The organism is Synechococcus sp. RS9909 (genome assembly GCF_014279595.1).
In the GTDB taxonomy this organism is placed as follows: domain Bacteria; phylum Cyanobacteriota; class Cyanobacteriia; order PCC-6307; family Cyanobiaceae; genus Synechococcus_C.
The window spans coordinates 2231434-2603169 of the sequence record NZ_CP047943.1; the positions used below are offsets into that span (position 1 = coordinate 2231434).

The following is a 371736-nucleotide window of genomic DNA, read 5'->3' on the forward strand; positions in this document are numbered from 1 at the left end:
GGCCGCCACACCATCGGCACCATGACAGTGGAGGTGATCGACGGCGTCGAGGACTTCGTGGCGCTGATGCAGCAGCTGTTTGATTTCGATCGCATCCGTGATCTGATCCGCAGCGATTTCCCCCTGGCCTTCGACGCGATGCACGCCGTCACCGGCCCCTACGCCACGCGCCTGTTCGAGGAGCTGCTCGGTGCTCCCGCCGGCAGCGTGCGCAATGGCGTTCCGCTGGAGGATTTCGGTGGTGGTCACCCCGATCCCAACCTCACCTACGCCCACGAGCTCGCCGATCTGTTGCTCAACGGGGAGGCTTACCGCTTCGGTGCCGCCTGCGATGGCGATGGCGATCGCAACATGATCCTGGGTCAGCACTGTTTCGTGAATCCCAGCGACAGCCTCGCTGTGCTCACCGCCAATGCCACAGTCGCACCCGCTTACGCCGCCGGTCTGGCCGGTGTGGCCCGCTCCATGCCCACCAGCGCCGCCGTGGATGTGGTGGCGAAAGACCTGGGCATCGATTGCTACGAGACGCCCACCGGCTGGAAATTCTTCGGCAATCTGCTCGATGCAGGCCGGATCACCCTCTGCGGCGAGGAGAGCTTCGGCACCGGTAGCAACCATGTGCGCGAGAAGGATGGCCTCTGGGCCGTGCTCTTCTGGCTGCAGATCCTGGCGGAGCGCCGCTGCAGCGTGGCCGAGATCATGGCGGCGCACTGGGCCCGCTTCGGCCGGCACTACTACTCCCGCCACGACTATGAAGCCGTGCCTAGCGACGCCGCCCATGGCCTCTATGAGCGGCTCGAGGCCATGCTGCCGGCTCTCCGTGGCCAGGACTTCGCCGGTCGCCGCATCCAGGCGGCCGACAACTTCAGCTACACCGACCCGGTGGACGGCTCCGTGACCACGGGCCAGGGTCTGCGCATCCTGCTCGATGACGGCAGCCGCGTGGTGGTGCGTCTCTCCGGCACCGGCACCAAGGGGGCGACGATCCGGGTGTATCTGGAGAGCTATGTGCCCAGCAGCGGCGATCTGCACCAAGATCCCCAGGTGGCCCTGGCCGACATGATCGAGGCGATCAATCAGCTCGCCGAAATCCAGGTCCGCACCGGCATGGACCGTCCCACGGTGATCACCTGATCGCTTGAGCGCGAAGGGTCAGCGGCGGTGGTGGCGGCGCCTGGAGCGGTGATAGTCCGCCTCCGGGCTTCCTTCCTGAAGTTGCCGCATGCTCTCGATGGCAGCACCGAACAGAGCGGCGGCGGCCACCACCACCCCGTAGAGGTAACGCACCCGGCCGGGGGAGAGATCGGCGGGGGTGTTGCGCAGGAATGCATCGAGAAACAACGCCAGCACAACGCCGATCGCCGCCCCGATCAGAGCGGCCCAGAGCACCTTGAAGCCTTGAAATGCAGCCGGTTTCATGCCGATGGTTCCTCAACAGCAGCGCTGTCGCTGGAGAGCAGCGTCTTCACCACCACATAGAAGACGGGCACCACAAACAACGAGAGCACGGTGGCCACCAGCAGGCCGCCGAACACCACCGCCCCCAGAGACGTCTGGCTGCGGGCCCCTGCCCCACTGGCAAACACCAGGGGAAGAAAGCCAAACAGCGAGGAGATCGCCGTCATCAGAATCGGCCGCAAGCGGGAACCGGCGGCAAACCGTGCCGCTTCCAGTGCCGAGGCCCCGGCCAGCATGCGCTGGTTGGCCAGATCCACGATCAGGATGCCGTTGCCCGCCGCCAGGCCGATCAACATCACCAGCCCCACCTGGGCATACACATTGAGCACTTCGCCACGCAGGGCAAGAAAGATCAGGGCACCGAGCATGGCCGTCGGCACGGTCATCAGGATGATCAACGGATCGGAATAGCTCTCGTACTGGGCCGCCAGCACGAGATACACCGCCAACACGCCGAGGGCGAAGATCACCACCGCCAGGGCCCCGGCCTTGACCTCCTCCCTGGAAATGCCGGTCCAGTCGAAGCTCAAGCCCTGGGGGTTCAAGCGGGCGAAGATGGCCTTCATGGCATTGATCGCCTGACCGGAACTCTTGCCCGGCGCCGGCGTGCCCTCGATCTTGATCGAGCGATAGAGGTTGAAGTGGGGCACCACGGTGGGGCCCACCGTTTCCTTCACCGTGAAGAACTCGGAGAGGGGGATCTGATCACCCTGCTGGTCTTTCACATAGAGGGCCGTGAGCTTGTCGGGTGTGGCCCGACTTTCCGCACCGGCCTGCACGTACACGCGTCGCACCTTGCCCTCCTGGAAGGTGTCATTCACATACAGGCCACCGAAATTGACGCTGAAGGTCTGCATCGCAGCTCCGAAATCAACGCCGAGAGCCGCCATCCGATCCCGATCCACATCGATGGCGATCTGGGGTGACTCGGGCGCAAACAGGGTGTAAACCCGATCCAGATCCGGATCGCTGTTGCCCGCCTGGATCAACTGGCCGGCTGTGGCGAAGAACTGGCCGAGGTTGTAGGCACCACCGCTCTGATCGAGCAGCTGAAACTCGAAGCCGCCGCCGGTGCCATAGCCGGGGATCGCCGGCGGTTCCACCACAAACACCCGGGCGCCATCAATCGCTGCAGCCAACTTGCGATTCAAACGCTCCACAATCGCCGCCACATTCTGATCTCGCTCACGGCGATCCGACCAATTCTTGGTGCCGAAGAAAAACAGCCCTTTGTTGGGGCTGTTGCCATCGAGGCTGGCACCGCTGAACACGGAGGCGGCGGTGATGTCTTTCTCCGTGCGCAACACAGCAGCGACCTGATCATTGATCGCCTCGGTCACCTGGGTGGACACACCCTCCGGCGCCTGCACCACACCGATGGCATAGCCCTGGTCTTCGATCGGCACAAAACCACCGGGAATCGCCCGGAAGGCGACGGCGGTGAGCAGGATGCCGGTCGCCAGCAGACTCATCACCAGACGGCGCCGGCTCAGGGCCCAGCCCAGGGCAGCGGCGTAGCGACGCTCCATCACCGCGTAGAGGCGATTGAAGTTGGCGAAGATCACCGGGGTGAACCAGCCGAGGCTGAGGCCGAGGGCTGGAAAAAACAGCACCGGAAACCAACGACTCACCCCCACCAGCGCCAGACCGCTGATGGCACCACCGAGCGTGAAGGGGAGCGCACAGGGGCGGTCGATCAGGCGGGCGAGCACCAGACCGAACAGGGCAGCCACCACCGTGGGCACCAACACCAGGGCCGCGCCACCCCCCACCACCAACAGTCCATAGGCAAAGCCGATCAGCGTGCCGGCGATGGCATAGGCCCGGCGCCCGGGATCCTTCGATTCCCGCGCCAACAGCAGGGCGGAGAGCATCGGCGAGAAGGTGAGGGCATTGAACGTGGAAATGGCGATCGAAAAGATCACCGTGGCTGCAAATTGCTTATAGATCGTGCCCGTGGCGCCGGGGAAAAACAGCACGGGCAGGAACACGGCGAATTTCACGAGCGATGTGGCAATCACAGCGGAGAACAGTTCATCCATCGTCGCCTTGGCCGCCTCCAGGGCGGAGAGGCCTTCCGCCCGCTTCGACGAGGTGTCTTCGATCACGGTGATGGCATCATCCACCACCAAGCCGGTGGCGAGCACCAGACCGAACAGGGTGAGTTGATTCAGGGAGAAGCCGAAGGCCAGCACCAGGCCGAAAGTGCCGATCAGTGCCACCGGAATCGCGATCCCCGGCACCAGGGTGGCCTTCCAATTCTGCAGAAACAGAAACAGAATCAGAACGACAAGAACCACGGCATCCCGAAGGGAATTCACCACTCCCTGAATTGAGGCGCTGATGAAATCGGTGTTGTCGTAGATCTTCTCCATCTTCAGGCCCACGGGCATGCTGGCTTCAAAGTCAGCCAACACCTGCTTCACCCCATCCGACACCTCGAGCGCATTACTCCCCGAAAGCTGATACACCGCCAGCCCCACCGAGGGCACACCCTGGAGGTCGGTGGCACTCACGGCATACGACTCCCCACCCAGTTGCACCGTGCCCACATCGCGCAAACGGACCAGGCCGCCGTCCTCGACGGTGCGCACAATCATATTTTCGAACTCCTCCACGCTGCGCAGTCGCCCCTGCAGCTGCACGGTGAAGGTGAACTCCTGACCCTGCGGCGAGGGTTCACCGCCCACCTGACCGGCAGGCACCAGACGATTCTGGCTGCTCACCTGATTCACCACTTCCGAGGAGGTGAGACCGAAAGCGGTGAGCTTGTTAGGGTCGAGCCAGAGACGGAAGGCGAGCTTGCGATTGCCGAAATAGGTGAGATCGCCCACCCCTTTCACCCGCTTGATCGCATCGGTGAGATTGAGATCGAGCAGACCGCTGATCGTTTCTGCGCTGTAAAAAATCTTATCTGGGTCTTCGCTGACAAAGTTGTAAACCAGAAGAATCGAGTTGGAGGCCTTATTCACCGTGACCCCGGCTTTTCGCACCTCCTCCGGCAGTTGGGGCTCCGCCAGGGAGACTCGATTCTGCACATTCACCTGGTTGATATCACCATCGGTGCCGCTGGCAAAGGCCACATCAATGGCGCTCACCCCATCGGATGAACTGTTGGACTTGATGAAGTCCATGTTCTCCACACCATTGATCTGCTGCTCGAGCACGCTGGTGACGCCTTCCTCCACTGACACCGCATCGGCACCCGTGTAGGTGGCTCGCACCTTGATGGTGGGGGGAGCGATATCGGGGAGGTTTTCAATCGGCAGGATTGGGATCGCAATCAGACCCACAATCACGATCAGGATGCTGCAGACCGTGGTGAGAACCGGCCTGGTGATGAAGTTGTTGGATGCCGACATATCAGGCCGTCAGTTCTTGACCTGAATCGGCATGCCATGCCGAAGGCTGAGCAAATTGGTGGTGATCACCTTGTCACCCAGCGCCAGGCCCTTGACCACGGGATAACGGTTGTTCTGCAGTGACCCCAGGGTCACCGGCGTCTGCAGGGCAAAACGGGTGCCCGCTGGGATCTTGCCCATCTCAATGCCCTTGCGGATCCGGCTCAGATCCGCCTTGCCCGGCTGCGCTTCCAGCTGCTTGAAGCTGCCCACCCGATACACAAAACTCTGCCCCGACGATTGGGTGACGGCAGCGAAGGGCACCGACGGCAGCTGACGCGCATCGAGCTGGACCCGGGTGCGCAGCCGCTGGCCGTTGCGCAGCACGCCATCGGGGTTGGGGAACACGGCTTTCACCAGCAGTGCCTGGGTGCCAGCGGCAATGGTCGGATCCACCGACGTGACCGTGCTCTGGGCGAGCACCTTGGTCGAGCCGGGCATGCTCAGCACCACCGGAAGCCCCAGCTGAATCCGATCGGAATAGGTGGAGGGCACTTCCACCCGGGCCTCCAGCTGGTTGTTCTTGATCAGCTGGGTGAAGGGATCACCGGAGCGGATCACATCCCCCACCTTCACCTGCACATCGGCCACGATCCCTCGCACCGGTGAGCGCAGGTTGCTGTAAGACAGATCGGCTTCCTTGGCGATCACCGCTTCCCTTGAGGCGACGTACTGGGCCTTGTATTCATCGCGCTGCAGGGCGGAGGCGGCCCCCTGCGGCACGAGAAACTCAAACCGCTCCCAGTTGAGCTTGTCCTTCTGCGCCTGCGCCTGGAGGTTGGCCAGTTCGGCGCGGATCTGGGCCTGATCGAGCACCACCAGCAACTGGCCGGGGGCCACCGCATCGCCCTGGGAGATTTTCAGTTCCAGAATCCGGCCGGAGGCCTGGGCCGCCAGCTGCACCAGCTCCTTCGCCTCCAGGGTGCTGACGGTGTCGATGTCGTCGGTGAAGCGAGCCTCGGTCACAGGAGCCACCTCCACCGCCACAGGCGCCCGTGGTGGCGTCGCTTTGCCACAGGCCGCAAGGCTGACGCCCAGAGCCGCAAGGGGTGCCAGACGTCGCAGAAGAATCACGGGCGGCTGCAGATGGGACTGATTATGGAAGGTTGGCGCGGTGCTGGAATCCCGCACAGGCCAGAATCTGCTGATCAAGACCGGTGGGATGACGGCCGATCTGTTCTCGCATCACGGCGATCAGCTCAGGCAGCGGCAGGCGCCTCTGGCCGATCGCCTCAGGCCGCGCGACCTCGATGACTTCGTCGGTCAGGGCGCCATCCTGGCCGAGGGTCGCCTGCTGCGCCGCGCCATCGCCGCCGATCGGGTCGGCAACCTGCTGCTGCATGGTCCGCCAGGAGTCGGCAAGACCACGCTGGCGCGGATCATCGCCAACCACACCCGCGCGCACTTCAGCAGCCTCAATGCCGTGCTCGCCGGGGTGAAGGAGCTGCGGGCGGAGGTCGATGCGGCGCGACAGCGGCTCGAACGACACGGCCTGCGCACGATCCTGTTCATCGATGAGGTGCATCGCTTCAACAGCGCCCAGCAGGATGCCCTGCTGCCCTGGGTGGAGAACGGCACCCTCACCCTGATCGGCGCCACCACGGAAAACCCCTATTTCGAGGTCAACAAGGCGCTGGTGAGCCGGTCGCGTCTGTTCCGCCTTCAAGCGCTCGAGGCCGAGGATCTTCACCGCCTGCTGCAGCGGGCCCTCAGCGACAGCGAACGGGGCTATGGCAACCGGGCGGTCAGCGTGACAGCCGAGGCCGCCGCCCATCTGGTGGATGTGGCGAACGGCGATGCCCGCAGCCTGCTCAATGCCCTGGAGCTGGCCGTGGAGAGCACCCCAACGGACGACGACGGCACGGTGAGGATCGATCTGGCCATCGCCGAAGAATCGATCCAGCAGCGGGCAGTGCTCTACGACAAGCAGGGCGACGCCCATTTCGACACGATCAGCGCCTTCATCAAGTCGCTGCGGGGCTCCGACCCTGATGCCGCCCTGTTCTGGCTGGCTCGCATGGTCGAAGCGGGAGAGAACCCTCGCTTCATTTTCCGGCGGATGCTGATCGCCGCCGGGGAAGACGTGGGGCTGGCCGATCCCCAGGCGATGGTGGTGGTGGAAGCCTGCGCCTCCGCCTTCGAACGCACCGGCTTGCCGGAGGGCCTCTACCCCCTCGCCCAGGCGGCGCTCTACCTGGCCTGCACCGACAAAAGCAACAGCACGATCGGCATCTTCGAAGCGATCAAGAGCGTGCGCAGCGCCCAAAAGCAGGACGTGCCCAGCCACCTGCGTGACGCCAACCGAGACGGCGACGCCTTCGGCGATGGCCAGGGCTATCGCTATCCCCATGCCTTCCGGGAGCACTGGGTGGCCCAGCAGTATCTGCCCACAGCCCTGCAGGGGGAAGCGTTCTGGACGCCCGGGCGCCAGGGCTGGGAAGGGGCGCGGCGGGATCGGCTGCTCGAACGTCGCGCCGCCCAGCTGGCCGCTGCCGCCGAAGCCGTGGATGACCACCCCCTGCTGGTGAGCAGCGGACCGGAGCAGCCCCAGCTGGAACGCTGGCTGCAACGGCAACTGGCGCAGGACGGCGAACGGTTGCAGGAGCTGCGACGACGGCTCTGGGCCGACCTGCGCTGGCAACGCACCGATCGGGTGCTGCTGGTGGGGGGTCGCTCCCTGCTCTGGGCCCTCGATCCCCTCGCTGCGGTCTCCGATGGCAGCGTGGCGATGCTCTGCGGCTCCAGCCAGGATCGTGATCGGCTCGAGGCCCAAATCACCCTGCTCGATCCCCTGCACCAACCGATGCTGCTGAACGGTGTGGAGGGTCTGCTGCAGCTCGATCCAGAGCACCGCTTTGAGGTGATCGGCGGTCGGCTGAACCAGGAGGACCTCGCCCTGGCGAACCTGGATCGCCACTGGGCCAGCGTCAGTGACCGGGCCAGCGATAACAGCCGCCTGCGGCTGTTGATCAGCACACCGGAGCTCGGCCCCACCGCTGCCCTGCTCGCACTGGGGCAACTCAAACCCGAGCAACTCGCCAGCAGTGAACGCCGGCAACTCGACGCGCTTCTGGCCCTGGAGTCAACCTGGCTGGACGATGCACGGGCCACGACCGCGCTGCAGGCCGCCTTGCAACGGGCCGGTTGGTCGCTCAGCCAGGAGCGGTGGCAGGAATCGCTGCGCCTGCCCCTGGATCAACCCTTGATTGAGCGCTGGTTGGGGGAAGGTCGCCCCTATCGGCGCCGCCTGGACGCAAGTGGGCCCGAGGCTTCCGCCTGTGGTCCCCTGCTGCGGCGCTGGCTCGAGGCGCATCGCGGTCGCGCCCTGCCCCAGCGGCTCTGCCACCTCCGCCTGTCGGGTGAGCGATCAAGAGGCTGAAGGCAAAAAAAGCCCCGGCCATGCCGGGGCTTGAGGGGAAGAAGTCGCAAAGACTTCGGATGGCTCACCAGAGGCCGCGGACGGGAGCAGCGGCGCGGGGAGCGGGAGCAGCAGGCAGGATCTGGTTGGCCTGGATGCAAGCGGGGAGGAACACGTACCAGGACAGCAGCGAAGTGGACTGAGCACCGTTGAGGCCGCTCTTGCAGACGTTCTGGGAACCGTCGGACTTGCCGTTGTCAGCCAGAGCAAAAGCAACGGGCAGGTTGCCCATGATGCCCTGGGAGGACAGCTTGCCGTCGATGGAGTCGGCGATGATCGCGGAGCGGAGGGCCACCACGGAGGTCTTCGTCTTCATCCAGTAGGGGAAGTAGCTGGTGGTCTGCTCCTTGAGGAACTTCTCACCATCCTTGGAGTAGAGGAAGCGGGAGACGCCGATCAGATCAACGTCGTAGGTCTTGGTCATGCCTTCGCGGATCTCATCAGCGGTCCAGCCGGAGCCGCCGATGCCGGACTGCAGAGCCCGGTCGGTGATGTCACCGTTCTTGAAGAAGGTTTTGAAGGCTTTGGACTTGGTGGTCCAGACAGCGCCACCAGTTTCCCAGCGCACAGGGCGCGAGGTACCGGCTTCAGCGGCGACAGCCAAAGTGGAGAGGGAGACGCCAGCAACGAGGCCGGCAGCGAGACGGGTGAACACGGACGGCGGAAAAAGACGTCAACCGAATTATTACTGACGGGAATAAAACTGCCAACTGATTTGGGCAGTTCAGCACCAAAGACGCGCCATAGAGGCCGGCTTTGGACTGTGCAGATCGGGTCTACCAACACTCGCGCGTCTCATCAATCCCGCGGCAAGATTGTGAATCAAGAGGGTCCTGTCGGCCCGAAGGCCTGCCAACCCGCAGGGCATCCAGACACCGCCAATGTGCTGGGACGTGGCAGAGAACCGCGGCACTGCAAGCGCTCCAGGCGATCACCCTTGAGACGCACTTCGGCCATGAAGCCCTCACCGCCGCGACGGGGCGTCAACCAGAGCCGGCTGAAGCCAGGCCCACGCTCCACCCGGGCCTGGAGGTCCTGGCCCGCATCCAAGCCCAGATCCGGCAGAGAGCCCGCGAAATGCCCCCAGTAATGGCGGGTCATCTGACCGCTCACGAACTGGGACAGCAGCACCTCCGAGTCGCGGCGCCGATGCAGGGTGCTCTCGCGCTCCTCGAGCACCAGGCTCACTGGCCTGGTGTCATCCTCCAGAGCCGTGATCGAGGCCAGTCGTGCCGTCACCGGCGTGGAAGGGCGCGTCATGCCCGCCAGCCCCAGCGCCACCAGGCACACGGCCGCCAGCGTGGAGGGCAGCTGACGCAGCGACAGGGAGGCCAAGGCCGACAGAGAAAACGACCTCCATCAGGCTAGGCAGAGGATCCCGGCCTGTCTGACCTCAGACAGCGCCGATCGGGTCATCGCCAAGGTCCAGTCGCCCACATGCCAGCGCTGCACCGCCAGGGTCCACCCCCCCGTGCGATGGACCACCAGATCAGGTTCGGGCTGGCACGACCACTGGCTCAGGTCGCGCGCGATGCTGCCGTGTTGCCATTTGATCGCCGCCTCCTTCACCACCCACAGGTCGAGCACCGCCTCGCGAAGCGCCTGCCCCTCCAGCCCCCGAAGCGCCCGGCGCTCCGGCTCCAGAAAAAAGCGCTCCGCCAGAGCCCTTGCGGGCACAGCGCGATCCCGACGCTCCAGATCCACACCGAGCCGATCAGGGGCCCAACCCACCAGCAACGCGTCACAACAGTGACTGAGGCTGACGCCCCCCCAACCGCTTGCCAGCTCGGGAGGCAACCCCGGGGGAGCCTGCAGGGGCAGATCGCGTGGATCGACGCTGAACAGATCGCCCAGAAGCCGACGCATCCAGGAACGCGACAGCCGATAGCGATCCCGATGCCGAGGCGGCAGTGCCTCAGCCCAGGCCGTTTCCTGTGCCGATAGACACTCTTGCGACTGGACCCCCTGCTGCGGCGATTCGTGCCATCCCTGCGGCAGAAGCACAAGCCACAAGGCGGGTACGCTGCGCCGCGGCCCGTGATCACTGCAGCATGACCCTTCAGATCGGAGATCCCGCACCTGATTTCACGCTCCCAGATCAGAACGGTGCCTCAGTGCAGCTGTCATCCCTGCGGGGCAAGCGCGTGGTGATCTACTTCTATCCCAAGGACGCCACACCGGGCTGCACGAAAGAGGCCTGCAACTTTCGCGATCGCTGGGCGGAGTTTGAGAAGCACGACATCGTGGTCTTGGGGATCAGCAAAGACAACGCCGCATCACACCAGCGCTTCATCGCCAAACAGACGTTGCCGTTCACGCTCTTGACCGATGCGGAGCCCTGCCCGGTCGCCAGCTCCTACGAGAGTTACGGACTGAAGAAATTCATGGGCCGTGAATTCATGGGCATGATGCGACACACGTTTGTGATCGATGCTCAGGGCAATCTGGAGCTGATCTACCGCAAGGTGAAAGCCGAAGTGATGGCCGATCAGATCCTGGCGGACCTCAAGCTGGCCTGAGCGGCGGCAGTGTGATGGCGAGCGGGCCCTGCCCCACCGGCAGGGTCACCAGCCCTTCCAGCACCAGCTCCGGCACATGCCGCACCTCAACACCGCGCCCCTGCAGATGGGGAAACAGCTGCGGTGCATCACCACCGCAGAGCCAGAGCGGCCAGGGACAACACTGTTGCGCCTCCACCAGCAAACCCACAGCAGCCTGCAGGGCGCCACGGCGCATCGCCGCAGCGGTCTCCCGGGGAAACAGTGGGTCATCGCGATCCTGCACGCGCTCCGGTTCCGGACTCGGCAGGGCCCTGGTGCCCTGGGCCATCGCCCGCCCCTGGAGCGCCAGCCCCGGTGCCAGCTGCCCGCCGGCGAACGCCCCCGCAGCGGTGACCCTGGTGAGACTGAGCACGGTGCCCGCATCCGCCACCAGCACCCCGGGCGCATCCGTCGCCCGGATCAACTGCCAGGCCCGCCAGGCCGCCAGGGCCCGATCGACACCGACCCAGGGCGCCAGCTCCTGCAAAGGCACCTCCGCCACGGTGATCTGCCGAGCCGGATCGAGGCCAGCCTCGCTGGGCACAGGTCCGACGGCCGCCCAGCGATCGGGAGGCTGAAGGCGCAGGCGCTGCAGCTCCGGAGCGCCATGGTCGAACTGCCAACCGCCGCTCCGCCACGCCGCCCAGTGCCAGCGACTGTTGCCGATCAGCAGGACGCTGAAGCGGTCAGCTCCCACTAGATGCCGTCCCCCATCACCCCCGGGAGATGGATGCCGCATTCCTGCTTCATGCCGCCGAAGCGGGTCTGGCGCCCGGATTGCTCCGCACCATCGGGTGCACTGGAGTGCCAGTCACCCACCGTGGAATAGCCCTGCTCGAACAGGGGGTGCTGGGGCAGAGCATGCTCCTGCATGTAGTAGTACACATCGCGCGGAGTCCACTCCAGCAGCGGTCGCAGGGAGAGCCGACCCCGTATCGGATCCAGCAGCGACATGGTGCCGCGATGGTCGGTCTGGCCGCGGCGCACCCCACTCGACCAGCACCGCACCTCCAGGGTCTCCATCGCCTGCTCCAGGGGTTCCACCTTGCGCAGCCGCAGATAAAGATCCAGATCCTCCATCCGCCCCGTGGCCCAGAGCTGTCCATGAAGGGCCTCCATCCGTGCTGGAGACAGCGGGCTCTGCGTCACATGCAATCGCAAGCCAAAACGCTGGGTCAGCGCGTCGGCATAGCGGTAGGTCTCGGGCGGGAGATAGCCCGTATCCACCCAGATCACCGGGATGTCCTGTCCCATCGGCAGGGTGCTGAGCATGTGCAACAGCACCGCCGACTGGATCCCGAAACTGGTGGTAACGGCAAAGCCAGCGCCAAAGCGCTCGGCCGCCCAAAGCAGACGGTCGCGCGGCGTAAGCGGTTCCAGCAGGGCACGGTCCTGCAGCAGCTCCTGCTCGCCTGTCATCACCAACGCCATAGCTGAGACACCATCCGTTGCGATCAGCCCGTGGTTCTTCAGCCCATTCTCCAATGCCGACCGTCCGCTGGGGCTGCCTATGGTTCGAGCAGATCAGCGGAGTGTCATGGAAACCGATGCTGTGGTGATCGTCGGCGGCGGCTTCGGCGGCCTCAGCACAGCCCTGGCCCTGAGCCAGCACCAGCCCCGCCCGCCGATCGTGCTGATCGAGCCGAACGATCGCTTCCTGTTCCTGCCCCTGCTCTACGAGCTGCTCAGCAACGAGCTGCGCCCCTGGGAAGTGGCCCCCAGCTACGACACCCTGCTGAGAAGCCGTGGCATCGCCTGGATCCAGAGCCGGGCCAGCCGCATCGACACCAGCTCACGCACGGTTCAGACCTCGAATGGCGACTGCCTCAGCTACGGACAGCTGGTGCTGGCCAGCGGGTCAGAACCCGACGACTTCGGCATTCCCGGTGTCGAAGACCATGCCCTGCGGTTTCACACCCTCCAGGATGTGACCCTGCTGCGGGAGCGGATTCAAGCCCTGAACCGTCAGCAGCACCGCAACGTGGCGATCGTGGGCGCCGGCGCAGCCGGAGTCGAGCTGGCCTGCAAGCTCGCCGACCTGCTGCGGGGATCGGCCACGGTGCATCTGATCGAACGCGGCGACACGATCCTCCCCAACGCGAAAGCGTTCAACCGTGAGCAGGCCAGCCGCGCCCTCCAGAAGAGAGGAGTCGAGCTCCACCTTCGCCGCTCCGTCCGTTCCGTCGACGCCAGCGTGGTGCATCTCGACCAGGGCAGCCTCGGCCACGATGGCTTGATCTGGACGGCCGGCACCCGTGCCCGCCTGCCGTCGCTGACGCCGTCGCTCCCCTGCCGCCAGGGCCGACTGCTGGTCAATGACGTGCTCTGCAGCGTCGCCTGTCCATCGCTGCTGGCGATCGGTGATGTGGCCGTGCGTCAGACGGTGGAGGCGGCCGTCGACACCTGGCCGCACACCGCCCAGGCAGCACTGCAGCAGGGCCAGGCTGCGGCCCGAACCGTGATGGCGCTCCGCGCCGGATCCGAACCGATGCCGTTCCAGTTCCGGGATCTGGGCGAAATGCTCAGCCTGGGCGTGGGCGAGGCCACGATCACCGGCATGGGCCTCACCCTGGCCGGCCCCCTCGCCTTCCAGCTGCGCCGGCTCATCTATCTGGCCCGGCTGCCGGATCTGTCGCTTGGCCTGCGCTCCGCCGGCGCCTGGGCACTGGGCGGTTGAAGCAGGCCCATCTGGCGGGTCGCACCCGCGGCTTGCGTCCCTCTCAACTGCGTCAGGCCGAGCGCCTCAGCCACCGCCGCCACCCCAGCGACAACGGCGCCGACCCGCTCACCCTGGAGCGCCTGGCGGATCTCTGCCTGGATCTGAAGCAGCCCCTCCACCTGCTGATCGATGCCCGCGGTCTCTGCCGATTGCTCTGGGTCGGCCCCCTGACGGAATCGGGCCAACTGCTCAGCCACCTGCCGGGCGGCGAACGGCGGCGCACGGGGGACCGGCGGCGCTGGCGCCTGGTGAGTTGCCTGGCGGCAAGCGGACGCGGCCTTCTGAGCCCGGAGCCGCGGGAGGCGGTGGTGGCCTTGGATCTGGAGCCGGAGCTCTGGTTGCGCTACCTCGCCAAACCAGAACCAGGCGGTCGCCGGCCGGCCCGGGGCTGGCAGCCAGCGCGCCACAGCAGCCTGGGCTGGGCGACCCTGGAGGGGGATGACCTCGACGCGTTCTGCCGGCTGTCACCAGCGGGATCCGGCACAGCCTCCACCAGCACCGGTCCACCGCTCGATCGCCGCAGCGCCGGCGGCCCGGAGCGGGTGCTGCTGCTGACGCTCACGGGCCGCGATGAGCAACGCAACGAGCGGGATCTGGCGGAACTGGAGGGCCTGGTGCGCAGCGCCGGAGCCGAACCGGTGAACAACTGCCCTCAGGCCCTGAGCAGCGCCCACCCGCAGACGCTCTGGGGCACGGGCAAGCTGCAGGAGGCGGCCCTGGAGGTGCGTCGTCATCAGGCGTCGCTCGTGATCACCGATCGGGAGCTGACGCCGGTGCAGGTGCGGAATCTGGAACGGTGGCTCGATTGCCCGGTGATGGATCGCACCGAGTTGATCCTCGACATCTTTGCCCAGCGGGCCGCCAGCGCCGCCGGACGCCTGCAGGTGGAACTGGCCCAACTGCGCTACCGGTTACCACGCCTGATCGGCCGCGGCCGCAGTCTGTCGCGACAGGGCGGAGGCATCGGCACCCGGGGCCCCGGCGAAACCCAGCTGGAAAAGGACCGCCGGGCGATCAGCCGGCGCATCGAAGCGCTCCGCCGCGGCCTCACCCAGCTGCGACAGCATCGGGGCCGGCTGCGGGATCGCCGTGGGGATCTCCACCGCCTCGCCCTAGTGGGCTACACCAATGCCGGCAAGTCATCCCTGCTCAATGCTCTCTGCGGCCAACGGGGGCGAAGCACGGTGCTGGCGGAGAACAAATTGTTCGCCACACTCGACCCCACCACCCGCCGCCTGGCCTTCCCCCGCGACGCCGCCGCGGCCGACGTGCTCCTGATCACCGACACGGTGGGCTTCATCCGGGAGCTACCGGAAGCCCTGATGGAAGCCTTCAAGGCCACGCTCGAGGAAACAGTGGATGCCGACCTGCTTCTGCTGGTGGTGGACCTGGGCGATCCCGACTGGAGCGGACAACTGCAGGCGGTCCACAGCCTGCTCGATGCCCTGGGTTGTGATCAGCCCCGCCAGGTGGTGGCGAACCAGATCGACCGCTGCGACGCCGACGCGATCGACACCATTCGCCGCTTGGAGCCTGAGGTGCTTTACGTCTCCGCCACCAGCGGCCTGGGGCTACAGGGGCTGAAACAGCGTTTGGACGAACGGTTCTGGGGATCGGGCACCAGGACCGATACGTTGGCCCCAGCCACCGATTCCACCGTGCCATGGCCGAGCTGAGTGCGGCTCTGCTCCAGCCCCAGGCCCTGATCACACTGGCGGTGCTGGTCCTGGCGGTGGTGCTGTTCGTCAGCGGTGTCCTCGCACCGGAACTGACCGGGCTGCTCAGCGTCGCCCTGCTGGTGAGCACGGGTGTGCTCACGCCGGAACAGGGCCTGGCCGGATTCGGCAGCCCGGCCCTGATCACCCTGCTGGGCCTGTTCGCCGTGTCCGCTGCCCTGTTCCGCAGTGGAGCCCTTGATCGGCTGCGCGAACTGATCGCCTCGGAACGGATCCGCAGCGACCGACGCATGGTGGCGATGCTGGCACTGGTGGTGGGGCCGATCTCCGGGATCGTGCCCAACACCCCAGTGGTGGCCAGCCTGCTGCCCGTGCTGGAAACCTGGTGTCACCGGCGCCGGATCGCCCCCTCCCGGGTGCTGCTCCCCCTCTCCTTCGCCACCCTGCTCGGGGGCACCCTCACCCTTCTGGGCAGCTCCGTGAACCTGCTGGCCAGCGACATCAGCCGCCAACTGGGCTATGGCTCTCTGGAGCTCTTCAGCATCACCGCCATCGGCCTGCCGGTGTGGCTGGCGGGCTCGGCCTACATGCTCCTGGCACCGGCCATGCTGCTGCCCAGCCGCCACGACGGCTCGGCAGAACTGGTCGCGGCGCCGGGCCAGAGCGGCTACTCCACGGAAGTGACGATCCCAGCCAGCTCCAGCCTGGTGGGCGAAACCCTGCGCCACAGCCGCCTGCAGCGCCGTTTTGATGTGGATGTGCTCGAACTGCAACGCGGCGCCGAGCGCCTGCTGCCACCGCTGGCGGACCGCCGCCTCGAAGCGGGTGACCGGCTGCTGCTGCGGGTGACCCGCGACGACCTGCTGCGGCTTCAGCAGGATCACACCATCCAACTGGCCGACGGCACCCTGTTTTCAGGCAACAGCGAGGGCGGACAGCGCACGGTGGAAGTGCTGCTGCCGGCGGGCTCGACCCTGGCGGGTGCGAGTTTGCGGGAACTGCGATTCCGCCAGCGGCACAACGCCACCGTGCTCGCCCTGCGCCGCGGCCAGCAGACGGTGCAGGAGCGACTGGGGCAAGCGATCTTGCGCGAGGGCGATGTGCTGCTGCTGCAGGCGCCCCTCGACGCAATCCGGGGCCTGCAGGCCAGTAACGACCTGCTGGTGCTCGACCAACTGGAGAACGATCTGCCCACCGTGCGCCGCAAACCGCTGGCGATCACGATCACCCTGCTGATGTTGCTGGTGCCCAGCCTCACCCCGATTCCCCTGGTGGCCGCCGTGCTGTTCGCGGTGGTGGCGCTGGTGGTGGCGGGTTGCCTGCGGCCCGGAGAAGTGCAGCGCTCGATCCGCCTCGATGTGATTCTGCTGCTGGGCTCCCTCTCGAGCTTCAGCGTGGCGCTGCAGTCCACGGGCCTGGCCGATGGCCTCGCCGCCGCCATGGAGCAGCTGTTGCGCCCCTGGCCCGCCTACGGCGCCCTGGCCACGATCTTCCTGGCCACCACGCTGATCACCAGTGTGATGAGCAATGCCGCTTCAGTGGCTCTGCTGATTCCGGTGGCCACCCAGCTGGCGCCCTCCCTGGGCCTGCCACCCCAGGCGATGCTGCTGCTGGTGCTGTTCGGGGCGAGCCAATCCTTTCTCACCCCGATGGGCTATCAAACCAACCTGATGGTGTTCGGCCCGGGGCGCTATCACTTTCTCGACATTCCCCGCTATGGCGCCGGCCTCACCGTGCTGATGACCCTTCTGGTGCCAGCCCTGGTGCTCGGGCACTACGGAGCGGCCTGACCATGCCGATCCCCACAGCCCTCAGCCGCACCCAGGCCTGGTATCGCCGGCTCACCGTGCCCCAGTTCACGGTGGTGACGGGCCTGCTCGTGATCGCTGCCGGCACGGTGATTCTGGCCACACCACTCTGCTCCAGCCCCCGGGTCGGCCTCTGGGAAGCCCTGTTCACCGCGACCTCGGCGGTCACCGTGACCGGACTCTCGGTGATTGATGTAGGCCGGGATCTGACCGGCATCGGCCAGGGGGTGCTGGCGGTGATGATCCTGGTGGGCGGGCTCGGCCTGATGGCGATCACCACCTTCCTCCAGGGCTTCGTGGTGCGCGGAACCGCCCTGCGCCGACGGCTCGACCGGGGCCAGACCCTCGATGAATTCGGGGTGGGGGGCGTGGGCCGCACCTTTCGTGGCATCGCCCTCACCGCAGCCGTGATGATCCTGGTGGGGGCCACCGTGCTCTACAGCTTCGGCTTCACCGATCTGCCGCGAGGCCCCGAAAGGCTCTGGGCCGCCCTGTTCCACAGCATTTCGGCCTACAACAACGCCGGCTTTGCCCTCTGGAGCGACAGCCTGGAGGCCTACCGCACCAACGGAGTGGTGAATGCGGTGGTGCTGGTGCTGATCGTGCTGGGGGGGATCGGTTGGCGGGTCACCAACGACGTCTGGACCCATCGCCAACGCCTGAAGCGACGCAATCTGAGCCTGCATACCCGGCTGGTGCTGCGCGCCTCCGGGATCCTGATCGTCATCGGCACCTTCGGCCTGATGGTGACGGAATCACTCACCCGCGGCCAGTTCCTCAGCAGCGTCGCCTGGCCGGAACGGTTGATGGTGGCCCTGTTCGAATCCGTCAGTGCGCGCACCGCTGGATTCACCACCGTGCATCTCTCCCTGCAGAGCATCTCCGACTCGGGTCTGCTGCTGCTCATGACCCTGATGTTCATCGGCGCCAGCCCCGGCGGCACCGGTGGCGGCATCAAAACCACCACCGTGGTGGCCCTGGTGGCCGCGACACGCTCCACCCTGCGCGGTCGCGATGATGTGGTCATCCGCAGCCGTCAGATCTCCGACAAAGTGGTGCTGAGGGCCGTGAGCATCACGGTGGCCTCCCTGCTGTTTGTGCTGGCGATGGCCATGATGCTGGCCCTCAGCAGCAATGTGAGCGGCGAGGAACCCTTCACGTTTCTCGAACTGGTGTTCACCTGCATCTCGGCGTTTGCCACCGTGGGACTGGACCTCGGCGTCACCGAACATCTGGGCCGCTTCGGCCAGCTGGTGCTGGTGTTCGGCATGTTCGTGGGCCGGCTCGGCATCCTGCTCTTGCTGAGCGCCATCTGGGAAACCCTGAACCGGGATCTGCTCAGTCGTCAGAATCGGATCGGATTCCCGCGGGAGGATCTCTATGTCTAGGGAGTGGTGGAACTGGGCACCCTCCAGCGGCGATGAGCTCCAGAGCTTCGGCGTCGTTGGTGTGGGTCGCTTCGGCAGTGCTGTCTGCCGGGAACTGCTGCAGAACGGCGCCGATGTGTTGGCGGTCGATCGGTCCGCCCGGGCGATCGAGGAGCTGCGTCAACAGGAGCCGTCGGTGGAGGCGCGTGTCGTCGACTGCACCGACGAGGAATCACTGCGGGAAGCAGGCATCCTCGACATGGACACCGTGGTGGTGGCCATCAGTGAACCGATCGAGGCCAGCATCACCGCCACCCTGATTGCCAAAGATGGCAAAGGCAGCCGGGTCCGACGCGTGATCGCACGTGCCACCAGCGATCTGCACGAAAAAATGCTCACCCGGGTCGGAGCCGACAAGGTGGTGTTCCCCTCCCGCATGCAGGGGGAACGACTGGGACTGGAACTGGTGCGCCCCAATCTGATGGAACGGCTGGAGCTGGATGAACGGCACTGCATTGAAGAAATCAAGGTGCCCAGCCATTTCGTCGGCCGCTCCCTTCGCGACCTGAATCTGCGCAAGAACCATCGCGTCAACGTGCTGGCGGCGGGCCCGGTCAAAGAACTCACCGTGAACCCACCCGCCTCCCACGTGCTGCAGGACGGTCATGTGCTCGTGGTGATGGGGCTGATCGACGATCTGCAGAACCTGCCGAAATCCTGACGCCATGTTCGTCATCGGCCTGATGAGCGGCACCAGCGCCGACGGCGTGGACGCAGTGCTGGTGCGCCTTCAGGGCAGGCCGGACCACCCGGATTGGAAACTGATCGAGCGAGCCTCGGTGCCCTATCCCCCGGAGCTGCGCCAACGGATTCTGGCGGTGGGCCAGGGCATTCCCCATGCGGCAGGCGAGCTGCTGGATCTGGCCGAAGCGATCACCGCCTGTCAGGCCGAAGCGGCCCTGGCCTGCGACCCGCAGCGACGGGCCTCCCTGATCGGATGCCATGGCCAGACGGTCTGGCATCGCCCCCCTTCCGCCATGGCCGATGGAGGTCAGACGCCTGGGGCGAGCTGGCAGATGCTGCTGGCCCCGGCTCTGGCCCAACGCCTCGAGCGGTCCGTGGTGCATGACTTCCGCGCCGCCGATCTGGCCTGCGGCGGTCAGGGAGCCCCGCTGGTGCCGATGGCCGATGCCGCCCTGCTCGGTCGGATCGATGGCTGGCGCGCCCTGCTCAATCTTGGCGGCATTGCCAATCTCACCCTGATTCCACCGCGCTTCGGTCCCGATCGCGATGCGGAGGTGCTGGGCTGGGACTGCGGTCCAGCCAACAGCCTGATCGACCTGGCGGTGGAGCACTTCAGCGGCGGCAGCGAACACTTCGATGCCGATGGACGCCACGCCGCCACCGGCCGGGTGGAGGAAGCAGCGATCCAATGCTGGCTTCAGGAGGCCTATTTCCGGCAACCAGCCCCCAAATCAACCGGGCGGGAAGTGTTCGGACGGCCCGATCTGCTGCGCCGGCTGGGGGAGCTGACGCACCTCCAGCCGGATGACTGCATCGCCACCCTCACCGCGTTCACAGCAGCGGTGGTGGCGGCGGATCTGGAGCGGTGGACCAGCCAGGGTCGTCCCCGGCCACTGGAGCTGGTGGTGGCCGGTGGTGGCGGCCGGAACCCCGTGTTGATGAAGGAACTGAGGCAGCGCTGTCGCGGGATCCGGGTCGACCGGAGCGACAGCCTGTCGCTGCCGCTGGAGAGCCGGGAAGCGGTGGTGTTTGCGCTGCTGGCCTGGTGGCACTGGCAACGCCATCCGGGCAACGCCCCGGCCGTGACCGGTGCCAGCCGCCGGGTTGTGCTGGGGCAACGGGCTGAGCCGGCGTGACGCGACGGCCTGATGCTCAATCAGGACGATGCAGACGCACATTAGTCAGGCCGGTGCAGACGCACACGGCGGGGAGCGCCCCGCAGACGTCGCGGCTGCTGGGATTCCAGCGCCGAGCGGATGGTGTCCATGCGGGAAGGGCTGGAGGCGGCTTTGGCGCTTCCAGCGCTGGGCTCGCCGGCCTCATAACGCTGCACACCCTGCTGAATCAGCACCTTGGCCATGTTGCTGACGGTGCGGGATTCGCGCTCAGCGAGCAAGGAGAGCCGCTGGCAGAGATCTTCGGGCAGCACAACCTGAATCCGAGGCGACTTCGGCTTCCCGCTGGAGGAGGCTTGGCGGGTAGGCACGACCCAGAGGCAGGCAGAGCTACTCAGGAGTGTACAGAGGTATGCAAGGGTAGTATCCAGCACTATGCTGTACGCAGTGACCATCACTCGCCGTCACCAGGGGTGCCATCCAGGCTCCTGGCCAGCGGTCGAGTCGCCCTCCAGCGAGGAGATCCATGACCAGATCTGCGAACCCAGACACCAACACAGGGGCCAGCCGACTGACCATGCCCCCCCGCACCCGCAGCTCATCCCGATCCAACAGCTCATCCCGATCCAACAGCTCATCCCGATCCAACAGCCGTGCCCGTCGCAAGCAGGAAAACAGTGATGTGCTGGTCTCAGCCGTGATCAGCACCTACCTGCTCACCCATCTCCACCACGTGTTGCAACGGGCCGAATACGGCGCCATTCAGGAAGGACGCCAGTCGCAGGCCGCCAATTACGCCCAGCTCCGCAAGGTGCTCTGCATGGATGCCCGGAGCATGGAGGACGCCTCCGCCACAGGCCTCCGGGAGAACGATCTCGACCAGGCCGCCTGAAGCCAAATCACGGCGGCGTGCATAGTGTGAAACCATCCGCTGAGGCACTGCGATGGGCAATGCAGCCGAGCTCTACCGCCGGATCGAGACCGACCACGACCTGACCAACACCCTGTTCCGTCAGGCCCTGCAGGATCCGACCGGCGCGATCCGGGCGATCTGCGCACTCGGCGATCGCCTCTCCCTGCCCGTGACCTCCGAGGAGGTGCGTGCCCATCTCGCCAGCCTCGATGACGAACGCACCAAGCAATGGGTGGTCAAGGCCCGGGGGGGACTCTGAGCGGAGACGCCGCTGGAGCACCGGCGGGATCGCGAGGGCGGCTTTCCGGCGCATCGGGTGAGCCGATGGCGGGCCGTCGGCTGCCCTGTCCACCCCCTGCCCAGCTGAAAAACAGCCAATAGCTCACAATCGCCAAGCCGGCTGCGACCACCAGCGCCGTCACCTGCTCCAGTCTTGCCATCGCCGGTGAACCCGATCGCAGTGTCCAGTCTGCCCTTCACCCCACACGGGATGATGGAACCGCGCCCGCCTCGATCACCGTGCTGAGACTTGAGCGCGTCAGCAAGATCTACCCAACCGGGGAGGTGCTGCGCGATGTGACCTGGGAGGTGAAACCCGGCGACCGCATCGGTCTGGTGGGCGTGAACGGCGCCGGCAAATCGACCCAGATGCGCCTGATTGCGGGGCTCGAAGAACCGAGCGCCGGGCAGATCATCCGCCAGGGGGAGCCCCGGATCGCCTACCTGCAACAGGAATTCGACGTGGATCCGCGCCGCAGCGTCCGCCAGGAGCTGTTTCAGGCCTTCGGCGAAGCGGCGAAGGTGCTGAATCAGCAGCGTCAGGTCGAAGACGCCATGGCCTCGGATCGAGCTGCCGAGGATCCCGATCACCTCGATGCCCTGATCCACGAGCTGAGCGCACTCCAGACCCGCTTTGAAGCGCTGCATGGCTACGAGCTGGACGCCCGCATTGACAAACTGCTGCCCAGCATCGGCTTCTCTGCGGAGGATGTGGAGCGCCCTGTCGCCGATTACTCCGGTGGCTGGCAGATGCGGATTGCCCTGGGCAAGATCCTTCTGCAGGAGCCGGATCTGCTCCTGCTCGACGAGCCCACCAACCACCTCGATGTGGAAACGATCCAGTGGCTGGAGGGCTACCTGACGGAGCAGACCGCAGCGCTGGTGGTGATCAGTCACGACCGCACCTTCCTGGATCGGGTCTGCACCCAGATCGTGAGCACGGAACGGGGCATCTCCCGCGCCTATCTCGGCAACTACACCGCCCATCTGGAGCAGAAAGCGCTGGAACAGGCCGCCACCCAGGCCGCGTTTGAACGCCAACAGAAGGAGATCGCCAGCCAGCAGGCCTATATCGACCGCTTCCGCGCCAGTGCCACCCGCAGCACCCAGGCCAAGAGCCGCGAAAAGCAACTGGAGAAGGTGGAGCGGGTGGAAGCCCCGATCGAATCGGTGGCCGGCCCGAGCTTCCGCTTCCCACCGGCGCCCCGCTCCGGCGCCCAGGTGGCGGTGATTGAGAACCTCACCCTCAGCTACGGCGATCAGATCCTCTTTCTGGGGGCGGAGCTGGAGGTGGAGCGGGGCGACCGGATTGCCTTCGTGGGCCCGAATGGCGCCGGCAAATCGACCCTGCTGCGTCTGGTGATGGGGCTGGAACGCCCGGATGAGGGCAGCGCCCGCCTCGGCGACCACAACATCATCGCCAGTTACTTCGAACAGAACCAGGCCGAAGCGCTCGACCTGAGCAAGACGGTGATCGACACCATGTTTGAAGCCGTACCGGACTGGACCCAGACCCAGGTGCGTTCTCTGCTCGGGAGCTTCTGCTTCAGCAACGACAGCGTCTTCAAGGAGGTGGGCCAACTCAGTGGCGGTGAAAAAGCGCGACTGGCGCTGGCCTTGATGTTGCTGAGCCCCTGCAATCTGCTGGTGCTCGATGAGCCCACCAATCACCTCGACATTCCCGCCAAGCAGATGCTGGAGGATGCGCTCTGCCATTACGACGGCGCAGCACTGCTCGTGTCCCACGATCGGTATTTCATCTCAAGGGTTGCGAATCGGATCGTGGAACTGCGCGATGGCGAACTGATTCTCTATCGGGGTGACTACAGCTACTACCTGGAGAAGAAAGAGGAGGAAAAGCAGGCGGCGGAAGCGGCGCTTGCCGCGGCCCAGCAGGAGGCGAAGCGCCGGGCCAACCGCGAGAAGCAAAAACAGCGCCAGGAACGGCGACGCCATTCCGCTTAACAGCCACTCCCCCTGGGCGCAAGACGAAACTTCACAGATGGTTAGGCAGGAAGACTCATTTCTCTTTACCGAGCCAAACGGTGTGCATAGGCTGACATCACTGATTCCAGCCAGCCATGACATCCACGCCCCAGATCCATGCCGGCATGACTGCAACCAGCGCCGCCCATGGCTCAGAAGCCCAGCATGAACAGACCTGGGATGCGGTGGAAACCTATTTCGAGTGCATCACCACCTGCTCTTTGGATGATGGTGAGTGCATCACCCGCTGCGTCGAACAGTTACGGGACGCAGACAGCTAAGGCGTTGCTGGCAACGCACTCATGTCCACGGGGGTGATGGACAGGCTGATCGGCTGACCGGCACGCAACACCTTGAGGCTGAGGGGACGGCCTACGCCATGCCGGTCGATCGCACTGACGACAGCGGCGGGGCTAGGCACCTCCGCACCCCCGATCGCCACAATCACATCATCCACCTGAACGCCGGCCCGGGCCGCTGGTCCTCCAGGCACCAATGAACGCACCACGGCTCCTGGGGGTGCCGGGGCGCCGGGCCGGGGCGCGGGCACCGAGGACAGGCCGATCCCCACCATCGGATGACTGGCCCGCCCCTGCTCAGCCAGCTGACGCGCGATGGCACGGGCCCGGTTGATCGGAATCGCGAAACCCAGGCCCGCCCCGGGGCCGGAGCGCACCAGGGTGTTGATCCCCACCACCTCGCCATCAGCATTGAGCAGGGGCCCGCCGGAGTTGCCGGGGTTGATCGCAGCATCGGTCTGGATCAGATCCAGGCGCTTCCCGGAAATGCCGAGCTGGGACACATTGCGATTGAGATTGCTGACGATGCCCAGGGTCACCGTGTTCTCCAGGCCGAAGGGGTTGCCGACCGCGATCGCCCAGTCGCCCACCTGGAGCCGATCGGAATCCCCGAGCGGAGCGGTGGGCCATGGACCGCTGTCGGCCAGCCGCACCACCGCCAAATCGGTGAGAGTGTCCTGGCCGAGCACCCGCCCGGCGACCCGACGCCCATCCGGGAGACCCACCATCACCTGATCAGCCTTCTCGACCACATGGGCATTGGTGAGCACCAGGCCGGAGGCATCGAAGATGACCCCACTGCCCTGTCCCCGCTCCACCCGGGAGCGCGGTGCGATGGGGACCTGCTGCAATCCGAAGAAGCGCTGCAGAAAGGGATCGAGCCGAAGCCCGCCAGGCAGGCCGCCCACGGCGCCCGAGGTCACGGTGCGCTGGGTGTCGAGCGTCACCACAGCAGGACCACTGCGCTGCACAGCGGCTGAGACAAACGACTGGGCCGACAGGGCCCGTGCCGATGCGGCGGCCGCCTGCGCTGGGGGCGGCGCTGTCAAGCCCAGCGGCAGCGATGCCACCGCGGCAGTGGCCCAGAGCAAGGAAGCGGTGACGGATCGGGACATGCCCTGCAACGGCGACCAACACAATGGTCTGAACGTAGTCAGAGAACCCCGCGCAACACAGTCGCAATCTCCGACCAAGCCATGACCGAATGCGTCCACTGCGAGGCGAAACAACGGCGATGATGGTGTCAGCCGACGTGAGTCATGCTGAACAGCCTGTTCCCTCTCATCTACGGCGCCGTCTTCATCGGCCTGCTCTGGCAGGCGTTTCGGGTGATGGGCCAGGGCTTTGGGGCGGCCCGACAACCCACCAACCGCCCGTCTAGCGATCGGACCGGTCAGATCACGGTGCACCCGGAGCTCCTTGACCAGGAGGGCCGACTGACCGAGGAAGAACTGCTGACCGTGCGTTTCAGCGCTGATCAGGAATCGACCGAGAACCCCGACTGAATAAGGTTGGGGATGGTCGCCTGTGAACGGCGCCGGTAGGACTCTTCAGGGGGATGCCCAGTTGGATCAACGGACACGGATCGTTGCAGCGGTGATCAAGTCGGTGAAACTGCCCCCCCGCTTCCGGCTGCGCTTGCTCAAGGAAGATCCGGTCCGGCTGGAACTGAGTCTCACCCCGGCCTACGGCAAGCAGCCGATCCAGGTGGGGCTGGTGGAATCCCTCGACCTCGTGGCACGACGTGATCGGGAAGGTCGCATTCCAAGGGATCTTCAGGGCACCTGGGACTGGACGGTGCGCCACGGCGACGTGAGCACGGGTGGCTGGAATCCCTATCTGAAAGAGGCGCTCCAGACCATGTTTGAGACGGGCCTGCCGGCGATCGTCTACGAAGAATTGACCGGCGAGGAGTACCACCCGGTGGATGGCGCTCGGCACGTGCGCTGAGATGTAAAGGCGTGCACTGAGTTGTGAAGGCGTACAAAGCACAACAGCGGAATCGCTCAGGCAGGGCTAGACCGAAAAGAGTTCGGCCTTTAAGGTTTTCTTCATGGCCACCCTTCGTCACTCCCTCGGCCCCCTGGTCCGACTGCTCGCCGCCATGGGCGCCCTGAGCAGCATCCTTCTCTTGGGCTTGCTGAATCTGTTCAGCTGAGTCGTCCTGATCTGAGTCGTCTTGCCAGCACCGCCAACGGCACCCCTGCCGATTGACCCCCTGCTGCCAGAGCTCCGGCAGGCGTTGCCAGAGGGCGCCACCGTTCTGCTCCAAGCCCCTCCCGGTGCAGGCAAAACCACCAGGGTTCCCCTGGCCTTACTGGGTGCCATTCCAGGTATCGCCGGCCTGGAGGGCAGCCTTGTGATGCTCGAACCACGACGGTTGGCCACCAGAGCTGCGGCCGCGCGCCTGGCCGATCACCTGGGGGAACCGGTCGGCGAACGCATCGGCTACGCCGTGCGCCACGAACAGAAGCGCTCCAGCCGCACCAGGGTGGAAGTGGTCACCGCAGGGCTGTTTCTTCGTCGCCTTCAGGCCGATCCGGAGCTGGAGGGCATCGACTGCGTGGTTTTTGATGAGTTCCATGAGCGCGGTCGCGACAGCGACCTGGCCCTGGCCCTGGTGCGCGATGCCCGCGACCTGGTGCGACCGGATCTGCGTCTGGTGTTGATGTCGGCCACCCTGGATCTGGGTGCCCTCGCAGGCCGCCTGCCCAACGCCACACTGCTCTCCAGCGAGGGCCGCGCCTACCCCGTCGACACCCATCACCTGCCCCCCCGGCCACAGGAACCGCTCAACCGCACGGTGCTTCGGGCCCTGGAGACCCATGCCCTGCCCCTGCTCGACAGCCAGCCCCCAGCCGGCCTGGGCGCCCCAACCGTGCTCGTGTTTCTGCCGGGGCTGCGGGAGATCGAGCAATGCCGCAGGCTGATCGACACCAGCTCCAGCCTGGAGCACTGGGAGGTCTGCAGCCTCCATGGCCAACAGTCACTCGAGCGCCAGGCCGCAGCCTTGCGTCCCTGCCCATCACGGTGGGCCGGAAGGATCGTTCTGGCTACGTCGATCGCCGAAAGTTCCCTGACCCTCAACGGCGTGAGGCTGGTGATCGACAGCGGCCTCAGCCGCCGCAGCCGCTACGACCCCGGCACCGGCATGGAAGGCCTGGAAACGGTGCCCGCCAGCCTGGCCAGCGCCGAGCAGCGACGCGGGCGGGCCGGCCGACAGGCTCCGGGCCGGTGCGTGCAGCTCTGGTCACCAGCTGAACAGCAGCGCCGACCGGCACAGGATCCACCGGAGCTGCTGCGCACCGATCCCCAGCCCCTGGTGCTGGACCTGGCGCTGTGGGGAGCCGGCCTGGGGGACAACCTGACCTGGCTGGATCCACCACCAGCCCCCGCCCTGCGCGAGGGACGCCAACAGCTGATCGACCTGGGCGTCCTGGAGGCCAACGGCCTCTGCAGCCCCCTCGGCCGTCAGCTCGCCCGGCTGGGAACCCATCCTCGCCTGGGCCTGGCGCTGCTGCAGGCCCGTCACTGGCACTGCAGTCCTCTGGGAGCCGACCTGGCAGCCCTTCTCAGCGAACGCGATCCCCTGAACCCCCAGGACCACGGCAGCGATCTCGGCGCCCGCCTGCACTGGCTCACCGACCGCAACGGGGAGCGCCAGAGCGCGGTCCGCAAGCTCAGCCACCAACTGCTGCGCCAGCTGGATGCCCTGCCCCCCCTCCTGAGCAGCGGGCCGCTGGAGCGTTGGGGCGACACCCCTGACACCTCCAGCCGGGAGGAGCTGGCCGCCTTGCTGCTGGCTACCGCCTTCCCGGGATGGATCGCCCTGCCGCGCCCCGGCCAGCCAGGCCGCTACCTGCTGCGGCAGGGCCGAGGCGCCCAGCTGCCGGCCCACGATCCCCTGCATCAGGCGCAGGCGCTGGCGGTGGCGCGGCTCGATCTGGATGGGGCTGATGCCCGGATCCGCCTCGCCTTGCCACTGCCGATGCGCTGGCTGGACCAGCTGGCGCAACGCGAAGGGAGCTGGCAGGAGTCGGTGCGCTGGGATCCGGAGCAGCAACGGGTGCGCGGCGAACGCTGCTGGCGGCTCGGGGCCCTCACGATCGGCACACCCCAACCCTGTCAAGCCGATGATCACCAGGCCGTCGCCCTGTTGCTGGAGCGCCTCCAGAGCGACGGCCTGCAGGTTCTGCCCTGGGGGCCACGCAGTGAACAGCTGCAGAAACGCCTGGACCTGATGCAGCAACACAGCGGCTCCCCCTGGCCCCTGCGCTCGTGGAAGCACCTGGCAGCCCATCCGGCGGCCTGGCTGACCGCCTGCCTGCAGGGCCATCACAGCTGGCACAGCGTTCAGGAATCGGAGTTGATCCACGCCCTCTGGGGAGACCTGCCCTGGGAGCTGCGCCAGAGCCTCGATCACCACCTCCCGGAGGCGATCACCATCCCCTCCGGTCGCCGGGCCCATCTGCAGTACCGCGAGGGCGAGGTCTGCCTGGCCGTGAAACTGCAGGAGATGTTTGGCTGTCGTCAGGGGCCGAGGGTGCTGGGCGATCGGATTCCGGTCACGCTGGAGCTCCTGTCACCTGCGGGTCGCCCCCTGCAACGCACCCAGGATCTCGAGGGGTTCTGGCGCGGCAGTTACCGTGATGTGCGACGGGAGATGCGTGGCCGTTACCCGAAACATCCCTGGCCGGAAGACCCGCTCACGGCCGTCGCCAGCACCCGGCCCCAACGCCACCAACGCGGCGATCCGAGCTGAGGGCGGAGATCCGAACCGCGAACCGGCCACAATGTCTCGCTCGCAACAGTCAAGGCATTTCAATTGTTTGTTACATTGAGCGGGTCCTGGAGCCACTCCAATCCCATGTCCGACAACGCTCAACCCCGCTTCGGCTTCGTCAACTTCGCTGAAACCTGGAACGGCCGCTTGGCCATGCTCGGCTTCGTGATCGGCCTGGGCACCGAACTGCTCACCGGTCAGGGCATCCTCAGCCAGATCGGCCTCGGCTGAAGCCTGCCAACGCTGGGCGACTGCCCAAGCCCTGCCCGATGGCGGGGCTTTTTTATGGCCGACCCCTCTGCGCGAGAGTGACGCAATCGAGCCTGACCCTTGCCACCTCTCTTTGCCAACAATCGCCGCGATGGAGCCCGCCTGCTCAGCAGCGCCCTGGTGGCCCTGGCGATCTGCGCCACCCAGATCCAGTCCCCTCCCGGACTGATCTTCACCCTTCTCTTCAGCGTCCTCTGCCTGAGCTGGGGCCTGGCTTACCGACATCTTGAGCGCTGACGCACCACCCACCTATACGGTTCAGGAGCTGAACAGCTCGATCGGATCCCTGCTGGAACGGGGCTTTGCGCCACGGTTTCTCGTGGACGCCACAGTGTCGCGGCCCCAGGTGAAGAAAGGGCATCTCTGGATGACCCTCACCGATGGTGACGCCAGCATCAGCGCCGTGGCCTGGGCCTCCAAACTGCGTCAGCTGGCCTATGTGCCCGGTGATGGCGAAGGCGTTCGCGTGGTGGGCAAGCTCAATTTCTGGGCGACACGCGCCAGCCTGGCGGTGCAGGTGCTCGACATCCGCCCCAGCCTGAGCACCGTGCAGCGCCGCTTTGAAGCGGTGCGGGCGCAGCTGGAACAGGAGGGCGTGATCGACCCTGCCCGACGTCGCCCCCTGCCGGCCTATCCAAGCCGGATCGCCCTGCTCACCAGCGTCCCCAGCTCAGCCCTGGCCGACATGCTGCGCACAGCGAGGGAACGCTGGCCCCTCGCCGAGGTGTTGGTGCTGGCGATTCCGGTGCAAGGAGAGGTGGCAGGGCGGATCAGGGAGGTGCTCACACGGCTGTATGCCGCCAGCTCCCGCCTTGGCATCAAGGCGATCGTGCTCGCCCGTGGCGGGGGAAGCCGCGAGGATCTGATGGTGTTTGATGACGACGCCTTATGTCGTCTGCTGGCCCAGAGTCCGGTCCCCCTCGTCACCGGCATCGGCCACGAAGACGACCTCACGGTGGCGGATCTGGTGGCGGATCATCGCGCCGCCACGCCAACGGCCGCCATCGTTCGACTGTTGCCCTGCCGCAGCCAGGCCCTCGAAGACGTGACACTGCGCCAACGCCGCTGGCGCGATCAACGCCACTGGGTGTTGCTACGGGAGCGCCAACAGCTGGAACACCGCCAGCAGCAGTGGCTCCAGCACCATCCCAGGATCGTGCTGCAACGAAGGCGCGACCGCCTCGAACAGCGCCTGCAGTTGCTCGCCGCCCTGGCCCCGAGTCGCTGGCTGGCGCGAGGTTTTGCGATGCTGGAACGCCCGTCTGGAGAGGTCCTGCGCAGCGTGCATGAGGTTGAGCCGGGCGAGTCCCTGATCGTCCGCCTCAACGATGGTCGCGTCGACGTACAGGCGACCGCCATTCATGCAAGCGATCGCTCCGCCTGAAACCGATGCCACGCCGCTCTGCCAAATCAGCCAACTCAGACCCCTCGCCGGACCCAAGGGAGCAGGAGAATGCCCAGTGGCGGCAGGATGTGGCCAAGCTCTCCTACGAAGAGGCCCTGCAGGCAGCGGATCTTCTTCTGAGCCATCTCCAGAACGACGACATCCCCCTGGCGGAGCTGGAGCGGGCCCATCGCCGCGGGCAGATCTATCTCGAGCACTGTCACGCCCTGCTAAGCCAGCTTGAGCAATCCGTGCTGGAGCTTGACAGTGACACCATGGCGGCGAAAGACCCAGCAGACGCAACCGCATGACATCGACTCAACGGCAAAGCTCCATCCGCCGCTGGATCTACCTCCTGCTCGCGCTGGCCGGAGCCATCCTGCCGTGGCAGGCCAATCTTGAGTTCATCCAAACCCATCCAGGTGGATTCGACCTTCTGGCCTTCATTCAGGATGCCGCGATCAATCCAGCGGCCCGCTCCCTCAGTCGAGATCTCCTGATTGCGGCCAGCGCCTTCACCATCTGGATCCTTGCCGAAGCCAAACGGCTCCAGGTGAGGGGATGGTGGATCTGTCTGCTTGCCTGTGTCTCGGTCTCCTTTGCCTGCGGAGGACCGCTGTTCCTGTATCTGCGCGAACGACGCCTGAGCGAACTGGAGCCAGAACCCCAGCAATGACCAGCAAGCGGTGAGCCTGTGCAAACTCGGCTTCAACCCTCCACATCTTCCGCCTGCACATCCACGGTCATCGCACTCGCCGGAGCCGAGTCAGGCTCCACCGACGCCGATGTTGAGAGTTCAGCGCCACAGACACGACAGTGCTCCCCAGGAGAGAAGCTCATCGTCCCGCAGGAAGGGCAAGCCACCATGCGCCGCTGGAGCAGGGTCCAACCAAGCCAACCCAAACCACCGAGGATCAGAGGCAACGCCAGAAGAAACAACACCACACCACCGACCACATCCAGAAGGGCACGCCCGGCCGGGCTGGGGAGCAGCAACAGCACAAAAACGAGAATCCAGACCAGGGGAGTGGGGCGAAGCACAAACCGACGCAGCGCAATCCTCAGTGTGGCCGATCAGAAGCGCTTCAAGCGCTGTTTTGCCAGAACCACGCTCCAGCATTGACCGAAATAAATCACCACGCCCACCGTCCACACCCAGAGTGTGAGCACGAGCACGCTGCCAATCACCCCATAGGCCTGATAACGGGAACCAAGCGAAAGGATGCTTCGGCTCACAGCGAGATTGAGCACCGTGAGCAACACACCGATCAAAAAAGAACCTGGAATCAAGGGGCGCAAAGGAACCCGGCGACTGGGCAGAAAAAACTGCAACAGCAAGGCCATGCCAGCAAAGCCCAAACAGGGCACGACAAACTGACCAAACGAGAGCACAGGAATGCTCCGGAGCGCCTGATCCAGCCAGGGCAACCCCTCCAGCGAGCGATGCAACGCCGTGGCGGGAATCATGCGCAGATTGGCGCTGATCTGATCAAGAACGATCAATAGACCAATCAGAATCACCAAAAAGAACGCCTCCAAACGCACCCGCAGGAACTGAATCACCTGCTGACGCCAAGTAGCCTCCGGGGCTGCATCTGGATAGTAATCAAGCCAGATTCTGTCGGCGCCACGCTGAAGCGTGAGGTACACATTTCCCGCCGTCACCAACAGAACACCGGCACCCAAAAGACCAGCACCGAACCCTTGCTTGATCAGCTTCTCGAGAGTGGTCTGGACAATACCGACCGCCATGGGCGGCAAGACTCCAGCGGTGTAATCAACAATCTGCTGATCCAACCCCTCTTGTCGCCCCAAAAACCAGGACGTGACTGCCAGGACAATCAGCAGGAGAGGGAAGATCGATTGGAGCGTGTAATACGCAAATGCTGCACTGAGATCGACGCAGTCGCATTCCGCCCAGCGCACATAGGCTTGCCACAGCGAACGCACAACTCGCTTCCAGGCAAGCCACCGACGCATCAACTCTGAATCGTCACCACCCTCCAACGGTAGCGTTCGCAGCTGCCGGCAACAAAAAAGCCACCCGCACGGGGTGGCTTTTTGCGCAACAGGATGGAATGCTCCGATCCAGTTGCGTTGAAGTGAGAATTGTTTTACCTGGCATCGAGCTATTTTCTCAGGGGGCTACCCCCCAAATATCGTCGCCGCTGCTGCGTTTCACAACCGAGTTCGAGATGGATCGGAGTGGGACCACAGCGCCATGGACACCAGGATAGTTTCAATTCTCTAGGGAGTAAACCCTGAGAACTGCATAGGCTCTCGCAACAAACGTTGCGTCATCTGAATTGAATTGAAAGTCTCTCAGGCAAGAACCAATGGTTTGGTCAAGCCCTCGGTCTATTAGTACTCCTCCGCTGCATCCATTACTGGACTTCCACGTAGAGCCTATCAACGGGTGTTCTTCCCGTGACCTTACTGGGTTACCCCATGGGAACACTCATCTTGAGGTGGGCTTCCCACTTAGATGCTTTCAGCGGTTATCCACTCCGCACATGGCTACCCAGCGTTTACCGTTGGCACGATAACTGGTACACCAGAGGTGCGTTCCTCCCGGTCCTCTCGTACTAGGGAGAAATCCTCTCAATGTTCCTACGCATACACCGGATATGGACCGAACTGTCTCACGACGTTCTGAACCCAGCTCGCGTACCGCTTTAATGGGCGAACAGCCCAACCCTTGGGACCGACTTCAGCCCCAGGTTGCGATGAGCCGACATCGAGGTGCCAAACCTCCCCGTCGATGTGAACTCTTGGGGGAGATCAGCCTGTTATCCCTAGAGTAACTTTTATCCGTTGAGCGACGGCCCTTCCACTCAGAACCGTCGGATCACTAAAGCCGACTTTCGTCCCTGTTCGACTTGTAGGTCTCACAGTCAAGCTTGCTTCTGCTTTTGCACTCGTCGGCTGATTTCCAACCAGCCTGAGCAAACCTTTGCGCGCCTCCGTTACCTTTTAGGAGGCGACCGCCCCAGTCAAACTGCCCACCTGATACTGTCCGCTCCCCGGATAACGGGTGAACGTTAGAACCCTAGCTCTGAAAGAGTGGTATCTCACCATTGACTCCTGAGCACCCACAAGCACTCAATCAACGTCTCCCACCTATCCTGCGCATTCAGAGCCCGGGCACAATACCAAGCTACAGTAAAGCTTCATAGGGTCTTTCTGTCCGGGTGTATGTAGTCCGCATCTTCACAGACAATTCTATTTCGCCGAGCCTCTCTCCGAGACAGCTCCCAGATCGTTACGCCTTTCGTGCGGGTCGGAACTTACCCGACAAGGAATTTCGCTACCTTAGGACCGTTATAGTTACGGCCGCCGTTCACCGGGGCTTCAGTCGCCAGCTTCGCTTACGCTGACCGGCTTCCTTAACCTTCCGGCACTGGGCAGGCGTCAGCCCCCATACATCGTCTTGCGACTTAGCGGAGACCTGTGTTTTTGGTAAACAGTCGCCTGGGACTCTTCACTGCGACCAGCTCGCGCTGGCACCCCTTCTCCCGAAGTTACGGGGCCATTTTGCCGAGTTCCTTAGAGAGAGTTACCTCGCGCACCTCGGTATTCTCTACCACCCCACCTGTGTCGGTTTCGGGTACTGGCAGTTATGCCTTAACGGGTATAGAGCTTTTCTTGGAAGCATGACGTCACCAACTTCGCTGCCGTAGCAGCTCGTACTCACGCCTCAGCTCGGATCGTTTTCGCCGATCCTCAACGCCTCGAACGCTTGAACCAGTAACCAACATCTGGCTTGGCTAGCCTTCTCCGTCCCTCTTCCCAAAACATAACCGGTACAGGAATGTTGACCTGTTATCCATCGACTACGCCTTTCGGCCTCGCCTTAGGTCCAGACTAACCCTCCGCGGACGAGCCTGCCGGAGGAACCCTTAGGGTTTCGGTGCATGGGATTCTCACCCATGTTTTCGCTACTCAAGCCGACATTCTCACTTCCATGCAGTCCACGCCCGCTCACGCTAACGCTTCACCCCACATGGAACGCTCCCCTACCATAAATCCGCAGCTTCGGTACAACGCTTAGCCCCGTTCATTTTCGGCGCAGGATCGCTCGACCAGTGAGCTATTACGCACTCCTTTGAGGATGGCTGCTTCTAGGCAAACCTCCTGGTTGTCTGGGCAATCCCACCTCCTTTATCACTTAGCGTTGATTTGGGGACCTTAGCTGGCGGTCTGGGCTGTTTCCCTCTCGACCATGGAGCTTATCCCCCACAGTCTGACTGCCTCGCTACACACAGGGTATTCAGAGTTCATCTCGATTTGGTACCGCTCTCGCAGCCCGCACCGAAATGGTGGCTTTACCCCCCTGCTGGAGCACGAGACGCTACGCCTCAACGTATTTCGGGGAGAACCAGCTAGCTCCGGGTTCGATTGGCATTTCACCCCTAACCACAGCTCATCCGCTGATTTTTCAACATCAGTCGGTTCGGACCTCCACTTGGTATCACCCAAGCTTCATCCTGGCCATGGTTAGATCACCCGGGTTCGGGTCTATAAACACTGACAAACGCCCTATTCAGACTCGCTTTCGCTATGGCTCCACCATTTCCGGTTTAACCCGCCAGTGCCTATAAGTCGCCGGCTCATTCTTCAACAGGCACACGGTCACCCGATCAGTCGGGCTCCCATTGCTTGTAAGCTCACGGTTTCATGTTCTATTTCACTCCCCTCCCGGGGTTCTTTTCACCTTTCCCTCGCGGTACTGTTTCGCTATCGGTCACACAGGAGTACTTAGCCTTACGAGGTGGTCCTCGCGGATTCACACGGAATTTCACGTGCTCCGTGCTACTCGGGATACAGCTAGGCCAACGCTCCTTTCGAATACGGGGCTTTCACCCTCTGTGGCGCGCCATTCAAACGCTTCTTCTAGGTTTGTTGGTCCACGTTGCTGTCCCACAACCCCGATGGTCGAAACCATCGGTTTAGGCTCTTCCCCGTTCGCTCGCCGCTACTGAGGGAGTCGTTTTTACTTTCCTTTCCTCCAGCTACTAAGATGTTTCAGTTCGCTGGGTTGGCTCGCGCTACCCTATGGATTCAGGTAGCCGTTCTAGGGGTTGCCCCATTCGGAAATTCCCGGATCAAAGCGTGTTTCCAGCTCCCCGAGACTTATCGCAGGTAACCACGTCCTTCATCGCCTCTGTGTGCCAAGGTATCCACCGTGAGCCCTTTGTAGCTTGACCAAATTAATCTCCATCATGCTTGCTGTTGTTGAAAACAGATTCTCGCTGATTCATCACTGAATCAACAATCAAACTCCCACTTGCTCGACACAAGCAGAAGAACATCATGGAGTCTCGGCTCTTGCTCTAGAATTCACATCCTCTCTTCATTGCCACCCTTGCGGGTCACAAGGCTGAAAGAATGCATCATCCATGAGATGCTTTATTCTTTCCAGACTCACCTATGCAGTTGTCAAGGTTCTGCCAGACATCAAATCAAATCATCAAAGCTATCTCGCGATAACGTTGACACTTGATCCGAGCCCAGCATCTTATCAACTAAAATTCAATTCATCATTGAATCTCAGAATGACAGGAAGCTGGGGTCGCCAGCGGACACATCCAAATCACACGCCAAAATCACTCAACTCCTAAAATCAAGAAGCTGGGGATCACGTTCGGTCAGTGGAGGTTAGGAGACTCGAACTCCTGACATCCTGCTTGCAAAGCAGGCGCTCTACCAACTGAGCTAAACCCCCAACACCGAATGGGCCATCCTGGACTTGAACCAGGGACCTCACCCTTATCAGGGGTGCGCTCTAACCACCTGAGCTAATGGCCCAGGAGTCTCATCCCTTTTGGGGTGTGACCTAGACAAAGTTTAGGAACTAAAAATTGATTCCATCCTCACTTGTATTGCTACAAATTTGATGAACTCAAAGCTGAGGTACCGATCGACCTAAGGTGACAGGATTTTGACCTAAGAATAAAAATACTCAGGCATCAAAATCATTGTGTGTCTCCCTGTTAGGAGGTGATCCAGCCGCACCTTCCGGTACGGCTACCTTGTTACGACTTCACCCCAGTCATCAGCCCCACCTTCGACGTCCTCCTCCACAAGGGTTGGAGTAACGGCTTCGGGCGTGGCCAACTTCCATGGTGTGACGGGCGGTGTGTACAAGGCCCGGGAACGTATTCACCGCAGTATGCTGACCTGCGATTACTAGCGATTCCTCCTTCACGTAGGCGAGTTGCAGCCTACGATCTGAACTGAGCTACGGTTTATGGGATTTGCTAGCTCTCGCGAGTTTGCTGCCCTTTGTCCGTAGCATTGTAGTACGTGTGTAGCCCAGGATGTAAGGGGCATGATGACTTGACGTCATCCACACCTTCCTCCGGTTTATCACCGGCGGTCTCTCTAGAGTGCCCAACTGAATGCTGGCAACTAAAGACGTGGGTTGCGCTCGTTGCGGGACTTAACCCAACATCTCACGACACGAGCTGACGACAGCCATGCACCACCTGTCACTGCGTTCCCGAAGGCACTCTCCCGTTTCCAGGAGATTCGCAGGATGTCAAACCCTGGTAAGGTTCTTCGCGTTGCATCGAATTAAACCACATACTCCACCGCTTGTGCGGGCCCCCGTCAATTCCTTTGAGTTTCACACTTGCGTGCGTACTCCCCAGGCGGAACACTTAACGCGTTGGCTACGACACCGAGGGGGTCGATTCCCCCGACACCTAGTGTTCATCGTTTACGGCCAGGACTACAGGGGTATCTAATCCCTTTCGCTCCCCTGGCTTTCGTCCATGAGCGTCAGTTATGGCCCAGCAGAGCGCCTTCGCCACTGGTGTTCTTCCCGATATCTACGCATTTCACCGCTACACCGGGAATTCCCTCTGCCCCTACCACACTCTAGCCCAACAGTTTCCACTGCCACGATGGAGTTAAGCTCCACTTTTTAACAGCAGACTTGAAGGGCCGCCTGCGGACGCTTTACGCCCAATAATTCCGGATAACGCTTGCCACTCCCGTATTACCGCGGCTGCTGGCACGGAATTAGCCGTGGCTTATTCCTCAAGTACCGTCAGTTCTTCTTCCTTGAGAAAAGAGGTTTACAGCCCAGAGGCCTTCATCCCTCACGCGGCGTTGCTCCGTCAGGCTTTCGCCCATTGCGGAAAATTCCCCACTGCTGCCTCCCGTAGGAGTCTGGGCCGTGTCTCAGTCCCAGTGTGGCTGATCATCCTCTCAGACCAGCTACTGATCGATGCCTTGGTAGGCTCTTACCCCACCAACTAGCTAATCAGACGCGAGCTCATCCTCAGGCGAATTTCATTTCACCTCGCGGCATATGGGGTATTAGCAGCCGTTTCCAGCTGTTGTCCCCCTCCTGAGGGCAGATTCTCACGCGTTACTCACCCGTCCGCCACTAACCCGAAGGTTCGTTCGACTTGCATGTGTTAAGCACGCCGCCAGCGTTCATCCTGAGCCAGGATCAAACTCTCCGTTGTAGATCATTTCCTCTTGCGTCCTGCTCTCTCGAGCAACACACTCAAAATGATTTGCATCACCCACAATCATGCACTAAAATGCACAATCGCAGTTGAAGCCTCCTTCTTTTGATAGAAGGGTTCAAAGAGTGCACTTAGAATCTCTCCCTCGTGACTTTCCAGAATCTCAGATCCGGTTTGTCGCTCCATCATTTCGCACACCGGCAACACAGAAGCTCGTGAAAACTTCCCTGTTGCAGCGAATGACTTCAACGCAACATAAAATGTTTGACGGGACCTCACACCTTCATCGCTTCTCATCTCATCCACACAGACAAGCCTCTCAGCTCCTCTCGCGGATCAGACGCAATGAAAGCGTCAGTTCCTAAACTTTTTGATTGTCCAGGTTCTGCCGTCGCGCTCCCTCCTCAGGAGCGGTGGGCGGTGCGGTCTCTCGCGACCGCTTGTGAAACTTACAACACCGGCGGATCGCTCCTCTCGGTCTCGTAAGCACCGATTGACGCAAGCAGCTCTCGCTTCCTCCGCCTCTCGGCTGCGCTTCAGGCCTCAGCCCCCCGCGCAGTCCAAAACCATAACCCATCAACCACCACACACGCAACCTCACCCCCAAGAGGGCAGCCAACTGGCTTGGTCTCAGCGGCCCAAAAGCGCCTCACCCCAAGGCATCAGGCGATCGAGCTGTTGAGACGACGCGGCCGCCAGCACGGGGAAATCCGTTTCAGCCAGGTCCATCCCCGGCCGCAGATCGCCCGGATTCGCCGCCAACCAGCGCAGGGGGCACTCCAGTTCCGCCAACACCAACCAGGCCGCCGCCAGATCCCAGATCTTGGGCGTCGCTTCGAGCGCGGCCACGGTTTGGCCCATCGCCACACTGAGCAGATTGAGGCTGGCAACGCCGAGCAACCGGATCTTCCCGGGGAACGGATGGTCGGGGCGGTGCTGCAACACACGGATCGCCCGACTGCAGAGCGACACACAGGCGCTGTCAGCCGCCAGGCGGGTCTGGGGCGTGAGGCGTTTGCCGTTGCGCCAGGCACCCTTGCCGCGAATGGCAACAATCCGCTGCCGAAGGGATGGCACCTCCAGAAAAGCCTCCATCGGCTGCCCGTCCACACAACGGGCGACGGAAATGGCCCAATAGGGAATGCCGGCGGCGAAGTTGGTGGTGCCATCCAGGGGATCGACCACCCAATAGGCCGGACTCTCAGGAACCGATTTCACCCCCTCCTCACTCAGCACCCCTTCCCCGGGGGCCAGAGACGCCAAGCCCGCCACGATCGTGGCGTCGCTCCAGCGATCACAGGCCGTGATCAGGGTGCCGTCGGGCTTGACATCCGAAACGATGTGGCCGAAATCCTGGCGTTGACGTTCAGCGACCCGATCCAGGAGCTGATGGACGCCATTCAGCTGCTGGGCAGTGAGCGGAGAGGCCACCACGCCGCTTTATCCCTGAGCGGCGACCTGGGAGGCGATGCAGGCGGGGCGATTCGGTGATGGCTCGATCGGCACCACGTAGGTATCGTCTTCAGCGGGCCTTTCAGCGGGAAGCTGATTCACCTGACAGGCTTCCACCTGATCCAGGCCGGTGCGCCGGCGCAATTGAGCGATGCTGTTGTTGTAAAGAAGGATGGCATCGGCATAGCGCACCTGGGCCTGGGTGAGATCCCGCTGGGTATCCACCACTTCCCTTTGGGTGGTCACACCAGCCTGGAAGCGCAGGCGAGCCAATCGCAGCGACTCCCTCGAAGAGAGAACCTCACGCGATGTGGTGTAGATGTCTTGATTAGCCGTACGCAAGTCATAATAACTGTCTTCGACCTCATTCCGGATGCGGTCGCGCTCAGCAGCGAAGTTGAACTCGTTCTCCTGAGCTCTCTGCTTGTTGCGGCGATACTCAGCTCGGGCACGGCCGCCATCAAAGATGTTCCAGGTGGCGGAAAGTCCGACGGCATTATCAAGATTCCAGCCATAGTAATCGGTTTCCACCGGTGGGATGGCGTTGGTTTCACCGGAGTAGCGACCGGTCTGGAATGTGTTGTAAATCGAGAGGATCGGTTGCACCGCAGCAAGGGCAGCATTGGCATTGCTGTTACTGATCGAGATGTCGAGGATGATGCGATCCAGCTCTTCGCGGAAGGCATAGGCGGCCACCACGCTCTCCTGAAGGGAGGGCTGCCAGATGCCGATCACCCGGGCGGGCATGGCAGCGGTGGGGCTGATGTCCTGAGGGAGATCGAGCAGGGCAGCGAGGGCACGGCGGGCCTGGCTCTGACGGCCTAAGCCGTTGGTGAGCACCTGCTGGTCGCGAGCGAGCTGGGTCTCGGCCTCGAGCACCTCCAGCTTGGTGGCCACCCCGGCCTGAAAGCGGGCGCGGGCATCTTTAAGGCTCACCAAGGAGGCTCGCACCGACTGCTGACCGATGCGCACCTGCTCGTCGGCACGCTGGAGCTCGAAATAGGCCGTCGCGGCCTGAAGTCGCAGTTCCCGCAGCGTGATCAGGTAAGTGTCGCGGGCCTTTTCAAAATTGTCGCGCGCGGCGGCGATCTGGGGCACCCGAGCCGGATCGATCAGGTTCCACTGCACCTGAGCAGCAAAATTCGCCGTCCACTGGCTGCTGTTGGTGAGCTGACCATCCTCCTCCTGAAGGCCTGTGGTGGGATTGATGAAGCGATTGGATCCGAAATCCTGACGCTCACCAGCGAAATACTGGGGAAGACCATTCGCTGAAAGGTTGACCGTGGGATACCAGGAGGAAATGGCAGCACGCAGCTGGGACTTCGCCTGCTCCACTTGACTCTTGACCGCCTTGAGGCTGGGGTTGTTGACCTCCATCAGCCGCTCGGCCTGCTGCAGCGTGAGCGGACGGAGCTCACGGATGCGCACCTGGGCGGGCGTGTCGGGGAGGGCGAGATTGGGGGGAGCCTGCAGCGGCGCCAGATCGCCGGGAAGGGTGGTGGCCGCAGGCGCCAGCACGGAAGGATCAGCCTGGGGGCGGCTGCCCTTGAGCTCGATCGCCGTGGGCAGGGTGGATTGATCGATCAGGGCGCCGGCCTGGGCCGCTTCCGAACCGGCTGCAGCTTCAGCCGGTTCAGCCTGAGCGCGCACCTGCAGGGGAACGCCAGCAGCGACAACGCCTGCAAGGAGGAGACAGCTGGCAGCAGACCGGCGCACGGCAACAAATAATCTGGCCGGAGCTTAGTGGCTTTTGTCCGTGTCTCCGAGAGCGGCGGCCACGATGTCAGCTGCTCCATGCACGATTCGAATCGAAACGGGCAAGGCCGCCTCGAGGGCTTCGAGCGTCATGTCATCCAGGAACACCGGCTCTCCCTGGCGCAACATCACCGACGGCAGCAGCAGCTGATCGCCGAGATCGCAGCCAGCCAGACCGCTGATCAGATCCTCCCCCGTGAGCAGGCCGGTGACCACCTGATCCTGGCCCCAGTAGGGACTGGGCAAGCCATAGAGGCGGAGCGACACCCCATCCACCGCATTGAGGCGCGCTGTTACCGGAGCGAGCGCCTGTTCCACCAATCGCCCCACCACCCAACTGCTGCGCAGGGGCCGCACAGCGCGCTCCGGCAGTTCGAGGCTGGCCTGATCGAGCGCTTCCAGGAAGGCGCGGATGCTGCCGACACCGTTTTCCTGCTGGGGGAGATCTTCATAGGCGTCCCGCGGAGGCAAGGGCAGTCCAGCGATCAGATACCACTCATCCGACAGCCAGGCGAAGCGACTGCCGAGACGCTCCTGGAAACGGTTCTGCCAGCGCTCCACCTGGGCGATCACAAGGCTGGCCTGGGCTGGATCCACCGGCACGAGGCCATCACCAGCCGGCCGAAACCGGGTGAGCCCCACGGGCACCACGGCCGCCGAAAGCACGGCGGGCCAGTCGCCAGCGGCAAACTGCGCCAGATCCTTCAAGGTGCGATCCAGAGCTTCGCCATCGTTCAACCCCGGGCAGACCACCACCTGGGCATGGATCTGCAGATCTCGCTCCGCGAACCAACGCAGTTGGTCCATGAGCACGGCCGCGCGGGGGTTCTCCAGAAGTCGGCTGCGCAACTGCGGATCGGTGGCATGCACCGACACAAACAGCGGCGAGAGGCGCTGGCTCTCAATGCGCTGCCAGTCGGCATCGGTGAGATTGGTGAGGGTGAGATAAGAGCCGTAGAGAAAGCTGAGGCGATAGTCGTCGTCTTTGAGGTAAAGGCTGCTGCGATGCCCTGGCGGCTGCTGATCGATAAAGCAGAAGGGGCAGTGGTTGTTGCATTGGCGCAGACCATCGAACAACGCTTCGGTGAACTGCAGGCCCAGGCCGTCATCGGCCTCCTTCTCGAGGTCGACGGCGTGGTGACCCCCCGCCGCATCGCGCACTTCCAGGTGCAGATCTTCCTCCACGATCAGATACCGGTAATCAATCAGATCGCGAGGACGGATGCCGTTGATGCTGAGGAGCTGATCACCGGGCTCAAAGCCCAACTGCTCCCCGATCGAGCCGGGCTCCACCGCGGCCACCACCGCCGGGGCGGGTTGTCGCGATGCCGAGTCGGGACGCAGAGCCGACGAGGCGACCCCTGCGGTGGGCTCATTCCACACGCCGTTGCAGCAGATGGTTTCAGTTTGATGCGGAGCCGGACCACCAGACGAGCAGCAGCACCCCGAAGAGCAACCGGTAGATCACAAAGATCCAGGTGCTGTGCCGCTGGAGGTATTTGATCAACCAGTCGATCGCCAGCCAGGACACGATCGCCGCCGCAACGATGCCAACCAGCAGGGGCAACACCCCGCCGCCGCTGGGCTCAGAGAAGGCACCCTTCAACTCCACCAGACCGGCGATGGTGATGGCAGGAATCCCGAGCAGAAAGGAGAAGCGGGCTGCATCCTGACGCTGCCAGCCATCAAGCAGAGAGGCGGTGAGCGTGCTGCCGGAGCGGGACACACCGGGAACGAGCGCTAGCACCTGGGCCAGACCCACCACAAGACCATCACGCCCCTCCACCTGGGTGAGCTGCTTCAACCGTGGGCCGATGGTCTCGGCCAGGGAGAGCAGCAAGGCCATCACAATCGACACCACAGCGATGGCGGGAACACTGCGAAGCGGCGAGGTTTCATAGCCCGGCCAGAACAACTTGATCGCCAGACCGGCGATCAGGATCGGCACCGTGCCGATGGCCATGGCGAGGCCGAGGCGGGCTTCCGGCTCCCGCCACTGCCCCCGCCCGATCGCATGGCTGATGCCCTGCAGCACCTCCTGCAGATCGCGACGGAAATAGGCGATCACCGCCACGATGCTGCCCAGCTGGATCACGGCGGTCACCGACACGCCGGGATCCCCCCAACCGGCCAGCACCGGCACGATCTTGAGATGGGCGGTGCTGCTGATCGGCAGAAATTCCGTCAGCCCCTGCACCACACCGAGCACAAGGTTGCGCCAACAGGCCTCCAGGAGCCCAGGCGCGGTGGCAACGTCGGTCATCGGAGGCTGAAAAGCTCTGGAACGCTATGTCCCAATGCCTCAGGGCACCAGCGTTGGCACGGAGACATCTTCTAAGGTTTCACTTCTTTCTTCACATCCGGAGGCGGTCGGTTGTCGAGCGGCCTGATCAGAACGGCTGCTGTCAGCCCCGATGCGCTCAACGATCAGAACCTGGTTCTGACGCTTCCAAGGCTCACAGCCCCCAGTCAGGCCGGGCGCTGGGCCGCTGCGCTTGTGGTGTTACCGGTCTTTCTGCAGGCTCCCTGGGTACGCCTGCACCCTTTCAGCGCCGGCGCTTTCACCCTGGTTCTGCTGGCGGTGGCGATCAGCCTGGGGGTTCAGCAGGAGCCCTCCCGCTCCCGTGCCGGCGGACTCCTGCTCGGCTTCAGCGGTAGCTGGCTGGCTGGCACGGTGTTCTGGGGCTGGTTGCGCGTGCATCCGGCCTGGCATCTACCGGTGGAAGCGATGGCCCTGCCCCTGGCTCTCGCGGGGCTCAACAGTCGCTGGCGCCTCGGCTGCGCCTTCTATCTCTCCTCCCTGCTGGGCACGGCACTCACCGACCTGGCGATGGCCCTCACGGGAGTGATGCGGCTTTGGCCCCAGGTGCTGAACGCGCCGCTCGATCAGGCTCAGCCGCTGTTGCATGAAGCGGCAATCAGCCTGCAGCAGCCAGGCTCCATCGCCATTCTGGCGGCCTTCGCCGCACTGATCCTCGGCCTGGCCCAGGCGCTGCGCCAGCGCGGTGTCAGCGATGGCAGCGGCGATCCGAGCTGGACCGTGGCCGCCGCCGTGTTGGTCACCACGCTGGTGATCGACGGGTTATTTCTCCTGTCGGCCACCCTTCAGCCGAGCCTGAGCGGCCTGATCTGAAACGAACTGCAAAAGCTGCTGCCTCGCGGCGGAGATTGGTTGGGACGCACTTGTAAGGTTTGCTCACCGGCACTGCCGGCAGTCTCGTTCCGATCCCTGACGGAGTATTCCGATGAAGCGGCTGGTCTCCTGGCTGACTGGTGTGATGCTGATGGCCGGCCTGGTGCTGGGCCTGCTCTCTCCCGCCGCTGTGTATGCGGATGACCTGCGCAACGTTGCCGACGACAAAATCGCCGAACGGGGTGACAAGGTTGATCTGAACAATTCCTCGGTGCGCCGTTTTCAGCAGTTCCCTGGGATGTACCCGACCCTGGCTGGCAAGATCGTGCTTGGTGGGCCCTACAACAGCGTCGATGACGTGCTCAATCTCGATCTCACCGAGCGCCAGAAGGAGCTGTTTGAGAAGTACCGCGACAATTTTGTGGTGACCGCACCGTCGATTGCACTCAATGAAGGCTTCGACCGCATCAACGACGGTCAGTACCGCTGAATCCCTTTCTGAGCTCGCGGTCCATCAGGATGCGTCTCATTCCGAACCGCCGGAGCACCCGGCGGTTTTTTGGTTGATGTCATGACACCGCAGCAGCCATGGAATGAACCGATTCCTCCGGGCCCCTGGGATGTGATTGTCGTCGGTGCCGGCGCCGCCGGGCTGATGACCTGTCTGGAGCTGCCGGCGGGCCTGCGCATCCTGCTGCTGAACCGCAACACCGGGCGCCGTTCCTCCAGTCGCTGGGCCCAGGGGGGCATCGCCGCCGTGACACGCCCCAACGACACGGCCGCCAGCCATGCCAGCGACACCATGCGCGCTGGTGCCGGCCTCTGCGATCAGGACGCGGTCAACCTGCTGGTGGAAGCCGCACCCAACTGCGTCACACGCCTGCAAGAGCTGGGCATGGCCTTCGATCGCAACAGCAATGGCAGCCTCGCCACCACCCTGGAGGCGGCCCATAGCCACCATCGTGTGCTGCATGTGCAAGACCGCACCGGCAGGGCCCTGGTGGACGTGCTGCGGGAGCGCGTTGAACAGCGGGACGGGCTGCTGCACCGCCGCGGTGTGAGGGTCACACGCCTCTGGGTGGACCGAGGCCGCTGTTGCGGTGTGCAGGTGCTCGATGGCCCGACCCTGCGCTGGATCGGAGCCCGGGCCGTGGTGCTGGCCACCGGCGGCGGTGGCCACCTGTATGCCAACACCACCAATCCCACCCAGGCCTGTGGTGAGGGGGTGGCCCTGGCCTGGCGGGCCGGTGCGGCGGTGGAGGATCTGGAGTTCGTGCAATTCCATCCCACGGCCCTGAGGCTGAGCGGCGCCCCCTGCTTTCTGATCTCCGAAGCTGTGCGGGGTGAGGGGGCCGTGCTGGTGGATGCCAGAGGCGGCAACCCGGTAGCCCAGCTCGCCGGTGGCAACCTTGCGCCACGCGATCAGGTCAGTCGCGCCCTGGTGCGCGCCATGCAGGAGCAGGGCAGCGACCACATGGGGCTGGATCTGACCCCGATTCCGCAGGAGCGGGCGCGCCAACGCTTCCCCACGATCCTGGAGCGCTGCCAGAGTTTCGGCCTCCACCCCCTGAAGGAGCCGATCCCGGTGGCGCCTGCCGCCCACTACTGGATGGGGGGCGTAGCCACGGATCTGCAGGCCGCCACCAACCTGCCGGGTCTGTTCGCCGTGGGAGAAGTGGCCTGCACCGGCCTCCACGGCGCCAATCGCCTGGCCAGCAACTCCCTGATGGAATGCCTCGTGTTCGCCCGGCAGCTGGGGCAGATCGCACTGCCGGAAAGGTCGCCGGCCGTTGCCCTCTCCGGCCCAGGCACCCCAAGCTCAGACGCAAGGGCGCTGGAGCACCGCAGCGAACTGAGCGTCGACACCATGATCGCCAGCATCGAGATCTGGCGGCAACGCTGCTGGCAGGTGGCCGGCGTCGATCGGGATGCCCGCGCCATGGACCAAGCCCTGCGGCTGGCCCGTTCGGAGCTGACGCGCCTTGAAGCCCAAGCACCGGTGCAGTTGGTGGAGACCCAGGCGGTGCACGCGCAGCATCATCTAGAGGAACGCAGTCGGCGCGAATTGAATCTGCTGCTCGATCTGCAACATCGACTCCGGGCCAGCGCCCTGCTGTTCGAAGCCTGCCTGTTCCGCCGAGAGAGTCGCGGCGGTCACTACCGCAACGACGCCCCCTGGCCAATGCCCCAATGGCAGTGCCACTCCAGACAGCAATGGGGCCAGGCGATCAGCACCCGCCCCATCAACCGCTGAAGCCACCGCAAGCGATCAGAAGTCGGACGGTCCTTTGTAATCGGAGAGCTTGGCCAGGGATTTCAGAGGCTTCACGCCTGAATCCAGCTTGCCGTTGATCTCCCAGGTGGGAAATCCCTCGATGCCCTTCTGCTGGCAGAGCTTGGTTTGGCTGTTCTGGCCATCCGGCGCACATTCCACAACCTTGAGTTGTTCGGTGGCTTCCTTGCCGAAGAGCTCCTTCTGTTCATGGCAATGGGGGCACCAATAGGCGGAATACATCACCGCACCAGAGGCGGTGAGGTGTTCGGCAAGAGCGAGGGTGGAGGCATTGCTGGCGGTGGTAACCGCAGGCGGTGCGCCCGGACCGGTGACCGGTGCACCCGGACGGTCGGGATCCACCACCGAGGCCCAGATCAGACCGCCCAACAGAACGGCCAGCGCCAGCAAGACGCCCCGAAACAGCAGCGGCGCCGGATCCTCCCAGCCCCCTCCCGCCACGGCCAGCACGAGCAGCGTCAGCGAGATCAGGGCCGAGAGCACGCAGAAGAAACAGAAGGCCTGGATCTTGAAGACCATCAGCCCCACAAGCACGAGGCTGAACACGGCCATGCCCGTCGCCACCGTGAAGAGACCCCACCAGGTGCGGCGGGACAGATCGGTTTTGTTCTCCGCCAACCCCGGGAGCAGGGGAAGAATCGCCATCACCAGCACGGCCAGATAGGCCAGCAGTCCCACAAAGGACAGGGGGATGCTGAAGCCATCCCCTCGGGCGATCGTTCCCCAGGCGCTGTTGAGCACCTTGTCGCAGCCCTCGGCGCCGCCGGGGCAGCTGAGGGACCCGAGCAGCCCCCACCGCTTCAAGGTGATCGAGCCCGTATCGATCACCCCCACCGTGGCCAGAACGGCCATGGCGATGCGCACCCATTTCGATCCGGAGTCCTGCCGGCGGCGACTGGTGAGGCGGGTGGTGGCCATGAACACAGCGCGAATGCCGTGATTATCGCTGCGACGGCCGCTCTTTCTGCAGCATGGCCATCGCAGACACCCCGTAAGGTGAAGTATTGCCGCGCAACCCATGGTTCAGCAGCGCAGGAGGCCCACCGTGGCCTTTGCCCATCTGGGCTGCGAGAAGAACCGGGTGGACACCGAGCACATGCTCGGCCTGCTCGAGCAGGCCGGCTACGGCGTCAGCAGCGATGAGCAGGACGCCTCCGTGGTGGTGGTGAACACCTGCAGCTTCATCCAGGACGCCCGCGAAGAATCGGTGCGCACCCTGGTGGGCCTCGCCGAGCAGGGCAAGGAACTGATCATTGCCGGCTGCCTGGCCCAGCATTTCCAGGAGGAACTGCTGGAGTCACTGCCGGAAGCCAAGGCGATCGTGGGCACTGGCGATTACCAGCACATCGTGGACGTGCTGCAACGGGTCGAGGCCGGCGAGCGCGTCAACCAGGTGAGCCCGGTGCCCACCTTTGTGGCCAATGAACATCTGCCCCGACATCGCACCAGCGGCGAAGCGGTGGCCTACCTCAAGGTGGCGGAGGGTTGCGACTACCGCTGCGCCTTCTGCATCATTCCCCACCTGCGCGGCAATCAACGCTCCAGACCGATCGAATCGATCGTGGCGGAAGCTCACCAGCTGGCGGCCCAGGGGGTGAAGGAGCTGATCCTGATCAGCCAGATCACCACCAACTACGGCCTCGATCTCTACGGCAAGCCGCGCCTGGCCGACCTCCTGCATGCCCTCGGCGAGGTGGAGATCCCCTGGGTTCGCGTCCATTACGCCTATCCCACCGGCCTCACGCCTGAGGTGCTGGCCGCCTATCGCGACGTGAGCAATGTGCTGCCCTATCTCGACCTTCCCCTGCAACACAGCCATCCCGACGTGCTGCGAGCGATGAATCGTCCCTGGCAGGCGGATGTGAACGAACGGCTTCTCGATCAGATCCGCGACCAACTCCCCGATGCCGTGCTGCGGACCACGCTGATCGTGGGATTTCCCGGTGAAACGGAGGCCCACTTTGAACACCTCGCCACGTTCCTCGAACGTCAGCGCTTTGACCATGTGGGCGTGTTCACCTTCTCCCCGGAGGACGGCACTGCGGCGGCGACACTGCCGGGCCGGGTCGAGGCCGAGGTGGCGGTCGCCCGGAAGGATCGCCTGATGATGCTGCAGCAACCGATCTCCGCCGCCAGGAACAACGCCTGGGTAGGACGGACCGTGGACGTGCTGATTGAGCAGCACAACCCATCCAGTGGCGCGATGATCGGTCGTTGCGCCCGCTTTGCCCCCGAGGTGGATGGCGAAGTGCTGGTGCAACCGGGCGCCAACAACCTCCAGGCGGGTCCGGGAACGATGGTGCCGGTGCAGATCACCGGCGGCGATGTCTACGACCTCAGCGGCCATCTGGTGGGCGCCGCCGCGATGGTGGCGGCAGCACGCACCAACCTGTGAGCGGTTCAAGTCGCTGGCATCCACAGCAACGCAACATCTTTCTGCTCGCGTCGGGCCTGAGCACCGCCGGGTCGTTCGCGGGTCTCACCGCCAAGGGGTGGATCCTCATGGATGGCACGGCCAATCCCATGCTGCTGGCCCTCCACTTCGCCGCCCTCTCCCTGCCCACCCTGCTGGTGAGCGGTCCGGCCGGTGTGCGCACCGACCGGATTGGCTGCGAAACCGTGCTGATTCAGGCCCAGTGGGCCCTGCTGGGAGCCGGCCTGCTCGGGGCCCTCTCCATTCCCCTGCTCGATGGCGCCGCCCAGGTGGCGGTGCTGCTGGCCAGCACCCTGCTGGTGGGGATCGCCAGCGCCTACGAACTCACCGCCCGAAACAAATACTGCGCCCTGCTGGTGGATGAGCCCTCCCAGTTGGCTCCCTACCTGACGAGCTTTTCCGTGATCTTCAACGTGGGCAAGCTGGTGGGCCCCCCTCTGGGGGGTTGGCTGGTGGCCCTGACGGGACCCGCCACAGCCCTCAGCCTCGATGCCCTCACCTACCTCTTGCCAATTGCCAGTGTGATCTGGCTGCTGCAACCGAATCGCGACCAGGAGCAGCGCAGCGTCAACCGCGCCCGATCCTCCCTGCTGCATGCCTGGCGTGATTGCGGCATCACCCTGCGCCATGTGCTGCGCTTCACGGCCCTGATCTGTCTGGTGGGCTTCTTCCACCCCGGCCTTGCCCCCTTGATCGCCGCCGACACCATCGGGCCAGACCCCCTGGACCTGGGACTTTTCACGAGCGTGCTAGCCGCCGGCAGCATCCTGGGGGGGGTGGTGTTGCAACGCAACAGTCATCGTTTCTGCCATCGCCCTTGCCTCACCCTGGGCTGCTTCGCCCTGATCACGGCTGTCGCCCAACTGGGCATGGCCCAGGAAGCGTCGCAACGCACGGCGTTGCTGATGGCCTTCCTGATCGGTGGCGGCACGGCCGGACTGCTCAGCAGCGCCAACCTGATCACCCAGGTGGGCTCCCCCCAGGTGATGCGAGGGCGGATGGCTGGATTGAGTCAGATCGCTTTCCTTGGCGGCGGCGGCCTGAGCGGCATCATTGCCGCCGGCCTGACCCAAACCCTCGGCCTCAGAAGCACCTTTGCCATCACAGGAGCCATCGGCCTGGTGTTAGCCGGCATGGAAATTGCCAGGCGCGGTCGGGTCGTGCTGGAGGAAACCGATGCGTTCAGATCAGCTTGATGCCCCGCAGCACACCACTGATGGTGGCTGCGGCAACCAGACCGGCACCAACCAGACCCAGATAGATGACGACGCCCACGGCTGTGCTTGCAAGACCTATCTATTAGACCAGACACAAAGCCAACGTTGCGGACAAACCCCCTAAGGTTGTGGCCATTCACCGTCGCAAGGGCGACGGAACTCGCGCCAGGGATCGGCGGTCACGTTTCGCTCAACCCACGTTTCTCTACACCAGCTCTGTCTCGCCCGCTACTGCCACGACGCTTCCCATGCGCACGCTGTTCGTTTACCCCCAGTTCCCGAAGACCTTCTGGAGCTACGAGAAAATTCTCGAACTGGTGAACAGGAAGGTCCTTCTGCCGCCCCTGGGCCTGGTGACCGTGGCAGCCCTGCTGCCCCAGGAGTGGGAGATGAAGCTGGTCGACCGCAACGTGCGCGAGGTCACCGAAGCGGAATGGTCGTGGGCGGAGCTGGTGGTGATCTCCGGGATGATCGTCCAGAAGGACGACATGCAGTGCCAGATCGCCGAAGCGAAGCGACGCGGACTGCCGGTGGCTGTAGGCGGCCCCTACGCCAGCTCCACCCCCGATGCCCCCGAGATTGCCGACGCTGATTTCAAGGTTCTGGATGAGGGTGAGATCACCCTGCCGATGTTTGTGGAGGCGATTCAGCGGGGTGATCGCAGTGGCCGCTTCAGCGCCGAAGGCGATAAGCCGGATGTGACCTCCACCCCCATCCCCCGCTTCGACCTGCTCGAACTGGACGCCTATGACTCCATGAGCGTGCAGTTCTCGCGCGGTTGCCCGTTCAACTGCGAGTTCTGCGACATCATCGTGCTGTATGGCCGCAAGCCCCGCACCAAAACCCCCGAACAGCTGATCGCCGAACTGCAGAGTCTTTACGACCTGGGGTGGCGCCGCTCGATCTTCCTGGTCGACGACAACTTCATTGGCAACAAGCGCAACGCCAAGTTGCTCCTGCCCCAGATCAAAGCCTGGCAGGAGGAGCGGGGCTATCCCTTCAGTTTCGCGACCGAAGCTTCGGTGGATCTCGCCGATGATGAGGAGATGATGCGGATGATGCACGAAGCACGCTTTGAAAGCGTGTTCCTGGGCATCGAAACCCCGGACGAATCGAGTCTGGAAACAGCTCGCAAGGTGCAGAACACTCGCAATCCGCTGGATGCAGCGGTTGACCGCATCACCGCCAATGGGATCCGGGTGATGGCAGGGTTCATCATCGGGTTCGACGGTGAACAGTCAGGTGCAGGGCGTCGCATCGTGGACTTTGTCACTCGCACCGGCATTCCGGCGGCGATGATGGGCATGTTGCAGGCCCTGCCCAACACCGCCCTCTGGCATCGTCTCGAGAAAGAAGGTCGCCTGATTCAAGACAAGGCCGCCGCCAAGGGGGTCAACCAGACCAATCTGCTCAATTTCAAGCCCACGCGGCCGATCCGCGACATCGCCAATGAATATGTGGAGGCGTTCTGCGCGCTCTATGAGCCGAACGCCTACATGGATCGCGTCTATTCCTATTACCTCAAAATGGGCGCGCCGCGTTGGAAAGGCACCGCCAAACTTCCCACCTGGACTGATCTGCGCGCCCTCTCGATTGTGATCTGGCGCCAGGGCATCCAACGCAGCACCCGTTGGCGCTTCTGGCGTTACATGTTCGGCATGGCCCGCCAGAATCCAGCCCTGCTGGAGCAGTTTCTCGTGGTGCTCGCCCACAACGAACACTTCCTCGAATATCGCTCGATCGTGCAGCAAGAGATTCGCGAACAACTGGAGTCTCTGCCCCCGGAAGAACCAAGCAGCTCCAGGGAATTGCAGACGGCCTGAATTAATCCTGGATGTAGGGCGTGCCCTGCAGCATGGCTTGCTCGGCTTTCTGAAGCTCACGCCCGAGATACAGGGCGTGATCGAGTTGGGAGATCGGCAACGGCCCCTCCGCCTCGGTGAGCTGAATCCCCAGCGCTTTGGCGGTTTTGGCCCGATAGATGCGGGCAGCCTCGCGCGGTCCGCCACCACGGCAGGCCAACACTTCCCCGGTTTCGGGATCGGTGGCGCGACCCTTCGCGTCGACATCATTGCGGTAATGCTCCACAACGAGCTCAGCGGCAGCAGCGTCGACACGGATCAGGAAATATCCGGCGGGATCCAGGGCAATGAAGCGCTGGGAGAGCTGGTCATCCAGGGCCTGCAGCGCCTGGGCCGCCGTTGCCGCTGAGGTCACCAATGAAGGGGAACTGCTATCTGCCATGCCGTCACCCTACAAATCAGCAGCCGAGAGCCCCAACGCCGGCGTCTCGGCGCGGAACGGCAGCTCCGCATTGATGGCCTCGATCTCCTCCAGCAGCAATCCGTTCGCCCGCGGCAGCCAGGCACGAATCAGACCATCCATACGATCGTCATACCAGCGGTGCAGGCTCGCCAGAGGCCTGGCAACAAAGCCCCGACGCCGTTTGTGGCTGCCGCCGGCACCGGGGTCAAACCGTTGCAGCCCCCGTTCCAGAGCCCAGGCGATCGGCGCGTAATAACAGACCTCGAAGTGCAGACAATCGATCTCTTCCCGGGTGCCCCAGTAACGGCCCCACAACTGCTGCTGATCCTGAAGGCAAAGCGACATCGCCACGGGATCGTGAGGATCGCCGCGATGGGCACTGAACAGCACCACGTGCGCGCTCAGCTCCGGATCGACGAGTGCATCGAAGAAGGAAGCCTCGAGATATTTGCTGCCCCACGGACCCCAGCGGGCACAGTGCTGGGCATAAAAGCCATGCATGGCCTCAAGCAGTGCAGGGGTCAGCGCCGCACCCGTGAGGGGCGTCACGCTGATCCCCGCCTTTCGCACCGCCTGGCGCTCCCGTTTGATGTTGCGCCGCTGGTTGGCGTTGAAGCCGGCCAGATAGTCGGCGAACTGCTCCTGACCCTGGGCAGACCAGAGACTCTGCTGATTGAGCCAGCAGGCACAGCCGGCCGCCTCGGCCAGGGGTTGCCATGCCGGATCCACGTAAAGGAAGTTGCAGCTGAGGATGCCGTTGCGCACAGCGAAGTCATCGATCAGGCGCAACATCAGAGCCGTCAGTGCACCGGCGTCTTCGCCTGGCGCCACATGGAAGCGATACCCCTGCACCGGGCTCACCGGACTCATGCCCACGAGCTTGGGGTAGTAGCGCAAGCCCAGGTCGGCGGCGAGGCGGGCAAAGGCTTGGTCAAACACGAACTCGCCATAGCTGTGCCCCTTGAGATAGAGGGGTGCCACGGCCACCAGGGTGTCGTCGTCGCGACGCAGGGCGAGATGAAGCGGCTGCCAGCCCTGATCCGCCGCGATGCTTCCGGAGGCCTCCAGGGCCGTGAGCCAGCGCCAACGGTAGAAGGGGATGGCGTCCTCTCCGACCAGCCGCTCCCAGTCGGCTTCGGGAATCTCCTGCAAAGACCGGTGCCATCGGGCCGACAGAGAGGCCATCGCCGCCTGGAGCAAAGGGGCGGCGTGACCCTAACCACAACCCTGGAGCAAAGCGACAGCGCAGCGAGCAGAATCAAGACCCTGCCGCCGTCCGCCGTGATCGCTCGATCCTCCCCCTGGCGCTGGGTCCTGGCGGCCGGCTTGAGCCTGGCTGGCGCTCAGCTCGCCTTGGCTCCGGCCAGGGCAGGGCTGCTCTCACCGATCCTGCAGATGATGCGACCGCGGATCGAATCACGCCTGGCCGAAGAGTGCCGGAAACTGGTGAGTCAACAGGCGGGGGAGAGTCTGGAACCGGAGCTGAACCGGCTGGTGGAGCAGCCCTGCCGTTCGTTGGCCCGCCCGGTGAGTGTCTGCTTGATTCGGGAAACCAGCCGCACGGGACGGGAGCTGGGCGTGATCAGTGAACTGGTGGCCGGGAGAGTGGGCGACGATGCGGAAGTGGTGATCAAACGCTGCATCGCCTCGATGCTCGGATTGTCGGAATCGAGCCTGCAGGAGCTGCCGCTTCAGACCCTGGTGGAACGCTGGCGTCGATAACGCAGCATCAGTTCATCGCCCTCCAGACGCTCAACCGCCTCCAACCCCCAGGCCGCGGATGAGCCGAGGTCGGCCGGCAGCCCAAGGGTGTCGGCCGGCAGCCAACAGTGCTCTCCCCCCAGCAGCCGAGGGGTGAGGGTCAACTGCAGTCCATCCACCGCATCGTCCTGCAGCAATCCGGCACAGAGCCGCGCCCCGCCCAGCAACAACAAACGGGACAAGCCCCGCTGAGCCAGGGTCTGCAGCGTGCCCGGCCAGCGTTCAGCCAACGGCAACCGCCCATCAAAGCCGCTGGGGATCGCCCCGTCCTTGGCGGGCGACAGCAACAGGCGGCGGATCGGCTGGCCAAAAAAAGGCCAATGCTGGGGAAAGGCATCGGCTTGCGACACCACCAGAGCGGTCGGCTGGGCGGGCCGTCCCTGCTGCATCCGCTGCTCGCGCAGCTGCGGATTGCGGATCAAGCAGGTGGAGTGATGCGCTCGGAGGGTTCCGCCTCCGATCAGGGCCCCATCCGCCCAGGCCAAAGCCTCTTCAAGAACCCGGCGATCACCGGCTCCACCCAGTTGGGCGGCACCGCCAGCCGGCGGTGCCAGCCGTCCATCCAGACTGATCGCCAGCACCAGGCGCACCTGGGGCAAAGGACCAGCAGAGAGTCTGGCCAAGGGCGAGATGTTCAGGAGGCCATCGCCGCCTCAAGGCCAACGGGTGCCATGTTGAGCTGCGGCGCCTCAGCAAACACTTCAGCGGCGTTGTTCGGGCTTTCCTGCAGCCGCACCTTGTGCAGATGGGCGCCGATCGCCTGCACCGGCGCAGCAAGCCGGTCGGCGATGTGCAGGGCGATGTTCTCCGCTGTGGGGACACAGGTGGAGAAATGGGGCACGTCCTTATTGAGGAACGTGTGGTCGAAGGGCTCGACCACCAGGTCGTCGAGCAGGCTCTGAAGCGCTGCCAGATCGCAGACCATGCCCGTGCGGGGATCGATGCTGCCCCGCACGGTCACCTCCACCAGATAGTTGTGACCATGCCCATGGGGGCGAGCGCATTTGCCGTAGATCCGCTCGTTCTCCTCCTGGCTGAGCTCGGGTCGTGCCAGTCGGTGAGCGGCAGCGAAGTGGGTGCGAAGGGTGAGATAAGCGTCCATGCCGTGTCCGAGGTAGTCGGCCCAGAGGCCTGGTGATTCGTAAAGCCGCAGGGCGACCAGGGGGAGGTGGGCGGAAAGCCGATGCCAGATCACGCGCACCAACGCCTCGGTGGTGGGCAGACAGCCCTCCGGCCTGGTGACATCAAACTCCGGCCAGGCTTCATTGAGGAAGCGGAAGTCGAGCGCTTCGGTGACCTCCGAACGGATCGCATGCTTCACCTCAGAGAGGTTGAGCACCATGCCATCGGCATCGAGAGGTCCGGCCATCGACACGATCAACTCGTAATTGTGGCCGTGTCCGGGTGCGAGGGTGCAGGGCCCGAAGCGGGCGGCGTTGTCATCCGCATCCAGCTCCGGCAACCAGTACCGATGGCTGGCGCTGAAGCAGGCGCGACGGGTGATCACACAACCACGTCCCTGGCCATGGGGAGCGGAGGCCATCGCAGAACTGTCAGCCATGGCATCCCTCAACCGGCCGGCATCCTAGGGAGTTCGCAGCTTGTGCCGTCCGGACGGCCGCCGCCCCTCGCCATGACCGACCCTTCCCAGCCCCTGCCCCATCCCCTCAAAGCGCGCCTCGGGGGGCGCAATCTCTATCTGGTGGGCATGATGGGCAGCGGCAAAAGCAGCAGTGGCCGCCCCCTGGCCGCGAGCCTGGACTATGGCTTCGTGGATGCCGACGCCGTGATCGAGCAGGTGGCCGGTCGCTCGATTCCCCACCTGTTTGAGGAGGAGGGGGAGGAGGGCTTCCGCGATTTGGAATCCCAGGTGCTGCAGGCGATCGGCCAGCGCCACTCGCTGGTGGTGGCCACCGGCGGCGGCATCGTGACGCGACCCGAAAACTGGGGCGTGCTGCATCAGGGGCTGGTGGTCTGGCTGGATCCCGACCGTGACCAGCTGTTGCAACGGCTGCGGCGGGATCCGGGCGAACGCCCCCTGCTGCGCAGCGCTGACCCGGCAGCAACGCTCGACACCCTGTTGAGCGCAAGGCGGCCCCTCTACGCCGAAGCGGATGTGCAGCTGACCATTGGCGATGACACACCGGAAGAGGTGGCCCAGCGCGTCCTTGACGCCATTCCCGCCGTGCTCAATCCCGTTCAGGGGGCTCCAGGCGCACCGCAAACCACTGCAGAGTGAGCCCTGGGGAGATCTCCAGATCACAAGCGGTATCCAGCAGTCTCCGGGCTGCAGCCGTGAGGGAACCGGCGGCCACGAGGTCGTCAGGCAGGGTCTCCAAGGCGGCCAGCTGGCCTTCCAGCCATGTCACGGTGTCGGCGGCGGAGAGAAACCGCTCCGGCTGGCCCGGCTCCAGAACCACATAGTGATCGCAGGCACGAATCAGGGGATCAGACATGGTGCGACGACTGCTGCGTCCGATCATCGTGGCTCTGCTGCTGCTGCTGTGCCTCGCCATCCCGGTGCGGGCCGATGGCAGCGCGACGCTGCTGGAGCAACGCCTGCAGGCCTGGCCTGACTGGCAGCTGCCGGCGCCGTTGCCGCGCCCCGATCGCCGTGGGGATCTGGTGTATCCGGCCTGGTTTGCCGGCGAGTGGCAGGTGACGAGCCTGGATCTGACGGCGGAAGGGGAGACCGGCGCACCGCTCCGCCATCAGGCCCGGTTTCTCCTTGATACGCAGCAGCGGGTCGTGCCCGATCGCGCCTTCAATGCCCTCGCGATCGGCCGAGCGGTGCTGGGTTCGGCCTTGTTGACGGTGGAGCAGCCAGCCGACGATCACACTCGGCAACTGGCCCGGCTGCGGAACGACCAGCTGCTGGAGACCACTGTGATCGGCAGGCGACAGAGCGATCCGCAGCAGGAGCCGTTCACAACCGACGAACTGGTGCTTCAGATCGTGCATGGCCCTGGATCGCCCAGGATCAGCCGGGTGGAAACCCTCAGCCGCTACCACCCCTGCACACCCAGGCCAGCGGCGGTGGAACGCATCTGCGCCGAGCAATGGCAGGCTCGCTTCAGCGGGCCCGAGCAGGGACTGGACGCTGCTCCCCTGGCACGCGCCCACTACCGGCTCGCGCTCACACGGCTGCCGGATCAACCTGAAACAGACGGGTCTCCAAACGATCCCGCCAGGCGAACAGCGGCTGCAGCTGGGGGTGATCACTGAGTCCTGGCACGCCCCGACCCGCCAGGCCATCTCCGGCGGACGCGGGAAAACGCAGCAGCGAAAGCTGGGCCGCCACCGCCAGATCGGCCATGGAAAGCTGATCTCCGACCAACCAGGGCGTGGTCTCCACAGCCGCAGCCAGCCGCTGCAGGCTGGTGAACATGGCGGCACGCTCCCCCTGATCGAGCACCTCGCCAAGCCCCTGCAGCCAACCGCCGGGCAAACCGGCCAGTGTGCGCCGCAGCGGTTCCGGCAGGTCATCAGGCAGCAGTGCCACCCGCAGCTCCGGATCACTCGCCGCCGCCTGCACCAGGGCGAGGCGGGCGGCATGGGCCAGGGTGGTGTCGGCCCAGTCTTCGATCAGATGCACCTGAGCCGCGTCGCGCGCGTCCTGAGGGATCAGGGAAGGGTCGGGTTCGACCGACTCGAGGTGGCGGGCGATCGCCGAGGAATCAGCGATCACCGTGTCGCCATCCACCAGAACGGGCAGCTGACGCTGGCCCGAGAGGCGAAAAACAGCCAGCTGACCCACGCCCGGGGTGACCTCCACCACGCGATAACTCAGGGCTTTGGCCTGCAGCACCATGCGCACCTTCAGGCAGAAGGCGGAATGGCGGAACTGATGGAGCTCCAGCATCACCGGACAGCCGAGGGACCGGCAGAGTAGCGGTGATTCTCCAACCCTCGCCGAGGCCATGCGCGAGTTTTTCGTCAATGTGACGCGGTACCCCCGCTACCTGATCGCCTTCAGCCTGGGGGTGATCAATTCCGTTGCCGAGCCCCTGGCCAGGCGGCGCAGCAACCCCGTGACCGCCGTTGCCCTGATGGGTGCTCTGGTGAGCGGCCTGATCAGCGTGGGGCTGGTGCTCCGTGCCATGGTGACTCCATCACCCCTGACCTGAGGCACGATGGCACCGGGACGGCGCGTGGAACGGGTCGCGGCACTGATTCGCCGCGAAACCAGCGAACTGCTGATCCATGGCATCCGCGACGAACGGGTGCATCAGGGCATGGTGAGCATCACCGAAGTGGAGGTGAGCGGTGATCTGCAGCATTGCAAGATCTTCGTGAGCATCTATGGCGAAGACGCCGACAAGCAGAACGTTCTGGAGGGCCTGAAAGCCGCCAGCGGCTACCTGCGCGGTGAACTGGGCCGCCGGCTGCAGATGCGCCGCGCCCCGGAGGTGGTGTTCCAACTGGATCGCGGCATCGAAAAGGGCACCACGGTGCTCCACCTGCTCAACCGCCTGGAGGAGGAACGCCAGGAACGGGACGATCAGCCGCAGTCCAGCGAACAGGAGTCTGGCGAACCGTTGTGAGCGCCCCCCTCAACGACGCGGAGCTGCGCCGGCGCATCGCCAGCCTGATCGTGGTGCGGGCGAGCGGCCATGCCAGCGACCGACAGCGCCGCTACCCCCGCTGGGAGCTGCCGAATCAGGCCTTGCGCCGGCTGCTCGCCGACGGGGTTGGCGGCGTGATTCTCCTGGGGGGGACTGCCACCGAACTGCACCAGCGCTGCCGCACCCTGCAGCGCTGGGCCAATCAGCCGCTGCTGCTGTGCGCCGATGTGGAAGAAGGCGTCGGCCAACGGTTTGAAGGGGCGACCTGGCTGGTGCCACCCATGGCGCTCGCCCGCCTGCATCAGCGCGATCCGGCCCGGGCCGTGGCGCTGGCGGAACGCTATGGACGCTGCACAGGACGGCAAGCTCGCCGCTGTGGCCTGAACTGGGTGCTGGGGCCCGTGGCGGATGTGAACAACAATCCCGCCAATCCGGTGATCAATGTGCGGGCCTGGGGAGACACACCAGCCACGGTGATCGCCCTCACCTGTGCCTTTCAGCGCGGCCTCCAGAGCACGGGCGTGCTGAGCTGCGCCAAACATTTCCCAGGTCATGGCGACACCGCCGTCGACTCCCATCTGCAGCTGCCGCTGCTCCCTCACGATCGGGCGCGACTGGATGCGGTGGAACTGGCCCCGTTTCGCAGCTTGATTGCCGCAGGGGTCGACAGCGTCATGACCGCCCATCTCCAGATCCCCGCGCTGGATGCGGAACGGCCGGCCACGCTCTCCAGCGCCACACTCACGCGCTTGTTGCGAGACGAGCTCGAGTTCAAGGGCCTGGTGGTGACCGATGCCCTGGTGATGGACGCGATCAGCCAACGCTGGGGGGCCGGCGACGCGGCCCGCCTCGCCTTCGCGGCAGGCGCGGATCTGATCCTGATGCCAGGCGATGCCGATGCCGCCATTGCCGCCATTGCCGCCGGCCTGCGCGATGGATCCTTGCCATGGCAGCGACTGGATCAGGCGCTGAATCGGAGGAGCCAGGCCCTCGCCCGCACCCAGCCCGTCGCCGCTGACAAGTCCGAGGATCCCGAAGACCTGAGCGACCTGGAGCTGGCCGAAGAACGGGAGCTGGCGACCACGCTCGTGGCGCTGAGCCTGGAGCAACGCGGTCCAACAGCGGCGCAGTCCTTGGCAGCTGCAGGCGCAGGGGGGATCAACCTGATCCGAGTCGATGGGGTGCTGCCCTCCACCGTGCTTCGCGCCAACGCACCAGCCCTGACCCTGCCGGAGCAGGCCGGCTTCCGCAGCTTGCTCTGTCACCCCCTGGGGCTGTCGCCCTGGCGGTCCGAGCAAGCCAACGACGCCCCCCTGGCCCTGGAACACCTGGGGGAGGGGCCGGTGCTGGTGCAGCTGTTTCTGAGGGGAAACCCATTCCGCGGCGAGCGTGATCGGAGCGAACCCTGGGGCGCCGCTCTCCAGCAGCTGCAACATTTGGGACGCCTGGCCGGACTGGTGGTGTACGGCTGTCCCTACACCTGGGACCAGCTCACGAGCCAGCTCGACCTCGCGATCCCCGCCCTCTACAGCCCGGGGCAGATGGACGACGCCCAGGCCCAGGCCCTCGCACAGCTGCTGTCGCCAGATCGGACGGGCACCGGCACCGATCGCAACGACGGCTTCACCGACTGAGCGATCGACGGCCGTAACCTCCCAGCAGATCCGCCCCGATCCGATGCTCAGTCTCTCGATGATCGTGCGCAACGAGGCGCAGCGGCTGGAGGCATGCCTCGGCTCGGTCCGCGGCCTGGCCGATGAGATGGTGGTGGTGGACACCGGCTCAAGTGACGACACCATCGCCGTGGCCGAAGCGGCCGGCGCCCGGGTGGAACACATCACCTGGCCGGGAGACTTCGCTCCGGCCCGGAACGCAGCGCTCAGCCATGTGAGCGGCGACTGGGTGCTGGTGCTCGATGCCGATGAACAACTGAGGCCGGAGGCCATCGCCCCCCTGCGCGCCCTGATGGCCCAGCCGGATGTGCTGGTGATCAACCTGCTGCGCTACGAGCGTGGCGCGGCCATGGCTCCCTATTCCCGGGTCAGTCGCCTGTTCCGACGCCATCCGCAGATTCGCTGGAGCCGGCCCTACCACTCGATGATTGACGACAGCGTGCAGGCGCTGCTGCAGGACGAACCCCAGTGGCGCATCGTCGACTGCAGCGAGCCGGCCCTGATCCACGACGGCTACCGGCCCGAGCTGCTTCAGGGCAGCGACAAGGCCAGCCGGCTGCGTGAGGCGATGGAGCAGTGGCTGCAGGAGCAACCGGGCGATCCCTATGCCTGCGCCAAGCTGGGGGCCCTGGAGATCGCCGAAGGCCATCAGGGGAGAGGCCTCAGCCTGCTTCGCCAGGGTCTGGCCTCGCTCGAGGCTGATCCGAACGCCAACACCCCAGACACCAACAGCGTGAGCGAGCGGTATGAGCTGCTGCTGCACCTGGCGATCGCCCTGAGTGCCAGCGATCCAGCTGCCGCCACCGACGCCTACCGCCAGGCCCTCGACCTCCCCCTCGACACCCGTCTCAGCATGGGTGCGCGCCTCAATCTGGCCGCCCTGCTGATGCAACAGGAGCGGCTGGACGAAGCGATCCAGCTCACGCTCACCGCCACCCAACGCGCTCCGGAAGTGGCCCTGGGCTGGTACAACCTGGGCCTGATGCAACGGCGCCGCGGCGACATCGCTGCAGCGCTGCAGGCCTACGAACGCGCCCTGCACTTGAACCCGGAGCACGCCGAAACGCATCAGAACCTGGCCGTTGCCCGATTGCTGGGCGGCGATATCGACGGCGCTCGCAGCGGTTTCCGCGAGGCGATCGCGCTGCTGCACCAACAGGGTCGGCCTGAAGAGGCCCAGGCGCTGCGTCACCAGGTGGAGGGCATGGTGAAACTCGACGAGGTGCGCGCATGAGCGCCGCCGGGCAGCAGCCGCTGATCGGCACCACCGTGGTGGTGACCAGGGCGCAGGAGCAGCAAGGCGCGGTGCGGCAACAACTGGAGTCCCTGGGGGCCCAGGTGCTCGATCTGCCGGCGCTGGTGATCGGTCCTCCGGATGAATGGGGGCCCCTCGATGACGCTCTCGCGGAACTGGATCAGTTCCACTGGCTGGTGGTGTCGAGCGCCAATGGCGTGCAGGCGGTGGAAGCACGCCTGCAACGGCAGGGCCGCAGCCTGCGGCAACGGCCCTGCAGCTTGAAAATCGCCGCGGTCGGTCGCAAGACCGCTGCCAGCCTCGATCACCTGGGTGCACCGGCGGATTTCGTGCCACCCACCTTTGTGGCCGACAGCCTGATCGATCACTTCCCCGTGTCGGGCTGGGGCCTGCGCCTGTTGCTGCCCAGGGTGCAGAGCGGCGGCCGCACCGTGCTGGCGGAGGCCTTCGCAGAAGCGGGCGCCCGCGTGGTGGAGGTGGCCGCCTACGAATCACGTTGCCCTGAGAGCATTCCTGCCGACACGGAGCAAGCCCTGCGCGACGGTCGCGTCGAGGCGATCAGCTTCAGCAGCGGTAAAACCGTGACCCACACCGCGGCTCTGCTGGAGCGGAGTTTCGGCGCCCAGTGGCGGCAGCGGCTGGAGGGCGTGCGCCTGATCTCAATCGGCCCCCAGACCAGTCAACGCTGCCGGGAGCTGCTCGGACGGGTGGATGGGGAGGCCGATCCCCACGACATGGACGGGTTGGTGCAGTGCTGCGTTCAGGTCATGCAGACGGGGGGCTGAGCCTTTCCGCCCACCGAGTAGGTGAGACAGCCGCGGCGCAGGTCAATCGCCTGCACGGTCCAGCCTGCGGGCAGGAGCGGTTCCGCCTCTGCCAGGCAGCGGCCGCGACTGCCAAGGCAGACCGCACCGGAACCGGTCGCCGTGCTCACCAGGGCCTGCAGCTGCCCGCCCACCGCCAGCACACCGCGCAAACTCAAACTGGGTGCAGCCCCGGGTGCCGCCCCCGACCCAGCCGAGGCGGCCATGGCAGGTGGCGTCGCGGCGGGCTTGGGCGGACGCGGCAGCGCTGCGAACGGATCCTGACGCCCCCGGGGCACCGCCCCCTCCACCTGGGCTGGTGTGGGGAGGGGAATCAGCCCGGCCCGGACCGCCGGAGCAGGGGGCCGAGGGGCGCCGTCGACAGGTTGCTGGGCGGCGGCTCGCGGGGACGACGGCTTGGTGGTGGTGTCCATGGTCGTCGTTGAGGGACCACTGCTGCACGACACCAGACAGCCGGCGAGCAGCAGCAGACACCGTTCAGGCCGAAACGGTGTAATCGCTTTCCACCAGATCACGGAAACGGTCAAGGTTGGCCTGAAGCTCTCGCGTCACGATTCCCCCAAGGATGCTGGGTTCCATCAACGGTGCCAAGACACCCGGCAATTCATAGGTGACGCAGAGTTTCACGGCCGTGCGCTCCGGTGCCTCCGGATAGAAACGCACCGCCCCTTTGGTGGGCAGCCCCCCCACCGACTCCCAATGGAGCTGCTGGGCTTCGACCCGCGAGGTGATCCGCGCTTTCCAGTGGAAGCGAAACCCCTGCGCCGCCAGGGTCCAATCCGTCAGATCAGGGTCTTCAAGGGTGTGCACGGATTCAATCCAGCGCATCCAGCGCGGCATCGCCTCCAGATCACTCCACACCGCCCAGACGCGATCGACAGGCGCTTGCACCTCAGTGGTCACGGTGTGTTCAAGCCAACGTCCCATGGGATTCAGGCGACTGCGGAATTGGAGGCCAGGCTGGCCTCCTTCCCCAGGATGGCCGCAGCGGCCAGGTGTCCGCTCATCGTGGCCCCTTCCATCGAATCGATGTAGTCCTGACGGGTGTAGCTGCCGGCGAGGAAGAAATTGGGCACGGGCGTGCGCTGCTCCGGCCGGTAGGGCTCCATCCCCGGAGCCTCGCGATACAGCGACTGAGCCAGCTTCACCACGTTGCTCCAGGTGAGGGTGAGGTCGCGCGACGACGGGAACAGGTCACGCACCTGGCGATCGGTGTGGGCCACGATCTCCTCCACCGACTTCGGAATCCAGGGATCGCCGGGGGTGAGCACGCACTGGAGCAGGGACCCCTGACCATCCTTGCGGTAGTCCTCGGGACTGGCCAGAGCCAGGTCGGCAAAACAGCTGAAATCCGCATCGGCGGTGTACAGCAGATTGTTCAACCCCGCGGGCTGGGAGCAATCCTGGCGGCGGCGACTGTCATCAAGCTCGGTCACCCAGCCGTCGTAGCGCAGTTGCACCGTGGCCACGGGCACGGCCTCGAGCTGATCGATCGCCGCAAACTGGGGGAAGCGTTTCCAGTCGTCTGGGAGGAGGCGCTGAATGCCGGGAACATCACAGGCCGCGAGATAGGCATCCGCCTCCACCGTGATCTCGCCATCGGGCGTGCCGAGCTGCAAGCCAGTGATCTCGGGCGTTTCGCCGGCGCTGGACAGCACAGCCTTGACGCGGTGGCGCAGATGCAGCTGGGCGCCACGGGCCTGGATGTACTCCAGGATCGGACCCGTGAGCCAGCGATGGGGCGACCCCTTGAGCAGATTGAGTTTGGAGGCCTCCGTCTTCGCGGCAAACATCATGAAGATGGTGAGCATGCAACGGGCCGAGATCGCCTCGCAATCGATGAACCCCAGGGCGTAGGCGATCGGGTTCCACATCCTGCGGATGCTCTCCATGCTGCCGCCATGGCCGAGAAACCAGGCCTGGAAACTCACCGCATCAAGGGCCCGGATCGTCCGCATCGCCCCCTCGTAATCCACCAGGCCGCGCACGATCGGACTCGTGCCCAACGCCAGAGCGTTGCGCAGTTTGTCGATCCAGCTCAGCTGGGGCGTGGTGAAAAACGCTTTGAGGCCATTGAAGGGGGCTCCGACCGGGAAGCGGAAATCAAGCTCGCGCAGATCACCACCCCGATTCACGAAAAGATGGGTGTGATCCTTCGGCAGCAGGTTCTCAATCGCCCCCACCTTGCGCATCAAGGCGAACAGGTTGGCGTAATTGAAAAAGAACACGTGCAATCCCATCTCGATGTGATTGCCGTCGTCATCGACCCAGCTGCCCACCTTGCCGCCCATGAACGGACGGGCCTCGTAGAGCGACACATCGTGGCCGGCGTCGACCAGATCCACTGCGGCGGCAAGCCCGGCCAATCCAGCGCCCACGATCGCAACCCGCACGGGCAGCACCTGCCAACAACGCAACGACTCTATGAATCGGCAGGTCGCGGCGGGGCTCCATACAGTGAGTGGAGGTCTGATCCCTATTCACGTGAGCAGCACCAGCCCCACAACGGTTTCCGCCGCCACCGGCGCCGCCCCACACACCGGCAAAGACGGCAAAGGCATCCTGATCACCGCCACGGCCATGCAGCAGCTGGCGAAACTGTGCCGGGAGCAGGGTGAGGAGCAGGTGTTGCGGGTCGGCGTGCGCTCCGGCGGCTGCAGCGGCATGAGTTACACGATGGATTTCGAGCCGGCCGACACCATCGTGGATGGGGATGAGGTGTACGACTACTGCGCCCCTGACGGTGCCGATTTCCGCGTGGTCTGCGACCCCAAGAGCCTGCTTTACATCTACGGCATGCAGCTCGACTACAGCACGGCCCTGATCGGCGGTGGTTTCAATTTCACCAATCCCAACGCCACCCAGACCTGTGGTTGCGGCAGCTCCTTCGCTGTCTGATCGTCCCCATGGGAATCTGAGGGGTGCACGCACCTCCGATCGGTGATGGAGTCAACACAGGAGAGCCTGTTTGAACAGGCGATGGCCCGCTATCAGAACGGGGCCCCGGCGGAGGAGCTGCTGGATGATTTCATCACCATTACCGAAGCGGCCCCCCGCCAGTCGGCGGGTTGGACCTGCCTGGCCTGGTTGCAACTGCTCTGTGATCAGCCGGAGGCGGCCCTGCGCTCAGCCCGTACCGCCGTGAAGCTCAACCCGCAGGATCCGCAGGCCCGGATCAACCTCAGCGTGGCCATGCTCGAAACCAAGGCCAAGGGCGTGCGGGATCAGATCGAGATGGTGCAACAGGTGCTGGCGATGGCCCCCGATGTGGGCCAGGAGCTGCAGGCGTCGATTGCCGATGGCTTCCAGCGTCGCCCAGGCTGGCCCGCGCTCACCAAGGTGAAGAACTGGCTGGAGCTCTGACGTGGCCCGTGTGCTGCTGCTCAGCAACGGACATGGCGAAGATCTCTCCGGCGCCCTGCTGGGGGCGGCCCTGCGGGACCGACAGCATCAGGTGGAGGCCTTGCCCCTGGTGGGCAACGGCCACCCCTACCGGGACGCCGGACTGCCTCTGATCCTGAAGACCCGTGAATTCAGCACCGGGGGGTTGGGGTACACCAGCCTGCGTGGACGCCTCACCGAACTGGTGCAGGGTCAGGTGCTGCATCTGCTCGGTGGCGTGGTGAAGCTGTTGCGGGTCGCCCATCGCTACGACCTGGTGGTGGTGATCGGCGATGTGATCCCGGTGATGGCGGCCTGGCTCAGTCGCCGACCTGTGGTCACCTACCTGGTGGCCTATTCGAGCCACTACGAAGGCCGCCTGCGCCTGCCCTGGCCCTGCGGCGAGTGTCTCTCGAGCCGTCGATGCCGTGCCGTGTTCAGCCGCGATCAGCTGACTGCCGACGACCTCAGCCAGCAACTGCAGCGACCGGTGCGCTTTCTCGGCAACCCCTTCATGGATCCGGTGCTGCAGCCCCAGCACCCCCTGCCCCCCAGCCGGCGAAGGATCGGACTCCTCCCCGGCAGCCGCCGGCCGGAGCTGGAACAGAACCTGCGGCTACTGCTGAGGGTGGTGGAACAGCTGCCGGAACCTTGGCTCGCCAGCGGAGAGCTGGCGGTGGATCTCGCCCTGGTGCATGGCCTGGACGACACCGCTCTGACAGCCCTGACCCAGGCCGAGGGCTGGACGTTGCAGCCCGGCGATGGCCGCGATCAGCCGCAGCGGCTGGAGCGAGGACAACGGCGGATCCAGGTGCAACGCAGCCGTTTCACGGCCGTGCTGCAAAGCTCCGATCTGCTGCTCTGCATGGCCGGCACAGCGGCGGAACAGGCGGTGGGACTGGCCAAACCGGTGCTGCAACTCGTTGGCGAAGGCCCCCAATTCACCCCCGAGTTCGCCGAAGCGCAGCGGCGCCTGCTCGGACCGACCGTGTTCTGCGCCAAGGGCCCCGTCGGCAGCCCCGACACTTTGAAGGCCACAGCCGCGCTGGCGCTCGAGTTGCTTGAGCGCAGCACCTCAGATCCAGACCTCCAGGAACGCTGCCGGCGCGAAGCGACCCGGCGCCTCGGCAGCATGGGTGGGGCCGCGGGAGTCAGCGGCGCGGCACGGATCGCCGAGGCGATCGATGATCAGCTGCAAAAGCAGCACCCACGGCACCCCAGAACTCGGGCATGAACAAGACAGCCTCGGAATCCCTCTGGAAGCGCTGGCTGGACCGGCTGCTGGTGCTGGATGTGTTTGTGGTGCTCGCAGGAGCGCTCTGGTTCGCAGCGGCCGTGGTGGCGAGCAGCCAGGGGATTGAGGCGCCGCTGCGTCGATTCCAGCGACTCTGGGAGCCCCTGTTCACCCCGGCCATCGGCCTGCTGATCGCCGCGGCCCTGGTGAACGGCATCAGCTCCTGGTGGCAGCGTCGAGCGCTGCAGGCAGGGCGGGATAGCGAAACGTGAATCCGAGGCCATCCAGGCGCTCGGAGCGGACCTGCTGACCCTCCAGCACCACCCGGGCACCATCACCGAGGAGCAGCTGCAGCACAGGCCCAGGCACCGGCAACAGGCTCGGGCGGCCGAGACTGCGGCCGAGCGTCGTGGCGAACTCCCCCATGCGCACCGGCTCGGGCGCCACACCATTCACCACCCCAGTCCAGGCCGGATCCTCCAGAGCCACCGCAATCAGACGGCAGAGATCGGTGCGATGAATCCAGCTCATCCACTGACGACCATCGCCGATCGGTCCACCGAAACCGGCGCGGAACACAGGCAGCATCTTGCCCAGGGCGCCGCCGTCAGGGGCCAGCACAATGCCGATACGCACCACCACCAATCGAGTGGCGGCGGGTTTGCCTGCAGCCGCCGCTTCCCAGGCGGTGCAGAGCTGGGCGAGGCGATCAGCTCCAGCGCCACTGCTCTCCTGAAAACAGGCGTCGGCTGCGGTGCCGTAGAAGCCCACCGCGGAGGCATTGACGAGCACGGAAGGTGGCGTCTCGAGGCCCGCCATGGCCGCAACGCAATGGCGGCTGGTGTGGAGACGGCTGTCTTCGAGCAACTGCACGTGCGCCGGCGTCCAGCGCTGCTCAGCGATCGGCTCACCGGCGAGATTCACCACCCCATCCGCAGACGCCAGCGCCTGATGCAACGGCCCCTCAGGCGCCCAGGCATCGGCCTGAGCCGGATCCAGCTGCAGCCAGGTGAGGGGCTGGACCAGGGAAGGGCACGCCACGGCCTGGGGGCGCCGGCTCACCACGGTGAGATCGTGGCCGGCGGCCTGGAGCGTCGGGATCAGCTCACGCCCTACCAGACCGGTGCATCCGAGCAGAAGCAGGCGCATGGTGTTCGTCCAGGCAAGGGCCCGCAGGCTAAGGGGCCTGGGCCTCCGCAATCGGCACGGTGATCTTCATGCGGCGGGCCAGCGGCACGAGGGCGAAACCCTGAATGAACAGCCCGCAGAGCACCACCGCCAGAGCCAGCGGCGGCATCTCCCGCCCCCAGCTCACCCCAGACGCCCAGGCATCGATCGCCAGGGCGATCGGCACTGCGCCACGGAGCCCGGCCCAGCAGATGAACATGCGTTCAGGCGGACGGAAGGTTGTGCGCAGCAGCAGGGTCTGCACAATCACGAGACGCACCAGCTGCATCACCAGGAAGAGCAGGAAGCCCCAGCCAGCAGCGAACACCACGCTCTCCGGCTCCACCACCAACCCCATGCAGAGGAACAACACCAGCTCGGCCATCTTGGCGAAGCTGGCGTGGGCTTCCTCAAGAGCCGCCTGATCCAGGCTGGGGCCATTGCCGAGCACGAGGCCGGCCACGTAGGCGGCCAGGAGGGGGCTCCCCCCCATCAGGGCGGTGCCGCCGCTGAGCAGCATCAGCAGCGCCAGGCTCACCACAGGCAGCATGGTGGTTTGGTTGAGGCTGGTGCGACTGCCGAGCAACTGCACGGTGAGGCTGCCGCCGAGGAAGCCGATCAGGATGCCGAGCAGAAACTGACGAATCACCTCGATCACCAGATCGGCCGGTGCCACGCCCTCCCCACCGGCCAGAGCGAGGGCGACGCCCGCGAGCACCACCGCCATCGGATCGTTGAAGCCGGATTCGGTTTCGATCAGATCGATCAGCGGCTGGGGCAACTGACCAGCCAGGGGCCGCAGCAGGGCCAGCACCGCCGAGGCATCGGTGCTCCCCACCATGGCGCCCACGAACAAGGCTTTCGGCAACAGCTCCAGCACGGGCCGGTCGTCCTGAAGCACCCCGAAGCCGATCAACACAGCGGCGGTGAGCACGGAGGTGAGCACCACCCCCAGGGTGGCCAGGCGAGCAGCAGGTCGGATCACGGCCCGCACCTCAGCCCAGTTGGTGGTGAGACCACCAAAAAAGAGCACCAGCACCAGGGCCACCTGGGTGATCTGCTCGGCATGGCTCAAGTTGAGCAGGGAGGCCGTGCCGGAGGCCACCTCCATCTTGTTGTCGATCAGCAGACCGAGCATCAGCACCATCAGGATGCCGGGCACGCGGATCCGGGCCGCCAGATCATCGAGCAACACGGCCACCAGCAGCAGACCGCCGAAAGCGAGCAGGTAGACCGCCAATTGATGGGCCAAAGGCTCGATGCAACATCGCGATCGTTTTAGCCTGCTGTTCAGCGAGTGCTCCGTGATGGCCGAAACAGCCCCTGCCCTGAAGAAAGGCGCCCTGGTGCGGGTCAATCGCCAGGCCTACTCCGGCAGTGTGGAGGCAGCGGCCAGCGATCCATCGGCACCGGCCTACATTTTTGAAGGGCCTGGGGAACTGCTGGCGATCCAGGGTGACTACGGCCAGGTGCGCTGGCGGCGCCCTGTGCCGGATGTGTGGCTGAAGCTGGCTCAGCTTGAGACCTGCGACTGAAGCGTCGCTTCCACCTCCTGCACAGCGCGGGGAATCGAGCGGCCGGCGGCGGGAAGTCGCCAGAGCGCCCCAGACAACACCGCGCTGAGATCATCGAGCGCCACCAAGAGCGCCCCATCGCCATGGCGTCGGCGTGCAGCTTCCATCACCAGGCGCGCCTGGGCTGGGTTCCAAGCGGCGATTGACACGACCGCCCGGTAGGCGCTGGGCCAGGGGTTCTGGGGCTGGACCCGCTCCAGGGCAGCGAACTGACGGTCCGCCGCCGCCGGCCGATTCGCCAGCACGGCCAGCACGGCCAGACTCCAACGGGGTTCCACGGCCTCAGGATCGAGGCGAAGCGCCTGCTCCGCCTGGCGCTGGACCCGATCGCGATACAGCTGATGGCCATCGAGCATGTGCTCCACACCCACGGCCGCGAACAAGGGATCCAGGCCGACCGGCCCCTGGGCCAGACCGCTGGCGAGGGCGGGAAATTGCGTCGCAAACTCTGCCGGTGCCGGCGCCTGCGCACGCCGCCTCCAGAGGGAATAACTCCCCCCCTGGGGCCGAGGAAAGCGCTCCACCCGTTCAAACACACCGCTGCTGCGCACGGCTTGATCGAGTCGCCGAGCGCTTTTGCGCACTGAACCCTGATCCCCTTCCGCGAGCAGCACCCACTCGGCCCGATCCAGGACGGGTTCCACATCGCCGCGGCTGCTGCCGAGCTGACGCCCCACCAGGTGTCCGCCCTGGCGACGGCCGTAATAGCTGACGTTGTGCTGATTGAGATCCGGGGTGCTCGGCACCACGATCAAGGTGGTGGGTCGCCCATCGGCCCGGGCACCGCCAGCTCGGCGCACGATCGCATCCAGCGGCCCCTGATGGCGGTTCTGCAGTCGGGCCAGCTGGGCGGACCAGGCGGCCGGCAGACAGACCAGCAGCCCTGACATCAGGGCGACCGGTGCCAACCAGTCCTGCAGACCGGGCCAACGGGCGCGCAACCAGAGGCCCCACTGCCACCAGCCCCGCGCCAGCAGCAGGATCAGGGCCGGCAGCAGGGGGGCGATGTAACGATCGTCTTTGTTGGGGCTGAGGCTGGTGAACACCCAGCCGGCCAGAAGGGTCACCAGCAGAAACCGCCAGGCCTGGGGCTCATCGCCGCTATAGCGGCGGCGCTGCCAGCACCAGAGCAGCACCCCAGCGCAGCCCACCGTCAGCAGCACCGCGCCGATCTGGGCCGGCAGCAGTCGGGGATACCAGAGCCAGCCGCTGAGGCTGAGCGGCCCGGGGTCTCCCTCGCGGGCTGCCGACTCGAGCACAGCCCGGTTGGTGCCACCCAGGGTGGTGATCCAGTTGTGCCGCAGCCAGGGCAGCACGCCGGCGAGCACCACAGCCACCCCAGCCAACCACTGCAGGCGGCGCCCCTCGCCCCGACGCCAAGCACCCCAACTCACCCAGGCCAGAGCGGGAATCAGCACCAGCAGAGCGCTCTGCTTCACGAGAAGCGCTCCGGTGCAGGCGAGGGCGGCGGTGAGGGCCTGCAGCCATTGCCCGCCCTCCAGGGGATGCCACCAGCGGCTGAGCCGCCAGAGGGCGAGGGTCACCATCGCCGTGAGGGCCATCTCCAGCACGTAATCGCTGCGTAGCTCCAGCAAGACCGGCGCCAGGGCCACCATCAGGGCCGCCAGCAGGGCAAAGGCGCGCGCCTCCACCAAGGAACGACGCAACGTCACCGCCCAGGACGCCACAGCCCACAGCAGCACCCCGTGCCAGAGGCTGAGGCTCCAGGCCGCCTGGGCCGGATCATCGCCGGCCGCAGCCATCACGGTGCCATTCACCAGCGAGGCCAAGGGCGGAATCTTGGGCGACAGATCCAGCAGAGCGTTCCAGCCCTGCCAGGCACCACCCGGCAGCAGCCCGAGGGCGCGGCCGTGATCGAGGGCACTGTTGAGATAGTCGGCCTGGTCCCAGGCCGGCAGGCCGTCATGAAGGGTCCACCAGAGGCGATCGACGCCGGTGGCGAGCAACCAGATCCCGAGCAGCAGGGCACGAAAGAGCCAGGGGCCCATCAACCGATCTCCAGGCGCCCGCGCTCCTCATGTAAGCGCTGACGGCGACGTTTCGCCTCCCGCAGCATCTCCCGACCGTCGTGGAGGTAATTGTCCACGTAGCCCATCGTGTAACGATCCAGTTCGTTGAGGGCATCCTCCACCTGGGAGAGGCAGTGGTACACGCTCAGGCCAAAACCCCGGGCCAAGGCCGGTGTGGGCAGGGATTGATAGAGAGTTTTCACCTTGTCGATGCGGGCGCGGCTCTGCTCCAGGTAGGCACAGAACGCCTCCATCAGGGCGTCATCGTAAGGATCGGCGGAGAGGGCGCGCAGCTGGGCTGGAAAGGCATTGATCACCTGGCCGAGCTGGCGATCGATCGGCCCATACACCACCTGCAGCCACTGCATCAGGGCGTCGTCGGCACTGGCGCCCTGGCCGCTGGAACGTCTGGCGGCCTGGGCCGCACGGGCATTGCGGGCCCCACGGCGGCGGGCCTCCTCCCGGCCCCCGTCCGCCGAAGCGACAGTGCGATCACGATCGAAGGCACGGCGGCGCTCGGCATCCCCGAGCAGTTCCCAGGCGGCATTGAGCGCCAGAATCCGCTCCTCATCACCACCTGCATCGGGGTGGTGTTCCTTCACCAGGCGCCGATAGGCCGCCTTGATCTCCCCGTGGCTGGCGCTGGGACCGAGGCCGAGCACCCGATAGGGATCACCGCCATGGGCGTCGAGCTGGGGCGAGCGACTCACAACTGACCATCCCCACGGGCTGGTGGCGCAGGCGCGCTGCTGAACATCGGCGTGGAGAGATACCGCTCCCCGAAGCTGGCGAGGATCACCACGATGCGGCGGCCGGCCATCGCCGGACGCTGGCCGATCCGGAGCGCTGCCGCCACCGCCGCACCACTGCTGACGCCACTGAGCAGTCCCTCCTCCCGGGCCAGACGGCGACCCATCGCCATCGCCTCCTCATCGCTGATGGCCAGAATCTCATCGATCAACCCAGCCTCGAGCACCGGAGGCACAAAACCGGCGCCGATGCCCTGTATCCGGTGGGGGCCGGGGGCCCCACCCGCCAGCACCTGGCTCGCCGCAGGCTCCACCGCCACCACCTGCAGGCCCGGGCAACGGCGCTTGAGCACCTGGGCGCAGCCGGTGAGGGTGCCGCCGGTGCCAACGCCGGCCACGAAGGCATCCAGGGCGCGGCCGGTGTCAGCCCAGATTTCTTCAGCGGTGGTGGCCGCATGGACGGCAGGGTTGGCCGGATTGTCGAACTGCTGCAGCAGATAGGCCCCGGGGATCTCCGCCACGAGCTGACGCGCAAGGGCAATCGCCCCCTGCATTCCCTCCACCCCTGGAGTGAGCTGAAGTTCGGCGCCGTAGGCCCGGAGCATGGAACGGCGCTCCGTGCTCATCGTGTCGGGCATGGTGAGGATCAGCCGGTAGCCGCGGGCGGCGGCCACCATGGCCAGAGCGATGCCGGTGTTGCCACTGGTGGGCTCCACCAGCACGGTGCGCCCGGGCTGGATCGTGCCACTGGCCTCCGCTGCCTGCACCATCGCCCCGGCGATCCGATCTTTCACCGAGGCGGTGGGATTGAAACTTTCCAGCTTCGCCAGGATCTCCGCCTGGCAACCGCAGGCGGCCGGTAAACGGTTGAGCCGCACCAAGGGGGTGCGACCCACCAGCGCAGTGATGTCGTCGGCGATCGGCATGGGGAGGCCGTCGGGGCTGCCCCCATCCAATCATCAGAATTTGAAGGTGGTTTGAACCAGGCCGCCGAAAATACTGAAGTTGCCGTCGTAGCCGCTCCCCTGGCGGGTGAGATTGGAGGTGAACTGGCCCATCGGACGCGACAGATAGAACACGCTGGGCGCAACCTGGATGTTGTCGGTCACCTGGAAGGAGTAATACAACTCGAAGGCATAGTTGCCATCAAAGGGAGTGGAACCGCCATCGAGGCCGGTGGCAAACACAGGCTGGCCCACGGCGAAGCCCAGGTCGTTCCCTTTCAGGCCCACATCCGACCATTTGATGCCAGTAAACCAGCTCTGACTGTTGAGGGGCGAACCCGTCACTTTGTTGGCAGCGCTCACCTGGTTGTATCCCCAACCCGCCGACACAGAAGGAATCCAGCCACTGTTCTGAGGCTGCCAGTAGGCATTCACGGCATAGCTGTTCGTGGAGCTCGCGATCGGCTCCGAGGCCCCATTAGCCAGGGTGGCGGTGCAACTGTTGTTGTACCCATTGGCAGCCGTAAATTCCGTGGCATGGCGGAAGTTAGTGCCGCACTGACCGTAGCGATAGCCCAGGGCCGCACCGAATCGAGGTCCGCTGTAGCCAAGCTGAGCCAACAGATTGCCTTCCGAGCGATCGGTCATGATTCCGCCACTGTTGGGATCCGATGTGTTGCCTTGTTGAGCGACATAGTTCACCGACACGCTCCAGGCTGGGTCACCCTTGCTGGTGGCTTGTTTCCAGTAGCCGCCAATCATCTGCCCCGTGGCCTTGTTGTAGACACCGGTTGCACCAGCAAGCGAAAACACCTCAAGGGTTTTCACGCCGCCTTTGTTATACACCGAGGGCCACATCGCCAACATTTCCGTGTTTCGGGCTACAGCACCAGCGATGAGCGTGAACTGATCTCCCACCGGGAAGCGATACCAGAGGCGATAGATGTTCAGGAAATTGCTGGAGCCAGTTCCACTTGAACTGTCATAGGCCACATCCAGCTGGGTGAGATTGATCCCACCACCGTTGAGAGCGTTGTTCTTACCGAAATTACCGGCACGGAGGTAAGCCAGCAGTAGATCTTTCCCCGTGAAACTGGTCTCAAAGTAAAGACGCTGATCGTAATTGAAGGTGAAAGCGCCATACTCCTGGTTGTAAGCCTTGGCACCACCATTGAGGCCATTGCCACTGAAGCTGCTGACATCGCGCGTCGCCCCGTTGGGCAGAACCTTCGATCCGTTATCACCACTGGCATTCACGGCGCCGGTGATGAAGGTGGTCTGCCCCTTCAGTTTGGTGGTGGTGGAGAACTGGGTCGCTTCCAATTCACCCACTTTGGCTTCAAGGCCATCGACGCGGCCCTTGAGAATGGCGAGCTCCTTCTCGAATTCCTTGATCAGGCGCTTGAGCTCGTCGGTCACTTCGGTGACGCGGTCGAGACAGGCGTTGAGCAGGGCGGCCGCTTCAAAGCGGGTCATCGCCCGGTTGCCGCGATAGGTGCCGTTGGGGTAACCGGCAACGCAGCCGTAGCGCTCGATCAGGTTGCTCAGCGCCTGGTAGGCCCAGTCGGTCGGAACCACATCCGAAAACTGGGTGATGCTGGTGACCTGCTGACTGGAAATGGCGTAGTCAGAAACGGCGTTGATGTTCAGCTCGGCAGCGTTGGCCGATGGGCTGGCCTCAAACCCGGCGCCGCCGACAAGCGATAGGGCCACCAGACGTGGAAGAACTGCAGCAACAGGGCGCATGCTGAGGCAGATCACGGCGGACGACATCACAACGAGTCGCGCTGAACGTAGTCGATCCCCCATTAAGGAGGCATCAACACAAGGTGGTGATTCATAGCCTTTCAGGCCACAAAAATGCCCCCGGTCTCCCGGGGGCTGCAAGAGGCACGGTGAGGAGTGCCCGTTCTATGTGTGTGAGAAGTGAACTAACCAGAGAGAACTGATCCGATGGAACGAATCAGAACTTGAAGGTGGTCTGGATCAGACCGCCCCAGAGGTTGAACTGACCGTCGTAACCCTGGCCGTTCTGAACCAGATTGCGGGTGTTCTGGCCGAGGGGACGGGACATGTAGAAGATCGCTGGGGTCACAGCGATGTTGTCGGTCACCTGGAAGTTGTAGTACCACTCGAAGACATAGTTGCCATCGAAGGGAGTGGTGCTCACAAAGTTATCGAACTTGTTGCGCTTAGCGCCCTCCAGATTGGTCGCGAAGGTGGGCTGACCGAAGGCGAAGCCGAAGTCGTTGCCCTTGAGGAACACGTCATCCCACTTCATGCCCACCATCCAGCTCTGGCTGGTGACCGGGGAACCGGGCAGCTTGTTGCTGGTGGTGTTCTGGTTGATCGCCCAACCCACGGAGAAGGAGGGGATCCAGCCAGCGTTCTTGGGCTGCCAGTAGGCGTTCAGGGCGTAGCTGTTGGTGCTACCGCTCACACGGTTACCGGTTGATTTCGCCAGCTTGTCGTAGAAGTCCGAATTGTTCGGGGTTGTGTAAGCGAGCTGGTTGCAGTTGTTGTTCCAAGTGCCATCAAACTTGACGAAGCTGGTACCGCGACGCAGGCCGTTGCCGGAATCACACTGGCCGTAACGATAGGCAAAAGCCGCACCCCACTCAGGTCCGCCGTAACCGATCTGAGCCAGGAAGCTGGCTTCCGAGTTGTCGGTCATGAAGCCACCGCTGTTGGGATTGGTGGTATTACCATTGCCATCGTCAGCCACGTAGTTGACCGACACACTGAAGGCGTTGGCGCCCTTCTTGGTGTTCTGCTTCCAGTAAGCACCAATACCCTGACCGGTCTCCTTGTTGTACACACCACTGGTGCCCATCAGAGCAGTCCAGTCGAGGATCTTGGCGCCACCCTTGTTGTACACAGAAGGCCAGAGAGCCACCATTTCGGTGTTACGAATCAAACCACCGGCGTAGACGGTGAACTCTTTGCCGACCGGGAACTTGTAGTACAAGCGGTCAAGGACCACCGCGTTGCTCACGGTGTTGTTCACACCGGAATCGGTGGCGATGTCCAGAGCGGTGAGGTTCACACCGGCGCCAGCGAAGGCGTTGCTGCTCTTGGTGAAGTTGCCAGCGCGCAGACGGGCATACAGCTTGTCCTTACCGGTGAAGCTGGTGTCGAACGCCAGACGTTGGTCGTAGTTGAAGGTGAAAGCGCCGTAGTTGGCGTTGTAGGCGTTCGCGCCACCCTGACGGCCAGTATTGCTGAAGTTTTTGGCGTCCTTGCCAACGTTGCCGTTACTATCGGCCTTACGACGTACGGCAGCCGTGAAGGCCTGACCGTCAATGTTGAACTTGCGGCTGCGGTAGATGTACTGGGAACCGTTGTTGCCACCAGCGTTGACAGCACCGGTCACGAAGGTGGTCTGACCCTTCAGTTTGGTGGTGGTGGAGAACTGGGTCGCTTCCAGTTCGCCAACGCGGGCCTCGAGGCCATCCACACGACCCTTGAGGATCGCCAGTTCACGCTCGAATTCCTTCATCAGGCGCTTGAGCTCGTCGGTCACTTCGGTGACGCGGTCGAGACAGGCGTTCAGCAGGGCGGCCGCTTCAAAGCGCGTCATGGCGCGCTGACCGCGGTAGGTGCCGTTGGGGTAACCGGCAACGCAGCCGTAGCGCTCGATCAGATTGCTCAGGGCCTGGTAGGCCCAGTCGGTCGGATACACATCCGAGAACTGGGTGATGCTGGTGACCTGCTCGCCGGAAGCGGCGTAGTCAGACACACCGTTGATGTTCAGCTCAGCAGCATTTGCCGCCACAGGAGCCAGAAGGCCCAGGGCAGCAGGCGCCACCAGCAGTTGCTGGAAAAGTTTCATGGGGTCCTCACACCAAAATTGAGGGAAAAGGCCGTAGAGAAGGTGACGCATCAAAGTGCGCACACTCCTCCATGACCCACGCAAGGTACTCAGGCCAGCCCAGCCGCGAACAGGAGGCCGGTCGAGAATCTGTCCCAAAAGAAGGCCCTCCGGCCAGTGACCGGAGGGCGAGGCGGGGGCGGGATGCCCCCTGGCAAGGAGTCCTGAATCAGAACTTGAAGGTGGTCTTCACCAGACCGCCGAACTGGTTGTAGGAGACGCCTTGAGTCGCCGTACCCAGGGGACGGCTCAAATAGAAGATGGCTGGGGTGACCGAAATGTTGTCGGTGACCTGGAACATGTACCACCATTCCCAGGCGTACTGACCGTCACGCACCAACACATCTTCAGCGTCTGAGGCCTGACTGCCGGAGAAGGTCTTGTTGCTGCCGAGACCCAGGGAGGTCACGAAGCCCTGCTGACCCACAGCCATACCGGCGCTGTTCCCTTTCAGGAACACGTCAGCCCATTGCAGACCCACATACCAGGACTGGGTGGTCGCACTGTCAAAGTCATAGCCCAGCAGCGTGGTGTCTTTGGCACCACTGGTGCTGTTCAGACCCCAACCGGTGGAAATCGACGGTATCCAACCGGCGTTTTCGGGCGTCCACCAGGCGCTCACGCCCACCGAGTTGGTGTTGCCGAGGGTGCCCACCTGCGTGGCCAGGGGTGTGCCCGTACTCTGATACAGGTTGCCCCAGTTCTGCGAGCTGTAGTTGTAGGCAGCCGCCAGACCCCAGTTGTCCTTGGCATAAGCGACCTGAACAGTTCCGGTTCCAGCAGCTCCATCGGTAGCAATACCGCCAACGTTGGGGTTGCCGTCATTGCCGTTGGCTGACACATAGTTGGCACTGATGCTGAAGGCATCTTTCTGCCACCAGATACCAGCACCGGAACCGAGGTTCAGGTTGTAGGTGCCAGGTGCACCGGCATAGGTGAAGAAATCGAGGACGCTGTCAGCCGGATAGGCGCTCGGCCACACCGCCAGCATGTCGTCCTGACGCACAACACCACCAGCGGTGACGGTGAAGTCGCTGCCGACGGGGAACTGGTAGAAGAGGCGATTGACGCTGATCGCGTTGCCGATCGTACCTTCCTCGAAGGCGATCTCCATGCCGGAAGCCGTGGCAAAGGTGCCGCCGAAGGGACTACCAATGCCCGTGGAAGCATTGAAGCCGAAGGCGCTGTTCTGGAAGTTGCCGGTGCGCAGACGTACCTTCAAAAGATCCTTACCCGTGAAGCTGGTGTCGAGATCCAGCTGCTGGTCGTAGTTGAAGACCGTGGCGCCCAGGTTGGAGTTGGCCAAGGTGGCCATTTTTTCGGTGTTCTTCGTACCGCCAGCCGCAGTGATGGCTTTATCGAAGATTCCACGAACAGTTGTTGACTTTGGCAAGGGGTAACCACCCACCAACTCGCCGTCGGCATTAAACACATTGACGTTTTTGGCATCACCACCGAAGGTGTTGGCGCCGATCACGAAGGTGGTTTTGCCCTTCAGTTTGGTGGTGGTGGAGAACTGGGTCGCTTCCAGTTCGCCCACTTTGGCTTCGAGGCCATCGACGCGGCCCTTGAGAATGGCGAGCTCCTTCTCGAATTCCTTGATCAGACGCTTGAGCTCGTCGGTCACTTCGGTGACGCGGTCGAGACAGGCGTTCAGCAGAGCGGCCGCTTCAAAGCGGGTCATCGCCCGGTTGCCCCGGTAGGTGCCATTGGGGTAACCGGCAACGCAGCCGTAGCGCTCGATCAGGTTGCTCAGCGCCTGGTAGGCCCAGTCGGTCGGATAAACGTCAGAAAACTGGGTGATGCTGGTGACCTGCTCGCTGGAGCTGGCGTAGTCGGAAACGCCGTTGATGTTCAGCTCAGCAGCGTTCGCGGGCTTGGTGGCGTCAACAGCCAGTGGAGCCAGAAGGCCCAGGGCTGCAGGCGCCACCAGCAGTTGCTGGAAAAGTTTCATTGGGGTCCTCACACAGAACGGGCGCAATGCGCCAACCCGCAATGTGGGGGATTACCTGCCGTTAACCATTCAGGGATGTGACAGAGATTGCGATGTCTTGTAACAAGGGAAACCAAAATCCAGGCAAACGGCTCGTTTTGATACCAAACGCAGCGGGGCATCAAGACGTCTTGGCCAAAACGATGCCCCCGACCGGAAACCGGCCGGGGGCTCTCGCCGGGTCCGCTCTGGCGCGGAACCGAATGATCAGTCAGATGGTGCCGTCAGCCGGCGTTCTCCGCGATCAGCAGACCCTGCATGAAAGAACTGGAACTCATGGACACCTCCTCCTGAATGGATGGTTGAACGCCGGTGTTGCTTTCGAAGTCAACCTCACCTCGGAAGGTCGAGGATGGCTTCACATCACTGCGATCTGGACGTTTGAACCATAACGGAACTGGCGTCGTTTCGGGACGCAGGGCTGCCGTCACACCGCTCCTACTGTGGGCCCTCACCCTGCTGCTCTGGCTGCCCTGGCTGGGGAACCAGCCCCTCCGTGACTGGGATGAGGGCCTGGTCGCCACTGTGTCGCGATCGACGGTGTCGCGATCCACCGATGGACTGCTGGCCTTCAAATGGGATGACGCCTATCTGAACAAACCGCCGGGCTTGCACTGGCTGATCGGCGGGACTGTCCAACACTTCGGAGAAGCCGACGGGGTGGTGCGACTGGTGCCCTGCCTGCTCTCCAGCCTCGCCGTGCCACTGCTCTACTGGCTGCGCTGCGGCCTGAATCCAACACCGGCAACCCCGGACGCACGCCGACAGCGGGATCGTCGGGCCCTGATGGCAGCGCTGATCCTGATGACCCTGCTGCCGATGGCGCGCCACGGGCGGCTGGCGATGCTGGATGGCACCCTCGTGAGTTGCTCCCTGCTGCTCTGGAGCGGCTGGATCGCCAGCAGAACCACCCATTGGCATGCCCTGCTGGCAGGACTGGGAGGCAGCGGCGTTCTGCTGCTCAAACCACCGGCGCTGCTGGGATTTCTCCTGATCGCGCTGGCGATCAGCCTCTGGGAACGGTGGCCCTGGCGCACCCCGGCGCTTGGCTGGTTCGGCCTTGGTCTGCTGCCCGGGATCGGATGGCATGGCTGGCACCTGCACCAGCGGGGTGCCGATGCCCTGGTGATGTGGGGCGGCCAGGGTCTGGGTCGGATCACCGAGGTGGTGGGAGAGAACCAGGGCGCCTGGGTGATGCCGATCACGGAAGTGCTCGAGGGGGGCTGGCCCTGGTTGCTGCTGCTGCCCACGGGGTTGGCCTGGGCCTGGCACCACCGGCAGCAGAGCAGCGGCCGCTGGGAACTGGGACTGCTGATCGGCAGCGCCGCCCTGGTGCTCCCCCTACGCACCCAGCTGCCCTGGTACAGCCATCTGCTCTGGGCTCCAATCGCCCTGCTCTGCGGCGAGGGCCTGGCCCAGCTGCTGCAGACGGGCAAGCCGCGCTGGCTGGGCTGGGGCTTTCAGCTTCTCGGTGTGCTCAGCCTTGTGCTGGCTGGATTGACCAGCCTTGTTGCTGCAACCAACCAGCTGCCGATTGCCGCCCTCCTGCTCGCCGGGCTCGGGCTGCTGATCGGTGGCGCTGGCCTGCGCGGCAGCTCGCTGCGTTCGCGGCAGCGCGGCCTGGTGGCCGTGCTGGTGGGCTGGGGGCTGGCCCTGCTGATGCTCTGGCAGAGCCAGCTCTGGCTCTGGGAACTGAACGAAAGCTGGGATCCCAGGCCCATCGCCGGCCTGATCCGCCAGCTCCCCGACGATGCCGTGGTCGTTCTCAAAGGCCCGACCCGACCGTCGCTGGGCTGGTATGCCGGCCGGGAGTTGCGCCGTCCCAGCGAGACCGACAGCGACACAGGCGCCAACGAGCACTGGCGAGTGAGTCGGCAGCAGGAACGCGACTGCGAGAAGGTCGGCTCCGCACAGGAGTGGGACTGGGCTCTCTGGCATTGCCCCGCAACACCTTGAAACGTCACAGCTTTGAAACGTCACAGCCATGAACCAATCACCGCCCCATCGCGCTCCGGCGCCGCCCCCCGCCGCGCTCTGGCTCTGGTCTGTGCTGCTCGGCCTGCTCGCCTGGGGAGCTTCCGCCCTGCGCCACGCGCTGCTGCAAAGCAACGCCTACGACCTCGGCCTGTTTGATCAATGGGCCTGGCTGATCGGCTCTGGCCACGCCCCGATCTCGTCGATGGAAAACGTGCATGTGCTGGCCGACCACGGCGCCTGGCTGTTCTATGCCGCCGGCGCCGCCTACGCCCTGCTGCCCTCGGTTCAGTGGCTGCTGGCCAGTCAGGCCCTGGCCCTGGGGCTGACGGCGGTGCCGATCTGGATGCTCGCCAGCCAGGCAGGCCTGTCGCGGCATCGCTGCTGGCTCGCCTGCGGCCTCTGGTGGCTGCAGCCGGTGGTGTTCAACGCCAGCTTGTTCGACATGCATCCGGAAACCTGGGTGATGCCGGCTGTTGCCCTCGCCCTCTGGGCGGAGCGGGCTGAACGGCCCCGGCTCTGGCTGGCGTTGCTGCTGTTGATGCTGGGCGCACGCGATGGCCTGGTGCTGATCACGGCGGGGATGGCGCTCGATCTGGGCTGGCGCCGGCGCTGGCGCTGGAGCGCGAGCGCGGCTGCCCTCTCGGGTCTCTGGCTGCTGCTGCTGAGCCGCTGGCTGTACCCCCTGCTCCGCGATGGCGAGGGTCCGAAAGCGGCTGGGCGCATGTTCAGCCATCTGGGCGGGGCACCGGGCACGGTGCTGCAGAGCATCGACTGGAGCGGCGGCGGCCTGTATCTGCTGCTGCTGGCCTTGCCCTGCCTCTGGCTCTGGCGACGGCGCTCCCTGCCCACCCTGCTGATCGCCGTGCCACTGTTGCTCACCAACCTGCTGTCGGCATCGCCCAGTTACCGCACCCTGATCCACCACTACAGCCTGCCCCTGGCGGTGGTGGCGGTGGTGGCCGCCATCGATGGCCTCAAGGCCAGCAAAACCGAAGCGTCCCACCCCTTCCCCTGGACCCTCACCTGGGCTGTGATCTGCTGGTTGGCCCTGGCCAAACCCTGGTTTTTCACCGGCCCCTACCTGGAGCGGCTCAACGTGTTGCAGGACGCCCGATCGGCCATCGCACAGGTGCAAGCCGGCGATGCCGTGTTGACCACCAGCTATCTGGTGCCCCACTTGAGCCACCGCCAACGGATCGCCTTTCCCAAAAAAAGCTTCAGCGATGCACTCCAAGGTGATCAGTGGACAACGTTGGTTTTGCGTCCAGATGATCCCGGCTGGGGTTCGAGCCGCCGAATCCAGCAGCAGCTGCTCGACAGTGCCGCCTCGCAGAATTGGAACTGTCGCGTCTGGCCTTCAGGGTTGACGCTCTGCCGCCGCCCTGGAGTCGCCAGCAACCCTACAAATTAAAAAAGCCCACCTAGCGGTGGGCTTTGAATCGCTTTAAGCGAGCTCTCGATCAGAGAGCGTTTCCACGGGGCAGAACCTCTTCAGGGAAGACGAAGTTTTCGTGCGGCTGGTCAGCCGGTGCCATCCAGGCACGCAGACCTTCATTCAGAAGGATGTTCTTGGTGTAGAAGGTCTCGAATTCGGGATCTTCTGCAGCGCGGATCTCCTGCGACACGAAGTCGTAGGCGCGCAGGTTGAGGGCCAGGCCGATGATGCCGATGGAGCTGGTCCACAGGCCCATCACAGGCACGAACAGCATGAAGAAGTGCAGCCAGCGCTTGTTGGAGAAGGCGATCCCGAAGATCTGGCTCCAGAAGCGGTTGGCGGTGACCATCGAATAGGTCTCTTCTTCCTGGGTCGGTTCGAATGCCTTGAAGGTGTTCGACTGCTCACCGTCTTCAAACAGGGTGTTCTCCACGGTGGCGCCGTGAATGGCACAGAGCAGGGCACCGCCGAGGATTCCGGCCACGCCCATCATGTGGAAGGGATTCAGGGTCCAGTTGTGGAAGCCCTGAAGGAAGAGCAGGAAGCGGAAGATCGCTGCCACACCGAAGGAGGGAGCGAAGAACCAGCTGCTCTGGCCGAGGGGGTACATCAGGAAAACGCTGACGAACACCGCAATCGGACCGGAGAAGGCAATGGCGTTGTAAGGACGGATGCCGACGAGACGGGCAATCTCGAACTGACGCAGCATGAAGCCGATCAGGGCGAAGGCACCGTGGAGTGCCACGAAGGCCCAGAGGCCACCGAGCTGGCACCAGCGCACGAAATCGCCCTGGGCCTCAGGGCCCCAGAGCAGCAGGAGGCTGTGGCCCATCGCATCGGCGGGGGTGGACACCGCAGCGGTGAGGAAGTTGCAACCTTCCAGATACGAGGAGGCGATGCCGTGGGTGTACCAGGAGGTGACGAAGGTGGTGCCGGTGAGCCAACCACCGATGGCCAGATAGGCCGTGGGGAAGAGGAGGATGCCGGACCAGCCGACAAAAACGAAGCGGTCGCGCTTGAGCCAGTCATCGAGGACGTCGAACCATCCCCGCTGTGGCGCGCGTCCTACAGCGATCGTCATGAGAAGCGCTTCATGAAGCTTTACGTGCCGAGCCTAGGGGGCGCAGCCGGTTTATGGGACCCGCAGCCAATTAGGGGAGGAGTAGATGAGTGCAAATACTCAGCCCCAGCATCCAAGCCGGCCAGCCCTCGCATCCAGACCGCTGTTGGCGAGAATGGGCTGAGTTGAGTCCTGCAGCTGTGTACATCGTGGAACTGGCCTTGAGGATGAGCCCGATGCCGGTGTCGGTTCAGCGCAAGGAACTCCCCGATGCCGAGGCCCTGTATCAGCAGGTGCGCCAAAGCATGGAGCAAGGGCAACCGCGGTTGATGGAACTGAGCTGCGAAAAGGTCGATGGCAAGCGGGTGAGCGTGCTCACCAGCGAGGTTCTCGCTGTGCAGATCTACGAGAAGGCGGCCGCCAGCGGCGGCAGCAAGCGCCCCGGCTTCGCGTTTGATTCCTGAGGCTGGGAATGCCTGAGGCCACGGACGAGAACACCCATCGGGGCGGCGTTCGCATTGAACATCTGAGCTACAGCTGGCCCTGTGGAACCAGGGCCCTGGACCACTGCACCCTTGAGATCCCCGGCCCCGGCCTCTGGATGCTGGTGGGCAGCAATGGCAGTGGCAAAAGCACGCTGTTTCGCTTGCTTGCCGGGCTGCTCAAGCCACAGCACGGACGGATCAGCCATCAGCTCCGGCCAGCCTTGGTGTTTCAGAACCCCGACCATCAACTGTTGCTCCCCAGCTGCGGCAGCGAGCTGCTGCTGCAGCTGCCGCCAGGCTGCCCGGCCGATCAGCGCCGCCACAGAATTGAACAGGCCCTGGAACAGGTGGGCCTGGCAGGCATGGCCTCTCGTCCGATCCACACCCTCAGCGGCGGCCAGAAACAGCGGCTGGCGATTGCGGGCGCCCTCGCCAGCGACGCCAGCCTGCTCCTGCTCGACGAACCCACCGCCCTGCTCGACCCCACCAGCCAGCAGACGGTGCTGGGAACCGTGCAACAGCTCTGCCATCGCTCCGAGGGGCCCCTCACAGCCCTCTGGGTCACCCATCGCCTCGATGAGCTCGACCATGCCGATGGAGCCGCCCGCATGGAACACGGACGGATCGGCGCCTGGCAATCGGGCCGTCAGCTGCGGCAACGGCTTCAGGCCCTTGCCGGTCGGCGGGGCTGAGGGGTAAGTTCTTTGGGTGCCATTCCTCGGTAGCTCAGCGGTAGAGCGGTCGACTGTTAATCGATTGGTCGCAGGTTCGAATCCCGCCCGGGGAGCTCTTCTTTGTTTGCCGTAGCCGTGAGCTGCGGCTTTTTTTTGGCCAGCAATCGCTCGCTTTTTTTCGTGACGGGCGGAAAATTCGTCACAAAGAGGGCGGGATTCGGAAGACTTTCTGAAGAGCCTTGGCGAGTGTGGCCGCCAGCACAGCGGCAAATCCCTTACCACGCCTGAGATCCATAGCCAAGGGATCGCTCCATCGCCGCGGCGACCACCCCTGCATGGGCCACCAAATCTTGGGAGAATCCGCATAACGATTGATTCGCGTTTCGTTTCCCTGTTCGCCCGCGTCTGACGTCTGATGAAACCCTGCATCCTGCTGATTGAAGACGACAGGGACATGCGTGAGCTCGTGGGCGGCCACCTCGAGCACAACGGCTTTGATGTGCAGCGCGCCGAAGACGGCATCAAGGGTCAGGCGCTGGCGCTGCAATACTCCCCTGACCTGATCCTGCTCGACCTGATGCTGCCCAAGGTCGATGGCCTCACGCTCTGTCAGCGACTCCGCCGTGATGAACGCACCGCTGGCATTCCGATCCTGATGCTCACGGCCCTGGGCGGCACCAAAGACAAGGTGAGTGGCTTCAACTCCGGTGCCGACGACTACCTCACCAAACCGTTTGATCTCGAAGAACTGCAGGTGCGGATCAAAGCCCTGCTTCGACGCAGTGATCGGGGGCCCGTCGGCAGCGGAACCCACCAGGAAATCCTCAGCTACGGACCGCTCACCCTGGTGCCGGAACGCTTCGAGGCGATCTGGTTTGACAATCCCGTCCGCCTCACCCACCTGGAGTTCGAGCTGCTGCACTGCCTGCTCCAGCGTCATGGTCAGACCGTGGCGCCCTCGTTGATCCTCAAAGAGGTGTGGGGGTATGAACCAGACGACGACATCGAAACCATCCGGGTGCACGTGCGACACCTGCGCACCAAACTCGAGCCCGATCCGCGCAAACCGCGTTTCATCAAAACCGTGTATGGCGCCGGCTACTGCCTGGAATTACCCACCGGTGCCCAGCTTGAGGATCTGGGCGATGTGTTGGCCCAGGCCCGGCAAGACCGGCAAGAGCACGAGCAGGCCAAACGGGCCAGTGCCTGAGGGGCCACCTCATCCCGATCAGGCGTTCACAACAAGCAGATCCAGCAGCGCCACCTCCCAGGCCAAACGCGGCTGCACATAGGCCAGCAACTGCTGGCGCAGACGCTGCAACCGTTGCAGATCCTGCTCAAGGCCCTGCTGCCGCCAACGCACCTGCTCCCACCAGGCGAGCAGCCAGAGCTGTTGCTCACCATTGAGCGCTTCCGTGACCTCCCGCGCCAGCGCCAGGGCCTCCACCGGTTGCTGCGGCGGCTGCTCCAGCCTCTGGCGCAGGGCTTCCGGCACCGCCTGCCACTGCCCAGCATGATGCAGGAGCGCACCGGGTGATCCCGCCGCCAGGGCAGCCAGATCCGGCTGATTCAGGGCCTCAAGAGCCGACGACGACAGCGCTGGATCCAACCGCTCCAGCACCTGATGCATCGCCCCAGCGCTGAGCCTCACAAAACGGATCTGCTGACAGCGCGAACGAATGGTGTCGAGCAGCCGCTCGGGGGCCGCCGACACCAGGATCAACAGGCCATGCCCTGGTTCCTCCAGGGTTTTGAGCAGGGCATTCGCTGCGGCCTCCGCCATCGCTTCCGGCTCCTCCAGCACCACCAGACCGCGCCGTGCCTCCAGCGGCTGCCGTGCCAGGAAGCGGGCGAGCTCCCGGATCTGCTCCAGACGCACCTGGGGAGGGGAGCGGCGATTGACGCCGGCCTCCTCCGCTTCGGAGCGGGGAATGAGGCGCCCCTGATGGCTGTAGGTGGGTTCCACCCAGAGCAGATCGGGGTGATTGCGAGCCTCCAGACGCCGGCGTTGCCTGGAATCCGGCTGACCATCGGCCAGCACCCCCTCGAGGAAACGGAGCGCCGCCAGGCGACGGCCCACACCGTCGGGGCCATGCAACAGATAGGCGGGAGCGATCCGGTCGCAGCGGAGGGCCGCCTCGAGCAGAGACACCGCCAGCGGCTGCCCCACCAGATCGGCAAACAACGCCGTCACGGGCGTGCCCAGCGCCGGGCCTGTTGGCTGAGCAGCGCCTCCAGGGCCTCACGCACCTGGGCCAGGGGGCGATCCGCCCGCACCTCCAACCACCCCTGCTCCGCTGCCTGGGCAGCAAAACCATCCGCCACCCGCTGGAGAAAGTCCAGGCCCGACGCCTCGATCCGATCGGCACGGCGCCCCCCCCGGCGCTCCACACTCACCGCCACAGGCAGCGACAGCCAAACGGTGAGATCCGGGGTCAGACCGCCGGTGGCGATCAACGCCAACTGACGGATCAGGGCCTGATCCAGTTGGCGCCCAAACCCCTGATAGGCCATCGTTGATCCGGTGAAACGATCACTCAGCACCCAGTCGCCCCGCTCGAGGGCGGGTCGAATCACCTGGGCAACATGCTGGGCCCGATCCGCTGCGTAGAGCAGCAATTCCGCCACCGCTTCCGGTGCCGCCGCCTCGGGAGGATGGAGCAGCAGCCCTCGCAGGGCCTGCCCCAGAGCGGTGCCACCAGGCTCCCGGGTCTGAATCAGGCGAGCCGTTGATGGCATCAGCCCACTCACCGGCAACCAGGTGGCCAGATGCTCCATCTGGGTGGTTTTGCCGCAACCATCAATCCCCTCCAGCACCAGCAGCCGGCCGCGCTGGATGCTCATGGCAGCCGCAGGCTGAGGGCATTGAGCACCACCGTGATCGAGCTGAGGGCCATCAGAAGGGCAGCGAGCGGAGGCGAGAGCAGCACCCCGAAACCGGGCAACAACACCCCGGCCGCCACGGGCAGGGCGATCAGGTTGTAACCGAAGGCCCACACAAGGTTCTGACGCACTTTCGCCATCGTGCGACGCGCGAGCAGCAGCGCTTCCGGGACCCCCTCGAGGCGATCGCCGAGCAGCACGAGATCAGCCGTGTCTTGAGCGATCTGCGTGCCGGTTCCCACCGCGATCCCAAGATCGGCTGCGGCGAGAGCGGGCGCATCATTGATGCCATCCCCAACCATCGCCACCGCCCCTTCAGCCCGGAACGCTTCCAACCGTTCCAGCTTTTGCTCAGGCAGGAGCCCCCAGGCCAATTGCTCAGGGCGGAAGCCGAGCTCCCCCCCCAAACGCTCAACCGATTGACGCCGATCGCCGCTGAGCATCGCCAGCTGCAAGCCTCGATCCGCCAGCCGGCGCACCGCCGTGGCGGCATCAGGCCTGGGGCGGTCATCGACACTGATCAGGGCCAGAAAGCGCGCCTCCAGAGCCACCGCCACCAGGGAGGAGCCCGCCGCCGCCAGCCGGTCGAGCTGTTGCTGCTCGGCCTCCCCCCAGGCCACGCCCTGGCGTTGCAACCATTCGGGTGTGCCGACCAGAACGGTGCCCTCCACTCCGGCGAGGCGGCCGGAGACCCCGGCGCCCGCGATGGTGTGGCTGGCTTCCACAGGCAGCAGCGGCAGCTGACGGCGCTGGGCCTCCTGAAGCAGGGCATGGGCCAGGGGATGGCGACTGCTCTGCTCCAGACTCGCCGCCAGCTGCACGGCCCGAGCCGGATCATCACTGGCCAGCACGTGGGAGACCAGGGGGCGCCCCAGGGTGAGCGTGCCTGTTTTATCGAACACCACGCGGGAGAGATCGGCAGCCTGCTCGATCACATCGCCGCCGCGGAACAACCAGCCCTGACGGGCCGCCAGGCCCGAGGCCACGGTGATCACCGTGGGGGTCGCCAGGCCAAGGGCGCAGGGGCAAGCGATCACCAGCACCGCGATCGCGAGCTGGATCGCCAGACCCAGCGGTGTTTCCGCCCCGGCACCCAACGGCGCATGCAAGCCATGGGCCATGCCCTGCTGCATACCGTGCGCCGACACGAGTAACTCCGGCCAGAGACGGGCGCCGATCCACCACCAAAACAGCAGGGTGATCAGCGCAAGGGACACCACCCCATAGCAGAAGAGGCCGGCAACCCGATCGGCCAGCCCCTGGATCGGGGCCTTGCGGGCCTGGGCCTGCTCCACCAGGGCGATGATCCGGGCCAGGGCTGTTTCTGCCCCCACCCGCTGCACCTGAAGCACCAGGGACGCCTCCAGGTTGAGACTGCCCGATGCAAGCTCGGTGCCGGGTGCGGCCTCCAACGGCAGCGGTTCACCCGTGAGGCTCGACACATCCACCGCCGAGGCGCCATCCACCACCAGGCCATCCACCGGCACCCGATCGCCCGCCAGCAGCTGCACCCGCTCACCGGGGCGGAGATCGGACACCGGCACCTCCCGCACCGTGCCGTCATCCATCATCAGCCGAGCCACATTCGGTTGCAGCGACGCGAGCTCCTGGAGGGCACGGCCCGTGCGCAGCCGCGCCCGCTCCTCGAGGAATCGGCCCAGCAGCACAAAGCCGAGCAACATCACCGGCTCATTGAAGAAACAGGGCCAGCCCACCTGGGGCCGCAACAGAGCCACCACACTGGCCAGGTAGGCACTGCCCACCCCGAGAGCCACCAGCGTGTCCATGCTCGGTGCGCCGGCCCTGGCAGCCGCCCAGCCACCCAACAGGATCGGCCGGCCCGGACCCAGCAGCGCCACCGTGGCCAAAGCGGCATGAAAGGGCAAGGCACCCAGGATCGGCACCTGGAGTTGGCCGCCCTCGGCCAGATGTCCCAGCACCGACAGCAGCAGCAGCACCAACGCCACCATCAACTGTCGCCACTGGCGCCACCAGCCCCAGAGCCGCTCAGGATCGTCGGCCACCACAGGAGACACCCCCCTGGGCTTGGCGGGGAAGCCCCGATCGGCAAGGGCCTGGAGCACCGGCTCCAGGCCGTCGTCCCGCCCCGGCCGATCGTCATCGGCGGCCAGCTGCACCCAGGCGCTGCGGGTGACCAGATTCACGCTCGCGTCCCGCACGCCGGGCTGCTCCAACAGTGTGCGTTCCACGGCGCGCACACAGCCTCCGCATTTCATTCCTTCCACATCCAGCAGCACGGTGCTGCTGGAGGCGGCAGGCGACGACATGGGGGCCGGATGGGTGGTCACCAGCGGGGCTCAGATCAACGTCAACAGGATCACCACGCTAGGCAGGCCTGGTTGCCCCAGGATGGAGGCACCTGAGCAGGCGCGCCGTGCCCCGCAGCAATCGCAACGACAACTTCATCGACAAAAGCTTCACGGTGATGGCGGATCTGATCGTGAAGCTGCTGCCGATCAATGCGCGCGCCAAAGAGGCCTACGTGTATTACCGCGATGGTCTCTCGGCCCAGAACGACGGCGATTACGCCGAAGCTCTGGAGAATTACGAGGAGAGCCTGAAGCTGGAGGACAACCCGATCGATCGCGGTGAAACCCTTAAGAACATGGCGATCATTTACATGAGCAACGGCGAGGAAGAGCGGGCGCTGGAGACCTATCAGAAAGCACTCGATGAAAACCCCAAGCAGCCGTCCTGCCTCAAAAACATGGGCCTCATCTACGAGAAACGGGGCCGCACGGCGGAAGAGGACGGGCGGCGCGACGAAGCAGACCGCTGGTTCGACCGCGCCGCCGATGTGTGGACCCAGGCCGTGCGCCTCAATCCAGGCGGCTACCTCGACATCGAGAACTGGCTCAAGTCGACGGGCCGCAGCAACGTGGATGTGTATTTCTGAGGCTCAGGCGCGATCGTCGGCCGGATCCACCCCGAGAGCCAGCACCAGGGCTTCCGTGATCCGAGCCGCTTCCAACAGTTCGAGATCCAGGGCCGCCGCTGCCGCGCCCAGTCCGCTGCCCCTGGGCACCACGGCCCGCCGGAAGCCGAGTCGGGCCGCCTCCTGCAGGCGCAGCTCCAGTTGCGTCACCGGTCGCAACTGGCCTCCGAGCCCGAGCTCCCCCAGCAACACGGTGCCGGCCGGCAGGGTGAGATCGCGATAACTGGCCACCACGGCGGCCGCCACCCCCAGATCCGCGGCCGGTTCCTCCACCTCGAGCCCGCCGGCCACAGCGAGATAGCAGTCGAAGCGCGAGAGGGGCAATCCCATGTGCTTTTCGAGCACCGCCAGGATCTGATGCAGGCGATTCACCGCAATGCCGGTGGCGGTGCGGCGCGGACTGGCGTAGCTGGTGGTGCTGACCAAGGACTGCAGATCCACCACCAGCGGCCGCGTGCCTTCGCAGGCCACGATCGTGGCCACACCGCTGGCCTGATCTCCACTGAGAAACAGCTCGCTTGGATTGCCCACTTCCGCCAGGCCCTGCCCACGCATCTCGAACACGCCCAGTTCGTGGGTGGCACCGAAGCGGTTCTTCACGGCCCGCAGCAGCCGGTGGCTGGCGAAGCGATCCCCCTCGAAGGTGAGCACCGCGTCCACCAGATGCTCAAGCACCTTGGGCCCGGCCAGCACCCCCTCCTTGGTGACGTGCCCCACCAGCAACAGGGCCGTGTTCTGGCGTTTGGCGAGTCGTTGCAGAGCGGCGGCGCACTCCCGCACCTGGGCCACGGAGCCTGGAGCGCTGGACAGCTCGGCATCGTGGAGGGCCTGAATGCTGTCGATGATCGCCACATCCGGCTGCAGCGCCTCCAGTTCCTCGAGCACCAGCTCAAGGTCGGTCTCGGCCAGGAGCTGCAGGCTCTGAACGGCCACCCCCCCCACCGGATCCTGCAGGCGCTGCCAACGCAGCTTCACCTGCGCCGCCGACTCCTCCGCACTCACATAGAGCACGGAGCGCTGCTGCGCCATCGCCGCAGCGCTCTGCAGCAACAAGGTGCTCTTACCGATGCCGGGATCGCCGCCCACCAGCACCAGAGAACCGGGCACGACGCCGCCGCCGAGCACGCGATCCAGCTCCCCGTAGCCACTCGCCAAGCGCTGCAGAGGCTGATCCGCGAGCGCATCGATCGCCATGGACCGGCGCGCCGTCGGCGTGGTCGCCGGATCGGCGGCAGTCCTAAGGCGACGGCCATCAGGCTTAGGCGCGGCCTGCTCCACCAGGGAGTTCCAGCTCCCACAGCTGTTGCAGCGACCGAAGAACTGACGGGTCTGGGCCCCGCAGCTCTGGCAAACGAAAAAAGAGCGCGACCGTGACACGTCGAACTGTGAAGAAACTTGGCGCTGAGTGAATGATGGGCACCCCCATCAATTTATGTGTGACGAGATCTTGTAATGGCTGCTGATCTCATGACAGCCTCCGGTTCTGCTAAGGAGACCATCCTGGTCGTCGATGACGAGGCCAGCATCAGGCGGATCCTGGAGACGCGCCTGTCGATGATCGGCTACAACGTCATCACCGCCAGTGACGGCAACGAGGCCCTCGAGTGCTTCCGCGTCAACGAACCGGATCTGGTGGTGCTCGACGTGATGATGCCCAAACTCGACGGCTACGGCGTCTGTCAGGAGCTGCGCAAGGAATCGGATGTGCCGATCGTGATGCTCACCGCCCTGGGCGATGTGGCCGACCGGATCACGGGGCTGGAGCTCGGTGCCGATGACTATGTGGTGAAGCCCTTCAGTCCCAAGGAGCTGGAGGCCCGCATCCGCTGCGTGCTGCGCCGGGTCGACAAGGAGCAGGTGGCGGGCATCCCCAATTCCGGCCTGATCCAGGTGGCCGACCTGCGCATCGACACCAACAAACGTCAGGTGTTCCGTGGCGATGAGCGGATCCGACTCACCGGCATGGAATTCAGCCTGCTGGAGCTGCTGGTGAGCCGCTCCGGCGAGCCCTTCAGCCGCGGTGAAATTCTCAAGGACGTGTGGGGCTACACCCCGGAACGCCATGTGGATACGCGGGTGGTGGATGTTCATATTTCCCGACTTCGCTCCAAACTGGAGGACGATCCGGCCAACCCCGAGCTGATTCTCACAGCTCGGGGCACCGGCTATCTGTTCCAGCGCATCGTCGACTCCGTTGCCTCCGAAGGACCCTGACTCCGCCGCGACCTCCTCGCCCCGGAGCAAACCCCGCCGATCCCGCGCCGTGCGACGGCTGGTGATCTGGTATCGACGCAACGCTGCCGTCACCAGCCTGGTGGGCACAGCGGCCACATCCGCCAGTGCCGCAGGAACGGCGGCCGGCCAGGTGGCCGGTTCGGTCGGCTCGATGGCGGGGACGGTGGTGTCCAGCGCCGGGACGATGGCCGGCAGCATGCTGCAACCCCTGGTCTTCGATCCCCTGCGGCGACTGCAGGGTGGCAGCGACACCGACGATGCGGTGATCGAGGACAGCACCCGGCTCTGGGTGGCCGTGGATGGCATGGGCGGTGACCATGCCCCTGGCCCGATCCTGGAGGGCTGTCTGGAGGCGATCGAGCGACTGCCGCTGCGCATTCGCTTCGTGGGAGAAACCGATCGGGTGCTGGAGGCGGCGGCCGCCATGGACCTGAGCGCTGCCCTGGAGCAGGCGATCGCCCGGGGGCATCTGGAGCTGGTGGCCAGCGGCCCTTCGATCGGCATGCACGACGAGGCCACCACCGTGCGCCGCAAGCGGACGGCCAGCATCAATGTGGCCATGGACCTGGTGAAACGCGGCGAGGCGCTGGCGGTGTATTCCGCCGGCAATTCCGGTGCCGTGATGGCGTCAGCGATCTTCCGCCTGGGGCGGCTCGCCGGCATCGATCGACCGGCGATCGGCGCCCTGTTCCCCACCAAGGATCCAGGCCAGCCCGTGCTGGTGCTGGATGTGGGCGCCAACATGGATTGCAAACCCGCCTACCTGCACCAGTTCGCCCTGCTGGGCAACATCTATTGCCGCGATGTGCTGCAGGTGGAGCAGCCCCGCATCGGACTGCTCAACATCGGCGAAGAGGAGTGCAAGGGCAATGATCTCGCCCTGCGCACCCATGCGCTGCTCCGTGACGAGTCACGCCTGCATTTCGCCGGCAACTGTGAAGGCCGCGACGTGCTCTCCGGTGCTTTTGATGTGGTGGTCTGCGACGGCTTCACCGGCAACGTGCTGCTCAAGTTCCTCGAGTCGGTGGGCAGCGTGCTGCTCGATGTGCTCCGCGCCGAGTTGCCACGGGGGCGGCGCGGCAAGGTGGGCTCCGCCTTCCTGCGCAGCAATCTGAAGCGCATCAAGAAGCGCTTGGACCACGCGGAACACGGAGGCGCCCTGCTGCTGGGGGTGAATGGCATCTGCGTGATCGGTCACGGCAGCAGCCGGGCCCTTTCGGTGCTGAGTGCCCTGCGGCTGGCCCACTCGGCCGCCAGCCATGGCGTGATGGACGACCTCGCCGCCCTGGGCGAGCCAAAGCAGGCCGTGCAGGCCTGACTGTGGTTGACTGACGCCGACCCTGCGACCGTGTCTCTTGGCTGGATCAGCTCCACTCTCCGGTGCGACCGGTGGCGTGGCCCTGGTGGCCAGCGGCAGCGCCAGGGGTGAGCAGACGATCCGAAACGATCAGCTCGGGCTGCGGGTCGACACCAATGATGAATGGATCCGCAGCCGCACTGGCATCCGTGAGCGCTGCATCTGCGGACCGCAGCAGAGCCTGGCCGACCTGAGCCACGAGGCCGGCGATGCAGCGCTGACCATGGCTGGCTGGTCGCCCGAGAGTGTCGACCTGGTGCTGCTGGCCACCTCCACTCCCGACGACCTGTTCGGCACAGCGCCCAAAGTGCAGGCGCTGCTCGGCGCCAAGCAGGCCGTGGCCTTTGACCTCACGGCCGCCTGCAGCGGTTTTCTGTTCGCGCTGGTCACCGCCGCCCAGTTCCTGCGCGCGGGGGCGATGCGCAGGGTGCTGGTGATCGGGGCGGATCAATTGAGCCGCTGGGTCGACTGGGATGACCGCCGCACCTGCGTGCTCTTCGGTGATGCGGCCGGCGCGGTCGCGCTCGAAGCCACCACAGCCGCCGAGGATGGGTTGCTCGGCTTTGCCTTGCGCAGCGATGGGCTGCGGGGCGACTGTCTCAACCTCTCCCAGCATCAGGAGCGCCAAGCGCTGGTGGGTGGCACCAGCCATCAGGTGGGCGGCTTTGCGCCGATCAGCATGAACGGGCAGGAAGTGTATAAGTTCGCGGTGCGCGAGGTGCCGGCGATTCTTCATCACCTCCTGCAAAGCACGGAAACGGCAGCCGACAGCCTCGACTGGCTGCTGCTGCATCAGGCCAACCAGCGCATCCTCGATGCGGTGGCCGATCGCTTCAAACTTCCCCACGCCAAGGTGCTCAGCAACCTGGCCCACTACGGCAACACCTCCGCCGCCACGATTCCGCTGATGCTCGATGAAGCGGTCCGTGACGGGCGCATCCAACCCGGCCATCGGATCGCCAGCAGTGGCTTTGGCGCAGGACTCAGCTGGGGCGCGGCCCTGTTCCGCTGGCAAGGCCCCTCGTAGGCTCGCCGCACAGCTGCGCTTGGTTGATGTCGATCGCCTGGGTGTTTCCCGGTCAGGGTTCTCAGAAGACCGGGATGGCCGATCCCGTGCTCAGCCTTCCCGGTGCCGAGGAACGCTTCGCCCTCGCCTCGCGCCTGCTCGGACGTGATCTGCTGGCGATCTGTCGGGGCGAGCCCGGCAGTGACGATCCCGAACGGCACGGCCCCAACGACCTCAACGACACCCGCAACACCCAACCGGCCCTGTTCGTGGTCGAATCGCTGATCGTGGACGAACTGCGACGGCAGCAGCGGGAGCCGGCTCTGGTGGCCGGCCACAGCCTGGGGGAACTGGTGGCGCTCTATGCCGCTGAGGTTTTTGATGCCGCCACCGGGCTGGAGCTGATGCTGCGCCGCTCCGAACTGATGGCCGCCGCCGGAGGTGGCGCCATGACCGCCGTGATCGGCTTCGACCGCGATCAACTCCTGGCGCTGGTGGCCGCCAACGACGCTGTGGTGATCGCCAATGACAACAGCGCCGCCCAGGTTGTGCTCTCCGGCACCCCGGAGGCCGTGCAGCAAGTGAGTGAGCAGCTGACCTGCAAACGGGCCATTCCCCTGGCCGTCTCCGGGGCGTTTCACTCACCGTTCATGGCGGAAGCCGCCGAAGCCTTCGCCAGCCACCTCGAGGCTGTCACCTTCGAAGACGCTCGCTTCCCGGTGCTGAGCAACACCGATCCAACCCCCAGCTGCGATGCCGCCGTGCTCAAGCAACGCCTCCGGCTGCAGATGACCACCGGGGTGCGCTGGCGGGACACCATGGAGGCGATGCAAGCCGCCTCGATCGACACCGTGGTGGAGATCGGGCCTGGCAACGTGCTCAGCGGACTGGCGAAGCGCTCCATGCCGGGAGTGACGCTCAGCTCCCTGGCCGGAGCGGCTGATCTGGGGCTCTGATCCTTGGCACTCCCTGTTCCCAGACCAGGTTCTGTAGCTCCGGTGCTGCTCACGCCGCGGCCGAGCCTCACCTATCGCCTGGTGAGCTCCCTGCTCGTCTTTCCCGTGTTCCGCGGTCTGTTCAGAGGCCGCACCGTGGGGAACGAGAATGTGCCGATGCAGGGTCCTGTTGTGGTGGTGGCCAACCATGGCTCCCATCTGGATCCGCCGCTGCTGGGCCATGCCCTCGGGCGCCCGGTCGCCTTCATGGCCAAAGCGGAACTGTTCGACGTTCCGGTGCTGGGGCCGATCATCCGCGCCTGCGGCGCCTACCCCGTGCGGCGCGGAGCCAGTGATCGCGAAGCGATCCGCACAGCCACGGCCCGCCTTGAGCAGGGATGGGCCACCGGCGTGTTTCTGGACGGCAGCCGCCAAGCGAACGGCCGGGTCAATGAGCCGATGCCAGGCGCTGCCCTGCTCGCCGCCCGCAGCGGCGCCCCCCTCCTTCCCGTGGCGATCGTGAACAGCCACAGAGCCTGGGGCCCTGGCCAGAGGCGCCTGCGCACCGTGCCGATCCTGCTCCGAATCGGCACACCGATCCCAGCTCCGGCCAGTCGCCGCAAACCGGATCTGGAAGCCACCACCCGGGAGCTCCAGCAACGGATCAACGGCCTGCTCGATCAGGGCCTGCTCGATCATGGGCTTCTGGGCCAGGGTCTGCCGGGCCAGTCCCCCCACTGAGCCACCTCCCCCACGACATCCGCGCCCAGGGTTTGAGATCCCGACCGGTGAGCACCCAGGCGAGGGCGCGCAGACCATCACCCACCTGCTTCCCCAGGCTCTCCTCGAGGCAACGGGGCGCACAGGCCACCGGCACGGCGGTGAGGCGAATGCCCCGACTGCCAGCCACCAACCGCCCCACCGCCATCGCCCGGGGCAGATGGTCGCGGCTGGTGACCAGAAGCATGTGTTGCACGCCCTCACGCTTGAGGTCATCCACCAGAGAGGTGAAGTTGCCCAGGGTGTCTTTCGCCCGGTAATCCAGGCGCACCCGGCTCTGGCTCAGGCCCTCGCGATCCATCAGCCAATGGGCGTATTCGGGATTGCTACCGCCGCTCACCACCACGGGCAGTGCAAGGCGACGGCCCAGCTGCAGTCCGGCCTTCTCCCGATCCACATCGCCGCCCAGCACCAAAATGCGCTGGGGAGGCTGAGGCGTGAACCAGGCCTGGCGATAGGGCCGCAACGGCCAGGCGCTGAGAGCGCCGAGCAGCGCTGCAGCGCTCAGGATCAGAAGGCGGCGCCCCATCGGCTCACACCACACCCACCGGCGACGTGGGATATAAGGGGAGCACCTCCGACCAGGCGGCCGGGAGCCGCTGCTGATCGGCCTGGCCACAGAGATCGAGCAGATGCAGCACATCCGCCGCCACGTCCGTTGCCATGGGCAGGGCCGGACGGGGCTGGGCATCAGCAGCGAGCAGACGAGGAGCCGCCAGCTCCACCGCACCGAGCTCAGCCGGGTGGCAGCGATAGCAGCCACCGACGCGACCGCGACGGGGCAGGTCTTGCACGATCCAGAACGGTTGCTCCGGATCGAAGGCATCGACGCCGGCCGCAGCGTCTCGGGCCAGCCGGGGCGCCATCAGGGCAAAGCTGCTCAAGCCATCGAGGGGAACCTGCAGCTGCTGCGCCAGGGTGCGCGCCATCACCACGGTCAGTCGGGTGCCCGTGAACCCGCCCGGCCCTGTGGCCACCGCCAGGCGAGTGATCGACGACCATTGCGCCGACGGCAGCAGCAGCTGCACGGCCGGGATCAGGTCATTGGTCAACCGGCGGCCACAGGAAAGCACGAGATGACGCCGCGTGTCGGAGGGTTGGTCGGCGTCGAGCACGGCCACCCCAAGATCGGGGGTCGAACTGTGCAGCGCCAGGAGCCAGCGGGTCATGGGGGGAGCTTCGCACCCGGACGCAGACGCTGCCAGCGCCCAGGCTCAGCCTCAAAGCTGTCGCAGGCGCGGACGTCCCACTCCACCCCCACACGCCCGCCCTCCAGATCGCGCACGCTGATGTGAATCCGGGGCTTTCGGGGCTCCAGATCCGGAGCCGGATTGAGGTGCTCGGCTCCGTGCTGGCGCTCCACCGCGTGATAGGCCTGGCATCGATCGACCCAGCGGCAATCCACGCAGATGCACATGCCTCGCCATGCCGCTGAGCCATCCATTCTGGAGGCGGAGCCCCGCACATGGGCCTCGCTGCTCTGGCAGCGGTTGGCACCGGAGCGCTGGCCGATCCCGCTCACGGCCCTGCCACCGGGCGCGGCCCTCGTAGGAGGAGCGATCCGGGATGGACTGATCGGGCGGCTGCGGCCCCAACCGGATCTCGATCTGGTGGTGCCCGAGAACGCCCTGGAGCTCACTGCCCGGCTAGCCCAAGAACATGGCGGCGCCCGCGTGGTGCTCGATGCCCAACGCGACATGGCCCGCCTGGTGCTGAGGGGCTGGACCCTCGATCTGGCCCGGCAGGACGGGGCCGACCTGGAGGCGGATCTGTGGCGGCGGGATTTCCGGCTCAATGCGATCGCCCTGGTGATCGATCCCCAGCCCCAGTTGCTCGACCCCACTGGGGGCCTCGACGATCTACGCGCCGGGCGCCTCGCCGCCATCGCTGAACACAACCTGATCGACGACCCGCTGAGGCTGCTGCGGGGCGTGCGACTGCTGGCGGAACTGCCCTTCAGCCTCGACACCGCCACCATGGCGATGCTCAGGCGACAGCGCGCCCTGCTGGCCAGGGCGGCACCGGAGCGCATTCAGGCGGAACTGCTGCGGCTGGTGGCAGGCCCCCAGGCCGACCACGCCCTGGAGGTGCTCGACAACCTTCAGTTGCTGAAGCCCTGGCAGGAGCGGGAGGGGCCGCCACCGGCAGCACTGCCGGTGCGGGGTGCTGGCCTGGATCAGGCGGCCGCGGCCCTCAACCCAGACGAACGCGACCAAGCCTTGCCCCTGCTCCGGCTCACCGCCTGCCTGGGTGATCGGGGACTGCAGAGCCTGCGCTTCAGCAAAAAGCAGTGTCAACGCTGTGCCCGGCTGCGTCACTGGCTGACACGCCTGGAGCAAGCGGCGGACGACACGCTTGCGGAACCCGAACGCCTCCAGCTGCATCTGGAGCTGGAGAACGACCTGCCTGCCTTGATTCTGCAACTGCCCGCCGAGAGGCGAGATCACTGGTTGATGCGCTGGCGCGATGGCAGCGATCCTTTATTCCATCCCCGGGCGGCCCTGGATGGACGCACCCTGCAACGCGAACTGGAGCTGCCCCAGGGCCCCCTGCTGGGGCGACTGCTGCATCACCTGAAGCGCGAACGAGCCTTCGGGCGCATCCACGATCGCGAGGACTGCCTTGCCGCAAGCCGGACGTGGCTGAAGCTTCAATGTGATTGACTGGCCTTGCAATGACGACCCCGATCGGCCTGACCGGATCTTCACGTTTCAAATTTCCCCTCCCTTCATGAGTGTTCGCCTCTACATCGGCAACCTGCCGCAAGACTTCGACAGCAAAGCCCTGGAGTCTCAGCTCGCCAATGTGGGAGAGGGGATCCGTTTCAAAGCGGTGCTTGACCGAGAGACGGGCACCAGCCGGGGCTTCGGCTTTGCCAATGTTAATGACGAAAAAGTCGCCGATGCTGTGATCGAACAGTTCAACGGCAAGGAGTTCGGTGGCCAGTCTCTGCGGGTGGAGCGGTCCGAGCGCCGCGACAGCAACGCCGGCGCCGCGGGTCGCCGTGGCGGTCGCGATCAGGGCCATGCGCCTGGCTCAGCCCGTAAAGCGGTGAATAAAGTGGTTCATAGCGATGCCAAGGCTGAAGAAGCACCCGATCCGCGCTGGGCGGGTGAACTCTCCAAGCTGAAGGACCTGCTCGCCAATCAGAAAACCGCCGTCTGAACAAAGACCACACAACAGTGACAGCCCGGGATTGAACATCCCGGGCTTTTTAGCGCGCCTGGGCGATCACAAAGGAGCGGGGCAGCTCAAGCAATTTACCAAGACGACTCACATAGGCCCGATGGTTGAACACGTCGTAATCGAGCCGTTCAATCGCATCAAGAATGCCGCGATATAAACGCAGAGAGGTCCACACCGGCCAGCGTGCATCGCCTGACAACCAACGCACACCCGCTTCGGAACGGGCAAACCAGAAGCGCGCACGCTCGAGCTGGAACATCATCAGATCGCGCCAGGCCTCATTCAGCCGACCGGCCAGGAGGTCGGCCTCGGAATAACCGAATCGGTCGAGATCTTCCAAGGGAAGATAGATGCGACCACGGGAGCGATCTTCACCCACGTCGCGAAGAATATTGGTGAGCTGATTGGCGATACCGAGGGCCACAGCAGCATCGGAGGTGTTGGGATCATGGCTCCAGGGGGCCGTGGTGTAGGCCGGATCCAAGCCCATCACGCCCTGGGTCATCAGGCCCACCGTGCCCGCAACGCGGTAACAGTAGAGACGCAGATCGTCAAAGGTGGGATAACGGGTCCAGGTGAGATCCATCCGCTGCCCTTCGATCATGTCGAGATAGGGCTGAATCGACTGCGGGAAACGCTCCAAGGTGTCGACCATCACCGCATCAAGATCACTGCCAACCCGCCCGGCAAACACCGCGCGGGTGTTCTCCTCCCAACGATCGAGTCGCTCAGCCAGTTCCGCCTGAGGGCGGGCCTGAGCTTCGGCACTGTCCATCAGTTCATCGGTGCGACGACACCAGACGTAAATCGCCCAGATCGCCCGCCGCTTCTCGGGAGGCAGCAGCAACGTGCCCAGATAGAAGGTCTTGGCCCACTCGGCCGTCTCCTGTCGACAGGCTTCATAAGCCCGCTCCAGAGCCCCGCTGAGAGCCTGACTCCCGCGGTCCTGGGAGGGTTCGGGCGGCGCGAGGGTCATGAGTCAAGCCGTGACCGGCGCACCGACATTGGCCAATGATTGCAGGTGGTCGCGTTGGCGGTCCACCGCCTGGGCACAGAGCTTGCCGCTGAGCACGGCCCCTTCCATCGAAGCCAGATAGCGCTGCATCGTGTAATCGCCTGCGAGAAAGAAGTTGGCAATCGGAGTGGTCTGATCCGGACGCAACTGCTGGCAGCCAGGGGTGGTTTTGTAGACAGACAAAGGCGTTTTCACCACCTTGTATTTGCGCAGGGTGGCGGGCTCGTCGCCACCGAAGTGCATGGGGAACAGCTTCTTCAGTTCGCCCATGGTGGCCTCGATGATCTCCTCATCCGGGCGACCGATCCAATCCTTGGCCGGAGCAAACACCAGCTCGAGCATGGAGCGATCGGGATCCTCGTATTCCTTGCAGGTGATGCTCATGTCGGCGTAGACACTGAGCAGGGGAGAGCGGCTGAACAGCAGGTGATCGATATCGGTGAGCTTGCGGTCAAACCACAGATGCAGATTGATCACCGGCACACCGCGCAGGCCATCCAGCTTGCGGAACACCTCCATCTGCTTCCAGGGCTCGGGAAGCAACAACTTGAACGGATCCACCGGCAGAGCACTCACATAGGCATCCGCTTGCACCTCACGGGGCTCCTGTCCCTTCACCCCACCGATCTGGAAACCAGCCACGCTGCCATCGGCGTTGAGGCGAATCTGCCGCAGGGGGCTGTTGCGATGCACCTTGCCACCCAGGGCTTCGATGTGATCCACGATCGGCTGGCACAGTCGTTCCGGCGGTGCCCCGTCAAGGAACGCCATCTGAGAACCGTTCTTCTCCTGCAAAAAACGGTTCAGGGCCGTGAGCACCACCGTGGCTGAAATTTCATCGGGATCGATGAAGTTCAGTGCCTTGCTCATGGCGATGAACACCTCATCATTCACGCGCTCCGGGATGTTGTGAATGCGTAGCCACTCGGTCCAGGAGTACTGATCGCACTCCTCCACGTAGCCCTGGCCGCGGAGCATGGCGGGCACCAGCCCCAGTCCGAACGCGATCTTTTCGGGCCAGGTGAGCATGTCGTTGTTGCCCAGAATCGCCGCCACGCCATTGACCGGTGCGGGGAGATCCGGAAAATCGAAGCGGCTGTAGGTGCCGGGCTCCTCCGGCTGGTTGAAGATCATCGAATGGCTCTTCCACTGCAGCCGGTCTTCGATGTTCAACTCTTTGAAGAGCTGCAGCATGTTCGGGTAAGCCCCGAAGAAGATGTGCAGACCGGTTTCATACCAGTCGCCGTCCTCGTCTTTCCAGGCCGCCACCTTGCCGCCCAGCACATCCCTGGCTTCGAGCACGATCGGGGTATGACCGGCGTCCGCCAGATATTTGGCGCAGGACAGACCGGCCAGACCGGCTCCTGCAATGGCGACGCGCATGGCTGTCTCGAAATCGTGAAGCCAACCTTAAAAGGACCGCTTCCCCGGCCGCTTCCTAAAGTCGATTTCAACAGCCACCGGAGCCTCCGCTCGCCCCCCTGCCATGGCCGAGACCCTGCTGAAGTGCACCACCCGCCACGTCCGGCTGTTCACCGCCCGGGTGGAGAACGACAACCTGGTGCCGGCTGACGACCAGCTCACCCTGGATCTCGACCCCGACAACGAATTTCTCTGGGATGACGCCGCGATTGCCACGGTGCAGCAACGATTCCGTGACCTGGTGGACCGTCAGGCCGGCCAGGAGCTGAGCGATTACACCCTGCGGCGCATCGGCTCCGAACTTGAGGGCTGCATTCGCGACCTGCTGCAGAGTGGCGCCCTGAAGTACAACCCGGCCTGCAGGGTGCTCAACTATTCCATGGGTCTGCCCCGCACCCCAGAACTGCTGTGAGCCGTTCCCCCTACGACCGCCCCCGGCCCACCCGTCGCAGCAGCGAACGCCGCTATGAGGAGAGCCGCTATGGCCCACCGCCAACGGGTGGTGGTGGTCCGGGTGGGCTCAAATTCAACGGGGCCACCGCCGCCGTCCTCGCCGGCGTGCTCGTGATCGGCATCGGCATCGGCAGTGCCGTCACCAGCACCACCCAAGGCGATCAGGGCAACATCGCCAGCAGCCAACAGCTGGACATGGCAGTGCCGGATCCGGAGTTCTGCCGGCAATGGGGTGCCAGTGCCTATGTGATGGATGTGGAGATGTACACGACGATGAACCCGGTGAGCAGCTTCGTGACCCAACCGGCACTGCAGGCCGGTTGCGTGATCCGCCGGGAGAACTGGGCCGTGCTCCGCAAGGAGGGAGCGATCACTCCCGCCCAGGAGCGGGAATGCAAGCAACGGATGAACACCTTCGCTTACATCGGCTCCATCCGCGACAAGCCCGTGGTGCGCTGCGTCTATCAGACCGACATCCGGGAGAACAAGTTCATCACCAAGGGCGTCGCTGACGATTCCGTCGGCATCACCCCGGAAGCGGATCAGTTCTGATCCATCGCTTCGATCACCCCGCTTCCGCCACCGCTTCCCCCTCCTCCATGGCGCTGCGGCTCTGACGCAGGGGGCTGTCGGCACTGGCAAACACCGGCAGCACATCGCGGCGGAACGCTTCCGCTGCCCTGGAGCAGTAGCGGGCGGGGTGGCTGATCAGCTTCAGTTGCCGCCGCACCTGCAGATCCACCACCGAGGGTTTATAGAGGGTGCCGGCATTGAGCTCCCGCTCAATCGAGACCACCGGCAGAAAGGCGGCACCCAGGCCGGATTGCACCGCATTCTTGATCGCTTCCAGAGAGTTGAGCTCCATCTCGATCCGCAAACGCTGCACATCAAGGCCGGAGCGCGCCAGCAGCTGATCCACCATCTTTCGGGTGGTCGATTGGGCATCGAGGCAAACGAAGCCGAGCCGGTAGAGGTCGTCTTTGCTCAGCTCCAGCAAGCGGGCCAGCGGATGCTTCACCGGCAACACCAGAGCCAGTTCATCGCTGGCGTAGGGCACCACCTGCAGCAGCTCGTTGAGCTCCGGGGGCAGTTCACCGCCGATGATCGCCAGATCGATCTGACCGTTGGCCACACTCCAGCCGGTGCGCCGGGTGCTGTGCACATGCAGCTGCACGGCCACATCGGGGTATTTCTGCCGGAACAGGCCGATCATCCGTGGCATCAGATAGGTGCCTGTGGTCTGGCTGGCGCCCACCACCAGGGAGCCTCCCTTGAGGTTGTGCAGATCGTCGAGGGCGCGGCAGGCCTCGTGGCACTGGCTCAGGATCCGGTCGCAGTAACCGAGCAACAGGTGCCCGGCCTCGGTGAGCTGGGCCTTGCGACCACCACGGTCGAAGAGGGAGACCTCCAGCTGCTTCTCAAGATTCTGAATCTGCAAGCTGACCGCCGGCTGGGTGACGAAGAGGCTGTCGGCGGCCTTCTTGAAGCTTCCCTCGCTGACGATGGCGCGAAGAATGCGCAGCTGATCCAGGGTGAACGGGAGATCGGCCATGGGGCCCAGCCACCCGGGCAACGAAGAGCAAAACTGTAAGTGGGATACCCGCTGCGGGAGCGACCGTTCACGGACCGCCAGAATCGCCGCTTGCGATGGCTGTGAGATCCAACCATGCCGCTGAGCGCCCCTCCCACTCTTCACCACAGCAGCCTGGTGATGCTGGCCCTGCTCCTCGCTTTCGCCCTGATCCACAGCGGCGGTGCGGCCCTGCGCAGCCGCGCCGAAGCCCGCATCGGTGCCCGCGCCTGGCGGCTGATCTTCGCGGCTCTGAGCATTCCCTCAGCCGTGGTGGTGATCGGCTATTTCCTGGCGCACCGCTACGACGGCCTGCAGCTCTGGAACCTCCAGGCGGTGCCGGGCATGGTGCCCCTGATTTGGACACTGACGGCGATCAGCTTTCTATTTCTCTATCCCGCCACCTACAACCTGCTGGAGATTCCTGCCGTTCTCAAGCCTCAGGTGCGGCTCTATGCCACGGGAATCATTCGCATCAGCCGCCACCCCCAGGCGGTGGGTCAGATCCTGTGGTGCTTCAGCCATGCCCTCTGGATCGGCAGCAGCTTCATGCTCGTGACCTGCGCCGGCCTGATCGGGCACCACCTCTTCGCCGTCTGGCATGGTGATCGCCGCCTGAAGGAACGCTTCGGCACCGCCTTCGACACCCTGCGGGACAGCACCTCGGTGGTGCCCTTCGTGGCCGTGCTCGATGGGCGTCAGCAGCTCGACTGGCGAGAACTGCTGCGTCCAGCGCAACTCGGCATCGCCATCGCCGTGGGGGTGTTCTGGTGGTCCCATCGCTACATCCCGATCGGCGGCATGGTCTTTCTTCACTCACGGCTCGAGGGCCTGTTGAGCTGAGCTGCCTACACTCAGCATCAGCCTGATTCGCCCGGATGCACTCGGCCGCTGACTTCGCCTGGTTGATCCCGGTGCTCCCCCTGCTCGGTGCTGTCCTCACCGGCCTGGGGCTGATCAGTTTCAACCGCACGATCAATCGGTTGCGCAAACCGGTTGCCGTGCTGCTACTCAGTTGCGTGGGGGCGGCCGCCGCCATCAGTTATGCGGTGCTGCTCGAACAGCTGGCAGGTGCCGCTCCGGTGGAACATCTGTTTGTGTGGGCCAGCGCCGGCAGTTTCAGCCTGCCGATGGGCTACGTGGTCGATCCGCTCGGGGCCGTGATGCTCGCCCTGGTCACCACGATCGCCCTGCTGGTGATGCTGTATTCCCATGGCTACATGGCGCACGACAAGAGCTACGTGCGCTTTTTCACCTACCTCGCCCTGTTCAGCAGTTCAATGCTCGGGCTGGTGTTGAGCCCGAACCTCCTCGAGATCTACGTGTTCTGGGAACTGGTGGGGATGTCGTCGTATCTGCTGATCGGCTTCTGGTACGACCGCGACGGTGCCGCCCATGCCGCCCAAAAAGCTTTTGTGGTGAACAGGGTCGGGGATTTCGGGCTCCTTCTCGGAATCCTCGGTCTGTTCTGGGCCACCGGCAGCTTTGATTTCCAGGGCATCGCCGATGGCCTCTCCGCTGCGATCAGCTCAGGCGTGGTGCCCGGCTGGGCCGCTCTCGCCCTCTGCCTGTTCGTGTTCATGGGGCCGATGGCCAAGTCGGCCCAGTTCCCCCTGCACGTGTGGCTGCCCGACGCGATGGAAGGCCCCACCCCGATCTCCGCCCTGATCCACGCCGCCACGATGGTGGCCGCCGGCGTGTTCCTGGTGGCCCGCCTGGAGCCGCTCTACGCCCAGTTCCCATCGGTGGGTCTGGTGATCGCCGTGGTGGGCACGATCACCTGCTTTCTGGGGGCATCGATCGCCCTCACCCAGATGGATCTCAAGAAAGGGCTGGCTTACAGCACCGTGAGCCAACTGGGCTACATGATGCTGGCCATGGGTTGCGGCGCCCCGGTGGCCGGGATGTTCCACCTGGTGACGCACGCTTTCTTCAAAGCGATGCTCTTCCTCTGCTCTGGCTCGGTGATCCACGCCATGGAAGACGTGGTGGGGCATGAACCCGTGCTGGCGCAGGACATGCGCCTGATGGGCGGCCTGCGCGGCAAGATGCCGATCACGGCGATCACCTTCCTGATCGGCTGCATCGCCATCAGCGGCATCCCCCCCCTCGCCGGCTTCTGGAGCAAGGACGAAATCCTCGGCCAGGCCTTCGGCACATTCCCGCTGTTGTGGGCCGTGGGCTTTCTCACCGCAGGCATGACGGCCTTCTACATGTTCCGCCTCTACTTCCTCACCTTCGAAGGGGAGTTCCGCGGCACGGATACGGCGCTGCAACACAACCTGCTCGAAGCCGCCGGCAAAACTGCGGACGAAGACCATGGTCATCAGGCCGGCAGCGTGCATGAATCCACCTGGTCGATGACCCTGCCCCTGGCGATCCTGGCGGTGCCGTCGGTGCTCATCGGCCTGCTCGGCACCCCCTGGAACAGCCGCTTTGCTGCCCTGCTCAATCCAGAGGAGGCGGTGGAGATGGCTGAACACTTCAGCTGGGGAGACTTCCTGCCCCTGGCCGGTGCCTCTGTAGCCATCTCGTTGCTGGGCATCAGCATCGCCGTTCTCGCCTATCTGCTGCATCGCCTCGATCTGAGCCAGCTTGCGGCCGCTCGCTTCCCGGCGATCAATGCCTTCCTTGCCAACAAGTGGTATCTCGATGCCATCAACGAAAAGCTCTTTGTTCGCGGCAGCCGCAAGCTGGCGCGCGAGGTGCTGGAAGTGGACGCCAAGGTGGTGGATGGCGTGGTGAATCTCACCGGCCTGCTCACCCTGGGCAGCGGCGAAGGCCTGAAATACTTCGAGACCGGCAGGGCGCAGTTCTATGCCTTGATCGTGTTCGGTGGCGTCATCGCCCTGGTGGTGCTGTTCGGCGTGCTCGGCAGTCCGATCAGCTGATCCGTTCGCGCCCTGACGGCCTCCAGACGCGTTGTGTGTGTCAACGCCTATCGAGGCGATGCGAACCGGGCCAGGATTTCTACACTCCAGCCAGTGCTGAAAAGGCCTGGCCGTGCTGGATTTCGCCGTCAGTCCACCCTTCGATCCCACGTCGGCTCTGGTGCCTGACGCCCTCGAAGCCGGTGTTCCCTGGCTGAGCCTTTCGATTCTGTTTCCGATCGTCGGCGCCCTGATCGTGCCCTTTGTGCCCGACAAGGGAGACGGCAAACAGGTGCGCTGGTTTGCGCTGGGCATCGCCCTGGTCACCTTCCTGATCACAGCTGCTGCCTACCTCAATGGCTACGACCCCAGTGTCAGCGGCCTGCAGCTGTCGGAACGGGTGAGCTGGCTACCGCAGCTCGGACTCACCTGGGCCGTCGGCGCCGATGGGCTCTCCATGCCCCTGATTCTGCTCACGAGCTTCATCACCACCCTGGCCGTTCTCGCCGCCTGGCCGGTCACCTTCAAACCGAAGCTGTTCTTTTTCCTGATCCTGGCGATGGATGGCGGGCAGATCGCCGTCTTCGCTGTGCAAGACATGCTGCTCTTCTTCCTGGCCTGGGAGCTGGAGCTGATTCCGGTGTATCTGCTGCTGGCGATCTGGGGAGGCAAGAAACGCCAATACGCCGCCACCAAATTCATCCTCTACACCGCCGGAAGCTCCTTGTTCATCCTGCTGGCAGCCCTGGCCATGGGTTTCTTCGGGGGTGGAACACCGAGTTACGAATACAGCGTGCTGGCACAGAAGGGCTTCGGCACCGGCTTCCAACTGCTCTGCTACGCGGGCTTGCTGATCGCCTTCGGCGTCAAGCTGCCGATCGTGCCCTTGCACACCTGGCTGCCGGATGCCCACGGCGAAGCCACCGCTCCTGTGCACATGCTGCTGGCCGGCATTCTGCTCAAGATGGGTGGTTACGCCCTGATGCGCTTCAACGCCGAGTTGCTGCCGGCAGCGCATGCCCAATTCGCGCCGCTGCTGGTGGTGCTTGGGGTGGTGAACATCATCTATGCCGCCCTCACCTCCTTCGCCCAGCGCAATCTCAAACGCAAGATCGCCTACAGCTCCATCAGCCACATGGGTTTCGTGCTGATCGGCATCGGCAGCTTCAGCGCCCTCGGCACCAGTGGCGCCATGCTGCAGATGATCAGCCATGGTCTGATCGGCGCCAGCCTGTTTTTCCTGGTGGGAGCCACCTACGACCGCACCCACACACTCCAGCTCGATGAGATGGGCGGCGTGGGCCAGAAGATGCGGATCATGTTCGCCCTCTGGACGATCTGCTCCCTCGCCTCCCTGGCCCTGCCCGGCATGAGTGGCTTCGTGAGTGAATTGATGGTGTTTGCCGGCTTCGCCACCGACGAGGCCTACAGCCTCACCTTCCGCATCGTCATCGACGGCCTGGCTGCCGTCGGCGTGATCCTGACCCCGATCTATCTCCTCTCCATGCTGCGGGAGATTTTCTTCGGCAAAGAAAACAGCCAGCTGGTGACCAACACCAACCTGGTGGATGCCGAACCGCGCGAGATCTACATCATCGGCTGCCTGCTGGTGCCGATCATCGGCATCGGTTTGTATCCCCGGCTGATGACCGACAGCTACCGCAGTTCGATCGAGGCGCTGGTGGATCGGGATGTGGTGGCGATGGAACGGCTCAAACAACCCACGGCGCCGATGATTCGCAGCCTCTCACTGGCGCCGGCCCTGTTGCAGGCTCCGGCGCTGCCTGTGGGCGAATAACCACCAAGGGATCGGAGCTGGCATCTCCTTGTTCTCCTCGATACCCTCAGCGCAGTGATGTCACAGCGTTGTCGGATGCCGAGCTGAGCCGCGGAAGTGAGGGGGGGGCGCGCCTGGCGATCCGCCTGCTTCAGGATGCGGCGCAGCGCGGCGATCTCGATCCCTGGGATGTGGATGTGATCGCCGTTGTGGACGGCTTTCTCGATCAGCTCCGTCAGCGCATTGCCGTGCCCCGTCAGGTGGCGCACGCCCTTCAGGGTCGTGGTGGCAGCTACGAGCAGGATCTGGCCGACAGCAGCGAAGCCTTTCTGGCCGCCTCCGTGCTCGTGGGCCTGAAAGCGGAAGTGCTCGAAGCCCAGACCTTCCCCCCGGAGCCAGTGCTGGAAGAGTGCTGCGAAGCTGAGCTGGGGGATCAGGGCTGGCTGAATCCGGAGTTCGACCTGCCCCGTCGACCGGAACGCTTGCTGGAGCGCCGCCCGGTGGCCCCACCACCGTTGCGGCGGCCGGTCACCCTCGGCGAACTGATCGAACAGCTCGAATCGATCGCCGAACAACTCGACTCCGACGAGCTGGAGCTGCGGCGACGCCAACGGCAGAAGCGCTTCAGTCGTCGCGAAGCGATTGCCCAGGTGGCCGCCCTCGCCCACCGGGAGAAACTGCCGGAAACCACCGCTGCCCTGGGCGTGTTCCTGAGCCGTTGGGAGGCAGCCCTTCACTGGACCGATTTCGAAACCCTCGTTCAACGCTGGGCGGAAGCTGCGGCTGCGGATCTGGACACCGATCGGGTGGGGGTGTTCTGGGCCCTGCTCTTCCTCTCCTCCCAGGGACAGGTGGAGCTGCAGCAGGAGGGGCACCTGCATGCCCCACTCCGGCTGAAACGGGTGCTGGCATCAGGCAGTGCGGCCCAGTTGCCGCTCACAACGCTGCAGGTGCCAGCTGTCATGCCGGCCGAGGAGGCGAGGGTGGCGTAAGCGGCCCTTTATGTTGATGCATCCGAACTGAGGCCTCGAGACGTCGATGAAGGCGATGATCCTGGCGGCGGGCAAGGGAACGCGGGTCCAGCCGATCACGCACGTGATCCCTAAGCCGATGATCCCAATCCTGCAGAAACCGGTGATGGAGTTTCTGCTGGAGCTGCTCAAGGAGCACGGCTTCAAGGAGGTGATGGTGAATGTGTCGCACCTCGCCGAAGAAATCGAGAACTACTTCCGCGACGGCCAGCGCTTCGGTGTGGAAATCGCTTACAGCTTTGAAGGCCGCATCGAGGATGGTGAACTGATCGGCGATGCCCTGGGGTCGGCCGGCGGCCTCAAGAAGATCCAGGATTTCCAGCCCTTTTTCGATGACACCTTCGTGGTGCTCTGCGGCGATGCCCTGATCGACCTGGACCTGAGCGAAGCGGTGCGTCGCCACAGGGAGAAGGGGGCGATCGCCAGCCTCGTCACCAAACGGGTGCCTCGCGATCAGGTGAGCAGCTACGGCGTCGTCGTCACCGACGAACAGGACTGCATCCGCGCCTTCCAGGAAAAACCGAAGGTGGAGGAATCCCTCAGCGACACAATCAACACCGGCATCTACATCTTCGAGCCGGAGATCTTTGCCCACATTCCCTCCGGTCAACCGTTCGACATCGGCTCCGACCTGTTCCCGAAGCTGGTGGAGCTGGGGTCGCCCTTCTATGCCCTGCCGATGGATTTCGAATGGGTGGATATTGGCAAAGTGCCCGATTACTGGCAGGCGATTCGCAGCGTGCTCCAGGGCGAGGTGCGTCAGGTCGGCATCCCGGGCAAGGAGGTGCGGCCAGGGGTCTATACCGGCCTGAACGTGGCTGCCAACTGGGACACGATCAAGGTGCAGGGCCCGGTGTATGTGGGTGGAATGACCAAGATCGAAGATGGCGCCACCATTCTCGGCCCGTCGATGATCGGCCCCAGCTGTCACATCTGCGAAGGCGCGGTGATCGACAACTCGATCATTTTTGATTACTCACGGATCGGCCCCGGGGTGCAGTTGGTGGAGAAGTTGGTGTTCGGCCGCTACTGCGTCGGCAAGAACGGCGACCACTTCGATCTGCAGGAAGCGGCCCTCGACTGGCTGATCACCGATGCCCGCCGTCAGGATCTGGTGGAACCCTCGCCCCAGCAGAAGGCGATGGCCGAGCTGCTCGGCACCGATCTCACGACCGCTGCGAATTAACAGCCTGCGAATTAACAGCCTCTGAGCTGACGCCCGCCTGACGGAGGATCTCCGGGATTCGCTCCTCCGCTTTCACCGCCATCAGGTGCACCCCGTGGGCGATCCCCAGATAGCGACGCACCTGCTCGGCGGCGATGGTCACCCCTTCGGCGGCAGGGTTCTCGGCCCTGGCCAAGCGATCGATCAGGGCCTCGGGAATGCAAGCCCCGGGCACCATCCGATTGATGAACTGGGCGTTGCGAGCCGATTTGAGCAGAAACACTCCGGCCAGCACAGGGAGCTCCAAGGGAGTCGCCAACTCGCGGCAGAAGCGCTCCAGCACAGCGGCATCCATCACCATCTGGGTCTGCACGAACTGGGCACCGGCCTTGCGTTTGCGTTCCAATCGCCTGGAGAGGCCGCTCCAGCTGGAGGCGTGAGGATCGGCAGCAGCCCCCGCAAACAGGCTGGTGGGCCCATCCGCCAGGGTTTCCTTTACCGGATCCAAGCCGCTGTTGAACGCCGTGACCTGCTGGAGCAGACGCACCGATTCGAGCTCATTGACTGGCCTGGCGCCGGGCTGATCCCCCGCCTTCACCGGGTCACCGGTGAGGCACAGCAGGTTGCGGATCCCCAGAGCATGGGCCCCGAGCAGATCCCCCTGCAGCGCAATCCGATTGCGATCGCGGCAAGCCATCTGCAGCACCGGCTCATGGCCTGCATCCAGAAGCAGGCGGCAGAGGGCGAGGCTGCTCATCCGCATCACCGCCCGGCTGCCATCCGTCACATTGATGGCATGCACCCGGCCCCGCAGCAGCTCCGCCATCGCCAGGGCATGGCTGGGATCCCCTCCCCGTGGCGGCATCACCTCCGCCGTGATCGCTGCCTCTCCAGACAGCAGGACGCGCTGCAGCGCACTGACCAAACCGATTCACCCTTGAACCCCGGCCACTATGGGGGATCAGGCCACTGCCCCGCGCCTAGGATGACAAGACAGGCGTGGGAATCGGTGACCATGGCCCATGGCAGCGACTCCGGCTCCCCATCGATCGATCTCTCGACCAGGGAGATCGAAATCGTGGAGCTGGTGGCGGAGGGACTCACCAATCAGGAAATCGCGGAACGCCTCACCATCAGCAAGCGCACGGTGGACAACCACGTCAGCAACGTGTTCACCAAAACCGGTGCCAAAAACCGGGTGGCCCTGCTGAACTGGGCCATGGATCACGGCAAGATCTGCCGGGATGGGTTCAATTGCTGCTCACTGCCTGACGCGACACCCGGCGCGTCCTGATCGGCGAGCGGATCACCCTGGGGATCGCCAGCAGAGAGCAATTCGCCAGAGAAAGCTCAAACAGCGCGGCATAGTCTTCACAGGCTTCCCGGCAGCCGCCCATGAAGCGCAGGATGCCGTCGCTGTCGTAAAGGCCATACATGGCCACCCCCTGCAGATTGCTCTGCGACCTGGGCCGGCAGCGCCGACCCTGTCACTCAAATCTAAAGCAAATCAAAAGCTTTCAGCCACTCCCCGGGCCTGCTCGCCAAGGGCTGGTGCGCCAGCGCCGCATTGCTCCAGCGATCGTCGCCCGTCAACTCGCGGCCACACCAGGGGGGAAGCTCCAACGGCGCATCGGCCGCCGGCAGTTCCACCTCCGCTAACACCAGTGGTGCATTCTCCGCTGCAAACACATCCACCACCCAATCCCCGCCTGGACAGGCGAGGGCAAAGCGCGTCTTGGTGAGGCGATGGGGCGCGAACTGCCAGAGATCCTCCGCATCGGCCACGGGAATGGCGTATTCGAACTCATGGCGGGCAAAACCCGCCGCCGGGGCTTTGAGCGTCAGCCAGGCCTGCTCGGCCCGCCCTTGATCGCTGTCGCGCAGACGCAGTCGCACGGTGACACCCTCGCGCGAACCGGCGAGATACCCCTGACGCAACGGCTGGGCAGCACCGGCCAGGGACCGCCATCCATCCGATGCCACAAGGAAGCGACGTTCGATCTCGAGAGCCATGGCGTTTCAGGATCAGTTCGGTGATGGAGCGCTGTCCACCAGGCTGCCCGCCCAGTGGAGCTTGTAGGCCAGGGTGCGGTAGTAGGAGGGCCGCTGATCCAGCTGCACCATCAGGGCGTGGTGGGGAGCCCGCTGAATCACACAGCACTCACCCGGCTCCAGGACAGAGCCACTGGCACCATCTTTCCAGAGCTTCACCTGACTGCTGGGCTGCCCCAGGGGCCAGATCACCAGCCTGGAGCGGGGTGGCACGACCACCGGCCGACTGGACAGACTCATGGGGCAGATCGGACTGATGATGATGGCCTCCATGCCCGGATGCAGGATGGGTCCCCCTGCCGCCATCGCGTAGCCGGTGGAACCGGTGGGGGTGGCCAGGATCAGCCCGTCGCCCCGGATCTGATCCACCACTTCGCCATCGATCTCCAGCTCGAGAATGCAGGTGGGCGCAATTTCATCCCGATAGGGGCGCAAATAGAGATCATTGAGGGCCCAGTGCCGCTCCACATCGGGGGTCGCAGCATCGGTCATCGGCCCTGATGAGGCACCCACCGGACAATTGAGATCCGGGCGACGATTGACCGTGGCCTGCAGCATCATGCGCCGTTCCATGGCGTAACGGTCGTCGAGCAGGCGCTGCCAGAGCTCCTGACCGCCGAGGAGGCTGGGCTCATGGGTGAGAAAGCCAAGGTGGCCACCCACGTTGAAGCAAAGGATCGGGACCTTGAGCACCGACAGATGGCGCGCCGCGCCAAGCACGGTGCCGTCGCCACCCAGCACCACCGCCAGATCGGGAAGCTCGGTTTCCGAAGCCAGCAGACCTGGAAAGGGGTCGGCGCTGGCGCCGCTCATCGCCAGGGAGACCGTCACCCCGAGATCCGTCAATGCATCAGCGCAACGGCGGGCCTCACGCAAAGCAATCGGACTGTCAGCCCGATAAATCAGCCAGACCCTTTGGAGATGCATGGACGTGGGGCACCGGGATCACCAGCGCAGCAGATTGAAGCGTTCCATATCCACTGTGACCCGATTCCGATACAGCGACAGCAGAATCGCCAGACCCACCGCCGCCTCCGCCGCCGCCACGGTGATCACGAACACGGCAAACACCTGACCGCGGATCAGATCGCCATCCACATACGAGGAGAACGCCATCAGGTTGATGTTGACGGCGTTCAGCATCAGCTCAATGCTCATCAGCACGCGCACCGCGTTGCGGCTGTTGATCAGGCCCCAAACCCCCGTGCAGAACAGCACCGCCGCCAGGAGCAGGTAGGCCTCAAGAGGTACGGAACCGCTCAGCAGGTCGGACATGGGGATCAAGAGCAGACAGGGGAAGGGAGATGGCCTGGATCAGGAGGGACCCTGATCGACAAGCAGAGGTGTGCGCGCCTTTTCAATCAGGCCCTGATCGGCGACGGCGCCGGTGCCCAGGTCGGTGGACTGCACATCGCGACGGGCCAGAACGATCGCCCCGATCATCGCCATCAGCAACAACACCGACGCCAGCTCGAAGGGAAGCAGGTAGTCGGTGAAGAGATGTTCGCCGATCCGCTCGGTCGCCCCCTCACCGATCGCCGCCGGGCCTGGCACAGCCCAGGGCGTGGTGATCACCACCCGCACCAACAGGGCGAACAGACCGGCACAGACGCCGGCGGAGAGCAGCCGCCGAATCGGCAGACCCTGAATCGGCGCCAGGTCTTCCCGTTTGTTCACGAGCATGATCGCGAACAGGATCAGCACGTTCACCGCCCCCACATAAACCAACACCTGGGCCGCAGCCACGAAGCTGGCATTGAGGAGGAGATAAAGGCCGGCAACCGCCAGAAACACGCCACCCAACAGGAAGGCGGAATAGACGATGTTGCTCAGGAGCACGACGCCGAGGGCGCCGATCACCACCACGGCAGCAAGGGCAACAAAACAGATGAGCTGGGTGGACGCTGCGATCGTCATTCCGCGCTCTCCTCCTTGGCGGGGGCTGTTGCAGAGGATTCTCCACCATCCGCCGCATCGGCACCAGCCAAGGGGGCCAGAGTGGCCAGAACCTGCTCCGGCAACTGACCGGCCCTGGGCTGATCCGCCGGCACGTCGTGGGGATCGATCACGCCTGCAGGCAGATAGCCGAGTTCTCGCAGCGGCTGCACGGAGGGGTCGGTGGTGACGCTGGTTGGCAGACGGCCGAGGGCGACATTGTCATAGTTGAGACTGTGACGGTCAAAGGCAGCCAGCTCATATTCCTCCGTCATCGAAAGGCAGTTGGTAGGGCAATATTCCACACAATTACCGCAAAAGATACAAACACCGAAATCAATAGAATAGTTACGCAGATCTTTTTTCTTCGTTTCCTTATTCATCACCCAGTCGACGACGGGCAAGTTGATCGGGCAGACCCGCACGCACACCTCACAGGCAATGCACTTGTCCAACTCGTAGTGGATCCGGCCGCGATAGCGCTCCGATGGAATCAGCTTCTCGTAGGGGTACTGAACCGTGACCGGCCGACGCTTCATGTGGTCAAAGGTGACCGCCAATCCCTGGGTGAGATTGCGGGCCGCATCCACGGCATCCCGGGTGTAGTCACCTACCTGCTTGAGAAATCCGAACATGGCAAGGCAGCGATCAGATGGTTAGCACAAGGTCATGATGCCGCCCATGGCGGCATGTTGTCGGTGCGAAGCCAGGCCTCGCACCGACAGGGTCAGCCCCCGAAGGCGACGGGGAAGGCGAGTTTGAGGGCGGCGGTGACCAGCAGATTCACCAGTGAGAGGGGAAGCAGGAACTTCCAGCCCAGGTCGAGCAGCTGGTCGATGCGCACCCGCGGCGTGGTCCAGCGCAGCAGGATGGCGAGGAACACGAGCAGGTAGGCCTTGAGCACCGTCATCACGATGCCGACGGTGCCGGTGATCACCTGCACCACAGGGGCATCAACGGATTGCCCCAACCATCCGGCGAGCCACTCGACGGGGATCGGGAAGCCCCAGCCTCCGAGGTAGAGCACCGAGACCAGAAGCGCCGACAGCACCAGATTGATGTAGCTGCCCAGGTAGAAGAGGGCGAATTTCATACCGGCGTATTCGGTCTGGTAGCCGGCGACCAGCTCTTCCTCCGCTTCCGGGAGGTCGAAGGGGAGTCGCTCGCATTCGGCGAGGGCACAGATCCAGAAGATCAGGAAACCAACCGGTTGCCGCCACACGTTCCAACTCAGCAGCCCGGCGCCGGTCTGCTGATCGACGATGTCGATTGTGCTGAGCGAGTTGCTCATCATCACGATCGCCAGCACGGAGAGCGCCAGGGGAATCTCGTAACTGATCGATTGGGCGGCTGCGCGCAGACCGCCCAGGAGTGAATATTTGTTGTTGGAGGCGTAGCCACTCATCAGCAGGCCAATGGGTTGCACGCTGCTCAGGGAGATCCAGAGAAAAATCCCCACACCCACGTTGCTGATCAGCAGGTTCTGGCCAAAGGGAACAATCAGCCAGGACAGGATCACCGGCACCACCACCAGCACGGGGCCGAGGGTGAAGAGCAGGCCGTCGGCGCGGGCCGGAATCACGTCTTCCTTCACCAGCAGCTTCAGGCCATCAGCCAGGGGCTGCAGGACGCCGAGGGCACCGGCGTATTCGGGACCGATGCGCTGCTGCACAGCCGCGGAGATCTTGCGCTCCAGCCAGACGGTGACCAACACGCCCACCACCGCAGCCACCAACACCAGCAGCATCGGCAGCGGCAACCAGAGCAGATGGGCCGCCTGGGGGGACAGCCCGAATCCCTGCAACGCCTCACTGAAGCTGAGTTCCAGATCCAGACCTGGACTCACCAGGGCCGGCGCGGCAGTGGCAAAGGGAGTCACCATGATCACGGGTGAGTTGCCAGCAACTTAGGCGCCCGCAGCCGGAACGCGGCTCTCGCGCGCGACCCAGCTGCGCAGCGGGTGGCCGGTGTAGATCTGCGATGGACGAAAAATGCGATTGGCACCGAGCTGTTCCCGCCAGTGCGCCAACCAGCCGGCGACCCGGGCGATGGCGAACACCGGTGTGAACAGATCCCTGGGGATCCCGAGCTTGCGATACACCAGGCCGGAGTAAAAGTCGACGTTGGGATAGATCCCTTTCGGACCGAGGCGAGTGTCGGCGGCCTCCTCCAGGGCGCGGGCCACGTCGTAGAGCGCATCGTGACCGAAGCGGGCGAACATCTCTTCCGCCAGCGACTGCAGGATCACGGCACGGGGATCCTTGACGCGATATTCCCGGTGACCGAAGCCCATCACCTTGCGCTTGCTGGCCATCGCCTCATCGAGATAGGCGGCTGCGTTGGCAGGCGTGCCGATCTCTTCGAGCATGGCGAGCACATCCTCATTGGCACCACCGTGCAAGGGGCCGGCCAGCGTGCCGACGGCCGAGGCCACCACGGCATAGGGGTCGGTGAGGGTGCTGGCGGTGACCCGGGCACTGAAGGTGCTCGCATTCAGGCTGTGCTCGGCGTGCAGCATCAGGCAGCGATCAAAGATGCGGGCCGCCAGCGGATCCGGTTCCCGCTCGGTGAGCATGTATAGGAAATTGGCCGAGTAGGCCAGGTCATCCCGCGGCTGAATCGGATCCTGCCCCTTCCGGATCAGCTGGAACGCAGCCACCATCGTGGGGATCTTGGCGATCAACCGCACCACGGCGTCGTAGATGTATTGGGGATCATCAATCGCCCGGCGGGAATAGAAGAGCCCCAGGGATGCCGCACTCGACTGCAGCGCATCCATCGGATGACCGCTGGCCGGGAAGCACTTCATCATGTCGCGCACCCGGAAACTGACGCGCCGGTGCATCTGAACTTCCTCTTCAAAGTCCCGCAGTTGCTGCGGCGAAGGAAGCTCGCCCCAGATCAGGAGATAGGTGGTTTCCAGGAAGGTGCTGTGAACCGCCAGATCCTCCAGGGGATACCCGCGATAGGAGAGACGACCGAGCTGGCCATCGATGTCGCAGATCGCCGACTGGGTGGCAGGCACGCCTTCCAGGCCGGGCCTGAACACGATCCCGGTTTTTTCATGGCGAATCTCCTCGTTCTGTGCCACCCCCACTCCGCTTCTGCAGGGCAACCTAAACCGGGCCTGGCAGGAGAAACCGTGGCCTCAGCAACGCTTCGAGGCGCGCTGTTCCGAAGCTGTGGACGCTTGGCCTCGACCAATGCAGATGACAGAGGCCGGCTTTCCGCAGCCGCAGGCTGCCGGCGGGCGCACCGACCAAGGCCGCTGCCAGGTCGCTGAGATCCGGCTCGTGCCCCACCAAAAGGCAGCGCCCGCCCAGCTCCGTCACCAGGGCGCGATGGTCGCCGCCGGGTTGGAGGCGCGGCTCGAGTTCCAGCTGGGGCGCCATATCGGCCTGCACCGCCAGCTCGGCCGTCTGCCGGGCCCGGCGATAGGGACTGGTGAGCAGGCGATCCGCCTGGACACCCAGACTGCGCAGTCGCCGCATCACGGCCAAAGCGCGTTGCTGACCGACCCGGGTCAGGGCCCGCTCCGGATCATCCGCCCCTTGAACGCGCTCGGCGGCGATGCCATGACGCAGCAGATAGAGATCAACCGAGGCTGAGGTGGGCACGCAGTCGCAGGGTGTCGCTGGCTGAAGCCTGGTCCGATCCGGCTGAGCTGTCAGCAGCCACGGGCTCACCTGGGTCAACAGCCTTCCCCGGGACAACAGCCTTCCCCGGGACAACAGCCATGGCCATCCCCTGCACCGTGGGCAGCAAGGAGCGACCGGCAACGACCTGGAGCAACGTCCAGGGACGCCACCGCTGCAACTGGTCCCGGGCCAGCTGATCGTCCAAAGCCAGTTGCTGCAGCGCCCCAACGCCTCCCGCCCAGGCCTCGGCCGCCAGGGCATCGAGTTGCTCGAGGCGGGGGCGCAACGCCTTGGTCTCACGACGCTGCCCGAGAGCCTGCAGCGAAAGCCCCCACCATGCCGCGCCATCGCTCGCTTCACGGGCCACGGCCAATTCGGTCGCGAGCGACTCCTTGCCATGGCTGCGCTGACGCTGCAGTCGCGTCCAGACGCTGAGCGGCCCCTGATCCCCCTCCAGCGCGGAGCGCACCAGATCGCTCTCCTGCAACGCCGCATCCACCGCCTCGGCCTCCGGCTCAGCCGACTCGGTGCCCAGCAGCCAGCCGTCAGCAAGCCGCTCCCAGAGCAAGGGGCCGGCATCGAGCGTCGCCACCGCCCGCAGGGCAGGAGAGCCGGTCTGATCCAGCTGGCCCCTGAGCAGGGGGCCGAGCCACTGCACCAGCGGATCGTTGCCTGCGGTCATCAGGTTCGCCGGTGCTTCCAGCACCGCCAGGGCCTCAGCCGGGCCACCGGCCGCCTGGATCAGGGCATGGCCATCGGCATCCGCGCGCACAGAGCGCACCACAGGTGCTCGGAACCGGAGCAGGCCATCCAGTCGCAGGTCGGCGCCTTCAGGCTTCAGGGCCGCCACCATGCCGTTGAGATCATCGCGCTGGCTCACGGCGGCAGGCAGACCGAGCCATTGCTCGAGCGCCGGCGGGCTGGCGGTGAGCAGCGCCACTCCCCGACCGAGCTCCTGCACCTGAGCCTGCAGTTGCGGATCACCCAGCTGATGCACAGCATCCAGCTGGGAACTGTCCAGGGCCTGCTCCAGAGCACCCCGGCCCGAGGCGAGCAGCAGCAGGTCATCATCGATGAGCGCCGTCGCGATCGGCTGGGGATCACGACCGAGCAGCGCCCCCCGCCCACTGATCACGCCGATGCCGCGGTAGCGGCTGATCTGCAGATCGGTGCCAGCGAGACTGCGGGTTTGCCAGAAGCGTTGCAGGAAGCGGCGGGCGCCATCCTGATCACGGCTGGCCAGGGCCAACACCCAGGCGGGCGATCGATCCGATCCCCCCGGTTCCAGCAGGGCCACGCTCACCTGGGGCCCGAGCCAGTCGGCCAGCTCCGCCTCGAAATCAAGCCCGGCAAGCGCGAAGACCCCCTGGCGCAGCTGGGTCATCCCCTCCCGCACCGCACGTCGCTGACCGATGGGCGCCACGGCCTCGGCATAGGCGGGCAGACGAGCGGGATCCACCAGCCAATGCAGGCTGAGGGCCGCATCCCTGGGCACAAAACGGGCGGCCCGCGGCAAGGCGAGGGGGCGATCGACGAGGCGGATCGGACTTTGCCGGGCCATGGCCCAGCCAATGCCAAGGGCAGATCCGAGCAGAACGAAGGCCGCCAGGGCAACGGCGAGCAGAAATGGGCGGGCCTTCATGGGCCGGCGGGCGGTCACGTGCCGTCATCTTTGTCCATCCGCCGACCCTTGCCAGGAACCAGCAGACTTCAGCCATGACCGATTCGACACCTGACGCACGGCCAAAACCGCTTTCTGCCAGGGATCTCAGCCTCTGGCTGCAGAGTGAGCAACCGCTGCGATTGGTGGATGTGCGCGAGCAGCAGGAACTGGCGCTCGCCCCCTTCCCCCACCCCGTGATCCACTTGCCCCTGAGCGAGTCGGAACGCTGGCTGTCCGCCTTGCCAGGCCTGCTGGGTGAGGACGCCGACCTCGTGGTGCTCTGTCATGCAGGGGTGCGCAGCTGGCAGTTCGGCTGTTGGCTGCTGGCCAGGGATCCGCACCGCACCGTCTGGAATCTCGAGGGCGGGATCGATGCCTGGAGTGTGGAAGTGGATCCGAACGTCCCCCGCTACTGACAAGCCGCCCGTACCATCGCCCTGACGATCGGGCTGCCGTGGACACCCTCCCCAACCGACAACAGGAGGTCCTGCGGGCCACGGTGCATCACTACGTGGACACGATCGAACCGGTGGGCAGCCGCACCCTGGTGCAGCGCTTCGGCCTCAAAGCCAGCTCCGCCACGGTGCGTTCGGCGATGGGGGCCCTGGAACAGCGGGGGCTGTTGACCCAACCCCATACCTCCGCCGGACGGGTGCCCAGCGCCCGAGGCTACCGCCACTACGTGGATTGCCTGCTGCCGAAACCCGGTGCCGCCGTCCAGCACCTGGAACAGGAACTCACCCAGATCAGCCTGCGTTGGGCCGCCCTTGATGATCTGCTGCAACAGATGGCCAGGCGACTCACCGACTTCACCGGGCTGATGAGCCTGATCACCCGTCCCCAGCGGAGCACGCCGAGCCTGCAGGCGGTGCGACTGGTGTGCAGCGGCGATCGCTTGCTGGTGATGCTTGTGGAGAGCAGCAACCAGGCCAGCCACCTCAATCTGCGCCTCCCCCATGGCTCAGGGCACCAGCTGGAGGCGATGGAAACCTGGACCCGCCGCCAGCTCGACAGCAGCAGGGATGGAAACCTGGACTGGAACAGCCTGCCCCTGCAGCTCCAGCCCTTCGGGCGGGTGCTCGAGGATGCCATCAGCAGCCACCAACAGCTGAAACAAGCGGAGGAGACCGCCGCCCTCGTCCATGGGGTCTCCCGTCTGATCGCCCAGCCGGAATTCATCGACAGCAGCCTGGTGCGCCCCCTGCTCGAATTGGTGGACCAACGACCCGGCGCCCTGGTGCCGGCAGACCATCCGCCCGAACGGGGGGTGTGGATCGGTGAAGAGCATCCGGAAGCAGCCCTGCAGCAGTTCTCGGTGGTTCAGGCGCCGTACCGCAGCGGCAGTGAGGGCATCGGCCATGTGGCCCTGATCGGACCGATGCGCATGGCCTACGCCACGGGTCTGGCCGCGGCTCGCTCGGTGGCCCGGGCCCTGGAGCGCCTGCTGTCCTGAAGGCGCGTCAGCCGCCGAGGGCGTCCCCCAGCTTCTCGGCCACGGTGTTCACGTCCTTGTCGCCTCGCCCGGAACAGTTGAGCACCACTTCGGTGCCCTGCTGCAGGGTGGGGCAGAGCTGGTCCAGCCAGGCGAAGGCATGGGCGGTTTCCAGGGCGGGAATGATGCCCTCACAGCGGCTCACCAGCTGCAGTGCGTCGAGTGCCTGGGCATCGGTGACGGCGCCGTACTCGGCGCGTCCGATCTCGCGCAGATAGCTGTGCTCCGGCCCGACACCGGGATAATCCAGACCCGCACTGATCGAGTGGGCTTCCTGCACCTGGCCGTCCTGATCCTGCAGCAGCAGACTCATCGCCCCGTGCAGCACCCCCACCCGGCCTTCCGTGATCGTGGCAGCGTGCCGGCCCGTGTCGACACCATCGCCGGCGGCTTCCACGCCGACCAAGCGCACGTCGGTGTCGCCCACGAACGGGTGAAAGAGCCCCATGGCGTTGGAGCCCCCGCCCACACAGGCCACCAGCACGTCGGGGTTGCGACCGAAGGCCTCATGGCACTGTCGCTTGGTCTCCTCGCCGATCACGGCATGGAAGTCGCGCACCAACATCGGGTAGGGATGGGGGCCCGCCACCGATCCGAGGATGTAGTGGGTGGTCTCCACGTTGGTGACCCAGTCGCGGATCGCTTCGCTGGTGGCGTCCTTGAGGGTGGCGGTGCCGGCGGTGACAGGCTGCACCGTGGCGCCCAGCAAGCGCATGCGGAACACATTCAGGGCCTGCCGGCGCATGTCCTCGGCGCCCATGTAAACAACGCAGTCCAGGCCGAAGCGAGCGCAGACGGTGGCGGTGGCGACACCATGCTGGCCGGCACCGGTTTCGGCGATGATCCGCTTCTTGCCCATGCGCAAGGCGAGCAAGGCCTGGCCGAGGGCGTTGTTGATCTTGTGGGCGCCGGTGTGGTTGAGGTCTTCGCGCTTCAGCCAGATGCGCGGGCCACCCTCGCTGCGGCGGTAATGCTCCGTGAGCCGTTCGGCTTCATACAACGGGTTGGGGCGCCCCACATAGGTGCGCAGCAGGTGGTGAAGGCGATCGGTGAACGCCGGATCCTTCCAGGCTTCCGCCGCGGCCTGCTCCAGTTCGGCCAGCGCCGGCATCAGGGTTTCGGGCACGTATTGCCCCCCGAAGCGACCGAAGCGGCCCAGGGGGCTCGGCCTGGAGCTCACGGCCAGATCCGCGTCGGTGGGCTTGGGAGGCAGGGTGCTGGTCACGGAGCAGCCGACCGCGGAACGATCGTTGAAGCGTGGGGTCAGCGTAAGCAGGCGATCAGGCCGTGCCGTGGGTGTCGGGCGGTCGGGCGCCGATCCCGGAAACGGCAGGATGGGCAGGGTTGGGATCTCGAGGATGCCGAAGGGAGGCTGGCAGGAATTCAGCAGCGCCGACAGCCTGGCGCGGGCCCCGAGCCCGGCGAAGACCTCCACGCCGAAAAGCCAGCAGGTGGTGCGGGTGCAACCGACCCGGGGGGGCCGGGGCGGCAAAACCGTGACCGTGATCCGGGGCCTCGAGCTGGATGCGGCCGGTTTCAAGACCCTGCTGAAAACGCTGAAAAGCCGCATCGGCAGTGGCGGCACAGCGAAAGACGGCATCGTGGAACTCCAGGGCGACCAGGTGGATCTGGTGCTGGAGCTCCTCAGCAAAGAGGGCTACCGCCCCAAGCGCGCCGGCGGTTGACGCCTCAGGCTGGGCAACAATGACGGGCCGCCATCGCCCCTCGCCATGACCGCTGCCCGCGCCGAGACCCCCAAGGCCACCAACATCGTGTGGCATCACGCCTCGGTCGACCGGGCCGCCCGGGCTGAACAGCGCGGCCATCGCAGCGCCATCCTCTGGTTCACCGGCCTGAGCGGTGCCGGCAAGAGCACCCTGGCCAATGCGGTGAATCAGGCCCTGTTCGTGCGGGGGCTGGCCACCTACGTGCTCGATGGTGACAACATCCGCCATGGTCTCTGCAAAGACCTGGGCTTCTCTGATGCAGACCGGGAGGAGAACATTCGTCGCATCGGTGAAGTGGCGAAGCTGTTCCTCGATGCCGGCGTGGTGGTGCTCACCGCCTTCGTGTCTCCCTTCCGCGCCGATCGCGACCGGGCCCGCCAGCTCGTGAGCGCTGGCGATTTCATCGAGATCCACTGCGCCGCCGACCTGGAAACCTGCGAGCAGCGCGACACCAAGGGGTTGTATGCCAAGGCCCGGGCCGGGGAGATCAAGGACTTCACCGGCATTTCCAGCCCCTATGAGGCCCCGGAACAGCCCGAGCTGAAAGTCGACACGGGCAGCAGCGATCTGGAGGCCTGCGTCCATCAGGTGGTGCATCACCTGATTCAGCAGGGCATCATTCCGGCGCAGTCCTGAAATCGACCCAGGCATCGAGCAGGGTCTTGATACAGCTGGCGACCGGAACCGCCAGCAACAGGCCCAGCAGTTCACCGACCCCCAGCAGATCGCCCGCCCTGGCCCCGAGGGGGAGGGCGATCAGCAGCCAGGCGGGTTGCAGGCCGACGATGCTGCCCATCAGGCGCGGCTGGATCACCTGATCCACCACCTGGCCCACACCAATCGCCGCCGCAAGGATCTCCAGGCCTGTGCGCGGATCCTGCACCGCCAACAGGGCGCTGACAGCGACGATGGTGAGGGCACTGGCGTAGGGAATCAGGGTGGTGAGCCCGATCACCACTGCAAACAGCACGCCGTAGGGAATGCCGATCACCGTGAACACCACAATCTGACCAGCGCTGAGGATCAGCGCGAGCAACACCTGACCGGCGAAATAGCCCCGAAAGGTGCGGGTGATCGTGCTGACCACCAACTGACGCCAACGTTCCGGCAGCCAGCGGGCCAGACCGGCCGTGATCGCATCGCCTCCCAGCAGAAAGAACACCGCGAGCACCAACACGATCACGGTGTTGATCGTGATACCGAGGGTGGCGCCAAGGATCGCGAGCAAGCGCTGGCTGAGCTGGCTGGCCACCCGACTGACCCGGGTGAGCAGATCGCTGCTCAGATCACCAAATTCACTGGGCAAGCCTCGGGAGGCCGCCAGATCCTGCAGCCGGTTGATCCAGGCCTCCGCCGCCACCAGCCAGCCGGGGAGGGCATTGATCAGCTGGGCGAGCTGGTCGATCAGGCGGGGCACCAGGGTGACGCCGGCCAGCACCACACCACCCACGGTGACCAGCGTCACGATCAGGATCGCCGACCAGCGCGGCAAGCCGCGTCGGTTGAGCCAGCGACTGGGAATGTCGAGCAGAAAAGCAATCAGGGCGGACGTGAGAAACAGCCCTGGGAAGGGCGCCAGGGGCAACAACAGCTGCCGGAGCACATAGAGATTCAGTGTGAGCAGCGGCAGGGCCAACCCCCACCGCAACCAGCTGGGCCAGGCCATGCACAGTCGCACCTGCGGCCATTGTGCGGGGAGGCCACCACGGCTGGACGGGCCGGTCAGCGTCCAGGCATCGCCTCGAGATACCGGGCGGCTCCGATCGACTGGAGGCGGGCATCCTTGGCCACCACCGTGGCGTGCAACTCGTGGCGATAGTCGGCCAGGCGTTGCGTCAGCTCCCCATCGGTGGTGGCGAGAATCTGGGCCGCCAGCAGGCCGGCATTGAGGCCACCGCCGATCGCCACCGTGGCCACGGGTATTCCGCCGGGCATCTGCACGATCGAATGCAGTGAATCCACACCGGAGAGCGCCCGGCTCTGCACTGGCACGCCGATCACCGGCAGGGTAGTGAGGGAAGCGACCATGCCGGGCAGATGGGCCGCGCCACCGGCACCGGCCACGATCACCCGCAGACCGCGATCCCTGGCCTGCTGAGCAAAGTCGACCATCTCCAACGGTGTGCGATGGGCCGACAACACGCGCACCTCCACCGCCACACCCAAACGCTCCAGCACCTCCACAGCGGGTTGCAGGGTGGGCAGATCGGAATCACTGCCCATGATCACCGCCACCCGGGGTGCAGTCGTAGCCATGGCGTTGTCGTCAACGGAGCGAGACTGTCATCGTGTCGCAGCCGCCGCTGCCGGTCAGGCCCCATGCAACGGATCACCGATGTGCGTCTGCCCCGCCGACCGGGTGAGACCTCCAGCCCGGCGCTGTGGTGGCTGCAGCTGGATGCAGCGGGCTGCATCGATGCCCTGGGGCCCATGCCGGAGCGGGCCGCCTTGCGCGGCCAGAGCTGGAACGGTGACTGGCTCAGCCCGATGGGCGTGGATCTTCAGATCAATGGCGGCCTCGGACTGGCCTTCCCGGAACTGACGGCGGCGGATCTGCCTCGGCTGCTGCAGTTGCTGGACCAGCTCTGGCGCGACGGCGTGGAAGCGATTGCCCCGACCCTGGTGACCTGCGCGGTGGAGCCGCTGCGCCGGGCCCTGGCGGTGCTGCGGCAGGCGCGCGAGCAGCACCAACCCCAGCGCTGCTGCCTGCTCGGCGCCCATCTGGAAGGTCCGTTTCTGGCGGAGGCGCGCCGGGGGGCCCATCCACGCGAGCACCTCTGTGCGCCGAGCCTTGACGCGCTTGAGCAACGCATCGCCGGCTTCGAGCATGAGATCGCCCTGGTGACCCTGGCGCCGGAACTGGCGGGCGCTGAAGCGGTGATCGAGCGCTTGCGGGCGCTGGGCATTGTGGTGGCACTCGGTCACAGCGCCGCTGATGCCGACCAGGCCCATGTCGCGTTCGACAGGGGGCTGGCCATGCTGACCCACAGTTTCAATGCCATGCCAGGACTGCATCACCGCGCGCCAGGCCCCCTGGGTGCGGCCTGTCGTCAGGGCTGCATTGCTCTGGGGCTGATCGCCGACGGGGTGCATGTGGACCCGACGATGGCCGTGCTTCTGCAACGGCTTGCCGGGGATCAGCTGGTGCTGGTGAGCGATGCCCTGGCGCCCTATGGCCTCGCCGATGGCCAGCATCGATGGGATGAACGGGTGCTGCGGGTGGAGAACGGCACCTGTCGCCTCGAGGACGGCACCCTGGCTGGCGTCACCCTCCCCCTGCTGGAGGGGGTGCGGCGCCTGGCGCGCTGGGGTGGCGAGTGTGAGGGGGCGATCTGGGCCGCCACCCTGGCGCCGAGAGCGGTGCTCGCGGGCACAGACGTGGACGCGATCGCCTGGCGCAGCCTGTTGCTGCAGCAGCCACTCGCCAACCTGCTGCGCTGGAGCGCCGGAGCGGATGGTGATCTGCACTGGCGACACGCTGCTTAGGATCCCGCCGATCTGCCCGCCCGTTCACCCTGATGGCCCCCGACCAGCTGCTGGAGCAAACCAAGGCCGAGAAACAGGAGGTGAAGGGTTACTTCGAATCCACCGGTTTCGATCGCTGGAACCGCATCTACAGCGACTCCGACGATGTGAACAAAGTGCAGCGGAACATCCGCATCGGCCACCAGAAAACGGTGGATGAAGTGCTGCAGTGGATCCAAACCAGCGGCGTGTTCCGCGACGTGAGTTTCTGCGATGCAGGCTGCGGCGTCGGCAGCCTCGCCCTGCCCCTGGCGGCCATGGGAGCCGGCTCCGTCCAGGCGAGCGACATCTCCGACGCGATGGTGCAGGAGGCGAAACGACGGGCGCAGGAGGCGGGGCTGGCCCTGGACACACTCCACTTCCACACCTCCGATCTGGACAGCCTCAGCGGCTCCTTCCACACCGTGTGCTGCCTGGATGTGTTCATCCACTATCCCCAGGCTCCGGCGGAGGCCATGGTGCGTCACCTCTGCAGCCTCTGTGAGGAACGCCTGATCGTGAGCTTTGCCCCCTTCACCCCTGTGCTGGCCCTGCTCAAGGGGATCGGCCAGCTGTTCCCGGGCCCGAGCAAAACCACCCGTGCCTACACCCTCAGAGAAGAGGGCATCGTGAGGGCCGCGATGGCCTGCGGCTTTCAACCGATGCGCCGCAGCCTGAACACGGCTCCGTTCTATTTCTCACGCCTGATCGAGTTCAAACGCGCCTGATCGCGCAGGGGCTCGGGCAACGGCGCCTCCAGATCCAGCAGGCCTCCATCCGGAGACGCCAACTGCAACCGATGGGCATGCAGGTGGTAGCCCCCCTCCCCTGGCAAGGACTGATCAGAAGCGCCACCACCGGGCAGGTAAAGCGGATCACCCAGCAGCGGCGCCCCGGCGGTGGCGGCGTGGATGCGGATCTGATGGGGCCTGCCGCTGGCGATCACCACCTCCACCAGGCAGCTCTCCGGCCGCCGCTCCAGCAGGGTGAAGCTGCTGCGGGAGGGCAACGCCGTAGCAACCGATGGATCGGCGGCGCACCAGATCTCCCCCAGCAACGGATGGGGATGCCGGCCGATCGCAACGGTGACCTCGCGGGATTCGCCCAAGGGCCAGTCGGGTGGCAGAGGCTCCGTGAGGGCGCGATAGACCTTGCGGCAGGCCGAGGCGGCGCCGTCAGCGGTGCTGTCGCGCAGCAACCGACTCAGCCAGGCGCGGCTCTCGGGCCGGCGGGCACACACCAACAGGCCGGAGGTGAAACGCCCGAGCCGATGCACCGGCTTGGGCGCCAGCGGCTCCCCCTGCTCCCGGCTCCACAGCACCAGCTGATGGCTGAGCGTGTGCACCAGAAAGCCGCCGGCCGGCATCACCGGCAGCCCCGAGGGCTTGTTGATCACCAGCACATCGCCATCGTCGTGCAGGGTTTGCCAGTGCTCGGGAATCGCCGGCTCGACCCAGGGGGGGCGCTGCCACCGAATCCGATCGCCAGCGGCGACCACGACATCCCCCTGCAGCAGCCGGCCATTGAGGCCAAGCTCGCCGCTCTGCAACCGCTGCCGCCAGGTCGCAGCCGAGGAGTGGCGGTAGCGGTCCGCCAGCCATGCACTCAACAGCTGGCCCGACTGACCAGCGGCCACACGATCGCGGTAGACCCAGCCCTGATTGAACGCCGCCGGTCGCCATCCCGGCAGCGCTCGCCCCGCAGGGCCAGCCCCTCTCACTCCACCAGGCGGTGCTGCAAGGCAAAGCGCACCAGCTCGGTGCGACTGGAGGTGCCGGTCTTGATGAACAACCGGCTCACATATTTCTCCACATTGCGGATCGAAGTCTCCAACTGGCGGGCGATCTCCTTGTTCATCAGCCCCTCAGCCACCAGTTGCAACACACTCGCCTCCCGTGGCGTGAAGCTCAGCTGCGGCGCCTCCGCCGCCGCGACCGCCTCCGCCGCCGCTCCAGAGAGCATCGAACGGATCTCATTGATCTGCCGCGCCATCTGGCCCACATCCGCATCAGCAAAGCGGGCCGCTTCGGCCAGGAGCCGGTCCTGACGCCGCACCACATTGCGCACGCGCGCCACCAGTTCCTCGGGATCAAACGGCTTGGGGATGTAGTCATCCACGCCGGCCAGATATCCCTGGGTGCGATCGGCGGTCATCCCCTTGGCGGTGAGAAAGATCACCGGGGTGCCGCCCAGGCGCTCGTCTTCGCGCATGCGACTGAGCAAGCCGTAGCCATCGCAGCGCGGCATCATCACGTCGCTGATCACCAGATCGGGCAACAACTGCTGGGCCTTGGCAAAACCCTCCTCGCCATCCACCGCGGTGGTCACGTCAAAGCCCTCGTCCTCGAGGTAGGCCTGCACGGCGCTGCGCAAACCGGGTTCGTCATCGACCAGAAGCAGGCGGGGGGTGGGGTGGGACGCCTCCGCGGTGGCCGGCGGTTCCTGATCGGCAGGACGGGGAGTCGTCATGGCCGGATGCTGCACTGGCGAAAATCTAGAAGCGTCAGGGGCCTGGCACACGCAGGGTTTCCGTGGTTTCCGTGAGCAAACCGCTGTAGCCGAGTTGCCGTGCCTGGTCGGCCAGCGTCGCCGGGTCCTTGCCCGCCTCGGCAGGCACGCAGGCCGCCCACCACACCAGATGGTCCTCCCGGTTGCTGTCGTTCACCACCCCGCCCGGGTTGAGGCGGCGGATGTAGATCGCGTCCTGATCGCGGGTGACCCGCAGGGGCTCCGTGGTGCTGCAGTTCACCGATTCGGTGGGCACCACCAGATCGTTGGGATATTCCTTCCAGAGCTTGTAGCGGCGAAGATCCGGATCCGAATCGTCGCCCTTGATCGCAAAGATCGCCAGGGTGTAGTCGCCACCAGCCATCGGCTTGGTCTCCAGCACGATCAGATCGGCGGGACGCATGCGCTTCATCTGCTCCAGCAGCTCCCCCCGCTCGATCGCTTCCGCAGGGCCAGCCCCCACGGAAAGGGCACTCAGCGAGAGCCCGGCAGCCAGGCCCAGACTGCAGAGGCGGAAAACGGTGTCCATCCCGATCAGGAGCAAACGCCACACCATGCTGCCAAGCCCGGCCAAGACGGATCCAATCTGCCTCGACTACCAGGCCACCACCCCCTGCGCCGCCGAGGTCATCGAAGCGATGGCACCGTGGTGGCGTGAGCACTGGGGCAATCCCTCCAGCCGCCAGCACCGCCTCGGGCTGATGGCCGCCGCCGCCGTGAGCGAGGCCCGGGAGCGACTGGGCCGCTGCCTTGGTGTGACGCCGGAGCGGATCGTCTTCACCAGCGGCGCCACAGAGGCCAACAACCTCGCCCTGCTCGGCCATGCGCGCGCCCTTGCACGACAACGGGGCAGACCCGGCCATCTGATCAGCGTGGCCACGGAACATCACGCCGTTCTCGATCCCTTGCGCCAGCTGGAACGGGAGGGCTTTCAGCTCACCCTGCTCACACCGGCTGAGGATGGCCTGCTCCAACCGGCCCAGCTGGAAGCGGCGCTCCGCGACGACACCCAGTTGGTGAGCGTGATGGCCGCCAACAACGAAATCGGTGTGCTGCAGCCGCTGGCGAGCCTGGGCCGGCTGTGCAGGGAGAGGGGCATCACCTTGCACAGCGATGGCGCCCAGGCGTTCGGAGCCATGGCTTTTGAGCCCGATGCGCTCGGTATTGATCTCACCAGCCTCAGCGCCCATAAGATCTACGGTCCCAAGGGCATCGGCGCCCTCGTGCGACCCCTGGCCTTGCCGATCGAACCGCTGCAATGGGGCGGAGGCCAGGAGGGAGGGCTGCGACCGGGGACGCTGCCCGTACCCCTGATCGTGGGCTTCGCAACAGCCGCCGAGCTGGCCCTGCGCGATCAAGACCGGCGCACGCAGCGGCTGCGACAGTGGCGCGACCGGCTCTGGAGGGGCCTAAGGACCGCCCTACCGGATCTGCTCTGCAACGGCACCCTGGAACAGCGCCTGGCCCACAACCTCAACATCACCATTCCAGGGGTGAGCGGCAGCCGCCTGCATCAGCAGCTGCGGCGACACGTGCTCTGCAGCAGCGGTTCCGCCTGCAGCCGCGGCGAACCATCCCATGTGCTGAGGGCACTCGGCCGCAGCCGCCAGGAGGCCGAGGCCTCGCTGCGACTCAGCCTCGGTTGGGCCACCACGGAGCATGAGATCGACGCAGCCATTGCAGCGATTGCCGAAACGGTCACAAGGCTGCGCGCGTCAGCGTTGTGACAGACAACCTGAAAAAAACAGTTAAACCCGCTACTTTCCGCCCAGATCCGCATCGCTCCAGAGCATGGCCGACACCCCCGTCAGCAGCAGGCTGCACGTTCTCAAAGCCGTGGAAGACGGCTGGAATGCCTTCACCAAGGCTCCTTGGCCCTTCGTGTTGTTCGCCCTGATCGTGGGGGTGCTCTCGGTGGTGTTTCAACTGATCGGCAATGCCGCCACCGGCGGAGGCGACAACACCACGGTTGGTGTTGGTGGAATCATCCTCACGATCGTGGCCCTGATCGGCTCCTGGATCGTGAGCCTCTGGGGCGTCACCGGGATGGTGCGGGGCTCCTGGATTGCCCTCGATGGGAGCAAACCCTCCTTCGCTGATTTCAGCCGTTGGGATGGTGCCGCGGCCGGGCGCCTTTTCGTGCGCTGGATTGCCCTTGGCATCGTCTTCCTGGTGATCGCCATCATCTGCGGACTGGTGGGTTTCGGTCTCGCCCAGCTCAACCAGGTGCTGCTCTGGATCCCCGCCGCTGTGGGCCTGATCCTGTTCGTTTATCTGTCTGTCAATCAGAAATTTCTGCCCTATGTGGCCCTGCTCGAGCAGCGCGGGCCGTTTGAAACCGTGCAGCGCGGTCGTGATGTGGTCGACCCATCCTGGTGGTGGGTGGTGCTGCTGCTGATCGTTGATGCCGTGATCATTGTGATCGGCACCCTGCTCTGCGGCGTTGGACTTCTGGTGGCGGCACCTGTGGTGGCCTGCATCACCACAGCGGCCTACCGCCAACTGTTCGGCAGCGAGGATCAGACCGGACTTCTCAGCGGAAACTGAGCGCCACAAAGCCAGCGATTCCAACAAGGGCCAGCAACACCTGAGCTATTCGGCTCACTAGCAGGCCCGCCACAACCGCCACACCGACCACCGCACCACGCTGCATCGCCTGCGGCCATCCCATCGGCAGGGATTAGCGCAGGCAAACCACCATTTCCGTTCCAGCCGCTCCCAGCCAAGGACCAAACAAGGCGCCAACCACTGGCCCTCCCACGGGGAGCGCCGGCAACAGCCCCACGAGGCCCAGCAACAGACCGACCCCAGCCGCCACCGGTGCCCAACGGCTGGCACCGAGGCGGGCCGACGCCAGGGTGAGGGCCACCACATCGGCGCAGAGCCCGAGGCCGAACACGGCAAGGGCCAGCACCACCGCGGGCCAGGCCACCGACCAGCCCGCTGCCAACCACCAAAGTGCCGCCCCGATCGGCAACCAGATCAGCCCTGGCAACAGGGGCAGCAGAGTGCCCGGAAGCGCCAGACACTCCACCAGCAAGGCCAACCACCAGAAGCCCTCCACCGTCATGGCAACCCGTCCTGTCCACCACGGGTTAGCTCCAGGCTGCGAACGGTCTGATGAAGAACCCGCGCCTGGGCATCACTGCCGCCGGCGTGATCGATCCAGCCACGGATCGGCGCCAGCAGCTCCCAGGCTGTCGCCCTCCGGCCGCAGGCCGCAGCCCCAATCGCCTCCACCAGGGTCAGCCCCGCCGGTCGCCAGCACCACCCCGCCTCCGGTCCGGCCACCCGAGCCTGATCGCGGCAATGGTCGAGCAGGGTCTCCAGGTCTTGCTGCTGCCCGGCTCGCCCGAGGCACCAGGCGTAATGACAGGCGATGAAGGGAATCAGCGGCAGGCAAAGACGCTCCTGCACAAGCGGCACCAGCGAAGACCAGAGCGTCTCCTGGGGTGCTGCAGACAGATCAAGCCACCAGCCGAGGGCGATCGCATCGAGGAGCGGGCCGGTGCCCGTTTCGCCACGGAACTCCGCCAGAGCAGGAATCGCCCGGTCCGGCTGCCCCATCTCCAGGGAGAGCAGGGCGGCATGCCATCGGTTATGCAGCCGCATCGCCGGCAGGGCCTCCGACCAACTGGCTCGGCGCTGCCCGGCCCAGTCCAGAGCCCGATCCAGATCGCCCTGGCGATGCCAGGCATGCAGTAGCGCGTGGTCGGCCCAGGGATTGAGGCTACGGGCGCCGATGGCCGCCTGGGCGGCTGCGATCGCCTCGGGACAACAGCCGCAGAGCTCCAGCGCGAAGGCATGAATGGCCAACCAATCGGGATCGCTGCCATGGCTGGCTTCGAAGATGAGGCTCAGATCGAGCAGGGCAGGGCCGTGGAGCTCCTGACCGCGGAGATAGGTAAGCCACTCGGCGATCTTGAGCACCAGCAGACCCTCCGGCGCGCGCTCCGCCAGATCCACCAACCGCCGCAACGCCGAGCCCAGAGCGCCAGCACCCCAGAGCAGACCGGCTTCCAGCAGCTGCTGACCCCAGGCATCCAACCGCTGTCGCTGGATCTGGCACTGCTGCAGGCGAGCCACGGCACGCGTCTGGGCGTCAGGCGCCTGCACGGTGAGCTCCACAAGGGCGGTGAGTAGTTGCAGCGGGATCACATCGCCCCGCTCGGCCGCCTCACCAACCAGAGCCATCCCGGGGCAAAACGACAACCAGCCTCGGGCGATCCGCTCGCCCAGCGCCGCGTCTGCAGGCGCCATCGAGCCAAGAAAGGACGCCGGAAGGGATGGGCCGGTCATCACAACGCACAACGCCGCCTGGCGATTCGCAGTTTGGCGCTTCTGCTGCGCGGGTTCCGTTCCTGTTCCTGCTCAGAGGCCACCAAAGGGCGACGGGTGATCCGCTCCAGCCGCTGATCCTGGAGAAACGCCGTTTTCACGCGCCGATCCTCCAGGGAATGAAAGCTGATGATCGCCAGCAGCCCTCCGGGCTGGAGCCAATCAGGAGCGGCGCTCAGCAGTTTGTCCAGCACCCCCAGTTCGTCATTGATGGCGATGCGCAGGGCCTGAAAGGTGCGGGTCGCCGGATGGATCCGTCCACGCCTGGCTTTGGGTGGGTAACAGCCGGCGATCGCGTAGGCGAGGGCGGCCGTGCCTGCATAGGCCCCCTGGGCCGCCAGATCGGCCTTGATCCGCCGGGCAATCCGCCTGGACAGGCGTTCCTCGCCATAGGCGTAGATGAGATCGGCCAGGTCGGATTCCTCCAACCGCGCGATCAACTCCGCCGCCGTCTCACCCCCACCCTCCGGATTCATGCGCATGTCGAGGGGACCGTTGTGACGAAAGCTGAACCCCCGCTCGGCCACATCGAGCTGGGGACTGCTGACCCCGAGGTCGGCCAGCAGCAGAGCGACGGGCTCCTCCGGCCGGTAGGTGGCGAAATTGGTGGCAACGATGCGCACCCTCTCCGCGCAGGGCAGCAGATGCTCGGCGGCTGCAGCGCGGGCTGTGCTGTCCTGATCGAGCCCGATCAGGTGCAGACCGGGGTAATGCTCCAGCAGCAGGCGACTGTGACCACCACCGCCGAGGGTGGCGTCGAGAAGGAGGCCCTGCTGCCAGCGTGGATCGGCGTGCTCCTGCAACGCCTGCAGCAGCACGTCAGCCAACACGGGCACGTGGCTGAAGGCCTGGGCAGACGTTGAGGGCTGATCCGGCATGGGTCCTTCCTAAGATCAGATGTGATCGCTTTGCCACGGCCCCATGACGCAGCTGGAAACGCGCACGGAGCCGATGGTGGTCAACTTCGGCCCCCATCACCCCTCGATGCATGGGGTGCTGCGGCTGGTGGTGACCCTCGATGGCGAAGACGTGGTGGATTGCGAGCCGGTGATCGGCTATCTCCACCGCGGCATGGAAAAGATCGCCGAAAACCGCACGAACGTGATGTTTGTGCCCTACGTGAGCCGTATGGACTATGCGGCGGGCATGTTTTACGAGGCGATCGTGGTGAATGCGCCGGAGCGGCTGGCCGACATCCCTGTGCCGAAACGGGCCAGCTACATCCGGGTGCTGATGCTGGAGCTCAACCGCATCGCCAATCACCTGCTCTGGCTTGGCCCCTTCCTGGCCGACGTGGGGGCGCAGACGCCGTTTTTCTATATCTTCCGGGAACGGGAGATGATCTATGACCTCTGGGAAGCCGCCACCGGCCAACGCCTGATCAACAACAATTATTTTCGGATCGGTGGTGTGGCCGCCGATCTGCCGTTCGGCTGGCTGGAGAAGTGCCGTGATTTCTGCGACTGGTTCGGCCCGAAGATCGACGAATACGAAAAACTGATTACCAACAATCCGATCTTCCGTCGCCGGATCGAGGGGCTGGGAACGATCGGGCGCGAGGAAGCGATCAACTGGAGCCTCTCCGGGCCGATGCTGCGTGCCTCAGGCGTGCCCTGGGATCTACGCAAGGTGGATCACTACGAGTGCTACGACGATTTCGACTGGGATGTGGCCTGGGAGAACGAGGGCGACTGCTTCGCGCGCTATCGGGTGCGCATTGAAGAGATGCGCCAGTCGCTGAAGATCCTGCGCCAGGCCTGCGACATGATCCCCGGCGGCCCCACCGAAAATCTGGAGGCCAGGCGGATGGCCGAGGGCAAGAGCAGTGACTTCGCCGGTTTCGATTATCAATATGTGGCCAAAAAGGTGGCGCCCACGTTCAAGATTCCCAACGGTGAGCTGTACACCCGACTGGAATCAGGCAAGGGCGAAATCGGTGTGTTCATCCAGGGCAACAACGATGTGACCCCCTGGCGCTTCAAGATCCGAGCTGCTGACAGCAACAACCTGCAGATCCTGCCTCACATCCTCAAAGGCCACAAAGTGGCCGACATCATGGCGATCCTCGGTTCGATCGACGTGATCATGGGCTCGGTTGATCGCTGACGCCTCCAGCTGGCTCCGGCTGCAGCGGACGGTGCGCTTCGGCGACACCGATGCCGCTGGGGTGATGCATTTTCATCAGCTGCTGCGCTGGTGCCATGAAGCCTGGGAGGAGAGCCTGGAGCGCTATGGCGTAGAAGCCGCCGTGGTGTTTCCCGGCTGCCGCCACCAGGCGCGCTGGCCCGATGTGGCCTTACCGGTGGTGCATTGCAGCGCCGATTTTCTGCGGCCGGTGCATGGCGGCGATCACCTGACCGTCCACCTGAAGCCCCAGCGTCTCGACCCAGGCAGCTTTGCCGTGCGTTATCGGTTTCTGCTCAACCACCAGGATGTGGCCCGCGGCCAGATCCGTCAGGTGGCGATCAGCACGGCCTCGCGTCAACGCTGCCGCCTGCCGGAAGCGATTGATCGCTGGCTGGAAGCCTCAGGCCTTGGTCAGATCGGGGAAGTTTCAGACGGTTGACTGGCACACGGTTGACTTTCAAGCGGTGACCCTGCGGTCGATCTGCCCTGATGGGTCCGGACCCAAACCAAGGCGGCCAACTGAAGGGGCAACAGACAAACCAGGACGGGACGCATGAACAGTTGCGAGCCCTCGGAAAGGGTGCCACCCATCGCAGCAGCGCTGCAGGTGGCACATCCCAGCAACAGGATGGTCGCTGCGGGGCGCGCGAATCGGGAGCGAAGCATCAGAACCAGGCCTTCTGCCCATCGAGATACAGCTCCCGGAATTCCTCCGGCGTTTTGGTGAGATAAATCACACCCTCGATCAAACCGATCACCCCCATCACAAACGAGGCTGCGCCACAGGTCACAACGCCACCGGCAATGCTCACCACCAGCATGATGATGCCGGCATTGTGATATCCAAGCACAAATTTGTGCACCCCAAACGAACCGAGAAAAACGCCCAGCAAACCTGCCGCCAACTTTTTATTGCTGATTTCCGTCTCAGACAGGCTGGTCATCACAAGCACGGAGCTGTTCCGCTTTTAGCGACTGAAGCCAGGCCTGCCAACGCGGCCGCTGCCATTTCCCGGCCGCCGTTGGCGCCAAGTCTGGGCAGGAGTGCCAGGCGATCGGCCGCTCCGCCGGCAACCAGTCAGCCACCAGAGCCTGCAACGCCCGCAGCCGCTCCATGGCGCCATCGCCATCACCATCGCCAGATCCCGGCGACCAGCGCACCAACGCCACCAGCCGCTCGCCCCACTCCGGATCCCTCACCCCCAGCAGCAGCAGGGCCTGCACAGGCAGCTGAGTGGCCCGCACCGATGCCATCAGCCGCCGCTCCAACTGCTCGGGGAACACCGTGACGCCACCGGAATGGATCGCGCCATCGAGGCGGCCGAGGATGCACAGATTGGGCTTCCCATCAGACGCTGGGGTGAGAGCAGCGGCATCGCCGGAGCGCCACCAGCCCTCACCATTCAGCAGCGGCATCACGGCACCATCGCTGCCCAGCCGGCCGATCGCCAGCCGCGGGCTGCGCACGGCCAGGGCTCCCTGGGCATCGACCCGCAGCTCCACATCAGCCAGCGGCGCACCACAACCGTCGACCCCCCTGAGAAACGCTGCCGGGGTCTGGGCCGCCACCATCGCCGCTGTTTCCGTGGCGCCATAACAGGGCGACAGCGCAATCCGGGCCTGTCGAGCCCGTTGGGCCAGGTCGTCAGGCAAGGCGGCACCCCCCACCCAGATCACCGTCATGGCGCGCAACCACTCGATGCCAGCGGGATCCTTCAGCAGACGGGCGAGTTGGGTGGGCACCAGCGACAGCAGCATCGGGCCATCGCGCCAGCGCCGCTGCTGCCGGCACCACTCCAGCAGCGCGCGGGGTTGTTTCATCAGGGCCGGAGACAGCCAACCATGGCCGGCACCCCACTGCTGCGCCCTCCACCAGGGCATCAGGCCGCTCACATGCTGCAGCGGCAACGGATTCCAGATCTGCACCTCCGAGGGAACGAGACCAAGGGCCTCCAACCAGCGCGCTGTCGCGGCAGCCGATTGATCGCAGTGGGCGAGCGGCTGCAGACAGTGCTGACGGCCGCCGCTGCTGCCACCACTGGCAAGCACCAGACCAGGGCCGGGCGGTAGCTCCACAGATCGAGGCACCAGCTCCGGATCTCCGGCCGAGCCACGCGGGCCCAGCAGCTGCAGCCAGCCACCAGCAGCGAGCTCCAGCGTCAAGCGCTCCACCGCCTGGTCGAAGGCCTGCGGATCGCAGCGCAACTGACGCCAAGCCGTCATGCCCCGTCCATCCCCGTGGCGTTCTCCACCGCCGCGTTCCAGACCTGCTGCGGATCCTGGCTGAACAGAGGACCCGGCGGACACCAGCCCGGGGCCAGGCCGGGAGCCGTGGGGGTGGGGCCCCGTTGCTGCAGCGCCGCCAGCAGAGCAAGCCACCGCGCACCGATGCCGGTTTCAAAAGCGGTGCTCAGCATCAGCCGCGGGGCACCCGCCTGCAACTGCCGCAGCAATGGGCGGGGGTCGCCCTCCAGCAGCGGCCGCCGCACCTGCCAACCGCGCCAGTGCTGCCGCCAGGCCGGATGCACCTGCAACGTTTCATCCAGCGCCACGGGCAGACGCTGCGCCAACTGCCCCAGGCCCTCCAGGTCATCCACCGCCAGGGGCTGCTCCAACCACTCGAGCCGAGGATCACCCCTCAACGCCTCAGCCCAGCGTTCAGCAGTCGGGCGATCCCATCCGGCGTTGGCATCCAGGCGCAACCGCACCTGGGGCGGCAGCCGCTCCAGCAACTCCGCCAACAACACCAACTCCAGCGCGGGATCGGCTGCGGCCACTTTCCACTTCAGCGTTCCCCCCTCCACGGCCTGACCTGAAGCCAGCCAGTGCTCCAGAGCCGCTGGCATCGCCTCACCGGCCGGCAACAGCTGGGCCGAAGGGGGAGCCGGCAGCCAGGGTTGCCCCTCACCGGCGGCGACTCCCACCACGCCGTCCAGTTCGGCCAGGGCAGCACCAAGGGCAAAGGCCAAGGGCGGCGGCCCGTGCTGCAACCGGTCGTTGAGCATCAGCCGATCACAGCACACAGCAGCCGGTTCCAACCACCCGTCGAGGGCGGCAGCGCAGCGTTGCCCCATCCCCGGATCCAGGGGCGCCAGCTCACCCCAGCCCAACCGACCCGTCGCCGGTTCCTCCAGGCGCAGCAACCAGCCGGAGCGCTGCCGCCAACAGCCCTGGGCCGTTTGCAGCGGCCTGTGGAGCGCAAAGCGATAGGGCCGGATCTGCAGCCGCAGCGTCATCGCTTCAACCGGATGGCCCCAGCCCCAGCACAGGCTCCAACACGGGGCCCAGGGCCAGGCCGAGGCTCAGCCCCAGGCCATTGAGAGCCTGGAAACGCAGGGCCAGAAATTTGCTTTGGCTGATCCGCTCCGGCACGTGATGGTGATCCCGCAACAGGCGAATCAAAGCGGCACCGGCCGGCAGCCCTGCCGCCGCCAGCAGGGCGGTGAGAGGCCAGTCGCCCTGCAGCACGGGAGCCCACTCCAAAGCCAGGGTGCCGGCCACCATCCAGGGGATCAGGGCTGCAGCGCGGGCGGTGCCCAACCGCACCACCGGCGATCGCTTGCCATGGGCCGCATCCTCCTCCACCTGATGAAAGTGAGAACAGAAGAGCACCAGGGTGGTGGCCAGGGCAGGACCGGCGCCCAGGCTCAGGGCCGTTCCCCAGGGCACCGCTCCGCCATCGGTTTCACCAGCACCGGCTGGAGACAGCACCAGCAGGGCTGCCGCCGTCGCGAACGGACCGAACGCCAACCAGCAGAGTGGTTCCCCCAGCCCCAGATAGCCCAGCCGGAACGGTGGCCCCTGGTAGAGATAGCCCAGGCCGCAGCTCAGCAGCACCAGCACGAGCACGGCAGGGCTGCTGCGCCAGGCCAGGGCCAGCATCAGCAACAGACCGCTGAGCAGAGCGCCATGGGCGAGCCGGCGCACCGGACGGCGCCGACCGAGCAAGGCCACCACCGAATGGGGTTTGGCCACGGTGTCGACCCCGGTGTCGGCATCAAACAGATCGTTGCTGAGGTTCTCCCAGAGGAGCAGGAGCACCGCCGCAACCAGAAAGCCGAGAAACTGGCCCCAGCGCACCGTCTGGGCACTACCGAGACGCCAGCCCGCCGCCAGCACCACCGGCATCACGGCCACCGAATACATCGGCCACTTGATGGCGGCTTTCCACAAGCGCCGGCGATCGCCTGCAGGGGCGTGAAGGGATGCAACAGCCTGGCGATCTGGCATGGACTGGACCCCTGAGGCCCGCATGAAGGCCCATACATTTGAGCAGCATCCCTTTCCCTGCCGCCCGGATGACGGCCGCGCCCGCCAATCCCCACGCTGTGAGCAGCTTCAGCGATCTGCTGGATCAGGCCCTGACGGCCTGGCGCGGGCGTCAGGGGGAGGAAGGGGTGTTCAGCCTGGCCCTGCCGCTGCATGGGGTCGATCCCCTGCTCCAGCTGCCGTTGCTGAGCAGCGCCGATCCGTTCCGCTTCCTCTGGGACAGCGCTCCCGGCCTGAGCCTGGCCGCAGCTGGGCGCTGCCATCACCTCGACCTGGCTGGCCCGCGTCGGTTTGAACTCGCCCAGCGCTTCAGCGATACAACCCTGGCGCGGATTCTGGATGCAACGCCGGAGGCCCCGGCGCAGGCGCGCTCACGGATCCTGCTGGCCTTCGCCTTTTTCGAGAGCAACAGCGAGCAGCAGCCCAGGCCCACCATGCCCTCGGTTCAGGCGGTGCTACCCCGCTGGCAACTCAGTCGCCATGGCCGCCAGGGCTGGCTGCGCCTGCATGGCAGCGTCAGCCAGAGCGCCGATGTGCGCCACCTGGCGGAAACGCTCTGGCAGATGGCCCAACGACTGGAGCAGTGTCCTCACGCCCCCTTGCCCGCATGGTCGACCACCATCAGTGGCACCACCACCCCTGGAGCCTGGCAGGAGCGCTATGCGCCGGCTCTGCGCCGAGGCCTGGATCTGGTGAATGGGGGCGACCTGCACAAACTGGTGTTGGCGGTGCGCCAGTCGATTCAGCTCCGGGCCCCGCTCGATCCCCTGCCCCTCCTGCAACGCCTGCGGCAGCAGCAAGCCGGCAGCTGCCGATTCCTCTGGCAACGCAACAGCGACGACAGTTTCTTCGGCGCCTCGCCCGAGCGGTTGCTCTGCCTGCGCAGCGATCAGCTGCGCAGCGATGCCCTGGCAGGGACGGCGGGCCAAGGCGATCGCGGTGATGCCCTGCTCCGTTCCGACAAAGATCGACGCGAGCACGAGCTGGTGGTGCAGGCGATCACCGACCACCTGCGCGCCCAGGGGCTCAGCCCCCGCAGGCCGCGCCGCCCCCAGCTGGCGCGCCATGGCCAACTCGTGCATCTCCACACCCCGATCACGGCCGCTGCCGCTGGGCGGGCACCGCTTGCTCTCGCGGAAGCCCTTCACCCCACACCCGCCGTTGCCGGCCTGCCGCGGCGGGAGGCGATCAGCTGGCTGCGCAGCCTCGAGCCTTTTGAACGCGGGGGCTATGCGGCTCCGATCGGCTGGATCGACAACGCCGGTGATGCCGATCTGCGCGTGGCCATCCGCTGCGGCCATGCCAATGGCTGCCAGCTCGATCTCACCGCGGGGGCCGGGCTCGTGCGCGGTTCGGTGGCGGAACGGGAGCTGCAGGAAGTGGGCCTCAAACTCACCGTGCTGGCCGATCAGCTGGAGCTTCAGGCCGTTCCGCTCGCCACCTGAGCCTGAAGCCGCTCGATCACCTGATCGGCAAGCGGTTGATCCATCAGTCGCTCCACCTCTCGGATGCCGGTGGGGCTGGTGACGTTGATCTCACTGAGCATGCCGCCGATCACATCAATCCCCACGAAGAAGAGGCCCTCGGCACGCAGCGATGGGGCCAGCGCCGCACAGATGTGCCGTTCGCGCTCGCTCAGTTCCGTGGCTTCGGGATGGCCCCCGACTGCAAGATTGCTGCGGAACTCCCCCTGTTTCGGGCGGCGATTGACGGCGCCGAGCGGTTCACCATCCACCAGCAGAATCCGCTTGTCACCGTCGCTGACCTGGGGCAGGAAGCGCTGGGCCATCACCGGCAGGCGTTCCTGCTCAGTGACCAGTTCCAGGAGCGCCCCGAGGCCAGGTGCATCCGCCGCCACGCGAATCACACCCAGACCGGCACGACCGCCGAGGGGTTTGAGCACGATGTCGCCCTGCTCCTGGGCAAAGGCCGTTAATTCGGCCACACGACCGGCTACCAGGGTGGGAGCCATCCAACGACTGAAGCGGAGGGCGCCGAGCTTTTCGTTCCAGGCCCGCAGGGACGACGGACGATTGAGCACGCGCACACCGGCCCGCTCCGCCACCTCCAAGAGATGGGTGGCGTAGAGATAGGCCTCATCCACCGGCGGATCCTTCCGCATCCAGATCACACTGAATCCTTCGAGAGGGAGGCGTTCGAGAGCGCCGACCTCGAGCCATGGCTCCGGCTGGACCATCGCCGCCATCGCAATCGGGGCATCGCCCATCGCGATCAGATCGGCGGGCGTGCAGGCCCAGAGCTCATGGCCAGCTCTGGCGGCAGCCTGCATCAGGGCCGCCGTGGAATCTTTGCTTGGGTTGATGCGCTGGAGCGGATCCAGCACGAACAGGTGACGCATGGAGGGGAGCGTCAGGCGGCGCCGGCGAGCAGGGCGTCGAGCTCTCCGGCCCGTTCCATCGCATGCAAATCGTCGCAACCGCCGATGTGGCGATCGGCGATGAAAATCTGCGGCACGCTGCGCCGACCGTCACCGCGGGCTGCCATCGCATCGCGCGCTGGCTCGTCGCCATCAATGGCGTATTCGGTGTAAGCCACACCCTTGCGATCGAGCAGCTGTTTCGCCCGCACGCAGAACGGACAGAAACGCCAGGTGTAGATCTCAACCGCAGCCATTGGGCCTTATCAAGCGACAACAATCTTATGCAGGGCTTGGCCATAGCGACCAGGGCGGCCACTCCCCGGGCCAGGTTGTTCAGTACGGTTGCCCCAAGTAACAACGCAACCGTTGCTCGACCTCACCGACTTCAAGCGCGATCTCTCCGAGCTCACTGACCGCCTGGGCCATGCCCAGGACTGTCTTTGACGTTCCTGCACTGAAAGCCAGGCAACAGGACCTCGAACAACTGGCCTCCCAACCGGATTTCTGGGACGACCAGCCAAACGCTCAGAAGCAGATGCGCCGCCTTGACGAGGTGAAGGCCCAGCTGCAGCAACTGGAGCAATGGCGAGGAGCGATCGATGACGCCCAGGCCACCCTGGAGCTCTACGACCTCGAACCTGACGACGACATGCTCAGCGAGGCCCAGGAGGGTCTCACCACGCTGCGCCATGCCCTCGACCGCTGGGAGCTGGAACGGCTGCTGAGCGGCGAGTACGACAAGGAAGGCGCCGTGCTCTCGATCAATGCCGGCGCTGGCGGCACCGACGCCCAGGACTGGGCCCAGATGCTGCTGCGCATGTACACGCGCTGGGCCGAGGATCACGGCATGAAGGTGAGCGTGGATGAACTCTCCGAAGGGGAGGAAGCGGGCATCAAGAGCGCCACGATCGAAATTGATGGCCGTTACGCCTATGGCTATCTGCGCAACGAGAAAGGCACACACCGGCTCGTGCGCATCTCACCGTTCAACGCCAACGACAAGCGCCAGACCAGCTTCGCCGGCGTGGAGGTGATGCCCAAGCTGGAGGACGAGGTCGACATTGACATTCCAGACAAGGATCTCGAAGTCACCACTTCCCGCTCCGGTGGGGCCGGTGGACAGAATGTCAACAAGGTGGAAACGGCCGTGCGGATCCTGCACATCCCCACCGGTCTGGCCGTGCGCTGCACCCAGGAACGCTCCCAGCTCCAGAACAAGGAAAAGGCGATGGCCCTGTTGAAGGCCAAGCTGCTGGTGATCGCCCAGGAACAGCGTGCTGCCGAGATCGCCGACATCCGCGGCGACATCGTCGAGGCGGCCTGGGGCAACCAGATCCGCAACTACGTGTTTCATCCCTATCAGATGGTCAAGGATCTGCGCACCCAGGAGGAGACCACCGATGTGCAGGGGGTGATGGATGGCCATCTCGATCCCTTCATCCAGGCCCTGCTGCGCCAGGGTGTGGACAGTCCCGGACGCGATGAGGACGGCTGAACCATGCCAGACGAACCCCAGCCCACTCCGCCGACCCCCTCCTCACCGCCACCCAGCTTCGTGAAGCAGGCGATGCGGAACATGGTGCGTAAGGGGCGCCAGAGCCTGGTGCACTTCGGCCTGACCGCCATGGGCTTCCTCGGCTTCATCCTTCTGGTCGCCTGGCTGGGGCGCCCCACCCTGCCGCAATGACCCCAGGGTTCGAGCTTGATCTGGCCTTCGACCCTGCGCCGGCAGGCCTGATCCCGGAACCCGGCAACCCTGAGACGCTGGCACGCCTCAGCGCTCCGGCCCCCTGGATGGCCGATCTTTCCGCCTGGCTCACCCTGCTGCGTGCCGATACCGAGCTGACCTGCCCCGGGCCGGTGCGCACGGCCCAGGCGATCAGCCTCGGGCTCCAGTTCTGTGACGACGCCACGATTGCCGCCCTCAACGGCACCTGGCGCCAGAAACCCAAGGCCACCGATGTGCTTTCCTTCGCCGCCCTCGACGGGGACGGACCGATGCCTGACGCTCCCTGCGTGGAACTGGGAGACATCATCGTTTCCGTCGACACCGCCGGTCGCCAGGCCATGGAGCAGGGCCATGGGCTGGTGCATGAACTGCGCTGGCTGGTCAGCCACGGGCTGCTCCATCTGCTGGGCTGGGATCACCCGGATGAGGCACAGCTGACCGCCATGCTCCAGTGTCAGGAGCGTCTCCTCGCCATCAGCGGTAAGGTTCAATCCCACGGTGAGATCAGCTGTGAATCAACAGATGGGATCACTGCTGCACTCTGAGGACGACCGGACCTTGACGGACGAGCTCAGCCAGGCCAGCAGGCAAAGAGCCGCCCATCGCGGCGCCTGGCGCATCGCCGGCGACCTCCCCGCCAGCTTCCGTTATGCCGCCCAGGGCCTGGGCTACGGCTTCATCAGCCAGCGCAATTTCCGCATCCACGTGATCATCGGAGCGGTGGTGTTCGCACTCGGCCTGTGGCTGCAGCTGGCAGCCCTGCCCATGGCTGTTCTGGTGCTAACCGTGGCCGCCGTGCTCGTGCTGGAGCTGCTCAACACCGCCATCGAAGCGGTGGTGGATCTGGCGATCGGTCGTCGCTTCCACCCCCTGGCCCGGATCGCCAAGGATTGCGCCGCGGCGGCCGTGCTGGTGGCTGCGATCAGCTCCCTGCTGATCGCCCTGCTCCTGCTGCTGCCACCTCTGATGGAGCGCCTGCAGGGATAATCGACGCCATGCTTCTGGTCATCGACAACTACGACAGCTTCACCTTCAACCTGGTGCAGTATCTGGGGGAGCTGGCCGCGGAGCATCCTGTCGCCGCTGAGCTGCGGGTGGAACGCAACGACGCCCTCAACCTGGAGCAGATTCGCGCTCTGGCTCCGGACGCGATCCTGCTCTCGCCAGGACCCGGCGATCCGGACCAGTCAGGCGTCTGCCTCGAGGTGCTGCGGGAGCTTTCACCCACGGTTCCCACCCTGGGCGTCTGCCTTGGCCATCAGGCCCTCGCCCAGGTGTATGGAGGCCGCGTCGTGCGCGCTTCGGAACTCATGCATGGCAAAACCTCCCCGGTGCTGCACGGAGGTGAAGGGGTGTTCGCCGGGCTGCCCCAGCCACTCACCGCCACCCGCTATCACAGCCTCATCGCGGATCGCGCCAGCCTGCCCGACTGCCTGGAGGTGACGGCCTGGCTCGAGGATGGCACGATCATGGGTCTTCGCCACTGCAACCACCGCCACCTGCAGGGGGTGCAGTTTCATCCGGAAAGCGTGCTCACCGAAGCCGGTCATCAGCTTCTGGCCAACTTCCTGCGTGACGCGGAGTGATGGCGTCACCGCTGCTAACTTCCACACCCACCAGGATTCCGCTCCATGCCTGACCGTCCGATGGTTCCGGCCCTGCGGCCGGCCGCAACGCTGCTCGGCGCGGCGATGGCTTGCACCATGGCGGCGCCCGTCTGGGCCGGCGGCGTCACGATCACCAGCTATGGCCACAGCGCTCTGCTGATCAATGGCGGTGGCCAGTCTGTTCTGGTGAATCCCTTCAAGGCGGTGGGATGCGCCCAGGGCCTGCGCGAACCACGCGTGAACGCCACGGTGGTGCTGGCCAGTTCGGAGTTGCCCGATGAGGGCGCGCGCATCGCCGGCGGCACCTTTCTGTCGAAGCCCGGGTCCTATCGGGTCGGCGGCCTGAAACTGGAGGGATTCGCAGCTCCCCACGACCGCCTCGGTGGGCGGCGCTTCGGTCAGGCCACGATCTGGCGATGGCAGCAGGGTGGCCTGAGCTTCGCCCATCTGGGTGGCACCGCAGCACAGCTGAGCAGCGAAGACAAAGTGCTGCTGGGCCGCCCGGATGTGCTGATCATCGGCGTCGGGGGTGGCGCCAAGGTCTACAACGGCGAGGAGGCCGCCAAGGTGGTGAGGGAACTCAACCCCCGCCGTGTGATTCCCGTGCAATACGTGAACGGGGACGCCCCCAGTGGCTGCGATCAGGGCGGCGTCGATCCTTTTTTGGAGGCGATGGCCGGCACGGAGGTGCGCCGGGTCGGCGCCACCCTCTCACTCCCGGGCGGCCTGGGTGACAGCACCGTGATCGATGTGATGCGTTGAGCCCCCCTTGGCGCCGTCAGTGCGTCAGCAACAGCTCAGCGATCCGACCGCGATCGATCCCCTGCAACAGAGCCAGCAACACCAACACCCTGGCCTTCTGGGGGCTTAGGTCGTCTGCGGCTAACAATCCGAGCGAGGCATCGTCCTTGCGGGCTGGCACCCGACCGTTCCCCGTGCGTGAGGACCTCACGATCAGCGGAGTCGCCTGGCCGGCCTGCTGCCGCTGGCGACAGGCCTCCTCCAGGGCATCGCGCTCGAAACAGGACAGCTGACCAGCCCCCGTTCCGGCCACAACCAGGGCATCAACACCGCTTTGCAGCCAACAGGCGAGCCAGGTGGCGGAAGGCTGCACGTAGCCGTAGAGGATCTCCACCGAAGGCCAGGCCTTCACCTCGGGCCAGGCCTTGAGGCTGGCGCCACGAACAGCCAAGGTCGACGCCACGGTGTGCCGATGGCTGGGTGTGCGGGTGAAGCGCACCCCCTCACCATCGACCGTGCCGAGGCGACCATGACCTGGCGAGCGGAAGGCACCGACGCCGGCGCAGGCCGCTTTGGTCACCTCCCGCGCGCCATGGATCACACCATCCATCACCACCAGCACACCCCGGCCCGCCGCCTGCGGATCCACCGCCAGCTGAAGCGCCTGCAACAGATTCAGAGGGCCATCCGCACTGAGGGCCGTGGCCGGTCGCATCGCCCCCACCAGCACCACCGGTCGCGCATGGGCCAGGGCGAGATGCAACCAGTAGGCGGTTTCCTCCAGGGTGTTGGTGCCATGGGTGATCACCACACCCGTGAGGTCTGGATCGGCCCTGAAGGCGGCATCGATCCGTTGCAGCAACCGGAACCAGAGTGAATGGCTCATGTCGGCGCTGTCGATATTGGCGATCTGCTCCACCGTGAGCGCCGCCACGGCACGGGCTTCCGGAAGAGCTGCCAACAACTGTTCGCCGCTGCGCACGCCAGCGCTGTAGGTCTCGAGATCGCAACTGGAGACCCCCGCACCAGCGATGGTGCCACCGGTGCAGAGCACCAGAAGCCGCGGCTGGGACTGGAGGGAGCGCTCGTTCATGTTCGACCAGCCCTCAGGGAAGCGAGGCCAGTGCCTCCAGGGAGACATACACCTCCCAGAACCGTTGCATCTGCTCCAGCGTGCCGATGCTGACCCGCAGGGAGCCATCGATCTGGGGTTTGCCGGCCATCGAACGCACCAGGATGCCGGCCGTGCGCAGGTCAGCCTCCACCTCCTGAACAGACCGCTGCGGCCAGATCAGCAGGTAATTACCGCCAGCGGCATGGTGCCTCACCTTGTGTTGCTGGAGCATCGACAGAAGCCAGTGGCGCGCTTGCTTCACCTCCGCCACATAGGCATCGGTGTAGGGCTGATCGCTGAGGGCAGCAATGGCGGCCGTCACCGCCACGCTGTTGACGTCGTAGGGGCCGGTGACCCGACTGACGCGATCGACAACGGCGGCATGGCCGATGGCGAAACCGATGCGCAGACCGGCCAGGCCGGCGGTCTTGGCCAGGGAGCGCAGCACCAGCAGGTTGGGCGTGATCTCGAAATCAGCGATCGGGAGAACGCTGTCGCCCGTGAAGGCCTCATACAGCTCATCCACCACCACGAGGGTGTCGGGAGCGGCCGCCGCCAACTCCAGCACCCGGTCCGCCGCCAGGCGAGTGCCGGTGGGGTTGTTGGGGTTGCAGAGCATCAGGATCCGCGGCGTCCGGCTCAGGGCTGAGCAGATCGCCGCGAATGGGAAGGCGAAACCAGGCATTGCATGGGGGATCGCCTCGATCACCATCCCCTGCATTGCCGCGCAGGGGGCGTAGTAGCCGAAGGTGGGGCTGGTGGTGAGCAGACCATCACCGGGGCCGCCGTAGGCATGCATCACGGCGTGAATCGCCGCATCAACGCCGTTGAAAATGCCGATCTGATCCGAGCTCAGGGCGCAGCCCAGTCCGGCTGGGGCAGCCGCCAGGTTGGCCAGCACCGCCTCCCGCAGGCCGTCGTATTCGGGATAGATGGCGAGGTGATCGGAGGGAATGGCACGCAACGCCTTCAGCACCTTGGGGCTTGGGCCAATGGTGTTTTCGTTGAAATCGAGCCGCAACAAGCCGCGACGCCCTTCCAGGGGAGCGCTGTAGGCATGCAGACCCTCCACCTCTGGGCGGGGCTGGGGGAAGGGGGGCTGCACAGCGCTCAAGAGTTCAGATCGTTCCAATCGCCACGGGTGTCGCAGAGCAGGCTGGGATCGAGGGCTTGATCCAGGTTCCAGGCCGACGAGTCCGGCAACACACGCAGGCTCAGATCCGTTTCGCGCAAGACCAGATCCACCCCGGCTTCAAAACCATCACTGACCGCGTCATCGGCCTTGGCACGCAGGCTGGGGTTCTGCGCCAGCCGGCTGACGAGCGCCCGGTATTCCTGTCGCCCCAACGCCTCCAATTCCTCCTGCAATCCATCCCAATCGAGCTGAGCGCTGTTGTGCTCCCGCAGAGCGACGCATTGCTGCTGCACCCAGCCGTAGAAATCACGCGCGTGCAGGGAGGCAGTCACATCCGACCGAGAGAAGCGTCACCACTCACGCTAGTCGCGGGCACGAATCACATGCGCTCGAGCGTGGCAATGCCCAACAGCCCTAGGCCGCACTTCAACGTATCGGCCGTGAGGCGGCACAGGGCCAGGCGCGAGCGGAGTGTGGCCCCCTCAGCCTTGAGCACCGGCACCTGGTCGTAGAAGCGATTGAACACCTGGCTGAGTTCAAACAAGTAGGTGCAGAGGCGATTGGGCAGCAACTCCTCCTCCACCTCGGCGATCACCGCATCGAACCTGAGCAGCTCGCGCACCAGGGCCCACTCCTGCGGCTCGTTGAAGTGGAGATCCGAACCGGAGCCTGCCGCAGCACCAGCGCCCGCCAACGCAAGATCACCCCCCTTGCGGGCGATGCCTGCGATGCGCACCACCGCATAGAGCAGATACGGGGCCGTGTTGCCCTGCAGCGCCAGCATCCGGTCAAAGCTGAACTGGTAGTTGGTGATCCGGTTCTGGCTGAGGTCGGCGTACTTCACCGCTGCCAGGCCCACGGTGGTGGCCACGTGCTGGATGAAGGCCTCGTCTTCGCTGCGGCCCTCCTCCTCAAGGCGGCGCCGCAGGTCGGCCTCGGCGCGTTCCACCGCCTCATCGAGCAGGTCGCGCAGACGCACGGTGTCGCCGGCGCGGGTTTTGAGCTTCTTGCCGTCGTCCCCTTGCACCAGCCCGAAGGGCACGTGCTCGAGCCGGCCATCGTCCGGCACCCAACCGGCACGGCGCGCCACCTGGAACACACCGGCGAAGTGGTTGGCCTGGCCGGCATCGGTCACATAGATCACCCGGCGGGCGCCATCGCCATCCGGGGCCCCGCCGAAGCGGTAGCGGATCGCCGCCAGGTCGGTGGTGGCGTAGTTGAAACCGCCGTCGCTTTTCTGCACGATCACCGGCAGCGGCTTGCCGTCCTTGCCGCTCACGCCCTCGAGGAACACGCAACGGGCCCCGTCATCCACCGCGAGCAGGCCGGCGGCCTCGAGATCGGTGACCACGCCCTCCAGGTAGGGGTTGTAGAAGGATTCGCCACGCTCGCTGAGGTGAATGTCGAGCCGGTCGTAGATCTTCTGAAATTCACGGCGACTCTGATCGCAAAGCAAACCCCAGGCCTTGAGCGACACGGGATCACCGCCCTGCAGCTTCACCACCTCCTCCCGCGAGGTGGTCTGGAAGGCTTCGTCGTCGTCGAAACGCTTCTTGGCCTCGCGGTAGAAGGCCACCAGATCGCCAAGATCCACCGCATCGGCGGTGTCGAGCGCCTCGGGCGCCACCTGCTTGAGGTGGGTGATCAGCATGCCGAACTGGGTGCCCCAGTCGCCCACATGGTTGAGGCGTAGCACGGGGTGGCCGCGGAACTCCAGCACCCGCGCCAGCGAGTCGCCGATGATCGTGGAGCGCAGATGCCCCACGTGCATCTCCTTGGCGATGTTGGGGCTGGAGAAATCCACCACCACCGGCGCGCTGCCCTGCACCGCCGGCACCCCCAGGCGCGGATCGCCCAGCCGCTCAGCCACCTCAGCCGCCAGGCGCTCGGGCCGGAGCGTGAGGTTGATGAAACCCGGGCCGGCGATCACGGGCTCCAGGCAGAGCGCGCTGAACGAGGGATCCGCCTGCAATTGCTCCACAATCGCGCTGGCGATCTGCCGCGGCGCCTGCTTCAGCGGCTTGGCCAGGGGCAGGGCCCCATTCGCCTGGAAATCACCGAATTCAGGCTTGTTGGCCGGCGCGAGCTGGGGATCGAGGGGTCGACCAGCCTCACGCGCTTGCGCTGCCGCGTCCGGAAACGCCCGGTCCATCGCGCCGCGCAACTGGGTGTCCAGGGTGTGGGCAATGCGCAGCATGGGCGAAACTCTCAGAGGCGGCAGCGGTCTTCCGATCATCTCCCCCGGGCTGATCCAGCGCTACCGCGAAGCGCGCAGTGGCTGCGGCGGTTCCTGCGATTCCATGGCAGGCGCCATCCTCGGGAGATGGGCAGCGCAGAGGTGAAGACGTTTCTCACCCATCTGGCGGTGGACCTGCAGGTGAGCCCTTCCACCCAGAACCAGGCCCTGGCGGCGCTGCTGTTTCTGTATCGAGAGTTGCTGGAGAAGCTGGATGGGGTGAAGGCGCCGGCAGATCACCGTGCGGCAGGGCAAAGGCGGCAAGGATCGGCGCACGATGTTGCCTGCAATGGTGGGAAAGAAGCTGCGAGTGCATCTGGAGGGAGTGCGCAGATTGCATCGCCAGGATCTTGCCGAGGGGGTATGGCAGGGGCGGCACCACCTGGATCCCAGCCTGATCCAGAAAGCGGTGCGGCGAGCGGTGCTCGCCTCAGGAATCGTGACACCTGCCACAACTTCCGGCACTCGTTTGCTACCCACCTGTTGGAGCGAGGCCCATTGGGGGTGGTCAGCCCGGCCGACCTTGACGGCAAAAACGGTGCCGAGGCACGCCATACGATGATCCGTCCATTTAGCGCTATCCGTATCCAGCAAGCCGTTGAGGGGTAGCCGCATCTGGTACCGAGAGGCAGTACCATGACGGAATGAAGCGGAAGCACCAGCGCACCCTTGAGCTGATCTTCTCCCGACCAGTAAGCGGCAGCTTGCCGTGGAGGGACATCGAAGCCCTGTTTCAGGAGCTTGGTGGGGAGGTAAGCGAGAGGGCGGGCAGCCGAGTCGCGGTCGTTCTGTTTGGCGAAGTCAGGGTCTTCCACAGACCCCACCCATCGCCCGATACAGACAAGGGTGCTGTTGCTTCAATCCGCAAATGGTTCGAAGAACACGGAGTGACACCATGAATCTGATGAATGTGGACGGCTACCACGCCAAGATTGAGTACGACGAGGAAAAAGATCAGTTTCGCGGGGAGATTCTTGGGGTTTCTGGAGGAGCGGACTTCTATGGATCAAGCCCAGATGAGCTTCGACGTGAGTTCAAGAAATCACTGGAGATTTTTCTTGAGGTCTGCAAGGAGCAAGGAATCGAGCCACGTAGACAGTATTCAGGCAAGTTCAATCTTCGAATTTCGCCTGAACTGCACGAGAAACTGGCGATGACTGCGGAGGTGCAGGGAAAGAGTCTCAACACGCTCGCTCAGGAAGCACTCCAGAGAAGTGTCACGGCATAGAGGAACGGATAACATGCCCCTCGATTGGACAGGCCAACAAAAAAGGAATCAGCTGCAACTTCATTCTTCTTGCCTACCTATAGTTATTCTGAGATTGACACTGGCGCTGCTGTTTTCCAGTTCACCCGCTTCAATGGACAACCGGAAGTGATTCGTTGCGGTGACTTCAGCTCCTGATCCTGAGCGCTCGACCAGTCAAATCGACATCGAGAGACGTCGATTTGACTGGTCGATCATGGGGCTTCATGCAGAAGAGAATCAGGCTCAAAACGCATGCTCAGATCCAGCCAGCTGCTGCGGGTGACCGGTGCACTGGTGGAGATCAGGTCGATGCCGGTGGCCGCATAGGCCGCGAGGGCATCCGGCTGGATCCCCGAGGCCTCCAGCACCACCGGTGCAGCTCCGAGGCGAGCACGCGCTTCGTCCCGCAGGATTGGCACCAGCTCCATCAGCTCCTGTGGGCTGAACTCATCCAACAGCACCCCATCGGCGCCGGCGCGCACAGCCGCGATCGCTTCCGCCTCGGTTTCCGCCTCCACGATCACCCGCGCCGGCCAGGGCGCGGAGGCCCGCACCGCCGTGATCGCCGGCTCCACCCCACCGGCCCAGGCGAGATGGTTCTCCTTGAGCATGGCCGCATCATCGAGGCCCATGCGGTGGTTCAGCCCACCGCCGCAGCGCACGGCGTATTTCTCGAGAACCCGCAGGCCCGGCGTGGTTTTGCGGGTGTCGACGAGCTGCACACCCGAGCCCTCCAGCTGAGCAGCTAGCGCTGCGGTCGCCGTGGCGATGCCGGAGAGGCGCATCGCCAGATTGAGGGCCGTGCGCTCCACCGCCACCAGGGCCTGGGCGGAACCCTCCAGCTCCAGCAACCGCTGACCCGCCTCGACCCGCTGACCTTCGCCGACCAGCAGAGTCACCTCAGCCGCAGGGTCGAGCAGGTGCACCAAGGGCTCCACCACCACCCCCCCGCAGAAACGCCCCTCGGCCTTGCTGATCCAATGGGCCCAGCCAGCGCTACCGACCAGGGCAGGGGCGCTGAGATCGCCGCGGCCGATGTCTTCCGCAAGCCAGGCCTCGAGCTGGGCGCGAAGCTGGGGGGTGATCGGCAAAGGAGTCACCATCAGAGCCAACTGGTGCCGGATGCTTCCAGGGCTTCGATCGAAGGCCAGGCCCCCCAGCCAAACAGGAGCTGATTCAGACGGTCGATCAGGGCTGGCGTTTCCTTGAGAGCCTGACGGGCGGCCCATTCGGCCTCCTGCACCTGGGCCTCGGGCAGGTTGAGCGCCTCCAGCAGGCGTCGATAGGCCACCCGCTCGGCGGCATTGATGGCACTGGCCTCCTCCGGTGCCTGACTGCTGCAGGCCATCTGGAAGGCCAGCGACACCATGGCGAGGCGCTCCTCCCTGCCCTGCAGCTGGGCCACCTGGGCCTCCAGATCCAAGGTCTCCTCCGCCTGCAAGGCCACCAACGCATCCTCTGGATCCACCTGGGGCAGCAACCGGGCCGACAGCTTGCCGAGCAGCGATCGCTCCTCGGCCGCCACATCCCCATCCACACCCGCCACCCAACACAGCAATGTCAACTGGGACCGTTGAGAAGGGGTGAGACCAGCCAATGGATCAGTCACCGGACACACCGAGCGATGGATCCTCATTCTGAAAGCCCAGCGGCCCTCACTTGCCGATGCAGAAGCGGGAGAAAATGCGATCCAGAACGGATTCGCTGAGCTCCTCGCCGGTGATCGCGCCGAGGCTCTGGATCGCCTGGCGCAGATCGATCGTCCAGAAGTCCCAGGGCAGCCCCTCGGCAGCCACCTGCTCACTGCGGGCGAGGGCCTCAGCCGCTTGCTGAGCCAGATCGGCCTGGCGCTGATTGAGGGCCAGGAGCAGGGAGCCATCGGTGAGGGCACCGCAACGGGCCAACAGGGCCTGAATCAGCTCCGCCTCCCCGGCACCGGTGCTGGCGCTGAGGCAAACGTCGGCAGCCACCGCAGCCCCCAACCCCGCCCCAGAGGAGGGGCTCAGGTCCGCCTTGTTGCCCACCAGCAGATGGGGCACTTCCTCAGGGATGCGTTGCCGCAGCGCCTGATCATCTGCTGTCCAGCCCTCGCTCAGATCGAACAGGAGCAGCACCAGATCGGCGCTGGCCAGAGCGTCGTGGCTGCGCGCAATTCCGAGCTGCTCCACCGCATCGGTCGTCGCCCGAATGCCCGCGGTGTCGAGCAGGGTGATCGGCACCCCCTCCAGCACGATCTCACTTTCCAGCAGATCCCGGGTGGTGCCGGGCAGGTCGGTCACGATCGCCCGCTCCCGACGGCTGAGCCGATTGAGCAGGGAGCTCTTGCCCACATTCGGCCGCCCCACCAGGGCCACCCGCAGGCCACTGCGCAGCGCCGCGCTCCGTTCACCATCCGCCACCAACTGCAGCAGCTCGGCGCGCACGGCCTGCAGCTCCGCTAGCAACGCGGCGCCATCAAGGGGGGGTAGATCCTCCTCAAAATCCACGCGCGCTTCCAGCTCGCTGAGCTGATCGAGCAAACGTTCGCGCAGGGCCGTGGTCCTGCGCTGAATCCCCCCGTCCACGCCGGCCATCGCCAGCTGCGCCGCCCGTTGACTGCGGGCCGCCACCAGATCACTGATCGCTTCAGCGCGGGTCAGATCCAAGCGCCCATTGAGCACCGCCCGCTGGCTGAACTCTCCCGGCAGAGCCCGGCGCACCCCGGGCTGTTCCAACACCCGTGCCAACACCCGTTGCACGGCCATCACGCCGCCATGGCAATGGATCTCCACCACGTCTTCGGCGGTGAAACTACGGGGCGCCAGCATCGGCAGCACCAGCACCTCGTCAATCCGCTCCTGTCCATCAGCGGCAAGCACATGGCCATAAAGCACCCGATGGCTCTCCCAGGGCTGATAGCCGGGAATGCGGGTGATGGCGCGAACAGCGGGCTGCGCGGCAGGGCCGGAGAGACGGATCACGGCAATCCCGCCCTGCCCCGGGGCCAGGGCCGTTGCAATCGCTGCAATGGTGTCTCCACTGGGGCTGCACTCAGGCATTCGCGCGTCCAACCGGTTCCAGCTCCCTCCTCTCTACGATCAAAGGCCCTTCTCCATCCCGCAGGCAACGGACAGCAGCCATGGCCCGGATGCTCCTGAAGGATGTGCGCTCCAGAGCCAGCCGGGCGATCAGATGGGTCTGGGAGCAGGAGGGGACGCCCGGTCAGCGGGCGCGGGGTGTCGGCGCTGGCGTCTTCTGTGGCTGCTTTCCCTTCTTCGGATTGCAGATCGTCCTCAGCGTGGGCGTGGCGTCGCTGCTGCGGGGCAATCACCTGCTCGCCGCCGCCGCCACCCTGATCAGCAACCCCTTCACCTACGTGCCGCTCTACTGGTTCAACTACCGGGTGGGTGAAGCACTGCTGGGGAGCAACACAGCCCCGATCGTGGGCGCCATCAACGCCAACACGATCTGGGAACACGGCTGGGGCTTCACCGGTCGACTCCTTCTTGGTTCAGCCGTGGTGGCCACAGTTTTTGGCGCCGTGCTCGGCGTGGTGGCCTACGCCGTGTTTCACGCCCGAGAGTCAGCGGTACTGCCGAACGGCAGCAGCGGCTCACACAGCTGAACACGCCGATCGCTGCTAAAGCCTGGGAGAGAAACGCGGATCGTGTTCTGTGGCGACCCTCCGGCAGCGCTGCGTTGGCGCACTGCTGATCAGCCCGGTGCTGTTGCTGATCACCAGCCTCTGCTGCGGGCCTCTCCAGGCGGTGCCCCGGCGCCTGATCATCCTGCGCCATGGCGAAAAAGCGAATCCGTATGCCCTCTGTGGCATCGGCCAGCAACGGGCCATCGCTCTGCGCGGCACCTATCTGGGCCGCGACGCCACCGAATCCGTGATTCCCCCCGGGGAATCCCCGGCAGCTTTCTTAGCCATGACCCTGCACACGGTGGAACTGGCCACACCCTCCGCCCAGAGTTGGGGACTGCCGGTCACCACCTACGCCGTGGTGCCGATGGAGGGCCGCCCGGAACACGTGAAACGCGAGCAGGAAATCGAGAGCGTGCAAACCGCCGCCGCCGATGTGCTGAACAACCCGGCCTGGCATGACCGCACCGTGGTGATCACCTGGGAACACAGCACCATTGCTCGCGAGAAGCTCGAACGCGAACACCCGGGCGAAGCCGTGACCTTCCGCCAGCTGCTGCACCTCGACACCCTCGCGAACGTGCCCAGGAGCTGGGCCGGCAACAACTACGACTACCTCTGGATCGTGGACTATGCCCCGGAGATCTCCGATCAACCCACAGGGTTCAGGCTGCAACGGCAACGGTTTCCAGCTCCGTTCCAGGCCCTGCCCCACAACCTCTGGGGCACCCCACTGCCCGCCGATTACCCAGCGAGCTGTGAACGCAAGGTGAGCAACTGAGATGGGCCAATTCCACACTCCGCCTTCAAGGGCATGGCAGCGATTCGGCATGGTGCTGTGCATGGCCATCGCCGCAGGCAGCATGGCCACGGCTGACGCCGTACCCCGCCGCATCATCCTGGGGCGCCATGGCGAAAAAGCGAATGCCTATGCCCTCTGCAAACAAGGGCAGCAACGCTCCCTGGCCCTGCGCGATCAGTTTCTGGGACGTTCGGCCCGCAGCCAGGCTCTGCTGGAAGGGCAGCAACCGGTCGCCTTCCTGGCGATCACCCCGCACACCCTGGAAACCCTCGCTCCCTCCGCCCGCAGCTGGTCGCTGCCGGTGGTGATGTTCTCCCAGGTGCCCCAACAAGGGGAGTCGACCGCCACGAAGCGACAGCTGCAGCAGCAACGCACCCGCGAAGCGGCCGCCCAAGTGCTCAGCAACCCAACCTGGGCAGGCGGCACCGTGGTGATGGCCTGGGAGCATCGCACCATTGCCAACCAACAACTCGCCGAACGCTTCCCTGATCAGCCAGTGACCCTGCGACAGCTCCTGAACCTGGATCAGCTGCCGGGTGTTCCCGACACCTGGCCCGATGACACCTACGGCTGGATCTGGATCATCGACTACGCCAACGCTCCCTCTCCTATCCCCACGGGCTTCCGGATGGTGCGGGAAGCCTTCGCCACTCCCTACAGCCACCTGAAGGCTCCGGCCTGGGGAACGCCGGTGCCACAGGCTGCCGGCTGCCTGCCCTGAAACTCCGTCAGGTCAACGCACGGCACAAGCCCTCGGTGCCGTGTTCATTCCAGCCGGTGCCGCGCAGGGGAGCAGCGCAAGCGACAGCGACGGCACTACAGAGCAGCAGCAACGGCAAGATCTGCGGATCGCCCTGAAGCGTGAACACAAACAGGGCACAGAACACCGGCGTGCCGCAGGCAGCGGCAAAGAGGGCCGTCGCCCCGACCGCCGCCAGCTGCCCCCGCTCCGCCGTCACCATCCCCCCATGCCAGGCGGCAGTCCAGGCGATCAGCCGCTCCGAGAGGAGCGAGCCGAGGGTCATGGTGTCGTGCATCAGCCCGCCGGGGGCTCCGGCCGCGATGCTCAACCAGGAGGAGAGCGTGCGCCAGAGAACAGTGGTTGGAACTCCGCCCGATCCGCCCGCCAGCGCCGCATCCAGCGACAGCCCACCGTCGTTGAGGCTGAGACCACCACTGCCGAGGGCGATCAGAAGCAGCGCCAGAGCGATCAGCGCTGCACCCCACCAGCGCTGCCGGCGCAGGCCAGCCGCCAACCAGCCGGAGAGCGGAATCAACACCTTCACAAACAGGGCACCGGCCATCGCAGCGATCAGCGTGATCACCAGCGCCAGGCCCCACCACTGAATCGGCACCGCGGCGAACGCCGCCTGACCCCCAGGCGCTGCCTGCGGCAGCACAGCCTGCAGGAGCAGGGTGCCGCTGCCACCGAGGAGCAGCGTGGGCAACACGAGATCGAGCCCCTTCTGCCGGCTCAGTTCCTCCAGGGCATAGGCCGTGCCCAGCAGAGGCGAGCGGAACGCCGCACCGAGTCCGGCACCGCCGCCGATGGCGGCGACAAGGGGAAGCGACAGACCCGCCAGGGGCTGGGCAGCGGGCCAGCGGCGTCGGATCGCCAGAAGCAGCGCCGCGCCGAGGGAAGCCGATGGCGACTCGATCCCCACCGTGAGGCCGCCCAGGTGGGTGAAGAGCATCAAGGGAAGACGCCGCAGCTGGGTGCGCAGGTCGAGGCGATCAAGCAGGGCAGCCTGCTGAGCCGATGGCGCCTGTTGCAGCGCCAGCAAGGGGGGCAAGCCGCCGCCACGGGCTCTGCGCAAGGGTCCCCAGGCCAGCCACACCGTGAGGAAGGAACCGGCGAACACCAGCAAGGCGCCAACACCCCGATTCACAACCGCTCCCCCCACCAGCCCAGGCAACGCCCAGAAGCGCTGCTGCAAGGCGAAACCGAGGGAAGACAGCGCCTGGTAGGGCTGCTCCACCAGGGCCAGGAGAAGACCGAGCAGGAGGAACCAAACCAATCGCAAGGCGGTCATGCCGGTTCGATCTCAGGGGCGCACGCCCCGGGCGAGGAACACACCCACAAAGGCCCAGGCCCTGGGATCGTCCACCAGGGCATCGGCGGCCTCCAATGTGGCGCGGGCCGCTTCGAGTTCCTCTCCCTCAAGCAACAGGCGCTTGAAGCCGAGGGTGATGTCGAGGAATGCCCGCATCCCGAGCTGTCGCGACGTCACCGTCTCCACATGCACGTCGACCGGGTCGTAGCCGCTCTCCTCCAGCAGGCGACCGAGCTGGCGACCGATCAGACGATTGCCACCGCGCCGCTCCTGGGCGCGAGCCGCAGCCGCCGTGAAGCTGGCGAAGCCCTCCGGTTCGGGAACCAACGTCAACCAGCTGTCGTCGATATCAAAAATGCACAGCACACCGCCGGGCTTCAGCAGGGCGCGGATCGCCTCCAGCGCCTGCAACGGCTTCTCGAGGTGCTGGAACAGCAGCCGGGCGTAAATGAAATCAAACTGCCCCTGCTCCAGGGGAGGGGCATACACATCTCCCTGCACAAACCGAATCGACGCCAACCCCGCGGTCGCCGCTTCTTCGCGGGCGGCGGCGAGCAACGCACCGTTGAGATCCATGGCCGTGACCTGCGACTTGGGATGGGCCTGGGCGATCAATCGACTGATCACCCCGGGGCCGCAGGCCAGATCCAGCACCGCCTGGCCATCCGCCAATCCCATCCTCTCGAGCAGCTGCAGTTCAAGCTGGGCCGAACGCTGAGCCTGAAGCTGAAGCCGCTCCAGTTCACCACTCTCATCACCGAGGGCGGTAAAGTCATAGGAGCCGGCGGCGTTGGGGTTGGTCGTCATCGGGGGCATCCCAGCTGAGCTGAAGTAGGCGTTCCGTTGTGCTGGAGAGGCGTTCCGACAGCACCAGCGCCAGGTTACGCAGCACGAGCGCCATGGCATCCGGTTGGGTGCGCAGCGCCTTGTTCAGAAAGGCCTGGGTGAGCACCAACACCCGCGTGTCCGTGGCCGCCACCACATCGGCACTGCGTTGCCTGCGGCCGAGGAAGCCCATCTCACCGAACACATCGCCGGGCTTGAGCACAGCAAGCCCCAGGCGTTGCCCCTGATGCTGCCGACTCACCTCGGCAAAGCCCTCCATCACCACGAACAGATCCTGCCGAGGCTCCCCTTCCGAAACGATGCGATCTCCGGCGGCGCACTGCAGCACGGTGCCGGTTTTCAGCAGACGACGGGACTGCTCATCGCTCAACCCCTGCAGAAGCGGCAGACCCTGCCCGGGCTGACGCAGGGCCTCGCCAGCGAGCTCCCAGAACTGATCGGGATTCACCAGGCGATGGTTCAGCCCCCAATACCTCTGAGACTGCTGATCCAGCCAACGCCCATCGGCCTCTGCATCGACGCATTGGGCCAGCGCCGGATGACGCATCAGGGGAGAACGACTCCGGCGCAGATGGTCGCGATCGCGGAGGGCCAGCAACATCGGCACCTGATAGCCCACACCAGGCCAGGCGATGCCGGCACAGAAGCGGCGATACCCCAGCTGCTCATACAGCTCGATCAAGCCGGGATGGGCATGGCAGAGGTCCAATCGGATGCCCTGCGCAAGGGCATCGGCAAAGCAACGGTTGAACAACAACCCGAGGGAGCCGCCGCCGCGCCAGTCGGCGCGAAGCATGAGCCTGGAGGTGTAAGACAGCGCTTCCAGGGGCGCCTGCTCCAGCAGAGGATCCAGGGCAATCGGGCGCAGGGCCTCCCGGGCTGACGCCAGGGCGGCGAGGCGATTGAAACGCAGCGTGCCGACCAGGGCACCGTCGCCATCGTGGAGCACATACAGGCTGGCACTGGCATCAAAGCGGTCGGTGAGCTCACGGCGCTCATGGTTGGCATCCGGTGGAGACTTGCCCATCTCCTCCACATACACCGCATAGCGAAAGCGATACACCTCCTGCCGCTCGGCCTCCGAGACGGCCAGCGACACAGTGGTGAGCGGATCGGTCAACGCACCATCTCCCGGCGGTCAGCTCTGCCCGGTGCGGGCGATGTCGAGCACATCGGCCATGGAGCGGATCTGCGCCATGGTGCGCTGCAACTGCTCCACACTGCTGATCTCCACCCGCAGATCAATCCGAGCCGGTTTGTCGTAAGCGGTTTTCACCCGGGCATCACTCACGTTGATCGAACCATCGGACAGACGCATGAGGATGTCTTTAAGAATGCCGACGCGGTCGATCACCTCGATGCGCAACTGGGCCGGGAAGCGCAGACCATGGCGAGTCACCGCCGGGTTCCAGCTCACCGGCAGACGACGTTCACTGGGAATCGCCTCCACGTTGGCGCACTCCTGCCGGTGGATGGTGATGCCGTGATTGCCAAGCGCCACCGTGCCCACGATCGCTTCACCCGGCAAGGGGCTGCAACACCCACCGAGCCGGTAGTCGAGTCCCTCCACGCCGAGAATCGGCACCGTGGATCCCTGGGATGGGCGCGGCGACGACGCTTCCGCCTGCTCCACCAAACGACGCGCCACATCCTCATTGCTGAGGGGCTGGGCCGCCGCTGCGGTCTGCAGGCGGATTTCCTCCCGCAGGCGATTGAGCACCTGATGCAGCGTGACCGCGCCAAACCCAAGGGCCGCCAACAGATCATCCGTGCTGTGGAGATTGCAGCGCTCAGCCACCCGCGTCATCGCGTCGCTGTGCAACAAGGCATCGAATCCATTGCGGCCCAGCTCCTTCTCCAGCAGATCCTTGCCCCGCTGGATCGTTTCATCCCGATGGCTGCGCTTGTACCACTGGCGGATGCGGTTGCGAGCGGTGGGTGTGGCAACGAAATTCAGCCAATCGAGGCTGGGATGGGCTGTTTTGCTGGTGAGAATCGTGATGAAGTCGCCGTTTTGCAGAGGGGTCGACAACGGGGAGAGGCGATCGTTGATGCGCACGCCATGGCACTGGTTGCCCACTTCGGAGTGGATGCGATAGGCGAAATCCACGGCCGTTGATCCTTTGCGGAGGCCCACCACATCCCCCTTCGGGGTGAACACGAACACCTCCTCATCGAACAGGTCTTCCTTGATCGAGGCGAGGTAGTCGTTGTGGTCATCAGCGCCACCCTCCTGCTGCCAGTCGACCAGTTGCCGCAACCAGTTGAAGCGTTCGGTGTCACCTCCCGCAGCCGGCGAGCCGCCCTCCTTGTATTTCCAGTGGGCCGCAATGCCGAATTCGGCCACCTGATGCATCTCCAGGGTGCGGATCTGCACTTCAATCGGTCGGTGCCGGCCGATCACAGCCGTGTGCAACGACTGATAGCCATTCGGTTTGGGCAGACCGATGTAGTCCTTGAAGCGTCCGGGAATGGGCCGAAACGTGTCGTGCACCACCGCCAGCGCCCGATAGCAACTCTCCACGTTGGGCGTGAGGATCCGCAGCGCTGCCACGTCGTAGATCTCGTGGAACGCCTTCTGCTGCCGCTGCATCTTGCTCCAGATGCCATAAAGGTGCTTCGGCCTGCCGCTCACCTCGCAGCTGTCGAGCCCCACCGCTGCCAGGCGATCGCTCAGCAGCTTGACGGTGACGCCGAGCCGTTCCTCCCGCTCGCTGCGCTTGGTGGCCACCTCCTGCTGGATCTCGCGGAAGGCATCGGGTTCCAGCAGCTTGAAGGCGAGATCCTCGAGCTCCCACTTGAAGCGACCAATGCCGAGACGGTTGGCCAGGGGGGCGTAGATCTCCCGCGTTTCCCGGGCGATGCGCTGGCGTTTCTCTTCCTTCAGCGCCCCCAGGGTGCGCATGTTGTGCAGCCGATCGGCCAGCTTCACCAGCACCACACGGATGTCGCTGGCCATGGCCAGAAACATCTTGCGCAGGTTCTCGGCCTGGGCTTCCGTGCGATTGGTGAAGTGGAGCCCGCCCAGCTTGGTGACCCCCTCCACCAGCTCCCGCACTTCCGCACCGAAATGACTCTCGAGCTGGGCGGGGGTCAGGTCGGTGTCTTCCACCACATCGTGGAGAAAGCCGGCGGCGATCACCGGCGCACTGGCGCCGATGTCGCGGAGCAGGTCGGCCACCGCCACCGGGTGCACGATGTAAGGGTCACCACTGGCCCGGAACTGGCCCTGATGCAGCTGGAAGGCGAAATCGAACGCAGCCGCCAGCAACGCCTCCGGATCGGTTGGACAGCTGTAGCCCTCACCGGGGGGCACATGGGTGAGGCACTCCCGCAGCCAGTCGGGCAGATCGATGCCGTAATCCTCGATCGTGCGAATCGGATGCACCCGCTGCACAGGCTGGTCGCAGGGCTCTGCAGCACGGACCGCATCGGTCTGGGGCTGTTCCGGCGCAGAGGTGACGTTCAGCATCCAACCCGACGGGGTCAATCCATGGTATTGACTCAGGTGTCCCCGTGCTCCCCCTGATGTCCACCCCGGCGGCAGCGGTGCTGGAGCTGGACCAGCTGCAATTGCGTTACCCAGGCAGCGACCGCTGGACCCTCGATGGGTTGGATCTGCAGCTGGCGCAAGGGGAGCGGCTCGCCCTGGTGGGCCCGTCCGGCTGCGGCAAAAGCACGGTGGCGCGGGCGGTGCTCCAGTTGCTGCCGACGGGCAGCCAATGCCGGGGTGGCCTGCGTCTGCGCGGGCAGGATCCGCGCCAGCTGAGCCGCAGCGCCCTGCGCCGACTGCGCGGCGAGGCGGTGGGCCTGGTGTTTCAGGATCCGATGACACGGCTGAACCCGCTGATGACTGTGGGGCGTCACCTGAGCGACACCCTCAGCGCCCACCGGACGACCTGGCCGGCATCCGCCAAGCGAGAACGGGCGGAACAGTTGCTGGAGGCGGTGGGCATCGGTGCCGAGCGCTTCAGCGCCTACCCGCATGAATTCAGCGGTGGCATGCGGCAGCGTCTGGCGATCGCCCTGGCCATCGCCCTTGATCCGCCGCTGGTGATCGCCGATGAACCCACCACCAGCCTCGATGTGGCCGTGGCGAACCAGGTGATGGGCGTGCTGCAGGGCCTCTGTGCGGAGCGGGGAAGTGCCCTGCTGCTGATCAGCCATGACCTGGCCATGGCCCACCGCTGGTGCGAACGGATGGCAGTGCTGGATCAGGGCCGGGTGGCCGAGCTGAGCAGCAGCCAGGCGGTGCTGACCCAGCCCCACTCCGACGTGGGCCGGCGTCTGGTGGCGGCAGCGCGCCAGCGGGAGGGAGGGGCAACGCCCACAGCTCCAGAGAGTCGACTGCTGCTCCGCGTGGAGAACCTGCGTTGCTGGCACAACCTGGGAGGACCTCCCTGGTCGCCCACCTGGCTGAAAGCGGTGGATGGGGTGAGCTTTGCGCTGCAGGCCGGCGAATCCCTGGGGGTGGTAGGCGGCTCGGGATGTGGCAAAAGCACGCTCTGCCGCGCCCTCATGGGCCTGAACCCGATTCGGGGCGGGCGGGTGTGGCTCAACGGTGAGAATCTGTTGCGCCTGCGAGGGGAGCGGGAACGCGCCGCTCGACGCTCCCTTCAGATGGTGTTTCAAGATCCGCTCGCCTGCCTCAACCCGGCCATGCCGGTGGGGGAAGCGATCGCCGATCCGCTCCTGATCCATCGGCTGGCCAGCACGGCAGCCGCCCGGGAACGGGCCCGGGAGCTGCTGAAGCTGGTGGGCCTGACTCCGGCCGAAGAGTTTCAGAACCGCCGGCCCCGGCAGCTCTCGGGTGGGCAGCAACAACGGGTGGCGATCGCCCGCGCCCTCGCCCTCGAACCGCAGGTGCTGATCTGTGATGAAAGCGTGAGCATGCTCGATGCCGAGATCCAGGCGGAGGTGCTCGGCCTGTTGCGGGCGCTGCAGCAACGGCTGGGTCTGGCGATGATCTTCATCACCCACGACCTGTCGGTGGCCAGTGGCTTCTGCCACCGGGTGATCGTGCTCGACCACGGCCAGATCGTGGAGGAAGGCCCCGGGGATCAGCTGCTGCGCGCACCCGCTGCGGCGATCACCCGAAAGCTGGTGGCGGCGTGTCCGCGATTGCCCACCTGAGCCGATGGGCACCTCCCTGAGACCACTGGGTGACATCGAACGGGCCCGCCGGATCCGAAGACTGATCCATGATCAGGATCTGCTGGTGTGCCTCTACCCCCATCTGTTTGCTGTGAAACAGATGGCCCGGCTGGCGGGCATGCACAGCCCCAAAGAACGGCGGTTCCTCGACTCCAGAGCCGAAGCCATCGGCTACCTGGAGAGCGTCAACACACCCCACTGGTTATTGATCTCCGAACAGCTGAGTGATGGTTCCGGGCTGGAGCTCTTGCGCGACTGCAAGCGTCTGAACAGCAACCATCGCTGCTTGCTTCTCCTCAATCGCCCCAGGAAAGACAGCCTGCGTCTGGCCCGTCAACTGCGGGCGGACGCCTGCATCGATGAGCGCAGTGTGGAGCAACGCTCCGGCGCCCTGATCGCTGCGCTGCAAGCCTTGAAGGACGGTCACCGCTATCTGGATCCGCTCCTGGGGGAGGCGAACGTGATGGAGCCGTCCGATCAGGGAGTGGTCCTCTCGGAGCGACAACTGGAGATCCTGGCGTTGGTGGCCGAAGGCCTCAGTAACCGCGAGATCGCAACCCAACTCCAAATCACAGCGAACACGGTGCGCGATCACCTCAGCGAGATCATGCAACGCCTGGGGGTGGGAAACCGGGCCAGCGCCGTCTCCTCCGCCCTGCGTCTCAGGCTGATTCCCTGAGGGTCGCCTGCAAAAACCCTCCATTTGAAGGATTGAACGATGACGCCATCAGGAGCTGAATGAGTCCATACCCGGTCCAGTCACACCGCCCATGTCGTCCAACCTCCTCAACGTCTCCATCACTGGAGACATCTGGTGGGGTGGCTTTACCGCTGCCCTCACCATCACCAACACCTCAGGCAACCAGCTTGAACGCTGGAGCACCAGCTTTGAGAGTGCTCACGTGATCGACGGCAGCCCCTGGGGAGCCGATCTCGAACGCGAGAGCCTTGCAGATGGCCGCTTCCGTTACACACTGACCGGAGCGGACTGGGGGCAGTCACTGGCGCCCGGCGCATCGGTCACGGTGGGCTTCAACGGCCACCAGGGCGTTCCCCTGGGAGACCGCGGTGAGCTCACGGCCGCGCTCCTCACGGGCGCTGACACCCCAGAAGCCAGCCCCGTGGAGGCCCATGCCTCAACGGAAGCACCCGAGTCAGCCAAGCCCCATGACGACACTCCGCACACCATGGATCACTCCCATGGCTCCCAAAACGGCTACGAGCTGATCACGGCCTTCGGGGCCTCCAATGGCAGCATGCACACCACCCATGAGGAACTCAGGGATGGGCGCACACCCATCACAACCGAAGCCCTGGTTGCTTACAACCATTTACGGACCTTCATGGGCCTGGAAACCGTTGACCTCGAGACGGTCGGCCGCTGGGCCTTTGCTCATCAGCTCACCAACAACAGCCAGGCCTGGGGAGATGAGCTGAAGGGTGTAGGTCTCTGGTATGCCATGCAGGGCAGCAAGGTGGGCTGGATCGCTGACCAGCACTACGCCCCAGAGCTGATCGCCAGCTTGCAACGCACAGCCCGGCTCGGCAGGGCCGACGAGGTGATCGCCCTGGCGCGAAACGTCGACCAGGACGGCTTCATCGAGCATCTGGAGGCCAACAACGGCATCGATGCCTTCATCAACACCCTGAAAATGGAACCCCATTTCGGAGGTTGGATGCATGATCGCGCCCATGGCTGGCTGCCGATTCCGGGCGGAGCGATCGCCCATGACATCAACCACCTGACCATCCTGAGCCATGACCAAACGCAGGCCTTCATGAACGACACCTTCGATTGGCCCCAATGGCCAGCCCTGGAGGTGGAAGCAGCTGTGGTGATCGACTACTTCCAGAGCATGGTGAGCCTGGGCGACCCCCTTGGCAGCGATGTCGACTGGCTGGCAACCCGTGAGGATGCAACGGTGCCCGACGCGACATCCACGGATCCGATCACGGGAACAACGACGCCATTAGCCGTCGCGATCGACGGAGACATCTGGTGGGGGGGCTTCACCGCCGAAATCACCCTCACAAATACGGGTTCGGAAGCACTGGACGACTGGAGCCTGAGCTTCATCAGTCCCCACCGCATCGCAAACGAGGCCTGGGGGGCGACCGTCAGCAGGGAAGCCCTGGGCGATGGGGAGTATCGCTACGTGCTCACAGGGGACGCCTGGGGATCATCGATTGGAAGCCAGCAGTCGCTGACCGTCGGTTTCAACGGCTTACAGGGTATGGATCTTGGCGTGAGTGGAGCTCTCAGCCTCGACACGCTGATGGTCGGAGACAGTCTTCTCACCCTCACCTGACGCAGACCCTCATCACCGGAGAGAATCGACGCCAACGGCATCCCCCCGGCGCCATGGCTGGAGTCTCACTGCGGAGACGACACAGGCTCATAACAGCCTGCAGCACATTCTCTCTCTGCCTCTGCAGCGCCTTCGGCCACGGTCTTCACGCCGCTGAACCCAGCCTCAATCCACCAGCCCCGGTGGATGTGATCTGGTTTCCGAATCCGCCCTATGCCGTCGATGCCCAGGGCGTGCCTTCAGGCCTTGAAATTGACCTGTGGCGCATGATTGCTGAAACCCGTCAGATTCCTTACCGAATCAGACGAGCGGAAAGCTTCGAGTCTTTGATTGAGCAGATCAGCAGCGGCGAAGCCGACCTGGCCATTTCAGGCGTGCTGATCAACGAGAATCGCAGCAAAATATTTCAATTCTCATTCCCAACGGCCAGCAGCAACCTGAAGCTCTACAAACTTGAGAAAAAAAAGCCTACCGCAATCAAACTCCTCCGCATCATCCTATCCAGAGAGGTGCTGCTGATCTTCATAGGCCTCATCCTGATTGCCTGCCTGTTTGCAATTCCCGTCTGGCTACTGGAACGCCACCGCCAAGACTTTTCAAGCCTCAGGAAACGGCATCAGCTGATCTTCATCCTGCAGAAAACGCTCCTCCTCTCCACCGATCACACCAAGCGCTCCAAAAGCCGCATTATTTCCATTGGCTCACTGTTTGCGCGCGTCCTTCTCACCGCCTACTTCGCCTCCTATGTTCTCAAACTATCCAATGAAGCCTCCACAAGCAAAGAGGCCAAAACGGAAAGCACCGTGCAAGCCGAAATTCAACAGCAGTCATCCTTCGCCACCATTCCGGGCTATATCCAGACGTCAATCCTGAAAAGCAACGGAGCCAAGACCGTTGCTTGCAACATTGCCAGCGCCTGTGTGGCCCTGCTTCAACAAGGTCGGGTCGACGCCATTCTGGATGACGAACAAACGATCCAGGCCACCTTGGACACGATGCCCGCATCACCCAAAGTGTCAGCCGCTTCCGGGGCGCTCATGCCGTTGTTCATGGCCTTTGCGTTTTCCAATCGCTTCAGCCAAGACCCGCGTGCTCAAGCGATCAATATCGGCATCTCCCGCAGTTACTACGACGGCTCCTACAGCAAACTCAAACAACATTGGATGACCCCCTAACGCCGCCGAAGCACCGCAAGCAGCTTCTCCATGACCGGCGGAAGCGGGGCTTCAAACAGCAGCCGCTCGCGCGTGATCGGATGGTCCAGCCCTAACTGGAACGCATGCAACGCCTGCCCGGGCAACTCAACGGGAAGCTTGCGGCAGCGGCTGTAGGTGGGGTCGCCCACCACCGGGTGGTTCATGTGGGCGCAATGCACCCGAATCTGGTGGGTGCGGCCGGTGTCGAGCTTGAAACGCAACAGCGAATAATCAGCCAACCGCTCCTGCAGGCTCCAGTGGGTGCAGGCATAACGCCCGTTTTCGCCACTCACCACCGCATATTTCTTGCGATCGGCCGGATGGCGACCGATCGCGCCCACGATCGTGCCACTGTCGCCCCGCGGCACCCCATGCACCACCGCCAGATACTCCCTTGAGGCAATCCGCTTCTGAATCTGCAACTGCAGTTTCACCAGCGCCTCCTGGCTTTTGGCGATCACGATGCAACCGGTGGTGTCTTTGTCGAGCCGATGCACGATCCCCGGCCGCAACTTGCCGCTGATGCCGGGCAGGTCGGGGCAGTGATGCAGCAGGCCATTCACCAGGGTTCCATCTTTGTTGCCCGGTGCCGGATGCACCGTGAGCCCCGCCGGTTTGTTGATCACGATCAGGTGCTCGTCTTCAAACAGCACATCGAGATCCATCGGCTCCGGCTTCAGGTAGGGCAGCGGCTCCGGTGGTGGCATCCACAACTGCACCGCATCGCCTTGGCGCAGGGGGGTCTTCGCCTTGCCCGTTTTGCCATTCACCCTCACGAAGCCGGCATCGATGAATTTCTGAATCCGGGCCCGGCTCTGCTCACTGCGCTGGCTCACCAGCCAACGATCCAGTCGCATCGGCAGCGGCTTGGGGTAGGTGAGCGTCACCAGCTCTCCCTCGCCCTCCCCGAAGGCCTGGCTGAAGATCTCCTCCGGCAGCGGCGGCTTCGTGCGGGGGGGTCTCAAACCGGCAGCTCCAGGGCAATGCTGCCGAGGACCGACTTGCGGAAGTCATCCATCAGGCGCTGACTCATCCGCGCCGTATCGGCGGAGGTGTGCCTGGCTGCCGCCGCCTGGATCCAGAGGGCGGGATCGGCCGTATCGCCTGCCAGGGGGATGCCATAGCGCGTCTCCAGAAGAGGCAGCGACACCCCGGAACCCTGACGCGGCTCGAGGACAGCCAACAGACGCAGAAACGACTGAGCGGCCCACTCACCGTCGTAGGCGGCCTGGCCGATGTCATCACAGAGGGCCAGGTGCAACGCCGCCCGTTGATCGTCGAGCCGTGGCGGCAGCACCCCGGGGGCATCGAGCAGATCCAGGTCTTGCCCGAGGCGCACCCAGCGCAGGGTGCGGGTAACACCAGCGCGACGGGCACTGGCCACCACCTTCTGCTTCACCAGGCGGTTGATCAGGGCCGACTTGCCCACATTCGGGAAACCCAGCGTGAGCGCCCGCACCGCCCGGGGGCGCATGCCGCGGTTGCGCCGCCGCTCATTGAGCTGATCACCAGCGCGGATCGCCGCCTGCTGCAGCTGTTTCACCCCCGTTCCGGCTTTGGCATCACACCAGACCGTGCTCTGGCCCTGCCCCTTGAACCACTGTTGCCAGGCGTCCCGCGCCTCCGCCGTGACCATGTCGCGTCGGTTGATCACCAACAGGTGCTGTTTGCCGTTGATCCAGCGGTTGAGGTGGGGATGGCCTGTGGCACGCGGAATCCGGGCGTCGCGCACCTCGATCACCAGATCCACCTTGTCGAGATGGCGCCTGAGCTGCTGCTCCGCTTTAGCGATATGACCTGGATACCACTGAATCGGGGGTGAGCTCACGGCACCACCAGCACCGGGCAGGGGGCCAGCTGGATCACCCGCGCCGCCGTGCTTTCGCTGTCGTCCTCCAGATTCACCCCGCGGGTTCCCATCACGATCACATCCACATTCAACTCGTCGGCCACATCGCAGATCACAAAGGCCGGCTTGCCTTCGCGCTCCACCACCTCGCAGGGCAGGCCGGCATCGACGAAGCGTTGTCGGGCTTGCTCGAGCAAGGCGGCCACTGCCGCCGGATCGTGCATGTCCGGCCGGTCGGGCTGCACCACCGAGAGCACGATCAGACGACTGTCGTGACTGCGGGCCAGCTCCAAGGCCTTGCTGGCTGTCTCCATCGCCTCCCGGCTCTGGTCGATTGGAAAGAGAACGGTGTTGAACATGACGCGTCCTGTCCTCGGGCCCTGTGAACGTCTTAGCGCTGAAGCCGCGACACTCGGGTTAATCTCTCCCCGTTTTCATACCGCACGACACAACCCCATGGCGAAGCGTTCCCTGGCCAGCCTCAGTGGCACCGATCTCAGCGGCAAACGCGTTCTCGTGCGGGTTGATTTCAATGTGCCCCTCAACGATGCCGGCGCCATCACCGACGACACCCGCATCCGTGCTGCCCTGCCCACGATCAAGGATCTGCTTGGCAAGGGCGCCAAGGTGATCCTCGCCGCTCACTTCGGCCGCCCCAAGGGACAGGTGAATGAGGGCATGCGTCTGACACCCGTGGCCGCCCGCCTGGGCGAGCTGCTCGGCAAGCCGGTGGTGAAGACCGACAGCTGCATCGGCCCGGATGCCGAGGCCAAGGTGGCCGCCATGGCCAACGGCGATGTGGTGCTGCTGGAGAACGTGCGCTTCTTCGCTGAGGAAGAAAAGAACGACGCCGGTTTCGCTGAAAAGCTGGCTGGCCTGGCCGATGTGTATGTGAACGACGCCTTCGGCGCCGCCCACCGCGCCCACGCCTCCACCGAGGGGGTCACCAAGTTCCTGAAGCCCGCCGTCGCCGGCTTCCTGATGGAGAAAGAGCTGCAGTATCTGCAGGGTGCGGTGGATGAGCCCAAGCGCCCCCTGGCGGCGATCGTGGGCGGCTCCAAGGTGAGCTCCAAGATCGGCGTGCTCGAAGCCCTGATCGACAAGTGCGACAAGGTGCTGATCGGCGGCGGCATGATCTTCACCTTCTACAAGGCCCGCGGCCTCGCAGTGGGCAAGAGCCTGGTGGAAGACGACAAGCTGGAGCTGGCCAAGGAGCTGGAGGCCAAGGCCGCTGCCAAGGGCGTGCAGCTACTCCTGCCCACCGATGTGGTGCTCGCCGACAATTTCGCCCCCGATGCCAACAGCCAGGTGGCCTCGATCAATGCCATCCCCGACGGCTGGATGGGCCTCGACATTGGCCCCGATTCGATCAAGGTGTTCCAGGAGGCCTTGGCCGACTGCCAGACCGTGATCTGGAACGGCCCCATGGGCGTGTTCGAGTTTGACAAGTTCGCCGCCGGCACCAACGCCATCGCCACCACCCTGGCGGATCTGAGCGGCAAGGGCTGCTGCACGATCATCGGTGGCGGCGACTCGGTGGCTGCGGTGGAAAAGGCTGGCCTGGCCGACAAGATGTCGCACATCTCCACCGGTGGTGGTGCCAGCCTCGAGCTGCTCGAAGGCAAGGTGCTGCCCGGCGTCGCCGCCCTCGACGAGGCGGCCTGAACCGACCAGCCGCATCACCAGATCAGCCTTTGCGCGAGCCGTTCCCCCAGGGTCGGCCCTGCCGCTCCGGCATCGGCGGTAAGCCCAGCTTGCTCCGTTCCGCGTTCATCACCTCACGGCCCTGCGCCTGCAGGGCACGCCAGGCCTGACGTTGCTCCTGTTTGCAACCTCGGTACGCCTCCAGCGTGGTGGCTCCCTGCAAGCAGCTCTGGCCTTGGCGCAGCATGGCCAGGCGTTGGTCGTAGCTCCGCAGCTCCCAGGCGCGTCGCGTCTGGAACAACTGCTGTTTCTGGCTGTCGGTAAGGCTGGCCTCCGGCCCGCGCCCGCCCCAGCGACGGCCCGGTTCCGGATCCGCCAGGGACAAACCCGGCTGGATCGCAGCGGCGGCGAGGGCGGCACAGGGAATCAACAGGGCACGGTGCCAGCGCAAAGGGAGAGCCATGGGATTCGGGTCGATGGACTCCGTCATGCTGCGCCGATTGCGGTGGCAGGATCTGACTGAAAGAGCCGCAAACGATGACCGGATCTGACCTGACCTTCCTGCCTCAGCCCCCCGACGACGAGGTCAGAGCCTGAGCTGACTCTTGTCACTCACCACGCGCACCCGCTTGGTGACCGTGATCACGCCTTCCGGATGCACCACCAGAGCCGCCCAGGTCTGACTGCCGGGCTGATACGGCGCCTTCACGGATTTGAACAGGCCGCCTCCACCAAGGGGCTCGAGCTGAATGTCGGGGCTCTGCTGCGCGGCCACCTGCTCCGGGGTCAGGCCGATCAAGCCACCGGCGAGCATGGCATCGCCCAGCGGTTGCTCCAGCACCACGTCGACGTCGTAACGACTGCCGGTGAGGACCGCATCCGGGATCAGGAGGCTCACGGGGAAGGGCTGGCTGGCGCTGGAGAGCACCGACTCTTCCTGCAGCACCTCCTGCCCGGTGATCCGACCGCCCGCCACGCTGAGGGCGAGCTGCTGACTCGCCTGCAGCGTGAAGCGCTGGCCATCCATTTCACGGCTGGCGCTCACCGCGAGCGACAGGGTCTGACGCCCATCCGCCATCGGCTGACCCGCCTTCAGGCTCCAGCGCGCATCGGGGAAATCCGCGGCGAAACGACGGAAACGACGGCCGATCAACGCCTGCTGATCCGGGGCCAACAGGGCATCCAGACCGTTCTGGTCGGGGGCGTTGAGGGCCTGCTGCAGGCGCGTCACCAGCCCCGAAGCGCTGGCAGTGGCGTTGGCGTTGCTGGCCTCTGCGGTGCGGCCGGGCGGGGCAGCGGCGATCCCAGAGGCAGACAGCAGAAGGGCCGACAGGACGGCAAGGGCGGAGCGACGCACGCGGCTGGATCTCTTCGGCACTGCCCTTAAGTTAAAGCGCCTCTCGCAAGCCGCCCGTTGCCATGTCTCGGCTTCTGATCGCTGCCAGCGGCACCGGCGGCCATCTGTTTCCAGCCCTGGCGGTGGCCGAAGCGCTTCCGGAGAGCTGGAACGTGCGCTGGCTCGGGGTTCCCGATCGCCTGGAGACCCAGCTGGTGCCCGAGCGCTATGGGCTGGTGACGGTGCAGGCCGGCGGACTGCAGGGGCGGGGCCTGCGCAAGCTGCTGCAGCTGGTGCAGCTGATCGCCGCCGCTGGTGCTGTGCGCCGCCTGATCCGACGCGAGCGGAGCACGGTGGTGTTCAGCACCGGGGGCTACATCGCCGCACCGGCGATCCTGGCGGCACGCTGGTGCGGTGTGCCGGTGGTGCTGCATGAATCCAATGCCATTCCCGGTCGGGTGACCCGCTTGCTGGGGCGCTTCTGCCAGCAGGTGGCAGTGGGCCTGCCGGCGGCAGCGGCACGGATCCCGGGCTGCAAAGCCCTGGTCACCGGAACGCCGGTGCGACGCGAGTTCCTGGAAGCGCAGGCGCTGCCCGACTGGGCTCCCCATGGCGATGGCCCGCTCCTGGTGGTGATGGGCGGCAGCCAGGGTGCCGTGGGCCTGAACCGGATGGTGCGGGCGGTGCTGCCCGACCTGCTCACCGCCGGTTGCCGGGTGGTGCATCTGAGCGGCAGCAACGATGCCGAGGCGGGCAGCCTCAACCACCCGGCGCTGGTGGAACGTCCCTTCAGCGATGACATTCCCGGGTTGCTGCAACACGCCGATCTGGTGATCAGCCGGGCCGGTGCCGGCAGCCTCAGCGAACTGGCGGTGTGCCGCACGCCAACGGTGCTGGTGCCCTTCCCCCAGGCGGCGGATCAGCACCAGGACGCCAATGCCGCCTGCGCCGCCAGCCTTGGAGCCGCGGTGATCGTGCATCAGCACGCCCCGGAGCATCAGGCGCTGCGCACCACCCTGTGGCGGCTGCTGGGCCCACGCCTGCGCGGCTGCGATCCGGCAGCGGATCCGCTGCTGCAGCTTGCTGAGGGGATGGAACGGCTGGCGGTGCGCGATGCCGAGCAGCGACTGGTGGAGCTGCTGATGGTGCTGAGCAGGTGACGCGGCTGCTCAGAGCGCTCAAAGGAACCGTGAACTAGACTGGTCGAGACCAACAGGGCGCGGGATGAGAGCAAAGCTGTTTCGCAACGGGCGCAGCCAAGCCGTACGGCTGCCGGCCAGCTGCCGTTTTGAGGGCACGGAAGTGGAGGTTCAACGCGATGAACTCAGTGGTGTTGTGACGCTGACCCCGATCAGATCCACGCCTTTGGAGTGGCTCAGGCGCCGCAGCGAACTGCTGGAGAGCGACCCCGAAGGTAGTTTCGAGCCACTGTTTACGGCGATCGATCGAAGCGAAGTCGCTCAGGAGCGCGACTGGCCATGAAGCAAGTGTTCATGCTCGACACGAATGCGGTGCGTGCCCTTGTCGACAGGACATCACCACAACTGGATCGATGGTTCGCCGAAGATCGCTGCTCACTCTCTGCCGTTGTGGCAGCAGAACTGCGTTTCGGCCTAGCTCGGAGGCGCCTGAGCCCCCAGCGTGAGCAACTGGTCATCGAGCTGCTCAAGGCAATCCCGATCCAACCGTTCGAGCAGAACGCTGCGGAAAGCTATGGCGACCTGCGCGCGCAGCTGATGCAAAACGGCATCACCCTCAACGCCATGGATCTGTTGATCGCCGCCCATGCCATTGCCTTGAACTGCACCCTACTGACGGCAGATCAAGCTTTCAACCAGGTGGAAGCTCTTGAGAGCCGGCATTGGGAGGCGTGATCGAGCCTTCAATCCTGCTCTCCAAAGCCTTAAGACGACTCTCCAAATCATCCAGAAGCAGCACGCGGCTGGCCGGCAGTGCAAACGGCCCTTCTTCGTAGCGGGCCTCCACGGCAAACACCTGGAGTTTCTGAAGCCCCTCCGGCAGCTCCACGTTCAAGAGCAGAGCGAGATCCAGGAGCTCATGGGTGCGCGGAGCCGGCTGATCGCGCAGCACGAGCTCGGCCTTCAACAGCTTTTCCAGCGCCTGCTGAGCCTGAAAGCCCCATTCCTCATCGGGATACTGCGGATCGAGGTTGAGCCGCATCGCCTGCAGATGGCGGCGCACAATGCGCAACAGCAGCGCAGCGTCTTCAGCCGGCGACATAGAGCACCCGCCCCTCGCGAGCCACATCACCCATCACATGCCAACGGGATCCAGCCAGATGCTGCGCGTCTGAAGCTCCCACCACCAGCAGATCCACACCACAACCCACAGGCCCGAGCCACTGGCGGTAGCCAAAGCTGCGCTCGGTTTTCTCAGCCGGCGTGAGGATGGGCTTGCGGCAGATCACCGCCAGATCCAGATCAGACTCCAGCTGAGCATCGCCCCGCGCCCTGGAGCCGAAGGCCACCAGAGCCTGCACCTGCGGCTCCGCAGCAAGCACCACCAATCCGTTGCGCAGGGCAGCCGCATCCAAGCCCGGCCCGAGATCGAGCTGCTCGACAAGCGGCTGCGACTGCAGCCAGGGAATGGCTGGCGCGCGGAAGCGAGTTGCCGGAGAACTGGCCATGGATCAACGCTACTGGCAGTTACCAGGGCAACCAAGCCGCCTCAGGGCGATGGCTTGCGATAGGGAATCAGCAGATCGGGAAGCATGGGGAAGTGACGCTGGTTCAGTGTCACCAACGTGCCGCCAACACCATCGGCAGTTGCGGCAATCAGGGCATCAGCCAGACCGGTGCCATGACTGCGTCCGTATTGGCGGCGCCAGAGCCCGGCCACCACGGCCGCCTTGTCATTCAGCGGAATCACGTCAAAAGCTTCAACAAAGGCGTCGAGACGCTTCCTCTCCTCACCATCGCGCACACCCGCATAAAGCTCGGCGACAGTGATCACCGATGCCGCAAGAACCTGATCAGAACCCTCCAGGAAGGCCACCGCCTGCGGTTGATCACGCAAGTAGTCGATGAGCACATCCGTGTCGACCACCAACAAGCCCGACATCAACGGTCGAGCTCGCGCCTGAGGGCATCCCAATCCGGCAGGTCGTTTCGCTCAGACCACAAACCACGCCCCTCGCGCAGCCGGGCGAGACGCCCTCCCGCCTCCTGTCGCTGAAGAAACTCATCCAAGGCCTCTCGAATCAGAGCACTCTGGGTACGCCCCGAGCGCTGAGCCAGAACCCGAAGGCCCTCGTGCTCCTGCTCAGAGAGGTAGATCTGCGTTCTGCGCACAACCGGACCTCACCCGCAGTGATGTATGCATCATACATCGCAAAGCTGCATCAGAACAACTCCCTCCGCATGGCAGCCAGGATGCGCCGATTACCGCGCCGGTTCTGGACGCCGATCCGCAGCCAGCTCTCATCCAGCCCTTCAAAGGAGCGGCAATCACGCAGCAGGATGCGATGGCGGCTTTCCAGCGCCTCGCGCAGGGGCTGGAGCGACAACGGCTCACCATCCCGCTCGCCCCGGATCAACAGGTAGTTCGCCGCTGAGGGCATGGGGCTGATCCCCGGCAGCCCCGCGAGCTGCAGCTGTAGCCAGGCGCCTTCGCGGGCGGTCCAGCGCTGCACACGCTGCAACCAAGCCTGGTGGCGCTTGGGGCTGCGCAGCAAGGCCTGGCCCACGGCTGACGCCACCGCATTCACCGGCCAGGGATCACGCCAGGCGGCCCAGCGCTGCAGGCGCTCGGGTTGGGCCACGGCATAACCGAGGCGCAAACCGGCGATGCCATAGAGCTTGGTGAGGCTGCGGATCACCACCAGATTGGGGTGCTCCGCCACCAGCGGAATCAGCGACTGCGTCTCGCCACCGGGCACCAGGGGCAGAAACGCCTCATCGCAGATCACCAGAGTGAAGCGCTGCAGCAGTGGCGCCAGTGAGGCGCGGCTCCAGAGCTGGCCGGTGGGGTTGTGGGGATTGGTGATCCAAAGCACGGAGGCCACCCGGGCCGCAGCCGTGAGCGGGAACGGTTGCGGAGTCGCCGCACTCCAGCGCAGCGGCAACGCCAAAGCCTCGGATGCCCCATCCCAACAGCGCAGAGCCCGGGCGTAATCAGCAAAGCCAGGCTGGGGCAGCAGCGAAGGCCCGGCGGCGGCCGCATCGCGAGCAGCCCAGGTGAACAGCTCAGCGGCACCGTTGCCGGGAAGCACCCCGCTCGGATCGAGGCCATGCACTGCAGCGATGCAACGCCGCAAACGCTCCTGACCGCGATCGGGATAGGGCTGCAACGGCGCCCGCAGCCCCTGCCAGCGTGCTCGCCAGGGCAAGGGGAAGGGCGCCAAGGAGGCGCTGGCATCGAGCAGCTGATCCGGACGACAACCGAGGCGCCGTGCCGTGGCCTCCAGATTGCCGCCGTGAACTTCAGGCACAGGAGTGCTGCCAGTGGATGCCATCATGCAGCGATCGATCGGAAGCGGCCCTGCACGACATCAGCGCCACCCCCACCTTTGTGATCGGCCCCACGATCAGCAGTGAGCGTCATCGGGGCGGGGTTGTGGAAGGCGCCTTACCCTGGCCGCAATTCAAGGCGCTGATCGAGCAGCAACTGAAGCAGGCCTCCAACGATGCGAAGCGATGAGCGCTGAGACGCTGCACAACGACAGATCCTGGTTCGCCAGCCATCCGGATGCCGTGGTGCGCTTCCGGCGGCAGCGCCTCGATGAATTCGCCGGCCTGGCGGCCCGCGGTGAACAAGCGCCGGTGTTCCGCCCGAGTTTCAGCCGCGAAGAGGCGCTCACCTGGGTGGCGGTGGTGGATCTGTTTCAGCTGCTGCACGACGCCAACGCGGCCGCCGATGGCACCCGGATGCGGCTGCGGCTGCGCACGATTCCGATTCGAGGCGCAGCGGCACGAAGCCAAGCCAAAGCAGAACTGATCAAAGCGGTGGCGCGTGAACTACTCGAGCAAGCCCTGCTCGATGAGGCGCTGCACCACAACCTCGACGTGGCCTGACCCCCAGCCGGATCGACAGAGGCTGCCGCGACTGATACAAGAAGCCCACTGCCATCGCAGCCGTTACCGACTCATGCGCTCCCGTTCCCTGCTGCTGGCGATCACCCTGTTCGGCGGCAGCGCCCTCCCTTCCGATTTATCTCCGCCGGCAGCAGCCCATGCAGCCGATACCGAAGCCGTGCTGCTGGTGCTGCAGCAGCGGAGCTGCCCAGGGTGCAAGCTGCAGGATGCCGATCTGGTGCATGCCGATCTGCGTGATGCGGATCTGAGCGGCGCCCAGTTGCAACGCGCCAACCTTGGCCAGGCCCGCCTCGATGGAGCGGATCTGCGTGGCGCCGATCTCAGCTTCACCAGCCTGCGTAGTGCCTCCCTGCGCGGCGCCAACCTGGAGGGAGCACGGCTCTATGGCACTGATCTGCGGGGGAGCGACCTCAGTGGCGTGCGCCTTGATCAGAACGCTCTGGAGGAAGCGCACTGGCAGGGTGCCCAGGGCATCGCCGGCGGCGTGCAAAGCCACGCCTCCCTGCACAATGCCGGCGTGGAAGCAGCCCAGGCCGGACGGTGGCAGAACGCGGAAGATCTTTTCGGCGAGGCCATCAAACAAGAACCCACACAATCGCTGTCTTGGATTGCCCGGGGCATCGCACGCGCTCAACTCGTCAAAGACGATCTGGCCGCAGCAGATTTTCGCTACGCCGCATCACTACTCCAACAAAACGGCAATCAAGCCTGGGCGGAACAACTCCAGGCGGCAGCCAACAATGTGAGCCAACGTCGCCATCACCAAGACACCCCTCCTGCCTCAAACGGCATCGGCAGTGGCTTCCTGAGTGGAATGCTCGGCACAATGCGCATGCTGGCTCCGCTAGCAATCAAGGCGTTTGCGCCGATGGGCATGGGCTTCTGAGCGGCCAGCCTGTCAGTCAGTCAGTTTCCCGTCATAATTTGCCGTGCCGCAGGCAGATTCGGGCGATAGCCATAACCATACGAACCGCCGGAGCGATCATCAATGATGCGCGGCGTCACGAGGATGACCAGCTCGCTCTTCGAACGCTGCCCTCCGGAACTACGGAAAAATTGGCCAACAAAGGGGAGATCGCCAAGAATGGGCCACTTCGACACCACCTCACGATCCGTGTCGTTAATTACACCCGTGAGAATCAAAGTCTGACCATCTCTGACGCGGATTTTACCCGTATCCAACGAGCGATCATTGATAATCGTGATCGCCCCACAATTCCCCACCTGCTCCGAGCCAACGGGCGCCGAAATCTCCGGCGACAACGCAAACGTGATAAATCCATTGTCATCAATTTTATCCACTCGCGCGCCAAATGTAAGACCAGCATTCGCGAACACTGGCTGACAAAAGTTATTGCCATTAATATCTTGCTTTACCTCGTACGACGTTACAAACTGCGTGCCAACACGCACATAGGCTTCATTGGAATATTCACGACCAATTTTGCCATCTTCAGAGATTTTCCCCTTATCAGTGCCCATCGACTTTTCACCTCCTTCCTGGAGCACAAGCGTGGGACTTGCCAACACCTTGGTCGACGAAGACTCAATCTTGGCCCGCAAGAAATCAAAGAATTGATTGGTGGGATACTGGAATTTGGTCGGCGCCGTGTATTCGACGGTATCTTCAGTCACATCACTGACACCTGGCTGCAGAGGGTTGTTGTAGGTGCCAAAATCGGGCCTCGTCGGCGATCGCGTCGTATCACCCAGCCGCGTTGATGAACCTGGCAATGGATAGGCCGAGGTCGGTTGATCAAAGAAGGGGGTGTTATCACCGGCAAGGCTGCCAGTGCCTGGCACAGGCGTCGTACCCTCTTGCGCCGAATATTGACCCGGCAAACCACCGGCTTCCGAACCAGGCGGTTTGTAACTGCCAAAATTAGCCAGCAACTCGCCATTATTGCTCACCACAAACATATTACCAGAGCGGAAGGCAAAACTGTTGGCGATCTGCTTGTCATTCTCAAGATTGATATCCAAGATCTTAACCGTCAATGCCACCTGCCGCTGCCTCAGGTCAATCTGCTTCAGATAGCTTTCAGCAATCGCAACCAACTGAGAGTCACCCACCAAGGTCACCGTTTGCAATCGCGCATCCGTGGTTCCCGTCAAACCCCTGAGAGGCCCCACCGAAGAACCATAAGTCTCCACATTGGTCAACGTGGATCGCGTCTGCGAGGTCTGCGTGCTGAGCTGCGACGTGCCGGCGGATGCAGGCTCCCCAGTGATAATCGACGTGGTGTTGACCTTACTCATCGAAGCGCCCAGGCTCGCCAGGTAATCGGCAGCGGACGTGGCGCTGGCCTGATTGAGCCGATACACCTTCGACACCTGAGGGCCAAACGTCTTGGCAGACACAGAGGTCCCCACGAGCAAAGTGCGGCCATCCAGCTTTCCCTGTAGCCCCGAAGCCAACAAAATGCCGTTCAGGGCACGGGCATAATTTTCATTCTGAAACGACATCGTGACTGGAATCAACCCACCCAGCCCCTGACCTGAGGGTGGCGTCGTACCGGGAACTCCTGGCGTCGTCGTTGTGCCAGGAAGGTCTTCACCCACAAACACGAAGCCGTAGCCGCCGAGCCTGGCGATCGACAGCAACGCATCCTTCGCTGGTGCATTATTCAGCGTCAGCGTCACCGGTGGTCCGCTCACATTCACGAAGCTGCGGTTCTGCAGCACCATCGTGCCCACGGCCATATCGCCTAACGGTGGAGCCACAGCACGGGGGCGCAAGGGTGGGGCATAGCGCGCCTGGGGCACCCGTCCGGGTGTGTTGAGATCCAGCCGTCCGGTTTGCAGGGTGGGCGAGGCCAGTCCGGGAAACGACAGGATCAGATTGCGACCATCCGCACTCACCAACGGGTCGGGAGGCGTCACCCCATTCACCGCATCGAATCGCAACAGATAGGTGGAGCCACTGCCCTCAAGACTGAAGCGCTGGATGCCCAAATCCGGAAGCGACAGCCGCGACACACCACCACGCACACCCGGGGTGCCCTGCGTGGTCAGGCGTCCTTGCCATTGGCCGCTCTCCAGCCGCTGCTGCAGCACCGGTTGGGCGCCCACACCCACCACCACGATCTCCAGCCCCTCCGCACTGCGGCGCGCCTGCAGTTGCATCACGCCATCGGCCTCGGCCAGCACGGGAGCGGCCGCCAACTCATACAAGCCGAACGCCCCCAGCAGCGCTGTTCCACCGAGGCAGGAGCTCAGCATCGAGGCACAGATCCGTCGCTGCGGCGATCTCATCACAAACAAGGGACCCTGCGCTGCAACCGCTGGCCGGATGGTATCGATCCGATCCGGCTCCAACCAGCCCGCTACGACGGCGGTGTCGCGCTCTTCGCCTCGTTGGCCTTCTGGGCCTTGGGCGGCAGGGTGTCGTAGAAGCTCAAACGCAGCTTCAGCTCGGTGAGCACGGGGCCGCTGTCCTCATCAGCCCCTGCGGCATCGTCCGTGGCGCTGGCCACTCCGTTCAGCTCCAGGTCGCTGGGGCGCACCAGCAGATCAAGCGATTCCATCCGCCGCAGAAACGCCAGCACGTTGGGATAGGAGCCGCGCACCTGGAGCAGCACGCTGGTGATGCTGTAACCGAGCGCCTCCAGCGGATCGCTCGGCGGCTTGGTCGCCTTTTCAGCCTGGCCCTTCTCGGGCTTGGCGGCGCCTTGTGGGGCAGAAACCACGGGCTTGGCTGGCACCGGTTCATAGAGCTCGATCGCCACCCCGGTGGCGCGCGCCGCCCGGCTCAGCTCGGCGAGAAAGGTGCGGATCTGGCCCTGGCCCGCCAGCAACTCCACGAGCAGGGCCTGCTGGTCGCGCGCCGCCTGCTCCTGCTGCTCCGCCTTCGCCAGCTGCGTCTCGAGCAGGGGCAGGCTCGACTGCTTGGCGCGCAGGGCCTCCAACCGCTGGTGCTGCTGCTGGAGACTGCCCCAGCGGGGCCAGCCAACGATCAACACCAAAGCGGCGGCCAACAATCCGCCCACGAGGATCGGCAGCCCGAACAGGAGGCGTTCCTGTGTGAATCGCCGGGCCCAGGCGGGCTGATCCGGGCTGAGATTGGTCACAGGGCCACCCCCGCCTGCTGCAGCAACTGGAAGCGCCGCACCAGCCCATCGGCCCCGAGCGCCTTCAGGGTGGCCAACGAGGGGCGAGCGGCGGGATCCAGCCCCCAGGTGAGGCTGAAGGTCACCGCTTGCACAGGCCCCCCGTCATCGCCGGAGCGCGTCGCCTTCACCACCTTCACCCCATCGGGCTCGCTGATCGGCAGCGCTGCAAGGGCCAGCACCAGGGCATTGATCCGCTCCAGGGGGCCGGGATCCAGCGACGCCTGCGCTTCACCCGACAGCTCGATCGCGTTCCCCTGCACGCGCAGGCTCTGGAGCTGCACCCCCGCGGGGGTCACCTGGCGCAGTTGCTCCAGCAGCGCCGACCCGGAGGGCACCGCCACCAGCTGCTCCGCCAGACGGGTGTTGTTCTTGCGCAGAGCCGTCGTGGTTGAGCGGAGGCGACGCAAGCGCGATTCCGCCCGGGTCACCCGCTGCTCCACCGGCATCAGCTGCGCCAGCTGCTGGGCCTGCTGCCCCTCCTGCCAGCCCATCAGGGCGAGCAACAGCAGCGACGCCAGCACCAGGCCGCCGCCCCAGAGGCTGCCCTGCAGCAGCAGAGCCCGCGCGGGCGGCGGCCCGGCTCCAGCCCCAACCCCGGCGGCCGATGCCGCCAGGCCCAGCTCCCGGCGGCGCTCCTCAAGCAGATCCAACCCCGGTGGCGGCGCCTCCGCCTCCGCGCCCTGGTCGGGGAAGGCCAGGCTCTCGAGCGAGGCAAAACGCGCACCGCCCGCCTCCTCGGCCCAACGACCACCCAGCCACCCCTGCAGCTGCTGCCGCGCCTCCGCAGGCGCCGTGATCCAACAGCGCAGCGCTGGCGATGCAGCGCCGGCATGCCGCTCCCAGGCCAGCAGCAACGCCTCCAGATCGCTCTGCAGGGCATCGGCGGAGGAGAACAGCCGCTCCAGCTCCGGCCAGCCATCCCGCAGCACCAGCAACCGCCAGGCGCTGCCCTGCTGGAGCAGCCAGGCCAGATCACCGGTCAACGGCATGCCCTCCGCCTCGCACCGCGCCAGCAAGCCCCGGCGGGCGGCCGCCAACACTCCGTCCACCCGCTCCAGACGCAGATCCGCCGCTTCGATCACAGCCACCCAGGCCTGAAGCAGCAGCCGCTCCGCTCCCACCAGCAGCTGCGACGCCGACGACAGGCCAGGCGATTCCAGGGCCAGCACCAGCTCAGACAAAGGAAGCGACCAACCCAGATCCGGCTGGAGGCTGCGCAGGGCTTCAATGCTGAGCGGGGCCTGACCGTCGGGGGGCACCACCAGGCGCCAATGGCAGCACTGCAACGGCAGCAACAGCACCAGATCCACCACCGCAGGCGGCAGGCCGTTCTCCAGCAGCCAATCGGCGAGGAAATCCGCCAGGGCATCGCGCTGCAGGGGCAAACCGTCCCGGCACACGTCCTCCGGCAATGGCACACACCGCTGCTCCCACACGCCTCCCTGGCGCCAGGCCAGGGTCAGCTGCGTGTCGTTGGGAGCGAGCCACACGGTCTGGCGCCGGGCGAGGGCGCGCCAGGCGAGCATCGACCGCTCCAGGGCCGGGAACCGTTCGCGCAGTGCCGCCAGCTCCAAAGGTGTGTGGCGTACCGCCGCTGCCGGAAGGGTATCGACTATTGCCAGGGCACGCCGCTGCCCACCGCATCGCGGAGATGGCGAAAGCCATGGCGGTCGAGCTGTTGCAACAGACCCTCCAGAATTCTCGGCACCAGATCGGGGCCCTCAAAAATCCAGCCCGTGTAGAGCTGAATCAGGGAAGCGCCGGCGGTGATCCGTTCCCAGGCCGACTCCGGACAGTCAATCCCTCCCACACCGATCAGGGGCAGGGCAGGGCCGGCGGTGGCCCGCAGGCGTCGCATCACCTCCAGGGCGCGATGACGCAGGGGTGCACCGCTGAGGCCACCGGCCTCCTCCGCCAGGGTGCGGCCGGTCTGGGTCAGGCGCCGCTGCTCAAGCCCGAGCCGATCCAGGCTGGTGTTGACGGCGATCACCCCGGCCAGACCCTCTTCGTAGGCGAGGCGGGCGATGGCATCGATCGCGTCATCCTCCAGATCCGGCGCGATCTTCACCAGGAGGGGCGGACAGGCCGGCAGGCGACGCAGGCGCTCCACCAGACGGCGCAGCTGGGCGGAATCCTGCAGCTCCCGCAGGCCGGGAGTGTTGGGGGAGCTGACATTGATCACGGCATAGTCGGCCAGGGGAGCGAGCAGCTCCAGCGAGGAGGCGTAATCGTCGGGGGCCTGCTCCAGCGATGTGACCTTCGACTTGCCCAGATTGATGCCCAGAACGGCCGGCCGCTGCCCAGGGGGAGGCAGGGCCTGCCGCTCCAGGGTGCGGCGCATCGCCTCAGCACCGTCGTTGTTGAAGCCCATCCGGTTCAGGGCGGCCCGTTCCGCCGCCAGACGGAACAGACGCGGCCGGGGGTTGCCCGGCTGGGCATGCCAGGTGACCGTTCCCACCTCGGCGAAACCGAACCCGAAGCGATCCCACACACCCGCAGCCACACCGTTCTTGTCGAACCCGGCCGCCAGACCCACCGGGTTGGCAAAACGACAACCGAACAGCACCTGCTCCAAACGGAGATCACGACGATTCAGCTCACCGGCAACACCCTGCAGAACCGTCGACACCCCGGGCCACTGGCGCCTGAGGCTGGCCTGCCCCAGAGCCAACAGGGCCGAGCGACTCAACTGCTCCGCATCCAGCCCCTCATCCCGGGCCAGCACCGGACCGAGCCAGCGGCGGTAAAAACTCCCGGTGGAGAACGGCTCGGCCATCAGCCCGCCCAGTCAGTGCAACTCTGATCCTGCCGTGCCACGGGAGAAGGCGACAGCGATCTGATCGACGCGATCGTTATCGGGGTCGCCACTATGTCCTTTGACGTAACGCAAAGGCACATCCGCCAGGCGGGCGCTGTCGAGAGCCTTCCACAGGTCTTGATTGAGCACGGGTTTCCCCGCCGCCGTCTTCCAACCCTTGCGTTTCCAGCCCGCCATCCAGGACCCGAGCCCATCAATCAGGTATTTGCTGTCGGTGCGCAGGGTCAGGTCGGGGTGCCTGGGGAGATCCTTCAGGCGTTCGAGGGCCGCAAGTGCCGCCTGCAGTTCCATCCGGTTGTTGGTGGTGGCCGGATCGAAGCCGCCGAACTCCTCGACGCTGCCATCCTCAAACCGAATCAGAACGCCCCAGCCGCCGGGACCGGGGTTGCCACTGCAGGCCCCATCCGTGGCGACGGCCACGACCCGACCGCGACCCTCAGCAGCGGAGCGCTCAACCATTGGTCACCTCGGGGCATGTTCGATACAACACGGCCATATCCCCGCCAAGGAGAACACCGCCATGTCGCGAACCTACCCTGGAAGCCTGGCGGCGGGCCTGCTGCTGAGCCTCACGGGCTTGCCCCTGCTGGCAGCTGGCCTGTTCGACAGCCAGCCCCTCGACGAGGAGCGCTTTGCTGTGCTGGCCCAGGCCGTGGGGGGCAACAGCTGGAAGTTGCTGGTGCTGGAGCAGATCAAAGCGCGACCGCTCTGCTGGGAGGAGCGGGCCGATGGCCTGGTGAAGCCCTCCTTGAACGATTTCGACTTCACGGGAATCTGCAGCCGCTACCTCGACAGCAACGGCTATTCCCTGCGCGCCGGTGACGAGGACATGGACCGCAGCTTCCGGCTGCGGCTGCAGCAGGATCGCGACGACCTCGTGCTGATGGCGATCGATCCGGATCAGGGAGTGCCGATCCCGGTGGCCCGCGCCAGCCGTCCCCGTCGTGATCGACACGCCTTCGTGAAACTGAACCTGGATCCGGGCTGGAGCCTGGAACGACGGGCCTACAAAGGGCGCACCCTCAGCCATGTGTATTTCGCCCACCAGGACTCCACCCCCCAACTCCTCGCCAAGGCGCGGGGTGGGGAACCGCCCCAACGCTTCCGTGGCCTGGGGCGACCGACGGCACCCGGCGCACCGCAACTGGCGTCCCGCGGCAGCAACCTGCAAGGCAGGGGGCCGATCCGGCTGGAGGTGATCCCCTATCGCCCCTGAGGGCAGGGACAGTTCCAGGAGCGCCCCCGAAGGAGCACATCCACCTGTTCACGCCCTTAATTTAAATCGTGTGAGGAGTGCCGAGCGCCTCTTCAGGGTCGAAACAAGGACAGACTCCTGCAACGCGTTCCACTCAAGACCTCGCCTTCGGCGGGGTCTTTTTGTTGGACGGGTCACCGCTGCGACAGCGAAGACGTCGGCCCACCCAAAAAGGCCGGCCCGTGTGGGCCGGCCCTGTGCGCATAACAGCAGGGGCCTCAGCCCCAGGCGATCACTTGAGGGTGACCTTGCCGCCGACCTCTTCAATGGCCTTCTTGAGGGCTTCAGCCTCATCCTTCGACACACCTTCCTTGATGGCCTTGGGAGCGGCTTCCACCATGGCTTTCGCATCGCCGAGGCCGAGGCCGGTGGCTTCGCGAACAGCCTTGAGGACCTTGATCTTGGCGGAAGCTTCGAAGCTTTCCAGCACAACATCGAATTCGGTCTTTTCTTCGGCAGCTTCACCACCACCGCCAGCGGCGGCGCCAGGAGCGGCCATCACCACACCAGCGGATGCGGCAGCAGACACACCGAAAGCATCCTCGATCTGCTTGACAAGCTCAGAGGCTTCCAGCAGGGAGAGAGATTTCAGTGATTCGAGAATTTCGTCGGTTTTTGCAGACATGGTTGGGAATCAGCAACAGATCAAATGAACAGTCGGGTCGAAGACGATCAGCTGTCGCCGGATTCGGCGTGCTGCTTGAGCGCCCGAGCGAGACCGGAGGGAACCTCGTTGATGCCAACAGCCACCTTGGTGGCCACTGCATTGATGGCACCGGCAATCTGGGCCATGAGCACTTCCTTGGAGGGAAGGTCACCGATGGCTTTGATCTCGTCCTGAGAAAGGAGCTTGCCTTCGAAAAGGCCGCCCTTGGTCTCGGATTTCTTGGTGTCCTTCTGGAAAGCCTGAACGGCTTTCACGGCACCACCCACATCGCCCTTCACCAGGACGAAGGCGTTGGTGCCACTCAGCAGGGAGTCGAGATTCGACCAGGCACTGTCACCATCAATGGCACGACGCATCAAGGTGTTTTTGGTCACCTTGCACACACCGTTGCTGGCCTGCAGACGCGTCCGCAGATCAGACATCTCTTTGATGGAAAGGCCCTGATAATCCAGAACCAGTGCCATTTCGGCCTCGCCAAGGAGCTGCTTGAGCTCTTCGACGATCTGTTGCTTGCTCTCCAGCGTGCGGCCCATAGGAATTGGATCGGATCGAGGGGAACAAGCTGGGCACACGGCCGATCAACACTCCCGTGAAAGAGCGGAGGCCGCGTGTCGATCCAATCCCGTCAGGGAAAAACCGTCGCGTCTGCCTCGGCAGGACTTACGGCGTTCAGCTCTTGATTCCAGGAATCAGGAGTGATCGTCACCTGCTGTCTATGGCCGGGCGCGTGCCCGTCTGGCGAAAGCCAGTCAATCAGCCTACAGGAGAGCGTCAGCCCTCCTGTTTGATGTCCTGCAGAGCAGCCACATCCACTTCCACAGAGGGCCCCATAGTGGAGGTCACGTAGAGGCTCTTCCAGTAGCGGCCCTTGGCACCACTGGGCTTGTTGCGATCAATCGTTTCCTGAAGCGTCTTCAGATTCTCCAGCAACGCATCCGCCGCAAAGCTGGCCTTGCCGAAGCGCACATGCACGATGCCGGTGCGATCGGCGCGGAATTCCAGTTTGCCCGCTTTGAATTCCTGGATGGCGCCGGCGAGATCGGTGGTGACGGTGCCGGCCTTCGGGTTCGGCATCAGGCCACGGGGGCCGAGCACACGACCCAGTTTCGCCACCTTGGGCATCATGTCGGGGGTGGCGATCAGCAGATCGAAGTCCATCTCCCCCTTGGCGATGCTCTCCACCAGGTCGTCATCGCCGGCGAGTTCAGCACCGGCAGCCTTGGCCTCCGCCACCTTTTCACCGCGGGTCACCACGGCGATGCGCACGGTCTGACCCGTGCCATTCGGCAACGCCACGGTGGTGCGCAGCTGCTGGTCGGTGTACTTGGGGTCGATGCCGAGGCGCACATGGGCCTCCATCGTTTCGTCGAACTTGGCGGTGGCGTTGTCTTTAACGAGCTGAATCGCCTCAAGCGGCTCGTAGGCGCGCTCCTCAATCTTGTTGACGAGGCTGGCCAGACGTTTGGAAAGTTTTGGCATAGCAGAGATGGGGTGCAGGCGATCGAACGCGATCTCCCCCGAAAAGGAACAGTGAATGAAACGGAGTGGACGACCGCTGATCAGTCGTTGATGGCCACGCCCATGTTGCGGGCTGTGCCTTCAATGATGCGCATGGCTGACTCAACGCTGGTGCAGTTGAGGTCAGGCAGCTTGGTCTTGGCGATCTCCTCGAGCTGGGTGCGGCTGATCGAGCCAACGCTGCCCTTGGCGGATTCACCGGAACCTTTCTCGATTCCAGCGGCCTTGGTGATCAGCACCGACGCCGGAGGCGTTTTGGTGATGAAGGTGAAACTGCGGTCTTCAAAGACCGAAATCTCCACCGGGATCACAAACCCGGCCTTGTCCTGGGTGCGGGCGTTGTACTCCTTGCAGAACGCCATGATGTTGACCCCGTGCTGACCGAGGGCAGGACCCACGGGCGGTGCAGGGTTGGCTTTGCCGGCCTGTAGGGCCAGCTTGATCACAGCTACGACTTTCTTGGCCATCGGCGAGCGGAGTTGAACATCTGCGGATCACCTGACCCGTGGGCCAGGTGCGGCGGGATGGCGAAGCATCCCTCAGGCCGTCCTCCGCAGGGAGACGGCCGCCGCCCATTCAGTTCTGTTTGCTGACCTGAGAGAACTCAAGCTCCACAGGGGTCTCCCGACCGAAGATCGAGAGCAGAGCCTTGAGCTTGCTCCGTTCTCCGGACACCTCGATCACCTCACCCTGGAAGTCCTTGAACGGACCTGCCGTGACGAGGATCTGATCGCCTTCGGTGAGGTCCACCTTCACCACGGTTTTCTTCTCTGCCGCCCGCTTGAAGATGCGATCCACCTCCGAACGACTGAGGGGGCGGGGTTTGATGTGCCCCCGGGCCTTCCCGGTGGCGCGACGATCCTCGGCACCCACGAAATTGATCACGTTCGGGGTGCTGCGCACCGCCATCATCGTGTCTTCATCGAGCACCATCCGCACCAGCACATACCCCGGAAACACCTTTTCCTCGGTCGACTGACGGCTGCCGTCCTTCTTGACCTTCACCGCCGGCGTTTCCGGAATCTCAATCTCCAGAATCCGGTTGCTGACGCCGAGGGTGACCGCCCGCTGCTCCAACGTGGCCTTCACCTTCTTCTCGCAACTGGACGCCACCTGCACGGCATACCAGCGGGCCACGGATGTGCGGGGCGCCGTCGACGCCGTGCCCTGCTCACCCTCATTCGGTGCGGGAAGATCGAGAACTTCAGGAGTCTCGGTGGTGAGATCGACGTCAGACACTGGCGGGGGATGGAGAAATGCGGAAAAGAAAAGCTCGAAGGGAAGGGCCTCGCCCTGGTCTCAACGGAACAACTGGGACGCCGCCCAGCCATAGAACCGACTGAGCGCTGCGATGGCTGCCGCCGACAGACTCACCATCAAGATCACAGCGATGGATTCGCTGAACAGCTGCTGACGGCTGGGCCAGACCACCAACTTCAGCTCCTCGACCGCGGCTGCCAGAAATCCCCCCTTCCGACCCTCGGCGGAAGGAGCCTGCGGCTTGCTCGCTGCTTTGTCCTCAGATGTGGGGGTGGTCACGGTTTCGGAGCCGGAATTGCCGTCGGCGTGCATGACACCTGTCGGCAAACAGTCACCTTACCGGATGCCTGACGGGCTCAATCCTCTGGCGTGAACAGGAACGGTTCCAAGGCCCCGTCGCCGGAACGCACCCGCACGGCGGAGGCGCCACTGAAGCGATCCTCGAGAAGCTGGGTGGCCAGGGGATTCTCCAACTGGCGACGCAACACCCGTCGCAGAGGCCGAGCACCGTATTCGGGTTCAAAGCCCTGCTCCGCCAGCGCCCGCACCACCGCCGGATCGACCCGCAGCTCCAGATCCTGCTCACGCATCAACTGGGCCAGTTCGGCGAGTTGCAGGTGCACGATGCGCTCCAGATCCTCGATCGCCAGCGGCCGGAAGCGAATCACCTCATCAATGCGATTGAGGAATTCAGGGCGGAACTGCCTGGCGAGCGCCTCATCCACCCGGACCGCAAGCGCCTGATCGAGGGCCGCCTGATCCGCATCGGGCTGCTGTCCTTCGCGGGCTCGATCGAGGATGGCGCGACTGGCGAGATTGCTGGTCATCACCACCACCGTGTGGCGGAAATCCACGGTGCGGCCCTGGGAATCGGTGAGACGCCCGTCATCGAGCACCTGGAGCAGCACGTTGAAGACATCCGGATGGGCCTTTTCGACCTCATCGAGCAACAGCAACGCATAGGGGCGACGCCGCACCGCCTCGGTGAGCTGCCCTCCTTCCTCGTAGCCCACGTAACCAGGCGGTGCCCCGAGCAGACGGGCCACCGCATTGCGCTCCATGAACTCGCTCATGTCGAGACGCACAAGCGCCTCCTCCTCATCGAACAGCCGAGCCGCCAAAGCCTTGGCCAACTCGGTCTTGCCGACACCGGTGGGGCCGAGAAACAGAAAGGAACCCACAGGTCGGCGTGGATCCTTCATCCCAGCCCGGGCCCGACGGATCGCCGACGCCACCGCCTGCACCGCTTCCGGCTGACCGATCACCCGCTGCTGCAGCTGGGTCTCCAGCTCCAGCAGCTTCTGACGCTCACCGGCCAGCAGACGCTGCACGGGAATCCCGGTCCAGCGGGCCACCACATCGGCGATGTCGCCGGCTTCCACCTGCTCGCGCAGCAGGGCCGTGCCTTGCTCCTGGGCCTCCACCAACACCTGCTCCAGGTCGGTGCGGCGCTGCTGAACCCGATGCAGCTGGTCGTATTCCAGCCGGGCCGCCTCCTCCAGATCACCGTTGCGTTCAGCTTCGGCGATCGCATGGCGAAGGGTTTCGTCCTCCTGGAGCAACTGACGCAGTTCCTCCAGCTGGTCCCGTTCCGCCTGCCAACGGCCGCGCAGGTCCTCCAGACAGGCCGAGGCCTCCAGGCGGGAGCGCTGCAGCTGCACCCGCTCCGCCTCCGGGGCCTGTTCCGCCGCCAGTAGGGCCAGTTCAACCCGGCGCAGGTCGGTTTCGGCGTCCTCCACCACCTGGGGCTTGGAGGTCACATCCATCTTCAGCTGGGCGGCGGCCTCGTCGATCAGGTCGATCGCCTTGTCGGGCAGGCAACGGTCGCTGATGTAGCGATCGGCGAGCCGAGCGGCGGCGGTGAGGGCCCCGTCGGTGATCGTCACCCCGTGATGGAGCTCATAGCGCTCCTTCAGGCCGCGCAGAATCTCGATGCTGAGTTCAATCGAGGGCTCGAGGATCGGCACCTGCTGAAAGCGGCGGCTGAGTGCGGGATCCTTCTCAACGGTGCGGCGATAGTCCTCTGGAGTGGTCGCGGCGATGCAACGCAGTTCGCCTCGCGCCAGGGCCGGCTTGAGCAGGCTGCCCGCATCGGCACTGGAGCGATCGCTGCTCACCACCGTGTGCAGTTCGTCGATGAACAACACAACGCCGGCATCGGCATCACTCACCTCCGCCAGCACGGAACGGAGGCGCTCCTCAAATTGGCCGCGAAATTTGGCGCCGGCAATCAGCGCCCCCATGTCGAGGGCCACCAACCGCTGCCCCCGCAGCGAATCGGGCACCTCACCGGCCACAATCCGCTGGGCCAGACATTCGGCAATCGCCGTTTTGCCCACCCCCGGAGCCCCGATCAGCACCGGGTTGTTCTTGCCGCGACGGGACAGCACCTTGATCAGGCGCCGGATCTCCCCATCACGGCCAATCACCGGATCCAGCTGACCGGCTTCCGCCGCCGCCGTAAGGTCGCGCCCATACAACTGCAGGGCAGAGGGTTCCTCCGGCTCGGGGCTGGCCGGCGCCGGCGCCTGGACCGGCGGGGGCGCAGGAGCCGCTGGAGGGGGAGGCAGTGGCGGTGCCGGTGTTGGTGCTGGTGGCGCTGGTGGCACCGGAGCGGCGGCAGCGGTTGGTCTCTGACGACGCAACTCCGACTCGAGCCGGTCGGCAGGCAAGCCAGCGCTGGCCAAGCAATCGGCACCGATGCGTGGATCGCGCCCCATGGCGATCAACAGGTGGGACAGCTCGATCAGGCGGGATCCCCATAGGGCGCGCACCCGGTCAGCTGCCTCCAGCAGCTGTTCGAGGTCTTCACCGATGAACAGATCCTCACTGCGGGCCATGGGCTGCTCCGCCAGGAAGCCCTCCAGCTGATCGAGCAGGTCGTCCGCATCCAGCGACAAGCCACGCAGCGAGCCGGCAAAACGCCTGTCGCTGAACAGCACCTGCATCAGGTGCTCCACATCGAGCTCACCGTGGCGCCAGCGTCGCGCCAGATCCTGGCCTGCCAGGAGCAGCTCCCAGGCCTCGTCGCTGAACCGGTCCGGCTCCGACGTGAGACTGACAGGGGAATCGATGGCGGGACGGTCTTCAGGAAGCATGCGGTTGCGCCGAAGCGATCAGGACGACGCCCTGGACGCGAGCTGAATCAGCTCCACTTTGTAGCCATCTGGATCCTCCACGAAGGCGATCACCGTGCTGCCGTGCTTCATCGGCCCCGGTTCCCTCACCACGCGCCCACCCTTGTCGGCAATCGCCGCACAGGTGGCCTGGATGTCATCCACACCGAGGGCGATGTGGCCGTAGCCATCACCCAGGGCGTAATGGTCGGTGTCCCAGTTGTGGGTCAGCTCCAGCACGGTGTGGTCGCTCTCCTCGCCGTATCCCACGAAAGCGAGCGTGAACCGACCGGAGGGGTAGTCCTTGCGGCGCAGCAACTGCATCCCCAGCACCTCGGTGTAGAAGCGCAGCGATCGCTCCAGATCCCCCACGCGCAGCATCGTGTGCAGCATGCGCATTGGCGTCAACTCCCAGCCTCTCTCCCAGCATGGTGCCAAAGCACACCAAGAAGGGTCAGGGGGAGACCCATAAGATCCTCGGACCTTTGATCGACAGCACGTGTTCGATTCCCTAGACCTCGTCATCGACACCATCGTGGCCAGGGAGGTGCTCGATTCCCGCGGCAACCCCACTGTGGAAGCGGAAGTGCTGCTCGAAGGTGGTGCCAGCGGTCGGGCGATCGTGCCCAGCGGCGCCAGCACCGGCGCCCATGAAGCCCACGAACTGCGTGATGGCGGCAGCCGTTACATGGGCAAAGGGGTGACCCAGGCGGTGGATCACATCGAAGAACGCATCGCCCCGGCACTCTGCGGCCTCTCCGCCCTGGATCAGGCGAGTGTGGATGCGGCGATGCAGGAGCTCGACGGCAGCGCCAACAAGTCGGCGCTTGGTGCGAACGCAATCCTGGCGGTGAGCCTGGCCACGGCCCGCGCCGCCGCCAACGGTGTGGGATTGCCCCTATATCGCTATCTGGGCGGACCGATGGCCTCCCTGCTGCCGGTGCCCTTGATGAACGTGATCAACGGCGGTGCGCATGCTGCCAACAGCCTGGATTTCCAGGAATTCATGCTGGTGCCCCACGGCGCCCCCAGCTTCCGCGAGGCCCTGCGCATGGGCACTGAGGTGTTTCACACCCTCAAGGGACTGCTTCAGGAGCGTGGCCTCAGCACATCGGTGGGCGATGAGGGCGGTTTCGCCCCCGATCTGGGCAATCACGAAGCGGGCGACATCCTGGTGCAGGCGATTGAGAAAGCCGGCTACAAGCCTGGTGAGCAGATCGCCCTGGCCCTCGATGTGGCCAGCACGGAGTTCTACGCCGATGGCCGTTACGCCTTCGGCGGCGGCAGTTTCAGCAGTGCCGAGATGGTGGATCAGCTTGAGGCATTGGTGAATCGTTTCCCGATCGTTTCGATCGAAGATGGCCTGGCGGAAGACGACTGGGACGGCTGGAAACTGCTGACCGAGCGCCTGGGCAGCCGCGTGCAGCTGGTGGGTGATGACCTGTTCGTGACCAACAGCCAACGGCTGCAACAGGGCATTGATCACAACACAGCGAATTCAATCCTGATCAAGGTGAACCAGATCGGTTCGCTCACTGAAACCCTGCAGGCGATCGATCTGGCTGGGCGCAGTGGTTACACGAGCGTGATCAGCCACCGCAGCGGCGAAACGGAAGACACCACCATCGCCGACCTGGCCGTGGCCACCCGCGCCGGTCAGATCAAAACCGGTTCGCTCAGCCGCAGCGAAAGGGTCGCCAAATACAACCAGCTGCTGCGCATCGAAGACGAACTGGGCAGCCAGGCCGTGTACGCCGGCGCCGTGGGCCAGGGTCCTCGCGGCCGGGGCTGACCGCCTTCGATCGATGCCCGCGGACTCTGGCGGTCATTGGCTGCTCCCTCAACTGCTTGACCCCAAGCGGTTGAGCAAAATGCGTGATCAGCTGATTGCACGGGCAAATTCGAAGACGCTGCAATCAGGACGCCAGGCCCTACTCGGAATTCAGGCCGATGGATCCCACCTGGCAGCATCATCCTTGGATGCGGAACTGTTTGCCCTACTGACAGATCCCGCCCTGATCGCAGCGGTGAAACGGGTGAGCGGATACCCAATGGTGCGTCCTTTCCAATTCGATCTGCTCACGAAGGCGCCCGGAGCACCTGAAACCCCTTGGCATAGAGATCGCGATTTTCTTCCGATTGATCGGCAGAGTTATACCTGCTGGATTCCCCTCGATCCCATCCCTGAGGCCTGCACCCTGGTGTATGCGGAAGGCACGGCCTCGATGGCACCCACTCGCACAGATATGCCTGACCCCGCAAGCCTCAAGCGGCTGCTCGAAAGCCATGGTGCACCGTTCCGGCGGCTGCCGGAGATGAAGCCTGGCGATGTGGACATCCACGAAGGACATGTCTGGCACTTCGGCCCAGCCAACAGCACTCCACACTGGCGGCGGGCTCTCGGCGTGGCCTTCGTTGAACATGGGACCTTGCTTTGCACCGATCCCGAAGGCTTTTCAGGCCCTGCGGGTGCACGGATGCGGCGCGCAACCTTGCAGTCACTCTTCGGCCCGAATGCCGAGGGCCAACCCGTCGAGGGCGAGCGACATCCGCTTCTTTGATGGTGTCATTTGAAGCCTTCATGGCGGAGATCACTCGTGGCAAGCATGACCACCTCCAGCCAGAACACACCTTCGTGCAATGTCTACCCAAGATGGGCTCAACGGCGTTGAGTGCATCACTCAACAATGCCATTCACGAGTTCGAGATGGACTCAGCGCCGCAGCTGGCAGCCCAGCGCAATCAGCCAGGCTTTGCATCAGCCCGCTGGCAGTGGCTTCATCATCGCCGCCTGACGCTTGAGGGAAAAACAGACGTCTGCACCAGCCTTTTTCTACTGACGGCTGACCTTCCCACCACCGAGTTGGAAGCCAGGGGATTCCGCCGCCTTTTCTTGAACCGCTCTCTGAGACCCTGGCTTCAAAGTATCGCCAACTGGAGCTTTCAACACCGTCAGAACCCTCGACGCGACACATGGCAACAGAGCTATAAGCAGTTCGTCAGCACAAGTGATCCATCCCTGGCAGACACCATGCCTCAATCCTTAACAACGCTGAAGGAGATGGCTCGCTTCTGGATCCCCGTTTGGCTGACCTATCAACACTGGATCGCGACCGCCCATCTCGCCATAGCACCCAATTCAAACCAGCACCAGACTGTGTTGATCAGCGACCATCACTCCATCCCAAAAATCGCCAACCAAAGCACATTTTCCAGTCAGTTCAAAAAAGAGTTCGATCGGCTGATCCCTGCCATGCCAGCCCTCAGCGGCAATCCCACCAAAGACAATGCCTTCCACCAGGCAGTTCGGGCGAGACTCCTGAACAACAGATCAACGCTCTGAGGACGACAACGATTCCAATCGCCCATCGCGACGGAGTTTGAGTTGCAGCTTGAGCCAGCCCGTGCCAACGGGAACTCCTGCTGCCAGAGGCAGCAGGGCCCACAAAGGCCTCGGGCCCGCACCGAGCAGGGCGGCCGCCAGCGCCAGAGAACCCAGCAGCACCGACTGACCCACCGCATGCTGGGCCGTCACCATGCGGCGGAACTGGCGATCGGATTCACCCATGCGGATCTGCAGTTGCAGATCTCCCTGTTCGAGGCGTTCGAGGCTCTCATCCAGACGCCTGGGAATCCCTGCGGCCCGACTGCTGAGCGCCCCCACCTGGCGGCCGAGTTCGTTGAACAGGTCATTGGGGCCGGATCCGCTGGCACTCATCAGGGGAAGCAGGTAGGGCTTGGCGATCGCCACCAGGCTAAAGCTGGGATCGAGGCTGCGTCCGACCCCTTCAAAGGTGGAGAGAGCCCGCATCACAAAGATCAGCTCCACCGGCAGGCGGAACGGCTGGCCATACACCAGCTCATAGAGATCTCCCGACAATTTGTCGATCACATTGGCCGTGAATGGAGGCGTGAGCGCTTCCTGCAACATCAGACGCACCAGACGGCGCACGGGGCCGAGATCGACCTCTCGGGCGATCACCCCGGCGGCCTGCATTTCACTGACCAGAGCCGACGCGTCCCGGGTCGCAGCCGCCCGGACCATGGCCCCAAGCCGTCGGCGCAGACCATCCGACAGGAGGCCCATCATGCCGAAGTCGTAATAAATCAGGGCGCCATCACTGGCCACCGCCAGATTGCCGGGATGGGGGTCGGCGTGGAAGAAGCCATAGCGCACCAATTGCTGCAGATAGCTGGCTGCACCGATCTCCGCCACGGCGGCCGGGTCAATCCCCGCCGCCAGCAGGGCCTCGCGATCATTCACCTTGATCCCCGGCAGATAATCCAGACAGAGCACCCGCCGGCTGCTCAGTTCCCAGATCACGCCCGGCACACGGATGCGCGGATCTTCCAGAAACTGCTGCCGGAAACGGGCGGCGTACTGGGCCTCCACGCGGAAATCGAGTTCCCGCAACAACACCCGGCGGCATTCCTGGGCGATCGCCACCCAATCGCGCCCTCGCCCCCAGCTGGGATGGCGTTGCAGCACCGCGGCCACCTGCTGCATCACCTCAAGATCGAGCCGGAACACCCGTTCCAGGCCCGGGCGCTGAATCTTGAGCACCACCTGCCTTCCACTGCGCAGGCTGGCGCGATGCACCTGCGCCAGCGAAGCCGCACCGAGGGGCTGCTCATCCAGATCGATGATTTCGGCGCAACGGGCGCCCAGCTCCTCCTCCAGCACCGCCTGAGCCCGATCGAAGGAGAAGGGGGGCACCCGATCCTGCAGGTCGGCCAACTCAGCAACCCAGCCCGCCGGGAGCACATCCGGACGCGCAGAGAGCAACTGACCGAGTTTGATGAAGGCTGAGCCCAGCGCGAGAAGCTCGGCCGTCAGCCAGCGGGCCCGGCGTTGCTGGCGCGCTTCGCGCCGCTCCGGCGTGCAACCACCGGGGTAGGTCCAGCGGCGACCATCCCACCACAGCAAAACGATCAAGGTGAGCACGGCGCGCCAGATGCGCAGAGCCCTCAGAGCGCTGGGCACGACGGCACCACCGAGCCAGCCGGCCATCACGGCGACTCCTCGAGGGTCCGACTCAGCTCAGCCACCTGGGCACGGAGACGATCGATCTGCTGCTGAGGATCGTCTGTAGTGGCCGAAGCGGCCGAAGCCGCCGCAGTCGCCGCCGCTTCTGGCTGGTCCGAATCCAGCCGTTCCGCTTCCGCTTTCACTTCCTCCTGAAACAGATCCCATTCGCGCCGCAGACGCTCCGGTGCGTCCTGGGCAAGCACGGCCACTTCAGCGGCCGCTCCCGCCAGACCATGGCCGAGTCGGGCCGCGAGCCGGTTGACCGTGGCTCTGAGCAGGGCATCGGGGGAGGGCATGGCCTCGACAGAGCTAATGGAGAAACTGTGGCAGATCCCGAGTGCGGCGCGTGATCAGTCACCCCAGCGTCAGGGGTTGGGAGGGGCCAGCGGCGGTGCTGGGAAGGGGGCCGCCACTGGAGCCGGCTCCGCCAGCACAGGAGCGGGCTCGGCCACCACGGGTTGCGCTTGCGGCTCGGGCTTCGGAAGCACCGGTGCTGGCATCGCCTGCTCCGGCTGTGTCCAGGCTGGCTCGGGCAGCACGGGTTCCGGCGCCACCGCCGGCAGCAGCGTCTGTTGCTCAGCGCGACGCTTGGCTTCAGCGGCGATGCGCTCCGCCTCTTGCCGCGACTGTTCGGCCTCCCGTTCCCGGGCCAGCTCCGCCTCCTTGGCAGCCACATCAGCCGTGAGATCACGCGAAAACTCGCCATGGCGACGGCGCAAGGCCTCCAGGCTCTCGCCCGGAAACGCCTGGCTGGCAAAGGCTTCGCGTCGCGGCTCCTGCGGGGCTCCCTGCATCACGATGATCCGCTGGGTGATGCCGTAACCGAGCGCAAAACAGCCGCCCGCCACCAAGGGGCCCACCCAGAAACGTGGACGCTTGGCTTGCTCTCCCTCGCGTGCAGACCCCGATGCCTTAGCCACAGCTTCGCATTCCACGCATCACATCGAGGATTCTGACAGGGCCGATCAGCGCCTACGTCGTGTAATCGGCGTTGATGCGGATGTATTGATCCGAGAGGTCACAACCCCAGGCCTGGCCCTGGCCGGGGCCATCACCCACCCGTAAACGGATTCGCACGCAATCGTCCTGGAGGTAGGCCCCTGCCGCGCGCTCGCGCAGATACCGGGACGCGGCAGGGCGGTCAAAAACCAGGGGCTGTCCAGCGGCCATTAATTGATGCTCGCCAAGCCAGAGCGCCACGGTCTCGGGATCAAAGTGCACCCCGGCGCGGCCAGCGGCGGCAATGATCCGGCCCCAGTTGGGATCGCGACCATGGATGGCGGTTTTCACCAACGACGACCCACACACGGTGCGAGCGATCCGCTGCGCCTCCGCTTCCGACGCCGCACCGTCCACCCGCACCTCAATCAGACAGGTGGCCCCTTCACCATCCCGGGCAATGGCACGGGCCAGATGCTGAGCTACCAGGGTCACACCCTCTTCCAGGGCCGCCAGCTGATCCGGCGGCAAGGGAGCTCCGGCGGCAAACGCCAGAAACGCATCATTGGTGCTCGTGTCACCGTCCACAGTGATCGCATTGAACGATCGCTGCACCGCCCGCTGCACCAGCGCCTGCCACTGCTCCGCGGGCACTGCAGCATCACAGGTGAGAGTGCCGAGCATCGTGGCCATATCGGGATGAATCATTCCCGACCCCTTGGCCATACCACCGATGCGCACACGCCGGCCGCCGAGATTGGCCTCCAGGGCGATCTGCTTGTCGATCAGATCGGTGGTGAGAATTGCCGTGGCAGCTGCCGCGCCACCGTCGCGGCTCAGGGCCGACACCAGAGGGTCGATCCCCGCCAACAACGTGTCCATCGGGATCGGAACACCAATCACACCGGTGGAGCAGATCAGCACCTCCTCTGCCGTCAGCCCCAGACGATCCGCCAGCGCCTGGGTGGCCCGCTGGCTATCAATCAGGCCACGGTCACCGGTGCAGGCATTCGCCTGACCGGAATTGGTGAGCACCGCCCGCACCTGGCCACCACGGCGCTGCAACCGTTCGATGCAGAGGTCCACGCAGGCCGCCCGCACCAGCGAGGTGGTGAAGGTGCCGGCACACACCGCTCCCTCCGGTGCCAACAGCAGGGAGAGATCAGGTTTCCCGGAAGCCTTCAGGCCGGCGGTGATGCCTGAGGCCTGAAACCCATCCGGAGCCGTGAGACCTCCCGATACGGCAACCCAAGTGGGCGAGAGAGATCCGCTGTTGGCCGCCATCACGCCTGCAGGGGAGACACTGGATCCATCCTCACCCCGCGCCATGCCCAGCCAACGCCGGATTGGCCTCACCGGAGGGATTGCCAGCGGCAAGAGCAGCGTCGGTCGCTGGCTGGCGCAACGGGGCATTCCCGTGCTCGATGCCGATCAGGTCGCGCGGGAGGTTCTGGCAGCAGGCAGCGAAGCCACTCGGCAAGTGATCGCCCATTTCGGCGATCGGGTGCGCGCCAAGGGCGCCACAGGGGAGGAGGCTTGTCTCGATCGCGCAGCCCTGGGCCGGATCGTGTTCAACGACCCGAACGAACGACGCTGGCTCGAGCAGCTGGTGCACCCTCGCGTGCGTGATCACTTCGATGCGGAACTGCTCCGGCTCCAGCGGGAGCCGATCGTGGTGCTGATGATTCCGCTGCTGTTTGAAGCAGGCCTCGAACACCTCTGCACAGAAATCTGGGTTGTGACCTGCTCAGAGCAGCAGCAACAGGAACGACTCATCGCCCGAGACGGCCTGACGGTCGAGGACGCCCGGCTCAGGATCGCCGCCCAGATGCCCCTCGCCAGCAAAGGCGCCAGAGCAGACCTGGTGATTGACAACGCTGAACGGCCGGAAGCGTGGACTGTGCTGGTCGAATCACAGCTCTGAGATCCGGTTCTGATCAGAAGAAGCAAGGAAAGATCGCCTGTGATCAAGCTCACAGGCCAGCGAGACAAGCATCAACAAGCGGCACCGCAATCGCAGAGATCTTGGCTTCATCGGCAGCAGATGGCTCTGCGTCACCGCTCCTCACTCCCAACCACACACTCCCATGCTCCGCTCCCTCTCCCTTCTCTCTGCCCTCGCTCTCGGCTCCACCGCACTGGTGATGATCGAGATCGGCGCAGGCGAGGTGGATTTCACGGGCGATGGATCTGTTGAACCAGGTTTCAGCGATCCAGACGTAACCCCTGCACCCGAGATGAGCAGCGGCGATCAACTCGGCTCTGCCGTTGGCCAACACCTCGGCAAATTGCTTGGGCAAGGCATCGCCGATCTTTTCCGCTGAGCCCAACGTCACTTGACAACAAACATTTTTGTCAAACACCGGTCAAAACGAACTCACTCACTAGCTTCCAAAAACCAACGAAAAGCAAACGCCATGTCTCTGCTCAACCAGGCCCGTACAGCAACCAGCGCTATCACGGCCACCGCACTGATTGCCGCCGCCAGCCTGCAAGCCCCCTCAGCCTCCGCCAACAACGGAGTGAACTGCGAAAACGGACGCTCCCTCGGCCAGTTTTTGATCAAGTCAAAGCTGAATGACCGCTATGTGAGCGGCGGCCATCACAACAATGCCCTGAAAGCCAAACTCCTTGACCAACCAGCCCCAGGAAGTGAAGGCGTCTTCGAACTCTTTGATGTCAGCGACCTTCCTGGCGCCGCCAGAAACACGTTTGCCCTGCGCAGCGTAAAAAAACCCAATGAGTGGTGGCGCGTAAAGAACAACAATGAAACCGTGCTGCTCGACTCCTACCAATGCAAGTCAAACCGGGAAAGTACCACTTTCATCGCAACGGGACTAGGCGGGCAGATGGCACTGCAATCCCGCAAAAATAACAAGTGGCTCAAGGTCAACAATGATGACAGGCTGAAAGCCTCCGTCGACAATCCTAACGGACGCGATAAAAGCATCTTTTTATTCAGCCAACTCAATCAACCTGCGCCACCCAACCCTCAGCCACAACCTGACCCCCAACCCGAGCAGCCTGTCGACCTCAACGGCTGGTGGCGCGGCAATGACAACAGGCTCTTTAACATCAGCGTTAATGGCAGCAATGTCACCATCAAGGGCTTCCAAAGCTCAGGACAACCGCTGAACATCTCCACTGGGATTGTGAATGATGCCCTGATCAGTGGAAACTGGAACAACTACTGTTATGGAGCACGGGGTTCGTTTGCATTCAGCCTCCGCAACGGAGCACTTGTCAAAGTCGGTGGCAACCTGTCAACCCAAACCCTGATTCGCATCAACACCCCCGCCAACGTCAATCTCTCAGCCCAACCGAGCTGCGGCACACCCCAACCACCTCAAGACCAGGCACCCCCGAACCTGAATGGCTGGTGGAAAGGCAATAACAGTGGTTATTACAACATCCTCCAAACCCAGGAAATCCCAGGACAGAACAACTTCCGAATGCGCGGCTACACGAATTCCGGACAACTTCTGAACACCTTGATTGGACGGACCAGGGGCAACAGAATCACCGGCCGGTGGACCAACGCCTGTGATCAGCGAACCGGCAACATCACACTGGAAGTCCGCAATGGGGAGTTGGTGAAGGTCAGCGGATCAGCCACCGCGAACACGCGCTGGTCAACCACTAACAACCCGCCCCGCACCCTTCGCAACAACTGCCCTCAGGGCAATCCTGAACCAAGCACTCAGGCGAGCAAACAGGTACTCAGCCTCACGAAAACGGTTTACATTGTTGATCACGATAGCCTCTCAAGAAACGAAACCGGACAACGCAAGTTGTCTAAAACGCTGCAACTTGAGCGGCCGGAAAGAAACGGCACACGCTTCAGCGCTTTCTTCCCATCCTCCAACAAAACCCGCTTTTGTGTTGATAATGAGGTGAGATCCGACGACTGGGACAAGGTTTGGATTGACAGCAATGGCAATGCCAACCTTGGTGTCGAAGTGAAGCTCTACGAGGGAACCAGCTGCAGAGGTCGATTGATCGGCACTTATGTGTACCGCAAGATCCTGACCGTTGCCCCGGGGCAGACCGATCGGTATGAAGTTCCCCTCCCCACCAATGAAGGCAGCTCGGTGCGGGTGACCTACACCCTCTCCAACCGCACCGCACGCTGACAACAACGGCCACCGAATCTGTGCCCCGCTGCATGCGGGGCATCATCGACAGATTGGCTTCGTCCTCCAGAATTCAGGCATGAACCACCTGCTCCACCTGAGCGCCGTCGGCTTGAGCGCCTTCAGCCTGGCCGCCGCCAGCATCAGCTTCGGCAACGCTGCCCAAGCACAGGCGATCACGTTCCGCTGTTATGACCGTGCCTCGGGAGCCCTTGTTGCTGTCAGCGCAATCGACCTGAGCTCATCACAAGTGAGCTGCACGCCGGGCGAAGCTCCGGCACCGGGCAACGCATCAGTCCCTGACAGCAGCCCGAATGATCCCCTCGCCGCACGACGCAGCATCAACCTGGCTCGCGGCACGGCGGTCAAGTTGAACGGAGGCTTGAACGCCTATCGACCGGCGAGCTGCATGTTTGCTGGAGCAACGGACAATCCATGCCTCACGATTGAGGATGGAGCCTTTCTGTTCAACATCCCCGGAGGCCCTCCCGGCTGGGAACAGACTGGTGACCCGCCCAGTGTGCAGACGATCTTGAAAATCGCCGCTGATGGACGCTCAGTGCTTGATGAGGTCTACAACGGCCCGCCGCGAGCGGCAGGGCCACGTTGAGCTGAAACCCGAGGGGCAGATCAGCCCCCCTTCAGCTTCTGACTGAGGATCTGATTGGCCAGCTTTGGATCGGCCTTACCGCCAGTCTGCTTCATCAGCTGACCGACGAAGAAGCCCTGGAGCTTGGTCTTGCCGCCCCGGAAGGCTTCCACCTCCTCAGGGTGAGCAGCCAGGAGCTCATCAACGATCGCGGTGATCGCAGCAGGGTCGCTGATCATGCCCAGGCCACGCTCATCGACGATCTGGGACGGGGAGCCACCCTTCTCGAGCAACTCAGGCAGGATGTCCTTGGCGATCTTGCCGCTGATCTTGCCGCTATCGATCAGCTTCACCATCTCCGCCAGCTGTTCGGGGCGGAAGGGCAGCGAGGCGTAATTGAGGCGGTTGCTGTTCACATAAGCGGCGATATCGCCGGTGATCCAGTTCGCCGCCAACTTGGCATCAGCGCCGGCTGCCACCACCGCTTCGAAATACTCAGCCATCGGCCGCTCGTCGGTGAGCACCCGGGCGTCGTACTGCGACAGCCCCAGGGTGTCTGCGTAGCGATGACGCTTGGCCGCAGGAAGCTCCGGCAACTCGGCACGCCAGGCTTCGCGCTGCTCGACACTCACCTCAATCGGACCGAGATCGGGATCGGGGAAATAGCGGTAGTCGCTGGCCCCCTCCTTGCTGCGCATGCTCTTGGTGAGCTGCTTGCCCTCATCCCAGAGGCGGGTTTCCTGAACGATCGGTTCGCCGCTCTCGTAGGCCTTGATCTGACGCTGGATCTCGTAGTCGCAAGCCTTCTGGATCGCCGAGAAGGAGTTCATGTTCTTGATCTCCACCTTCGTGCCGAAGGGCGCATCAGGCCCGCGGCGCACGGAGATGTTCACGTCGCAACGCAGGGATCCCTCCTGCATGTTGCCGTCGCTCACGCCCAGATAACGCATGATCCGGCGGATCTCCGAGGCGTATTCCGCTGCCTCCCGGCCGGTGCGCAGATCGGGCTTGCTCACGATCTCAGCCAGAGCCACGCCGGCGCGGTTGTAATCCACCAGCGAGTGGGTGGAGCCCGCCAGGCGATCGCTGCCGGCGTGCACCAACTTGCCGGCATCTTCCTCCATGTGCAGACGTTCGATACCGATGCGCTTGAGATAGGTGTCCTTGCCTTTTTCGGCCACCTCAACCTCGATCCAGCCGTCTTCGGCAATCGGTTCGTCGTATTGGGAGATCTGGTAGTTCTTGGGCAGATCGGGATAGAAATACTGCTTGCGGTCGAATTTGCTGTGCTCGGCGATGTTGAGGTTGAGCGCCATCGCCGCCTTCACCGCATACTCGAGCACCTTCTGATTCAGCACCGGCAGCGTGCCTGGCAAGCCGCACACCACCGGATCGATGTGGGTGTTGGGGTCGTCACCAAAGGCCGTGGAGGCACCCGTGAAGATCTTGCTCTCGGTGCCCAGCTGCACGTGGGTCTCCAGACCGATCACGGCTTCCCATGCGCCCGTTCCAGCCCCGTTGACAGCCATCCACCCAGAGTCTCGCTAGCCGGTCAATCCTATGGAATGGTGCCGGTAGGGTCAGGGGTGTGATCCACAGCAGCGATGGCCGGCGAACCCGTTGTGATCCTCGGCGGCGGCCTGATCGGCCTGGCGGTGGCCCACCAGCTGGCCCGTCGCGGCCGGGCTGTGACCGTGCTGAGCCGCCGCCGTAGCGAAGCGGCTGGATTCGTGGCCGCCGGCATGCTGGCACCCCATGCCGAGGGGCTCGTTGGCGATCAACTGACCTTGGGTCAACGCAGTCTGGACCGCATTCCCCGCTGGGTCGCCCAGATCGAAGCCGACAGCGGCCTCCCCTGCGGCTGGCGCTCCAGCGGCATCATCGTGCCCTTCCAGAGCGCAGCAGAGCGAGATCGCTATCCCACCGTCGCCTGCGGCCAGGCCCTCAACCGTGAACAGCTGGAGCAGGAGCTGCCGGGGCTGGCGCCAGCCTGGAGCGCGGGCCTGCTGTTTGAGCAGGACGGCCAGATCGACAACCGCCGCCAATTGATGCGGGCCTTGGAGAGCGCCTGCGTCGACCGGGGCGTGCGCTTCCTCGAAGGCGTCGAGGTGCTGGCCCTCGAGCAGAGCGGCGGCGGCCTGCAGGGCGCTCGGGTCCGTGATGCGGAGGGCCATGAGCTGAGCCTGGAGTGCGCCGCGGCCGTGCTCTGCTGCGGTGCCTGGAGCGCCCAGCTGCTGCCGGAACTGCCGGTGTTCCCAGTGAAAGGACAGATGCTGTCGCTACAGGCCCCTCGGGGCGCCCTCAAGCGGGTGATCTTCGGCCCGGGGACCTACCTGGTCCCCAGGGAGGACGGACTTCTGGTGGTGGGGGCCACCTCTGAGCCGGAGGCCGGCTTCGCAGAAGGCCTCACTCCCCAAGGGCAGCGCACCCTGCAGCAGGGCATCGCTTCCCTACTGCCAGAAGCAACGCACTGGCCGCCGATGGAGCGCTGGTGGGGATTCCGGCCCTGCACCCCCGACGAGGGTCCGTTGCTCGGCCCCAGCCCGATCGAGGGGTTGTGGCTGGCCTGCGGCCATCACCGCAATGGGGTGCTGATGGCGGGCCTGACCGCAGAGCTGTTGGCCGGCGTCATCACCGGCCAACCACTGGACGCCGACACCAAGGATTTGCTGCAGGCCTTTCGCTGGGATCGCTTTGCGTCAGTGCAGCCGCAAACCGATCAGCCCTCGGTGCGCCAACCCTGATCCGACGGGCTCCAGTCGCTCAGCTCGGAGGGCTGGAACCACAGGCCGATCTCGAACAGGGCGGTTTCGGGAGCATCGGAGCCGTGGATCACATTGCGGCCGATGTTGATCGCCAGGTCACCGCGGATCGTGCCGGGCTCGGCCTCGAGGGGCTTGGTGGCACCGATCAGCTTGCGGGCACTGGCGATGACGCCATCGCCCTCCCACACCATCGCCACCACAGGGCCGGAGGTGATGAAGTCGACCAAACCGGCAAAGAAAGGACGTTCCTTGTGCACGCCGTAGTGCTGCTCTGCCAGCTCCCGGCTGGGGGTGAGCTGCTTCAGACCCACCAACTTGAATCCCTTGCGCTCGAAGCGACCGAGGATTTCGCCCACGAGACCCCGCTGGACGCCATCGGGCTTGATGGCGATGAAGGTGCGTTCGGCCATGGAAGGAAAGCGTCAGATCCGAGCCATCGTCCGTGGCGGGGCTGCCGCTTGGCAAGCACAGGCCAGCCAACCACCCCGGACAAGCCTGACTAGAGTCACATGACCAGGGTCAGCAAGAACCATGGCTACCAGCCCCCGCGAGGTCTCCAAATCGCAGTTCAAGGCCCAGGCGCTGGCCCTGTTCCGCGAGATCGAAGCCAGTGGTGAAACCGTGGTGATCACCGATCACGGCCGGCCTGCGCTGGAAGTTCGGCCCTATCGGCACCTGCAGAACGATGCAGCCGATCCACTGGAGGCACTGCGCGGGTCGGTCACGCACTTCGACCAACCGCTTGAACCCGTTGCTGAGGCTGACTGGGAGGCCCTGGCATGATCCTGCTCGACACCCACGTGCTGATCTGGTGGGCCAACGGTGAGCACGACAGACTCTCCGCTGCAGCGATCGCGGCGATCGAAGCGGAGGAACAGCAACGCCTGGTGTCGGCCATCAGCTGCTGGGAAGTGGCCATGCTGGTGGAACGAGGGCGACTCGGCCTGAACGTCGACATGGAACGCTGGCTCAACCTGGTGGCATCGGTACCCAGGCTGAAGCTGCTGCCCCTGAGCCCGGCAGTCGCCGTGGCCTCCACCCGACTCCCCCGGACCTTCCATGCCGACCCCGCCGATCGGTTCCTCGTGGCCCAGGCCCGCCATCTGAACATCGCCTTGGTGACGGCAGACTCCAAAATCAGGGCCTACCCGCACGTCCGCAGTCTGTGGTGATCGCCCCCTCCGCCAGCGCAGGCCAGCACCAGGGCTGGACCCCAGCCGACAGTGCCGAGCTCTATGGCTTGGAGCGCTGGGGCGAGCCCTACTTTTCGATCAATCCCCGCGGCCATGTGAGCGTGCAGCCACGCGGTGATCGCGGTGGCAGCCTCGATCTGATCGACCTGGTGGCGGGCCTGCAGGACCGCAACCTGGGCCTGCCGCTGCTAATCCGCTTCGACGACATCCTCGAAGACCGGCTGGAACGGCTGCATGGTGCTTTCGAGCGGGCGATCACCCGCTATGGCTACGCCGGGCGCTACCAGGGCGTCTTCCCGGTGAAATGCAACCAGCAGCGCCACGTGGTGGAGGAGCTGGTGAGCTGCGGCAAACGCTGGCATTTCGGACTGGAAGCCGGCAGCAAAGCCGAGCTGCTGATCGCCCTCTCCTTGATCGACGACCCGGACGCCCTGCTGATCTGCAACGGCTACAAGGATCAGCGCTACATCGAAACGGCGATCCTGGCCCGGCGGCTCGGACGCCGTCCGGTGGTGGTGATCGAGCAGGCCGATGAGGTGCAGCGCATCATCGCGGCAAGCGAAGCGCTGGGGGCGGCACCGCTGATCGGCATCCGGGCCCGGCTCTCCAGTCGCAGCACCGGCCGCTGGGGCAGCTCCGTGGGCGAAAAAGCGAAATTCGGCCTGCCGGTGCCTGAGATTCTTGCCACCGTTGAAGCCCTGCGAGAGGCCAACCTCCTGGAGGAACTGCGGCTGCTGCATTTCCACGTAGGCAGTCAGATCAATGACATCGCCGTGGTGAAAGACGCTCTGCAGGAGGCCTCCAGGATTTATGTGGAACTGCATGCCCTCGGCGCACCGATGGGCTACATGGACGTGGGCGGTGGCCTGGGGATCGACTACGACGGCAGCCGTACGGCCACGGCGGCCTCCACCAACTACTCGCTGCAGAACTACGCCAATGATGTGGTGGCAACGGTGCAGGAAGGCTGCGCCCCCCACGGGGTGGCGGTGCCGACGCTGGTGAGCGAAAGCGGGCGGGCGATCGCGAGCCATTTCTCCGTGCTCGTGTTCGATGTGCTCGGCAGTGGCGGCCTGCAGCAGAGCGCTCCCCCCGAGGCAGGGGAAGAACCGCTGATTGTGCGCAACCTGCGCGACACCCTGGCGGGCATCCACACCCTCCCCGCCGATGCAACTGCCGATGTCTCCCGGCTCCAGGAGGCCTGGAACGATGCACTCAAATTCAAGGCTGACGCCCTGGCCGCCTTCCGGCTCGGCTATCTGAGCCTGCAGGACCGCAGCCTGGCGGAACAACTCACCTGGGCCTGTGCCCGTGCCCTGTTGGATCGGTTACCGGAAGGCGGCACTCTTCCAGAGGATCTCAAGGAACTGCCCGCCGTTCTGGCGGAGACCTACTACGCCAACCTCTCGATTTTTCGTTCCGCTCCAGACACCTGGGCGATCCAGCAGCTCTTCCCTGTGATGCCACTGCATCGCCTCGATGAGAAGCCAACGCGCCTCGGCCATTTCGCAGATCTCACCTGCGATTCCGATGGACGGTTGAGCCGTTTCATCAGCGATGGCCGCAGCAAACCGCTGCTCGAGCTCCACCCCCTGGTGGCTGACCAGCCCTATTTGATCGGCCTGTTTCTCGGCGGCGCCTATCAGGAGGTGATGGGCAATCTGCACAATCTGTTCGGCAGCACCGATGCGGTGCACATCCGCCTCGCACCCGGCGGCGACTACCAGGTGGACCATGTGGTGCGCGGCGACACCAACGCGGATGTGCTCCAGGCGATGGAGCATGTGCCGGATCTGTTGCTCGAACGGCTGCGCATCGCCAGCGAGCAAGCGATCAGCCGCGGCGCTCTCCGCATCAGCGACGCCCGCCTGCTGATGGACCATCTGGAAAGCAGCTTGCGCCAGAGCACTTACCTGAAGAATTGATCGCGATGGCCCTTCTGCTCAGCCTTTTTGCCATCGGATCTCTCCTTGGCCTTCAACGCGTGTGCCGGACTCGAAATCTCACACCGCCGCCGCTGCGTTTGCCATTGATTGCGGCCATTGCGATTCCGGTGCTCACGTTGATGGTGGCAATTCTGGAGCAGAGCAGGCTCGCTCTGCTGACCCAGAGCCTGAAAACCGCCATCAGTTTATTGTGGATTTACAGCATCATTCGGTTGCTCAGCTGGGGCTCACTGCAACTGCCGTCCGAGCTGGGCTGGTGGAAACCCACCGCCAAAATTCTCCGGGATCTTCTCACCCTGGCGATCGCCACTTCAATCACCCTGATCGTGATTCACCGTGACTTCCAGGTGAACCTGGTGGGCCTGGCCGCCACCTCAGCCGTGCTCACGGCCGTGATTGGTCTGGCCGCCCAGGAAACCCTGAAAAACCTTTTTGCCGGCATTTCTCTACAGGTGGATTCTCCTTTTGAAGAAGGCGACTGGATTGATCTTGGTTTCACCCGAGGGGTGGTGACCTCGCTTCGCTTGATGACCACACGCATCCATACCCTGGAGGGTTCCTTGACCGTGATCCCCAACAGCCGCATCGCCGTGGAGAGTCTGCGGCGCTTTAAACCAGGCGATCCAGTGGGTCAGATTGTGGAGGTCGGTCTTGACTACAGCCTGCCTCCCAGGCAAGCGATCAATCTTCTTCAGACCATCGTTCAACGCAATCGCAAAGTTCTCAAGGAACCGACTCCCAAAGTGTGGCTCGACGCCTTTGCCGACAGCTCAATCAACTATCGCCTGCTCACCTGGCAGAACTCGGCGCTGGAGCAACTTCAGCTGAAAAGTGATCTTCTCGAGCAGATCTGGTACGCCCTGCAACGCATCGGCCAATCGATTCCTTTCCCGATCCGAGACATTCGCTCAGAACCTTCCCCGGCCCTACTGCCATCAGACACTGTCAGCGAGGAAGCGAAACAACAACTTCTGGCCAGCCTGGAGATCTTCTCCCATCTCACTGCCGATCAACTGCAACGACTGGCCGCGCAAGGCCGCTGCCAAAGTTTTGCTCCAGGAGAAGTGGTGGTGAGGGAAGGCGAACGAGGTCACAGCCTGTTTGTGATCGTGAGTGGAAGCCTGGATGTGCTGCAGGGGGAAGGTGAAGGCCAGGCCCACCGAATTGCGAGCCTCACAACAAGCGACGTCTTTGGAGAGATGGCTCTCTGCACAGGCGAACCTCGCGCGGCCACGGTGATCTGCAACGACGAGTGCGTTCTCCTGGAAATCGAACGACGCCATCTCATCCCCCTGATGGAGGAGCATCCAGAAATCCTTGAAACGATCGGCACCTTGATGGCGACGCGGCGCAAGGAACTGCGCACCCTCTCCCAGCGACGATCGGAAACCCGTCGTCGGGCCCTGATTGGTCGCATGCAGCGATTGTTCAATCTCGCCAGCGACACCCCATGAGCTGGAAGCGCTGGCTTCTGCCTTACGTCGCGGCCAGCGCACTGCTGGTGGGTTTCCAGGCATCACCAGCTGCAGAAACGCTCAATCTGCTGCTCTACGACCTGGTCGCCAGCCTGCGAGAAACGCAGCACTCCCCTGACGATGGTGCCATCACCGTGGTGGGAATCGACGAAGCCGATCTCAAGGCCTTCAAGTGGCCCATCCCCGATCGCCACCTCTGCGGCGCCATCCAACGGCTTGAGACCCTTGGCGCCAGCGCAATCGGGCTCGACCTCTACCGCGATCCAATCGGAACCGACTCCGCGACCTGCCTGAGCACACTCATTCAGACCAACCCGCGGCTCATCTCCATCCACAACATGGCCGATGCGATTCCTGCGATTCCCGGCACGCCACCGCGCCAGCAGGCTTTCAATGATCTGGTGGTGGACAGCGATCGCGTCGTGCGACGCGATCTCGTGCATGTGGGCGGACAGAGCGAAGCGGTCCGCTCCCTTCCCCTGAGGTTGCTGGAAACCGCCAGGGGCAATCCCAACCTCCATCGGCAGCTGGAGGCCTTACCCGCTGAGATCTGGTTGCAACCCCAGTCCGGCGGTTACCAACGGCTCGATGCCTCGGGCTATCAAACGATGCTGCCCGTGCACCCTCCCGGCCGCTTCCCGATCGTCTCACTCCGAGCTTTGCTGTCCGGTCGCGTTGACGCCTCCAGCATCCAGGACCGGATCGTTCTGATCGGCAGCACCGCTCCCTCCCTCAAGGATCAGTTCGAGATTCCCCAGAGTCGCCTGGATCAGGGCGAACGTTTTCTCGCGTTACCGGGTGTGGAGCTGCATGCGCAGCGCCTCGCCTCTCTCCAGGCCCTGCTTCGGGATGGTCAGGCTCCGATCCGCACTGCCTCTGCCCTGCAGCGTCACCTCCTTCTGGCGGTCATGCTTCTGCTGGGAATCGCCATTGCCGAACGACCACACCGGATCCGTCGCAGCAGCCTCCTGCTCGGCCTGAGTGCACTGGCTCTGTTCGGCACGAGCGTTCTCTTGCTGTTGGAGGGCGTCTGGATCGGCATTGCCCTGCCCCTCAGTGGGCTGATCCTCTTCGGCAGCACCGGCATTCTGCGGCGAGGGGCGATCAGCCAGCGGCATCAACAGGAGATGGCTCGCCTGCTCGGGCAGGCCACATCGCCAGCTGTGGCCCAACAGCTCTGGGAGCAACGGGCTGACCTGATTCAGGACGGCCGCTTCGCCGGTCGTGAACAACCGGTGACGATCCTGTTCACCGACACCTGCCATTTCACCCGGGTTTCGGAGCAACTCAGCCCAGCCGCGTTGATGGACTGGCTCAATGCGGGAATGGCCATCAGCGTGGACGCCGTCACCAGCCGCGGGGGCATGGTCAACAAATTCACAGGTGATGGCATGCTGGCCGTGTTTGGCGCACCGATCTCTGCCGGCCTGGAACGCGATGCCTCCCAGGCCCTGGAGGCCGCCAGGGCCATTCAGACGGGGATCGCCAGGCTGAATCGGGATCTGCAAGCCCGTGGGGCCTGGCCGTTAAAGCTACGCATCGGCATCCATTCGGGACTGGTTCTCACCGGGTCCCTGGGCAGCCGCTCACGCCTGGAGTATGCCGTGATCGGCGACACCGTGAACTGCGCCTCACGCCTGGAAAGCCTGGACAAGGATCGCCATCAGGGATGGGTGCGCGTTCTGATATCCGCCGAAAGCCTCAGCCTGGCAGGAGTGAATCCGAAGGATGACGCTGTCATCGACTGGGGTGAGGTCCACGTGAAAGGCCGCACAGAACCACTGAGGGTTTTCGAGTGGCGGGATCAGGTGAACGTGGAAACCGCCATCAACGACACACCACAGGGATCATCTCCGGCCACTGAGAACTGATCAGATCCTCGAGCCCGAATGCAGCGGCAAGGGGCTGCAAAGGAATGGAGCTGCCACAGTTGGCCTGGAGAGCCTCCAGCTGCGGGCTCAGCATGGCTTCACCAGAAACCGACTCTTTGAGCAACAGACTTTTAGCCGGGGGCGCCTCGACCCCAAGAAAGCCGAATTCATCGGCCGCGGGTGCATCAGCGCATTGATACGACGATTCCCACACCAAGGGAAAGGCAACTGTGGCTGGAACGGAGAAAAGAACAAGTCTGGGACCTCCTCCCGTTTCCATTGTGCGGCTGAAAACCGCCGCATCCTGCTGGCGCAACGTCAGCTGCAGAGGCCTGGGGTCGCTCGTGGGCCCCTCCAACCAGGCGATCAATCGTGTCGCTCCGGGGGTGTACACACTCGATTCGGGAACCAGATGGATGATCTGGCGGGCAGCACATTCCCCTCGTGTGCCGCCACCGATCCGTCGACCGGGAAAAGCATTGCGCGACTGCGCCTGCACTGAAACGGCAGCCAAGGCTGTCAACAGCCATGCCAGGGCGAGCATGCCCAACACACTGGGGCGATGAGAACGGATCACAACCGGGCAGCAAACAACGACTGCAGGGTGGCGCCCTTCCACACCCACCTGCATTGATCCCGGTCACACCCTCGTGTGCGTTGCGTCAATCGCTGAACAGCCATGGTCAGAGCCCTCATCAGCGTCACCAGGGGGAACCGATCAGCTCGATGCCAGCCCAGAAAAAGGGATTCTCCATGCCCCCGGCAACGCGACGTCGCTGCGCCGCGTCCAGATCACGCAGCAAGGGTTCGCCCATCGCGCCGATCACCCGATCACCCTGCAGTTGAACCTGCCCTTGCGCAAACAATTGCCGGGTGCGCTGAAGCGCCTCGGCCTTGGGAACTCCCTGCTCCAGGAAGCGATAAAACTGCACGAAAAATGCCGATGTCACCACATCATCGACATACCAGAGCGTACCGACGGCACTGCGGGCTCCGGCCTGAAGCGCCAGACCGGCAAAACCCAGTTCGCTGTCTGGATCTCCGAGCAACGTGCGACACGCACTGAGCACCACCAGATCCAGAGGGGCCTCGCTGCGCTGGCGACGCAGACGCGCGAATGCTGCCATCGACATCGGCCCGGCCCCGGTGTGCAAAACGGAGCGGGATGGCCCACCCGGGCGGAAGTCGGCATGCGTGGCCACGTGCACCCGGCCGTAACGCGGATCGCTGGCCAGCGCGATCAGCGTTGAGGGAGTGAAGGCGCTGTTGAGGTAACGATCCGTGCTGACCGCATCCTGAATGTTGCTGAGTTCCTGAGGCACCAGGGGCAACGGTGCAAGGCCCTCGAATTCGGAAGCCCCCATGGCCAGAAGACCGCTGGAGCGTGTTGCAGCATTGAGATCCGTGAGTGCCAGAGAAGGGGTCAGACCGAAGGCATAACGCGTACCGAAATAGGTTGCTCCATCGCTGAGAGCCGCGAAGGGCACGGCCTGGAGTCCCTGGTCCGCAGCGATAAGCAGGGTGGTGATGCCCTGATCGCGCAATCCCTGCTGGATGGGCTCGATCAACAGCTGATGCAGTTGTCGGGATGCCGAACGGGGATCGCTGACCTCGAGTGACTCCTGACGGGACAGCTGGCGATACAACGCCTTCAACAGCGCAGCAAACCGTTCACGCGACACCGCGACGCGGCGAGAGACCACCTCCCCTGAAGCGGGGACCAGGGTGAGATCGAGAAAGCTTTCGTTCTGGGCTGTGAAACGGACCTGGAGCACGGCTGGCTTCACACCATCTCTCGCCTGTGCCTGCTGCTGAACCTGCTGAAGCGTCGTCTGGATCTGGGTAAGAGAAGGGGTTTCAGGCACGGTTCCAGCGAGCCCGTCCGAAAGGCCCAGGGCAGCCACAGTGCGCTGGGTCGCCTCCTGGTCAGCCCCACGCAATTGATCCACCGCCTCATCGGCAGAGAGCGCCACCACCGTCGGAGCCTCCGATGACGGAACGCGTGAAGCCTCTGCCGCATCCGAACCCCCCTGACCCAGGTCAACAACGAGTGCCGTGGTTTGTGGAGCGGTCTGCGAGGCCAAGGAAGCTGCTCCCAACGAACTCTCGGGATCGAGAGCATCCTGCGTCGCTGCCAGCTGCAGTGCAGGCTGGAGCGGCGGCGCCTCAGCCACCGCATCAAGAGCGACAACGGCCTCACGATCCTCCGCATCAGTGCTGGTGGCCCTTGGAATGGGTATCGGTTCGGGTGTCGGCTCCGGATCAGGTGTGGGCTCAGGGCCCGGATCAGGCTCCGTGCAGAGGTTGGAGGTGCCAGAACCCGAACATGTGGCCGAGGTGGGTGAAGAGGAGAGCACATCGAGTACTCCGGCTTCAACCAAAGTCTGGCCGCTGTAGATGATGGCCGCTGATGAAGCAAAACGCAGGGTGCCATCCCCCTGTTTGATGAAATCGCCACGGCCACTGATCGGCGCATCCCAGATCAGCGTGGCAGCTGCATCGTTGACACTGATCCCGCCGCCACCGCTGCCGAGTTCCAACGCAACACCTGTCACCGTTTCACTCGCATCGCGGCGCAACAATGAGCCGCCAGAGAGAGCAATCGTGATCGGATTGCCGCCATCGATCACCACACTGCCAACAGGCTGATCCAGCCAGAGAGTGCCACCACCAGTGGCAGCCAAACGCCTGAGGAACAGGGTGTCTTGGAATCGGATGTCACCACTTCCGCTCTGCGTGAAGTCGCCGTAGCCAGTTGGCGTCTGGCCATCACCCAGATTGATCGCAGCGGAACTGGTTAGAGCACCATCACCGGTCGCATTGAGATTGGACGCGAAAGCACTGGCAGCGGGATCCACCGTCACGGCATTCCCACTAATAGGGCTCAGGATCAGGCGATCCTGTCGCAGATCCAGTGAGGATGTTCCGTTCAATGTGAGCGTGCTTGAGAGCGTGTTCACGCCAGACCAATTCCTCAGAGTTCCGCCCTTGAGCATGATCGGCTCCCCCACATTCAGCCCGCCACTGAGTTCGAGAGCAGCACCGGATTCAACAGTGGTGGAGGCAGCAGCAGATCCCAGGGCATTGGCATCCAGCAGCCGCAGCGCTCCTGCCTCCACGGTGGCAGCTCCGGTCCAGCCACTGTTATTTCCAGAAAGAATCAAACGACCGTTCCCGACCTTAAAGAGATCACCGTTACCGCTGAGCGTGGCGGCGAAGGCAGGCGCTGATGCCCCAGGGGTGCCGATGGTGCTATCACCTGTTGAGATTTTCAGGGGCCCGTTCAAGGCAAGCGTTGCTGCCGCAGCTCCTTCAACAAAACCCGCACCGGCATTCAATGTCAGCCCGCCACTGCCGGTGGTGATGTTGGAATTCAACTTGATGTAGCCGGAAGCGTCGAGCACGAGGCGGCCAGTCGACGACGAATAATCCAGAGGCGCTCCCGCCTGCCACGTGATGTTGCCCCCTTCAGAGGTGGTGCCTGGCCCTGTTGCAATCCGCACATTTGTTGAAGTCCCCAACGCCGTGTCGAGATCATCAACATCGATCAGTGATGGTGACGACGTGGACTCAAAAAGACGCCCGTTCGGATCAACTGGATCTGTGACGTCAAACGTATTTCCTGTGGTCGTGCTGATGGTGATGTTGTAGGGATCCAATAGCCACTCACCCACAACACCGCCAACGGCGCCCACATCCAGCCGCTCCGGTTTCGCCAGCAGAAATGCTCCAGAGGTCTCCACCCGACCACCGTTGCCACCCAAGGGTCCACCCCGTGCCAGCAGGGTTCCTTCGACCACCGTTCCGCCGGAGCTGTTGTTCAGATCACTCCAGATCACCACGGTGCCCCCATCGCCCTGGCCGGTGGAAGACGCATCCACGAGCGAACCTGGCTGGACCCAGGTCTGCGCGGCCTGACGCACGGTCGGGTCACTGTTCTGCCAACTACCACCCACCTGCACCAGGCCGCCGTCGCGACTGCCGGTGGCCAAAAGGGCCGAACCGGCCCCAACGCGCACCTGATCTGCGGTGAGCGTGAGCGTGCCACCGTCGCCGCTGGAATTGCTCGCAGATAGCCGACTGGACTCGACATCAATCCGGCCCCCGGGAGCATCCACAAGCAACGACTCCTCCACATCAATGCTGATGCCTTCCATGCGGATCCAAGGCCGGCGATCCTCATCGAGGACGCCACGGAGCCCCAGCTGTCCCGGCAGGGGGTCACCATGCAACGCCGTAAGGGCAGAGGCCGGGGAACGCAACACATCAAACACTCCGCCAGGAAAGTGGAGTTGGCTGGCCGTGCTCAGGGTGAGCTGGGGGACCTGCAGGAAGCCTGCGCCGGGCATCAACTGGATCCCCCCCGGCGAGAGCAGAAACAGATGGGCTGGCGAGGTGAGCGCCACCGCTTTATCGATGAAGCTTCCCTCCGACGCCGTGACACCCAGCACGAGATTGCGAATGCCATCGCTCTGAATCTCCACCGACTGGATCGCTCCGCGGGTATCAAACTGACGCAGGCGATGAAACCGATTCGTGCCGGCATCCTGGCCGCCACCGATCCTGCAGATACCGCTGTTGCAGCTGCCTCCCAGGGCACCATTGACGCGACTGCCCAGGGAGGGATCAGCCGTGACCTGCGCACGCACAGCAGAACCCAGCCCCGAAACAACGAGCAGAAGCGACAGAACAGACGAGGCTTTCATCAAGGCTGGGCGCCGACCATCGAGAAACTCAGACAGCCAAGAGGCACATCAATTTAGGCAGGATTCGCATCGATCTCTAAGGTTCGGCGGCGCCAGGCCAAACCCATCGCGATGCTGTTCCTGCTGGCGCAACTGGTGTCTCCGCCGCTGCAACCCGGCCCAGCCCGCATTCCTGCACCCGCAACCGTCGAACAGGAACCGCAACAAGACACGGATCCGTTGCAGCTCTCTCCGGAGAGCGCGCCCTCGCCACGTCAACCGGATCGATTGCCGCGCCCCAAGCAGTCACAGCCACCCTGGACTCCCGCTGTTGAGGGAGCAACGCCTTACACCGCCGAGGAACTCAGCGCGATTCTCAGTAGCTGTGATCACATCAACCCCGAACGCAGCCTGCAGTTGTGCTCCGAAGCGCTCACAGCTCGGCTGCAACAAGACGGGTATGTGAACTCCAGGGTGTTTGTGGAGCGGGATCCACCTCCCGGACGACTGGTGGTGGTGCTGGGGCGCCTGGTGGAGATCCGTGTGGATGCCGAGACACCCGGTCTGGGCCAACGGGTGCGACAGGCGCTCCGCAACCTTCTGGGAGAACCCCTGCAGCTGCCTGTCCTCCAGACCAGACTGCGTCAGCTGCGCCAGCGCCAGATTGTTGGCAGCGTGTCTGGGAGCCTGGGAAAGCTGGGCAGCGATCCCACCCAGGCCGTGCTTCAACTCTCGGTCACGGCGCCACGCCATCCCTGGAGGGGCGACATCAGCCTGCGCAATGACGGCAATGCCGGCAGCGGCGAATGGCGCGCCCTTGCCGTTCTGCAGAAACGCGAGCTACTGCTCGAGGGTGATGTGCTTCAGCTTTACGGAGAAGGGAATACCGACAGCGATCCGGAATTCGGCACCGGAATCGGCTCGCTCAGCTACACCCTGCCTCTCGGCGCCAAAGTCAGCCTGACCGGCTCATTCGGAGCAAGCCGACGTAACTTTGTAGAAGCCAGCGGAATTGCCCATGGCCTCAGCTTTCGTCAGTACCAGGGCTTGGGGCAACTCCAATGGACCTTCTCCGAGAGCGACAGCCAGAGCTGGTATGCCTTCGCCGGCCTGAGTGCCAATCACAACAACAGCTACCTGAATGATGCGTCCTTTCCCCTGATTATTGGCGGCGGCCTGGATGGCGACCTAACCACAGGGTATCTCCGCTTCGGGATCGGCAGCAGCGGCCAAAGTGGCTCCTGGGCCTGGTCAGGGCAGCTCTATGGCCTGCAGGGAATCGCGGGGTTCAGCTCCCAGCAAGAGTTACAGAATCTTGGCTTCTTCGGCATCGACCCCGGCGAATCGAGGGCACTGGGGGGGATCATCAGCAACAGCTGGGCCTTGTCACCCAACCTGCAATGGTCGCTGCGTGCCGCTGGCCAGGTTGCATTCCATGAGCTCACCAACGACATGGGGTTCTCCTTAGGCAGTGACACGGGACTCCGTGGCCTTCCTGGCACCCTGATCAGCGGTGACAGCGGCTGGCTGGGCAGCACAGAACTGGCCTGGACCTTCTGGCAGCAACAGCAGAACGCCTTGCAGCTGGTGCCTTTCCTCGGAATGGGTGGAATCAGCACTCAACGCGATGCGATCACGTTCTCCGACACCATTGGTTCAGGTGGCCTGCTGCTGCGCTGGCTCAACGGTCGTCACTGGAGCGTGGAGCTGGGATGGATCGATCAGTTCCAGGACGATGACAACACTGGCTTCTGGAATGACTGGCTCCTCGGCAGCGGCCTCTACGGGAAACTCCGTTACCGCTTTTGAACAACTGCTCGCCCCAACCGGCATCCCGCTCTCACAGCAGCAGACCACGCTTACGCAGCGGTGCGAGGTCACTGAGTTGCAGGCCGCCGTTCGCCTCGCTCACCACACCCCTGCTGCGTAACTTGCTGAGCGTGCGCGAGGCCGTTTCCCTGGCCAGGCCAGCCAGAAGGGCAATCTCCTTCTGGGCCAGAGGCGGGATCGGCGCTTCCACATCAGCCTGGCCGGAACTCTTCCGTGCCAGGTAGGCGAGGGCATCGAGCAGGCGGGTGGTGGCGTCGGCGCTCTGCAGGGCAAAGCGTTGATTCAGATCACGCAGGCGTCCCGCCTCGAGGCGGGCCAGGGCCAGGGCGAAGGCGGGCTGCTGCTGCAACAGCGCAGCGAAGGGAGCCGAGCGCAGCTTCACCAGACGCAGGGGAGTCAGAGCCACCACATCCGCCGAACGCGATGCGCCATCCAGAGCCGCCATCTCACCGAACACATCTCCCGGACCCAGGAGCGACATGATCACCTCATCACCGTCGGCGGTGGTGGTGCGCACCTTGGCCAGACCGTCGCGAATCAGAAACAGCGACTCGCCCCAGTCCTGTTCCATCACAATCACCTGATCGATCTGGTGATCGCTCTGGCGATGACGATCGAGCAAGCGATCGAGATCGTCGCCGTTGAGATCTGCAAAGAGGGTGATCGCCGCGAGGGCCTCACGCGTGAGGGCAGACATGAACTCAGAAGCGAACGATCAGACCCACCCAGATCAGCTTGCAGAGCAAATGCAGGGCCTGATCAAGGCCAAGCGAAAAGCGCAAACGGCCCTTCAGCCAATCAATGATCGCGTGAGCGACCGTTTCGGCCACACCAAGGAGCGGAATCGACGTGATCAGCGCCACAGCAAGGCCATGGGTCGCCGCATGGGCAATCAACCACCAGCGCCAATGGAGCGTGGCATCGGCCCCCGGCAACTTCTCCTGCGCCATCCGATCGCTCTGGAGAACGAAATCGCACACGAAGTGAGCGCCCACCAGAAGGATCAGCAGATTGAGTGCGTTGATGGTGCCGGAGGTCGAACGTCGAGGCGACGTTAGGGGACACGTCCCGTCTCGATCTGGATCCTGGCCCCGATCAGTCGCCTTGGCCAGACTACGAACACCCACAGGCCTCCCCATCGCCGTGAAGCTCAATCTCAAAGAACGGCTCCAGAGCCTGAAGATGGTGGCGGGCCTGGCCACCTTCCTCAAGAACCCCGGCTCCCTTGAGAGCGTCTTTGCCGTTGCCGGAAGTCTCAAAGACAGCCCGCTCGGCGAACAGATGGTGCAACATCTGCTGGCCGACAGCCATTTCAAGGCCCTGGTCGACGAGGGTTGGCGACCACAACCGATCGATCTCCAACAACTGCAGACCCTGCCGGAGGGGAGTCTCGGTCGCTGTTATGCCGATCAGCTGGTCAGCCAAAACATCACACCCGACACCCTGATCGACCCATCTCCGGTGACCAACCCCCAGGAGTACGTGGTGCACCGGCTGAAGGAAACCCATGACATCGCGCACGTGCTCACCGGCTTCGGCATCGACGCTGCCAGCGAACTGGGCTTGCAGGGCTTCAACCTGGCCCAGAACCGCTCACCCCTAGCCGTCATGCTGATCTTCGGCGGCATGTTGAGTGCCCTGCAGAACGGCGAATCGCTGGAGCCGATGCTCAAAGCGCTCGCTCGAGGCTTTCAGATGGGCCTGGATGCGGAGCTGGTGATCGCCCGCAAACTCGAAGACGGCTGGGAGCGCCCCCTGCAGGAGTGGCGCCAGGAGCTGAAGTTGCCGAGATCCAACGAGCCGCTCAGCTGAGTGCGGCGCTGAGCTCCTCCCGCGCCGCGGCCAGGGCCCTGTCGAGGGCAGCGCCATCGCGGCCACCGGCCTGGGCCAGGTTGGGGCGGCCGCCACCGCCGCCACCGCAGACCTTGGCGATTCCACCAATGAACTTGCCGGCCTGCTGCCCCCTGGAGATCACCGCCTTGCCGAAGGCCGCCACCAGGATCACCTTGCCCAGATCGCCGGGGTCGGGCAGACCGCCCAGAACCACAGCCGCGCCGTCGCCGAGCTGATCCACCAGGCCCTGAGCCGCGCTCTGCAAACCGCCACCCTCGACACCATCGAGGCGCGCCACCAGCAGCTGGTGCGCACCCACCGCCACCGCCTGCCCCGCCAGCGCCGCTGATTTCGCCAGGGCGAGTTCTTCACGGGCGGCAACCAGAGCCTTCTGGCTGGCCTTGAGCTCATCCGCCAGCTGCACGACGCGATCCACGATCTCGGCGGGCTGGGCCTTGAAACGCTCGCCCAGTTGCTTCACCACCGCGTCGCGCTCGTTGAGATAAGCCAGCACAGCCGGGCCGGCCACCGCTTCGATGCGGCGGATGCCGGCGGCCACGCCGCTCTCGCTCACGATCTTGAACAGACCGATCTCAGCGGTGTTGGCCACGTGGGTGCCGCCGCAGAGCTCCATCGACACGCCGGGCACATCCACCACCCGCACCACATCGGCGTATTTCTCACCGAACATCGCCACGGCACCGGCGGCCTTGGCTGTCTCGATCGCCATCTCCTGAACCTCGAGGCTGTGGGCCTCGCTGATCCAGCCGTTGATCAGCGCTTCGATCTGCTCGAGCTCGGCGGCGGTGACGGCACGGGGGCAGTGGAAATCGAAGCGGAGGCGATCGAAATCCACCAGCGAACCAGCCTGGCCGATGCCCGGATCCACCACCTGCTTCAGGGCCGCCTGCAGCAGGTGCGTGGCGGTGTGGTTCGCCTGGGCGCGGCGGCGGCAGGCCCGGTCCACCTGGCCATGCACCACATCCCCGAGGCTGAGCACGCCGCGCTCGATGCGGCCGCTGTGCACAAACACACTGCGGTTGCGCGACACCGCCTCGATCGCCACGATCAGGCCATGGCCATCCGGCCCGTCGCCGCTGAGCACGCCGCGATCCCCCACCTGGCCGCCGCCTTCGCCATAGAAGGGGGTGGTGTCGAGCACCACCTGCACGCTGTCTCCTGCCACGGCCCGCTGCGCCGGCTCGCCGTTCACCACCAGCGCCACCACGCAGCTGCTCTGCTCCAGCAGCTCGTAGCCGCGGAAGGCCGTGGCCTCCAGATCAGCCGCCACCTGATCGATCGCTTCCTGGAGGGTGAGATCAATGCTCACCGCCGCGGCCTTGGCCCGCTGACGCTGGGCCTCCATCGCCGCCTCAAATCCATCGAGATCCACCGTGAGACCGTGCTCCTCAGCGATCTCCTCGGTGAGCTCCAAAGGGAAGCCGTAGGTGTCGTAGAGCTCGAAGGCCTGCGCGCCGGAGATCTGCTTGGGCTTGGCCGCCAGCACATCGGCCAACAACTTCTCTCCCCGCTCCAGGGTTTCCAGGAAGCGGGCTTCTTCACGCTGGAGCTCCGCCAGGATCACCTCGCGGCGCTCCAGCAGCTGCGGGTAAGCGCTCTGCATCAGCGCGATCGAGGCTTCGCCCATCGCCGTGAGGAAGGGCTTGTCGATGCCAAGCAGGCGGCCATGGCGCACCACGCGGCGCAGCAACCGGCGCAGGATGTAGCCGCGGCCGAGATTGCTGGCCGTCACGCCATCGCCAATCAGCTGGGTGATGGCACGGGAGTGGTCGCCGATCACCTTGAGGCTGGTTTTGCCCTTCCCATCGAGGGCGGGATAGGCCACGCCCGCCAGTTGTGCCGCCGTTTCGATCAGCGGATAGATGAGATCGGTTTCGTAGTTATTGGGAACGGCCTGCAGGATCTGGGCCATCCGCTCCAGGCCCATGCCGGTGTCGATGTTGCGGTTCTCCAGCGGCGTGAGCGTGCCCTCGGCGTCGCGGTTGTACTGCATGAACACCAAGTTGTAGAACTCGATGAAGCGGGAATCGTCCTCGAGGTCGATGCCGTCGTCGCCGAGTTCGGGCTTGAAGTCGTAATAGATCTCCGAGCAGGGGCCGCAGGGGCCGGTGGGGCCGGAGGCCCAGAAGTTGTCGGCCTCATCCATGCGGATGATCCGCTTAGGGTTCACTCCCACCCGATCGCGCCAGATCGCCTCGCCTTCGTCGTCCTCGCGGAACACGCTCACGACGAGATTCTTCGGCGAAAGGCCGAACACCTCGGTGCTCAGCTCCCAGGCCCACTGAATCGCCTGCTCCTTGAAGTAGTCGCCGAAGGAGAAGTTGCCGAGCATCTCGAAAAACGTGTGATGCCGCGCCGTGCGGCCCACGTTTTCGATGTCGTTGGTGCGGATGCACTTCTGGGAACTGGTGGCGCGGGGCGCTGGCCGCTGCTGCTGCCCCAGAAACACCGGCTTGAAGGGGAGCATGCCGGCGATGGTGAGCAGCACCGTGGGGTCCTCCGGAACCAGGGAGGCGCTGGCGATGCGCTGGTGGCCGCGCTGCTCATAAAAGGCCAGAAAGGCCTCGCGAATCTGCTCACCACTGCGGGGACGTGCCTCCTGCGGACGCGACGATCGTGCAACAGCCATGGCGAATTCGGGCGTGGGAGGCAGGTCCAGCAGCCATGATCGCCCCTGAGCCGCCATCGACGTTTGCCGTGGACAGTCGCGCCAGCCTGCGCCTGCGCTCCATTGGCTGGGCCCTGCTAGCTGGCACCTGCGCCGGGTTGATGAGCCTGCCTCTCGGTCCCGAAATGGCGGTGCGCTCCACCGGCTGCGGACTCTTCTATGGCTTGCTGGCCTTCCATCTCGAGCGGGTCGATCCGGAGGATTCCCATCTGCGGGCCGGCCTTGTGGGGGCGGTGTGCGGGATCCGCAGCCTGGGGATGCCCCTGCCCTCACCCTGGGGGGGGCCTGACGCCCTGGCATCATTGGTGCAGGACCTCCTCTTGGCGTGGTTGCCGTTGATCGGCAGCGCACTCCTGCTTCACGGAACCCACCGCATGTTGTCTGCGTCGCGGCCATGAGCCTGCTGCACGCCACCTGGCTCCCGGCCATCCGTACACCCACCAGTTCCGGGCGTGCCGCCCTGCTGGTGTGGGCGGACACCTGGCGTGTGGCGGAGCCGGCGGGCCCCGGCGTGACCCCGGCCACCCATCCCTTCACCCTCAGCGCCGATGACCTGCGCGCCTGGCTGAGCGAACGGGAGCTGCTGCCCGACGGCATCATCGATGCCACCGCCTGCCTCACCCTGCCCAGCCGCACGGTGAAACCGAAGCGGAAGCGTGGCGAGACCGCCCCTGTGGATGAGGGCTGGACGGGTCTGCCCCTGCAGGCGGGAGAACCGATTCCGAAGCAGACCGAATGGTGGCCCTGGCAGGTACAGGGCCTGGCGGTCGAACCCGGTGCAGCCACCGCCTGGCTGGCCCGCTTGCCCCTCTCCGGCCGCCACCCCGACCTCGCCGATGAGCTGCGCTGGTGGAGCCACATGCAGCGCTGGGCCCTCAGCCTGATTGCTCGCAGTCGCTGGATTCCCCAGGTGGAGCTGAGCAAAGGGGAGGGCTACCCCCACCGCGCCCGTTGGGTGCCTCTGCTCAATCGCGAAGACGATCGCCGCCGCCTGGAAGACATGGCGGCCCGCCTGCCGCTGGTGGCCACCTGCGCTCTCCCCTGGCGCGAACCCACCGGGAAGCGCAGCAACCGCACCACCCGGCTGCGGCCTGAGGCGATGCGGGCGGCCAATCCGGTGGCCTGTTGTCGTCCCCGCAGCGGCCGACTGCGCGTCGCCACCCTGCTCGAAGACCTGGTGGATGCCCAGCTGCGCACGGGTTTCACAGCCCAGACGGACGGGCTCGATCCCCTGCTTGCCGCCTGGGAGGAGGCCCTCGGCAGCGACACCGGCGTGATCCACCTGGGCGATGAAGACGCAGAGCGTCTGGCCACCGCCAGCCATCACTGGCGCGAAGGGGTGGCCGGCACTGTGGCGGCGGCGCGGGCCTGCCTGGAACTGGAGACCCCCGACGACGGCGATGACCTCTGGACCCTGCGGTTCGCACTGCAGGCCGAAGCGGATCCCACGCTCAAGGTGCCGGCCGCCCTCGCCTGGGCGGCCGGTCCGAAGGGACTCCAGCTCGGCGAAATCGCCGTGGAGCATCCGGGCGAACTGCTGCTGGAAGGCATGGGCCGGGCGCTCACGGTGTTTCCACCGATCGAACGCGGTCTCGACAGCGCCACGCCGGAAGGGATGCAACTCACCCCCGCCGAAGCCTTCGTGCTGGTGCGCACCGCAGCCCGCGAACTCCGCGATGTGGGGGTGGGCGTGGAGCTTCCAGCCAGCCTCTCGGGTGGCCTGGCGAGCAGGCTCGGCCTGGCGATTCAGGCGGAACTACCGGAGAAATCCCGCGGTTTCACGCTGGGCGAAACCCTCGACTGGAGCTGGGAGCTGATGATCGGCGGCGTCACCCTGACGCTGCGGGAACTGGAGCGCCTGGCGGGCAAGCGCAGCCCCCTGGTGCGGCACAAGGGCACCTGGATCGAGCTGCGCCCCAACGATCTCAAGAATGCGGAGCGGTTTTTCGCCGCGAAGCCCGATCTCAGCCTCGACGATGCCCTGCGCCTCACCGCCAGCGAAGGCGACACGCTGATGCGCATGCCGGTGCACCGCCTGGAAGCGGGCCCACGGCTGCAGGCGGTGCTCGAGCAGTATCACCAACAGAAAGCTCCCGATCCCCTGCCGGCGCCGGAGGGCTTCTGCGGCCAGCTGCGGCCTTACCAGGAGCGGGGCCTCGGCTGGCTGGCCTTTCTGCACCGCTTTGATCAAGGCGCCTGCCTGGCCGACGACATGGGTCTGGGCAAGACCATCCAGCTGCTCGCCTTTCTGCAGCACCTGAAGGCCGAGCAGGAGCTGAAGAGGCCGGTGTTGCTCGTGGCGCCCACCTCGGTGCTCACCAACTGGAAGCGGGAGGCCGCCGCCTTCACGCCGGAGCTCGAGGTGAAGGAGCACTACGGGCCCAGGCGCCCTGCCACCCCTGCAGCACTCAAGAAGAGCCTCAAGGATGTGGATCTGGTGCTCACCAGCTACGGCCTGCTCCAACGCGACAGCGAACTGCTCGAAAGTCTCGATTGGCAGGGGGTGGTGATCGACGAAGCGCAGGCAATCAAGAATCCGAGCGCCAAACAGAGCATGGCGGCCCGAGACCTGGCCCGCGCAGGACGCAGCAGCCGTTTCCGCATTGCCCTCACCGGCACGCCGGTGGAGAACCGGGTGAGCGAGCTCTGGGCCTTGATGGATTTCCTCAACCCGCGGGTGCTCGGCGAAGAGGACTTCTTCCGCCAGCGCTACCGCATGCCGATTGAGCGCTATGGCGACATGTCGTCGCTGCGGGATCTGAAATCCCGCGTGGGACCTTTCATTCTTCGCCGGCTCAAAACCGACAAAGCGATCATTTCCGACCTGCCCGAAAAGGTGGAACTGAGCGAATGGGTGGGATTGAGCAGGGAGCAGAAAGCGCTCTATGCCAAAACCGTCGAGGACACCCTCGATGCGATTGCCCGGGCGCCCCGCGGACAACGGCATGGCCAGGTGCTGGGGTTGCTCACCAAGCTGAAGCAGATCTGTAACCATCCCGCCCTGGCCCTGAAAGAGGAGGCGGCCGGCGACGAGTTCCTGCAGCGCTCCATGAAACTGCAGCGCCTGGAGGAAATCCTCGAGGAGGTGATCGACGCCGGCGACCGCGCCCTGCTCTTCACCCAGTTCGCCGAATGGGGCCATCTGCTGCAGGGTTACCTGCAACGGCGCTGGCGCAGCGAAGTGCCGTTCCTGAACGGCAGCACCAGCAAGAGCGAACGCCAGGCGATGGTCGATCGCTTCCAGGAAGACCCGCGGGGGCCTCAGCTGTTCCTGCTGTCACTGAAAGCCGGTGGTGTGGGCCTCAACCTCACCCGCGCCAGCCATGTGTTTCACATCGATCGCTGGTGGAATCCGGCGGTGGAAAACCAGGCCACCGACCGCGCCTACCGGATCGGCCAGACGAACCGGGTGATGGTGCACAAGTTCATCACCAGTGGATCGGTCGAAGAAAAAATCGACCGGATGATCCGCGAGAAATCACGCCTCGCCGAAGACATCATCGGCTCAGGCGAAGATTGGCTCGGCGGGCTCGACATGGGCCAGCTGAAGGAACTGGTGAGCCTCGACGACAACGGATCACTTTCAGCATGACCCTCACCCCTCCCGGCAACGGCATCAACACCTCCCTCGGCGACGAGGGCCTGGGGCAGCAGCCCTGGTGGGTGGAGCAGTGGATGGAGCTGATCAACTCCTACCGCTTCAAAAAACGGTTGGAGCGCGCCTGGGCCTATGCCCGCGAAGGGCATGTGACCTCGATCCGCTTCGAAGGGCGGCGGGTGCACGCCCGCGTGCAGGGCACCGGCGAAGACCCCTACAAGGTGAAGCTCTGGCTCGATGTGCTCAGCGACGAAGACTGGGGCTATGTGCTCGAAGCCCTGACCCAGAAGGCGCGCTGGTCGGCGCAGTTGCTGGCGGGAATCATGCCGGCGGACATCGAACGGGCCTTCGCGGCCAGCGGCCGACGTCTCTTTCCCTTCAAGCTCCAGGAGGTGCGCAGCGAATGCAGTTGTCCCGATAAAGCCAACCCCTGCAAACACATCAGTGCCGTGTATTTCCTGATGGGGGAGCGGTTCAGCGAAGACCCCTTCGTGCTCTTCCAATTGCGCGGTCGCACCCGCGCCAAGCTGCTGGAGGATCTGGCTGAACACCGCCGGCAAGCCCTGGAGGCGCTCGCTGAGTCGTCGGAAGCGGATCAGAACGACGGCCAAGGTGCGGACGACAGCCCGGCAACCCTGGCGCCACCCCATCCCGCCGTGCTCGATCCCACCCTCTGGTGGCGCTACGACGCCGCCCTCGACGGCGATCTGGTGGTGATCACCCCGGCCATGGACGGCGACACGGGCCTGGATGCGGCCGGTGAGCTGCCCCTGGCGGAGGAACCACGCTTCCCCGAGGCCAAACAGCACTTCCTGACGCACCTGCGCGAGCAAGGCCAAACGCTGGCCCAGCAAGCGATGCTCGCCGCGATGGCCGCCGGTGGCTGAAGCGCCCTGGCTGAGCTTGGCAACACAGGGCCTGGTGACGCTCCTGCTGCACTCCCACCAGCGCGCCTTCGGCCAACCCCTGCTGGCCTGCGACCGGAGCGGCAACGCAGGCCGATTGATCTGTCAGGAACTCTTCGCTGCCGACATGGCCGTGCTCGCCCACGACGGCGCCGCTCTCGACGCAGGCGAAGGCCCCCGACTCACCTATGCCAACGCCACCGCCCTGCGGTTGTGGCAACGGCCCTGGTCCGCCATGGTGGGCATGCCCTCCCGACGCACGGCACCGGAGAGCGAGCGACGGGACCGGGCGCAGGCCCTCAGCACCGCACAACAACGCGATGCCTTTCGCGGCTATCGGGGCATCCGCATCGACCGGAATGGGCGCCGTTTCGTGATCAACAACGCCCGCATCTGGACCCTCCGGGATGGGGACGGTCGCGCCTGTGGTCAGGCGGCCGCCTTTGCCGACTGGTGGCTGCTCTGAAGACAAACGGCTCTGAGGGGCGGTTGTCACGACACGGCAGTGGTGGCAACCGAAGCAGGTGGTCGAGACCGAACCTGAACGGCCGGTTCTCCGGCTGTTGGTGCCCAAGCACAGGGCGCAGATTGGCGGTGCGGGTGACAACCAACACCCCCAACTTCCACCTTCTGGAGGACACCACCATGATCACCCTTCGCCAATCTCCCTTCGATCTGTTTGAGCGCCTGGACCAGCAACTGTCCCAGGCCGAGCGGGTTCCTGCAGCGGAAATCCACGACACGGCCGAGGCCTATGTGATCAGCCTTGAGCTGCCCGGTGTCGACAAGAGCACGATCGACGTGCAGGCCACCGATCGCAGCATCAGCGTGACCGCAGAACGTCGTCGCCCCGACAACGCCGAGGACGAAGACACCGCCCTGCTCAGTGAGTTCCGCTACGGCAGCTGGAGCCGCAGTTTCCGCTTTCCCCAGGGACTGAACCGTGAGCAACTCCAAGCCAGTTATCGCGATGGTGTGCTCACCATCCGTGCCGGAAAAGTGAACAGCCACACCGCCGTTGCGGTGCAGGTGGAGAGCTGAGCAGCAACCAGCAGCCCACGCTGATGTTCAGCGGCCAACACCGAGCAGGTCGTGGCCAATGAACACCAGCGTGAACAGCACAAAGAACACCAGCCCCAGCCAGCACAATCCCCGCATCCAGGGTCCGTAACGGTGCTCCAGCGGCACCAGGGCACTGTTCATCGTGTCCATCGCCATCCAGGCGAACAGCGGGGCGGTGACAAAGCTGCCGGTCATCGCTCCGAACACAAAATCCGTGACCCCCACACCACCGCTTGATGCCAGCAACAGGGCCAGCACGGAGGCGAGGAAGTGGAGCACCACCCAGAGCGCCAGGCGGCGCCGCTGAGGACCCGGCGCCGCATCGCCCCGATCCTTGCCCTGGAGCAGGCCCTGAATCGCCGAAATGCTGCGCGGATAGGCATCCAGACAGGTGAGGGTGGTGCTGAACATGGCCGAGAACGCGGCCGGAATGATCACCCAGGCGGCCCAGCCGCCCATCGCTTCGGTGTAAAGCCGGATCAGCTTCTGCGCGAACGACACACCACTGGCGGAGAGCATCCCGTCACCGGTGCCATACATGGTGTAAGCACCAAGAATCACGAAGAACAGGGCCGTCGCCACCGTGACGGCGTAGCCCAGATTGAAGTCAAATTCAGCCTCCTGACGACTGGCGGTGTGATGACTGTCGCGGGCGCGCGAGAACATCCACAGCGATGGCCACACACACATCTCCACCGGCCCCGGCATCCACCCCATCAGAGGGATCAGAAAACCGAGGTTGGCCCAGGTCCAGGGACTGGGATCGGCCGCGGACCAGCTGGTGGCCACATCCGCCACGGGCCCGCGGATCAGCAAGGTGAAGGCCGCGACGCCGGTGAGCAGGGTGAGCAGCGCCACCAACACTTTCGAGATCCGGTCGAGGGCGCGGTAATGGCCAAGAAGGAGCAGCAGCGCACTGACCAGCAATACGGCAATCGCCAGGCCGTAGGGATCGAAGCCGGCAAGCACCGGCACAGTCGTGAGCAGGAGCCCGGCCACGAAACTCACCGCGGCGATGGTGAGGGTGCCCGTCACCAGGCTCACGATCAGATACAGGGGCAGATAGGCGCGGCTGCGGGCCTGAAATCCCTCCAGGAGCGACTGCCCGGTGGCCGCCGTGAAGCGACTGCCCACCAGCAGGAACGGGTACTTGAGCAGGTTGGTGAGCAGGATCAGACCCACCAGGGCAAAACCGAAACGGGCACCGGCGGTGGTGGACGACATCAGATGGGAGCCGCCGATGCAGGCCCCTGCCAACAGGATTCCCGGCCCCAGGCTCTGACGCAGTCCGCGCCAGCCCCGGTCAACGGTTGTGGTCATGATCGCCAGCGCACGGACGGCCATCCTCCGCTGCCGCCCCATCACGGGCCCTCAGGCCGCCTGGGCGGCGATGTAACGCACGAGCGTCGGCCAGGTCTGAAAACGAACACTGTTTCTACAGTCGAGGTTCGCCGCACGCAATGGGATGGCAGCTGCCACCGGCCGACTCAGCCTGCAGTGCGAGGTGATCGGGGCCGACACCACCACGATCCGCTCGCTCGACTGGGACCGCAGTCGCTTCGACATCGAATTCGGCCTGCGCAACGGCACCACCTACAACAGCTTTCTGGTGCGGGGTGAGCGCACCGCCCTGATCGACAGCAGCCACCTCAAGTTCAAGAGCACCTGGCTGCCGCTGCTGCAGGAGCAGATCGATCCGAAAGCGATCGATCACCTGATCGTGAGCCACACCGAGCCCGATCATTCGGGGCTGATCGGACATCTGATCGACCTCAACCCCGAAATCGAGATCGTGGCCTCGAAGGTGGCGATCCAGTTCCTGGAGAACCAGGTGCACCGCCCCTTCAGGAGCCGGGCGGTGAAGAGCGGCGAGGAGCTCGATCTGGGCACCAACCCAGCCAGCGGCGTGCAGCACCGCTTCGAGTTTCTGAGTGCCCCCAACCTGCACTGGCCCGACACGATCTTCTCCTTCGATCACGGCACCGGCATCCTCTTCACCTGCGATGCCTTCGGTCTGCACTACTGCTCAGACGAAGTCTTTGATCTGGACCCGGGCGCGATCGCACCGGACTTCCGCTTTTATTACGACTGCCTGATGGGCCCCAACGCCCGCAGCGTGTTGCAGGCGCTCAAGCGCATGGATGGCCTGCCGGAAATCCACACCATCGCCGTGGGCCATGGCCCGCTGCTGCGCCACCACCTCAGCCACTGGATCAGCGATTACCGCGAATGGAGCAGTGTGCGCAGCCAGGGGGAGAGCTACGCCGCCGTTTGCTATCTCAGCCAATACGGCTTCTGCGACCGGCTCAGCCAGGCGATCGCCCACGGCATCGGCAAGGCCGAAGCCCAGGTGCAGCTGGTGGACCTGCGCGCCACCGATGCCCAGGAACTCACGGCCCTGATCGGTGATGCCAAAGCGGTGGTGGTGCCCACCTGGCCGGCGGAAGCCGACAGCGACTTCCAGGCCTCCATCGGCACCCTGCTGGCGGCGTTGCATCCCAAACAGCTGGTGGGCGTGTATGACGCCTTCGGCGGCAATGACGAACCGATTGATGCCGTGGCCAGCCAACTGCGCAGCCAGGGCCAGAAGGAAGCGTTTGCGCCTTTGCGGATCCGCCAGCTTCCCGATGGAGAGGATTACCAGCGCTGCGAAGAAGCCGGCACCGACCTGGGGCAGCTGCTGACGCGAGACAAGGCGATCGCAGCGATGAAAAGCCTGGATGGTGATCTCGACAAAGCCCTGGGACGCCTCAGTGGTGGCCTCTACGTGGTGACGGCGAGCCAGGGCGAAAACGGCAGCCGCCGCCGCAGCGCCATGGTGGCCAGCTGGGTGAGCCAGGCCAGCTTCTCGCCTCCGGGCCTCACGATTGCGGTCGCCAAAGACCGGGCGATCGAAACCCTGATGCAGGTGGGTGATCGCTTTGTGCTGAATGTGCTCCGCGACGACAACCACCAACCGCTGCTGCGTCACTTTCTCAAGCGCTTCCCACCGGGTGCCGATCGCTTCGCCGGCATCAACACCCTGGAAGGCGTGGCCGCCGGCGGCCCGGTGCTCGGCGATGCGCTCGCCTACCTGAGCTGCCGTGTTGACCAACGCATGGAGGGGCCTGACCACTGGATCATCTACGCCGTGGTGGAGCAGGGCAACGTGGCGGATGCCGATGCCCGCACCGCCGTCCACCACCGCAAAGTGGGGAACCACTACTGATGCCCACTGCCAGCGCCAGCCTTCAGGACAGCTCCGGCAGGGAAGTCATTGACCTGCCGCTCGACCGGGGCCTGATCACCCTGAGGGGGTTGAGCCCCCAGCGCCTGCGCTTCGAGCTCGAATATTCCCTTGAGCGCGGCAGCACCGCCAACAGCTTTCTGTATGCCGCCGGCACAGACGCCGATGGGCAGCCCTGCCCCGCCGTTCTGGTGCATCCACCCGGTGTCGCCTACGCCGAGGTGTTCCTGCCCGCCCTCGCCCGCCACCTCTCCACGACCACAACCCCAGGGGAGGCCCAGGCGCTGCAGGTGGTGGTGGGCCATGTGAACCCCAACCGGGTGGCCCTGCTGCACAAGCTGGCGGAGCACTACCCCGGCCTGGAACTGATCAGTTCCAACCCCGGCGCCAAGCTGCTGGAGGAGCTCTGGCATCAACGCAAACCCCTGCCTCCAGGGGAGGACGACCACCGCCCCCCACTGCCGGCACTACCCACGCTGCGGGTGATCCGTCAGGAGACGACCCTGCCCCTGGCGGAGGGTCGTCGGCTGCTGCTGCTTCCCGCTCCCACCCCGCGCTGGCCGGGCGGCCTCCTGGCCTTCGAGGAATCGGACGGCCTGCTGATGAGCGACAAGTTCTTCGCCGCCCACCTCTGCACCAGCACCTGGGCCGAAGCCAGCCGCAACGACACCGAAGAGGAACGGCGCCACTTCTACGACTGCCTGATGGCCTCGATGGCCACCCAGGTGGACAGCGTGGTGGAACGGCTCGAGGAACTCGACATCCGCACGATCGCGCCCGGCCACGGACCGGCGATCGAAGCCAGCTGGCGCAGCCTGCTCAGCGACTACCGCCGCTGGGGTGAACGCCAGCACAAGGCAGCGCTCACGGTGGTACTGCTCTTCGCCAGCGCCTACGGCAACACTGCAGCGATCGCCGATGCCCTCGCCCGCGGCATCGGACGCACGGGTGTGCGCGTCAGCAGCCTCAACTGCGAATTCACGCCCGCCGACGATCTGGTGCAGGCGATCCGCAAAGCCGACGCGATTCTGATCGGCTCACCAACCCTGGGGGGCCATGCGCCGACCCCGATCGTCTCCGCCCTGGGCACCGTGCTAGCGGAGGGGGATCGCAGCAAACCGGTGGGCGTGTTCGGCAGCTTCGGCTGGAGTGGCGAAGCCCTCGATCTGCTCGAGAGCAAGCTGCGCGATGGCGGCTTCAGCTTCGGCTTCGAACCGATCCGGATCAAATTCAGCCCCGATGCCGGCACCGTGCGCACCCTGGAGGAGACGGGCACACGCTTCGCCAGACAACTGCAACAGGAACGCCGCAAGCAACAGCGCCGCTCGGCCGGAGGCCTGAGCGAAAGCCGCAGCGACCCGGCTGTGCTGGCCCTGGGCCGGGTGGTGGGGTCGCTCTGTGTGCTCACTGCCCGCAAGGGGACGGCAGAAAGCAGCCAGACCGGTGCCATGGTGGCCAGCTGGGTGAGCCAGGCGAGCTTTACGCCACCGGGCATCACCGTGGCCGTGGCCAAAGATCGGGCCGTGGAAGCACTGCTGCACAAGGGCGATCGCTTCGCCCTCAACGTGCTGGCGGAGGGCCGCGAAAGCGGGCCAATGAAGCAGTTCCTACGACCGTTTGCGCCCGGAGACGATCGCTTCGCAGGCCTGGAGGTATCGCGCAGTCCGGCGGACCAGCCCCTGCTGCCGGACGCCCTGGCCTGGCTCGAAGCAGAGGTGAAACAACGCATGGAATGCGGCGACCACTGGCTGATCTATGCCGAAGTCCGAGAGGGCGGCGTGCTCGACAGCGATGGACAAACCGCCGTGCACCATCGTCGCAGTGGCGCCAACTACTGAGCCGAGGTCCGGCTTGAACCACAATCCGAACATCAGCATCTGAAGACCAACTCATACTCGTTATGAGTTCGGCTAAGCTGCTGATGTTGCTTCCCACCCAGCCATGGACCTGAACAACGCGGCCACCCACGCCAACCTCGAAGCCGCCTTCGGCGGCGAGAGCATGGCCAACCGCAAATATCTCTTCTTCGCCGATGTGGCCAAGAAGCTCGGCAACACCGAACTGGCCAAACTCTTCCGCGACACCGCCGCCCAGGAAACCGAGCACGCCTTCGCCCACTTCCGCCTGCTCCACCCCGAGCTGGTGATCGACGATCCGGCCAGCCTGAGCGACGAAGCCAAGCAGGCGATGCTGGCCCGCTGCCTGGAACTGGCCATCGAAGGTGAAACCTACGAGTACACCACCATGTACCCCGAGTTCGCCGCCCAGGCCCGCAGCGATCGCGATGGCGGTGCCGAAGCTGAATTCAACGACCAGATCGACGAATCCAAGGAACACGCCGGCATGTTCCGCACCGCCGCCAAGAATTTCGGCCTGCTCGCACCGGTCGAGCAGCATCATGCTGAGCGCTACGGCGTCGCCCTCGAAGCGCTGCAAGGCAAAGGGGAGGCCGGTGAGGCCGATGAGCCGGTCGCCGGCCTCTGGATCTGCAAGGTGTGCTCGATGATCTACGACCCCGCCCAGGGCGACCCCGACTCCGGCATTACTCCAGGCACGCCGTTTGAAGCGATTCCAGACGACTGGACCTGCCCGATCTGCGGCGCCCGCAAAGCCAGCTTTGTGCCCTACCGGGAAGCGGAACTGAAAGCCGCCTGAGCCCGCGCTGCCGCTCGACCTAGTTTCAGCCCCAGCACCTCTTCACGCCATGTCTGCCACCAGCCCCGATCTCCTGGTGATCACCGCCAGCAATGGTGAAAACCTCAAACTGGCGCAGCGCTTCGTGGAACAGGCCGAACAGCTGGGGCAACAGGCCGAGCTGCTCGATCTCACCAGCCTCGATCTGCCCCTCTACACCCCCCGGGCCCAGGAGAAGGGCACGCCGGCAGCCGTCGCTCCCCTGCAGGAGCAACTGATGGCGACGCCACGCTGGGTGATCTGCGCCCCTGAATACAACGGATCCATCCCCCCCTCTCTCACCAGCGCCATCGCCTGGTTGTCGGTGCAGGGGGATGACTTCCGCAGCCTGTTCAACGGTCGGCCGATCGCCATGGCCACCTTCTCCGGAGGCGGGGGCATGGCCCTGCTCCATGCCCTGCGCATCCAGCTCACCCATCTCGGCGCCGAAGTGGTGGGCCGCCAATTGCTGAGCAACTACGCCAAGCCAGCAAAGGACGACAGCCTCCAGGATCTGCTCCAACGCCTGATTCAGAAACAGCCTCTCCAGGTTTGAGCCCCTCACCCTCAACCCAGCCATGGTGTCTGCGCTGCCCCCTCCACAACCGCTGTTCCGCCCCGCCGACGAGCGCTTCCACAGCGCCCTCGCGTGGCTGGACTCCTGGCACAGCTTTTCCTTCGCGGGCCACCACCACCCCGACTGGATAGGCTATGGCCCCCTGCGCGTGATCAACGACGACACCATCGCCGCCGGTCGGGGCTTCGGCATGCATCCCCACCGTGACATGGAGATCATCACCGTGATGGTGGAGGGGGAACTGACCCACACCGACTCCATGGGTCACAACGCCGTGCTGCGGGCGGGGGAAGTGCAGCGCATGAGTGCCGGCACCGGCATCGTGCACAGCGAAATCAACCAGAGCCCCGATCCCTGCAGGCTGCTGCAGATCTGGATTGAGCCGACCCAGACCGGGCTCAGCCCCGCCTATGAGCAACAGCCGATGCCACTGGGGTCGGGCTGGACCCGCCTGCTGGACCCGGATCGCAAGGATGGAGCTCTGGCGATCGCTCGCCCGGTGCGCCTGTGGCGCGCTCAGATCAAAGCGGGTGCCAGCCTCGATTGGCCCACCGACCTGACAGGCTCAAGTTGGCTTCAGGTCATCGACGGTCAGCTCGGGCTGAATGCAGCCGCAGAACCGCTGCCAGCCCAGCTGCGTCGCGGTGATGGCCTCGGCCTCCCGAACGATTCGATTCCCGGAAACGGCCTGGAGGCTGTGGAGGCCAGCGATCTGCTGCTGTTTGCACTGGCCTGAAGCCAAGGGAACGCAACACCGCGTGAAGGCGATCCCGAAGATTCTCGAAAGTTCAGCACCACACCAGATGTGGTGGGTTGAAATAGCTTTGACTTGATGCTGTCCCGCTGCGATGGGAACCGCCACAGAGCCTCGACCCCCTGTGCGTTATCGGGGCTTTCTTTTGCTGACCCAGGCCAATGGCACCTGGCTGGTGAGGCCCGAACGCAGTCCGATGACGCTGCTGCCCTTTCGCACGCCCACCTGCTCGCTGGAGGATGTGAAAGCGCTGATCGACTGGCGTCTGTCTGAAAGCACCAGCCTGATCAGGTCGGCCTGATCCGAACGCGCCAGCGCAACGCGCTGGCTCAGGCGGCTTGCGGCGGCGGTGTGGGCGAGCCGAGGGGCTGGAATGGCAGCACCAGGGTGGCCCAACGCTGCGGACGACCGGGCCGCTCACGGCGCGCCTGACGCACACCAAAAGGCACGCGCACAACGTTGGTGCCCTCCACATGCAGGGTGTGACCCCGCTGGAGAGCCGCTTCAAGACAATCCGGAAGCTCCGGAACTTTGGTAATGGGAGTGGTGGCTGGAGTGTGCTTGCTGGCCATGTCCCCTCGACAAGGTTGCTGATGCCGCACAGTGTGGTGATGCACAAACACCGGGGCTGAAATCGGCAATGATTATTTCCGATTTCGGTAAAAATTTACCCTGCCGGTTGGGCTGCCGCCAGCTCCTCAACAGACGGACAGGTGCAGATCAGGTTGCGATCACCGAAAGCATTGTCGATCCGGGCCACATGGGGCCAGAACTTGGCCTCCCGTTGATCAGCCATCGGGTACGCCGCTTCACGGCGCGAATAAGGACGATCCCAGTGGTCAGCTGTGACCGCAGCCAGGGTGTGGGGCGCACGCTTGAGGGGGTTGTTCTGGCGATCCACATCGCCGGATTCGATCGCAGCCGCCTCGGCACGGATCGCGATCATGGCGTCGCAGAAGCGATCCAGTTCCGGCAAGCTTTCACTCTCTGTGGGTTCCACCATCACCGTTCCCGCCACCGGCCAGCTCACCGTGGGCGCATGGAAGCCGTAATCCATCAAGCGCTTGGCGATGTCATCCACATCCAGGCCGGCGGAACGCTTGAGGTCGCGCAGATCCAGGATGCACTCATGGGCGACGAGGCCTGCGTCACCGCGGAACAGCACCGGGTAGTGATCGCCGAGCCGATGGGCGAGGTAATTGGCGGCCAACAGCGCCACAGCTGACGCCCGCCGCAGACCGCGCGGCCCCATCAAACGCAGATACATCCAGCTGATCGGCAGGATGCCCGCACTTCCCCAGGGTGCAGCAGACACGGGCGTGATTCCCTGGTCGCCGCCGCAGGCCACCAGGGGGTGGCCGGGCAGGAACGGTTGGAGGTGCGCCGCCACGCCGATCGGACCAACCCCGGGGCCACCACCACCGTGGGGAATGCAGAAGGTTTTGTGCAGATTCAGATGGCAAACATCAGCCCCGTAGGCACCGGGCCGGCAAAGACCCACCTGGGCGTTGAGGTTGGCACCATCGAGATACACCTGACCACCGTGCTGATGCACGAGATCGCAGATCTCGCGGATCCGGGTTTCAAACACCCCATGGGTTGAGGGATAGGTGACCATCAGGGCCGCCAGGGAGGCACTGTGCTGCTCCGCCTTGGCCCGCAGATCCTCCACATCCACATTGCCCTGCGCATCACAGGCCACCGGCACAACGCGCAGGCCGGCCATCACCGCACTGGCGGGATTGGTGCCATGGGCGCTGGTGGGAATCAGACAGACATCGCGATGGGCGTCCTGGCGGGAGCGGTGCCAGGCCCGGATCACCAGCAGACCGGCATATTCACCCTGGGAACCGGCATTGGGCTGCAATGACACCGCCGCAAAACCGGTAAGAGCCGCCAGCCAACCTTCCAGATCGTGCACCAGGTGCTGCAGGCCCCGGCACTGCTCCGCTGGCGCAAAGGGATGGAGGGCGGAGAACGAGCGCCAGCTCACCGGCACCAGTTCAGCCGCCGCGTTGAGCTTCATGGTGCAGCTCCCCAGGGGGATCATGCTGTGCACCAGCGAAAGATCCCGGCTCACCAGCCGCTGGATGTAGCGCAGCAGCTCGGTTTCGCTGCGGTAGCGCTGGAACACCGGCTGTTGGAGCCAGCGGCCGCGGCGCAGAGGAAGCGCGGGAAGAGCCTGCTCCAGATCGACCGTCTCCGCTGCCATCGCCAGGGGATCCAGGACGGGAACGGGCTGATCGACCACCTCCGCCAGCACGGTCAACAGCGCCTGCAGCTCGCCTGGATCGCTGAGCTCATCAAGGCTGAGTCCAAAGCCCTCCGCCTGCTCCACAGGAGCCCCATCGGGCAGCACGCGCAGATTGAAACCGCACTCGCTTGCGCGTTGATGCACAGCGGGGGCCAGGGGAGTGACCACATCGAAGCCATCGAAGCGGGGGGCCTGAGGCAACGGATAGCCAAGGGCCACCAGACCCCGCTCCAGGGCGATGCGCTGCCCCACCAGGCGCCGGGCAATCACCGCGAGGCCATCCGGACCGTGATGAATCGCGTAAAACGACGCCATCACCGCCAGCAGCACCTGGGCGGTGCAGATGTTGCTGGTGGCTTTGTCGCGGCGGATGTGTTGCTCCCGGGTCTGCAGAGCCAGGCGCAATGCCGGGCGGCCTTCCGCATCCACCGACTGACCGACGATCCGGCCGGGCACCTGACGCTTGTAGATCTCACGGGTGGCAAAAAAGGCGGCATGGGGACCGCCGCCGGCCATGGGCACACCGAAGCGCTGAGCGCTGCCCACAGCGATATCAGCTCCGAGTGACCCGACGGGAGCGAGCAGCACCTGGGCCAGGGGATCAATCGCCACGGTGGCCAGAGCACCGTGCGCATGGGCCGCAGCGATCAGCGCCGATGGATCCCAGAGATGGCCGTTGCGACCGGGAAGTTGGAGCAACACCCCGAACACGTCCTCGTCCCAGCGGAAGGCATCAGGCTCGCCCACCTCCAGGCTGACCCCCAGCGGCGTGGCCCGGGTCTCGAGAACCGCCAACGTCTGGGGCAGCACGGCCGCATCCACCAGAAAGCGACACGCCTGCGGGCGCTTACACACAGCCAGACTGAGGCTCATCGCTTCAGCGCAGGCCGTGCTCTCATCGAGCAAAGACGCATTGGCGATCGGCAGCCCGGTGAGCTCGCTGATCAGGGTCTGGAAATTGAGCAGAGCCTCCAACCGCCCCTGGGCAATCTCAGCCTGATACGGGGTGTAGGCCGTGTACCAGGCCGGATTCTCCAGCACGTGGCGCTGAATCAGGGCCGGCGTCGCCGTGTCGTGATACCCGAGACCGATCAGGGAACGATGCAGACGGTTCGCCGCAGCGATCTTGCGCAGCTCCGCAAGAGCCTGTGCTTCAGCCACACCCTCGGGCATGGCCTCCAGTGGCGGCTCGGCATCGAGGATGTCGGCGGGCACCACCGCCCGCACAAAGTCTTCCAACGACGCGAACCCGAGAGCCTGGAGCATGCACTGCTGCTGCTCCGGATCAGGTCCGAGATGCCGCTCCACAAAAGGCGACAGCCTGTGTTGCTCAATGGCTTCTGCAGAGGCGACGCAGCGCTGTTCCAGAAGGGTCACGGCCTTTGAGCAGCAGGCGCGACTGTAGGGAACGAAACCGCAGACCGTCTGCCGTTCAGGAAGCGGCGATCTTGGTGGCGTAGGTGGCCGCATCCATCAATTCAGCCAGCTGCGACGCGTCAGCAGGGCGGATCACCAGCAACCACCCCTCCCCATGGGGGTCGTTCTGCAGTTCCTCCGGGCTGGCCAGCACCGCTTCATTGCGCTGCACCACTTCGCCGCTGAGGGGGGCATACATGTCTTCCACCGCCTTCACCGACTCCACCGATCCGAAACCGGTGCCGCGATTCAGGCTGGCACCCACATCGGGGAGATCGACAAACACGATGTCGCCGAGCTGATCCACCGCAAAGGCACTGAGGCCCACCCGCACCAGATCGCCATCGCGATGGGCATATTCATGGCTGTCGGCGAAGCGGAACTGGTCAGGAAAATCGAAGGCCATCGGGCCGGAAGCGGGCAGACACCTCACCCAGTGTGGGGTAGATCCACCAGTCGTGCCTCCTCGAGCGCCACCAGCGCTCGGATCAGAGCCAGTTCGAGATGGCTGCGATGGGTGCCGCCCTGCACATAGAGGTTGAAAGGCTCCCGCAGGGGAGCATCGGCGGAAAACTCACTGGTGCTGCCGTCGATGAAGGTGCCGCCGGCCATCACCAGATCACTGGCATAGCCGGGCATGGCCGCAGGCACCGGATCGAGATAGGCGCCCACTGGAGAGCAGGCCTGAAACGCTCGGCACACCACCTTGAGGGCTTCGGGATCGCCGAGCTGCACCGCCTGAATCAGGTCGCTCCGGTGCGCACCCGGAGACGGTTGCACCGGATAGCCCAGGGCGGCGAACGTGCCAGCCACCAGTTCGGCGCCGATGAGCGCTTCCGCCACCATCTGGGGGGCGAGAAACAGCCCCTGCAGGATCAGTCGGTGCAGATCAAATCCGGTGCCGCCCTCACTGCCGATCCCAGGGGCGGTGAGCCGACAGCAGGCCCGTTCCACCAGCTCAGCGCGACCGGCCACATAACCACCGGTGGGCGCCAGGGTGCCGCCCAGATTCTTGATCAGGGAGCCGGCGATCAGATCGGCACCCACAGCAGGCGGCTCCCGCTCTTCGACCAGCTCGCCATAACAGTTGTCAACGAAGCAGACGCACTCCGGCTGGCGGGCATGAATGCGCTGGCACACCGCTTCGATCTGCGCGATCGAAACAGACGGCCGCCAGCTGTAGCCGCAGCTGCGCTGAATCAGGATCAGGCGGATGGGCTGGTCCAGGGCCTGATCCAGCGCCTGTAGATCCAGCGAACCATCGGGGTTCAGATCGCATTCGGCGTAGTCGACGCCGAAGTCGACCAGGGACCCCTGACCCTCTCCGCGCAGGCCGATCACCTCCTCCAGGGTGTCGTAAGGCCGACCAGTGATCGACAGCATCCGATCGCCGGGGCGCAGCACACCGAACAAGGCGGCGGCGATGGCATGGGTGCCACTGACGAACTGCAGGCGCACCGCTGCTTGTTCCGCCCCCAACACCCGCGCGAAGACCCGATCGAGCACCTCACGCCCCTGATCGCCATGGCCATACCCCGTCAGGGAGGCGAAATGCTGGGTGCCGACCCGCTCCGCCGCGAAGGCCGCCAGGATCCGCTCCAGGCGCAAGCCCACCCCAGCCGTGCGGGCGGCGGCAACGGGCGCCTGTTGCGCCGCCACACGCTGCACCAGAGCGCGGGCCCGCACCTCGGGCGAGGCGGAAGGCGAAGCATCGGAACTCAAAAGCATCAATCGCGGCGTCTCGCTGCTGCATCCGTTGCTCTTCTACATTCTCAGCTCCAACCCAACGCCTGTTCGCCGCGGCCCTCACCGCAGCGACCGACGATTCGGTTCGTGGAGTCTTCCTTGGTCACAACCCCTCTGGCGTCTGCCGCCACCGATCGCGAGCTGCGCATGCGTGCGGCGGTGATGGCTCCCCGGGGCCCCTTGCCCCGCCGGCAGCGACGGATCAAATGGGGCACCACCAGTTTCATGCTCATCCTGCATGTGCTGGCCACCGTCGCCCTCCTGCCCCGGTTCTGGAGCTGGCAGGGCGTTGTCGCTCTGGCGGTGCTCTATTGGATGACCGTGCTGGGCGTGACCCTCGGCCTGCACCGCCTGGTCGCCCACCGCAGCCTCAGCGTGCCCCGCTGGCTGGAGCGCACCCTGGTGATCATGGGAACCCTGGCCTGCCAGAGCGGACCGATCGAATGGGTGGGCCTGCACCGCCATCACCACCGCTTCTCCGACCAAGCCAACGACCACCACGACGCCGCCCGCGGCCTCTGGTGGAGTCACAGCGAGTGGATGCTGCACGCAATCCCCGCTCTGGAGCACATCGACCGCTATGCGGGGGACCTCCAGGCCGATCCCTTCTATCGCTGGCTTGATCGCTGGTTCCTGCTCCTGCAGATTCCCCTGGGCCTGGCCCTCTACGCCTACGGCCAGATGGCTGACGTGCATGGCGGCGGCCTGGGGTTGGTGCTCTGGGCGATTCCGCTGCGCCTGGTGATCGTGTATCACGTCACCTGGCTGGTGAATTCGGCCACCCACGCCTGTGGCTACCGCAATTTCGATTGCCCCGACCTCTCCCGCAATTGCTGGTGGGTGGCCCTGCTCTCGTTCGGCGAGGGCTGGCATAACAACCATCACGCCCATCCGGCCAGTGCCCGCCATGGTCTGCGCTGGTTTGAGCTCGACATCACCTGGCTGCACATCCGCCTGCTGCGCCGACTGCGTCTGGCCCACCGCATCCGCCAGGCCCGTTATGCGCCCTCAGGACTGCCCTGAGCGTTGGCGTCCATCGCGGCAGCTCGCTGCCGCAGCTGGGCCAGAAACCCTTCGGCACCACGCTGACTGGATCCACCCAGCCCTTCATAGGTGGCATGCAGATCGAGGAGTTCCCCATCGAGCTCCTCAGCGGAGTAATCGCGCAACCCGGCCATCACGGCCGCGAAACGCTCGCGCCGCTGCGGCTTGCTGGGGGGGTAGGCCTGCATCACCTGATCGCGGCACTGACGCCAGGACTGCCCACTGCAGAGCAGATCGGCGAGGGCCGCACTGAGGGCCACGCCCTCCCGGGCATCGATCCGCCAGTCGAACCCAGGAGGCAACGGCGCCAGCCCTACGAAGATCTCCAGCAAATCGCCGGCACCAAGCGCCTGGCCAGCGCTGTTGCGCATCGGTTCCCGCCCGGCTTCCAACACCTGCAGCAATTCCGGATGCACCTCCTGCAGATGCTCCCGAAGCGGCTCCAGACCGCCCTCGAGCACCGCATTGGCCTGCCCGAGGGCGAGGAAGACCTCCGGCCCCGGAGATGCGAGCTTGCCGTTGCGGAGATTGGAGATCTGGGAGTTGTGCACCCGACCGAGGTCGAGCGTTTCGGCCAGAGCCGGCAACACCTTGTGCGACCAACCATTGCGTTCATGCCAGACATGCACGAGGTGCGCCATCGCCCGGCGCCCCTGCGCCAAACGCTCACGGTAACCGCTGGTCACAGAGTCAGAATAAAGATCGGCCTCAATCACTTGATACGGATACTGATCACATGTAGTTTATCGGTAGTCAAGGGAACAAGTCATGGCCTCCAGCGTGATCACGGCGCCATCGCCGCCGAGTCGACCAGCCGCACCGGACGTTGCCCTCAAGAAGGCGGCTGCCCTGCACCAACCTCGCAAAGGCGAAGCACCCGTGAGTGTTGATCAGGGCAAGCGTTGGGGGACCATCGGCTTCATGATCGGGATCCACGTGCTCGCCATCGTCGCCCTTCTGCCCGGATTCTGGAGCTGGCAAGCGGTCACCACCCTGCTGGTTCTCTACTGGGTCACCGCCTGCCTGGGGGTGACGATCGGCTATCACCGCCTGCTCTCCCACCGCTCCTTCCGCGTTCCTCACTGGCTGGAGCGCTTCTTCGCCACCTGTGGCGCCCTGAGCTGCCAGCACGGCCCGATCGACTGGGTGGGACTGCACCGTCACCATCACAAGTTTTCGGATACGGATGCGGATCACCACAACAGCCATCGCGGCTTCTGGTGGAGCCACATGGGTTGGATGTTTGAACCCATCCCGGCCATGCAGGCCGTGCCACGGATGAGCGGTGATCTGGTCAGCGACCCCTACTACCGCTGGCTCAACAACAATTTCCTGTTGCTGCAACTGCCCCTGGCCGGTCTGCTTTTCTGGATCGGCACGGTCACCGGTGCCGGCGGCTGGGCCCTGGTGCTGTGGGGCATCCCCCTGCGCCTGGTGCTGGTGTATCACATCACCTGGCTGGTGAACTCCGCCACCCACTGCTGGGGTGAGGTGGTGTACGAGAGCGGCGACGCCTCCCGCAACAACAAGTGGGTGGCCGCGCTCACCTTTGGCGAGGGCTGGCATAACAACCACCACGCCTTCCCCCACTCCGCCCGTCACGGTCTCCAACCCGGACAGATCGACCTCACCTGGCAGCACATTCGCTTGATGCGAGCCATCGGCCTGGCCAGCAAAATCCGCCTGCCGGTCGCGTCCTAAGCTGATCGATCGCCCATCTGTCCCCGTCCGCAACCGATAGCCATGGCCAAGCGCGTTCAAGTCGTTCTGAATGAGGACGTTCTCAGCCTCGGTCGGGATGGGGATCTGGTGGAAGTGGCCCCCGGCTACGCCCGCAACTTCCTGCTCCCCTTCGGCAAAGCGGTTCCCGTGACGCCGGCCGTGATGAAACAGGTGGAGCACCGCCGCGCCAAGGAAGCGGAACGTCAGGCCGCCCTCAAGCAGGAGGCCCTGGCGTTCCGCACAGCGCTCGACACCATCGGTCGTTTCACCGTGAAGAAGCAAACCGGTGGCGACGAAGTGCTGTTCGGCACCGTCACCAATGGCGATGTGGCCGAAGCGATCGAAGCCGCCACCAAGAAAGAAGTGGATCGTCGCGACATCACCGTGCCCGACATCCACCGCACCGGCTCTTACAAGGTGAAGGTGAAGCTTCACAGCGACGTCACCGCTGAAATCAACCTGGAAGTGGTCAGCTACTGATCAGAGGGTGCGCCAGAGTGGGTATTCGTTTGTGAGCCCACAACGCCATGGTGAGCGTTCCCCTCAATGAACCAGGCGGCGAGTCCGCCGGAGGGGGGCGCCGTGGCTTCAGCCAGGGGCGCCGGAGGGATGAACCCCATTTCGAAGCGCTGCCCGACTCGATTCCGCCCCAGAACCTGGAGGCGGAAGAGGCGGTTCTGGGCGGCATCCTGCTCGACCCCGATGCCATCGGTCGTGTGGCTGATGTGTTGCAGCCGGAAGCCTTTTATCTCGGTGCCCATCGGGAGATCTACCGCACAGCGGTGATGCTCCACAGCCAGGGCAAACCCACGGATCTCACCGCCATGACCGCCTGGCTCGCGGATACCGGCGCTCTGGAGAAAGTGGGCGGCAGCGGCCGGCTGGTGGAGTTGGTGGAACGAGTGGCCACCACGGCATCGATCGAGCAGGTGGCCCGCCTGGTGATGGACAAGTTCCTGCGCCGCCAGCTGATCCGATCAGGCAATGAAGTGATCCAGCTCGGCTTCGACCAGAGCCTGCCGATGGACCAGGTGCTTGACCAGGCAGAACAGACGATCTTTGCGATCAGCCAGGAAAAACCATCCAAGGGGCTGACGCCCACGGCCGAGATCCTCACCAGCACGTTCAACGAGATCGAGAGCCGCTCCCTCGGCACCTCGGTGGCGGGCATCCCGGTGAACTTCTACGACCTGGATGCCATGACCCAGGGCCTGCAGCGCAGTGATCTGATCATCGTGGCGGGACGGCCGGCCATGGGCAAAACCTCGATCGTGCTCAACCTGGCCAAGAACGTGGCGCAGCTCCACAACCTGCCGGTGTGCGTGTTCTCCCTGGAGATGAGCAAAGAGCAGCTCACCTACCGGTTGCTCTCAATGGAAGTGGGCATCGAATCCGGGCGCCTCCGCACCGGTCGTCTGCAACAGGATGAGTGGCCACTGCTGGGCCAGGGCATCAACACCCTCGGCCAGCTGCCGATCTACATCGACGACAAGCCCAACTCGGGCGTGCTCGAGATGCGATCGCTCTGCCGCCGACTCATGGCAGAACAGGGCAGGGATCTGGGGCTGGTGGTGATTGATTACCTGCAGCTGATGGAGGGTTCCACCCCCGACAACCGGGTGCAGGAGCTCTCGCGGATCACCCGGGGGCTGAAGGGGATGGCCCGGGAACTGAACGTGCCGGTGATCGCCCTCTCCCAGCTCAGCCGGGGCGTGGAGTCGCGCACCAACAAACGGCCGATGCTCAGCGACCTGCGCGAATCAGGCTCGATCGAACAGGACGCCGACCTGGTGTTGATGATCTACCGCGATGAGTACTACAACCCGGAAACCCCCGACCGGGGCATCACCGAAGTGATCGTGACCAAGCACCGCAACGGCCCAGTCGGCACGGTGAAACTGCTGTTCGAGCCCCAGTTCACCCGCTTCCGCAACCTGGCGGCGTAGCAAGCCGAGGCTCACACGCATAACGTTTCGCTGCCGCGTATCAGCGAGCGAGGACTGACGCAGAGCACCCGAGCCGACCAGTCGTATTACTATGATGGAAATCCGTAACACGCTCACCTTTTCGAGCCATGGCGCTCACGGTCCGGCTTGATCCCGAAACTCAGCACTGCCTGGATGAGTTAGTGGCCGGCACGGGCCAGGACAAAAGTGCACTGGTGCGCGAACTGATCCGCCAACGCTGGCAGCAGCTCCAGAGCGCTCCCTCGATCACCGAACGGATCGGCGGCCACCCCAGCCACTTCCTCAACACCCTGCCCAAGGGCGGAGCCGAGCGGCCGATGCGGCGCCAGTTACTGATGGAACGCCTCGCCAGGAAACAGCGGCCATGAGGCGAATCCTGGTGGATTCCGGGGTGCTGTTGAGCTATTACCAGGAGCGCGAGCCCCTGCATCAGGCGGTGGTGGCGTTCTTCGACCAGACCTGCGCTCAGCTGATCACCTCGCCGATCTGCGTGGCCGAAGTGCTCTGGCTACTGGGCGACCCCGGCGATACCAGGGTTCTGGCCGCCCAGAACCACTTGCTGCGTGCTGTGAGCCGCGGCGGCATCGAATCGAGCCCGCTGCTGCCTGAGGACTATGCCCGGGTGGCGGACCTCAACGAGCGCTACGCCGACCTGCCCGGTGATTTTGCTGATCTCACGTTGATCTGCCTGTCCGAGCGGTTGGACATCGCTGAGATCCTCACGCTCGCCAGCGACTTCGAGATCTATCGGCGCTTCCGCCGCGAACCCTTCCAGCCCGTCGCGCTCAACTGAACCCCACGAACATTGAGAATGACCCAATGCCGTTGTCAACGCCGCCAACTGAAGTCTTCGACCTGATCGTCGTGGGGGGTGGCCATGCCGGCTGCGAAGCCGCGATCACCGCCGCTCGGCTGGGCTTGAACACGGCCCTGTTCAGTCTCAACCTCGACCGCATCGCCTGGCAGCCCTGCAATCCGGCCGTGGGCGGCCCGGCCAAGAGCCAGCTGGTGCACGAAGTGGATGCCCTCGGTGGCGTCATCGGTCGTTTGGCCGATGCAACGGCGATTCAGAAACGCATCCTCAATGCCAGTCGCGGCCCGGCCGTCTGGGCCCTACGCGCCCAGACCGACAAGCGCCAGTATTCCCGTCAGATGCTGCGACTGCTGCAGCACACCCCCAATCTGGCCCTGCGCGAAGCGATGGTGACGGGCCTGGAGATCGAAGGCGATCCCACAGGTGGCGGCGACGACTGGGATCCGCGGCAAGGAGCGGCCGCACGCATCACCGGCGTGCGCACCTATTTCGGCAGCGTTTACGGCGCCAGGGCCGTGGTGCTCACCGCCGGCACCTTCCTAGGGGGCCGCATCTGGGTGGGCCATCAATCGATGGCGGCTGGCCGCGCCGGTGAGCAGGCCGCCGAAGGTCTCACCGAAGCGCTCCAGCAACTCGGCTTCCACACCGACCGCCTCAAGACCGGCACCCCCGCCCGCGTCGACCGGCGCAGCATCGCTCTCGATCAACTTGAAGAGCAACCCAGCGACGCTGCTGATCGCTTCTTTTCCTTTGACCCGGCGGCCTGGGTGAGCGGTGAACAGATGAGTTGCCACATCACCCGCACCACAGCCGCCACCCACCAGCTGATCCAAGACAACCTTCACCTCACCGCCATCTACGGCGGCGTGATCGACAGCAAAGGCCCGCGCTACTGCCCCTCGATCGAAGACAAGATCGTGCGCTTCGCCGACAAGGACAGCCACCAGATCTTCCTCGAACCGGAAGGGCGTGACACCCCGGAGATCTATGTGCAGGGCTTCTCCACCGGCCTGCCCGAGCCGATCCAACTGCAGTTGCTGCGCAGCCTGCCCGGCCTGGAACAGTGCGTGATGCTGCGGGCTGCCTATTCGGTGGATTACGACTACCTGCCGGCCACCCAGCTGTTGCCCTCGCTGGAAACCAAGCGGGTGGAGGGCCTCTTCAGCGCCGGCCAGCTCAATGGCACCACAGGCTATGAAGAAGCCGCGGCCCAGGGCCTGGTGGCCGGTCTCAACGCCGCCCGCCGCATTCGCGGCCAGGAGCCGGTGCACTTCCCCAGGGAAGGCAGCTACATCGGCACGATGATCGATGACCTGGTGAGCCAAGATCTGCGCGAGCCCTACCGGGTGCTCACCAGCCGCAGTGAGTACCGGCTGGTGCTGCGCGGCGATAACGCCGACCGCCGCCTCACCCCTCTGGGCCGGGAGCTGGGGTTGATCGACGACCGCCGTTGGCACCTGTTCCAGGAGAAACTGGCGGCGCTGGAAGGCGAAACACAACGCCTGGAACGGCAACGCCTCAAGGTGAGCGATCCGGTGGCGTCTGCGGTGGAAGCGGAAACTGGCGCACCGATCAAAGGATCGATCACACTGGCCGACCTGCTGCGGCGACCAGGAGTGCACAGCGCCGACCTGGTGCGCCACGGCCTGGCCGATGCCGACCTGCCCCTGCCGGTGCGCGAAGGCGCCGAGATCGACATCAAATACAGCGGCTATCTGCAACGGCAGCAACAGCAGATCGATCAGGTGAAGCGCCAGGGACAACGCCGCCTGCCGGCGGATCTGGATTACACCAACATCGGCACCCTCTCGCGGGAGGCACGGGAAAAACTCGCGGCCGTGCGTCCGGTCAGCCTTGGCCAGGCCAGCCAGATCCCAGGCGTCAGCCAGGCGGATCTCACCGCTCTCCTGGTGTGGCTGGAACTGCAGCAACGTCGTCGCCAGCCCGGCGCGGCAGACCTCGCCTCCACGCCAGCCTCTCGATAGCGTTGCAGCAGACAACGGTCTGCAGTGCCACCACGCCTTTCCACCTCCAGGGCCTACTGGAACCTGCGTGCCGAGCAGGTGATGGATCGGGTGTTCAGCGATGGCGAGCGAACACTCGAGGCAGTGCAGGTGCGGGTGGATCCTGCGCCCCTCAACGTTGAACCCACAGAACGCACGCCCCCTGAATCCAGAGCAACGGGCTGGTGGCACCGACGGCTGCTACTGCTGCTGTTTGCCGTCCCCACGGTCGCGAGTGTGGCCATCAGCCTCTGGCTGGCCCGGAACTGGCACACCACACAGGCAGCCCTGAATCGTGAACGAGATCTGCAGCTGATCGAACGGGTGCGCAACCTGCCGCCCACCACCGCGGAGCCCCAACCTGCCAGCGCGACCGCCGGCGACCCCATCCAGCTCCCCGCCAGCCTGGAGCCGGTGATGATTCCGCTGCCGGCCAGTCCCCTTCCCAGCGACCAAGCCCCGGCGGCAGAAAGCCCGGTGACAGCCAGCCCGTCAGTCGCCACCGCTCCGCGCACTGACACCGCTCCGCGTACTGACACTGCCCCGCAACCGGCTGCTGCGCCGGAACCGCTGCTGGTGGGGGTGGTGCATGCGGGTGGTGGCAAGGGCTCGGCGATTTTCCGGCTCGACCAGCTCTCCCTCTCCGCCACCCCCGGCGAGCTGATCGGCAACAGCGGCTGGCGCCTCCACTCCGTGCAGGCCAGTGGTGCCGTGATTGAACGCCAGGGCCAGCAGCGCAACCTCACGGTGGGAGGCGCCTTCTGAGCAACGCCTCAGCCCTGCTGCCCTCACCGGAACCGCTCTGGGATGCTGCCACCGCGGCGGTGATCGGCGGCGACGGCCCCTGGGATCTCCCCGGTCCCTGGCGCCTGCTGTTGCTGGGAGACGGCAGCCCCACCCGCCATCTGCGCCTGCTCACAGGTCATCCGGTGGCCGTGCGCCTGATCGCCATGGAGGCCGACGTCACCATGGCAGGGGCGCCACGGGAAGTGCGGGAGCTGCGTCACCCCCTCCTGCGGCGCCAGGTGTGGCTCGCCTGCGGCGGTCAGACCCTGGCCTGGGCCGAGAGCTGGTGGAATCAGGCCGAGGCCGACCAGCACCTGCAGGACCGCGACCTGCCGATCTGGTTGAGCCTCACCCAGGGGCGTTCGGAACTGTTCCGCGAGGTGGATGGGCTCGCCTTGGTGCAAAGCCCCTGGCTGGAGACGGGCTTCGCTGCAGGCGGTCCGTTCTGGAGCCGCCACTACCGCTTCTTTCGCCAGGGCCGGGAGCTGACGGTGATCCGCGAGGTGTTCAGCCCTGCTCTGGAACAGTGGCTGGGCCCAGCACCGCGGGATGCACTTCACCTGACGTCATGAAGGAATGGATCGGATTGTCCCGTTTTCCTCTTGACAACTTGCGGTGAAATGTGCTGGGCCCATCATGGTGGCAACCGCCCACCCGATCCGATGGCACACCGCACCTGGCTGAGCCTCTCCGAACTGGGGCAGCTCTTCGGCATTTCCGCCCGTCACTGTGAACGGGCCCTCGATCAGGCGGGCTGGCTCGACCGCCACGGCCGGCCCACCCCGGCCGCCATCGAAGCCGGCGCCGCCTCGCTTCAGGGCCCCCAGTGTCACCCCCGTGGATGTCGCTGGAACGGAGAGGTCTGCCGTGACCTGCTGATAACCCGGGGGTACAGGCCTGTCAGTCGTGATCAACACGTGAAGCAGTGGGTGGCTCTCCTGGAGGCGATGACCGAAGGCTCAGCCGCCATCAATGCCACCGCCGATCAGATGGCGGAAGATCTTCCCGCTGAGCTGGTCGACGACGTCAATGCCCAGCTCAATCAGCGCGGCTGCCCCTATCAGGCCAGGCGCAGGGCTTCCGCCTGCTGACGGGCCTTCTCCAACTGCTCCCGCAGGCTCTCCTCATCGGCATGGCTCAGGCTCGTCTGAATCAGACGGGCGTGGGGAGCATGGCGACGCAGCTTCTCGATCACCCGATCGGCCGTTGCCTCACGCACCAAAAGGGCCAGCGCCGCCGTTCCCTTCGGCAGGGTCTCACCGAGATCGCGCAGGAACTGATCATTGATGCCCATGTCGCTGAGGGCTCCCGAAGCGGCACCAGCACCGGCTCCCACCGCCAGACCGAGCAGGGGATTGGCGAAGAGCAGACCCACCAACATGCCCCAGAAGCTGCCGCCCACCGCACCGGCAGCCGCCAGGTTGATCGCCTGCCGCAGGTGGACGTGACCATCCTCGGCATGCTCGAGCACCACCGCATCCTCCAGCGCAATCAGATGCTCCTGCTGAATGCCCACCAGCTCACGGCGGACGTCTTCAGCCTCCTCCACCTTGGGGAAGCCCACCACCACAAGATTGCTCATCGGGCCATCGCAGGTGTCCGAAGACTAAGCACACCAACACACAGTGCTCAGTCGCGGCGGCGACTCGACCGGGGCAGGGAACGACGACTGGAGGGCGCCGGCTCCACTGGCGCCCGTCGGGGTTGGGAACGCTCCACGGGTCGCTGCCAACGGTCCACCCGAAAGTCGCTCTCCTCGGGCCAGGCGTCATCTGGCCAAGTTTCATCCCGGGTCACAGCTGGCTGAAGCGACTGCGGCGTGGGGGGAATCCGGGCCGGTTGCCGCCTGGAGATCGCCTCCAGCGGACGTTTGGCCCTGGACGGCTGCTTGGCCCTGGACGGCTGTTTGGCCCTGGATGGCGAAGCCATCGATCGTTGCGGTGACATTGACGTCGGCAGAGGTGCATCGGACTGCCAGACGTCACGGCCGTCATCCTCTTCATCGAGCAACCAATCGATCTTGTCGCCCACCCAGCGACCCACTGCGTCGAGGCGGGCCGACGTTCCCCTGCCGGAGCGGCGACCGGGGCGTGTGCCAGCGACACCATCCACGAACTGCCGTCCGGTTTCAATCCACTGATCGAGGCGCTGGGCCTGTTGCCGTCTTGCATCCATGCCCTGACGTTACCGACGCCGGCGGCGCAACCAACACTCCCGTCGCCAACCCACCAGGGCGATGCTGATCCCTGCGCACTGCAGCACCAGAAGAAACAGATCCATCTCAGCCATGCCGGCACTCGGCGGCCTGGTCAGATGCTGGATCCCCACCCCCATAGGGCTCGAAGCGCAACAGACAACTGGAGTGCCAACGGCCGCCATGGTGACGCTCGCAACAGCGGCGACAGGCCGCCTGGCGCAGACGCCGCCGATAGGGCAGCTGATGACCGCAGCGGGGACAGACCGCAAGCCAGCGGGGCGGCGTGACCGGCACGGGAAATCGATGGCGGATGCTCACCACGAAGCGATCCTGTGCAGCGTTGATCGCGGCCATCCGCGCCCGGAACTGGGGTCCGTGGCTCTCGCGTCGGCCCAAGACCAGATCCACCCAGGCATGAATCATCTCGTGGCAGAGCGTGCTTTCCGTCGCCGCCCTCGGCAAAGGCTCCAACAAGGGCCGAGACAGGACGATCTCGCGACCGATGGGGGGTGCCACCGCAGGGCCGCGGCGATACAAGCCGGCGGTCCGGGTCATGCGTCCATCACTCCAGCGCACCGCCAACAGAGGGTGCGGCCCCCGCACCAGGCTGCCGTCGAAGTGCTCACGGTTCAGACGGTGAAACAGGGGGAGCAGGGGCTCCAGAGACACAAGACAGGGCGGCACCGGTGGTCAGCAGTCAGTCAGACTCACTGCGCATCGTCAACTGCGTGCCGCGGATGGATCTGGCTCTGGTTCGGGAACTCGGAAGCAAGGCCCTGTTGGCCGGCGCTGGAGCCCTGCTTCTTTACTGGACGATCACGGCGGTGAAGCTGGTGCTCAGCGCCCGCGGCATCAATCCGCTGATCAAGCAGTTTTTCACCCAGGTGGCGGCCGGACGTATCGATGCCGCCTATCTGCTCACCACCAAGACCTACCGCCAGCACGTGAACCGGCAACAGTTCATTCGCTTCCTCGCCGGCCTGAAACTGAATCGATTCCGCAACCTGAAGTCGGGCCGGCCGCGCATGCAGGAAGGCAACATCATCCTCACCGTGAAGCTGCTGGCTGACAACAAGGAGGAACTCCCGCTCGACTTCACATTCACCAAAGTGGAAGAGTCGTGGCGCATCGAACGGATCAACCCTGTGAAGGCCTGATCCAGCAACGATGACGCGCCCATCCGGGGAACGGGCACGGGAGCTGCGCACCCTGCTCAATCGCGCTGCCCACGCCTACTACGTGCTGGATGCTCCCGAAATGGAGGATCCGGTGTATGACCGGCTCTACCGGGAACTGGTGGAACTCGAACAGGCGGATCCCAGCCTGTGCAGCCCCGACAGCCCCACCCAGCGCGTCGGTGGGCCACCTGCCGCGGGCTTCCAGAGCGTGCGCCATCGCATCGGCCTGCTCAGCCTCGACAACGCGTTCAACATCGGCGAGCTGGAGGCCTGGTATGCCCGGCTGCTCCGGGTGCTCGACCGCGAGCCTGGCGCCGGCGCCCCCCTGCCGGCGCTGCCGATGGTGGGGGAGTTGAAGATCGATGGCAATGCCCTGGCCCTGAGCTACGAGCAGGGCGTTCTGGTGCGGGCCGCCACCCGCGGCGACGGCGAGCAGGGCGAGGCCATCACCGCCAATGTGCGCACGATCGGCGCCGTGCCGCTGCGGCTCCAGCTCGAGCAGCCACCGGAATGGCTGGAGGTGCGCGGCGAGGCCTTCATCCCCGATGGCACCTTCAGCGCGATCAACGCGGAACGGGAGGCCCGCGGCGAGGCCCTGTTCGCCAACCCGCGCAATGCCTGTGCCGGCACCCTGCGCCAGCTCGACCCGAAGGTGGTGGCGGCGCGGCGTCTCGATTTTTTCGCCTACACGCTGCACCTGCCGGAGGGCTGGCAGGCGGGCGCCGGCGATCCGGCTCGGCCCAGCAGCCAGTGGGAGAGCCTGCAGTGGCTGAAGCGGGCGGGCTTCAAGGTGAATCCCAACGCCGAACTGCTGCCGTCGCTGGCGGCGGTGGAGGGGTTCTTCGCCCAGTGGCAGGAGGGCCGCAAAGCCCTGCCCTATGCCACCGACGGCGTGGTGGTGAAGCTCAACGACCTGCGTCTGCAGGATGCGGCCGGTTTCACCCAGAAGGCACCGCGCTGGGCGATCGCCCTCAAGTACCCGGCTGAGGAGGCACCCAGCAAGCTGCTGCGTCTGACCTGCCAGGTGGGCCGCACCGGAGTGGTGACGCCGGTGGCAGAGTTTGAGGCGGTGCCACTAGCGGGCACGAGCGTCAGCCGCGCCACCCTGCACAACGCCGATCGCCTGGCGGAACTGGATCTGCACGCCGACGACACGATCGTGGTGCGCAAGGCCGGCGAAATCATCCCCGAGGTGGTGCGGGTGCTCACGGAGCTGCGGCCAGCGAATGCAGCGCGACTCGAACTGCCCCACACCTGCCCGGAATGCGGCTCGGAGCTGGTGCGCGAGGAGGGTGAAGCGGCCACCCGCTGCGTGAACAGCAGTTGCCCGGCGATCCTGCGCGGCGCCCTGCGCCACTGGGTGAGCAAGGGGGCGCTGGATGTGGATGGGCTCGGCAGCAAATTGATCGAGCAGCTGGTGGACCGGGGCCTGGTGAGCTCGATCGCCGATCTCTACCGGCTCGACGGGGCACTGCTGGCCAGCCTGGAGCGCATGGGCCAGAAGAGCGCCGACAACCTGGTGGCCGCCCTGGCCGCCTCGAAAGCGCAGCCCTGGCATCGGCAGCTCTATGGGCTCGGTATTCACCATGTGGGGGAGGTGAACGCCAAAGCTCTCGCTGCCGCCTTCCCCAGTGCCGCGGATCTGGCCGCAGCCGCCGCGGATCACGCCGACGCGATCACCGCCGTGTTCGGCATCGGCGCTGAAATCGCCCAGAGCCTGCAGCAGTGGTTCGCCACCGCCGCCAACCTGAACCTGCTGGCTGAGCTGGAACGCCTGGGCTTCAGCCTCTCCAGCAGTGAAGAAGAACTCCAGGCCGCCGCGGAACGCAGCGCCGCCAGCGCTCAGCTCAGCGGCCAGACCTTCGTGCTCACCGGCACCCTACCCAGCCTGAGCCGCAGCCAGGCCAAGGAACTGATCGAAGCCGCCGGTGGCAAGGTGAGCGGATCGGTGAGCAAAAAAACCAGCTACGTGGTGGCCGGCGAGGAGGCCGGAAGCAAACTCAGCAAGGCCGAAAGCCTCGGGGTTCCGGTGCTGGATGAGGCAGGGCTGCAGGCTTTGCTGGCTGCAAGCTGACACAGAAACTCAAGCCCACCGGCCCTCTGCACCTAGCGATAACCGGGCCGATTCACTGGACCACCGGCATTCGGCCCCACCCCTGGGCCGGCAGCCGGACGCAATCCCGCTCCCGGCGCTCCGTAGCCCACACCCGGGGAAGGATTGACCACCGGTCCGCCCGGACGGGCATCGACACCCACTGGCTCGACCTCCACACAGCCTGGGGGATAGCCGGGGCCGGTGCACACCACCGCAGCCTTGAGAGGACTCGCGGCCAGCACACTCAGCCCAGCCAGCGCACCGGCGAAAGAACCACATCGACCCATCCAGACCTCGACATCTCAGAGATCTCCATCCTGACCGCGGCAGGGGCGACGCACCATCCATAACCTGACGGAATGGAACAACCTGCCATCCACCGCTGGATCAAAACCGAGTGCGGCCGGGCGAAGTACGCGGAGCTGGCAGCCAGGCCGGGCCCCTTGGCACGGCTACGTCTGGGCTGGTTTGTGCTGATCGCGGCGCTGCGCGACTGGGCTCTAAGCAATCACCCCGGCCGCTCTGCCTCCTGAAGCGCCTTGCGGGCCGCCCGGCCCACCAGCCACACCACCGCCACCGTGGCGAGAATCCCGGTGATGCGCAGCGCCCAGGTGGCGGGATCGGCCTCGCCGCTGAGCACCTCGCCGAAACGGGCCACGTCGCCGGCGAGCGCTCCTAACCCGCAGAACAGGATCGTGCCCGGCAGGATGCCAATCAGACCGATCGTGTAATCGCGCAGGCTCACCTCACTGAGGCCATAGGCCAGGTTGAGCAGCGAAAAGGGGAAGGCCGGTGAGAGGCGGGTGAGCAGCACCAGCTTCAGGCCCTCACGGCTCACCGCCCGTTCCACCGCCTGCAGCTTCGGCAGTCCGGCGAGGCGGCGCTGCGCCCATGCCCGCAGCCAGGTGCGCCCCAGCAGAAAGGCCGCCTGCGCGCCGAGGCAGGCGCCCACAAACACGATCAGGGTCCCCCACCAGGGGCCATACAGGGCACCCGCGAGCATCGATGCCCACACCCCTGGCAACAACAGCGTCACCCAAAGGGCATAGAGGGGCACGAACGCAACAGCACCGACGGGAGACTGCAAGGCGGGCAGCAGCGCCTGCAAGATCTCGGCCAGGGACACGGCTTGCAAACTCACTGGCTTTCCAAGCGGGGGAAACAACCCACGCTGCCAGGCCCAGAGCAAACAGTTGCCAGCACCGTGGTTGACCGATAGGGTCACCGCCTCAGTCGCAACCGTCTCATCACCGATTTACAGACTACCGCGATCCACAACGTGGAGTTTCTGCAGACCACCTCAGGCCTGCTGACCGGCACTGCGCTGCTCGGCGGCCTGTGGTTGATGCTGCAGCTGCTCGGACGCCATGGCCGCAACCTCGGCAACAAACTCGCCCTGGCCCTACGCCGTCCAGTGCTGATCGGTCTGGGCCTCACCCTCTACGCCACCTGGCTGACCCAGCTGATCAATCGCGAAGTCGCTCTGGTGAGCCAGCAGATGCTCAACCGCTTCTCACTCACATTGCTGATCGGCACGATCAGCTGGGCCAGCCTGAACGTGGGCCATGCCTTCATCCGCTCGGGGCAGATGCGCCGCTGGCTAGCGATGAAGGACCCCAAGGATCAGGCCATGCTGATCAATTTAATGGGGAGGATGTACACCATTCTCGCGCTGCTGTTCACCGCAGCGGCCCTGATGGTGAACTTCGGCATCCCTTCGGCTGCAATCGCCACCATGCTCGGCGGCGCTGGCATCGGCATCACCTTCGCCACCCAGCAGGTGAGTCAGAATTTCCTTTCCGGCTTCATGCTGTTCTTCAATCGTCCGTTCAAGGAGGGCGACTGGATCTGCGCCGATTCCTTTCAGGGAACGGTTGAAAAAATCGGCTGGTATTACACCAGGGTGCAAACATTTGACCGCAGGCCGCTCTTCATCCCGAACTCGGTATTCGCGACAAGCCCGATCGAGAATCCGGGCCAGATGTACAACCGCAGAATTCTGGCCAATATCAGCCTGCGCTACGAAGACCTCGGCCGCATCGCCGGCATCACCACCGATGTGCGCCAGCTGCTTGAACAGCATCCCGACATCGATCAGAAGCAGACCATCTTGGTGAACTTCAACGAATGGGATGCCTCCTCGATCAACATGATGGTGTATTGCTTCACCAAAACAACGGTGTGGCGAGAGTGGCTCGACATTCAACAATCCATCTTCCTGGAGATCGCTGCCATCGTGCAACGCACCGGTGCTGACTTTGCTTTCAACTGCACCACGCTGTACCCAGCGCCGGAATCCGACGGAGCCGCACTGTCCAACCTGATCGCTCGCCGAAATCAGGCGGCCTGAGCTCGTCGCGAACGCTGGCCAGGGCGTAGGCGTCTGGATGCGGTACGACGGGCGGCAACGGGCCAGAGCCTCCTCGGCTTCAAGGTTCTTGGCATTGAGGCGGGATGAGCCGGCCATCTCCAGGGAGAGCGAGCTCGAATCATCACCCAGAAACTGCCGACCAGCTCGCAACCTGCAATCGCCTTAAGCTGAACCCAGAACGCGTCGGGGAGATGACACTCGCCCCACCACCATCCACTGCCGCAGCTCCTGCGGCACCCCTGCCACCTCTGCTGCTCCCTCCCGCTCTGCGCCTCAGCCCCGAGCAGTTCGCCCTGGTGTGCGACGCCAACCCCGAAGCGGTGCTGGAACTGGCGGCGGATGGCCAGCTGATCGCAATGACTCCCACCGGCGGCGACACCAGTGCGCGCAACAGCCTCCTGATCACCCGGTTGCAGATCTGGGCCCTGGCTCAAGGGGGCTGGAGGGTGTTCGACAGCTCCGGTGGCTTCCGCCTGAGCGATGGCTCGGTGCTCAGCCCGGATGCGTCCGCCGTGCGGCTGGAGCGCTGGCAGGCCCTCACGCCAGAGCAGCGGCGCGGCTTCCCGCCGCTCTGCCCCGATCTGGTGATCGAACTGGCCAGCCCCAGCGACCAGGGGCCTCGTGGCGCGTCGAGACTTCGCCGCAAGATGGGCAACTACCTCACCAATGGTGCCCGACTGGGCTGGTTGCTGTTTCCCGAGCAGCAGGCCGTGGAGATCTGGCGGGCTCCTGCCGACCCCGCAGCAGCAGCGACACCCGAGCGGTTAGCACCGGCAACCCTTCTGGAGGAGGGCGAACTGCTGCCCGGGCTGCGGTTGGACCTTTCGGAGTTGTGGGCGGTGTGAGCCGAGGCCAGACGACGAAGCGCGCCAGCAGCTGCACCGCCGCAGCTGGCCTCAGCCCAGATCCAGCAATCGCTTGCGCGCCAGCTCGGCCTGAGCTTCAGCTTCGGCCAGATTGGCTTTGCATTCCGCCACCACCTCTGCCGGTGCCTTATCGGTGAAGTTGGGATTAGCCAGGCGGCCGCTCAGTCCCTTGATCTCCTTCTCGGCCTTGGCGATGTCCTTCTCAAGGCGGCCGCGCAGGGCGTCGAGGTCGACGAGGCCCTCGATCGGCAACATCACCTGCAGTTCGCCGCTCACACCCGCCAGCGCCTTGGTCACCGGGGCCGCATCGGCCTGCCGCGGTGTCATCACATCAACGCTCTCAGCGCGCGTGAGCGCGGTGATATCGGCCGTGGCCTCTCCCAGCACCACCGCCAGATCGCCACGCCCCGTGATGAAGCGAACCGGAACGGATTGCGATGGCTTCAGCCCCGCCACGGCCCGAAGGTTGCGCACCACCCGAATCGCCGCGATCAGCTCGGAGAACGCAGCTTCCAGCCCGTCATCCAATGCCGCTGCATCCAGCGCCGGCCAGGGCTGCAAGGCCAGGAAAGTGGTCTCCCCAGCCCCCGTGACGCTGTGCCAGAGCTCCTCGGTGAGATGGGGCATCAAGGGGTGCAGCATCAGGTGCATCTGACTGATCACCTTGACGAGCACCTGTCGGGCAGTGCGCTGATCGGCCAACGCCTCAGGAGAAGGCGCCTCACCTGGATTGAGCCGACGCTTGCTCAACTCCAGATACCAATCGCAGACATCATTCCAGGCGAATTCATACAACCCCTTGGCCGCTTCACCGAGGCCATAGCTGCTGTAACGCTCGGCTGTTTCACGGTTCACCCGGGCCAGACGCGACAGGATCCAGCGATCCGCCAGCTGCAAAGCCGCAGGCTCAGGCTCGCCAAGGCTGGCGGGGGTCTCGCCACCGAGATTCATCAGCGCAAACCGGGTGGCATTCCAGAGCTTGTTGGCGAAATTGCGCGCCGCCTCCACCGTGGCGGAGGTGTCGGTCTTGCGGTCGTAATCGAGGCGGATGTCCTGGCCGGCGCCGGCCACCTCCCGCACGAGAGCAAAGCGAAGAGCATCCGTGCCGTAGCGCTCGATCAGCAGCAGCGGATCAATGCCATTACCCGCCGATTTACTCATCTTGCGGTTCTGCTCATCCCGCACCAGGCCGTGGATGTAGACGTCCTTGAAGGGCATCTCACCGGTGAAGGCGCCCGCCATCATCGTCATCCTGGCCACCCAGAAAAAAATGATGTCGAAGCCGGTCACCAGGGTGCTGGTGGGATACCAGCGCTGCAGATCAGCGCTGCCTGTCTCCGGCCAGCCCAGGGTGGAAAACGGCCACAGCCCACTGGAAAACCAGGTGTCGAGCACGTCTTCGTCCTGCTCGATCTGCGCGGCAGGGCCGAACTCCGCCTTCGCTTTCTCCAGGGCCTCGGCGTCGTTGCGCGCCACCACGTAAGGCGTGGTGTCGGTGTAGTTGCCACCGGTCTCGCTGATCACAAACCAAGCGGGGATGCGATGGCCCCACCAAAGCTGGCGACTGATGCACCAATCACGGATGTCGGTGAGCCAGTCGCGATACACCTTTTCCCAACGCTCGGGGATGAAACGGGGGGCCTGTTGCGCCAACGCCTCCCGGCAGCGGGCAGCCAGAGGCTCGGTCTTCACGAACCACTGGGTGGAGAGCAGAGGCTCCACCGGCACCTTGCCCCGATCGGAGTAGGGAACGCTGTGCCGGTGGTCTTCCACCTTCACGAGCAATCCCTCAGCGTCCAGCGCCGCCACCACCGCCTTGCGCGCCTCAAAACGATCGAGTCCCTCGAAACGTCCGGCATGGGCATTCATGCTGCCGTTCTTCCGCATCACCGTGATCTGGGGCAGGCCATGGCGCTGACCGATCGCAAAGTCATTGGGGTCGTGAGCGGGCGTCACCTTGACGCAACCGGTTCCGAACCCCTTCTCCACATGCTCATCAGCGATCACGGGGATCTCCCGCCCCACCAGCGGCAGGGTCAGGGTCTGACCGACCAGATGGGCATAACGCTCGTCGGTGGGGTTCACGGCCACCGCCACATCACCGAGCATCGTTTCCGGCCGCGTGGTGGCCACCTCCAGATGGCCCTCACCGCTGCTGAGGGGGTAACGGAAATGCCAGAGGTGGCCGTCCACCTCCTTCATCTCCACCTCCAGATCACTCACGGCTGAGCCGGAGGCGGGGCACCAGTTCACCAGATATTCGCCGCGATAAATCAATCCCTGTTCGTGCAGACGCACAAACGCTTCCTTCACGGCCTCGCTCAGCCCCTCATCAAGGGTGAAGCGCTGGCGCTGCCAATCCACCGAGTAGCCGAGACGACGCAGCTGATCGACGATGCGGCCACCGCTTTCGGCCTTCCACTGCCAGGCTCTCTCCAGGAACGCTTCCCGGCCGAGGTCGTGGCGCGTCTTGCCCTCCTCCTTGAGCTGCTTCTCCAGGAGCGTCTGCACCGCGATTGAGGCGTGATCGGTGCCGGGCAGGCACAACACATTGCGGCCCTGGAGGCGCTGGAAGCGCACGATCGTGTCGATCAGGGCGGTGTTGAAGGCATGGCCCATGTGCAGGCTGCCGGTCACGTTCGGCGGCGGAATCACCACCGAGAAGGGATCACCCGGCGCGGCCGGATCCGGGTGAAACGCCCCGTGGCTCTCCCAGGCCTGCTGCCACCGGGCTTCCGTGCCCACCGGGTCATAGGTCTTGGCCAGCTCGGACACGGGAGACATCCATACAGCCGCGTCATGCTCGCAAAGTGCGGACAACCGGCGAGAATTCGCCTGATTCACGCACCGCCGTGTTCCGCAAGCGCCATCTGCTCCAATGTCGCCGCGTCCAGGGCCCGGCCGCCATTGCCGCCCTGGCCCTGGCACTCTCCGGCTGCGGCCGACTGGGCGCCTCGTTACCGGTCAACCTGTATGTGGCGGTCGGCCTTGAAGACACAAACGTCATCAGCGAAAGCAACCACCGCTTCTTCCGGGAGCGCGTCGCCATCGCAGTCAAGGAATTCCGACGGCTCAACCCCTCCATCCATGTGCAGCTGGCGCTCTACCCAGAAAGCAGCCTGGTGGAACGAATCGAGAGACGTAACGCCGCAGATCTTGGTCCAGATGTGATCTTGAGCGATGCCTACATGGCCAAGACCCTCTACAAAGCCAAGCTGACGACATCCATTCCCTTTGACAAAGAGCTAGAGGCAAATATCTTTTCAAGCATGCTGCAACGGGTGACCGGCGCCGATCGACAGATCGTCGCCCAACCGTTTGTTCTCTATCTCCAGCTGGCCTGCTTCAATCGGCGCGCATTGCCCCAGCCCCCGCGCACAACCCAGGACCTGCTACGCATCAGCGCCGGCGGCAAAAACTTTGGACTGTCGTATGACTCTGCCCAGATCTTCTGGACAGCAGGCAGCCAGGGGGCCCTACCGGCACTGAATCGGATCGAGCAGAATCAGCCGATCACCCCGCAGGACCGGGACTCGATCACCGCCTGGCTGGCCTGGCTGCAGCAGGCCGCCGCACAGCAGCGGATTCAGTTCTTCGCCAATGAGATGGAACTCAAGCTCGGTCTGCAGAAACGGGAGCTCGACTGGATCACCTGCAGCAGCGCCGATGTGGAGGAACTGAAGGCCAAGCTCGGTGACGATCTCGGGGTCAGCGCTCTGCCCCATGGCCCCTGGCACGCAGCCAGCCCCCCCAACCGCCTGCGCGTGCTGAGCCTGGGCGAAAACTCCAGCCCACGCCAGCGGAACGCCGCCATCACACTGATGGATTACCTGCTGCAGCCGCAGGTACAGCGCAATCTCACGCTGCGCTCTCTGTCGTTTCTTCCCGCGAACAGACACGTCAGGGTGCCGATCAAAAGCTCTTCGATCCTGCAAGCGATGGTGACCTCGCGCAAACAATCAGCCGCAGCATCTGAGTTTCTCAATCACTTCAACCTCAACAAAAAGCTCCGCTCCGGCATGACCACAATCCTCACCCCACTGATCTTCGGCATCAACACACCGGAAGAATCCAGCGACAACTTGATCCTGTTTCTGGCGAACGCACGGCAATGATGGAATTATTCGCGGAAGCACTTGGCTGGCTGGGCTACCTGGAACGCTCCCAGGTGGCTGCTCAGGTGGGCTTGATCGTGCTGATTGCCGCTGGCGCTCACCTTCTTCAGCAACCGCTTTTGCGCCGAAGGGTGCCGCGACTGTTGCGCGCCCTGATCGGACCAACCGTGGCAGCGGTGATGATCCTGATCCTGCAGCAACACAATCACGCCAGCGGCCTGATGCGGTTCCTCACCGCAGCTTGGCTGGGCTGGGTGCTGCTGCTGTTTCTCGAACGCGGTCTGCTGCGATTGCTGCCGCCCCAACGCGTGCACGAACTGCTCAGCCGTCTGCTGCGCCCGCTCTACCTGCTCGCCATCCTGCTGCTACTGATCAATCGCCTCGACAGCCTGCAGGATCTGGCTGTGATCAGCGTGGGCCAGTTCTTCGGCACCCCCCTCACCCTCGGCAAATTATTCAGCTCCCTGTTGGTGAGCTACCTGCTGCTGATCGGCAGCGGCCCGCCAGCGGCAATGGTCGCCTGGATGCTGCAGAAGCTGATCGGCTACAGCGACGGCAGCCGCAAGGCCCTGGAGCTGATCATCCGCTATGCCGTGGTCGGCGTCGGCATCACCGCCGTCGGGTTTCAGATCGGGCTCAACACCACCGCCCTGGTGGCGATCGCTGGCGGCCTGTCCGTGGGCCTGGGCTTCGGGATCAAGGAAGTATTCTCCAATTTCATCAGCGGGATCTGGCTGCTGTTCGAAGGATCGGTGCGTCCCGGCGAAGTGCTGATGCTGGATGGAGATCCCTGTGAGGTGCGCCGACTCGGCCTGCGGGCCACCTTGCTCTGGCGAGATCGCGACAACGCCGAACTGCTGATTCCCAATCAGATGTTTTTCACCGCTCAGGCCACCACCTACACCGCCAGCGACCGGATGCGTCGCAGTGAAATTCGCATCGGCGCCGCCTATCGCCACGACCCCCGCAGCGTGATCCAACTGCTGGAGGACACCGCACGCAGCGTGCCCCGGGTGCTCGACCATCCTGCTCCACGGGCGCTGCAGGTGGCTTACGGCGATTCAGCGATCACCTATTCCCTGCGCTACTGGATCGCCAATCCGATGGACAACATCGGCATCATCAGCGAAGTGAACCAAGCGATCTGGGTTGCGTTCCGGCGCGAGAGCATCGAGATTCCCTTCCCGCAACAGGTCAATACCATCCTGGCGCCGCCTCAACCGAAAGACCGGCCAGACGCTCCAGAAACGACTGCCGCGACCCCGCATTGATCCAACCGGTGGCAATCGTTTTGCTGTGGGTGTGATTCACGCGCCCGCGGTGAATGTGCGAAGGGCCGGCGGGAAAAATCACCAGTTTCCCCCGTTCCGCATCTTCATGGTGCTGCTGCCAGTGGAATTCCGTGCCCGCCTCAGGCACGCTGTTGCAGTAAAGAATCCAGGCGAGCACCCGGTGCACCGGCTCGGTGGCCTCATCACCAATCGTCCAGTCGCAGTGCCACTGCCGGAATCCCTCGCCAGGCGCATACCGCTGCAGGTTGAAAATCGGCAGCACAAACAACTCCTGATCGGGGCAAACCTGGCGGAACAACGGTCGCTCCTGCAGATAGCGATCCAGGGCGGCGCTGACGCCACGAACGATCACCTCAGCCAAAGCGAAGGCTTCAGGATCGCTGCGATCGATCGCCACCAGGCTGATATCGGTGCTCACCTTGGCGGGTTCGGCGGCATCCGCCGGCCCAAACGCCACACCAGGACGCTGCAGATCAGGGCGACGGTCAAAAAACGCCATCACGCCATCGGCGACGGCGCCGTAACCGGCATTGCTGTAACGGGCGATCAGGTCCATGGGATCGCCACCACCGCATCCAGCTGCTGCCAACGCTCCCGATCCGACGTGACCCGATCCAGCAGTCCGATCCGCTCCAGAGCCACCACCAAACGTTCCTCAGCCAGAACCGAGGAATCCTGAGGTGCCAACGACAACATCAGCACCTGCTGCTCGGCTGGATCCGCCAGCACCTGCAGCTCCAGATCGGTGAGGTCACGTTCGAAGAACACCCGCCGCAACCGACCGGTGAGCCGCGGCCCCAGGGCCGACGCAAAGCCTTCCAGGGCATCCCGCTCTCCCGACAAACCACAGTTCAGGGCCAACCAGATCAGCAACTTGGCCCAGCTGTCTGCGGTCCAGAGAGGCTCAAAGCTGTCCCGATTCCGGCGGATCAGCTCCAAAAGGGCGAAATCCACCAATGTGGCTTGCAGCTGGGCCTCTGAGGGCTGGGACTCGCCGGGCTGCTGTTGGCTGGAGCGCTGCGTCATGCCTGCCATCCTCCCCTCCAGAGGTCAGACTGTCGTGGAGATGACCGTCAAGGCCATGACCCTGGATCTCAACGATCCCGAACTCGAGTTCTCCGACCTCGTTTACGCCTACCAAAGCTGGGTGATGGCGGTGATCAATGACGAAAAGCTGGACAGCGACGACCAGCTGCTCACTGAAGAGATCACCGAGGATGCGCTCAATGCGATGCGCTTCCTTCCCGGTGAAGTGACCAGCGCGATCGAAACCAGCCTCGCCCGCGTCTACGACGTGGATGCCGATGAGCTGGCCAACCTGCTGTTCCCGGAAGACTGAATCTCCGCATGGGCTGGTCCGCAGCCGACATCCCCGATCAACGGGGTCGTCTCGCCTTGGTGACCGGAGCCAACAGCGGCCTCGGCCTGGAAACCACCCGGGCCCTGCTCGCCCACGGCGCCACCGTGCTGATGGCCTGCCGCAACCGGGAACGGGGGGAAACGGCACGCCGGAGCCTGAGCGATCAGAGCGCCTCAAAGGGGGGCAGCATCGAGCTGCTGGATCTCGATTTGGCCGATCTGGAGAGCGTGGATCGCTGCGCACAAACGGTTCGCCAACGCTTTGGCCGCCTTGATCTGCTGATCAACAACGCCGGAGTGATGGCTCCACCACGGCAGTGCAGCCGGCAGGGTTACGAGCTGCAGTTCGCCACCAACCATCTCAGCCACATGGCGCTCACCAGAGCGCTGCTGCCGCTGATGGAGGGGCAGCCGGATGCACGGGTGGTCACCGTCACCTCAGGAGCCCAGTATTTCGGCCGGATCGCCTGGGAGGATCCCAACGGCGAGCAGCGTTACGACCGCTGGCAGGCCTACGGCCAGAGCAAACTGGCCAACGTGATGTTCGCGCTTGAACTCGACCGGAAACTCCGTGATCGAGGCAGCAGCATCCGCTCCCTGGCGGCCCATCCCGGCTTGGCGCGCACCAACCTGCAACCAGCGTCGGTTTCGGCGAATGGCTCCCGGCTGGAAGCCCTGGCCTATCGCCTCATGGATCCCTTGTTCCAGAGTGCGGCCATGGGAGCCCTCCCCCAGCTTCATGCCGCCACTGCTGCATCAGCCCAAAGCGGGGAGCACTACGGCCCAAACCGCCTGGGGGGTTTGCGGGGCTACCCCAAACGTCAACGTGTGGCTCCCGCCGCCGAAGACCCCCAGCAACGGGAGCGGTTGTGGGACCTCAGCCTCAAGCTGATCGAAGCCGGCCCGGCACTTCGCTAGACCACCTCCGGAGCGACACCACCGATGGCCATCCATCCCACCTCAGCCAATGCGCGACAACAGCGGCTGCTGGACGAACTCGAGCGCTGCGGCGATGAGATGAGCGGCCAACAGCTGCATCGCGTGCTGCAGGACGGCAACCAACCGATGGGACTGGCCACGGTGTATCGCCACCTGCGCCTGCTGCAGCAACAGGGACTGGTGCGCTGTCGCCACCTGCCCAATGGCGAAGCGATGTATGCACCACTCGGCCGGGATCGCCATCACCTCACCTGCGTGAGCTGCGGCCAGACCCGGGTCTTACCGCAATGCCCGATTCACGACCTGACGGTGCCGGAGGAGCAGCGACAGGATTTCGCACTGCTCTTCCACACCCTCGAGTTCTTCGGACTCTGTTCGCACTGCCAGAGTCAGCAGGAAGTCACTGGATGAAGGGCATGGGCGATGCCGGGATCGAACCAGCGACAATCTGCTTGTAAGGCAGGTGCTCTACCGCTGAGCTAATCGCCCCTGCTGCCGATTGTGCCTGAGGGCGGCACGCTGGGTCCAACGCTGTCCTCCTCCTGATGACCTCCGGCCGGGACCATGACCGTGCCACGACGATCGCCAGCCTGCCCCTGGCACTCCTGCTGATGCCGATTTTCGGAGGCGGAGCGGCAGCTCTGGGAGGCCTGACGTTTCTGATCGGTGGCCTCTGGCTCTCACCCGACCTCGACACCCACTCCCGCGCCTTCCAGCGCTGGGGACCGCTACGGCCGCTGTGGTGGCCCTACCAACGGCTGTTGCGCCATCGCTCCCTGATCTCCCATTCCCCGGTGCTCGGTAGCGCCGGTCGGCTGCTGTATCTGGCCGGCCTGATCGCCGGGCTGGCCTGGCTGCTCCAGCCCTGGGGTACCCCCAGCCCCGGGGAGCTGAGATCGGCACTGGCCAGGCTGTGGCAAGACCAGCGCGCCATGAGCCTGGCCATGCTGTGTGGGCTGGAAGCCAGCGCCTGGCTGCATTTGATCCAGGACGGCGACCCGGTGCCACGCCTGCCTCGGTTGCTGCGCCGCCAACGCCGCAGGCCCCGCCGCCGCACGAGGCAACGACGCTGAGCAGTGCGAGGGTGGCTCCATCGCCTGAATGCCAGCCCATGGCCGCCGATTCCGCCACCAGCGCTGCCCTGCACGAGCTGATCGCCGTGGTGGCCCAGCTGCGCAACCCAGAAGGGGGTTGCCCTTGGGATCTGGAGCAAACCCATGCCTCCCTGGTGCCCTACGTGCTGGAAGAGGCCCACGAGGTGGCCGATGCGATCCGTCACGGCGATGACACCCACCTCAAAGAAGAGCTCGGTGATCTGCTGCTGCAGGTGGTGCTCCATGCCCAGATCGCCCAGGAGGAGGGCCGATTCGATCTGGCACAGATCGCCTCAGGCATCAGCGAGAAGCTGATTCGCCGCCACCCCCATGTGTTCGGCGATGCCGAAGCAGCAAACAGCGCCACCGTGAAGGCCAACTGGGAGGCGATCAAAGCGGCGGAACGGAGCGCCGACCCTGCCGGCGAACCCTCCGCGAGCCCCCTCAGCGATCGTCTCGCGGGCAAGGTGCGCGGCCAGCCCGCCATCGCCGGTGCCATGACCATCTCCAAAAAGGCCGCCGCGGCCGGCTTCGAGTGGGAGGCCATGGCCGGTGTGTGGGAGAAGGTGCACGAGGAGCTCGATGAGCTCAAGGAGGCGGTGGCGAGCGGCGACAACAACCACGCCCAGGAGGAACTCGGCGATGTGCTGTTCACCCTGGTGAACGTGGCCCGCTGGTGCGGCATCGACCCGGAAGCCGGCCTGGCCGGCACCAACCGCCGCTTCCTCGATCGCTTCTCCCGCGTGGAGGCCGCCCTCGGCGGCGACCTGCAGGGCCGCAGCATCCAGGAGCTGGAAGGTCTGTGGCAGCAGGCGAAGGCCGAGATCCGGGCCGAAGAAGCCTCTCTAGCAGCCGACTGATCCGCCAAGTTCCTGATCAAGAAAACCGATCACTTCAGCCCAAGCCTGGTCAGCCAACTGAGGATCCCAACGGTCACCGTCATCGCGCAGAAATGTGTGATTGGCTTCGTAAAGAAGTGTCCGATGAGAGAGATCGGGCAAGGCCTCGAGAGTCGAAAGAATCCCAGCCCGCGCGTCCGCCGGTACATGGGGATCCAGACTGCCGAAAATGGTGAGCAAGGCACCTTTGATCTCCCCTGCCCTCTGGATGCTGTCGGCAGGAGTCGAGCCCAACGTCCCGTCCTGCAAACCAGTGGGATAAACGCAGGCGCTCGCTCGCACATCGGTCCTGAAGGCAGCCCGGAAGGCCAGGTGACCACCGATGCAAAAGCCGAGAGAGCCAAGCCGTCGAGCATCCACCCATGGTTGAGCGCCAAGCCAGGCCAGTGTGGCCGCGGTATCGGCGTCGTAGGCAGCAATCGGTGTGTTGCGAGCGTTGTGATTTCCCCGCAGCCGGCCGAGCGCATCGGGCTCGATCATCGTTCCGATCGGTTCGCGACGATGGAAGATCTCTGGTGCTGCCACCACATAGCCATAACCGGCCAATCGATCCGCCAGGCGGGTCATGGGGGCGCCGAGCTGATAGATATCGGAGAAAAACACAATCCCTGGCCAGCAACCCGACGTCACCGGCTGTGCCACATAGAGCCGCATCAGGCTGCCATCCACCGTGAGGCCGACCGAATCACGAGAAATGCGCATGGGAGAAACCACCCGATCGAATGACCGTAGGAAGACCGAACGGAACTGTCAGCAACCGTGGAAAACCTCTGTCAATCCTCAAACGAAGGCCTGCCCTGCCGACGCCGTTTGAGCTGGCTGCGCTGTGCCTTGGCCTCAAGGCGCCGTTGCACCGCCGCCCGTCCGGGACGGGTGGGACGACGCTGGGGAGGGGGTGGCCTGAGCCCTTCGCGCAGCAGAGCCGCAAGACGCCCCAGGGCCAATTGACGGTTCTGCCATTGTGAGCGTTCCTCAGCCGCTACCACGCGCAGACAATCGCCCTCGAGGCGAGTTTTGAGGCGATCCTGAAGCCTGGCGCGACGGAACGGCCCCAACACACGGGACTGCTTCAGGTCAAACACCAGCTCCACACGAGAATCCGTGGTATTCACCCCCTGACCACCGGGACCGGAAGCACGAGAGAAGCGCCACTGCAGCTCCGCCGCCGGGATCACCAAACGCTCGTTGACGATGCAGTTCAAGGGATCAGAACTGAGCTGGACAAAGACGAAAGCATGACAACCCAACCACCGGCGGGTGCACTTAATCTAGAGAAGAGCCTGGCGGTGCGTTCAATGGCCTTTCAACTCAAGGAATTCTTTGCGCCCTGGCTCAACAGCACAACCGAGAAAAGATCGTTTTTTCTGGCTCACCCAAGGGAAGCCATGGAAGAAATCGTTGGCGTTCCAAGCGACATCGAAATCACGATTACCCAAAACAATCAGGAGATTTGGTTTCGCGCTTCTATCCCTAAACTGACGAACAACACAGCAGGATCGCTGGGGCATATGCGTCAAAACAACCAGCGCATTCTCAAGTGCCCTGTCTTAAAAGTCTCGGGAAGTGAATTCATCCAGAAGTACGAAAGCATTCTGATGGAGCACGGGATTCGCGTGCCAGATGATGTCATCGTTTCAATAGACAACGATGTCCAGGGCATGATTCATTTTGATGTGCGTCTTGACACCCTCTACTCCTGAAGGCCGATCTCTGACCTGACAGGAGACCTCCTGACGGTTTTAGCTGGACGTAGACCCTGCCACCCCCTGCATGACCCACAATGCCGCCCCCACCCCCGGCTGGGTCGACGAGCACCACCTCGGCGTTCGCTACGGACTGGAAGGCCGGGTGCTGGTGGAGGAACAGAGCCCCTTCCAGCGGATCACCGTGATCGACAGCCTGCGCTACGGCAAGGGTCTGCTGCTCGACGGCTGCTGGATGACGGCCGAGCGCCAGGAACGGCACTATCACGAATCTCTGGTTCACCCCGCCCTCTGCAGCGCCGCCCAGATCGAACGGGTGCTGGTGATCGGCGGCGGCGATGGCGGCACCGCCCGCGAGTGCCTGCGCCACCCGGGCGTTCAGCACCTCGACATGGTGGAAATCGATGGACGGGTGGTGAAACTGAGTCAGCAACACCTGCCCTCCATCGGTGGCGGTTGCTGGCAGGACCGCCGTTTTCACCTCACCGTGGGCGACGGCATCGCCTGGGCCGCCAACGCTCCAACCGCCAGCTACGACGTGGTGCTCGTGGATGGCTCTGATCCCGCCGGTCCGGCCGAGGGCCTGTTCAACCGCGCCTTTTTCGAGCAGTGCCGGCGCATCCTCAAACCCGGTGGCGTGTTCGCCACCCAGAGCGAGTCACCGGAGGCCTTCCGCCAGGTGCACATCGACACGGTGACGGTGATCCGCGAGGTGTTCGGCCACGCCGATCCGATGTACGGCTGGGTGCCGATGTATCCGAGCGGCTGGTGGAGCTGGACCTTTGCCGCCACCGACAGTCGCCGCTACCTGAATCCGGATCCCTGCCGCGCCGCCGCCGTGGCCGAGGGCTGCGAGATCTGGAGCCCCCGCTGGCAACGCGGCGCGTTTGATGCGATTCCCGCCGCGATCGAGCGGGCACTGAACGCCTGAGGCCATGACCTACCGCCCACGCTTCGACACCGACGGCGCCATCTTCATGGGCTCCAGGCGCGACCCCGGCGGCTGCCGCGTCGGCCTGTTCGGTGTGCCCTACGACGGCACCACCTCCTTCCGCCCCGGCACCCGCTTCGGGCCGGCCGCCATTCGGGAGGTGAGTTCGGGCCTGGAAACCTATTGCCCCCAGCTGGACTTAGACCTGGAGGCGATGGCCTTCGCCGATCTGGGTGCTGTCGACATTCCCTTTGGCGATCCGGAGCCGGTGGTGGAGGCGGTCAAGCAGGCCACCGACGCCGTGCTCTCCCTGGGGCTCAAACCGCTGATGCTCGGCGGTGAGCACTCGATCAGTTCCGGCGCCGTGGCGGCGGTGGCGGATAAGCATCCCGATCTGGCGCTGGTGCAGCTCGATGCCCACGCCGACCTGCGCCACGACTGGCTGGGTGCCCACCACAGCCATGCCTGCGCCATGCGCCGCTGCCTCGAGGTGCTGCCCAGTCAGCAGCTGCTGCAGCTTGCCATCCGCAGTGGCACCCGTGAGGAGTTCCTGGAGCTCCGTCAAACCGGACGCCTGATCGCCCGCGAGCGGATGCTCGAGGCCCTGCAACCGCTGCGGGGGATTCCCCTCTACCTCACCGTCGATCTCGACTGGTTTGATCCAGCGGTGATGGCCGGCACCGGAACCCCTGAACCCGGCGGCTTCCTCTGGAGCGACTTCGCCGAGCTGGTGGCGGAACTGAGTCACCACAACCTGGTGGCAGCCGATGTGGTGGAACTGGCACCCCAGCTGGATCCCTCGGGCGTGAGCAGCGTGTTGGCGAGCAAGGTGGTGCGGAGCCTGCTCATGCTGCTGCATCAGTAGTAGTGGCAGGCATCGAGCCGCTGCTCCCGCAGGCGGGTGTGCTGCCGCCCGAGCAGGCTGATCACCATGGTGGGGTGGCGGTGGATCAGCTCCAGAAAGGTGTTGCGAGGAAGACGCACCACTGAAACGGGAGTCAGCGCCCTGGCCTCGCGGCTGTGATGCAGCCGCTGGCGACCCAGATCCTCGAAAAAGAACACCTCGCCTCGGCTGTAACGCAGCCGCCCATCGAGCGGGGCGGACAGCTCCACCAGGCCCTGGTCGAGGGCATACACCGCCTTGACCCTCTCGCCACGACGGAAGAGCACACCGCCGGTGGGAAAGGTGAGCCGATCGGCGTGATCGTGTTCGGCGATCAACTCCACCGGCGATGGCAGGGTGCTGGTGGCGATCAACGCGTCAGGGTTCATGGACGAACCCCCATCCTCACGAACGCGCCGACTGGGCGGGGTCGCATGGAGCACAGAGCCCCACGGTGCATCGATTTTTTTGCTTTTCTTCAGGATTCCGGCTCATCCCTCCACTCCTGCTGCCACCGGCACGGGGCGCTGATCGAGTTCCAACTGCACATCAGCCCGAACACCTGGTGGCTCCAACGCCTGCAACCGGGGCAATTCGGGAGGCCTGGCCGTCCAGTGATGACACCAGGCCACGCGTGCCAGTTCCGCATGCACCGGTAACCGCCGCAAGCGACACCAGCCCCCCTCCGCCGCCGCAGCCAACCCACTCGCGGCGCAATGGAGACAGCTGTGGCAGCAGACGTCAGCCAAGCGGAAGACTCGGGAGCACCCAGGGTAAGGACGGTCAAAAAAGCGAACCAGTCGAAGCCACAAATCTGCGCCTTTACTTCCACTTTCAGACGCCAGCGGGCGGCAATCCATAGGATCGCCGCACACCGCATCAACGGCTGAATGGACCTGAAGCGCACGCCCCTGCACGACCTCTGTCTGGCGGCCGGGGCTCGCATGGTTCCCTTCGCGGGCTGGGAGATGCCCCTGCAATTCTCCGGTCTGCTGGCGGAGCACCGGGCTGTCCGCGAGGCGGCGGGCCTGTTCGACATCTCCCATATGGGCGTGGTGCGCCTGGACGGGACCAACCCCAAGGATGCGCTCCAAGGGCTGGTGCCAAGCGACCTGCACCGGATCGGGCCTGGCCAGGCCTGCTACACCGTGCTGCTCAACGCCAACGGCGGCATTCTCGACGATCTGATCGTGTACGACCTCGAGGATGGCGCCCTTCTCCTGGTGATCAATGCGGCCTGCGCAGCCCGTGACACCGCCTGGTTGCGCGACCACCTGGAACCGGCCGGGATCCACCTCAGCGATGTCAAAGGGGATGGCCTCCTGCTCGCCCTGCAGGGACCGGAGGCCAGGCAACATCTCGAAGCATTGTCCGGTAACGATCTGCAGGAACTGCCACGCTTCGGCCACCGCTGGCTACAGATCAGCGGCCTGACACCCGAGCCCACCCGGGTGCTGGCAGCACGCACGGGTTACACGGGTGAAGACGGTTTTGAACTGCTGCTGCCGCGCGAAGCGGGTCGGGCCCTCTGGTCACAGCTCCTGGAGCGGGGGGTGCGCCCCTGCGGGCTGGGTGCACGCGACAGCCTGCGCCTGGAAGCGGCGATGCATCTCTATGGTCAAGACATGGATCAGAACACCAGCCCCCTGCAAGCGGGGCTCGGCTGGCTGGTGCACCTGGAGAACCCGGTGCCGTTCATCGGCCGCGATGCCTTGGAGCGAGAGGTCGAGCAGGGCAGCGAGCGACGTCTGGTGGGCCTGCGCCTGGAGGGACGGGCGATTCCGCGCCATGGCTATCCGATCCTGCACGACGGCCAACCCGTGGGCACCATCACCAGCGGCGGCTGGTCACCAACGCTGGAAGCGGGCATCGGCCTCGGCTACGTGAGCCGCTCTCTGGCCCGCGCAGGCACCGATCTGGCGGTGGAGATCCGAGGCCAACAGCAGCCCGCCACGGTGGTGAAGCGACCCTTCTACAGGCGCCCGGGCTGAGCCAGGACCCGGTGGGGGCCCTATGGGAAACTCGCTTGTCTCCCACCACCAACAGATCCCATGCGCAGCAACGGATGCGGCGACCTGCGCAAGCAGCAGATCGACGACCAGGTGCAGCTCTGCGGCTGGGTGGACCGTCGCCGTGATCACGGTGGTGTGATTTTCATCGACCTGCGCGACCGCAGCGGCACCGTTCAGGTGACGGTGGACCCCGATCTGGGTGCGGAAGCCTTTGCCGTGGCGGAACATCTGCGCAGCGAATCCGTGCTGCAGGTGGCCGGCACGGTGCGCGCCAGACCGGAAGAGTCGCGGAATGAACGCCTCACCACCGGTGATGTGGAAGTGCTGGCCAGCAGCATCACCGTGCTCAATGGCGTGAAAGGCACCCTGCCCTTCCCGGTGTCGATTCACGACGAGGAAAACACCCGCGAGGAACTGCGCCTGCGCCATCGCTATCTCGATCTGCGCCGCAAGCGCATGAACGACAACCTGCGCCTGCGCGCCCACACGATCCAGACCGCGCGGCGCTTCCTCGAAGACGAGGGGTTCATCGAAGTGGAGACCCCGGTGTTGACGCGCTCCACCCCGGAAGGCGCTCGCGACTACATCCTGCCGAGCCGGGTGTGTGGCGGTGAGTGGTTCGCCCTGCCCCAATCGCCCCAGCTGTTCAAGCAACTGCTGATGGTGGGTGGCATCGAGCGGTACTACCAGGTGGCCCGCTGCTTCCGGGACGAAGACCTGCGTGCCGATCGGCAGCCGGAATTCACCCAGCTGGATATGGAGATGAGCTTCATGGATCAGGACGAGATCCTTGATCTGAACGAGCGCCTGATCAGCAGCATCTGGAAGGCCGTGAAGGGCGTGGAGCTGCCCCGTCCCTTTCCGCGGATGACGTGGCACGACGCCATGGAGCGCTACGGCACCGACCGGCCCGACACCCGCTACGGCATGGAGCTCACCAATGTGAGCGACATCGTGGCCAGCATGGGCTTCAAAGTATTCAGCGGTGCCGTCAAGGCCGGCGGTTCGGTGAAATGCATCGCCGTGCCCGGCGGCAACGACGCCGTGAGCAATGTGCGCATCAAACCCGGTGGCGATGTATTCAGTGAGGCCCAGCAGGCGGGCGCCGGCGGCCTCGCCTTCATCCGGGTGCGCGAAGGCGGCGACATCGACACGATCGGCGCCATCAAAGACAACCTCTCTGAAGAACAAAAGCAGGAGCTGCTCAGCCGCACCGGCGCCGAGGCCGGCACCCTGCTGCTGTTCGGCGCCGGCGACACCGCCACGGTGAACAAGGCCCTGGATCGGGTGCGCCAGGTCCTGGCCAGAGAGCTGGGCCTGGTGCCAGCGGATCGCAACAACGATCAGTGGAATTTCCTCTGGGTCGTGGATTTCCCCATGTTCGAGTTCAACGCCGATGAGAACCGCCTCGAAGCGCTGCATCACCCCTTCTGCGCGCCCAACGGCAACGATCTGGGCAGCGATCCGGCCGCCTGGGCCGAGACCCTGCCCGGCGCCCGCGCCCAGGCCTACGACCTGGTGCTCAACGGCCTCGAACTGGGCGGCGGCTCCTTGCGCATCCATGATTCAGCCCTGCAGCGCCAGGTGCTGAAGACCATCGGCCTGCCGGAAGCCGAAGCAAAGGAGCAGTTCGGCTTCCTGATCGAGGCCCTCGACATGGGGGCGCCACCGCACGGCGGCCTGGCCTTCGGCCTCGATCGGATGGTGATGTTGCTCGCTGGCGAAGAATCCATCCGCGACACCATCGCCTTCCCGAAAACGCAGCAGGCACGGTGCCTGATGACCGCCGCACCCGCCGGCGTCTCCGACCGTCAGCTTGAAGAGCTGCACGTAGCCAGCACCTGGGTGGATCCCGAATAGATTCCGCTCATTCCAGCCACCGGCAGCGATCCGGCGAAACCCTGAAGGCATTCAGGCGACTGGCTGTTGACCACAAGCGAACGATCGACCGGCGTCAGCCGGAGTCGCGCCGGTGCCGGCAACGACCTGTTGCGCCTGTATCTCCAGGACATCGGCCGGGTGAACCTGCTCAGCAATGAGGAGGAGGTGCTGCTGGCCCGGCAGGTGCAACGCCGGGAGCAGCTCCTGCGACAGGAGCGGGAGCTGGCTGAAGCGCATCCGGTTCTGCGCCGTTTGCTGGAGCTGGAGGAACTGCAGCAGCGGGAAGCCAATCACCACTGCCACTGGCCGACCCGCCAGGAATGGGCCCGGGCGGCAGGGATGAGCGTGGCCGAACTCCAGACGATCCTGAACGAGGGCTACGGCACCTGGAGCCGCCTGATCGAGCTGGAGCCATGCACGTTGAAAGCCCAGCTGCGCGATGGACGCCGCGCGCGCGACCGGATGATCGCTGCCAACCTGCGCCTGGTGGTGACGGTGGCGAAGAAGTATCAGCAGCGGGGTCTGGAACTCCTGGATCTGGTGCAGGAGGGCACGCTGGGCCTGGAGCGCGCGGTGGAGAAATTTGATCCCACCCGCGGTTTCCGCTTCAGCACCTACGCCTACTGGTGGATTCGCCAGGGCATCACCCGGGCGATTGCCACCCAGAGCCGCACGATCCGCCTGCCGGTGCATGTGACGGAGAAGCTCAACAGGATCAAACGGGTGCAGCAGGAAATCGCCAGTCAGGAGGGCCGGATCGCCACCCTCACCGACCTGGCCCAGAAGCTGGGGCTCAGCGAGGAGACCGTGCGCCTCACCCTGATGCGTGTGCCCCGCTCCGTGTCTCTGGAGCTGCGGGTGGGCAAGGAACAGGACACCCAGCTCGGTGATCTGCTGGAAGACGGCAAGGCGACCCCGGAGCAGGAACTGACCCGCGATGCCCTGCATCACGATCTAGAGCACCTGCTCGATGAACTCACCGATCGGGAAGCGGCGGTGATCCGGCTGCGCTTCGGGCTGGACAACGACACCCCCTGCACCCTGGCGCAAATCGGTGAAACGATGGCCCTCTCGCGCGAGCGGGTGCGACAGATCGAGACCCGGGCCCTGCTCAAACTGCGCCAGCCCCAGCGGCGCTGCAAGGTGCGCGATTACATCCAGGGTCTGGATTCCTGAGCGGAAGCGGCCCAGCGGCGCTAACAAGTGTTCAGACCGTCGCACCTGACATGGCCAGCGCTCCCTCGATCGACATCGGCATTGCCACCAGCCAGCGTGAAGAGATTGCCGCCGGGCTCAGCCGCCTGCTGGCCGACACCTATGTGTTGTATGGCAAAACCCACGGCTTTCACTGGAACGTGACCGGGCCGATGTTCAACACGCTCCACCTGATGTTCATGGAGCAATACACCGAGCTCTGGAACGCCCTCGACGTGATCGCCGAACGGATCCGCGCCCTCGGCGTGGTCGCTCCCCATGGCGGCAGCACCCTGGCCGGGCTGGCCTCAATCCAGGAAGCGGATCAGCAGCCGGCAGCGCTCGCCATGGTGCGCGAACTGGTGGCAGGCCATGAAGCGGTGGCCCGCACGGCCCGCAGTGTGTTTCCCCTGGCCGATGCCGCCAGCGATGAACCCACGGCCGATCTGCTCACGCAGCGGCTGCAGATTCACGAGAAAACGGCCTGGATGCTGCGCAGCCTTCTGGAAGCGTGATCCCCAGAGGGCGCTCGGTACATTGAAGAGTCGCCCGGGGGGTCATGGCCAAATTCGTCTTCGTCACCGGTGGCGTGGTCTCCAGCATCGGCAAGGGAATCGTGGCCGCCAGCCTGGGGCGCCTGCTCAAATCCCGCGGCTACAACGTTTCGATCCTGAAGCTGGATCCCTATCTGAATGTGGATCCGGGCACGATGAGTCCGTTTCAGCATGGTGAGGTGTTCGTCACGGAAGACGGCGCCGAAACCGACCTCGACCTGGGCCATTACGAGCGCTTCACCGACACGGCGATGTCGCGCCTCAACAGCGTGACCACCGGTTCGATCTACCAAGCGGTGATCAACAAGGAACGGCGGGGCGACTACAACGGCGGCACAGTGCAGGTGATCCCCCACATCACCGGTGAGATTCGCGAACGCATCCATCGCGTCGCCGCCAACTCAGGCGCCGACGTGGTGATCACCGAGATCGGCGGCACCGTGGGCGACATCGAATCGCTGCCTTTTCTGGAAGCGATCCGAGAGTTCCGGGGCGATGTGGGCCGGCATGACCTGGCCTACATCCATGTGACCCTGCTGCCCTACATCGGCACCTCGGGGGAACTGAAAACCAAACCCACCCAGCACTCGGTGAAGGAGCTGCGCTCCATCGGTATCCAGCCCGATCTACTCGTGTGCCGCAGCGACCGGGAGATCAACGACGAACTCAAACGCAAGATCGGCGGCTTCTGCGGAGTGCCGCAGCGGGCCGTGATTCCCTCGCTCGACGCCGACAGCATCTACGCCGTGCCCCTGACCCTCGAGGAGGAGGGCCTCTGCCGCGAGGTGCTGGATGTGCTGCAACTCACTGATCATGAGAGCGACATGACCGGCTGGTCCCAGCTGGTGCACAAGCTGCGCAACCCCGGCCCCGCCGTGAAGGTGGCGCTGGTGGGGAAGTATGTGCAGCTCAACGATGCCTACCTGTCGGTGGTGGAAGCGTTGCGCCACGCCTGCCTGGCCCAGGATGCCTCCCTGGATCTGCACTGGGTCTGCGCTGAGGAGATCGAGGGCCGCGGGCCCGAGCCTCTACTGCAGGGCATGGATGCGGTGGTGGTGCCCGGTGGCTTCGGCAACCGGGGGGTGGATGGCAAGGTGGCGGCGATTCGCTGGGCCCGTGAACAGCGGGTGCCCTTCCTGGGCCTCTGCCTTGGCATGCAAACCGCCGTGATCGAGTGGGCCCGCAACCAGGCGGGGCTGAGCGGCGCCTCCAGCGCCGAGCTGGATCCGGGCACGACCCATCCGGTGATTCACCTGCTGCCCGAACAACAGGATGTGGTGGATCTGGGGGGCACGATGCGACTCGGTGTGTATCCCTGCCGTCTGGCGCCGGGCACGATGGCCGCGCGGCTGTATGGCGCCGAGGTGGTGTACGAGCGGCATCGCCACCGCTACGAATTCAACAACGCCTATCGCAGCCTGTTCCTGGAATCGGGCTATGCGATCAGCGGCACCTCACCGGATGGGCGCCTGGTGGAACTGATCGAACTGCCGGATCATCCCTTCTTCACCGCTTGCCAGTACCACCCGGAATTTCTCTCCCGGCCAGGGCGCCCCCATCCCCTCTTCCGCGGCCTGATCGAAGCAGCGCAGCAGCGGTTGGCATGAGCGCAACGCTGCCCGTGGTGGAAACCTTCCACTCCCTGCAAGGGGAGGGTCTCCATGCCGGCAGAAGCGCCTTTTTCATTCGCCTCGGGGGCTGTGACGTGGGCTGCAGCTGGTGCGATACCAAACACTCCTGGCCAGCGGAGGCCCATCCGAAACGCAGCGTCGACAGCCTCGCCGCTGCCACAGCAGAAGCGGCCCATGCAGGAGCCGCCTTTGTGGTGCTCACCGGCGGTGAACCGCTGCACCACCAACTCGACGCCCTCACCGCAGCGATCCGGCGCATCTGCAGCCTTCCCGTGCATCTGGAAACCAGTGGCGTGGATCCCCTCAGCGGTGCACCCGACTGGGTCACCCTTTCCCCCAAGCGCCATCGCCCGCCACGTGCCGAGGTGCTGCAAGCCTGTGATGAACTCAAGGTGGTGGTGCACGAGCCGGCGGATCTGCTCTTCGCGGAGGTGGTGGCAACCCAGGCACCCCAGGCCACCTGGCTGCTTCAACCGGGATGGAGCAGCGAGGCAGGACAGGAGCTGGCGACGGACATGGTGCGCGGCAACCCGCGTTGGCGCCTCAGCCTCCAAAGCCACAAGTGGCTTGGGGTGCGTTGAAAGATCTGGTCATCGACGCAGCACGCCTGGCCTCAAACGCGCGGTGACTCGCGTCTTCCTTCGCATAAAATGATCCCGTTGACGCCGTCTATTTATTTTGGGCATTTTCGGACTCTCCCTTCCTGACTTGGAAATCTCGGGTGATTTCGACACTTACCGGCCCGAACAACCCATCCCTGCTGATCTCTACGGCTTGCTGCCGCAACTGCAGTGGTACGGGGGCTCAGCCTGCTTCCCCACCGCCGTCACCAATGCCCTGGCAGGCATGGCCGCCTGGCACGAAACGCCCGAACTGCTGGTGAGCGGAACCGATCGACACAACGGCCTGCTGAACACACGGCTCGCACTCGGCGACGCTCTGGAGACAACACCAGGAGGCACGAATTCAGACAATTACCTCTCAGGAATCCATCACTATTTCTCAGACCGGGGAGTGGCAAACGACTTTTCGGCTTCCTGGAATCCTAATTCAGGCACGCAACTCAATGTTTTCTCAGAGTTGGTGGCCGCCTTTGCTAAAGGGCCGGTAGTTTTCCATGACGATTACACGAGTGGAGGCGGTCACGCCCTCACAGGCATTGGCCTTGAGCTGAATGACAGCAACAACAACATGCGGATCGACCGCGGCGAAGCCTATGCGGTGATCATCGACCCCCTCAATCCAACCAAGACTTATTCACCCGACGCAATCAATCGCGCCGGCTTAACTGAAGCCGAGGCTATCGATCTCTGGAACACCACCATTCAGGCCAGACCCAATGCTGAGCCCTTCTTGCAGAGAGTGGAAATTTACCAGGATTTTGATCGCACCGAAAACCCAGGCATTCTGACTTTCAACTACGACCAAACAGCGATCCTCCCCTCGGCAACGATAGACATTGCCAACGGCCAGCCGCAGTTCAACACAGACGAGATCTGGTCGACAAAGGAGTTTTCAGGCGGCAAGGAAGGAAGTCTCTACGGCTTTGTTGGTCTGCAACGCAGCGAACTGCCCGACAACCTCAACAACTCGATTCAACCCACCGATCGCGAGACGGTGGTATTCAACTTCACAAACTTCATCACGAACAATCAGGTTGCCGTTGATCTCTTCAGCTATTTCAATGAATCATCTGAGTTCTCCAACGACCTGAGCTTCTACCAAGTGGCCGACACGCAAGGGTCCGTTTTTGATCCAATCAGCGGCGCACGGCTGTCTCCTGGCGACGCTGGCTACCGTGAGGCTGCACTGGTGCTGGCGCAAATCTTTGAGGCTGCGCCGAAGCTGGCGCAAACCTTTGAGGTCAGAGACAGCAGCAACGACGACCTCAGCGGTCGCATCTCTCAGGACGCCGCCCAGATGGGCAGCTTTTCCTTCGCCATCGAAGCCCTCGATGACACGGCCCTGATCGCTCCACTCGTGACGACCTCAGCCGGTGACACCTGGACACCATTTGCTGAAGCCAATCGCGATGGTCTCAACCATTTCCAGTGGGCAGGTGGTCTCTCCTTTCAAGTCGAGGATCAATTCGGTCTTGGCGATGGCGACTTCAATGATCTTCAGGCGGTGTTCACCCCTTTGGAGATCAACGGCATCGCCTGAACGACCTCAGCTGACCCCGATCACAGCTGCACCGCTGGCTGCTGGAGGGTCTCGGCCTTCCAGAGGCGCCAGCGCAGGGCGAGGTTGGCGGGCAGATCCACCACGATCGGCCAGGAGGCGTTGTAAGGCACCAGATCGGGCTGCTTGCCGAGGGAGAGAAAGGAAGGCTCGGGCTTCTGATCCGGCGGGCAGGCCTTACGGGTGCTGACGACCATCACAGGGCCTTTCACTTCAAACAGGGCCCGTCCCGACGCCTGCGGCAGGCGGCGCATCGTCAGACCAGGCCCCGACAGACGCTGCAGGTTGCAATCCAGCATCACCTCCCGGCCCACGATCAGCTGGATGCGCCAATCGATCGGGTTGGCAGAAATCCTCGGATCCGAGCTCTTCGGCAGCAGGCCGGAGGGCTGGATCACCCACCGCTTCAGACCGGGGGCCGGCGCAGGATACCCACTCAGATCGAGGCGGGGGATCGCCTTTGCAGGTGGTGCCATGGCTGCCGCAGCGGCAGCCAGCAGGGCCAGACCCTGCAAACCCACACGCTTTGCGCTTGATGCGTGGAAGCAACGTCTGGCCATGACCCCTGCGGCAACAGAATGCCAAGCATGACCGATTCCATCGCGATTGCCCTCCTCTCGGGCGGGCTTGATTCCGCCACCGCCGCCGCCCTGGCCATCGAAGCCGGGCAAAGGGTGATCGGCCTCTCCTTCGACTACGGCCAGCGCCATCGCCGGGAGCTGGAGGCCGCCCGCCATCTGGCCAACAGCCTCGGCCTGGAGGAACACCACACGCTCGCCGTCAACCTGGCCAGCTGGGGTGGCTCCTCACTGACCGACCGCCGCCAGGAGCTGCCCATAGAGGGGGTGCAGCAGGGTGTGATTCCCTCCACCTATGTGCCTGGGCGAAACACCGTGTTCATCGCCATCGGCCTCAGCCTGGCCGAAACCCGTGGGGCTGATCAGCTTGTGCTGGGCGTGAATGCCGTGGATTACTCCGGTTACCCCGACTGCCGACCCGACTATCTGGCCGCTTTTCAAACCCTGGCCAATCTGAGCAGTCGCGCTGGGCTGGAAGGTCGGGGTCCACGACTCTGGGCACCGCTGGTGGAATGGAGCAAACAGCGGATCGTGGAGGAGGCGCTGAGGTTGGGGGTGCCCATTGAGCAGACCTGGAGTTGCTATAGCGGCGGCGCCGTGGCCTGCGGAGTGTGCGACAGCTGCCGGATCCGTGATGAGGCCCTGAGGGCCGCCGGACGTCCCGATCTCTGCAGCCCTGGCACACCATGAGCAGCGGCATGGCCAGCTGCCCCGGGTTGATCCGCAAGGCCTGTCCGTGGCTGGAGCCGGATCTGCTCGCCCAGGCCCTGGCCCGCGACCACGGCGAGGAAGGGCTGATCTGGCTCGATGGCGATGGCAGCGCGCTGGGACGCTGGCTCACCCTGGCGGTACAACCGCTGGAGCAGCATTGTTGCCGCGGCCTTCCGGGCGATCCAGACGCCCGGAACCCGTTTGAGAGCCTGCGCAGGCTGCCCCCGGGCCACTGGACCGGCTGGCTCAGCTACGACGCGGCCGCCTGGCTCGAACCGGGCCAACCCTGGCGACCCGATGCGATGGCCAGCCTCTGGATCGCCCGGCACGACCCGGTGCTGCGCTTCGATCTGCAGCAACAGGAGCTGTGGCTGGAGGGCCTCGATCCCGTTCGTCATGGCGCCATGGCGCACTGGCTGGAGAGCCTGCCTCGCTCCGCTGCATCAGCCCAGGCCCCCGTCCCCGCCCACAGCCCCTGGCAACACCACAGCGATCGCCGTGGCTTCATGGCCGGGGTGCAACACATCCGCGAACTGATCAGCGCCGGCGATCTGTTTCAGGCCAATCTCACCACCTGCAGCAGCACGCAACTGCTGGAGCCGATCAGCAACCTGGCCCTGTTCACACGCCTGCGCCAGCGCTGCCCCGCCCCCTTTGCTGGCCTGGTGGTGGGGGCGGGCGACGCCGCCGGTGAGGCGATTCTGTCGACATCACCCGAGCGGTTCCTCTGCGTGGGGCCCGACGGTTGGGTGGAGACCCGCCCGATCAAAGGCACCCGGCCCAGGCATCCCGATCCGGAACGGGATGCGGATCTGGCGGCGGAGCTGATCTGCAGCAGCAAGGACCGGGCCGAGAACGTGATGATCGTGGACCTGCTGCGCAACGACCTCGGCCGGGTGTGCCGACCGGGGTCGGTGCAGGTGCCGCAACTGGTGGGGCTGGAGAGCTACGCGCGCGTGCATCACCTCACCTCCGTGGTCACCGGTCAACTCCAGGACGGCGCCGACTGGGTGGATCTGCTGGAAGCCTGCTGGCCGGGCGGCTCGATCAGTGGCGCCCCGAAACTGCGCGCCTGCCAGCGCCTCGGCGAACTGGAGCCGGTGGGGCGCGGTCCTTACTGCGGTTCGCTGCTGCGCCTCGATTGGGATGGTCGCCTCGACAGCAACATCCTCATCCGCACCGTGTTGCGCCGCCGCGACCAGCTCCGGGTGCATGCCGGATGCGGCATCGTTGCCGATTCCGATCCAGCCACAGAAGCCGACGAACTGGATTGGAAGCTGCTGCCCCTGCTGGAGGCCCTGGCATGATCAGCTGGTGCAACGGCGCCTGGGGCAGCGACCAGGAGCTGATGCTGCCCCTCAGCGACCGGGGCCTGCAGCTGGCGGACGGCCTGTTTGAAACGGTGCTCGTGCAGGGCGGCCGCCCCAGGCTTCTGGACGCGCACCTGCAGCGCTGGCACACCAGTGCCGCCCAGCTCGGCATGGCGGCACCCCCGAAGGCGGAATGGCTGAAGGGCCTGATCGCAGAAGCGATGGCCCGCAGCGGCATCGGCAGCGGCTGCGGCGCCCTGCGGCTCAACTGGAGCCGAGGGGATGGCCCGGAACGCGGCATCGACCTCCCGCAAGGCGATCCCTCAGCCGACTCCCACCGCTTCTGGTTGAGCCTGCACCCCCACACACCACACTTCAGCGCCGTGGCCGCCTGGATCAGTCGCCATGAACGCCGGAACGCCTCCAGCCGCTTGAGCCGCTGCAAAAGCTTCGCCTACGACCAGGCGATCCAGGCGCGGCGAGAAGCTCAGCAGCAGGGTGCCGATGAGGCCCTGCTGCTGAGCACCTCAGGAGAGCTCTGCTGCGGCAGCACGGCCAATCTGCTGGTGAAACGTGGGGAAGCCTGGTGGACGCCACCCCTCAGCAGCGGCTGTTTGCCGGGGGTAATGCGCGGCCGGGCACTGGCGCTGGGCCTTGCGCGCGAACAACGCCTGGACCCCCAGCCCGATCCCAACGACGCCTGGCTGCTGATCAACAGCCTGGGCTGCCGCCCCCTGCGCAGCGTGGATGGCCAGCCCCTGAACGCCCAGGTGGATGCGCGCGCCCTCTGGACCAGGCTTCTCGATCAGGGCGATCAGGGATGACCCTGTGGCGCGATCCGCCAGTTCTGTCAATCCTGGGAGGACACCAACGACAGCCATGGAACTGAAGCGGGATCTGGGGGTCAGCACCCTCATCCTGGCGGTGGTGACCAGCACGATCGGATCGGGCTGGCTCTTCGCGCCGTATTTCTCCGCCCGCAGCGCCGGGCCAGCCAGTTTGGTGGCCTGGGTCGCCGGTGGCGCCATGGCCTTCGTGCTGGCCCTGGTGTTCGCCGAACTCGGCGCCCTGGTCAACAGCTCCGGTGCCCTGGCCCAGATCCCCATGCTCAGCCATGGCCGCCTTTCCGGCTTCATCGGCGGCTGGAGCGCCTGGATCTCCTATGTGTCCCTCCCCACGATCGAAGTGCTCGCCCTGCTCCAGTACCTGGCCAGCAGCCTGCCCTGGCTCACCCGCGACCAGGGAACCCTGCAGGTGCTCAGCGGCGCCGGTCAACTGGTGGCTGTGGTTCTGCTGGTGCTGTTCACCTGGATCAACCTGGCCGGCGTCAGCCGACTCGCCCACTGGATCGACAGCCTCACGATCTGGAAACTGATCGTGCCGGTGCTGGTGTCGGTGACCCTGATGCTGCTCTCGGGCCACTGGGGCAATCTGGGCGTGAAAGTGACGATGGGGCAAGGTGCCCTGGTGGATGCGATCGGCAGCGGCGGCATTCTCTTCAGCCTGCTGGGCTTCCGTACGGCGATGGATCTGGCCGGCGAAGCGCGCCGCCCCCAGCGCGATGTGCCCCTGGCGATGGGGGTTGGCCTCGGCCTGTGCCTGGTGATCTACCTGATCCTGCAACTGGCCTTCCTCGTGAGCGTGCCCCAGGCCGATCTCCAGAGCGGCTGGACCGCACTGACCCTCACGGCCCATGGCGGCCCGATGGTGGCCCTCGCCCTCGGACTGGGCCTGGGCTGGGTGGCCACCCTGCTGCTGATCGATGCGGTGATCTCACCGGGAGCCACGGCCCTCACCTATGTGGGGGTGTCGGCGCGGGTGAGCTGGATGATGGGGGAGTGCGGCCTGTTGCCGAAAGGACTTGGACGGCTCAACAGCCGCGGCGTTCCCCACTGGGCTCTGATCAGCAGCCTGGTGGTGGGCTCCGCCCTGCTCTGGATCGGGCCGAGCTGGCAGACCGTGGTGAGCTTTCTCACCTCCACCCTGGTGATCGCCCTGGCCATGGGTCCCGTCAGCCTGCTGGCCCTGCGCCGGCAGCTACCGGCGGAACAGCGACCGTTCCGGATTCCCCAGGCCACCCTGCTGTGCAGCATCGCCTTTGTGATGGCGACCTGGGCCACCAGCTGGTGCGGTCGCCAGGCGCTCGAAGGCGCGGTGACCGTGATCCTGATCCCCACCCTGATCTATGCGGTGAACCGCTGGCGCCAGCACCAACCGATCGACCTGCGCTCCGGCCTGTGGTGGGCCCTCTATCTGGGGGTGCTGCTACTCGACATGGAGCTCTTCAGCAATGGGCAGCCGCTGGAACTCCCGGCACTGATGCACATGCTCGTGCTGGCAGGCCTGGCGCTGCTGATCCTGCCCCTGGCGGTGAACAGCGCTCTGCCCGAGATCTCGCGCCATGCCCTCACCAACCTGGGACAAGCCGAGCACGCACCCTGATCCTCAAGACTGATGATCCGCCGCCGCAACGGTTTGCGACTGGATCGACGCACCTTTCTGCTCGGGGCCGGCCTCAGCGGCATCGGCCTGTTGGGGCCAGGGCGCCCCGCCTCGGCCCAGGCGGCCGCGCCGGCCTCACCGCGCAGCTGCCGGCCCGCCGACCCACTCCAGGCCCTGCGCGACGGCAACGCCCGCTTCGCCGCCGCCTGGCAGCAGGCAGACCAGGCCCGCAGCGCCGACGCCCGCGCCCAGCGGATGGCCGCACTCTGGAGTGGGCACTGTTTCGTACCGGCCAGCGTGCTGACACAGGGCCAGGCCCCCTGGGCCACCGTGCTCACCTGCGCCGACTCACGCGTGGCCCCGGAATGGATCTTTGATGCCGCCCCCGCCGACCTGTTTGTGATCCGCAGTGCTGGCAACACCGCCTTCGCTGCTGCGATCGCCTCGGTGGAATTCAGCGTGCTGGAGCTGGCCACACCCCTGGTGATGGTGATGGGCCACAGCGGCTGTGGTGCCGTCACGGCAGCACGCTCAGGCGATGCCGCCACCCCGCTGCTCAAGGAGCTGCTCACGCCGATCGGCGCCGCGATCCGCCCCGATCAGGATCTGGAAGCGGCGATCCAAGCCAATGCCCGCGAGGCGGCCAAGCAGCTCACTGCCCGCAGCACGGTGATTGAGGCTGCCGTCAACAACGGCAACCTCAGGATCGTGGTGGGCTACTTCGACATCGGCAGCGGCACGGTGACGCTGGTCTGACGCGCAGACGCGTCTGACGTTCACACGCAGAGGAAGCGATCCACCACCGCCTGGCTGAGTTCAGCGGTGGGGCCACTGGCGACGATGCCACCCCGTTGCATGGCGTAGTAGCGGTCGGCCTGGCGCACGAAATGCAGATGCTGCTCCACCAGGAGCACGCCGATGCCTGTTTCGGCGATGATGCGCCGCACGGCGGCCTCGATGTCTTGCACGATGTTGGGCTGAATCCCCTCGGTGGGTTCATCGAGCAACAGCAATTTGGGGCGACCGAGCAGGGCACGGGCGATGGCCAGCTGCTGCTGCTGTCCCCCGGAGAGATCCCCACCCTTGCGCGGCAGAAACTCCCGCAGAATCGGGAACAGCTCATACACCAGGGGATCGATCCGGCGGTTGCGCGCCAGGCCACCCGGCAGGGCTTCCATGCCGAGCATCAGGTTCTCCTCCACCGTGAGCTGGGGAATAATCTCCCGCCCCTGGGGCACGTAACCAATCCCGGCCCGAGCCCGTTGGTGGGGCGACAGGCGCTGCAGGGAGCGATCTTCCAACAACAGATCACCGCTGCGGGGTTTCAGCAACCCGATCAACGACTTCAGCAAGGTGGTCTTGCCAACGCCGTTGCGTCCAATCAGGCACACCATCTCTCCGGCCCGCACCGACAGGTCTACATCCCGGAGGATATGGCTCTCGCCGTAATAGGTGTTCAGGCCCTGAATCTCCAGCAGTGTCATGCGTGCTCCTCATCAGCGCTACCCAGATACACCTCGATCACCTTGGGATCGCTCTGAATCACATCCATCGAGCCTTCACAGAGCACATGGCCCTGATGCAGCACCGTGACCGGGCTATCAAGCCGACGGATGAATTCCATGTCGTGTTCAATCACCAGAACGGTGTGATCACCCGCCAGTGACCTGAGCAGATCGGCGGTAAGTTCCGTCTCCTCATCGGTGAGACCCGCCACCGGCTCATCGACCAACAGCAGATCGGGATCCTGTCCCACGAGCATGGCGATCTCCAGCCACTGCTTCTGACCATGCGACAAGGAGCCAGCAGCCTGCTGGGCCCGGCTCTGCAGATTCACGATCGCCATCAACTGGTTGATTGTCTCGTCCTGCGTCGTCGACAACCCAGACATCAGCAAAGGCCAGGGACGCTTCGGACGGCTCACCGCCAAAGCGAGATTCTCATGCACCGTGAGCTGTTCAAACACCCGGGGGCTCTGAAATTTGCGACCGATGCCCAAACGGGCAATGCGGTGTTCGGGCAGTCCCCGCAGGCTGCGCCCCTTGAACAGCACCTCGCCACGGGTTGGCTGCACCTTGCCCGTCATCACATCCAGGAAGGTGGTTTTCCCGGCCCCATTCGGGCCGATCACGGCGCGCAGCTCACCGGGCTTGAGGCAGAGGTTGAGATCATTGAGAGCGAGAAAACCATCAAAACTGACGCTGATCGCCCGCAACTCGATTAGGTGGGTCGAGGCCGTCACGGCTGCACCTCCTCATCACCATCCAGCTCCAAGCGCGGATAGGTGGCCAATCGTCTCGGCACACCGAGCCGGAGCAGGAGATTGCGCGGACCATCGCTGCGCCACCACCCCAGCAGCCCCTGCGGTAACACGGTCACCACCAGGATGAACAGACCACCCTGAATGAACATCCAGGATTCAGGAATCGCTTCACTCACCAGGCTCTTGGCGTAGTTGATCAACACAGCCCCCAACACGGCCCCGAGCAGGGTGCCCCGTCCACCCACGGCGACCCAGATCACCATCTCGATCGAAAAGGGCACCGTCATGTATTGGGGCGACACAATGCCCGATTGCACCGTGTAGAGAGCACCCGACACACCGGCGAGCGCGCCGGCCAAGGCAAACACGATCGTTTTGAACTGGGTCGGGTTGTAGCCCGTGAACCTCAGACGCGATTCGTCGTCGCGAATCGCAATCAGCACATCACCGAAGCGACCACGCACCAACCAGCGCACAAACAACCAGCTCACGATCACCAGAGCAGCCGTGAGCCAGAAAAAGCCCCGCTGCATCCCCTCGGAGCCCACCATCTGACCGAACAGCATGGTGACATCGGTCTTGAGACCGTTGGTGCCATTGATCAGCTTCTGCTGGCCATTGAAGAAATTGAAGAACACCAGCAGGGCCGCCTGGGTGAGGATCGAGAAATACACCCCCTTGATCCGGTTGCGGAACACGAGATAGCCGAGGCCCGCCGCCACCAGCGCAGGAATCAGGGCGATGGCGATGAGCGTGAACAAGGGCGATCGAAAAGGCTCCCAGAACAGGGGCAGCTGATCAACGCCATAGAGACTGAAAAACTCCGGCAACCCATGGGCCGCGTCCGATGCACTGCCGAGCTGCAGAAACATGGCCGCGGCATATCCGCCGAGGGCGAAGAAGATCCCCTGGCCCAGACTGAGCAGACCAGTGAAACCCCAGATCAGGTCAATCCCGAGGGCCACGATCGCCAGGGCCAGATAGCGGCCGAGGAGGTTGAGCCGAAACACGGGCAACACCGATGGCGCCAGCAGCACCGCCACGATCACGACGGCCCAAAGGAGCCATGACCAGGGAAAACGACGACGGGTCATCATTCAGGCCTCCACCATCCGGCCCTTCTGAGGGAAAAGGCCGGCGGGTCGGAACTGCAGGAACACCACAATCAGGGCAAACACCAGCACCCGCGCCATGCTCGTGGTGGCAAAGAACTGCACCGTGGATTCCAGTGGCGTCGGCATGCCGGGCCAGAGCGTGAGCAGACGGCCAGCGCCGATCAGATCGGTGAGCACACCGATGGCCAGGGAAGCGATCACGGTGCCGAGCAGGTTGCCGACACCACCGAGCACCACCACCATGAAGCAGGCCACGATGTAAGACGAGCCCACGTTCGGTCCGACCGAACCCAGCATCGACACCGCCACACCGGCAATGCCTGCCAGACCGGAACCGATGCCGAAGGTGAGCACATCGACGGTGTCGGTGGAAATTCCCAGGCAATCACTCATGGAGCGGTTCTGCGTGACGGCCCGCATGCGCAGACCCCAGACGCTGCGATTGAGAAACCAGGCGATCGCCACCAGGGCCAGAACGGTGATCACGATGATCACCAGACGGGGCACCGGAAAGGTGACATCCATCCACTCGATCCCGCCACGCATCCAGGCCGGTGCCGTGACATCCACGTTGCGCGCATCCGGGCGACCGAGTTTGCGGATGGCTGCGGCCAATCCACCGGCCGACACCACACCAACCAGGGCGCCAAGGGCCCAACTGCCCAGACGAAGCCAACGCGAGGACATTTGCAGCTGCAGCCGCTCCGGCAGCAGTGCCGGCAGCAGAAAACCGATCAGCAGGGCCAGCACCAGTCCGGCGCCGTAGGCGAGGGGCACACTGCGAACAAACTGCTGCAGAATCAGGCTCACCCCCCAAGTGGCGAGCAAGGTCTCCAAAGGGTTGCCGTAAAGACGGCGGATGATTGTGCGCTCCAGCAAAATGCCCACAACGCCGCTCACCACAAAGGCGATCGGCAGAGCAACAATCAAATACATGTCGTAGACGGGTAGCAGCGCTGGCTGCTTGAAAATCAGCTGCACCACATAGGTGGTGTAAGCGCCGAGCATGATCAGCTCACCATGGGCGAGATTGATCACACCCATCAGACCGAACACAATGGCCAGGCCCAGGGCTGCAATCAACAGCACAGAACCAATCGCCAGACCATTGAAGAGGCTTTCAAGAAGAAGCTCCACTGGCAAATGTCAGAGAGTGAAAAAGAAGCGGGAGTGCTGAGCCACTCCCGCAGGGGTCAAGCCAGCGATCAGAGCTTGTATTTCTCGCCCTTGCTGGGGTCGCTCCAGTCGCAGGCGAAGCCTTTGGAGGAAGGATCGAACTGGTTCCAGGCCTGGGGGTCGATCGGGTTATCCGACTGGGCCACAATCTCAAACTGACCTGCCGGAGTGATCTTGCCGATCCGGGCAATCTGCGAGATGTGGTGATTGGGACGCACTTCGATCGGCCCTTGAGGAGCATCAAACTTGACGCCGATCAGAGCTTCCCGTACCTTGTCGTCATCGAAGCTGCCCGCTTTTTCTACCGCCTTCTTCCAGAGATAGACCATGTTGTAGGCCGACTCCTGGGGATCAGCCACCACGGCATCGGGATCATCCGTGAACTTCTTGTAGTTGGCGGCGAAGGTCTTGGATGCCGGCGTATCGATCGACATCATGTAGTTCCAGGCGCCATAGTGGCCCTTGAGGAACTCGGGTCCAATCGTTTTGATTTCCTCCTCGGCAATGGAGTAGCTCATCACGTAATAGCCATTCTCAGGCGTGATGCCAGCATCCTGAATCTGCTTGAAGAAGGCCACGTTCTGGTCGCCATTCAAGGTGTTAATGATCACACCACCATCGGGGAGCGCCTCTTTGATTTTGGCGATGATCGGCGCCACCTCGGTATTGCCGAGAGGCAGATAATCTTCACCCACCACCTTGCCGCCAAGCACGGCCAGCTGCGCTTTGGTGATCGTGTTCGAGGTGCGGGGGAACACGTAATCCGAGCCCACAAGGAAGAAGGGCTTGCCGGCAGCCGGCGACTTCAGATACATGAACTCGGTGGCTGGCTCCGATTGCTGATTCGGAGTCGCACCGGTGTAGAAGATGTTCTTGGAACACTCCTGACCCTCGTATTGAATCGGGTAATAGAGGAAGGCATCCTTTGACTCATACACCGGCAGCATCGCCTTGCGGCTGGCGGAGGTCCAGCCGCCGAAGACAACCGCAACCTTATCGGAATCAATCAGCTTCTTGGATTTTTCGGCAAAGGTGGGCCAATCCGAAGCCCCATCTTCGACAATGTAGTCGATTTTGAATTTCTTGCCATCAACTTCAATGCCACCTGCGGCGTTGATTTCCTCAATCGCCATCTTCTCAGTGTCCACCAAGGTGGTTTCTGAGATGGCCATGGTGCCACTCAGAGAGTGAAGAATGCCCACCTTGACGGAATCGTCAAACTGGCCACTATCCGCCGTTTTTTCACCACCACCACAGGCCGTGACCGACACACCGAGGGAAACAGCTGCGAGCCCGATCAGGAACCGCTTTGACAATGGTTGAGTCATTGTGCTTCTGGAAATTCGTGAGTCGCGCGCTTGTCAAAGCGGCAAAGTCACCCTCCCAGCGCCTGTGCCCAGCACAGGTATCAATGGCAACGCTTTGAGAAGCGCCCGGCGATCATCTCCTCAATTCGGTAGCTGTTGCCACACAAACGCCTCCACCTGATCCAGGCCTTCGCCGCTGTTGAGGTTGGTGAAGCACCAAGGACGCTCACCTCGCATCCGCAAAGTGTCCCGTTCCATCACCTGCAAATCCGCCCCGACCAGCGGCGCCAGATCGATCTTGTTGATCACCAGCAGATCGGAACGGGTGATTCCCGGCCCCCCCTTGCGGGGAATCTTGTCGCCGGCCGCCACATCGATCACATAGAGGCAGAAATCCACCAGCTCCGGGCTGAAACTGGCCGCCAGATTGTCGCCACCGCTTTCCACCATCACGAGATCCAGATCGGGGAACGCCGCCTCCAGCTCCGCCACAGCCGCCCGGTTGATCGAACAGTCCTCCCGGATCGCGGTGTGGGGGCAACCACCGGTTTCCACCCCCCGGATCCGCTCCGGCTCCAGGGCACCGACCCGGGTGAGGAACTGGGCGTCCTCCTGGGTGTAAATGTCGTTGGTGACCACCGCCAGCTGGAGGCGATCACGCAGGCGGCGGCAGAGCGCTTCCACCAGGGCCGTTTTTCCTGAGCCCACCGGCCCGGCAACACCCAACCTCAATTTGCTGCCGGCCATCAGCTTCGGAACAGTCGTGAATACAGCTCAGCATGCAAGAGCTGGGCCATGGAGGCACCCACCCCGGAGCTCCAGAGCTGACGCGGGTCCTGATCCTGCAATGACGCGGCCTGGGCGGCGATCAGGGGCAGCAGCCGGCGCTGCAGCAGCTGGGCCCGGCTGGGGCCCAGGGGCACCAACCGAACGGCGGCGCTGAGCTGATTGGCCACCCAGCTGTAGAGATAGCCCTCGGCCAACTCCAGCGGGCTCAACTCCCAGACCAGCCCCGCCCAGGCGAAGGCTGCCGGATAGGCAAGCGCGGGCTCCACCGTGTCGCCATAAGGCGAGGGCAACGGATGTCCGAGGTCGGCCAGCAACTGCTGCAGGGAGCGACCCATCTGCCGCTGCTGGGCCCGCATCGCCGGCGCCTCCCGCTGGGCCAGCAACCAGCGATCGAGGTCGAGCAGGCGCTGGCGGGCTTCACCATCCCCATCGCCACGGGGCGCCCAATCGCGCCATTGCTGCAAGGCCAGGCGCAACGGCGCCAGGGCAGCGGTGTCGATCCGCACGGCACCATGCTCGAGTTCGGCCCGCAACCAGGCTTCCAACGCCTGCTGATCCGGCAAGGCCCCCTGTTGCTGTTGCTGTTCCAGCCCCTCGGAATAACTGAAGGCGCCCACCGGCAACGCCGGACTGACCAACTGCAGCAGGGCGAGCGATCGGCTCATGACCGGGGGTGAGCATGGGAATGGCCATGGGCCGCCGCATAGGCGCCCCCCTCAGGATGAAAGGGCAGGCAACCGGTTTCCACCTGCAGACCGCGACGCCGCAACATCTCCGCCAGCACCGAATCCTCCAACAAACGCAGCTCCCCGTCCTGCAGTTCCAGGGCGACGTGGCGGTTGCCCAGGTGATAAGCCGCCTGAAGCAGGGCCAACGGCGAGGGCGCCCGCACCACCAGCAGGGGTTCCGGTGCCGCCACCACCTTCACCTCCAGGCTGCGGCAGGCATCGCTGAGCACCTCCCCCGGCTGCAGCGGCTCGGTGCGGGGCAGCTGAAGCAACACCGCACGGCCACAGGCGGTGCGACGCCGTCCGCGCAGGCGAGTGCGCTCCTCGGCACTGAGGGGCAGCAACAAAGCGGAGCCTGCAGCGCCGCCCTCAACGGGCTGACGAGAACAGAGCACCACCAACTCCCCTGCCCCATCCATCGCTGTGCCTTTGCTGTGCGTTGGGATCCAGCCTGCCCAGGGAAGCGGAGCGGCTTTGGTGTGAACCGCTACAGAGTGATCAGTGCGAAGCGGCGCAGGGTGAGGCGATGCAAGCCTTGAAGCAGCCTCTCTCCCAACAAGCTCTCTCCCAACAGCCGACCGAACCGTGGCATGGCCGTTGCGATCTCCATCTGCTGCAGCGCCGGGGCGTCACCATCCATCAGGGCGGCTGCAGCGCACCACTCAAACTGATGCGCGCCGAACGGGGCGCCGATGGTCGCTGCCAACTGCCTCTGCTGCACACCGCCGGAGGCCTGGTGGGTGGCGATGCCCTGACCATCCACCTGGAGGCCGACAGGGGCAGCCGCGGCCTGATCACGAGCGTGGCCGCCCAGAAGGTGTATGGAAGCGTCGGGCGCAGTCGGCTGCATCCCGCCGGCGCCTGGGCCCGGCAGAGCTGCCGCTTCAAGCTGGCGCCCGGCAGCGATCTGGAATGGCTGCCCCAGGAGCTGGTGCTGTTTGACGGCGGGCTCTATGAACAAACCATGCAGGTGGAGCTCGCCCCAGGCGCCTCCTATCTGGGCGGAGAACTGGTGCGCCTGGGCCGCACCGCCGCCGGAGAAACGCTGGGGGCGGGGTGCTGGCGCTCGAACCTGGAGATTCGTCGATCGGATGACAGCGATAGCCGCTGGGAACTGGTGGACCGGCTGGAACTGGGCGGCGATGCCCTCAAGACAGCCCATGGCATGCACCAGCAACCGGTGTTCGGATCACTGGTCTGGGCTGCACCGGAACCATCAGACGCGGACATGCTCGGCGCCTTGCTGACGCAGGGCCGAGAGGCCCGCAACGGCCTGACGGGAACGATGGCCTGCGATGCGCTCGATCAGGGCCTGATCGCCCGATACATCGGCCCATCCAGCCGGGATGCCCGGCTCTGGTTCAGTCGGGTGTGGTGGCTGATCCGCCGGGCGCGGAGGCTGTCGGCGCCGCAATGGCCCCGGGTGTGGCCACTGCAGGAAGACCCGCTGCTGGGCTGGAACCGCTGAGCGACTGCCGAACGGAGCGCTGAAGTGTTCACCACGAACCAGAACGGTGCCGGCCCGCTGCAAAGGTTGAGGCTGGGTGTGCAGGCGTCACACCCATCACCGTGCCTGCCATGCATCTCTCCCCCCAGGAGAAAGACAAACTCCTGATCGTGACCGCAGCGCTGCTGGCGGAACGCCGGCTCCAACGCGGCCTCAAGCTCAACCATCCCGAGGCCGTGGCCTGGCTCAGCTTCCTGGTGCTGGAAGGGGCCCGCGACGGCAAAAGCGTGGCCGAACTGATGCGGGAAGGCAGCACCTGGCTGGGCCGCGATCAGGTGATGGCGGGCGTGCCGGACCTGGTGCACGAGGTGCAGATCGAAGCGGTGTTTCCCGATGGCACCAAGCTCGTGACCCTGCACGACCCGATTCGCTGACCCACCCCACGCATGCCTGCCATGGCCCCCTTCATCCCCGGCGACCTCATTCCCGGCGAACTGCTTCCCGAACCGGGGGAGATCGAACTCAACGCCGGTCGCCCCGTCACCACGATTTCGGTGGCCAACAGCGGCGACAGGCCGGTGCAGGTGGGCTCCCACTTCCACTTCGCCGAAGCCAATGCCGCCCTGCAGTTCGACCGGGCCGCAGCCCGCGGTCAACGGCTCGACATCCCCGCCGGCACCGCCATCCGCTTCGAACCCGGCGACAGCCGCGACGTGAACCTGATTCCCTTCGCCGGTGCGCGACGCGTCATCGGCTTCAACAGCCAGATCAACGGACCCCTCGACGCCTGACCCATGCCCTACCGCATCTCCCGCCAGGCCTACGCCGAGACCTACGGACCCACCACCGGCGACAGGGTTCGCCTGGCCGACACCGATCTGATTCTGGAAGTCGAAAAGGATTACACCGTCTACGGCGATGAGGTGAAGTTCGGCGGCGGCAAGGTGATCCGCGACGGCATGGGCCAATCCCAGACCCCTCGAGCCGAGGGCGCCGTCGACACGGTGATTACCAATGCCCTGATCCTCGACTGGTGGGGCATCGTCAAAGCCGATGTCGGCCTCAAGGACGGCCGCATCGTTGGCATCGGCAAAGCCGGCAACCCCGACACCCAGGAAGGGGTGACGATCGTGGTGGGCCCAGGGACCGAAGCCATCGCTGGGGAGGGCCACATCCTCACGGCCGGTGGCATCGACACCCACATCCACTTCATCTGCCCCCAGCAGATCGAAACGGCCCTGGCCAGCGGCGTTACCACCCTGATGGGCGGCGGCACCGGACCGGCAACAGGCACCAATGCCACCACCTGCACCCCCGGCGCCTTCCACATCGGACGGATGCTCCAGGCCGCCGAAGGTTTGCCGGTGAACCTGGGCTTCTTCGGCAAAGGCAACGCCAGCACCCCGGAAGCGCTGGAAGAACAGGTGCGCGCCGGTGCCTGCGGCCTGAAGCTGCACGAAGACTGGGGCACCACGCCCGCCACCATCGATGCCTGCCTGTCGGTGGCCGATCGGATGGATGTGCAGGTGTGCATCCACACCGACACCTTGAACGAAGCCGGCTTCGTGGAAGACACGATCGCCGCCATCAAGGGACGCACCATCCACACCTTCCACACCGAAGGCGCCGGCGGTGGACACGCGCCAGACATCATCAAGATCTGCGGTGAGGCCAACGTGCTGCCCAGCAGCACCAACCCCACCCGGCCCTACACCCGCAACACGCTCGAGGAGCACCTCGACATGCTGATGGTGTGCCACCACCTCGATCCGAAGATCCCCGAGGACGTGGCCTTTGCCGAATCACGGATCCGGCGCGAAACGATCGCCGCCGAAGACATCCTTCACGACCTGGGCGCCTTCTCGATCATCGCCAGCGACTCCCAGGCCATGGGCCGCGTGGGCGAGGTGATCACCCGCACCTTCCAGACCGCCCACAAGATGAAGGTGCAGCGCGGTGCCCTGCCCGAAGACTCCGCTCGCAACGACAACCACCGGCTCAAGCGCTACATCGCCAAGGTGACGATCAACCCGGCGTTGGCCCACGGCATCAGCAGCGAAGTGGGGTCGATCGAAACCGGCAAACTCGCCGATCTCGTGCTGTGGAAGCCGGGCTTCTTCGGCATTCGCCCGGAACTGGTGGTGAAGGGCGGTTCGATCGTCTGGGCCCAGATGGGCGATGCCAACGCCTCGATTCCCACCCCAGGCCCGGTGCACGGCCGGCCGATGTTCGGCGCCTTCGGCAAAGCCCTCGCCCCCAGTTGTCTCACCTTCGTGAGCGAAGCGGCGATGGATGCCGACATCCAACGCCAGCTGGGACTGGAGCGCACCTGCATGGCGGTGAAGGACACCCGCAGCGTGGGCAAGAGCGCCCTCAAGCTGAATTCAGCACTGCCCAAGGTGAGCGTGGACCCACAGACCTATGAGGTGTTCGCCGATGGTCAACTGCTCACCTGTGAGCCCGCCGAGGTGCTGCCCCTGGCCCAGCGCTACCTGCTGCTTTGAGCCCCACGCTGCTGGTGGTCCAACACGTGGACCACGAAGACGCCGCACTGGTGGGAGAGCTGGCGCGGCAGCTGGGCCTGACACTCGAGATCCTGAGGCCCGACCGGGGCGACCCACTGCCGGACCCCAGGGCGTGTGCCAACAGCATCGCCCTTGTGCTCGGTGGCCCGATGAGCGTGAACGATCACGACCAACCAGGCATGGACTGGTTGCAGCAGGAACTGGACTGGTTGAGGGCCTGGCACCAGCAACGCCGACCGGTGCTGGGCATCTGCCTCGGGGCGCAGCTCTTGGCTGTGGCTGCAGGGGGCAGCGTTCAACCGCTGCAGGTGGGCGCACCACCGCAGCAACTGAAGGAACTGGGGCTTGGCGCGATCCACTGGGTCGCGGATCCCAGTGATGAGGCCCTGCTCAAGGGGCAACCAAGCAGCACTCTGGTGCTGCATTGGCATGGTGATCGCATCCACCTCCCGGCCGATGCAACCCTGCTGGGTTCTTCACTGCACTGCGCCGAACAGGTGTTTCGGATCGGAGCCCACGCCATTGGCCTGCAATGCCACCTCGAGATCGACGGCGATGCGCTGGAACGCTGGATCGCCAACGACCACGACTACGTGGTGAGCGCCCTTGGAGCTGAAGGACCCGACCGCCTGAGCCAGGACTGGCGCAGGCTGGGCACCACGCTTCAGAAACAAGGCCGAAACTTCTTCAATGCTGTGCTCAATCAACTGATTGAGATCAGCCAGACCCACTAATTCCTACGCACAAAAATAAACAAAACCAAAAACTTTTCTGAAGAGGTATCAACCTGAACACCACTTCGGCATTTGCAAGAGCTTCAATATTTCTGTAGCAACAGCTACCGATCGTTCACTTCGCATCGCGCGAAGCGCAGTTCGCCTCAGGCCATGGAACGGGGACCTGAGCTTGCTTCGAGGACCATCCAATGACCACCCTTCTCTATCGCGGGCATCAATACCAGCAAAACAACGCCACTCAGGGCAAGCCTGGGGTGCAGCTGGTTTACCGCCGCAACGTGTACCAAGCCCGCCAGATCAACAACCACAGCACTCCGGTGCAGCTCGTGTACCGCGGCGTGCGCTACACCCGCTAGGCCAACTTCTCAATCCGTAGCAACTCGAACATTCCAGTTCCGAGGATTGAGGCGTAATAGATCCAGCTTCAGCCAAGACGTTGGATCTCATCACCTCTCGCCTCGACCAGGGCCTCGTGCAAGTGAGTCCCTCCAGCGTGCATGGCGTGTTCTGGCTGCAAACCCACTTTCCGTCTCAGGAATGGGACGCCCTGCTGTCTGGGCAAGCCGCCTTTGGCATGGATTGCATCGATGACCTGATCACCGACGCACGTCAGGCCGGCCTGAATGTGGAGTGGGAAGCATCCGTCCCCAGCTGAGCACTTCTGAATTCCCCAGAAGCCCTGCACACGGCTGCGTTGCAGGGCTTTTTTAATGGCTTAACGACTCTGAATACTCAAGCCACCAAGCGGTTGAGCATCGGCAATTCCGACAGCTCATCCCTCCACTCCTGGGCCCAGAGGGCCTGACTGCGCTCATACACCTCCATCAACTGCTCCACGGCGCACTCGTGGAAATCAACGCGCAGATCCAACAGCGGAAAAGCAGCTTCACCACTCACCTGCACCGCTGCTGAGGTGCAGAAGGGAGAGCGATGGTCACCGCCCGCCGCTTCCCCGGCCTGCAGAGCCATCATCAGACGGCGGCCCAGTTTCAAGCTGGGGTCGCTGGTGAGAAAGGCCTGTTCCATCGCCGCCAACACACCCTCATCCACCAAGCAATTGCCGGCAACAGACAGATCACGCTGATGGCGATGCCCTGCCCAAGGGCCGCAATCCTGCCCCGTCCAACAGGCCGTGCGACCGTCCAGGTCGATCAGGTGAAACTGACGCCGGTCTCGGTGCTGGTCATCCGCCAGCAAGCTGGCCAGAACGCTCTCGGCATCGGAACTCTGCTCAAGGCGCTCAAGGCCACAAATCCCCAGATACGGATTGGTGTGGGCCTGGGTGGCGACAGCACCAACTCCGGCGCGGATGTGAGGCACGGTGGATCCAACAGCCAGATGACAGGTGGCCACAGCCACGCCGAAGCGACCGTTGCTGGGGTCCCGGGCCAGGATCGAAAAGGTCACGGCAGCTGACGGTCGAGCCGCAGCAACGTTTCCAGCAGCACCGCGGTGCCCGCCCAGCACTGCTCGTCACTGGTGAACTCAGCAGCGGAATGACTCAGGCCGCCCCGGCTGGGCACAAAAATCATGCCCATCGGCCAACGTCGGCCAACCTCCTGGGCATCGTGGCTGGCGCGGCTGGGGAGATGGCTGTGGGACAGGCCGAGATCGGCTGCGGCCTCAGCGATCGTGGCCATCACCACAGCGTCAGCAGGGGTGGGATCAACGCTGAACTGGGGGTCAACCGCAATCGGGCAGCCGGTTTCAACACCGATGCGTTCCACCTGATGCATCAACTCCTCAACCAACTGATCGAGAACGGTGGGATCCACATCCCTGAGGTCAACCGTCAGGGCGACTGCGCCGGGGACAACATTGGCTGCATTGGGCCAAACCTCCAGTCGACCCACCGTCGCCACCGGATCTCCGGGATGACGGGAAGCCATGGCCTCGATGGCAAGAACAAGACGCGAGGCCGCCACGAGGGCGTCTTGTCGCAACCCCATCGGTGTGGTGCCGGCGTGATTGGCCTGGCCTTTCACATTGATGCTGAACCGACGCTGACCAACAACGCCCTCCACAACACCGATGGCATCACCGCGTTGCTCAAGAACGCCACCCTGCTCAACATGCAACTCCAGGAAAGCGGCATAAGCATCATCGGAGCGGCGCGCCGAGGCCAGGGAGGGCCAGTGGCCGCCGATGCGCGCCAGGTTGTCCTGAATCGGCTGACCATTGCTGGTGGCATAACTCTCCGGGTCATCGGAGGCCGTGCCCGCCAAGCCCTTGCAGCCCACCATGGTCGACTCCTCGTCGGCAAAAGCGATCAACTCGATGCCGTGCTGCAGGCGCAGGCCCTGGTCTTGCAGCGCGCGGCAGGCTTCCAGACCGGCCAACACCCCCAGGGCCCCATCAAAACGTCCACCGGTGGGAACCGTGTCGAGGTGCGACCCGGTCACCAGGGCAGGGCGGTGGGGATCCAGGCCCTCGAGGCGTCCGATCAAGTTGCCAGCGGCATCAACACGCACCTGCATGCCGAGCTGCTTCATCCAGTGGGCCAGTAACTCACGGCCCTCCACATCCTCCGGCGAAAAACCGCGTCGACACACGCTGCCATCAGGCTTGGCGCCAATGCTGGCCAGCTGCTCAATCGTTGCCACCAAACGATCACGGTTTGGACGCGCCGCGATCTTGGCTGGCTCGACCCGCGATGCAGGGGTGGTCGGAGAAGCCGAAATGAGCGCTGGCAATGCCGTGACCTTCAGTTCAAAGGAACCAACACCTTCACCTGAACGGACCGATCGGCCTGTAGCTAGCGCAACGATTTAACCCTGATCAAAGAATTCAAACGGGCATCAGCACGCGCCAGCCCAGGCGGTCCGCCTCCCGGCGGGCCAGGGCTGGCATGTCTTCCGCCACAAACATGCGGTGCAACATCTGCACGCCCAGCAGGTGATTGATCACCGCATCCATCTGCACACGCTCTGCATCGGTGGTGGCTGGATCCTCGTGACGGGCAAACAAGGCACGCACGCCGGCTTTGCTCAACAAACCAGCGGCATCGATCGCCTCATCACTGAGGTAGTCGTCGGCGAGCTGCTTCATCTGCTCCCACTTCTCGGGCTCCGTGTGGGCTGGCGGTGCCATGAAGGCGAACTTCTCACGCCGGTACAGCACCTCCGGCAACAGGCCGGCCATGGCTTCCCGCAGCACGTATTTCTCGGTTTTCCCCTTGATCCGCAGCTCAGGCGGCACCTGAACCGCAACCGCGGCCAAATGGTGATCGAGGAAGGCGGGTCGCGCCTCCATGGAATTGGCCATGTCGACCCGGTCGCCACCCCAGGTGAGGATCTGGCCCTCCAGCATGGTCTTGATCCAGACGTACTGGGCCTTGTCCAGGGCATGGCGCCCCTCCAGTTGATCCGCATCCAGCTGCTCGGCAATCGCCTTGCCCGGGGAGTAATCCTTCAACGCTGTGGCATGGGATTCCGCCAGAAGCTCCGGCACCAAAGGCGCGCAGGCCAGCCACGGCTGCAGGCAACTGGGGGTGAAGCCAACCACCGCATCAAGATCGGGGTCATCCACCTGGTTTTCAGCCAGCATTGCCCCCTTCACCAGGGCATTGGACTCTTGCAGCAGGCTTTCCCAGCTGGCGCGCTCCTCCTGCGGCAGGTCATCGAGACCATGGAGGAACATGTCGCGGCGAAAGGCGGGATAGCCGCCAAACAGCTCATCTGAGCCTTCGCCAGTCATCACCACCTTGTAATCCACGTCGTTGACGTGACGGCTCATCAAGAACTTGGCCACCGCCAGGGTGTTGTAGATCGTTCGCTCCGCATGCCACATGGTGCGCTCCATGTGGCCATAGAGCTCCTGGCCCGAGAGACGCATCAGATCCTGCTCAGCGCCGGTGGCTTCGGCCATCTCACGGGCAATCGGCGACTCGTCGTAACGGGCGTCGTCAAACCCGATCGTGAACGCCTTCACCGGTGCCTGGCTCACGGCTGAGGCCAAGCCGAGGATCGAACAGCTGTCGATGCCGCCTGAGAGGTAACAACCCACCGGCACGTCGGCCACCATGCGCAGTTCAACGGCCTCCAGCAAAGCCGCACGAACGGCAGCGATGTGGTCGGCTTCGGTTCGCTTCGGGTCCCGCTCGTCCTTGCGCGGAAAGTCGACGTCCCAGTAGGTGGACTCCGACACCTCCAGATGCCCATTCACCCGTTGCACCTTCAGCACATGGCCGGGCTTCACCTGATGCACCCCGGCGAAGGCGGTGGTGCCGGGAACCATGGTCTGCATCAACTGGTGAAACAGACCCTCCGAGGTGAAACGTCGCTCCACCGCCGGATGGGCGAACAGCACCTTCAATTCGGAACCGAACACCAGACCCTCAGGCGTCATCGCCCAGTACTGCGGTTTGATGCCGAAGCGGTCCCGCACCAGGTAAAGGCAGTCTTCGGACCGATCAAACAAGGCAAAGGCGAACTCACCGCGCAACAGGGGCAAGGTCGCCTCAAGGCCCTGGCGTTGATACAGCCGCAGCAGGATCTCGGAATCGCTCTTGCTGCTGAAGCGCACTCCCTGGGCGGTGAGATCAGCCCTGATTCGCTGGAAGTCGTAGAACTCACCGTTGTGGGCCATCAGCACCTCACCGTCATCGGTGAGGAAGGGCTGCCGGGCCCGTGACTCATTCAGGTCAATGATCGAAAGGCGGGCATGGCAGAAGCCAACGCCGGCCTGATCGATCACCTCAACGCCGAAGCCATCGGGCCCGCGATGGGCCTGAATCGCCGCCATGTTGACCAGCAGCTGGCGATCCACCGTCTGCTGACGGTCGGCATTGAAAACACCCCCGATTCCACACATCAGTCCACCTCAGATCACATCCATCACGCGTTCGGCCCGATCCACCATGCAGGTGAGCAGGGCCATCCGCAGGAACACAGCTCCCCTGGCCTGGCTGAAATACCAATTGTGGGGCGTGTCATCCATGCAGGTGCTCAGTTCCGCTCCCCGAGCTAGCGGATGGAGCACGATCGCTTCCGGCTTGAAGGGCATGTCGCGGGTGAGACGGAACCCTCCGCCGTGCACTTCATAGGAATCGCCGACCCAGGCAATGGCATTGATGTAAACCACATCCAAGTCGGGCACTTCCGCCTGCAGATCGGTGCTGGAGCGCACCTTCATCCCACATGCTTCAAGCTCCTCCAACTGTCCTGGGTCGAACAGCGGCTGCTCCGGCTCCAACCCAGGGGCATGAATCACCACCACCTCATCCACGGCCTGCGGGAACTTGGCCAGGATCCGCAACAGTGAGCGAACCGTTCTCATCCGCGAGGGAATTCCGACGATCCCAATGCGAATCCGATCAGCGGGTGCCACTTCAGCTTCAGCAAGCTTGGGGCGCCACTTGAAGATCGTGTAGAGATCCGCCATCGCCTGGGTGGGATGCTCATCGATCCCATTCCCCGCATTGATGATGGGAATCCGCAGGGTTGACGTCATCGCATAAACCGCACCGGGATCGCTGTCCCGCAGCACCACACAATCGCCGTAGTTGTTGAACATGTGGGCGACATCTTCGAGGGATTCGCCCTTGGCGATCCCCGTGGTGGCCCTGTCGGTGATGTTGATGGAGGAACCGCCGAGGCGGTGCCAAGCGCTGTCAAAGGACAGCCGCGTGCGCGTGCTTGGTTCGTAAAACGCGTTGATCAGAATCTTGCCGGTGAGCGGCGTGTTGTGACGGCAATAGCGGTCTGGATTGCTCTCGAATTTCGCCGCCAGCCGAAACACCTGCAAAAGAGTCTGTGGGCGAAACGGTTGGATCGAGACCACGTGCTGATCCACCAGATCCTTCAAAGGCTCAACGTCTTCGGCAATGGCAGCCAGCAGCTCCTGGGGTTGGTTCTGCCCATAAACATCTGGCCCCATCGGCTCAAAGCGAATCTGAACCGATGACGCGTCCACAACTGCTGATTTGGCCTGTGCCATAGCGGGATCGGATCAACACCCTGTTTGCCAGACCGAGTGCTAAAGCCAGGAATTACATCTTTCACCCGTAACAACAACCACACTGCTTCGTCCACGAAGAAGCAGCTTCTTAAGCAAAGATCCGGAAAGGATTGTGCTGGGGTGGACGGCTAAAGGAGACATCACCAAACCCGGCCATTCCTCCACTCCACCCACCAAATCACCAGCAGCACGAGCACCGACAGCACCAGGGCGAGCTGACTGGCCACCAGCAGAAACTGAAAACCCGACAGACCAACGAGGCCGGCCATCAAAGGAAGCGTTTGGATCATCCCTCCTCCTTCAGCAAGGTGAAGTCAAAGCGTTCCGGCCGCATGCGACTGCCAATCAGCATCACAACCGCCGACACGGCCGCCGAAAACACAGCAGCGCAGTAGGGCGCGATCAGCACATAGGCGAGCAGGCCCACAACGCTGCCGGCGAGCATGGCCGCGATGGCAGCCGTGCGGTTGGCCGTGCGCCAGTACAAACCGCAGGCCACCGGCCAGACCGTGGAGGCCACCAGGGCACCGGTGAAGAACAGCACCGACGCCAGCGAATCCAGCCGCGGCCAGGACAGCGCCAGGGTGACGACGGCCAACCCCACCACCATCAGCCGCGCCGCCTGCTTGAGCTGTAGGTCGCTGGCCTGGGGCCGCAACAGGCGGAAGTACACATCCTCCGCCAACAGATCGGCGGTGGATGCCAGCAACGAATCCAAGGTGGAGGTGAGCGAAGCAAACACCACCACAAACACCAGGGCCGCGCCACCGGCCCCGAGCAGATCGGCTGCCATCACAGGGAACACCATGTTCACCTGCTCGAGGGGCAGCTCACGGGCCAGGGCCACGAGGCCAATGGAGCCCGTCACCATCGGCACGCTCATCCAGGCGATTCCGCCCAAAACAAAAGAGGTCATCACCACCGAGCGCCGGCTGGCGAACACCCGGGACCACCAAATGTTGTTGTGAAACACCTCGCCCATCGAAAAGAGGGCGGAATTCCAGGCGATCAACAAGCCCGCCGGCAGCAGCAGATCCAGCCGATCGGGATGCCGGGCCAGCAAGGAGGCATGCACCTCAGGCATCGGGAATTGACGGAAGGCAAGCACCGCCACCACCGCCAGCAACACCATGATCAACAGCGACTGGATGAAATCGGTGCCAATCACGGCCCGCATCCCACCGAACAGGGTGTAGACGGTGGCAACACCAATCACCACCACCATTCCCACGTGGTAATCGAAGCCTGAAAGCGCCTGCAGCAGCAGGCCAGCACCCATCGCCTGGGTCATCAGAAAGCCCAGGGTGTAGATCGCGGTGATCAGCATGAACACCCACCAGGCCAGACGCCCGTAGCGCAGGCGAATGAAGTCGCCGCTGGTGCGCCCGTTGGGCATCAACTGCTTGATCCGCGAGGCCAGGGGGGCGAACAGAATCAGGCCAAGCCCGGCCAGGGCATAGCTGAACATGCCCCAGAGGCCGGTTTTGTAGCCGAATTCAGGGGCGAGCAGGGTGGTGTTGCCGGTGACCCAGGAGGCCATCAACGTGGCCGTACTCAGGGCCAGCCCGATGTTGCGCCCCGCCAGCATGTAGTCGTCGGCATTGCCTTGACCGCGCCGGCCCCAGGCAATCCCCAGCGCCACCCAGAGCACAGAGAACAGCACCACCAACGCCCAGGCGATCCCGGGCTGAAGGAAGGGAACCGAGTCAGCGGACATCCGTCGACCCCCTGCGATTCCAATACAGGTGTCCGCGCAGAATCATCACCACCGTCGCCGCAGTCACAACGGCACCAAGGGCAAAGATCAGTCGCGCCCAGAGCAATTCATCCAAGGCGAAGAGCGTTTGAACTCCAGAAACAGGTAAGCAAAAGAGGCGTCCCAGCTCCAGCTGTCGCCTTCGATTTCGGTGCCTTCGGATACCCAAACATCAGGCGATCAGCGCCCGGTCGCCTGAAATTGCGGAATGTGTAGCAACCACCACCCGAAGGGGGTTGGGGCGACGCCTTGGATGACATTCACCTACGCGATTGGAATGTTCACCGACTACAAACCCACGGTCGGCTTCGACGAATATTTCTGCAATGAAACAGCCAGACCGCGCGACGATCTGGCCACGCTGCTCACATCACTGGGGCAGCTGGGATTGCCCGAGCTCAACCGCAGCCATGCCTCGGCTAGCCAACTGCTGCGTCGCCTCGGCGCCACCTTTCGCCTCAACGATTCCGGCCTCAAAGGCAGCGAACGGATTCTCCCCTTCGATCCCTTGCCCCGGCTGATCAGCCGCAGCGACTGGATCACCCTGGAGCGGGGACTGCTGCAACGCCTGGAAGCCATCGACTGCTTCCTCGCAGACATCTATGGCCCCCAGCAGATCCTCAATGATGGAGTGATCCCGCGGGAAGACGTTGAAAGTTCCTCCGGCTGGCGACCTCAGATGCAGGGCATCAGCCTGCCGCTCAACCGCTGGTGCCACATCTCCGGGCTCGACCTGATCCGCGATGGCAGTGGCACCTGGCGTGTCCTGGAAGACAACCTGCGCTGTCCATCGGGGGTGGCCTATTTCCTCGAGAACCGTCGGGTGATGAAACGGTTGTTCCCTGGCCTGTTCGAAGGCCGTGCCGTTCAACCGATCGACGCCTATCCATCCCATCTGCTGCGCACCCTTCAAGACCTGGCGCCCTGGAGTGACAGCCCCCGCGTGGCAATCCTGACGCCCGGGGTGTTCAACAGCGCCTATTTCGAGCACAGCTATCTGGCCCAGCAGATGGGCATTGCACTGGTAGAAGGGCGCGACCTGGTGTGCGAAGACGGCCGCGTGTGGATGCGCAGCACCAACGGCCTCAAGCCTGTGGATGTGATTTACCGCCGGATCGACGACGATTTTCTCGATCCCACCGTGTTCCGCCAGGACTCGATGCTGGGGGTGCCGGGCCTGATCGACGTGCTGCGGCAAGGACGGGTCGCCATCGCCAACGCCCCGGGCACCGGCGTCGCCGACGACAAGCTGATCTACGCCCACGTGCCGGCGATGATCCGCTACTACCTCGATGAGGAGCCGATCATCGAGAACGTTCCCACCTATCTCTGCGCCCGACCGGACGACCGGCGCTACGTGCTCGAACACCTCGAGCAATTGGTGGTGAAGTCGGTGGCGGAAGCCGGGGGCTACGGAATGCTGATCGGCCCCCAGGCCAGCCGATCGGAGCTGGCGGACTTCGACACGAAGATCCGTGCGAATCCCCGCAACTTCATTGCGCAGCCCACGCTGCAACTCTCCACCGTGCCATCCCTCAGTGACGGTGAGCTCTACCCCTGCCACGTTGATCTGCGCCCCTACGTGCTGCGCGGCGCAAGCAGCTGGGTGAGTCCAGGGGGGCTGACGCGCGTGGCACTCAAGCGGGGCTCCCTGGTGGTGAATTCGTCCCAGGGCGGCGGCTGCAAGGACACCTGGATCGTCGACGACCAACGGATGGCGGCACGGCACCCCCAGGAGGCGGTGCCGTGCTGAGCCGCGTTGCCGATTCGCTCTACTGGATCAACCGCTATCTGGAACGGGCCGAAAACATCTCGCGCTTTCTGGAAGTGAGTGAGGCGATGGCGCTGGACTGTCCTCCGGGCAGCGCCGAACCCTGGCTGCCGCTGGTGGAGGTGACGGGGGATCGCCAGCGCTTCGATACGGCCTACCCCGATGCCACACCCAAACAGGTGGTGCGCTTCCTGCTGCAGGACCGCAGCAATCCCAACAGCATCGTGAGTTGCATTGCGGTGGCACGGGAGAACGCACGGCAGATCAGGGATGTGATCACTACGGAGATGTGGGAGCAGATCAACGATCTGCACTGGAGCCTTCAAGACGACGAAGACATCTGGCGCGAACCGGTGCAGGAACAACTGCGGATCATCCGCCGCGGCTGCCAGCTCGTGTACGGGATCACCGACACCACCCTGAGCCGCGATCTCAGCTGGCTGTTCAGTCAGCTGGGTCGTCTGATCGAACGGGCCGACAAAACCTCCCGCATCCTCGACGTCAAATACTTCCTGCTGCTGCCTTCCCCTGAAGAGGTGGGCGGCGTGCTGGACGAACTGCAGTGGATCACCCTGCTGCGCACAGCGGGGGCTTATCAGATGTATCGCCACAGCGTGCAACAAGCGATCAGCCCTGCAGCGGTGGCACGCTTTTTGCTGCTGGACCCCATCTTTCCTCGCTCGGTGCGGTACTGCCTCCAGGGCATCAGCGACACCTTGCAACAGATCCAGCAGCTCCCGAACCAAGACACGCCGGATGACCTCGACTGTTTGCGCGGTCAGCTCCTTGCCCGGTGGAGCTATGTGCGGATCGACAACCTGATCGAAGCCGGTCTGCATGAAGCCATTGATCAGCTGCAGCAAGACCTCAACCAACTCCACCACCTGATCCAGACCCGCTACTTCACCAGCGCGGACCTCCATTCCATCCCCACCGATCCCGCATGCGCGCTCTCATCATTCACCGCCTGACGTATCGGTATGACGCCCCGGTGTTCCTCGGGGAACATCGCCTTTGTCTGAGGCCTCGGGGGCAAGGATTCCAGACCCTGCTGGAGCATCAACTCAGCGTGTTGCCGGAACCGGAGCAACGTCGGGAACTGGTGGCCGCCAGCGGCGATGAAATCCAACGGCTCCGCTTTCTCGGCAGCACCGATGAACTCGTCTTTGAGGCCCGCAGCCTGGTGGAGACCCGGCCAGCACCCCCGCTGGAGAGCTGCTTCAACGGCCTCGAACCACCCCTGCCCTACCCGCAAGGCCAACTCAACAGCGATCTGCAGGGGGCACTGGAAGGCTGGTTGCCCAACGGCCAACACGAACCCTCGGCCATCGAGCTCACCCAGGAAGCCCTGATGGGCAGCAACCAGCAGACCCTGGCCTTTCTGAAGCAACTGATTGAACTGATTCAAGAGCGGGTGAAATACACCCAACGCCATGTGGGACCCGCCTGGCCGGCGGGCCGAACCCTGCGGGAGCGGATCGGCTCCTGCCGTGATCTGGCCATGCTGATGGTGGCCTGTTGCCGCGTGGTGGGTCTTCCGGCCCGCTTTGTGAGCGGCTATCAACTGCAGCAACCTCCCCCGAAGGAGTACGACCTGCATGCCTGGGCGGAGGTTTACCTGCCGGGAGCGGGCTGGCGGGGCTTTGACCCCAGTGCCGGGATGGAAGTCAACGAGCGCTATGTCGTGCTGGCCACCTCCTCCAAGCCGGAACTCACCGCGGCCGTGAGCGGCAGCTTCAGCGGCCCCCCTGGAGCCAACAGTGAACTGAACTGGCAGATTCAGATCAGAGAGGACGCCTCCGCAACGGAAACCCCCTCACGCAACCTGGTTCAGGCCGCCTGAAGCAACGGCTCCACCCCATGCAACTGGGGCTTCGGCGCCGAGCTGTGGGTGGCTGCCATCAAGGCCGGGATCTCGGCGCTGTTGTAGACGCGGAATTCCCTCACCAGAGAAGCGCCCTCCTCACGAACCGCCTGGTTCAGAACGACGGAACCATCGGGATCGGAGATCGAGCGGTGGAAAGTGCCAGGCGGGATACGAAGGATGTCACCACCGCTCTCGAGCCGAACGATGTGGAACGGCTGCTCCCAGGCCAGGTTCACCAGGAAGAAGGTTCTGCCGCCGCTTGCCGCAAGCAGATTGTCTTCCTGATGGGGATGCAGATAGAACTGCCAGGCTCCGCTCTCCGGATCGTTGGGGGGCGACACGGCCGGGCCGCTGTGAATCACCAGGTCGCGCGCGTTCGAGGTGTTCACGGTGACGTCGAAAAAACGAACCGACGGGGTGTCGCGGAAGCGCTCGTAGGCCAGCAGTTCAAACATGTCGATGGATCCTGAGGGATCCTTCAGCTGCCCCGTTGTACCGGGGGCATCACGCAAAAACGGTGACGATCACGACGGTTCAGCCCCCCAAATACGCCATTTCCGCATGGGTTGACGCAACAGCGGCTGGATCACGCTCCTCGCTGTAGCGGTCTTGGCGTCGCTGCCAGAGCTGGCGCATGGCCTGCTCAAGCTGAGGCTCTGAGGCGAGCGCGGGCTTGAGATCGGTGCCTTCAGCAGAAAACAGGCAGGTGAACGCCTGCCCATCAGCGGTGACACGCAAGCGGTTGCAATCCCCGCAGAACGGCTCACTGATGGAGGCAATCACACCGATGGTTCCAGCACCATCGCGGTAGTGCCAACGCCGGGCCGTCCCACCCCGCGGGCGACCCAAAGGCTCCAGGGGCCAACGGGCATGAATGTGCTCCACCATCTGCGCCGCCGGCAGCACCTGGTCCAGCGTCCACTGGTTGCGGTTGCCCACATCCATGTATTCGATCAAACGCAGCTCCATCCCCTGCTGCCGGGCCAAATTGGCCAAGGGCAACAGCTGATCGTCATTGATCCCCCGTTGGATCACGGCATTGAGCTTGAGCTCGCCGCATGAGGGGTCAAAGCCAGCGGCGCAGGCCGCCGCGATGCCGTCCTGCACCTGGCGCACCAGGCGGTCTCCAGCCACGGCACCACCCTTGAGACCAGCCATGCGCGCCGCTGCCTCCCCTTCCGCCGCATCCAGGCTGATGGTGATTCGATCCAGCCCTGCGGCACGCAACGCCCGCGCCATCGGTTCCGACAACAGCACCCCGTTGCTGGTGAGCGCCACGGCCTGCAAACCAGCGATCGGATCCGAACGATCCCGCCGGGCCTGGGCCACCGCCTCCAACAACGGCAACAAGCGCCGGCTCAACAACGGCTCTCCACCGGTGAGCCGCAGCGTTTGTGCCCCCAGGCGCGCGGCCACACGAATCACGCGCATCTGCTGCTCCAGCGTCAGCAGGCCAGGGGGCTCCTCCACATCCGGACAGCAGTACGGACAGGCGAGATTGCAACGGGCCGTGAGCGACAACCGCAACACCCCGATGGGCCGGTTGAGGCGGTCTGCGAGCGGCAACAACGTGCTCATCCCTCCAACGCTGCCAGATCTGCAGGGCAATTGGCATTCACCAACGCCTTTTGAGGCAAGCGCACCGCCTGATGGGGAACGCAGGTCAACCAATCCATCCAGCGCAACTCGCCGCGTTGCAGTTGCTGATCAAGGCAGGAGCGGAAGGGAGAACCGGAGGGGATCACCGCCAGCAACGGCTGCAACCGTTGCCCGTCATGGGCCACTGCTGCTTGATCGGGGGCACGATTCCAGGCTGCGATCAGCTGCCGGACAACGGCGGTGCGCAAACGGGGCATGTCCACCGGCAGCACCAACACAGCCTCCCCAGGCTGAGACGGCAACAGCCTGGCCAGCGCCTGCAGAGGGCCATTCCAGGGAGGGGGCTCCAGCAGCACGGAACATCCCGGCCGGTGGGCAAGCAGCTCTGCGTGGGCGGCATGACGACTCAACACCTGCACCGGATAACCGAGGGGCAGCAGCTGGTCGACCAGGGCCGTGAGCCAGACACCACCGGAGGGATGCGGCAGGAGGGCCTTGTCACGCCCCATGCGACGGCTGCTTCCGCCACTGAGCACACAAACCCGCAAGCCTTGGTTCACATCGCCGACCAACAATCTGCACCAGCGGAGTCCAACAACCCACAAAAGTTGCAACCGCTACCAAATCATTGCCGCACAAGAACGTCTGATCCGATCAATCAGCCCCGTTGATGTTTGCTTCGGCACAGAAAAACAGAAATTGGTAACCAATCCGACCAAACACGGGCCCGACGAATTGATTAACTGCGCGGGTCAAACGGATTCTCTTTTCGACCGTTTTGCCATCCCCGGGCACCTTTCCTTTTGAAGCCCGAGGTTCCTTCTCTTCTCCTCAATGCTTGGCGACCTTTGGTCGTTCCAGGGCAGGTACCGAACCCTTCACCTGACCTGGATCGCCTTCTTCCTGACCTTCGTGGTCTGGTTCAACCTGGCCCCTCTGGCCACCACCGTGAAAGCGGACCTGGGTCTGACCGTTGGTCAGATCCGCACCGTGGCCATCTGCAACGTGGCCCTCACCATTCCGGCGCGCGTGCTGATCGGCATGCTGCTGGACAAATTCGGACCCCGGATCACCTATTCCTCGATCCTGGTGTTCTCGGCGATTCCCTGCCTGCTGTTTGCGTCCGCTCAGGACTTCAACCAGCTGGTGGTGGCCCGTCTGCTGCTCTCCATCGTTGGCGCCGGCTTCGTGATCGGCATCCGCATGGTGGCCGAGTGGTTCCCTCCCAAGGAAATCGGCCTGGCTGAAGGCATCTACGGCGGCTGGGGCAACTTCGGCTCCGCCTTCTCCGCCCTCAGCATGGTGGCCCTCGCTGGCTTCCTCTCCTTCTCCGGCGGCTTCGAACTGCCCACCGGCGCTGTTCTGAACTGGCGCGGTGCCATCGCCCTGACCGGCATCGTCTCCGCCGTCTACGGCCTCTTCTACTTCTTCAACGTCACCGACACCCCCCCCGGCAAGACGTATCAGCGCCCGGCGAAATCCGCCGGCCTGGAAGTCACTTCCATGCGCGACTTCTGGGGTCTACTGGGCATGAACGTGCCCTTCGCAGCCATCCTTTGCGTGCTCTGCTGGCGCCTTTCCAAGGTGGGCTTCCTCACCGCAAGCACCTACCCCCTTGCCCTCGGTGCCGTTGCCGTCTGGTTTGCCTTCCAGACCTGGGGAATCATTCGCACCAACCGCGACCTGATCCTCGGCAACAAGGTTTATCCCAAGGAAGATCGCTACGAGTTCCGCCAGGTGGCGATCCTCGAGCTCACCTACATCGTGAACTTCGGCTCTGAACTGGCCGTGGTTTCGATGCTGCCCACCTTCTTTGAAACCACCTTCGATCTGCCGAAGGCCACCGCCGGAATCCTGGCGTCCTGCTTCGCTTTCGTGAACCTGGTCGCCCGCCCTGCTGGCGGTCTGATCTCCGACCGCGTCGGCAGCCGCAAGAACACCATGGGCTTCCTCACTGCCGGTCTCGGCGTGGGCTACCTGGTGATGAGCATGATCAAGCCCGGCACCTTCACCGGCACCACCGGCATTGCCGTTGCCGTGGTAATCACCATGCTCGCTTCGTTCTTCGTGCAGTCCGGTGAAGGCGCCACCTTCGCGCTGGTGCCCCTGGTTAAGCGTCGCGTCACCGGCCAGGTGGCCGGCCTGGTTGGTGCCTACGGCAACGTTGGTGCTGTGACCTACCTGACCATCTTCAGCCTCCTGCCGATGTGGATGGGCGGCGGCGGCGAACCCACCCCCGAGGTGATCGCGGCTTCCAACAGCGCCTTCTTCCAGATCCTGGGTGTGGCCGGTCTGATCGTGGCCTTCTTCTGCTTCTTCTTCCTGAAGGAGCCCAAGGGGTCCTTCGCAGACCTGCACGAAGGCGAAACCGCCTGATCCATCTCCCTCCGCAGCACCCTGTCGCTGCACAACGACCCGGAGCTTCGGCTCCGGGTTTTGTTCTTTTTTTGGTTCCTGCATGACCAACTCACCCCGCAGCGTGCGCAGCCAGTGCCCCTACTGCGGCGTGGGTTGTGGCCTGGAGCTCTTGCCTCCTGCCGTGAAGGGTGAGGCCGTGAAACGGGATGCCGAGGGCAACCCGATGTGGACCGCCCGCGGCGACCGCGAACACCCCTCAAGCCTTGGCCAGGTCTGCATCAAGGGCGCCACCGTCGGCGAAACCCTGGCCCCAGGCCGCCTGCGCCAACCCCTGTTCCGCCAGACCCTTGAGGACGACTTCGCGCCGATCAGCTGGGACGACGCTCTCAACAAAATCACCGGCCAGATCCAGGCGAGCGTGGCCCGGCGCGGCAACGCCGATGGCATCGCCATGTACGGCTCCGGTCAATTCCACACCGAGGATTACTACCTCGCCCAGAAGCTGCTCAAAGGCGCCCTGGGCACCAACAATTTCGACGCCAACTCACGGCTGTGCATGAGCTCAGCGGTGGCGGGCTACACCCGCAGCCTGGGCTCCGATGGTCCCCCCTGCAGCTATGAAGACCTCGACCACTGCACAGTGGCGTTTCTGATCGGCACCAACACGGCCGAATGCCACCCGGTGCTGTTCCAGCGGCTGCTGAAGCGGAAACGCAAAAACCCCGGCAGCGTCAAGATCGTGGTGGTGGATCCACGCCGCACCGACACCGCCAAAGCCGCCGATATCCACTTGCCGATTGCACCGGGCAGCGACCTGGCCCTGCTGCACGGGATTGCCCACTTGGTGCTGCGCGAAAACGGCCAGGATCCGGCCTTCATCGACGACCACACCGAGAATTACGACGCCTTTTTTGACGTCGCCGCCCGCTGGACCCCAAGACGGGTGGCCCTGTTCTGCAACATCCCCGAAAAACGCCTTCGGGAAGTGGCGGCTCTGTTCCACCGGCGCGAGAAGGTGCTCAGCCTCTGGTCGATGGGGGTGAACCAACGCCGTGAAGGAACGGCCGTGGTGCAGGGGTTGATCAATCTGCATCTGCTCACCGGCCAGATCGGCAAGCAAGGAGCGGGCCCGTTTTCCCTCACCGGCCAACCCAACGCCATGGGCGGACGCGAAGCCGGAGGCCTGGCCCACCTGCTGCCGGGCTACCGCCTGGTGGCCAACGCCGAACACCGCGCCGAAGTGGAGCAGGCCTGGCAGCTGCCGGCAGGACGAATCAACACCAAGCCCGGATTGGCGGCCTGGCAGCAGATCGAGGCCATGGAACAGGAGGCGCTGGACCTGTGGTGGGTGGCCGCCACCAACCCCCTGGTGAGCCTCCCGGATCTTGACCGGGTGAAGTCGGCCATGCAGAAGTGCCCGCTGGTGGTGGTGAGCGAGGCCTACGCCGACTCGGAAACGTCCCACTACGCCCACCTGCTGTTGCCCGCAGCCCAGTGGAGCGAGAAGGCCGGCGCCATGACCAATTCCGAACGGCGGGTCACCTACTGCCCGGCCTACCGGCGTCGTTTCGGCGAGAGCCGTCCCGACTGGGAGATGTTTGCCGAGGTGGGCCGGCGCCTGGGCTACAGCGAGCAGTTCAACTTCGAATCAGCGGCTGAGGTGTACGCCGAATTCACAGCTCTCACCCAGGGCAGGCTTTGCGATGTGAGCGGCCTCAGCCATGAACTGCTGGAAGGCGAAGGACCGCAGCAATGGCCCTATCCCAGCGGCAGCACCCCCACCACAGAAGCCAAACGTCTCTACGAAGACCGTCAATTCGCCACCCCCAACAAACGCGCCCGCTTCAGCACCGATCAACCGCTGGGACTAGCGGAACCCCCCTGCGACACCTATCCGCTGGTGCTGACGGTAGGCCGCTACCTGGGCCAGTGGCACACGATGACCCGCACCGGCAAGGTGGAACGGTTGATGAAACAGCATCCCGAGCCGCTGCTGGAGATTCACCCCGGTGACGCGCAGGAGTTGAAACTGCGCAACGGTGAACTGGCGGCGATCAGCTCACGCCGCGGCCACCTCACCGCCACGGTGAAAGTCACCGATCGCATCCGGCGTGGGTCGGTCTTCCTGCCGATGCACTGGGGATTCACCCAGGAGAAAGCCTGCGAAGCCAACACCCTCATGCACGACGAGGCCTGCCCGGTGTCAAAGCAGCCTGAACTCAAGGCCTGCGCGGTGATCGTGGCTCCCGCCGTCTCGGTGGTGAAGCCCGTTGAACAGCAGAAAGGACGATTGGAGGCCCTGCGCCGGCTGCTCACACCAGCACTTCGCTGAAGGCTGCCTCAAGGTTGTGGTGGTCGTGCCCAGGCCGAACCAACTTGCACAAGGCAAAGCGATCCAGCTCACTGAGCTGGGTCCACTGCTCCAGGGTCAGCGCCACACCCCGCACTGTGGCCGCCTCCTGCACCACAGCGGGCAGCTCCGCCTGCTGTTGCCAGGGGGCACCACTCACCGGTGGCAGATCCTTGGCCATGCCATCGGCCATGGAGCGCGTGCAATCGCGCAGGTGTTGGCGAAGCTGCTCAAGAGCATCGGCGCCATCCGGCCAATCCACCAGGGCTTGACGTTGCTCCTGGGAAAGTTCAAGCCAGTGGTTGAGCTTCAACTTCACCCCACACAGATCCAATTTGCGTCGCACACACAGAGGGATGCAGCGCCAGTTGCCGATGAAGTCCTGTTCAAAGGCAAAGCAATGGCAGGCGGAATTACGGCGGCTGGACATCAACCAAAGCCTTGATCGGTGTCAATGATGACAACGGAAGCCCACGGAAACAGAGATGTTTACCCCGTTACAAATGTTGGTCTGTGCGCTTCGCCCTCTCCCTCGGAATGCTGCTGGGAATGTCCCATGGATGGGTCACGGCTGAAGCACTCCAACAACAGCCCATGCAGGGCTTTGATCCCATAGAAACTGTTAATTCCGCTACACAATTCAACCTGTTTAGTAGTCGTTCACACCAATTTTTTCCATACTGAAGCTCTGTTTAAAGAGTTTCTGCCGTGACCAGCAGCATCTCGTCCGCTTCCGGCCGCAGCCCGATCACCCTGGCCGCCGGTTTCCTGGGCGCCTTCATCGTTGGTTCCCTCGCCGTGCAGCTGGTACGCACCCAGACGGCTTCCGTTCAGGCCGGTGCCGCTGGCGTGGAGCCGGTAATCGCCGGCCCTGCCGCTCTCTGGGCTCCCTTGGCCGAGCGCGACATCGCCAGTGCCACCGCAGCCGCAACAGCCCAACCCACTGCTGCCATCCAGCCCGCCGTTGAGCCTGTTGTGGGCTCCGAAGCCACCCTCTGGTCTGCCTTCGGCGAGCGCTGATCGCACTGCCCACGCAGCACAGCCCACCAGCCGGCCCGCATAAGGTGCCGGCATGGGGATTCAGCGCCGTCAATTCCTCCAACGAACGGGCGGTCTGGCCTTGGCCGCCCTGATCCAAGCGCGCCCCGTTGAGGCAGCAGAGGAGGGCTTCTGCAGCCCGAATGATCCACTCGAGGCCCTGATGGAGGGGAACCGCCGATTTGCCGAGGCCTGGCGCCAGGGCAAACAAGACGACGGAACGACACCCAGAACGGCGGGCGCTAACCCGCGCTGCTTCAACTCCCCCAGGGCGTTGGCCACCAGCCAACATCCCTGGGCCACCGTGCTCACCTGCTCTGATTCACGGGTGTCGCCGAGCTGGGTGTTCGACACCACCCCTGGTGAACTGTTCGTGATCCGCAACGCCGGCAACACCGCCTTCACCGAAGCCATTGCCTCGGTTGAATACAGCGTCAGCGTTCTCAAGACGCCACTGTTGATGGTGATGGGACACAGCGACTGCGGAGCCGTGACGGCGGCGATGGACACCAACCCGCTGACCCCCTCCCTGGAGCGACTGATCCAACCCATCCGGGAGAACATCAACGGCAGCAGCGATCTCGAGGACGCCGTGAAGCGCAACGCCCTCGCCAGCGCCTCCACCTTGATTCAACGCAGCGCCGTTCTGGCTGAGGCCAAAGCCAGCGGTGCGCTGAAACTGGTGGTGGGTTGTTTCCAACTCAGCAGCGGTGTTGTGAGCTTGATCGAATGACGCAAGATCTGAGTCACCTGAACCAGCAAGGCGAGGTTCACATGGTGGACGTGGGGGACCGGCCGACCACCCACCGCGAAGCCCATGCCCGTGGCGCCATTCGCATGGACGCCTCAACCCTCGGCCTGATCCAGCGGGGCGAGACACCGAAAGGAGATCTTCTGGCGGTCGCCCGGGTGGCAGCGATCCAGGCCGCCAAACGCACCTGGGAGCTGATTCCCCTGTGCCATCCGCTGCCACTCAGTGGCATGGATGTGTCGATCGACGCCGACGCCTCCCTGCCTGGCCTGGTGGTCCACTGCCGTTGCCGCACCACAGGCCAGACCGGGGTGGAAATGGAAGCGATGACGGCCGTGTCCGTGGGGCTGCTGACCCTTTACGACATGCTCAAGGCGGTTGATCCAGCCATGACGATCGAGGCGATCCAGCTGGAGTTCAAGGAAGGAGGGAGGAACGGTGTCTGGAAACGCTGAGCCCTACGGACGCGAAGGGCTACCTCTGGAAGAGGCACGTCGACGGGTTCTTGCGGCGCTTCAGCCGATCACAACCAGCAACACAGTGCCGCTGCAGCAGGCCCTCGGCCGGGTGAGCGCTGCGGATGTGCTGGCCAGCGCGGCCGTTCCGGGATTCCGGGCTTCGATCATGGACGGCTACGCCCTGGGGCAGAGCCACCAACCCAAACCTGGGGACACCTGGCAGCTGAAGGGACGCTCCGCCGCCGGCCAGCCCTTCAACAGAACCCTGGCCACCGGCGATGCGATCCGCATCCTCACCGGCGCTCCACTGCCGGACGGTGCCGGCTGGGTGCTGCCCCAGGAGCTGATCAGCGTGGACGGCACCAGCCTCCAGCTGGTGAAAGAGGCGTCGGATCGTCCCTGGATTCGCCTCGAGGATGAGGAATGCCGAGCGGGGGACCTGCTGCTGGCCGCTGGAGAGCGCCTTGGTGCCGCCGATCTCGCACGCCTCGCCGGCTGCGGCATCGCCGAGCTAACCATTGCGCAGCAACCCCGCATCGGGCTGCTGATCAGCGGGGACGAGCTGGTGCCACCCGGAACAGCGCGGCAACCCGGTGCCATCTGGGAGAGCAACGGCACGCTTCTGGAGACGATGCTCCGAGCCCTGGGGCAATCGGTGACCCAGCGACGGGTGGTGGCCGATCAACCCGACGCCCTGCGCCAGGCCCTGCTGGATCTGGCCCATGACTGCGACGTGGTGGTGAGCACCGGCGGCGTCTCCGCTGGCGACACCGATTGGATCCGACCCCTGGTGGCGGGGCTGGGTGCCGTGGACTTCTGGAAACTGTTCCTACGCCCGGGGCGCCCCTTCGCCTTCGGCAGCATCGGCGAAAGCGTGCCATTTTTCGGACTGCCGGGCAATCCCGTGGCGGCGGCGGTCACCGCCCTGCAACTGCTCTGGCCCGCCCTGCAGGTTCTGGAGGGCCAAAGCGAACCGGAGCTATTCCCCCGGGTGATGGTGGAACTCGCTGACCCGTTGTCCCGCCGACCGGGACGGCCGGAATTGGCTCGGGCCCGCCTTGACACCAACGCCGCAGGAACGCTGCTGGCACGGGTGGATGGCTCGCAGGCCTCGTCCAGGATCGGTTCCCTGCAACAGGCCGATCTGCTGCTGGAACTGCCAGCGGAAGCCGGCCCGCTCGAAAGCGGCACCCGTCTCTGGGCCCAGCTCATCCGTCAGCGGATTTTCTGAGCCGGATCAGGCTGAAACCAGCGGCGCTCCCAGGCCATGAGCCTGCCGGTTGAATCGAAATGGATGCTGATCTGCTGAAACAGGGCAGCGCCGAGACGGCCACCGATCTCGAGGCTGAAGGGCGCACTGGGGAGCTCACTGGGCACCGAAAACACCAAGCCGTCGGGCATCACCGCTGAGCAGTCGTTGTGCAACAGCTGGCTTGGATCGAACACCAGCGAAGCGGCGTCCTCCGCCTGGCCGTTCACCCCCGCCTGCGGCCTGAGCATCTGCCGCTCGCCACTCCATCCCTGCACCTGCGCCAGCAAGGCCTCGGGTGTCCCGCATGCGGGACGGTCGGGTTCGGGATCGGTGCCGTTCATGCAACGGAAACCCACCGCCCCAACACGCTGCAAACGCCAGCGGCCGTCAAGCGGTTCCCAGAGCAGCACCAGCATCGAGCGGGAACGACCGCAGAACAAGTTGATCTCATGGCCGAAGCGAGGACGCTCGGCATCCAACCCCCGGCTGGACTGACCGCCCGCCCCGGGGAACTGCCAGCAGCCTCCACCGGCGTTGTAGGTGGCCCGGCTGATGGGATAGGTGGCCTTACCCCCGGGGGCAAAGGCCAGACCCGATCCATCCCACACCCCGTGGTCGTCATCGGAAAAGGAAATCGCGTAGGTGGTGGGGTCGATCCAACGGGTCGGATGCTGCAGATCCAGCCGACCGCTGCCGTCCCGCTCAAACCAATGGCCGCAGCCCTGCCAGTGGCCGGCGAAATTGCGGCGGTTGAGGGTCCACTGATCAGTCATGTCCGTGACGGCAGCCAACGGTCGGTCTCCTTAGGGTCGCCCCAACAGCCATCCCCGCCATGGACCTGACGATCGTTGGCTGCGGCTACGTGGGGCTCGCTTTGGCGGAGCGGCTGCAACCAAAACGCCCCCAGCTGAAGCTGACGCTGACCACCACCAGCAGCGAACGGCTGGAGCAACTCAGCCCCCTCGCCGATCGGGTGGAACTGTGCGACGCCACAGACCCCGCGCAATTGCGGGAGGCTCTGCGGAAAAGCAGCAATGCCGTGTTCTGCCTCGGGCCAAAGGGAGATCGCCAGGTGGATGCCAACGGCTACCGCCACACCTTCGTCGACAGCTTCCATTGCCTGACGTCGCTGTTGCCACAACTGCCGAAACTGCGGCAGATCGTCTACACGGGCAGTTGCTCGGTGTACGGCGATGCCGCGGGGGACTGGGTGGATGAACAAACGCCACCCACACCAGGCAGCGGCCACAGCGATGTTCTGCTGAAAAGCGAACAACTGCTCAGCGGCATCAGCGACAGACGGGTGTGCATCCTGCGCCTCGGGGCGCTCTATGGCCCTGGCCGCGATCTCGATCGACGCCTACGCGGGCTCGCCGGACTGGAACGCCCTGGCAGCGGCTCGACCTACAGCAACTGGCTGCATGTGGCCGATGCCGCCGGTGCCCTTGAAGCCGCTCTCGATGCTGAATGGGCCGGTCTGGTGAATGTGGTCAACGACGAGCCGCTTCGGCTGCGGGACCTGGTAGGCCGCAGCCTGCAGCGCCAGGGCCTGGCCCCCGTGCGCTGGCTTGGGCAGGACGAACCGGGTTCAGGGGGCCGACGGATTCGCAACAGCCGGCTCAAACAGCTGGGCTACCAGCTGCAGCACCCGCGCCTTGATCAGAGCGGCGTGTTGGCCGCCAGCCAGGTGCCCTGACCCGCGCACCACTCCCGCTTCCAGAACGGGGCCTGGTGCTTGAGTTGTTCCAACAAAGCGGCCGAGCAGCGCTGCGCCGCCCCACGGCGATCGGCCTGCACCGCCACCAGCACGATCGGCTCACCGGGGGCGAGCTTGCCCACCCGATGCAGCACCAAAATCGACCCCGCCCGGTGCTCCTGCTGCAGACGCAGCGCCATTGCCGTGATCTGACGTTCGCAAAGGCCGGGAAAGTGCTCCAGCTCCAGTGCCTCCAAAGGCCGGCCATCCATGGTGGTGGGACGCACCCGACCCATGAAGATCGCAGCGGCCGCGGCATCCCCGCTCCAAAGCGCCAGTTGCTGCCAAGGATCAAAGGGATCCGGGCACACCTCCACACGGCAATCGGTCACGCGTCACCCCCCCGTGAACGGTGGAAGAAAGGCCAGCTCATCACCGGCCTGCAACGGCTGATCGGCACCGACCAACTCCTGGTTCACCGCAATGCTGATGCCCTCCAGCGGACCAAGATCCAGCTGGTTCCAGACCTCACGGGCCGTCGAGACGCCTGGTGTGAAGGGAAGGGAACGCTCGGCCCAACCGGCGCGTTCTCGCAGGGAAGCGAACAGCAGCACCTTCAGCACCACGTCCATTGCAGCTGGAGTGGTTCTAGCGTCCGAGGGCTCCGCCGCTGTGCCATGGGCCTCTCCATCGCCCTGCTCACCATCTCCGACACACGCACCCTGGCGGACGACAGCAGCGGAGATCAGCTGCAGCGCAGCCTTGAAGACGCGGGGCATCGCCTTCAGGAGCGACAACTCTGCCCGGATGATCGCTATCAAATCCGCCGTGAACTGAGCCGCTGGATCGCCGATCCTGGGGTTGATGTGGTGATCACCAGCGGCGGAACCGGGCTCACCGTACGCGATGGCACCCCCGAAGCAGTGGCACCGCTGCTGGACAAAACCATCGAAGGATTCGGTGAACTATTCCGTGTGCTCTCCTTCGAAAGCATCGGCACCAGCACCCTGCAAAGCCGCTGCCTGGCCGGCGTGGCCAACGGCACATTCGTGTTTGTGCTGCCGGGATCTCTGGATGCGGTGACCACTGCTTGGAACCGGCTCATCCGGGCTCAACTCGATGCCGACACCCGACCGTGCAACCTGGCCCAGCTCCGGGCTCGCTTGAAGGAATAGAGCGGAATCAAGCGGAGCCGTTCAGAACGGAATCGGCATCGTGACCGCTGCCGGTGAGGGCATGCAGGCTTCAACCTGCTGATCAATCACCTCACCCACCACAACGATCGAGGGTGACTTGAAGGCTTCGGCTCGGCATTGATCGGCAACGTCAACCAAGGTGGCTTTGAGGCAGCGTTGCCCCGCCACCGTGCCCTGCTGGATCACCGCCACGGGGGTTGTCGAAGCCAAACCACCCGCCATCAGCTCCTCTGCGATCCGGGGCAGGTTGTGCAGCCCCATGTAGATCACCAATCCGTCACTGGCCGCAGCCAGGGCACGCCAATCCACGGAGGGACGGCGCTTGTCGATTTCCTCATGACCGGTGACGAAGGTCACCGATGACCCCGCCCGCCGGTGGGTGACGGGAATTCCGGCGTAGGCAGGGGCAGCAATGCCAGCGGTGACACCAGGCACCACCTGAACAGGAATGTTCCGCTCCGCCAGGTAAGCGGCTTCTTCCCCTCCACGACCAAACAGGAAGGGATCACCCCCCTTCAAGCGCACCACGGTGCTGTGCTTCTGGGCCATTTCAACCAGCACGGCATTGGTGCTGGGTTGGGGCACCGAATGATGACCGCGACGCTTGCCGACAAAACGGCGTTCGCAGGTTTCCGGCACAAGATCCAGCACTTCCTCGGGCACCAGCGAGTCGTACACCAGCGCATCGCACTGGCTCAGCAGCCGATGCGCCTTCAGCGTGAGCAACTCGGGATCACCGGGACCGGCTCCCACCAGATAAACGGTTCCGGTTTGTTCAGCGGTGGTCACGGCAGAGAAACAAGCAGATCGATCAGGGCCTGACGGGTGGGTGGATGCTCCAGCAGAGGAGGCAATCCACCAGCTTCGCTCAACGCATCCGTCATGCGGTTGGGAGCAAGGGTTAGTGGCAGTGGCCTGGCCCTGGGATGGCGCTGCTGGAACTCGGGCCAGGCATCAAAGGCAACCAAGGGCAAAGCCAGGCGAGACGCCAGCATCGCGAGGAAGCGATCCGCCACCCCCGGGCGCAGGGGATGGTGCACCAGCACGGCATCAGCTCGCTCAGACGACGGAAGTGCTGAGAGCACAGCGTTCCACCATGTGGTCCAAGAGCCCAGAAAGGGCAGCAGACGCACACTGGCTCCGGCACCACGAAGCCTGTTGCGAATCGCCGGCACATCCGTGCGGGCATGCGCCCCAGGCAGCAGCAGCAGGGGAACGATCCAAGAGGATTGGGGAAGCGCCGATACGGGTTGTTCAGCCGTCAGCACCTCCAACTGCACGGGCGCCGAGCGCCGCTGAGCCAGAAGGTCCGGCAGAGAGGCCAAACACTCAGGAACAACACCTCCACTGCGGCCATGCACCACCAGATGCAACCCCTGGCGCCCCCCATCGGAAGCATCATTTCGTAGCAATGGCCACGGATCGATGACCATGCCGGCTGATGTCATCGGGTTGTTGTGAACGTTGGATGAGTCATGGCGCCCCGCCGTCGTTTTGATCGTGCCCCATTGGACAGCCGCTCCTACCGGGAACCGCTGGACGGACGCATTGAGCGATACGACTTCCGAGACGACCGGTACGACGGGCGGAACGACGTCCGGGACGAGAGGTACAGCCGGGGATACGACCCCAGGGAGGCCCGTTACGACCGGCATGACCGGTACGACCGAAGCTTCGACCGTCCCGCCGGACCCTCCGAACTCGACCAAGACTTCGCTGCGATGAAGCGGGTTTGGCAGATGCTCCGGGCCGGAGCGGTGCGCATGGTTGGCGAAATTGGACGCCAATACTGAGGCCGAAGCAAGTTGCCTTTTACGGCCTCGTGGGAACCACCAGATGTAGCCGGTTTTACAAATCGGTCAGGACAAAGCCCTGGGATTGACTAGCACCAAAAGTGTTCTCTTTGTTACGGACCAGGGTCGCCGTCGCAGTGTTTATTCGATCAACCCAACGCTCCCCTTCGTTTTGAAGCGTTGCCGGTCTTCGGGCCATCTCGATTGATTCGCGCCTCGTCTTTGAGCAATCAATCCGCCCACTCGTTAATCGACTTATGACCATTAGCTCTCCCTCCAGGCCTTACCTGGATGGCAAGAAGCTCAACAAGATCGAGCAGAACAAGGCGGCCAAGGATGGCCTGTTGGTTGGCAGCGAAATCGAAAAATTCGCCGAGCTCGGCTGGGAACAGGTGGATGAAACCGACCTTCAGTTGCGTTTGAAGTGGTACGGCATGTTCTGGCGTCCGAAAACGCCGGGCAAATTCATGCTGCGCCTGCGGGTGCCCAATGGTGTGCTGACGGCCGATCAGCTGCGGGTGGTTGGCTCCATCGTTGAGCGCTACGGCGACAACGGCAGCTGCGACATCACCACCCGTCAGAACCTGCAATTGCGCGGCGTGCTGCTGGGCGACCTGCCGGAAATCCTCAAGCGGCTGAAAGAAGCCGGCCTGAGCACGATCCAATCCGGCTTCGACAATCCCCGCAACGTCACCGGCAACCCCATCGCCGGCATCGATCCCAACGAGATCGTCGACACGCGGCCTTACACCACCGAGCTGCAGAACTTCCTCACCAACAACTGCCAGGGCAACCCGGAGTATTCGAACCTGCCCCGCAAGTGGAACACCGCCGTTGCCGGCGCAAAAGACAACTTCCTGCTCCACAACGACATCGTTTTCCACCCCGTGGAACGGGATGGAGTGATGGGATTTGGCGTCTGGATCGGCGGTGTTCTGTCATCGCAAATGAACGCCTATGCCGTTCCCCTGAACGCCTGGGTGAAGCCAGATGAAATCTGCAAGATGACCGATGCCGTGATCCGGCTCTGGCGCGACAACGGTGAGCGCGACAAGCGCCCCAAGGGTCGTTTCCGTCTCTACCTGGATCAGGTGGGCCACGACGTGTTCCGCAGCCAGGTGGAAGAACTCTTCGGTCCGTTGACCCCCGACCCAGGCTCTGTTTTCAACACCACGCCCCGATCCCACTACGGAATTCATCCGCAGAAGCAGGAAGGCCTCTCCTTTGCCGGACTGCATGTTCCGGTGGGTCGCCTGACCGCCAAGGATCTGCAGGATTTTGCGACCGCCAGCCTCAACTACGGCAATGGCGAGGTGCGTCTCACCGAAGATCAAAACGTCATCCTCGTTGGCCTTCCCAACGACAAGCTCGACGCCCTGAAGGCAGACGCCCTGGTGCAGCGCTTCCCGCTGGAGCCAGGCACCATTGCCGCTGGCACCGTGTCCTGCACGGGCAACACCTACTGCGGCTTTGGTCTCACCAACACCAAGGACCAAGCCCTGGAAGCGGCCAAGGAACTGGACCAGGAGCTCAATCTTCCCGAGGAGTTGAAAATCCACTGGACCGGCTGCCCCAACACCTGCGGCCAGGCCTACATGGGTGCCATCGGCCTCACCGGCACCAAGGCCAAGAACAGTGAAGGCGTGATGGGTGAGGGCTACGTGATGACCCTTGGTGGATCCCAAGGCGCCAACCCAACGGTCGGCGAAATCCACCGCAAGGCGATCCCGGCCGATGAGATCAAGACCGCTCTCAAAGAGGTGTTGATCGACAAGTTCGGGGCCACCCCGAAGGCCTGATCGCTGCTTTGGCCGTGACGCTTCCTTTTGAAGTCACGGCTCCCCGCACCGACCACTCCCCCTCACCGTCATGGCCAACCGCAACGACGTGTTCTCTCGTTTCGTCAACTGGCTCAGCGCCAGTGGTCGCGACGGAGCCGCCATCAACCGTCAGGGCGGCAGCCCTGATCTGTTCTCCCGCCTGATGAACCGCATCAGCGGTTGACATCAAAACCTTCGTCCAACTCTCAATCTCATCTGATGGACTACGTCCTACCCAATGAGCTTGTCGACGGCATGATTGCCGCCGGCGGCAAAAAATCAACGGTCAGCGTGAAGAACCTGCTGATCCGTGGCTTTTACTCCGGGGCCATCCTTGGCCTGGCGGTGATCCTGGCCCTCACCGTGGGCATCACCGTCAAAGCCCCCTTTGTGGGCTCGCTGCTGTTCCCCTTCGGCTTCGCCAGCATCGTGCTGTTCGGCATGGAGCTGGTGACCGGCAACTTCGCCCTGCTGCCGATGGCCACCTGGGCCGGCAAGAGCAGCTGGGGTGCCACCTTCCGCAACTGGGTCTGGGTGTGGATCGGCAACTGGATCGGCACCGCCGTTGTGGCCGTGATCATGGCCATCAGCCTCACCAGCGGCACCATGGATGGCGCTGCTGACAACGTCGGCCCGCCGATCTGGGATGCCGTGGCCCAGAAAATCATGGCCCTCAATCAAATCAACGTTGAGAAGAAGTACGAGGCCCTGGGAAGCATGGGCTTCTTCCTCGCCTTCCTGCGCGGACTCGTGGCCAACTGGTTGGTTTGCCTGGGCGTGACCATGGCTCTGGTGAGCAAGAGCGTTCCCGGCAAGATCCTGGCCTGCTGGCTTCCGATCACCGCCTTCCAATCGATGGGCATGGAGCACATCGTGGTGAACCAGTTCCTGCACACCGCTGGCCCGATCCTCGGTTCAGGCGTGCCCTTCACCAAGGTGATCTTCTGGAACTTCCTGCCTGTCACCCTCGGCAACATCGTGGGCGGCATGGTGTTCATCGGCATGCTCTTCTACAGCACCCATCGCACACCGATGGAGAACGTGCTGCCCACCGAGCACGATGAAAAGCTGGAGCGTGAGCTCGCTGCTGAACTGGGTGCCCGCTGATCCATCCATGAACGACGAAGCCGTTCTCTGGGAACGGCTCGCCCGATCTCGACGCGCTCCTTTGGAGCCCGCTTGGCTGGGGGAGGTTTACTCCCCCAGCCTTTCTGTTGATCTGCGGCGAGCCCTCTGCGAAAAACTGGGGATGCAGGCCGAGCGCGGCTGGCCCGTGATCCAAGACCTCCTCGCCAACCACGGGGTTCTGCCCGATTTGGTGATGGCGGCAGGACTCTGCCACCAGAGCGAAGCCCGCGATTGGTTGTTGGCTCAACTCGAGCAAACCTCAGATGATGAAGCCGCCAACCTGATGGTGGTTCAGGCTCTCGCCTGCTGGGGTGCCGAAGTTCCCGAATCGGTGGTGGTGAATTGCCTGCATCACCCGGGCCAACTGCACCGACTTGCCGGTCTTCAACTGCTCAGCTTCCGATCCCATTGCCTCGACGACGGTGAACTGCTGCAATTCTGCCAAGAGGTTTTGAATGATTTTCGCGATCCAGTCGTTGTGGCCGCCATTCGGGTTCTGCAACGCCGCGATGGCGTGTTGATCAGCGAAAAGCTGGCAGAGCTGTGTGGAAATGGTTCCCTGCCTGTTGCCGAGGCCGCCTTCCGCGCGCTCGGTTGCATCGCTACACCTTCCAGTCAGCGCTGCCTGCTGGAGTTAAGCCAGGAGCTGAATGACGACGTTCGGCGGAAAATGGCCAGCACCCAACTGAGCCAACAATTCCGCCAATAAAAAAGCCCCGCGATTGCGGGGCTTGATGTCTTCAATCAAGACATTTGGTTGTTCACCACTTTTTGTAAGGCAGGAACTTGCCGCACATGGTGATTTTGACGCGATCACCTTTGGGATCCTCCACCTTGTCGACATCAAGTGTGAAGTCGATCGCGCTCATGATGCCGTCACCGAAATGCTCCTGGATCACATCCTTCAGGGGCATGCCATAAACCTGCATGATCTCGTAGAAGCGATAGATCAAGGGATCAGTGGGGATCACCGGATCGAGGCTTCCCTTGGTGGGGAACTCCTGCAAAGCGGCGGTGATGGCTGGGTCAAGGGAGAGCAGCTCAGCCAGCTTTTCGGCCTCTTCTTTTGAAGCTGTGGCCTGTCCATAGAACAGGGATGCAATCCAGACCTCATCAAGGCCCAGGGCTGCTTCCAGATCAGCAAAGCTCATGCCCTTGGCCTTCTTGGCAGCCATCAAGGTAGAGGTGACGGTCTCCTGAGAAGGAGCTGCCAACGACGGGGTCGAGGGAACAGCTGAAACAGTCATGATTGAACGAAAAGTTGTTATGGCCGCTTCAAAAACAGCGTTCCAAGCTGGAACGTCTCAGCAGCCCCAAAACTGTTGCGCAAATGCTGACTGAACAATGAAGCATCAACTACAAAACAACAGCCTGTTTTGAAGCAACAAGCACAGCCAACAGATCCATGAGCGGGTGAAATAACCTTCAACGAAGAAATTTGCAATGAGCCAATTCTTCCAATCCATCGCAACCCTGCTGCAGGGGCAATTCCTTCCACCAACCACTGCTCCCCAACTGATGCTGGAGCGGCTCTATTACGCCGAAGGACGCCACCACCCGGAGCACCCTCGCCATGGCAGTTTCGAGGGGCTATCCCGGCTGAGCAGGCCCTGAGCTTTCGTAGCAATTGCTACCCCTGCTGGGTCAGTCGCTCCTGAAGACTGACCTCAGCTTGAGGTCGGACCTTTGACGAGCGCAGTTCTCTCCGGCCGCGACCGCTTCAAGCAGCACCTGCGCAAGGTGGGAAGTGGTGAACACACCAGCAAAGGCATGAGTCGCGAGGAAGCGGCTGATGCCATGGAGTTGATGCTGCAGGGCGAAGCGACGCCCGCACAGATCGGCGCCTTCCTGATCGCCCATCGCATCCGACGGCCCGAACCCCAGGAACTTACGGGGATGCTCGACACCTACCGAGCCCATGGCCCGGTGCTGCAATCCACTGCTGGCAGTCGAGCACCGTTGTGTTTCGGCATGCCCTACGACGGGCGCACGCGCACAGCGCCGATTTACCCGCTCACCGCGCTGGTGCTGCTGGCCTGTGGTCAGCCGGTGGTTCTGCAGGGCGGTGACCGGATGCCGATCAAATACGGCGTCACCGCTGTTGATCTGTTCCGCCTTCTCGATCTCAACCTCACAGGTCTGCCGATCAGCGCCGTTGCCGACGGGTTCCAGCAGACCGGTTTCGCCCTGATTCACCAGCCGGATCATTTCCCCATCGCGGAAACCCTGATCGGCTACCGCGAGGAACTGGGCAAGCGTCCCCCGGTTGCCAGCCTGGAACTGCTCTGGACACCCCACCAAGGCGACCACCTGCTTGTGAGTGGCTTTGTCCACCCACCAACAGAAGCCCGCGCCTGGGAAGCCCTCAAGCAAGCCGGCGAAACCGATGTTCTCACCGTGAAGGGGTTGGAAGGAGGCACCGACCTGCCCATCGGCCGAGCCTGTATCACGGCCCGGGTGCGGAACGGCAAGGCGGAACGATTGATCCTGCACCCCCGTGACCATGGCTGTCACGACGCCGACGTGGAATGGGCTAACGACACCACCTGGGCTGAGCAGGCACGCAACGCCCTGCAGAACAAAGGCCCTCTCTGCGACGCCCTGCGCTGGAACGCCGGCGCCTATCTGTGGTTCGCCGGCTGCAGTGATTCCCTGGAACAGGGCATTCAACGGGCAGCATCCGTTCTCGAGACGGGCCAGGCCCAAGCCCAGCTCGATCAACTCCGCGCTTGGCGAAGCAGCTTGACCATCCGATAGCGCTCGAACGGAACGCCTCCAATCAGGATCGTCTCCGGCGCTTCCACACACCAGCCCCGTCGCTCCAGCAACGGTCGGCTGAACTGGCTGGCCTCCGTTCGTAATTGTTGAACGCCGGACGCCAGCGCATCCGCCTCAATCCGTTTCAAGAGGGCACTGCCATGCCCCCGCCTCGAGGCACAACCACGGCAGTAGAGCAACGAAAGACGATCTTCCGGATGGCGGATCGCAAAGGCCGAACCATCCGTGGTGAGCCATCCGGAGCCCTCCCGAAAACTCGCATCGAGCACGCCGGGCAACCAGGCCAGAGCCGCCCAGGCCCTGACTTGTGCCTCTGAATAAAGGAGGGGAGCCTGCGATTCGATCGCATCGGCATAGATCTCCCGCAACAGCGGGTGATCCTCCGGAGCGATCGGACGCAAATCCATGGAGCCGCTTGTGGGAATGTGAGTCTCTCCTGCGTGGCAGCAAGCTTGCAGCGTCCTCGGATTCCCACACTGCTCAGCGCGTTTCTCACGCTGCTCAACGACCGGCTCAGCGAAAGCATTGTTTTTCCGCTGTTGCCCTTTCTCCTGGCCCAGTTCGCCCCAGACGGACGAACCCTGGGACTGTTGGCGGGAAGCTATGCCCTGGCGCAGTTCCTGGTCACTCCCTTGATCGGAGCGCTCAGTGATCGCTACGGCCGCCGCCCTGTGATCAGCATCTGCGTCGCAGGATCCGTGGTGGGGCTCGGCCTGTTTGCCGTGACGGTTTCACTGCCATGGCCCAGCCAAAGCCTGCTGCCACTGCTGCTTTTGTTCGCAGCACGGATCATTGACGGCATCAGTGGCGGTACGGCAGCAACAGCCAGCGCCGTGCTCGCCGACATCACGCCTCCCGACAAGCGAGCCCGTGCCTTCGGCTTGATCGGCGTGGCCTTTGGCTTAGGGTTCATCCTTGGCCCCTTCGTTGGCGGGCAACTGGCCCGGGTGGCCGTGTCCCTTCCCGTTTGGGTGGCCACAGGCTTCGCTGCACTCAACCTCTTGGTGGTGCTCAATCTGCTGCCGGAAACCCATCCCCAGGAATCCCGCAAAAACCTGCCCAGAAAACGCGACCTCAATCCGTTTGCACGGCTGAGCCAGGTGCTGATGAACCCCAGCGTGGGGCGACTGTGCGGAGCTTTTTTCCTCTTCTTCCTTGCCTTCAACGGCTTCACCGCCATCCTGGTGCTCTATTTCAAGCAGCGCTTCGGCTGGGGCCCTGAGCTCGCCACCACCGCCTTCCTGGTGGTGGGGGTGGTCGCCACCGTGGTGCAAGGGGGGCTGATCGGACCGCTGGTGAAACGGTTTGGCGAATGGCGTCTGACCTTGCTGGGCCTCGGCCTGGTGATCATTGGGTGCCTGCTGATCCCCAGCGTCGGTGCATCCGATCGGGCGGGCGCCATCTTCACTGCCGTCGGCATCCTTGCCCTGGGCACCGGATTGGTCACACCAAGCCTGCGCAGCCTCGTGTCACGGCGCCTGGGTCGCGAAGGGCAAGGCAGTGCCCTCGGCAGCCTGCAGGCCCTGCAGAGTTTGGGCAGTTTCCTCGGCCCTCCCCTGGCGGGATTGAGCTACGACCTGCTGGGTCCAGTGAGCCCGTTTGCAGCTGCGGCAACCGTGCTGGTGATCGTGATCGGCCTGGTGGCCGGCAGCCCTCTGCCGGACATCTCCGACACACAACCAAGCCAGTCCTGATTGCTACGTTTCGGCTAACGACACCAGCGCCGAGCCGTTCAGCCCATGTGCGCAGCTGCCTTAGCCCCGGAGCACTACATCAACCGGGAGCTGAGCTGGATCGCCTTCAACGAAAGGGTGCTGGCCCAGGCCCTGGATCCGCGCACACCTCTGCTCGATCAAGCCAAGTTCAGCGCCATCTTCAGCAACAACCTCGACGAATTCTTCATGGTTCGCGTGGCGTCACTGAAGTCTCAGGTGGAGGCGGGCGTCAGCAGGCCAAGTGAGGATGGCAAATCGCCGTTGGAGCAGCTGCTGGCGATCCGGGAACGGCTGATTCCCCTGCTGCGAGAGCAACAGGTGCATTACCGCCAGCACCTGAGGCCGAAGCTGCTGGAACACAAGGTTGAGCTGCTCGATTACAAACAGCTGAACGACGACCAACGCCAGTGGGTTGACGACACCTTCCAAACCTCCGTGTTTCCGGTGCTCACACCGCTGGCTGTGGACCCGGCTCATCCGTTTCCCTTCGTCAGCAACCTGAGCCTCAACGTTGCGGCCGTGGTTGTTGATCCGGAAACAGGGCAACGGCAATTTGCCCGGGTGAAAGTTCCCCAGAAAAATCTTCCTCGCTTCATCGCCATCCCCTCGCACCTGAGCGGCCAGGAGCACAAACCCGTTCACACCGCCATCGCCCTCGAGCAGGTGATCGCCTTCAACCTGAAGGAGCTGTTCCCTGGCATGACGATCGAGGGGCACTACTTCTTCCGCGTGACGCGGGATGCGGATCTGGAACTGAGGGATCTGGAAGCCGATGACCTGATGCTGGCCCTGGAACAGGGACTGCGAAAGCGGCGCATGGGGGGTGAGGTGGTGCGCCTTGAGGTGCCCAACGAAATGCCTCCGGACGTGGTGGAGATGCTGATGACAGGTCTCAGCGTTGAAGAGGAAGACCTCTATGTGATCGATGGCCCCCTGGGCCTCGACGACCTCTTCAGCCTGACCGCCCTACCGCTGCCGAAACTCAAAAGCCAAAGCCACGGGGGCCAGACACCAGCGGTGCTCGCCCGCAGTCAGCAACACCTGCTGGACGAGGGAGCAATCAAGCCGGATGAGTTCAGATCGATCTTCTCGGTGATTCGCCGTCAGGACATCCTTCTGCACCATCCCTATGACCTCTTCTCGACAACCGTCGAAGAGTTCATCAACCAGGCGGCGGACGATCCCCAGGTGATGGGCATCAAGATGACGCTTTACCGCACCTCCAAAGACTCGCCGATCATCGCTGCACTGATCCGTGCCGCCGAAAACGGCAAGCAGGTGATGGCACTGGTGGAATTGAAGGCACGATTTGACGAAGACAACAACATCCAATGGGCCCGGCACCTGGAGCAGTCCGGAGTGCATGTGGTCTACGGCGTGCTGGGGCTGAAAACCCACACCAAGATTGTCCTGGTGGTGCGCAAGGAGAAGGACAAGCTGCAGAGCTATATGCACATCGGCACGGGCAACTACAACTCCAAAACCTCCAAGCTGTACACCGACCTGGGCCTGCTCACCGCCAACCAGGAGCTGGGTCAAGACCTGGTGGAACTGTTCAATTACCTCACCGGTTTTTCCAAGCAGCAAAGTTTTCGTCGCCTGCTCGTGGCCCCCGTCACCCTGCGGAAAGGCATGGAGCTGTTGATCCGCCGCGAAATTGAACATGCCCAGCGGGGCCGAGAGGCCGTGATCCGAGCCAAGATGAATTCCCTGGTGGACCCAACGATCATTGCGCTTCTTTATGAAGCCTCCCAAGCCGGAGTGACGATCGAATTGATCATTCGCGGCATGTGCAGCCTCTATCCCGGTTGTGAAGGACTGAGTGAAAACATTCGGGTGATCAGCATCATCGGCCCGTTCCTGGAACACTCGAGAATCTTTTCATTCGCCAACGGCGGCTCACCGGAGGTGTACATCGGTAGTGCCGACTGGATGAGCCGCAACCTCGACCGCCGCGTTGAAGCGGTCACACCGATCGAAGACCCCGAGCATCGCCAGAAACTGGAACGCCTGCTGCAGCTGTACTTGAATGACAACCAGGCTGCCTGGGACATGCAAAGCGACGGCACATTTGTGCAGCGCAAACCCGAAAACGACACCTCGGAACGCAATTCCCAGATTCAATTGATCAAGGAATGGAGCAACGGCATCCAATCCTTGTGATTCTTTTGGTTTTCAAAGGGATTGCGTCTGTGACATCCGATACAACATTCCTTCAAAAACAAACTTGAAGCCTGCACGATCACAGCCAAATCAGTTGTTTTGAAAGCCCAAAGATTCAGCTCCTGAAATTCTTTCGATTCGAAACAGTCAACACTGTTGCCTGGTGCTAAGTTCAGCCCAAATTCATTCAGGAGACCAGGGTGATGGGGATCCCTCTGGAATCTTCCGGCACGACAAAACAGTCGTCCCGGAAGGAACCTGCGTTGCCGTCCACCGGACGTCGACCTTCAACTCGACAAGGAGGGCGGCTTGCCACCGACTCCATTGGTTTTTATCTGAGCAGCATCGGACGCATCCCCTTGCTGACGGCAGCTGAAGAAATCGAACTTGCACACCATGTGCAGGCGATGAAGCAAATTCAGGAGCTACCAGAAGAGGAGCTGACCTCCCGGCATCGCCACAAGATCCGCATGGGCAAACGGGCCCGCGACAGGATGATGGCCGCCAACCTCCGCCTCGTGGTGAGCGTGGCGAAGAAATATCAGAACCAGGGCCTGGAGCTGCTCGATCTGGTTCAGGAAGGTGCCATCGGCCTGGAGCGAGCGGTCGACAAGTTCGACCCCGCCATGGGCTACAAATTTTCCACCTATGCCTACTGGTGGATTCGCCAAGGCATGACGCGGGCCATCGACAACAGTGCCCGCACCATTCGCCTGCCTATCCACATCAGCGAAAAGCTCTCCAAGATGCGTCGCATCTCCCGGGAGCTGTCCCACCGCTTCGGTCGTCAACCGAATCGGCTGGAGTTGGCGAGTGCCATGGGCATCGAGCCCCGGGAACTGGAGGATCTGATCTCCCAGAGCGCACCTTGTGCATCCCTGGATGCCCATGCCCGTGGCGAGGAAGATCGCAGCACCCTGGGTGAACTGATCCCGGATCCCAACGGTGAAGAACCGATGGAGGGGATGGATCGCAGCATCCAGAAGGAACATCTGGGGGGCTGGCTCTCGCAGTTGAACGAACGCGAACAGAAGATTCTGAAGTTGCGGTTCGGCCTTGGTGGTGAAGAACCTCTGACCCTTGCGGAGATCGGTCGTCAGATCAATGTGTCGCGTGAGCGCGTCCGACAGCTGGAGGCCAAGGCGATTCTCAAGCTGCGGGCCATGACCAACCACCAACAAGCCGCCTAAGCCACTTGCTTTCCTTCACCGGACCCATCGCCATCCTGCTCTGGATGGCGATGGTGGTAGCAGGCGCCGTGTTGTGCCGCCGGCTTCGGCCGAATCAACGGGAACTGAGCCGAAAAATTGTGCACATCGGAACCGGAGCCGTGGTTCCTTTGGCCTGGTTCTTTGAAATTCCCTTCGTTGTTGCCCTGCCTGTTGCGGCGGTGATCACGGTTGTGACGACGATCAACCACCAATGGCGCTTCATCCCCGCCGTTGAGGATGTTGATCGCAACAGCTACGGCACCATCGCCTACGGCATCGCAATCACAACGCTACTTCTGCTGTTCTGGCCAACCCGAGCCGATGCGGTGTCCGCCGGGGTTCTGGTGATGGCCTTAGGGGATGGCCTTGCAGGGTTGATCGGCCGCAACGTCGCATCCCCGAAGTGGGTTCTGTTTGGTCAAACCAAATCAAGCGTCGGCACGATGACCATGGCCGTTGTCTCAGGCCTGGTGCTGATCGGCCTGGCGCGATGGTCGGGGGCTGACCTGTCCCTGCCAGCAGCCCTTGGCATGGTGGCGATGGCAACCGGTTTGGAGCAGCTCAGCTGGAGCGGTCTCGACAACCTCAGCGTTCCCCTCAGCGTGGGGGTGCTGTGGAGTCAACTGGTGGTTTGAACCAAGGCGTTGATGCTCAGGCGGTAACCGTCTGTTTGCGACTGGCCACGGCCGCGGCCAGATCCTCCAACAGGGTTTCGGTGGTCTCGAGGCTGATGCAGGCATCCGTGATGCTCTGGCCATAGGTGAGCTGCGTCAGGTCGGCGTTGAGCTTCTGATTGCCTTCCACCAGATGGCTCTCGATCATCACGCCCATCACGTGATTGGAGCCCCCCCGTAATTGCTCGGCAACGCTGGCCAGCACCTCCGCCTGTCGGCGGAAGTCTTTGTTGCTGTTGGCATGGCTGCAATCCACCATCAGGCGATCCTGCAGACCAGCTTTGCTCAACTCGGCTGCGGACTCCTGCACAGCTTCCAAGTGGTAATTGCTGCCCTGGCTGCCGCCGCGCAGCACGAGGTGGCCATAGGGATTGCCCGTGGTGCTGACGATCGAGGCATGACCATCGCGATTGATGCCGAGGAAGTGATGCGGCTTGGCTGCCGCCTGCATGGCATTGATCGCGATGGTGGCGCTGCCGTTGGTGCTGTTCTTGTAGCCGATCGGCATCGACAACCCTGAGGCCATTTCACGGTGGGTCTGACTTTCCGTCGTCCTGGCACCGATCGCGGTCCAGCTGATCAAATCAGCGATGTACTGCGGAACAACGGGATCGAGCAGTTCCGTTGCAGCAGGCATCCCCTCCCGGGCGAGATCCAACAGCAGTCCCCGAGCCCGCCGCAGGCCGGTGTTGATGTCGTAGGAGTCGTCGAGATGGGGGTCATTGATCAGTCCCTTCCAACCAACCGTGGTGCGCGGCTTCTCGAAATACACCCGCATCACCACTTCGAGCTGATCCTTCAGGCGCTCGCGGATCGGAGCCAAGCGCTGGGCATACTCCCGGGCAGCCTTAACGTCATGAACAGAACAGGGGCCCACCACCACCAGCAGACGCTGATCACGGCCACTGAGGATCTCTTGAATGCGCCGGCGGGCTGACGCCACGGTCTCGAGCGCCGCCGCGTCCATGGGCAGCTCCTGATGCAACACGGCAGGGGCCACCAGGGGACGTGTCTCCACCACATGCAAATCGGAGGTGGTGGCCATGACTGGACGCGAGACTCCGACCAAGGCTACGCACCCCGCTCACTGGCAACAGACACGGTCCGGAAGAATGGTGGTCATCGCTGAACAGAGATCTCCATGCTGAGCGCGTACCGCGAGCTGGCCGCCGCCCGGGAAGCCCAGGGCGTTCCCGCTCTTCCGCTCAACGCCGAGCAGACCCAGGGACTAACCGAATTGCTGCAAAACCCTCCCGCCGGCGAGGAGGAGTTCCTGCTGCACCTGCTCAGCGAGCGGATCCCCCCGGGTGTGGATGAAGCGGCTTACGTGAAGGCCACCTGGCTCAGTGCCGTGGCTCAGGGAGACGCCAAGAGCCCCCTGGTGTCACCACTGGAGGCCACCCGGCTGCTGGGAACGATGGTGGGGGGATACAACGTCGCCGCCCTGATCGAGCTGCTGAAGCACTCCGACGCTGCGCTGGCTGGCTGTGCTGCTGAGGGACTCAGCCGAACGCTGCTCGTCTACGACGCCTTCAACGAAGTGATGGATCTGGCGGCGGACAACCGCTTCGCCAAGCAAGTTGTGGACAGCTGGGCCGCAGCCGAGTGGTTCACCGCCAAGCCCGAACTGGCCGAGAGCATCACCGTGACGGTGTTCAAGGTTGAAGGCGAAACCAACACGGACGATCTGTCACCGGCCACCCACGCCACCACCCGGCCGGACATCCCCGTCCATGCCCTGGCGATGCTCGAGACCCGCCATCCGGAGGGCCTGAAGACCATCGCGAGCCTGAAAGAGAAAGGCCATCCCGTGGCCTATGTCGGTGATGTGGTGGGAACCGGCAGCTCCCGCAAGAGCGCCATCAATTCGGTGCTCTGGCACACCGGCAATGACATTCCCCATGTGCCCAACAAACGGGCAGGCGGTGTGATCCTCGGCGGCAAGATCGCCCCGATCTTTTTCAACACCGCTGAAGACTCCGGTGCCCTGCCGATCGAATGCGATGTCACCGACCTGAACACCGGTGATGTGATCACCATTCGCCCCCACGCCGGCACGATCGAACGGGACGGCAAGGTGGTGAGTCGGTTCGAGCTGAAGCCCACCACGATCAGCGACGAGGTGCGGGCCGGCGGTCGCATCCCCCTGATGATCGGTCGCGCCCTCACCGACAAGGTGCGCGCCAAGCTTGGCCTCACCCCTTCGGATCTGTTCATCCGCCCCTCAGCCCCGGCAGACACCGGCAAGGGCTTCACCTTGGCGCAGAAGATGGTGGGCAAGGCCTGTGGTCTTGCAGGCGTCCGACCCGGCACCAGCTGCGAACCGCTGATGACCACCGTCGGCTCTCAGGACACCACCGGCCCGATGACACGGGATGAGATGAAGGAACTGGCCTGCCTGGGCTTCTCCTCCGACCTGGTGATGCAGAGCTTCTGCCACACCGCCGCCTATCCGAAGCCGGTGGATCTGCAGACCCAGAACGAACTGCCCGACTTCTTCGCCCAGCGCGGTGGCGTGGCCCTTCGGCCCGGTGACGGCATCATCCACAGCTGGCTGAACCGGATGCTTCTGCCCGACACCGTCGGCACCGGCGGCGACAGCCACACCCGCTTCCCCCTCGGCATTTCCTTCCCAGGCGGCTCTGGGGTGGTGGCCTTTGCAGCCGCCATCGGCGCCATGCCACTGGACATGCCTGAATCGGTGCTGGTGCGCTTCAGCGGGTCCCTGCAACCGGGCGTCACGCTCCGGGACGTGGTGAACGCCATCCCCTGGGTGGCCATCCAGCGGGGACTGCTCACCGTTGAAAAGGCCAACAAGAAGAACCTGTTCAACGGCCGGATCATGGAGATCGAAGGTCTGCCCGACCTGAAGCTGGAACAGGCCTTCGAACTCACCGATGCCAGCGCCGAACGCTCCTGCGCCGGCTGCACGATCAAGCTCTCCGAAGACACGGTGAGCGAATACCTGCGCAGCAACGTGGCGCTGCTGAAAAACATGATTGCCCGCGGCTACAGCGACGCCCGCACCCTGGCCCGCCGGATCAAGGAGATGGAGGCCTGGCTGGCGAATCCCCAGCTGATGAGTGCTGACGCAGATGCGGAGTACGCGGAAGTGCTGGAGATCAACCTCGACGAGCTCACCGAACCGGTGTTGGCCTGCCCCAACGACCCCGACAACGTGAAACGGCTCAGTGAGGTGGCCGGTGATCCGGTGCAGGAGGTGTTCATCGGCTCCTGCATGACCAACATCGGCCATTACCGGGCCGCGGCCAAGGTGCTGGAGGGGGCTGGCAGCAACCAGGCCCGCCTCTGGGTCTGCCCGCCCACGCGCATGGATGAGGACAAGCTGAAGGAAGAGGGTTACTACGCCATCTTCGAGGCGGCGGGCAGTCGGATGGAGATGCCGGGCTGCTCCCTCTGCATGGGCAATCAGGCGCGTGTGGAGGACAACACCACCGTGTTCTCCACCAGCACCCGCAACTTCAACAACCGCCTGGGCAAGGGTGCCCAGGTGTATCTGGGCAGTGCGGAGCTGGCTGCCGTGTGTGCCCTGCTCGGCCGGATTCCCACGGCGGAGGAGTATCGACGCATCGCTGCGGAGAAGATCGATCCCCTCTCCGATGAGCTCTACCGCTATCTCAACTTCGATCAGATCGAGGGCTTTGCTGATGCGGGACGGGTCGTGAGCGCCAGTGACCAGGCGGAGGTGATGGCCGGGGTCTGACGCCGACCCCGATCACCTCCATGGTTGTTCTGAGTGAACTGAAACAACGCCGCCACCAACTCGGTTCCAGTCGCAGCATCCGCCGGCTGCTGGAACGGCGCTGGTGGGTGGTGGTGCTGGCCCTGATGCTCACCGGTCTCGGGGCCGCCCTCACCGGGGTGCTGTTCAAAGCCGGCATCAAACTTCTGGGCAGCTGGCGCCTGGATCTGCTGGCCGGCCTGCCGGCCTGGGCCGTCCTGCCCGCACTTGGAGCCCTGGGGGGGCTGATCTCAGGCCTGATGGTGGCCAACCTGGCGCCCGCCGCCGGTGGCTCCGGCATCACCCACATCATGGGCTTTCTCAAACACAGAGCCGTGCCCATGGGCCTCCAGGTGGGCCTGGTGAAACTGGTGGCGGGCATCGTGGCCATCGGCAGTGGCTTTCCCCTCGGCCCGGAAGGTCCCGCCGTCCAGATGGGTGGCTCGGTGGCGTGGCAGATGGCGCGCTGGTTGAAGGCCCCGGTGGCGTTCCGCCGGGTGATCGTGGCTGCCGGCGGTGGCGCCGGCATCGCCGCGGTGTTCAGTGCACCGATCGGTGGCTTTGTGTATGCGGTGGAGGAACTGTTGCATTCCGCCCGGCCGGTGGTGTTGCTGCTGGTGATCGTCACCACCTTCTGGGCTGATGCCTGGGCCGACGTCCTGGGCCTGGCCGGCCTCAGTCCCAGCAGCGGCGGGCTTGACGCCACCGAAGGCTTTCAACTCGAAAGGGAATACACGCCGCTGGTGAATTTTTTACCGATCGATCTCGGCTATCTGATCGCCCTGGGCATGGTCGTCGGAGTGCTCGCAGAGCTCTACTGCCGCTATGTACTGGCCATGCAGCGCCGCGGCAATGCCTGGTTCGGAGACCGACTCGTGCTGCGCATGGTGATCAGTGGTGGCGTGCTGGGAGGGGTCTATGCCTTTATGCCCGAACCGTTTCACAACCTCGAAGGCCTCCAGCATCTGATCGCCGACAGCAAGGCCGACATCCCGATGGCCCTGGGCACCTTTGCCGTCTTGTTCTTCAGCACGGGGCTAGCGGCTTCATCCGGAGCCCCGGGCGGGCTCTTCTTTCCCATGCTCACCCTGGGAGGAGCCATCGGCCTGGCCTGCGGCATCTGGGTGGAGGCGCTCACCGGCCACGTGCCAAGCACCTATGTGTTCGCGGGCATGGGCGCCTTTGTGGCCAGCTGTTCCCGCACGCCGATCACGGCGATGTTTCTGGCCTTTGCCCTCACCAAGGATCTGCTGATCCTCAAACCGATCCTGGTGGCGTGCCTCGCCAGTTTTCTCGTGGCACGGCTGTTTGATCACCGCTCGATCTATGAACGCCAGATGGGAATGGAGCTGCTGGTGGAGAACCATCTGCAGGCACAACGGGAACGGCGCGGCGGCATTCACCATGCCTGGGATGGTTCGGTGCGCCGTCGTGCCTTTCAGCCCCCCCAGCCGCCTGGCCTGGCCGCCCGATCGCCGGACGACCCTGCAGGATGACAGGGTGATGCCATCGCCCTGCTGAACCAGGAAACCCTGCTGTTTAAGCCCGCGGTGCCGGAGGCCGGCGCCCTGAAGGTGGTGCTTGCCTTTCCCAGCACGTACACCGTGGGCATCACCAGCCTCGGCTTCCAACTCGTGTGGGCCAGCCTGGCGATGCGCACCGATCTGGATGTGCGCCGCCTCTTCACCGATCAGGGCGATCCCCAGCATCGCCACTGCGATCTGTTCGGTCTCTCCCTGAGCTGGGAGCTGGATGGTCCGGTGCTGCTCGATTTGCTGGAGCAGCAGAACATTCCGATCTGGAGTGCCGATCGCGGCGACGCCGATCCGCTGGTGTTCGGTGGCGGGCCGGTGCTCACCGCCAACCCGGAGCCGCTGGCTCCCTTCTTCGATGTGATCCTGCTCGGCGACGGCGAAGAGCTCCTGCCCCGCTTCATCGATGCCCTCCAGGCCTGTCGGGATGGCCGCCGCAGCGAACGCCTGCAGCATCTGGCCTCGGTGCCGGGGGTCTACGTGCCGGCTCTCTATGCCCCCCGCTACGACAGCAACGGCCACTTGCGCGCCATCGAAGCCACCCAGGCGTCGCTTCCGCCGCGGATCGCGAAACAAACCTGGCGCGGCAACAGCCTCAGCCACTCCACCGTGATCACACCGGAGGCGGCCTGGCCCAACATCCACATGGTGGAAGTGGTGCGCAGCTGCCCGGAGCTCTGCCGTTTCTGTTTGGCGAGCTACCTCACCCTCCCCTTCCGCACCCCGTCCCTGGAGGACGGCCTGATCCCGGCGGTGGAACAGGGCTTGACCGCCACGCGCCGGCTGGGACTGCTGGGGGCATCGGTAACCCAGCACCCCCAGTTCGAGGCGCTGTTGCAATGGCTGAGCCAGGAGCGCTTCGACGACCTGCGGCTCAGCGTCAGCTCGGTGCGCGCGGCCACGGTCACCCCTGAGCTGGCCAGCACCCTGGCCCGGCGCGGCAGCAAATCACTCACGATCGCGATCGAGAGCGGCAGCGACCGGATGCGCCAGCTGGTGAACAAGAAACTCAGCACGGCGGAGATCGAAGCGGCGGCACGCCATGCCAAGGAGGGGGGGCTGAGCGGGCTGAAGCTCTACGGCATGGTGGGGCTGCCGCAGGAGGAGAACGACGATGTGGAGGCAACGGCCAAGCTCCTGCTGGAGCTGAAACAGCACACACCGGGTCTGCGCCTCACCCTGGGCGTGAGCACCTTCGTGCCCAAGGCCCACACACCGTTCCAGTGGCAGGGGGTGAGGCCGGAAGCGGAAAAGCGACTGAAACTGCTGGCCAAGCGCCTGAAACCGAAGGGCATCGACCTGCGCCCGGAAAGCTATGGCTGGAGTGTGATCCAGGCCCTGCTGTCACGCAGCGATCGACGCCTCGCCCCCGTGATCGCAGCCGTGCGGGGCTCCCAGGACAGCCTGGGGGGCTGGAAGAAGGCTTACCGTCAAGCCCGCGCCGGTGAACTGACACCAGCCCGGAGTGCCGGCGTGGAGCTGCCCCTGCCGCCACCCTGGCAGGAGGTGGTGCATGACACCTGGAGCGAGGAGCGGACCCTGCCCTGGAGCCATCTCGACGGCCCCCTCAACCAGGAGACGCTGCAGGGTCATCGCCGGCAGGCTCTCGGCCTGACCTGATCTGACAGCGCAGACCGGCCAGCAGGATCCAGCCGGCGATGTTGAGACGACTGTCGAAAAACGGCATGTCGGTGCCATGGAGCACCACGAGGATCAACACCGCTGCCCACCAGGCCCGCTCGAACAGACCGCGCAGGCCCAGGCGCAGGGAGGTGATCAACAACGCCAACACCAGGCCGATCACGGCCAGGGCCACCGGCAGACCATGGCTCACGGCCAGCTCGAGGGGAAGATTGTGGGCATGGCCATGCCACTTGCCGGTGCGCAGGGGATAGAGCACGGAGAACGCGGCGGCGCCCCAACCCAGCCAGGGGCGTTCACCGATCAGCTGCAGAGCCACCCCCCACTGACTGAGGCGCGTCGAGGCGACGGCCCGCTCCGCCCCGTAGCGACTGTCGGTGAGCCTCGACCAGATGCCGTCAGGCACCAGGGCACGGGCCGGCTGTTGCAAAAACAGCGGCACACCGGGAAGCACCGCCAACAGCACGGGGAGCAGCGCGAGCAGCAGCAACGGCAACAACCAGGGCCAGCTCGGAGGGCCCAGCACCACCGGCACCGCCAGCACCAGGGCCCCCCAGGCGTTACGGGAATCGGTGAGCAGGAGCGCCGCCACCTGCGCCGCCGCCACCACCAGCACCACGGCACGCCGACGGACGCTGAGACCGGGCTGCACCAAGGCGGCGAGGGCGAACGGCCAGACCATCGCCAACCAGGCCCCGGCGATGTTGGCGTAATCAAACAGCCCCGAAAGACGACCACTCGGCTCACCGCCGGGGGTCACAAACCAGATGATCAGCCCACCGAACACCTGCCAGGGGCCCTGCCACCCCCACCACAGCTGACCCAACCCCGTGACCAGCACCGGCACCGTGCCGGCGACCAGACAGAGTCCGGCACGACGACGGGCGCGACCATCCGCCACATAGGGCTGAAATCCCCAGAACCCCCAGAAAAACGGCAACCAATTGCCCAGACCCGCCCAGGCAAGCGAACCGGAATAGGCCTGAAGACACCCGATCAGCATCAGGCTGCTGGCAAGCAGCAGAGGGGCATTCCAGGGATCAGACCAGAGGGGGCGCTCCCGTCGCACACTGCCAAGCAACACAGCCGGAAACAGCAGCAGGCCGGCCAGCAGCGCTGAGGAGGGCAGCAGAAACAGACCCAGCTGAAACAGTCTCCAGCCCATGGGCGAAGCCATGACCGGTCGATGGGCCGCCAGAAACCCCGTCACGCAAACACTGCCGTACGGCCGCGGTAGACCATCACCTGGCGACGCAGATGCAGTCGCAGCGCCCGGGCCAGAGCAAGACGCTCCGTATCGCGCCCCTTACGGATCAGGTCCTCCACCTCATCGCGATGGCTCACGTGGGCAATCGTCTGCTCGATGATCGGTCCGGCGTCGAGGTCTTCCGTCACGTAGTGGGCGGTGGCACCGATCAATTTGACGCCCCGCTCCCAGGCCCGGTGATAGGGCTGCGCGCCCTTGAAGGCGGGAAGAAAGGAGTGGTGAATGTTGATCACGGTGGGGAACTGCTCCAGAAAATCGGCGCTCAGCACCTGCATGTATTTGGCGAGCACCGCGAGTTCCACGTCGTGCTCCCGGAGCAGTTGCAGCATGGTCTGCTCCGCTTCCGCCTTGCGATTGCGCTCCACAGGCACACACACAAAGGGAATGTTGAAATCGGCACAGATCGGTTCGAGATCAGGGTGATTGGCAATCACCAACGGCACCTGCATCGGCAGTTCGCCGCTACGCGCTCGCCAGAGCAGATCCAGCAGACAGTGGCTCTGCTTGCTGGCGAGAATCGCCACCCGGGGATGCTCATCGGAGAAATGGAGCTGGGCCTCGCCATCGAGCCGTTGGGCCAGGGCCGCTGCGGAGGGGGCGATCGCCTCGCGGGGCAGCCCGAACCCCTCCAGGCCCCATTCGATCCGGCTGAGGAACAAGCCGGCGCCAGCGTCGGTGTGGTGATCGGCATGGCGGATGTTGCCGCCGTTCGCCGCCACCCAGCCAGCCAGCTCACTCACCAAGGCGGGCCGATCCGGGCAGATCAGCTGAAGAATCACCGAAGCGGACAACACGGCTGGAGCGTGGGGAAACCTCGATTCTGACCCTGCAGGATCCAGATGAAAGCCTCCGCGGAACGCAGCTACAGTCGCCGGACCTTGTCTCGAACCCCATGCTGAGCGCCCTGCGTCGCCTCGCTGCGTTCTGCCTCTGTCTGGTGCTCTGCTTCGGCCTCGCGGCCTGCAGCGGCAATGCCAAAGCCAAGCCCGCCACGATCAGCCCCGAGGACATGGCCGTGATCCGCCGCCAGGCAGAGGGATTCCTGAGTGCGCAGGAGCGACTGCCGGAATTGGCCACGCTGGTGAACCAGCGCGACTGGACGTTCACCCGCAACCTGATCCATGGCCCCATGCAGGAGGTGGGCCGCGAGATGCTGTACATCAACCAGCGCCTGCTCCCCCAGGATCGCGCCAATGCTGAGGCGCTCGCCGCCAGCCTGAAGAGTTCCCTGGCCGAACTCGATGAGGCAGCCCGTCTTCAGGACGGCACCAAACTGCAGAAGGCCTATGTGGAGGTGGCCACCGGCTTCTCCAATTACGCCAAGGTGATTCCGGCGCAGGCGCTCAGCTGACCGCATCGATTGCTGTGATCGGCGCCGGCGCCGTTGGTGCCGGCTGTGCCTGGCGCCTGGCGCGCGAGGGATTCGAGGTGACCCTGGTCGATCCCGGCCTTCAGGCGCCCCTTTCACGCCAACCCGAGCGTGGCGGCCCTGTCCCAGCCAGGAACGGTCTGAACGGCACACTGGCCTCCCTGGGCATCCTGATGGGGCTGGTGTTCCGTCGTTCCAGCGGCAGGGCCTGGCGCTTGCGCCAGAGAAGCATGGAGCTCTGGCCCGAGTGGGCCGAGGAGCTGAACCAGCCCGAAAGTCCGCTGCAACTCGAGACGCCTTTGGTGCAGATGGCCACCAGCGCCGAAGAAGGTCAACGCCAGCAACAGCTGGCGGATGAGCGGGCTGACCTGGGCCTGCGCTTCCTGAGTCCCCAGACCTTGAAACGTCAGCATCCGCACTGGCCGGGTGCCGACCACGGCGCCCTGCAGTCCGAGCGGGATGGTCGGATCGATCCGCTCGCCCTGCTGGGAGCGCTCCGGCACACACTCGATCAATGCGCTGTGCGCCAGATCGCCGCCTCGGTCGGCGCAATCGAACGACCGACAGCGGACCGAACCCGACTCTGGCAGCTGCAGCTCGACACGGGTGAGCGCCTGCAGGTGGAGCAACTGCTGATCTGCGCGGCTCTCGACAGCCAGACCCTGTTGCGGCAGCTGAACCACGATCTGCCGATGGAACCGGTGCTGGGGCAGGTGCTCGATCTGCAACTGCCGGATGGAATCAGGCCAGGATCCGACTGGCCAGCGGTGCTCGTGTGCCAGGGCTTCAATCTGGTGCCCCACAACCACAACCGACTCTGGCTCGGGGCCACGCTCGAACCCGGTGCAGCGGCGGACCCCGCCCGGCTCCACGCCATGCAGACCCTGCAAGGCCAAGCCCCCGACTGGTTGCAAGCCGCTGAAGTGATCCAGTGCTGGCGAGGTGTGAGAGCGCGACCACTGAACCGGCCGGCACCGCTGCTGGAGGTGCTCGAACCCGGTCTGATGGTGGCGACCGGTCACTATCGCAATGGCGTGCTGCTCGCTCCGGCCACAGCGGAATGGGCCTGCAGCCAGGCCAAACGGTTGTGAGCGCGAGCCTTACGTCGTCTTAAACTCGATTTCGCTTGTTCTGCATAAGGTTTCGGAGTGGATCTGACTCCACCGACCCCTTTTTGTCGAGAACATGCGTCGAACCCTCCGCAACCGTGCGCTGACCGCCGCTGCCGGCGTGACCGCAACCCTGACCCTGGCCTCCTGCTCCGTCGGAGACGGTGGTGGCGGTGGTGGTGATCAGGTCAAGGGCAACCTGAGCGGCGCCGGTGCGTCCTTCCCCGCCGCCATCTACACCCGCTGGTTCCAGGAGCTGGCTCCCGAAGGCGTCAATGTCAATTATCAATCCGTCGGCTCCGGCTCCGGTGTCCGCCAGTTCACCGCCGGCACGGTCGACTTCGGCGCCTCCGATGCGCCGATGAAGCCCGATGAAGTGGCGAAAGTGGCCCGCGGCGTGCTCCAGATCCCGATGACCGCCGGTGCCATCGCTGTGGCTTACAACAACCCCGGTTGTGAACTGAAGCTCACCCAGGAGCAACTCGCCGGCATCTTCCTCGGCAAGATCACCAACTTCAAGGAACTCGGCTGCGACGACAAGGCGATCACCATCGTCCACCGCTCCGATGGTTCCGGCACCACCTACAACTTCACGAAACACCTCTCAGCCATCAGCGAGGAGTGGAAGAATGGGCCAGGCACCGGCAAATCGGTGAATTGGCCTGTCGGCGTAGGCTCCAAAGGTAATGAGGGCGTTTCCGCACAGCTGAACCAGGTGGATGGTGGTTTGGGCTATGTGGAAGTGGCTTATGTCAAAGACAAGCTCCAGGCCGCTGCGCTCGCCAATGCTTCCGGAGAGCAGGTGAAGCCCACCAACGAAACGGAGAGCACCGCTCTCGATTCGATCGACCTCGGCCCTGAGCTGATCGGTGGCAACCCCAACCCCCCCAAGGGCTATCCGATCGTCACCTTCACCTGGATCCTGGCTTACAAAGAAGGTAACGGCGACAAGACCGAGCTGCTGAAGAAAGCGTTCGATTTCATGCTCTCCGAGAAGGCCCAGAGCCAGGCTCCTGAGCTGGGTTATGTGTCCCTGCCCCCGGGCGTGGTGGAGAAGTCGAAAGCCGCTGTGGCCCAGATCAGCAAGTGATCCTCTCAAGCCGATTCGTCTGATTCGTTTGACATCAAAAAGGGGGCCCTTAGGCCCCCTTTCTTCATGCTGACATTGAATCGCTCCAACGCTCAGATATGAATCACTTCGATTCGGTGAATTCCGCATCGATCACATCATCACCGGCATCGCTCGTGGATCCGGCGGCACCGGCAGCGCCATCGGCGCCGGGGGCTGCAGCGCCATCAGCGCCGGCCTGTTGATACACCGAGGCACCCAAGGCGTAGAGCTCCTGCTGCAACTGCTCCAGCAGAGACTTCATGCTGTCGAAGTCTTCCTTCTCGGTGGCTTCCTTCAGCTGGGTGCGCTTCTCCTCCACCTTGGCCTTGGCCGCGGCATCCACCTTGTCACCGAGTTCGCCCAGCTGCTTCTCCGCCTGATACACGAGCGTTTCCGCCTGATTCTTCAGGTCGATCCGCTCACGCTTCTCCTTGTCGGCACTGGCATTGGCCTCGGCATCCTTCACCATGCTTTCCACTTCCTGTTCGGAGAGTGTGGAGGCGCCGGTGATCGAGATGCTCTGCTCCTTGCCGCTGCCCTTGTCCTTCGCGGTCACGCTCAGGATGCCGTTGGCATCGATGTCGAAGGTCACTTCGATCTGAGGCACGCCACGGGGAGCGGGGGGGATGCCATCGAGCCGGAAGGTGCCGAGCGATTTGTTGTCGCTGGCCATCTCGCGCTCACCCTGGAGCACATGAATCTCCACATTGGTCTGACCATCCACCGCTGTGGAATAGGTCTCCGATTTCTTGGTGGGAACGGTGGTGTTGCGCGGGATCATCTTGGTCATCACACCACCCAGGGTCTCCACACCGAGAGACAGGGGGGTGACATCCAGCAGCAGGATGTCCTTCACCTCACCGGCGAGCACACCGCCCTGAATGGCGGCGCCCACGGCTACCACCTCATCGGGGTTCACGGTCTGATTGGGATCCTTGCCGGTGATCCGCTTCACCAGCTCCAGCACGGCGGGGATCCGGGTGGATCCACCCACCATCACGATCTCATCGAGTTCACCAGCGGAGAGCTTGGCGTCCTTGAGCGCCTGCTCCACCGGCACGCGGCAACGATCGATCAGCTTGGAGGCCAGCTCCTCGAACTTGGCGCGGGTGAGGGTGAGGTCGAGATGCTTCGGGCCTTCAGGGGTTGCGGTGATGAAGGGCAGATTGATCTCGCTCTGCGTGGCGCTGGAGAGTTCGATCTTGGCTTTTTCGGCCGCTTCCGTGAGGCGCTGCAGGGCCTGCTTGTCTTGACGCAGGTCAATGCCTTCGTTGGCTTTGAAGCTGTCGGCCAGGTGATCCACGATCACCTTGTCGAAGTCATCACCGCCGAGGTGGGTGTCGCCGGAGGTGGAGAGCACCTCGAACACGCCGTCGCCCACTTCGAGCACGGACACATCGAAGGTGCCGCCCCCGAGGTCGAAGACCAGGATGCGCTCATTGCTCTTCTTGTCGAGGCCGTAGGCGAGAGCAGCGGCGGTGGGCTCGTTGATGATGCGCAGCACCTCAAGGCCGGCGATCTTGCCGGCATCCTTGGTGGCCTGGCGCTGGGAATCGTTGAAATAGGCGGGAACGGTGATCACCGCCTGGGTCACGGTTTCTCCCAGGTATTTGCCGGCATCCTCAGCCAACTTGCGCAGCACCTGGGCACTCACCTCCTCAGGGGCGAATTGCTTGTCGAGCACCGGGCACTTCACCTTGACGTTGGAGCCAGCTTTCTCAACGGAATAGCTGACCTCCTTCGACTCCTCATTCACTTCATCGACACGACGACCGATGAACCGCTTGACGGAATAAAAGGTGTTGTCGGGGTTCATCACCGCCTGACGTTTGGCGATCTGCCCCACCAGCTGATCCTGGTTCTTCGTGTAGGCCACCACCGACGGTGTGGTGCGAAACCCTTCCGCATTGGCGATCACGGTGGGCTTGCCACCCTCCATCACCGCCACGCAGCTATTCGTGGTTCCAAGGTCAATGCCGACAACTTTGCCCATCGATGCCCACCTCCTAAAAACAGTCCGTCTTGAACCTCTGCATCCTCATCAGGGGTGAGCCCTGCAGGCGAGGTGTGGTTCCCGAACAGACAGGCCGGTCGATCCTGGACACTGACCCCATGACCAACCCAACGACAGCCAAGCCAACGACAGCCAACGCTCAAACAGCCCTGGTGGGTCTGCTCGGTGATCCGGTGCACCACTCCCTCTCACCGGTGATGCACAACGCCGCCCTGGAGGCGATGGGGCTCAACTGGATCTTTCTGGCGCTTCCCACCCCGGCCAACGACCTGGAGACCGTGGTGCGGGGCCTGCGCGCCGTGGGCTGCCGCGGCCTCAACGTGACCATCCCGCACAAACACAGCGTGGTGCCCCTCTGCGCCGAGCTCAGCCCCCTGGCCCAGCGCCTCGGCGCGGTCAATGCCCTGGTGCCGCGCGTCGACGGTGGCTGGTTTGGCACCAACACCGATGTGGAGGGCTTCATCGCACCGCTGCGGGAAGCCCAATCCGACTGGCAAGGACGCAGGGCTCTGGTGCTCGGCTGTGGCGGCAGCGCCAGGGCGATCGTGGCCGCCATCACCAGCCTGGGTTGTGACCAGATCCAGATCGCCGGACGGCGTCCCGACGCCTTGGCGGCATTCCAACAGGACTGCGGCGCCTGGGCACCGAGTCTCACCGGCCTGGACTGGCACCATCAAGCGGCCCTGGAGCAGGCTCTGGAAGCGGCCGATCTGGTGGTGAACACCACGCCGCTGGGCATGGCCTCAACCCACAACCCCGACGCTGTCCTCGCCAGCCCCCTCAGCCCCGGCGACATCCAGCGACTGAAGCCTGAGTGCTGGGTGTACGACATCATCTACACGCCGCGACCGACCCGACTGCTCACCGATGCGGCCGCCCATGGCTGCCGCACGCTCGATGGACTGGAGATGCTGGTGCAACAGGGGGCTGCAGCCCTGAGGCTCTGGTCCGAGCGAAGCGACGTGCCCGTTGCCGTGATGCGCCACGCCGCCGAAGCGGCCCTGGCTGATCGCGGCTGACCGCCTAGCGTCACCCCAACCACCAACCCTCGATGACGACCCCCGTCTGGCAGCGGCTTCTCGGGCTGCTGGTCTACCTGTTGCCCTGGAGTGATGCGATCCCCTTCGGCAGCCACCTGATGGGCCAATTCCCCTGGTTGCAATGGCTGACGTTGCCGGCCCTGCCGCTGGTGCTCCTGGAACGGGGGATCCCCTTCGGCAATCTCCTGGTCTTTTTCCTGCTCTTTCTCGCGGTGGTCCGCAATCCCAACGTCCCCTATTTCATCCGCTTCAACACCCTGCAGGCCCTGCTAGTGGACATCATCGTGGTGCTGCTGGGCTATGCCTTCGCGATCCTGCTGCAACCACTGGGGGGCGGTCTGATCCTGCGCACGTTGTCCAGCACGGTGATGATCGCCGTGCTGGCGGTGGTGATCTTTGCGGTGATCGAATGCGTGCGCGGTCGGGAACCGGATCTGCCCGGATTGAGCCAGGCGGTGCGGATGCAGCTCTACTGAGCGGTCAACCCCCCGGGCGATAGGGTGGTGGATCCGTCGCTCACCCTGGTGAGCCTTCAGTCCTCGTCGGATCGGATTCCATGACCCTGCAGCCGTATTACGAGACCATGTACATCCTCCGTCCGGATATCCCGGAGGAAGAAGTTGAGTCACACCTGACCAAATATCGCGACATCCTGGCGGAAGCGGGTGCTGAGGTGCTCGACAACCAGATGCGCGGCAAGCGTCGCCTGGCCTATCCGATCGCTAAGCACAAGGAAGGCATCTACGTGCAGCTCAGCCACAATGGTGACGGCCAACAGGTGGCCGTGCTGGAAAAAGCGATGCGGCTCAGCGAAGACGTGATCCGTTACCTCACCGTCAAGCAGGACGGTCCTCTGCCTGCACCGCGCGTCATGCCCGGCAGCGAAGCCGCCGCTGCTCAGAGCGAAGCCGCTTCTCCGGCCTGATCCAGTCTCGGTTCAGGGATTGTGCCCGCCATGGCCTGGCGATAGCGTCCGGCCATGGATGAGCCCTCCCAGTCCCATCAGGCCCCTGCGCCCCTCTGGCTGCAACGCACAACCAGCGACGATCAAGCCACAGCGCCATCCTCCAGCGCTGAAGTGATCCAGCTCCGGCAGCGCGTGCGGGAGCTGGAGGCGCAACTCGACGACTACGAAGCCCTGCTGGCTGAACTTCCAGAGCTATTTGAACGCAAATTCCAGCAACGGTTGGAACCGCTGCTGGAACGCTATCGGCTGTTGGCGAGAACCCAGACCCTGCTGCACAGTTCCACGCCACCCCTGCTCAAGGCGGCGATGCGCTGGCGCCGCCGCAGCCCGGATGCGGCCTCACAACAGGACGCGGCCTGAACGCCATCAACGCCGACGCGCTGCGGCCCAGAGCCGGATCGGCAGGCCCCACACATAGATGAACCCCTCAGCGGCACGATGGTCGAACTGATCCTCACTGCCGTAGGACGCCATCGCCGGCACGTAGAGGCTGCTGGTTGAGGAGGCACGGCCGGTGACCATGGCCGAGCCCTTGTGCAATCGCAGCCGCACCACTCCGTGCACATGCTCCTGGGTGCGATCCATGAAGCCATCCAGGGCTTCTTTCAGCGGTCCGAACCAGAGCCCCTGATACACCAGATCCGCCCACTGCATTTCCAGCTGGCGCTTGGTGCGCAGCACATCCGCCGCCAGGGTGAGGCTTTCCAGCTCCTGATGGGCCTGGATCAGCAACAACAGCCCCGGGGTCTCGTAGATCTCGCGGCTCTTGATCCCCACGACCCGGTTCTCGATCATGTCGAGACGGCCGATGCCATGAAGGCCGGCAAGGCGATTCGCCTCCCGGATCAGCGCCACAGGGTCGAGACGCTGGCCATTGATGGCCACGGGGTTGCCGGCCTCAAAACTGATCTCAATCTCCTCAGCGGCATCGGGGGTGTCGGCCACCGGCCGCGTCATCGCGAACACCTCCTCCGGCGGTGCCACCATCGGATCCTCCAGGGGACCGGCCTCAACGCTGCGGCCCAGCAGGTTGAGATCGATCGAGTAGGGCGACTGTTTACTGACCGGTGCCGGGATGCCACAGCGCTCGCCGTAGGCGATCGTTTCCTCGCGGCTCATGCCCCACTCACGCGCCGGAGTCAGCACCTTGAGATCGGGAGCCAGAGCGGCGATCGCCACATCAAACCGCACCTGATCGTTGCCCTTCCCGGTGCAGCCATGGGCCACCGCATCGGCACCCACCTCCCGGGCCACCTCCACCAGTCGGCGGGCGATCAAGGGACGGGCCAGGGCGGTGGAGAGGGGATAGCACCCTTCATAGAGCGCATTGGCACGGATGGCCGGAAACGCGAACTCGCGGATGAAGGGATCGATCAGATCGCCCACCAGCGACTGACTGGCCCCGGCCTCCAGCGCTTTGATCCGGATGGGCTCCAGTTCATCCCCCTGTCCGAGATCGGCAGCGAAGGTGATCACCTCCTCGACGCCCCACTCCTGCTTCAGGTAGGGAATGCAGACGCTGGTATCCACCCCACCCGAATAGGCGAGCACCACCTTCTTCGCGCGCCCCATCAACCGGACTCCAGATCACGATCGTCTGATTCTCCATCCCGGCCGATCCGGGCCAGCAGCAACCAGACCGCCAGCACAAGGGCAGGGCCGAACACAAGCACCGGCACCATGAGCCAACCGATGGCCACAGGGGCGGGATGGGTCGCACCCCAGACCCGCAGCGCAAGGCTGATCAGAAGCGCCAGCAGCCACACAGCGCCAAGACGCATCCATTCATCGATCACGGAAGGCTGGAAAGCGGTCTTCTATGATGGCGGATTGGACTGATTGGACTTGTCCTCCGCGATGAGCAGTGCCCTCGACAGCATCAACCCGGCCCTCACCCGTTACGGGCGCCGGGAGCCGGCACCGGTGCTGCCGCTGCGGGAAGAGCCCGATCTACTGAGCTGGCTGGAGACCAGTGGCCGTCTCGTGGAAGATGAGGAATCAACCTCACCGGAAGTGAGCACGGTGGAAGAGGAAGAGCTCTCGGCACTGATGGGCGAAAAGGAGGACTACAACGCCGCCGACGAGCAGAACGAAGAGAACTGGGAAGACTGAATCCGGGGCGTCTGGGTCGCCCTATCCTCGGCCCGACTCTGCGCCCTGCCTGCCGTGAGCGACCTTTCGGCGCCATCGCCATCGGTGAACCGCTCCAACCAGGTGGGAGGCCGCGTCAGTGCCTTGGTGCTGGCGGTCGTGATCGTCGCTGCTGCCTTCGCCGCGGATCGCTGGATCCCTAACAGCCTCTTGAGTGTGCCCTTGATCGTGGCGACCCTGATCGCCGCCGGCACCACCGCCTGGGGGGTGCCCAGGTTGCGTGCTTTGAAAATGGGCCAGGTGATCCGGGAAGACGGACCCCAGGCCCATCTGCGCAAGGGGGGCACGCCCACGATGGGTGGGTTGCTCGTGGTGCCGGTGGGCGTGATCATCGGCTCCCTCAGCGCCGTGGGGCAAGACAATGCCAACCGCCTGCTTGCTGTTGCGGCCGTGACCCTGGCTTCCATGGTGATCGGCGGCATCGATGACTGGCGCAGCCTCACCAGGCAGACCAACAAGGGGCTGACGGCACGGGGAAAACTGCTCCTCCAAGCACTGATCGCGGCCCTGTTCCTGGCGGTCGCCGCCTGGCAGGGCTGGATCAGCAGCAGCATCGCCCTGCCTTGGAACCTCACCCTGCCGCTGGCCTGGTTGATCTGGCCCCTGGCCCTGTTTGTCTTCCTGGCGGAAAGCAATGCCACGAACCTCACCGATGGTCTCGATGGTCTGGCCTCCGGCTGCGGTGCTCTTGTGTTCACAGGCCTGGCCCTGCAGCTGATGCTGCGAGGCAACAGCGGTGATCCGGCCCTGGCTGGCTTCTGCATGGCGATGGCAGGAGCCTGGCTCGGCTTTCTGGCCCACAACCGCAATCCGGCCCGCCTGTTCATGGGCGACACCGGATCGCTGGCGATGGGAGCCTGTCTCAGCGCCGTGGCACTCCTCAGCAACAGCCTCTGGCCTCTGCTGCTGATGGGGGGCGTGTTCCTGGCGGAATCGCTGTCGGTGATTCTCCAGGTGTGGGTGTTCAAAGCCACCAAAGGAGCCGATGGGGTCGGCCAACGCCTGTTCCGGATGGCCCCCCTGCACCATCATTTTGAGCTCAGCGGTTGGAGCGAACAAACTGTGGTGCGCCGCTTCTGGCTGATCACTGCCGCTCTGGTGCTGATCGGTCTGGCTCTTCGCCCCACCTGACTGCACCACCATGCACTACTTCACCTGGAAGGAAGCCGGTCTGACCAGTGACTGCGCCAGTCTGGAAGCGATGGCGGCACGGTTTGAAGAGGCGGCCAGCCTGATGCGACGGATGGCTGCCGAGGGCTTCAGCCTCGAGCATCAACACGGTCAACCGCGGATCACCCATGGCGATCCGGAGGTGTTCGCCGCCTGGGGGTTCATCAACGAAGCCTCACCTGAACGGCAACTCACCCTGATCAACGATCTCGACCCATGACCCGGGGCTGATGCACCGCACCCTGCGCGACACCGCGACACTCCTGCGCCATCACGGCCTGAAGCGGTGGTCGCTGCTGCTGCTGCCAGCACTCCTCCTGGCGCTGACCGCTCCTCTGCAGCCGGAAGGCGCCGGGATGGAAGCGGTGCGCTTTCTTGGCTTCGGCCTGGCCCTGGTGCCACTGGCCCGGGTGATTTCGATCCTGGTGGATGCGCTGAGTGAACACCTGGGTGACCGCTACAGCGGTGTGGTGAGTGTGGGCCTCAGCAACCTGGTGGAGCTGGTGATCTCGATCACCGCCCTGGGCAGCGGGCTCTACAGCCTGGTGGTGGTGTCGGTGGCCGGCGCCGTGATCACCAATTGCCTGCTGGTGCTGGGAGTCAGCACCATCTGGGCCGGTCGTCGCCAGAAAAAGGTGAAGATCAGGCCACACAGCACCAATCTGCAGGCGCGCCAACTGCTGCTCAGCCTGCTCTTCCTGGCGGTGCCCACCGTCTTCGGCATCGGAGGAGGCATCCAACCGATGGCGGGCACCAACGCCCTCGACCGCTTTGCCGTCTATTCCCTGATCGTGGCGCTGCTGATCCTGGGCTACTACCTGCTGTCCTTCCTGCTCCAGCTCGGCACCCATCGCACCTTCTTCAAGGCTGAGACGGATGACATCCTGCAAGCGGATGGGGTTGAAGCAGCCGAGAAGGATCGGAGCCATCTGCCCCGTCTGCCCGCGATCCTCGCGGCCATGGCCGTGGTGAGTGTGCTGGTGGTGCTGGTTTCCGAGCCCCTGGTGAATGCCCTGGAAACCCTGGTGCAGGGGAGCCATCTCAGCGAATTGTTCATCGGTCTGTTTCTGCTGCCCCTGTTCGGCTGCACCGCCGAAGGTGTGATCGCCATCAGCGCCGCCTCCCGCGGCCGCATGGATCTGGCCGTGACCAGCACCCTGGAATCCAGCGGCCAGTTGCTGATGTTCGTGCTGCCGGTGCTGGTGTTGCTGGGATGGCCGATGGGTCGCTTTTTGCACCTGAGCATCCCCCTGGTCGCTCTCGGTTGCACCACCATCACGGTGTTGGCCGTGCATTGGATTACTGAAAACAACGAACTCGACTGGTATGAAGGGGTTCAGCTTGTTGCTCTCTACGGAGTGATGGGGCTGGGGTCGTTGTTGCTCTGAGGATCATGCTCGAACTGGAATTGGCGTCACTGCTCGGAATCTCAGCCCCCGTCGTGGCGGGTGTGGGCGCACTGGTGCTGATCCGCCGCTGGCGACAGCGCCGGAACGCACCCCGCACAAGCCCGCTGACGCCACTGCCGGCAGCGCTGCAGAACCAGGCCACCACCCTGCCGAAAGGACAGGACCGCTGGCTCTGGATCCTGAGGCTGCTGCGCAGAATCCCCGGCTACGTCGGATCCCGCCTGCAACAGCTGGTCGAAACCCTGATCACCCCCTCAGCGTTCATGGCCTGGTCCTGAGGGCCCCCACGATCCACACGATCACAAAGGCGAGGGAAGACACGCCCAGATAAATCAGGGCCCACTTCTGCAAGCTGGCGATCTCCCAACCGAAGAGCAGTCCATCCGCCGCATCCCCGGCCGTGGACAAGGCAAGAACGAAGGGCATACCCGGCAGAGCGCGAAGATCACCCCATGCTGCCCTGCCCACAACCATGACCCTGTTTCCGAAAACGGTGCTGCTGCTGGGCAGCGGCGAACTGGGAAAAGAGGTGGCGATTGAAGCCCAGCGGCTGGGCTGTCGGGTGATCGCCTGCGACCGCTACGCCGAAGCACCGGCCATGCAGGTGGCCGATCAGGCGGAGGTGTTCACCATGACCGATGCGGAAGCTTTGCAGGCCGTGGTGCGACGACACCAGCCCGATGTGGTGATCCCGGAAATCGAAGCCCTGGCGGTGGATGCGCTCGCCGCTCTGGAATCCGAAGGCATCCGGGTCATCCCCACCGCCCGGGCGACGGCCGTGACCATGAATCGCGACCGGATTCGGGACCTGGCCGCCGGCAGCCTCGGCCTGCGCACAGCCCGCTTCGCCTATGCCTCCAACCTGAAAGAACTGCAGGAGGTTGCAGCACCTCTCGGCTGGCCTGTGGTGGTGAAGCCGGTGATGAGCTCCTCCGGCAAAGGGCAGAGCGTGGTGCAGGCTGCGTCTGACCTCGCCGCGGCCTGGCAGACGGCCGTGTCCGGAGCCCGCGGCAGTGGTGACCGGGTGATCGTGGAGGAATTCCTGCGCTTTGATCTGGAAATCACCCTGCTCACCATCCGCCAACTGGATGGCACCACCCTGTTCTGCCCACCGATCGGTCATGAACAGAGCGGCGGTGACTACCAGTGCAGCTGGCAACCCGCCGCCCTCTCCAATGCGCAACTGGAGCAGGCCCAGGCCATGGCACGGGCCATCACCGACAACCTCGGGGGCGCCGGATTGTTCGGTGTGGAATTCTTCCTGTGCGGCGACGCAGTGATCTTCTCGGAGCTCTCACCCCGACCCCATGACACCGGACTGGTCACCCTGATCAGTCAGAACCTGAGCGAATTCGACCTGCACCTCCGGGCCGTGCTCGGCCTGCCGATCCCGGCGATCCGCTGCCGCCAGCCCTCCGCCAGCCGGGTGATCCTGGCCGACCAACATCTGAGCACGGTGCGGTATGCCGGTCTGCACGCTGCCCTCCAGCTCGAGGACACGAAGGTGTTGCTGTTCGGAAAGCCCAGTGCAAGGCCGGGCCGGCGCATGGGTGTGGCCCTGGCGCAGGGTCACGATCTGGACACGGCCCGCCGCCGAGCCGATCAGGCCGCCGCTCGCATCCAGGTGCTCGAGGCCTAACGGCGCGATAGAAAGCGGTAGTGCTGCAATCCCTCCAGCAGGCCGGACAGGCGCGAACGGCTGGCGAAGAACACCCGCTGCTGCTGACGGAAACACTCCAGGCTGGGATCGTGGTCGGCGAGAACCACCGTGGCAGGAAGGCCGCGCACCAGTTCCCCGTCCCCCTGCTGGCTGGCCACCACAAGAATCCGCTCGAGTGGAAGCTGCCAGCGCAGGGAGAGAAATCGGATGGCCTCACTGCGGGAGGCCCGCAGCGGCAACACATCGAGAAACCAGTGGCAACGCAGATGGGGACGGGCGGCGAGTCGCCGCTGCCGCAACCTTTGACGCACCAGGGGCAGGATCGCTTCGCCTGATTGCCGCAGTAGAAAACTGAGCTTGAACGGACCCTGCTCGGCGGGATCCTGGCGTTCCAGATGGGCGCTGAGATCAGCCAGGGCTCGCTCCACGTCCTGACGCTGCCAATCCACCCAGATCCGCTCCGACCAGAGCGGGTCGGGATCCTGCTGGTCGGCATAGACGATTTCCGTGCCAGCCCTGGTGATCCAGACAGCCGGCTGGGGCAAGTGAAGTTCAGCGAAACGCTGACGGGCCGCCGCCAGGGAGCGTCCGGTCAGGACGCCCAGACTGCCGGCTGATGACTTGGCGGAACCCAGCGGTGCGTTGAGTTGCTGACGCAGGGCCTGGAGCGCCTCGGTCTCCGGTTGCTCCAGGCTGCTGTCGAGGTCGAGGAGCAAGAGGCGATCGGCCAGCGGCCGTGGCTCCAGCAGCAGCGAACGCGGCTGGGAGCTGGATAGCGACTGCGCTCGCTCGATGCGGCGCTGCATCAGGGCGAGGTAATGGCAGACATGGGCATCCCAACTGAAGTGGCGGCTGACCGCCTCAATGCCGTTGTCACGCCAACGCCGCCAGCGCTCGGGATCGGATCCGGCCCGCTCCAGACCGTCCTGAAGCGCCTCCAGATCGGTCACATCCACGAGCAGACCGTTGTCGCAACGCGCCAGGATGTCGCGGGGCCCACCGTCATCGGTGGCCACCATCGGCATGCCGCAGGCCGCGGCCTCCAGCAGGGTGAGCCCGAAGGGTTCGGTGAGCGCCGGGTTCACGAACAGACCGCGCCGCTGGGCGGCCCAGCGATAAATAGCGGGAATCTGCGCGCGCCGGTGCTGTTTCGGATAGGCCACCTGACCGTAGAGGTCGTAGCGATCCACCAGGTCGAACACCTGCTGAAACACCTCCCGCTGCTGTTTCTCCAGCTGGCGCGGATCCTCACGACAGCCGAGCACCAACACCAGGTTGTGGCGTTGACGCAGGAGCGAGGAACGACCGAAAGCTTCCACCAGGGCGGGGATGTTCTTGCGTCGCACCGCCCGGGAAATCGCCAGCAGCGGCGGCAGAGACGGATCCCTGAGAAAAGGATCCAGCAACCCGTCCACAGCCTCGGATTCAGCAGGAGTGGAGCGGGGATGGAAACGACTGGCATCCACACCTGGCGGCACCACCTCCGCCTGATCGGCCCGGAAGCGTCCGTAGCGGCAATACTGCTCCTGGGCCTCCTGCCGGGTGCTGGTGATCACCAGATCGGCATGGGCCAGAGCCAATTCCTCCGCATCGATGCGGCGGCTGATCGAAAACGACTGCTCGATCTGCTTGTGATCCCCACCGGCAGCCAACAACCGACGCAACTTCTCACGACCGAGAGAGTGGCCCGTGAACACCAACGGAATGCCCAGCCGGCGACTCACCAGGGCACCGACATACCCGGCGTCGGCGTAATGGGCATGGATCCAGTCGGGGCGATGCTGGGGCTGCTGCAGGCGAGCCACCAGCTGATCGGCCAGCTCGTCGAGATAGGGCCAGAGCTGTTCCTTGCGCAGATAACGACGCGGTCCGAAGGGGAGGCGAAGGATCGTGGCGCCGGGGGCGATGGTCTCCTGGGGCTGGGCGTAATCGCTCGACACGCGTCGGTCCTGGATCAGGCGGGTCACCACCTCCACCTGCTCCACCTCCGGACGGGCGGCCAGTCCTCGAGCCAACTCGAGCACGTAGAGGGTCTGGCCACCGGTGTCGGCATCGCGCCCGAGTTCAAGCTCATGGGACCGGAACAGACCGTGCAGATGCAGATGCAGCAGCTTGAACCCCATCACCCAACCCGATCACACATCGCAGCAATCGATCGACTGCCTGGATCAACTGTTAGGGGAACCATCCATCGACAAAGATGAAAAGATTCTGAGATCTGAAGTGAGCGGTCGACAATTTCAGCCGAAAAACCAGACCAACACTGATGTTTTCACGCATCCTGCATGCCAACACTCCGTGCCCTTCATGTGGAACTACAAACGATTGAGGGCTTGATTCGCCCGGGGGTCCTGTCTTAACGGGGTGTCGACAACGAGGGGGTCACATCCACCAGGGCATGCTCAGGGTTGCCCCAGCCACCGCCCTGAAAGGTGATGGCGGCAGGAACAGCCAGCTGTTGATTCACCCAGGCCAGAATCAGGGGTCCGAGTACGGCGGGAGAGGCTGCAGCGGCTGGGGCGCGCAGGTTGAAGTGATCTCCACCCTCCACCAGCACAAGGCGATGGCCCAAGGGGCCAATCCCGGCCTGGCGCAGCGGGCTCACCGCTTCGGGATCCGGAGGAACAACCCAATCGCTGGTGCCGCTGACGATCAGGGTGCGGGCCTGGGCTTCACCAACACGGCTCTGATCGAACAACAGCTTCAGCGGTGGGCTCACCGCCACCACAGCCTGCACACGCGGATCGGCAAGCGATCCCTGATCCGAACCCTCGAGCCAACTGCACTGCAACACCCAACTGAGATTCCGCTCGGGATCGGCGGGGTCGTTGCAGCGGGCTTTCAATGTGCTGCTCGTGGTGTTCAGTCCACCCAGCTGCAGAGCCGCTGTGGCACCCCAGGAATGGCCCACAACCGCCACCTGGGATGGGGTCACCCCGGAGCCTGGCAACAGTCGGCCAGCTGCCACACCATCCAGCACCGCGCTCACATCCAACGGACGCCAACGCATTTCTTCCGGTCCCGGCGGCGGCTGATCACCCATCAACATCGCCTTTTGCTGAGCGGAATCACTGCCCGGATGTCTGGGCAGCACCACGGTGTAACCGTTCATCACCAGCAGGCGAGCCCAACCCTCAAAGCTGGCGGGATCGTCCCAGAGGCCATGGGAGATCACCACCAGACGCCCATTGGCGGAACGCTGGGGCTGATAGGTGATCAGGGTGAGGGGCTCAGACCGATGCGACACAGGCAGCGTCAGCTCCTGCCGCCGCCAAGCCGATGGGTCGAGGCTGCCGATCGATGCCGACGCGGGCGTGGCGGCAGTGGCCTGACGCAACAGGCGCCTGGCCTCATCCTGATTGTTCTGGAGCCGCTGGGCATAGGCCGCAAGCGCCTGGAGATTGAGCGTGATGCGCTCCCCGGGAACCTGGCGCAACAAGCCGAGAAGGTGGGGTTCACCGGCGCGGTAGGCCGCATCCAGCGCTGCCGCAATCACGGGCCCGCGCCCCTCGAGCGGCAGGCCCTCCACCTCCACCAGTTCGGAAGCGGCCAGCAAGGCCTGTTCGAACAAAGGCTGACCCAACGACTGCTGAACCACCCCGGTGATCTGATCAGGTAATGGAGCTGTGAGCAACTGCTCAAGCAGGCGCTGCACCGCACCATCACCGGCCTGGTCGAGCTCCTGAAGGTCGGCATTGGCGCGAATCAAATCGGCGGCCGTGCGCGATGCACCGATCTCCAGCTGGATGGTCATCTCCATCACCGGCAGACGCAGATCCAGCTGCTGCACCGCTGCAGCGGGAGTGGCGGTGAGGCCTGGGATCCACCAGGCACTGCCGAAGGCAACGGCTGCAGCAACGAGCCGCTGCGGCAAAGGGATGGTCATGCGAAATAGATCAGGCGGCGGCGAGCTGCGGGGCGGGGTGCTGCTCAAGCACCTTGCGTAGATAGCGCCCCGTGTGAGACGTGGGATGTGCCGCCACCTCTTCCGGCGTGCCGGTGGCGACGATCTGCCCGCCCTTGTCGCCCCCTTCCGGACCCAGATCAATGATCCAGTCGGAACAACGGATCACATCGAGATTGTGCTCAATGCAGATGATCGAATTGCCCTTATCAACCAAGCGCTGCATCACATCCATCAGCTTGTGCACGTCATAAAAACTGAGGCCCGTGGTGGGTTCATCGATCAGATAGAGCGTTTTTCCGGTGGCCCGGCGTGACAACTCCGTGGCCAGCTTCACCCGCTGCGCTTCGCCGCCGGAGAGGGTGGGAGCCGGCTGCCCCAGCTTCACGTAGCCCAGGCCCACATCCACCAGCGTGCGCAGCCGATCCGCCGCCTGGGGAATCGCTGAGAACACATCAGCCGCCTGCTCGACGGTCATCTCAAGCACGTCGGCGATGGTGTGACCCTTGTAGGTCACCTGAAGCGTCTCCCGATTGAAACGGGCGCCCTTGCAGACATCACACTGCACATACACATCGGGAAGGAAATTCATCTCGATCACGTTCACGCCCTGACCGCGGCAGGCCTCACAACGGCCTCCCTTGACGTTGAAACTGAACTGACCCACCTGGTACCCCCGCGCCTTGGCTTCCACGGTGGCGGCAAACACCTGACGGATCGGATCAAAAGCGCCGGTGTAGGTGGCGGGATTGGAACGGGGCGTGCGACCGATCGGTGACTGGTCGATCACGATCACCTTGTCGATCGACTTCAGACCCCGCAGCTCGGCGAGACCGGCCGGGAACGGCACCTTGTGGCCGAGGCCATGTTCCAGGGCGGGATGGAGCAACTCGTTCACCAGGGTGCTCTTGCCGCTGCCGCTGACCCCGGTGACCGACACCAGCCGCCCCAGCGGAAACTCCACGCTCAGATTCTTAAGGTTGTTGCGGGCGCAATCGAGCAGTTTGAGACTGCGACTGCCGGCGTTGCGCCGCTCCGGCGGCGTGGGAATGGAACGGCGACCACTGAGATAGGCGCCCGTGAGGGACTGCTCCGCGGTCAGCAGATCGTCGAGCGACCCCTCCGCCACGATGTGGCCGCCATGCACGCCGGCTCCGGGGCCGATGTCCACCAGATGGTCGGCCGCGCGGATGGTGTCTTCATCGTGTTCCACCACCACCAGGGTGTTCCCCAGATCCCGCAGCCGCTCCAGGGTGGCGAGCAGACGATCGTTGTCGCGCTGGTGGAGGCCGATGCTCGGTTCATCGAGCACATACAGCACACCGGTGAGTCCGGCACCGATCTGCGTGGCCAGGCGAATGCGCTGCGCTTCACCGCCGGACAGGGTCATCGCCGGTCGATCCAGGCTCAGGTAGTCGAGCCCCACATCAAGGAGGAACCTCAGACGCATGCGGATCTCCCGCAGCACGAGATCACCGATCTGAATCTGGCGCGACGTCAGCAGGGGCTCCGCCCCCTCCGCAGCACCCACGCCCATCAGACGCTCGATCCGCTCCAGGGTCTGCCCCACGCTCACGGCGGTCAGTTCCGTGATCCGAAACGGACCCACGCGCACCGCCAGCGCTTCCGGGCGGAGCCGCTGCCCGGCACAGGTGGCGCAGGGGACGAGCTCAAGAAACTTCTCCAGTTTCTGGCGCTGCGATTCACCACTGGCATCGCGCAGTTGACGCTCAAGAATCGGCAGGATGCCTTCAAACGGCCGCTGATAACCGGCGCTCTTGCGATAGCGACTGTCGGCCTGGATCAGGATCGGCTCACGGCTGCCGTTGAGCAACACATCCCGCTGGTCATCAGTGAGCTGGTTCCAGGGGGTTTTGATCTCAAAGCCGAAGGCCTCGCCTACCGAATAGAGCAGGGAAAAGTAGTAGCTGTTGTCCTTCTCCGCCCAGGGGGCAACGGCGGCATACACCGGAAGCGAGGGGTCGGGCACCACCCGTTCAGGCGTGAACTTGCGCAGATGGCCGATGCCATGGCAGTCCTCACAAGCTCCGTAAGGGCTGTTGAAGGAAAAAAGGCGAGGTGACAGTTCCTCGAACACAGCGCCATGTTCGGGGCAGGCGAAATTCTCGGAATACAACCGTTCCCGCTCGACCCCCTCCGGCAACGCCTCATCCTTTTTCGGCACCACCTCCACCACGGCGAGGCCATCGCCGCGCTTGAGAGCGGTGCGCAGGGAATCGGTGAGACGTTCCTGAATGCCGTCACGGGCCACCAGGCGATCCACCACAACATCGATGCTGTGGGAATGGTTTTTATCGAGCTCGATGTTGTCGGCGAGCTCACGCACCTCACCATTGATGCGCACCCGGGCAAACCCCTCGGCCGCCAGGCCACTGATCAATTTGGTGTGGGTGCCTTTTTTGCCGCGCACCACGGGTGCGAGCAACTGATAACGGGTGCCCTCCGGCAGGGTGAGGATCTGATCCACCATCTCGTCGATGGTCTGAGGTCGGATCGGGCGATCACATTGGGGGCAATGGGGTTCACCGGCGCGGCCGAACAGCAGCCGCAGATAGTCCTGGATCTCCGTGACCGTGCCGACGGTGGAGCGGGGGTTATGGCTGGTGGATTTCTGATCGATCGAGATCGCCGGTGAGAGCCCCTCGATCGCATCCACATCCGGCTTGTCGACCTGACCGAGAAACTGACGGGCATAGGCCGACAGGCTCTCCACATAACGGCGCTGACCCTCGGCAAAGATCGTGTCAAACGCCAGGGAACTCTTGCCGCTGCCACTCACGCCGGTGAACACCACCAGCTTGTTGCGGGGAATGGTGACGTCGACGTTCTTGAGGTTGTGCTGACGCGCTCCACGCACGCGGATCACATCCTCGAGCGAACCACCGCTGAGATTGATCGGGCCCGCCGCATTCGACAGATCCTTCGGCTTGGGAGCGGGGCGCCCCATGCGGCAGCGTTCGGCAGCACCAGAGTCTACGGAGATTGATCCGGCTCAGGCTGCACGCTGTTCCAGCAGGCTGGCGGCATAAGCGCGCGCCTCACCCAGATCGCCACCGGCCAGTTCCGCCAGTTCCTGCTGACGCGCCTGAGTGTCCCGCAGATGGGACACTCGCGAGCGGGTCTCGCCGTTCTCCACCGCTTTGCTCACCCGAAAATGATGATCCGCCGCTGCCGCCACCAGAGGTTGATGGGTCACACAGAACACCTGACGGTGGCGCGACAGGGTGCGGAGCAGATCGGCCATCGCCCCGCTGACACGACCACTCACGCCCGTGTCGATCTCATCAAACAGCAGGGTGCTGGAGCCATCCACGGCTGCCAGACAGGTCTTGAGCGCAAGCAGAAAACGCGACATCTCCCCACCCGATGCCACCTCACCCAGAGGAGCAAGGGGCTGGCCGGGATTGGCGGAAAACAGAAACGCCACAGCGTCAGCACCGGCCTCGCCTGGCTCTGAGGGATGCACCGCCACCTGAAACCGCACATTCGCCAGACCCATCGGCCGCAAATGGGCCAGCAGATCCTGTTCCAGCTGACGGGCCACCCGATGGCGGCGTTCCGTCAATACGCCGTTGCTCTGATCGCGCTGCAAGCGGGCCTGATGTTCCTCCAGCTCCAGCGCCTGCACGGCCCCATCCGCTCCACCGGGTTCCAGCTGTTCGCGCAGGGCATCACGGAGCTCGCAAAGGCCGGAGAGATCCTGACCATGGCGGCGCTCCAACCGTTTCAACAAGGCCAGACGATCCTGCAAGGCATGGAGCCGACCAGGATCGCTCTCCAGAGCAGCAGCGTAGGTCTCCAGATCCCGGATCAGATCTCGCACGGTGGCCTCAAGATCGAGGCAACGCTCCGCCAAGGGCTGCAGCGAGCCATCCAGGGCCACCATCTGCTGCAGTTCATGGCAACAGGCCACCAGGTGATCCACGGCCGAAGGGGCCTGATCCGCTCCGTCCTGAAGACGACCCACCAATTCGGCCAACCCCTCCTGCAGGCGAACGCCATGCACCAGCCGATCCTGCTCAGCCGTGAGCGCCTGAATCTCGAGCGGATCCTCCAAAGCAGCGGCCTCCAGTTCCGCCAGCAGCTCCTGGCGCTCGCCCCAGTCGTGCTGCAGACGCTGATGATCGGCACGGGCCTGCTCGAGCCGCTCGGAACACAACCGCCACTGCTGCCAGTGCTGACGCACCCGCTGCAGCAGCTCCTCCAGCTCCGGCCCGCCAAGACGATCCAACCAGCGCCGTTGCAGACCGGGCCTGGACAACTGCTGACTCTGCCCCTGCACCGTGAGATCAATCAGCAGAGGTCGTAACGACAGCACCTGCTGCCGATTGATCACCACACCATTGACACGGAAGCGACTGCTGAGCCGATCGTCCTGACGACGCCAGTCGCGGCTGACCACCAGCTCCTGGTCGTCATCGAGGGGGAGCTCATGGGCTGCCAACCAGGCGCGGAGTGCCGCCTGCACCGTGAACCGCGCCTCGATACCAGCCCGATCGCCATCGCGGCGAATCAACCGCTGGGCCGCCGTACCCTGCAACCCGCCCAGCACGGCATCCAACGCATCGAGCAGGATCGACTTGCCGGCGCCGGTCTCTCCGGTGAGCACGGTGAAGCCCTGCTCGAAATCGAGCTCCAGACTGTCGATCAGGGCAATGTTCTGCAGTCGAAGCCCGGTCAGCACGGCAGCTCCCGGTGGTCGCGTTGACCGTAGCGGCAGCCCAGCTCGTTTAGAAGGGGTGCACTGGCAAGGCCGGCCGTGATCGAACAGGAACTCGGGGATTTCATTGAAGCGTCAGGCCTGATGGCCTACGACCCAGCAGCGATCACCCGGATCTACGCCGGTCACCCCCAGCGGTTGATCCGACGCCTCTGGCAGACCCTGGTGCCGATCGGTCTGCTGCTGCTGGGCATCGGCAGCGACTGGGTGCTGGGCCTGCTGAGGACGCCGGAACGGGCCCGACGCCGAGCGCGGGAATGCGCCGAACTGCTGGTGGACCTCGGGCCAGCGTTCATCAAAGCGGGGCAGGCACTCTCCACCCGGCCCGACATCGTTCCGCCTGTGCTGCTCGAGGAACTGGCGCAACTGCAGGACCAACTGCCCGGCTTCTCCAGCGACCTGGCGATGGCCTGCATCGAAGAGGATCTGGGGGCGCCCGTGCACGCACACTTCCACTCGCTGGAGCGCGAGCCGATCTCTGCAGCCTCCCTGGGTCAGGTGCACCGAGGTGTGCTGAAAGGCGGTCAGCTCGTGGCTGTGAAGGTGCAGCGGCCGGGGCTGCGGGAACAGATCACGCTCGATCTCTACATCGTGCGCAACATCGCCGCCTGGTTGAACCGCAACATCGGCCTGATTCGCAGCGACCTTGTGGCCCTGATCGATGAACTGGGGCAACGGGTGTTCGAAGAGATGGACTATCTCAACGAAGCTGCCAATGCTGAACGGTTCCGGGAACTGCACCGCAACAACCCCCGCATTGCCGTACCGGCGATTTATCGAGCCGCCACCAGTCGGCGGGTGCTGACGATGGAATGGATCGACGGTGTGAAACTCACCAACCTGGAGGCGGTGCGGGCCATGGGCATCGATCCCGACGACATGGTGGAGGTGGGTGTGAACTGCAGCCTGCAGCAGCTGCTGGAACACGGCTTCTTTCACGCCGATCCCCACCCGGGCAACCTGCTGGCCCTCGAGGACGGGAGGCTCTGTTACCTCGATTTCGGGATGATGAGTGAGGTGAGCCGGGAGTCACGCACGGGCCTGATCCAGGCGGTGGTGCATCTGGTGAACCGCAATTTCAACAAACTCTCCAAGGATTTCGTCACCCTCGGCTTCCTGTCCGAAGACGTGAATCTCGAACCGATCGTCCCCGCCTTCGAGAGCGTGTTCAGTCAGGCCCTGGAGATGGGGGTGAATCGGATGGACTTCAAGAGCGTCACCGATGACATGTCGGGGGTGATGTATCGCTTTCCCTTCCGGGTGCCGCCGTACTACGCGCTGATCATCCGCTCCCTGGTGACCCTGGAGGGGATCGCCCTGAGCGTGGATCCCGACTTCAAAATCCTCGGTGCGGCCTACCCCTACTTCGCCCGTCGCCTGATGGAGGATCCCGATCCGCAACTCCGCCAGAGCCTCAAGGAGATGCTGTTTGACGGTGACGCCTTCCGCTGGACCCGCCTGGAGAACCTGGTGGCCAGCGCAGCCAGTCAGGCCCAGCTGGACCTCGACACCCTGCTCGACCAGGTGCTCGATTTCCTCTTCTCTCCTAACGGGGGCATGCTGCGCAATCAATTGGTGGAGGCGGTGGTCGACCGCCTCGATGCCCTCGGCTGGTTCACGATGCTTCGAATCAGCCGGCAGCTGCCGCGGCGCCTGCAACCACCGGGCCTGATCGCATCAACCTCCTGGCAAGCGGCCGACGACGAGATGCTCGATCTCGAACCGATCCGTCAACTGGTCGCCGTGCTGCAGCAATTGCCGGGATTCCGCCCGGAGCTGGTGCTGCGACGCCTGCCCCGTCTGCTGCGTGAACCTGGAGCTCGCACCATGGGCCTGAGTGTGGCCAAGGGACTGGCCGAACGAGGAGTTGTCCGCCTCGTGCGCGTCGCCGCTGGTGTTCCTGCCTAGATTCCGGGCGCTTGGAACAGGTCATGCGTTTGTCCACACCGAAGCGCTCGCGGCGCCGTGCCCTGCTGGCCCTGGCCACTGGTCTTGGGTTGAGCCTTAGCAGCCTGATCGTTCCGGCCCAAGCGGCCAAAGAAGTGGCCTTCGTGAGCGGCGCCTTCAGGCGCTCGATCTCCGTGGCGGATCTCGCCTATCTGGCCGAAACCGGCAAAGCGCGAGGGCTGCTCGCCGACATTCTCAAACTTGGTCGTCAGGACCCGGCCGATGTGGCCAAGCTCCTGAATCAGAAACTCGACCTTCCCCTGGTGCTCACCAGTCGGCTGATGTCGACCCGCATCGGTGATGTGATCATCCGTCGGGTGGCCACGATCATCTATCCCCTCAAGGTACCGGCTCCATCCGTGAGCGTTCCGGCGATCCGGGCCGGTGTGATCAACGGTCTGCAGATGGGCAGCGGCGGCCTCGATGCCATCCGTTTTCTTGAGGCCTATCCCGCCGAGGTGATGGAGGTGAACATCCCGGCCCTGATGGCGGTGGTGCAGAAAGCCGAATCGATCGCTGGCCTGGTGAAATTCTTCTCCGAGTCGCCCCTGGATGGGCTGAAGAACGGCGACTCCTGAAACGAAGCGCCGACGCCACTCAAGCCAGCCGCATAGATTCCAGGGGCCCTATGCGTTTTGCCGGTGTCTCTGCTCCAGAACCTGCGCAGGCGGCTGACCAGCACCCCTGTGATGCAGGACTGGCCCGGCCTGATCGAGGCCTATCGGAGCTGGCTGCCGGTCAGTGATGCCACACCGGTGGTGACCTTGCGCGAAGGCGCCACCCCCCTGATTCCCGTGCCATCGATCGCCGAGCGGATCGGCCGGGGCGTGAAGGTGTTCGTCAAATACGACGGTCTCAATCCGACGGGGTCCTTCAAGGACCGCGGCATGACCATGGCGATCAGTAAGGCCAAGGAGGCGGGCTGCGAAGCGGTGATCTGTGCCAGCACCGGCAACACCTCGGCCGCTGCCGCCGCCTACGCCCGCCGTGCCGGCATGCGGGCCTTCGTGCTGATCCCCGATGGCTACGTGGCCCAAGGAAAATTGGCGCAAGCCCTGGTGTATGGCGCCGAGGTTCTGGCGATCCGGGGCAATTTCGATCGTGCGCTCGACATCGTGCGTGAGGCCTCCGACCGCTATCCGGTCACCCTGGTCAACTCCGTCAATCCCTACCGGCTGCAAGGCCAGAAAACCGCGGCGTTCGAAGTGATCGAAGCCTTGGGTGATGCGCCCGACTGGCTCTGTATCCCGATGGGCAATGCCGGCAACATCACCGCCTACTGGATGGGCTTTCAGGAATATCACCAGGCCGGTCGCAGCCGCACCCTGCCGCGAATGATGGGCTTTCAGGCCAGCGGCTCTGCCCCCTTGGTGAGCAACACCACGGTGGAGGATCCCCACACCATCGCCACGGCGATCCGCATCGGCAATCCGGTGAACCGGGAGAAGGCGATCGCCGCTCGCACCGCCAGCAACGGCGCCTTTCTCGATGTGACCGACGCGGAGATCGTGGCGGCCTACAAACTGCTGGGAGGCCAGGAGGGCGTGTTCTGCGAACCGGCCAGCGCCGCCTCCGTGGCCGGATTGCTCAAACGCAAGGAGGAGGTTCCCGCCGGAGCGACCGTGGTCTGCGTGCTCACCGGCAATGGCCTGAAGGATCCCGACTGCGCCATCAACAACAACGATGCGGCCTTCCATACCGACCTGGATCCGGATCTGGGCACCGTGGCCCGCGTGATGGGCTTCTGAGCGATCCGGCCCATCACCGATCTCCCCACCGTTCATCGCAACCGTTCATCGCCAAGGCTCAACCCCTCCGCGGAGGGGTTTTTTGCTGCCCGATCGCACCAACCAACCGATGAACTGGCTGCGGACAACCGCAATGAACCCGGCCTCAAGGCCGTGGAAAACGGGGACAACCCGCCCTCCCAGACCGACCACGCCTTCTCCACACCCTGTTGAAACTGTGCAAATCGCCATCCTCTCCGCACCCAGCGCCGCGATCTGCACAAGCCTGTGAAAAGCAAAACACCCTGCTGGAGCTGGATTGGCAGGGTTTTCC

General features: G+C 64.5%; 379 protein-coding genes, 4 tRNA genes, 3 rRNA genes and 1 pseudogene (1 of these 387 only partly in view). 208 read left to right on the plus strand and 179 right to left on the minus strand.

Features of this window, described 5'->3' with window-relative positions; genetic code table 11:
• Positions 1 to 1134, plus strand: the 3' portion of a protein-coding gene (locus SynRS9909_RS11875; protein WP_007101497.1) for an alpha-D-glucose phosphate-specific phosphoglucomutase. It extends 525 nt beyond the left edge of the window; only the last 1134 of its 1659 coding nucleotides appear in the window; the start codon falls outside the window, past its left edge; its stop codon occupies positions 1132 to 1134.
• Positions 1135 to 1152: 18 nt separating this feature from the next.
• Here SynRS9909_RS11875 and SynRS9909_RS11880 read toward each other — a convergent pair whose 3' ends face one another.
• Genes SynRS9909_RS11880 through SynRS9909_RS11890 form a run of 3 tightly spaced genes read right to left on the minus strand, consistent with a single transcriptional unit; the run spans position 1153 to position 5933 of the window.
• Positions 1153 to 1419, minus strand: coding sequence for a hypothetical protein (locus tag SynRS9909_RS11880; RefSeq protein WP_007101496.1), 267 nt, complete (start codon positions 1417 to 1419; stop codon positions 1153 to 1155).
• Positions 1416 to 4820, minus strand: a complete 3405-nt coding sequence (locus SynRS9909_RS11885; protein WP_007101495.1) for an efflux RND transporter permease subunit — start codon at positions 4818 to 4820, stop codon at positions 1416 to 1418. Before SynRS9909_RS11885 ends, SynRS9909_RS11880 begins: the two co-directional genes overlap by 4 nt.
• Before the next feature lie 9 nt (positions 4821 to 4829).
• Positions 4830 to 5933 (minus strand): efflux RND transporter periplasmic adaptor subunit, encoded by a 1104-nt coding sequence (locus SynRS9909_RS11890; protein WP_038001830.1) that lies wholly within the window; start codon positions 5931 to 5933, stop codon positions 4830 to 4832.
• Between the two features lie 88 nt (positions 5934 to 6021).
• Here SynRS9909_RS11890 and SynRS9909_RS11895 point away from each other — a divergent pair, with 88 nt between their 5' ends.
• Complete coding sequence (locus SynRS9909_RS11895; RefSeq protein ID WP_007101493.1) at positions 6022 to 8238, plus strand: AAA family ATPase; 2217 nt, start codon at positions 6022 to 6024, stop codon at positions 8236 to 8238.
• A 64-nt stretch (positions 8239 to 8302) separates the two neighbouring features.
• Here SynRS9909_RS11895 and SynRS9909_RS11900 read toward each other — a convergent pair whose 3' ends face one another.
• The 3 genes from SynRS9909_RS11900 to SynRS9909_RS11910 all read right to left on the minus strand — a co-directional run bounded on the left by SynRS9909_RS11900 (position 8303) and on the right by SynRS9909_RS11910 (position 10143).
• Complete coding sequence (locus SynRS9909_RS11900; RefSeq protein WP_007101492.1) at positions 8303 to 8932, minus strand: alpha/beta hydrolase; 630 nt, start codon at positions 8930 to 8932, stop codon at positions 8303 to 8305.
• A 167-nt stretch (positions 8933 to 9099) separates the two neighbouring features.
• Positions 9100 to 9612 (minus strand): hypothetical protein, encoded by a 513-nt coding sequence (locus SynRS9909_RS11905; RefSeq protein WP_007101491.1) that lies wholly within the window; start codon positions 9610 to 9612, stop codon positions 9100 to 9102.
• 24 nt (positions 9613 to 9636) lie between these two features.
• Positions 9637 to 10143: a 4'-phosphopantetheinyl transferase superfamily protein gene (locus SynRS9909_RS11910; protein WP_007101490.1), complete on the minus strand. Its 507-nt coding sequence runs from the start codon at positions 10141 to 10143 to the stop codon at positions 9637 to 9639.
• Between the two features lie 185 nt (positions 10144 to 10328).
• Here SynRS9909_RS11910 and bcp point away from each other — a divergent pair, with 185 nt between their 5' ends.
• Entirely contained in the window at positions 10329 to 10796 is a 468-nt protein-coding gene (gene bcp, locus SynRS9909_RS11915) for a thioredoxin-dependent thiol peroxidase (RefSeq protein WP_007101489.1), read from the plus strand.
• On the opposite strand, the gene SynRS9909_RS11920 is transcribed toward bcp, so the two are convergent.
• Together SynRS9909_RS11920 and SynRS9909_RS11925 are read right to left on the minus strand one after the other, a co-directional pair.
• Positions 10783 to 11514: a type III pantothenate kinase gene (locus SynRS9909_RS11920; protein ID WP_007101488.1), complete on the minus strand. Its 732-nt coding sequence runs from the start codon at positions 11512 to 11514 to the stop codon at positions 10783 to 10785. The two genes, bcp and SynRS9909_RS11920, sit on opposite strands and share 14 nt — an antisense overlap.
• The gene (locus SynRS9909_RS11925) at positions 11514 to 12236 is read right to left on the minus strand and encodes a phosphoadenylyl-sulfate reductase (protein ID WP_240307750.1); all 723 of its coding nucleotides are present in this window, start codon (positions 12234 to 12236) and stop codon (positions 11514 to 11516) included. Before SynRS9909_RS11925 ends, SynRS9909_RS11920 begins: the two co-directional genes overlap by 1 nt.
• 118 nt (positions 12237 to 12354) lie before the next feature.
• On the opposite strand from SynRS9909_RS11925, the gene SynRS9909_RS11930 reads away from it, so the two are divergent.
• From SynRS9909_RS11930 to SynRS9909_RS11955, 6 genes are read left to right on the plus strand one after another with little or no spacing between them, the layout of a single operon-like run.
• Positions 12355 to 13494, plus strand: coding sequence for an NAD(P)/FAD-dependent oxidoreductase (locus SynRS9909_RS11930; protein ID WP_007101486.1), 1140 nt, complete (start codon positions 12355 to 12357; stop codon positions 13492 to 13494).
• Positions 13491 to 15212 (plus strand): GTPase HflX, encoded by a 1722-nt coding sequence (hflX, locus tag SynRS9909_RS11935; RefSeq protein WP_007101485.1) that lies wholly within the window; start codon positions 13491 to 13493, stop codon positions 15210 to 15212. Before SynRS9909_RS11930 ends, hflX begins: the two co-directional genes overlap by 4 nt.
• Positions 15200 to 17002, plus strand: a complete 1803-nt coding sequence (locus SynRS9909_RS11940; RefSeq protein WP_007101484.1) for an SLC13 family permease — start codon at positions 15200 to 15202, stop codon at positions 17000 to 17002. Before hflX ends, SynRS9909_RS11940 begins: the two co-directional genes overlap by 13 nt.
• A 2-nt stretch (positions 17003 to 17004) precedes the next feature.
• Positions 17005 to 18408, plus strand: a complete 1404-nt coding sequence (locus tag SynRS9909_RS11945) for a TrkH family potassium uptake protein (RefSeq protein ID WP_007101483.1) — start codon at positions 17005 to 17007, stop codon at positions 18406 to 18408.
• The gene (locus SynRS9909_RS11950) at positions 18401 to 19108 is read left to right on the plus strand and encodes a TrkA family potassium uptake protein (RefSeq protein ID WP_007101482.1); all 708 of its coding nucleotides are present in this window, start codon (positions 18401 to 18403) and stop codon (positions 19106 to 19108) included. The genes SynRS9909_RS11945 and SynRS9909_RS11950 overlap by 8 nt, the downstream gene beginning before the upstream one ends.
• 4 nt (positions 19109 to 19112) lie before the next feature.
• Complete coding sequence (locus SynRS9909_RS11955) at positions 19113 to 20267, plus strand: anhydro-N-acetylmuramic acid kinase (protein WP_007101481.1); 1155 nt, start codon at positions 19113 to 19115, stop codon at positions 20265 to 20267.
• A 41-nt stretch (positions 20268 to 20308) separates the two neighbouring features.
• Here SynRS9909_RS11955 and SynRS9909_RS11960 read toward each other — a convergent pair whose 3' ends face one another.
• A complete protein-coding gene (locus SynRS9909_RS11960) occupies positions 20309 to 20617 on the minus strand; it encodes a hypothetical protein (protein ID WP_038001058.1) in 309 nt (102 codons plus the stop codon).
• A gap of 206 nt (positions 20618 to 20823) precedes the next feature.
• Here SynRS9909_RS11960 and SynRS9909_RS11965 point away from each other — a divergent pair, with 206 nt between their 5' ends.
• Positions 20824 to 21138, plus strand: a complete 315-nt coding sequence (locus SynRS9909_RS11965) for a hypothetical protein (protein ID WP_038001827.1) — start codon at positions 20824 to 20826, stop codon at positions 21136 to 21138.
• Between the two features lie 52 nt (positions 21139 to 21190).
• Positions 21191 to 21418, plus strand: a complete 228-nt coding sequence (locus SynRS9909_RS11970) for a hypothetical protein (protein WP_007101478.1) — start codon at positions 21191 to 21193, stop codon at positions 21416 to 21418.
• On the opposite strand, the gene SynRS9909_RS14090 is transcribed toward SynRS9909_RS11970, so the two are convergent.
• Positions 21396 to 21599, minus strand: coding sequence for a hypothetical protein (locus tag SynRS9909_RS14090; RefSeq protein ID WP_071933951.1), 204 nt, complete (start codon positions 21597 to 21599; stop codon positions 21396 to 21398). The genes SynRS9909_RS11970 and SynRS9909_RS14090 overlap by 23 nt on opposite strands.
• A 79-nt stretch (positions 21600 to 21678) precedes the next feature.
• On the opposite strand from SynRS9909_RS14090, the gene SynRS9909_RS11975 reads away from it, so the two are divergent.
• Both SynRS9909_RS11975 and SynRS9909_RS11980 read left to right on the plus strand, forming a co-directional pair.
• The gene (locus SynRS9909_RS11975; protein ID WP_007101476.1) at positions 21679 to 23403 is read left to right on the plus strand and encodes an ABC-F family ATP-binding cassette domain-containing protein; all 1725 of its coding nucleotides are present in this window, start codon (positions 21679 to 21681) and stop codon (positions 23401 to 23403) included.
• A 116-nt stretch (positions 23404 to 23519) separates the two neighbouring features.
• Positions 23520 to 23705: a hypothetical protein gene (locus SynRS9909_RS11980; RefSeq protein WP_007101475.1), complete on the plus strand. Its 186-nt coding sequence runs from the start codon at positions 23520 to 23522 to the stop codon at positions 23703 to 23705.
• Here SynRS9909_RS11980 and SynRS9909_RS11985 read toward each other — a convergent pair.
• On the minus strand, positions 23702 to 24838 hold the full coding sequence (locus SynRS9909_RS11985; RefSeq protein WP_050752485.1) for a trypsin-like peptidase domain-containing protein: 1137 nt from the start codon (positions 24836 to 24838) through the stop codon (positions 23702 to 23704). The genes SynRS9909_RS11980 and SynRS9909_RS11985 overlap by 4 nt on opposite strands.
• A 144-nt stretch (positions 24839 to 24982) precedes the next feature.
• Between SynRS9909_RS11985 and SynRS9909_RS11990 the strand changes: the two genes are divergently transcribed.
• The 8 genes from SynRS9909_RS11990 to SynRS9909_RS12025 all read left to right on the plus strand — a co-directional run bounded on the left by SynRS9909_RS11990 (position 24983) and on the right by SynRS9909_RS12025 (position 30836).
• The gene (locus SynRS9909_RS11990) at positions 24983 to 25228 is read left to right on the plus strand and encodes a DUF2973 domain-containing protein (RefSeq protein ID WP_007101473.1); all 246 of its coding nucleotides are present in this window, start codon (positions 24983 to 24985) and stop codon (positions 25226 to 25228) included.
• Positions 25229 to 25289: 61 nt separating this feature from the next.
• Positions 25290 to 25673, plus strand: coding sequence for a hypothetical protein (locus SynRS9909_RS11995; protein WP_038001057.1), 384 nt, complete (start codon positions 25290 to 25292; stop codon positions 25671 to 25673).
• A gap of 229 nt (positions 25674 to 25902) precedes the next feature.
• A complete protein-coding gene (gene hrpB / locus SynRS9909_RS12000) occupies positions 25903 to 28485 on the plus strand; it encodes an ATP-dependent helicase HrpB (RefSeq protein ID WP_007101470.1) in 2583 nt (860 codons plus the stop codon).
• 105 nt (positions 28486 to 28590) lie between these two features.
• Complete coding sequence (locus SynRS9909_RS12005; protein ID WP_007101469.1) at positions 28591 to 28737, plus strand: chlorophyll a/b-binding protein; 147 nt, start codon at positions 28591 to 28593, stop codon at positions 28735 to 28737.
• 99 nt (positions 28738 to 28836) lie between these two features.
• Positions 28837 to 29013 carry a hypothetical protein gene (locus SynRS9909_RS12010; RefSeq protein WP_007101468.1) on the plus strand — a complete coding sequence of 59 codons (177 nt, stop codon included), beginning with the start codon at positions 28837 to 28839 and terminating at the stop codon, positions 29011 to 29013.
• A complete protein-coding gene (gene xseA / locus SynRS9909_RS12015) occupies positions 29003 to 30160 on the plus strand; it encodes an exodeoxyribonuclease VII large subunit (protein WP_007101467.1) in 1158 nt (385 codons plus the stop codon). The genes SynRS9909_RS12010 and xseA overlap by 11 nt, the downstream gene beginning before the upstream one ends.
• Positions 30161 to 30165: 5 nt before the next feature.
• Positions 30166 to 30471 (plus strand): exodeoxyribonuclease VII small subunit, encoded by a 306-nt coding sequence (gene xseB / locus SynRS9909_RS12020; protein ID WP_007101466.1) that lies wholly within the window; start codon positions 30166 to 30168, stop codon positions 30469 to 30471.
• Positions 30468 to 30836 carry a DUF2834 domain-containing protein gene (locus SynRS9909_RS12025; RefSeq protein ID WP_007101465.1) on the plus strand — a complete coding sequence of 123 codons (369 nt, stop codon included), beginning with the start codon at positions 30468 to 30470 and terminating at the stop codon, positions 30834 to 30836. Before xseB ends, SynRS9909_RS12025 begins: the two co-directional genes overlap by 4 nt.
• A 32-nt stretch (positions 30837 to 30868) precedes the next feature.
• Here SynRS9909_RS12025 and SynRS9909_RS12030 read toward each other — a convergent pair whose 3' ends face one another.
• From SynRS9909_RS12030 to SynRS9909_RS12080, 11 genes are all read right to left on the minus strand, one after another.
• Positions 30869 to 31201 (minus strand): hypothetical protein, encoded by a 333-nt coding sequence (locus SynRS9909_RS12030; protein WP_007101464.1) that lies wholly within the window; start codon positions 31199 to 31201, stop codon positions 30869 to 30871.
• A 33-nt stretch (positions 31202 to 31234) separates the two neighbouring features.
• The gene (locus SynRS9909_RS12035) at positions 31235 to 32140 is read right to left on the minus strand and encodes a YihY/virulence factor BrkB family protein (protein WP_038001825.1); all 906 of its coding nucleotides are present in this window, start codon (positions 32138 to 32140) and stop codon (positions 31235 to 31237) included.
• Between the two features lie 136 nt (positions 32141 to 32276).
• Positions 32277 to 32393: ribosomal RNA gene (gene rrf, locus SynRS9909_RS12040) — 5S ribosomal RNA — on the minus strand.
• A 108-nt stretch (positions 32394 to 32501) separates the two neighbouring features.
• A 23S ribosomal RNA gene (locus SynRS9909_RS12045) occupies positions 32502 to 35367 on the minus strand.
• 445 nt (positions 35368 to 35812) lie between these two features.
• Positions 35813 to 35885, minus strand: a tRNA-Ala gene (locus tag SynRS9909_RS12050).
• A gap of 9 nt (positions 35886 to 35894) precedes the next feature.
• Positions 35895 to 35968: transfer RNA gene (locus tag SynRS9909_RS12055), tRNA-Ile, on the minus strand.
• A gap of 185 nt (positions 35969 to 36153) precedes the next feature.
• Positions 36154 to 37638, minus strand: a 16S ribosomal RNA gene (locus tag SynRS9909_RS12060).
• Together the 16S, 23S and 5S rRNA genes with 2 tRNA genes alongside form the textbook arrangement of a ribosomal RNA operon.
• Positions 37639 to 38271: 633 nt before the next feature.
• The gene (locus tag SynRS9909_RS12065) at positions 38272 to 39075 is read right to left on the minus strand and encodes an inositol monophosphatase family protein (RefSeq protein WP_007101462.1); all 804 of its coding nucleotides are present in this window, start codon (positions 39073 to 39075) and stop codon (positions 38272 to 38274) included.
• Between the two features lie 6 nt (positions 39076 to 39081).
• On the minus strand, positions 39082 to 40809 hold the full coding sequence (locus tag SynRS9909_RS12070) for a TolC family protein (RefSeq protein ID WP_007101461.1): 1728 nt from the start codon (positions 40807 to 40809) through the stop codon (positions 39082 to 39084).
• 24 nt (positions 40810 to 40833) lie between these two features.
• Positions 40834 to 42231 (minus strand): TIGR03279 family radical SAM protein, encoded by a 1398-nt coding sequence (locus SynRS9909_RS12075; protein WP_038001054.1) that lies wholly within the window; start codon positions 42229 to 42231, stop codon positions 40834 to 40836.
• 19 nt (positions 42232 to 42250) lie between these two features.
• On the minus strand, positions 42251 to 43111 hold the full coding sequence (locus SynRS9909_RS12080) for an undecaprenyl-diphosphate phosphatase (RefSeq protein ID WP_007101459.1): 861 nt from the start codon (positions 43109 to 43111) through the stop codon (positions 42251 to 42253).
• 111 nt (positions 43112 to 43222) lie between these two features.
• Here SynRS9909_RS12080 and SynRS9909_RS12085 point away from each other — a divergent pair, with 111 nt between their 5' ends.
• From SynRS9909_RS12085 to nadB, 3 genes are all read left to right on the plus strand, one after another.
• Positions 43223 to 43981 (plus strand): DUF3120 domain-containing protein, encoded by a 759-nt coding sequence (locus SynRS9909_RS12085; RefSeq protein ID WP_007101458.1) that lies wholly within the window; start codon positions 43223 to 43225, stop codon positions 43979 to 43981.
• Between the two features lie 112 nt (positions 43982 to 44093).
• On the plus strand, positions 44094 to 44471 hold the full coding sequence (gene psbU / locus SynRS9909_RS12090; RefSeq protein ID WP_007101457.1) for a photosystem II complex extrinsic protein PsbU: 378 nt from the start codon (positions 44094 to 44096) through the stop codon (positions 44469 to 44471).
• Positions 44472 to 44552: 81 nt separating this feature from the next.
• The gene (gene nadB, locus SynRS9909_RS12095) at positions 44553 to 46235 is read left to right on the plus strand and encodes an L-aspartate oxidase (RefSeq protein ID WP_007101456.1); all 1683 of its coding nucleotides are present in this window, start codon (positions 44553 to 44555) and stop codon (positions 46233 to 46235) included.
• A gap of 15 nt (positions 46236 to 46250) precedes the next feature.
• Here the strand turns inward: nadB and SynRS9909_RS12100 are convergent, their stop codons facing one another.
• Positions 46251 to 47192, minus strand: coding sequence for a vitamin K epoxide reductase family protein (locus tag SynRS9909_RS12100; RefSeq protein ID WP_007101455.1), 942 nt, complete (start codon positions 47190 to 47192; stop codon positions 46251 to 46253).
• Between the two features lie 100 nt (positions 47193 to 47292).
• Between SynRS9909_RS12100 and rimO the strand changes: the two genes are divergently transcribed.
• Entirely contained in the window at positions 47293 to 48669 is a 1377-nt protein-coding gene (rimO, locus tag SynRS9909_RS12105; RefSeq protein WP_007101454.1) for a 30S ribosomal protein S12 methylthiotransferase RimO, read from the plus strand.
• Positions 48666 to 49904, plus strand: coding sequence for an MFS transporter (locus tag SynRS9909_RS12110; RefSeq protein ID WP_007101453.1), 1239 nt, complete (start codon positions 48666 to 48668; stop codon positions 49902 to 49904). The genes rimO and SynRS9909_RS12110 overlap by 4 nt, the downstream gene beginning before the upstream one ends.
• Here SynRS9909_RS12110 and SynRS9909_RS12115 read toward each other — a convergent pair.
• Positions 49891 to 49983, minus strand: a complete 93-nt coding sequence (locus SynRS9909_RS12115) for a hypothetical protein (RefSeq protein ID WP_007101452.1) — start codon at positions 49981 to 49983, stop codon at positions 49891 to 49893. The two genes, SynRS9909_RS12110 and SynRS9909_RS12115, sit on opposite strands and share 14 nt — an antisense overlap.
• A 190-nt stretch (positions 49984 to 50173) precedes the next feature.
• On the opposite strand from SynRS9909_RS12115, the gene SynRS9909_RS12120 reads away from it, so the two are divergent.
• The gene (locus tag SynRS9909_RS12120; protein WP_007101451.1) at positions 50174 to 51748 is read left to right on the plus strand and encodes a B12-binding domain-containing radical SAM protein; all 1575 of its coding nucleotides are present in this window, start codon (positions 50174 to 50176) and stop codon (positions 51746 to 51748) included.
• Between the two features lies 1 nt (position 51749).
• Here SynRS9909_RS12120 and SynRS9909_RS12125 read toward each other — a convergent pair whose 3' ends face one another.
• Both SynRS9909_RS12125 and SynRS9909_RS12130 read right to left on the minus strand, forming a co-directional pair.
• On the minus strand, positions 51750 to 52145 hold the full coding sequence (locus tag SynRS9909_RS12125; protein ID WP_007101450.1) for a DUF4346 domain-containing protein: 396 nt from the start codon (positions 52143 to 52145) through the stop codon (positions 51750 to 51752).
• 33 nt (positions 52146 to 52178) lie between these two features.
• Positions 52179 to 53375, minus strand: a complete 1197-nt coding sequence (locus SynRS9909_RS12130) for a GNAT family N-acetyltransferase (RefSeq protein WP_050752618.1) — start codon at positions 53373 to 53375, stop codon at positions 52179 to 52181.
• Between the two features lie 24 nt (positions 53376 to 53399).
• On the opposite strand from SynRS9909_RS12130, the gene SynRS9909_RS12135 reads away from it, so the two are divergent.
• On the plus strand, positions 53400 to 53912 hold the full coding sequence (locus SynRS9909_RS12135; RefSeq protein ID WP_007101448.1) for a hypothetical protein: 513 nt from the start codon (positions 53400 to 53402) through the stop codon (positions 53910 to 53912).
• On the opposite strand, the gene SynRS9909_RS12140 is transcribed toward SynRS9909_RS12135, so the two are convergent.
• A complete protein-coding gene (locus SynRS9909_RS12140) occupies positions 53882 to 54574 on the minus strand; it encodes a dihydrofolate reductase family protein (protein ID WP_240307748.1) in 693 nt (230 codons plus the stop codon). The genes SynRS9909_RS12135 and SynRS9909_RS12140 overlap by 31 nt on opposite strands.
• Before the next feature lie 11 nt (positions 54575 to 54585).
• On the minus strand, positions 54586 to 55512 hold the full coding sequence (locus tag SynRS9909_RS12145; RefSeq protein ID WP_007101446.1) for a 6-carboxytetrahydropterin synthase: 927 nt from the start codon (positions 55510 to 55512) through the stop codon (positions 54586 to 54588).
• 72 nt (positions 55513 to 55584) lie between these two features.
• Between SynRS9909_RS12145 and SynRS9909_RS12150 the strand changes: the two genes are divergently transcribed.
• A complete protein-coding gene (locus SynRS9909_RS12150) occupies positions 55585 to 56190 on the plus strand; it encodes a shikimate kinase (protein ID WP_007101445.1) in 606 nt (201 codons plus the stop codon).
• Here SynRS9909_RS12150 and SynRS9909_RS12155 read toward each other — a convergent pair.
• Entirely contained in the window at positions 56141 to 56407 is a 267-nt protein-coding gene (locus tag SynRS9909_RS12155; protein ID WP_038001051.1) for a chlororespiratory reduction protein 7, read from the minus strand. The two genes, SynRS9909_RS12150 and SynRS9909_RS12155, sit on opposite strands and share 50 nt — an antisense overlap.
• On the opposite strand from SynRS9909_RS12155, the gene SynRS9909_RS12160 reads away from it, so the two are divergent.
• Positions 56406 to 57176 carry a DUF6816 family protein gene (locus SynRS9909_RS12160; RefSeq protein WP_007101443.1) on the plus strand — a complete coding sequence of 257 codons (771 nt, stop codon included), beginning with the start codon at positions 56406 to 56408 and terminating at the stop codon, positions 57174 to 57176. The two genes, SynRS9909_RS12155 and SynRS9909_RS12160, sit on opposite strands and share 2 nt — an antisense overlap.
• On the opposite strand, the gene SynRS9909_RS12165 is transcribed toward SynRS9909_RS12160, so the two are convergent.
• On the minus strand, positions 57088 to 57813 hold the full coding sequence (locus tag SynRS9909_RS12165; protein WP_186593729.1) for a glutathione S-transferase family protein: 726 nt from the start codon (positions 57811 to 57813) through the stop codon (positions 57088 to 57090). The genes SynRS9909_RS12160 and SynRS9909_RS12165 overlap by 89 nt on opposite strands.
• 58 nt (positions 57814 to 57871) lie before the next feature.
• Here SynRS9909_RS12165 and SynRS9909_RS12170 point away from each other — a divergent pair, with 58 nt between their 5' ends.
• From SynRS9909_RS12170 to SynRS9909_RS12190, 5 genes are read left to right on the plus strand one after another with little or no spacing between them, the layout of a single operon-like run.
• A complete protein-coding gene (locus SynRS9909_RS12170; RefSeq protein ID WP_007101441.1) occupies positions 57872 to 58078 on the plus strand; it encodes a DUF751 family protein in 207 nt (68 codons plus the stop codon).
• 6 nt (positions 58079 to 58084) lie between these two features.
• Positions 58085 to 58495: a 30S ribosome-binding factor RbfA gene (rbfA, locus tag SynRS9909_RS12175; protein ID WP_007101440.1), complete on the plus strand. Its 411-nt coding sequence runs from the start codon at positions 58085 to 58087 to the stop codon at positions 58493 to 58495.
• Positions 58492 to 60150 carry a glycoside hydrolase family 3 N-terminal domain-containing protein gene (locus SynRS9909_RS12180; RefSeq protein WP_007101439.1) on the plus strand — a complete coding sequence of 553 codons (1659 nt, stop codon included), beginning with the start codon at positions 58492 to 58494 and terminating at the stop codon, positions 60148 to 60150. The genes rbfA and SynRS9909_RS12180 overlap by 4 nt, the downstream gene beginning before the upstream one ends.
• Positions 60151 to 60193: 43 nt before the next feature.
• Entirely contained in the window at positions 60194 to 61423 is a 1230-nt protein-coding gene (locus SynRS9909_RS12185; RefSeq protein WP_007101438.1) for a glycosyltransferase family 2 protein, read from the plus strand.
• Positions 61420 to 62229: a uroporphyrinogen-III synthase gene (locus SynRS9909_RS12190; protein WP_007101437.1), complete on the plus strand. Its 810-nt coding sequence runs from the start codon at positions 61420 to 61422 to the stop codon at positions 62227 to 62229. The genes SynRS9909_RS12185 and SynRS9909_RS12190 overlap by 4 nt, the downstream gene beginning before the upstream one ends.
• On the opposite strand, the gene SynRS9909_RS12195 is transcribed toward SynRS9909_RS12190, so the two are convergent.
• From SynRS9909_RS12195 to zds, 3 genes are read right to left on the minus strand one after another with little or no spacing between them, the layout of a single operon-like run.
• Entirely contained in the window at positions 62205 to 62795 is a 591-nt protein-coding gene (locus SynRS9909_RS12195; RefSeq protein WP_162858313.1) for a hypothetical protein, read from the minus strand. The two genes, SynRS9909_RS12190 and SynRS9909_RS12195, sit on opposite strands and share 25 nt — an antisense overlap.
• Entirely contained in the window at positions 62746 to 63195 is a 450-nt protein-coding gene (locus tag SynRS9909_RS12200; RefSeq protein WP_007101435.1) for an SRPBCC family protein, read from the minus strand. The genes SynRS9909_RS12195 and SynRS9909_RS12200 overlap by 50 nt, the downstream gene beginning before the upstream one ends.
• 5 nt (positions 63196 to 63200) lie before the next feature.
• Positions 63201 to 64661: a 9,9'-di-cis-zeta-carotene desaturase gene (zds, locus tag SynRS9909_RS12205; protein WP_038001819.1), complete on the minus strand. Its 1461-nt coding sequence runs from the start codon at positions 64659 to 64661 to the stop codon at positions 63201 to 63203.
• 91 nt (positions 64662 to 64752) lie between these two features.
• Here zds and SynRS9909_RS12210 point away from each other — a divergent pair, with 91 nt between their 5' ends.
• Genes SynRS9909_RS12210 through SynRS9909_RS12225 form a run of 4 tightly spaced genes read left to right on the plus strand, consistent with a single transcriptional unit; the run spans position 64753 to position 67155 of the window.
• On the plus strand, positions 64753 to 65166 hold the full coding sequence (locus SynRS9909_RS12210; RefSeq protein ID WP_007101433.1) for an iron-sulfur cluster assembly accessory protein: 414 nt from the start codon (positions 64753 to 64755) through the stop codon (positions 65164 to 65166).
• Between the two features lie 45 nt (positions 65167 to 65211).
• The gene (locus SynRS9909_RS12215) at positions 65212 to 65631 is read left to right on the plus strand and encodes a M48 family metallopeptidase (protein ID WP_007101432.1); all 420 of its coding nucleotides are present in this window, start codon (positions 65212 to 65214) and stop codon (positions 65629 to 65631) included.
• Between the two features lies 1 nt (position 65632).
• Entirely contained in the window at positions 65633 to 66883 is a 1251-nt protein-coding gene (locus tag SynRS9909_RS12220; RefSeq protein ID WP_007101431.1) for a lipid-A-disaccharide synthase-related protein, read from the plus strand.
• A complete protein-coding gene (locus tag SynRS9909_RS12225) occupies positions 66880 to 67155 on the plus strand; it encodes a hypothetical protein (RefSeq protein ID WP_007101430.1) in 276 nt (91 codons plus the stop codon). Before SynRS9909_RS12220 ends, SynRS9909_RS12225 begins: the two co-directional genes overlap by 4 nt.
• On the opposite strand, the gene SynRS9909_RS12230 is transcribed toward SynRS9909_RS12225, so the two are convergent.
• The gene (locus tag SynRS9909_RS12230; RefSeq protein ID WP_007101429.1) at positions 67100 to 68032 is read right to left on the minus strand and encodes a TIGR01777 family oxidoreductase; all 933 of its coding nucleotides are present in this window, start codon (positions 68030 to 68032) and stop codon (positions 67100 to 67102) included. The genes SynRS9909_RS12225 and SynRS9909_RS12230 overlap by 56 nt on opposite strands.
• A gap of 28 nt (positions 68033 to 68060) precedes the next feature.
• The gene (locus tag SynRS9909_RS12235) at positions 68061 to 69302 is read right to left on the minus strand and encodes a cation:proton antiporter (RefSeq protein WP_007101428.1); all 1242 of its coding nucleotides are present in this window, start codon (positions 69300 to 69302) and stop codon (positions 68061 to 68063) included.
• 55 nt (positions 69303 to 69357) lie between these two features.
• On the opposite strand from SynRS9909_RS12235, the gene ndhO reads away from it, so the two are divergent.
• The gene (ndhO, locus tag SynRS9909_RS12240; protein WP_038001818.1) at positions 69358 to 69585 is read left to right on the plus strand and encodes an NAD(P)H-quinone oxidoreductase subunit O; all 228 of its coding nucleotides are present in this window, start codon (positions 69358 to 69360) and stop codon (positions 69583 to 69585) included.
• Here the strand turns inward: ndhO and SynRS9909_RS12245 are convergent.
• From SynRS9909_RS12245 to SynRS9909_RS12270, 6 genes are all read right to left on the minus strand, one after another.
• The gene (locus SynRS9909_RS12245) at positions 69564 to 71633 is read right to left on the minus strand and encodes a phospholipid carrier-dependent glycosyltransferase (protein ID WP_007101426.1); all 2070 of its coding nucleotides are present in this window, start codon (positions 71631 to 71633) and stop codon (positions 69564 to 69566) included. The two genes, ndhO and SynRS9909_RS12245, sit on opposite strands and share 22 nt — an antisense overlap.
• Positions 71633 to 72364: a J domain-containing protein gene (locus SynRS9909_RS12250; RefSeq protein ID WP_007101425.1), complete on the minus strand. Its 732-nt coding sequence runs from the start codon at positions 72362 to 72364 to the stop codon at positions 71633 to 71635. Before SynRS9909_RS12250 ends, SynRS9909_RS12245 begins: the two co-directional genes overlap by 1 nt.
• Positions 72361 to 73329, minus strand: coding sequence for a cysteine synthase A (gene cysK / locus SynRS9909_RS12255; RefSeq protein WP_007101424.1), 969 nt, complete (start codon positions 73327 to 73329; stop codon positions 72361 to 72363). Before cysK ends, SynRS9909_RS12250 begins: the two co-directional genes overlap by 4 nt.
• Before the next feature lie 33 nt (positions 73330 to 73362).
• Positions 73363 to 75093 carry an iron uptake porin gene (locus SynRS9909_RS12260; protein WP_116431388.1) on the minus strand — a complete coding sequence of 577 codons (1731 nt, stop codon included), beginning with the start codon at positions 75091 to 75093 and terminating at the stop codon, positions 73363 to 73365.
• Positions 75094 to 75310: 217 nt separating this feature from the next.
• Positions 75311 to 77179: an iron uptake porin gene (locus SynRS9909_RS12265; protein WP_007101422.1), complete on the minus strand. Its 1869-nt coding sequence runs from the start codon at positions 77177 to 77179 to the stop codon at positions 75311 to 75313.
• A 208-nt stretch (positions 77180 to 77387) separates the two neighbouring features.
• Positions 77388 to 79172, minus strand: a complete 1785-nt coding sequence (locus SynRS9909_RS12270; protein WP_007101421.1) for an iron uptake porin — start codon at positions 79170 to 79172, stop codon at positions 77388 to 77390.
• Between the two features lie 420 nt (positions 79173 to 79592).
• Between SynRS9909_RS12270 and SynRS9909_RS12275 the strand changes: the two genes are divergently transcribed.
• Both SynRS9909_RS12275 and SynRS9909_RS12280 read left to right on the plus strand, forming a co-directional pair.
• Entirely contained in the window at positions 79593 to 81167 is a 1575-nt protein-coding gene (locus SynRS9909_RS12275; RefSeq protein ID WP_007101419.1) for a glycosyltransferase family 39 protein, read from the plus strand.
• Between the two features lie 28 nt (positions 81168 to 81195).
• Positions 81196 to 82599: a DUF2079 domain-containing protein gene (locus SynRS9909_RS12280; RefSeq protein WP_038001047.1), complete on the plus strand. Its 1404-nt coding sequence runs from the start codon at positions 81196 to 81198 to the stop codon at positions 82597 to 82599.
• Between the two features lie 49 nt (positions 82600 to 82648).
• Here SynRS9909_RS12280 and psbD read toward each other — a convergent pair whose 3' ends face one another.
• On the minus strand, positions 82649 to 83704 hold the full coding sequence (gene psbD, locus SynRS9909_RS12285) for a photosystem II D2 protein (photosystem q(a) protein) (RefSeq protein ID WP_007100314.1): 1056 nt from the start codon (positions 83702 to 83704) through the stop codon (positions 82649 to 82651).
• A gap of 179 nt (positions 83705 to 83883) precedes the next feature.
• Here psbD and SynRS9909_RS12290 point away from each other — a divergent pair, with 179 nt between their 5' ends.
• From SynRS9909_RS12290 to SynRS9909_RS12305, 4 genes are all read left to right on the plus strand, one after another.
• Entirely contained in the window at positions 83884 to 84147 is a 264-nt protein-coding gene (locus tag SynRS9909_RS12290; RefSeq protein WP_007101417.1) for a hypothetical protein, read from the plus strand.
• 8 nt (positions 84148 to 84155) lie between these two features.
• Positions 84156 to 84860, plus strand: coding sequence for an energy-coupling factor ABC transporter ATP-binding protein (locus tag SynRS9909_RS12295; RefSeq protein WP_007101416.1), 705 nt, complete (start codon positions 84156 to 84158; stop codon positions 84858 to 84860).
• Between the two features lie 23 nt (positions 84861 to 84883).
• Positions 84884 to 84955: transfer RNA gene (locus tag SynRS9909_RS12300), tRNA-Asn, on the plus strand.
• 302 nt (positions 84956 to 85257) lie between these two features.
• Positions 85258 to 86052, plus strand: coding sequence for a response regulator transcription factor (locus SynRS9909_RS12305; protein ID WP_186593730.1), 795 nt, complete (start codon positions 85258 to 85260; stop codon positions 86050 to 86052).
• A gap of 18 nt (positions 86053 to 86070) precedes the next feature.
• Here the strand turns inward: SynRS9909_RS12305 and SynRS9909_RS12310 are convergent, their stop codons facing one another.
• Genes SynRS9909_RS12310 through SynRS9909_RS12320 form a run of 3 tightly spaced genes read right to left on the minus strand, consistent with a single transcriptional unit; the run spans position 86071 to position 90013 of the window.
• On the minus strand, positions 86071 to 87036 hold the full coding sequence (locus SynRS9909_RS12310; protein ID WP_007101412.1) for a DNA polymerase III subunit delta': 966 nt from the start codon (positions 87034 to 87036) through the stop codon (positions 86071 to 86073).
• Entirely contained in the window at positions 87033 to 87686 is a 654-nt protein-coding gene (tmk, locus tag SynRS9909_RS12315) for a dTMP kinase (RefSeq protein ID WP_007101411.1), read from the minus strand. Before tmk ends, SynRS9909_RS12310 begins: the two co-directional genes overlap by 4 nt.
• Positions 87683 to 90013, minus strand: a complete 2331-nt coding sequence (locus SynRS9909_RS12320; RefSeq protein ID WP_007101410.1) for a cation-translocating P-type ATPase — start codon at positions 90011 to 90013, stop codon at positions 87683 to 87685. The genes tmk and SynRS9909_RS12320 overlap by 4 nt, the downstream gene beginning before the upstream one ends.
• Positions 90014 to 90120: 107 nt before the next feature.
• Between SynRS9909_RS12320 and SynRS9909_RS12325 the strand changes: the two genes are divergently transcribed.
• Entirely contained in the window at positions 90121 to 90642 is a 522-nt protein-coding gene (locus tag SynRS9909_RS12325) for a photosystem I assembly protein Ycf3 (protein ID WP_007101409.1), read from the plus strand.
• 3 nt (positions 90643 to 90645) lie between these two features.
• On the opposite strand, the gene radA is transcribed toward SynRS9909_RS12325, so the two are convergent.
• On the minus strand, positions 90646 to 92058 hold the full coding sequence (radA, locus tag SynRS9909_RS12330; protein ID WP_038001043.1) for a DNA repair protein RadA: 1413 nt from the start codon (positions 92056 to 92058) through the stop codon (positions 90646 to 90648).
• A gap of 90 nt (positions 92059 to 92148) precedes the next feature.
• On the opposite strand from radA, the gene rpaB reads away from it, so the two are divergent.
• The 5 genes from rpaB to SynRS9909_RS12355 are packed head-to-tail and all read left to right on the plus strand — an operon-like array spanning position 92149 to position 96955.
• Positions 92149 to 92895, plus strand: coding sequence for a response regulator transcription factor RpaB (gene rpaB / locus SynRS9909_RS12335; RefSeq protein ID WP_007101407.1), 747 nt, complete (start codon positions 92149 to 92151; stop codon positions 92893 to 92895).
• Positions 92876 to 94234, plus strand: coding sequence for a phosphate acyltransferase PlsX (gene plsX, locus SynRS9909_RS12340; RefSeq protein WP_038001042.1), 1359 nt, complete (start codon positions 92876 to 92878; stop codon positions 94232 to 94234). The genes rpaB and plsX overlap by 20 nt, the downstream gene beginning before the upstream one ends.
• A 37-nt stretch (positions 94235 to 94271) precedes the next feature.
• The gene (locus tag SynRS9909_RS12345) at positions 94272 to 95300 is read left to right on the plus strand and encodes a beta-ketoacyl-ACP synthase III (protein ID WP_083774473.1); all 1029 of its coding nucleotides are present in this window, start codon (positions 94272 to 94274) and stop codon (positions 95298 to 95300) included.
• A gap of 26 nt (positions 95301 to 95326) precedes the next feature.
• Positions 95327 to 96235, plus strand: a complete 909-nt coding sequence (fabD, locus tag SynRS9909_RS12350; protein ID WP_186593731.1) for an ACP S-malonyltransferase — start codon at positions 95327 to 95329, stop codon at positions 96233 to 96235.
• A gap of 3 nt (positions 96236 to 96238) precedes the next feature.
• Positions 96239 to 96955 carry a 1-acyl-sn-glycerol-3-phosphate acyltransferase gene (locus tag SynRS9909_RS12355; protein WP_050752479.1) on the plus strand — a complete coding sequence of 239 codons (717 nt, stop codon included), beginning with the start codon at positions 96239 to 96241 and terminating at the stop codon, positions 96953 to 96955.
• Here SynRS9909_RS12355 and SynRS9909_RS12360 read toward each other — a convergent pair.
• The 3 genes from SynRS9909_RS12360 to SynRS9909_RS12370 are packed head-to-tail and all read right to left on the minus strand — an operon-like array spanning position 96879 to position 98411.
• Positions 96879 to 97523, minus strand: coding sequence for a YdcF family protein (locus SynRS9909_RS12360; RefSeq protein WP_007101402.1), 645 nt, complete (start codon positions 97521 to 97523; stop codon positions 96879 to 96881). The two genes, SynRS9909_RS12355 and SynRS9909_RS12360, sit on opposite strands and share 77 nt — an antisense overlap.
• Before the next feature lie 4 nt (positions 97524 to 97527).
• Positions 97528 to 98163, minus strand: coding sequence for a tRNA (adenosine(37)-N6)-threonylcarbamoyltransferase complex dimerization subunit type 1 TsaB (gene tsaB / locus SynRS9909_RS12365; protein ID WP_007101401.1), 636 nt, complete (start codon positions 98161 to 98163; stop codon positions 97528 to 97530).
• Positions 98160 to 98411, minus strand: coding sequence for a Ycf34 family protein (locus SynRS9909_RS12370; RefSeq protein ID WP_007101400.1), 252 nt, complete (start codon positions 98409 to 98411; stop codon positions 98160 to 98162). The genes tsaB and SynRS9909_RS12370 overlap by 4 nt, the downstream gene beginning before the upstream one ends.
• Between SynRS9909_RS12370 and SynRS9909_RS12375 the strand changes: the two genes are divergently transcribed.
• Both SynRS9909_RS12375 and SynRS9909_RS12380 read left to right on the plus strand, forming a co-directional pair.
• Positions 98410 to 99657 (plus strand): CCA tRNA nucleotidyltransferase, encoded by a 1248-nt coding sequence (locus tag SynRS9909_RS12375; protein ID WP_007101399.1) that lies wholly within the window; start codon positions 98410 to 98412, stop codon positions 99655 to 99657. The two genes, SynRS9909_RS12370 and SynRS9909_RS12375, sit on opposite strands and share 2 nt — an antisense overlap.
• Positions 99658 to 99724: 67 nt before the next feature.
• On the plus strand, positions 99725 to 100159 hold the full coding sequence (locus SynRS9909_RS12380) for an RNA-binding protein (protein WP_007101398.1): 435 nt from the start codon (positions 99725 to 99727) through the stop codon (positions 100157 to 100159).
• Positions 100160 to 100208: 49 nt separating this feature from the next.
• Here the strand turns inward: SynRS9909_RS12380 and SynRS9909_RS12385 are convergent, their stop codons facing one another.
• Together SynRS9909_RS12385 and pds are read right to left on the minus strand one after the other, a co-directional pair.
• Complete coding sequence (locus SynRS9909_RS12385) at positions 100209 to 101156, minus strand: phytoene synthase (RefSeq protein ID WP_007101397.1); 948 nt, start codon at positions 101154 to 101156, stop codon at positions 100209 to 100211.
• Between the two features lie 3 nt (positions 101157 to 101159).
• Positions 101160 to 102578 (minus strand): 15-cis-phytoene desaturase, encoded by a 1419-nt coding sequence (pds, locus tag SynRS9909_RS12390; RefSeq protein ID WP_007101396.1) that lies wholly within the window; start codon positions 102576 to 102578, stop codon positions 101160 to 101162.
• Positions 102579 to 102681: 103 nt separating this feature from the next.
• Between pds and SynRS9909_RS12395 the strand changes: the two genes are divergently transcribed.
• Positions 102682 to 103029 (plus strand): NAD(P)H-quinone oxidoreductase subunit M, encoded by a 348-nt coding sequence (locus SynRS9909_RS12395; protein WP_007101395.1) that lies wholly within the window; start codon positions 102682 to 102684, stop codon positions 103027 to 103029.
• Entirely contained in the window at positions 103026 to 103622 is a 597-nt protein-coding gene (locus SynRS9909_RS12400) for a DUF3172 domain-containing protein (protein WP_007101394.1), read from the plus strand. Before SynRS9909_RS12395 ends, SynRS9909_RS12400 begins: the two co-directional genes overlap by 4 nt.
• A gap of 13 nt (positions 103623 to 103635) precedes the next feature.
• On the opposite strand, the gene SynRS9909_RS12405 is transcribed toward SynRS9909_RS12400, so the two are convergent.
• Positions 103636 to 104622, minus strand: coding sequence for a LysR family transcriptional regulator (locus SynRS9909_RS12405; protein ID WP_007101393.1), 987 nt, complete (start codon positions 104620 to 104622; stop codon positions 103636 to 103638).
• Positions 104623 to 104736: 114 nt separating this feature from the next.
• Here SynRS9909_RS12405 and SynRS9909_RS12410 point away from each other — a divergent pair, with 114 nt between their 5' ends.
• From SynRS9909_RS12410 to SynRS9909_RS12430, 5 genes are all read left to right on the plus strand, one after another.
• The gene (locus SynRS9909_RS12410) at positions 104737 to 105483 is read left to right on the plus strand and encodes an NnrU family protein (RefSeq protein ID WP_007101392.1); all 747 of its coding nucleotides are present in this window, start codon (positions 104737 to 104739) and stop codon (positions 105481 to 105483) included.
• Between the two features lie 35 nt (positions 105484 to 105518).
• Complete coding sequence (locus SynRS9909_RS12415; RefSeq protein WP_007101391.1) at positions 105519 to 107531, plus strand: NAD(P)H-quinone oxidoreductase subunit 5; 2013 nt, start codon at positions 105519 to 105521, stop codon at positions 107529 to 107531.
• Between the two features lie 112 nt (positions 107532 to 107643).
• The gene (locus tag SynRS9909_RS12420) at positions 107644 to 109308 is read left to right on the plus strand and encodes an NAD(P)H-quinone oxidoreductase subunit 4 (protein ID WP_007101390.1); all 1665 of its coding nucleotides are present in this window, start codon (positions 107644 to 107646) and stop codon (positions 109306 to 109308) included.
• A 68-nt stretch (positions 109309 to 109376) separates the two neighbouring features.
• A complete protein-coding gene (locus tag SynRS9909_RS12425) occupies positions 109377 to 110279 on the plus strand; it encodes a segregation/condensation protein A (protein WP_007101389.1) in 903 nt (300 codons plus the stop codon).
• A gap of 46 nt (positions 110280 to 110325) precedes the next feature.
• Positions 110326 to 111504, plus strand: a complete 1179-nt coding sequence (locus SynRS9909_RS12430) for an NDP-sugar synthase (RefSeq protein ID WP_007101388.1) — start codon at positions 110326 to 110328, stop codon at positions 111502 to 111504.
• Here SynRS9909_RS12430 and SynRS9909_RS12435 read toward each other — a convergent pair.
• Complete coding sequence (locus SynRS9909_RS12435) at positions 111485 to 112408, minus strand: methylenetetrahydrofolate reductase (protein ID WP_007101387.1); 924 nt, start codon at positions 112406 to 112408, stop codon at positions 111485 to 111487. The genes SynRS9909_RS12430 and SynRS9909_RS12435 overlap by 20 nt on opposite strands.
• A 90-nt stretch (positions 112409 to 112498) precedes the next feature.
• Between SynRS9909_RS12435 and SynRS9909_RS12440 the strand changes: the two genes are divergently transcribed.
• Positions 112499 to 112777, plus strand: a complete 279-nt coding sequence (locus SynRS9909_RS12440; RefSeq protein ID WP_007101386.1) for a response regulator transcription factor — start codon at positions 112499 to 112501, stop codon at positions 112775 to 112777.
• Between the two features lie 203 nt (positions 112778 to 112980).
• Here the strand turns inward: SynRS9909_RS12440 and SynRS9909_RS12445 are convergent, their stop codons facing one another.
• The 9 genes from SynRS9909_RS12445 to SynRS9909_RS12485 all read right to left on the minus strand — a co-directional run bounded on the left by SynRS9909_RS12445 (position 112981) and on the right by SynRS9909_RS12485 (position 120750).
• Positions 112981 to 113496, minus strand: a complete 516-nt coding sequence (locus SynRS9909_RS12445) for a CYTH domain-containing protein (protein ID WP_007101384.1) — start codon at positions 113494 to 113496, stop codon at positions 112981 to 112983.
• A gap of 12 nt (positions 113497 to 113508) precedes the next feature.
• On the minus strand, positions 113509 to 114462 hold the full coding sequence (locus SynRS9909_RS12450; RefSeq protein ID WP_007101383.1) for an NAD(+) kinase: 954 nt from the start codon (positions 114460 to 114462) through the stop codon (positions 113509 to 113511).
• Between the two features lie 18 nt (positions 114463 to 114480).
• Complete coding sequence (gene nuoK / locus SynRS9909_RS12455) at positions 114481 to 114810, minus strand: NADH-quinone oxidoreductase subunit NuoK (RefSeq protein ID WP_007101382.1); 330 nt, start codon at positions 114808 to 114810, stop codon at positions 114481 to 114483.
• A gap of 39 nt (positions 114811 to 114849) precedes the next feature.
• Positions 114850 to 115452 (minus strand): NADH-quinone oxidoreductase subunit J, encoded by a 603-nt coding sequence (locus SynRS9909_RS12460; RefSeq protein WP_007101381.1) that lies wholly within the window; start codon positions 115450 to 115452, stop codon positions 114850 to 114852.
• Positions 115449 to 116105: an NAD(P)H-quinone oxidoreductase subunit I gene (ndhI, locus tag SynRS9909_RS12465; RefSeq protein ID WP_007101380.1), complete on the minus strand. Its 657-nt coding sequence runs from the start codon at positions 116103 to 116105 to the stop codon at positions 115449 to 115451. The genes SynRS9909_RS12460 and ndhI overlap by 4 nt, the downstream gene beginning before the upstream one ends.
• Before the next feature lie 92 nt (positions 116106 to 116197).
• Complete coding sequence (gene nuoH / locus SynRS9909_RS12470) at positions 116198 to 117316, minus strand: NADH-quinone oxidoreductase subunit NuoH (RefSeq protein ID WP_174719561.1); 1119 nt, start codon at positions 117314 to 117316, stop codon at positions 116198 to 116200.
• A 60-nt stretch (positions 117317 to 117376) separates the two neighbouring features.
• Entirely contained in the window at positions 117377 to 118567 is a 1191-nt protein-coding gene (locus tag SynRS9909_RS12475) for a citrate synthase (protein WP_007101378.1), read from the minus strand.
• Positions 118568 to 118586: 19 nt separating this feature from the next.
• On the minus strand, positions 118587 to 119087 hold the full coding sequence (gene sixA, locus SynRS9909_RS12480; protein ID WP_007101377.1) for a phosphohistidine phosphatase SixA: 501 nt from the start codon (positions 119085 to 119087) through the stop codon (positions 118587 to 118589).
• On the minus strand, positions 119065 to 120750 hold the full coding sequence (locus SynRS9909_RS12485; protein WP_007101376.1) for a DUF3352 domain-containing protein: 1686 nt from the start codon (positions 120748 to 120750) through the stop codon (positions 119065 to 119067). Before SynRS9909_RS12485 ends, sixA begins: the two co-directional genes overlap by 23 nt.
• Before the next feature lie 74 nt (positions 120751 to 120824).
• Between SynRS9909_RS12485 and SynRS9909_RS12490 the strand changes: the two genes are divergently transcribed.
• Both SynRS9909_RS12490 and hrcA read left to right on the plus strand, forming a co-directional pair.
• Positions 120825 to 121187, plus strand: a complete 363-nt coding sequence (locus tag SynRS9909_RS12490; protein WP_007101375.1) for a rhodanese-like domain-containing protein — start codon at positions 120825 to 120827, stop codon at positions 121185 to 121187.
• Between the two features lie 38 nt (positions 121188 to 121225).
• A complete protein-coding gene (gene hrcA, locus SynRS9909_RS12495) occupies positions 121226 to 122224 on the plus strand; it encodes a heat-inducible transcriptional repressor HrcA (protein ID WP_007101374.1) in 999 nt (332 codons plus the stop codon).
• A 7-nt stretch (positions 122225 to 122231) separates the two neighbouring features.
• Here the strand turns inward: hrcA and trpB are convergent, their stop codons facing one another.
• Positions 122232 to 123488, minus strand: coding sequence for a tryptophan synthase subunit beta (trpB, locus tag SynRS9909_RS12500; RefSeq protein ID WP_007101373.1), 1257 nt, complete (start codon positions 123486 to 123488; stop codon positions 122232 to 122234).
• Positions 123489 to 123621: 133 nt separating this feature from the next.
• On the opposite strand from trpB, the gene SynRS9909_RS12505 reads away from it, so the two are divergent.
• Complete coding sequence (locus SynRS9909_RS12505; protein ID WP_007101372.1) at positions 123622 to 123948, plus strand: translation initiation factor; 327 nt, start codon at positions 123622 to 123624, stop codon at positions 123946 to 123948.
• Positions 123949 to 123993: 45 nt separating this feature from the next.
• Positions 123994 to 124626, plus strand: a complete 633-nt coding sequence (gene cysC, locus SynRS9909_RS12510; RefSeq protein ID WP_007101371.1) for an adenylyl-sulfate kinase — start codon at positions 123994 to 123996, stop codon at positions 124624 to 124626.
• On the opposite strand, the gene SynRS9909_RS12515 is transcribed toward cysC, so the two are convergent.
• Both SynRS9909_RS12515 and purE read right to left on the minus strand, forming a co-directional pair.
• Positions 124607 to 125656, minus strand: a complete 1050-nt coding sequence (locus SynRS9909_RS12515) for an AI-2E family transporter (RefSeq protein ID WP_007101370.1) — start codon at positions 125654 to 125656, stop codon at positions 124607 to 124609. The two genes, cysC and SynRS9909_RS12515, sit on opposite strands and share 20 nt — an antisense overlap.
• 56 nt (positions 125657 to 125712) lie before the next feature.
• On the minus strand, positions 125713 to 126246 hold the full coding sequence (gene purE, locus SynRS9909_RS12520; protein WP_038001036.1) for a 5-(carboxyamino)imidazole ribonucleotide mutase: 534 nt from the start codon (positions 126244 to 126246) through the stop codon (positions 125713 to 125715).
• Between the two features lie 63 nt (positions 126247 to 126309).
• Between purE and SynRS9909_RS12525 the strand changes: the two genes are divergently transcribed.
• Both SynRS9909_RS12525 and bchM read left to right on the plus strand, forming a co-directional pair.
• Complete coding sequence (locus tag SynRS9909_RS12525) at positions 126310 to 127476, plus strand: N-acetylglucosamine-6-phosphate deacetylase (protein WP_007101368.1); 1167 nt, start codon at positions 126310 to 126312, stop codon at positions 127474 to 127476.
• Positions 127477 to 127508: 32 nt separating this feature from the next.
• Entirely contained in the window at positions 127509 to 128222 is a 714-nt protein-coding gene (gene bchM, locus SynRS9909_RS12530) for a magnesium protoporphyrin IX methyltransferase (protein ID WP_007101367.1), read from the plus strand.
• Here bchM and SynRS9909_RS12535 read toward each other — a convergent pair.
• The 3 genes from SynRS9909_RS12535 to SynRS9909_RS12545 are packed head-to-tail and all read right to left on the minus strand — an operon-like array spanning position 128186 to position 130558.
• Positions 128186 to 129214 carry an RluA family pseudouridine synthase gene (locus tag SynRS9909_RS12535; protein WP_240307746.1) on the minus strand — a complete coding sequence of 343 codons (1029 nt, stop codon included), beginning with the start codon at positions 129212 to 129214 and terminating at the stop codon, positions 128186 to 128188. The genes bchM and SynRS9909_RS12535 overlap by 37 nt on opposite strands.
• Positions 129211 to 129963, minus strand: coding sequence for a response regulator transcription factor (locus SynRS9909_RS12540; protein WP_007101365.1), 753 nt, complete (start codon positions 129961 to 129963; stop codon positions 129211 to 129213). The genes SynRS9909_RS12535 and SynRS9909_RS12540 overlap by 4 nt, the downstream gene beginning before the upstream one ends.
• A gap of 34 nt (positions 129964 to 129997) precedes the next feature.
• On the minus strand, positions 129998 to 130558 hold the full coding sequence (locus SynRS9909_RS12545) for a hypothetical protein (protein ID WP_007101364.1): 561 nt from the start codon (positions 130556 to 130558) through the stop codon (positions 129998 to 130000).
• Between SynRS9909_RS12545 and SynRS9909_RS12550 the strand changes: the two genes are divergently transcribed.
• Together SynRS9909_RS12550 and SynRS9909_RS12555 are read left to right on the plus strand one after the other, a co-directional pair.
• Entirely contained in the window at positions 130557 to 131729 is a 1173-nt protein-coding gene (locus tag SynRS9909_RS12550) for a cysteine desulfurase family protein (RefSeq protein ID WP_007101363.1), read from the plus strand. The two genes, SynRS9909_RS12545 and SynRS9909_RS12550, sit on opposite strands and share 2 nt — an antisense overlap.
• A 64-nt stretch (positions 131730 to 131793) precedes the next feature.
• On the plus strand, positions 131794 to 132549 hold the full coding sequence (locus tag SynRS9909_RS12555; RefSeq protein ID WP_007101362.1) for a hypothetical protein: 756 nt from the start codon (positions 131794 to 131796) through the stop codon (positions 132547 to 132549).
• On the opposite strand, the gene SynRS9909_RS14095 is transcribed toward SynRS9909_RS12555, so the two are convergent.
• From SynRS9909_RS14095 to rsmH, 4 genes are read right to left on the minus strand one after another with little or no spacing between them, the layout of a single operon-like run.
• Complete coding sequence (locus SynRS9909_RS14095; RefSeq protein WP_240307745.1) at positions 132536 to 132673, minus strand: hypothetical protein; 138 nt, start codon at positions 132671 to 132673, stop codon at positions 132536 to 132538. The genes SynRS9909_RS12555 and SynRS9909_RS14095 overlap by 14 nt on opposite strands.
• A gap of 9 nt (positions 132674 to 132682) precedes the next feature.
• Positions 132683 to 133072, minus strand: coding sequence for a DUF456 family protein (locus SynRS9909_RS12560; RefSeq protein ID WP_007101361.1), 390 nt, complete (start codon positions 133070 to 133072; stop codon positions 132683 to 132685).
• A complete protein-coding gene (locus SynRS9909_RS12565) occupies positions 133069 to 134301 on the minus strand; it encodes a tetratricopeptide repeat protein (protein WP_162858311.1) in 1233 nt (410 codons plus the stop codon). The genes SynRS9909_RS12560 and SynRS9909_RS12565 overlap by 4 nt, the downstream gene beginning before the upstream one ends.
• The gene (gene rsmH, locus SynRS9909_RS12570; RefSeq protein ID WP_007101359.1) at positions 134301 to 135218 is read right to left on the minus strand and encodes a 16S rRNA (cytosine(1402)-N(4))-methyltransferase RsmH; all 918 of its coding nucleotides are present in this window, start codon (positions 135216 to 135218) and stop codon (positions 134301 to 134303) included. The genes SynRS9909_RS12565 and rsmH overlap by 1 nt, the downstream gene beginning before the upstream one ends.
• Positions 135219 to 135261: 43 nt before the next feature.
• On the opposite strand from rsmH, the gene SynRS9909_RS12575 reads away from it, so the two are divergent.
• Both SynRS9909_RS12575 and SynRS9909_RS12580 read left to right on the plus strand, forming a co-directional pair.
• The gene (locus SynRS9909_RS12575; protein ID WP_007101358.1) at positions 135262 to 136446 is read left to right on the plus strand and encodes an NAD(P)H-quinone oxidoreductase subunit H; all 1185 of its coding nucleotides are present in this window, start codon (positions 135262 to 135264) and stop codon (positions 136444 to 136446) included.
• The gene (locus SynRS9909_RS12580; RefSeq protein WP_007101357.1) at positions 136436 to 136906 is read left to right on the plus strand and encodes a thioesterase family protein; all 471 of its coding nucleotides are present in this window, start codon (positions 136436 to 136438) and stop codon (positions 136904 to 136906) included. The genes SynRS9909_RS12575 and SynRS9909_RS12580 overlap by 11 nt, the downstream gene beginning before the upstream one ends.
• 226 nt (positions 136907 to 137132) lie before the next feature.
• Here the strand turns inward: SynRS9909_RS12580 and SynRS9909_RS12585 are convergent, their stop codons facing one another.
• From SynRS9909_RS12585 to menA, 4 genes are read right to left on the minus strand one after another with little or no spacing between them, the layout of a single operon-like run.
• A complete protein-coding gene (locus tag SynRS9909_RS12585; RefSeq protein ID WP_007101356.1) occupies positions 137133 to 137411 on the minus strand; it encodes a TM2 domain-containing protein in 279 nt (92 codons plus the stop codon).
• On the minus strand, positions 137395 to 138690 hold the full coding sequence (locus tag SynRS9909_RS12590) for an AMP-binding protein (protein WP_007101355.1): 1296 nt from the start codon (positions 138688 to 138690) through the stop codon (positions 137395 to 137397). Before SynRS9909_RS12590 ends, SynRS9909_RS12585 begins: the two co-directional genes overlap by 17 nt.
• A complete protein-coding gene (locus SynRS9909_RS12595) occupies positions 138687 to 139703 on the minus strand; it encodes an o-succinylbenzoate synthase (RefSeq protein WP_007101354.1) in 1017 nt (338 codons plus the stop codon). The genes SynRS9909_RS12590 and SynRS9909_RS12595 overlap by 4 nt, the downstream gene beginning before the upstream one ends.
• Positions 139704 to 139707: 4 nt before the next feature.
• A complete protein-coding gene (gene menA, locus SynRS9909_RS12600; RefSeq protein WP_038001034.1) occupies positions 139708 to 140697 on the minus strand; it encodes a 2-carboxy-1,4-naphthoquinone phytyltransferase in 990 nt (329 codons plus the stop codon).
• A gap of 68 nt (positions 140698 to 140765) precedes the next feature.
• On the opposite strand from menA, the gene SynRS9909_RS12605 reads away from it, so the two are divergent.
• Complete coding sequence (locus SynRS9909_RS12605) at positions 140766 to 142181, plus strand: isochorismate synthase MenF (protein WP_007101352.1); 1416 nt, start codon at positions 140766 to 140768, stop codon at positions 142179 to 142181.
• Here the strand turns inward: SynRS9909_RS12605 and gshB are convergent.
• Entirely contained in the window at positions 142157 to 143095 is a 939-nt protein-coding gene (gene gshB / locus SynRS9909_RS12610; protein WP_007101351.1) for a glutathione synthase, read from the minus strand. The genes SynRS9909_RS12605 and gshB overlap by 25 nt on opposite strands.
• An 11-nt stretch (positions 143096 to 143106) precedes the next feature.
• Positions 143107 to 143370, minus strand: coding sequence for a glutaredoxin 3 (grxC, locus tag SynRS9909_RS12615; protein ID WP_007101350.1), 264 nt, complete (start codon positions 143368 to 143370; stop codon positions 143107 to 143109).
• 112 nt (positions 143371 to 143482) lie between these two features.
• Between grxC and prfB the strand changes: the two genes are divergently transcribed.
• The 6 genes from prfB to SynRS9909_RS12645 all read left to right on the plus strand — a co-directional run bounded on the left by prfB (position 143483) and on the right by SynRS9909_RS12645 (position 147214).
• A protein-coding gene (prfB, locus tag SynRS9909_RS12620) for a peptide chain release factor 2 (protein WP_116431303.1) occupies positions 143483 to 144611 on the plus strand; the annotation gives its coding sequence in 2 pieces (ribosomal slippage) (positions 143483 to 143557 and positions 143559 to 144611; 1128 coding nt in all).
• Between the two features lie 3 nt (positions 144612 to 144614).
• Positions 144615 to 144803, plus strand: a complete 189-nt coding sequence (locus SynRS9909_RS12625) for a DUF3285 domain-containing protein (RefSeq protein ID WP_007101348.1) — start codon at positions 144615 to 144617, stop codon at positions 144801 to 144803.
• Positions 144800 to 145390, plus strand: a complete 591-nt coding sequence (ybeY, locus tag SynRS9909_RS12630; RefSeq protein WP_007101347.1) for an rRNA maturation RNase YbeY — start codon at positions 144800 to 144802, stop codon at positions 145388 to 145390. The genes SynRS9909_RS12625 and ybeY overlap by 4 nt, the downstream gene beginning before the upstream one ends.
• Positions 145368 to 145832, plus strand: coding sequence for a diacylglycerol kinase family protein (locus SynRS9909_RS12635; RefSeq protein WP_007101346.1), 465 nt, complete (start codon positions 145368 to 145370; stop codon positions 145830 to 145832). Before ybeY ends, SynRS9909_RS12635 begins: the two co-directional genes overlap by 23 nt.
• A gap of 8 nt (positions 145833 to 145840) precedes the next feature.
• Positions 145841 to 146431, plus strand: a complete 591-nt coding sequence (locus SynRS9909_RS12640) for an aminodeoxychorismate/anthranilate synthase component II (RefSeq protein ID WP_007101345.1) — start codon at positions 145841 to 145843, stop codon at positions 146429 to 146431.
• 105 nt (positions 146432 to 146536) lie between these two features.
• Positions 146537 to 147214 (plus strand): MBL fold metallo-hydrolase, encoded by a 678-nt coding sequence (locus SynRS9909_RS12645; protein WP_240307818.1) that lies wholly within the window; start codon positions 146537 to 146539, stop codon positions 147212 to 147214.
• 16 nt (positions 147215 to 147230) lie between these two features.
• Here SynRS9909_RS12645 and SynRS9909_RS12650 read toward each other — a convergent pair whose 3' ends face one another.
• Genes SynRS9909_RS12650 through argS form a run of 4 tightly spaced genes read right to left on the minus strand, consistent with a single transcriptional unit; the run spans position 147231 to position 151639 of the window.
• Positions 147231 to 148286: an asparaginase gene (locus SynRS9909_RS12650; protein WP_007101343.1), complete on the minus strand. Its 1056-nt coding sequence runs from the start codon at positions 148284 to 148286 to the stop codon at positions 147231 to 147233.
• Positions 148287 to 148299: 13 nt separating this feature from the next.
• On the minus strand, positions 148300 to 149421 hold the full coding sequence (locus SynRS9909_RS12655) for a histidinol-phosphate transaminase (RefSeq protein WP_007101342.1): 1122 nt from the start codon (positions 149419 to 149421) through the stop codon (positions 148300 to 148302).
• On the minus strand, positions 149418 to 149774 hold the full coding sequence (locus SynRS9909_RS12660; protein ID WP_007101341.1) for a DUF29 domain-containing protein: 357 nt from the start codon (positions 149772 to 149774) through the stop codon (positions 149418 to 149420). Before SynRS9909_RS12660 ends, SynRS9909_RS12655 begins: the two co-directional genes overlap by 4 nt.
• Before the next feature lie 47 nt (positions 149775 to 149821).
• A complete protein-coding gene (gene argS / locus SynRS9909_RS12665; protein ID WP_007101340.1) occupies positions 149822 to 151639 on the minus strand; it encodes an arginine--tRNA ligase in 1818 nt (605 codons plus the stop codon).
• Here argS and SynRS9909_RS12670 point away from each other — a divergent pair.
• The 3 genes from SynRS9909_RS12670 to SynRS9909_RS12680 are packed head-to-tail and all read left to right on the plus strand — an operon-like array spanning position 151622 to position 152906.
• A complete protein-coding gene (locus SynRS9909_RS12670; RefSeq protein WP_255479168.1) occupies positions 151622 to 152287 on the plus strand; it encodes a site-specific integrase in 666 nt (221 codons plus the stop codon). The two genes, argS and SynRS9909_RS12670, sit on opposite strands and share 18 nt — an antisense overlap.
• A gap of 35 nt (positions 152288 to 152322) precedes the next feature.
• Positions 152323 to 152577, plus strand: a complete 255-nt coding sequence (locus SynRS9909_RS14210) for a type II toxin-antitoxin system HicA family toxin (RefSeq protein WP_007101339.1) — start codon at positions 152323 to 152325, stop codon at positions 152575 to 152577.
• Between the two features lie 5 nt (positions 152578 to 152582).
• Entirely contained in the window at positions 152583 to 152906 is a 324-nt protein-coding gene (locus SynRS9909_RS12680; protein ID WP_240307743.1) for a type II toxin-antitoxin system HicB family antitoxin, read from the plus strand.
• A gap of 233 nt (positions 152907 to 153139) precedes the next feature.
• Here SynRS9909_RS12680 and nadC read toward each other — a convergent pair whose 3' ends face one another.
• The 3 genes from nadC to mnmE all read right to left on the minus strand — a co-directional run bounded on the left by nadC (position 153140) and on the right by mnmE (position 155965).
• Positions 153140 to 154030 (minus strand): carboxylating nicotinate-nucleotide diphosphorylase, encoded by an 891-nt coding sequence (gene nadC, locus SynRS9909_RS12685; protein ID WP_007101337.1) that lies wholly within the window; start codon positions 154028 to 154030, stop codon positions 153140 to 153142.
• Positions 154030 to 154491 (minus strand): TerB family tellurite resistance protein, encoded by a 462-nt coding sequence (locus SynRS9909_RS12690; RefSeq protein ID WP_255479169.1) that lies wholly within the window; start codon positions 154489 to 154491, stop codon positions 154030 to 154032. Before SynRS9909_RS12690 ends, nadC begins: the two co-directional genes overlap by 1 nt.
• Before the next feature lie 91 nt (positions 154492 to 154582).
• Complete coding sequence (mnmE, locus tag SynRS9909_RS12695) at positions 154583 to 155965, minus strand: tRNA uridine-5-carboxymethylaminomethyl(34) synthesis GTPase MnmE (protein WP_007101335.1); 1383 nt, start codon at positions 155963 to 155965, stop codon at positions 154583 to 154585.
• An 80-nt stretch (positions 155966 to 156045) separates the two neighbouring features.
• On the opposite strand from mnmE, the gene SynRS9909_RS12700 reads away from it, so the two are divergent.
• The 3 genes from SynRS9909_RS12700 (at position 156046) to SynRS9909_RS12710 (ending at position 158075) form a co-directional block, all read left to right on the plus strand.
• Entirely contained in the window at positions 156046 to 156531 is a 486-nt protein-coding gene (locus SynRS9909_RS12700) for a DUF2062 domain-containing protein (RefSeq protein WP_007101334.1), read from the plus strand.
• Positions 156532 to 156580: 49 nt separating this feature from the next.
• Entirely contained in the window at positions 156581 to 157333 is a 753-nt protein-coding gene (locus tag SynRS9909_RS12705) for a hypothetical protein (RefSeq protein WP_007101333.1), read from the plus strand.
• A 61-nt stretch (positions 157334 to 157394) separates the two neighbouring features.
• The gene (locus SynRS9909_RS12710; RefSeq protein WP_162858310.1) at positions 157395 to 158075 is read left to right on the plus strand and encodes a histidine phosphatase family protein; all 681 of its coding nucleotides are present in this window, start codon (positions 157395 to 157397) and stop codon (positions 158073 to 158075) included.
• A 7-nt stretch (positions 158076 to 158082) separates the two neighbouring features.
• On the opposite strand, the gene SynRS9909_RS12715 is transcribed toward SynRS9909_RS12710, so the two are convergent.
• The 4 genes from SynRS9909_RS12715 to SynRS9909_RS12730 are packed head-to-tail and all read right to left on the minus strand — an operon-like array spanning position 158083 to position 163726.
• Positions 158083 to 159387, minus strand: coding sequence for a chloride channel protein (locus SynRS9909_RS12715; RefSeq protein ID WP_007101331.1), 1305 nt, complete (start codon positions 159385 to 159387; stop codon positions 158083 to 158085).
• Between the two features lie 12 nt (positions 159388 to 159399).
• Entirely contained in the window at positions 159400 to 160215 is an 816-nt protein-coding gene (locus SynRS9909_RS12720; protein ID WP_007101330.1) for a class I SAM-dependent methyltransferase, read from the minus strand.
• A complete protein-coding gene (locus SynRS9909_RS12725; RefSeq protein ID WP_007101329.1) occupies positions 160181 to 161374 on the minus strand; it encodes a cyclic nucleotide-binding domain-containing protein in 1194 nt (397 codons plus the stop codon). The genes SynRS9909_RS12720 and SynRS9909_RS12725 overlap by 35 nt, the downstream gene beginning before the upstream one ends.
• 18 nt (positions 161375 to 161392) lie before the next feature.
• Positions 161393 to 163726 (minus strand): bifunctional (p)ppGpp synthetase/guanosine-3',5'-bis(diphosphate) 3'-pyrophosphohydrolase, encoded by a 2334-nt coding sequence (locus SynRS9909_RS12730; protein ID WP_007101328.1) that lies wholly within the window; start codon positions 163724 to 163726, stop codon positions 161393 to 161395.
• Positions 163727 to 163782: 56 nt separating this feature from the next.
• Between SynRS9909_RS12730 and SynRS9909_RS12735 the strand changes: the two genes are divergently transcribed.
• The 4 genes from SynRS9909_RS12735 to SynRS9909_RS12750 all read left to right on the plus strand — a co-directional run bounded on the left by SynRS9909_RS12735 (position 163783) and on the right by SynRS9909_RS12750 (position 168892).
• Positions 163783 to 165387 carry an ABC transporter ATP-binding protein gene (locus SynRS9909_RS12735; protein WP_038001024.1) on the plus strand — a complete coding sequence of 535 codons (1605 nt, stop codon included), beginning with the start codon at positions 163783 to 163785 and terminating at the stop codon, positions 165385 to 165387.
• Between the two features lie 4 nt (positions 165388 to 165391).
• Complete coding sequence (locus SynRS9909_RS12740) at positions 165392 to 166087, plus strand: response regulator transcription factor (protein ID WP_007101326.1); 696 nt, start codon at positions 165392 to 165394, stop codon at positions 166085 to 166087.
• 91 nt (positions 166088 to 166178) lie between these two features.
• Positions 166179 to 167717 (plus strand): cellulose binding domain-containing protein, encoded by a 1539-nt coding sequence (locus tag SynRS9909_RS12745; RefSeq protein WP_007101325.1) that lies wholly within the window; start codon positions 166179 to 166181, stop codon positions 167715 to 167717.
• 182 nt (positions 167718 to 167899) lie between these two features.
• Positions 167900 to 168892 carry an ABC transporter substrate-binding protein gene (locus SynRS9909_RS12750; protein WP_007101324.1) on the plus strand — a complete coding sequence of 331 codons (993 nt, stop codon included), beginning with the start codon at positions 167900 to 167902 and terminating at the stop codon, positions 168890 to 168892.
• Here the strand turns inward: SynRS9909_RS12750 and SynRS9909_RS12755 are convergent.
• Genes SynRS9909_RS12755 through SynRS9909_RS12765 form a run of 3 tightly spaced genes read right to left on the minus strand, consistent with a single transcriptional unit; the run spans position 168889 to position 171121 of the window.
• Positions 168889 to 169878: an RluA family pseudouridine synthase gene (locus SynRS9909_RS12755; protein ID WP_007101323.1), complete on the minus strand. Its 990-nt coding sequence runs from the start codon at positions 169876 to 169878 to the stop codon at positions 168889 to 168891. The genes SynRS9909_RS12750 and SynRS9909_RS12755 overlap by 4 nt on opposite strands.
• Positions 169875 to 170741 (minus strand): ribosome biogenesis GTPase YlqF, encoded by an 867-nt coding sequence (ylqF, locus tag SynRS9909_RS12760; protein ID WP_007101322.1) that lies wholly within the window; start codon positions 170739 to 170741, stop codon positions 169875 to 169877. Before ylqF ends, SynRS9909_RS12755 begins: the two co-directional genes overlap by 4 nt.
• Positions 170738 to 171121, minus strand: a complete 384-nt coding sequence (locus SynRS9909_RS12765) for a universal stress protein (protein WP_007101321.1) — start codon at positions 171119 to 171121, stop codon at positions 170738 to 170740. The genes ylqF and SynRS9909_RS12765 overlap by 4 nt, the downstream gene beginning before the upstream one ends.
• Positions 171122 to 171218: 97 nt before the next feature.
• Here SynRS9909_RS12765 and pgk point away from each other — a divergent pair, with 97 nt between their 5' ends.
• Entirely contained in the window at positions 171219 to 172427 is a 1209-nt protein-coding gene (gene pgk / locus SynRS9909_RS12770) for a phosphoglycerate kinase (protein ID WP_007101320.1), read from the plus strand.
• Positions 172428 to 172449: 22 nt separating this feature from the next.
• Here pgk and SynRS9909_RS12775 read toward each other — a convergent pair whose 3' ends face one another.
• A complete protein-coding gene (locus SynRS9909_RS12775) occupies positions 172450 to 172896 on the minus strand; it encodes a hypothetical protein (protein ID WP_007101319.1) in 447 nt (148 codons plus the stop codon).
• A 96-nt stretch (positions 172897 to 172992) separates the two neighbouring features.
• On the minus strand, positions 172993 to 173763 hold the full coding sequence (locus SynRS9909_RS12780) for a nuclear transport factor 2 family protein (protein WP_007101318.1): 771 nt from the start codon (positions 173761 to 173763) through the stop codon (positions 172993 to 172995).
• A gap of 62 nt (positions 173764 to 173825) precedes the next feature.
• Between SynRS9909_RS12780 and murG the strand changes: the two genes are divergently transcribed.
• The 3 genes from murG (at position 173826) to SynRS9909_RS12795 (ending at position 175616) form a co-directional block, all read left to right on the plus strand.
• Complete coding sequence (murG, locus tag SynRS9909_RS12785; RefSeq protein WP_007101317.1) at positions 173826 to 174902, plus strand: undecaprenyldiphospho-muramoylpentapeptide beta-N-acetylglucosaminyltransferase; 1077 nt, start codon at positions 173826 to 173828, stop codon at positions 174900 to 174902.
• A 64-nt stretch (positions 174903 to 174966) separates the two neighbouring features.
• The gene (locus SynRS9909_RS12790; protein WP_007101316.1) at positions 174967 to 175224 is read left to right on the plus strand and encodes an antitoxin; all 258 of its coding nucleotides are present in this window, start codon (positions 174967 to 174969) and stop codon (positions 175222 to 175224) included.
• Positions 175221 to 175616: a PIN domain-containing protein gene (locus SynRS9909_RS12795; protein ID WP_038001021.1), complete on the plus strand. Its 396-nt coding sequence runs from the start codon at positions 175221 to 175223 to the stop codon at positions 175614 to 175616. Before SynRS9909_RS12790 ends, SynRS9909_RS12795 begins: the two co-directional genes overlap by 4 nt.
• Here the strand turns inward: SynRS9909_RS12795 and SynRS9909_RS12800 are convergent.
• From SynRS9909_RS12800 to SynRS9909_RS12820, 5 genes are read right to left on the minus strand one after another with little or no spacing between them, the layout of a single operon-like run.
• On the minus strand, positions 175573 to 175983 hold the full coding sequence (locus SynRS9909_RS12800; protein ID WP_007101313.1) for a HEPN domain-containing protein: 411 nt from the start codon (positions 175981 to 175983) through the stop codon (positions 175573 to 175575). The two genes, SynRS9909_RS12795 and SynRS9909_RS12800, sit on opposite strands and share 44 nt — an antisense overlap.
• Positions 175970 to 176389, minus strand: a complete 420-nt coding sequence (locus tag SynRS9909_RS12805; RefSeq protein ID WP_007101312.1) for a nucleotidyltransferase domain-containing protein — start codon at positions 176387 to 176389, stop codon at positions 175970 to 175972. The genes SynRS9909_RS12800 and SynRS9909_RS12805 overlap by 14 nt, the downstream gene beginning before the upstream one ends.
• A gap of 41 nt (positions 176390 to 176430) precedes the next feature.
• Positions 176431 to 176823, minus strand: a complete 393-nt coding sequence (locus SynRS9909_RS12810) for a type II toxin-antitoxin system VapC family toxin (protein WP_007101311.1) — start codon at positions 176821 to 176823, stop codon at positions 176431 to 176433.
• Positions 176823 to 177053: a CopG family transcriptional regulator gene (locus SynRS9909_RS12815; RefSeq protein WP_007101310.1), complete on the minus strand. Its 231-nt coding sequence runs from the start codon at positions 177051 to 177053 to the stop codon at positions 176823 to 176825. The genes SynRS9909_RS12810 and SynRS9909_RS12815 overlap by 1 nt, the downstream gene beginning before the upstream one ends.
• A gap of 50 nt (positions 177054 to 177103) precedes the next feature.
• A complete protein-coding gene (locus SynRS9909_RS12820; protein WP_038001802.1) occupies positions 177104 to 178216 on the minus strand; it encodes an aminotransferase class I/II-fold pyridoxal phosphate-dependent enzyme in 1113 nt (370 codons plus the stop codon).
• On the opposite strand from SynRS9909_RS12820, the gene SynRS9909_RS12825 reads away from it, so the two are divergent.
• The 3 genes from SynRS9909_RS12825 to SynRS9909_RS12835 all read left to right on the plus strand — a co-directional run bounded on the left by SynRS9909_RS12825 (position 178210) and on the right by SynRS9909_RS12835 (position 179682).
• A complete protein-coding gene (locus SynRS9909_RS12825) occupies positions 178210 to 178401 on the plus strand; it encodes a hypothetical protein (RefSeq protein ID WP_007101308.1) in 192 nt (63 codons plus the stop codon). The two genes, SynRS9909_RS12820 and SynRS9909_RS12825, sit on opposite strands and share 7 nt — an antisense overlap.
• Entirely contained in the window at positions 178398 to 178775 is a 378-nt protein-coding gene (locus tag SynRS9909_RS12830) for a hypothetical protein (protein ID WP_007101307.1), read from the plus strand. Before SynRS9909_RS12825 ends, SynRS9909_RS12830 begins: the two co-directional genes overlap by 4 nt.
• Positions 178776 to 178848: 73 nt before the next feature.
• Positions 178849 to 179682 (plus strand): pentapeptide repeat-containing protein, encoded by an 834-nt coding sequence (locus SynRS9909_RS12835; RefSeq protein WP_007101306.1) that lies wholly within the window; start codon positions 178849 to 178851, stop codon positions 179680 to 179682.
• Positions 179683 to 179702: 20 nt separating this feature from the next.
• Here the strand turns inward: SynRS9909_RS12835 and SynRS9909_RS12840 are convergent, their stop codons facing one another.
• From SynRS9909_RS12840 to rnhA, 5 genes and pseudogenes are all read right to left on the minus strand, one after another.
• On the minus strand, positions 179703 to 182018 hold the full coding sequence (locus SynRS9909_RS12840) for a type II secretion system protein GspD (protein ID WP_007101305.1): 2316 nt from the start codon (positions 182016 to 182018) through the stop codon (positions 179703 to 179705).
• A gap of 104 nt (positions 182019 to 182122) precedes the next feature.
• Positions 182123 to 182866, minus strand: a complete 744-nt coding sequence (locus SynRS9909_RS12845) for a hypothetical protein (protein ID WP_007101304.1) — start codon at positions 182864 to 182866, stop codon at positions 182123 to 182125.
• Positions 182863 to 184482, minus strand: coding sequence for a PilN domain-containing protein (locus SynRS9909_RS14100; protein ID WP_007101303.1), 1620 nt, complete (start codon positions 184480 to 184482; stop codon positions 182863 to 182865). Before SynRS9909_RS14100 ends, SynRS9909_RS12845 begins: the two co-directional genes overlap by 4 nt.
• Positions 184483 to 184520: 38 nt before the next feature.
• Positions 184521 to 185684: a quinone-dependent dihydroorotate dehydrogenase gene (locus tag SynRS9909_RS12855; protein ID WP_007101302.1), complete on the minus strand. Its 1164-nt coding sequence runs from the start codon at positions 185682 to 185684 to the stop codon at positions 184521 to 184523.
• Between the two features lie 36 nt (positions 185685 to 185720).
• Positions 185721 to 186185, minus strand: a pseudogene (gene rnhA / locus SynRS9909_RS12860) (ribonuclease HI); the annotation flags it as partial.
• A 61-nt stretch (positions 186186 to 186246) separates the two neighbouring features.
• Between rnhA and SynRS9909_RS12865 the strand changes: the two are divergent.
• Positions 186247 to 186942 (plus strand): DUF3747 domain-containing protein, encoded by a 696-nt coding sequence (locus SynRS9909_RS12865; protein ID WP_007101300.1) that lies wholly within the window; start codon positions 186247 to 186249, stop codon positions 186940 to 186942.
• Between the two features lie 271 nt (positions 186943 to 187213).
• Here SynRS9909_RS12865 and rplL read toward each other — a convergent pair whose 3' ends face one another.
• The 8 genes from rplL to gloA form a co-directional block, all read right to left on the minus strand.
• On the minus strand, positions 187214 to 187606 hold the full coding sequence (gene rplL, locus SynRS9909_RS12870) for a 50S ribosomal protein L7/L12 (protein ID WP_007101299.1): 393 nt from the start codon (positions 187604 to 187606) through the stop codon (positions 187214 to 187216).
• Positions 187607 to 187653: 47 nt separating this feature from the next.
• Positions 187654 to 188181 (minus strand): 50S ribosomal protein L10, encoded by a 528-nt coding sequence (rplJ, locus tag SynRS9909_RS12875; protein ID WP_007101298.1) that lies wholly within the window; start codon positions 188179 to 188181, stop codon positions 187654 to 187656.
• 238 nt (positions 188182 to 188419) lie between these two features.
• Complete coding sequence (gene rplA / locus SynRS9909_RS12880; protein WP_007101297.1) at positions 188420 to 189127, minus strand: 50S ribosomal protein L1; 708 nt, start codon at positions 189125 to 189127, stop codon at positions 188420 to 188422.
• Positions 189128 to 189207: 80 nt separating this feature from the next.
• On the minus strand, positions 189208 to 189633 hold the full coding sequence (rplK, locus tag SynRS9909_RS12885) for a 50S ribosomal protein L11 (protein WP_007101296.1): 426 nt from the start codon (positions 189631 to 189633) through the stop codon (positions 189208 to 189210).
• A 109-nt stretch (positions 189634 to 189742) separates the two neighbouring features.
• Positions 189743 to 190405, minus strand: coding sequence for a transcription termination/antitermination protein NusG (nusG, locus tag SynRS9909_RS12890; RefSeq protein ID WP_007101295.1), 663 nt, complete (start codon positions 190403 to 190405; stop codon positions 189743 to 189745).
• Positions 190406 to 190465: 60 nt separating this feature from the next.
• Positions 190466 to 190738 (minus strand): preprotein translocase subunit SecE, encoded by a 273-nt coding sequence (secE, locus tag SynRS9909_RS12895; protein WP_007101294.1) that lies wholly within the window; start codon positions 190736 to 190738, stop codon positions 190466 to 190468.
• 44 nt (positions 190739 to 190782) lie between these two features.
• On the minus strand, positions 190783 to 193524 hold the full coding sequence (locus SynRS9909_RS12900) for an ATP-dependent Clp protease ATP-binding subunit (RefSeq protein ID WP_007101293.1): 2742 nt from the start codon (positions 193522 to 193524) through the stop codon (positions 190783 to 190785).
• 18 nt (positions 193525 to 193542) lie between these two features.
• Complete coding sequence (gene gloA / locus SynRS9909_RS12905) at positions 193543 to 193941, minus strand: lactoylglutathione lyase (protein ID WP_007101292.1); 399 nt, start codon at positions 193939 to 193941, stop codon at positions 193543 to 193545.
• A 100-nt stretch (positions 193942 to 194041) separates the two neighbouring features.
• On the opposite strand from gloA, the gene eno reads away from it, so the two are divergent.
• The 3 genes from eno to SynRS9909_RS12920 are packed head-to-tail and all read left to right on the plus strand — an operon-like array spanning position 194042 to position 196885.
• Complete coding sequence (gene eno, locus SynRS9909_RS12910; protein ID WP_007101291.1) at positions 194042 to 195334, plus strand: phosphopyruvate hydratase; 1293 nt, start codon at positions 194042 to 194044, stop codon at positions 195332 to 195334.
• A 13-nt stretch (positions 195335 to 195347) separates the two neighbouring features.
• Positions 195348 to 196103: a phytanoyl-CoA dioxygenase family protein gene (locus tag SynRS9909_RS12915; RefSeq protein ID WP_007101290.1), complete on the plus strand. Its 756-nt coding sequence runs from the start codon at positions 195348 to 195350 to the stop codon at positions 196101 to 196103.
• Between the two features lie 20 nt (positions 196104 to 196123).
• On the plus strand, positions 196124 to 196885 hold the full coding sequence (locus SynRS9909_RS12920; protein ID WP_162858309.1) for a hypothetical protein: 762 nt from the start codon (positions 196124 to 196126) through the stop codon (positions 196883 to 196885).
• On the opposite strand, the gene SynRS9909_RS12925 is transcribed toward SynRS9909_RS12920, so the two are convergent.
• From SynRS9909_RS12925 to argJ, 4 genes are all read right to left on the minus strand, one after another.
• Complete coding sequence (locus tag SynRS9909_RS12925) at positions 196874 to 198553, minus strand: AarF/ABC1/UbiB kinase family protein (RefSeq protein ID WP_007101288.1); 1680 nt, start codon at positions 198551 to 198553, stop codon at positions 196874 to 196876. The two genes, SynRS9909_RS12920 and SynRS9909_RS12925, sit on opposite strands and share 12 nt — an antisense overlap.
• Positions 198553 to 198867 carry a hypothetical protein gene (locus SynRS9909_RS12930; RefSeq protein ID WP_007101287.1) on the minus strand — a complete coding sequence of 105 codons (315 nt, stop codon included), beginning with the start codon at positions 198865 to 198867 and terminating at the stop codon, positions 198553 to 198555. The genes SynRS9909_RS12925 and SynRS9909_RS12930 overlap by 1 nt, the downstream gene beginning before the upstream one ends.
• Before the next feature lie 69 nt (positions 198868 to 198936).
• Positions 198937 to 199419 (minus strand): hypothetical protein, encoded by a 483-nt coding sequence (locus SynRS9909_RS12935; RefSeq protein WP_186593732.1) that lies wholly within the window; start codon positions 199417 to 199419, stop codon positions 198937 to 198939.
• Positions 199420 to 199543: 124 nt separating this feature from the next.
• Positions 199544 to 200839, minus strand: coding sequence for a bifunctional glutamate N-acetyltransferase/amino-acid acetyltransferase ArgJ (argJ, locus tag SynRS9909_RS12940; RefSeq protein WP_083774469.1), 1296 nt, complete (start codon positions 200837 to 200839; stop codon positions 199544 to 199546).
• Here argJ and coaE point away from each other — a divergent pair.
• The 4 genes from coaE to SynRS9909_RS12960 all read left to right on the plus strand — a co-directional run bounded on the left by coaE (position 200838) and on the right by SynRS9909_RS12960 (position 204253).
• Positions 200838 to 201434 carry a dephospho-CoA kinase gene (gene coaE / locus SynRS9909_RS12945; RefSeq protein WP_007101284.1) on the plus strand — a complete coding sequence of 199 codons (597 nt, stop codon included), beginning with the start codon at positions 200838 to 200840 and terminating at the stop codon, positions 201432 to 201434. The two genes, argJ and coaE, sit on opposite strands and share 2 nt — an antisense overlap.
• Before the next feature lie 163 nt (positions 201435 to 201597).
• The gene (locus SynRS9909_RS12950; protein ID WP_007101283.1) at positions 201598 to 201834 is read left to right on the plus strand and encodes a hypothetical protein; all 237 of its coding nucleotides are present in this window, start codon (positions 201598 to 201600) and stop codon (positions 201832 to 201834) included.
• A 93-nt stretch (positions 201835 to 201927) separates the two neighbouring features.
• A complete protein-coding gene (locus tag SynRS9909_RS12955; protein ID WP_007101282.1) occupies positions 201928 to 203643 on the plus strand; it encodes a hypothetical protein in 1716 nt (571 codons plus the stop codon).
• Positions 203644 to 203722: 79 nt separating this feature from the next.
• Entirely contained in the window at positions 203723 to 204253 is a 531-nt protein-coding gene (locus tag SynRS9909_RS12960) for a hypothetical protein (protein ID WP_007101281.1), read from the plus strand.
• Positions 204254 to 204273: 20 nt separating this feature from the next.
• Here the strand turns inward: SynRS9909_RS12960 and gatB are convergent, their stop codons facing one another.
• Positions 204274 to 205761: an Asp-tRNA(Asn)/Glu-tRNA(Gln) amidotransferase subunit GatB gene (gatB, locus tag SynRS9909_RS12965; RefSeq protein WP_007101280.1), complete on the minus strand. Its 1488-nt coding sequence runs from the start codon at positions 205759 to 205761 to the stop codon at positions 204274 to 204276.
• Between the two features lie 75 nt (positions 205762 to 205836).
• On the opposite strand from gatB, the gene thiO reads away from it, so the two are divergent.
• On the plus strand, positions 205837 to 206976 hold the full coding sequence (gene thiO, locus SynRS9909_RS12970; RefSeq protein ID WP_007101279.1) for a glycine oxidase ThiO: 1140 nt from the start codon (positions 205837 to 205839) through the stop codon (positions 206974 to 206976).
• Here the strand turns inward: thiO and ndk are convergent.
• On the minus strand, positions 206952 to 207407 hold the full coding sequence (gene ndk / locus SynRS9909_RS12975; RefSeq protein ID WP_007101278.1) for a nucleoside-diphosphate kinase: 456 nt from the start codon (positions 207405 to 207407) through the stop codon (positions 206952 to 206954). The two genes, thiO and ndk, sit on opposite strands and share 25 nt — an antisense overlap.
• 121 nt (positions 207408 to 207528) lie before the next feature.
• On the opposite strand from ndk, the gene SynRS9909_RS12980 reads away from it, so the two are divergent.
• Genes SynRS9909_RS12980 through SynRS9909_RS13000 form a run of 5 tightly spaced genes read left to right on the plus strand, consistent with a single transcriptional unit; the run spans position 207529 to position 213482 of the window.
• Positions 207529 to 207780 carry a type II toxin-antitoxin system Phd/YefM family antitoxin gene (locus tag SynRS9909_RS12980; protein WP_007101277.1) on the plus strand — a complete coding sequence of 84 codons (252 nt, stop codon included), beginning with the start codon at positions 207529 to 207531 and terminating at the stop codon, positions 207778 to 207780.
• Positions 207777 to 208169, plus strand: a complete 393-nt coding sequence (locus SynRS9909_RS12985) for a type II toxin-antitoxin system VapC family toxin (RefSeq protein WP_007101276.1) — start codon at positions 207777 to 207779, stop codon at positions 208167 to 208169. The genes SynRS9909_RS12980 and SynRS9909_RS12985 overlap by 4 nt, the downstream gene beginning before the upstream one ends.
• Positions 208163 to 210115 (plus strand): biosynthetic arginine decarboxylase, encoded by a 1953-nt coding sequence (gene speA, locus SynRS9909_RS12990; protein WP_007101275.1) that lies wholly within the window; start codon positions 208163 to 208165, stop codon positions 210113 to 210115. The genes SynRS9909_RS12985 and speA overlap by 7 nt, the downstream gene beginning before the upstream one ends.
• Positions 210116 to 210120: 5 nt before the next feature.
• Entirely contained in the window at positions 210121 to 211590 is a 1470-nt protein-coding gene (locus SynRS9909_RS12995; protein WP_007101274.1) for a mechanosensitive ion channel family protein, read from the plus strand.
• The gene (locus tag SynRS9909_RS13000) at positions 211587 to 213482 is read left to right on the plus strand and encodes a CHASE2 domain-containing protein (protein WP_007101273.1); all 1896 of its coding nucleotides are present in this window, start codon (positions 211587 to 211589) and stop codon (positions 213480 to 213482) included. The genes SynRS9909_RS12995 and SynRS9909_RS13000 overlap by 4 nt, the downstream gene beginning before the upstream one ends.
• Here SynRS9909_RS13000 and SynRS9909_RS13005 read toward each other — a convergent pair.
• Together SynRS9909_RS13005 and SynRS9909_RS13010 are read right to left on the minus strand one after the other, a co-directional pair.
• Positions 213439 to 213996: a hypothetical protein gene (locus SynRS9909_RS13005; protein ID WP_162858308.1), complete on the minus strand. Its 558-nt coding sequence runs from the start codon at positions 213994 to 213996 to the stop codon at positions 213439 to 213441. The genes SynRS9909_RS13000 and SynRS9909_RS13005 overlap by 44 nt on opposite strands.
• Before the next feature lie 187 nt (positions 213997 to 214183).
• Positions 214184 to 218188 carry a CHAT domain-containing protein gene (locus tag SynRS9909_RS13010; RefSeq protein ID WP_007101272.1) on the minus strand — a complete coding sequence of 1335 codons (4005 nt, stop codon included), beginning with the start codon at positions 218186 to 218188 and terminating at the stop codon, positions 214184 to 214186.
• A gap of 111 nt (positions 218189 to 218299) precedes the next feature.
• On the opposite strand from SynRS9909_RS13010, the gene SynRS9909_RS13015 reads away from it, so the two are divergent.
• Positions 218300 to 219976 carry a ShlB/FhaC/HecB family hemolysin secretion/activation protein gene (locus SynRS9909_RS13015; RefSeq protein ID WP_007101271.1) on the plus strand — a complete coding sequence of 559 codons (1677 nt, stop codon included), beginning with the start codon at positions 218300 to 218302 and terminating at the stop codon, positions 219974 to 219976.
• 31 nt (positions 219977 to 220007) lie between these two features.
• On the opposite strand, the gene SynRS9909_RS13020 is transcribed toward SynRS9909_RS13015, so the two are convergent.
• Both SynRS9909_RS13020 and SynRS9909_RS13025 read right to left on the minus strand, forming a co-directional pair.
• Positions 220008 to 220694 carry a Crp/Fnr family transcriptional regulator gene (locus SynRS9909_RS13020; RefSeq protein ID WP_007101270.1) on the minus strand — a complete coding sequence of 229 codons (687 nt, stop codon included), beginning with the start codon at positions 220692 to 220694 and terminating at the stop codon, positions 220008 to 220010.
• Positions 220695 to 220698: 4 nt separating this feature from the next.
• The gene (locus tag SynRS9909_RS13025; protein ID WP_038001793.1) at positions 220699 to 221022 is read right to left on the minus strand and encodes a DUF3307 domain-containing protein; all 324 of its coding nucleotides are present in this window, start codon (positions 221020 to 221022) and stop codon (positions 220699 to 220701) included.
• Positions 221023 to 221140: 118 nt separating this feature from the next.
• On the opposite strand from SynRS9909_RS13025, the gene SynRS9909_RS13030 reads away from it, so the two are divergent.
• On the plus strand, positions 221141 to 221809 hold the full coding sequence (locus SynRS9909_RS13030) for a Coq4 family protein (protein ID WP_007101268.1): 669 nt from the start codon (positions 221141 to 221143) through the stop codon (positions 221807 to 221809).
• On the opposite strand, the gene alaS is transcribed toward SynRS9909_RS13030, so the two are convergent.
• Positions 221802 to 224480 (minus strand): alanine--tRNA ligase, encoded by a 2679-nt coding sequence (gene alaS, locus SynRS9909_RS13035; protein ID WP_038001014.1) that lies wholly within the window; start codon positions 224478 to 224480, stop codon positions 221802 to 221804. The two genes, SynRS9909_RS13030 and alaS, sit on opposite strands and share 8 nt — an antisense overlap.
• Before the next feature lie 35 nt (positions 224481 to 224515).
• Here alaS and SynRS9909_RS13040 point away from each other — a divergent pair, with 35 nt between their 5' ends.
• The 5 genes from SynRS9909_RS13040 to SynRS9909_RS13060 all read left to right on the plus strand — a co-directional run bounded on the left by SynRS9909_RS13040 (position 224516) and on the right by SynRS9909_RS13060 (position 230063).
• Positions 224516 to 224917 (plus strand): hypothetical protein, encoded by a 402-nt coding sequence (locus SynRS9909_RS13040; RefSeq protein WP_007101266.1) that lies wholly within the window; start codon positions 224516 to 224518, stop codon positions 224915 to 224917.
• On the plus strand, positions 224914 to 228111 hold the full coding sequence (locus tag SynRS9909_RS13045) for a DEAD/DEAH box helicase (RefSeq protein ID WP_007101265.1): 3198 nt from the start codon (positions 224914 to 224916) through the stop codon (positions 228109 to 228111). Before SynRS9909_RS13040 ends, SynRS9909_RS13045 begins: the two co-directional genes overlap by 4 nt.
• Complete coding sequence (locus tag SynRS9909_RS13050) at positions 228108 to 229004, plus strand: SWIM zinc finger family protein (protein WP_007101264.1); 897 nt, start codon at positions 228108 to 228110, stop codon at positions 229002 to 229004. The genes SynRS9909_RS13045 and SynRS9909_RS13050 overlap by 4 nt, the downstream gene beginning before the upstream one ends.
• Before the next feature lie 34 nt (positions 229005 to 229038).
• A complete protein-coding gene (locus SynRS9909_RS13055) occupies positions 229039 to 229488 on the plus strand; it encodes an MEKHLA domain-containing protein (protein WP_255479178.1) in 450 nt (149 codons plus the stop codon).
• 179 nt (positions 229489 to 229667) lie between these two features.
• Positions 229668 to 230063 (plus strand): Hsp20/alpha crystallin family protein, encoded by a 396-nt coding sequence (locus SynRS9909_RS13060; protein WP_038001792.1) that lies wholly within the window; start codon positions 229668 to 229670, stop codon positions 230061 to 230063.
• A gap of 27 nt (positions 230064 to 230090) precedes the next feature.
• On the opposite strand, the gene SynRS9909_RS13065 is transcribed toward SynRS9909_RS13060, so the two are convergent.
• Positions 230091 to 231404 carry an NRAMP family divalent metal transporter gene (locus SynRS9909_RS13065; protein ID WP_038001791.1) on the minus strand — a complete coding sequence of 438 codons (1314 nt, stop codon included), beginning with the start codon at positions 231402 to 231404 and terminating at the stop codon, positions 230091 to 230093.
• A 145-nt stretch (positions 231405 to 231549) separates the two neighbouring features.
• Here SynRS9909_RS13065 and SynRS9909_RS13070 point away from each other — a divergent pair, with 145 nt between their 5' ends.
• From SynRS9909_RS13070 to SynRS9909_RS13095, 6 genes are all read left to right on the plus strand, one after another.
• On the plus strand, positions 231550 to 233292 hold the full coding sequence (locus SynRS9909_RS13070) for a diflavin flavoprotein (RefSeq protein WP_007101260.1): 1743 nt from the start codon (positions 231550 to 231552) through the stop codon (positions 233290 to 233292).
• Positions 233292 to 235148 (plus strand): diflavin flavoprotein, encoded by a 1857-nt coding sequence (locus SynRS9909_RS13075; protein ID WP_007101259.1) that lies wholly within the window; start codon positions 233292 to 233294, stop codon positions 235146 to 235148. The genes SynRS9909_RS13070 and SynRS9909_RS13075 overlap by 1 nt, the downstream gene beginning before the upstream one ends.
• 103 nt (positions 235149 to 235251) lie before the next feature.
• Complete coding sequence (locus tag SynRS9909_RS14130) at positions 235252 to 235965, plus strand: rubrerythrin family protein (RefSeq protein ID WP_007101258.1); 714 nt, start codon at positions 235252 to 235254, stop codon at positions 235963 to 235965.
• Positions 235966 to 236014: 49 nt separating this feature from the next.
• Positions 236015 to 236539, plus strand: coding sequence for an NADPH-dependent FMN reductase (locus tag SynRS9909_RS13085; protein ID WP_007101257.1), 525 nt, complete (start codon positions 236015 to 236017; stop codon positions 236537 to 236539).
• Between the two features lie 22 nt (positions 236540 to 236561).
• Positions 236562 to 237296: a pirin-like bicupin family protein gene (locus SynRS9909_RS13090; protein WP_007101256.1), complete on the plus strand. Its 735-nt coding sequence runs from the start codon at positions 236562 to 236564 to the stop codon at positions 237294 to 237296.
• A gap of 112 nt (positions 237297 to 237408) precedes the next feature.
• Positions 237409 to 237615 (plus strand): hypothetical protein, encoded by a 207-nt coding sequence (locus SynRS9909_RS13095; protein ID WP_038001013.1) that lies wholly within the window; start codon positions 237409 to 237411, stop codon positions 237613 to 237615.
• Between the two features lie 28 nt (positions 237616 to 237643).
• On the opposite strand, the gene SynRS9909_RS13100 is transcribed toward SynRS9909_RS13095, so the two are convergent.
• From SynRS9909_RS13100 to SynRS9909_RS13115, 4 genes are all read right to left on the minus strand, one after another.
• On the minus strand, positions 237644 to 237886 hold the full coding sequence (locus SynRS9909_RS13100) for a hypothetical protein (RefSeq protein WP_007101254.1): 243 nt from the start codon (positions 237884 to 237886) through the stop codon (positions 237644 to 237646).
• 95 nt (positions 237887 to 237981) lie between these two features.
• Entirely contained in the window at positions 237982 to 240945 is a 2964-nt protein-coding gene (gene gcvP / locus SynRS9909_RS13105; protein WP_007101253.1) for an aminomethyl-transferring glycine dehydrogenase, read from the minus strand.
• A 55-nt stretch (positions 240946 to 241000) separates the two neighbouring features.
• A complete protein-coding gene (gene gcvH, locus SynRS9909_RS13110; RefSeq protein ID WP_007101252.1) occupies positions 241001 to 241390 on the minus strand; it encodes a glycine cleavage system protein GcvH in 390 nt (129 codons plus the stop codon).
• Positions 241391 to 241413: 23 nt separating this feature from the next.
• Positions 241414 to 242712, minus strand: a complete 1299-nt coding sequence (locus tag SynRS9909_RS13115; protein ID WP_007101251.1) for an aminotransferase class I/II-fold pyridoxal phosphate-dependent enzyme — start codon at positions 242710 to 242712, stop codon at positions 241414 to 241416.
• A gap of 165 nt (positions 242713 to 242877) precedes the next feature.
• Here SynRS9909_RS13115 and SynRS9909_RS13120 point away from each other — a divergent pair, with 165 nt between their 5' ends.
• Positions 242878 to 243753, plus strand: coding sequence for a fatty acid desaturase (locus tag SynRS9909_RS13120; RefSeq protein ID WP_186593849.1), 876 nt, complete (start codon positions 242878 to 242880; stop codon positions 243751 to 243753).
• Here the strand turns inward: SynRS9909_RS13120 and SynRS9909_RS13125 are convergent.
• Positions 243729 to 244460, minus strand: a complete 732-nt coding sequence (locus SynRS9909_RS13125) for a hypothetical protein (protein WP_050752604.1) — start codon at positions 244458 to 244460, stop codon at positions 243729 to 243731. The genes SynRS9909_RS13120 and SynRS9909_RS13125 overlap by 25 nt on opposite strands.
• 82 nt (positions 244461 to 244542) lie before the next feature.
• Between SynRS9909_RS13125 and SynRS9909_RS13130 the strand changes: the two genes are divergently transcribed.
• The 9 genes from SynRS9909_RS13130 (at position 244543) to SynRS9909_RS13170 (ending at position 252157) form a co-directional block, all read left to right on the plus strand.
• The gene (locus SynRS9909_RS13130; RefSeq protein ID WP_007101248.1) at positions 244543 to 245475 is read left to right on the plus strand and encodes a fatty acid desaturase; all 933 of its coding nucleotides are present in this window, start codon (positions 244543 to 244545) and stop codon (positions 245473 to 245475) included.
• 42 nt (positions 245476 to 245517) lie between these two features.
• On the plus strand, positions 245518 to 245976 hold the full coding sequence (gene rplI / locus SynRS9909_RS13135) for a 50S ribosomal protein L9 (RefSeq protein ID WP_007101247.1): 459 nt from the start codon (positions 245518 to 245520) through the stop codon (positions 245974 to 245976).
• 47 nt (positions 245977 to 246023) lie between these two features.
• A complete protein-coding gene (gene dnaB, locus SynRS9909_RS13140; protein WP_007101246.1) occupies positions 246024 to 247442 on the plus strand; it encodes a replicative DNA helicase in 1419 nt (472 codons plus the stop codon).
• Between the two features lie 128 nt (positions 247443 to 247570).
• Positions 247571 to 247831 carry a ribbon-helix-helix protein, CopG family gene (locus SynRS9909_RS13145; protein WP_007101245.1) on the plus strand — a complete coding sequence of 87 codons (261 nt, stop codon included), beginning with the start codon at positions 247571 to 247573 and terminating at the stop codon, positions 247829 to 247831.
• Positions 247828 to 248256 (plus strand): type II toxin-antitoxin system VapC family toxin, encoded by a 429-nt coding sequence (locus SynRS9909_RS13150; RefSeq protein ID WP_007101244.1) that lies wholly within the window; start codon positions 247828 to 247830, stop codon positions 248254 to 248256. Before SynRS9909_RS13145 ends, SynRS9909_RS13150 begins: the two co-directional genes overlap by 4 nt.
• Before the next feature lie 26 nt (positions 248257 to 248282).
• Positions 248283 to 250262, plus strand: a complete 1980-nt coding sequence (gene mnmG, locus SynRS9909_RS13155) for a tRNA uridine-5-carboxymethylaminomethyl(34) synthesis enzyme MnmG (protein WP_038001011.1) — start codon at positions 248283 to 248285, stop codon at positions 250260 to 250262.
• A 24-nt stretch (positions 250263 to 250286) separates the two neighbouring features.
• Positions 250287 to 251045 (plus strand): hypothetical protein, encoded by a 759-nt coding sequence (locus SynRS9909_RS13160; RefSeq protein WP_007101242.1) that lies wholly within the window; start codon positions 250287 to 250289, stop codon positions 251043 to 251045.
• Positions 251046 to 251059: 14 nt separating this feature from the next.
• On the plus strand, positions 251060 to 251638 hold the full coding sequence (locus SynRS9909_RS13165) for a chorismate lyase (protein ID WP_186593850.1): 579 nt from the start codon (positions 251060 to 251062) through the stop codon (positions 251636 to 251638).
• Between the two features lie 90 nt (positions 251639 to 251728).
• Positions 251729 to 252157 (plus strand): hypothetical protein, encoded by a 429-nt coding sequence (locus tag SynRS9909_RS13170; RefSeq protein ID WP_038001789.1) that lies wholly within the window; start codon positions 251729 to 251731, stop codon positions 252155 to 252157.
• Here SynRS9909_RS13170 and SynRS9909_RS13175 read toward each other — a convergent pair.
• From SynRS9909_RS13175 to SynRS9909_RS13185, 3 genes are all read right to left on the minus strand, one after another.
• Complete coding sequence (locus SynRS9909_RS13175; RefSeq protein ID WP_007101239.1) at positions 252127 to 252648, minus strand: DUF1269 domain-containing protein; 522 nt, start codon at positions 252646 to 252648, stop codon at positions 252127 to 252129. The two genes, SynRS9909_RS13170 and SynRS9909_RS13175, sit on opposite strands and share 31 nt — an antisense overlap.
• Positions 252649 to 252695: 47 nt before the next feature.
• Positions 252696 to 253241, minus strand: coding sequence for a hypothetical protein (locus SynRS9909_RS13180; RefSeq protein WP_007101238.1), 546 nt, complete (start codon positions 253239 to 253241; stop codon positions 252696 to 252698).
• A 106-nt stretch (positions 253242 to 253347) separates the two neighbouring features.
• The gene (locus SynRS9909_RS13185) at positions 253348 to 253932 is read right to left on the minus strand and encodes a SprT family zinc-dependent metalloprotease (RefSeq protein ID WP_007101236.1); all 585 of its coding nucleotides are present in this window, start codon (positions 253930 to 253932) and stop codon (positions 253348 to 253350) included.
• Between the two features lie 68 nt (positions 253933 to 254000).
• Between SynRS9909_RS13185 and SynRS9909_RS13190 the strand changes: the two genes are divergently transcribed.
• Together SynRS9909_RS13190 and ligA are read left to right on the plus strand one after the other, a co-directional pair.
• The gene (locus SynRS9909_RS13190) at positions 254001 to 254420 is read left to right on the plus strand and encodes a hypothetical protein (RefSeq protein ID WP_007101235.1); all 420 of its coding nucleotides are present in this window, start codon (positions 254001 to 254003) and stop codon (positions 254418 to 254420) included.
• Between the two features lie 10 nt (positions 254421 to 254430).
• A complete protein-coding gene (gene ligA, locus SynRS9909_RS13195) occupies positions 254431 to 256515 on the plus strand; it encodes an NAD-dependent DNA ligase LigA (RefSeq protein WP_007101234.1) in 2085 nt (694 codons plus the stop codon).
• 32 nt (positions 256516 to 256547) lie between these two features.
• Here the strand turns inward: ligA and SynRS9909_RS13200 are convergent, their stop codons facing one another.
• A complete protein-coding gene (locus SynRS9909_RS13200; RefSeq protein WP_007101233.1) occupies positions 256548 to 256823 on the minus strand; it encodes a hypothetical protein in 276 nt (91 codons plus the stop codon).
• Positions 256824 to 256895: 72 nt separating this feature from the next.
• On the opposite strand from SynRS9909_RS13200, the gene SynRS9909_RS13205 reads away from it, so the two are divergent.
• A complete protein-coding gene (locus tag SynRS9909_RS13205) occupies positions 256896 to 257069 on the plus strand; it encodes a hypothetical protein (protein ID WP_007101232.1) in 174 nt (57 codons plus the stop codon).
• Here SynRS9909_RS13205 and SynRS9909_RS13210 read toward each other — a convergent pair.
• Positions 257045 to 257677, minus strand: coding sequence for a TVP38/TMEM64 family protein (locus SynRS9909_RS13210; RefSeq protein WP_240307739.1), 633 nt, complete (start codon positions 257675 to 257677; stop codon positions 257045 to 257047). The two genes, SynRS9909_RS13205 and SynRS9909_RS13210, sit on opposite strands and share 25 nt — an antisense overlap.
• A gap of 138 nt (positions 257678 to 257815) precedes the next feature.
• On the opposite strand from SynRS9909_RS13210, the gene SynRS9909_RS13215 reads away from it, so the two are divergent.
• Both SynRS9909_RS13215 and SynRS9909_RS13220 read left to right on the plus strand, forming a co-directional pair.
• Entirely contained in the window at positions 257816 to 258886 is a 1071-nt protein-coding gene (locus tag SynRS9909_RS13215) for a mechanosensitive ion channel family protein (protein ID WP_007101230.1), read from the plus strand.
• 212 nt (positions 258887 to 259098) lie between these two features.
• Entirely contained in the window at positions 259099 to 259752 is a 654-nt protein-coding gene (locus SynRS9909_RS13220) for a Uma2 family endonuclease (RefSeq protein WP_007101229.1), read from the plus strand.
• A 51-nt stretch (positions 259753 to 259803) separates the two neighbouring features.
• On the opposite strand, the gene SynRS9909_RS13225 is transcribed toward SynRS9909_RS13220, so the two are convergent.
• Positions 259804 to 262548 carry a valine--tRNA ligase gene (locus SynRS9909_RS13225; protein WP_007101228.1) on the minus strand — a complete coding sequence of 915 codons (2745 nt, stop codon included), beginning with the start codon at positions 262546 to 262548 and terminating at the stop codon, positions 259804 to 259806.
• Between the two features lie 77 nt (positions 262549 to 262625).
• On the opposite strand from SynRS9909_RS13225, the gene SynRS9909_RS13230 reads away from it, so the two are divergent.
• Positions 262626 to 263888: an extracellular solute-binding protein gene (locus SynRS9909_RS13230; RefSeq protein WP_050752473.1), complete on the plus strand. Its 1263-nt coding sequence runs from the start codon at positions 262626 to 262628 to the stop codon at positions 263886 to 263888.
• Entirely contained in the window at positions 263885 to 265159 is a 1275-nt protein-coding gene (locus SynRS9909_RS13235; RefSeq protein ID WP_007101226.1) for a mechanosensitive ion channel family protein, read from the plus strand. The genes SynRS9909_RS13230 and SynRS9909_RS13235 overlap by 4 nt, the downstream gene beginning before the upstream one ends.
• Here the strand turns inward: SynRS9909_RS13235 and SynRS9909_RS13240 are convergent.
• On the minus strand, positions 265083 to 265736 hold the full coding sequence (locus SynRS9909_RS13240; protein WP_007101225.1) for a 2OG-Fe(II) oxygenase: 654 nt from the start codon (positions 265734 to 265736) through the stop codon (positions 265083 to 265085). The two genes, SynRS9909_RS13235 and SynRS9909_RS13240, sit on opposite strands and share 77 nt — an antisense overlap.
• Positions 265727 to 266206, minus strand: a complete 480-nt coding sequence (locus SynRS9909_RS13245) for a hypothetical protein (protein ID WP_007101224.1) — start codon at positions 266204 to 266206, stop codon at positions 265727 to 265729. The genes SynRS9909_RS13240 and SynRS9909_RS13245 overlap by 10 nt, the downstream gene beginning before the upstream one ends.
• 55 nt (positions 266207 to 266261) lie before the next feature.
• Between SynRS9909_RS13245 and SynRS9909_RS13250 the strand changes: the two genes are divergently transcribed.
• Genes SynRS9909_RS13250 through SynRS9909_RS13260 form a run of 3 tightly spaced genes read left to right on the plus strand, consistent with a single transcriptional unit; the run spans position 266262 to position 267889 of the window.
• A complete protein-coding gene (locus tag SynRS9909_RS13250) occupies positions 266262 to 266519 on the plus strand; it encodes a hypothetical protein (protein WP_038001783.1) in 258 nt (85 codons plus the stop codon).
• Between the two features lie 8 nt (positions 266520 to 266527).
• On the plus strand, positions 266528 to 267457 hold the full coding sequence (locus tag SynRS9909_RS13255; RefSeq protein ID WP_007101222.1) for an oxidoreductase: 930 nt from the start codon (positions 266528 to 266530) through the stop codon (positions 267455 to 267457).
• A gap of 24 nt (positions 267458 to 267481) precedes the next feature.
• Positions 267482 to 267889: a transcriptional repressor gene (locus SynRS9909_RS13260; RefSeq protein ID WP_007101221.1), complete on the plus strand. Its 408-nt coding sequence runs from the start codon at positions 267482 to 267484 to the stop codon at positions 267887 to 267889.
• A 6-nt stretch (positions 267890 to 267895) separates the two neighbouring features.
• Here the strand turns inward: SynRS9909_RS13260 and SynRS9909_RS13265 are convergent.
• A tRNA-Val gene (locus tag SynRS9909_RS13265) sits at positions 267896 to 267967 on the minus strand.
• Positions 267968 to 268023: 56 nt separating this feature from the next.
• On the opposite strand from SynRS9909_RS13265, the gene SynRS9909_RS13270 reads away from it, so the two are divergent.
• Entirely contained in the window at positions 268024 to 268551 is a 528-nt protein-coding gene (locus SynRS9909_RS13270; RefSeq protein ID WP_007101220.1) for a metal-binding protein, read from the plus strand.
• A 38-nt stretch (positions 268552 to 268589) separates the two neighbouring features.
• Positions 268590 to 269432, plus strand: coding sequence for a nucleoside triphosphate pyrophosphohydrolase (gene mazG, locus SynRS9909_RS13275; protein ID WP_007101219.1), 843 nt, complete (start codon positions 268590 to 268592; stop codon positions 269430 to 269432).
• Here the strand turns inward: mazG and SynRS9909_RS13280 are convergent.
• Both SynRS9909_RS13280 and arfB read right to left on the minus strand, forming a co-directional pair.
• Positions 269418 to 270173: a dienelactone hydrolase family protein gene (locus SynRS9909_RS13280; protein WP_007101218.1), complete on the minus strand. Its 756-nt coding sequence runs from the start codon at positions 270171 to 270173 to the stop codon at positions 269418 to 269420. The genes mazG and SynRS9909_RS13280 overlap by 15 nt on opposite strands.
• Positions 270174 to 270244: 71 nt before the next feature.
• Positions 270245 to 270673 (minus strand): alternative ribosome rescue aminoacyl-tRNA hydrolase ArfB, encoded by a 429-nt coding sequence (gene arfB / locus SynRS9909_RS13285; RefSeq protein WP_038001008.1) that lies wholly within the window; start codon positions 270671 to 270673, stop codon positions 270245 to 270247.
• 33 nt (positions 270674 to 270706) lie between these two features.
• Between arfB and SynRS9909_RS13290 the strand changes: the two genes are divergently transcribed.
• The 3 genes from SynRS9909_RS13290 to speB all read left to right on the plus strand — a co-directional run bounded on the left by SynRS9909_RS13290 (position 270707) and on the right by speB (position 272970).
• Positions 270707 to 271171, plus strand: a complete 465-nt coding sequence (locus tag SynRS9909_RS13290) for a hypothetical protein (RefSeq protein ID WP_116431301.1) — start codon at positions 270707 to 270709, stop codon at positions 271169 to 271171.
• A gap of 70 nt (positions 271172 to 271241) precedes the next feature.
• The gene (gene speE / locus SynRS9909_RS13295) at positions 271242 to 272105 is read left to right on the plus strand and encodes a polyamine aminopropyltransferase (RefSeq protein WP_007101215.1); all 864 of its coding nucleotides are present in this window, start codon (positions 271242 to 271244) and stop codon (positions 272103 to 272105) included.
• Between the two features lie 4 nt (positions 272106 to 272109).
• Positions 272110 to 272970, plus strand: a complete 861-nt coding sequence (speB, locus tag SynRS9909_RS13300) for an agmatinase (protein ID WP_007101214.1) — start codon at positions 272110 to 272112, stop codon at positions 272968 to 272970.
• On the opposite strand, the gene SynRS9909_RS13305 is transcribed toward speB, so the two are convergent.
• Together SynRS9909_RS13305 and SynRS9909_RS13310 are read right to left on the minus strand one after the other, a co-directional pair.
• The gene (locus SynRS9909_RS13305; protein WP_007101213.1) at positions 272964 to 273377 is read right to left on the minus strand and encodes a Crp/Fnr family transcriptional regulator; all 414 of its coding nucleotides are present in this window, start codon (positions 273375 to 273377) and stop codon (positions 272964 to 272966) included. The two genes, speB and SynRS9909_RS13305, sit on opposite strands and share 7 nt — an antisense overlap.
• Before the next feature lie 102 nt (positions 273378 to 273479).
• Positions 273480 to 273737 (minus strand): hypothetical protein, encoded by a 258-nt coding sequence (locus tag SynRS9909_RS13310; protein WP_240307737.1) that lies wholly within the window; start codon positions 273735 to 273737, stop codon positions 273480 to 273482.
• A gap of 141 nt (positions 273738 to 273878) precedes the next feature.
• Here SynRS9909_RS13310 and gcvT point away from each other — a divergent pair, with 141 nt between their 5' ends.
• The 7 genes from gcvT to SynRS9909_RS13345 all read left to right on the plus strand — a co-directional run bounded on the left by gcvT (position 273879) and on the right by SynRS9909_RS13345 (position 282423).
• Positions 273879 to 274979, plus strand: coding sequence for a glycine cleavage system aminomethyltransferase GcvT (gcvT, locus tag SynRS9909_RS13315; protein ID WP_007101211.1), 1101 nt, complete (start codon positions 273879 to 273881; stop codon positions 274977 to 274979).
• Between the two features lie 60 nt (positions 274980 to 275039).
• Complete coding sequence (gene aspS, locus SynRS9909_RS13320) at positions 275040 to 276860, plus strand: aspartate--tRNA ligase (protein ID WP_007101210.1); 1821 nt, start codon at positions 275040 to 275042, stop codon at positions 276858 to 276860.
• Positions 276861 to 276926: 66 nt separating this feature from the next.
• A complete protein-coding gene (locus SynRS9909_RS13325) occupies positions 276927 to 278057 on the plus strand; it encodes an RNA polymerase sigma factor, RpoD/SigA family (protein ID WP_007101209.1) in 1131 nt (376 codons plus the stop codon).
• 50 nt (positions 278058 to 278107) lie between these two features.
• Positions 278108 to 278590: a Dps family protein gene (locus SynRS9909_RS13330; RefSeq protein WP_007101208.1), complete on the plus strand. Its 483-nt coding sequence runs from the start codon at positions 278108 to 278110 to the stop codon at positions 278588 to 278590.
• A gap of 44 nt (positions 278591 to 278634) precedes the next feature.
• Complete coding sequence (locus SynRS9909_RS13335) at positions 278635 to 280236, plus strand: CTP synthase (protein ID WP_007101207.1); 1602 nt, start codon at positions 278635 to 278637, stop codon at positions 280234 to 280236.
• Entirely contained in the window at positions 280233 to 280841 is a 609-nt protein-coding gene (locus SynRS9909_RS13340) for a 7-carboxy-7-deazaguanine synthase QueE (RefSeq protein WP_007101206.1), read from the plus strand. Before SynRS9909_RS13335 ends, SynRS9909_RS13340 begins: the two co-directional genes overlap by 4 nt.
• Positions 280842 to 280938: 97 nt before the next feature.
• Positions 280939 to 282423, plus strand: a complete 1485-nt coding sequence (locus SynRS9909_RS13345; protein ID WP_007101205.1) for a hypothetical protein — start codon at positions 280939 to 280941, stop codon at positions 282421 to 282423.
• Between the two features lie 20 nt (positions 282424 to 282443).
• Here the strand turns inward: SynRS9909_RS13345 and SynRS9909_RS13350 are convergent, their stop codons facing one another.
• A complete protein-coding gene (locus SynRS9909_RS13350) occupies positions 282444 to 282917 on the minus strand; it encodes an ecotin family protein (protein ID WP_050752602.1) in 474 nt (157 codons plus the stop codon).
• A gap of 111 nt (positions 282918 to 283028) precedes the next feature.
• Here SynRS9909_RS13350 and queC point away from each other — a divergent pair, with 111 nt between their 5' ends.
• The 5 genes from queC to SynRS9909_RS13375 are packed head-to-tail and all read left to right on the plus strand — an operon-like array spanning position 283029 to position 288238.
• Positions 283029 to 283709, plus strand: coding sequence for a 7-cyano-7-deazaguanine synthase QueC (queC, locus tag SynRS9909_RS13355; protein ID WP_007101203.1), 681 nt, complete (start codon positions 283029 to 283031; stop codon positions 283707 to 283709).
• Positions 283706 to 285037 (plus strand): anthranilate synthase component I family protein, encoded by a 1332-nt coding sequence (locus SynRS9909_RS13360; protein ID WP_007101202.1) that lies wholly within the window; start codon positions 283706 to 283708, stop codon positions 285035 to 285037. The genes queC and SynRS9909_RS13360 overlap by 4 nt, the downstream gene beginning before the upstream one ends.
• Positions 285034 to 285864 carry an aminotransferase class IV gene (locus tag SynRS9909_RS13365; protein WP_007101201.1) on the plus strand — a complete coding sequence of 277 codons (831 nt, stop codon included), beginning with the start codon at positions 285034 to 285036 and terminating at the stop codon, positions 285862 to 285864. The genes SynRS9909_RS13360 and SynRS9909_RS13365 overlap by 4 nt, the downstream gene beginning before the upstream one ends.
• Before the next feature lie 55 nt (positions 285865 to 285919).
• Positions 285920 to 287482 (plus strand): APC family permease, encoded by a 1563-nt coding sequence (locus tag SynRS9909_RS13370; protein WP_007101200.1) that lies wholly within the window; start codon positions 285920 to 285922, stop codon positions 287480 to 287482.
• 12 nt (positions 287483 to 287494) lie between these two features.
• On the plus strand, positions 287495 to 288238 hold the full coding sequence (locus SynRS9909_RS13375; protein ID WP_007101199.1) for a carbonic anhydrase: 744 nt from the start codon (positions 287495 to 287497) through the stop codon (positions 288236 to 288238).
• A gap of 20 nt (positions 288239 to 288258) precedes the next feature.
• On the opposite strand, the gene urtE is transcribed toward SynRS9909_RS13375, so the two are convergent.
• The 8 genes from urtE to ureE all read right to left on the minus strand — a co-directional run bounded on the left by urtE (position 288259) and on the right by ureE (position 295279).
• Complete coding sequence (urtE, locus tag SynRS9909_RS13380; protein ID WP_007101198.1) at positions 288259 to 288966, minus strand: urea ABC transporter ATP-binding subunit UrtE; 708 nt, start codon at positions 288964 to 288966, stop codon at positions 288259 to 288261.
• A complete protein-coding gene (gene urtD / locus SynRS9909_RS13385; RefSeq protein ID WP_038001006.1) occupies positions 288963 to 289724 on the minus strand; it encodes an urea ABC transporter ATP-binding protein UrtD in 762 nt (253 codons plus the stop codon). Before urtD ends, urtE begins: the two co-directional genes overlap by 4 nt.
• Entirely contained in the window at positions 289721 to 290842 is a 1122-nt protein-coding gene (urtC, locus tag SynRS9909_RS13390; protein ID WP_007101196.1) for an urea ABC transporter permease subunit UrtC, read from the minus strand. Before urtC ends, urtD begins: the two co-directional genes overlap by 4 nt.
• On the minus strand, positions 290843 to 291997 hold the full coding sequence (gene urtB / locus SynRS9909_RS13395) for an urea ABC transporter permease subunit UrtB (protein ID WP_007101195.1): 1155 nt from the start codon (positions 291995 to 291997) through the stop codon (positions 290843 to 290845).
• Between the two features lie 68 nt (positions 291998 to 292065).
• Positions 292066 to 293364 carry an urea ABC transporter substrate-binding protein gene (gene urtA / locus SynRS9909_RS13400; protein ID WP_038001005.1) on the minus strand — a complete coding sequence of 433 codons (1299 nt, stop codon included), beginning with the start codon at positions 293362 to 293364 and terminating at the stop codon, positions 292066 to 292068.
• Between the two features lie 120 nt (positions 293365 to 293484).
• Entirely contained in the window at positions 293485 to 294090 is a 606-nt protein-coding gene (ureG, locus tag SynRS9909_RS13405; protein WP_007101193.1) for an urease accessory protein UreG, read from the minus strand.
• The gene (locus tag SynRS9909_RS13410; RefSeq protein WP_007101192.1) at positions 294090 to 294797 is read right to left on the minus strand and encodes an urease accessory protein UreF; all 708 of its coding nucleotides are present in this window, start codon (positions 294795 to 294797) and stop codon (positions 294090 to 294092) included. The genes ureG and SynRS9909_RS13410 overlap by 1 nt, the downstream gene beginning before the upstream one ends.
• Entirely contained in the window at positions 294794 to 295279 is a 486-nt protein-coding gene (ureE, locus tag SynRS9909_RS13415) for an urease accessory protein UreE (RefSeq protein WP_007101191.1), read from the minus strand. The genes SynRS9909_RS13410 and ureE overlap by 4 nt, the downstream gene beginning before the upstream one ends.
• 107 nt (positions 295280 to 295386) lie before the next feature.
• Between ureE and SynRS9909_RS13420 the strand changes: the two genes are divergently transcribed.
• The 7 genes from SynRS9909_RS13420 to SynRS9909_RS13450 all read left to right on the plus strand — a co-directional run bounded on the left by SynRS9909_RS13420 (position 295387) and on the right by SynRS9909_RS13450 (position 300224).
• Positions 295387 to 296328, plus strand: coding sequence for an urease accessory protein UreD (locus SynRS9909_RS13420; protein WP_007101190.1), 942 nt, complete (start codon positions 295387 to 295389; stop codon positions 296326 to 296328).
• A 110-nt stretch (positions 296329 to 296438) separates the two neighbouring features.
• Positions 296439 to 296741, plus strand: coding sequence for an urease subunit gamma (locus tag SynRS9909_RS13425; RefSeq protein WP_007101189.1), 303 nt, complete (start codon positions 296439 to 296441; stop codon positions 296739 to 296741).
• Between the two features lie 21 nt (positions 296742 to 296762).
• Positions 296763 to 297098, plus strand: a complete 336-nt coding sequence (locus tag SynRS9909_RS13430; RefSeq protein ID WP_186593733.1) for an urease subunit beta — start codon at positions 296763 to 296765, stop codon at positions 297096 to 297098.
• Positions 297099 to 297101: 3 nt separating this feature from the next.
• Complete coding sequence (gene ureC / locus SynRS9909_RS13435) at positions 297102 to 298811, plus strand: urease subunit alpha (protein WP_186593734.1); 1710 nt, start codon at positions 297102 to 297104, stop codon at positions 298809 to 298811.
• Complete coding sequence (locus SynRS9909_RS13440) at positions 298808 to 299566, plus strand: type 1 glutamine amidotransferase (protein ID WP_186593735.1); 759 nt, start codon at positions 298808 to 298810, stop codon at positions 299564 to 299566. Before ureC ends, SynRS9909_RS13440 begins: the two co-directional genes overlap by 4 nt.
• A 191-nt stretch (positions 299567 to 299757) precedes the next feature.
• On the plus strand, positions 299758 to 299925 hold the full coding sequence (locus SynRS9909_RS13445; RefSeq protein WP_186509456.1) for a DUF4278 domain-containing protein: 168 nt from the start codon (positions 299758 to 299760) through the stop codon (positions 299923 to 299925).
• A gap of 80 nt (positions 299926 to 300005) precedes the next feature.
• Entirely contained in the window at positions 300006 to 300224 is a 219-nt protein-coding gene (locus SynRS9909_RS13450) for a hypothetical protein (RefSeq protein ID WP_115009785.1), read from the plus strand.
• 77 nt (positions 300225 to 300301) lie between these two features.
• On the opposite strand, the gene SynRS9909_RS13455 is transcribed toward SynRS9909_RS13450, so the two are convergent.
• From SynRS9909_RS13455 to SynRS9909_RS13475, 6 genes are all read right to left on the minus strand, one after another.
• A complete protein-coding gene (locus tag SynRS9909_RS13455) occupies positions 300302 to 300976 on the minus strand; it encodes a DUF1028 domain-containing protein (protein ID WP_186593736.1) in 675 nt (224 codons plus the stop codon).
• On the minus strand, positions 300973 to 302175 hold the full coding sequence (locus SynRS9909_RS13460) for a Zn-dependent hydrolase (protein ID WP_370586641.1): 1203 nt from the start codon (positions 302173 to 302175) through the stop codon (positions 300973 to 300975). The genes SynRS9909_RS13455 and SynRS9909_RS13460 overlap by 4 nt, the downstream gene beginning before the upstream one ends.
• Positions 302176 to 302356: 181 nt before the next feature.
• On the minus strand, positions 302357 to 304381 hold the full coding sequence (gene asnB, locus SynRS9909_RS13465) for an asparagine synthase (glutamine-hydrolyzing) (protein ID WP_186593738.1): 2025 nt from the start codon (positions 304379 to 304381) through the stop codon (positions 302357 to 302359).
• Between the two features lie 9 nt (positions 304382 to 304390).
• Positions 304391 to 305506 carry an aspartate carbamoyltransferase gene (locus tag SynRS9909_RS13470; RefSeq protein WP_186593739.1) on the minus strand — a complete coding sequence of 372 codons (1116 nt, stop codon included), beginning with the start codon at positions 305504 to 305506 and terminating at the stop codon, positions 304391 to 304393.
• Positions 305507 to 305667: 161 nt separating this feature from the next.
• Positions 305668 to 305796 carry a hypothetical protein gene (locus SynRS9909_RS14115; protein WP_255445928.1) on the minus strand — a complete coding sequence of 43 codons (129 nt, stop codon included), beginning with the start codon at positions 305794 to 305796 and terminating at the stop codon, positions 305668 to 305670.
• Between the two features lie 17 nt (positions 305797 to 305813).
• Positions 305814 to 307244, minus strand: coding sequence for a sodium:solute symporter family protein (locus tag SynRS9909_RS13475; RefSeq protein ID WP_186593740.1), 1431 nt, complete (start codon positions 307242 to 307244; stop codon positions 305814 to 305816).
• A gap of 316 nt (positions 307245 to 307560) precedes the next feature.
• On the opposite strand from SynRS9909_RS13475, the gene SynRS9909_RS13480 reads away from it, so the two are divergent.
• The 3 genes from SynRS9909_RS13480 to SynRS9909_RS13490 are packed head-to-tail and all read left to right on the plus strand — an operon-like array spanning position 307561 to position 310897.
• Entirely contained in the window at positions 307561 to 309036 is a 1476-nt protein-coding gene (locus SynRS9909_RS13480; RefSeq protein WP_186593851.1) for a circularly permuted type 2 ATP-grasp protein, read from the plus strand.
• The gene (locus SynRS9909_RS13485) at positions 309030 to 310025 is read left to right on the plus strand and encodes an alpha-E domain-containing protein (protein WP_186593741.1); all 996 of its coding nucleotides are present in this window, start codon (positions 309030 to 309032) and stop codon (positions 310023 to 310025) included. The genes SynRS9909_RS13480 and SynRS9909_RS13485 overlap by 7 nt, the downstream gene beginning before the upstream one ends.
• Positions 309998 to 310897: a transglutaminase family protein gene (locus SynRS9909_RS13490; protein WP_186593742.1), complete on the plus strand. Its 900-nt coding sequence runs from the start codon at positions 309998 to 310000 to the stop codon at positions 310895 to 310897. Before SynRS9909_RS13485 ends, SynRS9909_RS13490 begins: the two co-directional genes overlap by 28 nt.
• On the opposite strand, the gene SynRS9909_RS13495 is transcribed toward SynRS9909_RS13490, so the two are convergent.
• The 3 genes from SynRS9909_RS13495 to SynRS9909_RS13505 all read right to left on the minus strand — a co-directional run bounded on the left by SynRS9909_RS13495 (position 310885) and on the right by SynRS9909_RS13505 (position 313029).
• A complete protein-coding gene (locus SynRS9909_RS13495) occupies positions 310885 to 311376 on the minus strand; it encodes a redox protein (protein ID WP_114988886.1) in 492 nt (163 codons plus the stop codon). The genes SynRS9909_RS13490 and SynRS9909_RS13495 overlap by 13 nt on opposite strands.
• 79 nt (positions 311377 to 311455) lie before the next feature.
• A complete protein-coding gene (locus SynRS9909_RS13500) occupies positions 311456 to 312499 on the minus strand; it encodes a GTP 3',8-cyclase MoaA (protein WP_186593743.1) in 1044 nt (347 codons plus the stop codon).
• Positions 312496 to 313029, minus strand: coding sequence for a molybdenum cofactor guanylyltransferase (locus tag SynRS9909_RS13505; RefSeq protein WP_255479180.1), 534 nt, complete (start codon positions 313027 to 313029; stop codon positions 312496 to 312498). The genes SynRS9909_RS13500 and SynRS9909_RS13505 overlap by 4 nt, the downstream gene beginning before the upstream one ends.
• Between SynRS9909_RS13505 and SynRS9909_RS13510 the strand changes: the two genes are divergently transcribed.
• The 3 genes from SynRS9909_RS13510 (at position 313028) to SynRS9909_RS13520 (ending at position 317210) form a co-directional block, all read left to right on the plus strand.
• On the plus strand, positions 313028 to 313327 hold the full coding sequence (locus tag SynRS9909_RS13510; protein ID WP_186593854.1) for a hypothetical protein: 300 nt from the start codon (positions 313028 to 313030) through the stop codon (positions 313325 to 313327). The two genes, SynRS9909_RS13505 and SynRS9909_RS13510, sit on opposite strands and share 2 nt — an antisense overlap.
• 27 nt (positions 313328 to 313354) lie before the next feature.
• Positions 313355 to 314896: a NarK family nitrate/nitrite MFS transporter gene (locus SynRS9909_RS13515; RefSeq protein ID WP_186593744.1), complete on the plus strand. Its 1542-nt coding sequence runs from the start codon at positions 313355 to 313357 to the stop codon at positions 314894 to 314896.
• An 82-nt stretch (positions 314897 to 314978) separates the two neighbouring features.
• Positions 314979 to 317210, plus strand: a complete 2232-nt coding sequence (locus SynRS9909_RS13520; protein WP_186593745.1) for a nitrate reductase — start codon at positions 314979 to 314981, stop codon at positions 317208 to 317210.
• Here SynRS9909_RS13520 and SynRS9909_RS13525 read toward each other — a convergent pair.
• Entirely contained in the window at positions 317191 to 317658 is a 468-nt protein-coding gene (locus SynRS9909_RS13525) for a nitrate reductase associated protein (protein WP_114988767.1), read from the minus strand. The genes SynRS9909_RS13520 and SynRS9909_RS13525 overlap by 20 nt on opposite strands.
• Before the next feature lie 278 nt (positions 317659 to 317936).
• Between SynRS9909_RS13525 and SynRS9909_RS13530 the strand changes: the two genes are divergently transcribed.
• From SynRS9909_RS13530 to SynRS9909_RS13545, 4 genes are read left to right on the plus strand one after another with little or no spacing between them, the layout of a single operon-like run.
• On the plus strand, positions 317937 to 318248 hold the full coding sequence (locus tag SynRS9909_RS13530; RefSeq protein WP_186593746.1) for a hypothetical protein: 312 nt from the start codon (positions 317937 to 317939) through the stop codon (positions 318246 to 318248).
• A gap of 52 nt (positions 318249 to 318300) precedes the next feature.
• Positions 318301 to 318999 carry a carbonic anhydrase gene (locus tag SynRS9909_RS13535; protein WP_186593747.1) on the plus strand — a complete coding sequence of 233 codons (699 nt, stop codon included), beginning with the start codon at positions 318301 to 318303 and terminating at the stop codon, positions 318997 to 318999.
• Positions 318996 to 319472 (plus strand): cyclic pyranopterin monophosphate synthase MoaC, encoded by a 477-nt coding sequence (moaC, locus tag SynRS9909_RS13540; RefSeq protein ID WP_115131388.1) that lies wholly within the window; start codon positions 318996 to 318998, stop codon positions 319470 to 319472. Before SynRS9909_RS13535 ends, moaC begins: the two co-directional genes overlap by 4 nt.
• Positions 319456 to 320706 carry a molybdopterin molybdotransferase MoeA gene (locus tag SynRS9909_RS13545; RefSeq protein ID WP_186593748.1) on the plus strand — a complete coding sequence of 417 codons (1251 nt, stop codon included), beginning with the start codon at positions 319456 to 319458 and terminating at the stop codon, positions 320704 to 320706. The genes moaC and SynRS9909_RS13545 overlap by 17 nt, the downstream gene beginning before the upstream one ends.
• Here SynRS9909_RS13545 and SynRS9909_RS13550 read toward each other — a convergent pair.
• Positions 320691 to 321500 carry a hypothetical protein gene (locus SynRS9909_RS13550; protein ID WP_186593749.1) on the minus strand — a complete coding sequence of 270 codons (810 nt, stop codon included), beginning with the start codon at positions 321498 to 321500 and terminating at the stop codon, positions 320691 to 320693. The genes SynRS9909_RS13545 and SynRS9909_RS13550 overlap by 16 nt on opposite strands.
• 59 nt (positions 321501 to 321559) lie before the next feature.
• On the opposite strand from SynRS9909_RS13550, the gene SynRS9909_RS13555 reads away from it, so the two are divergent.
• Entirely contained in the window at positions 321560 to 322423 is an 864-nt protein-coding gene (locus SynRS9909_RS13555) for an NAD-dependent epimerase/dehydratase family protein (protein WP_186593750.1), read from the plus strand.
• Here the strand turns inward: SynRS9909_RS13555 and SynRS9909_RS13560 are convergent.
• Both SynRS9909_RS13560 and SynRS9909_RS13565 read right to left on the minus strand, forming a co-directional pair.
• Entirely contained in the window at positions 322387 to 322815 is a 429-nt protein-coding gene (locus SynRS9909_RS13560) for a molybdenum cofactor biosynthesis protein MoaE (RefSeq protein ID WP_186593751.1), read from the minus strand. The genes SynRS9909_RS13555 and SynRS9909_RS13560 overlap by 37 nt on opposite strands.
• A 3-nt stretch (positions 322816 to 322818) precedes the next feature.
• On the minus strand, positions 322819 to 323055 hold the full coding sequence (locus SynRS9909_RS13565) for a MoaD/ThiS family protein (RefSeq protein ID WP_115081347.1): 237 nt from the start codon (positions 323053 to 323055) through the stop codon (positions 322819 to 322821).
• Between the two features lie 45 nt (positions 323056 to 323100).
• On the opposite strand from SynRS9909_RS13565, the gene moaB reads away from it, so the two are divergent.
• Complete coding sequence (gene moaB / locus SynRS9909_RS13570; protein ID WP_186593752.1) at positions 323101 to 323598, plus strand: molybdenum cofactor biosynthesis protein B; 498 nt, start codon at positions 323101 to 323103, stop codon at positions 323596 to 323598.
• Between the two features lie 21 nt (positions 323599 to 323619).
• Here moaB and cobA read toward each other — a convergent pair whose 3' ends face one another.
• Both cobA and SynRS9909_RS13580 read right to left on the minus strand, forming a co-directional pair.
• Positions 323620 to 324408, minus strand: a complete 789-nt coding sequence (cobA, locus tag SynRS9909_RS13575; RefSeq protein ID WP_186593753.1) for a uroporphyrinogen-III C-methyltransferase — start codon at positions 324406 to 324408, stop codon at positions 323620 to 323622.
• Entirely contained in the window at positions 324405 to 325052 is a 648-nt protein-coding gene (locus tag SynRS9909_RS13580) for a DNA mismatch repair protein MutS (RefSeq protein ID WP_255445931.1), read from the minus strand. The genes cobA and SynRS9909_RS13580 overlap by 4 nt, the downstream gene beginning before the upstream one ends.
• 617 nt (positions 325053 to 325669) lie before the next feature.
• On the opposite strand from SynRS9909_RS13580, the gene SynRS9909_RS13585 reads away from it, so the two are divergent.
• From SynRS9909_RS13585 to SynRS9909_RS13600, 4 genes are all read left to right on the plus strand, one after another.
• Positions 325670 to 327211 carry a ferredoxin--nitrite reductase gene (locus SynRS9909_RS13585; protein ID WP_186593755.1) on the plus strand — a complete coding sequence of 514 codons (1542 nt, stop codon included), beginning with the start codon at positions 325670 to 325672 and terminating at the stop codon, positions 327209 to 327211.
• Between the two features lie 70 nt (positions 327212 to 327281).
• Positions 327282 to 327416, plus strand: coding sequence for a hypothetical protein (locus tag SynRS9909_RS13590; RefSeq protein ID WP_006851080.1), 135 nt, complete (start codon positions 327282 to 327284; stop codon positions 327414 to 327416).
• A gap of 35 nt (positions 327417 to 327451) precedes the next feature.
• Positions 327452 to 328339, plus strand: a complete 888-nt coding sequence (locus tag SynRS9909_RS13595; protein ID WP_186593756.1) for a formate/nitrite transporter family protein — start codon at positions 327452 to 327454, stop codon at positions 328337 to 328339.
• 7 nt (positions 328340 to 328346) lie between these two features.
• Positions 328347 to 329069 carry a HEAT repeat domain-containing protein gene (locus SynRS9909_RS13600; RefSeq protein WP_186593757.1) on the plus strand — a complete coding sequence of 241 codons (723 nt, stop codon included), beginning with the start codon at positions 328347 to 328349 and terminating at the stop codon, positions 329067 to 329069.
• Between the two features lie 52 nt (positions 329070 to 329121).
• Here SynRS9909_RS13600 and cynS read toward each other — a convergent pair whose 3' ends face one another.
• Positions 329122 to 329607 carry a cyanase gene (gene cynS, locus SynRS9909_RS13605; RefSeq protein ID WP_186593758.1) on the minus strand — a complete coding sequence of 162 codons (486 nt, stop codon included), beginning with the start codon at positions 329605 to 329607 and terminating at the stop codon, positions 329122 to 329124.
• A 196-nt stretch (positions 329608 to 329803) separates the two neighbouring features.
• Between cynS and SynRS9909_RS13610 the strand changes: the two genes are divergently transcribed.
• Both SynRS9909_RS13610 and SynRS9909_RS13615 read left to right on the plus strand, forming a co-directional pair.
• Complete coding sequence (locus tag SynRS9909_RS13610; RefSeq protein WP_186593759.1) at positions 329804 to 329974, plus strand: cyanate hydratase; 171 nt, start codon at positions 329804 to 329806, stop codon at positions 329972 to 329974.
• Positions 329975 to 330046: 72 nt separating this feature from the next.
• Positions 330047 to 331117 carry an anthranilate phosphoribosyltransferase family protein gene (locus tag SynRS9909_RS13615; protein ID WP_186593760.1) on the plus strand — a complete coding sequence of 357 codons (1071 nt, stop codon included), beginning with the start codon at positions 330047 to 330049 and terminating at the stop codon, positions 331115 to 331117.
• On the opposite strand, the gene SynRS9909_RS13620 is transcribed toward SynRS9909_RS13615, so the two are convergent.
• On the minus strand, positions 331078 to 331545 hold the full coding sequence (locus tag SynRS9909_RS13620) for a GNAT family N-acetyltransferase (RefSeq protein ID WP_186593761.1): 468 nt from the start codon (positions 331543 to 331545) through the stop codon (positions 331078 to 331080). The genes SynRS9909_RS13615 and SynRS9909_RS13620 overlap by 40 nt on opposite strands.
• Before the next feature lie 45 nt (positions 331546 to 331590).
• On the opposite strand from SynRS9909_RS13620, the gene SynRS9909_RS13625 reads away from it, so the two are divergent.
• From SynRS9909_RS13625 to SynRS9909_RS13640, 4 genes are all read left to right on the plus strand, one after another.
• The gene (locus tag SynRS9909_RS13625; RefSeq protein WP_186593762.1) at positions 331591 to 332832 is read left to right on the plus strand and encodes an MFS transporter; all 1242 of its coding nucleotides are present in this window, start codon (positions 331591 to 331593) and stop codon (positions 332830 to 332832) included.
• Positions 332833 to 332877: 45 nt separating this feature from the next.
• Positions 332878 to 335016: a polyphosphate kinase 1 gene (ppk1, locus tag SynRS9909_RS13630; protein WP_186593763.1), complete on the plus strand. Its 2139-nt coding sequence runs from the start codon at positions 332878 to 332880 to the stop codon at positions 335014 to 335016.
• 203 nt (positions 335017 to 335219) lie between these two features.
• A complete protein-coding gene (locus SynRS9909_RS13635) occupies positions 335220 to 336206 on the plus strand; it encodes an RpoD/SigA family RNA polymerase sigma factor (RefSeq protein ID WP_186593764.1) in 987 nt (328 codons plus the stop codon).
• Positions 336207 to 336211: 5 nt separating this feature from the next.
• On the plus strand, positions 336212 to 336862 hold the full coding sequence (locus tag SynRS9909_RS13640) for a diacylglycerol/polyprenol kinase family protein (protein ID WP_186593765.1): 651 nt from the start codon (positions 336212 to 336214) through the stop codon (positions 336860 to 336862).
• A 16-nt stretch (positions 336863 to 336878) separates the two neighbouring features.
• Here SynRS9909_RS13640 and SynRS9909_RS13645 read toward each other — a convergent pair whose 3' ends face one another.
• Positions 336879 to 337946, minus strand: coding sequence for a 3-deoxy-7-phosphoheptulonate synthase (locus tag SynRS9909_RS13645; protein WP_186593766.1), 1068 nt, complete (start codon positions 337944 to 337946; stop codon positions 336879 to 336881).
• Between the two features lie 96 nt (positions 337947 to 338042).
• Between SynRS9909_RS13645 and acnB the strand changes: the two genes are divergently transcribed.
• The 3 genes from acnB to SynRS9909_RS13660 all read left to right on the plus strand — a co-directional run bounded on the left by acnB (position 338043) and on the right by SynRS9909_RS13660 (position 343795).
• Positions 338043 to 340625, plus strand: coding sequence for a bifunctional aconitate hydratase 2/2-methylisocitrate dehydratase (gene acnB / locus SynRS9909_RS13650; protein ID WP_186593767.1), 2583 nt, complete (start codon positions 338043 to 338045; stop codon positions 340623 to 340625).
• A 20-nt stretch (positions 340626 to 340645) separates the two neighbouring features.
• Entirely contained in the window at positions 340646 to 342139 is a 1494-nt protein-coding gene (locus SynRS9909_RS13655; protein WP_007101164.1) for a ClC family H(+)/Cl(-) exchange transporter, read from the plus strand.
• An 81-nt stretch (positions 342140 to 342220) separates the two neighbouring features.
• The gene (locus tag SynRS9909_RS13660; protein WP_038001774.1) at positions 342221 to 343795 is read left to right on the plus strand and encodes a radical SAM protein; all 1575 of its coding nucleotides are present in this window, start codon (positions 342221 to 342223) and stop codon (positions 343793 to 343795) included.
• Here SynRS9909_RS13660 and SynRS9909_RS13665 read toward each other — a convergent pair.
• Positions 343743 to 344993, minus strand: a complete 1251-nt coding sequence (locus tag SynRS9909_RS13665) for an O-antigen ligase (protein ID WP_050752598.1) — start codon at positions 344991 to 344993, stop codon at positions 343743 to 343745. The genes SynRS9909_RS13660 and SynRS9909_RS13665 overlap by 53 nt on opposite strands.
• Positions 344994 to 345022: 29 nt before the next feature.
• Positions 345023 to 345877 (minus strand): formyltetrahydrofolate deformylase, encoded by an 855-nt coding sequence (purU, locus tag SynRS9909_RS13670; RefSeq protein WP_038000999.1) that lies wholly within the window; start codon positions 345875 to 345877, stop codon positions 345023 to 345025.
• Positions 345878 to 345975: 98 nt separating this feature from the next.
• On the opposite strand from purU, the gene psbQ reads away from it, so the two are divergent.
• From psbQ to pstS, 3 genes are all read left to right on the plus strand, one after another.
• The gene (gene psbQ / locus SynRS9909_RS13675) at positions 345976 to 346434 is read left to right on the plus strand and encodes a photosystem II protein PsbQ (protein WP_007101160.1); all 459 of its coding nucleotides are present in this window, start codon (positions 345976 to 345978) and stop codon (positions 346432 to 346434) included.
• Between the two features lie 14 nt (positions 346435 to 346448).
• Positions 346449 to 347543: an FAD-binding oxidoreductase gene (locus tag SynRS9909_RS13680; RefSeq protein WP_007101159.1), complete on the plus strand. Its 1095-nt coding sequence runs from the start codon at positions 346449 to 346451 to the stop codon at positions 347541 to 347543.
• Between the two features lie 94 nt (positions 347544 to 347637).
• Complete coding sequence (gene pstS / locus SynRS9909_RS13685; RefSeq protein WP_007101158.1) at positions 347638 to 348651, plus strand: phosphate ABC transporter substrate-binding protein PstS; 1014 nt, start codon at positions 347638 to 347640, stop codon at positions 348649 to 348651.
• Between the two features lie 103 nt (positions 348652 to 348754).
• On the opposite strand, the gene dnaK is transcribed toward pstS, so the two are convergent.
• Complete coding sequence (gene dnaK, locus SynRS9909_RS13690) at positions 348755 to 350665, minus strand: molecular chaperone DnaK (protein WP_007101157.1); 1911 nt, start codon at positions 350663 to 350665, stop codon at positions 348755 to 348757.
• 119 nt (positions 350666 to 350784) lie between these two features.
• On the opposite strand from dnaK, the gene SynRS9909_RS13695 reads away from it, so the two are divergent.
• From SynRS9909_RS13695 to SynRS9909_RS13710, 4 genes are all read left to right on the plus strand, one after another.
• Positions 350785 to 351705, plus strand: coding sequence for a shikimate dehydrogenase (locus tag SynRS9909_RS13695; protein WP_007101155.1), 921 nt, complete (start codon positions 350785 to 350787; stop codon positions 351703 to 351705).
• 32 nt (positions 351706 to 351737) lie between these two features.
• Positions 351738 to 352202, plus strand: a complete 465-nt coding sequence (locus SynRS9909_RS13700) for a Tic20 family protein (RefSeq protein WP_007101154.1) — start codon at positions 351738 to 351740, stop codon at positions 352200 to 352202.
• Positions 352203 to 352282: 80 nt separating this feature from the next.
• Positions 352283 to 352651 carry a 30S ribosomal protein S6 gene (gene rpsF / locus SynRS9909_RS13705; protein WP_007101153.1) on the plus strand — a complete coding sequence of 123 codons (369 nt, stop codon included), beginning with the start codon at positions 352283 to 352285 and terminating at the stop codon, positions 352649 to 352651.
• Between the two features lie 54 nt (positions 352652 to 352705).
• Entirely contained in the window at positions 352706 to 353053 is a 348-nt protein-coding gene (locus tag SynRS9909_RS13710) for a hypothetical protein (RefSeq protein WP_007101152.1), read from the plus strand.
• Positions 353054 to 353059: 6 nt separating this feature from the next.
• Here SynRS9909_RS13710 and SynRS9909_RS13715 read toward each other — a convergent pair whose 3' ends face one another.
• Positions 353060 to 354265, minus strand: a complete 1206-nt coding sequence (locus SynRS9909_RS13715) for an argininosuccinate synthase (protein ID WP_007101151.1) — start codon at positions 354263 to 354265, stop codon at positions 353060 to 353062.
• Positions 354265 to 354474, minus strand: a complete 210-nt coding sequence (locus SynRS9909_RS13720) for a hypothetical protein (RefSeq protein ID WP_116431379.1) — start codon at positions 354472 to 354474, stop codon at positions 354265 to 354267. Before SynRS9909_RS13720 ends, SynRS9909_RS13715 begins: the two co-directional genes overlap by 1 nt.
• A gap of 76 nt (positions 354475 to 354550) precedes the next feature.
• Here SynRS9909_RS13720 and SynRS9909_RS13725 point away from each other — a divergent pair, with 76 nt between their 5' ends.
• Genes SynRS9909_RS13725 through SynRS9909_RS13745 form a run of 5 tightly spaced genes read left to right on the plus strand, consistent with a single transcriptional unit; the run spans position 354551 to position 357701 of the window.
• The gene (locus SynRS9909_RS13725) at positions 354551 to 354805 is read left to right on the plus strand and encodes a DUF3134 domain-containing protein (protein WP_007101149.1); all 255 of its coding nucleotides are present in this window, start codon (positions 354551 to 354553) and stop codon (positions 354803 to 354805) included.
• Between the two features lie 54 nt (positions 354806 to 354859).
• A complete protein-coding gene (gene mraY / locus SynRS9909_RS13730; protein WP_116431298.1) occupies positions 354860 to 355975 on the plus strand; it encodes a phospho-N-acetylmuramoyl-pentapeptide-transferase in 1116 nt (371 codons plus the stop codon).
• A 10-nt stretch (positions 355976 to 355985) separates the two neighbouring features.
• Positions 355986 to 356234 carry a hypothetical protein gene (locus SynRS9909_RS13735; RefSeq protein WP_007101147.1) on the plus strand — a complete coding sequence of 83 codons (249 nt, stop codon included), beginning with the start codon at positions 355986 to 355988 and terminating at the stop codon, positions 356232 to 356234.
• 10 nt (positions 356235 to 356244) lie between these two features.
• Positions 356245 to 357402: a calcium:proton antiporter gene (locus SynRS9909_RS13740; RefSeq protein ID WP_007101146.1), complete on the plus strand. Its 1158-nt coding sequence runs from the start codon at positions 356245 to 356247 to the stop codon at positions 357400 to 357402.
• A gap of 5 nt (positions 357403 to 357407) precedes the next feature.
• The gene (locus tag SynRS9909_RS13745; RefSeq protein ID WP_007101145.1) at positions 357408 to 357701 is read left to right on the plus strand and encodes a hypothetical protein; all 294 of its coding nucleotides are present in this window, start codon (positions 357408 to 357410) and stop codon (positions 357699 to 357701) included.
• Here the strand turns inward: SynRS9909_RS13745 and SynRS9909_RS13750 are convergent.
• Positions 357685 to 357849: a hypothetical protein gene (locus SynRS9909_RS13750; RefSeq protein ID WP_007101144.1), complete on the minus strand. Its 165-nt coding sequence runs from the start codon at positions 357847 to 357849 to the stop codon at positions 357685 to 357687. The genes SynRS9909_RS13745 and SynRS9909_RS13750 overlap by 17 nt on opposite strands.
• Positions 357850 to 357895: 46 nt before the next feature.
• Between SynRS9909_RS13750 and purT the strand changes: the two genes are divergently transcribed.
• On the plus strand, positions 357896 to 359062 hold the full coding sequence (purT, locus tag SynRS9909_RS13755) for a formate-dependent phosphoribosylglycinamide formyltransferase (protein WP_007101143.1): 1167 nt from the start codon (positions 357896 to 357898) through the stop codon (positions 359060 to 359062).
• Here purT and SynRS9909_RS13760 read toward each other — a convergent pair.
• The 4 genes from SynRS9909_RS13760 to recN form a co-directional block, all read right to left on the minus strand.
• Complete coding sequence (locus tag SynRS9909_RS13760) at positions 359059 to 361206, minus strand: HAD family hydrolase (RefSeq protein ID WP_007101142.1); 2148 nt, start codon at positions 361204 to 361206, stop codon at positions 359059 to 359061. The genes purT and SynRS9909_RS13760 overlap by 4 nt on opposite strands.
• A 233-nt stretch (positions 361207 to 361439) precedes the next feature.
• Complete coding sequence (locus tag SynRS9909_RS13765) at positions 361440 to 362969, minus strand: alpha/beta fold hydrolase (RefSeq protein ID WP_007101141.1); 1530 nt, start codon at positions 362967 to 362969, stop codon at positions 361440 to 361442.
• A gap of 10 nt (positions 362970 to 362979) precedes the next feature.
• Positions 362980 to 365955 (minus strand): excinuclease ABC subunit UvrA, encoded by a 2976-nt coding sequence (uvrA, locus tag SynRS9909_RS13770; protein WP_007101140.1) that lies wholly within the window; start codon positions 365953 to 365955, stop codon positions 362980 to 362982.
• Between the two features lie 45 nt (positions 365956 to 366000).
• A complete protein-coding gene (gene recN / locus SynRS9909_RS13775) occupies positions 366001 to 367692 on the minus strand; it encodes a DNA repair protein RecN (RefSeq protein WP_007101139.1) in 1692 nt (563 codons plus the stop codon).
• Positions 367693 to 367812: 120 nt separating this feature from the next.
• On the opposite strand from recN, the gene SynRS9909_RS13780 reads away from it, so the two are divergent.
• The 3 genes from SynRS9909_RS13780 to thrC all read left to right on the plus strand — a co-directional run bounded on the left by SynRS9909_RS13780 (position 367813) and on the right by thrC (position 371423).
• Entirely contained in the window at positions 367813 to 369636 is a 1824-nt protein-coding gene (locus SynRS9909_RS13780) for an AarF/ABC1/UbiB kinase family protein (RefSeq protein WP_050752596.1), read from the plus strand.
• Between the two features lie 23 nt (positions 369637 to 369659).
• Positions 369660 to 370253 (plus strand): alpha/beta hydrolase, encoded by a 594-nt coding sequence (locus SynRS9909_RS13785; protein ID WP_007101137.1) that lies wholly within the window; start codon positions 369660 to 369662, stop codon positions 370251 to 370253.
• A gap of 111 nt (positions 370254 to 370364) precedes the next feature.
• Positions 370365 to 371423 carry a threonine synthase gene (gene thrC, locus SynRS9909_RS13790; protein ID WP_050752594.1) on the plus strand — a complete coding sequence of 353 codons (1059 nt, stop codon included), beginning with the start codon at positions 370365 to 370367 and terminating at the stop codon, positions 371421 to 371423.
• Positions 371424 to 371736 lie beyond the last annotated feature (313 nt).

Coding starts and splice junctions, on each gene's coding strand:
- SynRS9909_RS11880 (WP_007101496.1), bottom strand. CDS start 1,419: ATGAAACCGGCTGCATTTCAAGGCTTCAAGGTGCTCTGGGCCGCTCTG.
- SynRS9909_RS11885 (WP_007101495.1), bottom strand. CDS start 4,820: ATGTCGGCATCCAACAACTTCATCACCAGGCCGGTTCTCACCACGGTC.
- SynRS9909_RS11895 (WP_007101493.1), top strand. CDS start 6,022: ATGACGGCCGATCTGTTCTCGCATCACGGCGATCAGCTCAGGCAGCGG.
- SynRS9909_RS11910 (WP_007101490.1), bottom strand. CDS start 10,143: ATGCGTCGGCTTCTGGGCGATCTGTTCAGCGTCGATCCACGCGATCTG.
- bcp (WP_007101489.1), top strand. CDS start 10,329: ATGACCCTTCAGATCGGAGATCCCGCACCTGATTTCACGCTCCCAGAT.
- SynRS9909_RS11925 (WP_240307750.1), bottom strand. CDS start 12,236: ATGACAGGCGAGCAGGAGCTGCTGCAGGACCGTGCCCTGCTGGAACCG.
- SynRS9909_RS11930 (WP_007101486.1), top strand. CDS start 12,355: ATGGAAACCGATGCTGTGGTGATCGTCGGCGGCGGCTTCGGCGGCCTC.
- SynRS9909_RS11940 (WP_007101484.1), top strand. CDS start 15,200: ATGGCCGAGCTGAGTGCGGCTCTGCTCCAGCCCCAGGCCCTGATCACA.
- SynRS9909_RS11945 (WP_007101483.1), top strand. CDS start 17,005: ATGCCGATCCCCACAGCCCTCAGCCGCACCCAGGCCTGGTATCGCCGG.
- SynRS9909_RS11950 (WP_007101482.1), top strand. CDS start 18,401: ATGTCTAGGGAGTGGTGGAACTGGGCACCCTCCAGCGGCGATGAGCTC.
- SynRS9909_RS11955 (WP_007101481.1), top strand. CDS start 19,113: ATGTTCGTCATCGGCCTGATGAGCGGCACCAGCGCCGACGGCGTGGAC.
- SynRS9909_RS11965 (WP_038001827.1), top strand. CDS start 20,824: ATGCCCCCCCGCACCCGCAGCTCATCCCGATCCAACAGCTCATCCCGA.
- SynRS9909_RS11970 (WP_007101478.1), top strand. CDS start 21,191: ATGGGCAATGCAGCCGAGCTCTACCGCCGGATCGAGACCGACCACGAC.
- SynRS9909_RS14090 (WP_071933951.1), bottom strand. CDS start 21,599: ATGGCAAGACTGGAGCAGGTGACGGCGCTGGTGGTCGCAGCCGGCTTG.
- SynRS9909_RS11980 (WP_007101475.1), top strand. CDS start 23,520: ATGACATCCACGCCCCAGATCCATGCCGGCATGACTGCAACCAGCGCC.
- SynRS9909_RS11985 (WP_050752485.1), bottom strand. CDS start 24,838: ATGTCCCGATCCGTCACCGCTTCCTTGCTCTGGGCCACTGCCGCGGTG.
- SynRS9909_RS11990 (WP_007101473.1), top strand. CDS start 24,983: ATGCTGAACAGCCTGTTCCCTCTCATCTACGGCGCCGTCTTCATCGGC.
- SynRS9909_RS12005 (WP_007101469.1), top strand. CDS start 28,591: ATGTCCGACAACGCTCAACCCCGCTTCGGCTTCGTCAACTTCGCTGAA.
- xseB (WP_007101466.1), top strand. CDS start 30,166: ATGCCACGCCGCTCTGCCAAATCAGCCAACTCAGACCCCTCGCCGGAC.
- SynRS9909_RS12025 (WP_007101465.1), top strand. CDS start 30,468: ATGACATCGACTCAACGGCAAAGCTCCATCCGCCGCTGGATCTACCTC.
- SynRS9909_RS12035 (WP_038001825.1), bottom strand. CDS start 32,140: ATGCGTCGGTGGCTTGCCTGGAAGCGAGTTGTGCGTTCGCTGTGGCAA.
- SynRS9909_RS12080 (WP_007101459.1), bottom strand. CDS start 43,111: ATGACCGACGTTGCCACCGCGCCTGGGCTCCTGGAGGCCTGTTGGCGC.
- psbU (WP_007101457.1), top strand. CDS start 44,094: ATGAAGCGGCTGGTCTCCTGGCTGACTGGTGTGATGCTGATGGCCGGC.
- nadB (WP_007101456.1), top strand. CDS start 44,553: ATGACACCGCAGCAGCCATGGAATGAACCGATTCCTCCGGGCCCCTGG.
- SynRS9909_RS12100 (WP_007101455.1), bottom strand. CDS start 47,192: ATGGCCACCACCCGCCTCACCAGTCGCCGCCGGCAGGACTCCGGATCG.
- rimO (WP_007101454.1), top strand. CDS start 47,293: ATGGTTCAGCAGCGCAGGAGGCCCACCGTGGCCTTTGCCCATCTGGGC.
- SynRS9909_RS12120 (WP_007101451.1), top strand. CDS start 50,174: ATGCGCACGCTGTTCGTTTACCCCCAGTTCCCGAAGACCTTCTGGAGC.
- SynRS9909_RS12130 (WP_050752618.1), bottom strand. CDS start 53,375: ATGGCCTCTCTGTCGGCCCGATGGCACCGGTCTTTGCAGGAGATTCCC.
- SynRS9909_RS12145 (WP_007101446.1), bottom strand. CDS start 55,512: ATGGCTGACAGTTCTGCGATGGCCTCCGCTCCCCATGGCCAGGGACGT.
- SynRS9909_RS12150 (WP_007101445.1), top strand. CDS start 55,585: ATGACCGACCCTTCCCAGCCCCTGCCCCATCCCCTCAAAGCGCGCCTC.
- SynRS9909_RS12160 (WP_007101443.1), top strand. CDS start 56,406: ATGGTGCGACGACTGCTGCGTCCGATCATCGTGGCTCTGCTGCTGCTG.
- SynRS9909_RS12155 (WP_038001051.1), bottom strand. CDS start 56,407: ATGTCTGATCCCCTGATTCGTGCCTGCGATCACTATGTGGTTCTGGAG.
- SynRS9909_RS12165 (WP_186593729.1), bottom strand. CDS start 57,813: ATGCTGGAGCTCCATCAGTTCCGCCATTCCGCCTTCTGCCTGAAGGTG.
- SynRS9909_RS12170 (WP_007101441.1), top strand. CDS start 57,872: ATGCGCGAGTTTTTCGTCAATGTGACGCGGTACCCCCGCTACCTGATC.
- rbfA (WP_007101440.1), top strand. CDS start 58,085: ATGGCACCGGGACGGCGCGTGGAACGGGTCGCGGCACTGATTCGCCGC.
- SynRS9909_RS12185 (WP_007101438.1), top strand. CDS start 60,194: ATGCTCAGTCTCTCGATGATCGTGCGCAACGAGGCGCAGCGGCTGGAG.
- SynRS9909_RS12190 (WP_007101437.1), top strand. CDS start 61,420: ATGAGCGCCGCCGGGCAGCAGCCGCTGATCGGCACCACCGTGGTGGTG.
- SynRS9909_RS12200 (WP_007101435.1), bottom strand. CDS start 63,195: ATGGGACGTTGGCTTGAACACACCGTGACCACTGAGGTGCAAGCGCCT.
- SynRS9909_RS12215 (WP_007101432.1), top strand. CDS start 65,212: ATGGAGTCAACACAGGAGAGCCTGTTTGAACAGGCGATGGCCCGCTAT.
- SynRS9909_RS12225 (WP_007101430.1), top strand. CDS start 66,880: ATGAACAAGACAGCCTCGGAATCCCTCTGGAAGCGCTGGCTGGACCGG.
- SynRS9909_RS12230 (WP_007101429.1), bottom strand. CDS start 68,032: ATGCGCCTGCTTCTGCTCGGATGCACCGGTCTGGTAGGGCGTGAGCTG.
- ndhO (WP_038001818.1), top strand. CDS start 69,358: ATGGCCGAAACAGCCCCTGCCCTGAAGAAAGGCGCCCTGGTGCGGGTC.
- SynRS9909_RS12245 (WP_007101426.1), bottom strand. CDS start 71,633: ATGGGCCCCTGGCTCTTTCGTGCCCTGCTGCTCGGGATCTGGTTGCTC.
- cysK (WP_007101424.1), bottom strand. CDS start 73,329: ATGCCGATCGCCGACGACATCACTGCGCTGGTGGGTCGCACCCCCTTG.
- SynRS9909_RS12260 (WP_116431388.1), bottom strand. CDS start 75,093: ATGCGCCCTGTTGCTGCAGTTCTTCCACGTCTGGTGGCCCTATCGCTT.
- SynRS9909_RS12265 (WP_007101422.1), bottom strand. CDS start 77,179: ATGAAACTTTTCCAGCAACTGCTGGTGGCGCCTGCTGCCCTGGGCCTT.
- SynRS9909_RS12270 (WP_007101421.1), bottom strand. CDS start 79,172: ATGAAACTTTTCCAGCAACTGCTGGTGGCGCCTGCAGCCCTGGGCCTT.
- SynRS9909_RS12280 (WP_038001047.1), top strand. CDS start 81,196: ATGAACCAATCACCGCCCCATCGCGCTCCGGCGCCGCCCCCCGCCGCG.
- psbD (WP_007100314.1), bottom strand. CDS start 83,704: ATGACGATCGCTGTAGGACGCGCGCCACAGCGGGGATGGTTCGACGTC.
- SynRS9909_RS12295 (WP_007101416.1), top strand. CDS start 84,156: ATGCCTGAGGCCACGGACGAGAACACCCATCGGGGCGGCGTTCGCATT.
- SynRS9909_RS12305 (WP_186593730.1), top strand. CDS start 85,258: ATGAAACCCTGCATCCTGCTGATTGAAGACGACAGGGACATGCGTGAG.
- tmk (WP_007101411.1), bottom strand. CDS start 87,686: ATGAGCATCCAGCGCGGCCGGCTGCTGGTGCTGGAGGGGATTGATGGT.
- SynRS9909_RS12320 (WP_007101410.1), bottom strand. CDS start 90,013: ATGTCGTCGCCTGCCGCCTCCAGCAGCACCGTGCTGCTGGATGTGGAA.
- rpaB (WP_007101407.1), top strand. CDS start 92,149: ATGACAGCCTCCGGTTCTGCTAAGGAGACCATCCTGGTCGTCGATGAC.
- fabD (WP_186593731.1), top strand. CDS start 95,327: ATGTCGATCGCCTGGGTGTTTCCCGGTCAGGGTTCTCAGAAGACCGGG.
- SynRS9909_RS12360 (WP_007101402.1), bottom strand. CDS start 97,523: ATGGGGCGCCGCCTTCTGATCCTGAGCGCTGCAGCGCTGCTCGGCGCT.
- tsaB (WP_007101401.1), bottom strand. CDS start 98,163: ATGACCCGCTGGCTCCTGGCGCTGCACAGTTCGACCCCCGATCTTGGG.
- SynRS9909_RS12375 (WP_007101399.1), top strand. CDS start 98,410: ATGCCTCGCCATGCCGCTGAGCCATCCATTCTGGAGGCGGAGCCCCGC.
- SynRS9909_RS12370 (WP_007101400.1), bottom strand. CDS start 98,411: ATGTGCATCTGCGTGGATTGCCGCTGGGTCGATCGATGCCAGGCCTAT.
- SynRS9909_RS12380 (WP_007101398.1), top strand. CDS start 99,725: ATGAGTGTTCGCCTCTACATCGGCAACCTGCCGCAAGACTTCGACAGC.
- SynRS9909_RS12385 (WP_007101397.1), bottom strand. CDS start 101,156: ATGACCCTCGCGCCGCCCGAACCCTCCCAGGACCGCGGGAGTCAGGCT.
- pds (WP_007101396.1), bottom strand. CDS start 102,578: ATGCGCGTCGCCATTGCAGGAGCCGGTCTGGCCGGTCTGTCCTGCGCC.
- SynRS9909_RS12395 (WP_007101395.1), top strand. CDS start 102,682: ATGGCCGAGACCCTGCTGAAGTGCACCACCCGCCACGTCCGGCTGTTC.
- SynRS9909_RS12405 (WP_007101393.1), bottom strand. CDS start 104,622: ATGGCCGATCTCCCGTTCACCCTGGATCAGCTGCGCATTCTTCGCGCC.
- SynRS9909_RS12410 (WP_007101392.1), top strand. CDS start 104,737: ATGCCGCTGAGCGCCCCTCCCACTCTTCACCACAGCAGCCTGGTGATG.
- SynRS9909_RS12415 (WP_007101391.1), top strand. CDS start 105,519: ATGCACTCGGCCGCTGACTTCGCCTGGTTGATCCCGGTGCTCCCCCTG.
- SynRS9909_RS12430 (WP_007101388.1), top strand. CDS start 110,326: ATGAAGGCGATGATCCTGGCGGCGGGCAAGGGAACGCGGGTCCAGCCG.
- SynRS9909_RS12440 (WP_007101386.1), top strand. CDS start 112,499: ATGGCCCATGGCAGCGACTCCGGCTCCCCATCGATCGATCTCTCGACC.
- SynRS9909_RS12445 (WP_007101384.1), bottom strand. CDS start 113,496: ATGGCTCTCGAGATCGAACGTCGCTTCCTTGTGGCATCGGATGGATGG.
- SynRS9909_RS12450 (WP_007101383.1), bottom strand. CDS start 114,462: ATGCATCTCCAAAGGGTCTGGCTGATTTATCGGGCTGACAGTCCGATT.
- nuoK (WP_007101382.1), bottom strand. CDS start 114,810: ATGTCCGACCTGCTGAGCGGTTCCGTACCTCTTGAGGCCTACCTGCTC.
- SynRS9909_RS12460 (WP_007101381.1), bottom strand. CDS start 115,452: ATGACGATCGCAGCGTCCACCCAGCTCATCTGTTTTGTTGCCCTTGCT.
- ndhI (WP_007101380.1), bottom strand. CDS start 116,105: ATGTTCGGATTTCTCAAGCAGGTAGGTGACTACACCCGGGATGCCGTG.
- SynRS9909_RS12485 (WP_007101376.1), bottom strand. CDS start 120,750: ATGAAGGCCCGCCCATTTCTGCTCGCCGTTGCCCTGGCGGCCTTCGTT.
- SynRS9909_RS12490 (WP_007101375.1), top strand. CDS start 120,825: ATGACCGATTCGACACCTGACGCACGGCCAAAACCGCTTTCTGCCAGG.
- SynRS9909_RS12505 (WP_007101372.1), top strand. CDS start 123,622: ATGCCGAAGGGAGGCTGGCAGGAATTCAGCAGCGCCGACAGCCTGGCG.
- cysC (WP_007101371.1), top strand. CDS start 123,994: ATGACCGCTGCCCGCGCCGAGACCCCCAAGGCCACCAACATCGTGTGG.
- SynRS9909_RS12515 (WP_007101370.1), bottom strand. CDS start 125,656: ATGGCCTGGCCCAGCTGGTTGCGGTGGGGGTTGGCCCTGCCGCTGCTC.
- purE (WP_038001036.1), bottom strand. CDS start 126,246: ATGGCTACGACTGCACCCCGGGTGGCGGTGATCATGGGCAGTGATTCC.
- SynRS9909_RS12525 (WP_007101368.1), top strand. CDS start 126,310: ATGCAACGGATCACCGATGTGCGTCTGCCCCGCCGACCGGGTGAGACC.
- bchM (WP_007101367.1), top strand. CDS start 127,509: ATGGCCCCCGACCAGCTGCTGGAGCAAACCAAGGCCGAGAAACAGGAG.
- SynRS9909_RS12540 (WP_007101365.1), bottom strand. CDS start 129,963: ATGACGACTCCCCGTCCTGCCGATCAGGAACCGCCGGCCACCGCGGAG.
- SynRS9909_RS12550 (WP_007101363.1), top strand. CDS start 130,557: ATGCTGCCAAGCCCGGCCAAGACGGATCCAATCTGCCTCGACTACCAG.
- SynRS9909_RS12545 (WP_007101364.1), bottom strand. CDS start 130,558: ATGGTGTGGCGTTTGCTCCTGATCGGGATGGACACCGTTTTCCGCCTC.
- SynRS9909_RS12555 (WP_007101362.1), top strand. CDS start 131,794: ATGGCCGACACCCCCGTCAGCAGCAGGCTGCACGTTCTCAAAGCCGTG.
- SynRS9909_RS14095 (WP_240307745.1), bottom strand. CDS start 132,673: ATGGGATGGCCGCAGGCGATGCAGCGTGGTGCGGTGGTCGGTGTGGCG.
- SynRS9909_RS12560 (WP_007101361.1), bottom strand. CDS start 133,072: ATGACGGTGGAGGGCTTCTGGTGGTTGGCCTTGCTGGTGGAGTGTCTG.
- SynRS9909_RS12565 (WP_162858311.1), bottom strand. CDS start 134,301: ATGACCGGCCCATCCCTTCCGGCGTCCTTTCTTGGCTCGATGGCGCCT.
- rsmH (WP_007101359.1), bottom strand. CDS start 135,218: ATGCCGGATCAGCCCTCAACGTCTGCCCAGGCCTTCAGCCACGTGCCC.
- SynRS9909_RS12575 (WP_007101358.1), top strand. CDS start 135,262: ATGACGCAGCTGGAAACGCGCACGGAGCCGATGGTGGTCAACTTCGGC.
- SynRS9909_RS12585 (WP_007101356.1), bottom strand. CDS start 137,411: ATGACCAGCCTGTCTGAGACGGAAATCAGCAATAAAAAGTTGGCGGCA.
- SynRS9909_RS12590 (WP_007101355.1), bottom strand. CDS start 138,690: ATGACGGCTTGGCGTCAGTTGCGCTGCGATCCGCAGGCCTTCGACCAG.
- SynRS9909_RS12595 (WP_007101354.1), bottom strand. CDS start 139,703: ATGACGCTGCGGCTGCAGATCCGGCCCTATCGCTTTGCGCTCCACAGG.
- menA (WP_038001034.1), bottom strand. CDS start 140,697: ATGCCAGATCGCCAGGCTGTTGCATCCCTTCACGCCCCTGCAGGCGAT.
- SynRS9909_RS12605 (WP_007101352.1), top strand. CDS start 140,766: ATGACGGCCGCGCCCGCCAATCCCCACGCTGTGAGCAGCTTCAGCGAT.
- gshB (WP_007101351.1), bottom strand. CDS start 143,095: ATGCGTCACCTGTTCGTGCTGGATCCGCTCCAGCGCATCAACCCAAGC.
- grxC (WP_007101350.1), bottom strand. CDS start 143,370: ATGGCTGCGGTTGAGATCTACACCTGGCGTTTCTGTCCGTTCTGCGTG.
- SynRS9909_RS12625 (WP_007101348.1), top strand. CDS start 144,615: ATGCCAGACGAACCCCAGCCCACTCCGCCGACCCCCTCCTCACCGCCA.
- ybeY (WP_007101347.1), top strand. CDS start 144,800: ATGACCCCAGGGTTCGAGCTTGATCTGGCCTTCGACCCTGCGCCGGCA.
- SynRS9909_RS12635 (WP_007101346.1), top strand. CDS start 145,368: ATGGGATCACTGCTGCACTCTGAGGACGACCGGACCTTGACGGACGAG.
- SynRS9909_RS12640 (WP_007101345.1), top strand. CDS start 145,841: ATGCTTCTGGTCATCGACAACTACGACAGCTTCACCTTCAACCTGGTG.
- SynRS9909_RS12645 (WP_240307818.1), top strand. CDS start 146,537: ATGGCTTGCACCATGGCGGCGCCCGTCTGGGCCGGCGGCGTCACGATC.
- SynRS9909_RS12650 (WP_007101343.1), bottom strand. CDS start 148,286: ATGAACGAGCGCTCCCTCCAGTCCCAGCCGCGGCTTCTGGTGCTCTGC.
- argS (WP_007101340.1), bottom strand. CDS start 151,639: ATGCTGCGCATTGCCCACACCCTGGACACCCAGTTGCGCGGCGCGATG.
- SynRS9909_RS14210 (WP_007101339.1), top strand. CDS start 152,323: ATGAAGCGGAAGCACCAGCGCACCCTTGAGCTGATCTTCTCCCGACCA.
- SynRS9909_RS12680 (WP_240307743.1), top strand. CDS start 152,583: ATGAATGTGGACGGCTACCACGCCAAGATTGAGTACGACGAGGAAAAA.
- nadC (WP_007101337.1), bottom strand. CDS start 154,030: ATGGTGACTCCTTTGCCGATCACCCCCCAGCTTCGCGCCCAGCTCGAG.
- mnmE (WP_007101335.1), bottom strand. CDS start 155,965: ATGCCTGAGTGCAGCCCCAGTGGAGACACCATTGCAGCGATTGCAACG.
- SynRS9909_RS12700 (WP_007101334.1), top strand. CDS start 156,046: ATGGCCCGGATGCTCCTGAAGGATGTGCGCTCCAGAGCCAGCCGGGCG.
- SynRS9909_RS12710 (WP_162858310.1), top strand. CDS start 157,395: ATGGCCATCGCCGCAGGCAGCATGGCCACGGCTGACGCCGTACCCCGC.
- SynRS9909_RS12715 (WP_007101331.1), bottom strand. CDS start 159,387: ATGACCGCCTTGCGATTGGTTTGGTTCCTCCTGCTCGGTCTTCTCCTG.
- SynRS9909_RS12720 (WP_007101330.1), bottom strand. CDS start 160,215: ATGACGACCAACCCCAACGCCGCCGGCTCCTATGACTTTACCGCCCTC.
- SynRS9909_RS12730 (WP_007101328.1), bottom strand. CDS start 163,726: ATGCTGAACGTCACCTCTGCGCCGGAACAGCCCCAGACCGATGCGGTC.
- SynRS9909_RS12735 (WP_038001024.1), top strand. CDS start 163,783: ATGTCCACCCCGGCGGCAGCGGTGCTGGAGCTGGACCAGCTGCAATTG.
- SynRS9909_RS12740 (WP_007101326.1), top strand. CDS start 165,392: ATGGGCACCTCCCTGAGACCACTGGGTGACATCGAACGGGCCCGCCGG.
- SynRS9909_RS12745 (WP_007101325.1), top strand. CDS start 166,179: ATGTCGTCCAACCTCCTCAACGTCTCCATCACTGGAGACATCTGGTGG.
- SynRS9909_RS12765 (WP_007101321.1), bottom strand. CDS start 171,121: ATGTTCAACACCGTTCTCTTTCCAATCGACCAGAGCCGGGAGGCGATG.
- pgk (WP_007101320.1), top strand. CDS start 171,219: ATGGCGAAGCGTTCCCTGGCCAGCCTCAGTGGCACCGATCTCAGCGGC.
- SynRS9909_RS12775 (WP_007101319.1), bottom strand. CDS start 172,896: ATGACGGAGTCCATCGACCCGAATCCCATGGCTCTCCCTTTGCGCTGG.
- murG (WP_007101317.1), top strand. CDS start 173,826: ATGTCTCGGCTTCTGATCGCTGCCAGCGGCACCGGCGGCCATCTGTTT.
- SynRS9909_RS12790 (WP_007101316.1), top strand. CDS start 174,967: ATGAGAGCAAAGCTGTTTCGCAACGGGCGCAGCCAAGCCGTACGGCTG.
- SynRS9909_RS12795 (WP_038001021.1), top strand. CDS start 175,221: ATGAAGCAAGTGTTCATGCTCGACACGAATGCGGTGCGTGCCCTTGTC.
- SynRS9909_RS12800 (WP_007101313.1), bottom strand. CDS start 175,983: ATGTCGCCGGCTGAAGACGCTGCGCTGCTGTTGCGCATTGTGCGCCGC.
- SynRS9909_RS12805 (WP_007101312.1), bottom strand. CDS start 176,389: ATGGCCAGTTCTCCGGCAACTCGCTTCCGCGCGCCAGCCATTCCCTGG.
- SynRS9909_RS12810 (WP_007101311.1), bottom strand. CDS start 176,823: ATGTCGGGCTTGTTGGTGGTCGACACGGATGTGCTCATCGACTACTTG.
- SynRS9909_RS12825 (WP_007101308.1), top strand. CDS start 178,210: ATGCCATCATGCAGCGATCGATCGGAAGCGGCCCTGCACGACATCAGC.
- SynRS9909_RS12820 (WP_038001802.1), bottom strand. CDS start 178,216: ATGGCATCCACTGGCAGCACTCCTGTGCCTGAAGTTCACGGCGGCAAT.
- SynRS9909_RS12830 (WP_007101307.1), top strand. CDS start 178,398: ATGAGCGCTGAGACGCTGCACAACGACAGATCCTGGTTCGCCAGCCAT.
- SynRS9909_RS12835 (WP_007101306.1), top strand. CDS start 178,849: ATGCGCTCCCGTTCCCTGCTGCTGGCGATCACCCTGTTCGGCGGCAGC.
- SynRS9909_RS12840 (WP_007101305.1), bottom strand. CDS start 182,018: ATGCTGAGCTCCTGCCTCGGTGGAACAGCGCTGCTGGGGGCGTTCGGC.
- SynRS9909_RS12855 (WP_007101302.1), bottom strand. CDS start 185,684: ATGGCCGAGCCGTTCTCCACCGGGAGTTTTTACCGCCGCTGGCTCGGT.
- SynRS9909_RS12865 (WP_007101300.1), top strand. CDS start 186,247: ATGTCGCGAACCTACCCTGGAAGCCTGGCGGCGGGCCTGCTGCTGAGC.
- rplL (WP_007101299.1), bottom strand. CDS start 187,606: ATGTCTGCAAAAACCGACGAAATTCTCGAATCACTGAAATCTCTCTCC.
- rplJ (WP_007101298.1), bottom strand. CDS start 188,181: ATGGGCCGCACGCTGGAGAGCAAGCAACAGATCGTCGAAGAGCTCAAG.
- rplA (WP_007101297.1), bottom strand. CDS start 189,127: ATGCCAAAACTTTCCAAACGTCTGGCCAGCCTCGTCAACAAGATTGAG.
- rplK (WP_007101296.1), bottom strand. CDS start 189,633: ATGGCCAAGAAAGTCGTAGCTGTGATCAAGCTGGCCCTACAGGCCGGC.
- secE (WP_007101294.1), bottom strand. CDS start 190,738: ATGCACGCCGACGGCAATTCCGGCTCCGAAACCGTGACCACCCCCACA.
- SynRS9909_RS12900 (WP_007101293.1), bottom strand. CDS start 193,524: ATGCTTCCTGAAGACCGTCCCGCCATCGATTCCCCTGTCAGTCTCACG.
- gloA (WP_007101292.1), bottom strand. CDS start 193,941: ATGCGCATGCTGCACACGATGCTGCGCGTGGGGGATCTGGAGCGATCG.
- SynRS9909_RS12915 (WP_007101290.1), top strand. CDS start 195,348: ATGCCCGCGGACTCTGGCGGTCATTGGCTGCTCCCTCAACTGCTTGAC.
- SynRS9909_RS12920 (WP_162858309.1), top strand. CDS start 196,124: ATGGCGGAGATCACTCGTGGCAAGCATGACCACCTCCAGCCAGAACAC.
- SynRS9909_RS12925 (WP_007101288.1), bottom strand. CDS start 198,553: ATGGCCGGCTGGCTCGGTGGTGCCGTCGTGCCCAGCGCTCTGAGGGCT.
- SynRS9909_RS12930 (WP_007101287.1), bottom strand. CDS start 198,867: ATGCCCTCCCCCGATGCCCTGCTCAGAGCCACGGTCAACCGGCTCGCG.
- coaE (WP_007101284.1), top strand. CDS start 200,838: ATGCCCAGCCAACGCCGGATTGGCCTCACCGGAGGGATTGCCAGCGGC.
- argJ (WP_083774469.1), bottom strand. CDS start 200,839: ATGGCGCGGGGTGAGGATGGATCCAGTGTCTCCCCTGCAGGCGTGATG.
- SynRS9909_RS12950 (WP_007101283.1), top strand. CDS start 201,598: ATGCTCCGCTCCCTCTCCCTTCTCTCTGCCCTCGCTCTCGGCTCCACC.
- SynRS9909_RS12955 (WP_007101282.1), top strand. CDS start 201,928: ATGTCTCTGCTCAACCAGGCCCGTACAGCAACCAGCGCTATCACGGCC.
- SynRS9909_RS12960 (WP_007101281.1), top strand. CDS start 203,723: ATGAACCACCTGCTCCACCTGAGCGCCGTCGGCTTGAGCGCCTTCAGC.
- gatB (WP_007101280.1), bottom strand. CDS start 205,761: ATGGCTGTCAACGGGGCTGGAACGGGCGCATGGGAAGCCGTGATCGGT.
- thiO (WP_007101279.1), top strand. CDS start 205,837: ATGGCCGGCGAACCCGTTGTGATCCTCGGCGGCGGCCTGATCGGCCTG.
- ndk (WP_007101278.1), bottom strand. CDS start 207,407: ATGGCCGAACGCACCTTCATCGCCATCAAGCCCGATGGCGTCCAGCGG.
- SynRS9909_RS12980 (WP_007101277.1), top strand. CDS start 207,529: ATGGCTACCAGCCCCCGCGAGGTCTCCAAATCGCAGTTCAAGGCCCAG.
- SynRS9909_RS12985 (WP_007101276.1), top strand. CDS start 207,777: ATGATCCTGCTCGACACCCACGTGCTGATCTGGTGGGCCAACGGTGAG.
- SynRS9909_RS12995 (WP_007101274.1), top strand. CDS start 210,121: ATGGCCCTTCTGCTCAGCCTTTTTGCCATCGGATCTCTCCTTGGCCTT.
- SynRS9909_RS13000 (WP_007101273.1), top strand. CDS start 211,587: ATGAGCTGGAAGCGCTGGCTTCTGCCTTACGTCGCGGCCAGCGCACTG.
- SynRS9909_RS13010 (WP_007101272.1), bottom strand. CDS start 218,188: ATGAAAGCCTCGTCTGTTCTGTCGCTTCTGCTCGTTGTTTCGGGGCTG.
- SynRS9909_RS13015 (WP_007101271.1), top strand. CDS start 218,300: ATGCTGTTCCTGCTGGCGCAACTGGTGTCTCCGCCGCTGCAACCCGGC.
- SynRS9909_RS13020 (WP_007101270.1), bottom strand. CDS start 220,694: ATGTCTGCCCTCACGCGTGAGGCCCTCGCGGCGATCACCCTCTTTGCA.
- alaS (WP_038001014.1), bottom strand. CDS start 224,480: ATGGCTGTTGCACGATCGTCGCGTCCGCAGGAGGCACGTCCCCGCAGT.
- SynRS9909_RS13040 (WP_007101266.1), top strand. CDS start 224,516: ATGATCGCCCCTGAGCCGCCATCGACGTTTGCCGTGGACAGTCGCGCC.
- SynRS9909_RS13045 (WP_007101265.1), top strand. CDS start 224,914: ATGAGCCTGCTGCACGCCACCTGGCTCCCGGCCATCCGTACACCCACC.
- SynRS9909_RS13050 (WP_007101264.1), top strand. CDS start 228,108: ATGACCCTCACCCCTCCCGGCAACGGCATCAACACCTCCCTCGGCGAC.
- SynRS9909_RS13060 (WP_038001792.1), top strand. CDS start 229,668: ATGATCACCCTTCGCCAATCTCCCTTCGATCTGTTTGAGCGCCTGGAC.
- SynRS9909_RS13065 (WP_038001791.1), bottom strand. CDS start 231,404: ATGACCACAACCGTTGACCGGGGCTGGCGCGGACTGCGTCAGAGCCTG.
- SynRS9909_RS13070 (WP_007101260.1), top strand. CDS start 231,550: ATGGCAGCTGCCACCGGCCGACTCAGCCTGCAGTGCGAGGTGATCGGG.
- SynRS9909_RS13075 (WP_007101259.1), top strand. CDS start 233,292: ATGCCCACTGCCAGCGCCAGCCTTCAGGACAGCTCCGGCAGGGAAGTC.
- SynRS9909_RS14130 (WP_007101258.1), top strand. CDS start 235,252: ATGGACCTGAACAACGCGGCCACCCACGCCAACCTCGAAGCCGCCTTC.
- SynRS9909_RS13085 (WP_007101257.1), top strand. CDS start 236,015: ATGTCTGCCACCAGCCCCGATCTCCTGGTGATCACCGCCAGCAATGGT.
- SynRS9909_RS13090 (WP_007101256.1), top strand. CDS start 236,562: ATGGTGTCTGCGCTGCCCCCTCCACAACCGCTGTTCCGCCCCGCCGAC.
- SynRS9909_RS13095 (WP_038001013.1), top strand. CDS start 237,409: ATGGGAACCGCCACAGAGCCTCGACCCCCTGTGCGTTATCGGGGCTTT.
- SynRS9909_RS13100 (WP_007101254.1), bottom strand. CDS start 237,886: ATGGCCAGCAAGCACACTCCAGCCACCACTCCCATTACCAAAGTTCCG.
- gcvH (WP_007101252.1), bottom strand. CDS start 241,390: ATGGCCTTCGATTTTCCTGACCAGTTCCGCTTCGCCGACAGCCATGAA.
- SynRS9909_RS13115 (WP_007101251.1), bottom strand. CDS start 242,712: ATGCTTTTGAGTTCCGATGCTTCGCCTTCCGCCTCGCCCGAGGTGCGG.
- SynRS9909_RS13120 (WP_186593849.1), top strand. CDS start 242,878: ATGCGTGCGGCGGTGATGGCTCCCCGGGGCCCCTTGCCCCGCCGGCAG.
- SynRS9909_RS13130 (WP_007101248.1), top strand. CDS start 244,543: ATGGCCTCCAGCGTGATCACGGCGCCATCGCCGCCGAGTCGACCAGCC.
- rplI (WP_007101247.1), top strand. CDS start 245,518: ATGGCCAAGCGCGTTCAAGTCGTTCTGAATGAGGACGTTCTCAGCCTC.
- dnaB (WP_007101246.1), top strand. CDS start 246,024: ATGGTGAGCGTTCCCCTCAATGAACCAGGCGGCGAGTCCGCCGGAGGG.
- SynRS9909_RS13145 (WP_007101245.1), top strand. CDS start 247,571: ATGGCGCTCACGGTCCGGCTTGATCCCGAAACTCAGCACTGCCTGGAT.
- SynRS9909_RS13150 (WP_007101244.1), top strand. CDS start 247,828: ATGAGGCGAATCCTGGTGGATTCCGGGGTGCTGTTGAGCTATTACCAG.
- mnmG (WP_038001011.1), top strand. CDS start 248,283: ATGCCGTTGTCAACGCCGCCAACTGAAGTCTTCGACCTGATCGTCGTG.
- SynRS9909_RS13170 (WP_038001789.1), top strand. CDS start 251,729: ATGGCACACCGCACCTGGCTGAGCCTCTCCGAACTGGGGCAGCTCTTC.
- SynRS9909_RS13175 (WP_007101239.1), bottom strand. CDS start 252,648: ATGAGCAATCTTGTGGTGGTGGGCTTCCCCAAGGTGGAGGAGGCTGAA.
- SynRS9909_RS13180 (WP_007101238.1), bottom strand. CDS start 253,241: ATGGATGCAAGACGGCAACAGGCCCAGCGCCTCGATCAGTGGATTGAA.
- SynRS9909_RS13190 (WP_007101235.1), top strand. CDS start 254,001: ATGGATCTGGCTCTGGTTCGGGAACTCGGAAGCAAGGCCCTGTTGGCC.
- ligA (WP_007101234.1), top strand. CDS start 254,431: ATGACGCGCCCATCCGGGGAACGGGCACGGGAGCTGCGCACCCTGCTC.
- SynRS9909_RS13200 (WP_007101233.1), bottom strand. CDS start 256,823: ATGGGTCGATGTGGTTCTTTCGCCGGTGCGCTGGCTGGGCTGAGTGTG.
- SynRS9909_RS13205 (WP_007101232.1), top strand. CDS start 256,896: ATGGAACAACCTGCCATCCACCGCTGGATCAAAACCGAGTGCGGCCGG.
- SynRS9909_RS13220 (WP_007101229.1), top strand. CDS start 259,099: ATGACACTCGCCCCACCACCATCCACTGCCGCAGCTCCTGCGGCACCC.
- SynRS9909_RS13235 (WP_007101226.1), top strand. CDS start 263,885: ATGATGGAATTATTCGCGGAAGCACTTGGCTGGCTGGGCTACCTGGAA.
- SynRS9909_RS13240 (WP_007101225.1), bottom strand. CDS start 265,736: ATGGACCTGATCGCCCGTTACAGCAATGCCGGTTACGGCGCCGTCGCC.
- SynRS9909_RS13245 (WP_007101224.1), bottom strand. CDS start 266,206: ATGACGCAGCGCTCCAGCCAACAGCAGCCCGGCGAGTCCCAGCCCTCA.
- SynRS9909_RS13250 (WP_038001783.1), top strand. CDS start 266,262: ATGACCCTGGATCTCAACGATCCCGAACTCGAGTTCTCCGACCTCGTT.
- SynRS9909_RS13255 (WP_007101222.1), top strand. CDS start 266,528: ATGGGCTGGTCCGCAGCCGACATCCCCGATCAACGGGGTCGTCTCGCC.
- SynRS9909_RS13260 (WP_007101221.1), top strand. CDS start 267,482: ATGGCCATCCATCCCACCTCAGCCAATGCGCGACAACAGCGGCTGCTG.
- SynRS9909_RS13270 (WP_007101220.1), top strand. CDS start 268,024: ATGACCTCCGGCCGGGACCATGACCGTGCCACGACGATCGCCAGCCTG.
- mazG (WP_007101219.1), top strand. CDS start 268,590: ATGGCCGCCGATTCCGCCACCAGCGCTGCCCTGCACGAGCTGATCGCC.
- SynRS9909_RS13280 (WP_007101218.1), bottom strand. CDS start 270,173: ATGCGCATTTCTCGTGATTCGGTCGGCCTCACGGTGGATGGCAGCCTG.
- SynRS9909_RS13290 (WP_116431301.1), top strand. CDS start 270,707: ATGACAACCCAACCACCGGCGGGTGCACTTAATCTAGAGAAGAGCCTG.
- speE (WP_007101215.1), top strand. CDS start 271,242: ATGACCCACAATGCCGCCCCCACCCCCGGCTGGGTCGACGAGCACCAC.
- speB (WP_007101214.1), top strand. CDS start 272,110: ATGACCTACCGCCCACGCTTCGACACCGACGGCGCCATCTTCATGGGC.
- SynRS9909_RS13305 (WP_007101213.1), bottom strand. CDS start 273,377: ATGAACCCTGACGCGTTGATCGCCACCAGCACCCTGCCATCGCCGGTG.
- gcvT (WP_007101211.1), top strand. CDS start 273,879: ATGGACCTGAAGCGCACGCCCCTGCACGACCTCTGTCTGGCGGCCGGG.
- aspS (WP_007101210.1), top strand. CDS start 275,040: ATGCGCAGCAACGGATGCGGCGACCTGCGCAAGCAGCAGATCGACGAC.
- SynRS9909_RS13330 (WP_007101208.1), top strand. CDS start 278,108: ATGGCCAGCGCTCCCTCGATCGACATCGGCATTGCCACCAGCCAGCGT.
- SynRS9909_RS13335 (WP_007101207.1), top strand. CDS start 278,635: ATGGCCAAATTCGTCTTCGTCACCGGTGGCGTGGTCTCCAGCATCGGC.
- SynRS9909_RS13340 (WP_007101206.1), top strand. CDS start 280,233: ATGAGCGCAACGCTGCCCGTGGTGGAAACCTTCCACTCCCTGCAAGGG.
- SynRS9909_RS13350 (WP_050752602.1), bottom strand. CDS start 282,917: ATGGCACCACCTGCAAAGGCGATCCCCCGCCTCGATCTGAGTGGGTAT.
- queC (WP_007101203.1), top strand. CDS start 283,029: ATGACCGATTCCATCGCGATTGCCCTCCTCTCGGGCGGGCTTGATTCC.
- SynRS9909_RS13360 (WP_007101202.1), top strand. CDS start 283,706: ATGAGCAGCGGCATGGCCAGCTGCCCCGGGTTGATCCGCAAGGCCTGT.
- SynRS9909_RS13365 (WP_007101201.1), top strand. CDS start 285,034: ATGATCAGCTGGTGCAACGGCGCCTGGGGCAGCGACCAGGAGCTGATG.
- SynRS9909_RS13370 (WP_007101200.1), top strand. CDS start 285,920: ATGGAACTGAAGCGGGATCTGGGGGTCAGCACCCTCATCCTGGCGGTG.
- SynRS9909_RS13375 (WP_007101199.1), top strand. CDS start 287,495: ATGATCCGCCGCCGCAACGGTTTGCGACTGGATCGACGCACCTTTCTG.
- urtE (WP_007101198.1), bottom strand. CDS start 288,966: ATGACACTGCTGGAGATTCAGGGCCTGAACACCTATTACGGCGAGAGC.
- urtC (WP_007101196.1), bottom strand. CDS start 290,842: ATGATGACCCGTCGTCGTTTTCCCTGGTCATGGCTCCTTTGGGCCGTC.
- urtA (WP_038001005.1), bottom strand. CDS start 293,364: ATGACTCAACCATTGTCAAAGCGGTTCCTGATCGGGCTCGCAGCTGTT.
- ureG (WP_007101193.1), bottom strand. CDS start 294,090: ATGGCCGGCAGCAAATTGAGGTTGGGTGTTGCCGGGCCGGTGGGCTCA.
- SynRS9909_RS13410 (WP_007101192.1), bottom strand. CDS start 294,797: ATGAGCCGATCGCTCGCCCTGCTGCAGTTGGTCAGTCCGGCGTTGCCG.
- ureE (WP_007101191.1), bottom strand. CDS start 295,279: ATGGATGGGGCAGGGGAGTTGGTGGTGCTCTGTTCTCGTCAGCCCGTT.
- SynRS9909_RS13420 (WP_007101190.1), top strand. CDS start 295,387: ATGCAAGCCTTGAAGCAGCCTCTCTCCCAACAAGCTCTCTCCCAACAG.
- SynRS9909_RS13425 (WP_007101189.1), top strand. CDS start 296,439: ATGCATCTCTCCCCCCAGGAGAAAGACAAACTCCTGATCGTGACCGCA.
- SynRS9909_RS13430 (WP_186593733.1), top strand. CDS start 296,763: ATGGCCCCCTTCATCCCCGGCGACCTCATTCCCGGCGAACTGCTTCCC.
- ureC (WP_186593734.1), top strand. CDS start 297,102: ATGCCCTACCGCATCTCCCGCCAGGCCTACGCCGAGACCTACGGACCC.
- SynRS9909_RS13445 (WP_186509456.1), top strand. CDS start 299,758: ATGACCACCCTTCTCTATCGCGGGCATCAATACCAGCAAAACAACGCC.
- asnB (WP_186593738.1), bottom strand. CDS start 304,381: ATGTGTGGAATCGGGGGTGTTTTCAATGCCGACCGTCAGCAGACGGTG.
- SynRS9909_RS13470 (WP_186593739.1), bottom strand. CDS start 305,506: ATGGCACAGGCCAAATCAGCAGTTGTGGACGCGTCATCGGTTCAGATT.
- SynRS9909_RS14115 (WP_255445928.1), bottom strand. CDS start 305,796: ATGGCCGGCCTCGTTGGTCTGTCGGGTTTTCAGTTTCTGCTGGTGGCC.
- SynRS9909_RS13475 (WP_186593740.1), bottom strand. CDS start 307,244: ATGTCCGCTGACTCGGTTCCCTTCCTTCAGCCCGGGATCGCCTGGGCG.
- SynRS9909_RS13480 (WP_186593851.1), top strand. CDS start 307,561: ATGTTCACCGACTACAAACCCACGGTCGGCTTCGACGAATATTTCTGC.
- SynRS9909_RS13490 (WP_186593742.1), top strand. CDS start 309,998: ATGCGCGCTCTCATCATTCACCGCCTGACGTATCGGTATGACGCCCCG.
- SynRS9909_RS13495 (WP_114988886.1), bottom strand. CDS start 311,376: ATGTTTGAACTGCTGGCCTACGAGCGCTTCCGCGACACCCCGTCGGTT.
- SynRS9909_RS13500 (WP_186593743.1), bottom strand. CDS start 312,499: ATGAGCACGTTGTTGCCGCTCGCAGACCGCCTCAACCGGCCCATCGGG.
- SynRS9909_RS13510 (WP_186593854.1), top strand. CDS start 313,028: ATGCGACGGCTGCTTCCGCCACTGAGCACACAAACCCGCAAGCCTTGG.
- SynRS9909_RS13505 (WP_255479180.1), bottom strand. CDS start 313,029: ATGGGGCGTGACAAGGCCCTCCTGCCGCATCCCTCCGGTGGTGTCTGG.
- SynRS9909_RS13515 (WP_186593744.1), top strand. CDS start 313,355: ATGCTTGGCGACCTTTGGTCGTTCCAGGGCAGGTACCGAACCCTTCAC.
- SynRS9909_RS13520 (WP_186593745.1), top strand. CDS start 314,979: ATGACCAACTCACCCCGCAGCGTGCGCAGCCAGTGCCCCTACTGCGGC.
- SynRS9909_RS13525 (WP_114988767.1), bottom strand. CDS start 317,658: ATGTCCAGCCGCCGTAATTCCGCCTGCCATTGCTTTGCCTTTGAACAG.
- SynRS9909_RS13535 (WP_186593747.1), top strand. CDS start 318,301: ATGGGGATTCAGCGCCGTCAATTCCTCCAACGAACGGGCGGTCTGGCC.
- moaC (WP_115131388.1), top strand. CDS start 318,996: ATGACGCAAGATCTGAGTCACCTGAACCAGCAAGGCGAGGTTCACATG.
- SynRS9909_RS13550 (WP_186593749.1), bottom strand. CDS start 321,500: ATGACTGATCAGTGGACCCTCAACCGCCGCAATTTCGCCGGCCACTGG.
- SynRS9909_RS13555 (WP_186593750.1), top strand. CDS start 321,560: ATGGACCTGACGATCGTTGGCTGCGGCTACGTGGGGCTCGCTTTGGCG.
- SynRS9909_RS13565 (WP_115081347.1), bottom strand. CDS start 323,055: ATGGACGTGGTGCTGAAGGTGCTGCTGTTCGCTTCCCTGCGAGAACGC.
- moaB (WP_186593752.1), top strand. CDS start 323,101: ATGGGCCTCTCCATCGCCCTGCTCACCATCTCCGACACACGCACCCTG.
- SynRS9909_RS13580 (WP_255445931.1), bottom strand. CDS start 325,052: ATGGTCATCGATCCGTGGCCATTGCTACGAAATGATGCTTCCGATGGG.
- SynRS9909_RS13585 (WP_186593755.1), top strand. CDS start 325,670: ATGACCATTAGCTCTCCCTCCAGGCCTTACCTGGATGGCAAGAAGCTC.
- SynRS9909_RS13590 (WP_006851080.1), top strand. CDS start 327,282: ATGGCCAACCGCAACGACGTGTTCTCTCGTTTCGTCAACTGGCTCAGC.
- SynRS9909_RS13595 (WP_186593756.1), top strand. CDS start 327,452: ATGGACTACGTCCTACCCAATGAGCTTGTCGACGGCATGATTGCCGCC.
- SynRS9909_RS13600 (WP_186593757.1), top strand. CDS start 328,347: ATGAACGACGAAGCCGTTCTCTGGGAACGGCTCGCCCGATCTCGACGC.
- cynS (WP_186593758.1), bottom strand. CDS start 329,607: ATGACTGTTTCAGCTGTTCCCTCGACCCCGTCGTTGGCAGCTCCTTCT.
- SynRS9909_RS13610 (WP_186593759.1), top strand. CDS start 329,804: ATGAGCCAATTCTTCCAATCCATCGCAACCCTGCTGCAGGGGCAATTC.
- SynRS9909_RS13620 (WP_186593761.1), bottom strand. CDS start 331,545: ATGGATTTGCGTCCGATCGCTCCGGAGGATCACCCGCTGTTGCGGGAG.
- ppk1 (WP_186593763.1), top strand. CDS start 332,878: ATGTGCGCAGCTGCCTTAGCCCCGGAGCACTACATCAACCGGGAGCTG.
- SynRS9909_RS13635 (WP_186593764.1), top strand. CDS start 335,220: ATGGGGATCCCTCTGGAATCTTCCGGCACGACAAAACAGTCGTCCCGG.
- SynRS9909_RS13645 (WP_186593766.1), bottom strand. CDS start 337,946: ATGGCCACCACCTCCGATTTGCATGTGGTGGAGACACGTCCCCTGGTG.
- acnB (WP_186593767.1), top strand. CDS start 338,043: ATGCTGAGCGCGTACCGCGAGCTGGCCGCCGCCCGGGAAGCCCAGGGC.
- SynRS9909_RS13655 (WP_007101164.1), top strand. CDS start 340,646: ATGGTTGTTCTGAGTGAACTGAAACAACGCCGCCACCAACTCGGTTCC.
- SynRS9909_RS13665 (WP_050752598.1), bottom strand. CDS start 344,993: ATGGCTTCGCCCATGGGCTGGAGACTGTTTCAGCTGGGTCTGTTTCTG.
- psbQ (WP_007101160.1), top strand. CDS start 345,976: ATGCTGAGCGCCCTGCGTCGCCTCGCTGCGTTCTGCCTCTGTCTGGTG.
- pstS (WP_007101158.1), top strand. CDS start 347,638: ATGCGTCGAACCCTCCGCAACCGTGCGCTGACCGCCGCTGCCGGCGTG.
- dnaK (WP_007101157.1), bottom strand. CDS start 350,665: ATGGGCAAAGTTGTCGGCATTGACCTTGGAACCACGAATAGCTGCGTG.
- SynRS9909_RS13695 (WP_007101155.1), top strand. CDS start 350,785: ATGACCAACCCAACGACAGCCAAGCCAACGACAGCCAACGCTCAAACA.
- SynRS9909_RS13700 (WP_007101154.1), top strand. CDS start 351,738: ATGACGACCCCCGTCTGGCAGCGGCTTCTCGGGCTGCTGGTCTACCTG.
- rpsF (WP_007101153.1), top strand. CDS start 352,283: ATGACCCTGCAGCCGTATTACGAGACCATGTACATCCTCCGTCCGGAT.
- SynRS9909_RS13710 (WP_007101152.1), top strand. CDS start 352,706: ATGGATGAGCCCTCCCAGTCCCATCAGGCCCCTGCGCCCCTCTGGCTG.
- SynRS9909_RS13715 (WP_007101151.1), bottom strand. CDS start 354,265: ATGGGGCGCGCGAAGAAGGTGGTGCTCGCCTATTCGGGTGGGGTGGAT.
- SynRS9909_RS13720 (WP_116431379.1), bottom strand. CDS start 354,474: ATGCGTCTTGGCGCTGTGTGGCTGCTGGCGCTTCTGATCAGCCTTGCG.
- SynRS9909_RS13725 (WP_007101149.1), top strand. CDS start 354,551: ATGAGCAGTGCCCTCGACAGCATCAACCCGGCCCTCACCCGTTACGGG.
- SynRS9909_RS13735 (WP_007101147.1), top strand. CDS start 355,986: ATGCACTACTTCACCTGGAAGGAAGCCGGTCTGACCAGTGACTGCGCC.
- SynRS9909_RS13740 (WP_007101146.1), top strand. CDS start 356,245: ATGCACCGCACCCTGCGCGACACCGCGACACTCCTGCGCCATCACGGC.
- SynRS9909_RS13745 (WP_007101145.1), top strand. CDS start 357,408: ATGCTCGAACTGGAATTGGCGTCACTGCTCGGAATCTCAGCCCCCGTC.
- SynRS9909_RS13750 (WP_007101144.1), bottom strand. CDS start 357,849: ATGCCCTTCGTTCTTGCCTTGTCCACGGCCGGGGATGCGGCGGATGGA.
- purT (WP_007101143.1), top strand. CDS start 357,896: ATGACCCTGTTTCCGAAAACGGTGCTGCTGCTGGGCAGCGGCGAACTG.
- SynRS9909_RS13760 (WP_007101142.1), bottom strand. CDS start 361,206: ATGGGGTTCAAGCTGCTGCATCTGCATCTGCACGGTCTGTTCCGGTCC.
- SynRS9909_RS13765 (WP_007101141.1), bottom strand. CDS start 362,969: ATGACCATCCCTTTGCCGCAGCGGCTCGTTGCTGCAGCCGTTGCCTTC.
- uvrA (WP_007101140.1), bottom strand. CDS start 365,955: ATGGGGCGCCCCGCTCCCAAGCCGAAGGATCTGTCGAATGCGGCGGGC.
- SynRS9909_RS13780 (WP_050752596.1), top strand. CDS start 367,813: ATGGCCTACGACCCAGCAGCGATCACCCGGATCTACGCCGGTCACCCC.
- SynRS9909_RS13785 (WP_007101137.1), top strand. CDS start 369,660: ATGCGTTTGTCCACACCGAAGCGCTCGCGGCGCCGTGCCCTGCTGGCC.
- thrC (WP_050752594.1), top strand. CDS start 370,365: ATGCAGGACTGGCCCGGCCTGATCGAGGCCTATCGGAGCTGGCTGCCG.